Below are 447,861 nucleotides of genomic sequence, written 5' to 3' on the forward strand. Positions count from 1 at the left end.
AACAGCACGAAGATCAGAGTGTCCACGGCCCGCTCCCGTCACCTGTAGAACGCGGAGTCCTGAACCCAGTCGATTTTGATGTCCTTGATGTCCGGGTCGGAGCCGGCGGGCGCCCAGCCGGGCCGGGAGTCCGCGGTGAACGTGAACCGGCTGTCGGTGTGGAACGCGGAGAGCAACGCGTGCAGCAACGCGCTGATCTCCCCGAAGACCAGGACCAGGATCGCGGCGGTGGCGGCCAGGCCGGCGATGCCGATGGCCTGGGCCAGCGCGGTGGTCGCGGGGAAGAACTGGAGCGCGATCGAGGCGATCACCGCGACCAGGATCGGCATGAGCGCCTGAGCCAGGCCGGAGACCGCGTCGTTGTACGCGTCCCGGGCCGCGGTGAGCGTGTCCCGGTTGGCGTTGAACGCCTCGGCCAGCGAGTTGATCTCCGCGCCGAGCTTGCGCATGAACTGGTCGAACGCGTCCCGGTCGTCGAAGTCCCACTCCGACGCCTCCGGCGGGACCGCCGCCATCGCCGCGCCGAACTGGTCCGCCCCGAGCAGACGGGCCGCCTCGTCCCACTTCTTGATGGACTCGTTCACCTGCTGGTTGTCGAACGACTCCAGGTAGAGGATGGTGCCGATCAGCGCCGCCGAGGCGGCGATCCAGACCAGGTTTCCCCGGGCGATGGCCGCGGCCGACCGTACCGGCGCCGTGGTCTGGGCGACCGACACCGAGCCGGTCACCGTCCCCGAGGCGTTGGCGATGAGGATCTCCGGTGGCATCAGGCGTCCTTCCCCTGGCGGGCCCGGCCGGTCACTTGACCACCCAGGGCTGATCCGACTTCTCCCAGTTCTTCGCGCTCTGTTCGAGCTGCGCGGCGGCCTTGCGCAGATGCTCCACGCCGGTCCGGACGTTGTCGAGGTGCCCGTCCACCGCCGCGTTGTGCCGCTCCACCGCGCCGGTGCCGAACCAGCTCAGCGCGCTGCCGGGCAGCTTCACCTCGGCCAGCAGCGCCTCGACGTTGCGCAGGTACTGGATCGGGCCGTCCGGGGCGTCGAGCATCCGGCTCGCCTTCCGGATCGCGTCGACGTCGACGGTGTTCGGCATCGTCGTCCCCTCTCGCTCAGCGCCGCAGATTGCGGGTCGGGTCGGACAGATCCACCCCGAACTGGCGGAACCAGTCCTCCGGGGTCAGCGTGCCGTCCTGCGCCCGGCGGACCGTCTCGGAGTCGCCGAGCATCTCGCCCAGCATCTCCCGCTGGCGCTCCTCGAACGCCGCGTACGCGGCGCCGACAGCGGCCTGGATCGACTGGGCCAGCGAGAAGCTGTCCAGCCGCATGGCCCGCGCGTTCAGCTCGACGTCGCCGACCTTCATGTCGCCGTCCACAGTCACCCGAACCAGCCCGTCCGGGCTCTCCCCGGTGACCCGCAGCTCCGCCCGCTGCCGCTGGAGCTCGGCCAGCCGGCGCTGCTGCTCCTGTGCCTGCCGCAGCAGGCCTTCCAGGGCTCCACCGATACCCGACGGGCTGCTCAACTCCGGGCCCTCCCCGTAATCGCGACGATCGATCGGGCCGACGCTACCGGAAACCCGCGCCGGTCGTCCGTCCCGTCAGGCCGGTTCCGTCCACGCGGTCTGGATCAGCTGCTGGCCGTCGCGGCGGCGCACCAGCGTGCCCCGGCCCGGCGGCTGCGGAGTCGGCCGCAGGTTGCCGAAGACCGCGCCCTCCTCCCGGCTACCGGACATGAGCAGGCCCGGTGAGTCCAGCTCACGCAGGCGTTGCAGCACCGGCTCGTACAGCGCCCGGGCCACGCCACCCACGCGCCGCGTGACGATCAGGTGCAGGCCGATGTCCCGTGCCTGCGGCAGCAGCTCGTGCAGCGCGCTGAGCGGGTTGTTCCCGCCGGAGGCGACCAGGTCGTAGTCGTCCACCAGGATGTAGAGGTCCGGCCCCTTCCACCAGCTGCGGTCGCGCAGCTGCGCGGTGGTGACGTCCGGGCCGGGCAGCCGGTTCTGCAACGCGCTGCGGATCGAGCCGAGGCCCTGGCTGAACACCTGGTTCGACGGCGCGTAGTCGAGCAGGTGGTCACCCTCGACCGCGCCGAGCAGGCCGCGCCGGTAGTCGGCGATGACCAGCCGCGCCTGGGCCGGGGTGTACCGCTCGGCGATCCCCCGGGCGATCAGCCGCAGCAGGTTCGTCTTGCCGCACTCGGCGTCGCCGAACACGGTCAGGTGCGGCTCGCTCGCCAGGTCCAGGTAGACCGGGGCGAGCGCCGACTCGTTGACGCCGATCGGGATGCCCGGCGCCGACCGGTCGACCACCTTGGCCAGCTCGGTGACCGCCAGCTTGCGCGGCAGCAGCCGGACCTTCGGCGCCGGGCGGCCCGGCCAGTTCGCCGCGACGTGACCGGCCAGCGCCACCGACGCCTCGGTCAGGTCCTCGATGTCGCGCTTGCCGTCGATCCGCGAGATCGCGGTCAGGAAGTGCAGCTTGTCGCGGGTCAGGCCGCGACCCGGCGCGCCGACCGGCACGTTCTGCGCGGCCCGCCGGTCGATCTCCGACTCGGACGGGTCACCGAGCCGCAGCTCCAGCTTGGTGCCGAGCAGGTCCCGCATGTTGATCCGGATCTCCGCCCAGCGCACCGCCGTGATCACCACGTGGACACCGAAGCCGAGGCCCCGGTTCGCCAGGTTGGTGATGGTCTGCTCCAGCTCCTCGTACTCCTGGCGCAGCGTGTTCCAGCCGTCCACCACGAGGAAGACGTCACCGAACGGGTCGTCGGCGAACTCACCGGCAGCGCGGCGGCGCCGGTAACTGGCCACCGAGTCGATGCCGTGCTGGGTGAACCGGTTCTCCCGCTCGTCGATGACGGCGACCACCTCGGCCACCGTCCGCCGGACCGCCTCGGTGTCCCGCCGCCCCGCCACGCCCGAGGTGTGCGGCAGCCCGTCCAGGCTGCGCAGCGCGCCACCACCGAAGTCGAGGCAGAAGAACTGCACCTCGCGCGGCGTGTGGGTGAGCGCCAGCGAGGCCAGCATCGAGCGCAGCATGGTGCTCTTGCCGCTCAGCGACGCGCCGACGATCACCACGTTGCCGCCGGCCCCGGCCAGGTCCACCATCATCGGGTCGCGGCGCTGCTCGTACGGGCGGTCCACGATGCCGACCGGCACGGCGAGCCGGCCGCGGCCCGGCCAGTCGGCGGTGGTCAGGCCGTACGTCGGGTGCACGCTCAGCTTCGGCAGCATCTCGGCCAGCCCGGACGGCTCGGCGAGCGGCGGCAGCCAGACCTGGTGCGCCGGCTTGCCGCGGCCCTTGAGCTGGTCGATCAGCACGTCCAGCATGGCCACCGCCTTGCCGTCGCCCGACTGCTCCGGCTCCGGCGTGGCCTCCGCCGGGCTCGGCAGCGCCGGCGCCGGTACGTAGTCGATGCCGTACGGGACGATCCGCCGCTGCACCTGCGCCCGGGTGGAGCGCTGCACCTGCCCCGGCGCCTGGTACGGGCCGGACACGTAGGCGGCACGGAACCGCAGCATGGTGGCGGTGTCGGTCTTCAGGTAGCCGTGGCCCGGCGCGCTGGGCAGCTCGTACGCGTCCGGCACGCCGAGCACGATCCGGCTCTCCACAGCCGAGAAGGTGCGCAGGCCGATCCGGTACGACAGGTGCGTGTCCAGGCCACGCAGCTTGCCCTCCTCCAGCCGCTGCGAGGCGAGCAGCAGGTGCACGCCGAGCGACCGGCCGAGGCGGCCGATCATCACGAACAGGTCGATGAAGTCCGGCTTGGCGGCCAGCAGCTCGGAGAACTCGTCACAGATGATCAGCAGGCTCGGCATCGGCTCCAGCGACTCACCGGCCGCCCGCGCCTTCTCGTAGTCGTAGCGGGAGACGTAGTTGCCGGCCGCCCGCAGCACCTCCTGCCGGCGGTTCATCTCACCGGCGAGCGCGTCCCGCATGCGGTCGACCAGCGGCAGTTCGTCCGAGAGGTTGGTGATCACCGCGCTGGTGTGCGGCAGCGCGTCCAGCGAGGCGAACGTGGCGCCGCCCTTGAAGTCGACCAGGACGAAGTTCAGCTCCTCCGAGGAGTGCGTCACGGCCAGCGCGGCGACCACCGTACGCAGCAGTTCGCTCTTGCCCGAGCCGGTCGCGCCGATCACCAGGCCGTGCGGGCCCATGCCCTCGTGCGCGGACTCCTTGAAGTCCAGCTCGACCACGTTGCCGTCCGGGCCCAGGCCGAGCGGGATGCGCAGCCGGTCGCGGTGGCTGCGCGGCCGCCAGGTCTGCCGGACGTCCACGGTGGCCGCGTCGCCGACGCCGAGCAGGTCGGGCAGCTCCATGCTGCGGGCCAGCGGCTCCTCAGTGCTGGCGCCCTGCTGCTGGGAGAGCCGGAACGGGGCGATCTGCCGGGCCAGCCCCTCGGCGGCGGACAGGGACAGCCGGTCCGGGTGGCCGAGCCGGGACGTGGCGGTGCCGCGGACCAGGTCGAGCCCGGTGCCGTCGCCGGCGTCCAGGCAGAGCAGCCAGCGCCCGGCGTCGCGCGGCACCGTGCCGGACAGGTCGACCACTGTGGTGCCGAGCAGGCCCGCGCCGGTCAGCGCGCAGGTCGCCGAGACCTCGCCGCCGTCCAGCACGACCACCACGTGCGGCGCGGTGGTCAACGGCTTCGCCTCCGGCGCGAACCGGGGCCGGCCGCCCAGGTCCTGGGCGAGCGCGGTCTCCGCCTCGTCGAGCGCGGCGAACACCATCCGGCGCGCGCCCGCCGCGTCGGTACGCCCCGGGTGCTGGGCGTGCGGCAGCCACTTCACCCAGTCCCAGACCGGCTGCCGGTCCGGCGCGGCCACCACGACCACCAGCAGGTCCTCCGGGGCGTGGAACGTGACGAGCTGGCCCAGCGCGGCCCGCGCCAGGTCGAGCACCGGCTCCCGGTCGCCGCGCAACGCGATCCGGCTGAACGCGCGCAGCGACAGCGCGGTGGGCAGGTCCGGCACGCTGGAGTGGGCCCGGACGAACCGGCGCAGCGCGATCGCGCTCATCGGCTCCAGGTCCTCCACCGGCTTGGTCTCCGGCGGCACGATCTCCACCGCCAGCCGCTGCGGGCCGAGCGCGATCCGCACCTCGCCGAAGTCGTCCTCGGTGATCCGCCGCTCCCACAGCCGGCGGGAGGCGGCGATCGACCAGAGCGCGTCCGGCTCCGGGTGCCGCCAGGTCATCGCGGCGCGCTGCTGCTCGGCGGCCCGGCGGGTGCGCTTGCGCATCTGCGCGAGGTAGCGCATGTAGTCGCGGCGCTGCGCGTTCAGCTCGGCCTTGTCGTTGCCGCCGTTGCCGAGCGTGCCGATCGCCATGCCCAACATGGACACACCGAACAGACCACCCGCGACGTACGTCATCATGCCGCCGCCGCGGCCGGCGTAGAGGAACGCCATCGCGCCGACGCCGCAGAGCATCGGCAGGATCATCAGCACCTGCCCCATGCCCTTGGCCTTCGGCTCCGGCAGCTCGGGCGGGGACTCCAGCAGCACCTCGCCGCGCGGCAGCGCGGGCCCCTGTTGACGCGGAAGTCGGCGGAACACCACCGTACTCACGGCTCTCCCCTCTCAGAAGCGGCCCTGATCGTGGTCTGCCACCGCCGGTGAGCGTCGGGTGGGCAACCTGTGCGACCGCCATCGTAGGTAATCTCCCGGAGGCGTCGTGGACCCGTGGGGCGACGCCGACGGCCGAGCGGATCGTTTGCGAGCAACGAGGAGGCCACTGTGGCGACGAAGACGGCGACCGGCGGGCTGAGCCGGATCACCATCGTGGCGCCGCGTACCAGGATGGACCTGGCGCTGCCGTCCGACGTGCCGCTCGCCGACCTGCTGCCCACGCTGCTGCGCTACGCGGGCGAGGACCTGGCCGACGAGGGCGTGCGCCACGGCGGCTGGAGCCTGTCCCGGCTCGGCGGCCAGCCGCTCGACGGTGGCCGTACCGCGGCGCAGCTCGGGGTCCGCGACGGCGAGGTGCTCTACTTCAACCCCCGGGCGGCCACCGCCCCGGAGATCGTCTTCGACGACGTGGTGGACGCGGTCGCCACCTCCACCACGCAGCGGGCGGGCGCCTGGCAGGTGGGCACCACCCGGACGTTCGCGGTCCTCCTGGCCGCCTCCGCGCTGGCCGCCGGAGCGGTGGCGGCGCTGCTCACCGGTCCGCCACAGCTACCCGGCGCGGCCGCCGCGTTCGTGGTCGCGGTGGCTCTGCTGGTCGGCGCCGCGGTGCTGTCCCGGGCGGCCGGCGACAGTCGCACCGGCGCGGTGCTGGCCCTGGTCGGGGTCGGCTACGCGGGCGTCGGCGGCCTGCTCGTGCTCGCCGGGGACCGCACGCTCGGCGAGCTGGCCAGCCCGCACGTCCTGCTCGCCGGCACCGCCGTGGTGGTGTTCGGCGCGATCGCCGCGCTCGCCGTCGGCGACCGCCTGCCGCTGTTCCTCGGCGCGGTCGGCGTGGGGGCGGCGGTCGGCCTCGGCGCGGTGCTCAGCCTGGCCTTCGACATCGACGCGGCGGCCTCGGCGGCCGTGGTGGCGACCGTCGCCTTCGGCGCGCTGCCGGCGCTGCCGATGCTCGCCTACCGCCTCGCCCGGCTGCCGGTGCCGTCCATTCCCACCGGACCGGACGACCTGAAGACGGACACCGAGTCGGTGGACGGGCCGTCGGTGCTGCGCAACAGCGAGCGCGCCGACGGGTTCCTCACCGGCCTGCTCTGGACCGTCTCGCTGCTGGTGCTCGGCGGCGAGGTGGTGCTGGCCGAGGACGGCCGCCTGCCGGCGGTCCTGCTCTGCCTGGTGCTGGCGCTGCTGTCGCTGCTGCGGGCGCGCCCGTTCCTCAGCCGCGGGCAGCGCACGCCGGTGCTGCTGTCCGGCACCGTCGGCCTGGGGCTGGTCGCCGCCGCCCTGTTCGCCGCCGGCTCGCTGGCGGTACGGCTGGGTCTGATCCTCGGCGGCCTGGCCGTGCTGGCCGTGATCAGCCTGGTCTACGGCCTGACCGTGGCCGGCAAGCGGATCTCGCCGGTCTGGGGCCGGATCCTGGACATCGTCGAGATCCTGCTGATCATCGCGTTGGTGCCGCTCGCCGTCTGGGTGTGCGGCATGTACGGCTGGATCGTCAACCTTCGACCGTGACGGTTCCCATCGCGGTGCCGACCGGCGCGGTCGCGTAGACGCCGGGGCCGTGCTGGCCGTCCAGCGGGCGGGCCGGCACACCGACGCGCCCGGCCATGTCCCGGACCGCCTTCACCAGCGCCTCGGCGTGCCCGTCCATGGCCGCCACCCGCAGCAGCGGCGGCACCCGCCGGCCGCCCGGGAGCACCACCGCGGCGACCGTGTGCGAGGGCGCGGAGGTGGCGGTGACCGCGTCCACGAGCGCGCCGAGCGCGCCGTTGGGGCGTACCCGCAGGGCCAGGCAGCGCTGCGTCCAGCCGCCCCCGCGCACGCTGGTCCACGTCTCCACCGGGGCCTCCGGCGCCAGGTCGAGCCCGGCCCCGGACACCACCGCCGCGTGCAGCTCGTCGCGGCCGAGCACGCGGTGGCTGAGACCGGCGGCGTTGAGCGCCTTGCCGAGCCGGCCCACCCCGGCCGCCACCGTCCGGTGCACGCCGCGCAGGCCGCCGCCCCGGCTCACCGTCTCGGCCCGCGCGTCGGCCACCGACAGGCGCAGCGCCACCCACACGGTCCGGTGCGCCGACGGCGGCGCGCCGGGGGCCGGGTACCAGACCAGGGTGTGCGAGACGACCTGGGTCTGGGTGACCGGGCCGGAGAAGTCGGCGAGCACGGCGAGCGCGCGGTCCACCACGGCGGCCTCGATCGAGCCGGCGGGCGCGCCGGGGCGGCCGGTGAGCGCCAGCGCGGCGAACCAGCCCCGGTCGTCCTGCCCGATGCCGAGGCGGGTGCCGCGCTCGGTCAGCTCCACCACTGTCAGTTCCGGGGCGAGCGCGGCCAGCCGGGGGTCGCCGCCCGGCGCCGCGCCCCGGGCCCGGTCGCGGCGGCGGCGCAGCCGGCGGCGGAGCATCAGGTCCTCGTACCACCAGCGACCGCCCCGGCGGGCGAACGCGGCGGTTACGGCGAGCAGCGCGAGTACGCCCACCACCCCGAGCAGCCAGGCCGGGCCGGCGGTGGCGAACCAGACCGCGAGCGCTGCGCACTCCACCACGACGAGCTGGCCGACCACGACCGGGCCGAGCCGGCCCCGGCGGCGCTTGTCGGCCGGGGTGACCGGCCGGTCCGCCGGTACGGCGGGGGCGGTGGCCGTACGACCGGGTGGCGCCTGCAGCTGCGTCATCGGTGAGCGTCCCTTCTGGACATCCTGGGCGTCCGCCGGCGGGGTGCGGCGTTCGGGCGGCGGACGGGGTCCGGCGCACCCCCGGCGGCCCCTTATCGTAGGGAAGCCCGCGGCGCCGCTCGGCCCTGTCGTCGTGGACCCACCCCCGCCGGAGGTTAGTCATGCGGACCCGCCGCGATCAGGTGCAGGCGTACCGCTTCGTCACCCGCCGCATCGTCTCGGCGTTGCTCTCGGGTGATCCGGAGACCAACGACCTGCCGATGCGCCGCCTCGGCATGGCGGTGTTCGGCAGCGTGATCGCGGCCGCCGTGGTGCTCGGCGGGGTGGGCGCGTACGGGCAGCTCACCAGCAACTCGGCGCCGCTGGAGCCGAACACGCTGGTGATCGAGCGGGAGACCGGCGCGACGTACTACTTCGGCGAGGACCGGGTGCTGCGCCCGACGCTCAACTACGCCTCGGCCCGGCTGATCGTCAACGACGCGGCGGCGAAGCCGCGCACCATGTCCCAGGCGTCCATCAAGGACCGGCCGCGCGGCCGGCTGGTCGGCATCGTGGGCGCCCCGGACGACCTGCCGGACCGCAAGTCCCTGGTCGGGCTCCCCTGGTCGGTGTGCGACGTGCCCGACCCGAACGACACGCAGCGCTCCACCACGCACCTGGTGATCGACCGGACGCTGCCCGGTGGCACCGCGCTCACCGACCGGGCCGTCGTGGTGCGCACCGGCGAGGCCCGCTACCTGCTCACCGGCGGCTCGCGGCTGCGCGTCGCCGGCGACGACCAGGCGCTGGTGGCGTTGAAGATGGCCGGCGTCACGAACCTCACCGTCGGGCAGCAGCTGCTGAACGCGGTGCCGGTTGGCCCGGTGCTGCGCAAGCCCACCATCGACGGGGACGGCGGCCCGAGCGGGCTCGCCGTCGCGGGCCGGCCGGCCCGGATCGGCCAGGTCTACCAGGCGGCCGGCCAGTACTACGTGCTCACCCGGCAGGGCCTGGCAACGGTCCGGGAGGTCACCGCGTTGCTGCTGCTCGGCCGGGGCGGTGAGGTGACGCAGATCACTCCGGACGAGGCGGGCCGGCTCCTCACCGACCAGCGGCTGGAGCCGGACGGCCTGCCCGCCCGGCTGCCGACGCCGCACGAGGTCCGCCCGGGGCGCACGGTGCTCTGCGCCACCTACCGGCCCGGCCCGGCCGGCCAGCCGCCGACCACCACGCTGGAGGTCTTCGACTCCCCGCCGGCCGAGCTGACCGAGGCGACAGCCGCGATGCCGTCGCGGCAGGGCGGCCGGGACGCGGTACGCACCGCCGAGAACGTGCTGCTGCCCGGCGGCAAGGGCGTGCTGGCACAGGCCACCGCCGGGGAGAGCGGCAAGCCCGCGGCCGGGTCGACGGTCTACCTGATCACCGCCCAGGGCATCCGCTATCCGCTCGGCACCGACGGGGGCGACGCGAAGAGCGCCCTCGGGTACGGCGACGTGACGCCGGTGGCCGTACCCGCCTCGCTGCTGGCGCTGGTGCCGACCGGCCCGACGCTGTCCCGGGCGGACGCGATGGCGTACTTCGATGCCTCGTCCCCGCCGGCGCCCACCGCGAGCCCCTCCGCCGGCGGCGCGGCGGCCCAGGTCCAGGGCGGTTGACCGACCCCTTCGGGATCCGATGTGGATGGAAGCTGTCACGGGTCGCCCGGGTTGGCGCGTTTCGACTAACCTGAGTGCGGCGAAGGTTATCGACGATGACTACGGGGATACAGCCATGACGGGTCGCACGACAGTAGACGTACTGTCCCTGGAGGACTTCCACCAGCGACTTGAGCGGCGCCTGCACGAGGCGGAGTCGGTGTTGCGCAAGCTCAACACCCAGATGCAGTGCCGCCCGCCGGCGCTCGGCACGTTCACCGACGCGAACGACAACGCACGTCGCTACTCCGAGACGCACCAGAGCTACGTCAACCACGTCGACCGGCTGCGCCGGGCGATCCTGGCCGCCCGCGAGGCGACCCACAAGATCATGACGAACTACAAGACCGCCGAGGCCCGCAACGCCGCCGCCGCGGCCGACATCGCCGCCGCCCTCTCGGGGCTGAACGAGGCGATGAAGCAGCCGAAGGAGGACCCGCGTGTCTGAGTACACCCGGCGCTACGAGCACGTCAGCCACGAGGAGCTCTACCAGGGCGTCAACGCCGGCGACCCGAGGCAGATCGAGGCGCTCAGCGCCCAGTGGACCTCCCTCAAGGGCACGCTCGACGACCTCGGCCGCGACCTGACCGCCGACCTGGAGGCGCTGTCCAAGAGCTGGACGGGCGACGCCGCGCGCGAGTTCACCAGGCGGCTCGACATGGTCGTGCGCTATTCCGGCAACCTCGCCGAGGGCATGACCGGCATCCGGCAGGGCCTCGACATGATGTCCAGCGAGCTGCGGGCCGCGCAGACCAAGGCGGAGAGCCCGGAGAAGACCGACGACAACGACAAGCTGCTCTCCGGCGCCGGCAAGGGCTTCCTGCTCGGCGGCGCCCCCGGCGCGGTGATCGGCGGGATCGTCGGCCACCAGCAGGACAAGGCCGAGCAGGAGAAGGCGCACCAGCGGATGGTGCAGGTCGTGGCGAAGCTCGCCGAGGGCTACGACTTCTCGGCGTACGGCCGGATCGTCGTGCCGGACCCGCCCGAGGTCGAGCTGCCCGGCAACACCAGCAACGGTGACCCGAACCTGCAGAACGGCCCGTCGGTCAAGACGCCGTCGTCCGGCCCGGGCCTGGGCAGTTTCGGCCCGGGGGCGAGCGCCACCGCCACCACGTCGGGCGTGCACCACACGGCGCCCACCAGCGGCTCGCCGGGTGAGGGCACCCCGGGCGCCGGTGCCCCGGGCGGCAGCCCCGGCGCGGGCGCCCCGGGTTCGGTCACCACCGGCGGCACTGTCGACCCGACCGGCACCTCGCTGGCCGGCGCCGGCCCGCTGACCAGCACCACCGGCGGCCCGACGATCGGCGGCGGCCCGGGCCTCGGCTCCGGCGGCGGCCCGGCGACGATGACGGCCGGCGGGGGCGGCGGCGGGCTCTACGGCGCCCCCGGCGTGCTCAGCACCGGTGCACTCGCGGGCACCGGTCCCAACTCGGCGTCCTCGGCCCGGTTCGGCGGAGTGCCCGGCGCGGAGAACCGCGCGGCGGCCGGCACCGGCCGGCTCACCTCCGGTCGCGGCCTGGTGGTCGAGGCCGGAGGCAAGGCCGGCGAGCGCGCCGGCGGCACCGGGCGGCCCGCGATGGCCGGTCGTGGCGGCGTGCTCGGTGGTCGCGGCAGCCATGGCGACGACGAGTCCGACGGCCGGCTGACCTGGCTCACCGAGGACGAGATGGTCTGGGGCGACGGTGACGGCGCCCCGCCGCCGGTGCTCGGCGGCAACTGACGGCATCCACGAAACGGCGCGGCGCCCCGGCGGGCTCCGCGCCGTTTCGCGTCCGGTGGAGTCCGCTCGCCCGCCCTGACGAATCGGTCCGTCCACAGCGACCCGTGGGACGGCTCACGTAACCAGCAAGATCTTTGAGCTGCGAAATCGTTCGCCGGCCGATAGGTTGAAACGGTGCTGCCCGTAGCGTTCACCCCGTCCACCTGGACGGCGACGCTGCGCCGGATCGCCCGCACGGCCGTGGCCAGCCTGGTGCTGATCGCCGGCCTCCAGGGCATCGCCGCCGCACCCGCCCACGCCGTCGTGACCGGGCAGTCCGTCACGACGGTTCGTACCGCCGGGTTCGGGGCGACCGACGCCCGGGCGACATCCGCCGCCGGATTCGCGCCGAGCGCGATCGCGTCTCCGGTCGCGGCAGGCACCACGACGGCCGGCGGCGCGCCCCGGTCCGCCACCGGCCCCGCCGCCGACGCGGCCGCCGTCACCGATTCCGCCTCCGCCGGGCGCGTGCCCGGCGTCGAGGCCGTGGCCGTCGCCGACCCGGCTCGGGCGGCCATCGCCCGCCGCGGTCCGCCGCGCGCCTGACCGGACCACTTTCCGGTACGCCCCGACGCGGCCCGATGAGCCGCACCCGCGCGCCCTGCCGCGCGTCGAGTCGCGCCTCCGCACGAGGCGCACCCGCCCGGACCACCGGGCCACAACCGTTTGTTCGTCAGTCGTTCCACCTTGAGGTGCTGGTAATGCAGACCGTCTTCTCCACCGTCCTGCCCGACATCCCCGCGGCCGCCGTGATCTGGCTGGCTCTGCTCGCCGTGGCCGCGACAGTGATCGCCGCCCTGATCGTCCGCCCGTCCCGGTTCCGCTCGGAGCTTGTCGACCGGATCAGTGACGCCGCCCGGCCGAGCAGCATCGAACAGGCCGAGCGGGCCCGCGTACAGGATCGGGAGCGGGACCGGTACGCCGACGAGGTGGCGGTGGCCGCCGCCCGCGCGGCGGCGACCGCCGAGCGGAGCCGGTCGGAGTGGCTGACCGCGCAGGAGGAGGCCGAGGCGGCCTGGCAGGCGTACCAGGCGGCCGAGGACGACGTGCGGCGCTTGGGCGCCGCCGCGGCGCTGCCGCTGCCCCGGACCGCCCGGACCCCGGCCGAGTACGCGGACCGGGAGCGCTGGCTGCACCGGGCGGCGATGGACGCCCAGTGGCGCAACGAGATCACGGTGCGGCAGCTCAGCGACATCCTCGGCGGGAACGGCTGGGACCCGAGCCGGCATCCGGTGGAGCAGGAGCTGCTGCTGCGCCGGCTGGTCCGGGACAACCTCGCCGCGCGGCACCGGGCCGCCACGCAGCGGGAGCAGGCCGCCTGGCAGGCCGCCGAGCTGGCCGCGGCGGCGGCGCAGAGCCTGCGTGACGAGGTGTTCGCGGCGCTGCACCCGGTCGTCGAGCCGCAGGCGGAGCTGTCCATCGTCGGGTTCGCCGGGCCGGACACCACCCGGGAGCTGCCGACCGGGACGGCCGGCGCCGACATCACCCGCGAGCTGAGCCCGGTGGCCCGGGGACGGGCGGCCGTCGCGGCCTGAGCGCCCCGCCGTCCCGAGCCGTTGCCGCCACTTCGGGGTAGTGGTGGCCCGGTTCGCCAGTTCGGGGTGGTGGCTGGGTCGGCACCACTTCGTTGCCACCACTTCGGCGAAGTGGCGCCCGGCTCACCAGCCCGGGGAGCTGGCTAGGTCCGGGGCACCCCGATGCCGCCACTTCGGCGTAATGGCGGCCCGTTCGCCAGTTCGGCGAAGTGGCTGCATTCCGGGCACTCCGATGCCGCCACTTCGGGGTAGTGGTGGCCCAGTTCGCCAGTTCGGCGAAGTGGCTGGATCAGCGCCACTTAGTTGCCACCACTTCGGCGAGATGGCGCCCGGCTCACCAGCCCGGGGAACTGGCTAGGTCCGGGGCACTCCAATGCCGCCACTTCGGCGTAATGGCGGCCCGTTCGCCAGTGGGGTGGTGGCTGGGTTGGCACCACTTCGTTGCCACCACTTCGGCGAAGTGGCGGTCCGGTGCCCCGGATCACGACCCAGGGCGCCACGGCCACGCCCGCGGGCGGCATCGACCCGGCTCGGCTAGCGTGAGGGCGTGTCCCGCGAATCCTGGGTGCTCGTCGTACTCGCCGCCGTCGTCGCGGCGGCCATGCTGGCCGGGGCGGTCGTGCTCGCCGTCCGGCTGGTCCGCACCCGCCGCATGCTCGGCGCGCTCGGCGCCGGTGGCAAGGTCGCGTTCTACGGCGCGCTGATCTACACGATCATGCCGGTGGACCTGCTGCCCGACCCGATCTACCTGGACGACATGGGCGTGCTGGCCGGCGCGCTGTTCTACCTGGGCCGGCTGGCAGTCAAGCACCGCGCCGCGCAGCGGGCCACCGGGGAGTCCCCGGCCCCGGCGTTGCCGCCCGGCGCGGCACCCCGTCGATGAGGCACGCGAGCGAGGAGACGGCATGGCGGGACGACACCGGTTGGACCCGCACGACGGGCGGGTGGCCCGTTTCTTCGCGGACCGGCATCTCGCCACGCTGACCACGCTGCGCGCCGACGGCACACCGCACGTCGTACCGGTGGGGGTGACCTTCGACCCGGAGGCCGGAGTGGCCCGGGTGATCACCTCCGCGGGGTCCGCCAAGGCCCGGCACGTCGCGGCGGCCGGGCCGGACGGCACTCCGGTGGCCGTGTGCCAGGTCGACGGCCGCTGGTGGCTGACCGTGGAGGGCCGGGCCGTGCTGCGCCGGGACCCGGATTCGGTGGCCGAGGCCGAGCGGTGGTACGCCGGGCGCTATCGCACGCCGCGTCCGAATCCGGAGCGGGTGGTCATCGAGATCGCGGTTACCCGGCTTTTGGGCAGCCTGCCCGACTGAGCCGGTCTGTCCGGTTTCGCGGTGGCTCCGGTCACGCCCGGAAATGAGGCCCGGAAGCAGGGCGGTTGAACTCTCCGTACGCCGAGCGCCACTCCTGGTGCCGCGTCTCCGCACGGAGCGCCGACCCCCGAATGGAGCCTCGACATGAACCCGATCATCCGCAAGTGCGTGCTCTCCGTCGCCGGCCTCGCCGCTGCCGGCGGGGCCGTGGCCGGCCCGGCCGCCGCCCACGCGGCCCCGGTCAAGGGCAAGGGTGACCGCACCGCCAATTACGAGTACCAGGCCCAGCCGAACTTCTTCTACTGTGGCCCCGCCTCGGCCCGCATCGCGCTCTCGGCCGAGGGCAAGGACGTGAGCCAGGACGAGCTGGCCGTGAAGCTGGGCACCACCCAGAACGGCACCGACTCCGCCATCGACATCACCCGGGTGCTCAACGAGTACACCGGAGGCAAGTACCGGACCACCGAGATCCGCGACGACGTGGCCACGCCGGAGCAGGTCGCACGCCTGCGCGCGGACATCCGGGCCGCAGTGGACGACGACCGGCCGGTGGTGGCGAACATCCTGGGCGGCGCCCGGGACGTCGACGGCGTGGAGCACAGCTACCCCGGCCACTACCTGACCGTGGTGCGGTACGAGGGCGACGTCGACACCGTCCTCATCGCCGACCCGGCCCGGCCGGACACGCCGACGTACTGGATGGACGTGACCGAGCTGGCCAACTGGATCGCCGGACGCGGCTACAGCTCCTGACCCCGACGCCACGGCGGCCACGCTCCCCAGGGGGCGTGGCCGCCGTCGTGTCCGGCGCCGGAGCGGGTGTACGGGGTCAGCGCCCGGTGTCACCCTCGCCGGTCCGCTGCTGCGCCGCGTCGACGCCCTTGTCGATCTGGTTGTCGTACTTGCCGCCGGTGCGCTTGTCGGCCGCGTCGCCAGCCTTCTCGATGCCCTGGTCGACCTGCTTGTCATGCTTGTCGGCGAAGTCCTTCGCCTTGTCCATGAAGTCACTCATGTCGGATCTCCCTTCGATACGTTGGAAGCCTTCCCTGGGGCTGGGGGCACAAACACCGGGTGGGCCATTACCGCCCTGGTGTCGGATCGACGTCCGTCGGGTACCAACGGCCACGATCGAGGAGGCGACGTGGACGCTGATGGATCCGAGCCGACGCGGCCGGCACCGACGACCGGCCCGCGGCAGACCTGGGCGGGACTGCCCTGGCCGGTGCGGACCGCTGTCACCTGGAGCGCCTGCCTCCTGGTGGTGACCGCTGGGCTGTGGCTGCTCGGGCAGATCGCGGTGCTGCTCGCGCCGCTGGCGGTCGCGCTGGCCGGCACGCTGTTCCTCGCCGCGCTGCTCGACCCGGTGCTGGTACGCCTGCGCCGGCTGCGGGTGCCGGCCGGGCTCGCCGCCCTGCTCAGCATCCTGCTGTTGCTCGGCATCCTGGGCGGTGCCGGTGTCCTGGTCTGGAATCTCACCGCGAGCCAGTTCAGCGAGCTGAGCCAGCAGCTAGACGAGGGGCTGCAACGCACCCGGGACTTCGTCACCTCCAGCCTGCCGGTAACCGACCAGCAGCTCGACCGGCTGGTGGAGCAGATCCGGCAGGGCCTGAGCAGCGGCGCTCCCGACCCGGTGGCCGGTGCGCGCAAGGTCGCCGAGGTGGCCGGCGCGATCCTGCTCGCGCTGGTGCTGCTGTTCTTCCTGCTCAAGGACGGCCGCTCGATGTGGCACTGGGTGTTGCGCCGGCTGACCGGCCCGCGCCGGGAGCTGACCGCCGAGGCGGGCCGAGCCGGCTGGCGCACGCTCGGCGCGTACAGCCGGGGCACGATGATCATCGCGGCGATCGACGCCATCGGCATCGGGCTGGCGCTGGTCGTGTTGCGTGTCCCGCTGGCCCTGCCGCTCGCCCTGATCACGTTCCTCGGCGGCTTCGTGCCGATCATCGGCGCCACGGTGGCCGGCGCGGTGGCGGTGCTGGTCGCGCTGGCCGCGAACGGCCCCACTACCGCCCTGCTCACGCTCGCCGCCGTGATCGCCGTCCAGCAGATCGAGGGCAACCTGCTGGAACCTCTGGTGATGCGGCGGCAGGTGCAGCTGCACCCGGCCGTCATCCTGGTGGTGGTCACCGCCGGCACGCTGGTCGCCGGGGTGGCCGGCGCGTTCGTGTCGGTGCCGATCGCGGCGGTGCTCTGGCGGGTGCTGGACACCGTGCAGCGACACCGCGCCGCCGCGGCGAAGCGCGCAATCGGTCCCGGCCCGGCTGCCGGACCCGGCCGCACCGTCGAAGCCACCGGCTGACAGCCGGGCCGTCGAAAGCCGCGGCATGACAGCCGCGCCGTCGAGGCCGCGAGCTGAGCCGGGCCGTCGAAGCCGCTGGACGAGGATCGCCCGGCCGCCGGTGGTGCGGGCGGCACCCAGCGCTCAGGCGGGGTGCGGCTGGCGCAGGTGGGTGGTGAACCAGGTGCCGGCCTGTTCGGCCACCTGTTCCAGCGTGCCGGGCTCCTCGAACAGGTGCGTGGCGCCGGGCACGATCCGCAGCTCCGCCACCTCGCCGAGCGCGTCCCGGGCCTGCTCGTTGAGCACGATCACCTGCTCGTCCAGGCCGCCGACGAGCAGCAGCGTCGGTGCGCGTACCCCGGTCAGTGAGCTGCCGGCCAGGTCGGGCCGGCCGCCCCGGGAGACCACCGCGCCCACCCGGTCCGGCCGGGCCGCCGCGGCGACCAGCGCGGCGGCGGCGCCGGTGCTGGCGCCGAACAGCCCGATCGGGAGTTGCCCCAGCTCCGGGTCGGCGCCCATCCAGTCGACGATCCCGGCCAGGCGCTCGGCCAGCATCCCGATGTCGAAGCGCAGCTCGGCGGTGACCTCGTCCCGCGCCTCCTCGTCGGCGGTCAGCAGGTCGACCAGCACGGTGGCCAGCCCACGGTCGTTGAGCGCGCGCCCGACGGCCATGTTGCGCGGGCTGTGCCGCGAGCTGCCGCTCCCGTGCGCGAACAACACCACCCCACCGGCGTTGCCGGGCACGCTGACATCCCCGACGAGCCCTGCGTCCACCACAGGCACCGAAACCTCACGCATATCCCTCACCCCCGCCCACCCGATACCCCCCAGCCGCACGATCATGAAGTTGACGGCCCAGAAAGCGCTCCCCCACCCCGCCAACTTCATGATCACGCCATCCGGGCAAAACCACGGGGGAGATCTTGGTACGAAACGGCCCCTGGAGGGGCCATCTCGTACCAAGATCCGCGAGGGACGCCACCCCAACCCCGCGGAACCCCGCCCCGACAGGGTTGATCATGAAGTTGGCGGCAGATTTGGAGATCCACAACGCCGTCAATTTCATGATCGACGGGGACAGCCAGCGGGGAACGCAGCGCGGGGACGCAGCGCGGGGACGCCCGCGCGGGGAGGCCGACGCGTGCGGGGTTGCGTTGACGTCGGCGGCAAGGTTTAGCGTCGACCCACAGGCAGGGACGGGGGCGGCGGATGCGGATCGGGGAGCTGGCGCGGCGGGCCGGTACGAGCACCCGCACCCTGCGCTACTACGAGACCCACGGCCTGGTCCGGCCGGGCCGGTCCGCCAACGGGTACCGGGTCTACGACGAGGCGGAACTGCGCGTCGTCCGCGAGATCCGGTCCCTGCTGGCCATCGGTTTCGGCTTGGACGACATCCGTCCGTTCGTCGCCTGCCTGCGTGCCGGTAACGACTCCGGGGACGTCTGCCCCGATTCGGTGGCGGTGCTGCGGCGCAAGCTCGCCGAGGTGGACGACTACCTCGACCGGCTCGGCGACGTCCGCCGCCGCCTGCACGACCAGCTCGCCCACGCGATCGCCCAACGGGAGGAAACATGCCTCAGGACACGGGGACCGGCCGGCTGACCCCGGTCACCGACGACACTTTCGCGGCCACCGTGCTGGCCGCCGACCGGCCGGTGGTGGTCGACTTCTGGGCCGAGTGGTGCCCGCCGTGCCGGGTGGTGTCGAAGCACCTGGCCGAGTTGGCCGACGAGTTCGGCGATGCGTTGCGCTTCGTCACCCTCAACACCGACGAGAACCCGGCGACCGCCCGCGCCCACCGGATCATGTCCGCCCCGACGATGCTGGTGTTCCGGGACGGCGAGGTGGTCGGTTCGATCGTCGGCTCCCGCCCCAAGGACCACCTGCGGCGCAGCTTCGCCCGCCACCTGGACGGTTGATCCGCCGCGGGGCGGGAACGCGCGGGGTGACCACGGACCCCGACGGATCGCGAGGATCGTCATGGCGAAACAGGACAGGTCCCGGGAACAGGAACTCACCGACCAGGAGCGCCGCAAGCAGGAGCTTGAGCGCTCGCCGGAGTGGGCCGACCGCGCCGCGACGGCGCGGACGTCCGACGACCCGCGGGCCACGGCGCCGCGCGACGCCGGCGGGCGTCCGTCGAACGGCCGCCAGTTCTGAGGTACGCGTACGTAGCGGTCCCGCCCGCCGTGGCGGGACCGCTACATGCGTTCCGGCAGGTGCATCAGCGGCGCGCGGCCCTGCGGCTGCTCCGGCTGCGGCTCGTTCGGTTGCGCCGGCGGGATCGGCACGGTGACCGGCTGCGCCGAGGTGACCCGCAGCAGCTCGCCGTGGTGCCGCAGCTCCACCACCGTGTCCGGGCCGCCGTTGCGCAGCGAGTACGTCGTCTGGTGCGGCCGCACGTCGACGCGTAGTCGCATCCCGCGCCACTGGAGCGAGAACTCCAGTCGGCTGAGGCGGCTGGAGAGCCGGGGCGCGAAGGATAGCGTCCCGTCGTGGTCCCGCAGCCCGCCGAATCCGGCGACGAGCGCGATCCAGGCGCCGGCCAGCGATGCCATGTGCACGCCGTCGCGGGTGTTCTCGTTCAGGTCGTGCAGGTCCATCAGCGCGGCCTCGCGCAGGTAGCGGTGGGCCAGTTCGAGGAAGCCGACCTCGGCGGCGAGCACCGCCTGGGTGCAGGCGCTCAACGACGAGTCGCGTACGGTGCGCCGTTCGTAGTAGACGAAGTTGCGCAGCTTCTCGGCGGCGCTGAAGGCGTCGCCCCGCCAGTGCATGGCGAGCACCAGGTCGGCCTGCTTGACGACCTGCTTGCGGTAGAGGTCGAAGTACGGGTAGTGCAGCAGCAGCGGGTACTTCTCCGGCGGCGTGTGCTGGAAGTCCCACTCCTGGAACCGGGTGAACCCCTCGACCTGCTCGTGCACCTCGGTCTCGACGTCGTACGGGACGTGCATGTCGTTCGCGGCGTCCCGCCACGCGGCGGCTTCTTCCTCGGTGACGCCGAGGTCGAGGGCCTGGTCGCGGTAGCGCATCGCGCAGTCGGCGGCGGTGAGCAGGTTCCGCTGCGCCATCAGGTTGGTGTAGACGTTGTCGTTCTTCACCGCCGTGTACTCGTCGGGGCCGGTCACGCCGTCGATGTGGAACTGCCCGGCCCGGTCGTGGTGGCCGAGCGAGCGCCACAGCCGGGCGGTCTCGACAAGCAGTTCCAGCCCGATCTCGCGTTCCAGCGTCTCGTCGCCGGTCACCAGCACGTAGCGGCGCAGCGCGTCGGCGACGTCGGCGGCGATGTGGAACGCGGCGGTCCCGGCCGGCCAGTACGCCGACGACTCCGGGCCTTCGATGGTGCGCCACGGGAAGGCGGCGCCGTCGAGGTTCAGCGTGCGCGCCCGTTCCTGGGCCTGGGCGAGCGTGGCGTGCCGCCACTGCAACGCGTCGCGCACCGCGCCGGGCTGGGTGTACGTGAGCACCGGCAGCACGAACATCTCGGTGTCCCAGAACGCGTGGCCGTCGTACCCGGGGCCGGTGAGGCCCTTGGCCGAGATCGGCCGCCGTTCCGCGCGGGCGCCGGCCTGGAGCACGTGGAAGAGGCCGAACCGGACGGCCTGCTGCACCTCCGGGTCGCCCTCCACCCGCACGTCGGCGGCGTCCCAGAACGCGTCCAGGTATTCCCGCTGGGCCCGGCGCAGCCCGTCCCAGCCGTCGAGCCGGGCGGCGGCGAGCGCCGCGCCGACCTGGTCGCGCAGCGCCGGCAGCGACCGGCGGCTGGACCAGCCGTACGTGAGGTACTTGATCACGTGCAGCTTCTCGCCGGGCTTGAGCACGCAGCCGATGGTGGTGCGGACCCAGTCCTCGTACCCCTCGCTCTCGATCGTGGTGCGTTCGGGGCCGTGCACGTCGTGGCCCATGGCGGCGGCGACCCGCAGGCCGCTGACCTTGGTCCGGTGGATGAGCAGGCCGCCGTCGTCGGTGGTCAGCTCCTCCTCGGCCTGCAACGGTGACTCCAGCACGGCTGCCACCCGGGGGTCGCGGCTCTGCGGCGGCAGCGTCTCGTTGGCGACCAGCTCGGACTGGAGGATCAGCCGCAGCGGCCCGTCGACCGGCTCCACCTCGTAGTGGATGGCGGCGACCGAGCGCTGGGTGAACGACACCAGCCGGGTGGTGCGGACCTTGACCTCGCGCCCGGCCGGGGAGCGCCAGTGCAGGTCGCGTTGGAGCGTCCCGGTGCGCATGTCGAGGACCCGCTCGTGGGCGAGCACCTCGCCGTAGCGGACGTCGAGGGGTTCGTCGTCCACGAGCAGCCGGATCAGTTTGCCGTTCGTGACGTTGACGATGGTCTGCCCGGACTCGGGGAAGCCGAAGCCGGCTTCCGCGTACGGCAGCGGGCGCAGCTCGTAGAAGGAGTTCAGGTAGGTGCCGGGCAGGCCGTGCGGCTCGCCTTCGTCGAGGTTGCCGCGCAGCCCGATGTGCCCGTTGGAGAGCGCGAACACCGACTCGGACTGGGCCAGCACGTCCATGTCGAGCCGCACCTCCCGGACGTGCCAGGGCTCGACCGGGTATGCCCGTTCCCGGATCACGCGGCCGGCTCCGCCGCGAGCAGGTCGGCAAGGTCGGTGACCACCACGTCGGCGCCGTGCGCCAGCAGTTCGTCGGCCTGGCCGACGCGGTCGACGCCGATCACGTACCCGAATCCGCCTGCGCGTCCGGCGGCCACGCCGGCGAGGGCGTCCTCGAAGACGGCGGCCTGCGCCGGTTCGACGCCGAGCAGCCGTGCGCCTTCCAGGAAGGTGTCCGGGTCCGGTTTGCCGCGTAGCCCGTTCGCGCGGGCGATCACTCCGTCGACCCGCGCCTCCAGCCAGCGGTCCAGCCCGGCGGCGTGCACCACGGCGGCGCAGTTGGCACTGGCCGAGACGACCGCCCGCCGCAGCCCGGCCGCGGTGGCGGCCTCCAGGTAGCGAACCGAACCCTCGTACGCCTCGACGCCGTGCTGCTCGATCTGCTGGAGCAGGACGACGTTCTTGCGGTTGCCGAGGCCGTTGACGGTGTCCGCCTCGGGCGGGTCGTCGGGCGAGCCCTCGGGCAGGGTGATGCCGCGCGAGGTCAGGAATGTGCGCACCCCGTCGGCGCGCGGTCTGCCGTCCACGTAACGGTTGTAGTCCGGTCCGGGGTCGAACGGTTGGAACGGCTCGCCGGTTTCGACGGACCGTCGCCGCAGGTAGGCGTCGAACGTCTCCGCCCAGGCGGCGTTGTGCACCTTGGCGGTCTGCGTCAGCACACCGTCCAGATCGAAGAGACACGCGCTCACGTGCGCGGGGAGGCCCAGCATCGTTTGAATCTATCCAGGCGCCGCGCCGGGCAAACACACTTCGCGGGTCAGCGGTTCGGGCGTAGCGTCCAGATCACGGTGAGCGAGGAGGTGAGCGTGCCGTCCTCGGTGCGCACCTCGACCTCGACCGGGAACTCGGGCCGCCGCCCGGCGTCCAGTTCGGCCAGCACTTCGGCGGGTACGCCGCCGAGCCGCGCCGTCGCCAGCACCGGCCCCACCGCCACCTTGAGGTAGCGGATGGTCGCGGTCACGGCCAGGGGTACGGCCCGGTCGAGCACCTGCCCGAACGCGGCCAGGACGACCGCGCCCGAGGCGCTCTCCCCCAGCGTGAACATGGCCCCGGCATGCGGGCCGCCAACGTGGTTGTGGTGCGCCGGGTCGTCGGGGAGCCGGACCACGGCCCGGACCCCGCCCTCGGCCTCGGGCGCCACCTCGACGAACTCGATCCCGAGCGTGCGGGCGAACGGCACGGCGCCGAGGAGACCGGCCGCCACCTGGCGAGAGTCGATGCTCATGCCCGAACGCTACTCGCCGGTAACAACACCGGCAAGGCCGATCCCTGGTCAGCCCGCGCTGAGGTCGGTGCGGCGGACGATCCACCAGACGACGAGGAGCGCCAGCGCGGTCAGGCCCAGATAGCCGCCGGCGACGATCAGGTGGAACTCGGGGATCCGGCTGCCCGGCTGGTACTGGAGGTGCTGCTGCAGGTTGTGCTCGACGAAACAGGCGACCGTCCGGCCACTGCCGTTGTCGGGCGGGCAGAGCCGTTGCAGCTCGACCCCGCTGAGCTCACGCCCGGAGGGGTCGAACGCGCTGGACGGCCCGTCGATCCCGTAGTCGATCATGCCGCCGTCGACGACCAGGGCGTTGTCGCGCAGCACACCCACACCCGGCCCGCCGATGACGCGGTGCGCGGTCAACGGCTCCATCAGCGTGGGGTAGCGCCACCGGACGAGATAGTTCAGGCCGACGAAGCCCACGATCACGCCGAACACGGCCGGGAGCGTGCGTTTGATCGCGGCGCCGAGCGCGACGCCGACCGCGAACCAGCAGAGGCTGATCACGGCCGGAAGCATCGCGGTGTTGAGGAACGGCCCGTACTCGAACAGGCTCACCGGGGCGACCCGGGCCTGGAGCCGCTCCAGGTGGTCGCTGACACCGGCGACGGCCGAGGTCACCGCCGCCACGAACAGGCCGAGCAGGGCCAGCCGGGTCCAGAGCCACCGCTGCGGGGAGACGTCCTGGCTCCAGGCCAGCAGCAGGGTGCGCTGCTCGTGTTCCCTGGTCAGCACCGGGACGCCGACGAACACGCCGATCAGCAGCGGCATCCACTGCACCACCTGCGACAGGACGGCCAGGGTGAGAACCAGGCTGGAGGAGCCGCCGAGCCGCCGGCCCTGTGGCGACTCCTCCGCGCAGAACGTCTCGTGACACTGGTGCCACAGGCTCGTCAGCTCCACGGACAGGTAGGTCATCCAGCCCACCAGGACGGCGGCCAGGAGCAGCGTGCCGATCACCGTCCAGCGGTGCTGACGCCAGGTCAGCCAGAGCAGACCGCGTACGCCTCCGGCGTACCCGGGGTCGTTTCGTCGGTTCGTGGGTGCGGACAGCTGGCCGACCGGGCTCATGCGACTGCCTTCCGCTCGTGCGGCGCGGCGGCCGACGCTCTGAGGTGGGTCAGGATCAGCTCGTCAAGGGTGATGGGCCGGGCGGTCCAGCCGGGCGCCACTACCGCGTGCGCCGCCGGTGCCGCCGGCCGCCGGAGGACGAAGGTGGACTGGCGGCCGGTGTGCTGCGCCTGGACGACCACGCCCGGCCCGGGTGGCTGGTCGGCGCGGGGCCCGGTCAGCCGGACGTGACTGTCGAGCAGCTCCTCGACGTCGCCGGTGAGGACGGGCCGACCGGCGTCGAGCAGCAGCAGGTGGTCACCGACGCCGCTCAGCTCGGCGACGATGTGGGTCGACAGCACGACTGTCATGTCGTCGTCGGCGACCTCCGCCAGCAGCTCGCCTGTCACCTCGACGCGGGCCAGCGGATCCAGGTTCGCGAGGGGTTCGTCCAGGAGCAGCACCGCGGGGCGGGAGCCGAGCGCGACCGCCAGCGCGACCTGCGCCCGCTGCCCGCCGGACAGCTTGCCGCAGCGCCGGTCCAGCGGGACGGCGAAGCGGTCGAGCCACGACAGCGCCCGCCGCTGGTCCCACACCCGGTTCGTCGAGCGGCCGAAGCGGAGCATGTCCGACACGGTGAAGTCGCGGTAGAGCGGCTTGTCCTGGGCCAGGATCGCCACCCGGCTGCCGCCGTCCACGGATCCGCCCCGCGCCACGGACCGGCCGTGCACCGACACCGTGCCGCCGGTGGCCGCCAGGGTGCCGGCGATGATGCTCAGCAGCGTGGACTTGCCCGCGCCGTTTGCGCCGACCAGTGCGACGACCCGGTTGGCGGGCAGCGCGAACGAGCACTCCCGGAGCGCCCACACGGCGCCGTAGCGCCGGCTCAGGTTACGCGCCTCGACGGCGACCGGCTCGCCGCTCACGCCGCGCCCTCCGCGTTCTCTCTCTTCGCGGGTGTCGCGTTCTCCGCGATCACCGAGGCGAGCAGCGCCTGGACGTCCTCGTCCTCCAGACCGGCCTCGCGGGCCTGGCCGAGCCACCGGGCCAGGCTGCCGCGCAGGCGGCCCATGACGTGGGGATCGGCATGCCCGAGCGTTCCGCTGACGAACGTGCCCGCCCCCTGTCTCGCCTCCACCAGGCCGGACAGCTCCAGCTCCCGGTAGGCCTTGAGCACTGTGGTCGGGTTGACGGTGCACGAGGTCACCACGCTGCGCACGGTGGGGAGCTGGTCTCCGGGCCGCAGCGTCCCGATCCGCAGCGCCTCACGGACCTGCCGCACCAGCTGGGCGTACGCGGGGACGCTGCTGGACCGGTCGACATGAAAGTTGATCACCCTGGTGACCCTCCGTCAGATTGTTATGGTTAAGTAGAACACCAGTTAAACGACATGGCAACGACTTACTGCGTTTCGGCGGCTGTCGACTCCGGGTAGCGAATGGACCATGAACCGCGATCTCGCGCGCGGGCTGACGGTGGCGTGGGCGCTCCCGGAGTTCCGCGACGGGCTGCGTCACCTCGTCGACCTCGACGAGGTGACAGTGCTGCTGGCCGCACTGTCCCTTCCGGACCGCGACCGCGAGGTGGAGCGGAGCGCGCTGGGCCTGCTGCGGTCCGGGCTCGACAGCACCGAGGTCCGGGAGGCGGTGTTGCTGCTGCTGGAGCGGGACACCGTACGCCGGCCGCTCGTCGCCGCGGCGGTGGAGCCGCTCGCCGACCGGCCCGGCCTGGTCACCGCCGTCACGTCCGCGGCCGAGGACCCCCGGGTACGCCACGAGGTGCGGGCGATGCTGGACAGCGCCGACGTCCGCGAGCTGATCTGGCGGGCGGTCGACGACCAGGTGAGCGACAACCGGTTCGGGCTGGTCCACCGGGCGGCGGTGCTGTTCGTCCGGCACCCGAGCGCACGGCGCCTGGCGTGGGCGCTCCGCCGGCACGGCGTGCTCCGCGAACTGCGCCGCAAGGCGTGATCCGGAGCCGCATCACCTGATCGGGCCGGTCAGCTCCGGACGCCAGGGCCGGCCCTCGACATCCCGGCCGTCACTCGTATCCCATCGCGGGGACGATCTCGCCCAGTTCCCGCTCGACGAACGCGCGGGTGCCGGCGTCGAACTGGTCGTCGCGGTGCGCCAGCTTGTCCGCCTGGAAGGTCGACGCGGTGACCGCGTCCTCGACGCCGAGCCGTTCGAACAGGGCGCGCCGCTGCCCGGGCCAGTCGGCCGCGAGGTCTTCCGCCTTCACCTCGACGTACCGCCGGTTCGTCAGGTCGGCGGCGTTCTTCCAGGTCAGCCACCGGTCGTAGATCGGCACGAGGTAGGCCAGCGCACCGTCGACTGTGGACGGCGCCCACGGCTGGGCCAGGTGGGAGGCGAGCACCGAGACCGGGTGACGCTTGATGTGCACGATCGTCGCCTCGGGGACCAGCCCCCAGAGGAAATCCATGGCGAAAAGGTTGAACGGCGTCTTCTCGCACCAGGTCGGCTTGCCCGCGTCGGCCGCCGCCCCGCCGAACAGCGTGTCGACCAGGCCGCGCAGGACGACGATCAGCTCGGCCCGGTCGCGGAAGTACCTCGGCACGACCCGTCGGCGGCCGGTCGGCCCGAACGGCCCGGCGGGCCGGTCGCCGTCGCCGAAGCCCTCCGCGGGCGCGGGCTCCTCGAAGGCGTGCGCGATCACCTGCGGCCAGAGCTGGTGTACGGCGTCCCGGTAGCGCCGTTCGCCGACCAGCTCGGGCACGGTCTTGCCCCGGTCGTCACGCCGTCCGGGCACCCGTACGGCGAGGAAGTCGCTCAGCCGGTGCAGGGCGTCCTCACCGACGATGGGGTCGTACCGTTCGGTGAGCGCGTCGGCCAGGTCCCGCAGGCCACCGGGTTCGACGATGAACTTGGTCTCCATCGGGATCCGGTGGATCAGCGGGTGCTGGCCGATGACGTCGGCGATCCGCGACGTGCCCGAACGACCTGTACCCGCGACGAAGACCGGTGAGGGGGACGGCATGGGCGGCAGTGAAACTCCCGGCCCGGCGCAGGGGCAATCCATTTATCCCCGCCGCGATCAGCTGATCGGCCTCCTGGCCGACGCGGTCGGGTCCGTCGCCGTGTCGCACCCGATCCGGGTCGCCGTCGACGGGCCGCCCGCCGCCGGCAAGACGACGCTCGCCGACGAGCTGGCCGCCGTCCTGCGCACCAGGGGCCGGTACGTCATCCGCGCGACAGTCGACGATTTCCTCTTCCCCCGTGCCCAGCGCTACCGGCGCGGCGAGTTCTCGGCCGAGGGCTGCTATGTCGACACCCACGATCACGGGTCGCTGAACCGGGTGCTGCTCGATCCGCTCGGCCCGGGCGGAGATCGACGCTTCCGGCACACGGTCTACGACCACGCGACGGATACGGTGCTGTCCCCGCCGCCCACGACCGCCCCCGCCGACGCCGTGCTGGTGTTCGACGGCGTCTTCCTCCTGCGCCCGGAACTGGTCGACCGGTGGGAGCTGCGCGTCTTCGTGTCCACCGCGCTCGACAAGACGGTGGACCGTGCCGTGATCCGCGAGAGCCGCGTGTCAACGAGAGCCGACGTCGAGCGGCGCTGGCACGAGCGTTACCTTCCCGCCCAGCGGCTCTACTTCGCCACGGCCCGCCCGGCCGAGCACGCCGACGTCGTGGTGCACAACGACGACCCCGGGCGGCCGATGTGGGAGACCCGGGCGGCCTTGGATGGCAGGCTGACAACCATGGACAGGAATCGGGTGGCCGCCTGGATCGCGGCGTACGAGCAGGCGTGGCGCACACCGGGCACGGCGGCGCTCGGCACGATGTTCACGCCCGACGCGAGCTACCAGCAGGGGCCGTACCGGGATCCGGTGGTCGGCCTGCCGGCCATCGTCCGCATGTGGGACAGCGAGCGCGACGGAGCCGACGAGGTCTTCCAGATGACCTCGGAGGTCGTCGCGGTCGACGGCGACACCGCTGTGGCACGGGTGCATGTCCGGTACGGCGACCCCGTCCACCAGGAGTGGCGCGACCTCTGGATCATGCGGTTCGCCGAGGACGGCCGGTGCCTGTCGTTCGAGGAGTGGCCGTTCGCGCCGGAAAAGCGGACCGCCGCCGCCGGGTGACGACGACGGTCGCTGCCTAACCCCGCTTGGCGTACGCGACGAACGCCGCCCAGCTCGACGGCGTGAACGTCAGCGCCGGCCCCTGCCGGTCCTTGCTGTCCCGCACCCCCACCACGCCGGGCAGGTTGTCCGCCACCTCGACGCAGTCGCCGCCATTACCGCTGCTGCGGGTGCTCTTGCGCCAGATCGCGCCGGTCAACTCCATCGCTTCGCCGCCTCCGAAATCGCCGCCAGGGTCGCCCCGTGCGGCATCGCCTCCGCGCGTATGGACTCCCACGTCTGCCGAAGTGAGTTCACGTCCACCGTGCGCTCCACGATTGTGCCGTGCAACTGGTTGTTCAGGTAGCCCACGTCGTCACCGTCGGATGGAGTGGCGAGCACGAAAGCGCCGTTGACCCCCGGATAGGCCCCAGCCGTCTCCGGCACCAGGTGCAGGTGGACCCGGGGTCGCCGTGCCATCTCGATCAGGTGCTCCAACTGTTCCCGCATCACCTTCGGCCCGCCGACCGGTCGAGCCAGCACCGAGTGGTCGAGCACCACCACGAACTGCGGCGGCGTCGGGCCGTCCAGCACCGCCTGCCGGGCCAGCCGGGCGGCCACCTGCTGTTCGACAGCCTCGCCGACGAACTGCGCGGCCCCTTCGTAGAGCGCACGGGCGTACTCCTCGGTCTGCAACAGACCAGGGACCACCAGCGGTTGAAAGCTACGCAGTGAGGCAGCCTCCTGCTCGATGCTCACCCACTCGCGGAACCACGGCATCAGCGCCTCCTGCATCAGCGCGTCCCGGATCCGCACCAGCAGGCCGCCGCCGTTCAGCACCTCGTCGCAGCGCTCGGTGAACTCGGCGCGCGGCGCGCGGCGGCACTGCTCGACGGCCGCCACCAGCGACGCCGAATAGCTCACCCGCTCGCCGAGCGCCTCCTGGGTAAGCCCCGCATCGGTACGTAACCGACGTAGCTCACCGGCGAACAGTTCCCACAACGGCACACGGATCATCTGCACACCTCTGCACACGGCTGCACACGGAAATCGGCCGGTCGGACGGCCGGGAAGGTGGGGGTGGAACGCCTTCCGACCCTAGCGGCGCGGTGACGAGACTGTCACGCAGTGGAATCGAATTCGTCCGATTCCCGCTACCGAGAGGAGTTGCGCCGTGCGACTGCGCTGGTTCCGCTGCCGGGGTGCGTCGGCACCGACACTGCCCCAGCGGGTACGGGGCGACAACCTGCCGGACTGGATGCGGCAACCCACCCGTCCACTCCCGACGATGAGTCCCGGTCGGGTCGGCAACCTCACCCCGGCCCAGCAGTGGCGCGCCAACGGCGGTCGCTGGTCCGTCCCGGAGCAGCGCGGGAACGGTGCCGGCAGGTGGCCGGCCTCCGAGCAGCGGGCGGCCGACGACGGTCACCCGGAGCAGCGCCGGAGCGGCGGCCACGAGGAGGCCCGGTGATCAGCCACCAGCTCGGCCAGCCGCCGGACGGGCCGACGCCGGATCGCCCCCGGCCGTACCCGTTGCACGCCACCCCGCACACGCCGCTGCGTCCGATGTGGTGCTGCCGGGCGTGCGGGCAGCCGTGGCCGTGCCCGACGGCCCGTCTGCTGCTGCGCAGCGAGTACGAGGACAACCGGATCGGGCTGTCCATCTACCTGTGCGGGCTGCTGTACGAGGCGACGCGCGACCTCTACCGGCTCAACCCGAACGACGCGCCTGCCCCGGCCGACATGTTCGCCCGCTTCGTCGGCTGGGGCCCGTACCGCCGTCACCGGCCCGTCCCTCCGGGCGGCGGTTGTTAATAAGGGGCCCTTCCTCTACCGGAGGCGTTAATAGGGTGCCCTTCCTTTCACCGCCAGCCGACGTCGATGCGGTCGCCTCGCTCGTCGAAGAAGTGCAGCGCGTCCATCCGCACCTGCACCGCGAGCGGGTGCCCGGGCGACACCTGCGGGTACGGCGCCAGCCGTACCGCCAGTTCCGCCGGACGACGGTGGTGGCGGCCCGGGTCGGGCAGCACGCTCGTCCGGTTGCCGCCACCCCCGCTGGCTTCCGGGGCCGGCGCGGAAGACTCCGTCGCACGCCCGGTGAGCCGTTGCATCACCTGGTTGAACCGGCGCAGGCCGCGCTGGCCCGGTGCGGCCTGCTCGACAGCGGTGCCCATCTCGTCCACGACGATCGCGGTGGCGCCGATGTCGAGGAACGCGAGCGACTCGTGGCCGTGGTGCTCCAGGTAGCGGATGCGCCCGTGCAGCACGTCACCGGCGGTGTCCGGGGCGACCGGGGTGAGCGCCTCGGCACGCATGCCGACCACAATCCGCTCACCGTGGTAGTGCGCCACCGCCCGGCTGCGGATGTCGTCCCAGGGCAGATAAAGCGACTGCTCACCGAGGTTCAGCGCGACGTACCGGTCGAGGTGGACGTAGACCGACGCCTCCAGCAGGTTCATCCGGGGGCTGCCGAGGAACGCGGCGACGTAGAGCGTGGCCGGGCGGCCGTACACCTGGGTGGGGGTGCCCACGTCCTGGAGCACGCCCTTGCGCATGATCGCCACGCGGTCGGCCATGGTCAGCGCCTCGGCCTGGTCGTGGGTGACGTAGATGGTGGTGACGCCGAGTTCGCGGGTGAGGCCGGAGATCTCGGCGCGCAGTTCGGCGCGCAGTCCGCTGTCCAGGTTGGACAGCGGCTCGTCCATCAGGAACAGGCCGGGCCGGCGCACTATCGCCCGCCCCATGGCGACCCGCTGCCGCTGGCCGCCGGAGAGCTGGCTGGGCTTGCGCGCGAGCACGTCGCCGATGCCCAGCGCGCTCGCCACGTCCTGGATCCGCTCGCCGCGCGGCGCCGGTTCGACGCCGGAGAGCCGCAGCGGGAAGCCGATGTTGTCGCCGACTGTCATGTGCGGATAGAGCGCGAAGTCCTGGAAGACCATGGCGATCTTCCGGTCGCGTGGCGGCAGGTCGTTCGCCAGCTCACCACCCAGCATGATCGCGCCGGAGGACGGGTCCTCCAGCCCGGCGACCATGCGCAGCACTGTCGATTTCCCGCAGCCCGACGGGCCGAGCAGCACCATGAACTCGCCGTCGTTGACGTCCAGATTGATGGTGTCGACCGCGACCGTTCCGTCCGGGAACACCTTGGTGACATCCTTGAGCGCGACGGTAGCCACCGCCACCTCCCCAGTTTTCTCTCCCCAAACCCGGGAATGACTGTGACCAGGATCATCTGATCCGCACATCGGGTAAACGTGCCATGTTCGGCTCGTGACAGTCCTATTAAGCGGCAATCGCCGGGCTCGACGGTTAAGTGACCAGCGAGTAGCCGCTTTTACGGCGTTTCGCCGAGGAACACGCGACGCACCACGCGCTCGGCGGCGTGCCCGTCGTCCAGGGCGCAGAACCGCGCCCGGAACGCCGTCCGGGCCCGCTCGGCCGCCTCGTCGTCGACAGCGCCGGAGCGGAACACGTCGAGCAGCCCGGGGAAGTCCAGCGCGACTGCGCCCGGCGGCTCGGCCAGCAGGTCGAAGTAGACACCACGGGCCACCCGGTAGGCGTCCCAGTCCGGCGCGTAGACCACTGTCGGCCGGTCCAGCACCGCGTAGTCGAACATCGCCGAGGAATAGTCGGTGATCAGCACGTCCGCCGCCAGGTAGAGGTCCTCCACCCGGTCGTACGCGCTCACGTCCAGCACGCCGTCCGCCGCCGCTCCCCCGGGGTGCCGCTCCCGGTCGTGGAAGTAGTGGCTGCGCATCAGCAGCCGGCCCCGGGGCCCGAGGACGTCGAGCATCCGGTCCGGGTCGAACGGCGGCCGCCACCCGGGCAGGTGCTCCCGGTGCGTCGGCGCGTACAGCACCACGTACTCGTCGGGTGCGATGCCCAGCGCGGCGCGGACCTGGCCGCGGTCCTCGGCGGTGGCCAGCGCCAGCCGGTCGTTGCGCGGATAGCCGACCTCCAGCGTGGTGTAGTCCGCCGGGTACGCCCGCTCCCACATCTGCGTCGAGAAGCTGTTCGACGTGATGCTGTAGTCCCAGCGGTCCACCCGGCGTAGCAGGCCGGCGAAGTTCATCCCCACCGCGCCCACCGGGTAGCGCTGCTGGTCCAGGCCCATCACCTTGACCGGCGTGCCGTGGTGGGTCTGCACGTGCACCGAACCGGGCCGCTTGCGGACGAAGTCCGGGAAGTTCACGTTGTTGACGAGCCAGCGGGCCCGGGCCAGGACGCGGTGGTACTCGCGGGTGCCGGCCACCACGTACTCGACGCCGGGCGGCAACGTGGCCACCCGGTCGCGGCGGACGATCCACACGCCACGCACCTGCGGCGCGAGCCGGCGGGCCGCCTCGTAGATCGCGGCCGGGTTGCACGCGTAACCCCGGTACCAGTAGGCCGCATAGACGGCCAGCGTCGGGTCGATCGGCCGGTGCAGCTCGGCCCGGTAGTACTCGCCCAGGGCCAGGTCACGGGCCCGCCGGGCGGTACGCCGCACCACCGGCGTGATCCGTCGCCGGGCCCGCCGCGCGGTCCGCCGGGTCGTCTCCGTCGCCTGGTGCGCCTCGCGCAACGCGCTGAACGTCCGCCATCGGCCGGCCGCCACCAGCCGGTGCTTGAGCCCTTCCGGGCCGGGCGGGACCGGATAGCCCTCGGGCGGCAGGAACCGCACGTAGTCGGCGTGCATCTGGGCGAAGAACGGCGCCCGCAGCTCGGGCGCGATCCGGTCGCCGTTGCCGAGCACCGTGAGGTAGTGCCAGATCATCCGCTCGAAGACCGCCGGCCGCAGCCCGGTCGCCTTCCAGCGGTCCATCAGCCCGAACACCCGGTGCCACTGGGCGAAGACCTCGAAGTGCCGGTCCCCGCGGGTCTTCGTGATCGCGCCGGTGCGGCGCTGCCGGTAGTTCAGGCAGATCCGGTCGAGTACGCCGATCCGCCCGGCGGCCATCAGCGCCGGGTAGCTGAACGAGACGTCCTCGTACCAGCCCGGCTCGAAGCGCAGGCCGCGCTCGATCAGGAACTCCCGCCGGACCACCCGGTTCCACGCGGTGTGCAGCAGCTTCAGCGTCTCCGGCCGGTCCCGCAGCGCGAACGTCGTCGCGCCCGGCGGCACCGGGAACACGTCGCGCATCGCGCTGCGGGTGCCGATGTTGTTCCAGTGCGCCCGGACGTGGTCCACGATCAGCACGTCCGGCGCGGTGTCGCGGAGCCGGTCCGCGACGTGCGGCAGGCAGCCGGGCACCAGCCAGTCGTCCCCGTCGACGAACCACACGTACTCGCCGACGGCCCGGTCCAGCCCGATGTTGCGGGCCGGACCGAGCCCGACGTTCTCCGCGAGCCGCACCGGGCGGACGCGGGGGTCGCGCAGCGCGTACTCGGCCAGGATCTCGCCGCTGTCGTCCGGGGAGGCGTCGTCGACCCCGATGACCTCGATGTCCCCGAACGGCTGGTCGAGGATCGAGTCGAGACATTCCCGCAGGTAGCCCTGCACCTTGAAGGCCGGTACGACGAAGCTGATCAAGGTCACCCCGGCCCGCCCTCCGTCAGCCCGGCGAGCGCACACCCCCACGGGCGCGGGCCGGCAGGACCACCCAGGCGAGGACCACGCTCGCGACAAAAACCACGAGAAGGTACGCACCGAGTGTAGCCAGAGCGATACTCGCATATCCGGCGATCAGCCCGATTGCCAGCAGCAGGGAACGCCCCGGCCAGCCCAGCGTGGCGGCGTGCAGCGGCGGCGCCGACTGCCGCTTCTCCAGCCGGGCGGTCAGGTCGTAGTGGTGCAGCGTCAGCACCAGCACGTACCCGAAGATCAGCCACGCGGGCGCCCGGCCCGCCACCCCGACCGCGATGGCGAACAGGTACTCGGCGGCCCGCAACGCCGCCGGCACCAACCAGTCCAGCGACCCCTCGTGCGGCGCCCGCGAAGCCTGCGCGGCGCCCAGCAGCAGCACCAGCGCGAGCACCGGCACGAAGACCGGCAGGTCGCCGCCGCCGTGCACCGCGAGCAGCGCCCACACCAGCGTCCCCGCCGAGCCGAGCGCGCCGAGCACCGCCAGCAGCAGCGGCCGCCGCGTGGTCGGCAGCGTCCGCGCCAGCACGCCGTCGTCGCGGTGCAGGGCCGCGTCCACAGTGGCCATCACCGGCACCCGCATCCAGCGTGCCCGCAAGGTCCGCAAACCCCCGGTGTACGCGAACGCCAGCACACCCCAGACCAGTACCGCGACCAGCGCCACCAGCTGACCGAACAGCGCGGCGGCGATCGCGATCAGCGCCCACCGCTCCCCGATCGGGAACACCACTGTGCGCTTCAGCCAGTACGACACCGACCCGGTGTCCGCCTGCACCCGCGTCGACGCGGCGTTCAGCTTCCCGCCGATGCCGCCCGCGTCGGCGGTCACCACCTTCGGCCGCCGGGCCGCCTCGTCGTGCAGCGCCCCGTACCAGGTGTCGGTCATGTGCCGCACGGTCTGCAACGTCATCGCTGCCAGCGCCAGCGCCCAGCCGTACCGGAACCCGGCGTGCGTGGCCCCGAAACCGAGACCGGCGTAGACCACGTACTCCTTGAAGCGGTCGGCCATCGTGTCCAGCCAGCCGCCCCAGGCGCTGAAGTGCCGGGTGTAGCGGGCGAGCTGCCCGTCCACGCAGTCGAGCACGAAACCCAGGTAGAGCAGGACCGCGCCGGCCACCAGCGCGAGCCGTCCACCGGTGCCGAACAGCACCGCCGCGGCCACCGCGAACGCCACCGAGACCATGGTGACCCCGGTCGGGCCGATCCCGATGCGCGCCGCCGCCTTCGTGACGTACACCGACCAGGTGCTGACGAAGAACGTGGTGAAGAAGTCGTCCCGCTCCTTCACCGACAGCTTCAACTCGGCCCGGTCCTCGTCCACCGCCGCCACCGCCGCCTCGGCCGCCTCCCGCTGCGCCTCGTCGCCGACCCGGTGCGCCACGAGCAGACGTACCCGCTGGGCGAAGATCAGCGTGCCCCGCGCGGCGAGGTCGGCCACGAGCCGGTCCACCGCGCCCAGCGGCCCACCGCCTGCGGCGCCGACGGCCGACGCGGACGCCGGGTCGGTCAGGCGCGCGTCCGGCGCGGACGCCGGATCGGGCGCGGCGCCCGCGGCGCGGCGGGCGGCGTCGGCGAGCGCGGGCAGGTCGGCCGCGCCCACCCGCAGCGCGCCGCCGAACACGCCGCTCGCGTCGGCGGCGTCGACCTCGACCACCTGGCCGCGTTCCTCGCGCACAGTGGCCTGCCCGGGAGCGGGCGGATCGGTGAGCACCAGCGCCACCGTCGGCCCGACCGGGCTGGTCGCGAGATGCTTGAGTACGGCCGTGTGCGCCACCAGGTCAGCGCCGCTCACCAGCACCGGGCCGGTCGCGGCGGCCACCAGGTCGGCCAGTTCGGTCAGGTCGGCGGCGATGCGCACGTCGTCCGCCCCGGCCCGACGCCACTGCGCCGCCAGCCGTTCGGTGAGGTGGCCCGCCGCCGGGTCGGCGGCGAGCACGATCGCGAGCGTCACCGCTTCGCCGCGTCGGCGTAGGCCGCCAGCGCCTCGTCGATCGTCCCGTCGACGATCAGCCGTCCGGCGTCGAGGTAAAGCCCCCGACGGCAGAACCGGGTGAGGTCCTTGTCGTTGTGTGACACCAGCACCAGCGTGCGCCCTTCCGCGAGAAGTCGCTCGATGGTCGCATAGCACTTCGCGCGGAACTCCGCGTCCCCGACCGCTGTCACCTCGTCCACAAGCAGCACCGGGTGCGGCAGGTGCGCGATCACCGCGAAGCCCAGCCGCACCTTCATCCCCGACGAGTAGTGCCGCACGGACGTGTCGATGGCGCGTTCCACCTGCTCACCGGCGAACGAGACGATCTCGTCGAAGTGCTCCCGCAGGTACGCCGACGACAGTCCGTGCAGCCCGCCCACCAGGTACAGGTTCTCCCGGCCGGTCAGGTCACCGGAGAACCCGGCGGACAGTTCGAGCAGCGGCGCCACCCGGCCGTGCACCCGGATCGAGCCCTCGTCCGGGATGAGCACACCGGCGATCAGCCGCAGCAGCGTGCTCTTGCCGGTGCCGTTGCGCCCCACCACGCCCACCGTCTCGCCCGGCTCGATCCGGAACGACAGGTCGCGCAACGGCCAGAACCGGCCGGCGTCCGGGTCGCGGGCCCCCCGGTGCACGATCAGCTCCCGCAGCCGCAGCTGACGGCGCCGGTTGCGGACGAACCGGATGCCGAGCCCGTCCGCCTCGATGATCGGGGCCATTCAGAGTTCCTTCAGCACTGCCGGTTCGAGGCGGTGGAACGCCCACCAGCCGAGCGCCAGCACCGCCACGCTGCCGCACACCGTGATCGTGAGCAGCCGGGCGTCCGGGAACTCGTCCGGGTACCAGACCGCGTGGTGCAGTTGGAAGATCCCGACCAGCGGGTTCAGCTCGTACCCGATCTTGAGCCAGCCCGGCATGCCCGAGTCCCGGACCAGGTCGAGCGGATAGATGATCGGCGTGGCGTAGAACAGCAGCCGGATGACGAGCCGCATGGTGCGCTCGATGTCGCGCATCAGCACGTTGCCCGCCGACAGCAGCAGAGCCAGGCCCACCAGCAGCACGAACTGCACCGCCACCGCGAGCGGCAGGGCCAGCAGGCTCCACCCGGGGCGGATCTTCCCCTGGCTCGCGTAGATCGCCGCGACGGCGACCAGGATCGGCAGCCCGGCCAGGTACTCGGCGAAGCGACCGGTGACCCGCCCGATCGGGAAGATCGGCCGGGGCAGGTTCATCGTGGTGATCAGCCGGGACTGCCCGGTCAGCGCGTTCGCGGCCTCGGTCAGCGCCGAACTCGCCCACATCCAGGCGAAGATCCCGGTGATCAGGAACAGCGGGTACGACCCGGCCGCCTCGCCCAGGTGCCGCCGGGTCGCGCCGGAGTAGAGCACGCCGAAGACGAACCAGTAGATCAGGCCCATGCCGAGCGGCTCGATCAGCGACCAGAAGTAGCCCAGCACCGACTGCTGGTACTTCACCGCGAGATCCCGCCGGACCAGGATGCGCAGCGAGGTGCGGGCGGACCAGAGCGCCGCGACGCCTGACGTCACCGCATCATGGTCGCTTTGTCAGTCGCGCTCCCGGGCCGGGTGCGGGCCGGGGTCACCCCAACGAGGTCAGCACTCGATCACGTTGACGGCGAGCCCGCCCCGCGCGGTCTCCTTGTACTTGACCTTCATGTCCGCGCCGGTCTCCCGCATGGTCTTGATGACCTTGTCCAGCGACACGTGGTGCACCCCGTCGCCGCGCAAGGCCAGCCGGGCCGCGGTGATCGCCTTGATGCTGGCCACCGCGTTGCGCTCGATGCACGGGATCTGCACCAGGCCACCCACCGGGTCGCAGGTCAGCCCCAGGTTGTGCTCCATGCCGATCTCGGCGGCGTTCTCCACCTGCTCCGGTGTACCGCCGAGCGCCTCGGCCAGCCCGGCCGCCGCCATCGAGCACGCCGACCCCACCTCGCCCTGGCAGCCCACCTCGGCGCCGGAGATCGAGGCGTTCTCCTTGAACAGCACGCCGATCGCGCCGGCGGCCAGCAGGAACCGGACCACGCCCTCCTCGGACGCGCCGGGCACGAACCGGGTGTAGTAGTGCAGCACGGCCGGAATGATCCCGGCGGCGCCGTTCGTCGGCGCGGTGACCACCCGTCCGCCGGCCGCGTTCTCCTCGTTGACCGCCAGCGCGAACAGCGTCACCCAGTCCATCGCGCGCAGCGGGTCCTGGCTGCCGGTCTCCGCCTCCAGGCTGCGCCGCATCTCGGCCGCGCGCCGCCGGACCTTCAACCCACCCGGGAGTACGCCGTCACGCGTGCAGCCGTTCTCCACGCACTCGCGCATCACGCGCCAGATCTCCAGCAGCCCCGCCCGGACGTCCGCCTCGCTGCGCCAGGACAGCTCGTTGGCGAGCATCACCTCGCTGATGGACAGGCCGGTCCCGGAGGTGACGGTCAGCAGCTCCGCGCCGGTGAGGAAGGGGTACTTCACGCGGGTGCTGTCCGCCTTGATCCGGTCCGCCCCGGCGGCCGCCTCGTCCACCACGAAGCCGCCACCCACCGAGTAGTACGTGCGCGTCCGCACCTCGTTCCCGGCCGCGTCGTACGCCGCGAACGTCATCCCGTTCGGGTGGTACGGCAGCGAGCGCCGGCGGTGCAGCACCAGGTCGGCGTCCGGGTCGAAGTCGATCCCCTGGCTGCCGAACAGGTCGAGCCGCCGCTGCGTGCGGATCCGCTCGACGCGCGGCCCCACCGAGTCGGTGTCGACGGTCTCCGGGACCTCGCCCTCCAGCCCCAGCAGCACCGCCTGGCCGCTGCCGTGCCCGTGCCCGGTCGCGCCGAGCGAGCCGAGCAGCTCCGCCCGTACGCGCGCCACGTCGGCGAGCTGCCCGTCGGCCTTCAGGCCCGCCACGAACGTACGGGCGGCCCGCATCGGCCCGACGGTGTGCGAGCTGGACGGCCCGATACCGACGCTGAAAAGATCGAAAACACTGATCATGTGCTGCTTTCCTCGCCGTCGTCCCCGTTGTGCGGATCCGAGCCGGTGCGTGGGTTGCCGTACCCGCCAGGCGGGTGGACGGCCGGCGCCCGGGGTGGGGGCGCCCGACCGGCGAGCCTACCCCGTCCTCGTGAATACCCGCCCCCACTCCGCCGCACGCCCGCCCGCAGCGACCGCCCGTCCCACTCCCGCCTCGATCTTGGAGTTGTGGCACCCGGGATGGACGGTTTTACGGCTTTCGCGACCTGCCACAACTCCAAGATCGCCGCACCCCGCGACCTCCGCCAATCCCACCCACCGAAACACCTGTCTCGCCACACGGAAAGCACTGACGCACCACCCGACCGAACGACGCCCCCGGCCACACACCACCCCCACCACCCGCGCGATCTTGCACTTCCGGCCCCGTCAATCCACCGCAAATGGGGCGCGACCGGGGCCTCAAGTGCAAGATCGCGGGAGCAGGAGCAGGAGCGGAGCGGGGAGGACGGGCGCGGCTCGGCGGCGTGGCCCTGCTGAGCGGGCACCGGCGTTTCCGACCCGTCCCAACGTGGCGAAAGCGGAGCGGGGAGCGGGGCGGCCCCGCCGAAGAAGCGGCGTGACCGCAGACGGCGGGCTGCGGCGGGCGGGGAATCTTCGCGGGCGAGTCGATGGGGATGGTCCGGGGTATGCACCTACGGGTGCCCGGGTCGCCGATCATCCTCGGGGCCGAGGGCGCGGCGCGCACCCCTTTCTACCGTGGAATCAGCGCGGCGGATCGCCGCAGAAGTGGGAGACGACGATGAGTCGCAAACTGGTCCGGCCCCGCCAGGGGCGCATGATCGCCGGTGTCTGCGCCGGCCTGGGACAGCGGTTCGGCATGTCGGCCGGCATGGTCCGGCTGCTGTTCCTGCTGTCGCTGCTGCTGCCCGGCACGCAGGTGATCATCTACCTGATCCTGTGGGTCCTGATGCCGAACGAGGACCGCTACCTCGCCACCCGCTGACGCGACACGACACGAAGCCGGGACACCGGCACACACGCGACGCGCCCGCCCCGGACGATCGGGGCGGGCGCGCGGCGTCAGCGCACGAAGATCAGGGAGCCGTGTAGGTGACTGTCACCTTCTCGTAGCCGAGGGACCGCAGCAGCCCTTCCAGCATCTTGCGGGTGTTCTCCTCGGCGCGGGCGGCGAGCCCGCTGTCCCGGGCCGCCGCGGTGATCCGGTCCTCGGCGAGCTTGTAGATCTGCTGCTGCCGGTTGGGGTCGCCGGCCACCAGGTCGTTGAGCCGGTTGATCAGGCCGCGCTGCTGGGCGAACACGTAGCTCTTGTCCATGTCCAGGTCGGTCTCGCCGAGCTGCGGCGCGGGCAGCTTGATCTCGGCGGTCTTGCCGTCCTCGGAGACCACCACGGCGCCGTCGGCGATCTTCGCGAAGTCGACGTACGCCTCGACGCGGCCCGCCCCGACGAACAGCGTGCGCTCGTTGAGCAGGAAGTCGGGCACGTTGCGCCTGTCGTTCTGCACGTCGACCACGACCTGGAAGTTGCCCTCGGCGGCGACGTAGCGGCTCAGGTCACGGATCGACTTGAGCAACGGCGGCTGGCTGCGGTCGGTCTGCTCCTTGGCGAACGGATTGCGGAAGTCGGGCAGCAGACCGGTGGCCTGCACGCCGAGCAGCACCACCACCGCCAGCGCCGCCGCGCCGAGCACCCAGAGCAGTCCACGCGCCGCGCCCCCGCCCGACGGCGGGACACCCGGACCGGGATAGCGGTCCGGGTCGGGCGAGCCCTCCGCCCGGTCGCGAAGGGACTCGCTGGTGGGGTAGTCCGGGAACTCCCGGGTGGGCTCGTTGATGTCACCGTCGCGGGCCATCGCCCTCACCGTCCTCGTCCGACACATCGACTGACAATGACGGTACGGCCACCGTGCGACAGTCGCTCGTCGAGCGCCCCGATCGGGTGAAACCGCAGGTCAGGCGAATGCGGACACGCCCGTGAGCCGCTGGCCGATGACGAGCTGGTGGATCTCGGAGGTGCCCTCGTAGGTGAGCACGCTCTCCAGGTTGTTGGCGTGCCGCATGACCGGGTACTCGCCGGAGACGCCGTTCGCGCCGAGGATCGTGCGGCACTGCCGGGCGATGGCGAGCGCCTCCCGGACGTTGTTCAGTTTGCCCACGCTCACCTGATCGGGCCGCAGCGTGCCGGCGTCGGCGAGGCGGCCCAGGTGCAGCGCGAGCAGCATCCCCTTGTTCCACTCCACCGCCATGTCGGCGAGCTTGGCCTGGGTGAGCTGGAAGCCGGCGAGCGGGCGGCCGAACTGGGTGCGCGTGGTCGCGTACTCCAGGGCGGTCTCCAGGCAGTCGCGGGCCGCGCCGAGCGCGCCCCAGACGATGCCGTGCCGGGCCTCGGTCAGGCACCCCAGCGGCGCCTTCAGCCCGATCGCCTCGGGCAGTCGCGCGTCCGCCGGCAGCCGGACGTCGTCGAGCGCGATCTCGCCGGTCAGGGACGCGCGCAGCGACATCTTGTGCCGGATCTCGCGCGCCGTCACCCCCGGCGTGTCCATGGGTACGGCGAAGCCGCGCACGCCCTCGTCGGTGCGCGCCCAGATCACGCCCACGTCGGCGATCGGGGCGTTGGTGATCCACAGTTTGCTGCCGTTGAGGATCCAGTCGTCGCCGTCGCGGCGGGCCCGGGTGGCCATCGACCCTGGATCGGAGCCGTGGTCGGGTTCGGTCAGCCCGAAGCAGCCGATCGCCTCGCCGGTCGCCATGGCGGGCAGCCAGCGCTGCTTCTGCTCCTCGCTGCCGTAGCGCCAGATGGCGTACATGGCCAGTGATCCCTGCACCGACACGAGCGAGCGGACGCCCGAGTCGCCGGCCTCCAGTTCCAGGCAGGCCAGCCCGTACGCGACGGCGGACGCGCCGGCGCAGCCGTACCCGGTCAGGTGCATGCCGAGCAGACCGAGCTTGCCGAACTCGCGGGCCAGCTCGCGCGCCGGCACCTGGCCGTCCTCGTACCAGCCGGCGACGTGCGGGCGTACCCGGTCGGTCACGAGCTGGCGCACGACGGCGCGGATCTGCCGCTCCTCCTCGCTGAGCGACGCATCGATGTCGAGCAGGTCAAGAGGAGTCATGGCGTCACCTTAACCAAGGCTCAGCCGGGCGTCACTCGCCCTGGTCTCCGAGGACCAGCACGCGCGCGTGGATCTGGTTGCGCTGCTGCAGCGCCGCGCGCAGCGCCCGGTGCAGCCCGTCCTCCAGGTAGAGGCCGCCGTTCCACTGGACCACGTGCGGGAAGAGGTCGCCGTAGAAGGTGGAATCCTCCGCGAGCAGCTTGTCCAGCGCCAGTTCGCGCTTGGTGGTGATGAGCTGGTCCAGCCGCAGCGGGCGCGGCGGGATCTCGGCCCACTGCTTCAGCGTGAGGTTGTGCTCCGGGTAGGGACGCCCGTCCCGGACCGCCCTGAAGATCACGGCGTGCTCTCCTCCCCCAGGCCCGGCTGACGATGTGGATGTCAGCCTAACCGCTCAGGTCCACCGTCCCCGCCGCACCACATCCTGCACCGGACGCCGCCCTCTGCGCAGCGACGGTGACCGATGGTCGGCGACCCGATAACCCACAGTGATGGCACCGACGGGGCTGAGTTCCGGCGGTACCCCGAACGCCTCCCGGTACGCCTCGATCCGCTGCGGCGCAATGCCGAAGAAGCAGGCGCCCAGCCCTTCGTCCACGGCGGTGAGCAGCATCAGCAGCGCCGCGAAACCGGTGTCCACGTACCAGTAGGGCACCGGCCAGCGGTCCTCGGCGCGGTCCGCCCAGCCCTTGTCCGGCTCGGCGTAGCGGTCCAGGTAGGCGTCGCGGTTGGCGTGCGGCACCACGATCAGCGGCGCCCGGCGCATCCCGGCCAGCCAGCGTTCCCGGCCGCCGCCACCAGGCGTGGTCGCCGCCCAGAACCGTTCCCGGTCCTCGGGTTCCTCCAGCACCAGGAAGCCCCAGCCCTGGGCGAACCCGGCCGACGGCGCCCGGACGGCGTGGTCCAGCAGCCGGTCCACCACCTCCGGCGGCACCGGGCGGTCGGGGTCGTAGTTGCGCACCATCCGGCGGCGGCGGACGACCTCGGCGAACTCCACGCTCAGACCTCCGGCCGGACGCCCCAGGCGCCCCGCCAGGTCTGCCCCGGCTCCAGCGTGATGACGTCCCGGCCGGAGCGGAACGCATCCGGCGGGCAGGTCATCGGCTCGACCGCCACCGACCGGCGGTGCCGTTCCCCGCCGAGCGTGTCGCCGGTGAACACCTGCCACCAGCCGAACTCGCGGTCCGCCCAGATCCGCAGCCCGGACGAGCCGTCCGGCGCGCTGAGCGTCACCGCCGAACCGCCGTCGGCGTCCCGCTCGACGTCACCGAAGGCGGTGTCGAGGACCAGGTCGCCGATCGGGCGCGGGCTGGTGAAGTCGAACTCGGAGCCGGTCACCTCGGTCGCCCCGACGGGCAGCAGCCGGCCGTCCACCAGCACCCGCCGCCGGGCCGGCAGGTGCAGCCGCAGCCCGTCCACGCCGACCTTCGGCAGTTGCAGGTAGGGGTGCACGGAGAAGCCGAACGGCGCGGGATCGGCGGACAGGTTCGTCGCCTCGTGCTCGGCCCGCAGCCCGTCCGGGCCGACGCTCCACCGGGCCCGCACCCGCAGCGCCCACGGGTAGCCGGGGCTGGGCGGCAGGTCGTAGCCGATGGTCACGCTGTCCGAAGACTGCTCGATCAGCTGCCATCGCGCCCAGTTCACCAGGCCGTGCAGGGCGTTGTGCCGCTCCGGCTCGGTGAGGTCGAGCTGGAACGACTTCTCCCCGAACGAGTAGACGCCGTCCCGGATCCGGTTCGGCCAGGGCGCGAGCACCTGGCCGGCCGAGCCGGGGCAGACCTCGTCCTCGGCGTACCCGTCGAGGTAGTCCACGCCGTCGTGCCGGTATGCCCGCAGCCCGCCGCCCACCTCGACCACGACGGCCTCGTGGCCGTCGGCGGCGATGGTCCACTGTGTACCGGACGGTGGCTGCACGTCGATCCCCATGTCGGCGACCCTACCGTCAGCGCCGCTCCTCGGCTGGGGTGGTGGAGCGATAGCGCAGCAACGCCGGGAACGCCGCCACCAGCAGCACCGCCAGCACGGCGGCGGCCAGGCCACCACCGACCATGGCGAAACCGGTGCCGAATCCGGCGGCCATCGCACCGGCGCGCAGGTCGCCCAGGCGCGGGCCGCCGGCCACCACGACCGTGTTCACGCCCTGGAGGCGGCCCCGCATCCGGTCCGGCGCGTAGACCAGCAGCATCGACTGGCGCAGCGTGGCGCTGACCAGGTCCGCCGCCCCGGCGACGCCGAGCAGCACCACCGCCAGCCACAACTGGCCGGCCAGCCCGGCGAGCGCGATCGCCACGCCCCAGCCCACCACCGCCACGGTGAGCGCGACGCCCTGCCGGCGTACCCGGCCGATCCACCCGGAGGTCAGGCCGCCCAGCATCGCGCCGATGGCGATGGAGCTGTAGAGCCAGCCCACCGCCGAGGCGCCGCCGAAGCGTTCCTGCGCCAGCTCCGGGAACAGCGCGCGCGGCATGGCCAGGATCATCGCGATCAGGTCGATGGCGAAGGAGAGCAGCAGCACCCGCGTGGAGGCCAGGTAGCGGAACCCGTCGACGATGCTGGCCAGCCCGGCCTTGCGGACGCCGCCGTCCGGGTCCGGCGTGGGCGGCATCGCGGGCAGCCGCAGCGTGGCCCAGAGCGCCGCGGTGTACAGCAGCGCGTCCACCGCGTACGCGATGGGCAGCGCCATTTCGACCTGCCACCCGGCGAAGATCAGGCCGGCGGCGAGCGGGCCGAAGACGGCGGCGGCGGTGAACGTGGTGAAGTTCAGCGTGGTGGCGGCCGGAACCAGCTCGGCCGGAACCAGCCGGGGCAGGATCGCGCTGCGGGCCGGCGAGGTGATCGCGAAGGCAGTCGACTGGAGGCCGACGAGCAGCAGGAGCAGCAGCGGGCTGCGCGCGCCGGCCAGCGACTGCACCAGCAGCCCCAGCGTCGAGGCCCAGAGCACGCAACCGCCGACGAGCAGCACCCGGCGGCGGTCCCGGGCGTCGGCGATCGCGCCGCCCCACAACCCGAACAGCAGCAGCGGCACGAAGCCGGCGATGCCCAGCAGGCCGACCCAGAGCGAGCCGCCGGTCAGGTCGAACATCTCCACCGGCACCGCCACGGCGGTGAACTGGAAGCCGAACATGGCGATCGCGTTGCCGGTCCACACCCGCCGGTACGCGGGCACGCGCAGCGGACGCAGGTCGATCGCCCAGCGGCGCGCTTCCCGCCGCCGGGGCGTTGTGACGTCGGTCACGGCGCGAGCCGCTCGACGACGAAGACCCCGTCCCCGGTACGCCGGAAGCGCAGCCGGTCGTGCAGCCGGCTGGCCCGGCCCTGCCAGAACTCGACGGTCTCCGGCCGGACCCGGAACCCGCCCCAGTGCGGCGGCGCGGGAATCGGGTCCACCTCGGCGAACCGCTCCGCCGCCGCCCGGTACGCCTCGTCCAGCGCGGCCCGGTCCGGCACCACCGACGACTGGGCGCTGGCCCACGCCCCGAGCTGCGAGCCGCGCGGCCGGCTGGCGAAGTACGCCTCGGTCTCGGCCCGGTCGACCTGCTCGACCCGGCCGGTCACCGTCACCTGCCGCTGCATCGGGAACCAGGGGAACACCAGGCTGGCCCACGGGTTCCCGGTCACCTCGGCGCCCTTGCGCGAGCCGTGGTTGGTGTAGAAGACGAAGCCCTCCGGGTCGTACCCCTTCAGCAGCACGGTGCGCCCGCTGGGCCGGCCCCGGGCGTCGGCGGTGCCGAGCACCATCGCGTTCGGCTCGGGCAGCGGATGTGCCACCGCGTCGGCGAACCATCTGGCGAACTGGGTGTGCCAGTCCGTCGCCAGGTCCGTCTCGGTCAGGCCCAGGTCGGCGGCGTACTCGTTACGCATTCCGGCTGGTGCGGGTGTGTCGCCTGTCACTGTGGTCGTCCCTCTCCCGGGCGTGCCGGCGTCCCCCGACGCTGGCCAGGCCCCGGTACCCAGTCTTCTCCTACTCTCACCGACGGCCAGCGGCGGGGATGTCGCGTGGCGCACAGTGGCTGTGGGTCGCGCAGCTTGTTACCCACCGGGCAAGATGTTCCGAACCACATCCCTGAAGGGTCGCCTGAGCTGCGGGGCTCGATCAGCCCGCCCGGGCGCGCCGAGCCGAAGCCAGGAGACGACATGTCCGATTTCAAACCGGGCCTGGAGGGCGTCGTAGCCTTCGAGACCGAGATCGCCGAACCCGACCGCGCGGGGGGATCACTGCGCTACCGGGGCGTGGACATCGAGGACCTGATCGGCCAGGTCTCGTTCGGCAACGTCTGGGCACTGCTGGTGGACGGCCGGTTCGGCCCGGGCCTGCCGCCGGCCGAGCCGTTCCCGGTGCCGGTGCACTCCGGTGACATCCGCGTCGACGTGCAGTCCGCGGTCGCCATGCTGGCACCGTACTGGGGGCTCAACCAGCTCCTCGACATCTCCGACGAGCAGGCCCGCGAGGACCTGGCCCGGGTGTCGGTGACCGCGCTCTCCTTCGTCGCCCAGTCGGCGCGCGGCCTGGGCCTGCCGGCCGTGCCGCAGAAGGAGATCGACAAGGCGGAGACCATCGTCGAGCGGTTCATGAAGCGGTGGCGGGGTGAGCCCGACCCGCGGCACGTCAAGGCCGTCGACGCGTACTTCATCTCGGCCGCCGAGCACGGCCTGAACGCCTCCACCTTCACCGCCCGGATCGTCGCCTCCACCGGCGCGGACGCCGCGGCCTGCATCTCCTCCGGCATCGGCGCGCTCTCCGGCCCGCTGCACGGCGGCGCACCGTCCCGGGTGCTCAGCATGCTGGAGGCGGTCGAGCGCAGCGGCGACGCCGACGGGTACGTCAAGGGCGTGCTCGACCGGGGCGAGCGGCTGATGGGCTTCGGCCACCGGGTCTACCGGGCCGAGGACCCCCGCGCCCGCGTGCTGCGGCGTACCGCCAAGGACCTGGGCGCGCCGCGCTTCGAGGTCGCCGAGGCGCTGGAGAAGGCCGCGCTGGCCGAGCTGCAGGCCCGCCGCCCGGACCGCGTCCTCGCCACCAACGTCGAGTTCTGGTCGGCAGTGGTGCTGGACTTCGCCGAGGTGCCGGCGCACATGTTCACCTCGATGTTCACCTGCGCGCGGATGGGCGGCTGGTCCGCGCACATCCTGGAGCAGAAGAAGCTCCAGCGGCTGGTGCGCCCGTCGGCGACGTACGTCGGCCCCGGCTCGCGCAAGCCGCAGGAGGTCGAGGGCTGGGACGCCATCCCGCACGGCGTCTGACGTCTCGCCCGGGGCCCCGCTTCCACCCGCCGGTGGAGCGGGGCTCCGGCACGTCCGCGGCGCCCCGGTCAGCGCCGCCACAGGTGCCAGGTGATCCCGCCCATGACCGCCGCGCCGGTCAGCGCGATGGCCGGCAGGAGGAACGGCAGGTGGTGGGTCCGGGTGTCCATGGCATACCAGGACGGGTCGTCCGGGTGGTACAGCAGGGGCACCTCGTCGCCGACCCGGGTGCCGGAGTAGACGTCGATCTCGGCGACCACCCGCCGGCCCTCGGCGGTGACGAAGGCCACCCGTGCCGGGTCGCCCTTGAATCCCAGCACGATGCCGGTGGCGGTGTGCTCCGCGTGGAGCAGTCGCGCGTCCTGATCCGCCTTGAGGATGGCCACCCCCAGGAAGCCCGTCGCGGCCACGGCGCCGAACGCCAGCGCCAGCCACTCCCCGAAGGGGCGGCGGTGTCTTCGGCTCATCCGTCACCTCCGCAACTCATGATCGCGGACGCGGGCAACCCGCCGTCGCCGCCCGTGTGGCGGACGCCTCACCGACCGGCGTGGGACTGACCGCCGAACGGCCCCGAGCAGGTGCGAGGATGGCCGTGGCAGTGTCGCCGGAACAAGGCTCGGACGCCGCCCGCCGTACGGCGGCAGGACATCGTCCGCGCCCTGCCAGCTCACCGGGCTCTCGCCCATGCGGAAGGATCTTGAAGACCGTGGCTGACGCACCGACCATCCGGATTCCCGACGAGATCAGGCCCGCCGACGGACGATTCGGCTGCGGGCCGTCCAAGGTCCGTCCGGCCGCGGTCTCCGCCCTGGCCGACGTCGCCACCAGCTACCTGGGCACGTCGCACCGGCAGAAGACGGTCCGCGACCAGGTCGCCCGGCTGCGCCGCGGCCTGGCCGAGTTCTACTCCCTGCCCGAGGGGTACGAGGTGGTGCTCGGCAACGGCGGCACCACCGCGTTCTGGGAGGTCGCCACGTTCGGCCTGATCCGCGACCGGGCCCAGTTCGCCAGCTTCGGCGAGTTCGGCGCCAAGTTCGCCAAGTCGGTCAAAGACGCGCCGTTCCTGGGCGAGCCGACGGTGCGCAAGTCCGACGCGGGCAGCGCCCCGACGCTGGTGGCCGAGGCCGGCGTGGACGTCTACGCCACCCCGCACAACGAGACCTCGACCGGTGTCGCGGTGCCGATCAGCCGGGTGGCGGGCGCCGACGAGGGCTCGCTGCTGCTCGTCGACGCCACCTCCGGCGCGGGCGGGCTGGACGTGGACGTCGCGCAGACCGACGTCTACTACTTCGCGCCGCAGAAGTGCTTCGGCTCCGACGGCGGCCTCTGGCTGGCCCTGATGTCGCCGGCCGCGCTGGCCCGGGCCACCGAGATCAAGGAGTCCGGCCGCTACATCCCGGCCTTCCTCGACCTGGTCACCGCGATCGACAACTCGCGGCTGGAGCAGACGTACAACACCCCGGCGCTGGCGACCATCTTCCTGGCCGCCGAGCAGACCGACTGGATGAACTCGCAGGGCGGGCTGGCCTGGGCGGCCAAGCGCACCGCCGAGAGCGCCGGCATCGTGTACGGCTGGGCCGAGCGCTCGTCGTTCGCCACGCCGTTCGTGTCGGACCCGGCGCTGCGGTCCAACGTGGTCGCCACTGTCGACTTCGCCGACGGGGTGGACGCCACGGCGATCGCCAAGGTGCTGCGCGCGAACGGCATCGTCGACACCGAGCCGTACCGCAAGCTGGGCCGCAACCAGCTGCGGGTGGCGCTCTTCCCGGCCGTCGAGCCGGCCGACGTCGAGGCGCTCACCGCGTCGATCGACTACGTGGTCGAGCGACTCTGATCACTTGGTCACGGTGCGTGGCCGTCAGGGCTCCGGCGGCCACCCACCGTGATCATTACCGCAGCTCAGTCACGACATGCCGGGGTGTCGCAGTCCCCATCACCGGGTAGATGAGCGTACGGTGGTGCGAGACGCCCGGGTGGCCGGCTCCCGTGGCGTGACGGCCAGCGAAGCGGGACGGAGGCAAGCCCATGCGCCCAGTACGCTTCGTCGCCCTCTCCGAGGACGGCCAGGCCCTGGTGCTCGCCGACGAGGTGGGGCGCCTGCTCGCCCTGCCCATCGACGAGCGGATCGCGTCGGCGCTGCACGCCGAGCCGGGCGCCCCGCCGCTCGTGGTGGTGCCGAGCGCCACCGACCTGACACCGTCACTGTCCCCACGGGACATCCAGGCCCGGATCCGCTCCGGTGAGTCCGCCGAGGACGTCGCCCGCATCGCCGGCGTGCCTGTCGACCGGGTGCTGCGCTACGCCGGCCCGGTGCTCCAGGAGCGGGCCATGCTCGCCCAGCACGCCCGGCGCACCCGGCTGAAGGGCGCGGAGAAGCCGACCCCGCTGGCGGAGGTCGTCAACGGCCGGCTGGCCCAGCACGGGATCGACACCGAGAAGATCTCGTGGGACGCCTACCGCCGCGACGACGGCACCTGGCGGATCATCGCGACCTGGCCGTCCGGCAAGGCCACCGCGCAGGCGGTGTGGGATCTGGACAAGACCCGCCAGAACGTCGCCCCGCACGACGACATGGCGCAATACCTCTGCGCCGAGCGGCCCACGCCGATCCTCGGCCAGGAGCCGGCGCCGGAGCGGGGCGGCCACGCGCTGCCCGGTCCGTCGCGTGGCGAGCCGAGCCGGGGCGGGCACGGCCTGCCCGCAGCGGCCGACCACGCCCGTCCGGGGCGCGACCCGATCCGCGCCGGCCGGGACGCGCTGCTCGCCTCGCTGGACCGGCCGCTCGGCGGCACGTCCGGGCGCGGCCTCGACACCCGGTCCCCGGCCGCCCTGGCCGGGCAGGACGCGCCCCGCCAGCGAGCAGTCGCCGGTGGTGCCGCCGCCCTGCTCGGGGGCGGGCAGGGCTCGGCCTTCGACGACGACTCGGACGCGCCGAAGGAGGTCCCGGCCGTACCCTCGCTCGCCGTGCTGCGGCCCCGGCGCACCGGCGCCGCGGCGGCGACCGGCGGCGCGGGCGCCGAGTCCACCGAGGCCGGTGGCAAGCCGCGCAAGCGGCTGCCGAGCTGGGACGACGTGCTCTTCGGCACCGGCCCGGCAGCGCGCGAATCCTCCTGATCCACAGCTCCACCCTGGCTCGTTGAGAGGGCACTCGAAGTGCCGGCGTGCCAGGGTGGAGCCATGGAGTACACGAACCTGGGACGCACCGGTCTGTCCGTGAGCCGCCTCTGCCTCGGCACGATGAACTTCGGTCCGCAGACCGACGAGCCGGACAGCTTCGCCATCATGGACCGGGCGCTCGAACACGGGATCAACTTCTTCGACACCGCCAACGTCTACGGCTGGAAGCTCGGTGAGGGCGTCACCGAGCAGATCGTCGGCCGCTGGTTCGCGCAGGGCGGCGGGCGGCGCGACAAGGTCGTCCTCGCCACCAAGGTGTACGGCAAGATGGGCGAGTGGCCCAACGACCAGGGCCTGAGCGCCCGGCACATCATCCGGGCCTGCGAGGACTCGCTGCGCCGCCTCCAGACCGACACCATCGACCTCTACCAGATGCACCACATCTCCCGGACCACGCCGTGGGAGGAGATCTGGCAGGCGATGGAGACGCTCGTCGCCCAGGGCAAGGTGCTCTACGTCGGCTCGTCCAACTTCGCCGGCTGGCACATCGCCCAGGCGCAGGCCGCAGCCGGCAAGCGCAACTTCCTCGGCCTCGTCTCCGAGCAGTGCATCTACAACCTGCTGACCCGGTACGTCGAACTGGAGGTCGTGCCGGCCGCGCAGCACTACGGGCTGGGCATCATCCCCTGGTCGCCGCTGCACGGCGGGCTGCTCTCCGGCATCATCCGCAAGATGGCCGACGGCAGCGCGGCGCGCGGCACCACCGGCCGCTCGGCCGACGCGCTCGCCGAGCACCGCGGCACCATCGAGGCGTACGAGAAGCTCTGCGCCGACCTCGGCCACGACCCGGCCGACGTGGCGCTGGCCTGGCTGCTGTCCCGCCCGGGCGTGACCGCCCCGATCGTCGGTCCGCGCACCATGGACCAGCTCGACCGCAACCTCGGCGCGCTCGACGTCCACCTGGACGAGGCCACGCTCACTCGCCTCGACGAGCTGTTCCCGCCGGTCGGCAACGGCGGCCCCGGCCCGGAGGCCTGGGCCTGGTAGGTGAAAGGAAGGGCCCCTTCTTAACGCCTCAGGTAGAGGAGGGGCCCCTTCTTAACGCCCCGCCCGAATCAACGCCGCCCCCGTCAACGCGCAGCCGCCAGCGCCCACGCGGCGATGCGCTTGTAGCGGGGCGTACGGCCCAGGTGGCTGCGGACCAGCACCACCTCACCGACCGACCACTGTGGGCCGGCGTACCCGTTCAGCGTGTCCCGGTCGGCGCGGAGGTCGGCCTCGGGCACTCGGTCGCCCGGCCGGGCGATGGTGAGGTGCGCCCGGAACGGCTTGTCGTCGCAGGGCAGCCCGGCCTCGCGCAGCCCGCCGCGGATCGAGCGGGCGAGCGCGTCGAGCGCCTCGACCTCGCCGCGTACGTCGACCCAGAGCACTGTGGACCGGCCCTGACCGAAGCTGCCGCCCCCGGCCAGGCACAACCGCGGGGAACGAGCCGACCGGGCGGCCGAGGCGAGCGCCGACTCCGCGTCGGGGAGCCGGACGTCCGGCACCTCGCCGAGGAAGGCCAGCGTGAGGTGCAGGTTCGCCGGGTCGGCGAGCCGGGCGTGGCGGGCGGACGCGACCCGCAGGCCCTTGACCCGGGCGGTCAGGTCCGCGACCGCCACGGGAGGCGGGTAGATCGCCGCGAAGAGCCGCACCCCAGGTCAGCGGTGCCGCTGGTGGTGCGCGGCGCGGGCGGCCGGCAACGTCAGCCCGGCGGCGTGCAGCAGCCCTTCGACGCGTACCCGTTCGATCTCCCGGTCGACGCCGTCCAGCTCGGCCAGGTGCTCGACGATGCCGAGCGCCCGGCAGGCGGCGCGCAGCCGTTCGTCGTACGCCTCGATGACCGCGCCGTGCCACACCACGCTGCGGTCGGCGGCGGCGAGCCGGTGGCCGCCGAGGCGGCGCAGGTCGGTGGCGAGCTGGTCCAGCGGCCGTCGGCCGTCCCTGTCGAACTCGGTGAGGTCGATGTCGCGGGTCAGCGCCTCGGCTTCGATGGCCCGGTCGAGCCGGGCGATGGTGCGGCGTTCCCGGCGTTGCTCGCGCCACTCGGCCCATCCGCAGGCGACCCGGTCGATGATCTCGTCGGCGCAGAACAGCAGCGCGAACAGGGCGGGCAGGCAGCAGACGGCAAGGATCGCCAGCGCCAGCAGCAGCCCTTGCCCCACGTCCACACATCGACGCTAAGCCCTGCCGCACCGGCCCGCCACCCGTTTGGGTAATCGGACCGGTACGGTCGGCCAGGACGGGGCTACTTGGCTCCGGGTGACACCACGTAGAAGCGGGGCATGGGCAGCACCCGCATGCGCAGCCGGGCGCCGGAGCGGCGCAGCTGCCAGGTGAGCGCCAGCAGCGCGGCGGTGAGCGAGATCAGACCGCCGGCCCAGATGCTCGCGCCCGCGCCGTACTTCTCGGCGACCCAGCCGATCAGCGGCGCGCCGACCGGGTTGGTGCCCAGGAACACCAGCACCCACAGCGCCATCACCCGTCCCCGGAAGGAGGCGTCGACACCGAGCTGTACGCGCTGGTTGGCGGCCTGGGCGAAGTAGATCATGAAGAACCCGGCGGGCAGCAGCAGCGTCACGACCAGCCAGTACGCCGGGGCGAGCCCGACGAGCGTGCCGAAGACCGCGCAGCCGATCGCGGCGCCGAGCACGAGCCAGACCGAGGGCCGGCTGCGCCGTCCGGTGCCGGCCAGCGCCCCGACCAGCGCACCGGCCGCGAGGGCGGTGCTGAACAGGCCGAACGAGGCTGCGCCGGTGTTGAACACGGTCTTCGCGAGCGCGGCGAGGGTGAGCTGGAAGTTGAACAGGCTCATCCCGATCACCGACATGAGGACCATCGGCAGCAGGATGTCGGGGCGGCGTGCCACGTACCGGAGGCCGTCGACCACCCGGGCCTGGTCCCGCTCGCCGACCGGCGGCAGGTCCTTGCGGTGCAGCTCGTCGGTACGCATCCGGACCACGTTGACCAGCGGGGCGATCGAGCTGAGCGCGGTGACCAGGAAGACCGGGCCGACGTCGACGGCGGCGATGGCCAGGCCGGCGACGGCGGGGCCGACGATCCGGGCGGAGTTGAACACGGCTGCGTTGAGCGAGAGCGCGTTCGGCAGCAGCGGCATGCCGACCAGCTCGGAGACGAACGCCTGGCGGACCGGCGTCTCGATCGCGTTGGAGACGCCGAGCAGGGCGGCGAACGTGAAGACGTGCCAGAGCTGCACCAGGCCGGTGAGGACCAGGACGCTCATGGCCAGCGCGAGCACGGTCCAGAACGCGTTGGCGACGAAGAGCAGCATCCGCTTGTCGTAGCGGTCGGCGAGCCGTCCGGACAGCAGCGTGAGCAGGAGTACGGGCGTGAACTGCAACGCGGTGACCACGCCGAGCGCGGTCGCCGAGTTGTCGCTGAGCTCGAGCACGAGCCAGTCCTGGGCGATGAACATCATCCAGACGCCGATCAGTTTGATCAGCTGTCCGGTAGCGAAGAGTCGGTAGTTACGGACCCCTAGGGACTGGAACATCGTGCTCAATTTGGCCTGCACTCTAGGTGCGCCTCCTTGCGTCGGTACGCTTCATCCACAGCTGACGAAGCGAACCGCGGGCGGCGGTGTCAGGCGCGAGCGATGCCTTGGAGGATGTCCGCGGCGCGCCGTAGCGTTTCGCGTTCGTCCTCGGTGAGATCGGCCAGCCGGGTGGCCAGCCACTCGTTGCGGGCCCGCTCGAACTGCTCGAGCACGGCCCGTCCCCCTTCGGTAGCCGCCAGGATGACCTGCCGTCCGTCGGTCGGGTGGGGGGTGCGTTGCACGAGGCCCCGCTCCTCCAGCTTCGCGACGATCTTCGTCATCGTGGGCGGCTGCACCCGTTCGACATCGGCAAGTTCCCGTGGCGTGAGGGCGCCCGCCAGTTTGAGGCTGGTGAGCGCCGACAGCTGGGTGACCGTGAGGTCGCCGACCGGCCGGGCCTGTCGGACCCGCCGGTTGAGTCGGGTGATCGCATCTCGCAGCTGAGGGGCCAGCTGCGCCGGTGGCACGCGTTTCGCCGTCACCGTCCGCTCCGTCACACTCGTTAGCTTAACTAATGAGCCTGGCTAACGACATGCGTTATGACCAGGCTCACCAGCGTCAGAGCAACACGGACTCGACCGGCCCGCGCAGGAAGTACACGATGAACAGCACGGCGACCCCGTACAGGAGCGGGTGGACCTCCCGGGCCTTACCCTTCGCCACCTTCAGCAGCACGAAGCTGATCACGCCGGCCCCGATGCCGTTGGAGATCGAATAGGTGAACGGCATCAGCGCGATGGTGAGGAACGCCGGGATGGCGATCTCGTAGTCGGTCCAGTCGATCGTGCGGACCGCCGTCATCATCAGGAAGCCGACCACCACCAGGGCCGTCGACGCGGCCTCGAACGGCACGATCAACGACAGTGGCGCGAGGAACATGGCCAGCAGGAACAGGGCGCCGGTGACCAGGTTGGCCACGCCGGTCCGGGCGCCCTCCGCGACGCCTGCGGCGCTCTCGATGTACGACGTGTTGCTGGACACCGAGGCGGCGCCACCCGCGGCGGCGGCGATCGAGTCGACGAGCAGGATCTCCTTGGCCTTCGGCGGGGTGCCCGTCTCGTCGAGCATGTCCCCTTCCTGGCCGATCGCGACCATCGTGCCCATGGTGTCGAAGAAGTCCGTGATCAGCAGCGTGAAGATGAACATCAGCGGCACCAGCCAGCCGACCCGGCTCCACGAGTTGAGCACGTTGAACTGGCCCAGCAACGACAGGTCGGGCAGGTCCACGATCTGCTTGGGCAGTTCGGGCACGTTCAGCGCCCAGCCCTTCGGGTTCGGCTTGCCGTCGACGAAGGACGGGCCGACGTTGGCGATCGCCTCGACCACGATGGCCAGCACGGTGGAGGCGAGGATGCCGATCAGGATCGCGCCCCGGACCCGGCGTACCACCAGGACCAGGGTGATCAGCAGGCCGACCACGAAGACCAGCATCGGCCAGCTGACGATCTTGCCGTTGATGCCCAGCCCGACCGGCACTGTGGAGTTCGCCGCGTCCGGCACGCGCCGGACGAATCCGGCGTCGACCAGGCCGATGATGGTCAGGAACAGACCGATACCGACGCCGATCGCGGTCTTGAGCTGCGTCGGCACCGAGCGAAACACCGCGGTACGCAGCCCGGTGAGCACCAGGATGCCGATCAGCACACCCTCGATGACCACCAGGCCCATCGCGTCCGCCCAGGTCATCTGCGGCGCGATCTCGTAGGCGACGAGCGCGTTCACGCCCAGCCCGGCCGCGAGCGCGATCGGGAACCGGGCCACCACACCCATCAGGATGGTCATCAGACCGGCCACCAGCGCGGTTGCCGCGGCGAGCGCCGGAATGGCCAGCGAACGGCCGTCGCCGTCCTTCCCGCTGCCGAGGATCAGCGGGTTCAACACCACGATGTACGCCATCGTGAAGAACGTGGCGAAACCGCCCCGAAGCTCCCGGCTCAGCGTGGACCCGCGTGCCGAGATCAGGAAGAAGCGGTCGAAGGCGTTACGTGGATGCGCGGGATCGGGCGGAGTGCCGTGATCCGGCGGCGGGGCAATGGACATGGTTCCTCATCTGGTCATCGGCCGGGTTTTGTCGCGCGCATCGTCCCAGATCACCTGGTGGGCAGGGAAGAACGATCACGTAGGCTGGGCCGGTGTCACAGGAGCAACAGCCGCGGCCGGAGCCGCTCGACCCGCCGATGGTGCCGTTCGCCGTCGCCGGGCTGATCGCCTGGGCGGTGGCCGGCCTGGTGCTACTGATCTTCTTCCGGGACTGGCTCGCCGAGTCCGGGCGTCAGAACTGGCTCTGGACCTGCCTGGCCGGTTTTCTGTGGGGCTTTCCCGGCCTCGCGGTAATGATGCGGCACGACGCCAACCGGCGTCGCCGGCGCGCGGCCGCCGCGCAGCGCCCGCGCTGACCGGTCAGGGGTGGCCGTACGGCTCCGCCGGCTCGGCCGCCTCGACCGAGCCCGGGGCCCGGCTGACCGTCATGGCCTCGACCGCGCTGTCGTCGTAGACGGTGGGAAGCTCCTCGACGGGAGACTCGGGCGTCTCCACGAGCGTCTCCGAGTGCGCGCCGCACCCGTGGTCGGCGCTGACCACCCGGCCGTCGTCGGGCGCGTAGAAGTTGCCGCACGCACCGAAGGCCAGGCGCAGCGCGCCGGCCAGCGGCAGGTAGAAGCCGCAGGTGCCGCAGCGCGCGGCGGCCGGCGCGGCCGTCGAGATCGCGGCGTCCGGGCCGTGGTCACCGTCGTACCAGCGCTGGGCGGTCTCGGCGCGCCCCTCGCGGGACAGCACCCGGGCCCGGCCCAGCCCCAGCTCCCACGCGGTCTCCTCGACCGCCGGGTCGTCGGAGAGCAGGTAGCCGGGGGCGAGCCGGTCGTCGTCGGCGGGGGTGGGCAGCAGGTCGCCCGGGCCCAGGTCGCCCGGCTTGAGCCGCTCCTGCCAGGGCAGCCAGCCCGGGGCGAGCAGCGCGTCCGGGCCGGGCAGCAGCACCGTCTCGCAGATGGTGACGTGCCGGCTGCGCGGCACCCGGGTCACCGTGACGGCCCAGCGCCAGCCGCGGTAACCGGCCATCCGGCATTCGAAGTAGTGGGTGACGACCCGGTCGCCCTCGGCGACGGCCTGGAGATGGTCGCCGATGTCTGTCGGCTCCACCTCGGTGATGGCGTCGCGGGCCACCTCGACGGCGGCGGCGCAGACCTGGTCGAGCCGGGGAGCGCGGGCGGAGGCGGGCCTGGTCACCGGACCATTGTTCCCCATGCCTGTCCACGGGTGACAGGCACTCCCCGGAGTCGTTCTCCACGGGTGGTGCGGCGCGCGTGGATCGAATGGGCGAGGATGGGACGCATGGCGCTGTCCTCCCGCTCCGGCCGCTCCTTCCTGGGGCGGACCGTCGGCACCGGCATCCGCGCCACCCGGCTGCTCCTGCGCGGGTCTCTGCACGGCGGGCGCTGGATGACCCGTCGCGCCGGCACCGCCCGGGCCCGCAGCGCCGGCAACGAGGTGGGCATGGTCCGGCTGTTCGACCTGCACGCCCTCTCCTGCGCCGGTGACACGCTCATCGCCATCGGCCTGGCCGGGACGATCTTCTTCGACGTGCCGCTGGGCGAGGCGCGCAACAAGGTCGCCCTCTACCTGCTGGTGACCATGGTCCCGTTCGCCATGCTCGCCCCGGTGGTCGGCCCGCTGCTCGACCACTTCCGCCACGGCCGGCGGTACGCGCTGGCCACCACCATGCTCGGCCGCGCGTTCCTGGCCTGGCTGATCTCCGACTACATCGGCGGCTTCGGGCTCTACCCGGCGGCGTTCGGCGTGCTCGCGCTCTCCCGGGCGTACGGCGTGGCCCGCTCGGCGGCGGTCCCCCGGCTGCTGCCCGAGGGCCTGGGACTGTCCCAGGTCGGGGCGCGGGCGAGCGTCTACGGCACGGTGGCGGGCGCGCTCGTCGCGCCGATCGGGCTGGCCGCGTTCTGGTTCGGGCCGCAGTGGCCGCTGCGGGTCGCCTCGGTGATCTTCCTGATCGGCATGGTGATCTCACTCCGGCTGCCGCCGAAGGCCGACTCCGAGCCGCCGGAGCGGATGCCGCACCCGCTGCGCGCGATGCGCCGCCGTGACGGCGAGCGCCCGCTGGGCCGGGGCCGCCCCGCCGGCCGCCTGGTGATCGCCACGCTGATCGGCGCGGCGGCGCTGCGCGGGCTCTACGGCTTCCTGCTGCTCTTCCTGGCGTTCGCCATCAAGGCCGGTGACCTGACCACCGACTTCTTCGGCCGTGACCTCGGCGCCCAGGGCGCGCTGGGCCTGGTCGGCGGCGCGCTGGCCGTCGGCACGTTCCTGGCCACCGCGATCGGCACCCGGCTGCGCATCCACCGGCCGACCGCGCTCCAGTCCAGCGGCACGACAGTGGTGGCCGGCGTGGCGGTGCTGGCCGCGCTGAAGTTCTCCCTGCCCATGGTGGCGCTGCTCTGCCTGGTGGCGGCGATGATGAGCGGGATCGCCAAGCTGACAGTGGACGCCTCGATCCAGGAACGCATCCCGGAGCGGCTGCGGGCCAGCTCGTTCGCGCACTCGGAGACCGCGCTGATGCTCGCGTTCGTAGCAGGGGGCGGGCTCGGGCTGGTGCCGTTCACCGGGCTGATCGGCGTGACCGTCGCCGCCGCGGTGGCCGCGCTGGTGGCCGTACGCGGGGTGCTGATCGCCGGCAAGCTGCGCGGCGAGCACCTGGTCGGCCGGCCGCTCGGCGACGAGGAACTGGCGGCGGAGCAGGCCACCCGGGCCGAGGAACCGGCCACCACCTCGTTCGACGACCCGGCCCCGACGTCACCGGCGCCCCAGCGGCCCGGCCCGCCGGACGACGACGGGCTCGCGCCGCCCGGCTTCCACATCTACCGGCCCTCCTCGTCGGTGGGCGGCCCCGGCGGCGTCGAGGACACCGAACGGCGCGACCCCCGAGGGCCGGTGGCGTGAGCGGGCTGCTCGTGGTCACGGCGGTACCCGCCGAGGCCGAGGCGATCCGTGCCGGCCTCACCGCACCGGACGAGACGGTGACAGTGGTGCCGGTCGGCGTCGGCCCGGCTGTGGCCGCTGCCGCCACGGCCCGGCTGCTGGCGCTGACCGAGGCCGCCGGGCGGCCGTACCGGGCGGTGGTCAGCGCGGGCATCGCCGGAGGCTTCGCCGGCCGGGTCGCCGTCGGCGGCACGGTGCTGGCCGACCGCAGTGTCGCCGCCGACCTGGGCGCCGAGTCGCCGGGCGGGTTCATCCCGATCGAGGACCTGGGCATGCCCCCCGAGCTGCTGGGCGGTGGCCGGACCGTGCCCGCCGACCCGGGCCTGCTGGCTGGGCTGCGGGCCGCGCTGCCGGGGGCGACGGTCGGCACGGTGCTGACGGTGAGCACGGTGACCGGCACCGCCGCGAGCACGGCGGCCCTCGCCGAACGGCACCCGGACGCGGTGGCCGAGGCCATGGAGGGGTACGGCGTGGCGGTCGCCGCCGCCCAGGCCGGCGTGCCCTTCGCCGAGCTGCGTACGGTCTCGAACCCGATCGGTCCGCGCGACCGGGGCGCGTGGCGCATGCGCGAGGCGTTCGCCGCGCTCACCACCGCCGCTGCCGTTCTCCACTGATCTTGTCCACCTGTGGACAACCCTGTGGACAACTCGCCGGGCTGGGGACGGACGGCCTCAGATCGTGATGACGACCTTCGCCCGCGCGTGCTCCCCTTCGAGGTAGCGGATGGCGTCGGGCACCTCGCGCAGCGGATAGGTGCGGTCGATGACCGCCGCGAGACGGCCGGCCTCGGCGTGCTCGCGGAGCACGTCCAGGTGCGGCCCGCCGGGTGACGTGGCGAGGACGACGACACGCTGCCGGACGAAGGGCGCCGTCAGCCGTCCGCGGGCGAGCAGCCCGACCGGTCCGATGAGGCTGCCACCTCGGTAGACGCCGCCGCCGGAGAGCACGAGCGTCCCGTCCGGCGTCAGCGCGCGCCGCAGCGCGCGCAGCGAACGGTTGCCGACCAGGTCGAACACCACGTCGTGTCGCTCCCCGGCGCGGGTGAAGTCGTCGCGGGTGTAGTCGACGACGTGGTCGGCGCCGAGCGAGCGGACCAGGTCGGCGTTGCGGGTGCTGCACACGCCGGTCACCGTCGCGCCGAGCGCCTTGGCCAGCTGGACGGCGAACGTGCCGACGCCGCCGGACGCCCCGTTGATCAGGACTAGGTGGCCGGGCCGGACCTGCCCGGCGTCGCGCAGCCCCTGGAGCGCGGTGACGCCGGCCAGCGGCAGCGCGGCGGCCTGCTCCGGCGTCAGGTTCGCCGGCCGCGTCGCGACCAGGCGTTCGGGTACGCACACGTACTCGGCGAACGCGCCGTCGGCCTCGCCGAGGTCGGCGAAGACGGCGTCACCGGGGCGTACCTGCCGCACCTGGGCGCCGACGGCCTCGACCCGGCCGGCGACGTCGCGGCCACGGATGCGCGCCCGGGGCCGCCCGAGGCCGAGCGCCAGCCGCGACAGCCGGGGGTCGCCGCGCATGACGTGCCAGTCGTACGCGTTGAGCGCTGCCGCCTCGACCCGGATCAGCACCTCGTCGGCGGCGGGCACGGGCGTGTCGACGTCGGCGAGCGTGAGTGTCTCGGGTGGGCCGTACCGGTCCTGGACGATCGCTCTCATGGTCCCGCTCCCTCCCCCGGTGTACGGCGTACACCTTGTTGGGACCAGGCTAGGTGTACGCCGTACACCAGTCAAGGCGGATACTGTGACAACCGCCCCCGGGAAGGCGAGGAAACACATGCCGAAGCAGGCGGAGAAGGTGCGCCGGGCACCGCTGAGCAGGGACCGGATCCTGCGTGCCGCCGTCGCGCTCGCCGACGAAACAGGCATCGAGTCGCTCAGCATGCGCAACCTCGCGCAGGACCTGGGCGTCGTGCCGATGGCGCTCTACAAGCACGTGGCCAACAAGGACGAACTGGTCGACGGCATGATCGACGTCGTGGTCGCGGAGATCGACCCGCCCGAGGCCGGCGACTGGAAGCACGCGATCCGGCGGCGCATCCTTTCCGCGCGCCGGGTGCTGCTGCGCCACCCCTGGGCGGCGCTGGCGATCGAGTCCCGCAGCACTGCGACGCCGGCCGTGCTCGCGTACCTGGACTCGACGGTCGGGACGCTGCGGGCCGGTGGGTTCTCCACCGACCTCGCCCACCACGTGATGCACGCCATGGGCAGCCGCGTCCTGGGCTTCAGCCAGGAGCTGTTCGACACCACCCGGCAGGCCGGCCGGTCCGGCGCGACAGTGCCCGAGCCGCCCGCCGACCTGCCGCCGGAGGTGGCCGCCCGGTTCCCCAACCTCGCGGCGATCGCCACCGCGGCGTCGCACGACGGCGACTCGGTCGTCGGGCCGGGCTGCGACGACCAGTTCGAGTTCGAGTTCGCGCTGGACCTGCTGCTCGACGGCATCGAACGGCTGCACCGGGACGGCTGGACGTCACACCGGACGCTGTGACGGGCCGCCCGGCCCCCGGGGTTACGGTGGGGACGTGGCGCTCTCCCTGGCGATCTCCCCCTGCCCCAACGACACGTTCGTCTTCGACGCCCTGGTGCACGGCCGGGTGCCCGGCGCGCCGCCGGTCGAGGTGACCTACGCGGACGTGGACGTCACGAACACGGCCGCCGAGCGGGGCGCGTTCGACCTGGTGAAGGTCAGCTACGCGGCGCTGCCCTGGCTGCTGGACGACTACCACCTGCTGCCCTGCGGCGGCGCGCTGGGCCGGGGCTGCGGCCCGCTGGTGCTGACCCGCGGCGACCGGACCGACCTGTCCGGCGCGACGGTGGCGGTGCCCGGCGAGCGGACCACCGCGTACCTGCTGTTCCGGCTCTGGGCGGCCGGCCAGGCCCCGGCGCGCATCGAGGTGGTGCCGTTCCACGAGATCATGCCGGGCGTGGCCGCCGGCCGGTACGACGCCGGCCTGGTGATCCACGAGGCGCGCTTCACCTACCCGCGGCACGGGCTGACCGCCCTGGTCGACCTGGGCGAGTGGTGGGAGGGCGACACCGGCCTGCCGATCCCGCTGGGCGCGATCCTGGCCCGCCGGGGCGCCGTCGACCCGGTCGAGGCCGCCGCCTGGATCCGCGAGTCGGTACGCCAGGCATGGGCCGACCCGGAGGCCAGCCGCGAGTACGTCCTCGCGCACGCGCAGGAGATGGAGCCCGACGTGGTGGACCGGCACATCGGCCTCTACGTCAACGAGTTCACCGCCGACCTGGGTGAGGCCGGCTTCGCCGCCGTGGAGGCGCTGCTGGGCCGGGCCGCCGACGCCGGGCTCGTGCCTCAGACCTCCAGCTCGCGCGCCACCGCGTGGACCAGCTGAGCGATCTTCTGGGCGGCCTTGCGGTCCGGGAAGCGACCCCGGCGCAGGTCCGGCTGGACCTTCGCCTCCAGCACCTTGATCATGTCTTCCACCAGGCCGTGCAGCTCCTCGGCCGGCCGGCGGCGCAGCTCCGCCACGGACGGCGGCGCCTCCAGCAGCTTGACCCCCATGGCCTGGGCGCCCCGCCGGCTGTCCACCACGCTGAAATCGACCCGCTGGCCACCCTTCAGGTCGGCGACACCCGCCGGTAGCGCGCCCTTCGGCAGGAACACGTCGCCACCCTCGTCACTGGTGACGAACCCGTACCCCTTGGCGGCGTCGTACCACTTCACTCGACCCGTCGGCACCTGTTGAACCCCGCTCCACTCGAACCGAACTACCCCTCCAAGGCTAGCCCGATGATCCGGTCCAGCGCCCTCGGGAATTCGACGAGATCATCAAGCACCAGGTACGCCCCGGCCTCGGTCAGTTCGGCGGCCGAGCAGGGGCCGGTCGCCACTGCCACGCCTGGGATTCCCGCAGCTCGCGCGGCGGCCATGTCGGCCACGTGATCACCCACGTAGAGCGTCGCGCCGTGCTCGCGCAACGCGACCGCCTTCTGCTCGGCGAACACGTCCCCGGCCAGCTCGTCCACCGGCAGCCCGAGGTGATCCAGGTGCAGCTTCGCCAACCGGCCGATCTTCGCGGTCACCACCATCGTCCGGCCGCCGCGCGCCTGCACCGCGCGCAGCGCGGCCTCCGCACCCGGCATCGGCACCGTCGGGGTGATCGCGTACGCCGGATACAGCTCCCGGTAGAGCGTCACCGCCTCCTCCACGCGCTCCGGCGGGAACCAGTGCGCCAGCTCGGTGCGCAGCGGCGGGCCCAGCCGCGAGACCGCCAGCTCCCCGTCCACGTGCACGCCGGTCCGCGCGGTGAGCGCCCGGAACGCGGCGGCGATCCCGGGGCGGGAGTCGACCAGTGTCATGTCGAGGTCGAAGCCGACCATCAGCGGAGGCATGCCGAGAACCTACCCAGCGGGCTAGCGTGGTACGACGATGACCACCTCACTCGCCGACCACCTGCGGGCCCTCCCCGACGAGTCCCTCGCCGCGCTGCTCCAGCTGCGGCCGGATCTCGTCGTGCCGGTGCCGGCCGACGTGTCCGCCCTCGCCCTGCGCGCCCAGTCCCGGGTCTCCGTGGCCCGGGCGCTCGACGGGCTGGACCAGTTCACCCTCCAGATCCTCGACGCCGCCCGCCTCACCCGCGGCCCCGAGGGCGCCACCTCCACCGACCAGATCCTCGCCATGGCCACCGCCGGGCCACAGCCCCCCGCACCCACCGCGGTCCGCGCCGCCGTCGACCGGCTCCGGGCCCGGTTCCTGCTGTACGGCCCCGAACACGACCTGTGCGTGGCCGGCGGCATCGACGAGGTGTCCCCGTACCCGGCAGGGCTGGGCCGGCCGGCGGCGGAGCTGGACCCGCGCGTGGCGGCCCTCTGCGCGGACCCGGCGAAGCTGCGGCGGACGCTGCTGTCCGCGCCGCCCTCGGCCCGCGCGGTCCTGGACCGGCTCGCCGCCGGGCCGCCGGTCGGCACTGTCGCACCGGGCGCGCTGGAGGCGCCCGCCACCGGCGCCGAGGACGTGCTCCCGCCGGACCTGGTCAACGGCGGCGCGCCGACCGGCTCCCCGATCCGCTGGCTGGTCGAGCACCGGCTGCTGGTGCGGATGTCCGGCGGCCGCAACGGCACCGTCGAGCTGCCCCGCGAGGTGGGGCTGGTGCTGCGCCGCGACGCCGGTCCGCTCGGACCGCTGCGCACCAGCCCGCCGGTGGTCTCCGGCCCGCCCCGCGAGGTCAAGTCCGCCGACTCGGCCGGGGCCGGGCAGACCATGGAGGTGGTCCGGCACACCGAGGCGCTGCTGGAGGCGCTGATCGTGGAGCCGGCCCCGGTGCTGCGCTCCGGCGGCGTCGGCGTACGCGACCTGCGCCGGCTCGCCCGTGGCCTCGGGCTGGACGAGACGACCACCGCGCTGCTGTTCGAGGTGGCGTACGCGGCCGGGCTGACCGGTGAGCTGGAGCTTTCCGGCGCGGCCACCACGCGCTACGGCGGCGACCAGCAGATCCTGCCCACCGGCGGGTACGAGGTGTGGCGCGCGGCGTCGCTGGCCCAGCGCTGGGAGCAGCTCGCCCGCGCCTGGATGTCGATGCCCCGCCAGGCCGGCCTGATCGGGCAGCGCGACGACCGGGACCGGCCCATCTCGGTGCTCTCCGCCGAGGCGGAACGAGCCGGTGCGCCGGCCGCCCGGCGCGCGGTGCTCGCCGTGCTCGCCGACCTGCCGGCCGGCACCGCGCCCACCCCCGACGAGGTGCTGGAACTGCTGGACTGGCGCGCGCCCCGGCGGGCCCGTGGGCGGGAGGCGGCGCACCGGGAGGTGCTGGCCGAGGCGGCCGCGCTGGGCGTGACCGGGCTCGGCGCGCTCACCACGTACGGGCGGCTGCTGCTCGCCGAGCTGACCGACGCCGACGAACGCGGTGACGACCCGCTCGGGCTGCGCTCCGACGCCGAGTCGGGCGACCCGTCGACCACCGTCCGCGCGCTGGACGGGCTGCTGCCCGCCCCGGTCGACCACGTGCTGGTGCAGGCCGACCTGACAGTGGTGGTGCCCGGCCCGCCCGACCCGGCGCTCGCCGCCGAGCTGGAGGTGGTGGCCGAGCACGAGTCGGCGGGCGGGGCGAGCGTGCACCGGGTCACCACGGGGAGCATCCGGCGGGCGCTGGACGCCGGCTACACCGCCGAGGACCTGCACGCGTTGTTCCGCCGCCGGTCGCGTACCCCGGTGCCGCAGGGCCTGACCTACCTGGTCGACGATGTGGCCCGCAAGCACGGCGGGCTGCGCGTCGGCTCGGCCGGCGGGTACGTGCGCAGCGACGACGAGGCGCTGCTCAGCGAGGTGCAGGCCGACCGGCGCCTGGAGCCGCTGGCGTTCCGCCGGCTCGCACCCAGCGTGCTTGTCACGCCGTACCAGGTCAACCGGATGCTCACCGCGTTGCGCGACGCCGGCTACGCCCCGGTGCCCGAGGACGCCAGCGGAGCGACTGTGCTGGCCCGGCCGAAGACCCGGCGGGCGCCCGCCCGTACCGGGATCGGCCGCGCGGTGGACCCGCTCGCCACGCCGAAGCTGCCGATGCCCCGCCTGCTCGGCGTGGTGGAGCAGATCCGCCGGGGCGACGCGGCGGCCCGGGCGGCGCGGCGGGCCCCGGCGGTGGTCCGGGGCGGCGCGGCGGCGGGCGGTCCCGCCCCGGTGCCCGGTCACGGTGACGCGCTGGCGGTGCTCCAGCAGGCGGTACGGGACAAGGCGCTGGTCTGGGTCGGCTACGTCGACGCGCACGGGGCGACCGCGTCCCGGCTGGTCCGGCCGGTGTCGATCGGCGCCGGCTACCTGCGCGCCGAGGACGACCGGACGGAGATGCTGCACACGTTCGCGCTGCACCGGATCACCGCGGCGGTGCTGGAGGAGTGAGGCGTCACTCCCCGTTGCGGCGCAGCGTGCCCACTACCGACACGGCCAGCAGCAACGCGAACGCCGCGCCGGCCGACTCGCCGACCGAGTCGACGAAGCCCTGCTGCTGCACCAGCAGCCCGAACAGGAACCAGCCGAACACCCCGACGGCGGCGGCCGCGTAGCCGAACAGGACCGCGGTGGGCACCTCCTGCTGCTGCGTCCGCTCCTCGTCGGGAAGCACGTCCTGGTCAACGGTCATGGCAGTCCCTCCCCGTCCCGGCATGGACCCGGCTTCCAGAGTGGCACCTGCGGGACCGGGCGGACAGGGGTTAAAACCCTGATCCGGGCCGTCCGGTCACGGGTAGGGACGGTCGGGGCGGCTCAGGTGCCGGGACGGCGGCCGATCACCACCACGCGGGTGCCGACCGAACCCAGCTCCCAGAGGCGTACCGCGTCGCGGTGCAGCAGGTTGACGCAGCCGTGCGAGCCGATCGCGCCGTTGTGCAGGTACGTGGTGGTCTCGTGGAAGCCGATCCCGCCGTTGAACTGCTGCCAGTACGGCAGCCACACCTCGTACGGGTTGGACCACTCGCGCGGGTTCTTCCTGCCCACCGAGTACGTGCCGGCCGGGGTGGCGTAGCCGGACATGCCGGTGCGGGTGACTGTCGGGCCCATCACCACGGTGCCGCCGCGCATCGCCCAGACCGTCTGCCGGGTCAGGTCGACGCAGAACGTGAGCCGGGAACCGGCCTTGCACCGCGCGGTGTCGGTGGCGGCCAGCCGCTTCGCCACGTCGTACGTGGTGGGGCCGGCGCGACCCGAGGACGGGCTGATGCCGTACCGGATCTGGAACTTCTTGATCGCCGCGCAGTCGGCGGCGGACTGCTCGCCGTCCACGGTCAGCGTCCCGAAGCCGCCCAGCCGCGTCAGGTACGTCTCCACGGCCCGCTGGTGCTCCCCCTGCGGGCACCCGGCGGACGCGCTCGGCCTCGGCTTGGGCTTCGTCGTCTTCGTCGCCTCCGGCGATCGGGAGGGTTGCGGCGAGGCCGTCCGGCTCGGCTGCGCCGACGGGGACGTGACCGGCTGCTCCGGCGTGGGCGACGCGCTCGCCCCCGATGCTCCCTCCGTCAGCCCGACCGGGCCGGGGGTGCTCCCCCCGGCGCCGTCCGCCTGCGGATCGAGCGCGCAGGCGCCGACACCGACCAGCACGACCACCGCCAGGGCGGTGACCCGGGCGAGAAACCGGACACGCTGCATGGGCCCTCCCTGGACAGTTGTCCCGCTTGCTAGACGTGTGGGACGAGTATGACGTTGCCTGTCCAGCCGGACTTTTTTGCGGAGCCCTCCGGCGTGCAACACTGGTTGGTCGGCCTCCGGCAGGTCAGCCGGGGTGCGGCGGGGTGCGGCGGAGTTCCGGGCAGCGGGGTTCCGGGCGATGCGAGAGGACGCTGGCGTGAGCGGTGGACCACTGATCGTGCAGTCGGACAAGACGCTGCTGCTGGAGATCGATCACCCCGACGCGCAGGCGTGCCGGATGGCGATCGCGCCCTTCGCCGAGCTGGAACGCTCCCCCGAGCACGTGCACACGTACCGGCTCACGCCGCTGGGCCTGTGGAACGCCCGGGCCGCCGGCCACGACGCCGAAGGCGTGGTCGACTCGCTGATCAAGTACTCCCGCTACCCGGTGCCGCACGGGCTGCTCGTCGACGTGGCCGAGACGATGGACCGGTACGGCCGGCTCCAGCTCGCCAACGACCCGGTGCACGGCCTGGTGCTGCGCGCGCTGGACCGGGTGGTGCTGATCGAGGTCGCCAAGAGCAAGAAGCTCGCCGGCATGCTCGGCGCGAAGCTGGACGACGACACCATCGCGGTGCACCCGTCCGAGCGGGGGCGGCTCAAGCAGGCGCTGCTCAAGCTGGGCTGGCCGGCCGAGGACCTGGCCGGGTACGTGGACGGCGAGGCGCACCAGATCGAGCTGGCCGAGTCCGGCAAGGACGGCGGCAAGCCGTGGACGCTGCGGTCGTACCAGCGGGAAGCCGTCGAGGCGTTCTGGGCCGGCGGCTCCGGCGTGGTGGTGCTGCCCTGCGGCGCCGGCAAGACGCTCGTCGGTGCGGCGGCCATGGCCGAGGCGAAGGCGACCACGCTGATCCTGGTCACCAACACCGTGGCCGGACGGCAGTGGAAGCGGGAGCTGATCGCCCGCACGTCGCTGACCGAGGAGGAGATCGGCGAGTACTCGGGCGAGCGCAAGGAAATCCGCCCGGTCACCATCGCCACGTACCAGGTGCTCACCTCGCGGCGCGGCGGCGCGTTCACCCACCTGGACCTGTTCGGCGCCCGCGACTGGGGCCTTGTCGTCTACGACGAGGTGCACCTGCTGCCCGCGCCGATCTTCCGCTTCACGGCGGACCTCCAGGCCCGCCGCCGGCTCGGCCTCACCGCGACTCTGGTACGCGAGGACGGCCGCGAGGGCGACGTGTTCAGCCTGATCGGCCCGAAGCGGTACGACGCGCCGTGGAAGGACATCGAGCAGCAGGGCTGGATCGCCCCGGCGGAGTGCACCGAGGTACGGGTGACGCTCACCGACGCCGAACGACTCGCGTACGCGACGGCGGAAGCCGAGGAGCGCTACCGGATGGCGGCCACAGCCCGCACGAAGCTTCCTGTGGTGCGGGCCCTGGTGGACCGGCACCCGTCCGAGCAGGTCCTCGTCATCGGCGGGTTCCTCGACCAGCTGCACCAGCTCGGCGAATACCTCGACGCGCCGATCGTGCAGGGCTCCACCACCAACAAGGAACGCGAGCGGCTGTTCGACGCGTTCCGTTCCGGCTCGTTGCGGACGCTGGTGCTCTCGAAGGTCGGCAACTTCTCCATCGACCTGCCCGAGGCGGCTGTCGCGATCCAGGTGTCCGGCACGTTCGGCTCGCGGCAGGAGGAGGCGCAGCGGCTCGGCCGGGTGCTGCGCCCGAAGGCCGACGGGCGGCAGGCCCACTTCTACACCGTGGTCTCCCGGGACACCATCGACACCGAGTACGCCGCGCACCGGCAGCGGTTCCTGGCCGAGCAGGGGTACGCGTACACCATCGTGGACGCCGACGACGTGCTCGGGCCGAAGCTGCCGACGGTCGACTGACCGGCGGGCCGGGCGGGCCGCTGTGGTGCGGTCCGCCCGGTCTCGCGGTCAGCCCTTGCCGCTGGCGCGGAACGCGACCCAGGCGTCGCTCATCCGGTCGGCCTGGCCCGGGGTGAACATGTTCATGCAAGAGTCCTGCGTGTAGTCCATGAAGTTGTGGATCGGGTCGAGCCCCGGCGCGGTGCAGGTGTCCGCGCCGATCGGGCAGTTGAACTGCGGCGCCGCCTCACGCGGCGTGTCCGCCACGAAGTCGCCGGACGCGGAACAGCCGTGCGCGAACGTGTGCTCCAGCATCAGCCAGTGCCCGACCTCGTGCGTGAGCGTGTCGCCGAGCGCGTACTTGCCGGCAGTGCCGCCCGGCATCGACTCGTCCAGCATCACCACGCCGTCGATGTAGTCGCGGCCGTTGTTGTAGCCCTTCGGGAAGTACGCCCAGCCGAGCAGCCCGCCACCGATGTTAGCCGCATACACGTTCAGGGTGCGGGAGTCGCCGGTGTAGAGCGCCTTCTTCATGTCCCGCTCGTTCTTGCCCGGCACCACCGTGTACCAGGTGCTGTTGACGGTCCACGTGGTGTCGACCAGCGAGAAGCGGAACGGCGTGTCCGAGGCGTCGGCCGCGGTACGACCCGCGAACGAGTCGTTGAGCACCGTCATCTGCGCCGAGATGAGCGTGTTCCAGCGGGCCTTCTCGGCCGCGCTCAACTCGTGGTCGGAGATCATGTGGAAGATCGTCGGCACGGTGACGCTGCCGTTGGCGAGGCGCGGCGAGTCCTTGATGACGCCGTACGCCTTGGCCTCGTTCGTCGAGTAAAGCTCGGGCTCCTTGGCGGTGGCGCCCTCGCGTACCCGGGCGGCGCTGTGGCTGTCCGCGCCCGGCTCGCACTCGGCGACCATCGGGGAGGCGGCCACGGGTGCGGGCGTGGCGGAGGCCCCTCCGGCGGTCAGGAAAGTGGCGGCGGCAGCGACGAGCACTGCCAGATGGATCGTCGGTTTCCTGTGCATCGTTGCACCTTTCGGAAGGCATGAAAGGAGTACCGACGCGGGGTTGTCAAAGCTGCGGATCGATGACGTCGTCGTTCCCGACATAAGACCACGTCAATGGGCATCGGCAACAGTCCCCGGCAGGGACCGCTCCGGGACGGTTCAGGCGGCGCTCAGCTTCCTTAGCAAGTACTGGTTCAGGCTCATGCCTTCCTCGGCGGCGTGGATGGCCAACTCTCGGTGCAGGCTCTCGCCGACCCGCAGGTTGAACTTGCCCGAGTACCTGCGCTCGGACAGCGGCTCCGGGATCTGCTCGCCCTGTTCGGCCATGTCGGCGATCACCTCACGCAGCATCTCCTGAAGCCCCTGGAGCGCCTCGATCTGGGTGGTGGCGAGCCACGATAGAGACGGGAACTCGGCGCAGGTGGCGACGAACTCCTGGTCTTCGAGAGACCAGGTGACGCGGTACGTGTAGTGCGAGATCTCGGGACGGGACTCGGACATCACATGGCCTCACAGCTCCGCCCCGGTCGGAGGACGTTGACCTCCTCGGTGCGAGCCATGATGGCACCGACGAAGGCGGCGAATCCAACCTCCGGGTCGGGTTGCCGGACAGGGGCGTCGACCTCGCGGGAGGAGGTCACCAGGCAGGTAGCGTCGTAAAGGCCGGCACTGCACAACCGCTTACAGAGAATTGCGTAGCGATCAACGTACGATGTTCCCGTGAAGGTGGGGTCGACCGGGAAAGTGCCGCTCCGTGGCGTGCCCGGACGCGTCGATGCTGGCGCCTCCTCCACCAACAGGACGTACCCGAGCCATGGCCTGATCCGGCCGAGCAGGCCATGATCATAGGCTCGCCGCAGGTCGACCGCGCTACCGATTGCCTCCTCGTTCCTGTTGTTGAAGTTGTTTCCGAATGATGGACCGACGTGAGATTTAAGTTCGACAGCGGCAACAAGCTCGCCCTCGTGGAGTACGACTAAGTCCCACTTCTTCGCAGGCCGAAAGTAGCCGGGCAACTCCAACCCCGAGCGACGACGTACGGCGTCGTCCGGAAAGCCCGCGTCACGAAAGACTTGGGCGAGCAACTCTGTCATTGCATCGAGGTGACCGCCACCCGTCACTGCGCCGCGCCCGCCGGTGTCGGTCTTGCCGCCGATGAGCTTCTTGGCAGCCTGCGACTCGCGTACCAACCAGGAGCTACGAACCGCCTCTTCCAGTCGTCGGTCCACTGACCAGGTCCTCCATCGCCTCGATGCCGTATACACGCAGGGCAACCTCCGTCGCCGCTCGCGAGTCCCGCGCATCGAACGCGGCCGCTAGAGCAGACCGATCCCTGGCAGAGATGCTTTCGGGCCTCGGGACACGGATTCGGCGCAGATACTGGGCCTGAAATCGAAGAGTGCCGCCACGCATCCTAACGGCATACGCCTCCACAAAGGCCTGTGCGACACCCGACAACAACAGTCCACCTAGGACCCGGAGGTCCCAAACGTCGGAAACAACGTAATACAAGTTGTGATGCGGGTAGTAGCCGCCCTTGTCTAAGACGGGGTGGATTGATGTCTTCATGTCCGGAAAGAGGAGTTTCGGTCGATCAATCAGCGATGGATCGACCTTGTCAATTGTCCGGTACCACTGCACTGGCCGCCGCCCTGCAACGTGTCGACGCTTGAGAGCCGCTGCGTGTCGTTCGTAGTACGCACGCAGTCGCGGCGACCTGGCCAGATCGACGAGTCCGCCTTCCTCGTCCCAGGGATTGACCAGGTAGTGACCTGACCACGAGAACGTTCCCGATGCGGTGTCCTTGACCATCGACAACGGCAGCAGTCGTCGTGGCTCAACATCCGCATGCGTCGTTACGAAGACTTTGTCGGCACCGGTCGCCACGCCAATCCCAACCCGCGTGCCAGTACGGCAATCCTCCAGCAACGGCAGCCTGTCGTTTAGACTCTCGATCAGTGCCAGGCGAGAAGGCGAACCAGTTGGCCAAGGCTCCCCCCCGGTGAACCAATGGGGCAAGCGGGCAGCCTCGAAGCTTCCGTTCGACGCCACTTTAGATGCCGCGGCACGAAGTGACTCGACCAACTCCGGCGCGTCCTGCGGTCCGAAGCTACGCCGGGTATCCACCACCATGGTGGCGTTCTGTTCGGCGCGACGCAACACGGTGATGGCCGGATACGCCGACACCTGTTCTTCGAACGCATCGACGTCGTGCATGCTGATGGTGATGTCGATGCTGTAGCCGGCGGTAACAAGCTCTCGCAAATGACGCCCGTATTGGTTACGCATCCATCGATCGGCACATATGAAAGCGAGAACTCCACCGGGCCGAAGCGATTTCAACCCACGTTCGTAGAAACCGACGTAGAGATCAGACCGGCCGGTCATCGTCCGGCAAGCAGCGCGATAGGCGAGCATCCGATCCGCAGGTACGTCTTCCAGACGGACATACGGCGGGTTACCCACAACAAAGTCCACATCTGTCGGCAAGTGCTCATCGAGCAGGAAATCACCCTGCCGCACCCAGGCCCTAGCCAAATCGTTCGCCTCAGGAAGCGGCCAACCCTCATCGGTCAACACGTTCCGCACTAATCGTCTACTGGCCGCCACGCTTGGAGCAAGCAGGTCGAAGGCTCTCAGCGCAGGCTTGGCATCAAGAATCGGCCGATCGTGCTTGCGGCACGAGGCGCTGATGCGGCTTGCCATGGCCGCCAGAAAGGCACCACCGCCACACGCAGGCTCGACGGCTACCAGCCCAGCCAGATCACGATCGGCGGTGTAGCCGGCAAGGTCAAGAATGAGGTCGACGATCCAGCGACGCGTGAAGATTTCGCCGTGCTCGACCGAGTTCGCCGGGGCGGCAGACGGCACCGACGTCATCCCACCTGGCAAGAGCTGCCGCCCTGCTACTGCCACCGCCTTCACCCGACGAGCATAGGACAGGCTAGTCGCCACGCTTCACGGCAGCACGCCGCGCACACTTGTCTGGCACCGCGCACTCCCCATACCGCAGCCCGCATGCTGGCTAAGTGCCGAATCGAAGCGACGGTCAGTGCTCGGACGACATCATGACGTCGGCGATGGCACGTGCCACGCACTCGTAGTCGCGTACCAGCGGCCCGACCAGCGCACGGTCCGGCTCGAACGCGGCGACCAGTCCGCGTACCACGTCCTGGACGCGCTGGTCCGGGCTGAGGCGCCGCCCCCGGTGCCGGCGCCCGACGCTGCGCCAGCGGCGCAGGCCGACGTCGGCGAGCCGGTCCTGGTGCTCAGGCGCGGGCACCGGGCAGCCGTTCTCCCACAGGTCGGCCAGGGCCCGCACGATGGCCGCCCGGGTTGCGTCAGTCATGGAGGTAGCGGGCGCGGCGGCCGAAGTCGCGGAAGCCGAGCCGCCGGTACAGCCCGGCCGCCGGGTTGTCGTCGTTGACGCAGAGCCACGCGCCGTCCGTGCCCGCGTCGGCGAGGCCCCGCAGCACGCGCGCCACCAGGTACGCGCCGACCCGTCGCCCGCGCCAGCCCGGCACGACGCCGACCTGGTCGATCCAGTTGTCGAGCACCGTGACGAAGCCAGCCGCCTCACCGTCCGGACCGCGCGCGAGCAGCGTCAACTCCGGACGGAAGTCCTCGTCGTCGCGCAGGTCGCCCAGCCACTCGTCGGCCTCCGGCTCCACGAATCCGGGCCGGTCGGCGAACGACGCGCGGTAGGTGGCGAACAGCTCCGGCCCCAGCGCGGCAGGCTCCACTGTGACGCCGTCCGGCACGGCGACCTCGGGCAGCGCGTCGAGGTCGTGCCGCAGCACCCACTCCAGGAACGTCCGCGTGTAGCCGCGCTGGGCGAACAACTCCTCCGCGCCCGCGTTCCACGTCTCCGTGGTGACCAGCAGCCCACCGTCGCCGGAGTGCTTCTCCGCCCAGTCGAGCAGCGCGCCGCCGAGCCCGCGCCCTCGCCACGCCGGGTGCACCAGTCCGGTGGCGGTGGCGGGCGTCCGCCCGGCGCCGACCCCGACGGCCGCGACCAGGTCGTCGCCGGACCACGCGCCGTGGGTACGCGTCTGCACCAGCCGTGCCCGCACCAACGGGGTACGCCCGAACAAAGGCAACCCGCCGTCAATGGCGAGGCACGCCTGCGCCAGGCCGGTCAACGCGGCCAGGTCGTCCTCGCCGAACTCCCGCCACACAAGCGCACCCGTCCCGCCCACGCCCACTCCCGCCGTCACGCCGGGCCCGACCGCCACCGCCGGGCACACCGAGGCAGTAGGCCCCACCCCGTCCCCCGAGGTCAACCAGATTCCCCGCCCATCCGCCCTCGGCCAGCCCGCGCCGATCTTGGAGTTGTGGTGCCTCAGATGTCGGCTTCGCGGCTTACGCGAGGTGCCACAACTCCAAGATCGGCGCGGGGCATGCGAACAGCGCGGACGAGCCCTACCTCTGCCGCCTCGAGCGCCGCCCGCAACACGAGGCGGGCGTTTCACTCAGCAGGACTCACGGAGATCTTGGAAGAAAAGTGCCCCCATGAGGGCCATTTGGCTCCAAGATCTCTCGCAGATCGACGGGAAACGCCTCGCCACGCCGTTGATCTTGCCGTTGCTGCCCCGGCAAAGGCCACAAATCCGGCACCGAAGGGGCCGCAACTGCAAGATCAGCGAGGCTGGGGGGCAGAGCTGGCGTGGATCAGGACCGTGGCTCGGGCGGACAGGGGGGCGAGCAGCCACTTCAAGGGCTGCTCGTCCTCGGTCGGGTCGATCACCAGGCGGTCGCCGGGGTGCAGATCGAGCTGGGTGGCGATCTCGGCGGCCAGGCGCCGCCACGCGCCGAAGCTGGTGCCGTCCGCCGTGGCCGGACCGGACGGGTCGACGGCTGTGTAGTCCGGCGGGTCGGTGGGGTGCCGCAGCACCTCGGCCGACCAGCCCAGCCAGCCCGGCGGCACCTCGGCCAGCGGGCCCGGCCCGGTGCCCACCAGGTAGCGGTGTGTCCCCTCGGGTACGTCCTCCAGCCAGTCGTCGAGGCGTTCCGGGGTCACGAACACCGCGTCGTACGGCCGGTCCGCTCCGGGTTCCAGCACCGGCAGACCGGCCAGCGCGCGGGGACGGAACGAGACGGACAGGCCCACCGACCAGGCGCCGAGCAGCACCGCCGCGGTACGCCAGTGCGGCGGCAGCAGCACCGCCACGCGGTCGCCGGGGCGCAGCCCGCAGCCGTCGCGCAGCAGCCCGGCGCTGCGGGCCGTCCACTCGCCCAGTTGCGGCCCGGTCAGCTCGGTGCGCTCGCCGGTGGCGTCATCGAGGTAGGTCAGCAGCGGCTCGTCGGTCGCGACGGCGGCGGGTGCGCGGGTGGCCATCGGATGTGCTCCTCCCTGGCGGTCAGCTCACCCTAGCCGGGTGAACCGGTCGACCAGGAGGGCCAACCGCCGCTCGTGTTCCGCCCGCCGAAGACGGCCGTCGCGCATCAGCGTGACCTGGCCGTGCAGCCCGCTCCAGAACGTCTCGGTGAACGTCTCCAGGTCGTCGTCACCGGCGAACGGGCGCAGCGCCTCGGCCAGTTCGGCGAAGGCCCGGACCAGTTCGACCGGCGTGTCCTGGCTGGCGAAGGAGAGGGCGACGGGAAGTGTGAAGATCGCGTCGTAGAGCGCGGGCCGGCGTTCGGCGAACGCGGCGTACGCCGTGGCGATGCCGGCCACCGCGGCCCGCGGGTCGGTCGCGGCGGCCCGGGCGGCGGCGAGTTCGACTGCCAGTTCGGCGCAGCCCTCCACGGCGACTGCCGCCATGATGGCGTCCTTGCCCTTGAAGTGGCTGTAGAGGACGGGCTGGCTGTACTCGATCTCGGCGGCCAGGCGGCGGGTGGTGACCGCGTCCCAGCCCTCCGACTCGGCCAGGTCGCGGGCGGCGGTGATGATCGCCCGTTCGCGTTCCGCCCGCTCCCGCTCCCGACGGGCCCGAATCGACATGCCGGCACTCTAGCACCGCTAGCCAATCTATCGATGCTCTGCTAGCTTCGCTCTCATCCCTAGCAGCGCTAGAAAACGGGAGCCGAATTGCTCACCCCCATCGCCTACGGGCTCGCCACCGTCCTCAGCCTGTTCATCGTCCTGATCGGCGCGCGCTTTCTGCTGGCTCCCCGAGCCGCCGCCGCCGGCTACGGCGTCCCGGCCACGGAGGGCACCGGAGATCCCGCGTACCTCACCGTCAAAGGGCTACGTGACCTCACCTACGGCCTGGTCGGCCTCGCCCTGATCGCCTTCACCAGCGCCGACGCCGACGCCGTAGCCTGGTTCATGCTTGTCGTCGCGCTGGCGCCGCTGGGCGACACAGTCATCGTGCTGCGGCACGGCGGCTCCCGGGCGACCGCCTTCGGCATCCACTTCGCCACCGCCGTGGTCGTCCTCGTCAGCGCCGCCCTGCTGTTCGCGATCTAGCCGGGCCCGCCGGTCCGCGACCGTCGACTTTGGTCGCGGGCCCGGTCGCCCGACGGCCGTATCGAAGGGCCGGATGGCTGCGGGACGGTGCGGTCATGACGACCGAACCCCCGCGCCGGCGGCTGGTGCCGGCGATCGCGTTGCTGCTGCTCGCCCCGTGGACCGCCGAGTGCTCCTGGGGCGGCTTCACCCTCACCGGCATGCCGTTCGTCGTGCTGGTGCTCGCCCCGATGTACGGCGGGGCCGCGCTGCTGATCCGCGAGACGGCCCGGCGGCTCGGGCTCGGCTGGCCGGGGATCGCGCTGCTCGCCGCCGCGTTCGGCGTGGTCCAGGCCGGCCTGGTCGACCAGTCGCTGTTCAACCCCGGGTTCCTGGACGACACCGAGTTCGCCGACACCCGGGCCGCGGCCGAGGCCAGCCTGGTGCCCGGCCTCGGGTTCAGCGCGCGGCAGGCGGTCGACTACGTCGGCAACCACGTGGTGCTGACCATCTGCGCGCCGATCGCGCTCGTCGAGTCGTACCTCGGTGCGGGCCGCCGGACGCGGCCCTGGCTGGGCCGACCGGGGCTGGCCGTGGCGGCGCTGCTCTGGCTCGGCGGCAGCCTGCTGGTGTTCGCCGACGACGGTGGCCGCAAGAACTTCCTGGCCTCACCGGCCCAGTTGGCATTCGCCACCGGCGTGGCGCTGGCCCTGATCACCGCCGCCCTGCTCCGCCGCCAGCACGCCGGGCCATCACCCATTGCGACAACGCCCGCGCCGACGCCCACCGCGCCAACGCCCGGGCCGACGTCCGCCGGACCAACGCCCGTCGTGCGAACGCCCGCGCCGACGCCCGCCGGAACAACGCTCGCCGGCCGACCGCACGCCGAAGCCGGCCCGCCCCGGCCGGTCTGCCCCGCGCTGGTCGTGGTGGTGGCGTACCTGGGGTCCACGATCGCCCCGGGCTGGCCGGGAGTCACGCTCGCCCTCGCGCTCGCCGCTGTCGCCGCCGTCCTGCTGACGCGCTGGTCCCGGCGGCCCGGCTGGGAGCAGCCACACGTGCTCGCCACCGGCTCGGCCGGTCTGGTCGTCGCGGCCGCGCTCGCGTACACCGTGCCGACCTATGCCCCGGCGAGCCCGGCGGCGGCGCTGGTGGGTGACGTGGCGATCAGCGTGATCGTGCTGCTGCTGGTCGGCGGCGCGTGGTGGCGGGTCAGCCGGTCGGCAGCTCGGGACCGCCGTCGAGCAGCGGCGCCAGCAGGTCGCCCTGCTTCTCCACCCGCTTGAGCACCTCCCCGGCCGTGTACGGCCGCGCCGACGGCCGCTTCCCGGCCGCCCCGGCGTCCACCTCGTCCCAGGTCAGCGGCGTCGACACGGCCGGCACCGGCTGGGCCCGCAGCGAGTACGGCGCCACAGTCGTCTTCGCCGCGTTGTTCTGACTCCAGTCGATGAAGACCTTGCCGGGACGCAGGTTCTTCGCCATCTTCGACACGACCAGCTTCGGGTGTGCCTTCTCCAGTTCCTGCGCGATCCGCTTGGCGTAGTCGGAGACGAGTTCGGCGTCCTGTGTACCGGCGATCGGGCAGCAGAGCTGCATGCCCTTCTTCCCCGACGTCTTCGGGAACGAGGAAATCCCGTCGGAAGCCAGCCGGTCGCGCATCAGCACCGCCACCTGGCAGCACTGCTTGAGCGCCGCCGGGGCGCCCGGGTCCAGGTCGACCACCATCATGTCCGGGTGCGCGCCGACCTTCCACTGCGGAGTGTGCAGCTCCAGCGCGGCCAGGTTGGCCAGCCACACGAGCGTGGGCAGCTCGTCGCAGACCACGTAGTCGATGGTCTCCCGCCCCTTGCTCGACCCGGGGGCGGGCAGGTTCTCGGTGCGTACCCAGCCGGGGGTCGCGGCGGGCGCGTTCTTCTCGAAGAACGAGCCGCCGTCGACGCCGTTGGGGAACCGGATCCGGGTCAGCGCACGGTCACGCAGGTGCGGCAGCAGGACGGGGGCGATCCGGGTGTAGTAGTCGATGACCTCGCCCTTGGTGAAGCCGGCCTGCGGGAACAGCACCTTGTCCAGGTTGGACAGCTCCAGCGAGCGCCCCTCGACCTCGACCTTGAGCCGGTCAGCCGGCATCGTCGACCTCCTCGGGCGGCTTGTCCGGGCGCAGGCGCAGGATGCGCGGGAAGCGCAGCCGGCCGTCCGGCGTGCGCTGGCCGTACTTGACCTCCACCACGATCTGGGGACTTACCCAGATCGCGCCGCGGGCATCCTCGCGCGGCACCCCGGCGGCGAACGGCGACGCGGTGGCCCGCAGCGGCTCCAGCTCGCGCAGCAGTTCCCGTTCGATCGCCGCGCCGATCCCGCCGCCGACCCGCCCCCGGTAGATCAGCCGCCCGTCCGGGCCGGGCACGCCCACGAGCAGGCCGCCGATGCGGCGCGCGCCGGGCCGCCAGCCGCCGACCACGAAGTCGCCGGTGACCTCCAACTTGACCTTCACCCAGTCCGGGGAGCGCACGCCGGGCCGGTAGAGCGAGTCGACCCGCTTGGCCATCACCCCCTCCAGCCCGTGCTCACCGGCCGCCGCGTAGGTGGCCGGGCCGTCGCCGAAGACCGGCGGCACCGCCCACCGGGCCGCGCCGAGCCCGAGCGACTCCAGCGCCGCCCGCCGCTCCCGCCACGGCCGGGCGGTCAGGTCCTCGCCGTCGAGCCGCAACAGGTCGAAGATCATGTACGTGACGGGAACGGTCGCCGCCAGCCGCGCCGCCTTGGCCGGGTTGCGGACGTGCATCCGCTCGGCGAGCGCGGTGAACGAGGGCTGCCCGTCGGTGAAGAGCACCACCTCGCCGTCGAGCAGCGCGTCGCCGACCTGCTCGGCCAGGTTGAGCAGTTCCGGATACGCGGTGGTGATCTCGACGCCGGAGCGGGCGTAGAAGTGCCGGTCGCCGCGCGAGATGTCGGCGAGCGCGCGGACCCCGTCCCACTTGAACTCGTACGCCCAGGCGGCGCCGGCCGGGAGCTGCCCGGTCGTCGCGAGCATCGGCTTCAACGGCGCGCCGGGCACGTTCCGACTGTAGTTGGGTGCCGAAGCGCGTGCGTCCCGTTCGATCATTTGCGATTCTGGTTGTCAACCGGGGAGAGGAGCGCGGAATGCGGGCGATCTGGAAAGGAGCGGTGTCGTTCGGCCTGGTGTCGATCGGGGTGAAGGTCTACTCGGCCACCGAGGAGAAGGACATCCGTTTCCACCAGGTGCACCGTGAGGACGGCGGCCGGATCCGCTACAAGCGCACCTGCTCGGTCTGCGGCGAGGAGGTCACCTACGACGACATCGCCAAGGGGTACGACATCGGCGGCGGCGAGATGGTCATCCTCACCGACGAGGACTTCGCCGACCTGCCGTTGAGCACCTCGCACGCAATCGACGTGCTGGAGTTCGTACCGGCCGAGCAGGTCGATCCGATCCTCTACAACAAGGCGTACTTCCTGGAGCCGGAGGGCTCGGCCACCAAGCCGTACGTGCTGCTGCGCGACGCGCTGTCGGACTCGGAGCGGGTGGCGATCGTCAAGGTGGCGCTGCGCCAGCGCGAGCAGCTGGCCACCCTGCGGGTCCGCGAGGGCGTGCTGCTGCTCAACACCATGCTGTGGCCGGACGAGATCCGCCGGCCCGACTTCGGGTTCCTGGACGAGGACCTGAAGGTACGCCCGCCCGAGCTGGCGATGGCCAGTTCGCTGATCGACTCGATGGCCGGCGAGTTCGAGCCGGACGCCTTCACCGACGACTACCGGGCGGCGTTGCAGGAGGTCATCGACGCGAAGGTCGAGGGCCGCGAAGTGGTGCAGCCGGAGGAGGAAGAGGCCGCACCGGCCGCCGCGGTGGACCTGATGGCCGCGCTGAAGGCGTCCGTGGAGCGGGCCCGGGCGGCCCGGGGCGAGGCGCCGTCCCGCGGCGGGGCCGAGCCCACGCCGATCTCGTCGGCCCGCTCGGCGAAGAAGGCCGCGAAGAAGGCGCCGGCCAGGAAGACGGCCGAGAAGAAGGCGGAGCCGGCGAAGAAGACCGCCGCCAAGAAGACGCCCGCGAAGAAGACGGCGGAGAAGAAGGCCGAACCGGCGAAGAAGACCGCCGCCAAGAAGACGCCGGCGAAGAAGACGGCCGCGAAGAAGAGCGCCTGACGCGTACGGCCGGGGCCCCGCCCTCGGTGGAGAGCGGGGCCGGACCGCTCAGCCTCGGCCGAGCTTCTCGGTCGGGGTGACCCGGACGATGACGCGCTCCTCGCCGGGGCGCCGCCACGGGTACGTGTCCTGGCCGAGGTACTTCTTCGCCATCCGGTCGATGTGCTCGTCGGCGCCCTCGGTGACGAACTCGACGGTGCCCTTGATCCAGAGCGTGCGGAAGTCGTCGGCCTTGTCCGCCACCGAGACCGCGACCACCGGGTTGCGCGACATGTTCAGGTACTTCTGCCGCCCCTTGGCCGTGTTGAACACGATGTGCTCACCGTCGGTGTCCACCCAGACCGGGGTGACGTGCGGGGTGCCGTCGGACTCGACGGTGGCCACGTGCGCGAGCTGCGGCTCGGCGAGCAGGGCCACGTCTTCTTCGCTGAGGATCGCCATGGCCGAAACGTACCCTGTGCGGCGCCCCCGTATCGGTGTCTGTGTCCTGATCGGTGCGGGCGTATGGGCACGCTGGGGGTCCGGGCGGGTACCGTGTGCGCTGGCCTCGGCGGCGGCCCGCCGGGGGCGCACCCACCCACCCTGCAGGGAGTCGACGTGAGCGAGCGTGTGGAGAACCGGTCGGCGGGCCAGGCCCCGGCCACCAAGGCACAGCGGCGGCTGGCCGCCCAGTTGGCCGAGAAGAAGGCAGCCGAGGCGCGTCGCCGCCGGCAGTCGATGCTCGGCGCGGCGGTCGGCGTGCTCGCCGTGGTGGCCCTGGTCGGCGGCCTGGTCTGGCTGAACAGCGGGGACGACGACAAGGCGGCCACCGCCGGCTCCTCGGCCAGTCCCACCGCCCCGGCCGAGCCCAGCGCGCCCGCTCAGGAGCTGCCCGCCGGCATCGACCCGGCGCTGAAGACCAAGCCGGCCGTGCAGGCCGGCACCGGCGAGCTGACCAAGCTCACCGTCACCACACTGGTGAAGGGCACCGGACCGGCCGTGAAGGCGGGCCAGAACATCACCACGAACTACGTGGGCGTGTTCTACAAGGACGGCAAGCAGTTCGACGCATCCTGGGACAACGGCCAGCCGGCCACCTTCCAGATCGGCGTGGGCCAGGTCATCAAGGGCTGGGACCAGGGCCTGGTCGGCGTGCCGGTGGGCAGCCGGGTGCAGCTGGACCTGCCGGCCGATCTGGCGTACGGCAACGACGCCGCGGGCGGCCGCCCGGCCGGGCCGCTGCGCTTCGTCGTCGACGTGCTGGCTGCGCAGTAGCTCACTCCGGGCTTCCGCCCGGTCACCCTGCGGCAGTAGGTTCATGGTCACCGCGGGCGGCACGCCCGTCCGCGGTGATCTGCTCACCGACGCGGAGGTGCACGTGGCGGCGCTGGACGGGGCCGGGGCGACCCGGCAGATGTGGACGCTGTACGAGCCGGTCCACGCGGTGACCTACTTCCACCCGCGGGCCCGCGCCGCGTTCGAGGCGGTCGGGTTGCGCGGCTACTGGCGCGGCTACTTCGCCGGGCGGGCCGCGCCACTGGGCGCTGTCGACGCGCCCGCCGTGACTGCTGCGTTCTTCAGCTTCGCGCCGGCCATGGTGACCCGCGCGCTGCCGTCGGTGTGGCGCCTGGCCAGCCCGGAGGAGGCGCTGCGGGCCCGGCTCACCGGCGGTGTGCAGGCGCTCGCCGAGTTCACCTACGAGCTGCCCGAGTCGCACCTGGTCGAGGCCGCCGACCTGCTGGAGGAGGCGGCCGGGCGGGTGGACGTCGCCGGCCGGGTGCTCGGCGCGGTCAACGCCGCGCTGCCCCGGGGCGAGTACCCGCTGGCCCGGCTCTGGCAGGCCGCCACCACGCTGCGCGAGCACCGCGGCGACGGCCACGTGGCGGCGCTGGTGACGACCGGGCTGGAACCGGCCGAGGTGGTGGCCTGGCGGTGCCGGGTCGACCAGTCCCGCGAGTTCCACCAGCCGGCCCGAGGATGGACCGACGAGCAGTGGGCCGCCGCCGAGCAGGGCCTGGTGGACAAGGGCTGGCTGACCGCCGACCGGAACCCGACCCCGTACGCCACCGAGACGTTCCGCGCGGTCGAGGAGGCCACCGACCGGGCCGCGTCGGGCCCGTGGCGGGCGCTGGGCGCGGAGCGTACCGCCCGGCTGCGGGAGCTGCTGGAACCGATCGCGACGCGCTGCCGCACGATCATCCCGGCCAAGGCGCCGATCGGCCTGCCGGCGCAGCGGTCGGCCGGAGTCGCGCTGCCACGGTGAGCCGGGCCGCCGGCTGGGGCAGGATGGCGGCATGGTGGACGCGGTGCTTTTCGACCTGGACGGCGTGATCGTGGACTCCGAGCCGGTCTGGGAGGAGGTCCGGCGCGCGTACGTGGCCGAGCACGGCGGCACCTGGCAACCGGACACGCAGCGTCGGCTGATGGGCATGAGCACCGGCGAGTGGGCCGCCTACCTCAGCGGTGAGCTGGGCGTCGACAGGTCGGCCGAGCAGGTCGCCACCGAGGTGGTGACCGAGATGGCCCGGCGGTACGCGCAGCGCGTACCCGTGATCGACGGGGCGGAGGAGGTCGTGCGCCGGATGGCCGCGCGGTGGCCGCTGGGGTTGGCCAGTTCCTCCCCGACCCGCCTGATCGCGGCGGCGCTGGACGCGACGGGCCTGGCCGGGTCGTTCGGGGCGACGCTGTCGACGGAGGAGACCGCCCGGGGCAAGCCGGCGCCGGACGTCTGGCTCGCAGTGGCCGGGCGGCTCGGTGTCGACCCGGCCCGCTGCGTGGCGGTGGAGGACTCGTCGAACGGGGTCCGGTCGGCGGCTGCCGCCGGGTGCCGGGTGGTGGCGGTGCCGCACGGGTCGTACCCGCTCGATCCGGACGCCGAGGCGCTTGCGGCCGCGCTGCTCCCCTCGATCGACGCGCTCACCCCCGCTGTGGTCGAGGGGTGTTAACAAGGGGCCCTTCCTCTACCTGAGGCGTTAACAGGGGGCCCTTCCTTGAATGATCGGAGGGCGGATGAAGGCGATCGTGTACGAGCGCACCGGGGACGCCTCGGTGCTCCAGGTGGTCGAGCGGCCCGTGCCGGAGCCCGGCCCCGGCGAGGTGCTGGTGCGGATGGCCGTGTCGGGGGTGAATCCGACCGACTGGAAGGCCCGGCAGGCGTGGCCCCTCCCGGCCGGCTGGCAGATCCCGCACCAGGACGGCGCCGGGGTGGTCGAGGCGGTCGGTGAGGGCGTGGACCGGACGCTGATCGGCGAGCGGGTCTGGGTGTGGGAGGCGGCGTGGCAGCGGCCGTGGGGCACCGCCGCGGAGTACACGCTGGTTCCGGTCCGGCACGCGGTGCCGCTCGGTCCGGCGTCGTTCGACCTGGGGGCGGCGCTCGGCATCCCGTTCATGACCGCGCACCGCTGCCTGACCGCCGGTGAGTACATGCCGGACAAGCTGCACGCGGGCGCGCTGAGCGACCACGTGGTGCTGGTGCAGGGCGGCGCGGGCGCGGTGGGCAACGCGGCGATCCAGCTCGCGAGCTGGGCCGACGCGTGCGTCATCGCGACTGTGAGCAGCCCGGAGAAGGCACAGCTCGCGGCGGCGGCCGGGGCGGACTTCGTGATCAACTATCGCGAGCAGGACGTGGTCGAGGAGGTCCGCAAGGTCGCGCCCGACGGGGTGCACACGATCGTCGAGGTCTCCGCCGCCCGCAACGCCGCCGCGGACGTGCGGATGCTGCGCACCGGCGGGGCGGTCTGCGTGTACGCCGACGACGGCGGCGACGAGGTCACGTTGCCGATCCGGCCGCTGATGGGTCCGAACGCGCGCTGGCAGTTCGTGCTGATCTACACCGCGCCGAAGGTCGCCAAGGCGCAGGCGGTCACGGACATCGCGGCGGCGGTGGCGCAGGGCGCGATCCGCGTCGGTGAGGACGCCGGGCTGCCGCTGCACCGGTATCCGCTGGCGGACGCCGCCGCCGCGCAGCAGGCGGTGCAGGACAGCGTGGTGGGCAAGGTGCTGGTCACCACCGCGGACGAGTAGGCGACCGGATTTCCCCGACAGCCGGACAGACGCGAACAAGTTTCGCAACAATGACGGTGCGGGTCAGCCCGTAACGGACGGGCGGCCCCGGCGCGGTGCGAACGCCGGGGCCGCCCTCTGGGAGGAATGCCCGTTGGAAACGTGTTCCTGCCCGTGTAGGCGACGGTACGCCCCGAAACGTTACGACGCGGTCAGTTCCCGCACGTCGAGCCCGCCGTCGGCGTACCGCGAGCGCACCACCTTCTTGTCGAACTTGCCGACGCTCGTCTTCGGCACGGCGTCGATGAACGCCCAGCGTTCCGGCAACTGCCAGCGGGCCACCGAGCCGGCCAGGAAGTCCCGCAGCTCCTCGGCGGTCACCGAGGCGCCCTCGCGAACCACGACGGTGGCCAGCGGGCGCTCGTCCCAGCGCTCGTCCGGCACGCCCACCACGCACGCCTCCAGCACCGCCGGGTGCGCCATCAGAGCGTTCTCCAGCTCGACCGAGGAGATCCACTCCCCGCCCGACTTGATCACGTCCTTGGCGCGGTCGGTGAGCGTGATGTAGCCGTCCGGCGAGAGCGTGCCGACGTCACCGGTGCGCAGCCAGCCGTCCCGGAACTTCTCCTCCTCCGGCACGTCGTCGCCGATGTACCGGGCGGTCACCCACGGCCCGCGCACCTCCAGCTCGCCCACCGACGTCCCGTCGGCGGGCAGCGGCTCACCGGCCGGGCCGACGATCCGCGCGGTCACGCCCGCCGGAACGCGGCCCTGCGTGTAGCGGTAGCGCCAGGCGTCGTCGCCGGTCGCACCGGCCGGCGCCCGGGACACCGAGCCCAGCGGCGACATCTCGGTCATGCCCCAGGCGTGGATGACGTCGATGCCGTAGCGGTCGTGGAACGCGTGCATCAGCGCCGGCGGGCACGCCGACCCGCCCACGATGACCTCCTTCAGCGAGGAGAGGTCCACCTCGTGCGCGTCCAGGTAGGCCAGCAGGTCGGTCCAGATGGTCGGCACCGCGCCGGCCAGCGTGGGGCGCTCGGCGGCGATCATCGCGGCGATCGGCTCGGCCTGGAGGAACCGGTCGGGCATGATCAGCGAGGCGCCGGAGAGGAAGGCCGCGTACGGCAGGCCCCAGGACATCGCGTGGAACATCGGGACGATGGCCAGCTCGCGGTCGTTCGGGCCGAGGCCGAAGCCCTCCGGCATGCAGACCTGGAGCGAGTGCAGGTAGATCGAGCGGTGCGAGTAGGCGACGCCCTTGGGGTGGCCGGTGGTGCCCGAGGTGTAGCAGAGCGCGGCCGCGTCGCGTTCGTCCACCTCCGGCCAGTCGTAGTGCTCCGGGCGGTCGGCCAGCAGCGCGTCCCAGTGGTGCACGGTGATCCGGTCACCGGCCGCGGCCAGCAGCGGGGCCGGGTCGCCGCCGCCGACCACCACCACGTGCGCCACGGTGGTCATCTCGCCGATCACCCGGGCGAGCAGCGGGATGAGCGTGGTGTCGACGAGCACCACGCGGTCCTCGGCGTGGTTGGCGATGTAGGCGACCTGGTCGGGGAAGAGCCGGATGTTGAGCGTGTGCAGCACCGCCCCCATGCTCGGCACGGCGAAGTAGGCCACCAGGTGCTCGTTGTTGTTCCACATGAACGTCGCCACCCGCTCGTCGCCGGTCACGCCGCACTCCGCGCGCAGCGCGTGGGCCAGCCGGGCGGCCCAGCGGCCGACCTCCGCGTACGTCATCCGGCGGGGCTCGGCGCCGGTCCAGGTGACCACCTCGGCCGTGCCGTGCACGGTGGCGCCGTGTTCGAGGATCCGGGCGACCTGAAGGGGGGCGTCCATCATCGTGCTACGCATGGGTAACAAAGTAGTGGCGGCGGTCACATCTACGGAACCCCCCGGAACCGCCGAGGTGATCGCGGATGATGCGTAGATTGTCCGGGTGAGCATCTCGTGGGCCGACTCGTACGTGGGGCAGCTCCGCGCCCTGGCCGGTGACCGCACCCTGATGTTCGTCGGCGCCCGCGCCGTGGTGCGCGACAACGCCGCACGGGTGCTGCTGATCCAGCGCTCCGACAACGGCCAGTGGGCGCTGCCGGCCGGCGCCATGGAGCTCGGCGAGTCGATCGCCGACTGCGCGGTCCGGGAGGTGCGGGAGGAGACCGGCCTGCGGGCGCTGCGGGTCAGCGCGTTCGCGCTCTACACCGGCCCGGACCGCACCCACACCAACATGTACGGGCACACGTACCAGGTCTTCACCGCCGCGTTCCGGGTCGACGAGTGGGACGGCGAGCTGGACCGGTTCACCGACGAGACCACCGACGCCGGCTTCTTCCGTCCGGCGGACTTCCCGCACCCGCTCTCGTCGAGCGTCCACGAGACGCTCGCCGACCTGGACGTGTTCGAGCAGACCAACCGGCTGATCCTCAAATAGCCGCCGGTCACAGCATCGTCTGCGACTTCGCCTCCATGTCGGCGGCGGCCTCCTCCTTCGACTCCTTGGTGAGCGGCTTGCCGCCCGGCGCGGGGGCCTTGCCGCCGATCGGGTCGGCGCCGCCGGTGGCGCCCTGCGGACCGGTACCGCGCAACTGGTGGTTCGGCATCGCCAGCGTGACCAGCACCGCGACGATCGCGATCAGCCCGGTGGTCAGGAAGACCAGGTGCAGCGACTCGACGAACGCGGCCTGCACGGCGGCGCGTACCGGGGCGGGCAGGGCCAGGATGGCCGCCGGGTCGTTGATCGAGAAGTTCCCGCCGGCCGACACCGCGGCCCGCTGCTCCGGCGGGAGCTGCGCGAGCGCGCCCGGCAGCCGGCCGGCCAGTTCGGAGGTGAGCCGGGACGACAGCACCGCGCCGAGGATGGCCACGCCGAACGAGCCGCCGAGCGACCGGAAGAACGTGGCCGAGGAGGTGCCCGCGCCCAGGTCGCGCACGCTCACCGCGTTCTGCACCGCGAGGATCAGCGACTGCATGCACAGGCCCAGCCCGACGCCGATCACCACCATGTAGCCGAACGCGGCCCAGAGCGAGGTGGCCACCCGCAGCTGCTGGAACAGCAGCATGCCGACCACCAGCACGGCCGCGCCCGCCACCGGGAACCACTTGTACCTGCCGATCCGGCTCATCGCCCGGCCGGTGACGATCGAGGTGATGATGACGCCGGCCATCATCGGCAGCATCAGCAGACCGCTGCGGGTCGGCGAGGCGCCCTTGACGATCTGGAGGTAGAGCGGGATGAAGATGATCGACCCGAACATCACCAGACCGAGGACGAAGCCCGCCGCGTTGGCGAGCGCGAACGTGGCGCTGCGGAACAACCGCAGCGGCAGGATCGGTTCCCGGGTCCGCGCCTCCTGGACGACGAACAGCACGCCCAGCACCACGCCCGCGGCGAACAGGCCGACGATCACGCCGGAACCCCAGGCGTACTCGGCGCCGCCCCAGCTCAGCGCCAGCAGCAGGCAGCTCACCCCGGCGACCAGCAGCGCCGCGCCGATCCAGTCGACTGTGTGCTCCCGGCGCTCGAACGGCACCAGCCGCATCACGTGCCAGCAGACCACGATGGCGAGGATCGCCAGCGGCACGTTGATGTAGAAGATCCACCGCCAGTTGGTCTCCGCGAAGTAACCGCCGACGAGCGGCCCGGCCACCGAGGACACGCCGAACACCGCGCCGAACAACCCCTGGTAGCGACCACGCTCCCGGGGCGAGACCACGTCCGAGATGATGGTGAACGCCAGCGTCATCAGGCCACCCGCGCCGATACCCTGCACGCCGCGCGTGACGATCAGCTGGGTCATGTTCTGCGACAGCCCGGCCAGCAACGAGCCGAGCAGGAACATGCCGATCGAGAACAGGAAGACCGGCCGGCGTCCGTACAGGTCGGCCATCTTGCCGTACAGCGGCGTCGAGGCGGTCGACGCCAGCAGGTACGCGGTGACCACCCACGAGTAGTGGTTGATGCCGCCCAGCTCCCCCACGATCGTCGGCAGGGCGGTGCCGACGATGGTCTGGTCGAGCGCCGCCAGCAGCATGCCGGTCATCAGACCGAACATCAGCAGGCGGATCTGGCGGGCGGGCAGCGCGGGCGGGGCGGTCTGGGCGGTCATCCCGCTTCCTATCCCACCGGGGGCGGATCATGCCCCCGGTGGGCCTGTGACTTTTCTCAGGCGACGTGCCGGCCCTCGGCGAACTCCTCCACGATCTTGGCGCAGAACGCCGGCAGGTCGTCCGGCTTGCGGCTGCTGACCAGCCCGTTGTCGGTGACGACCTCCTTGTCGACCCAGTTCGCGCCGGCGTTGGTGAGGTCGGTGCGCAGGCTCGGCCAGGAGGTGATGGTGCGGCCTCGCACCACGTCCGCCTCGACCAGCGTCCACGGGCCGTGGCAGATCACCCCGACCGGCTTGCCGGCGTCGAAGAACGACTTCACGAACCGGACCGCGTCCGGGTCCGCGCGCAGGAAGTCCGGGTTCGCCACGCCACCGGGCAGGACCAGACCGTCGTACGCCCCGGCGTCCGCCTCCTTGACGGTGACGTCGACCTGGTACTGCTTGCCGTGGTCGAGGTGGTTGAAGGCCTGGATCGAGCCGGAGTCGAGGGAGACCAGCTCGACCTGAGCGCCGGCGTTCTCCACCGCCTCCCGGGGCTGGGTGTACTCGACCTCCTCGACGCCGTCGGCGGCCAGGAAGGCGATGCGCTTGCCCTGAAGTGTCGCTGCCATGCTCTTCTCCTCTCCGGGGTATGTCTGAACCGTTCCCCCGGCCGATGCGGCGAAACCGGACGCACCGGGTGGCCCCCGTCGCATCCCCGCCCACCCCGCCGGCGCTCAGGTTTGGCCCGACGGCCTGGGGGGATCCGCAGAGGCATGGCAGGAGCAGCAGCGGAAGAGCGCCGGCTGGCCACCGTGGTGGCGAGCTGGCAGCAGCGTCCCGTGCTGGTCGTCGGGGACGCCATGCTGGACGAGTGGCGGTTCGCCGAGTCGGAGCGGCTCTGCCGCGAGGCGCCCGCGCCGGTCCTCACCCTGCGGCGGCGGATCTCCGCGGCCGGGGGCGCCGCCAACACGGCGGTGAACGTCGCGGCGCTCGGCGGCCGGGCCGCGCTGGTCGCCCCGGTCGGTGCCGACGTGGCCGGTGACGAGCTGCACGACTGCCTGGACCGCGCGGCGGTCTGGGACCGTACGGTGAGCCAGCCCGGCCGGCCGACGCCGGTCAAGCGGCGGATGCTCGCCGGCAACCAGATCCTGCTCCGGGAGGACTCCGGCGGCCCGGAGGACGCGCTGGACGACGACGGGGTGGCACGGCTGCTGACCGCGCTGCACTGCGCCACCGAGGAGCTGCGCGCCGTCGCGCCGGGACAGCCGCTCACGCTCGTGGTCTGCGACTACGGACTGGGCGCGCTGCCCTCGGCGGTACGCGCCTGGCTGGTCGCCAACCGGGACCGCTACGGCACCGTGGCGCTGGACGCGCACGACCTGGCCGACTGGCGTGGACTGAACCCGACTGTGGTGACGCCGAGCTTCGCCGAGGCGACCCGACTGCTGGCCCGCGCTGCCGCCGGTTTCGCGCACGGCGAGCGCAACGCCGTACCCAATGGTGGTGACCTGCACCTGGACCACCCACCGGAGGCCGACGGCCCGTCCGAGCTGATGGTCGGCGCGGCGCCCGGCGGCTCCGGCGACCGCGCGCCTGGCAGCCCGCACCCGACCTCCGGCGCGCCCGCCACCCGGGCCACCGGCGGCTCCACCGGCCCGACCGGCGAGCCGACGCCCGGCGAGGAACGGGTGGCGTTCACCGGGGACGGTCTGAGCGTCACCGGCACCGGCGTGACGGTGAGCGCGACCGCCGGCACCGGCGTGGACCGGGCCGTGCTGGCCGAGTCGCGCCTGCCCGAGCTGCGCGCGCACACCGGCGCGGACGTGGTGGCGGTGACCCTGGACACCGAGGGCGCGGTGGTCGGCGGCGCCGAGGGTGAGCCCCGGCGCAGCCACAGCACCCCGGTCCCGGCCAGCCACGCCGTGGGCGCCGGGGACGCGTACCTGGCGGCCATGACGCTGGCGCTCGCCGCCGACTCGGGCCTGCCCACCGCCGCCCAGCTCGCGCAGCTCGCCGCCACCATCACGGTCGCCGACACCGGCACCTGCGTGTGCCGCCGCGAGGACCTGCTCGCCGCGCTCGGCACCGGCCCGGAGGAGGGCGGGCACCCGGCGCTGGTCGGCGCCGACGAACTGGCCGCGCTCGTGGACGAGCACCGGCAGGCCGGCCGGTCGGTGGTGTTCACCAACGGCTGCTTCGACGTGCTGCACCCCGGGCACGTCCGCTACCTGACCCAGGCCCGCGCGCTCGGTGACCTGCTGATCGTGGCGGTCAACTCGGACGGCAGCGTGCGCCGGCTCAAGGGCGCGGACCGGCCGGTCAACCCGGTCGAGGACCGGATCGCCCTGCTGGCGGCGCTGGCCTGCGTCGACCACGTGGTGGTCTTCGAGGAGGACTCGCCGGCCCGGCTGATCGAGGCGGTCCGGCCGGACGTCTACGTCAAGGGCGGCGACTACCCGCCGGAGATGGTGCCGGAGGCGCCGCTGGTGCGGCGGCTGGGCGGGCAGGTACGCACGCTCGGGTACGTGCCGGACCGCTCCACCTCGGCGATCATCGACCGGATCCGCGCCCAGTCGCACAGCATGAGCGAACGCACCGAACGCACCGAGCGGAGCGAGGGCCGTGAGGCCATGGCCGACCGGCACAGCCCCGCCGTGGGCGAGGGCAGGCCGGCGTGACCCGACCGCTCGACCCGGGCACGCCCGGACAGTTCCGGCAGCACCGCCGGCTCGACGTGCTGATTCCCACCCGCAACCGGCCCGCCGAACTGGCTGTCACCCTCTCCGGGCTGGCCGCACAGGAGGGCGTACCCGGCTTCGGGGTGGTGGTCAGCGACCAGTCCGACGGCGAGCCCGCGTACGCGCATCCGGCCGCCGCCACGATGGTCCGGGCGTTGCGGCACCGGAGGCACCCGGTGCTGCTGACCCGGCGGCTGCCCCGGCGCGGCCTGGCCGAACACCGGTCCTACCTGCTGGCCCAGTCGGCCGCCGACGCGGTGCTCTGCCTCGACGACGACGTGTGGCTGGAGCCGGGCACGCTGTCCCGGCTGGTCACCGCGCTGGACGAGCTGGGCTGCGGGTTCGTCGGCAACGCGGTGCACGGGCTCTCCTACGCCGACGACGTCCGCCCGGAGACGCACGAGCACTACGAGGAGTGGACCGGGCGGCCGGTGCCGGAACGCATCCTGCCCGGTACGCCGGAATGGCACCGGGCCTCCATCCACCCGGCCGCGAATCTGCTGCACGTCACCGAGAAGCTGAACCTGCCGCCGGGGCAGTGGCGCGCGTACAAGGTGTCCTGGATCGGCGGCTGCGTGCTCTACGACCGGGCGAAGCTGGTCGAGGCCGGTGGCTTCGACTTCTGGGAGCGGCTGCCCGACCGGCACCAGGGCGAGGACGTCGCCGCCCAGCTCGCGGTGCTGGAGCGCCACGGCGGCGCCGGTGTGCTGCCCAGCGGGGCCTACCACCTGGAGTCGCCGACCACTGTCACCGAGCGGGACGTGGAGGCGTGGGAAGTGGTGCTCAGCGACTCGGCGGCGGAGGTGTGAGCAGCTCGCGGGCCGCCTCGATCACCTCGACGGCGGGGACGTCGGCCACGAACGACACCCGGTGCGGGCACTCCCCGTCGCCGGGCCGGTGCGGGTAGATCCCCGGTGTGCAGTCGACGCCGCAGACCGGGCAGTGGGTGGTCCAGGCGGCGATCGGGCGGTGCCGGCCGCGCAGCGGCGACGCCCCGTTGATCAGGTTGCCGACCCAGAACACACCGACAGTCGGCGCGCCCACGGCGGCGGCCAGGTGCAGCGGGCCGGTGTCGTTGGAGACCACCAGCGCGCAGTCCGCGTACGCGGCGGCCAGCGCCCCGAGGCTGAGCGTGCCGACCTGCGGACGTACCGGCACGCCGGCGGCCGCCACCACCGCGTCCACCGCCTCCTGCTCGGCGGGAGTGCCGGTGACCAGCACCTCGTACCCGTCTCCGGTCAGCTCGCGGGCGACCTCGGCGAAGCATTCCGGCGGCCAGCGCCGCCGCGTGTCGGTGGCGCCCGGGTGCAGCGCCACCCGCGGCCGGGTCTGCGGGCCGAGCACGGCGGTGGCCTCGGCCCGGTCGGCGGCGGTCACCGCGAGCGACGGGGTGATCGTGGTGGCGGGCGCGCCGACAAGCGCGGCGACCTCCAGGTAGCGGATCACCTCGTGCTGGTAGTAGACGTAGCGCAGCCAGCGGTCGAGCGGCGGCGCGTCCTCGGCCCGCAGGCCGGCGGTGACCCGCGCGCCCAGGCCCGCCACCAGCGGGTTGGAGTTCGCGCCGCCGCCGTGCACCTGCAACGCCAGGTCGAACCGCTCGGCCCGGGCCGCGGCCAGGAACTCCGCGACGTCTCCCGGCTCCTCGCCGGCGCCGGGATCGCGGATGCCGGGTGCCGCCGGCACCACGAGCACCCGGTCCACCGGGCCGGGCCGGTCGCGCCAGAGCGCCGCGTGCCACGGCGCGCCGAGCAGCACGATCTCCGCCGACGGGTACGCCGACCGCAGCGCGTCCAGCGCCGGCAGCACGAAGATGAAGTCGCCGAGCGCGTTGGCGCGCAGCACGGCGATCCGCTCGACGTCGGGTACACGCTCGCCGACCGGACCGAGCAGCGACGACGGCTCCAGGTCGCGGCGCGGCGACAGACGCGCCGAGCTGGAGTCGTCGAACGGACTGGTCACGCGGTCCCTACGGCCGGTCGATCTCGTCGAGCGCGGTGTCCGGGTGGTGCAGCTCCCGGTCCGCGGCCGGGTCGGCCGGCATCGGCGTACGGTCGGCGCTCGCGCGCGGGCCGGTGCGGCCGACGGTGATGGTGCGCGGCGTGGGCCGGGCCGCCCGGGGCAGCCGCACCCGCAGCAGACCGTGGTCCATCACCGCGTCGATCCGGTCCGGGTCCACGCGGGACGGCAGGTCGACGCGGTACTCGAAGCCGCGCGTGGTGAACCCGCCCGGGATGCCGTGGTCGGCGTTGACCTCGGCCTCCGACCGGGCACGCACGCACAGCTCCCGGTCGTCCAGCTCGACGGCGACCTCCTCCGGCGCCACGCCGGGCAGCCGGACGACGACCTCCCAGCCGTCGGCCGTCTCGGCCAGATCCACGTCCTGGCCGCCGGAGCGTCCGCCGACCAGCCGGCTCAGTTCGGAGCGCAGCGACTGCAGCTCACCCATCGGGTCCCAGCCCTGCTGGCGGCCACGCCAGCCCTTCTGTTCGGTCATCGCACGTCTCCGGTCCGCCGTGTCGCCGAGTGGGGTCGCAGCGAGCTGGGCGCGTTCAGGTCGTGCTCCGGGTCGACGCCCACGCCAAGCCGGTCCACCAGCTCGCCGCCGAGCCAGGCGCTGACGCCGAGGATCGCCACCGCGACCACCTCGATCGCGATCAGCGCGCCACCGGCGGCCCGCGAGTCGGCGTTGAGCCGGACCACCCAGACCGCGGCGAACAGCAGGATCACCGCCACGTTGGCGGCGGCGTGAGTGAGCCCGACCCGCTTCGCGCGGGTGCCGACCGGCAGGGCGAGCAGGTCGAACGCCCCGGCCGCGGCGGCCAGCAGGCCGCCGATCAGGCCGACTGTGATGTTCCAGTACGCGACCTCGCCGAGGAAGTCCGGACCGCCCACGGTGTCCACCACATCGAAGATCACCGCGGTCACCAGAAGCGCCACCGGGAACATCACGAGCATCGGATGCACGGGATGGCCGAGCACCTTCAGTCGGCTCTCCATCTCGGCCTCCATCCGTCGCGTCCGGACGCACGCTGCGAACCGGTCCCTACCCGCCGGTCCCGGGGGCAAACCCGGCACTCGACGCGTCTCCTAGGCTGACAGTGGCGGAAACCAGCCCGTCGCGGGCCGGAACCGTCGTGACGATCAACGGACGGGGGAGGAAGACGTGACGACCCGGGAGATCACCAGCGAGGCCGAACTACGCGAGCTGATCGGGACGCCGATGCCGCGCGCGGCCGCCAAGGACCGCCGTACGCTGCACGAACGCGACCGGGAGTGGCTCGCCGCGTCACCGTTCTGCCTGATCGCCACCGCGGGCGCGGACGGCACCTGCGACGTCTCCCCGAAGGGCGACCCGCCCGGCTTCGCGCTCGTGCTGGACGACACCACGATCGCCATTCCGGAGCGGCCCGGCAACCGGCGGGCCGACGGCTACCGCAACATCCTGGCGAACCCGCACGTCGGGCTGATCTTCCTGATCCCCGGCCGCACCGACACGCTGCGGATCAACGGGCGCGCCCGGCTGATCGCCGACGCGCCGTGGTTCGCCGACATGGAGGTCAAGGGCCACCGGCCGGTGCTGGCCGTCGAGGTCGCGATCGAGCAGATCTTCTACCACTGCGCGAAGGCGTTCCTCCGCTCCGAGCTGTGGCAGCCGGAGACCTGGCAGCCGGACGTGCTGCCGGCCCGGGCCCGGCTGATCAAGGAGGTGGAGGCCCCGGCGGAGAGCCTGGCCGACCTGGAACGCCACTACGGCCCGGCCTACCTGGAGACCCTGTACCGCTGAGGTCAGTGGTCAGGGCCGGACGTTGCGCTTGCGCTTGCCCCGGCCCACGTATCCGCGACCGTCCGCCGCCGGCTCCACCCGGCGCGGCCGGTCGCGGCGCGGCCGGTTGGAACGCCGACGCCTGATACGGGAGAGGGTCAGCACCACCCCGACGCCCAGGACGGCCAGCCCGACCACGCCGAGGACGCCCTGCACACGGCCGCGGTGGCCGCTGAGCTGCCCGAAGTCGGTCACGAAGTCGCCCAGGTCAGCAGGGTTCACCCAGATCGACACCTCGACCCCGGCGGCCCGGCACACCTCGAAGCAGGCCACCTCCTGCGCGTGCGTCCGGCCGTCGAGCTCGTAGCTGAAGTACATGGTCCTCGACGAGGAACTCCGGTTGCCGCCGCTCTTCGTCACCTGATCGACGACGACCGCCCGCGCGGGCGTACCCCGCTCGCGCAGCGTCACCGCCCAGTCGTCCAGCTCCATCTGGGTGTGGAACGGCAGCCACAGCAACGCGCCGCCGCCGGCCACCAGCAGTACGCATGCGAGGTGGATCAGGAACGACCGGCGGTTGATCACCTGGCCATCGTCGCCGGGGGCCGCAACCCCGGGACCGACCCCCGATGGGGTTGAATCGGCTACGTGGCGAAGACCTTGACGATCACCACCCGGAACGCGAGCTTCCAGCAGTGGCAGGCGCTGCTGACCAACCGCAACAAGCGCCAGCGTGCCGGGGAGTTCCTGGTCCAGGGGGTACGCCCGATCACCGTCGCCCTGGAACAGGGGTGGGAGATCCGGGCGCTGCTGTACCCGGACCGGCAGCCGCTGTCCCGCTGGTGCCGGGAACTGCTCGACCGCGCCGACGCCCGGCGGGTCGCCCTCGCGCCCGAACTGATGCGGGAACTCAGCGGCAAGGAGGAGGAGTCACCCGAACTGCTGGCCGTGGTGGCGCAGCCCGATGACGACCTGGCCCGCATCCCGGTCGGGCCCGACATGCTCGTGGTGGTCTTCGACCGCCCCAAGACCCCGGGCAACATCGGCACGCTGATCCGTTCCGCCGACGCCTTCGGCGCGTCCGGCGTGGTGGTCACCGGCCACGCCGCCGACCCCTACGACCCGAAGGCGGTACGGGCCAGCACCGGGTCGCTGTTCGCCGTACCGGCCGTGCGCGTCCCCAGCCACCACGCCGTCCTCGACTGGGTCGCCGCGGCGCGGAAGGAGGGACCACAGATCCAGATCATCGGTACGGACGAACACGGCGACGTGGACGTCGCGGAGCACGACCTGACCGGGCCCACTGTCCTGCTCGTCGGCAACGAGACGCACGGACTCAGCAAGGGCTGGCAGGAGGCGGCCGACCGGATGGTACGCATCCCGATCGTCGGCGCGGCCAGTTCGCTGAACGCGGCGGCGGCCGGGACGGTGGCGCTGTACGAGGCCGCCCGGCAACGCGCGAAGCAGCGGTGACGCCTCGGCTCGCCGCTACGAGGCGGCCGTGCCGGTAGCGGTCCTCGACGGCCGCTCACGTCCCCACGCGGCCAGCGGCTCGAGCGCGTCGTTGAGGCGTACGCCGTCCTCGGTCAGCGAGTACTCGACGCGCGGCGGCACCTCGTCGTAGGAGACGCGGCGCACGACGCCGTCCGCCTCCATCTCGCGCAGATGCGCGGCCAGCACCTTCTCGGTGATCCCCGGCAGCAGCCGCCGCAGCTCGCCGAAGCGGCGGTACGGGTGCTCGTGGAGGGCCCAGAGGATCAGCACCTTCCACTTGCCTCCGATGACCTCCATCGCGGCGTCGATCCCGCAGACATGGCCGTCCGGTGCGCCCGGCCGGTTCAACGTCGTCATGCCCCGCCCTTCCGACCTGCTCACTCACCTCAGAGTAACCACCTACTCCGAAGTGCGTACTTGTTCACCTGCGGGCCTGCGACCAGCCTGATCGGCATGGCACACGACACTGTGGAGAAGACGCCCGTCACGCTGCTGGGCCTCGGCGCGATGGGCGCCGCGCTGGGCCGCGCCTGGCTCGCCGCCGGCCACCCGCTCACCGTCTGGAACCGCACCCCGGCCCGCGCCGCGGCGATCTGCGCCGAAGGAGCGAGGGCCGCGGAGAGCGCCGCCGAGGCCGTCGCCGCGAACACCCTTGTCGTCGTCTGCCTGCTGGACGACGCCTCGGTCGAGGAGGTGCTGGCCGGCACCGACCTGGCCGGCAGGGACCTGGTCAACCTGACCACGAGTACGCCCGCCCAGGCCCGCGTCCGAGCCGACTGGGCCCGCGAGCGCGGTGCCCGCTACCTCGACGGCGGAATCATGGCCGTTCCTCCGATGATCGGCGTCCCGGACGCCGGCGGCTACGTCTTCTACAGCGGCTCCCGCGAGCTGTTCGAACGGCACCAGGAGACGCTCGGCGTCCCGGCCGGCACCACCTACGTCGGCCGGGACGCGGGCTTCGCCGCCCTGCACGACGTCGCCCTGCTCAGCGCGATGTACGGGATGTTCGCCGGGGCAGCGCACGCCTTCGCCCTGATCCGCCGGGAGGACATCGACCCCGCGTCGCTGGCCCCGCTGCTCGCCGACTGGCTCGTCGCGATGGCCCCGGCCGTTCACCAGACCGCCGACCAGTTGCGGAGCGGCGACTATACGAAGGGCGTCGTCTCCACTCTCGCCATGCAGGTGGCCGGCACGCCGACGTTCCTGCGCACCGCCGAAGAGCAGGGCGTCAGCCCGGAACTGCTCAGCCCCTACTTCGAGCTGATGCGCCGCCGACTGGCCGAGGGCAGCGGCGAGGAGGACCTGACGGGCGTCATCGACCTGCTGGTGCGCTGACCGCCGCGGACCGAGACAACCCACATGGACCGCCGATACGCCGATGGTGATCTCGGCTGTTCCCCTGATGAGATTTCCCAGCGACGCAATGACGATCGTCCGATGCGACAGGAGCATCCGCAGCACGTACCCGATCGCGCCGGCCCGACCGGCGTCGAGGGCAAGTTGCCGGTCGCCCGCTGGCGGCGCGTCCTGGCGGTTCTCGCGCCGGTGATCGCGGCGGTGCTCGGCGCCGCGATGGCCACGCAGTGGGAGGTCGGCGGCGGCCGAGCCGTCAGCTCCCTCCCCGGTCCGTCGCGATGGATGGCCGAGAACCTTCCGCTGTTCGACGGTGGGGAGCCGGCGTGGATCTGGCGCGGGCCCTTCTTCGTGTCCGTGCTGCTGGCGCTGCCGCTCGTCTGGACGGTCACCGGCCGCACCACCGCGACGCCCCGCCGCCTCACAAGGTACGGGCTCCTCACCGCGGCCATCGCGATCGGCCTGGAATACAGCAGCCCCGGGTACGGGTGGATATTCGACCTCGTGGCCCTGTTGACGGCGCTGGTGGGCACCGTCTGGTGTGGGCTGCAGGGGCTGCGTCGCGGCGTGCTGCCGCGCCGCGTCGCGTGGGCGCTCGTCGCGGCACTGCCGTTGACGCCACCAGCCGGCTTCCTCACGTTCTGGTACCTGCCGCCCGGCCTGACCATGGGCGTACTGCTGGCCTGGGCAGCCGCTGCCGGCTGGTCCGACTCCCCCGCACCGTCTCCAGGCTCATCGCCGCCTCGGCGTCGATGACTGGACGTGTACGTGGCTCTGTTCGGTGACGACCTGGACGCGGTCGCCAACCGGCTGGACGAGGCGGTATCACTCCCCCACTGTCCGCCGACCTCTTGCGGACTAGATGCGGACCGCTCACAGTCGTCATGGTGGTCGGGCAGAATGTCGCTCTCGGCCGGGTGTATGCCGGCAAGACCATCACCATCCACGTCACCGACACCGAACTGACCATCGCGTGCGATGACGGCACCCGCACCCTCCGACGCACCACCGACCAGCCCGTCCGCAACCTCAAAGCCAGCCGGCCCCGCAAGGTGACCACGGCATGAGGCGGTCAACGCAGAAGAGGACCCCCGTGAGAGCCTGTCGCGATGTCGCGTGCCCGCCTAGCGATGACCGCCGGGGTTCTCCTGCTCATCGCCTCGTGCCTGCTGCCGTGCCTGCCGTTCCTGGATCTGTCCGGGATCTCGATGCCCTACCAGGACCCCACCCCCGAGATGCTGGAGAAGCAAGCCGCCGACATCACCGCAGCCGAACACAGACTCGCCGTCCACGCAGCCATCGCCGGTGCACTCGCCGTAATCGGCCTGGCAGCCTTCATCTACGCCTGGAAGCACAGACGGACCCGCAAGGCCGACCACGGAATCTAGACCAAACGTAAAGCATGTGCTGGGACGGATTCGTCAAGCATGTGGTGGGACTAGACATCGCCGGCAGCCGGTGTCCGGTCTCAGGACCTTCGTGACGGATCGGTATCGGGACCTGGGTGACACTCCGCGAGAGCGCCGAAGCGATCGGCGTGCGATCCGATCACGTCAAGTCGTCTCGGGCGCCGATCGGCGTCTGCGCTCTTCCCAACGGGCTTGTCGTCTGGCATAGGCACGCCGCGCATCTGGCAGGCTGACCGGCCGTTCGGCGTAGGCACGCCGGGCATCCGTCAGGCTCAGCGAGCCGTTGGGGCCGCCTCGCACCGTATCAGCGTCTTCGTCATCCTGCCCGTCGTCCTCCCAGCCGCAGGCGAAGCAAATCTCGAACTGACCTCGCCCTTCAAGCGTCGGGTGCCGACAGCAGGGACACGCGTACGGTTCGCCACCCGCTTCAGCCACTACAGATCGCTGGTTCAACGCCTCGACGTACTGCTCAAACCACCTGGTGCGGCGCGCGAGTTCTTCCGCGGACAGCCCCTCCTGCTCACCGGCATGCTCGTTCATCATCTGCACCTCTCGCTGTCGATCCAGTTCAAGCATCGAGCCCAATACAGAAAGGCCCCACCGCAGGGAGGTGGCGCCACCGCGTTGACAGAGACCCGCCATCGCCGGCAGTTGGCTGTCCGCCTCCGGTTGATGGTTGACACTGCGACCTCGGTTGATGCTTGACCCTGTGGCGATGTATCGCCAGCTCGGCGGTATTGGCGGGGTAATTCCGATGACGGCCTTTGGGCGGGCAGCAAGGATGTTGCATCGAGGGGGTGTGACCAAGGGATGGCGCTCATGGATGGCACGGACCAACGGCATCGACCCGTCGCCCTGGTGACCGGTGCCGGCCGCAGCGCCGGCATCGCCGCATCGGTGGTGCTGACGCTGGCTCGAACCGGCTGGGATGTCGGCTTCACCTACTGGACCCCGTACGACGAGCGGATGCCCTGGGGAGCCGATCCCGAGGCCATGACGCAGCTCAGCAGCCAAGCCGCCAAGCACGGGGCGAGAACCGCAGCAGTCGAGGCGGACCTCGCTGATCCTCACGCCACGGCCGGCATCTTCGAGGCCGTGGAGCGGAAGCTGGGCTCGGTCAGCGCGCTCGTCCTCGCCCACTGCGAGAGCGTCGACTCGGGCCTGCTCGACACCAGCATCGAAAGCTTCGACCGTCACTTCGCGGTCAACACCCGGGCAAGCTGGCTCCTGATTCGCGAGTACGCCCAACGATTCCAAGGGCCACACGGCACGGGACGCATCATCAGCCTGACCAGCGACGCTACCGTCGGCAACCTTCCCTACGGAGCCAGCAAAGGCGCACTCGATCGGATCACCCTGGCCGCCGCTCAAGAACTGGCCCACCTCGGCGTGACCGCCAACGCCATCGATCCGGGTCCGACCGATACCGGCTGGATGACCACAGAAATCAAGGACGCGGTCCTACGGACCACGCCGCTCGGTCGCCTCGGGCGCCCACAGGACTGCGCGAACCTCGTCGCGTTCCTGTGCTCACCCGACGGAGGCTGGATCAACGGCCAACTCTTACACAGCGACGGCGGCATCACCTGACCAAAGCCCACGTAGCTCCGGAGATCGCGCGGGAAGCGGCTTCGCGGTTGGAGGGGGCGCTGTGGTCAGGTGAGTAGGGTGGCTGCTCGCTTGGCTGCCCGGGCCTCACGACGATAGGCAAAAGGCCCAGGTCATGATCGGCGATCAAGCCGGTGACCTGGGCCTTTCTATGGAGCCGCCTGACGGAATCGAACCGTCGACCTACGCATTACGAGTGCGTCGCTCTAGCCGACTGAGCTAAGGCGGCAACGACCGCCAAGTGTACGGCACGACCGAGCCTGTGCCGAACCGGATCCCCCGCCTCCGAACCCGGACACCGGACCACATCCGCCCCGCCACGGGAGAGACTTCGCGCCGCGTCCCGACTACCCTGCGGCGGGTGACCGACGAACCGCCGCGGCCAGCGGCCCCCGAGGCGCATCCCGGCGAGCGCGCCACCCGCCGCCCCCGCAGCATGGACCCCCGCGAGCTGGGTTTCACGCCGCGCCGGCCGGTGCCCTGGCTCGCGCCGTTGCTGCTGATCAGCACCGGCCTGCGTACGCTGCTGGCGATGCTGTTCGGGGCGTACCTGGACAAGCGCGAGCTGCAGAACGCGTTCGGCGACGGCACGTTCCGGCAGGTCGGGCCGGACGGCGGGCTCTGGCTCGACTACGTGGCGGACCTGGGTGACGGCTTCGACGCCACGTACTCGGTGGCGTACCTGCTCGCCCAGCCGGAGCTGACGGTGGACGGGCACCGGCTTCCGCGGGCGCAGACGCTGGTGATGGGCGGCGACCAGGTCTACCCGGCGGCGGGCTACGAGGCGTACGAGGACCGCTGCAAGGGCCCGTACCAGGCGGCGCTGCCGGTCGCGCCGCCGGAGCAGCCGACGCTGTTCGCGGTGCCGGGCAACCACGACTGGTACGACGGGCTGACGGCGTTCCTGCGGCTGTTCGTGCGGACCCGGGACCGGCACTTCGGCGGCTGGGGCACCGGCCAGTCCCGCTCGTACTTCGCGGTCGAGCTGCCGGCCGGCTGGTGGCTGCTCGGCCTCGACGACCAGTCCGGGTCGTACCTGGACGACCCGCAGCTCACCTACTTCGACGAGGTGGCCCGCAAGCTCACCCCGGAGTCGAAGGTGATCCTGGCGGTGCCGGCGCCGACGTGGGTCAAGGCCGTCGACCACCCCAACGCGTACGACTCGATCGACTACTTCATCCGTACCCTCGTGGCGCCGACCGGCGCGCAGGTGCGGGTGCTGGTCTCCGGCGACCTGCACCACTACGCCCGTTACGCCGGGGCGGACCGGCAGCTCGTCACGTGCGGCGGTGGCGGCGCCTACCTCTACCCCACGCACCGGCTGCCGGAGAAGCTGGAGGTCCCGCCGCGTGACACGCTCACCCGGCGGGCCAGCAACACCCAGGAGTACGACCTGGCGGCGCGCTACCCGGACAAGGCGCGTTCCCGCCGGTACGGCTGGGGGATCTTCGCCCGGCTGCCGTTCCGCAATCCGGGCTTCACCACGCTGCTCGGCACCCTGCACACGCTGCTGATGCTGGCCATGGCCGGCGTGGCGGTGCAGCGGGTGGGCACCACCGAGCAGCGGCTGTTCAGCGTTCCGCTGGCGATCATGCTGGTGGTGGCGATGATGAGCGCGGTGTTCTTCGCCAAGCCGCCCACGGCGGGCGGGAAACGGCACGCCCGGCACTGGATCCTCGGGGTGGCGCACGGGCTGGCCCAGGTGGCGCTCGCCGCCGGGGGCACGTGGGTCTGGTTGCAGCTTCCGTTCTACGACTGGCCGTGGCCGATGCCGGCGGTCGCCGCGGTGGTGCTCTACGGCCCGGTGAGCGGCCTGGTCGCCAGCCAGCTTGTCGCGCTCTACCTGCTGGTGGCCGGCGCGTTCGGGGTCAACCTGAACGAGTTGTTCGCCGCCCAGGGCATCGAGGACTCGAAGGCGTTCCTGCGGTTCCGGATCGACCCGGACGGCACGCTGACGATCTATCCGATCGCTGTGGACAAGGTGTCCCACGGCTGGCAGCTCAACCCCGACCAGTCCCCGACGGCGCCGTGGCTGACCCCGAAGACCCCGCTGACCCCCCGCCTCGCCGAACCCCCGATCGTCATCCGCTGACCCCCGATCACCGCCGAAGGGGCGGGAGGGAAGGGGTCAGGGCTGGGGGTAGTGCTGGTCGTGGGCCTGCCGGGGGCCGCAGACCGACGCTCGGGAGCACATCGAGCGCGAGCCGTCGGCGTCCAGGCGTACCGTCACCGCGTCGCGCGGGACGCTGTGGCCGACCACCTTGCCCTCGCCCTGCGGCGTGGAGACCCGGCTGCCGACCGCGGGGGCCGACTCCTGGAACTTCTGGTACAGCGGGTGCTCGTACTTGAGGCAGCACATCAGCCGCCCGCACGCGCCGGAGATGCGCAGCGGGTTGAGCGGCAGGTCCTGGTCCTTCGCCATCCGGATGGTCACCGGCTCGAAGTCGTTGAGGAACGTGGCGCAGCACAGGTCACGCCCGCAGGAGCCGATGCCGCCCTGCACCCGTGCCGAGTCGCGGGCGGACAGCTGCCGCAGCTCGACCCGGCAGTGCAGGGTGGCGCCCAGGTCACGGACCAGGGAACGGAAGTCGACCCGGTGCGGCGCGGTGAAGTAGATGGTGGTGCGGTCGCTGCCGTTCTCCGGCGTGGCCAGGACGTGGTCGACGGCTACCACCTTCATCGGCAGGCCGTGTTCGCGGATCAGCCGCTTGGCGGCCACCTTCGCCTCGGCCTTGCGCCGGCGCAGCGTCTCGTCGCGGCGCAGGTCGTCGTCCTCGGCGAGCCCGGCGAGTTTCGGGAACCCGTCGGTGTCCTCGCTGACCCATTGGGCGGCCCAGACGCACTCGGCCACCTCGGGTCCCTCGTCGGTGGGCACCAGCACCCGGTCGCCCACCTGCGGGCGCAGCTCGCCCGGGTCGAGGTAGTAGAGGCGCCCGTACCGGTTGAAACTGACCGCGCAGAGCATGCCCATGCGCCCCACCCTACGCGGATCGACGCCCGCCGTACGGCGGGCGGTCGCCGTCCGGTCACCGACTGCGGCGATCGGGTCCGTCGATCCGGCCGAAGCGCCCCCTTCGCCTCGCCCGGACGGCTGAAACCTCGCCCGCTGCCGGGACAAGCGTGTGTCGACAGCGTTGAGTGAAGACATACCTGCGGGGGGTGCAGGGGAAGTCCACGGCGTCGCCGCCGTTGCCCGGCCACGGCCGGTCCGGCGCGCGGCGCCGTGGACCGTCAGTAGCCGATTCGGGTGGTGCCGCCGTAGTGCGGCGCGACCGCCGGCCGATCCCGCCAGACCGTCTCGGCGAGACTCGGCCCCCACTGACGCAGCAGCGTCTCGGCGCCGTCGTAGGCGACTCCGAGCACGCCGAGGATCCGGGTGGCGATCTCGGCCGCGGCCGACGCCCCGGCCGGTCCGGGATGGACACCAGGACGGGTCGCCGCGTGCACGGCGACCGCCTCGGCCGAGCCCAGCACCTCGGCCAGCGCGCGGGCCAGCGCGACCCGGCTGCCCTCCACCCAGCCGGCCAGCGCGTCCGCGTAGCTCGCCGTCGACTCCAGCCGCCCGACCAGGCTCTCCGGCCCCTCGTCCAGATGCCGGAGCAGTGTCGCGCGCGCCTCGTCGTACGCCGACGCGGCAGCACCCGACCAGGCGATCGCGTCGCCGAGCAGGGCGCAGGTGTCGTCGTACCCCCGGACGAGCCGGCGCACGGCGTGGCCGGCGCCGGTCAGCGGCGCGGGGTGCAGGTCGAGGAACTCGCGCACTGCCGCGCCGGGAAGCACCTGCATGCGGCGCAGCAGCGGCCAGAGGCGGTGCCCCTCGGGCGCGCCGGCGGCGAGCAGCGTGTCGACGCGGGCGAGCAGGTCGAGCCCCGGCTCGGCGAGACGGTCGAGCGCGTCCATCAGGCCTCCCGGGCCAGCCGCCGGGCCACGCCGTCGTCGGCGGCGGCGTAGCGGTCGGCGGCGCTGCGCAGCGCGGCCGCGGCGGCTGCGAGCCGGACGGCGGCGGCCTGCGCCTCGCGTGCCCGGTCGGCGGTGGCGGCTGTCCACTGCCGGTGCAGCGCGCGGCCCACGTCGCCGGGGCGGCCGGCGGCGTGCGCGCCGAACGCGGGGTGCGGCGGGTCGGTGGCGGTGACCGTGCGGGCCAGCGTGGCGAGGGTCGCGCCAGCCTCGTCGAGGCGGGCGGCCAGGGCGCGCAGCGTCTCCATGTCAGGCTCCCGCCAGCGGCCGGTAGGCCGCGAACGTCTCGTTGTGCAGCTTCTCCCGCGCCCACTGCGCCGCGTCGGCGGCGGCGGTGACCGCCGCCTGCACCGAGCCGGCCACGTCACGTGGGCTGCGGTGGTGCAGCGGCCCGAGGAAGCGCACGTCGGTGATCCGCCCACCGGCTGTCACCACCACCTCGACGAGGCCGTCGGGCGAGCGGACGGTGACCTCGACAGTGGCCACCGCCTGGTCGAACTCGGCCTGCAGGTTCTCGATGCGGCGGTAGCGCCGCACCGCCTCCTCGATCCAGGCCTCGTCGATCTCGCCCCGCGGCATCGGCGGACTCCTCCCGGCCGGTCGGCCCCAACATCACTGAGCGTGCCGCCTCGATCACCGCGGCATCACCGGGGACCGTACCGCACGCCAATCGCGCGTGTCGATGCCCTGTGGACAGCGTGGAACGGGAGTGGGTCAGCCGCGCCAGAGGGCGAGCATCATCGCCTCCACCGCGATCCGCGGCTTGACGTTCGCCTCGATCGCCGCCCGGCACTCCAGCACCGCCTCCAGGCGGCGCAGCGAGCCCTCGGCGTCCCACTTCTGCGCGCCCGCGCCGGCCAGCGCCGCGGTGTCGGTGTGCACCGGGGCGACCGGCGCCCGCAGCGCCATGGTGAGCGCGTCCCGGTAGAAACCGGCCAGGTCGACAAGCGCCCGGTCGAGCGCGTCCCGCTGGGCGCGGGTGGCCCGCGACTTCTGCCGCTTCTCCAGGTCCTTGAGCTGGCCGGCGGCGCCGCGCATGGCGCCGGCCGCGCCCCGGCCGGTGCCGCCCGCGCCGAGCGCGGTCTGCAACGCCGACCGTTCCGCCTCGTCGATCTCGACGACCGAGGCGGCGGCCTCCGCCTCGGCGGCCTCGATCAGCGCCGAGGCGGCGTCGAACGCCGCGCCCACGCCGGTCAGCCGGCGCGGCACGGCCAGCACCGCGTCGCGCCGCTGCCGGGCCTCCGGGTCGCGGGCCAGCCGCCGGGCCCGGCCCACGTGCCCCTGCGCGGCCGCCGCGGCCCACTCGGCCACGTCCGGCGCGACGCCGTCGCGACGGACCAGCACCTCGGCCACCGCGGCCGGTGGCGGCTGGCGCAACGGTACGACGCGGCAGCGCGACCGGATGGTCACGGAGATGTCGTCGGGGTGGGTGGACGGGGCGCAGAGCAGGAAGACGGTACGCGGCGGCGGCTCCTCGATCGCCTTGAGCAGCGCGTTGCCGGCGGCCTCGGTGAGCCGGTCGGCGTCCTCGATGATGACGACCTGCCACCGGCCGCCGGACGGGGTGCTCGCCGCGCGGAGCACGAGCGCGCGCATCTCGCCGACGCCGATGGAGAGCCCGTCGGGCACGACGAGCCGCACGTCGGCGTGCGTGCCGGTGAGCGTGGTGTGGCAGCCCGGGCAGCTGCCGCATCCGGTGCCGTGCACACACTGGAGCGCGGCGGCGAACGCGCGGGCGGCCACCGACCGGCCGGATCCGGGCGGCCCGGTGAAGATCCAGGCGTGGGTCATCCCGGCGCCGGGATCGGCTTCGGCGGCGGGCGCCGGACCCGGGTCGGTGTCCGTGCCGTCGAGCTCCTCGGCGAGCGCGTCGAGGTCGTCGTACCCGCCTGCCGGCGCGCCGGCCGCGACGGGCACGGCGGCGCGCAGCAGCGCGGCGGCCGAGGCGGCGGCCCGCCGCAGCGTGTCCACCGCCTCGTCCTGCCCGACCAGATCGCCGAAGACGTCTGTCATCTTCGGGGTTGCTCCATCGTCACCAGCTCCGCGTCGGATAACTCCGGCTGGACCGAGGTGTCCGGGCCCTGCGCCGGACGCGGGTGCACGATCCCGCCCGGGTCGGCGAGGAGCTCACCCACCCGGCGCGCCACCGCCTCGGCGATCTCGTCCACCGGCCGGGACGCGTCGAGCACCAGATAACGCTTCGGGTCACCGGCGGCCAGGTCGAGGAAGGCGTACCGGACCCGCTCGTGGAACGTCAGCGACTCGGCCTCCAGCCGGTCGGCCCCCTCGTTGCGCGTCTCGACCCGGCTCAGGCCGGTACGCGGCTCGACGTCGAGCAGCACCACCAGGTCGGGCTTGAGCCCGCCGGTGGCCCAGGACGAGAGCCAGGAGACCTCGTCGACCGGCAGCGTCCGGCCGGCGCCCTGATAGGCGAGTGACGAGTCGACGTACCGGTCACTGATCACCACCGCGCCGCGCACGAGCGCCGGGCGGACGACAGTCGCGACGTGGTGCGCCCGGTCGGCGGCGTAGAGCAGCGCCTCGGCGCGCGGCGACGGCGCCTCGTCCTTGCCGGTGTCCAGCACCAGCGAGCGGATCCGCTCACCGACCGGGGTGGCGCCCGGCTCGCGGGTGACCACCACGTCCCGCCCCTGCGCGCGCAGGCGCTCGGCGAGCACGGCGAGCTGGGTGGACTTGCCGGCGCCCTCGCCGCCCTCGAAGACCACGAACAGGCCGCTGGAGACGAACGGCTCGGCCGGCATCAGCGGGCGGCCCCGGATCGAGCCCCACAGGTCGGCGAGGACCGGTACGCCCTTCTTGTCGTCCATCTGGCCGAACGCGCTGATCCCGGCGATGATGCCGGCCGCACCGGCGGCGAGCAGCAGCAGCCGGGTGGAGGAGATGGAGATGCCCAGGTCGGCGATGGTGAGCTGGCGGGAGCCGCCGACGCCGACCAGGAGGCTGCTGAGCGCGATGGCCAGGATCAGCACCAGCCGGGTGCCGATCTGCACCACCGCGAAGACGCGGCCGCGTACCTCGTCGGCGACCTCGCCGCCGAGCAGCGTGGTGCCGGCCAGGAACGCCATGCCGGCGCCGGCGCCGACCAGGATCGCGCCGAGGATGGCCATCGACAGGTGGATGGCGAAGGCGAGCACCAGCACCGAGGCGCTGGCGAGCACGATGCTCATACCGAACCAGCGGCGGCGGGACATGTCCCGCACGATCATCGGCCCGAGGCCGATGCCGAGCGCCAGGCCGACGAAGATCGCGCCGAAGAGCAGCGAGAACGCGGCGTCACCGGCGCCGAGCGAGTTGGCGAAGAACTTGCCCGTGCCGACCACGATGCCGCCGCCGGCGAACGCGCCGAAGATGCCCAGCACCAGGCCACGGACGAGCGGGGTCTGGCCGATGTATTTCCAGCCCTCGGAGAACTGCCGGAACATGCTCTGCTCGGTGCGCTCCGCCTCGGCGCGCTGGGCCTGGCTGATCTCCTTGATCCCGAACGCCACCACGAGCGCGGTGGCCAGCCGGGAGAAGGCGTTGAACCAGAGCGCGAGCTGGGCCGGCTCGGCCCAGTTCGGCAGGTTGCCGCCGACCGCGCTGGGCAGGCCGCGGGTCAGCACGGCCAGGGCGACGGCCGCGGCCACCGGCGTGAGGCCGTACGTGGTGATCAGCGTAAGCTGGTTCGCCGCCTCCAGCCGGGTACGCGGGATGAGGTTCGGAACCGCCGCTTCCTTGGCCGGGATCCACAGCAGGGTGATCGACTCGATCAGGAACGTGGCGATCAGTGCCCAGCCGACCACCAGCCCGCCGGCGGCGCCGGTGAGCGCGTACAGCGGGATCGAGGCGAACAGCACGAAGCGCAGCACGTCGCAGATGACCATCGTCCACCGGCGGTCGAACCGGTCGGCGAAGACGCCCGCCACCGGGCCGAGCACCAGCGCCGGGAGCAGCCGGATCGCTGTCACACCGCCGAACGCGGCGCCCTGGGCGGTGCTGCCGGAGACCTGGGACGCGGCGAACAGCGCGGTGGCGAGCAGGCCGAGCCAGTCGCCGAAGGAGGCGGCGCTGAGTACGATCCACAGCCTGCGGAACGGCCGGATGCGCAGCACCGAGCGGATGGCGGCGAGGCCGGAGTGGTCGGCGGCTGTCCCGGGCGACGACACGCCGGGCGACTCGCCGTTGTTCTGGCTTTCGATGGCCGTACCTCCACGTGCCGGCCCAGGTCTGGGCATCCCCGGTGGAACACTCTAGTCGCGTGGGAGGAGTGGTCCTGCGCGACATTCACCTGCTCGCTGAGCCTAGGCCGCCGGGACCACCGCCCGCAGCCCGGACAGACGCGAGGGTATTTCGCATTCTCGCCCAGACAGTTAGCGTGCAGACGTGGCCATCGACCGTGACAAACTTCGCGAGCGTCTCGACCGGGCGACCGCTCACCTCGACCCGCCGTACGCGGTGGTCGACCTCTCCGCGTTCGACGCCAACGCCGGCGCGCTGACCGGCCGGGCCGACGGCAAGCCGCTGCGCGTGGCGAGCAAGTCGGTACGGGTCCGCGAGCTGCTGACCCGCGTGCTCGGACGCCCCGGCTGGCAGGGCGTGATGGCCTTCACCCTGCCCGAGGCGGTGTGGCTCGCCCGCTCCGGCGTCAGCGATGACGTGCTGGTGGCGTACCCGACGGCGCACCGGGCCGGCCTCGCCGAACTGGCCGCCGACCCGGCGCTCGCCGACACGGTGACGCTGATGGTCGACGACGCCGCCCAACTCGACCTGATCGACCAGGTCTGCCCGCCCGAGCGCCGCCCCGCGCTGCGGGTCTGCCTCGACCTGGACGCCTCCTGGCGGCCGCTGCGGGGTCGGGTGCACGTCGGTGTGCGCCGCTCCCCGGTGCACAGCGCCACGGCCGCCGGCGCGCTCGCCGCCGCCGTCGCCGGGCGGCCGGGCTTCCGGCTGGTCGGCCTGATGTCGTACGAGGCGCAGATCGCCGGCCTGGGCGACGCGCCGCCCGGGCAGGCGGTGCTCGGCTCGGCGATCCGGGTCGCGCAGCGCGGGTCGTACCGGGAACTGCTGGCCCGCCGCTCGTCGGCGGTCGCCGCGGTACGCGAGCACGCCGACCTGAAGTTCGTCAACGGCGGCGGCACCGGCAGCGTGGCCGCCACCAGCGCCGACCCCGCCGTCACCGAGGTCACCGCGGGCTCCGGCCTGTACGGGCCGACACTGTTCGACGCGTACCGTGCCTGGCGGCCGACCCCGGCGGCGTTCTTCGCCTGCGCGGTGGTCCGCCGCCCGGCGCCCGGGCTGGCGACGGTGCTCGGCGGCGGCTGGATCGCCTCCGGCCAGGCGGCGAGCAGCCGGCTGCCCCGGCCCTGGCTGCCGGACGGCCTGAAGCTGCTCGGCGCGGAGGGCGCCGGTGAGGTGCAGACGCCGCTCGCCGGGGACGCCGCGGACGACCTGCGGGTCGGTGACCGGGTGTGGTTCCGCCACGCCAAGGCCGGCGAGATGTGCGAGCACGTCAACGAGGTGCACCTGGTCGACGGGGACGCGGTGGTCGCGACGGTGCCCACCTACCGGGGCGAGGGCCACGCCTTCCTCTGACGCACCCGCGGCGTGACGACGGCGGGCCCCGGCGCACCCGGGAACCCGCCGCTCGGCGTGCCGCTCAGCCCTGGGACACGGCCTCGGCCGGGGCGTTGACCTGCCGGTGCAGGTACTCCCGGATGAGGGCCTTCGCCTCGACCAGCACCCGCTCGTCGCCGTCGGTGCGGCGGCGGAAGGCCAGCTTGATCAGGGCGTCGGCCGCCTCGACCGCGACCTCCAGGTGGAACCGCAGGTCGGGCACCCCGGCCAGGCCGAAACGCTCGGTGAGCACGCGGGCGAGCTGCTCCGCGATGACCCCGTTGTTGTCGCGCTGGTCGTCCAGCAGGTGCAGGTCGACCACGTCGCCGAAGTGCAGGGTACGGAAACCGGGGACGGTGCGGTGCATCGAGATGTACTCGTCGATCGCCGCGTCGACGCCGTCCCACCAGTGCGTCAGATCGTCCGAGGCGAACCGCTCGTCGAGCCGCTGGAGGTAGGACTCCATGGTCCGCAGCGTCAGCGCCTGCACGATGGCCCGCTTGTCCGGAAAGAACTGGTACACCGACCCGATCGCCACCTCGGCGCGCTCGGCGAGCAGGGTCGTGGTCAGCCCTTCGTACCCCACCTCGTCGACGAGCTCGGCGCAGGCGTCCAGCATCCGCTGGACCCGCGCGACACTTCGACCCTGCACCGGTACCCGACGCAGCGGCCCGGTCGTGGCGGCTGGTGTGGACACTCGGCGCCACCCCCCTTCGACGGATGAACATATCTGCACGTCACGAGTCTGTGACTACCGGTACAACGAGCCGGGCTCGATTGCGGTATTTACCAGGCACAACGTTCCTGATATGAATTCAGTTCATATTCATGTCGAGGAGTGGCCGCGATGACCGGTACCACCGCCACCTGGTCCAACTGGGCCGGCAACCAGCACAGCACCGCGCTCCTCACCGTGCGCCCGCGTAGCGTCTCCGACGTCGTCGAGGCGGTCCGCCAGGCCGCCGCGGCCGGCCGGACCGTCCGGGCCACCGGCAGCGGCCACTCCTTCACCGCCACGGCTGTGGCCGACGGGCACCGCATCGACCTCGCCGAACTGGAGACAGACGTCAGCGTCGATGTGGCGCGCCGCCTGGTCACCGTACCGGCTGGGATGACGTTGCACACGCTCAACGAACTGCTCGCCGGGCACGGCCTGGCGATGCCAAACCTCGGCGACATCGACGCCCAGACCATCGCCGGCGCGCTCTCCACCGGCACCCACGGCACCGGGGCGAAACTCGGCTGCCTGTCCACCTTCGTGGCCGGACTGACGCTCGTCACCGGCACCGGCGAGGTGCTGCGCTGCTCGGCCGAGGAGAACCGCGACGTCTTCGACGCCGCCCGGGTCGGGCTCGGCGCGGTCGGCGTGCTTGTCGAGGTCACGCTGCGCTGCGTCGACGCCTTCGTGCTGCGCGCGCACGAACGCCCCGCCCCGCTCGCCGAGGTGCTCGACGACCTGCCCGCCCTGTACGAAGCGCACGACCACGCCGAGTTCTACTGGTTCCCGTACACCGACCGGGTGCAGGTCAAGACCAACGACCGGGTACCCGCCGACGACCGGCCCCTGCCCGGCTGGCGCGGCTGGCTCGACGACGAGTTCCTCTCCAACACCGTCTTCGCCGGCGCCTGCCGCCTCGGCCGCGCCGTGCCCGCCCTCGCGCCCACGATCAGCGCCGTCTCCGCCCGCGCGCTCACCGAACGCACCTACACCGGCCGCTCCGACCGCGTGTTCTGCACACCGCGCCGGGTCCGCTTCGTGGAGATGGAGTACGGGCTGCCGCGCGAGGCGCTGCCCACCGCGCTGGCCGAGCTGCGCCAGATCGTGGACCGGCTGCCCTTCAAGGTGCTGTTCCCGGTCGAGGTGCGGTTCACCGCCGCCGACGACATCTGGCTGTCCCACTCGTACGGGCGGGACTCGGCGTACATCGCGGTGCACCAGTACGTGGGCATGCCGTACGAGCCCTATTTCCGGGCGTTCGAGCAGGTGGCGACCGAGCTGGGCGGCCGACCGCACTGGGGCAAGCTGCACTGGCGCGACGCGGAGTCCCTGGCGACGGCCTACCCGAGGTTCGCCGACTTCCAGTCCGTCCGCTCCCGCCTGGACCCCTCAAACATCTTCCAGAACCCCTACCTGAGTCAGGTGCTCGGCTCCTGAACGGCTAGTCCTCAGCCTCGCCAGCCGGCCGCCCGCAGGGCGTCGCGAAGCTGGGCGATCACCGCTTCGGGGTCAGTGCGCAGGACCCAGGCGGGGAACCGGAGGACACGATCACCCTCCACCCAGAGATCGTTCTGCCGGCGCATGTCCGCCCATGCGTGCGCCGGATCCAGATGCTGTCCGCCGTCCACCTCGACGTGCACCCGCCACTGCTCGAAGTACGCGTCGAGATAGCGTCGGCGGCCGGCAGCGTCACGGCGGACCAGCTGGCGCGTCGGCTCGGGCAGGCCGGCGCGGCGCACGAGACCGAGTAGGTCCAGCTCGCCCAGCGAGTGCGCACCTCCGGCCGCATCGGTGGCGGTGGACACGATCAGATGTCGTCGGCGGATCCGGGGCATCCGCTCCACCACCTCGTGCAGGTCGGCACCACCCACCAGCCGCTGCTGGAATGCCGCCGCGACGATCGCGCGGGCCTGTGTGTCGGAGGGCGCCCACTGCGCGGCGTCGACGATCGACCGGGCTGCCGTAGTCCGGGGCGGCGCCGCCACCGGCACCACGTCGGAGCCGGGCAGGTGGGTCGTCCGGTGTGCCAGCACGCCGGCCGGCAGCGGCGACCGACGGGTCGTGGCGGGCAGGAGCAGGTGGACCACCCGGTCCGGGAACCCCCGCAGCCCGCCCGCCTGAGCCGCCGTCATGCCGCCCAGGAGCGCGGTGGGGCCGGCGGCCAGTACCGCGATCCAGCGGAGCTGAGCGGGACCGACCGGACCGTTGTGCGCGACGAGAACCGCCCGATGCGCCTGTCGCCATCGGCCGGTCGTCACCCGGTGACGGATCGCCTTACGCGTGAGGTGCGCCCGCGCCTGCTGAAGGCTGAGCACGTCCTCCTGCCGGAAGAGCAACCAGGTCAACTCGTCCGCGTCATCCGACGGCAGAGCCCGCCGCATCCCCGCCCAGGAGTTCGCCACCTACCCAAGGTGCCCCCCGATGCGGCTCCTTCGCCGCCCCTGTGGACAACCACCAGATCTTGGAAGAAAACGGCCCTCATAGGGGCCCTTTCCTTCCAAGATCTCGGGAGGGGTCACTCCTTGGGGGAGGTCGCCTTCTTGGGAGCGGCCTTCTTCGCGGGGGCCTTCTTGGCCGTCGTTGTCTTCTTCGCGGCTGTTGTCTTCTTGGCCGGGGCGGCCTTCTTCGCGGCCTTCTTCTTGGGGGCCGGGCCCTTCGCGCGCTTCTCGGCGAGCATCTCCGACGCCTGCTCCAGCGTCAGCTCCTCCGGCGTCTGCCCGCGCCGCAGCGACGCGTTGAACTCGCCGTCCGTGACGTACGGCCCGAAGCGCCCGTCCTTGATCACCAGCGGCTTCTCGGTGAGCGGATCGTTGCCCATCTCCCGCAGCGGCGGCGCGGCGGCCCGGCGCTGGCGCGTCTTCGGGGCGGCCAGCAACGCCAGCGCCTCGTCGAGCGTGACGGTGAACATCTTGTCTTCCGAGTCCAGCGAACGGAAGTCGTCACCGCGCTTGACGTACGGGCCGTAGCGGCCGTTGTTGGCGACGACCTCGGCGCCGTCCGGGGCCACGCCGATCAGCCGGGGCAGACGCAGCAGCTGCAACGCCTGCTCCAGCGTGAGGCTGTCCGGCGACTGCGAGCGCAGCAGCGACGACTTGCGCTCGCCGCTTGCCACGTACGGGCCGAACCGGCCGGACTTGAGCAGGATCGGCTCGCCGGTTGACGGGTCGTCACCGAGCTTGCGCTCACCGCCGCCGCCGAGGAACAGCTCGTGCACCTTCTCCGGGGTCAGCTCGTCCGGTGCCAGGCCCTCCGGGATCGGCGCGCGGTCGCCCTGCGAGCCGCCCTCCTCGCCCTCACCCGTGGCCGCCGGCGTCTGCTGCTCGCCTGGGAGCGCCCGCTGGAGGTACGGCCCGTACCGGCCGACCCGGACGACGACCTCGCGACCCTCGTCGTCGGTGAACAGCGGGATGGAGTTGACGCTGCGCGCGTCGATCTCGCTGAGGTCCTCGGTGACCAGCTTCTTCAGGCCACCGGCGTGCGCGATGGCCTGGTCGCCGGTGCCGTTGGTGCTGCCGAAGTAGAAGGAGGTGAGGAAGTCGACGGCGGCGTGGTCACCACCGGCGATCTCGTCCAGCTCGTTCTCCATGCTGGCGGTGAAGTCGTAGTCGATCAGGCGCGGGTAGTGCCGCTCCATCAGCCCGATCACCGCGAACGCCAGGAACGTGGGGATCATGGCCTGGCCGCGCTTGGTCACGTACCCGCGGTCCTGGATCGTCTGCATGATCGAGGCGTACGTGGAGGGTCGGCCGATGCCCAGCTCCTCCAGGGCCTTCACCAGCGACGCCTCGGTGTAGCGCGACGGCGGCTGGGTGTGGTGGCCCTGCGCGGCCAGCTCGTCGGCGGTCAGCGGCTGATCCTTGACCAGCGTGGGCAGCCGCCGCTCGGCGTCCTCCGCCTCGGCGTTCTCGTCGTCGCTGGACTCGACGTACGCGCGCAGGAAGCCCGGGTCGGTGATGGTCTTGCCGGTCGCCCCGAAGTCGGCCTCCTCCTGGGCGGAGGAGACGGCACGGATGCGCACCGACACGCTGGAGCCGACCGCGTCGGTCATCTGCGAGGCGATGGTGCGCCGCCAGATCAGCTCGTAGAGCTTGTACTCCTCGGCGGACAGCTCCTTGGCCACCTCGCCCGGGGTGCGGAAGTTGTCGCCCGCCGGGCGGATCGCCTCGTGCGCCTCCTGCGCGTTCTTCACCTTGCCGGTGTAGCGACGCGGCTCCGGCGGCACGCTGCGCTCGCCGTACAGCTCGACGATCTGCCGGCGGGCGGCCGCGATGGCCGTCTCGGACAGGTTCACCGAGTCGGTACGCATGTAGGTGATGTAGCCGTTCTCGTACAGGCGCTGCGCGGTGCGCATCGTCTGCTGCGACGAGAACCGCATCTTGCGGGCCGCCTCCTGCTGGAGCGTGGAGGTGATGAACGGCGCGTACGGGCGGCGGCGGTAGGGCTTCTCCTCGACCCGGGTGACTGTGAACGGCCGGTCGGCCAGGCGGGCCGCCAGCCCACGGGCGCCGCCCTCGTCCAGGTGCACCACGCCCGCGCCGGGCCGCACCTTGCCGGTGGTCGGCTCGAAGTCCTTGCCGGTGGCGATCCGGTCGCCGTTCAGCGCGACGAGCGTGGCGTTGAACGTACGCGGGCCCTCCCCCGGCTTCGCCACCGCGAGCGTGGCCAGGATGTCCCAGTACTCGGCGGTCCGGAACGCCATCCGCTGGCGCTCCCGCTCGACCACGATCCGGGTCGCCACGGACTGCACCCGGCCCGCCGACAGCTTCGGCATGACCTTCTTCCACAGCACCGGCGAGACCTCGTACCCGTAGAGCCGGTCGAGGATGCGCCGCGCCTCCTGGGCGTCGACCAGGTCGCGGTCGATCTCCCGGGGGTTGGCCACCGCGGCCTGGATGGCCGGCTTGGTGATCTCGTGGAAGACCATCCGCTTGACCGGCACCTTGGGCTTGAGCGTCTCCACCAGGTGCCAGGCGATGGCCTCGCCCTCGCGGTCCTCATCCGTCGCCAGGAAGATCTCGTCGACCTCCTTGGCCAGCTTCACCAGCTTGCTGATCTGCTGCTTACGGTCGGCCGAGACCACGTAGAGCGCGTGGAAGCCGTTGTCGACGTCGACGCCGAGCCGCGCCCACGGCTCACCCTTGTACTTCGCGGGGACGTCGGCGGCGTTGCGGGGCAGGTCCCGGACGTGGCCGAAGCTGGCCTCCACGACGTACCCCGGGCCGAGGTAGCCCGAGATCGTCTTGGCCTTCGCCGGAGACTCGACGATGACCAGACGGGTGGTTCCAGCGTTGCTCGGCACGTCTCTCCCCGACCTCACTCCTACGCCATGCCCGCTTCGGGCCGTGTTGCGCCACCCGGACCACGGGCGGTCCGGATGTCCAACGTAACGCGCCGTCCGCGTTCCGGGTTTCGTGGGCGGCAAACGGGCCGCTCTCCCGGCGACCGCCGGCCGCACCCTGCCGGACGGCGTCACGGTACACCGTGGGTAGGGCGACAGGCGTGTCACTGTGACGATCGCGTACACCCGGCGGAGTCGTCTCCGGGTGTCCGGGTTCGGACACCGGACGGTCAGCCGTGCGAGCCCGGCCACTCCGTCGCCGGCGCCGTGGCCGGCCGTTCCCCCACCAACTCGGCGAGCCGCGACATGCGCCGCCCGCCGATCCGGAACGCTGGCCCACCCTCGTCCGGCTCCACGAACGCGGCCGGCAGGCCGACCGCCGCCAGCGCGGCGCGGACCACCGGCCAGCACGGCTCGTCGGCCGCGCCGAGCAGCAGCCGGAACCCGGCCGGCTCGGCCGTGCCGGCCGCCGCCGCCCAGAGCCGCAGCCGCCGCCCGTCCAGGTGGAAGCGGGCCGGTGGCCGCTTCACCGCCCCGCGCAGCCAGGCCCGCGCGAGCGGCGCCAGCATGCTCGTGTACGCGGTACGCACCCGGTGCCGCCCGTCCTCGGTCGGCTCCCAGCTCGCCGGCACGCCCCGGGCACCCAGCTCCGCCACCAGCACGTGCACCCGCCAGGCGGCGTCCACCACCACGGAGATCCGGGCCGTTCCGCCCATCCGCCCCACCTCACCCGGCCCGGCGAGCAGGCCGGCGAGATCCGCCAGCGCGGGATCGGCCGCCTCGGTGGAGAACAGCGAGGGCTGGCGGGCCGGTTTCGGGGTGGGAGGGGTCAGCGACACTCCGGGACCTCGTCGAAGGCCTCTTTCAGCTCTGTCGAGTTGAGCTTGCTGGTGTCCAGCGCGCTCGCGTCGTACTCCTTGTTGAGCGTGTCCACGGCGGCGCGCACGCCGTCGTAGAACGGACCGGCCTGGGCGGTGTCGAGCCGGTCGACGGTGTCCCGGGCCCGGCCGTACGCGTCGCGCATCTTGCTGAGCGACCCCAGGAACCCGGCGGACACCTCGGCGCCGCGCTCGGCCTCGGGCACGCCCGCCTCCTCGACCTTGCGCCGGGCCGTCTCGCTGGCCTGCTCGGCGCCGGCGAAGAGCCGGACCAGGTTCTCCTTGGCCTGCGGCGGAGTCGTCTGCGCGGTCATCTGCTGCTGGGTGCTGCTGGTCAGCTTGGAGATCTCCGCGCGCCACGGGGTCAACGCCTGGCACACCGACGCGGCCCAGACCCGGGGGCTGGGACCGCCGCCGCACCCGGCGACGACGAGGACCAGCGTGGCCAGGACCACCGTGAGCTTTCCGGCGGTTGCCGCCCGGCGCGTACGCATGCGTTGCAGCGTACGACCTCCAGGCGGAACCGCCACCGCTCAGGTTTGGCGGGCACGGGGTTCCCGGCCGGCCGGGCCGGCCGGGAACCGTCGCGTGGAGATCAGGCGTTGACCGTCTCCGGGCGCTGGTCCGGCTTGCCGGCGTCGCTGTCCGAGTCGGTCATCGCCACGCCCTTGCGCTTGCTGAACACCACCGCCGCCGCGATGATCAGCGCGGCGACCACGGCGATCGTGATGCGCAGCGCCGGGTTCTTGTCGTCGCCCACGCTCCAGGCCACCACGGCCGGGGCGATCAGCAGCGAGACCAGGTTCATCACCTTGAGCAGCGGGTTGATCGCCGGGCCGGCGGTGTCCTTGAACGGGTCGCCGACAGTGTCGCCGATGACGGTGGCCGCGTGCGCGTCGGAGCCCTTGCCGCCGTACGCGCCGTCCTCCACCAGCTTCTTGGCGTTGTCCCAGGCACCACCGGAGTTGGCCAGGAACACCGCCATCAGCGTGCCCGCGCCGATCGCGCCCGCCAGGTACGCCGCCAGCGCGCCCGGGCCGAGGCCGAAGCCGACAGCGATCGGGGCCAGGATGGCCAGCAGGCCGGGGGTCATCAGCTCGCGCTGCGCGTCCCGGGTGCAGATGTCCACGACCTTGCCGTACTCGGGCCGCTGGGTGCGGTCCATGATGCCCGGCATCTCGCGGAACTGCCGGCGTACCTCCATCACCACGGCCCCGGCGGAGCGGGAGACCGCGTTGATGGCCAGGCCGGAGAAGAGGAAGACCACCGCGGCGCCGATGATCAGGCCGACCAGGTTGCGCGGGTTGGACACGTTGAGCGAGTTCAGGATCTCGTTTCCGACGTCGCGCACGCCCGCGTCCTCGTAGGCGGAGCGCAGCGTGTCGGTGTACGAGCCGAACAGCGCGGTCGCGGCCAGCACCGCCGTGGCGATCGCGATGCCCTTGGTGATCGCCTTGGTGGTGTTGCCGACGGCGTCCAGCTCGGTGAGCGTCCGCGCGCCGTGCTCGTCGATGTCGCCGGACATCTCGGCCACGCCCTGCGCGTTGTCCGAGATCGGGCCGAACGTGTCCATCGCGACGATGACGCCGACGGTGGTGAGCAGGCCGGTACCGGCCAGCGCGACGGCGAACAGCGACAGCGTGATCGAGCTGCCGCCGAGCAGGAACGCGCCGAACACGCCGGCGGCGATCAGCAGCGCCGAGTAGACGGCCGACTCCAGGCCGACGCTGATGCCGGCGAGGATGACGGTGGCGGCGCCGGTCTGTGAGCTCTTGCCGATGTCCTGCACCGGGCGCCGGTTGGTCTCGGTGAAGTAGCCGGTGAGCGCCTGGATCGCGGCGGCCAGCACGATACCGATCACGACCGCGCCGATGGCCACCAGCCGCGGGTTGCGGTCGACGTCGGTCAGCCCGCCCTCCAGCTCGGCGAAGGTGGCCGGCAGGTACGCGAACGCCGCGATCGCGACGAGCACCGCGGCGAGGAGCGCGGAGAGGTAGAACGCCCGGTTGATGGCGGTCAGGCCGTTTCGGTCGCTGGCGCGCAGCCGGGTGATGAAGACGCCGACGATCGCGACGAGCACGCCGATGGTGGAGATGATCAGCGGGAAGACAAGGCCGGTCTCACCGAACGCGGCCCGGCCGAGGATCAGCGCCGCGACGAGCGTGACCGCGTACGACTCGAACAGGTCGGCGGCCATGCCGGCGCAGTCGCCGACGTTGTCGCCCACGTTGTCGGCGATGGTGGCGGCGTTGCGCGGGTCGTCCTCCGGGATGCCCTGCTCGACCTTGCCGACCAGGTCGGCGCCGACGTCGGCGGCCTTGGTGAAGATGCCGCCGCCCACCCGCATGAACATGGCGAGCAGCGCGGCGCCGAAGCCGAAGCCCTCCAGCACGGTCGGGGCGTCGCCCCGGAACATCAGCACGACGAGCGCCGCACCGAACAGGCCGAGGCCGACGGTGAGGAAGCCGACCACGCCGCCGGTGCGGAAGGCGATCTTCATGGCGCCCTCGCGCCCGCCTTCGCGCTCCCGCGCGGCCGCTGCCACCCGCAGGTTGGCGCGGGTGGCCAGCCACATGCCGGCGCCGCCGATGAACGCGCTGAACAGCGCACCCACCACGAAGAACGCCGAGCGGCCGACCTTCACCAGCGTTTCGTTGCCGTCGGTGTCGTGCACCGGCAGCAGGAACAGCAACACGACGGCGATCGCCACGAAGATCGCCAGCGTGCGGAACTGCCGCAGCAGGTACGCCGAGGCGCCCTCCTGCACCGCCCCGGAGATCTCCTGCATCTTGGGGGTTCCCGTACCGGCCGCCAGGACCGCCCTGGTGAGGGCGGCCGCGAAGACGAGCGCCACCAGCGCGATGACCGCGGCGATGACGACGTACGTCACGTTGGCTCCGGTAAGGGACAGTGCGCCGCCGTCGGCGGCCAAGGTCCCGGACATCTATGTCCTCCTGTACCGAACAACTCGCGCCGGCCGGTGGAGACGCACGGGCCGACGCCTGGATGCGGACTCGCAAGCGCGCGCCAACCCACCCCGGCGGACCAGCGATCTACTCCCGTTCCCGCTGGCTGCGGGACCGGATCACTTGCTGACAACCCGGGTACTGTAGCCCTCTGGCGTGGCGAGGGTCACAGGCAGGGGGCACCGTGTCTCGATGATCTTCGTAACTGTGTTATGCGAAGAAATCTGATATATGGCCCGGTCAACACGACGAGGCCGCGCTCCCCTCGCGGGGAACGCGGCCTGCGTGAGCGGAAAGGGTCAGGCGCGTCCGGCGGGCCAGGCCATCCGGACCTCGGTGCCGACGCCCTCGTCGACCGGGCGGACCTGGAGGTCCTCCACGAAACCGGCGAGCAGCGCGAAGCCCACCCCGGTGGTGAGCGCATCCTCGCTCAGCGACTCCTTGGCCAGCTCGTCCGGCCCGAGCGCGGCCAGGCCGAGGCCCGCCTCGATCGGGGCCCGGTCGACCACCCGGACCGTGTAGCCACCGGTGTCGGACATCTCCACGTACACCGGGTCGGCCAGGCCGTACTGCCGGTGCAGCGCGACCGCCCGCGTGCACGCCTCACCGATGGCCAGGCGCACCTCGTCCAGCAGGTCCTCGCGTACGCCGGCCCGCCGCGCCACCGCGACGCCGACCAGGCGTGCGGTGCGCACGTGCACCGGGGCCGGAGAGAAGGAGAGCTTGACGGTGGCCATCACGCGCCGGTGGAGTCGGCGGCGATGGCCGCGTCGACCGTCGGGTGCAGCGGGAAGACCTGGTCCAGGGCGGTGATCCGGAAGATCTTGAGCAGCGGCTCCTTGTCGCAGACCAGGGCGAACGAGCCACCGGCCGAGCGCAGCCGCTTGAGCGCGCCCACGAGCACGCCCAGTCCGGTCGAATCGAGGAAGTCCACCCGGCCCAGGTCGACCACCACGTGGCGGGCCCCGCCGTCGATCAGCTCAAGAAGCCGTTCCCGCAGGCGGGGGGCGGTGTAGACATCCACCTCACCACCGACCTCGAGCACCGTGTGCTCCCCCACGGCGCGGGTCGCCAGCGACAGCTCCATCGGCCCCTCCTCGGTAAACTCTCCTGGGCATCTAACCATCCCCCGTGCAGCCCGATCGGATCACCGGCCACGCCCCTCCCTTACCCCCACCCCGCGGTTCCCAATTCCGAACACCAGTGCGAGAGTGCAGGACGTGACCGACCACAGCTCCGGCCCGCGGCGTGCGCCGGGCGAGCTGCTGCGCCGGCTGCGGCTGCGTCACGCCACCGACCCGGTCACCCACGTCGAACGCGTCCCGGCCCGCGCCGGCGAGCCGGTCGGGTGGCCCGGCTGGGCACCGGAGGAACTGCGGGCGGCGTTCGCACGGCGCGGCGTCACCGTCCCGTGGCGGCACCAGGCCGAGGCCGCCGAGCTGGCGTACGCGGGCAGTCATGTCGTGGTCGCCACCGGCACGGCGTCCGGCAAGTCACTGGCGTACCAGCTGCCGGCACTGAGCACGCTGCTCGCCGACCCGCGCGCCACAGTGCTCTACCTGGCGCCGACAAAGGCGCTCGCCGCCGACCAGCTCCGCGCCGTCGCCGGTCTCGAACTCGACGGGGTACGCCCCGCCACCTACGACGGGGACACGCCGCGTGCCGAGCGGGAGTGGATCCGCCGGCACTCCCGGTTCGTGCTGACCAACCCGGACATGCTGCACCACGGCATCCTGCCCGGCCACGCCCACTGGTCCGGGTTCCTGCGCCGGCTCGCGTACGTGGTGGTCGACGAGTGCCACACCTACCGGGGCGTGTTCGGCTCCCACGTCGCGCACGTGCTGCGGCGGTTGCGGCGGCAGTGCGCGCGCTTCGGGCGTACACCGGTGTTCCTGCTCGCGTCGGCCACGTCGGGCGACCCGGCGACGGCGGCCGGGCGGCTCACCGGCCTGCCCGTCACCGCCGTCACCGAGGACACGTCGCCGCGCGGCGGAGTGACGTTCGCGCTCTGGGAGCCGCCGCTGCTGCCGCCGAGCGACCCGTCGGTCGACGCCGACCTCGTCCAGGTCCGGCGCTCCGCGCTGCGGGAGACCGCGGACCTGCTCGCCGACAGCGTGGTCGAGGGGGTACACACGCTCGCGTTCGTGCGGTCCCGCCGGGGCGCCGAGGTGGTCGCCGCTAACGCCCGGCGGTCGCTGGACGAGGCGGTGCCCGGGCTCGGCGAGCGGGTGGCCGCCTACCGGGCCGGCTACCTGCGCGAAGAGCGCCGCGAGCTGGAACGGGCGCTGCTGCACGGCGACCTGCTCGGGCTCGCCTCCACCAACGCGCTCGAACTCGGCGTCGACCTGGTCGGGCTGGACGCGGTGCTGATCTGCGGCTGGCCCGGCACCCGCGCGTCGCTGTGGCAGCAGGCCGGGCGGGCCGGACGCTCCGGCGACGAGGCGCTCGCCGTGCTGGTGGCCCGCGACGACCCGCTCGACACCTACCTGGTCCACCACCCGGAGGCGCTGTTCGGGCGGCCGGTCGAGGCGACGGTGCTCGACCCGGCCAACCCGTACGTGCTCGCCCCGCAACTCGCCTGCGCCGCCCACGAGTCCCCGCTCACCCCCGCCGACCTGGACCTGTTCGGTGAAGGCGCGAAGGAGGCGGTGGACTCGCTGGTCGAGGCGGGGGCGCTGCGGCAGCGGCCCACCGGCTGGTACTGGCGGCACCGGGAACGGCCCGAGGTCGACCTGCGCGGCGAGGGCGGCTCCCCGGTGTGCGTGGTGGAGGAGTCCACCGGCCGACTGCTCGGCACCGTCGACGGCGGATCGGCGCACTTCCTGCTGCACACCGGCGCGGTCTACCTGCACCAGGGCGTCTCGTACGTGGTCGACTCGCTCGACCTGGCCGACGGCTGCGCGCTGGTGCACGCCGAGGAGCCGGACTGGTCCACCCACGCCCGCGACGTCACCTCGCTGTCTGTGGTGTCGGTCCGCTCGTACGTGGACGCCGGCCCGGTCGGCCTCTTCCTCGGCGAGGTGGACGTGACCAGCCAGGTGGTGTCGTACCAGCGGCGGCGCATCGCCACCGGCGAGGTGATCGACACCCGGCCGCTCGACCTGCCCGCGCGGGAGCTGCGCACCGTCGCGGTGTGGTTCACGCTCTCCCCCGGGTCGCTCACCGCCGCCGGTGTCGAGGCGGCCGACGTGCCGGGCGCGCTGCACGCCGCCGAGCACGCCGCCATCGGCCTGCTGCCACTGATGGCGACCTGCGATCGCTGGGACATCGGTGGGCTCTCCACCGCCCTGCACCCGGACACCGAGGCACCCACGGTCTTCGTCTACGACGGGCATCCCGGCGGGGCGGGTTTCGCCGAGCGGGCGTACGGCACTGCCGCCGCCTGGCTGCGCGCCACCCGGGACGCGATCGCCGAGTGCGGGTGCGAGACCGGGTGCCCGTCCTGCGTCCAGTCCCCGAAGTGCGGAAACGGCAACAACCCGCTGGCGAAGCCGGAGGCGGTGAAGGTCCTCAACGTGGTGCTGGCAAACCTCGCCAAGGTCGGCGGCGCGGCGGCGGGTGCCGGCCCGGAGGCGGGTGCCGACCCGGGGCGCGGCGAGGCGCTCCCCCGGCAGGGCGACCGGGTGGCCCGCCCAGCTCAGACGGCCGGTGGCCCACCCGCCTGACCGGCCGGCCCCGCCGGGCCGTCGCTCAGGGCTGCCTGCCCGCCCGCCAGTTCGGGGACGTTGCGGTATCGACAGGTGCTGGACCCCACCACTTCGCCGAACTGGTGTCGATCAAGCTAGGCCGTGCGGTTCCGCGGGGCCCGGGGGGTCTGGTGGGTGGGACGGGTGCATGAGGCTGGGGCGCTCGGGGCATTGATGTATGGGAGCGCTTCCATGCATCATTTCCGGTAGCGCAGAGGTGACCCCAGACCCGTCCCGCCGGAGGTGCCGCCATGGCCGACACGATCGCCGAGACCGTCGAGTTGCTCTACACCATCGACCAGGAAAACCTCACCCCCGACCAGCAGATCGCGCTGGGCACCGCGCTGGCCACCCTCGCCCAGGCGGAGCGGCTGGAGCAGATCAACGAGCGCCTGCGCGGCATTCATCAGGTGCTGAACACCTGGGCGATGAAGGCCACGGTCGACGGCGGTCGTTGACCTTCCGTCGTCGTTCGCCTTGTGGGGTGGGTGGGTGCCCGGAAGCCGGAGGCCCCCGCGAGCGGTGATCCTGGCGCGAGTGGGGGTAAGCGGCGGCGGGCCTGCTGTGCGAGACTCCGGCGACCCCTCGAAGGAGATCTGATGTCGCTCGACAACCTGCAGGCCCATAACCGGTTCATCGTCCGCCAGCGAATCCGGATGATGGTCAACCAGTACGAGGTGCACGCCGCGGCGCCCGACGGCTCCGAGGCCGGGCTGCTCGCGTTCGCGCAGCAGAAGCGGCTCGCCTTCAAGGAGCAGGTGACCATCTACACCGACGACTCCAAGCAGTACCCCCTTCTCGGCTTCAAGGCCCGGCAGCGGCTCGACCTCGGCGCCACCTACGACGTGACCGACCACGCCGGCAACCCGATCGGACTGTTCCGCAAGGACTTCGCGCAGTCGCTGCTGCGCTCGACGTGGCACGTCGAGCAGCCCGGCCTGCCGCCCGCCACCGGGCAGGAGCGCAGCCTGCCGGTCGCGCTGCTGCGCCGCTTCGTCGACTCGCTCTCCTGGCTGCCGTACCACTTCGACTTCGTGGCCGGCGGCCAGCCGGTGTTCTCGGTCGACAAGAAGTGGGGCCTGCGCGACCGGTACGTCGTCGACATCCACCACCCGCAGATCGACCGTCGCCTGGTGATCGCGATGGCCGTCGGGCTGGACGCGCTCCAGTCCCGCTGACCCGGCACCACCTGTTCAACCCGCCGGCCGGAGCCGGGCGCGCCAGCGATTGGCACCCCGGCTCCGGCCGCGTCAGCGCCATCGGCGTACCGCCCCGGCTCGGCCTTCTCAGCTGTCGGCGTCCCGGGCCGGGCCGGCTCGGGACGCCGCGGTGGCGTACCGGGTCAGCCCGGGCAGCGGCTCGACACGTACCCGCGCCGTGACGATCAGGTCGAGCCCGTCGACCCGGCAGCCGGTCATCCGGCCACCGTTGGCCGCCACCAGATCGCCCGCGCGAGCGCACGCGCCCTCGACGCCGTCGAGCACCCGCCCGGCACCGGCGAGCGCCCCGAAGTCCGCCGCGTTGCGGGCCTGGTGCCGAGCGCACCGGGCGGCCCCGAGCGCCGCGCCGAACATCCCGACCAGCACGAACACCAGCCCGATCGCGAGCAGGCACACAGTGGCACCGCCCCGCTCGGCGGCGGTTCGGCGCGACGCCCGGACGGCCGTCACGGCACCGGCCCCGGCGCGCCGGGTTCCACAGCCGCCGCCGCCTGCCCCGACACGCTCAGTCGCGGCAGCCGAGCACCGAACGTCCGGACCGGCGCCCGAACCGTCGCCGTGACCCGGTCGCCTGCCACAGTCACCGACACCTCGGCGCCGTCGGGGGCGTACCGGAGGCCGGCGACCGCGCCGGACTCGCCCCGGGCCGCGGCGAGCGCCGCCTCCCGGGCCGCGTCAACGCAGCCGACCCGGGTACCCACCGCGTTCACCGCCGTCAGCCCCGCGACGAGCAGCAGCATGAGCGCCGGCAGGCCGGCCGCCAGTTCGGCGGTGAAGGAGCCCCGCTCGCACGCCACCCACGAACGTCCCCGGCGGAGCAGGCCGACCAGGGCACGCGCGACCACCCCGGCCCGGATGCCGGCGGCGTCGCGGATCGGACCCGCTCCGGCCGGGACGCCCAGCGGATAAGCCGGAGCGGGGAACCAGCTCCCGTGACGGCCGGCCCACCGGCGCGGAATCACTTCAGGGCCCGGTCGATGACGGCGGTCAGCGCGGACTGCACGTTGCCGGAGGTGAGCACCTTCAGCAGGATCCCGGCGAAGGCGACCGCGGCGAGCGTGCCGACGGCGTACTCGGCGGTGTTCATGCCGGCGTCACCCCGCAGGCGGGTGAGGAGTTTGCGCATCTCGGTAGTCCTTTCTCGATGGTTCACAGCACGTCGCCGAGAACGGCGACGATCACCGGCACCAGACCGGCGAGAATGAAGGCGGGCAGGAAACAGAGCCCGAGCGGCAGCACGATGAGCACGCCCGCGCGCCGGGCGGCCGCCTCGGCGGCGGTAGACCGTTCGGCGCGGAGATCGTCGGCGAGCCGGGTCAGCGCGCGAGCCAGCGCGGCGCCGCTGTTCGACGACCGGACCGCCGCCGCGACCACGGGTTCGGCCCCGGCCACGCAGCTCAGGTGCGCCCATGCCTCGGTTGCCGTACCGCCCAGGCCCAGCGTGCGGCCCACCCGGCCGAGCCGGTCGGCGAGCGGGCCGCCGAGCACCTCGGCGACCGCCAGCACCGAACGGTCGACCGGTGCGCCCGCCCGCAGCGCGGCGGCGAGCAGGTCCGCGGCCAGCGGCAGATCGGCTGTCTCCCGCAGACGTCGGTCCCGGGCTGCGCGCGGCTCGATCCGCCGCAGCAGACGATCGGCGGCGACACCGGTCAGCAGCCCGAGGACCAGACCGGTCCAGCCGCCGACCACCACCGGCACGGCCAGCCCGGCCAGCGCCGCGCCCAGCCGTACCCGATCCGGCCACCACGCCGGGCGGGGCCGCCGGGGCGCCGGGGCCAGCCGGCGCAACCGCCGGGCCGGGCGGACCGCCGGCGCGGCGACGACCAGGAGCAACGCGGCGCCGCCGAGGCACACGGCCGCCAGCACCTGACGGGACATCAAGCGGCCCGTCCCGGCGTGACGCCGAGCCGCTCCGCCCAGAGCAGCCCACCGACCTGCAACGCGACGGCCGCAAGCGCGCTGCCGCCACCCACGGGCGTGTGCAGCAGCACCTCCACCGGGTCCACCCCGATGCCGTAGCCCAGACCGATCCCGCCCAGGGGCAGCGCGGCGAGCAACCAGGCGGTCGCCCGGGCCCCGGCGGCCTGGGCGGCGGCAGCGGCGAGCCCTCGGTCGGCGGCGCGGGCGTCGGCCTCGATCCGTTCCAGCAGGTCGGCCAGGGGCGCCCCGGTGCTGTCGGCCAGCTTCCCGGCGGCCCGGGCGAGTCGCGCGACCCGACCCGGCCCGTCGTCGAGGTCGGCCGGCAGCCCGGCCCGCAGGTCGGCGGCGACGGCGGCCAGCCGGTCGAGGTCGCGGCGGTGCGCGAGGGCTGCTGCCCGGTGGGTACGCCGACGCAGCACCGCCCGCGCCGCGAGGACGCCGTACGTGGCCAGCGCCAGCGCCGCCACCGGACCACCGAGCAGCGCCCCGGACACGGCGCCGAGCAGCGCCGCCACGGGTAGCGCGCGTCGGAGGGTGAACAGCGGAGGCGCCGATGGACCGGCCGATCGGTCGCCGTCCACCGCGAGCGTCGCCGGGCCGAGGCCGGCCCACTGCCGTACCCGATGCGCCAGCGCGGAAGCAGGCCCGGGGCGGGCCCACTCCCCTGCCCGGCGGGCCGACCCGAGGCCGGCCCATTGCGCTACCCGATGCGCCGACGCGGACGCAGGCCCGAGGCCGGCCCACCGATGTGTCGGGTGCCCGGCGCCGGGCCGACGTGGTTCCCGAGGGCGGCCTGGCGGCCGGCCGAACGACTGCGGCCCGGCGTCGAGCGGAGGACGCGTAGCTCTTCCCCGCTGGGCCGAGCCACCGCCCAGAACCGCCAGCCGCCGGGCTCGACCCGCGCGTACCGGCCAGGCGACGGCCACCGCCGACACCGCGAGGAGCAGAGCCACCAGCCCGAGCCGGGCGGTCACGACGGTTCCGCCCCGGACACCTGGAGGATCGGCGGCACCGGCACACCCCGCTGCCGCAGCAGGGCGCCGAGCCCACGGGCCGCCGGACCGGGCCCTCGCCCTCGCACCCAGGCCGGAATCACAGTCACCACACGATCGGGGCCGTCGGGCAGCAGCAGGCCGATGGAGTCCAGCACCCGCCCCTCGCCGGTCCGGCGAAGCTGGAGGACCACCTGCAACGCGGCCGCGACCTGCGCGTGCAGCGCGAGCCGGGGCAGGCCACCGAGCATCCCGAGCGCTTCCAGCCGGGCCGGAACGTCGGCCGGAGCGTTCGCGTGCAGCGTCCCCGCCCCGCCGTCGTGACCGGTGTTCAACGCGGCGAGCAGGTCCACCACCTCGGCGCCCCGGCACTCGCCCACGACCAGCCGGTCCGGCCGCATCCGCAGCGCCTGCCGGACCAGATCGCCGAGCCCGACCGCCCCGGCGCCCTCGACGTTCGCGGTACGCGCCTGCAACCCGATCACGTGCGGATGCACCGGCCGTAGCTCGGCGGCGTCCTCCACCAGCACGATCCGCTCGGTGCCGGGCACCAGCCCGAGCAGCGTGTTGAGCAGCGTCGTCTTGCCGGAGCCGGTACCGCCGCTGACCAGGTAGGCGAGGCGGGCGGCCACCACCGCGGCGAGCAGCGGGGCGACCGGCCGGGCGACGGTGCCCCGATCCACCAGCTCGTCGAGGGTGAACGGCCGCTGCCGGAAGGTACGCAGCGACAGGTACGGCCCGTCGGTCGCCACCGGCGGCAGCACGGCGTGCAACCGGGTGCCGTCGGGCAGCCGCGCGTCGGCGTACGGCGAGGCGTCGTCCAGCCGGCGACCTGCAGCGGCGGTGAGGCGCTGCGCCAACCGGCGTACGTCGTCGAGTGTGCCCAGCGGAACCGCCACCTGACGCAGCCCCTGCCCCCTGTCCACCCAGACCCGTACCCCGTTCACCAGCACGTCGGTGACCTGCGGGTCGGCGAGCAGCGGCGCGAGCGGACCGGCGCCGATCAGGTCGTCGTGCACCCGGTCGGCGATCCGCAGCAGCGTGGTGTCGCCGAGCACCGCGGTCGCCGGTTCGGCGCGTACGGCCGAGACGATCGCCGCCGGCGTGACCGGCGTCGCCTCGGCGGCGAACCGGTGCCGGACCCGGACGGCCAGCTCGCCGGGGTCGGCCGGCCCGGTCATGCCGCACCCGCCGCCGACGACCCGACCAGCTCGTCCACGAGCCGCTGGCACAGGACGGCGAGCGGGCCTTTGCCGCTCGCGCCCGGCGCCTCGCCCCGCTCCAGCCCTCGGCACAGCCCCGGCTCGGGCCGCAGCGTGCCGGCGAGCGGCAGCCCCAGCGCCCGGGACACCTCGGCCGCGCGAAGGCGGCCGGGAGCCGGGCCGCGCACGATCACGGACAGGTCGACGCAGTGCGGCGCGGCGACGGCGGCGACCCGGGCCGCAGCGGCTGCCGCCCGCAGCTCGGCCGGTACGACGAGCAGCGCGCGGTCGGCGGCCTGGAGCGCGATCACCGCCGCGTCGTCGAGGTGCCGGGGCAGGTCGAGCACGACCAGGTCCCGCCCTCGACGGCCGGCGTCGACAGTGGCGGCCATCGCCTCGGCCGGCAGGTGCCGCAGGTCCCCGCGATCCCAGGAGAGCACCACCAGGTCGCCTCGGCTGGGCAAAGCGCGGACCAGCGACGGCGGGTCGACGCGCCCGTCCGTGCCGGCCAGCTCGGGCCAGCGCAACCCGTCGAGCTGCTCCCACCCGAGTACGAGATCGAGGCCGCCGCCGAGCGGGTCGGCGTCCACCAGCAGCGTCCGCAGGCGCGAGCGGGCCGCGGTGACGGCGAGCCCGCCGGCCAGCACGCTGGCCCCGGCGCCACCCCGCCCGCCGAGCACCGCCACCACCCGCCCCGACGCCGGTCCCGCCGGACCGGCCCCGCATTCGGCGAACCGGTCGATCAGCCAGGGCTCGGCGGCCGGCAGCGTCGCGACGTGCTCCGCGCCGATCAGCTCGGCCAACTCCGTACCCGGATCGAGCTGGCCGGAGCGACCGACCAGGACCGTGCGGGGACGGCGGGGAAGACGTGCCCGCAGGCAGGCCGCCGCCTGGTCGGCGCCGACCAGCACCAGCGGCGCCGGCGCCCAGCGGGCCCGGGCGGCCGCCGGGTCGGCGGCCAGCTCGACCTCGGTGCCACCGGCCGCCGCGAGCCGCAGCAGCTCGTCGAGAAGGTCGCCGTCGGAGGTGACGAGCAGAGGCAGGCGGCGGTACGGCGGGAGCGGGGTGCGCGGCGGCATGGCGGCCTCCATCGGTCGGACTCGGACGTGCCCGGCAGCCTGCCGAACCGACGAGCCGAGCGAGGGGGATGACCGCTCGCCTGTGGACGACGGAGTGGGATGTGGACAGACCTCGGCGGAGGAGTGGATCTGCTATGTGCCGCGAGGGCCGGAGCACTGAGCGCACGGTCAGCCATTGACTACAGGGATGATCCGTAACGGATAATCGGGACCCCCTCGCCGCTCTATGGACGGCACCGGCTTGCGGATTCGAGGCCATGACCGATTCATCGCACCCCCTCGCGATTCCCCCACCTCCACGTCACGCGCGGCCCGGCGAACCGACCGGCGGCGAGGCCTGGCTACGTGATCCTTCACCGACAGCGCTCGCCGCGATCGCGGTCGGGCTCGTGGTCGTGGTACTCGCCAGCATCGTCAGCGCCTTCGCGACGCCCCGCCGCCCCGACCTTCCGCCACCGATCGAGGGTCAGGCGATCCTGGCGTCCCCGCCGCTCCCCACGAGGGCCGCGGAACCACCGGAGGCGTCCTGGTCGCCGCCACCGGTGTCGCTGTCCAGCCGCTCCGTCCTGCCCACCCGGACGGCCCCGCCGACCCGGGCCGCCACTCCGACCAGGCAGCCGGCGTCGCCGAAGCCCTCACGTCCCAGGTCGAAACCGCCGGTCATCGGTCCCGGCGAGCTCAGCCCGCTGCCGCCGTCACGCGAACGGACGCTGCGTTCACACGGCGGCGGACCGGAGACGTTCATCGACTTCGTCAACACCCGGCGGGCGCCTGTCACCGTCTACTGGCTCAACTACGAGGGCCGGCGCCAGCGGTACGCGCTGCTCACACCTGGGCAGTCCTACCGGCAGCAGACGTACGTCGGCCACCCGTGGGTGGTCACCGACGAGCGCGGCGGCGGGCTGGTGTGTTTCGAGCCGGCCAGGCGCACCTCGCGCGCGGTGATCCGCTGACCCGACCGCAACTCGCTTGCCGGTCGGGGCGCCGGCTGCGACGCTCCGGGCCGTGATCGACAAACCTGGCGTCGACGAGCGGCTGCTGGCGGCCAGGGTGGCCGCCGCCTGGTCACTGGACGTCGCCGACCTCGTGTTCCTGCCGGTCGGGCTCGACGGGAACGCCTGGGCGTACCGGGTGGACACGGCCAGCGGTGGTCGGTACTTCCTGAAGCTGCGCCGCGGCGAGTTCACCCGGGCCGCCGTCGCGCTGCCCGGTTCCCTTCGCGCGCGGGGCCTCCGGCAGGTCGTCGCGCCGATCGACCTTCCGGACGGCGGCGCCGTCCACGGCTTCGAGGGCTACCGGCTGCTGCTCTACCCGTTCCACGAGGGCGGCAGTCTGTGGAATCGCGGTCTCACCGACCGCCAGTGGATCGAGTACGGCGAGTTCCTGGGCCGACTGCACCAGGTCACGCCGAGCGCCGAACTCGCCGCTGTCCTGCCGGTGGAGACCTACCGGTCGACCGCGGGCGAGCGGCTGCGAACGCTCGGGGAGCAGGCCGCGGCGAGCGACGCCCTCGGCGCGTTCTGGAAGCGGTACGGCGGCGCGCTGCACCGGTTGGCGGACACGGTGGACGACCTGGCGTCCGGTGTGACGCGCGCTCGGCACGTCCTCGTCCACGCCGACATCCACCCGGGCAACCTGATCGCCGACGGCGACGGTCCGCTGCACGTCGTGGACTGGGACGCGCCGATGCTCGCGCCGCGCGAGCGGGACCTGATGTTCGTCCACAGCCAGGACTTCGGCGACCACCCGATCGACGCGCACCGGGCCGCACTGTTCCGGCGAGGCTACGGGCCGGTGGAGCCGGATCAGAGGTTGCTGAGTTACTACCGCGGCGAGCGGCACCTCGACGACGTGGCCGCTTTTCTCCGCAGCATCCTCGACTCCGAGGCCAGTCCGGAGTCCCGGGCCAACGACCTGCACTGGCTCACCCGCATCGCCGAGGCCGTCGCCGATCCCGGCTACGCGCCGTGATCTCGCAGCCGAACCCTCAACCAACGAAGGGACACGCCGTCGGGTAGGGGAAGCCTGGTCGATGTTGTCGACCAGCGTCGGCAGATGGCATGCCGTGTAATCCAGCCGTCGACGTCTCGCCGCCATGACCGCTGGTGTCGGACTACGGCAGCGAGTGGCGGAGGCGGAGGCCGGGTAATTCCGACGACGGCCTTTGGGCGGGCAGCAAGGATGGCGCATCGAAGGGGGTGCGACCACGGATGGCACTTACGGATGGCGTCAACCACCAGCATCGACCCGTCGCCCTGGTGACCGGTGCCGGCCGCAGCGCCGGCATCGCCGCATCGGTGGTGCTGACGCTGGCTCGAACCGGCTGGGATGTCGGCTTCACCTACTGGACCCCGTACGACGAGCGGATGCCCTGGGGAGCCGATCCCGAGGCCATGACGCAGCTCAGCAGCCAAGCCGCCAAGCACGGGGCGAGAACCGCAGCAGTCGAGGCGGACCTCGCTGATCCTCACGCCACGGCCGGCATCTTCGAGGCCGTGGAGCGGAAGCTGGGCTCGGTCAGCGCGCTCGTCCTCGCCCACTGCGAGAGCGTCGACTCAGGCCTGCTCGACACCAGCATCGAAAGCTTCGACCGTCACTTCGCGGTCAACACCCGGGCAAGCTGGCTCCTGATTCGCCAGTACGCCCAACGATTCCAAGGGCCACACGGCACGGGACGCATCATCAGCCTGACCAGCGACGCTACCGTCGGCAACCTTCCCTACGGAGCCAGCAAAGGCGCACTCGATCGGATCACCCTGGCCGCCGCTCAAGAACTGGCCCACCTCGGCGTGACCGCCAACGCCATCGATCCGGGTCCCACCGATACCGGCTGGATGACCACAGAAACCAAGGACGCGGTCCTACGGACCACGCCGCTCGGTCGCCTCGGGCGCCCACAGGACTGCGCGAACCTCATCGCGTTCCTGTGCTCACCCGACGGAGGCTGGATCAACGGCCAACTCTTACACAGCGACGGCGGCATCACCTGACCAACGCAATCGTTACACCCACACCCCGGACGACTACGCGGCCCGCGTCCTGGCTGCCTTCGATGGCTCTGCTGCTTCTCTGCTGCCTCCCTCTCTGGAGGCAACGCCGGGGGGCGACGAGCGGGAGGGCCTGTGACCTGCGGCGGAAGGCTCCCCTCGAAAGGGACGACCCCCGTCGGGGGGAGACGGGGGTCGTCTTGTGGTTCGGCTCCGGGGGGGTCGAGCCGAACCGACTCAGCGGTTACGGGGGGTGCAACCGCCGAGGCCGGCGGCGTCGGGAATGCGAACTCCCGTCGCGAGGACAAGCATGCCGCAGCCGACCCTTATACGTCGAGTGGTGTTCAGTCCACGCAAAGCTAATTTCTTGCACATCAGATGTGACCGCCGTCACTCCTGCGGGTGCTCATCAACTTCCATGACCCTGGGCGGACGCCTCCGTGCCGCCGTCGGGCTAGACTTTCGCGCCGTGGGCCGCAGCGCCGCTTTCTTCGATCTCGACAAGACCGTCATCGCCAAGTCGAGCGCCCTGGCATTCGGTCGGCCGTTCTACCGGGACGGGCTGATCACTCGGCGTGACGTGGTCAAGTCGGCGTACGCGCAGTTGATGTTCCGGCTGGGCGGCACCGACGAGCAGACCATGGCCCGCACCCGGGACTACCTGGCCACACTCTGCAAGGGCTGGCCGGTGGAACAGGTCCGCCAGATCGTCGCGGAGACGCTGCACGAGCTGATCAACCCCTATGTGTACGCCGAAGCGGCCGCCCTCATCGAGGAGCACCAGGCAGCCGGCCGGGACGTGGTGCTGGTCTCCGCGTCGGGTGACGAGATGGTCCGGCCGATCGGCGAGCTGCTCGGGATCACCGATGTCATCGCCACCCGGATGGGTGTGGTGGACGGCCGCTACAGCGGTGAGGTCGAGTTCTACGCCGCCGGTCCGAGCAAGGTCGAGGCGGTCAGCGAGCTGGCCCTGGAACGCGACTACGACCTCAGCGACTCGTACGCGTACTCCGACTCGTACTCGGATCGGCCCCTGCTGGAGTGCGTGGGGCATCCGACGGTGGTCAACCCGGACCGGGCGCTGCGCAAGCTTGCGGTGGAGAACTCGTGGCCGGTGCTGGAGTTCCGGCACCCGATTCCGCTGGGCCGCCGCCTGCGTGAGCGGCCGGCCGTGCCGGTCGCGGCGGCGGCGCTCGGTGTGGGCGTCGGCGTGGCCATCGGCATCGCCTGGTACGGCCGGCACCGCCGCACCCGCGCCGCCGCACCGACCGCCTGACCGGACGGGCCACCGGACAGGTCGGCCACCCCTCAGGACGCGGCGAGGATCTCGTCGCCGATGAGCGTGATCTGGTCCGCGCCGACCTCCACGGCCGTCATGTAGTGCCGCAGCCAGGAGCGCAGGCCGTCGGGCGTGCCGGTGGCGAACGCGCCGGCCGCGCCCACGTACTCGGGTTCGCGCTCGCGGTGACCGACGTCCACCGCGACCAGCCCCCGGGGGTCGAACCCGGTGGAGATCAGCACCAGCCGGGCGGCGGCGCGGGCCACCACCCCGGACGGGCCCGGGAACGGGCGCAGGTTCAGCAGCTCGCCGTGTACGACGGCGGCCAGCACCAGCGGTGGCACCTTCGTGCCGCCGGCGACCAGGGCGGCCAGGCCGTCGAGGCGGGCCGCGACCACCGGGTCGGCGACCGGCCGGCCCAGTTCCTCCTCGGTCACCACGTCGCGGGCAGCGAGCACGTGCAGCCGGGCCAGCACCTGCCGGGGCGCCTTGGGCCAGAGGTCGCTGAGCCCGGGGAGCGCTCCGGCCACCCGTAGCGCGCCCTGCAGCACCGGGTCGGTGACCGTGCCGGCGCGTACCTCCTCGCGGTCGTGGTCGCGGCCTTCGAGCGCAGCGCTGGCCACGGCGGAGCGGAGGCTGACCTCGGCGGCGACCTGGCCGCCCTGGCGGCGCAGCGCGCGGTGCCGGTGGGCCTGGTCGACCCGGTCGCGGGCCTGCTCGACGGCGGGGGCGACGTCGGCGAGCGCGAGCAGCGGGGCGAGCGGATCGGTGGTCACCCCGTCACGCTAGCGACCGCCGGGCTCCCCGCATGCCCGGGGTTGTTAAGAAGGGGCCCTTCCTCTACCGGAGGCGTTAACAGGGGGCCCTTCCTTACACCTCGGCGCGAGGGGAAGGCCGCTGGGCGCGCGGTGAGGGGTCGGGCGGTCGCGACCGGGGTACGGCGGGACTAACCTTCCCCGGAGTAGGAGACGCAGGTCACGCGACGAAGGAGTCACCGCATGAGCGAGGCATTGGCCAACTTGCTGAACGAGACGCGCCAGTTCCCGCCGCCGGCTGAACTCGCCGCGAACGCCAACGTGACCGCCGAGGCGTACGAGGAGGCGGCCGGTGACCGGCTGGCCTTCTGGGAGCGTCAGGCCGGCCGGCTGGCCTGGGCCCAGCCGTGGGAGCAGGTGCTCGACTGGTCGAACGCCCCGTTCGCGAAGTGGTTCACCGGGGGCCGGCTGAACGTGGCGTACAACTGCCTGGACCGGCACGTCGAGGCGGGCCTCGGGGACAAGGTGGCGATCCACTGGGAGGGCGAGCCCGGCGACACCCGCACCGTCACCTACGCCGACCTGCACCGGCTCACCTGCCAGGCGGCGAACGCGCTGACCGAGCTGGGCGTGAGCGCCGGTGACCGGGTGGCCATCTACATGCCGATGATCCCGGAGGCGGCGGTGGCGATGCTCGCCTGCGCCCGGATCGGCGCCACGCACAGCGTGGTGTTCGGCGGCTTCTCCGCCGACGCGCTCACCAACCGGATCCAGGACGCCAGCGCCAAGGTGGTGATCACCGCGGACGGCGGGTACCGGCGGGGCAAGCCGTCGGCGCTCAAGCCGACGGTGGACGAGGCGGTGGCGAAGTGCCCGTCGGTGGAGCACGTGCTGGTGGTCCGGCGTACCGGTGAGGAGGTCGCCTGGTCGGGCAAGGACCACTGGTGGCACGAGACGGTGGAGACCGCGTCGCCGGAGCACGAGGCGCAGGCGTTCGACGCCGAGCACCCGCTGTTCATCCTCTACACCAGCGGCACGACCGCCCGGCCGAAGGGCATCCTGCACACCACGGGCGGCTACCTGACCCAGGTGTCGTACACCACGCACGCGGTGTTCGACCTGAAGCCGGAGACGGACGTCTACTGGTGCACGGCCGACATCGGCTGGGTGACCGGGCACTCCTACATCGTGTACGGCCCGCTCTCCAACGGCGCCACCCAGGTCATGTACGAGGGCACCCCGGACACCCCGCACAAGGGCCGGTTCTGGGAGATCGTCGACAAGTACCAGGTGACCACCCTGTACACCGCGCCGACGCTGATCCGCACCATGATGAAGTGGGGCGAGGACATCCCGGCCGGGTACGACCTGTCGTCGCTGCGCCTGCTCGGCAGCGTCGGTGAGCCGATCAACCCGGAGGCGTGGATCTGGTACCGGCAGCACGTCGGCCGCGGTGAGCTGCCGGTGGTGGACACCTGGTGGCAGACCGAGACCGGCGCCATCATGATCTCGCCGCTGCCCGGCGTGACCGAGGCGAAGCCCGGTTCCGCGATGAGCCCGCTGCCCGGCATCGTCGCCGACGTGGTGGACGACCAGGGCCAGTCGGTGCCGAACGGCGGCGGTGGGTACCTGGTGCTGAAGGAGCCGTGGCCGTCGATGCTGCGGACCATCTGGGGTGACGACAACCGGTTCCTGGAGACGTACTGGTCACGGTTCGGCGCGGGCGCCAACACCGGCGACGAGTGGGTCTACTTCGCCGGTGACGGCGCGAAGAAGGACGACGACGGGCACATCTGGCTGCTGGGCCGGGTCGACGACGTGATGCTGGTGTCCGGCCACAACATCTCCACCACGGAGGTGGAGTCGGCGCTGGTCAGCCACCCGTCGGTGGCGGAGGCGGCGGTGGTCGGCGCGACCGACCCGACCACCGGGCAGGCGATCGTCGCGTTCGCCATCCCGCGCGGCAACGCGGAGACCGCCGGCGACGCGGGCGAGCAGCTCATCGCCGAGCTGCGCAACCACGTGGCGAAGACGCTCGGCCCGATCGCCAAGCCGCGGCAGATCATGCTGGTGCCGGAGCTGCCGAAGACCCGCTCCGGCAAGATCATGCGCCGGCTGTTGCGGGACGTGGCGGAGAACCGGTCGCTCGGTGACGTGACCACGCTCCAGGACTCCTCGGTGATGGAGTTGATCTCGTCGGGGATGAGCAGCGGCAAGTCCGACGAGGACTGACCACGGCCTGGCCAGGGGGCGGACCGCACTGCGGTCCGCCCCCTTCGTCGTACCCGGGATCCGCGCTGGTCGATCGGTGGACCCGATCTGACCTGATCGGCCAGAGCACTTTTCCACCACTGTCGATGTCGCTGGTTGTCGGTTACGTTCAGCCGCACCGGCGGATTTCGACGAGCGTCAGTGAGACGGCCGGTTCCCCACCATTCCCTACGAACGGAGTGGCATGCTCCCCATGTCGCAGCACAGGGCACGGCGACGCTTACTCGTCGCGCTGCCCGTCATCGCGCTCGCGGCCACGTCGCTGACCGCGACGGGCAGCGCGGCGGCCCAGCCGTCCCGGTCCGCACCGGTCACGATCGGGGCGGACGAGCACTACATCAACTACGCCGAGCCCGAGGTGCAGCCGGACACCGGCGGCAAGGAGATCAAGGGTCGCGACGGCGTCTTCTCCTCGCCGGCGGACGAGGCCCGCGCCTACGACCGCAAGTACGCCGGCGGCAACCCGATCGCCGCCCGCGAGCTGGCCAAGCTGGAGGCCAAGTCCATCCGGACCGGTCACAGCCCGCGGAAGATCAAGAAGGCGAAGAGCACGCAGACCGCCAAGCTGCTGACGCTGCTCGTCGAGTTCAACGACAAGGCCAACGACGACTTCACGAACGTGATGGTCCCGAAGACGGTGTTCGAGGACCGCACCTGCGTTCCCGGCACCGTGCAGAACGGGCCGCGGCACAACACCATCCCGAACCCGGCCACGCTGCCGCACAAGGACAACAACTCGATGTGGGTGCCGGACTTCTCGCCGGCCCACTACGACAAGATGCTCTACAGCAAGAAGGGCATCACCGAGCGGGTCCGCAAGGACCTCAAGGGGCCGGACGGCAAGCCGGGCATCAGCCTCGCCGGGCGGACCATGCACAACATGTACCTGGAGATGTCCAAGGGCGCGTACACCGTGGACGGGCAGGCCAGCCCGTGGATCACGGTGCCGCACTCGGAGGGCTGGTACGCCGCGTCGCGCTGCTTCCAGGACGAGAACGGCAACTGGGTCGCCGGGCGTGAGCAGTCGATGAACGGCCACCCGGACAACCCGCAGGGCGCCGGGCGTCTCGCCACCGACGCGATCGACGCGCTGGCCGCGTCCGACCCGAACTTCCCGTGGGCCGACTACGACATCGAGGACCAGAGCGACCGCGACGGCGACGGCAACTACCACGAGCCGGACGGCGTGATCGACCACCTGGTGCTGGTGCACGCCAACCAGGGCAAGTCCCGTGGCGGCGGCGACGTCGGTATCTACTCGGTCTGGGCGCACTCCTCGACCGTGACCGGCGGCTACACGATCCCGGGCACCAACCTCAAGGTGTCGAACTACATCGTGCAGCCGGAGGACGCCGGCGTCGGCGTCTTCGCCCACGAGTTCGGGCACGACCTGGGCCTGCCGGACCTCTACGACACCTCCGGCAACGCCGACTCCGACGTGGACTTCTGGGACCTGATGGCGTCCGGATCGCACTCCGGCGAGATCTTCCAGGCGCTTCCCACCCACATGGGCCTCTGGGACAAGTGGGTGCTCGGCTGGGCCGAGCCGAAGACGTTCGGGCCGGGTGACCGGTCCAAGCTGGTCAAGCTCGGGCAGACCTCGCGTACGCCGGTCGGCACCGAGGACGGCATCAAGATCGACCTGCCGGACAAGGTGATCTCACTGGCGACGCCGCACAGCGGCGGCAACATGTGGTACTCCGGCGCGGACCAGAACTGGGCCGACGTCAAGCTGAGCCGCACGGTGACCGTCCCGAACGCCGCCGACGCGAAGTTCTGGATGTGGAACAACTACGTCATCGAGGCGGACTGGGACTTCGGCTTCGTCGAGGTCTCCACCGACGGCGGCGCCACCTGGAACGAGCAGAAGGTGTACGCCGAGGGCGGCGCGCTGGTCTCCACCAACGACGGCTACGCCGACCCGAACGGCCGGATGGTCGACTTCGGCAACAAGAAGTACGGCCTGAGCGGCAGCACCGGCGGCTGGCGGCACGACTACGTCGACCTGTCGTCGTTCGCCGGGCAGACCGTGCAGGTGCGGCTGCGGTACGCCACCGACGAGGCGTTCGTCGAGCGCGGCTGGTTCGCCGACGACTTCTCGGTGACCGGCGGTGGCGCGACCACGTGGAGCGACGACGTCGAGAGCGGCGCGGCGGGCTGGACCCAGACCGGCGGCACCTTCACCGACACCAGCGGCGCGGGTTGGTACATCGACTCGGGCACGCAGGTCAAGTCGCACTACTACCTGGCCGAGTGGCGCAACTTCGACGGCTTCGACAACGGCCTGAAGTACACCTACGACACCGTCTACTCGCACGAGGCCTGGAAGGTCGACCGGATCGCGTACAACGCGCCGGGCATGCTGGTCTGGTACCGGGACACCCAGCTCGGCGACGTCAACCACGTCACCGCGCAGATGACCGCGCTGCCCAGCTACGGGGCGAAGGGCGGTCTGCTGATCGTCGACTCGCACAACGACCCGCTGCGCCGCAAGGGCACCGCGGCCGAGAAGGACCCGTCGGTGCTGAAGAACCTGCCCAGCCGGCCGCAGTCCTCCAACGCCGCGTTCGGCCTCAAGCCCACGTACCCCTTCAAGGAGTGCCTGGAGGCGGCGGACGAGCCGTACAGCGAGTACTGCACGAAGTTCGGCCCGCAGGCGCCGGTGAAGGGCTTCACCGACGCCAAGGGCTGGTACCCGGGCATCGAGATCCGTGACGGCGCCGCGTACGCGCGGGACAACGACGCCTCGGTGGTCATCCCGTCCCGGGGCAACCAGCAGTACACGACCCGGGTGGTGAACCCCGACGGCTCTCCGGCGACCGACTACTACGGTTCGACGCTGGGTGGCGGGGCGATCGTGCTCGGCACCGGCAACCCGGGTGACGCGGGCGTCCAGTACGGCGTCTCGATCATCATCAAGCGGGCCGCCAAGGACAACTCGTACGCCCAGGTGTACGTCGTACCGCCGCGTAGCTGAAACGGGCGCGGTCAAAGCGGAACCGGAATGACCGAAAAATGATCTGATCCAGCTCGATGGGGGAAGGGCCGGGAGCGCGAGCGCTCCCGGCCCTTCCGCGTAACCGATTAATCCATGCATGTCACTGCAATCACCGCTGAGCGCATCGTTGCTGGTCAACGGCTCGGCAACCGGCGGTCATGTGACGGTGAAAAGCGTTCTCAACAAAAAGTTGCAACAAATCGACGCACGCATCTTCCCACCAGTCGCAGCAGTGTCTATGTTCACCCTTGGTCCCACTAGTGGGACGTTCCACCGGCCCGTACCCCCAGTTGGGCCGGTTCCCTCACACCGGAGGTACCACGTGCGCAAAGTCGCAGTGGGTCTGCTCGGGCTTTCGCTGACCGCGACGGGGCTGATGGCAGGCACGTCCGCCAGCGCCGCGCCGACGCCGAAGCTGCCGGCCGCCGCTCCGTCGGTGGCCGAGCCTGCGCAGGCTGAGCACGACCTGCCCAACCCGCTGGAGGAGAAGCGGCGCGCGCTGCGCCAGGAGGGCCTCAGCGAGGTCCTGTCCGGCAGGGCGAAGGCCCAGAAGATCAACGGCAGCAAGGTCGTCAAGGTCGGCGAGCAGGCTGTCGCCGGTCCCGCGGCGGGCAAGGCAGCCAAGAGCACCAAGGCAGGCAAGGGTCCGACCAAGGACCAGTACGTCGAACTCTCCCGCGAGCGGACCGACAAGATCTTCGTCATCCTCGCGGAGTTCGGCGACGAGCGGCACCCGAACTACCCGGACCAGGACACCGACCCGGACACCCCGGGCCCGACCCGGTTCGACGGTCCGCTCCGCAACCAGATCCCCCAGCCCAACCGGGCGGTGGACAACTCCACGGTCTGGCAGGCGGACTACAGCGCCGACTACTACCGGGATCTGTACTTCGGCACCAAGCCCGGCGAGGAGTCGCTGAAGCAGTACTACGAGGCCCAGTCCTCGGGTCGGTACAGCGTCGACGGCGAGGTCACCAACTGGGTGAAGGTGCGGTACAACGAGGCTCGCTACGGCCGCTCCGGCGGCTACCCGTGCGCCTCGAACGTCTGCACCAACACCTGGGCCCTGGTCCGCGACGCCGCCAACCAGTGGGTCGCCGACCAGAAGGCGCAGGGCCGCTCCGACGCGGAGATCGCCGCGGACGTCAAGGCGATGGACGAGTGGGACCGGTACGACTTCGACGGCGACGGCGACTTCAACGAGCCGGACGGCTACATCGACCACTTCCAGATCGTCCACGCCGGCGGTGACGAGGCCGACGGTGACCCGTACCAGGGTGAGGACGCCATCTGGAGCCACCGGTGGTACGCCTTCGCCAGCGACCAGGGCAACACCGGCCCGGAGAACTTCCCGGCCGGCGGCACCCAGATCGGCAACACCGGCGTCTGGATCGGTGACTACACGATCCAGCCGGAGAACGGTGGCCGCAGCGTCTTCTACCACGAGTACGGCCACGACCTCGGTCTGCCGGACGACTACAACGTGGTCAGTGGTGGGGACAACAACAACGAGCACTGGACCCTGATGGCCCAGAGCCGGCTCGGCGCCAAGAACGACGGCGGCATCGGCGAGCGCGGTGGCGACCTCGGCGCCTGGAACAAGCTCCAGCTCGGCTGGCTCGACTACGAGGTGATCGTGGCCGGCCAGAAGCGCACCCTGGAACTCGGGCCGCAGGAGTACAACTCCAACAAGGCCCAGGGCGCCGTGGTGGTGCTGCCGCAGCGGGAGTACACGTTCCAGAACGGCAAGCCCTTCGAGGGTACGAAGCAGTTCTTCTCGGGCAACGACGACGACCTGAACAACACGATGACGCGCACTGTCGACCTCACCGGGAAGACCAGCGCCGCGCTGTCGATGAAGGGTCGCTACAGCATCGAGGCGGACTACGACTACCTCTTCTTCGAGGCGTCCACCGACGGTGGCCAGACCTGGGCCTCGCTGCCCGGTACGGCCAACGGCACCCCGCTGAAGGAGATCTCCCCCGGGCGCTACGCCCTGGACGGCTCCAGCAACAACCAGTGGGTCGACGTCAACATCCCGATGGACGCGGTCGCCGGCAAGGTCGTGCAGTTCCGGCTCCGCTACCAGACGGACGGCGGCGTCTCCGAGGGCGGCTTCTACGGTGACGCGGTCACCGTGACCGCCGACGGTCAGACGGTGCTCACCGACGGCGCCGAGGCCGGCGCGAACGGCTGGACCCTCAGCGGCTTCAGCATCGTCGAGGAGACCTACACCCGTAAGTTCGACAACTACTACATCGCCGGTCACCGGTCGTACGTCTCGTACGACAAGTACCTCAAGACCGGCCCGTACTTCTTCGGCTACGCGAACACCCGCCCGGACTACGTGGACCACTACGCGTACCAGGAGGGTCTGCTGATCTCCTACTGGAACCTCCGGTTCGCGGACAACGACACGTTCGCGCACCCGGGTGAGGGTCGGAACATGATCATCGACGCGCACCCGCGGCCGATCTACAACCTGACCGGCCAGCCCTGGCGGGCCCGTGTCCAGGTCTACGACGCGCCGTTCAGCCTGAAGAAGGCCGACTCGTTCACGCTGCACATCAACAGCCAGCCGCAGTACATCCGCGGCCAGGCGGCGCAGCCGCTGTTCGACGACACCAAGCAGTACTGGTACCCGGAGCTGCCGAACCACGGCGTCAAGCTCCCGGCCACCGGCACCAAGATCAAGGTCCTGGAGCAGAACGGCACCTCGCTGAAGGTCCGCTTCTCCTGATCCACTGATCGACGCGCCACGCGATGCCCGGGCGGGCTCACCGCCCGGGCATCGCCCTTTCCGCCGGAACCCGCCGGCCCGTGCCCGCGTCCTACCCCGGTGACGTCCCGTACCGCCCTGCCGGCCGCTCTCGCGACGGCGCTGCTCGCCGCCGCGGGCTGCGCCGGAAACGGAGGACCCGTGTCCGACGACCGCCAGCCGCCCACCCCGGTCACGCCGCCCTCCGCCGGCCCGGCCGCGCCGCCCGCGTCCCGAGCCGACGCACCGGCCGCGAGCGGCGCGGCCACGCCCGCCGACCGGCCCACGCCGCTGTCCGCCACCGAACTGCCGACGCTGCGGCGCCCCGCCGGCCCCCCGAAGAAGCCGACCGACAACCGGCCGGCCGGCGTCGTCGCCGGCTGGATCATCCGGGGCGGCTCCGGCCCCTGCTACGGCCTGATGGACGAGAACGGCACGGAGTACGCCGTCTACGGCCCGAACACCGGGGAACTGCGCAAGGGCGACTTCGTCTCGCTGCGGCTCACCGCGCGGGACCGCTCGGTCGACTGCGGTCCCGGCATCCCGATGCGCGTCGTCGAATCCTGACCTCACAAGCGGTCTCGGGGCTCATGGGTCGCCTCCCGGAGAAATCCCTGATCCTGGTCACCTGCGAGCCCGATGCGCGACCGGCGGCCCTAGGCTGTGCCCCATGACCGACCAGCGCGGCGGACCCGTCGACGAGTCCTGCGTCCTGCCCGAAGGGCCGTGGACGCACCGGTTCGTCGGCGCCAACGGCAGCCGGTTCCACGTCGTCGAGGCGGGCGCCGGCCCGATGGTGCTCTTCCTGCACGGCTTCCCCGAGTACTGGTACGCCTGGCACGAGATGCTTCCGGCGGTCGCGGACGCGGGCTTCCGGGCGGTCGCCGTCGACCTGCGCGGCTACGGCGCGAGCGACAAGCCACCCCGGGGGTACGACGGCTACACGCTCGCCGCCGACGTCGCCGGCCTGATCCGCGCACTGGGCGAGCGGTCCGCCACGGTGGTCGGCACCGGCGCGGGCGGGCTCATCGGCTGGACCGCCGCCTCCTTCCACCCGACCCTGGTCCGGCGGCTCGTGGTGCTCGGCGCGCCGCACCCGCTGCGGCTGCGGGCCGCCATCTTCGCCGACCCGCGCGGCCAGTTCGCCTCGGCCACCGCCACGCTGAAGTTCCAGCTCCCCCGCTACGAGCACGTCCTGACCCGGGACGACGCCGCCGAGGTGGAGGAGATCCTGCGCCGGTGGGGCGGCCCACGCTGGGCGGACAGCCCCGACTTCGCCGACTACGCCCACTGCTGCCGGGTCGCGATGCAGATCCCGCAGGCCGCGTTCTGCGCGATGGAGGGCTACCGCTGGGCGTTCCGCTCGGTGCTGCGGCTGCACGGCTACCGCTTCGTGAAGCTGATGCAGAAGCCGCTCGTCACGCCGACCCTGCAACTGCACGGCGCACTCGACCGCGCCTCGCTGCCCCGTACCGCCCAGGGCTCCGGCCGCTACGTCAGCGCGCCGTACGAGTGGCGGCTGCTCGACGACGTGGGGCACTTCCCGCACGTGGAGGCCCGGGACCTGGTGCTCGGCGAGATCCTGCGCTGGGCGAAGTCCTGACTCAGACCCGCTGCTCGCCCAGGTCGGCCACCTCGGACGCGGGCGCCCAGCCCTGGTAGACGCCGAAGTCGAACGCCTCCAGCCCCATCGCCTCGGCCACCGGCCAGCGCCCGCCCGTGTACTCCAGCCGCAACCAGCCCTCGTGCTCGGCCAGCACGATGAACGGCTGCCCCTGCCAGGTGCAGGTGGTCCGCACGTACGCGAGATCGTCGACCTCGGCCGCCGGCACCACCCGGACGTACCTGCCGGGGCGTACCTCGGTGAATCCCTCGTCCGGGCCGGGCTGGTAGAGGCGGACCTCGTCCCCCGCGGGGCTGGCCTGGTACTCCCGCCCCCGCCAGCGGGCGACGTAGCCGTCGCGGGTCACGCCTCGTCCGCCTTCCGCCAGACCAGCGCGTCGGTGTCCAGGACCGCGACCAGCCGCGTGTCGCCGTCCGCGCCGAGCCGCCACAGCTCGGCGCCGTGCGGCAGGCGGGCGCTGTCCACCTTGAACTCGGCGATCACGTCGCTGCTCTCCCCGGGGGCGAAGCCGTTGCCGCGGAACGGCAGCCGCTCGATCACCCAGCCCTCCATCGCCCGCATGGCGGACTCGTTCGGCCCGCCGTAGGGGATCCGGTAGAGGCTCGGCCGGTAGGCCGGCCACCGCAGCAGGTAGATCTCCTCGTCGTCCGGGGAGAACGGGGATCCCGGGTGGCCGAGGCCGAGCGCGCGGTACAGCACCGCCGGGCTGTTCAGGTGCGCCAACTCCCCGGCCCGGTGCACGAAACCGGAGACCCGGTCGTAGCCACGCTCCAGGTAGTAGGCGAGTTGACTCGCCGCGATCGCCTTCTGCATGGTCACCGGCCGGTTCGCGGCGATGGTCGGCGCCTCCGGGCGCTGTCGTTCCGCCGGCTGCGGCGCGGCGGCCGGCTCCGGGTCGTCGCCGAGGCCCACCTCGGCCGCCCAGTTGGCGAGCGCGAGAACCTGCTCCCCCGGGTACGTCGCACCGACCGGGCTGCCCGGGTTCACCCGGAACGACCAGGACACGTCCGGCCACTTGCGAATGAGCTGGACGAACTTGACGCGTACCGTCTCGACCGCGTCTCCGGCGTGCTCGGCGAGGCGCTCCGCGGAGGTGTAGACCGAGACGGACGTCTCGCCGTCGACCGGCTCGGTGTGCCAGACGAACCCCGGATCACCCGGACGGCTGCCGGCGACCGACTCGGGCGCGGCCGGCAGCAGTACCCGGGCCAGCAGCAGCGTGGTGAGGAAGCCGTCGGTGCTCCCGCTGCCCGCGGCGGCCAGCAACTCCTCCTCCACGTCGTTCGCCGGCACGAAGTCGGCCGGAGCGACGGCGTCCGCCGCGTCGCCGCCGATCGGTGCCGGCTCCGCTACGGGCGCGGGCGGCTCTGCCACGTCCGGCGCCTCGTGCGGGGTGGGCAGCGCGACGGTCGGCTCACCCGGGGCGAACAGCGACGTGGTGGCGGAGTTGTCGAAGGCGGCCGGTTCGGCGTGGGCGGTCGGCTGCGTGACCGGGTCGGCGTCGGTGGTCGGCTGGAAGAGCGACACGGTGGCCTGTTCCTCGGCGGTAACCGGCGCGAACAGGGGAGCCGTCGGCTCGGCCGGGGTCGGCTCGTACAGCGAGGTGGTCGGCTCGGCCGACGGCGGCTCGTACAGCGGAGTGGCCGGCTCGGCCGACGGCGTGTTCGCCTCGAACAGGGACACGGTGGGTTCGGTCGACGACGCCGGGCGCCCGAAAAGCGACTCGGACGGCTCGGCCGACGGCTCGAAGAGGGACTGCGTCGGCTCAGCCGACGATGCCGACGCCCCGAACAGAGACGTGGTGGCGTCCTCCGACGTGCGGTCGAACAGCGGCTCCGTCGGCGAGCCGGGCAACGGCGCGGTGGGTTCGGACGTCGAGGCGAACGACACCGTCGACTCGTCGAGCCGCCCGGTCCGGTCGAACGACGCCGTTTCGGCTGGTGGAACGGTGTGGGCGGCCTCGGTGAGGTTCGTCGTCTCGTCGCCGGTCGTCACCAGCGGGTCGGCCGGCAGCGGCGCGGTCGGGTCGGCGGTGCCGGCCCAGGGTGCCGCCGCGTGCTCGGCGGGCGCGGAACGCACCGGGTCGGCGTACTGCGAGGACCAGGGCGGGTCGGGCTCGGTCAGGTCGCGGGCCTCGATGACGGTGCCCTCGATGACGATGGGAGTGAAGTCCCGGCGCGGCGAGGGCGGGCTCGACACCGGCTCGGCGATCGACGGCGACAGCGCCTCCGCCGGGTCCTCGGCCGCGTTCCAGGGCGGGGCCTCACGGTCGGGGCCGAGCGGATCGGCCCAGGCGTCCGTCGCGGGGGTGGCGGGACCGGAGTGACGCCGGGGCAGCGTCTCGACGGCGTCCTCGGGTGGGCGGGTCGGCCGGAACGCCTGCGTCGCCTCGTCGGTCCGGGGAACCGGAGGCGGCTCGTCCGCCCGCGTCGCGAACGCCTGGGTGGGCTCCTCGCGTACCGGCTCGTTCAGCGGGCGGCGACGCGGAAACGGCTGGCCGCCGGCGAACCGGGTCGGCGGGGCGGCCCGGTCGGCGGCCCGCCGCGGCGCGTCCAGCGACGACGAGCGGCGGGTCGAGCGGCCGGAGGCGGGTTCGAAGAAGGAGCGGGACGGCGGCGGTGGGGTGGGGGTCGCCGGCGGCTCGTCGGTCGGCGCCGGCCGGGCGGCGAAGGGGTCCGGCTCGTCGGGGCGGCGGCGCAGATCGGTGAGCCAGCCGTCCAGGGCGTCCGTGCCCGGTTCGTCTCCGGCGTCGGCACGGCCCGGGCCGTCCCGGTCCGGCTCCCGGCGGCGGGGCGGCATGGTCGGCAGCCGCCGTCCCAGGACCGAAGCGCCGCGCATCGGCACCGTTGGCGGCTCGTCGTGCTCCGTCCGCCGTTCGCCCCGGCCGTTCGGTACCGGGGGAGGCGGAACGGCGGGAGGCGGAACGGCTACGGGCGGCACCGCGGCCGGGGGAACCACAGGGGGCGGAACGGCGGCCGGCGGGACGGGCACGGCCGAGGGGCGGGGCGCGGACTCGGGTGCGCCGTTGCGAGCGCTCCGGGCCGCGCTCTCCACCCGGTCCAGCCGGGCCCGGGCGCCCATGGTCCGGCCGGGCAGCCGGACGTCGCCCCGGGAGAGCTGAGCGACGTACCAGGCGGGCAGGTAGCCCTCGATCGGCAACCCGGGGTTGACCGCCAGCCACCACTCCGGGTTGGGCCAGCCGGCCGCCAGCTCCGGGTAGGGGACACGGCGGGCCGTGCCGGCGTTCTCCCCCAGGCTGGCCCGCAGCGCGGCGGCGGAGGTGAAGGCGAGCACGTGCGTGCGGCCGCCGGAGGTCCAGGTGCCCCATCCGCCGGCCGAGCCGCCCGCGACCGGCAGGAAAAGATCGACGCGCGTCAGAGCGCGAAAGTACTGCTGCTGGTCCTGGGCGCGTAACGCGTCCCGCATCGCCACCTCGGCCTCGGTGGCCGGCTCCCATCCGGTCACGGCCACCTCTCCTTCCGCGAACAGGCCACAGGCATCGCCTACAACCTACAAGGTGGCAGCAAGATCAGGACTTCTGGCCATCGACGGTCGGCCCAGATGTCCGCGAGGCGATAACATCCCGTCCCGGAGCCGACACGTTACGGAGGTCGTCGATGTCTCGGCCTGTCGCGTACCCCGCAGTGGCCGCCTTGGCGACGCTCCTCCTCATCGGGTCTCCGGTCGCCCCGGCGGCGGCTCGCGCACCGGCCGGCTGCGCCTCGCCGCCCACCCCGGCACGGCCGGTGGCGCAACAGCCGTGGCCGCAGCAACGGTACGCCCCGGACCGGCTCACCCCGCTCGCCACCGGCGCCGGAGTCGTGGTCGCGGTGGTCGACTCGGGTGTGGACCGGTCCCATCCGCAACTCGCGGGGCGCGTCCTGTCCGGCGCCGACTTCCTCGACCGGGGCGGGGACGGCACCCGGGACTGCGCCGGGCACGGCACCGGCGTGGCCAGCATCGTCGCCGCCGCCCCGCAGCCCGGCATCGCGTTCCGCGGCCTCGCGCCGGACGCGCGCATCCTGCCGGTACGGGTGAGCGAGCAGCAGGTGGTCGAGGGACGGGAGTCGGGGCGCACAGTCGACGCAGCCGGTTTCGCCCGGGCGATCCGGTGGGCGGTGGACCACGACGCCGACGTGCTCAACCTCTCGGTCGTGCTGTACGCGGACGATCCCGACGTGCGCGCCGCCGTCGCCTACGCGCTACGACGGGACGTGGTGGTGGTCGCTGCCGCCGGGAACCTGCACGACAACGGCGATCCCCGGCCCTATCCGGCGGCGTACAACGGCGTGCTGGGGGTGGGCGCGATCGGCCCGGAGGGCACCCGCTCGGCGTTCTCCCAGACCGGCCCGTACGTCGACGTGGTCGCCCCGGGCAGCGAGGTGCTGATGGCGGCTCCCCGGCAGGGACACCACCGGGCGGAGGGCACCAGCTACGCCACCCCGTTCGTGGCCGGCACCGCGGCGCTGCTGCGCGAGTACCGGCCCCGGCTGAGCGCGGACGAGGTGGCCGCCCGGATCGTGGCCGCCGCCGACCCGGCACCGGGACGCGATGCCGGCTACGGGGCGGGGGTGCTCAACCCGTACCGGGCGGTGACCGAGTCGGCGGGTGCCCTGGACTCCCGGCCCCGGCCGGGCGCCGCGCTGCCTGCCGAGCGGCCGGACCCGGCCGCGCTGGCCCGCGCGGCTCGCCGCGGGACGGCCCGGGACCGGGCGCTGCTGACCGCCGCCGTCGTGGGCGGGGCGGTGGCGCTCGTGACGGCGCTCGCCCTGGTGCTGCCGCGCGGAGCACGGCGGCGCTGGCGGGCGGCCGACCCGGCCTGAAACGCCGTGCGGCCCGGATCAGGGAGACCCGGGCCGCACGGCTCCGCTTCACTGGAACAGGTTGGCGTTGCGCTTCTCGGTGTCGAGGTAGTCGGCCGCGGAATCCTCCACCGCGAGCTTGATGTCACGCAGCATCGCCTGGAGGTCCTGCGAGGCGGCCCGCCACCGGGACTGCCGCACCTCGTACGCCTCGCGGGCGGAGCCGTTCCAGCTCGCCACCAGCGGGGCTGCGTCGCGTTCCAGCTGGCCGAGCTGGCTCTCCAGGGTGGACAGCGCCCGTTGGATGTCCGCGCCGGCCTGTTGCAGGGCGGCGAAGTTGACGACCAGCACACCGTGCTCCATGAGTTCGATCCTTCCGGTTGTCAGAGGGGCAGCTGGATGCCGCGGTTGGTGCCCGCCACCCGGCCGGCGGCCTCGGTGTCGGACAGGTCGTACTGCCGGCCGGCGGTGCGGATCGCGGTGGCGGTCTCCCGCAGCGCTCGCTGAAGGGCCGCCTGGTCCTGCGACCACTGCTGCTTGACCTGCGCGAACGAGCGCCCACCGGCGCCCCGCCAGGCCTGCTGCAACACCTCCAGCTCGGCCATCAGGCCGCTGAGCATGGTCTGCAGCGACTGGTCGACCTGCTCGAACTTCGCGGCGGTCTGCTGCATCACCGCGGCTTCTGCCTGGGTCTGGGACATCCCGGACGTCACCTCGTCTCCTCGGTCGTGGCTGGTCACCGCAGTGACCACCGTGGACTCGTCGGGAGGGCGTCCGGGGCCGGTGGAGGGGAAGGCCAGGCGGCGGCGGACACGCGACTCGACGATTTCGTCGCTGACGGTAGCCGTCCCATTCCGGTTCTGCTACCCCTTCGGGCTCCCCTGTGGACAACCCGCCCATTACGATGTGCCACGGTGGCGTCACAGCGAGGCTCGGGCGAGGAGGTGCGGTGACCGCGACGACAACGACCCGACCGGCCGCGCCCACTCCGCTGTGGACACACCGGCCGAGCCGTCGGCAGCGGGCCGGTCAGGTGGTGGCGACACAGGTCGTGGCGGCCGTGCTGGTGGCTGCCGCCGGGCGGGGTGTCGTGGCGATCGCCGTCGCGCTGCTCACGGCCGCGCTGGTGCTGCCGGCCGCGTGGATCCGGGTACGGGGCCGCTGGCTGCACGAATGGCTCGTCACCGCCGTCGCGTACCTGACCCGGCGCCGCGCCCTGCCGGCGGCCGCCGATCCGGCGGCGCTGCTGGAGCTGGTCCGGCCGGGTTCGGTGGCCGGCTCCACCGAGCTGGCCGGCGGTCCGGCCGCCGTGCTGCACGACGCCGCCGGCCTGACCGCGCTGCTGGAACTCGGCGACCCGGACGACCTGCTCGGTGACCACGCGCGCCGGCTGCCCGCGCCGTTGGACCTGCTCCCGCCGAGCAGCCCGGACGCCCCTGCGATCCGGTTGCAGCTCGTCTTCTCGTCCTCCCCCGCGCCCGCGCCGGCCGTCGCGGCCGGTCCCGCCGGCACGTCGTACCGGCAGCTCACCGACGGCCGGGTGGCCGGGCGGTCGCGGGCGGTCCTGGCCGTCCAGGTGTTGCGCGCGGACGGCTGGCCGGACGAGGAGTTGCTGCGGGCGCTCTCCGGCACGCTGCGGCGGATCGTCCGCCGGCTCGGGCCGCTCACCGCCCGGCCGCTCGGCGGGGACGCGGCGCTGCGGGTGGTCGCCGAGCTGGCGCATCACGAGCCCAGCACCCCGGTCCGGGAGACGTGGCCGCTGCTCGCGCTGGGCGGGCTGGCTCAGGCCACCTGGCGACTGCGCCGGTGGCCGGATCCGCGTGGCGAGGCCGCCCGGGGTCTGGTCACCCGGCTGCTCGCGGTGCCGGCCACCGCCACCACCGTCGCGCTGACTGTGGGTCCCCGCACCGGTGCGGGTCCGGCCCCGGCCGAGCTGGCGGTGCGGGTCGCCGCGGGCAGCGTGGACGAGTTGTCGGCGGCGGATCGGACGCTGCGGCGGGTCGCCGGTGACGTCGGCGCCGAGCTGCGCCGGCTGGACGGGGAGCACCTGGCCGGGCTGGCCGCCACGCTGCCGTTGGGGGTGACCGGCGGGCCCGGGTCGCCGCCGCCCGCGCTGGACCTGCCCCTGGCCGCCGCCGGCCTGATGGTGGGCGCCAACCGCCACGGCGCGGCGCTCACCCTGCGCCTGTTCCGGCCGGCCACGACACGGGTTCTGCTGGTCGGCGGCGTACCTGCTGCTCAACTGCTCGTGCTGCGGGCACTGGCGCTGGGTGCCCGCGTGGCGGTGCAGACTGGCCGCCCCCGGGCCTGGGAGCCGTTCGTACGCGGTGTCGGGACGCTCGGCGGCGGCGTACCGCTGCTTGCGCCGGGGCGTCCGGTGGGCCGCGCGTCCGGCTCGCCGCTGTGCCCGCTGCTGGTCGTGGTCGACGTCGGCCCGGTGCCGCCGGACGCCGGCCCGGATGCCGCCTGGCAGTCGGTGCTCGTGGTCCGCGACGAGCTGACCTCGGCCGACACGGCCGCGCTGGCTCGCGCCGATCTGGCGATCCTCCAACCGCTCGACCCGGACGAGGCGGCGCTGGCCGGAGCGGCGCTCGGGCTCGGCGGCTCCGCCGACTGGCTGACCCGCATCCGCGACGACATGGTGGCTGTGGTCAACCGGCGGGCCCTGCGGTGGGCGCTGCTCTCACCGACGCCTGTGGAGTCGCAACTGGTCGGTCGCCCGGCGCGACACTGAGGCGCCGCGCCCCGCCCGGTCGGACGACGCTGCTTTCCCTGGTGGTACGTCCGTGGCACGATCCCGGCCATGGATTTCCTGAAGGGTCTTCTGATTCGTGTGGGCTCGACGGCGGTGGCGTTCTGGCTCGCCACGCTGCTCATCCCGGGCATCTCGCTGGACTCCGAGTCGGCCACCGAGACCGTGATCACGCTGGTGCTCGTCGCGGTGATCTTCGGCGTGGTCAACGCGGTGCTCCAGCCGATCATCAAGACCGTGGGCTGCGGGTTCTACCTGCTGACCCTCGGCCTGATCGCGATCGTGGTGAACGGCCTGCTGTTCCTGCTCACCAGCTGGATCGCCGGTGAGGCCGGGCTGCCCTTCCACGTGGACGGGTTCTGGCCGGAGGCGGTGCTGGGCGCGCTGTTCGTCGGCGTCGTCACCTGGATCCTCGGCGCCGTCCTCGACCGCGACTGACGCCCCGGTCCCGGCCGGCCGCGACGGCGACCGGCCGGGGCCACCAGACCAGCAGGAGGGAATTGGCTGGCGAGCAGCCCGGGGGACGGCGCTAACGTCGGCCGGGTGTTCACTCTGACCCGCGCGGACGGCTACCAGATCAGCACCGACCCGGACCGGATCGACCTGGACCGGGTGCACGCCTGGCTCGCCGGTGACGCGTACTGGGCGCGGGGGCGGGAGCGGGCGATGGTGGCGCGCTCGTTCGCCGGCTCGATCGGCTTCGGCGTCTACCGGCCCGATGACGGGCGGCAGGTCGCGGTGGCCCGGGTGGTCACCGACCGGGCCACGTTCGCCTGGCTCTGCGACGTCTACGTGGACCCGGCCGAGCGGGGTCGCGGCCTGGGCACCTGGCTGGCCGGCGCGGTCCGCGACCACTTGGACGAGCTGGGCGTACGCCGGATTCTGCTGGCGACGCTCGACGCGCACGGGGTCTACGCGAAGCTCGGCTTCCGCCCGGTCGCGCCGGATCGGTGGATGGAGCTGGATCAGCGGGTGACGCCGGTCACCGATAAGGACCACCGGACCGATCCACCACTTACGGTGGAGCGGTGAACCAGCTCCGGCTCGGCTACCTGTACGGCGTCGGCGCGTACCTGATCTGGGGCTTCTTCCCGATCTACCTCAAGCTGCTGCGCCCGGCCGGACCGGTGGAGATCCTCGCGCACCGGATCCTCTGGTCGGTGGCGTTCGTCGCGTTGCTGCTGGCCGCGACGCGGCACGCCGGTTTCCTGCGCAAGCTGGCCCGGCGGCCCCGCGCGCTCGCCGGCATCGGGCTCGCCGCCGCGCTGATCGCTGTCAACTGGGGCACGTACATCTACGGGGTGAACTCCGACCGGGTGGTGGAGACGGCGCTCGGCTACTTCATCAACCCGCTGGTGTCGGTGCTGTTCGGCGTGTTCCTGCTGCGGGAACGGCTGCGCCCGGCGCAGTGGGCGGCGCTCGGCGTCGGCGCGTTCGCGGTGGCGGTGCTCACCGTGGACTACGGCCGGCTGCCCTGGCTGGCGCTCACCCTGGCGTTCAGCTTCGCCGGGTACGGCCTGGTCAAGAAGCGCCTCGCGCTGCCCGCCACGGAGGGGCTCTTCGTCGAGTCGGCGGTGCTGGCGCTGCCCGCCCTGGCGTACCTGGGCTGGCTGTCGGCGCGCGGCGACTCGACGTTCGGGCACGTCTCGGCCGGGCACACCGCGCTGCTGGTGCTCGCCGGCGCCGCCACCGCGATCCCGCTGCTGCTCTTCGCCGGGGCGGCGAACCGCCTGCCGCTGTCCACTGTCGGCATGTTGCAGTACCTCGCCCCGATCCTCCAGCTCGGCTGCGGCGTGCTGATCTTCCACGAGCCGATGCCCCCGGTCCGGCTGGCCGGCTTCGCGCTGGTCTGGCTGGCCCTGATGGTCTTCACGGCGGATGCCCTCCACCACTCCCACCGCACCCGATCCGCCGCCCGCTCCCAACCCCCCACCCCCACCCTGAGCCGCTGATCTTGCACTTACCGCCCCTGCAAAAGGGGCGAAACACTCGCGCCGAGGGCCGGAAGTGCAAGATCAACGGGGAGGGGCAGAGGGTCAGCGGAAGTCGTAGGCCAGGACGGGGGCGTTGTTGCCTCGGAGGAGTTCCAGGCGGACCAGTTCGCCCTTCGTGAAGCGGGTGACGCCGGAGAAGCGCAGGTCGTCGCCGGGGGCGGCGAGCCAGGAGCCGATCTGCTCCGTCGCGCCGTCCGGGCCGTGCGCGACCAGCCGGAACGTGTACGCCTCCCGGTGCCCGGCCCGCCTGTCGTAGCCGCAGTGCATGGTGACCTCGGTGCCCCACGGCGTCTCGGTCAGCCCCACCTCGGCGTGCACCGGCACCGTCCCGGCCACCGGCCGCATGGACGTCAGCGCCACCTGCGGCGTGGACGGCTCGGCCGGCGGCTGGACCAGCGCCACCCCGACACCGGCCACCACCGCGAGCGCGGCGGCGGCGAGCGCGGTCAACGCGTACTGGCGGCGGGAGCGGGACCGCTCGCGGCGCTTGCGCTCCCGCGCGGCGTCCAGCAGCGCGGGCACCCGCGACGTCTCCGGTCCGACCTCCAGGAACTGCTCCAACCCAGCCGGGTCGAGCCGGCCCAGCAGGCCGGGCAGCACGGCGATCTCGGCCACCGCCTCCCGGCACTGGGCGCAGCCGGCCAGGTGCCGCTCGTAGGCGACCCGGTCCGCCGGGGCGAGGGCACCAAGCACGTACGCCCCGTCGTCGTGCGCGAACTCGCAGCGTGTCATCCGGTCACCCCCATCTCGGCCAGCGCCAACCGTAGTGAGCGCAGCGCGTAGTGGGTGCGCGACTTCACCGTGCCGGGCGGTACGCCCAGCCGGGCGGCCGCCTCCGCCACCGAACGCCCCTGGTAGAAGCACTCGACGAGCACTTCCCGATGGGTCGGGCTGAGCCGGTTGAGTGCCTCGGCCACGGTCCACGCCTCCACCGCGCGTTCCGTCTCGTCGACCGTCTCGGCGGTCTCCGGCAGTTCGTCCGTGTACACCTCGCCGACCCGGGCCGAACGCCGCCGCCAGGCGTCGATGGCCAGGTTCCGCGCCGTGGTGAACAGCCAGGCGCGTACCGAGCCGCGTCGCGGATCCAGCGACTCGGGATGCCGCCAGGCGCGCAGCAGCGTCTCCTGCACCAGGTCCTCGGCGCGGGGCCGATCGCCGTTGACCAACCGCAGGGCGTGCGCGTACAGCGCGTCGGCATGCTCGTCGTGCAGCGCGCGCAGCAGTTGGGCGTCGTGGTCGCTGATGGCGGTACCTCGCTTCCGGCGGCGGGGAAACCGGCGATGTGTACGCCCTTCCATACGTGCCGGGCCGCCGAACGGTTCAGCCGCAGGTCACGTCGGAGCTGTTCACGTCCGGTTCAGCTCCGGGCCGACCGCCGCTCACGGCGCCCTGGCAGCGTCCGGCGGGTGAGCGCGCGGGCCGTTCGCCCGTGCGCCTTCTCCCTCGTCCGATCTGGAGGCTCCACCTCATGAGCGACCGGCCTCGCCTGCTTCCGCTGCTCGGTGTCACCCGCCACGGCAGCCGCGACGCGATGACCTGTCTGTACCGGTGCGGGAACGCCTGTGACCACCCGGTGCCCAACCCGACCGACAACCCGTACTTCGGTGACGTGGTCGACACCGAGATCTCCCGGCGCGGCGTGGTCCGGGCCGGCGCGGTCGGTGCCCTGGTGCTCGGCTTCGGCGGTGCCGCGGCGGGCGCGCTGGCCGGCGCTCCGGCGGCCGCCGCGCCCGCCGCTCCGCCCGTGCTCGGCGGAGGCGAGGTGGCCGCCACCGGCGCGACCCGCCCTGGTAGCGGCGCGCTGACCTTCAAGCCGATCCCGCCGAACAAGCTCGACACGCTCGTCGTGCCGAACGGGTACGACCACTCGGTGGTGATCCGCTGGGGCGACGAGGTCGTGCCCGGCGCGCCCGCGTTCGATCTGGGCCGGCAGACCGCCGCCGCCCAGTCCCGGCAGTTCGGCTACAACAACGACTTCGTCGGCGTGCTGCCGATCGACCGTCGGCGCGCGCTGCTCGTGGTGAACCACGAGTACACCAACGAGGACCTGATGTTCCCCGGGTTCACCGGCCAGGACGCGCTCACCGTGGAACAGTTGCGGGTGGCGATGGCCGCGCACGGCATGTCAGTGGTCGAGCTGGAGCGGGTGGAGAACACCGGGCAGTGGCAGCCGGTGCGGCGCGGCCGGCGCGAGTACAACCGCCGGGTCACGGCGCTGGCCACGAAGTTCGAGCTGACCGGGCCGGCGGCCGGGTCGGCCTGGCTGCGTACCGCCGCCGACCCGAAGGGCCGTACGGTCATCGGCACGCTGAACAACTGCGCGGGCGGCGTCACCCCGTGGGGCACAGTGCTCTCCGGCGAGGAGAACTTCAACCAGTACTTCGTCGGCGGCGACGCCGTGGCCGAGGAGCAGAAGGCGAAGCTGACCCGCTACGGCGTCCCGACCGACGTACGCTACCCGAGCGGCAGCCGCAAGTGGGACCGGGCGGACGAGCGCTTCGACCTGGCCAGGCACCCCAACGAGGCGAACCGGTTCGGCTGGATCGTCGAGATCGACCCGTTCGATCCGCAGTCCAAGCCGCGCAAGCACACCGCGCTGGGCCGGTTCAAGCACGAGGGCGCGAACGTCATAGTGGCGCGCGACGGCCGCGTGGTCGCGTACATGGGCGACGACGAGCGCTTCGACTACCTCTACAAGTTCGTGTCGGACAAGAAGTTCATGCCGGGGAAGTCCGCGGTGGCCCGGCGGCACAACCTGACGCTGCTGGAGTCGGGCACGCTCTACGTGGCCAAGATCGAGGGGGACAGCCCGGCCGCCGAGATCGACGGCTCCGGCACGCTCCCGGCCGACGGTGGCTTCGGTGGCCGGGGCCGCTGGATCAAGCTGGTCAGCGGCAACCGCTCGTACGTCGACGGCATGACCGCCGCCGACGTGCTCACCTTCACCCGGCTGGCCGGGGACAAGGTCGGCGCGACGAAGATGGACCGCCCGGAGGACGTCGAGCCGAGCCTGCTCACCGGCAAGGTGTACGTGGCGCTGACGAACAACAGCGACCGCGGCAAGGCGGGCAAGGCGCCGGCCGACGAGGCGAACCCGCGCAACAGCAACCGGCACGGGCAGATCCTGGAGCTGGTCGAGGACCGCGGCGACAACACCGCTGAGACCTTCGCCTGGTCGCTGCCGATCGTCTGCGGCGACCCGGCCGACGCCTCGACCTACTTCGCCGGGTACGACAAGACCAAGGTCTCGCCGATCTCCTGCCCGGACAACGTCGCGTTCGACGCCACCGGCAACCTGTGGATCTCGACCGACGGCAACGCGCTCGGCAGCAACGACGGCCTGTTCGCCACCGCCGTCGAGGGTCCGGAGCGGGGCCACCTGAAGCAGTTCCTCACCGTGCCGCTCGGCGCGGAGACCTGCGGCCCGTTCATCACCGGTGACAACCGTTCGGTCTTCGTCGCGGTGCAGCACCCGGGCGAGGTGACCGGCGCGTCGGTGGAGAACCCGGCCTCCACCTGGCCGGACGGCGACTACGCCAAGCCCGGCGTGGTGGTCACCTGGCGCCTCGACGGCGGCCCGGTCGGCAGCTGACCCACCCCGGGGCGGTCCGGCGCCGGACCGCCGGCCGAAGGCCACCACCCCGCCAGGGTGGTGGCCTTCCTAGTTCTCGGAGGCGATGCCGTCGGCGATCGACCTGGCGGCGGTGAGCAGCTTCGCGCGGACCACCCGGGCCGAGGTCATCATCTCGCCGGCCGGCAACGCGCACGCGAGCACCACCCGGCGCTCGATGTCCTTGTCCGGGGCGACGAGCACCGCCGCGCACGCCACACCCTGCCGGAACTGCCCGAGTTCCAGTTGCATGCCGCGGCGGTCACCGGCGGCCAGGTCGGCCTCGAACGCCTCGACCGTGGTGAGGGTGGCGGTGGTGAACGGGCGCATGCCGTACTCGCGCAGGTAGCGGAAGCGCTGTTCGGTGGTGAGCGTGGCGAGCAGGCTCTTGCCCAGCGCGGTGGCGTGGGCGCCCTCGTCGAAGCCCGGCACCAGGTCTTCCAGGTAGGGCGAGCGCGGTCCCTCGGCGGAGGCGGTCACCGCCACCTGCCCGCCGATGAAACGGCCGAGGTAGTGGCTCCAGCCGGTGTCCGACGCGGCGCGGCGCAGCGCCTCGCCGACCGCGGGCGGCCCCCGGAACGCGGTGACCAGCTCGCGGTAGCGGTCGGCCACCTCCAACCCCACGATGTACGTCCCGTCCTCGCGCCGGATCACGTAGCCCTCGTACGCGAGCGTGCGCACGAGATGGTAGGTCGTGGCGACTGTCAACTCGCAACGCCGGGCGATCTGCTTCACGGTGAGCCCTCTCGGCGCACGGCCGACCGACTCGAGCACTCGAAGCGCGCGGGACACGCTGCGGATCAGGTCCGAAGGTTCCGCCAAGGGGTCGCGCACAACCACCTCCGCCGCCGGGGACTTACACCATATGAAAAACCGGCCGAGTGCGAAATGCCTGTTCGGATGGAGGATGCCAGATCACCGGACACAGACGGTAGGTCGACGGACACGATGAGCAGCCAAAACGTGCGGGCGTAGGGTGTGCTCGCAATGACTGAAACAGTTTCGCAAGACGCGCCCGCGTCGGCCCGGCGGGCGGTCCGTGCGGGCGCCGGCGCCACAGTCACCACGATCGTGTGCGTCCTGCCCGTCTTCCTCGTCGGCGGTCTCGCCGTGCAGCTCGGCGACGAACTCCGGTTCAGCCCTGCCGGCCTGGGCCTGGCCGTCTCGATCTACTTCGGCGTGAGCGCGCTCGCCTCGGTGCCCTCCGGGGCCCTGGTCGAGCGGTACGGCCCGGCCACCGTCGCCCGCGCCGGCGTCCTGCTCTCCGCCGCCTCCCTGCTCGCCGTGGCCGGGCTGGCCCGGTCGTACCCGATGCTGGTGACGCTGCTGGCGCTCAGCGCCGCCGCCAACGCGCTCGGACAGCTCGCCAGCAACGCCGCGCTCGCCGAGCACGTGCCCGCCCACCGCCAGGGGCTCTCCTTCGGCGTGAAGCAGGCCGCCGTACCGGTCGCCACGCTGCTGGCCGGCGTGGCGGTCCCCACCGTCGCGCTCACCGCCGGCTGGCGCTGGGCCTTCGTGGTGGCCGCCGGGGCGGCGCTGGCCGCGCTGCCGGCCGTACCCCGGACCGGACGGGACCGGCGCGCCCGGGCCGCCTCCGGAGGCCGCTACGGGGGCACCGGGCCCCTGGTGGTGATCGGGCTGGCCGCGACGCTGGCGGCCGCCGCGGCGAACGCGCTGGGCACGTTCCTGGTCGACTCGGCGGCGGCGCGGGGCCTCTCCCCCGGCCTGGCCGGGCTGACGCTCACGCTCGGCAGCGCGGTGTGCGTGTTCGCCCGGGTGGGCGTCGGCTGGCTCGCCGACCGGCGCGCCAGCGGGCACGTCGGGCTGATCGCGGGGATGCTGCTGACCGGCTCGGTCGGCCTGATCCTGCTCGCGGTGGCCGGCCCGGCGCCGCTGGTCGCGGGCGTGGTGCTCGGCTTCGGGCTCGGCTGGGCCTGGCCGGGACTGATGAACTTCGCGGTGGTCCGGCTGCACCCGCAGGCACCGGCCGCCGCGACCTCGATCACCCAGACCGGCGTGTACGCGGGCGGCTGCCTGGGACCGCTCGGCCTGGGCGCGCTGGCCGGCGCGGCCGGCTACCCGGCGATGTGGCTGACGGCAGCAGCGCTCATGCTCCTGGCCGCCGTCCTGATGCTGCTCGGCGCCCGCCTGCTCCGCCGCGCCCCCGCGCTCTCCTGACCGCCCTCGCCCCGGGTGCGGGGGTCAGCTGGTGCGGTCGGCGATGTAGTCGCAGAGGGACTCCAGCGCGCGCCGCGCCGGGCCCTCGGGCAGCGGGGCCAGCCGGGCGCGGGCGTCCTCGGCGTAGCTGCGCACCGTCTCCCGGGCGCGCTTGAGCGCCGGGGACTCCCGCAGCAGGCCGAGCGCCTCGGCGTGCAGCGCGTCGTCCACCAGCGGGCCGGTGGCCAGGATCTCCCGCAGCCGTACGCTCGCCGCGTCCGCGTCGTCCGAGGCCAGCGCGTAGAGCACCGGCAGCGTGGGCACGCCCTCGCGCAGGTCGGTGCCGGGCGTCTTGCCGGACTGGATCGACTCGCTGGAGATGTCCAGCAGGTCGTCGGAGAGCTGGAACGCGACGCCGATGATCTCGCCGTACTCGGCGAGCGCCTCGATGTGCTGGGGCGCCGCGCCGCCGAACATGCCGCCGAAGCGGGCCGACGTGGCGATCAGCGAGCCGGTCTTCTCGGCGATCACGTGCAGGTAGTGCGCGACCGGGTCGTCGTCGCGCGGGCCGACCGTCTCGGCGATCTGGCCGTGCACCAGCCGCGCGAACGTGCGCGCCTGGAGGCGTACCGCCTCGGTGCCCAGGTCGGCGGCGATGTCCGCGGCCCGGGCGAAGAGGTAGTCGCCGACCAGGATGGCCACCGAGTTGGTCCAGCGGGAGTTGGCGCTCGGCGCACCCCGCCGCACGGCGGCCTCGTCCATCACGTCGTCGTGGTAGAGCGTCGCCAGGTGGGTGAGTTCCATCACCACGGCGGCCGGGACGACCTGCGCGGCCTCCGGGTCGCCGAACTGGGCGCTCAGCGCCACCAGCAGCGGGCGGAACCGCTTGCCGCCGGCCTCGACCAGGTGACGGGCCGCCTCGGTCACCAGCGGGTCCGCGCTGGCGACGCTGGCCCGCAGCTCCGCCTCGACCCGGTCGAGCACACCCAGCACTGAGGCTTCGACGCGCGGGTCCGCGAGGTGCAGGCCGAGCGCGCCGAACTGACCTGAACGCTCGCCAGCCGGATTCGCCACGTCCTCAACCATGCCACACCCGTTCGACCTGCTCGTCGAGGGGGATACGGGCCGGGGGCCGGCACGCCACGGCGTACCGGCCCCCGGTGGGAACACCTCGGTCATCTGACGAATTCGGCGGCGCCAGTCGTCAGGTCGAGCAGCGGACCCGGGACCACGCCGAGCACCAGCGTGGCCAGCACGCCGATGACCAGCGCCGCCGAGGTGAGCGCGCCCGGCACGGTCACCGTCGGCGTGGCCTCGCCCGGCTCGGAGAGCCACATCATCACCACGACCCGCAGGTACGGGAAGGCCAGCACCATGCTGGTCAGCACACCGGCGATCACCAGCCAGACCTGGTTGGCCTCCAGGGCCGGGCCGAAGACCGCGAACTTGCTGGTGAAACCGCTGGTGAGCGGGATGCCGGCGAAGGCCAGCAGGATGAACGTGAAGATCGCCGCGAAGAACGGCGAGCGGCGGCCCAGCCCGGCCCAGCGGGACAGGTGGGTGGCCTCCCCGTTGCTGTCGCGCACCAGCGTCACCACGGCGAACGCGGCGAGCACCGAGAAGCCGTACGCGGCCAGGTAGAACATCGTGCCGGAGAGCCCTTCGCGGCTCGGCGCCAGCACACCGACAAGCAGGTAGCCGGCGTTCGCGATCGACGAGTACGCCAGCAGGCGCTTGATGTCCGTCTGGGTGACCGCGAGCACCGCGCCGACCAGCATGGTCAGCACCGCCACCGCGCCGAGCACCGGGGTGAAGTCCCAGGAGGCCCCGGCGAACGCGACGTGGAAGACGCGCAGCAGCGCGCCGAACGCGGCGACCTTGGTGCAGGCGGCCATGAAGCCGGTCACCGGGGTCGGAGCGCCCTGGTAGACGTCCGGCGTCCAGACGTGGAACGGCGCGGCGGCGGCCTTGAACAGCAGGCCGATGCTGAGCAGCGCCATGCCGGCGAACAGCAGCACCGGGCTGGACGGGGACTCGGTGACCGCGGCGTGCACGGTGGCGAAGTCGACGCCGGCCCCACGGCCCGGGATGCCGGAGGTGAAGCCGTAGATCAGGGCGACACCGAACAGGAAGAACGCCGAGGCGTACGCGCCGAGCATGAAGTACTTCAGCGCCGCCTCCTGGCTCAGCAGACGCCGGCGGCGGGCCAGCGCGCAGAGCAGGTAGAGCGGCAGCGAGAAGACCTCCAGCGCGATGAACATGGTCAGCAGGTCGTTCGCCGCCACGAAGATCAGCATGCCGGCGATCGCGAACGACATCAGCGGGTAGACCTCGGTGGCGCCACCGACGCCCTCGGCCTGCCGGCGGTCCTCCGCCGACTCGGCGGTGACCGCGGCGTGCGCCACGAACGCGCCGCCCCGCTCCACCGTGCGCTCGCCGACGAGCAGCAGCGCCATCACGGCCAGGACCAGGATGGCGCCCTGGAGGAACAGCGTCGGCCCGTCGACCGCGATGGCCCCGCCGATGGTGATCAGCCGGACGTCCGCGTTCAGGATCACCATCACGATCGCCGCGAGCATCGCCACCAGGGCGAGCCCGAGCTGCACCGCGTTGCGCAGGCGACGCGGCACGAACGCCTCGACCAGGATCCCGACCAGGGCCGCGCCCAGCATGATCAGGATAGGAGCGAGCGCCGCGTAGTCGATCGACGGCAGCTTCAGTTCACTCACTTCGCGGCCTCCTGGACGCTGCCGACCTCAGGGGCGGGATCGGACTTGCCGACGTCCTGCATGGTCGCCTGGACGGCGGGGTTGATGACATCGGTGACCGGCTTCGGGTAGAAGCCGAGCAGCACGATCAGCGCGATCAGCGGCGCGACGACGACCTTCTCGCGCAGCGTGAGGTCCCGGCGCATGCCCTCGACCTCGGTCAACGCCGGGTTCAGCGTGCCCTGCGTGGTGCGCTGCACCATCCACAGCACGTACGCCGCCGCCAGGATGATGCCGAGCGTGGCGATCACCGCGACCGGCTTGTTGACGGTGAACGTGCCGATCAGCACCAGGAACTCGGAGACGAACGGCGCGGTGCCGGGCAACGCCAGCGAGGCCAGACCGGCGAAGAAGAGCACGCCGGCCAGCACCGGCACCAGCTTGCCCGCGCCGCCGAAGTCGCTGATCAGCGCCGAGCCGCGCCGGGCGATCAGCATGCCGACCACCAGGAACAGCAGGCCGGTGGCCAGGCCGTGGTTGAGCATGTAGAGCACCGCGCCGGTGCCGGCCTGGGTGGTGAACGCGAAGATGCCGACGCCGATGAACCCGAAGTGCGCGATCGAGGTGTACGACACCAGCCGCTTCAGGTCGTTCTGGCCGACCGCCAGCAGCGCGGCGTAGATGATGCCGATCACGCCGAGCGCCAGCGCCCACGGCGCGAACCAGCGCGACGCCTCCGGGAACAGCGGCAGGCAGTAGCGCAGGATGCCGAACGTGCCGACCTTGTCCAGCACACCGACCAGCAGTGCGGCGGCGCCGGCCGGGGCCGCGCCACCGGCGTCCGGCAGCCAGGTGTGGAACGGGAAGAACGGCGCCTTGATCGCGAAGGCGACGAAGAAGCCGAGGAACAGCCAGCGGGCCGTGTCCGTGGCGAACTCCGCCTGGCTCAGCGCCTGCCAGTCGAAGGTCTTCCCGCCGACCACCCAGAGGCCGATCACCGCGGCCAGCATGAACAGACCGCCGACCAGCGAGTAGAGGAAGAACTTGACCGCCGCGTACTGCCGCTGGTGGCCGCCGTAGCTGCCGATCAGGAAGTACATCGGCACCAGCATGACCTCGAAGAACACGTAGAACAGGAACACGTCGGCGGCGGCGAAGACGCCGATCATCGTGCACTCGAGGACGAGCAGCAACGCGAAGTAGGCGGGCACCGAGCGCTTCGACGCCTCGGCGTCGTGCCAGGACGCCAGGATCACCAGCGGCACCAGGATCGCGATCAGCATCAGCATGACCAGCGCGATGCCGTCCACCTCGAAGGTGAAGTTCACGCCCCAGTTCGGGATCCACGGGTACGACTCGCGGAACTGGAACCGGTCACCACCGGCGGAGAAGGCGAACCACATCACCACCGAGAGCACCAGCACCAGCAGCGACCAGCCGAACGCCACCAGCTTGGCCAGGTCCGGGCGGCTGCGGGGCAGCAGTGCCACCACCAGGGCGCCGACCAGCGGCGCCACGGTCAGCACCGAGAGGAACGGGAAGTTGGACATTATTCGGCCTTACCTCCGTCGTGACTGCGTGGCCCGCCGGCGGGGGCGGCCGCGTTGAGGTCGATCACGCCAGCCACCCCGCCTGCACCGCCAGGAACGCCGCGACCACGAGCAGCGCGCCGGTGAGGATCGAGGTCGCGTACGACCGCACGAAGCCGGTCTGGAGCCGCCGGAGCCGGCCCGAGCCCCCGCCCACGGCGGCGGCCAGGCCGTTGACCAGCCCGTCGACGCCCCGGTTGTCGAGGAACACGAGCGCCCGGGTGAGGAAGATGCCCGGCTTCTCGAAGACCGCCTCGTTGAAGGCGTCCGTGTAGAGGTTCCGGCGCGCGGCGGTGACCACCACGCCGGCCGGCTGCGGCTCGGTCGCCGTGCCGCCGCGGAACAGGAACCAGGCCAGCCCGGCGCCCAGCACCGTGATCAGCAGCGACAGCGCGGTGAGCAGCCAGTGCGCCAGCACCGGCGCGTGCTCCCCGCTCTCGGCGGCGAGCCCGTTGGTGGCGGTGAGCCAGTCCGGCACGGAGGTGGCGAGCAGGAAGCCCGCGCCGACCGAGCCGATCGCCAGCAGGATCAGCGGGATCGTCATCAGCTTCGGCGACTCGTGCGGGTGCTCGATGTCCTCGGTCCAGCGCTTCGGGCCGTGGAACGTGAGCACGAACAGCCGCGTCATGTAGAACGCGGTGAGCCCGGCGCCGAGCAGCGCGGCCAGGCCGAACAGCCAGGCCGTCCAGCCCTCCCGCTCGAACGCGGCCACGATGATCGGCTCCTTGGAGAAGTAGCCGGAGAACGGGAACATGCCGATGATGGCGAGCCAGCCCATCATGAACGTCAGCCAGGTGACCTTCATGTACTTCGACAGTCCGCCGAAGCGCCGGATGTCGACCTGGTCGTTCATGCCGTGCATGACCGAGCCGGCGCCGAGGAACATGTTGGCCTTGAAGAAGCCGTGCGCCAGCAGGTGCACGATGGCGAGCGCGTACGCGCCGCCGCCGAGACCGACGCCGAGGAACATGTAGCCGATCTGGCTCACCGTCGACCAGGCCAGCACCCGCTTGATGTCGTCCTTGGCCGCGCCGATGATGCAGCCCATCAGCAGGGTGAGCGCGCCGACGCTGACCACCACGAGCTGGAGCGTCTCGTTGGCCGAGAAGATCGCGTTGGAGCGGGCGATCAGGTAGACGCCGGCGGTGACCATGGTGGCCGCGTGGATGAGCGCGGACACCGGGGTCGGGCCCTCCATCGCGTCCGGCAACCACGCCTGGAGCGGGAACTGGCCGGACTTGCCGGCCGCGCCGAGCAGCAGGAGCAGGCCGAGCACCAGCACCGTGGTCGAGGTCAGCGAGCCGACCCCGTTGAACACCTCGTCGTACTGGGTGGTGCCGAGCATGGCGAACATGATGAAGATGCCGATGGCCAGGCCGGCGTCGCCGACCCGGTTCATCAGGAACGCCTTCTTGCCGGCGGTGGCCGCGCTCGGCCGGCCGTACCAGAAGGAGATCAGCAGGTACGACGCCAGACCGACGCCCTCCCAGCCGAAGTAGAGCATCACGTAGTTGTTGCCGAGCACCAGCAGCAGCATCGCGGCGACGAACAGGTTGAAGTAGGCGAAGAACAGTCGCCGGCCCTCGTCGTGCGCCATGTACTCCACGGCGTAGAGGTGGATCAGGAAGCCCACCCCGGTGATCAGCAGGACGAAGACAGCGGCCAGCGGGTCGAAGAGCAGACCGAAGTCCACCTTCAGGTCGCCGACCACCATGAAGTCCCAGAGGCTCAGCTCGACCTGCTTGTTCTCCAGGCCGCGAAGCTGGAAGAAGTAGGTGAGCCCGAGCAGGAAGGCGGCGCCGATGGCGCCCACGCCGAGCCAGTGGCCCCAGCGGTCCGCCCGCTTGCCCAGCAGCAGCAGGATCGCCGCGCTGACCAGCGGGATCGCCACCAGCAGCCAGACCGAGCCCAGCATCCCGTCCGCCGTGGCGAAGGTGACGGCCTCGGCTGGCTCAGACTGGGCGATCGTCAGAATCTGTTCCACCACGAGCCCCTCAGTACTTCAGCAGGTTGGCGTCGTCGACGCTCGCCGAGCGCCGGGTACGGAAGATCGCCATGATGATCGCGAGACCGACAACTACCTCGGCCGCCGCCACCACCATCACGAAGAACGCCATGATCTGGCCGTTCAGGTCGCCGTTGATCCGGCTGAACGTGACCAGGGTCAGGTTGGCCGCGTTGAGCATCAGCTCGATGCACATGAACAGCACGATCGCGTTGCGCCGGACCAGCACGCCGACGGCGCCGATGGTGAACAGCACCGCCGCGAGGATCAGGTAGTAGTCCGGGGTCACCGTGCTGACCTTTCGTTCGCGACTGCGGGGCTCCGCTCCGCTGCACTCCTCGCGCTCACCGATCCGTCCCCTTCAGTGCGGTCTCCTCGGCCGTCAGCTCGCGCACCGGCAGGATCTCCGGGATGCTGCGCTCGGTCAGCCGGCCGTCGGGCAGGCGGGCCGGGGTGGCCACCGAGGAGGAGGTCGCGTAGACACCCGGGCCGGGCTTCGGGCCGGGGTAGTTGCCGGGACGGAACCGCGCCTTCATGGTGGCGATCTGGTCCATCCGGTCCGCCTTGCGCCGCTCGACGTGCGCCAGCACCATCGCGCCCACCGCCGCGGTGATCAGCAGCGCCGAGGTCAGCTCGAAGGCGAAGACGTACTTGGTGAACAGCAGCCGGGCGATGCCCTGCACGTTGCCCTCGGCGTTCGCCTCGTCGAGCCCGGCCGCCCGCACGCCGTCGAGCGCGCGGTACAGGCCGCTGCCCACCAGACCGGCGAAGCCGAGCCCGAGGACGACGGCGGCGACCCGCTGGCCGCGCAGCGTCTCGATGAGCGAGTCGGACGCGTCCCGGCCGACGAGCATCAGCACGAACAGGAACAGCATCATGATCGCGCCGGTGTAGACGATGATCTGCACCATGCCGATGAACGGCCCGGCCTGGAGCACGTAGAACACGCCCAGGCAGAGCATTGTCAGCACGAGCCACAGCGCGGAGTGCACCGCGTTGCGGGCCCACACCATGCCGACCGCCCCGAGCAGGGCCAGCGGGGCGAGGATCCAGAAGGTGACCTCCTCACCCCCGGACACCTGGCCCGCAGCGGCGAGCACCGTAGCCGAGGTCATGCCTTGCCTCCCTTGCCCGCCGCGGCGGACCGCTGCTCGGCCTGCTCGGCGCCGGGGAAGGTCACGCCGGGGTGCTCCTCCACCTGGTACCGGCCGGGGCCCATCGGCGAGCGCTCGGCGCCGGCCGAGGTGCCCGGGTTGGTCAGCGCGCCGACGTAGTAGTCCTTCTCGCTGTCGCCCAGCCGCATCGGGTGCGGCGGCTGCTCCATGCCCTCGAGCAGCGGCGCGAGCAGCTGCTCCTTCGTGAAGATGAGGTCCTGCCGGTTGTCCCGGGCCAGCTCGTACTCGTTGCTCATGGTGAGCGAACGGGTCGGGCAGGCCTCGATGCAGAGCCCGCAGAAGATGCACCGGGCGTAGTTGATCTGGTAGATGCTGGCGTACCGCTCACCTGGGGAGAAGCGCTGCTCCTCGGTGTTGTCGCCACCCTCCACGTAGATCGCGTCGGCCGGGCAGGCCCAGGCGCACAGCTCGCAGCCGATGCACTTCTCCAGCCCGTCCGGGTGCCGGTTGAGGATGTGCCGCCCGTGGTAGCGCGGCGCCGAGACCGGCGGCTTGAACGGGTAGTCGGTGGTGACGACCTTCTTGAACATGTGCGAGAAGGTGACACCGAAGCCCTTGAACGTTCCGGTGATCGCGCCCACGTCACACCTCCCTGGAGTCCGGGCCGGCGACGACGTTGGCCGGCTCCCGCTCGGCGAGCACGCGCTTGGTACGCGGGCTCGGCGGAACCTGAAGATCCATCGGCGGCAGCGGGAAGCTGCCGTACGGCCGGCTGTCCGCCTGCTCCTGGGGCGACGGCTTGAGTTCCTTCTTCCGGCTCGGCCAGAAGAGGGTGACCAGCAGCAGCACGCCCGCGCCGACGGCGGTGACGAGCAGCCGGTCCCGGGCCTGCCAGTCCTCGATCGAGCGCAGCCCGGCGAGCACCATGATCCAGACCAGGTTCAGCGGCAGCAGCACCTTCCAGCCGAAGCGCATGAACTGGTCGTAGCGGAGCCGGGGCAGCGTGCCGCGCAGCCAGACGAAGACGAAGACCAGCAGGATGACCTTGCCGAAGAACCACAGCATCGGCCACCAGCCCTCGTTGGCGCCCGACCAGATCGTGATCGGCCACGGCGCGTGCCAGCCGCCGAGGAAGAGCGTCACCGTGAACGCCGACATCGTCACCATCGCGACGTACTCGCTGAGCATGAACAGCGCGAACTTCAGCGAGCTGTACTCGGTCTGGAAGCCGGCCACCAGCTCCGACTCCGCCTCGGGCAGGTCGAACGGCGCCCGGTTGGTCTCACCGACGATGGCGATGAAGAACATGATGAAGCTGGGCAGCAGCAGGATCGCGTACCAGCCGGGGGCCGCGAGGTCGAAGCCGCCGATGCTCAGCCGGGTGCCGTCGCCCTGCGCGGCGACGATCCCGCTGGTCGACATGGTGCCGGCGGTCATGAAGACCGCGACCACGCTCAGGCCCATGGTGACCTCGTAGGACACCAGCTGGGCGGCGGAGCGCAGACCACCGAGCAGCGGGTACGTGGAGCCGCTGGCCCAGCCGCCGAGCACGATGCCGTACACGGCCAGCGAGGAGAAGGCCAGCACCACCAGCACCGCCACCGACACGTCGGTGACCTGCAGCGGCGTGCGGTGCCCGAAGATGCTCACCATCGGCCCGAACGGGATCACCGACAGCGCGGTGACCGCGCAGACCACGGAGATCACCGGGGCGAAGAAGTAGACGACCTTGTCGGCCTTGCGCGGGAGGATGTCCTCCTTGAAGGCCAGCTTCACGCCGTCGGCGAGCGTCTGGAGCAGACCGAACGGGCCGGCCTGGTTGGGACCGGGCCGCACCGCCATCCGGCCCACGACCCGGCGCTCGAACCAGACGCCCAGCAGCGTGGCCGCCACGGCGACGACGAACGCGAAGAGGATCTTGCCGAGGACCAGCCACCACGGGTCCTTGCCGAAGTCGGCAAGCGTCGGGTCCTGCGCCGCGAGGTAGAGATTCACTGCACCGACCTTTCGTTCGCGACCGCGAGGCGTACTCGCTCCGCTCGTTGCCTGCGCGCGCTCACTGTGCACTCCCGGTGTTCAGCAGCGGGCCCGGCCGGTCCGCGGCGTCCGCCGCGACCCGTCCGGCCGGGACGGCCGGACCGCCGGCGGCGCCGACGGAGACCTTCACCAGCGAACCGGACGTCGCGCCGAGGCTGCGCCGCACGGTGGAGCCGGGCGAGTTGGTCGGCAGCCAGACGACGCCGTCCGGCATCTCGGTGATCGCCGCCGGCAGCGTGACGGCGCCCCGGTCGGTGCCGACGGTGACCGCGTCGCCGTCGGCCACGCCGAGGGACTCGGCGGTGCCCTTGCCCAGCCGGACCACCGGCGGGCGGGCGGTGCCGGCGAGGTGCTCGTCGCCGTCGGTGAGGCTGCCCAGGTCGATGAGCTGGTGCCAGGTGGACAGCACGGCCTCGCCCGCGCCGGGCTGCCGGACGGCGGCCGGCTCGACCGAGGGCGCCGACGGCCGCTCGACCCGGGTACGCGGCAGCGCGCCCAGCTCGCGGCGGATGCTCGGCACGTCGCCGGTGCCCAGCCGCACGTCGAGCTGCGCGGCGATCGCGTCGAGGATCCGGGCGTCGGTCATCGCGCCGGTGTCCAGCACCTTCTCGAACGTGCGCAGCCGGCCCTCCCAGTCCAGGAAGCTGCCGGCCTTCTCGACCACCGGCGCGATCGGCAGGACCACGTCGGCACGGCGCGACACCGCGCTCATCCGCAGTTCCAGGCTGACCAGGAACGGCACCGCTTCCAGGGCCTTCTCGGCCAGGCGCGGGTCGGCCAGGTCGGCCGGGTCCACACCGGCCACCACCAGGGCGCCGAGCTGACCGTTCGCGGCGGCGGTGAGGATGCCGTCGGTGTCGCGGCCGGCCTGGCTCGGGATCACCCCGGCCGGGATGTCCCACGCCTCGCCCAGCTCCGCGCGGGCGGCGGGCTCGGTGACCACCCGGCCGCCGGGGAGCAGGTTGGGCAGGCAGCCCGCGTCGACAGCGCCGCGGTCGCCCGCGCGCCGCGGCACCCAGACCAGCCGGGCGCCGGTACGCCGGGCGACGTCCGCCGCCGCCGACAGCCCGCCCGGAACCTCGGCCAGCCGCTCGCCGACGATCAGGATCGCGCCGGGCTGCCCCAGCGCCTCGGCCACCGTGGCGTGCTCGGCCAGCACGCCGGCCTCCTCGCCCGGCACCACGCGGGCCAGCTTCGCCCCGAGCTTCTCCAGGCCGCGCGTCGCGAACGGCGCGATCGCGTACACAGTGAGCTTCTTCTTCAGGTACGCCTTGCGCAGCCGCAGGAAGAGGATCGGGCACTCCTCCTCCGGCTCCAGGCCGACGAGCACCACCGCGGGCGCGTTCTCCACGTCGGTGTAGGTCACGTCGGTGACCCCGGCGACGCTGCTGGCCAGGAAGTCGGCCTCCTCGCGGGAGACCGGGCGGGCCCGGAAGTCGATGTCGTTGGTGTGCAGCGCGATGCGGGCGAACTTCGCGTACGCGTAGGCGTCCTCGACGGTGAGCCGGCCGCCGGTCAGCACCGCCGTGCCCGTCGCGCCGTCGCGGGCCTCGCGCAGCCCCTCGGCGGCCCGGGTCAGCGCCTCGCTCCAGGACGCCTCGCGCAGCTCACCGGTCTTCTCGTCGCGCACCATCGGGGTGCTGATCCGGTCGAACGCGCGGGCGTACTGGAAGCCCCAGCGGCCCTTGTCGCAGTTCCACTCCTCGTTCACCGCCGGGTCGTCGCCGGCCAGCCGGCGCAGCACCTTGCCGCGCCGCCAGTCGGTGCGCTGCGCGCAACCGGCCGAGCAGTGCTCGCAGACGCTCGGCGTGGAGACCAGGTCGAAGGGGCGGGCCCGGAACCGGTACTGCGCGCCGGTCAGCGCGCCCACCGGGCAGATCTGCACGGTGTTGCCGGAGAAGTACGAGTTGAACGGAACGTCCCCCTCGTCGCCCTCCTCGCCGTACTCCTCGTCCCGGTAGATGTTGATCTCCTCGTGCGAGGAGCGTCCCATCAGGTCGATGAACTTGTCCCCGGCGATCTCCTCGGAGAACCGGGTGCACCGCTGGCAGAGCACGCAGCGCTCGCGGTCGAGCAGCACCTGGGTGCTGATCGGCAGCGGCTTCGGGTACTCCCGCTTGTGCTCGTGGAACCGCGAGTCCGTCCGGCCGGTGGACATCGCCTGGTTCTGCAGCGGGCACTCGCCGCCCTTGTCGCACATCGGGCAGTCCAGGGGGTGGTTGAGGAGCAGCAGCTCCATCACCCCCTCCTGGGCCTTCTTGGCGACCGGGGAGGTGAGCTGCGTCCGCACCACCATGCCGTCGGCGACGGTCTGGGTGCAGGAGGCGACCGGCTTGCGCTGGCCCTCCACCTCCACCAGGCACTGCCGGCAGGCGCCGGCCGGGGCCAGCAGCGGGTGGTCGCAGAAACGCGGGATCTCGGTGCCGAGCTGCTCGGCGACCCGGATCAGCAGCGCACCCTTGGGCGCGGTGACCTCGACGCCGTCGATGGTCAGCGTGACGGTCTCGGTCTGCTTGGCTACGTCGGTCATCAGTGCGCCCCTACCAGGGTCTTCTCCGACAGCTTCGGAGCGGTACGTCCCTCGATGTAGTCGAGGTAGTCCTGCTTGAAGTACTTCAGCGACGAGGTGACCGAGCTGGTCGCGCCGTCACCCAGACCGCAGAACGAGCGGCCGAGGATGTTGTCGCAGGTGTCGAGCAGGGTGTCCAGGTCCTCGTGGGTGCCCTGGCCGGCCAGGATGCGCCGGTAGACCCGGACCATCCAGTAGTTGCCCTCCCGGCACGGGGTGCACTTGCCGCACGACTCGTGGTGGTAGAACTCCAGCCACCGGTAGGTCGCGTACACCGGGCAGTCCTGGTCGGAGAAGATCTGCGTGGCGGTGGTGCCCAGGATCGAGCCGGCCCCCGCCACCCCCTCGAAGTCCAGCGGCACGTCCAGGTGCTCGGCGGTCAGCAGCGGCGTCGACGAGCCACCCGGGGTCCAGAACTTCAGGTCGTGCCCGGGCTGCATTCCGCCGGCCAGCTCGATCAGCTCGCGCAGTGTGATGCCCATCGAGCACTCGTACTGGCCCGGGTTCGCGATCCGGCCGGACAGCGAGTAGATCATCGGGCCGGACGACTTCTCCGTGCCCATCGTCTTCCACCAGTCCGCGCCACCGAGCACGATGTACGGCACGCTGGCGATGGTGCCGACGTTGTTGACCACCGTCGGGCTGGCGTACAGGCCGTGGGTCGCCGGGAACGGCGGGCGCAGCCGGGGCTGGCCGCGGAAGCCCTCCAGCGAGTCCAGCAGCGCGGTCTCCTCGCCGCAGATGTACGCCCCGGCGCCGGAGTGCACCACCAGGTCCAGGTCGAACCCGGAACCGAGGATGTTCCGGCCGAGGTAACCCTTGGCGTACGCCTCGGCGACCGCGTTGCGCAGCCGCCGCGCGGCGTGCACGGCCTCGCCGCGGATGTAGATGTACGCCCGGTTGGCCCGGATCGCGTACGAGGCGATGATGACGCCCTCGACCAGCGAGTGCGGGTCGTAGGTCATCAGCGGCAGGTCCTTGCAGGTGCCCGGCTCGCCCTCGTCGGCGTTCACCACCAGGTAGTGCGGCTTGCCGTCGCCCTGCGGGATGAAGCCCCACTTCAGGCCGGTCGGGAAGCCCGCGCCGCCACGGCCGCGCAGCCCGGAGTCCTTGACCAGCTGGATCAGGTCGTCCGGGTGCGCCTTGAGCGCCTTGCGCAGGGCGGCGTAGCCGTCCAGGTTCTCGTAGGTGCCGAGCCGCCAGGCGTCCGGCGACAGCCAGCGCTTGGTGAGCACCGGCGTGAGCTTGGCCAGCGTCTCCGGCCGAGGAGTGGTCACTTCCGGGCCCCCGATCCGTTCGCGTCCGCCCGGTCGGCGCCGTCCGCGCCCGTACCGGCCTCAGCTTCCTTGAGGTTGCGCTCCTGCGCGCCGACCGCGTCGCCGGCGGGCTTGCCGTCGCCGGCCGGCGGGTTCGCCGCCGTGCCGGCCGCCTGCGCCGCCTGCGCGTCGCGGGGCACCGGCGCCGGGCCGTCCACCGGGACCTTGGTGCCCGGCGCGTCCGGTACGGCGGTGGCCGCGTCCGGCTGCCGGGTCTCGGCGGTACGCACCTGCGGCGACTTGGCGTCCGGCGCCTTCACGTCCGGCGCGGTGCTGCCGGTGGCCGCCTCCGGCTTGGCCGGCTCGGCGGCCTTGGCCGGCTCGGGCGCGGGGGCCGGCTTCGCGGCCTCGGCCTTCGCCTTGGCCTCGGCGGCGGCCCGGTCGGCCTCGGCCTTGCTGCGGATCGGGGTCTTCGGGTCGAAGCCCGGCACCGAGACGCCGTGCTGCTCGGCCAGGCGCAGGCCGCGCAGGCTGGGCTCGCCCGGCCCGCCGTCGGCCACCGCGCCGTCGCGCTCGTCGGCGAAACCGGCGAGCTGGACCGCCATCTCCTTGAGCGTGCACAGGCGCGCGCCCCGGGTGGGCATCGGCCGGCCGCCGGCCCGCAGCTCCTCGACCACGTCGAGCGCGCCCTGCGGCTCCACGTTGTCGAAGAAGTCGTAGTTGACGGTCATGACCGGGCCGTAGTCGCACGCCGCGAGGCACTCGGCGTGCTCCAGCGTGATCTTCCCGTCGGCGGTGGTCTCCTCGTGCCCGACGCCGAGGTGCTCGGCCAGGGCGTCGTAGACCTTCTGCCCGCCGAGCACGTCGCACATGGTGTTGGTGCAGACGCTGACCAGGTAGTCACCGGTGGGCTTGCGCTTGTACATGGTGTAGAAGGTGGCGACGGCGCCGACCTGGGCCTTGTTCAGCCCGAGCACCTCGGCGCAGAACTCGACACCGGCCGGGGAGACGTACCCCTCCTCGGACTGGACCAGGTGCAGCAGCGGCAGCAGCGCCGAGCGCGACCGGTCGGCCGGGTACCGGGCGATGATCTCCCGCGCCCGGAGCCGGGTCTCTTCAGTGAACGTGCTCATCGGTCACAACCACCCATCACAGGGTCCAGCGAGGCGCCGCCGGCGATCACGTCGGCGATCAGGCCGCCCTCGGCCATCGCCGGGAGGGCCTGGAGGTTGACGAAGCTCGGCTCCCGGTAGTGCACCCGGTAGGGCCGGGTGCCGCCGTCGGACACCGCGTGCACGCCCAGCTCGCCGCGGGGCGACTCGATGGCGACGTACACCTGGCCCGGCGGAACCCGGAAGCCCTCGGTGACGAGCTTGAAGTGGTGGATCAGCGACTCCATCGACTGGCCCATGATCTTCGCGACGTGCTCCAGGGAGTTGCCCATGCCGTCGACACCGATGGCGAGCTGCGCCGGCCAGGCGATCTTCTTGTCGGAGACCATCACCGGGCCCGGCTTCAGGCGGTCCAGCGCCTGCTCGACGAGCTTCAGCGACTCCCGGATCTCCGCGACCCGGACCAGGTAGCGGCCCCACACGTCACCGTCGGTGTGGGTCGGCACGTCGAACTCGTACGTCTCGTAGCCGCAGTACGGCATGGTCTTGCGCAGGTCCCAGGCGAGGCCGGCGGAGCGCAGCACCGGGCCGGTGACGCCGAGCGCCATGCAGCCGGTCACGTCGAGCACCGCGACGTTCTGCGTGCGCTCCAGCCAGATCGGCTGGCCGGAGAGCAGGTCCTCGTACTCCTTGAGCCGCTTCGGCATCAGCGTGAGGAAGTCGCGGATCTTGCGGATCGCGTCGTCCGGTACGTCCTGCGCCACACCGCCCGGCCGCACGTACGCGTGGTTCATCCGCAGGCCGGTGATGGTCTCGAAGATGTCGAGGACGTACTCCCGCTCGCGGAAGCCGTACAACATCATGTTGATCGCGCCCAGCTCCATGGCGGTGGTCGCCAGCCAGACCAGGTGCGACGAGATCCGGTTGAGCTCCATCATCAGCACGCGGATGGTGTTGGCCCGCTCGGTGATGTCGTCGGTGATCCCGAGCAGCTTCTCCACCGCGAGCGCGTACGCCGTCTCGTTGAACAGCGGCGAGAGGTAGTCCATCCGGGTCACGAACGTCGAGCCCTGGACCCAGTTGCGGTACTCCAGGTTCTTCTCGATGCCGGTGTGCAGGTAGCCGACGACCGAGCGGGCCTCGCGGACCGTCTCGCCCTCCAGCTCCAGGACCAGCCGGAGCACGCCGTGGGTGGACGGGTGCTGCGGACCCATGTTGACGATGATCCGCTCGTCGTTGATCGGGTCCGCGCCGGAGACGACCTCGTCCCAGTCCCCACCGGTGACGGTGAAGACCTTGCCCTCCGTGGTCTCGCGCTCGGTCGCGTAGTTCGACGTGGTCACTGGTACGACCTCCTACGGTCCGGCGGCGGGATCTCCGCACCCTTGTACTCGACCGGTACGCCGCCGAGCGGGTAGTCCTTGCGCTGCGGGTGCCCCTCCCAGTCGTCCGGCATGAGGATCCGGGTCAGGGCGGGGTGGCCGTCGAAGACGACGCCGAACATGTCGTACGCCTCCCGCTCCTGCCAGTCGGCGGTCGGGTAGACGGCGGTGACGCTCGGCACGTGCGGCTGCTCGGCGGAGACCGCCACCTCCAGCCGGACGATGCGGCGGTAGGTCATCGAGGTCAGCTGGTAGACCACGTGCAGGCGGCGTTCCGCGCCCAGGTAGTCCACGCCGGACAGCGAGGAGAGCAGCTCGAAGCGCAGCGCCAGGTCGTCGCGCATCACCTGGCAGACCTCGGCGATGCGCTCCGGGCGTACGTGCAGCGTCAGCTCGCCCCGGTCGACCACGACCTTCTCGATCGCGTCGCCGAAGTCCGGGTACGCCTCCTCCAGCGCGTCCCGCACCTCGTCGAAGTAGCTGCCGTACGGGCGGGTCGCCTCCTCGATCGGCTTGCGCTGGCGGACCAGCCCGCCGTAGCCGGAGACGTCACCGGTGCCCTGGTTGCCGAACATCCCCCGGCCGGCCGGGCTGGCCGGCGGGTACTCGGCCGGAGCGGTGGAGCTGGCGCCGGCCGGGGTGGTCGGCACCGGCACCCCGCCGTCGTTGTTCTTGTCGTTCGGTGCGGTCATTTCGGGCCCCTATGCGACGCCTGAAGGTGGTTCTGCGCCTTCATCCAGTTCTCGATCCGCAGCTGCTCCTCGCGCCCCTCGCGGACGGCCTTCGTCCACTCGGCACGCCGGGCCTTGTCGCTGCGGTACGACGAGGGCATCGAGCCGTACGGCACGGCCGGCACGTCACCGCGCGCCTGGCGGGCCTCCAGCATCTTGCGGCCGTTCGGGCCCAGCGGCTCGTGCATGATCTTCTCGCGCAGCTTGAGCACGGCGTCGATGAGCATCTCCGGCCGGGGCGGGCAGCCGGGGAGGTACATGTCGACCGGGACGACGTGGTCGACGCCCTGCACGATGGCGTAGTTGTTGAACATGCCGCCGCTGCTGGCGCAGACGCCCATCGAGATGACCCAGCGGGGCTCGGCCATCTGGTCGTAGATCTGGCGCAGCACCGGGGCCATCTTCTGGCTCACCCGGCCGGCCACGATCATCAGGTCCGCCTGCCGGGGTGAGGCGCGGAAGACCTCCATGCCCCAGCGGCCCATGTCGTAGTGCGGGCCGCCCGCCGCCATCATCTCGATGGCGCAGCAGGCCAGACCGAACGTGGCGCCCCAGACCGAGGTCTTCCGCGTCCAGTTGACCAGCTTCTCGACGCTGGTGAGCAGGACGCCGGAGGGGAGCTTCTCCTCGATGCCCATCTGCTACCTCCTCAGTCCCAGTCCAGGCCGCCGCGCCGCCAGACATAGGCGTATGCGACGAAGACCGCGACGATGAACAGGACCATCTCCACGAAGCCGAAGATCGGCAGGGCGTCGAAGGAGACCGCCCAGGGGTAGAGGAAGATGATCTCGATGTCGAAGACGATGAAGAGCATCGCCGTCAGGTAGAACTTGATCGGGAACCGGCCGCCGCCGACCGGCTGCGGGCTCGGTTCGATGCCACACTCGTACGCCTCGAGCTTGGCCTTGTTGAGACGCCGCGGGCCGGCGAGTCGGGCGGCGGCCACGGAGAACAGCGCGAACGCCGCAGCGAGGGCGAACAGCCCGATGATGGGTGCGTAAGGAGAGAGCGTCATCGTTGTCCCCTGCTCGTCCTTCCCTGACCTCGGTGGTTGGCCAAAATCACACTATTCACGTCCCTGGGACCTCGGTCGTCGGGGGGTCGTTCTCTGTCCGGCTCGTGGTCGGTCGGTCGGCCGCGGCCGGTCGTCTCCTACACGGCCGGGGCCACCTTCGTCATCGCGTTGATGACCCGGTCCATCGCGTCCCCGCCGCGCGGGTCGGTCAGGTTCGCCAGCAGCTTGAGCACGAAGCGCATGAGCATCGGGTGCGGCATGCCGTGCCGGGTGGCCAGCCGCATCACCTCGGGGCGGCCGATGAGCTTCACGAACACGCCGCCGAGCCGGTAGTAGCCGCCGAAGCGGGCCTTCAGCTCCTGCGGGTATGCCATCAGCGCCCGCTCCCGCTCCGCGCCGGCCGGGCGGGCCAGCGCCTGCACCATGACCTCCGCGGCCATCTCGCCGGACTCCATCGCGTACGCGATGCCCTCGCCGTTGAACGGGTTGACCATGCCGCCGGAGTCGCCGACGAGCAGGACGCCGCGGGTGTAGTGCGGGACCCGGTTGAAGCCCATCGGCAGCGCGGCCCCGAGGGTCGGACCCTCCGCGTTGGACTCGTCGGTCATCCCCCACTCCTCGGGGGTGTTCGCGAGCCAGTCGGTGAGCAGCTTGCGGTAGTTCGTCTTGCCGAACGCGGAGGACGAGTTCAGCACGCCGAGGCCGACGTTCACCCGGCCGTCGCCGAGGCCGAAGATCCAGCCGTAGCCGGGCAGCAGCGCGTCGCTGCCCTTGGCCCGCAGCTCCAGCCACGACTCCAGGTAGTCGTCGTCGTGCTTGGCGGGTGAGCGGTAGTAGCGGCGGACCGCCACGCCGATCGGGCGGTCCTCCCGCTTGGTCAGCCCGAGGGCGAGCGGGAAGCGGCCGGAGACGCCGTCGGCGGCGACCACGAGCGGCGCGTGGAAGGTGGCGGGCTCCTTGTCCGGGCCGACCTCGGCCTGCACGCCGATCACCCGGTCGTCGGCGCCGAGCACGGGGCCGAGGACGTTGACGCTGGTGCGCAGCTTCGCCCCGGCGGCGACGGCCCGCTGCGCGAGCAGGTCGTCGAAGTCGAGCCGGGTCCGCACCAGGCCGTAGTTGGGGAAGCTGGCCAGGTCGGGCCAGTCCAGTTCCAGGCGCACCCCGCCGCCGATCACCCGCAGGCCCTTGTTGTGCAGCCAGCCGGCCTCGGGCGAGGTGTCCACGCCCATCCGGATGAGCTGCCGCACGGCGCGGGGCGTGAGCCCGTCGCCGCAGACCTTCTCCCGGGGAAACTCCGTCTTCTCCAGCAGCAGCACGCGTACGCCGTGCCGCGCCAGGTGGTACGCCGTGGCCGATCCTCCGGGACCGGCGCCCACGACGATGACGTCGGCGTCGTTCTCCACCGCGGTCATCCGCGCCTCCTCCCGCATGCTCGTGAAATGCTTCACAAGCCCATCCGGTTGGAGTCTATGACCGCCGTTACACCAGGCCGCGCTGAGGGGGGCCTAACTTCGCGGAAACGGGCCGGTAGGAGTACCGAAACCGGTCAGGGGCGGGCCGGCGCCGCCGGTCCGAGCCCGGCGTCGAGCCGGATCGCCTCGGGCAGGTGGTCGCGCAACGCGCCGCCCGCCGCGCGGTCGAGCGCCGCCAGCACCTCGGCGACGACCTGCCGGACATCAGCGGGATCCGCGCCGGCCAACTCGCGGAGCTGGGCGATCAGCTCGGCGGCGTCGTCGTCGGTGGCGGCCTGGTCTGGTCCCGTCATGGGGGCGAGCCTACGGGACAAAGTAGACCAGAACCGGATATTCACGAAATGACCGGCTCGCGCCTGGTCGTCCGGTCAGTTTCGGACGGCCCGGTGCAGGGCCACCACGCCCCCGGTCAGGTTGCGCCACGCCACCCGGCCCCAGCCGGCCGCGCCGATCCGCGCGGCCAGCGCCGGCTGGTCCGGCCAGGCCCGGATCGACTCCGCCAGGTAGACGTAGGCGTCGGGGTTGCTGGACACCGCGCGCGCCACGGCCGGCAACGACCGCATCAGGTACGACAGGTAGACGGTGCGGAACGCCGGGTTGACCGGGGTGCTGAACTCGCAGACCACCAGCCGCCCGCCCGGCCGGGTCACCCGGGCCAGCTCGCGCAGCGCCGCGTCGGTGTCGTTGACGTTGCGCAATGCGAAGGAGATGGTCACCGCGTCGAAGCTGGCGTCGGCGAACGGCAACCGCAGCGCGTCCCCGGCCAGCAGCGGCACCGACGGGCGCGTGCGCTTGCCCGCGTAGAGCATGCCCAGCGACAGGTCGGCGCCGACCGCGTACGCCCCGGAATGGGCCAGTTCCTCGGTCGAGACGCCGGTGCCGGCACCCACGTCGAGCACCCGCTCGCCCGGCCGCAACCCGAGCGCCGCCCGGGTGGCACGCCGCCAGGACCGGTCCTGCCCGAAGGAGAGCACGGTGTTGGTCAGGTCGTAGCGGGCCGCGACACCGTCGAACATCGCGGCTACCTCGTGCGGCTGCTTGTCCAGGCTGGCGCGCTGGCCCTGCGGGGTACGGCTCACCCCTCCACTCTGCCAGCCGCGCGGCCCCCGCCCCGCCCCGGGTACGCGAGAGGGCGGGGTGGTCGCCCACCCCGCCCTCGCCGCGTCCTGCGTACCGGTCAGTCCTCGGTGCGCTCCTCGCCCGGCGTGACGAGCACCACCTTGCGGCGCCGGGACAGCATCATCAGCGGTCGGGGTCGGCAGAGCCGTCACGCTGCCCGTCGGGGTCGGCGCTCGCCATCGTGGACCGGTAGCGGAAGGTCGTTGTTCCCCCGGGGGTAGGGACGCCGATCAACGCACGAACGAAGGGGCGGTACCGGAGCGACGCAGCGTCGCGCCAGCGTCCCACGGTGAGAGTTCCCATCGATCCCGACAGACGGCAAGGGCGGGATGGTCACCCATCCCGCCCTTGCCGCGGTGCGTTATGTGAACGGCCCTCATGGGCCGATGGAGGACGACCGTCCCCGACGGACGCCGCCAGCGTAATGGCGTCGCCGGCGTGCCGGGCCGTGCTCACCCGGGTCGCCGCCGACCTGTTACCTGCCTGCTCGCGGGCCGGATCGGTGGTGTCGCGCGGGCAGGCTAGCCGCCGGTGATCACGCAGGTGAAGACCCCTGGCGGAAGCTTCACCGGAAACGGCCGGAGCTCCGGCCGCACGACGGGAGCCGACCGGCCGAACGGGGGAACCAGGTCAGTTGACCTCGACCAGCGGCAGCGACTTCCCGGCTCCGCCGCCGGGCAGCGCGATCGACGAGAAGTGCGAGACCACGCGGTCGTCGCTCGGGTCGTCGGCGGGCGTGTGGTGCACCGCGAGCCGGTTGTAGAGCGTGTCCCGCTGCGCGGGGATCCGGTCGGCCGACCGGATCATGCCGATCAGCTCGTGCAGGTTGGAGCGGTGCCGGGCGCCGGCGGAGGAGATGACGTTCTCCTCCAGCATGATCGAGCCGAGGTCGTCCACGCCCATGTGCAGCGCGAGCTGCCCGACGTCCTTGCCGGTGGTCAGCCAGGACGCCTGCAGGTGCGGCACCGTCTCGAAGAACAGCCGGGCCACCGCGACCAGCCGCAGGTACTCCAGCGTGGTCGCCTGGGTGCGGCCCTTCAGGTGGTTGTTCTCCGGCTGGTACGTCCACGGGATGAAGGCCCGGAAGCCGCCGGTGCGGTCCTGCACGTCGCGGATCATCCGCAGGTGCTCGATCCGCTCGGCGTTGGTCTCGCCGGTGCCCATCATCATGGTGGCCGTCGACTCCAGGCCCTGCCGGTGCGCCAGCTCCATGACCTCCAGCCAGCGGGCGCCGGACTCCTTCAGCGGCGCGATCGCCTTGCGCGGCCGGTCCGGCAGCATCTCGGCGCCGGCGCCGGCGATCGAGTCCAGGCCGGCGGCCTTGATCCGGGCGATGGCCTCGTCCAAGCTCACACCGGAGACCTTCGCCATGTGCAGGATCTCGCTCGGGCCGATCGAGTGGATCGCGAGCTGCGGGTAGGCCTTCTTGACCGAGGAGAACAGCTCCTCGTAGTACTCCACGCCGTAGTCCGGGTGGTGCCCGCCCTGGAGCATGACCTGGGTGGCGCCCAGCTCGACCGCCTCGCCGCAACGGCGCAGGATCTCCTCGGTCGGGTGGGTCCAGCCCTCCTTGTGCTTGGGGGCCCGGTAGAACGCGCAGAACTTGCACGCCGTCACGCAGACGTTCGTGTAGTTGATGTTGCGGTCGATCAGGTACGTGACGATGTTGTCCGGGTAGCGGCGCCGCCGTACCGCGTCGGCCGCCTCGCCCAGCGCGTGGAAGGGCGCGTCGATGTAGAGCAGCAGCGCCTCCTCGGGCGTGATGCGCCCGCCGTCCGCGCCGCGTTGCAGGATGTCGTCGATCTCCCGGTTCGCCGTCACACTCCCGAGCGTACGCCGACCGCCCCCGGCCCCGACCGGCCCACCCTGGAGATCCGGCGCGGAAAACACGGTGACGAGCGCCACGCCCCCCGGGAATTCCATCGATAACCTACGATTCATCGATGACTGAGGAACCCGTACCCCGCACGAGGCGCGCGCTCCCCCGGCGCGCCCTGCTCGTCCTCGCGCCACTCGCGGCCGGCGGCCTGGCCCTCGCCGCCGGCCCTCGCCCCGCCGCGGCGGCCACCACCGCGCCGGAGTGCCTCGCCGACCTGCTGGAGCGCTGATGGCCACCATTCCGTGGCTCGCCGACGTGCTGCGCTCGGCCGGCGTCACGGTGGTGGAGGAGGGCAACTGGCTCGGCCGCGTGGCCGGCAGCTCGTTCAACCCGATCGGCGTGCTCTGGCACCACACCGCCGCCACCTCCAGCGCCACCAACCCGCACCCCGCCCTGGGCATCTGCATCAACGGCCGCTCCGACCTGCCCGGGCCGCTCTGCCACGCGCTCGTCGACTACCACGGCGTCTTCCACGTCATCTCCGGCGGGCGGGCCAACCACGCCGGGTCCAGCCGCGGCAGCGGGCCGATCCCGGCCGGTGACGGCAACACGCTCATGGTCGGCTGGGAGATCGACTACAACGGCGTCGACCAGCGGATGACCCCCGCCCAGTACTCCGCCTCCGTGCTCGCCACCGCCGCCGTGCTGCGCCGGCTGGGCCGCGACGCCTCCTACGCGCGCGGGCACCGGGAGACCAGCACCACCGGCAAGATCGACCCCTCCTTCATCGACCTCGACAGCATGCGCGCCGACGTCGCCCGGCAGCTCACCGGAAACCCACCCCTCGAACTGTGGAAGGACGACATGAAGCTCATCCAGTCCACCAACCGGGGCATCGCCCTGGTCGGCCCCGGTTACTTCCGCCTGCTCCGCAACAACGAGGAGGTCTACGCCGCCGTCGCGCTCGTCGGCAACCCGCTGATCGGCAACGACCGCCAGTTCGACCTCTGGCGCAGCATCGCCTTCGACGGCGAGGTCAAAGCGCCGAGCTGAGCCGCGTCCGGGCGACGGGCGCGTCGGCGGCCTCGCGTCCGGCGCCTAGGCTCGCGGCGTGTCCGTCGCATCACATCCCCACACCCCGGTAGTCGTGGCGGGCGCCCGCCCCGCCCACTGGTCCCTCGCGATGACAGCCGTGGTGGCCGGCCTCGGCCTCGCCGTGATCGTGGTGAACACGCTCGTCGGCTACCTGACCGTCGGCCTGTCGCAGGCCGTGCCGATCTGCCTCGGCCTGGCCGGCTGCTTCGCCTTCGCCGTCGCCCTGCGCCTGCTGCACCGGGCCTGGTGGCTGGCTGTCCTGTCGGTGGTGCCGGCCCTCTTCGTGCTGGTGGGCAGCGTGCAACTCGCCCCCGAGGCGGTGCTGCAGCAGCGGGGCGTCGCCCAGCAGGTCACCATCACCGACGTGCAGACGTCCGGCAAGCGGCACGAGTTCGCGCTCCGCGGCGACTCCGGTCCGCTCGACGAGCCACTCGTCTACCGGGGCAGCGCTCCCGGCTACCGGGTCGGCCAGCAGCTCACGGTGCTCACCGACCCGCAGCGGCAGGTGGAACTGGCCGACGCCGAGGACGTCGACGTCGCCGGCAAGCGGAGCATGCTCGTGTTCGGCGCGGTCGGCTGGACGCTGTTCGCGCTCCTCGCCGGATGGCGCGGCCACGTCCGGCGGGCCCGGGGCCGTCAGGCCATGGCGCCGCTGCCGATCTGACCGGCGGGCGCCGGCCCGCCGGTCACCTCACGCGTCGTAGTCGACTGTCAGCTCGTCGGTGACCGGGCTCGACTGGCAGGTCAGCACGTAACCGGCGGCCACCTCGTCCGGCTCCAGCGCGTAGTTGCGCGCCATCGTCACCTCGCCCGAGATCACCCGGGCCCGGCAGGTCGAGCACACCCCGCCCTTGCACGCGTACGGCAGCTCGCCGCGCACCCGCAGGGCCGCGTCCAGCACCCGCTCGTCCCGGCCCATCGTGAAACTCGACGAGCGCCCGTCCAGCACGATCGTCACCTCGGCGCCGGCACCGGGACGCTCGACCTCGCGGCGCACCGGCTCCGGCGGGGCGTCGACGTGGAACAGCTCGGTGTGCACCGCCGCGTCCGGCACGCCGCGACCCGCCAGCACCGCCTTGGCGTCCACCACCATCCCGTACGGGCCGCAGAGGAACCACTCCTCGATCTCGTCCCCCGGTACGACGGTGTCGAGCAGCCGGGTCAGCCGGTCGGCGTCGATCCGACCGGACAGCAGCGCCGACTCGCCCATCTCCCGCGACAGCACGTGCACCAGGTGCAGCCGGGTCGGGTAGCGGTCCTTCAGGTCGGCCAGCTCCTCGGCGAACATCACCGAGTTCGCCGTGCGGTTGCCGTACACCAGCGTGAACGTGCTGCGCGGCTCGACCGCCAGCGCGGTCGCGGCCAGCCCGAGCACCGGGGTGATGCCGGAACCGGCGACCACCGCGCCGTACCGGCGGACCCGGTCCGGGGTGAACGCGGAGGTGAAATGGCCCAGCGGCGGCAGCACCTCGACGGTGTCGCCACCGCGCAGCGCACCGCACGCGTACGCGGAGAACGCCCCGCCCGGCACCTCACGCACCCCGACCCGCAACCGGCCGTGCCGGGCCAGCTCGTCGGGGGTGGAGCAGATCGAGTACGACCGCCGCACCTCCCCGCCGTCGGCGTCGGCCGGGCGGCGGACGGTGAGGTGCTGCCCGGCGGAGAACGCGAACGTCTCGCGCAGCTCCTCCGGCACCGCGAACGTGATCGACACCGAGTCGTCGGTGAGCCGGTCCACGGCGGCCACGGGCAGCGGGTGGAAGACCGGCCGGCGGCGAACCGGCCGCGTGATGGTGACAGTCACAGCGCCTTCAGGTGGTCGAAGGGTTCGGAACAGGAGCGGCAGCGCCACAGCGCCTTGCACGCGGTCGAGCCGAAGCGGCTGATCTGCGTGGTCTCCGGCGACCCGCAGCGCGGGCAGCGTACGGCGAGGGTCAGCGGCACCACGGTGTCGTCGCCGCGCGGCGCCGGCGGGGCGATGCCGGCGGCGGCGAGCTTGGCCCGGCCCGCCTCGGAGATCCAGTCCGTGCTCCACGCCGGGTGGTAGACCGTGCGCACCTCGGCGTCCGGATGCCCGGCGACGGTCAGCGCCCGGCGGATGTCCTCGCGGATCACGTCCATGGCCGGGCAGCCGGTGTAGGTGGGGGTGATCGTGACGACGACCCGGCCGGTGCCGGGCTCCTCGTCGACAGCGCGCAGGATGCCCAGCTCGTCGATGGTGATGACCCGGATCTCCGGGTCCACCACCGCCGCCGCGGCGTCCCTCGCGCTTGTCACCAGCTTGCTCCGGGGTGGGCGCGGTGCAGCACCTGCATCTCGGCGAGCAGGTAGGAGAGGTGTTCGGTGTGCAGGCCGTCCCGGCCGCCGCCGGGCGTCCAGCCCGTCTCCGGGCGGGTGAGCGTCGCCTCGTCCAGCACGGCGGCCACAGTGGCGTCGAAGTCGGCCCGAAGGGTGGCCGGGTCGACCGGCGCCGCCGGGTCGGGGTCGAACAGCTCGTGGACGTACGGCCACATCTCGTCGACCGCATCCTGCATGCGCCGGTGCGACTCCTCGGTGCCGTCGCCGAGCCGCTTCACCCACAGCGCCGCGTGGTCCAGGTGGTACGCCGACTCCTTGCGCGCCTTCGCGCCGACCGCCGCCAGCCGCTCGTCCGCGCAGCCGGCCAGCGCCGTGTAGAGCGGCACCTGGTACGCGGCCAGGAAGAACAGCTTCGCCATGGTCACGCCGAAGTCGCCGTTGGGCAGCTCGACCAGCAGGCAGTTGCGGAACTCGCGGTCGTCGCGCAGGAAGGCCAGGTCGTCCTCGTCCCGGCCGGCGCCCTCCAGCTCGCCCGCGTACGTGAGCAGCAGCCGCGCCGCGCCGAGCTGGTCGAGGGCGATGTTGGCGAGCGCGATGTCCTCTTCCATCTCCGGCGCGCGGGAGGTCCACTCGCCGAGGCGCTGCGCCGCGATGAGCGCGTCGTCGCCGATGGCGAGCGTGAAGTCGAACCGGCTCATAGGTGGGCCGCCCCTTCGGGGACCTCGTAGAACGTCGGGTGCCGGTAGACCTTGTCGGCGGCCGGGTCGAAGAACGAGTCCTTCTCGTCCGGGCTGGACGCGGTGATCGCGCTCGCCGGCACCACCCAGATCGAGACGCCCTCCTGCCGGCGGGTGTAGAGGTCGCGGGCGTTGCGCAGGGCCAGCTCGGCGTCGGGGGCGTGCAGGCTGCCGACGTGGGTGTGCGACAGGCCACGGCGGGCCCGCACGAAGACCTCCCAGAGGGGGGAGGACGCGCCGCTCACGCCGCTTCGCTCGGTGCGTTCGCTCATGCCGTGCTGGCTGGGCATGCCCTCACGGCCCTCGCTCCGCTCGGTGCGTTCGCTCATGCCGCCACCGGTTCCTTTCGTTCCGCCCGCTTCGCGGCGTACGCCGCGGCGGCCTCCCGTACCCACGCGCCGTCGGCGTGCGCCTTGCGCCGGTGCGCCATGCGCTCCCTGTTGCACGGCCCGTTGCCCTTGATGACACGCATCAGCTCGGCGTAGTCGGGCTGGGTGTAGTCGTACGCCTGGCGCTCGTCGTTCCAGCGCAGGTCCGGGTCGGGCAGGGTGAGGCCGAGCACCTCCGCCTGGCCGACGCACATGTCGACGAAGCGCTGGCGCAGCTCGTCGTTGGAGAAGCGCTTGATCTTCCAGGCCATGGACTGCGCGCTGTGCGTCGAGTCGCCGTCGGGCGGGCCGAACATGGCAAGTGACGGGTACCACCAGCGGTCCACCGCGTCCTGGGCCATCGCCTTCTGCGCTTCGGTGCCGTGCGCCAGCGTGTGCAGGATCTCGTAGCCCTGCCGCTGGTGGAACGACTCCTCCTTGCAGACCCGGATCATCGCCCGGGCGTACGGGCCGTAGGAGCAGCGGCACAGCGGCACCTGGTTGACGATCGCCGCGCCGTCCACCAGCCAGCCGATGGCGCCCACGTCGGCCCAGGTCAGCGTCGGGTAGTTGAAGATCGAGCTGTACTTCTGCCGCCCGTCGAGCAGCAGCTCCACCAGCTCGTCGCGGCTGATCCCGAGCGTCTCGGCCGCCGCGTACAGGTAGAGGCCGTGGCCGGCCTCGTCCTGCACCTTGGCGAGCAGGATCGCCTTGCGCTTGAGCGACGGCGCCCGGCTGATCCAGTTGCCCTCCGGCTGCATGCCGATGATCTCGGAGTGCGCGTGCTGCGCGATCTGCCGGATCAGCGTCCTGCGGTACGCCTCGGGCATCCAGTCGCGGGGTTCGATCTTCTGGTCCGCGTCGATGACGTCGGTGAAGTACGCCTCGACGTCCTCGTCCGGCGCCGGACCGCCGCGCCGCGCCCGCGCCGCCGCTTCGCGCAGCGCCGCCTCCGCGGCCTCCACCTCGCCGAGCAGGCCGCCGCCCGGAGCGTCCTCCGGCGGAGCGAAGTCATTGCCATACATGTAGCCAGTGTTACAGCTCGGCACGATTGACACCAGAGGGTGTAACAGCTTTCAAGGGCCACCTTCCGTGACCGGACAAGCGCCTGCCGTGGTCGGCGACGATCGGCGAGTGACTGTGATGTCGATTACTCCACGAAGGTGAAACCCCCCAAGACTGGCAAAGTACGTCAATAACCCGCCCTTCCGGCCAAGTCGGCGGGTGTCGAGACCTGGCATATCGACAGCCCGGAAGTAGACTTCCCCCGGCAAGCCGTTCGGCTCCAAGATCGTCACCGTTCAGGCCAACTTCCCCCGGCCTTGTGGCGACCGGAGCGAAACCTGCGGAAGCGCCGGTCCCCCCGGCCATACATCTGGAGTTCACCACTCATGCGACCTCGCGTGACCATGGTGCTCGCCATCGTGGCGGTCCTCGTCGGTGGCGTCATGCTGGTGCCCGCCGCGTACGCCAAGTTCGCCGGAGGCAACGGCGAGGGCGGCATCGGCGGCGGCGGGCAGGTCCCGGCGCCGAGCCCGACCGCGCCCGCACCGCCGACGCTCGCCGACGCGCCGGTCTCGGTGAAGTTCGAGGGCGAGTTCTTCTCCTGGGCACTGATGGACCGCGAGACCGGCACCGTAACCGGCGCGAAGAACATGAACCAGACCAGCTCCACCGAGTCGATGCTCAAGGCCTGGATCGTCGCGGACTACCTCCGCCAGCTCGGCGACAAGAAGCCGACCGCCGAGCTCCAGAAGGCGGCGATCCTGGCGATCCGCAACAGCGACGACGACGGCGCCAACCGGGTCTACCGGGAGGCCGGCGGCTCCTACCGGCCGCAACCGGGCGGCAAGCCCGACCCGGTCATCGCGCGCGCGATCCAGATCTGCGGCCTGACCGACACCCGGCCCGGCGACGTGCCCGACTACAAGGGCTGGTGGAGCTTCACCGAGATGTCCCCCCGCGACGCGGCCCGCCTCGGCGACTGCATCGCCGACGGCCGCGCCGCCGGGCCCACGTGGACGAAGTGGCTGCTCAGCGAAATGACCAAGGTGGCCGGCAGCGTCAAGCAGCAGCGCGAGCGCTCCGGCGGTGGCCGGTGGGGCATCATCGACGGCCTGCCCGCGACGATCAAGGCGCAGGGCCCGGTGCACATGAAGAACGGCTGGACGCAGCTCGCCTACGACGGCAACTGGCACGTCAGCTGCCTGGCGTTCACCGACAAGTGGAGTCTCTCGGTCATGATGCGCTACCCGGCCAGGGCCGGCCTGTCGTACGGCGCGAGGATGTGCGCCAGCGTCGCCACCCAGCTCGTGACGCCGCAGCCCGGCGCCGCGCTCAAGGTGCCGCAACAGCCGATCGGGAAGCTCTGATGGCCGGCGCCCGGCGTCGACCCGGCAGCCATCGCCGCCCACTGGCGTTCAGCGCGCTGGCAGTCGTCCTCGTCGGACTGCTCGGCCTCTCCCTGCGGGTGATCCCCGGCTCGCCGCTGGAGGCCACCGCGAACTCGCACGCCGAGCCGACGGCCGAGCGGTCCGCCAAGCAACCAGTCGACCGCAACGCGACGCGCGTCGCCCCCTCACCGGCGCTCACCCCGCTGCCGTTCCAGGAGAAAAACCTGGACAGCCTGAAGATCAAGGGCTGGTACGGCTGGTCCGTGCTGGACAAGCGGACCGGAAAGATCATCGGCTCGGCGAACATGGACGAGACCAGCACGACCGCTTCGCTGATCAAGTCCTGGGTGGTGGCCGACTACCTGCGCCTGCGCGCCGAGGACGGCAAGACGCCGAGCGAGGCGAAGCTGGCCGACGCCACGAAGATCATTCGGGACAGTGACAACACCCGCGCCCAGGAGTTCTACGAGAGCGTGGGCGGTTCCGACTCGATCGAGCGGCTGATCTCGATCTGCAAGCTCACCGACAGCGCGGTCGCCGACGACGGTGGCTGGAGCCGCACCGAGCTGTCCCCCCGGGACACCGCCCGTCTCGGGCTCTGCATCGACGACGGCCGCGCGGCCGGGCCGAAGTGGACCAAGTGGCTGCTCAACGAGATGCGCCAGGTACGCGCTCCCGGTGACTTCGGCATCCGCAAGGCGTTCCCGGCCGCCCAGCAGAAGAAGATCGCCATCAAGAACGGGTGGATCGACCGGGACAAGGAAGAGGAGTACCACGTCAACTGCCTCGCCATCGGCGACACGTGGACGATGGGCGTGATGGTCCGCAGCCCGTTCGGCGTCGAGGGCGGCTGGGAGTACGGCATGGACGCCTGCGAACGGATCACCAAGGCGCTGCTGCGCCCGGCGACCTGACCCGCCCGGCTGCCTGCCGCGCGGGCGGCAGCCGAGCCGCACGCTCAGCCCTGGAAGAACTCCGGGCCGTCGGCCGGCAGTGCCGGCACCTCCCCGTACGCGGCCGCCCGGCGGGCGAACTCGCGCAGCCCGGCCACCTGCCGCTCACCGAGCGAGAAGTCCAGCGCCCGGAAGTACGTGGCGAGCGTGTCCGCGTCGAACGTCTCCCAGCGGGCAGCCGCCTCCGCCACCTGGTCCAGCTCGGCCAGGCACAGGTCACGCGAGCGCAGGAACGCCTCGTGCACCTCCTTGACCAGGCCCGGGTGGGCGGCGGCGAAGTCACGGCGTACCGCCCAGACGGCGAAGACCATCGGCAGCCCGGTCCAGTCGTGCCACGCCTGACCCAGGTCGGTCACTTCGAGGCCCTTGGCGGGCGCCTCGTACAGCGCGCGCAGCGCCACGTCGCCGATCAGCACCCCGGCGTCTGCCTCCAGCAGCATCTGGGTCAGGTCCGGCGGGCAGCGGAAGTACTCCGGCCGCACCCCGTGGCGCTCGGCGAGCAGCAGCTGGGCCAGCAGCACCCCGGTACGCGAGGTGGAGCCGAGCGCGACCCGGGCGCCGTCCAGCTCACCCAGCGGGCGGGTGGACACCATGTTCACCGAGAGCACCGGCCCGTCGCTGCCGACCGCCAGGTCGGGCAGGAGCAGCAGGTCGTCGGCGTGCTTGAGGAACTCCACGAGCGTGATCGGGCCGATGTCGAGGTCACCGGCGACCAGGTCAGCGCTGAGCCGGTCCGGCGAGTCCTTGTGCAGGTCGACGTCGATGAGCGCGCCGGACCGCATCAGCCCCCAGTAGATGGGCAGGCAGTTGAGGAACTGGATGTGCCCCACCCGGGGGCGGGCGATGCGATCGGCCATGACCCGACCGTATCGCCGCGGCCTTTCCCCCGCCGCCGGGGGAGCCGATCGAGTGGTGAACCCCGCACCCGGCGGTAAGGAAGGGCCCCTTGTTAACGCCTCCGGTAGAGGAAGGGGCCCTTCTTAACACCAGCTCACGCGGCCTCCACCGCCACGGCTGCGTCGGGGACGACGGCGCGCTCGGCGCGTACCGCCCGCCGGACCGGTCCGGTCAGCGCCACCACGACCAGCAGGCCCGCCACGCCGCAGCCGGCGATCAGCGCGCGCGGGCCGGCCACCTCCAGCAGCAGGCCCCCGACCAGGTAGCCGCCCATCGCGGCGCCCTGCGCCGCCGCGCCGAAGACCGCGAACGCCCGGCCCCGGGCCGCCTCCGGTACCCGCCGGGCCAGCAGGAGGTTGTTGAAGACGTTGTCGCCGCCGTTGCCCACCCCGCCCAGCAGCCAGATCGGCACGAGCAGCCACGCCGAGGGCACCGCGGCCGACACGAGCACCGCCAGGCAGCATCCGCCGAGCAGCACCAGCCCGGCGCCGAGCAGCGCGCCGTCGTCGGCGAGCCGGCGGGCGACCCGGGCGAACAGCCACGCGCCGAGCACGATGCCGAGCGTCCACGAGCCGGTGACCAGCCCGTACACGGTGGCGCTGCTGCCGAGCGTCTCCCGGATGAAGAAGACCTCGATCACGTTCACCGCCCCGACCGCGCCGATCACCGCGGCCACGCTGCCGACCATCACCGTGAGCAGTGGGTCGCGCCGGAACCGCCACGGGGGCGCGACCGCCGCGGCCGTCCCGGCCGTCACCCGGCGGCCTCCCCTTCGGGTACGGACGAGCAGCCCGGCCGCCACCAGCGAGAGATAGCTGAGCGCGCCGAGGAGCAGCGGCACCCGGGTGCCGAACTGGCCGACGAGGAGCCCGGCCAGCGCCGGTCCGGCGAGCGCGCCGAGCGTGCCGGCGGTCTGGTTCAGCGCGCCGGCCCGGGGCAGGTCCTCGGGCCGCACCATGACCGGCACCAGCGCGGAGATCACCGGCTGGGTGACCGCGAGGCCGGTGGCCAGCAGCGCCACCAGTGCGATCACCAGCGCCGGCTCCGGGGCGTACGCGAGCGCCAGGCATGTCGCGCCCTGGCCGATCCCGGCGACGGTCAGCAGCACCCGGCTGTCCACCCGGTCGGCGAGGCGGCCGGTCAGCGGGGCGAGCGCCACCAGCGGCAGCGTCGCCGCGAGCAGCAGCCCGGAGACGGCGAGCCCACCGGCTCCGGCGGACTGGAGCGCGAGCGTCAGGGCGCTGGTGACCAGAAAGTTCCCGCAGCTGGAGATGCCGCGCGCGGTGGCCGCGAGCCAGACGTCCGGCCAGCGCGAGGAGCCAGATGCGAAGGACATACTTCGAAAATAATCCTTCACACCTGGCGGACGCAACCCCTCAATCGATAGGCATCGCCCGGTACTGCGCCGCCACCGGGCGGACCCCGGCGGGTGGATCGGTCCGGTTCCGCCGCCGGTACGGCTCCATCAGCTCCTGGATGGCCTGATTCAGCCCGGTCAACTCCTCCGCGGTCACCAGCAGCACGCTGTCGCTGAGCCAGGTCGCCTCGTACCACTCCTGCGGCTCGTCCGGCGCCTTACGCAACCAGTCCCGGACGCGCTGCGCGTCGCGGACCAGATGCGCCTCGACCAGGGCCGCCTCGGCCGCACGCGCCTCCGGGTCGGCATCGGGCCCCACCTCGACGTGGAACGACGGATTCACCGCCTGCCACACCCGCTCCCGCGCGTCACCCCGGCCGGGCGCCTGCCGGATCAGCCCGAACTTCGCCAGCTCACGCAGGTGGTAGCTGGTCGCGCTCGGCGACAGCCCGGCGATCTCGGCGCACTCGGTGGCCGTCGCACCGCCCTCCAGCGTGCCGAGATGTTCCATGATCGCCATACGGGCCGGGTGAGCCAGCGCCCGCATCACCTGCGGGTCGCTGATCGTCACCCGGCGCTGCTCGGGCCGCGCCTCGGTCATGCCTCAATGATCCCGCGCCCACGGACGCGAGGTGCAGCCCGCCACCGGCCAGGTCTTGGTACGGAACCGCCCCTCTGAGGGCGGCCGCGTACCAAGATCGCTACGGGTGGGAAAATCGGTGGTGCTGGCCGCTGGATGGCCGTAGCGTGGATGGCCGCCCGACGGCCGCGGTGAGCATGCACCGCAGCGGACGTCCCCGCGCCGGGAGCAGGCCAACCGCCCCGGACACGCGAGCGAGCCTCAGTTGAGCCACCGGAGTTCACAGTGCCCGCAACCGAAGTTGACGCCACCGCCAGTCTCGACGCCGAACTGGCCGCCGAGCGCGCCCACCTCACCGCCTCCCGCGCCGCGCTGACCCGGATGCGGGAGCGCGCCGAAGCGCTCTTCGCCACCGGCGACAAGGTGGCCGGCGACTCGTACACCGCCGAGCAGCTCGGCCGGCACATGGCCCGGCGGGTCAAGGAGCTGGCCGACGATCCCACCACGCCGCTGTTCTTCGGCCGCCTCGACTTCGGGGAGACGGACCCGGACCACGCCGGGCGGGAGTACCACGTCGGGCGGCGGCACATCACCGACGAGCTGGGCGAGCCGCTGGTGCTGGACTGGCGGGCGCCGGTCTCCCGGTCGTTCTACCGGGCCAGCGCGCGTGACCCGCAGGGCGTCGCGGTACGCCGCCGGTTCGGGTTCAGCACGGGCGTGCTGACCAGCTTCGAGGACGAGCACCTGGACCGGGGCGAGGAACTCGGCACGGCCAGCCGCATCCTCACCGCCGAGATCGAGCGCCCCCGTGTCGGCCCGATGCGCGACATCGTCGCCACCATTCAGCCGGAGCAGGACGAACTGGTCCGGGCCGATCTGGCCGACTCGATTTGCGTCCAGGGCGCGCCGGGCACCGGGAAGACGGCGGTCGGACTGCACCGCGCCGCGTACCTGCTCTACCTGCACCGGGAACGGCTGCGCCGCTCGGGCGTGCTCATCGTCGGGCCGAACCGGGCGTTCCTGTCCTACATCGCGGCGGTGCTGCCGGCGCTCGGCGAGGTCGAGGTCGAACAGGCCACCGTGGAGGACCTGGTCACGCGGGTCCCGGTCCGCGCGGTCGACGACCCGGCCGCCGCCGCGCTCAAGCACGACGTCCGGATGGCCGAGGTCCTGCGCCGGGCCGTCGAGGCCCACATCGGTACGCCCACCGAGCCGATCATGGTCTCGGACGGCTCGTACCGGTGGCGGATCGGGCTCGACCCGCTGCACCGGCTGGTCACCGAGACCCGGGCGGAAGGGCTGCCGTATGCCACCGGGCGGGAGCGGGTGCGGGCCCGGATCGTGGCGCTGCTGCAACGTCAGGCCGAGGCGCGCCGGGCGGAGTCGCCGAGCGACGCCTGGCTGCGCCGGATGAGCCGGATCAAGCCGGTCACCGACCTGCTCGACGCGGTCTGGCCGGCGCTCACCCCGGACGGCCTGCTGCACCGGCTGCGCACCGACGCCGCCGCGCTCGCCGCGGCCGCGGACGGCCTGCTCACGCCCGAGGAGCAGGAGCTGTTCCGCTCCGGCAAGATCGCGCGTACCGCGAAGGCGACCCGGTGGACCGCCGCCGACGCGGTGCTCGTCGACGAGGTGGCCGGGCTGCTCGAACGGCCCGCCGGCTTCGGGCACGTGGTGGTCGACGAGGCGCAGGACCTCTCCCCGATGCAGTGCCGCGCCATCGCCCGGCGCAGCGAGCACGGCTCGATCACGCTTCTCGGGGACCTCGCCCAGGGCACCGCGCCGTGGGCGGCGACCGACTGGCGGGAGTCCCTGGCCCACCTGGGCAAGCCGGACGCCGCAGTGGTGCCGCTGAGTGTGGGTTTCCGGGTGCCGGCCGCCGTGGTGGCGTTCGCGAACCGGCTGCTGCCGGCGCTCGCCGTCGACGTACCGGCGGCCCGGTCGCTTCGCCACGACGGCGCGCTCGACGTGCGTACCGCCGAGGACCTGACGGCCGCGACGGTGGCCGAGGTGCGGGCGGCGCTCGCCCACGACGGCTCGGTCGGTGTGATCGCCGCCGACGACGCGGTGGACCGGCTGCGCGCGGCGCTCGCCGACGCGGGCGTCGAGACCGCGACCGCCGACGACGTCGAGGCCGCCGCGCGCGTCACTGTGGTCCCGGCGACGCTGGTCAAGGGCCTGGAGTACGACCACGTGGTGGTCGTCGAGCCGGCCGCGATCGTGGCCGCCGAGCCGCGTGGGCTGCACCGCCTCTACGTGGTGCTGACCCGGGCGGTCTCCCGACTGGCCGTGCTGCACCGCGAGCCGCTGCCCGCGCCGCTGGCCGCCTGACCCGGGCAGCCCGGCGCGGTCAGCCGGTCAGTGCGGCGGCGACCTCGCGCAGCGGACGTCCGGACTCGGCGATCGGCACTGTGAACGACAGCCAGGAGCCGTCGGTGAAGGTGATCCGCAGCCGCTTCGGGTTGAGGCGGTGCCACCCGACCCGGGCCGAGGCGACCTCGGCGCGCGCGGCCGACCACGCCACCGACGTCTCGGCCAGCGCGCGTTCCTCGGCCTCGCGCCCGGCGAGAAGCTTGACCCCTCCGGTACGGCAGACCAGCAGCCGCCGGTCGGTGACCGCGAGCAGCGTCTCCCGGACCTGGAGGTCGGGCCGTGGTGGCCGGAGCGCGCGGTGCAGTCGGGAGGCGGCCGAGCCGGGCTCGCCACGGCCGGCGATCCCCCAGCCGATCAGGTCGACCAGCCGGTCACCGCGGTCCCAGGTGGCAAGCGGCAGGAGGACGTTCAGCAGCACCGAGCCGACGGTCCGCCGCCCAGGTTCGGCGGTGGACTCCGGCTCGGGCGGCGGCGCCGGAGCGAGCCCCTGGCCGACGTCGGCCTTGGCGTGGGCCAGCACGCGCTCGCCCGGCTCGACGAGCCGGTCGATCGGATCGCGGTATCTGGTCTCGTCCATCGGCTCAGTATCGGCCGTCGCCGTAGCCGTCGTCGGTACGGCGCTCCGCCGCCGGGGCGTTGCCCATCACCTCGCCGACGATCTCGCGTACCCGGGCGGCGGCGGCCTCCTGCGCCCGGTTCGCCGCGGCGGTGATCTCCTCGGCCAGCGTGTAGGAGTCGAACCGCATGGCCCGCGCGTTGATCTCTGTGGAGAGGATCTTGCCGTCGGCGGCGGCCACCACGGTGACCAGGCCCGAGTCGCTCACGCCCGTGGCGTTGCTCTGCTCCAGCTCGGCCATCCGCGCGCCGAGTTCGCGCTGCCACCCGTCCAGGTTGCGGGCCAGCGCCTCGATCCGGTCCAGGGCCGGGAACGTCATGGGTGCCTCTCAGTTCACGATCGAGTCGAACACGTTCTGCACGCCCTTGGTGTACGGGCCGAGGTCCTCGCGGTACGTGCCGTCCACCAGGTAGTTGCGGTCCTTGCGCCCGTCGGAGATGTCGTGCAGGCCCATGCCGGTGTCCAGCAGGGCGCCGCCGACACCGGGGATGTTCACCGGTGACGTCTGGTTGATGGCGAACTTGCCCGGGAACAGGATGGCGGCGCGTTTGGCCTTGAACAGCACCGCCTCCCTGGTGTAGCCGGCCTTCTTGAACACGCCGTACGCCTTCTTGGCCTCGCGGAGCTCCAGCACCACCCTGCGGTAGCGCATGAGCAGCTCGGCGACCTTCTGCAGCTTGGTGGCCAGCTTGGTGAGGATCTCCGCGAACCGGGCGACGATCTTGACCATGCGACCCACCACGGTGGCCAGCCGGGCCAGCACCCGCACCACTGTGGCGGCCAGGCTGACGCCGGCGCTGAGCACGGCCGCCACCGCGGCGATGATGACCTCGGTCAGGAACCAGAGCAGGAACTCCAGGATCAGCTCGACCAGCAGGTTGAACGCGTCGACAGCGGCGTTCGCGGCGTCGACGAGCACCTCCTTGGTGCCGTCCAGCCCCTTGGCCAGCTCCTCCATCGCCTCCTCGATCGACTCCATCGAGGCGTGGAACTTGTCCGCCGCGTCGCCCTCCCAGCCGCCGCGCAGCCGGGCCCGGTCGGCGACCTGGTCGCCGGCGATCTGCCGGACCGCGTCGCCGGTGGTCAGCGCGAGCTGGGCCGCCCGCATGAGATCGTCCGGCTCGCCGGCGACCAGTTCCAGCAGCTGCTCGAACGGCCACAGCACGGCGTTGGACAGCGGCTTGAACGGGTCGGGCGTGCCCGACACGATCTGTTCGAAGTAGGTCTTGTTGCGCTGCAGCGCCTCGGTGCTCATCCCGCCCCCTCAGGCGCCCGGATTGAACATGTCGGTGTTCGCCACGTCCGTGCCGGTGTAGGCCTCGGCCGTGTCGCGGAGCCCTTCGGCGATCGTCGCCATCACCTCGGCGCCGTCCTCCAGCCCTTCCAGGCACGCCTCGAACTGCTGCTCGTAGGCGGCGGCGAGGCTGAACGACGCCGGCATCACGCCGAACGCGTGCCGGGCCACGTGGCCGTCGCGGAACAGGCGGTGCAGCTCACGGAACTGGCCAGCCCGGTCCCGGGAGGCGGCGGCAAACGCCGTCAACGCCTCCGGCTGCACCTCGAGATTCCTGCTCGGACTGGTCACGGACCCTCCCCAGTGTCCGGTCGGAACTTCCACCGTCCTCGACGGCGCCACCAGCCTAGGGGATGTGCGCAGTTCCACAGGGGGCGGCGACGTTTGCCCCGGCACGGTAGACAGGGAAGGCACGTGCACCCCTTCCGCCGCCCGAGGAGCCCCGGATGATCCTGGCCCGCGCCGAACAGGTCAGCCGCCGCTACGGCGACGTGCTGGCCCTGGACCGGGTCGACCTGACCGTCCGGGCCGGTGAGCTGGTCGGCCTGCTCGGCCCGAACGGCGCCGGCAAGAGCACGCTGATCAACCTGCTGGTCGGACTGCGCCGCCCGACCACCGGCCGGGTCGAGCTGTGCGGCGGCGACCCGCGCGACCCGGCGAGCCGGCGGCAGCTCGGCGTCACGCCGCAGGAGACCGGCCTGCCCGGCACGCTGCGGGTCGGCGAGGTGGTCGACTTCGTCTCCGCGCACTTCCCCGACCCGGTGCCCCGGGGCGAGCTGCTCGACCGGTTCGGTCTCGCCGACCAGGTACGCCGGCAGACCGGCGGCCTCTCCGGTGGGCAACGTCGCCGGCTCGCGGTGGCGCTGGCGTTCGTCGGCCGTCCCCGGCTGGTGGTGCTGGACGAGCCGACCACCGGGCTCGACGTGGAGGCGCGGCACGCGCTCTGGGACGCGATCCGCGGTTTCCACACCGACGGCGGCACAGTGCTGCTGAGCAGCCACTACCTGGAAGAGGTGGAGGCGCTCGCGCAGCGGGTGGTGGTGATCGGCCACGGGCGGGTGCTGGCCGACGACTCGGTGGCGGCGATCCGCGGGATCGTCGGCGTACGCCGGGTCAGCCTGGTCGCCGACGACCTGCCGACGCTGCCCGGGGTGGTCGCCACCGAACGCTCCGACGGGCGGGTGCACCTGCTCACCACCGACGCCGACCAGCTCGTCCGTGACCTGGTCACCGCCGGGGTGGCGTTCCGCGACCTGGAGGTCCGGCCCACCTCGCTGGAGGAGGCGTTCCTCGCCATCACGGCCGGCGACCGGCCCGCGCCCACCCCCGCCTAGGAGACCGTCGTGCCGCTCGCCCTCGTCCACGCCCGCTACCACCTCCTGGAGATCATCCGGGTGCCGGTGGCGGTGGTGGGCAGCGCCTTCTTCCCCGCCGCCTCGATGCTCTTCTTCGTGGTGCCGTTCGCCGGCGACGACCCGGCCGGCGCCACCTACGCCACCGCCGCCATGGTCACGTTCGCGGTGATGACCGCCAACATCTTCCAGTACGGCGTGGGCGTCGCCGAGGACCGCGACCAGCCCTGGAACCCGTACACCCGGACGCTGCCGACCGGGCCGGCGCCGCGGTTGACCGGGCGGATCCTGGCCGGGCTGGTGCTGACCTACGTGTCGATGATCCCGGTGGTGGTGATCGCGGCGGTGGCCACCGAGGCCCGGGTCAGCGCGCTGCAGTTCCTGCTCGGGCTCGGCGCGGTCGCCGTGATCTCGGTGCCGTTCACGCTGCTCGGCCTGACGATCGGCTACGCGCTGCCGAGCAAGGCGGCGATCGTGGTGGCGCAGGTGATCTTCTTCCCGCTGGCGTTCGGCGGCGGCCTGCTCTCCGGGCCGGACGACGCGCCCGGCTTCATCAAGGCGATCGCCCCCTACCTGCCGACCCGGGGCGCCGTGGAACTGATCTGGGCGGCCGCCACGGACTTCCGGCCCGGCGCCCTGTCGCTGGTGATGCTGGGAGTCTGGGTGCTGGTGCTCGCCGCGGCCGCCGGCTGGGCGTACCGGCGGGACGAGGGTCGCCGCTTCACCTGACCTTTTGTCCGGTTCCGGCCCGGCGGCCGACCCGGCGGTGCCACGATGCCGACAGGGCGGGCCAGCGGGACCGTCCCCGGCGAGAGGGGTCACCGTGAACGGCGTCGAGCCCGGCACGCCCTGCTGGACCGACCTGGCCACGCCGGGGCTGGAGGACGCGCGACAGTTCTACCCCGAGCTGTTCGGCTGGACCGGACGGATCTCCCCCGAGCCGGACGCGGGCGGTTACACCGTCTTCCAGAAGGACGGCAAGGCCGTCGCCGGGGCCGGTCCGCCCGCCACGCCGGACCAGGTGCCGGTCTGGTCGATGTACGTGGCGACCGACGACGCCGACCTGGTCGCGACCCGGGTGGAGGCGGCCGGCGGGCAGGTGGTGGTCTCCCCGTTCGACGTCTCCACACAGGGCCGGATGGCGGTCCTCGCCGACCCGGCGGGCGCCGTGTTCAGCGTCTGGCAGCCGATGGCGATGCGCGGGGCCGAACTGTTCAACGCACCCGGCGCGATGTGCTGGAACGAACTGGTCACCCCCGATCCGGAGAGCGCCAAGGAGTTCTACGCGCTGGTCTTCGGCTGGCACCCGGAGGAGCGTCCCGCCGGGCCGGTGCCGTACACCGGGTGGCGCTGCGGCGCCCGCATCGTCGCCGGCATGGTGCCCCGGGCCGAGTCGATGCCGGAGGACCTGCCCGCGTACTGGGCCGTCTACTTCGCGGTGGAGGACGCCGACGCCGCCGCCGCGCGGGCCGCCGAGCTGGGCGGCACCATCCTCGTCCCGCCGCGCGACAACCCGGCCGGCCGCAGCGCCGCCCTGCGCGACCCGTCCGGCGCCCTCTTCTCCATCTCCACCCTCCGCTGACCCCGCCCTCCGCACCCTCCCGCCCCGCCCCCGCGCCTCCCCATCCCGTCGATCTTGCAGTTGCGGCCCTCGCGACGTCACATACGCACCTTTCGCCGGGGCCGAAAGCCCAAGATCGAGGGGGAGAAATGGGAGGCCTTGGAGATCTTGGTACGGGACCGCCCCCAGGAGGGCCGATTCGTACCAAGATCTGCGCACCGTCCCGTAAGGCGGAACACCGACCCGGGGATTGAGACGGCGAACGCCGGGGCGGGCAGGGCCGCCCACCCCGTCGATCTTGCGGTTACGGCCCTCGTGGCGTGACATCCGCACCTTTTGTCGGGGCCGAAAGTCCAAGATCGGCGGCGCGAGGCGGAGCGGGCGAGGGCGGGGCGAGGGCGGGGGCGGGGGCGGGGTCAGGTTGGGCGGACGGGGACCACCAAGGGGCCGTGGTCGCCGGGGATCACCCGGATGTGGGCTCGGTAGTGGCGGGCCAGCAGGTCCTCGGTCAGCACGTCCTCGGGCGGGCCAGCCGCGGCCACCCGGCCGTCGGCGAGCAGGACCAGGCGGTCGGCGTACTCGCCGGCGATGGAGAGGTCGTGCATGGTGGCCAGCACGGTCAGGCCGTGCGCGCGGCGGAGCTGGTCGACCAGTTCCAGCACCTCCTGCTGGTGCCCGATGTCCAGCGCGCTCGTCGGCTCGTCCAGCAGCAGCAGGGTGGCGCCCTGGGCCAGCGCCCGGGCCAGGAAGACGCGCTGCCGCTCGCCGCCGGAGAGCGTGGCCAGCTCACGGTGCGCGAACGGCCCGAGGTCGAGCCGGTCCAGCACCTCGTGCACGGCGGCCAGGTCGGCGGCGGACTCGCGGCCCAGCGCCGGGATGTACGGGGTGCGCCCGAGCAGCGTGTAGTCGAAGACCGACATGCCGGCCGGCACCACCGGGGACTGTGCCACGGTGGCCACCACCCGGGCTCGTTCGCGGCGGCGGAGCGCGCCGATCGGCGTACCGAAGAGTGCGACCTCGCCCGGGCCGGTCAGCAGGCCGCCGACGGCGCGCAACAGGGTCGACTTGCCGGCGCCGTTGGGGCCGATGACGGTGACCCACTCACCGGCGGCGACCGTCAGGTCGACGCCGGCGAGGATCGGGTTGCCACCGAGGGCGACCCGCAGGTCGTGGACGCGCACGGCGGGGGCGTTCACATCGCCACCCGGCGGGCGGTACGCAGGACGAGGACGAAGAACGGGCCGCCGAGCAGCGCGGTGACCACGCCGATCGGGATCTCGGCGGGGGCGGCGGCGGTACGGGCGACCACGTCGGTGAGCGCGAGGAACGCGCCGCCGAACAGCATCGACAGCGGCAGGATGATCCGGTGGCTGGAACCGAAGAGCAGCCGCATGGTGTGCGGCACGATGATGCCGACGAAGCCGATCAGCCCGGACGCGGAGACCGCGGCGGCGGTACCGAGCGACGCGGCGGCGATCAGCAGGTAGCGGGACCGCTGCGGGTGCAGTCCCAGGCCGGTGGCCTCGTCGTCGCCGACGGAGAGCACGTCCAGCTCGCGCCGGTGCAGCAGCACCACAACGGCGGTGAGCACGAAGTACGGCAGGACCAGCCACACGTCGTGCCAGCCGGCGGTGGCGAGCCGCCCGAGCAGCCAGGAGTAGACCTGCTGGATGTTGTCGGAGTGCTGTTGCAGCAGGTACGTCTGCCCGGCGCCGAAGAACGCCGAGACCGCCACCCCGGCCAGGATCAGGGTGGCCGGTGACCGGTCCCGCCCGCCGGCCGCGCCGAGCAGGTACGTCAGCACGACCGCGCCGAGCGAGCCGACGAACGCGGCGAGCGGGATGGTGATCGGCAGCCCGGTCAGCGCCCCGCCGGCCCCGGCGCCGAGCACGATCGCCGTGGTGACCGCGAAACCGGCGCCGGCTGCTACGCCGAGCAGGTACGGGTCGGCCAGCGGGTTGCGGAAGACGCCCTGGTAGCAGCCGCCGGCCAGGGCGAGGAGCGCGCCGACGAGGAGCCCGAGCACGACCCGGGGCAGCCGCAGCTCGGTGATGATCGCGATCTCCCGCTCGGTGAGCCCGCTGTCCAGGCGTACCCCGGGTAGCAGGTTGAGCAGTTCGGCGGCGACGCTGCCGGGCGGCAGGCTGACCGGGCCGAGCGAGACGCCGGCCACCAGCGCGACGAGCACCGCCACGACTCCGGCGAGCAGCCAGCGCTTGCGCAGTCCGGCCGGCCGGACCGGGGCGCCGCCCGCGCCGGGCGCCCCGCGCCGCCCGGGGCGGGACAGCGGCCGGATGCCCGGCCGGGACGCCCGAGGCGTTCCGGCCGGGTTCGGGGCGGAGTCCGCCTGTCGTAGGGCCACGGTCAGGCCGGGACCTTGGCGGTGGCGTCGACGATGACCTTCAGCAGGTCGACCACGCGCGGGCCCCAGCGCGAGGCGATGTCGTCGTCCAGCCCCACGATCTGGTTGTTCTTCACCGCGTTGATGCCGGCCCACCCGCTGCGCGCCTTCACCGTGTCGGCGCTCTGCTTGCAGCACTTGGTGTCGGACAGGAAGACGAAGTCGGGGTTCGCCTTGACGATGATCTCCTGGGAGAGCTGCGGGTAGCCGCCGTTCTTCCCGTCGGCGTCGGACGGGTCGGCGATGTTCTCCAGCCCGGCGAGCGCGTAGATGGTGCCGATGAAGGTCTTGCTGGTCGCGGTGTACAGCTCCGGGCCCAGCTCGTGGAAGTAGGTCAGCTTCTCGGTGCGCTTGGGCAGGTCCTTGGTCAGCGCGGTGATGTCGTCCTTCATCTTCTGCACCACGGCCTCGGCCTCGGACCGGTGGCCGGTGAGTGTGCCCAGGTCGGTGAGCTGCCGGTACGTGTCGTCGAGCGTGGCCGCGGCGGGGATCTGCAGGACCGGGATCTTCAGCGCGACGAGCTGGTCGGCGATCTTGTTGAGGTTGTCCGAGATCACCACCAGGTCGGGGTTGCGGGAGGCGACCGCCTCGGCGTTCGGCTGGTAGCCGGACAGGTCGGTGCGGGGTGCCTCGGCCGGGTAGTTCGACTGGTCGTCGACGGCGGTGACCTGCTTGCCGGCGCCGATGGCGAAGAGCATCTCGGTCGAGGTCGGCGAGAGCGAGACGATCTTCTCGGGCCGTTTCTCCAGCGTCAGCTTGCCGACGGTGGCCGGGAAGGCACCGCCGGAGGCGCCGGCGGCGGGGGTGTCGGTCGAGGTCTTCTCGGCGCAGCCGCCGAGGAGCAGCACGCCGGCCGCGAGCGCGGTGGCGAAGAGCCGGGGGGTACGTCTGGACATGAAGCCTCCTGTCGGTCGAGGAGTGTGGTGCTTCGCCGACAGGAGAAAAGGCCCGCCCGCGAGGCGCCCTTCCTCGAGAGCGCGTGTCGCGACCGGGCCGCAGGCGACCTGGCTCGTCCCACGTCCGTCGGCGCCGGCGGGAGGCCGACGCCGCGCGTACGGGGCATCACAGTTGCGGGACAGCGCCGGTTTCGCACCGGCTTCGCTGTGGCACGGTCGGTGCCACGGTAGCGCACGACCAGCGGAGATCGTCCGGACGGTGGGGGTGGGTGGGAACCCCGGCGGGGGTGGAACCGGGGTTCCCACCCGGTGGTGAGGTCAGCAGTACTGGCTCTGCTTCCCGATCGCCCGGTACGGGCAGTCGGCGTACTCGGCCAGCAGCAGCACCGCGCTGCGGTTGCGCGAGGTCTGCGCCGGGATCACCTCGTCCGGCGGGTAGAAGCCGCCGCCCGAGGCCGAGCCGGGGTACATCTCGAAGGTGTACGCCCAGATCTTGTGGGCTCCCCACATCCAGTCGATGCTGGTGCCGTCGGCGATGTAGAGGTCGCTCGACTGTTCCGGGGTGTAGTTGTTCGTCGCCGCCATCTGCTGGCCGATGGTGGCGAAGGTGTTGTACTGGTCGGCGGTCATGCCGGTGGCGGTGTTGCTGTACGTGTAGCCGTACGGCCAGAGCACCAGCTGCGAGTACGTGTGGAAGTCGATGTTGGCCTTGATCTGCTGCACCCCGCCGACGACCCGGCTGTTGACGAAGTTGCGCAGCGCCGCGGTCTCCGGCGCGGAGAACGCGGACGGGCCCCGGTAGGTGTCCGACGACTTCGAGCTGGACGAGCCGCCGCAGCAGCCCCACTGGTAGCCCCAGTTGCGGTTCAGGTCGGTGCCGATGGCGGTCGAGCCGCTGTTGGGCTGCCGGTTCTTGCGCCAGGAGCGGTAGGAGCCGGTGGCGATGTCGTACTCGCTGCCGTCCGGGTTGACGGTGGGGACGATCCAGATCTCCCGGGAGTTGACGATGTTCGTGATCCGGGAGTCGCTGCCGTAGTTGTCGGTGAAGAGGTTGAGCAGGTAGATCGCCATCTCGACGGTCAGGTGCTCGCGGGCGTGCTGCTGGGCGTTGAACAGGATTTCCGGCTCCGCCTCGTCGGTGGCGACGTTGTCGGAGATCTTCACGGCCATCAGGTCCCGGCCCTGGTACGACGTGCCGATGCTCAGCTTGCGGGCGATCGTCGGGTGGTCGGCGACCACCTTGTTCACCACAGTGGTCAGTTCGGCGTAGTCGTGGTAGTTCGAGTCGGCGGACGGGAACGCGTTCGCGGTCATGTCCCCGTCGGCGTGGTTGTGCTCCGGCACGACGTCCTTCTCGAGCCGGAACCCGAGCCGGGTGATCGCGTTCGCCTCGGCCTTGGTGGCCGTGACGTGCAACACACCGTGTTCGGAGTAGTCGATGGCGGCGCCGGTGCCGGCGACCGCGGTGCGGTCCGCGGCGGTGCGTGGGCCGAGCACCCGGTACGCGACGGTGGCCGGCTCGCCGGAGCCTTCCGGCGCGGGCCGGGCGACGGCGGGCGCGGCGGCCGCGCTGACGATGGTCAGGCCGATGGCGGCGGCGAGCGCCAGCCGGCGGCGGAACGGAGAGGTGCGGAAGGCCATGGACAACCTCCTGGGGGTACGGGAGAGCTCCCGTTGTCCGCACACTCCACCAGGAGACACATGGTCATATCAATATCTGTCTTTCTCTTTGGCCATCCCGACCTGATCGTCACTTCGGCAATGATTTTCCATGCCTGAACATCTGGCGAAACTTCCCGCCAGGCGCGACAGTGAACGGCAACGATGCCGTCTCCCCGTGGAGCTGCCATGTTCGGAAGACCCATGCGCGCGGCCGCCCTCGCCGGCCTCACCGCGCTCACCCTCCTCGGCACCACCGCACCGGCCCAGGCACAAGCCCCGCGGCCGGGCGTCACGCACGACGAACAGATCACGTTCCAGGAGTTTTCCCGCTTCCCCGACTGGCACAGCGGCTCCCACCAGGGCACCCGCGCCGTGCCGGGTCGTCACCCCGCGCTGACCATCGACCGCCCGGCGGGCACCACCGAGTTCACCGACGAGCACACCGGCACGACCCGCACCTGGGAGTACGCCACCTGGACCTCGCCCGAGCGGCGGATCGGGTTCGACGCCACCGAGCTTGTCGCGTCCTGGAACGCCGCCACCCCGGCCGGCACCTGGATCCAGGTCGAGCTACACGGCACGTACAACACCGGGGCGCAGACCCCGTGGTTCGTCATGGGCCGCTGGGCCTCCGGCGACCAGGACATCAAGCGGTCCACGCTGGACGGCCAGGGCGACCCCTGGTCGAGCATCTGGACCGACACGTTCTCGATCGACGACGCCGACGCCGGGGTGCTGCTGCGCTCGTACCAGCTGCGGCTGACGCTCTACCGCGCCCCCGGCCAGGCCGCCGCGCCGCAGGTCCGAATGCTCGGCGCGATGGCGTCGAACGTGCCCGACCGGTTCACCGTCACCCCGAGCCGGGGCGGCATCGCCTGGGGCACCGAGCTGGCCGTGCCGCGCTACTCGCAGAACGTCCACATCGGCGAGTACCCCGAGTACAACGGCGGCGGCGAGGCGTGGTGCTCCCCCACCTCGACGGAGATGGTGGTCGAGTACTGGGGCCGCAAGCCCTCGGCCGAGGACACCTCCTGGGTCGACCCCGCCTACCCCGACCCGACTGTCGACCACGCCGCCCGGATGACCTACGACTACGAGTACGACGGCGCCGGCAACTGGCCGTTCAACACCGCGTACGCGGCGAGCTTCCCCGGCCTGGAGGGCCGGGTCACCCGGCTGCACTCGCTGGACGAGGCGGAACGGTTCATCAAGGCCGGCATCCCGGTGGTGACCTCGCAGTCGTTCCTCGCCAGCGAACTCGACGGGGCCAACTACGGCACCGCCGGGCACCTGTTCGTGATCGTCGGCTTCACCGCCGAGGGCGACGTGATCGTCAACGACCCCGCGTCCTCCTCGAACGAGGCGGTGCGCAACGTCTACGAGCGGGAGCAGTTCGAGCAGATCTGGCTGCGCACCAAGCGCTACCGGGCGAACGGCACAGTGGCCTCCGGCTCCGGCGGCATCGCGTACCTGATCAAGCCGGTCGACCGGCCGTGGCCGGTCGTCCCGGGCTCGACCAACTGGTGAGCGGCTCGACCATCCGGTGAACCGCGAAGGGCCCGGCGCGACGTCGCGCGCCGGGCCCCCGCCGGTCCGCTCAGCTGTCGCGGCGTTCGCCGTCCGGCTCGGCCTGGTCCTCACCGGCGAGCGCGGAGCGCAGCCGTTCCTTCTCCACGCGACGCCGCTCCGCCGCCTCCGCCATCTCCCCGGCCATCTGGTCCCGCAGGCCCTTGAGCAGGAAGAACGACAGCGTGGCGGAGAAGATCAACGCCAGCATCAGCCGCAGGAACATGTTCATGTCGACGAACCAGAGGGCCGCCAGCACGACGACGAACAGCCCGATCCGGCCCAGCGTGTACTTGAGCGCCGCGCTCATTCCCGCATTCCCACTCTCTTCGCGCCTCAGCCCGTACGCCGGGCCAGCCAGTGCACGCCATGAAACCAGACGACCGCGTAGACCACGGTGAACACCGCCGCGGCCAACGCTCCCGTGAACAGCGCGGGCAGCCCCGAGGCCAGCCCGGCGGCCAGCAGCCCGGCGAGTACGCCGAGCGCGATGCCGACCAGCGCGGCCACCACCCGGGCGGCACCGAACTCCCAGGCCCGGAACTCGTCCCAGAACAACCAGAGCGGCAGGATCACCGCCAGCCAGCCGTTCGTGCCCCCGAAGCCGCTGTCGCCCACCATGGCGAACGCCCATTCGAAGACCAGCAACGCCAGCACCCCGATGACCAGGCCGGCGAGGCTCACGCCGAGCAGGTCGCCGAGGGTCAGGATGCGCCCCTCGGCGTCACGCCGGGGGAAGGCGCGCTGCTGTTCCTCGCCGCTCATCGCCAGGTCAGGCCCAGACCTGCTGCGGCTCGGACCGGCGCTCCGCCATCGACGGGGGCGCGTCGTACTCGCGCACGATCTCGTAGCGGGTGTTCCGCTCGACCGGGCGGAAACCCGCGTCCCAGATCATGTGCAGCAGGTCGTCGCGGTGCATGGTGTTCGGCGTGCCGTACGAGTCGGCGTCGTGGGTGATCTTGTATTCCACGACCGAGCCGTCCAGGTCGTCGACGCCGAAGTTCAGCGAGAGCTGCGCCACCGACAGGCCGTGCATGACCCAGAAGCACTTGACGTGCGGCACGTTGTCGAACAGCAGCCGGGAGACCGCGAACGTCTTCAGCGACTCGGCCGGCGAGGCCATCGTGGTCCGGGCCTGGATCCGGTTACGGATCTTGCCGTCCGCCGAGTCGACGAAGTCGTGCTGGTAGCGCAGCGGGATGAAGACCTGGAAGCCGCCGGTCTCGTCCTGCAGCTCGCGCAGCCGCAGCACGTGGTCGACCCGGTGCCGGGGCTCCTCGATGTGGCCGTAGAGCATGGTCGAGGGCGTCTTCATGCCCTTGGAGTGGGCCAGCCGGTGGATGCGCGACCAGTCCTCCCAGTGGCAGTTGTGGTCGACGATGTGCTGGCGGATCTCCCAGTCGAAGATCTCCGCGCCGCCGCCGGTCAGCGACTCCAGACCGGCGTCCATCAGCTCGTCGAGGATCGCGTCGGCGGTGAGCCCGCTGATCTTCTCGAACCACTGCACCTCGGTGGCGGTGAACGCCTTGAGGTTGACGTTCGGCAGCGCGGCCTTCAGCTCCCGCAGCACCTTCGGGTAGTAGCGCCAGGGCAGCGTCGGGTGCAGGCCGTTGACGATGTGCAGCTCGGTGAGCTGCTCGTCCTCCATCTCCTTGGCCTTCCGGACCGCCTCGTCGATGCGCATCGTGTACGCGTCCTTCTCGCCCGGCTTGCGCTGGAACGAGCAGTACGCGCACGACGCCGAGCAGACGTTCGTCAGGTTCAGGTGCCGGTTGACGTTGAACATCACCCGGTCGCCGTTGAGCTCGGTACGCCTGTGGTGGGCCAGCCGGCCCAGCCAGGTCAGGTCGTCGCTGTCGTAGAGGGCGATGCCGTCCTCGCGGGTCAGCCGCTCCCCGGCGTACACCTTCGCTTCGAGTTCGCGCTTGAGTCCGGCGTCCATCCGAAAGCCACGTCCTTCCCCCTGGGTTCCCGATCGAGCGTACGTCGCGGGTCCGACCTGCCGCCGACGTGGTCGAGCCAGTTCACCCGCCGTCACTCTCCGCACATCGACATCGCTGCGACGGTGAGGTAAGACAGGGTGGGGCGGAACACACACCAGTGCCGTCCTGTCCTGACACGCCCCACCTCGCGTGGCGGGCACCAGACCGGACGGGGAGCGGAATGTCCGACAGCACCAAGGCCCGACGGCGACGAGGCCGGCAGCCGGTGATCTCACCGGTTCTGCGCCCGGCCCTCTGGTCCGCGCTCCTCGGTGCGGTGGCGGCGGCGGCGCTCGCCACCCCGGCCTGGGCCGACCCGCTGCCCGACACCGTGCCCAGCACCGGCTCCCGACCCCAGGTCACCGGCCCCCTGCAACTGCCCGGCAGCGTCCCCGGCCTGCCCGGCACCGTCCCCGGCCTGCCCGGCACCGTTCCGGGCCTGCCCGGAGTCACCGTCCCGGGATTGCCGGGCGGCACCACCGGCGTCACCAACCCCGCCGACGGCCCGCTGATCGCGCAGATCAACCAGCTCGACGCCCAGGTCGGGCTGCTCGGCGAGGAAATGCTGCGGATCAAGGGCGAGCGGGACGCCGCACAGGCCGAGCTGACCCAGTCCGCCGCCCGGCTCAAGGAGGCCCAGGACGCGCTCACCCGGGCCCAGGAGAACGCCAAGAGCGCCGCCGCCGACGCGGTCAAGGCCGACGCGGCGCTGCCGCCCGGCGAGTTCGGCGCCAGCCTGCGTGACTTCGCCAACCTCCAGCGCATCACCCGGGGCGACAAGGCCGAGGGCGCCACCACGTCGGTGACCGGCGAACTCCTCCGCGCCACGAACGCCGAGCGGATCGCCCGGGAGGCGCACGAGTCGGCCCAGCGCCGGGCGACCGAGAAGGCCGCCGAGTTCACCCGCGCCGAGACCGACCTGCGCAAGCAGGAGACGACACTTGTCGCGCTGCGCAAGGAGAACGCCGCCAAGCTGCTCGAGATCGAGCGCCTGGCCGACGCCGCCGAGCAGCAGCTCGGCAGCTCGTACGTCGTCAACCAGAGCATCGACGGCTTGGCGGCGGACCCCAAGGCGCTCGCCGCGGTCCGCTACGCCCTCGCCCAGCTCGGCGACCCGTACCTCTGGGCCGCCGAGGGCCCGGACCGGTTCGACTGCTCCGGCCTGGTGCTCGCCTCCTACCGGGCGGCCGGCTACAAGGGCCTGCCGCGGGTCGCCAAGGACCAGTACTACGCCACCCGCTCCCGCACCGTCTCCCCGAACGCGCTGCTCCCGGGCGACCTGCTCTTCTTCGCCTCCAGCAGCAGCTGGACGAGCATCCACCACGTCGCCATGTACATCGGCAACGGCAAGATGGTGGAGGCGCCCCGGACCGGCGACGTCGTCAAGATCTCGGTGGTCCGCTGGTCCCGGCTCTACGCCGCGACCCGGGTGATCGGAGCCGTCGCCGCCCCGGCCACTCCGGCTCCCCCGCCGCCCGTGCCGACCACCCCGCCGACGTCGTCCCCGACGCCGAAGCCGACGCCCACCACGCCGAAGCCGACGCCGACGACCCCCAAGCCGACGCCGACCACCCCGAGGCCGACGACGCCCACGCCGGATCCGACGACGTCCAGCCCGACGCCCAGCACGCCGCCCAGCCCGTCCGAAGAGCCGGAGCCGGAGCCGAGCGACAGCGAGAGCTCCGCGCCGAGCACCAGCGCCGCCCCGAGCAGCAGCAGCGTCGCCCCATCGCGCAGCACGTCCGGCAGCGCCTCCGCCAGCCCGAGCAGCAGCGCCGACTGACCCAACCCGCACTCCGGCTGTGCTCCCGGGCCGGAATATGGCACGGTGAGATCCAGGCACTTTCGGCCGGCGCCACGGTCGGGGGCGAGCGTGGGTGCGGAGGGGCGAGATGGGCGAGCACGAGGTTCCGGCGGAGAAGGTCCACCCGGGACCGACGCCCGACGCCGCCGACAGCCCGGCAGCGTCCCGCCCCGGGCCGGTGGCCGTCGCGCGGGCACGTGTGACCGTCGCCGCTTCGGCCGTGCCGCCACCCGCCGGTGACGAGCCGCCGGCACCGCCGTCCAGCCCCACCACGTACCGCGCGGGCGCCCCGGCCGACGCCGCGCCGCCGCTGGACCGGCGTCTTCCCGGCGCGACAGTGCCCCCGTCGACCTGGTCCGCCTTCGCCGTGGCCGAACGCCCGGCGACGCCCGAGCCGGCCGCCACGCCGGAGGCCCCCGCCGCCACGAGCGCACCCTCCCCGGGCGGCCCGGCGGCCGGAATCCCGGCCCCCCGCGTCTCCGGTTCCGCCCGGGTGCCCGCGCCCGCTCCGGCGGCCCCCACCGACTCGCCTGCCCCGGCCGTTCCGCCTGCCGCGGCTGCCGCGACCGCTCCGCCTCTGGCTGGCGAGTCCACTCCGCCGGGCACGCCCGCGTCCCCGGGCGGCGAGACGCCGGTCGAGGATGCCGCAAGCGGGGATGCGGTCGCGACGGACGACCGGCCGGACCGCGACGCCGCGCCGGGCCGGTCGGAGAGCGCGGCCGGAAACACCTCCACCGGCTCACAGGGCGGCACCCCGGCAGCCGGGCCTGCCGACTCCGGCACCGCGTCCCCCGCCCCCGACGAGCAGCCCGCCGAGCCGGACGCGGCGCCGTCCGCGAAGCCCGCCGGGCTCGGTGCCACGCCGTCCGCGAAGCCCGCCGGGCTCGGTGCCACGCCGTCCGCGAAGCCCGCCGCGCCGGGCGGCGTGGGGCACGCCCGGGCCAGCGCCGCGGTACCCGGCCTGAGCCGGGTGTCCGCCGACGAGATCGCCGCCTCGGTGGTGTCCGCTCCCGCCGCCGCGACTGTCTACCGGGCGGGTCCGGTGAACCCGGAGCCGCCGGAGCCCGCCCAGCCGCCGGAGCCCGCGCAGCCCCCTGCCCCGCACGGTCCCGAGCCCGAGCCGGCGCCGACCCCGGTACCGGGACCGACCCCGCCGTCGCCCGCGCCGCCGGTGCCGGAGCCGGAGCCGCCGTTCCGGCCGACGCCACCCGTGCCCGCGCCGCCCGCACCGGCACCCACCCCACCGGGGCCGGTTCCGCCGGTGCCCGGGCCGCCGGTGCCGCCGCCCGGACCCGCGGTGCCCCCGCCGCCGCCCCCACCGGGTCCGATGCCCGCGCCCCCGTTCCCGCCGCCACCGGCGATGACCGCCGCGGCGAACCCGCTGCCCGCGCCGCTGTTCCCCGCGCCGCCGGCCACCGCGGGCCCGTCGTCGTTCGCGCCGCCGTCGGCCACTGTGAGCCCGCCGTCGTTCGCCACGCCGTCGGCCGGCTCGGCGGTGCCGCCGCCCGCGCCCACCACGCCCTTCCCGTCCGCGCCAGGCCCGCTGTCCGGGCCCGGCACTCCGGCGCGCTCCGCCGAGCCGCGTCCGGCGTGGGCGGCCGCGCCCGTGTCCGCCCCGCCGCCGCCCGCGGTGCCGGCGCCAGCGCTGCCGACCTGGCCGCCGCCGGCCACGCCGCCCCGCGACGCCGACGCGACCCGTCCGGTACGTCAGCAGCCCGGCAGCACGGACCTCGCCGGCACCACGTACGGCGGCGGGACGGACGGCCCGGGTTTCGCCACCGTGTCGTTCCCGCAGGGCAACCCGCTGGAGAACTCCGGATCGCTGACCGGGCACATCCTGGCTCAGGGCTGGTCCGAGGACAGCCCGGCCGCCCGGGGCGGCAACACCAAGGTGATCATCGTGCTGGCGGTCGCGCTGACCATGCTCATCGCGATCAGCCTGCTCGTGGTCTTCCTGGCCAACGACGCGCTCAGCGGCCTGACCGGGACGATGCTGATCGAGTGACAGGGGTGAGCCCGCCCACTACGGCATCGCGTTGCCCTGGCGGAGTCGGCGATGCGCCGTACACTTGTCTCTGATTACTGACCCGGCGCGCCCAGAGTGTGCGCCCATGGGCGATCTTGCTGGTGATTCGGCGGCGTGACAGGCCGCGGCGGGCCATCGCGAAGATGCGCCCCGCTCGAGAGGCATTTCTTGACCACGTTCGCTGAATCCAGCACGTCCCCGTCCGTCGACCCGAACTCCGACGCCGTCGACTTCGCGTCGCTCGGCCTGCCCCGGCAGCTCGTCGAGGCGCTCGCCCGGCAGGGCATCACCACCCCGTTCGAGATCCAGCGGGCCACCCTGCCCGACTCGCTCACGGGACGCGACGTACTCGGCCGGGGCCAGACCGGCTCCGGCAAGACGCTCGCCTTCGGCCTGCCGGTGATCGCCCGGCTCGCCGACCGCAACCGGGCCCGGCCGCTGCACCCCCGCGCCCTCGTCCTGGTCCCCACCCGCGAACTGGCCATGCAGGTCAACGACGCGCTGGTACCGCTCGGCAAGTCGGTGGGCGTGTTCCTGAAGACCGCTGTCGGCGGCGTGCCGTACGACCGGCAGATCGACGCGCTGCGCCGGGGCGTGGAGATCGTCGTGGCGACGCCGGGACGGCTCGGCGACCTGATCGAGCGCGGCGTCTGCCGGCTCGACGACGTCGAGATCACCGTTCTGGACGAGGCCGACCAGATGGCCGACATGGGCTTCCTGCCCGAGGTCACCAAGCTTCTGGCGAAGACCCCGGCGGACGCGCAGCGCCTGCTGTTCTCGGCCACTCTGGACAACGACGTCGACTCGCTCGTCAAGCGGTTCATGACCGACCCGGTCACCCACTCGACCGCACCGGCCACCGCCGCCGTGTCCACCATGGATCACCACATGCTGCTGATCCCGCCGCACGACAAGTTCGCGGTCGCGGCGTCCATCGCCGCCCGTGAGGGCCGCACCATGCTGTTCGCCCGTACGCAGCTCGGCGTGGACCGGCTGGTCGAGCAGCTCGCCGCCGTCGGTGTGCGGGCCGGTGGGCTGCACGGCGGCAAGACGCAGCGCATGCGCACCAAGACGCTCGCCGAGTTCCGCGAGGGCCGCACGCCCGTGCTGGTCGCGACCGACGTGGCGGCCCGGGGCATCCACGTCGACGGCGTCTCGCTGGTGCTGCACGTGGACCCGCCGAAGGACCCGAAGGACTACCTGCACCGGGCCGGCCGTACCGCACGGGCCGGCGAGTCGGGCGCGGTGGCGACCCTGGTGCTGCCCAAGCAGCGCCGCACCACACTGGCCATGATGGAGAAGGCGGGCGTCGAGCCGGCCGAGACCCGGGTCCGGGCGGGCGACGAGGCGCTGGCCGAGCTGACCGGCGCGCGCGAGCCCAGCGGCGTACCGGTGCGGGACGAGCCGGAGCCGCGACGCGGCGGCCCGCGCCGCTTCGGCGACCGCGACGGCCGGGGCTTCGACCGGGGCGGCCGGGGCGGCTTCTCCGACCGTGGCGAGCGCCGGTTCGGCGACCGTGACGGCCGGGGCGAGCGCCGCTACGGCGACCGGCCCGCAGGCGACCGGCCCGCGGACCGCGGCGGTGACCGCCGGTTCGGGCGGCCGGAGCGGCGCGACGACCGGAGCTTCGGCGACCGCGGCGAGCGCTTCGGCGAGCAGCGGTCCGACGACCGCAGCCAGCGCAGCGACCGCTTCGGCGGCCAGCGCGGCGACGACAGGCGTTTCGGCGAGCGCGCCGACCGTCCGTTCGGGGACCGGCACCGGCCGGCGACCGGGGGCGGGTACGACCGCGACGAGCGGCGGAACGACGACCGGCCCGGCGGTTCGCGCGGCTTCGGCGACCGTCGCCAGGAGGACCGCCCGCACGCCGAGCGGCGTTTCGGTGACCGGGGCGACGCGCGCCCGGCCGAGCGCCGGAGCGGCGGTTTCCGGGCCGAGGGGCGGGGCCGGGACGACCGGCGCGGCTTCGGCGGGCGCCCGCCGGCACGTACCCACTGATCTGAGCGCACCCCACGACGCCGCCGCCGAGCATCTGCTCGGCGGCGGCGTTCGCGCATCCGCTGCCGCTGGCCGCCCGGTCGCGTAACGTCCGGACCATGCCGAAGTCGCTCTTCTGGGCCCGGACCGACACCGCCGGCTGCGAGCACGTCGTGCTCGACGGCGGGCAGGGGCTGACCGCGCAGGGCGTGGCACTCGCCGTGGACCCGATCCCGTACACCTGCCGTTACCGCCTGGCGCTCGCGCCCGACTGGTCGACGAGCCGGCTGGAGGTCGAGGCCGAGGGCGCCGGCTGGTCGCGGAGCGTACGCCTGGAGCGGGGTCAGGACGGCTGGCGCGTGCGTACCGGCGAGGAGGGTGACCTGGACGCGGCGCTGAGCGCGGCCGGGTACCCACCGGCAGGGCTGCCGGGCACTGACGACCCGGGCCGGCTGGACGACGCGCTCGACATCGACCTGGGCGGGTCCCCGCTGACGAACACGCTGCCGATCCGGCGGATCGGGCTGGGGCGGCTGCCCGCCGACATGGCGACGGCGGTGACTGTGGCCTGGGTGCTGCTGCCCGGCCTGGCCGTGATCCCGGCCGAGCAGGTCTACACCTCGCTCGGCCCGGGCCGGGTCCGGTACGCCAGCGGCACGTTCACGGCCGACCTGGAAGTCGACCCGGAGGGTTTCGTGGTGCGCTATCCAGGGCTGGCCGAGCGGGTCGACCCGCGCTGACCGGCCCGCTCAGGCGGGCCAGGCGCCGTCGGTCAGGAACCGATTGATGGTGGCCAGGTGCGGGGCGAGGTCGAGGCCCTGCGCGGCCACCCACTCGTCGGAGTAGTAGGTGTCGCTGTACCGGTCGCCCGGGTCGCAGATCAGCGTGACCACCGAGCCGGTACGTCCGTCCGCCAGCATCTGGGCGATCAGCCCGAACGCGCCCCACAGGTTGGTGCCGGTGGAGCCGCCCACGCGGCGGCCGAGCACCGCCGAGCCGGCCCGCATCGCGGCGAGCGACGCGGCGTCCGGCACCTGGACCATCCGGTCCACCACGCCGGGCAGGAAGGACGCCTCGACGGTGGGCCGCCCGATGCCCTCGATCCGCGAGCCACGGTCGGTGCACACCGACCAGTCACCGGCCTGCCAGGCGGGGTAGAACGCGGAGTTCTCCGGGTCCACCACGCAGAGTTTGGTGGGCAGCCGGCGGTAGCGGGCGTAGCGGCCGATGGTGGCGCTGGTGCCGCCGGTGCCGGCGCCGACGACGATCCAGGCGGGCACCGGGTGGCGCTCCAGCGCGAGCTGGGCGTAGATCGACTCGGCGATGTTGTTGTTGCCCCGCCAGTCGGTGGCCCGCTCGGCGTACGTGAACTGGTCCATGAACCGGCCGCCGGTGTCCTCGGCGAGCCAGCGCGCCTCCACCACCACCTTCGCCGGGTCCTGGACGAGGTGGCAGCGCCCGCCCTGGAACTCGATCTGAGCGATCTTCTCCGGCGAGGTGGAGGCGGGCATGACCGCGATGAACGGCAGTCCGAGCATCCGGGCGAAGTACGCCTCGGAGACCGCCGTCGAGCCGGACGACGCCTCGACGATAGTGGTGTCCGGGCCGATCCAGCCGTTGCAGAGCCCGTAGAGGAACAGCGAGCGCGCCAGCCGGTGCTTGAGCGAACCGGTGGGGTGCACCGACTCGTCCTTGAGGTAGAGGTCGATCCCCCAGTCCCGGGGCAGCGGGAAGGGCAGCAGGTGGGTGTCGGCGGAGCGGTTGGCGTCCGCCTCGACAGCGGCGATCGCCTCGGTCACCCAGCGCCGGCTGGCCTCGTCGCACCGGTCGAGATGAGTCACGTCGGCAACGTTACAAGCGAGGTGGGCTCGGGTTTCCCCGGACCCGGCGGGCCTGCCGCCGCTGACCGGCCCGGCCGGTGGCCCGGATCACCGGCGTGAGGGCCAGGGCGAGGCGGGGGAAGGCGTCGAGCAGCCGTACCTGCGCGCCGCGCCAGCGCGGCAGGCTGACCACCGGCCGGGGCCGGCGGGCCAGCCGGACGGCCCGCGCGGCCACCCGCTCCGGCGTCAGCAGCGCGCCGGTGAACGACGCCAGCGCACCCGGGTCGTCCAGCTTGTCGTGCAGCATCGGCGTCCAGATCCCGTCCGGGCACAGGCACGACACGTGTACGCCCCGGACGCCGGCCATCCGCAGGTCGCTCAACGTGCCGAGGCTGAACGCGAGCAGGGCGTGCTTGCTGGCCGCGTACACCGTCTCGCCGGGCGCGGCGATCAGCCCGGCCAGCGAGACGACGTTGAGCACGTGGCCGCGGCCCTGTTCGCGCATCACCGCGACGGCGGCGAGCGTGCCGTTCATCGCGCCGAGCGCGTTCACCTCGACCACCGAGCGGCGGCGTGCGGCGTCGTGCTCCCAGGACGGGCCGGTGACCAGGATGCCGGCGTTGTTCACCCACAGTCCCAGGCCGCCGGGCGCGGCCGCCGCCTCGGCGGCGACGTCCGCGCAGGCGGATTCGTCTCGTACGTCGAGCGCGCGGGACCAGCCACCGAGCGGCGCGGCGGCGGTCTGCGCGGCCCCGGCGTCGACGTCGGTGAGCAGCACGTTCCAACCGTCGGCGTGCAGCGCGGCGGCGATCGCCCGGCCCAGCCCACCGGCCGCGCCGGTCACCACCGCGGCACCTCGCTCCGAGCTCGTCATCGGCGCACGGTAACCGCAACCCCCGCCCCGGGGCCAGAGGCGTCAGGTGGTGGGGAGTTCCAGCGGCTGCGGGCGGTTCTCCCACTTGGTCGACAGCGCGATGCTGGTACGGGTGGACGCCACGCCCGCTGTCCGGTTCAGCCGGACGATCAGCTGCTCCAGCTCGGCGATCGTGCCGACCCGCGCCTTGAGCAGGAACGACTCGACACCGGCCATGAAGTAGCAGGACTCGATCTCGGGGATGCGGCGGAACGACTCCAGCACGTCGTCGGTGTCCGCGTCGGAGTCCTCGACGATGCCGATCAGCGCCGTGACGCCGAGCCCGATCGACTCCGGCTCGACCTCGGCCCGGTACGCCCGGATCACGCCGCTGGACTCCAGCTTGCCGACCCGCTCGTGCACGGCCGGGGCGGAGAGGCCGACCTGACGGGCCAGCTCGGCGTACGACAGGCGGGCGTTGCCCCGCAGCAACTCCACGAGGCTCAGGTCGATCGTGTCCACGGAGAGTGACCCTATCCGCTCGACCGGGACCTGACACGGCGGGCACCGGATGCCCCGTGAGGTACGGTCGCCTATCACAAACGTGCGGTCACGGGGGTTCTCCGCCGATACCATTCCCTGACTTCCCAGTGTGTGCGTTTTTCGCGTTTGGCGGACACGTCCGGTAGCCGGTGCTGTAATTGCCATACGTCCCTCATGACGGCTCTGGGCTCGCACCGGCCGGGGGCAGTGTGTTCAGCCGGGGGCTTCGTCGACGCGAGGAGGGGGCTGTGGACACTGGAGATCGCCTGCTGACACCGGGTGAGGTCGCTGCGCTGTTTCGGGTTGACCCGAAAACCGTCACCAGATGGGCAGCGGCCGGCCGGATCGGCAGTATCCGGACTCCAGGAGGGCACCGCCGGTTTCGGGAATCCGAGGTGCGGGCCCTGCTCGAGGGGGAGGGCATGCTGGACGAGGCGGAGGACATGGGCAAGGCCCGCAACATGGGCCCGACCGCTTCCACCGGCCCCGGCCCGGCGAACGCCGGCATGTACTGAACGAGCGGGGCGCGGTCCGATCGAGGCCGCGCCCCGCTCGTCGTACGCCGGGTCCGGTCAGGCCGGGCCGGGCTCCCGGCGACCGGCGGCCAGCTCGCCGGCCCACCGCCGGAACAGCGTGTGCGGGACGCCCAGCGCGTCCAGCACCTTGCCGGCCACGAAGTCCACGAGTTGCCCGGCGGAGGCCGCCGCCCCGGCGCCGTAGAAGCCCGGGCTGGCCGGCAGCACCACGGCTCCGGCGTCGTGCAGCGCGATGAGGTGCTCCAGGTGGCTGCGGGTCACCGGGGTCTCCCGGGGCACCACCACGACCGGACGGCGCTCCTTGAGGTTCACCTCGGCGGCACGCTGGAGCAGATCCTTGGAGAGCCCGATGGCGATGCCGGCGCACGCGGCGGTGCTGGCCGGCACCACCGCCATCCCGCGAACCCGGTAGGAGCCGCTGCTCGGGCCGGCGGCCAGGTCACCGGCGGGCCAGTGCCGCACGTCCGCGCCGGTGAGGTCGCGGTCGAGCCAGGCGGCCAGGTCCTCGGCCCAGTGCCCGTCCCGGAAGGGCCGGCCGGTCTCGTCCAGCACTGTCAGCCGGGCCGCCCGGGACACGATCAGGTCCACCGCCTGGCCGGCGTCGAGCAGTGCCCGGACGACCGCCGCCGCGTACGGCGTGCCCGAGGCCCCGGAGACACCCACCACCCATGGTTCGCGCATGTCCTCAAGCGTGCCTGGTCGCCGCGGACGACGGGCGACGACCCCCGTTCGGGCGGCCTGCCCGGGATGTCCAGTGGGTTCACGCAGCTTCCCTCGACGTGAAATTCTTCGATCGGCAAATCCACTTCCGTGGGAAGGGCCGGTGATGACGGCGGCGGTGCTGCGGGCGCTGCGCTCCGACTGCCCCATCACGCCCCGCATCTCCCCGTACGCGGACGACGTGCAGGGCTGGCTGGTGGAGCTGGTCGACCGGCTCGGCCTGCCACCCGACCCGGTCACCCGGCGGCGGCTGGCGCGGGCCGGGTTCGCCCGGTACGCCGGCCGCCTCTACCCGGACGCCACCGAGGCGGACCTGCGGGTGCTGACCGCGCTGTTCACCTGGTTCTTCCTGGTCGACGACGCCTGCGACGGGCGGGACGGGCTGACGCCGGGGCAGATCCGCGCGTTGCGCGACGGCGCGCTCGCGTTGCTGCGCGAAGGGCCGCGAGCCCGCCATCCGGGCTTCTCCGGCCCGCTGCGCCGCCTCCTGGTGCAGGCGTGGCGCGAGCCCCGCCGCCGGATGCCGGCCCGCTGGCGGCTGCGCTTCGCCGACGCGGTCGCCGACCACCTCGACGGCGTCCACCGGGAGGCCACCGCCACCGGGTCCGGCCGTCCACCGGGCGTCGCCGAGTACGTGCGGCTGCGCCGGGCCACCTCGGCGGCGTACGTGTCGTACCCGCTCATCGAGTTCGCGTCCGGACGCCCGCTGCCCGACGCGGTCTACCACCACCCGGCGCTGCGGCGGCTCGCGGACCTCGCCAACGACCTGCTCTCCTGGTTCAACGACATCGCCTCGCTGGAGCGCGACCACGCCACCGGCGGCGGGCACAACCTGGTGCTGGCGGTGGCCGCCGAGCGGGGCGTGCCGCTACCGGCGGCGGTGGACCTGGTGGCCGGGCACTGGCGGGCCGAGATGGACCGCTTCGCCGCGCTCCGGGCGGCGGCGCCGTCGTTCGGGCCGGCGCTCGACGACGCCGTCGCCATCCACCTCGACGGCCTGGCCGCCGCCGTTCGCGGCACCGTGGACTGGACGCTGGAGAGCGCCCGCTACCCGGTCACCCCGGCGTCCTGACCGGCGACCCGGGTCAGGGGCGCAGGCCGAGCCGGACCACCAGGTCGAGCAGCGCGAGGACGAACAACGCGATGCCGACGAAGCCGTTGGCGGTGAAGAACGCCCGGTTGACCTTGCTCAGGTCGGTGGGGCTGACCACCATGTGCTGGTAGGCGAAGGCGACAGCGGTCAGCGCCAACCCGATCCACCACAGCCAGCCGAAGCCGATCCACGCGCCGAACCAGACGAACAACGCGAACGTCACCACGTGCGCGACCGTCGAGGCGTGCAGCGCGAAGCGCCGGCCGTACCGGGCGGGGACGCTGTGCACCCCGATCTCCCGGTCGATCTCCGAGTCCTGGCAGGCGTAGATCAGGTCGAAGCCGCCGATCCACAGGCCGACGGCGGCGCCGAGCAGCCAGGCCGGGCCGGAGCCGTCGAGCGTGCCGGTGACCGCCAGCCAGGCGCCGACCGGGCCGACCGCCTGCGCCACCGCGAGGATCGCGTGCGGCCAGTTGGTGAACCGCTTGCCGTACGGGTAGACGATCAGCGGCACCACGGCGAGCGGCGCGAGCACCAGGCAGAGCGGGTTGAGCAGGGCGGCGGCGGCCAGGAACACCACGAGCGCGACGGCCGCGCCGGTCCAGGCCGTGCGCACGCTCACCGCCCCGGTGACCAGTTCCCGGTTCGCGGTACGCGGGTTCCGCGCGTCGATCCGCCGGTCGAGGATGCGGTTCGCGGCCATGGCGAACGTCCGCGCGCCGACCATCGCCACCGTGATCAGCAGCAGGTCGAGCCAATCCACCCGCCCGCCGTTGAGCTGCATGGCGGTGAGCGCCGACAGGTACGCGAACGGCAGCGCGAAGACCGAGTGCTCGATGGCGACGAGCTTGAGGAAGGACGCGACCCGGCCGGGCCGTTCCTGTACCGCCGCCGTCATCAGATCCCGTATTCCTTCCAGCGCTTGTCCACCAGCGAGACCACCTCGGGCGACATCCGCATCTCCTCCGGCCAGCCCCGGGTGTAGCCCTCCTCGGGCAGCTTGCGGGTCGCGTCGATGCCCGCCTTGCCACCCCAGAACTGCTGGTACGAGGCGTGGTCGAGGTGGTCCACCGGCCCCTCGGTGAGCAGCAGGTCGCGGGCGTAGTCGACGTTGCCGAAGGCGCGGAACGCGACCTCGTTGTAGTCGTGCACGTCGCAGTCCTCGTCGACGATCACGATCAGCTTGGTCAGCGACATCATGTGCGCGCCCCAGATCGCGTTCATGACCTTCTGCGCGTGCTTCGGGTAGCGCTTGCGGATCGACACGATCGCGCAGTTGTGGAAGACACCCGCGGCGGGCAGGTCGTAGTCGACGATGTCCGGGATCAGGAAGCGCAGCAGCGGCGCGAAGATCCGCTCGGTGGCCTTGCCGAGGCCGTGGTCCTCCTGCGGCGGCTGGGACGTGACGATCGAGTGGTAGACCGGGTCGCGCTGCATGGTCATGCACTCGATGTGCATCACGGGGAACGGCTCGACCGGGGTGTAGAAGCCGGTGTGGTCGCCGAACGGGCCCTCGGGCAGCCGCTCGCCCGGCTCGATGTAGCCCTCCAGCACGATCTGCGCGTGCGCTGGCACCTGCAGCGGGACGGTCAGGCAGTCGACCATCTCGACCCGCTCACCGGCGAGGAACCCGGCGAACAGGTACTCGTCGATGTCGGCGGGAAGCGGCGCGCTGGCCGAGTACGCCACCACCGGGTCCGCGCCGATCGCGATCGCCACGGGCAACCGCTGCCCGAGCCGCTCGGCGACCGCGTGGTGCGCCGTGGAGTTCTTGTGGATCTGCCAGTGCATGCCGATCGTGTTGTGGCTGTGCTGCTGGAGCCGGTAGAGCCCGAGGTTGCGCTTGCCGGTCTCCGGGTGCTTGGTGTGGGTCAGCCCGAAGTTGTGGAAGATCCCGCCGTCGCCGGGCCACACCTGCAACCCGGGCAGCCGGTTCAGGTCGACGTCGTCGCCCCGGTAGACGACCTGCTGGCAGGGGGCGGTCTTGACCTTCTTCGGCGGCATCGACTTGAGCTGCATGACCTTGCCGAGGCCGCCCATCATCCCGGAGAAGCCCTGCGGCAGCTCCGGCTTGAGCATGTCGCCGATCCGCGCGCCGATCTCGTCGAGGTCTTCCACCCCGAGCGCCATCGCCATCCGCTTCTCGGTGCCGAACAGGTTGATCGCCACCGGCATCTCACCCCGGGTGGGGCGCTCGAACAGCAGCGCCGGCCCGTCGGCCCGGACGGTGCGGGTGACGATCTCGCTGATCTCCAGCGTGGGGTCGACCGGCGCGCTCACCCGCCGCAGCTCGCCCGCGCGTTCCAGCGCCGCCAGAAAATCCTTGAGATCGGTGTACGGGAAGCGAGCCGCCATGCCGCCATCCTCCCGCACGTTCCTGGGAGGTAAGGAAGGGCCCCCTATTAACGCCTCCGGTAGAGGAGGGGCCCCTTCTTAACACCCCGCAGCTCAGGCCGCGGGCGTCCAGGCGTACGCGGCCAGCGGCGCGTCGAGCGGCGCCTCGGTGAGCCGGTTCGCGAACGTGGAGATGGTGTACGTGCCGACGCCGAGCACCACGTCCAGCGCGTGCCGGGGCTGCCATCCGGCGGCGAGCAGCGCGTCCAGGTCGGCGTCGGGGACCGCGCCCCGGTGGTCGAGCACGGCCACGGTGAACCGGCGCAGCGCCTCCAGCCGGGCATCGGGCAGTGTCGCGCCGGTCCGCAGCGCCTCGACCAGCTCGGGCGCGGCGGCGTGCCGCACGAGCGTCGCGGTGTGCATGGCCACGCAGAGGTGGCAGCCGTTGCGGGTGGCGACGGTGAGCACGACCACCTCCCGGGCGACCGGGTCGAGGTCGGTGGCCTCGAACGCGGCGTTGGCGGCGAGGAAGCCCTTGAGCAGTTCGGGCGAGCCGGCCATCAGGCCGACGGCGGCGGGCAGGTGACCCAGCGTGCGGCGTACGCCGGCCATGACCGGGCGGGCGGCGGCGGGTGCGGTGTCCGGCCCGTATGCGGTGAAGCGGGACATGACTGTGCCCCTCTCGTAAGATGGTCAACGTGGTTGACGAAATAGTAAACGTGGTTGTCGAACATGGCAACGCCTGACCGCCCCGGCTTCGCGCTGCCGCTGCTCCTGCTCGCCGGCTTCCGTACGCTCGTCGACGACCTGCACGCCGAGCTGGCCCGCCAGGGGCACCCCGAGCTGCGCCCGGCCCACGGCTTCGTCCTCCAGGCCGTCGGCCCGGCCGGCACCACCGCCTCCGACCTCGGCCAGCGCCTCGGCGTCTCCAAGCAGGCCGCCGGCAAGACGGTGGACCGGCTGGTCGCGCTCGGCTACCTGGAACGCGTGGACGACCCCGCCGACGCCCGCCGCAAGCTGGTCCGGATGACCGCGAAGGGCCGCGACGGGCTGCACCGCTCGGCGGTGGTCTTCGACGAGCTACGCGACCGCTGGGCGGCCACGCTCGGCGCGGACCGGGTCGCCGCCATCGAGGACGACCTGCGCCGGATGGTCCCCGCCGACGTGTTCCGCCTCGACGTCCCCGGCTGGTTCGGCGGATGAATTCGTCACTGACAGATTCGCCGACGGCGGTTCATCATCGGCGGATGGATGACGCGTACATGGTGGGTGACCCGGACGGCCTCAGCCCGCTCCAAGCCGAGATCCGCGACGCGGTGGCCCGCGAGCTGCACGCCCAGTTCGCGCTCCGGGCCGACCGCCTCGAACTGGCCGACCTGCCGGAGGTGGCCTACCAGATCACGCGCCGGGTGGACGAGGTGCTGAGCTCGCGCCCGGTCACTCCACCCCGGCGTACGAGTGCAGACCGGTGAAGAAGAAGTTCACGCCGAACAGGTTCATCATCACCGTCAGGAAGCCCACGATGGCGATCCAGGTGGCCACGTTGCGCTTCACGCTCGGCGTGGCCCGGGCGTGCAGGTAGCCCGCGTACACCACCCAGGAGATGAACGCCCAGGTCTCCTTCGGGTCCCAGCCCCAGGCGCGGCCCCAGGCCGCCTCGGCCCAGATCGCGCCCGCGATCACCGCGAACGTGAAGATCGGGAACGAGAAGGCGTGCAGCGTGAAGGTCAACCGCTCCAGCCCGGCCGCCTCCGGAAGGCGGCGGGCCAGGGTGTACGGGAAGCTGCGGCGACCCTGCTCCCAGCCGGCCCGCATCAGGTACGCGGCAGCGGGCACCACGCCCAGCAGGAAGATGCCCGAGGCGAAGATGATCGTCGAGACGTGGATGATGAACCACCACGACTGCAGCGCCGGCATCAGCGGCTCGATCGGCACGTAGAGCTTCAGCTCGGCGAACGCCAGCAGCAGCACCATCACCAGCGTCAGGAACAGCCCGAGCCGGCGCAGCCACGGCTGCTTCCAGAGCACCACGAGCCAGGCCGCCACACCGATCCAGGTGCCGGTCAGCACGAACTCGTACATGTTGCCCCAGGGCATCCGGTCGGCGGCGACGCCCCGCGTGATCACCGCGCCCAGGTGCAGCGCGGCGGCGAGCACGGTGAGCCAGCCGGCGATCCGACCGGCCAGCACGGCCCGCGCGGCGGAGCGGTCCGGCCGCGGCGGCGCGGCCGGCTCGTCGACGGTGCCGCCGGCGCCGCCGACGCCCGCGCCGACCAGCTCCCGCGCCGGCGCGGCCGAGGCGACCTTCCGCGCGTTGCCCAGCGCGAACTCCACGGCGTGGCTGATCATCGCGATCAGGTACACCAGGATCGCGTACGTGACCAGCTGGTCGGAGAGTGCGGACATCACTCGTCTCCTTCTCGCGCCCGCCGCGCGTCCGGCGCGTCACCGCTCACCGCGGCGACGAGCTGCGCGAACTCGTCGGCGAACCCTGGATGCTCGGTGCGCGGCAGCCCACCGGCCTCCACCAAACTACTACCGCCCGTCGGAGATCCACCCTCCGGGGGCGAAACCCGGAACCACACCCGACGCCGCCGGGCGAACAGCGAGCCCATCAGGCCCAGCAGCAGCGTGCCGCTGGCCACCAGCAGCAGCGTCTGCCCGGGCGCGTGCCGGACCGCGAGCGTGATGTACGGCTTGGTGCCGACGAACTCCAGCGTGCTGCCGTCGTCGAGGGTCCACTTCTCCCCCGGCCGCAGCAGCTTGGTGCCGATCTCCTTGAGCTTGCCGTCGTCGATCTGCCGCCGGTCCAGCGCGTAGACCGAGCCGGGGATGCCGGCGTCCATGCCGAGGTTCCCCCGGTACGCGGTCAGGTTCACCATCGGGTTCCGCTCGGCCGGATACTGCGACGCCACGTACGGCGCGCTCTCCGGCCCGGTGGGCAGGTAGAGCCCGTCGAAGGCGATCTGCTGGTCCGAGGCCCGCGCGCCGGTCTTCGGGTCGACGTTGGCGTCCGGGAAGATCGCCACGCCCTCCTCGGTCGCGTTGGAGTCGCCGGTACGCAGGAACGGCGCGTCACTGGTCTGGCTGCGGCCGTACTTGTCGGTGTACTTCAGCAGCGGCGCGTAGCCGTTGCCGAGCAGGTAGACGTTCGCCGAGCCGAGCCGCAGCGGCGAGTTGACCGAGAAACCGGCGGTCCGCTCCGCGCCGCCCGGCTCGTCCACCGTCACGGTGGCCCAGTAGCGGGACGCCAGCCCGGACGGCAGGTAGTCGGCCTCGAACTTCTCCAGCGTCAGGCAGAACGGCGGCAGATCGGAGCTGTCCACGCGCGGGCCGAGCGACGCCTCGGCGTACTGCTGACGGGTGTTGCAGAAGGCGTTGTCCTCGCCCGCGACCAGGATGCGGTTGCCGTGCCATCCGTACCAGGAACCGAGCGCGACCCCGAGCAGGACGGCGACCAGCGACACGTGGAAGAGCAGGTTGCCGGTCTCCTTGAGGTAGCCCTTCTCGGCGGAGACCTCGTTGCCGCGCACGGTGACCCGCCACCGGCGGCGGCGCAGCACCGCCGCGATCGCCTCGGGATCGGCGGCGGCCGGGGCCTCCAGCACCGTGTGCTGGGGCAGCCGTTCGAGCCGCTTCGGCGCCGCCGGCGGCTTCATCCGCAGCGCGCGGACGTGGTCCCGGGCTCGGGGCAGGATGCAGCCGATCAGCGAGGTGAACAGCAGCAGGTAGATCGCGGAGAACCAGACCGAGCCGAAGACCTCGAACGCGCCGATCTGGTCCAGCCGGGGCGCGAGGTCGGGGTGGTCCACGAACCACTGGTTGACGCGTTCCGGGTTGACGCCGCGCTGCGGCAGCACCGAGCCGGGGATGGCCGCGACGGCGAGCAGGAACAGCAGGATCAGCGCGGTACGCATGCTGGTGAGCTGCCGCCACGAGTTGCGCAGCAGGGCCAGCACCGGGTTGACCCGCCGCCGGGGGGCCTGCGCCGGAGGGGTCGACGGCCGGTCGTCAACGGTCGTCATCAGATGCTCACCTCGCCCACGCCCACGTTCGTCTGCAACCAGATCACCACGTTCACCCAGCCGCCGGTGATCAGCGCCAGGCCGATCGCGATCAGCAGGGCGCCACCGATGCGGGTGACCCAGCGGCTGTTGCGCCGGACGGCGCGGAACACCCCGAGCAGGCGTTGGAAGCCCAGCCCGAAGACGACGAACGGTATCCCCAGCCCCAGGCAGTACGCCACGGCGAGCACCACGGCCCGGTCGGTCCCGCCCTCGGTGGCCGCCATGCCGAGCACCGCGCCGAGCGTGGGGCCGGTGCAGGGCAGCCAACTGAGCGCGAAGACCGCGCCGAGCACCGGCGCGCCGAGCAGCCCGGCGGAGGGCAGCCAGCGGATGCGGAACTCCCGCTGCATGCCGGGGATCACCCCGAGATAGCCGAGCCCGAGCACCACCACGAGCGCGCCGATGACGATCTCCAGCGTGCGCTCGTACCGGAAGAAGAGCTTGCCGACGCCGGAGAAGAGGATCGCGGTGGCGACGAACACGACTGTGAAGCCGGCGATGAACAGCAGCGTTCCGGCGAGCACGCGGCCCTTGACGGCCGCTGTGGTCCGTTGCGGTGCCGCCCGCTCGGCGACGCCCACGCCGCCCCCGGTGCCGCCCCCGCTCGCGCCGCCGGCGTTAACAAGGGGCCCTTCCTCTACCGGAGGCGTTAACAGGGGGCCCTTCCTTACACCCTCCAGGTCGGCGCCGGCCAGGCCGGTCACGTACGACAGGTAGCCGGGCATCAGCGGGAGCACGCACGGGGACAGGAAGCTCACCAGACCGGCCAGTGCGGCCGCGCCCACCGCGAACAGCAGCGGTCCGGACTCGGCGAGCTGGCGGAACGTCTCGCCCATCAGCGGGCGCCGTTCGGCGCCGGCGACTCGGCGGCGATCTTCTCGACGATCGGCCGCAGCTCGTCGCGGGTGACGGCCCGGCGGATCACCACGGCGATCCGGCCCTCGCGGTCGAGCACGACGGTCGCCGGGGTGGTGTTCGGCGGGATGTCGAAGTTGAGCGCCTGCCGGCTGGCCGGGTCGAAGATGCTCGGGTACGTGACCCGGCCCTCCTCGAAGGCGAGCGCCTTGTCCTTGCTGTCCTGCACGTTGATGCCGAGGAACGACACGCCGGAGCCCTTGGTGGCCTGGTAGGTGTCCTCCAGGTCGTCGGCCTCGGCGCGGCAGGGCGCGCACCAGGAGCCCCAGAAGTTGACCACGACAACCTGGCCGCGGTCCCGGGAGATGTCGTAGCCGCCGCCGGTGAGCAGCTCACCGCTGACCTTCGGCGTCTTCGAGCGCTGGGCCGGCTCACAGGTGACGACGGAACCGTCGGCCGCGCACCGGCTCTCCTGGTTGCCGGAGGAGCAGCCGACCAGCGCCGTACCGGCGGTGACGGCGGCGAGCAGGGCGGCGGCGAGCCTCCGGGTGAGCATCAGGCCCCCTTGGCCGTCCGGGCGGTCGGCGAGATCGAGACGAGGTGGGCGGCCGGCTCGGAGTACCCGATGCCGACGATCTTGGCACCTTCGAAGTGGAACGAGGTGAGGCTGGCCAGGCCGCACTGGCGGCGGCGCGGGTCGTGCCAGAGCCGCTTGCGCTCGACGTGCCGGCGCAGCGTCCAGATCGGGAGCTGGTGCGACACCAGCACCGCCTCGCGGCCCTCGGCGGCGACGCGGGCGGCGTGCAGCGCGGCGAACATGCGCTCGGCGATGGCCCGGTACGCCTCACCCCAGGACGGGGTCACCGGGTCGCGCAGCACCCACCAGTTGCGCGGGTCGCGGAACGAGCCGTCACCGGGCGAGACCTTCTTGCCCTCGAACCAGTTCGCGCTCTCGATCAGCCGTTCGTCGACGCCGACGGAGAGGCCGAACTGGGCCGCGATGGGCTCGGCGGTCTGCTGGGCGCGTTCCAGCGGGCTGGCCACGACGTGCACCACAGTCCGGTCGGCGAGCGCCTGCGCCGCCGCCTTGGCCATCTGCACGCCCAGCTCGGAGAGGCGGAATCCGGGCAGGCGGCCGTAGAGGATGCCGTCCGGGTTGTACACCTCGCCGTGCCGCAGCACGTGCACCACGGTCTCCGCCATTGGTTACCCCCCGTTTCCTGCCGCTGCCGCCGCCCGCGCCGCCACCGGCAGGGCGGCGGAGATCTGCTCCCACGCCGCGTCGTCGATGGCGGTCGAGACGAACCACGACTCGAACGCGCTCGGCGGCAGGTAGACGCCACCGGCGAGCATCGCGTGGAAGAACGCCTTGAACGCCGGCACCACCTGGGTGCGGGCGCTGTCGTAGTCGCGCACGTCCGCGTCGGTGAAGAAGACCGAGAACATGTTGCCCGCGGTGGAGAGGCGGTGCGGCACGCCGGCCGCGGACAGCGCCTCGGTGGTGAGCTTGCCCAGCGCGGCGGAGGTCTCGTCGAGCCGCCGGTAGAGCGCGTCGTCGGCCAGCCGCAGCGTGGCCAGTCCGGCCGCGCAGGCCAGCGGGTTACCGGAGAGCGTCCCGGCCTGGTAGACCGGGCCGGCCGGGGCGAGCTTCGCCATGATCTCCGCGCGCCCGCCGAACGCCGCGGCGGGCAGGCCGCCACCCATGACCTTCCCGTACGTCCACAGGTCCGCGTCCGACGGGTCGAGGCCGTGCCATCCGGCGCGGGAGACCCGGAACCCGGTCATCACCTCGTCGACGATGAGCAGCGCGCCGTGCGCGTGCGCGATCCGGGCCAGTTCGGCGTTGAGGCCGTCCCGGGGCGCGATCACGCCCATGTTGCCGGCGGCGGCCTCGGTGATGATCGCGGCGATGTGCGGGCCCTGGGCGGCGAACGCCTCCTCGACCGCGCGCAGGTCGTTGTACGGCAGCACGATCGTGTCGCCGGCCGCCGCCCCGGTCACGCCGGGCGAGTCGGGCAGGCCGAACGTGGCCACGCCGGAGCCGGCGGCGGCGAGCAGCGCGTCCGAGTGGCCGTGGTAGCAGCCGGCGAACTTGATGATCTTGGAGCGGCCGGTGAAGCCGCGGGCCAGCCGGATCGCCGACATGGTCGCCTCGGTGCCGGAGTTGACCAGGCGCACCTGCTCGACCGGCGTCCGCGCGACGATCTCCTCGGCCAGGTCCACCTCACCCGGGGTGGGCGTGCCGAAGCTCGTGCCCAGCGTGGCGGCCTCGCGCAGCGCCTCCACCACTGCCGGGTGCGCGTGGCCGAGGATGAGCGGCCCCCAGGAGCAGACCAGGTCGACGTACCGACGACCGTCGGCGTCGAAGAGCCAGGGACCCTCCCCCCGGACCATGAAGCGCGGGGTGCCGCCGACGGCACGGAACGCGCGCACGGGAGAGTTGACCCCGCCGGGCACGAGGGCCTTGGCGCGGTCGAACAGGGCCTCGGAGGCCGGGGCGTCGGCCGGGTAGCGGCCGGATCCGGCGGAAAGCGTCTCGGTCACGATGGGCCCATTGTGTCAGCGTCGGAGTACTGCCTGGCACGCACCCCGCGACGGGGGTTACCCGGCTCACCCCGGTGAGCGGCGGCAGTCCGCCCGCGATCCGCTCGACAGGCCCGTTGGTCGAGATCGCGATAGGCTGACCGGGTGGATCGTGCCGAACTGTCCATCACCGTACACCGGACCGGTGACGAAGCCGTGCTTCGTCTGGCCGGTGAGATCGACATGCTCACGGCCGCCCAGCTCTCGACGGTGGTCAACGAGGTGCTGGCGGATCCGCCACCGCGCATCGTGCTCGACCTCGCCGGGGTCACGTTCTGCGACTCGCAGGGCCTCGGCACGCTCGTGGTGCTCAGCCGCAAGGCCAGTCACGCGCGCAGCCTGCTGATGCTCAGCAACGTGGGCGACTTCCTGATCCGCGTCCTGGACATCACCGGCCTGCGCAGCGCCCTGATGATCCGCAACGAAGCCACCCCGTAGCCCCACCCTCCCCGCGATCTTGCAGTTGCGGCCCCGGCGAAAAGGGCGAATCACCCTGGGCCGGGGCCGCAAGTGCAAGATCAGCGAGGGCTAGAGGACGGGGAGGTCGCGGCGGCGGAAGGTGAGCAGGCCAGCCGTGGCCAGGGCTGTTGCCAGGGCCGTGAGCAGGTAGAGCGGGGTGGGGGTCCAGGCGTCGCGGAGCACCTGCGGGGTGTGCGTGAACGGGGACAGGTCCAGCAGCCACTGGTCCAGCTCCAGCACCGCGCCGAGCTGCCCGAGCAGCACGCAGACCGCCAGCACCGCCCAGGTGGCCGGCGCGAGCCGGGGCAGCAGGCCGTACAGCAGCACGGCGAGCCCGGCCAGCACCCACGCCGCAGGCACCTGGGTCAGGCCCGCGGCGAGCATCCGGCCGAGTTGCCGGGGCACGTCGCCGGTGCTCAGCCCGTACGTCAGGCCGGTGGCCAGCCCGGTCACCGCGAGCACCACCACCGGGCCGAGCAGCGCGAACGTCACGTGCGAGAGCAGCCAGGTCGAGCGGCGGGTGCCGGTGGCGAGCACCGGCTCCGCGTGCCCGGCGGACTCCTCGGCGCGCATCCGCAGCGCGGCCTGGATGCCGTACCCGGCGGCGGCCAGCCCGGCCAGGCTCAGCGTCACGCCCAGGTACGCGTCGGCCATGCCGGACGCCCCGCCGAGCCGGGCCACGATCTCCTCCATCCGCGGGCTGCCCTCGACGGACCGGCCGGCCGCCTCGGCCGCGCCCCCGAGAATCAGGCCGAGCAGGCCGAACCCGACCGACCACCAGAGGATCTGCCCCCGGTGCAGCCGCCAGGCCAGGCCGAACGGGCCGGACAGGCCACCACCGGCGGTGGCCGGGCCGAGCCGGGGCGGCAGTACGCCCGCGCCCAGGTCACGGCGGACCGAGACCGGGTACGCGAGCGCCGCGAGCAGCGCCGTCGCGGCCAGCGGCAGGAGCAGCGCCCACCACCGCTCCCCCTCGTACGGGCGGGCCCGGGCGGCCCAGCCCAGCGGGGACAGCCAGCTCGGCCAGTCGTTGCTCGCGGTGTCCCCGGCCAGGCGCAGCCCGAACGCGGCGCCGAGACCGGCGAGCCCGATGCCTCGCGCCCCACCGGCGGTCTCGGTGAGCTGTGCCGCCAGCCCGCCGAGCGTGGCGAACACGACGCCGGTCAGCACGGTGACGAGGCCGTACGCCACCGAGCCGCCGACCGGCAGCCCGGTCGCGACCAGCCCGGCGGCGGTGAGCAGGCCGAGCAGCAGATCCGCCGCGTACGTGACGAGCAGCGCGGCGGTCAGCCCGGCGTGCCGCCCGAGCACGTTGCCGCCGAGCAGTTCCCGCCGGCCGGCCTCCTCCTCGGTGCGGGTGTGCCGGATGACGGTGAGCAGGCTGGCCAGCGCGACGATCAGCAGCAGGAATCCGCTGCGCTGGGCGGTCAGCCCGCCGACGCTGTCGCCGTAGGCGGGGCCGAGCAGCGCGACGATGGACGGGTTGCGGGCGGTGCCCTCCAGGTACGCGGCCCGCTCGGCGGCGGTCGGGAACAGCCCGGCGAAGCTGGCCGCGTACGTCATCGGCAGCACCGCGAGGATCAGCACCCACAGCGGCAGCAGGAGGCGGTCCCGGCGCAGGATCAGCCGGACCAGGTGGCGGGTGCCGGTGAGCGTGCTCATGCCCGGTCCGCCGTCTCGGGGCGCGCCGTGTCGGAGGGCGCCGCCGTCTCGTAGTGCCGCAGGAACAGTTCCTCCAGCGTGGGCGGCGTGCTGACCAGGCTGCGTACCCCCAGTTCGGTGAGCCGGCGCAGCGCGGCGTCGAGCGCGGCGGTGTCGACGTCGAAGCGCACCCGCCGCCCGTCCACCCGCAGGTCGTGTACGCCGGGCAGGTCGGCCAGGCCGTCGAGCGGCGCGGCGACCTCGGCGTCGATGGCGGTGCGGTGCAGGTGGCGCAGGTCGCCGAGCGTGCCGGACTCGACGGCCCGGCCGGCCCGGATGATCGTCACCCGGTCGCAGAGCGCCTCCACCTCGGCCAGGATGTGGCTGGACAGCAGCACGGTGCGTCCGTCGTGGACGGCGCGGCGGACCCAGTGCTGGAAGACCTCCTCCATCAGCGGGTCGAGCCCGGAGGTCGGCTCGTCGAGGATGAGCAGTTCGACGTCGGAGGCGAGCGCGGCGACCAGGCCGACCTTCTGCCGGTTGCCCTTGGAGTAGGTGCGGCCCTTCTTGCGCGGGTCCAGCTCGAACGACTCCAGCAGTTCGGCGCGGCGCTTCGGGTCGAGCCCGCCGCGCATCCGGCCGAGCAGGTCGATCACCTCGCCGCCGCTGAGGTTGGGCCAGAGCGTGACGTCGCCCGGCACGTACGCGAGGCGGCGGTGCAGCGCCACCGCGTCCCGCCAGGGGTCGCCGCCCAGCAGCCGGGCGGCCCCCGCGTCCGCCCGCAGCAGGCCGAGCAGCACCCGGATGGTGGTCGACTTGCCGGAGCCGTTCGGTCCGAGGAAGCCGTGCACCTCCCCGGTGCGGACGGTCAGGTCGAGCCCGTCGAGGGCCCGGGTGCGGCCGAAGGTCTTCACCAGGCCGGACACATCGATTGCCGTTTCCATAATTCAGAAGCTACGCTCGTTTCACAAACTTGTGAAGACTGTAGGGTCACGGGGTGAGTGTCGAGGAGCCGACCATGAACGTGCCGCCCCGCCACGACGAGGAAGAGGTCCACCTCTTCATCGAGCGGATGGCGATGGCCTTCGCCGACGTGGGCTTCCCCCGGATGGCCGCCCGGGTCCTGTTCACGGTGATGAGCGCCGACGGCCCGCTCACCGCGGGCGAGATCGCCGAGCGGCTCGGCGTCAGCGCGGCGGCGGTCAGCGGCGCGGTCCGCTACCTGACCCAGTTCGCCATGCTGGTCCGCGAGCCGGTCAAGGGTTCCCGGAGCGACCGCTACCGGATGCCCGACAACCCCTGGTACGAGGCGACGATCACCAAGACCACGATCTACAAGAACTTCATCGACATCGCCGCCGGCGGGGTCGACGCGCTGCACGGCCGCAGCACGCCGGCCGGTGAGCGGGTCGCCGAGATGCGCGACTTCTTCCTCTTCGTACAGGAGGAACTGGAATCGCTCGGCGACCGGTGGCGGGCCCGGCGGGCCGCGACCGGGCACGGTGGACCGGCCGGCGGCTGAGCCGTCAGCGGGTGTTGCCCCAGCGGGCCTGCTCCAGCAGGTCCACCGCGCGGTCCCGGGCAGACGGGTCGTCGTCGGCGCGCAGCAGCGCTGTGGCCTCGTCCACCGCGTCGGTCAGGTGCCGCCACTGCAGATCCCGCTCCCGCACCAGGTCCGACTGGGCGGCGAGCTGCCGGGTCTTCACCCACAGGTCGACGAAGACTGTCACCTTCGCCCGCAGCACCCACGGGTCGAACGGCTTGGTCAGGTAGTCGACCGCGCCCGCCGCGTAGCCGCGCAGCGCGAGCTGCGCGTCCTTGTCCGCGGCGGTCAGGAAGATGATCGGTACGTGCCGGGTGCGCTCGCGCCGCTTGATGTGGGTGGCCGTCTCGAAGCCGTCCATGTCCGGCATCTGGGCGTCCAGCAGGATCACCGCGAAGTCGTCCACGAGGAGCTGCTTGAGCGCGGCCTCGCCGCTCTCCACCGCGACCGACTGCACCGGAAGGCCCTGGAGGATCGCCTCCAACGCCATCAGGTTCTCCCGCCGGTCGTCCACCAGCAGGGCCTTGGCCGTCTGCGTCACGGGTTCTCCTCGCCTCGGCTGCGGCCGATCCAGGACGCCATCAGCTCGATCAGCTCGTCCAGGTCCACCGGCTTGGTGATGTAGTCGCTGCCGCCGGCGCTGAGCGCCGACTCCCGGTCGCCGGGCATCGCCTTGGCGGTCAGGAAGACGATCGGCAGGTCCGCGAACCGGTGGTTGCGGCGGATCTGCGCGGTCGTCTCGTACCCGTCCTGGTCCGGCATCATGGCGTCCATCAGGACGATGTCCACCTCCGGGTGCTCGGCGAGCTGGCGGACGCCGTCCGCCCCGTTGTCCGAGTACAACACGGTCATGCCGTGCAGTTCCAACGCGGACGTCAGCGCGAACACGTTCCGCACGTCGTCGTCGATGATCAGCACTGTCACGCCGTCCAGCCGCCGGGTGGCGGGCGTCTCCTGCGGCTGCGGCAGCTCCATCGGCATGAGCAGCGACGACGGCAGGCCCGCGCGGCTCGGCGACGGTGGCGCCGGCGCCACCACCGCGTCCGGCGCCAGCACCTCGGGTACGAAGAGAGTGAACGTCGAACCCTGACCGGGCGCGGACGAGACGGTGATCGTGCCGCCGAGCAGGCGGGCCAGATCGCGGCTGATGGACAGCCCGAGGCCGGTCCCGCCGTACCGCCTGCTGGTCGTGCCGTCCGCCTGCTGGAACGCCTCGAAGATCAGCGACAGCTTGTCGTCGGAGATCCCGATCCCGGTGTCTATCACTGTGAACGCGATCACCCGCTGCGCGTTCGTCAGCGCCGGCACGTCGAAGACGGCGTTCTCGGCCGCCGGGCCGATGCGCAGCGTCACCGCGCCGTTGTCGGTGAACTTCACCGCGTTGGAGAGCAGGTTGCGCAGGATCTGCTGCAACCGCTGGGCGTCGGTCACCAGCGCCGGCGGCAGGTCGCCGCTGACCCGTACCTGGAAGTCCAGGCCCTTCTCCTCGGCCTGCGGCGCGAACGCCTGCTCCACATAGCTCCGGATCTCGGCGAACTGGATCTCGGTGGGCTCCACGTCCATCCGGCCCGCCTCGATCTTGGACAGGTCGAGGATGTCGTCGATCAGCGACAGCAGGTCCGACCCGGCGCCGTGGATGGTCCGGGCGAACTCGATCTGCTTCGCGCTGAGGTTGCGCTCCGGGTTCTCGGCGAGCAGCCGGGCCAGCAGGAGCAGCGAGTTCAGCGGCGTACGCAGCTCGTGGCTCATGTTGGCCAGGAACTCCGACTTGTACGCCGACGCCCGGGTGAGCTGCTGCGCCTTCTCCTCCAGGCCGAGGCGGGCCAGCTCGATCTCCCGGTTCTGCGTCTCGATGTTCGCCTTCTGCTCGGACAGCAGCTTCGCCTTGTCCTCCAGCTCGGCGTTTGTGCGCTGCAACTCGGCCGACTGGTCCTGCATCTCGTGCGCCAGCCGCTGCGACTGCGCCAGCAGCTCCTCCGTACGCCGGTTGGCCTGGATGGTGTTGACCGCGACGCCGATGGTGAGCACCAGCCGCTCCAGGAACGCCAGGTGCAGGTCGGAGAACGTGGCCACGCCGGCGAACTCGATCACGGCGAGCAGCTCGCCCTCGAATAGGACCGGGAGCACCACCAGGTCGGCCGGGGGCGTGTCGGCCAGCCCGGAACGCACCACGAGGCGCCCGTCCGGCTGCGCCTTGACCCGGATGGTCCGGCGGGACAGCGCGGCCTGCCCGACCAGCCCCTCACCCGGACCGAACGTCACGTCGTGCCCCCGGGCCACGTACCCGTAGGAGGCGGTGAGCCGCAGCCGCATGCTGCCCTCGGAGCTGTCCGCCAGGAAGAACGCACCGAGCTGCGCGTCCACCAGCGGGGTCACCTCCATCATGATCATGCGGCAGACCTCGCCCAGGTCGCGCTGGCCCTGGAGCAGGCCGCCGATGCGGGCCAGGTTGGAGTCGAGCCAGCCCTGCTCGGCGTTCTTCTTCGTCGTCTCCCGGAGGGTGACGATCATCTGGTTGATGTTGTCCTTCAGCTCGGCGACCTCGCCCTGCGCCTTCACGTTGATCCGCTGGGTCAGGTCGCCCCGGGTCACGGACGTGGAGACCTGCGCGATCGCGCGCAACTGCGTGGTGAGGGTGGAGGCGAGCTGGTTGACGTTCTCGGTGAGGTCGCGCCACGTACCGGAGACGCCCTTGACCTGCGCCTGACCACCCAGCTTGCCCTCGGTACCCACCTCGCGGGCCACCCGCGTCACCTCGTCGGCGAACGAGGAGAGCTGGTCCACCATCGTGTTGACGGTGTTCTTCAGCTCCAGGATCTCGCCCTGCGCGTCCACCGTGATCTTCTGACCCAGGTCGCCGTTCGCCACCGCGGTGGTGACCGAGGCGATGTTCCGCACCTGGCTGGTCAGGTTCGACGCCATCGAGTTCACGTTGTCGGTCAGGTCCCGCCACGTACCCGAGACGCCCTTGACCTGCGCCTGACCACCCAGCTTGCCCTCGGTGCCCACCTCGCGCGCCACCCGCGTCACCTCGTCGGCGAACGAGGAGAGCTGATCCACCATCGTGTTGACAGTGGACTTCAGCTCCAGGATCTCGCCCCGGGCGTCAACGGTGATCTTCTGCGACAGGTCACCCTTCGCGACGGCTGTCGACACCTGGGCGATGTTGCGCACCTGCGCGGTCAGGTTCGACGCCATCGAGTTCACGTTGTCGGTCAGGTCCCGCCAGGTGCCGGCGACGCCGCGTACCTGGGCCTGACCACCCAGCTTGCCCTCGGTACCCACCTCGCGGGCCACCCGCGTCACCTCGTCGGCGAACGACGAGAGCTGATCCACCATCGTGTTGACAGTGGACTTCAGCTCCAGGATCTCGCCCCGGGCGTCAACGGTGATCTTCTGCGACAGGTCACCCTTCGCCACCGCCGTGGTGACCGAGGCGATGTTCCGCACCTGGCTGGTCAGGTTCGACGCCATCGAGTTCACGTTGTCGGTCAGGTCCCGCCACGTACCCGAGACGCCCTTGACCTGGGCCTGACCACCCAGCTTGCCCTCGGTACCCACCTCGCGCGCCACCCGCGTCACCTCGTCGGCGAACGAGGAGAGCTGGTCCACCATCGTGTTGACGGTGTTCTTCAGCTCCAGGATCTCGCCCTGCGCGTCCACGGTGATCTTCTGACCCAGGTCGCCCTTGGCCACCGCCGTGGAGACCTGGGAGATGTTGCGGACCTGGCTGGTCAGGTTGCCGGCGAGCTGGTTCACGTTCTCGGTGAGGTCACGCCAGGTGCCGGAGACGCCGCGCACCTGCGCCTGGCCGCCCAGCTTGCCCTCGATGCCCACCTCGCGCGCCACGCGCGTGACCTCGTCGGCGAACGACGACAGCTGGTCCACCATCGTGTTGACGGTGTCCTTCAGCTCCAGGATCTCACCCTGCGCGGCCACCGTGATCTTCTGCGACAGATCACCCTTGGCCACAGCCGTCGACACCTGCGCGATGTTGCGCACCTGCGCGGTCAGGTTCGACGCCATCGAGTTGACGTTGTCGGTCAGGTCCTTCCACGTGCCGGCCACGCCCGGCACCTCGGCCTGGCCGCCCAGCTTGCCCTCGGTGCCCACCTCGCGGGCCACCCGGGTCACCTGCTCGGCGAACAGCCGCAGCGTGTCGGTTAGCGAGTTCATCGTGTCGGCAAGCTCGGCGACCTCGCCGCGCGCCCCGACCGTGATCTTCTGCGACAGGTCGCCCTTCGCGACGGCGGTGGCCACCTGCGAGATCGACCGCACCTGGCCGGTGAGGTTCGACGCCATGGTGTTCACCGAGTCGGTGAGGTCCTTCCAGGTGCCCGCCACGCCACGCACGTCGGCCTGGCCGCCCAGCTTGCCCTCGGTGCCCACCTCACGGGCCACCCGCGTCACCTCGTCGGCGAACGACGACAGCTGGTCCACCATCGTGTTCACCGTGCGGCCGATGCGCAGGTACTCACCCCGGAGCGGACGACCGTCTATCTCCAGCGCCATGTGCTGGGAGAGGTCACCGTCGGCCACCGCCACGATCACCCGGGCGATCTCCGTGGTCGGCCGGCCCAGGTCGTCGATGAGCGAGTTGACCGCCCGCTGCCCCTCCGCCCACGAGCCGTCCAGGCCCTCGTCGTCCAGGCGCTCGGTGAGCCGGCCGTCGCGGCCGACGATCCGGCTGATCCGGCGCAGGTCCAGGTGCTGCCGCTCCTGCAACGACACCACGTCGTTGAAGGCGTCGGCGACCTCACCGGGCAGGCCCGCGCGGCGTGGCAGGCGTACCCGCAGGTCACCGTGCGCCACCCGGCGCAACGCGTCGACCAGCTCGCCGAGGAGCACCTCGTGGTCGGACGCGGACGGGTCCGCGGTCACCGACTGTTTTGCCGTGGTCATGGTTCCTCGCTCCGCTCGGGCTCGTGCCGTCACGCGGCCATCCCATCATTCTGCCGCGCGATCCGTCGAGGTCACGGCGTGCAACCCCGCGTCACGCGCCGTATCCGCCCGACTGGCCGGTTCGCCGGACGCTTGGCACCCGGGGTCGGGGCGGTGGAGGATACGGAGGTGTCAGCGGAGGCGGGGGCCACTCGGAGCGGCGGTGCGGACGAGCACGTCCGCCGGGTCCGCCTCCCCGCCGACCGCCGCACCCCGGCGGCGGCCCGCGCCGTGGTGCGCACCATGCTGCTCGAAGCCCGGCTGCCCGAACTGCTGAACGAGGCGCTGCTGCTCACCACCGAGCTGACCACGAACGCCGTCGAGCACGCGCGCACCGAACTGGACATCGAGGTCGAAGCCGACCCGAACGGCCTCACCGTCACCGTCACCGACTTCGCCTCCGGGCCGGTCGACGAGCTGATCGTCGGCGTGCGCAACACCACCTCCGACATCGCCGAGGTCGCCACGCGGGGGCGCGGGCTGCTGCTCGTCGACCACTTCTCCAGCCGATGGGGCACCACGTACCTGCCCACCGGCAAGGGCGTCTGGTTCCGCCTGGACCGGCCCGGCCCCGGCGGGCCCGCCCGCCCGTCGGCCGGCCCGCCGCCGGTGACCGAGCCGGAACGCACCGGCGACGGTACGCCCAGCGCCGCCGCGATGAGCGAGTTGATGCAGATCACCCCCGACCCGTACGCGGACGAGCCGCTGGCCGAGTTCGCCACCGGCCTGCTGACCCGGGTCGGCGAGATGGTGGGCGCCGCCGGTGGCACGGTCCGGCTGGACCGGGGCGACGGACTCGGCACCCAGGTGTTCGCCCGGTACGGCCGGCACCCGCGTGAGAGCAACGAGCTGCTGCGCGTACCGCTCGCCGTGCACCGCCCGTACACCGGCGAGCTGGAACTGGACGCGGCGCCCTCGACGTACGCCCGGCCGCTGGCGGTGCTGGCCGCCGAGCGGCTGTCGCTGCACCTCGAGAACGACCGCCTGCGCCGCGCCGACGTGCGCCGGTCCACCTGGCTGACGTTCCTGGCCGAGGCCAGTGAACTGCTCGCCCAGTCGCTGGACGTCGAACTGACCATGGCGCTCATCCCGCAGCTCGTGGTGCCCCGGCTCGGCCAGTGGTGCGCCGTGCACACCACCGACGAGTGGGGGCGGCTGCGCCTCGCCGCGTCCAGCCACGCCGACGAGGCCATGCTGCCGCAGCTGCACCGGATCCTCCAGGAGACCGGCCCGGACTCGATCCAGTCCCGGCTGCGCGAGGCGTCCCGCAACGCCGCCCAGGTGCCGCTCGGCGGCCCGATGGAGGGCTTCGCCGTACCGCTGATCGCCCGTGGGCAACGGCTCGGCACCCTCGCCGTGGGCCGGCACCAGCGGCACCGGCACGACCCGGACGAGGTCTCCGTGCTGGAGGACGTGGCCCGCCGCGCCGCGCTCGCGATCGAGAACGCCCGCATCCACGCCGAACGCCGCCGGGTCGCCCAGACGCTCCAGCAGTCGCTGCTGCCGCCGGTGCTCCCGGTGGTCGAGGGCATCGGCTTCGCCGCCGAGTACGTCCCCACCGGCGACGACGCGGAGGTCGGCGGCGACTTCTACGACGTGGTCCCGTTGCCGGACGGCCGCTGGCTCGTGGTGGTCGGCGACGTGTCAGGCAAGGGCGTGCAGGCCGCCGCCGTGACCGGCCTGGTCCGGGACGTGATCCGGGTTCTCGTCGGCGACGGCAAGCCGCTGCCCGAGGTGCTCAGCCGGCTCAACGAGACGCTCGTCGAGCGGGGCGGCGGACGCTACTGCACGCTGGCGCTGGCGGCGGTCACGCCCGGCGACGGCGACCAGCTCGACGTCTCGCTGCACCTGGCCGGCCACGACCGCCCGGTGCTGCTGCACGGCGGGGGCGGCGCCACGTTCGTCGGGACCGGCGGTACGGCGCTGGGCCTGCTCGACGCCATCAGCACGCCCACCGCCGAGCTGGCGCTCAAGCCCGGCGACGCGCTGATCTTCTACACCGACGGGGTCACCGAGCGGCGGCGCGGACGCGAGCTGTTCGGCACCGAACGGCTGCGCGAGTCGGCGGCGCCGCTGGCCGGGTACTCGGCCGACGTGGTGGCCGCCCGGCTGCGCGCCGCCACCATCGCCTTCTCCGTCGAGCCCCCACGCGACGACATAGCCATCCTGGTCCTCCGAAACGACACCCCGTAGCCCTCTTCTGCCCGCCCACCCCGACTCCGGCCCGGCTCCGGCGGTGATCAAGGAGTTTGCGGCTTGGGGAGGCGCGAAACGTGACACAAACTCCTTGATCACGACAGTGGTGAGGACCCCGGGCGCCAGTGCGGGTTGTCGGTGGGCGGGTGGGCTGCGCCAGCTCGCCGAGGTGGCGGCATCCGGGGCACGCGGACACGACCACCACCCCGAACTGGCGATCGGCGACAACAGCTCGCCGAGGTGGCGGCATACAGCCACGCGGATACGACCACTACGCCGAACCGGCGGTGGACTGCACCAGTTCGCCGAGGTGGCGGCATCCGGCGCGCGCGGACACAACCACCAACCCGAACTGGCGATCCGCGGCACAAGCTCGCCGAGCTGGCGGCATCCGGCGCACGCGGACACAACCACCACGCCGAACTGGCGATCCGCGGCACAAGCTCGCCGAAGTGGCGGTATCCGGCGCACGTGGACACGACCACGACGCCGAACTCGCGATCGGCGACACCAGCTCGCCGAGATGGCGGTGCCCGGCAGCACGCGGACACCACCACCCCAACTGGCGATCGGCGACACCAGCTCGCCGAGCTGGCGGCATCCGGCGCGCGCGGACACGACCACTACCCCGAACTGGTGCCTGCCGCTGCCGCGCCCGCTTCAACGGGCGTCCGGTGCGGTGACAGCCTGGAGCCCCGGGGCGCGCAGGCCGAGGCGGCCGTGTTCAGAGGCCGCCGGGGAGGCGGCCGGGAGCCAGGCGGTGGTGCGGGTCCAGGTGGGCCTTGGCGCTGCGCAGGCGCGGCAACGCGGGCAGCTCGCCCCAGAGGTCGACGGTACGGCGCACCGCCGTCGGCGCGGCCACCACCACGCACCGGCCCTGCCGGGCGATCAGGACGCTGCGGACAGCGGTGAGGATCGAGGCGACCCGCTCCGGCGGCAGCGCGCCGGGCAGGGCGGCGTGCACGGCGCCCGTGCCGGCCGAGCCGCGTACCGGCACGGGGGCGCCGGCGGCGTCACGTAGCGCGTAGACGGCGGCGTGCAGGTCGTTGATCGGCACCTCGATGCGCAGCGCGGTGTCTCCGGGCGCGAACGGGTAGCGCCCCCACCACTCCGGCGCGTGGTGGCCGACCATCGCCGGGGCGCCGAGGACTGCGGTCAGCCGTTCGGCCCGCTCGGTCACGTCGGCCGGGCCGCCCTCCAGCAGCACCACGAGGCTGCCCGCCGCGGGCCGGCCGGTCACGGCCGGGTGATCGGGGCGGTTGATCACCGACGGGTGCGTGGCCGGAATCCGGCGACGGGGCAACGGCACCGGCACCGGCAGGTCCAGTTCGACGGCGGCCGGGCCGACGCCGGACGCCAGCACGGCCCGGACCAGGTCGTGCACCTCCAGCGGCGTCCACACCGGGCGGGACACCCAGACCCGGCTCGCCGGCACGGCCTGCACCCGCATGGTGGCCGAGACCAGCACGCCGAGCCCGCCCTGCGAGCCGCAGAGCAGCCGGGCCACGTCCAGCCCGGGCATCCCACCCCGACCGAGGATCGCGTCGCCGCCACCGCGACCCGGATCTCCGCCGGCACTGCCCCACTGCCCGCCGGCATCCCAGCCCGCACCAGCCGCCGGATCTCCGGCACCCCAGCCGGGACCGCCCGCCAGACCGCCGGCACCCCAGCCGGGATCGTCCGCCACACCGGCAGGCCCAGAGCCGGCACCGGTGCCCGTCGGAGCGCGTCCGCCCGGTCGGCCACCGCCAACACCCGGGGCGGCCCGGCCGAGCGCCGCCGTGCCGGACTCTCCGATGCTCACCAGCTCGCCGTCGGCGTCGAGGTAGCGCACGCCGATGAGCTGTGCGCACGGGCTGCCGTGCCGGTGGCGAAGCGGGCCGGACTCGTCGGCGGCGAGCACCCCGCCGAGCGTCGCCCCCGGCGAGGGCGCGTCGACCGGCAGCCGCCGGTTGGTGCGTGCCAGCGTGGCCTGGACCGCGCGCATCGGGGTACCGGCGCCGATCTCGGCCACCGCCGCGTCGCGCGGCTCGTGCCAGACCCCGGCGAGGCGGCCGGTGTCGAGCATGATGTCCACCTGCGCCGGAGCGGCCCCCCAGTCGATCTTCGTGCCGGCGCCGCGCGGCACCACTGTCAGGTCGTACGCGGCGGCCAGCCGCAACACCTCGGCGGCGGCGTGCGGGCCGCCCGGCACCGCCACCCAACGGGCGGTACGCCCGGCCACCTCGTCGGCCGGGCCGGCGAAGCGGGCGAACGGCGAACCGCAGATCTCCGCCAGCTTCCGGGTGATGTCGAGGGCTCCGGGTCGGTTGGTGGAACGAGCTGCATCCGCCATGGCGGTCATCGTACACATGTTCGAAAGCCCTGGCGGCGAGTCGTCGGATTCGCGCGGTGGGCGGCCCCGGCGGTGGCCCGGCGCCCGGTAACGTGGCGCCGTGACCGAAACCCCACTGCCCGTCGCCAAGCGCGTCCCGACCGAGCGCGTCCATCACGGTGACACAGTCCTCGACGAGTACGCCTGGCTCGCCACGAAGGACGACCCGGACACGATCGCCTACCTGGACGCCGAGAACGCGTACACCGAGGCGCGCACCGCCCACCTGGCCGAGCTGCGCGCGGAGCTGTTCGAGGAGACGCGCCGGCGCACCCAGGAGACCGACCTGTCGGTGCCGACCCGCAAGGACGGTCACTGGTACTACACCCGCACCGTCGAGGGGCAGCAGTACGGCGTGCACTGCCGCCGCGCGGTCCGCCCCGGCGAGACCGCGCCCCCGGTCAGCGCGGACGGCGCGCCGCTCGACGGCGAGGAGGTGCTGCTCGACGGCAACCAGCTCGCCGAGGGGCACGACTTCTTCTCGCTCGGCGCGTTCGACGTCAGCCCGGACGGCCGCTGGCTGGCCTACTCGACCGACTTCTCCGGCGACGAGCGCTTCACGCTGCGGATCAAAGACCTGACCAGCGGTGAGTCGCTGCCGGACGAGGTGCCGGACACGTTCTACGGCACGGCGTGGTCGAGCGACGCCTCGACGCTGTTCTACGTCACTGTGGACGAGGCGTGGCGGCCGAACCGGGTCTGGCGGCACACCGTCGGCACGTCGTCCACCGAGGACGTGGTGGTCTATCAGGAGGACGACGAGCGGTTCTGGGTCGGCGTCGAGCTGACCCGCTCCGAGCGCTTCGTGGTGATCGACATCCACAGCAAGATCACCAGCGAGGTGCGGGTGATCCCGGCGGCCAACCCGACCGGCGAGCCCGCCGTCGTGGCCCCGCGGCGTCAGGGCATCGAGTACGCGGTGGAGCACCACGGCCACCGCTTCCTGATCCTGCACAACGACGGCGCGGAGGACTTCGCGCTCGCGTACACCTCGGCGGACGCGCCGGGCGACTGGACGCCGCTGATCCCGCACACGCCTGGCACCCGGCTTGAGGCGGTCGACGCGTTCGAGAACCACCTCGTGGTCTCGCTGCGCGTCAACGGGCTGACCGGTCTGCGGGTGCTGCCGGTCGGCAGCGACGACAGCTGGGACATCGACTTCCCCGAGCCGATCTACAGCGTCGGGCTGGACGCCAACCCGGAGTACCGCACGAACCAGGTGCGGCTGCGCTACACCTCGCTCGTCACCCCGGACTCGGTCTACGACTACGACCTGGTCACCCGGGAGCTGACGCTGCGGCGGCAGAAGCCGGTACGCCCCGGGCCGGACGGGCGGCCGTACGACCCGGCCGACTACGAGCAGCACCGGGACTGGGCGCTCGCCGACGACGGCACCCGGGTGCCGATCTCGCTCGTGTGCCGCCGGGACACCCCGCGCGACGGCTCGGCGCCCGCCGTCATCTACGGCTACGGGTCGTACGAGGCGAGCATGGACCCGTGGTTCTCGATCGCCCGGCTGAGCCTGCTCGACCGCGGCGTGATCTTCGCGGTGGCGCACATCCGGGGCGGCGGCGAGCTGGGCCGGCGCTGGTACGACGAGGGCAAGCTGCTGGCCAAGAAGAACACGTTCACCGACTTCGTGGCCTGCGCCCGGCACCTGGTCAAGGCGGGCTGGACGGCGAGCGACCGGCTGGTCGCCCGGGGCGCGTCGGCCGGTGGCCTGCTGATGGGCGCGGTGGCGAACCTCGCCCCGGACGCGTTCACCGGGATCGTCGCGCAGGTGCCGTTCGTGGACGCGCTCACCTCGATCCTCGACCCGTCGCTGCCGCTGACGGTCACCGAGTGGGAGGAGTGGGGCAACCCGCTGGACGACCCCGAGGTCTACGCGTACATGAAGTCGTACACGCCGTACGAGAACGTCACCGCCGCCGACTACCCGGCCATCCTGGCGGTGACCAGCCTCAACGACACCCGGGTGCTCTACCACGAGCCGGCCAAGTGGATCGCCCGGTTGCGCGCGACCGCGCCGCAGGGCGACTACCTGCTCAAGACCGAGATGGGCGCGGGTCACGGCGGGCCGAGCGGCCGGTACGACTCGTGGCGCGAGGAGGCGTTCGTCAACGCCTGGATCCTGGACCGCGTCGGCCGCGCGTGAGGGAAGGGCCCCTTATTAACAGACGTCTGTTAATAAGGGGCCCTTCCTTACACCTCGGCGAGCGCGGCGGACAGCACGTGCGGGTCGGCGTTGCCGCCGGTCACGACCGCGACGGTACGGCCGGCCGGCAGCTCGCCACTGTGGAAGAGCCGGGCGGCCAGGGCGACCGCGCCGCTCGGCTCGGCCACCAGTCGCGCGTCCCGGATCAGCCGTCCGGTGGCCGCCATGATCTCGTCCTCGGTCACCGTGACGATGCCGTCGAGCCGGTCCCGCAGGTGGGCCAGCGTCAACGCGGACAGGCTGGTCCGCAGCCCGTCGGCACACGTCCGGTAGGTGCGTTCGACGTCCCAGACGACCACCTCACCGGCGGCGAGCGACTCCCGGGCGTCGGCGGCAAACGCCGGCTCCACACCGATCACGGCGGCGGACGGTCGCAGCGCCTTGACCGCCGTGGCCACACCGGAGCCGAGCCCGCCGCCACCCACCGGCACCAGCACCACGTCCACGTCGGGCAGGTCGGCGACGATCTCCAGCCCGACGGTGCCCTGGCCGGCGATGACCGCCGGGTGGTCGAACGGTGGCAGCAGCGTCGCGCCGGTCTCGGCCACGATCCGTTCCGCCTCGGCGAGGCGGCGGACCGGCGGCACCAGCCGTACGTCCGCGCCGAGCGCCCGCATCCGGGCCACCTTGACCTCCGGCGCGCCCTCGGGGACCACCACCGTGCAGGGCACGCCGAGGGCGCGGGCCGCGTACGCCAGGGCCTGCCCGTGGTTTCCCGACGAGTGGGTGACCACGCCCCGCGACCTGGTCGCCGGATCGAGCCGGGCCACCGCGTGGGTGGCGCCGCGCAGCTTGAACGACCCCACCGGTTGCAGGTTCTCCGGCTTGAGCCACAGCTGATCGTCCCAGAGCACCGGCACCAACGGGGTCCGCAGCACGGTGCCGGCCACGTCCTCGGCGGCGGCCCGGACGTCGGCGATCGAGATCAGCTCCACCGCATCAACCTAGACTGCCGGGATGAGCGACGAGGAGCCCTCGGCGGCGCGACGGGGACCGACCTGGCTGGTCCTCCTGGTGGTCGCCGCCGCGCTTGTCGTCTGCTGCTGCTCGACGGTGATCGGGCTGGTGGTCGCCGGCTCCGCCGGCCTGCTCGGCCGCTGACCGCCGGGCGGACACCGGCCGTCCCGGCCCGGCGGGCGCGGCCGTCCGTGCCGCTCGCCGCCCCGTGCCGGCGAGCAACAGCGGAAGTACGGACCACCGAGCCATCCGGTACGCGGACCGGCACACCCCGGCCGAACGGCCCGCGCGGGACCACGCGGGCCGTTCGGGTCAGCGGGTCCAGGCCGGGTTGCGCCCGGCCCGGCCGAGCAACGCGTCCATGCTGGTCGGCGCCGCCTCGGTGGGCACCGGCGGGCCGAACGCGCCCATCTTCTGCCCGGTGTCGCCCATGCGGTCCATGAACTCGTGCCCCGCCGCCACCACGGCCGGGTCCGCTGTCAGCTCCTGGCCGGTGGCGCGGGCCAGGTCCCACCCGTGCACCGTCAGGTCGATCAGGGCCATCGACCCGACCGTCTCCTGTGACAGCCCCATGCCCGGCGAGACGCCCTCCAGCGCGGCCGGGTCGGACCACGCCTCGGTCAACCGGGCCGCCTCGGTCGCGAACCGGTCCCGCCAGCCGTCGGTCAGGTGGTCGGTCTTGCCGGACCAGTCCACCGTGTCCCGGCGGGCCAGCGCCTGGAAGTTGACCACCACGTCGAACAGGTGACCGAGCAGGTCACGCACCGTGTAGTCGGGGCACGGGGTGGGCAGGCCGAGCTGCTCGTCGGAGATGCCGCGAACCACAGCGACCGTACGCGGCGCCGCGACGGCGAGCAGCTCACTAGTCTTCGTGCTCATAGGGGCAGCCTAGGAGGGTGGTATTGAAGAAATGCGACACGAACCGAGGCGTGACAACCGGGGCATCCTCGATCCGGGCCGGATGCGCCGGCAGGTCCGGTTCCGCCGCCGGATGGCCGCACCGGCGTTGCGCCGGTGGGTGGAGCACTACTGGCTGATCGACTGGGACCTGGACGAGCCGTTCGAGCAACGGGTGGTGCCGCACCCGACCGTGAACGTGGTGTTCCAGGCGCAGGACGGCGCGGCCGAACACGGTGAGATCGCGGGCGTCGACACCGGCCTGTTCGCCATCACGCTGCACGGCGTCGGCCGGGTCTCCGGCGTCCAGTTCCGCCCGGGCGGCTTCCGGCCGTTCTGGCGGCGTCCGGTCGCCGAGCTGACCGGCCGGCGCGTACCGATCACCGACGGGCCGATCTGCCCGGGGACCGACGACGAGCGCTGCGCGAGGCTGGACGAGCTGCTGACCTCGTGGTCGCCGGTCGCGGATCCGCTCAACGCGGAGGCCACCGCGCTGGTCGAGGAGATCCGCGCCGACCGGACCGTGCTGCGGGTGACCGACTTCGCGCGGCGGCGGGGCGTCTCCGTCCGCCGGCTCCAGCGCCTCTTCCTCGACCACGTCGGCGTCGGTCCGAAGTGGGTGATCCGCCGCTACCGGCTCCAGGAGGCGATCGAACAGGCCGCCGCCGGGCCGCTGGACTGGTCGCGGGTCGCCGCCGACCTGGGGTACGCCGACCAGGCCCACCTGGTCCGCGAGTTCACCGCCGTCGCCGGGGTCTCGCCCGCGGCGTACGCCCGCTCGCTGGCGTCCCTGAGACAGTGACGCGCAGCGCACACCGACGGTGACGGTGACGCAGCGTGACAGGCAGCTCAGCGGCGGCGGACCGCGACCACCGCGACGTCGTCCTGGATCTCCGGTGGCGCCAGCTCGACCAGCAGTCGCTGGCAGAACTCGTCCAGGTTGTCGTCCACCCGGGCGGCGGCCACGCCGAGCGCCGCCATCCCGTCGTCGATGGTGGCGTCCCGTCGCTCGATCAGCCCGTCGGTGTAGAGCACGAGCGTCGCCCCGGCGGGAAGCACGAACTCCAGGTCCGGCGGGCGCGGCGCGCGCACGCCGAGCAGCGGCGCGGACTGCGACACGAACTCGACCCGGCCGTCGCGACTCAGCAACGCCGGCAGGTGCCCGGCACTGGCCAGCCGGACCAGCCCGGTCGGCGGGTGCAGCAGCAGCACGCAGATGGTGGCCAGCTCGGTCGGCAGCAGGTTGCGCATCAGCTCGTTGACCCGGTCCAGGATCACCCCGGGTTGATGGCCCTCGACCGCGTACGCGCGCACCGCGTGCCGCAACTCGGCCATCACGGTGGCGGCGTGCAGCGAGTGCCCGGCCACGTCACCGATCGCCACCAGCAGGTGCCCGTCGAGCATCACCAGCTCGTAGAAGTCGCCGCCCACCTCGGTCTGCGCGCTCGCCGGCTCGTACCGCACGGCCAGGTCCAGGCCGACGACGTCGGGCAGGCGCTGCGGCAGCAGGCTGCGCTGCAACGTCACAGCGATGCGGTGCTCCTCGTCGAAGGACCGCTGCGCCTCCACCGCCGAGGCGACGGCCTGGGCGAGCTGCACCAGCACCGGCGTACGGACGGTCTGGGTGGCGGTCGGCACCACCACGTACAGCGGGGCCCGGTCCTCCCGCAGCCGGGAGGCGGCCACCGTCACCGTGTCCCCGTCCGGCCAGCCCGTCAGCGCCCAGTTGCCCGGGTCGTCGACGCGTACCCGGGTGCCGATCGGTACTCCGGTGTCGTCCACCACCCACGGCACGATCCTGGCCGGCGTGTGCGGGTCGACCGCCACCCCGGCCAGGCAGTCCCCGTCGAACGTCTCGGCGACCACCGCCGCGGGGGCCTTGAAGATCCGTGCCGCGCCGCTCGCGGCCGCCTCCAGCAGCCGGACGAAGTTCGGCGTCGCGTGCATCTCCACTGTGGCGTCGGCGAGCGCGGCGAGCCGCTCGGCGAGCTGCTCGGCACGCAGCCGGGCCTGGTAGTAGCGCAGCACCGCGTGCGCGGTGGCGACCAGTTCCTCCGGCTCGATCGGCTCGGCCAGGTAGGCGTCCGCGCCCCGGGTGAGACCCTGGGCCCGGTCGACCACGTCCACCGCGTGAGCGGAGACGTGGATGACCGGGATGTACGGGTGCGTTTCCTTGATCCGTTCGCACACCTCGAAGCCGCTCATGTCGGGCAGCCGCACGTCGAGCACCACGAGGTCGACGTGCTCCCGGGCCACCCGGTCCAGCGCCTCCGTGCCGTTCTCCGCCTCGATGGTGACGAAACCGGCCCGGGTGAGCCAGTTCACCAGCAGGTACCGCTTGGGGCCGCTGTCGTCGACCACCAGCACGGTCACCGCCCCGCTGTCCACCGTCACGCTCCGCCCGCGGGAAGGAACACTGTGAACGTGCTGCCCCGGCCGGTTTCGCTCCTCAGCTCCAGCGTCCCGCCGAGCAGCGTGACCAGCCGCCGCGCGTACGGCAGGCCGAGCCCGGTGCCGCCGACCCGCGTCGTGCCGGGCACCTGGTAGAACTCCTCGAAGATCCGTTCGTGCAGTTCGGGCGGGATCCCGACGCCGGTGTCGGTGACCGAGAGCGTCCACTGCTCGCCCCGGCGCTCGGCGCGCAGGCGTACCTCGCCGCGCTCGGTGAACTTCAGGCCGTTGTGCAGCAGGTTGCGCAGCACCTGGGCGAGCAGCACCTCGTCCGAGCGGAGCGTCGCCGGGGCCGGCGGCTCCTCGACCACCAGCTCCACCTCGGAGCGGGTGGTGAGCGCCCGCAGCGTGCCGCGCAGCTGCCCGAACACCGCGCGCAGGTCGACCTCGGACCACTCCGGCTCGATCCGGCCCGACTCCGCCTTCGCCAGGTCGAGCAGCTCGTTCACCAGCCCCAGCAGGTCGCCCGCCGAGGACCGGATCAGCCCCACCTGGCGGGCCTGCTCGCCGGTGAGCGGGTCGGAGGCGGAGTCGGCGAGCAGCCGGGCCAGTCCGATGATCGCGGTGACCGGCGCGCGCAGCTCGTGGCTGACGTTGGCCAGGAACCGGCTCTTCGACTCGCTCGCGGCCCGCAGCTGCGCGGACTTCTCCTCCAGCTCGGCGTAGAGCGCCACCACGCCCCGGTTGGTCTCCTCCAGCTCCTCGGTGAGCTGGTTGTAGAGCGCCATCACGCCCCGGTTGGTCTCCTGCAGTTCGGAGTTGAGCACCTCCAGCTCGTCGCGCTGGCTGCGCACCTCGTCGAGGGCCGCGATGAGCTGGGAGTTCTGCGCGGCCAGCTCGTCCAGCGCGGAGCCCGGAGCACGCTCGGCCAGCTCGGCCCGGAGCCGGCCGGCGCGTTCCGGCGTCAACTCCTCGGCGTGGTCGGGCACCCGTCTGGACATCCTCACGACGGTATCGCCCTCGACGGCCACCACCCGCAACGTGTCCACCAGACGCGCGACGGCGCCGGACTGCGGCTCGTACCGGCCGCCGGGCAGCGGACGCAGCGGTGACAGGTCCACCTGAAGCACCCTGCGGCCCACGGCGTCCCGGTCGAGGGCGAACATGACGTCCGCGCCGTCGGACCCGCGCAGCAGTTCCCGGGCCACCTCGCTCAGCGCGGTCGCGATCCGCACCTGGTCCTGGTGTTCCAGCCCGACCGCCGCGGCCACCTCCCGGCCGCGCTGCCGGACCAGGAAGATGTCCTGCTCGACGCGGAGTGCGAGGTGCAGAAGGGGTTCGGTCATGCCGCCCCCCGCGCCACCAGGACGCAGGCGTCGTCGCGGCGGGTGCCGGCGTCACGCAGCAGCGTCGCGGCGGTCAGCAACGGGTTGCGCCCGGCCAGCCCGGGGTAGTCGTCCAGGTCCCAGCGATCCACCACCCCGTCACTGTGCATGACCAGGGTGGCGTCGCGCGAGAAGGGGTAGTCGTACCCGCGGATCGTCGGACGCTGGTGCCCGGCGATGCCCGGCAGCGAGACCAGCCCGCGCCGCCGCTCGCCCGGTGTGACGATCATCGCGGCGATGTTGCCCAGGCCGGCGTAGCGGAGCAGCCCGGCGGCGGGATCCGGTTCGGCCACCGCGAGCGCCGCGCCCCGGGTGTGCGACATGGAGGCGTGCAGGTGCCGCACCACCACGTCCGGCGGCCCGTCGGGCGCGGAGCGGAACGCGGACACGGCGGCCCCGGTCGCGGCGGCGGCCAGTGGCCCGTGGCCGAGGCCGTCGGAGACCAGCACCTGGCGGCGGCCGTCGACCTCGCGGACCGCGTACCCGTCGCCGCTGCTCTGCTCCCCGGTGATCGGCCGGGCCAGTCCGGCCGCCCAGTCCGGCTCCGGCGGTGCGACGTCCCAGAGCTGGACGACCAGGACGGTGCCCCGGCCGGGCATCGAGTAGCCGTCGAACCGGCTCGCCTGCCGGACGATCGCGCCGAGGCCGATGCCGAGCGTGCCGGCGGTGGAGTGGCCGTCGACCGAGGAGAGCGTGAGGTCGGCCATGCCGGGGCCGGAGTCGATGGCCACCAGCTCCACCCCGGCCAGTCCGGCCCGGCGCGCCGGACGCATCAGGAGCGCGCCCTCGCGGGCGTGCTTGACCAGGTTGCTGGTGATCTCGGCGGTGACGATGGCCAGGTCCGCGACACGTTCGGCGCTCATTTCGAGCTGCCGGCCGAGACGCTCGGCGGCCCGGCGTACGCCGCCGGCGGTCGCGCCGTTGTCGATCCGGAACCACATCCCGTGGTCGGGGACCACGTCGCCGATCATCGCGACCACTTGGTGACGGTGATCCGCGTCCCCTCGCCGACAGCCGTCTGGATGTCGAAGTCGTCCACGAGCCGGCGGGCCCCGCTGAGCCCGAGGCCCAGTCCGCCCCCGGTGGTGTAGCCGTCGGTCAGCGCCAGGTCGAGGTCGGGGATGCCCGGCCCCTCGTCGGCGAAGAGGATCCGCACGCCGCGCCGTCGCCCGTCGGAGACGGTGCTCACCTCGGCGCGGCCCCCGCCGCCGTAGATCAGCGTGTTGCGGGCCAGCTCGCTGGCGGCGGTCACCAGCTTCGTCTGGTCGACCAGGGAGAGCCGGACCGCGACGGCGGTGGTACGCACCAACTGCCGGACCCGTACCACGTCCTCGTCGCTGCGGATCGCCTGCGTCGCCGGCACGCCGAGGTCGACGCCGGTGGTCATGCCGTCGCCGTCGTGTCGGTGCCCTCTTCGTCGGCCGCCTCGTCCCACTCGTCGGCGCGGCTCGCCGCGATCAGCTCCATGCCGCGTTCGACGTTCAACGCGGTACGGATGCCGTTGAGTGACAGCCCCAGCTCGACGAGCGTGATGGCGACGGCCGGGCGCATGCCGACCACCACCGTCTCGGCGTCCAGCACCTTGGAGATGGAAGCGATGGTGGAGAGCATCCGGCCGACGAACGAGTCGACGATGTCCAGCGCCGTGATGTCGATGATCACGCCGTGGCAGCCGGTGGCGACGATCCGCTCGGCCAGGTCCTCCTGCAGCTGGATCGCCGTCTGGTCGGACATGTCGACCTGGATGGAGACCAGCAGGATGTCGCCGATCTTGAGGATCGGCACCCGTTCCATCAGGACTCCCGGCGCGGGCGGCGAGCGGTGGTCTCGACCCCGGTCAGGCGCAGCACGTGGCGCAGCGCGTCGGCGAGGCTCGCCTTGGTCGCGATGTCGCCGAACTCGATGCCGAGGGCCACGATCGTCTGGGCGATCTGCGGGCGGATGCCGGAGATGATGCAGTCGGCGCCCATCAGCCGGGCGGCCACAACGGTCTTGAGGATGTGCTGCGCGACCTGGGTGTCCACCGCCGGCACGCCGGTGATGTCGATGATCGCGTACGGCGACCCGGTGTCGACCAGGGTCTGGAGCAGCCGCTCCATCACGACCTGGGCTCGGGCCGAGTCCAGCGTCCCGACCAGCGGGACGGCGACCACGCCCTCCCAGAGCTTGACCACCGGGGTGGAGAGCTCCAGCAACTGCTCCGCCTGGTCGGCGATCAGGCTCTCCCGGGCCCGGACGAACGTCTCGAAGGTGAACAGGCCCATCTGGTCGATGAGCGCGGAGTAGGCGACGAAGTCACGAAGGGTGTTGTCGCCCTTCTCCTCCTCCATCAGCTCCAGCAGCGAGTCCTTCAAGGCGAAGACGCTGATCGCGGTCTCGGTCGCGGAGAACCCCTGCCGGGCCCGGTTCGTGGACAGCTCGGACAGCACCGCGCGCAGCTCACCGCCGTGCTCGCCGGCCAGGTCGGAGACGCCATGCCGGCCGGCGTCGATCAGCGCGCGGTGCAGCTCCTGCACCTGGCGAGTCAGCTCGGCCCGGCTCAGACGACCGCGCAGCGAACCGGCGACGATCTCGGTCCAGCGACTGGTCAACCGCTCCGCGTGCTCAGTGAGCAGGTGGGCGAGCCGATCACCCTGTTCGGCGCTCAACGCCATGGTTGACCTCCCTGATTTGGACGGGCGGACTCTATCACCGGAGGCCGGTGGACTACTTGTCGCGGAGCAAAGAAATGATCGCCCACACCTGTACCGCTCCCGTTCTGCGCGGCGGACCCGACGTGGGATACCGTTCCTCCGAACACAGGAGGTCGACGAATGTCCTTGACGGTGCACACGGAACAGCGCGGCGACGTGGTCGTCGTGTCGGTCGCGGGCGAGCTGGACATGGCCACGGCACCGCAACTGCAGGACCAGATCACGGATCTGCTGGACAAGGGGCGCAACCGCCTGGTCTTCGACCTGGCCGAGGTGTCGTTCTGCGACTCCACGGGTCTGTCCGTGTTCGTCCGGGCGAAGAACAACTGTGACGAGGCCGGCGGCGTCGTCCGGCTGGCCGCTCCGCAGCGCGGCGTGCTGCGCATCCTCGAGGTCAGCGGGCTGGTCGAGGTGCTGCACACGTACCCGACTGTGGAAGAGGCCGTCGCGGGCGAACCAACCACGACCTCCTCCTGACCGGTCCTGCTCAGCGCTCGTCCTCGATGTAGCGGGGACGGGCGATCACCATGCCCGCCGCCGTCTGCACGGCCAGCGCCACCAGCAGGAAGCCGATCGGGGCGGTCCAGCCGCCGGTCGCCTCGTAGAGGATGCCCACCAGCAGCGGCCCGAGCGCGGCGATGACGTACCCGGTGCTCTGCGCGAACGCGGACAACGCCACGGTGCCCTCGGCGGTCCGGGCGCGCAGCCCGATCGTGGTCAGGATGAGCGGGAACGCGCCCTGGCCGAGTGCCAGCAGCAGCACCCACAGCGGCGCCAGGCCGCGCGGGGCCAGCGCCAGACCGGTGTACGCGGCAGCCGAGAACACGGTGAGTGACAACACCAGCGGCCGGAGCGTGGCCAGCCGGCCGGCCAGCGTCGGCATCATCAGCGCCACCGGCACGCCCAGCGCGGTCACCCCGGCGAGCAGCAGCCCGGCCGCCTCCGGGCGGTACCCGGCGTCCCGGAAGAGCTGGGCCAGCCAGCCCATGATCGCGTACCCGCTGAGCGACTGCGCCCCGAAGTAGACAGCCATGGCCCAGCCGAGCCGGGTCCGCTCCGGGCGCACCCGCGCCGGGGCGGCGACCGCCACCGCCGGGGGCGCGGCCCGTCGCGCGGCGCGGGCCCGCAGCGCCAGCGGCACCCACGGGAGTACGGCCAGCGCGGCCAGCCCGGCCCAGACGCCGAGTCCGGCCCGCCAGGAGCCGAAGGCGTGCGCGACCGGCACCGCCGCGGCGGCGGCCACCGTCGTGCCCACCGTCAGGGCCATCGTGTACGCCCCGGTGACCAGCCCGGTGCGGTGCGAGAAGTGCTGCTTGACGAGCATCGGCAGCAGGATGTTCGCCACCGCGATGCCGGCGAGCGCGAGCGCACTGGTGAGCACGAAGACCGCCGCCGAGCCGGTGAGCGCGCGCAGCACCTGCCCGACGGTGAGCGCCAGCATGGCGAGCACCAGCACCCGGGGCGCGGCCCAGCGGCGGACCAGCCACGGGGTGAGCGCGCCCAGCCCGGCGAACGCGATGGTGGGCAGCGTGGTGACCAGGCCGGCCATGGCCCCGGAGAGACCGAGGCCGACCCGGACCTCGTCGAGCAGGGCGCCCAGGCTGGTCACCGCCGCCCGCAGGTTCAGCGCGACCAGCAGCATCCCGGTCAGCACGAGCAGACCACCCCGGACCGCGCGCGGCGCCGGGGTGGGGGTGACCGCGGATGCGACGCCCGGGGCGGGCACTGTCGCGGCGGGCGCAGGTGGCGGAGTCATGACCTCGAACCTACAATCATGGGATGAATTTCGGCATGAGGTGTAACCCGTGACACCCGCCGTGGATTCCGTCGCCGTGCCGCCGCGCGGTCACCGGGTCCGCCAGACCATCGAGCAGCTCCGGGAGCGCATCCTCGGCGGCGAGTGGCCGGTGGGCGGGCGCATCCCCACCGAGCCGCAACTGGTCGCCGAGCTGGGCGTGGGGCGCAACACGGTCCGCGAGGCGGTCCGGGCGCTCGTGCACGCCGGGGTGCTGGCGTGCCGGCAGGGCTCCGGCACCTACGTGGTGTCGACAGACGAGCTGGCGCCGGTGGTGGCCCGCCGGCTCACCGACGACCGGATGACCGAGGTGATCGAGGTCCGGCGCGCGTTCGAGGTGGAGGCCGCCCGGCTCGCCGCGCTGAGGCGTACCCCCGAGGACCTGGCGGCGCTCGACGGCGCGCTCGCGGCCCGGGAGGCCGCCTGGCGCGGCGGCCGGGTGGACGAGTTCGTCGAGGCGGACGCCGCGCTGCACACGGCCGTGGTGGCCGCCGCGCACAACGCCATGCTCGCCGAGCTGTACGCCTCGGTTGGCGCCGCGCTGCGCAGCACTGTGGCCCAGGCGATGGGCGAGGCGCTGACCCCGGAGCGGTACGTGGATCACGGCCGGCTGGTGGAGGCGATCCGGGCCGGCGACCCGCAGCGGGCGGCGATCGAGGCCGGTGCTTTTCTCGAAGGGCCCGCCGGGGCATAGGTTGTCCCCGACGCAGACTCATCAGGGCACGGGAGTACGGATGCTCAAGGGCTTCAAAGACTTCATCATGCGCGGCAACGTCGTCGACCTGGCGGTCGGTGTCGTCATCGGCGCGGCTTTCACAGGCGTGGTGACCCAGCTCACCAAGTCGTTCCTGGAACCACTGGTACGCGTGTTCATCGCGCTGATCACGGGCAGCAAGAACGGGCTCACCGGCTCGACGCCGACGTTCCGGGGCATCCCGTTCGACTGGGTGGCCTTCGTCAACGCGGTGATCACGTTCGCGCTCACCGCGGCGGCGCTGTACTTCCTGGTCGTCTACCCGATGAACCGGCTCGCCGAGCGCCGCAAGCGCGGCGAGGAGCCGCCGCCCTCGGCCCCGAGCGAGGAGGTCAAGCTGCTCACCGAGATCCGCGACGCGCTGCTGGCCGGCAACCACGGCACGCCGGGCCAGCGCAGCGCCCTGGACGACGTGCTCGGCCGCCGGCAGGAGCCGCCCGCGCCGCGCTGACGCCATAACCGATCGGCCCTCGCGGGAATCCCGCGGGGGCCGACGTGTATCGAACACATGTTCGATAGAGTCCGGGCATGGAGCAGCGCAGGCACTGGTGGAACGGGAAATGGGGACGGCTCGCCCGGCGCGACGTCTTCCTCCGGGTGGACGGCGACCGCTGGCACGTGGAGCAGCGGGCCGGCGGCGCCGAGGGGGTTTCCCGGTTCTACGAGCACGCCAGCGTCGAGGAGGCGGAGGAGACGGTCCGGGCGCTGCTGGACGGCACCGACACCTGGCGCGAGCTGTCCCCCCGCCCGCCGGGCGGCTGGGCCCCGTCCGTTTAGCGCCCGCGTGACCCGGGAACCGCTGCCGTATGAGCCAGCAGCAGGACACCGTCTCCCGGGTCACCACCGGCATGCGGGTGGTCGACTCCGCGGGCGTCGAGGTGGGCACCGTCGATCTCGTCCAGCGCGGCGACCCGGCCGCGGTGACCGTGCAGGCGCCCGCGCCGGTCGACCCGGGCAGCAGCCTGGACGAGTTGATCGAGTCGGCAGCGGTCGAGGAGCCGGACGTACCGGCCGACCTGGCCGCGCGGTTGCTGCGCGACGGCTATCTCAAGGTCTCCACCGAACTGGTCCGCACCGGCGCGGTCTACGTACTGGCCGACCGGATCGCCTCGGTGGGCGACGGCGCGGTACGCCTCACCGTTCCGGCTGCGGAGCTTCCCGCCGAGGAGTGACGCCCACCGAGGTGATGGATTTGTCACCCGCAGTAATAGGTGATCAATGCAAGTTGCCCCGGAAAAGCCGCCCGTCAATCCCCTTGCGCAGAGTCTCAATGCCATGACTTTGCGCTTTAATCGCTGATGAACGACTTGATCGTTGATCTTCAAAAACATTGCGCGTGTTCTGGTATCTACATCGGCCTCTCGCCACGGATAGTAATTGGCGAACCAAGGGGGCCGAGGGGGAACAATGAACGAAGCGCTGGCGGAACCGCTCACCGGATATCAGGTGGTGGCCGTGGCCACTGCCGTCGCCGCAGTGGTGGCGGGCCTGGTGCGGGCCTACGTGGCATACCGCGCCCGGATGAACGAGGAACGCGAGGCGACAACACGCACCACAGCCCGGGTGACATGGCTGATCCGGCTCGCGGAGGCCGACCACGACGTCGTACGGATCGTGGAACGCGATCGCGACGGGCATCGGGAGGTCGAGCTGGGCGGGCGCAGCACGTCGAAGCCCGGGCCCGTCGAGGAGGCGGCGTGACCGACATCAAGGGCACAGCCGCTCTGACGCCGGATCCCGACGACAACGACGCTCTGCGCGAGGCCGAGGCGGCCCGCCTGAAGGCCGTTCACGACCGGGAGTTCGCCGAATTCACCGAAGGCTCGTACCACACAGTGGAACGGATCCTCCGGGCGAGATGCCGGGACCGCCAGGCGGTGGAGGACGCACTTCACGAAGCCTTTCTGCACGGCCGGGTCGAGTGGTCCAAGCTTCGCGACCACGTCAAACCGGCCGGCTGGATCGTCCGTACGGCGCGGTTCAAGATGCTGAAGGACCAGGAACGGCGCCGGCGGGAAGCCGCGGTGGCGCCGGAGGACCTCCCGCCGTCGTCCCACTCGGACATCGCGGACGCGTGGGAGGCACAGGAGACGCTGCGCGGCTGGTTGCACCAGCTGCCGGTACGGCACGCCGAAGTGTTCCAGATGTCGAAGGAGGGCTTCTCCAACCAGGAGATCGCCCGCATCCTCGGACTGACCGAGAACAGCGTCCGCTCCTACAAGGCCGCCGCCAAGAAAGGGCTGTGCGAACTGGCGGAGAAAGCCGGCTTCACCCGATCGGAGAGCGACCGGCGGCAGGGGGCCAGCCGTGGATCTCGATGACATCCTGGCGCTCGCCGAGACCACACCCAGCCCTCTGGAGCTCGCCCGCGCCCGCCGTGTCGCGCGGACCGTGCAGAGTCAGCACGACCTCTCCCTCGCCGAGGGCTACCAGATCATCGTGGACACCGATCTTGCCGATCCGCTGACCTGGGACGCAGACGAGGCCACCCGGGTCACCCGCGCCGCCCAGTTGGCGAAGCAGGGCACCGTCACCTGGCTGTTCGGTGACGGCAGGCCGGAGCGCTTCGAGCGGCTCTCCTGGTCGGACGAGATGGCGATGATCGTCGGACACGCGCCGGGAACGCTCCGCCTCACTCCGCGGGCGCTCTTCGAACTCGTTCATCCCGCCGATGTCGAGCGCGTCCTCGCCGCGTCGCGGACGGCGTGGGAGCAGAGCCGCCCCGACGAGATCGGCTTCCGGGTGGTCCAGCCCGGAGGCAGCATCCGCCACGTGTACTGCCACCTCGAGATCCTGACCGACGCGGGTCGGCCGGTGGGCGTCATCGCCACGGGCGAGGACATCACCGCGCTCGAACTCGCTCGCCAGGAGCAGCGCCGGCTCGCCGTGCGCAGCCGGATGCTCGGCGCCGACCCGGCCGTACGGGACGTGCTCACCGGGCTCCAGACCCGCGGCTACGTGATCGACGAGGTCGACCGGGCCCGGCGTACCACCGGCGGCGCCCTGATCGTCGTGGCGACCGAGCCGGCCACCCGGCTGCCCGACGCGCCGCTCACCGACGAGGACCGGGACCAGCTGACGGCGGAGATCGCCCGGACCCTGCGCACAGTCGTCGGGGACGACGTCACCAGCGGCCTGGTGGGCTCCGGCTCGTGGGGCCTGCTGCTCGCCTCCCGCGACGACGCGGAGAGCGCCGAGACCCTGGCCGCCCGGATCGTGGACAAGTTCCGGAACCATCTCTTCAGCGTCCGGCACAAGCCACTGCGGCTCAACACCTCGGCGGGTGTGGTCCATTTCGGCAACGACATCCCGGACACCGGATTCGACCTTCTCGTGGACGGCGAGCACGCGGCCCGCGACGCGCACCGCAACGCCACTGCCGTCAAGGTGCTGGAGCAGCCGGTCGCCGAGAGGGAACGGACGGAACGGTGCCGACGGCGGATTCGTCGCGCCGTCGCGGCCAACCGGTTCGCCCTCTACGCCCAGCCCATCATCGATCTCGGGCTCAATCAGGTCGCCCGCCACGAGATCCTGCTGCGCGTTCGCAGCGACACCGGCGAGCCGGTCGCGCCGTGGGCCTTTCTCGACATGGCCGAGCGGGTCGGCGAGATCCTGTCGGTGGACAAGTGGGTGATCGACCACGCTCTGGAACTGATCGGCCGCGGGGCACAGACCTCCCATTACCAGGTCAACATTTCCGGGAAGTCGCTCGCCGACCCGGGACTGCTCGCCTTCGTGACCGAGGCGATCCACCGGCACCACGTCAAGCCGGAATGCCTGACGTTCGAAATCACCGAGACCGCGCTCATCGAGAATCGCAACGAGGCAGTGGCATTCGCCACCGGGATCAGAGAAGTCGGCTGCCACCTGGCGCTCGACGACTTCGGCACCGGATACGGCGCGCTCGCCCAACTCAAATATCTGCCGGTGGACCTGGTGAAGATCGACGGCGCGTTCATCGTCGACCTCTGCCGGTCGCCGGCCGATCAGGCTGTGGTGTCGGCGCTCGTCGAGCTGTGCCACACGCTCGGCATCCGGGTCGCCGCCGAGTACGTCCAGGACCAGGAGACCCTCGATCTCCTGCGTGCCGCGGAGGTCGACTTCGCGCAGGGTTATCAGATCGGGCGACCGGAACCGATAACGGTGGGTCAGGAGGAGGTTCAGAGCATCGAACTCGAACTGCGGTTGCCGCCTCAGCAGACCGCCATGGGATGACTGTTCGTCACCCGGTCCGGCTGGGAAGCGGCGGGGCGGCTTCCGCCTCGGACGGCCCGGCCTGCGGGGGCACTGCAGCGCGGCGCCGAAACAGCAGCAGCATCAGCCAGCCGGCCACCAGTCCCCAGAACGCGCCACCCACCCCGAGCAGGCTGATCCCGGAGGCGGTGACCACGAACGTCACCACCGCTGCTTCCCGCGCGTCCGGTTGGGCCACCGCCGCCGCGACCGCCCCGGCCAGCGCGCCGAGCAGCGCGAGGCCGGCGACGGCCTCGACCAGCACCGGCGGGGAGAGCAGCACCAGTGTGGTGGCCACGCCCGCGCCGAGGCCGAGCAGCGCCAGGCCGATCCCGGCGGTGACCGAGGCGATCCAGCGCCGTTTCGGGTCCGGGTGGGCGTCCGGCCCGGCGGCCAGGGCGGCGGTGATCGCGGCCAGGTTCACCGCGTGCCCGCCGGCCGGAGCGCCGAGGGCGGTGGCGAGCCCGGTCACCCGCAGCGCCGAGCCCAGCGGGGCCCGGTAGCCGTACCCGGCGAGCACCGCGGTGCCGGGCACGTTCTGGGCGGCCATGGTGACCAGGAACAGCGGCAGCGCGAGCCCGACGACGGCGGGCAGCGTCCAGGCCGGCGCGGTGAGCGCGACGACCGGTGCGGCGTCCAACCGCGCCGGGCCGGAGGTGGTGAGCGCGATCGCCACCACTGCCACGGCGAGCGCGCCGGGTACCGCCCAGCGGCGGGCGAACCGGTGCAGCAGCAGCCAGACCAGCACCACCGGCCCGGCCAGCCGGGGCACCTCCACGAGGGCGCGTACGGGCGCCGTACACAACGGCAGCAGCACCCCGGCGAGCATGGCGGAGGCGATCGGGGCGGGGATCGCGGCGACCGCGCGGCCGAGCGCGGGGATCAGTCCGGCGGCGACGATCAGCAGGCCGGCGAGCAGGAAGGCGCCGACCGCGGCGGGCCAGCCGCCGGTGACCGGCCCGGTGGCCACGAGCAGCGCCGCGCCCGGCGTGGACCAGGCGATCGACAGCGGCAGCCGGTGCCGCAGGCCGAGCCAGACCGCGCAGGCGCCGCTGGCGACGCAGAGCGCGAGCAGGCCGGAGGCCGCCTGGTCCCGGTCGGCGCCGACCGCGCGCAGCCCGGCCAGGACGACTGTGAACGAGCTGGCGAAGCCGACCAGTGCGGTCACCACGCCGGCCAGCACCGGCTGGAGTCGACCGGCCATGCTTCCCCCCTCCGCCCGTTCCGTTTACGGAACGGCACGGTGTAGCACCATAGCCCCATGACAGGTGTCCCACCAGCCGGTGACCGGAGCGCGCAGGAGGTCGGCCGGCGCATCCGCTCGCTGCGCGCGGAACGCGGGATCTCCCTGTCCGAGCTGGCCCGTCTCGCGGGTGTCGGCAAGGCCACGCTCTCCGGCCTGGAGAACGGCGTGCGCAATCCCCGGCTGGAGACCCTGTACGCGATCACCGCGCAGCTCGGCGTACCGCTGACAGCCGTACTCTCCGCGCCCGACCAGGCACCGACCGTACGCGGGGCCGCGGTCGGCGCCACGCTGCTGGAGGTCTTCGGCGACCGGGAGGCGACCTACGAGCTGTACCGGATGTGGGTCACCCCGGGCCCGGCGCAGCTCTCCCCCGCCCACTCCAGCGGGGTGACCGAGCATGTGACCGTCTTCTCCGGCGTCCTGCGCGCCGGCCCGGTCGACGCCCCGCTGACCGCCGGTCCGGGCGGCTACCTGCGGTGGATCTCCGACGTGCCGCACACGTACGCGGTGGTGGGCGAGGAGGAGGTCCACGCGAGCCTGCTGCTGCGTTATCCTCGACCGTCCACACCGGACAGTTGACACATACCCAGGATGCAAGCGGATGACATTTCTTTCAGCAGACCCGCCACCGCGTAGAGACGCGGAGCCGTTCTTCTTGGCAAGCTTGTCCTCATGACGCTCATCCTCCGCTCGGCCATCCTCAACGACGTCGGCCTGGTCCGGACCAACAACGAGGACTCCGCCCTCGCCGGTGACCGCCTCGTGGCGGTGGCCGACGGCATGGGCGGGCTCCCCGCCGGCGAGGTGGCAAGCGAGATCGTCATCCGGATCCTGGACGAGCTGACGCCGCCCACCGGCGCCGACGAGGCGGCCGACGCGCTGCGCGCCGTGGTCAGCACCGCCAACCAGCGCATCCGCGCGGCCATCACCGTCGACCCGGCCCGGGACGGCATGGGTACGACGCTGACCGCCGCCCTGCTCGCCGGCGACACCCTGGTGCTCGCCCAGGTCGGCGACTCCCGCTGCTACCTGCTGCGCGACCACGAGCTGACCCAGCTCACCCGCGACGACACGTTCGTGCAGGCGCTCGTCGACCAGGGCGCGCTCTCCCGCGACCAGGCCCGGCACCACCCGCAGCGCTCACTGGTCACCCGGGCGGTGCAGGGCTCGGACGCGCCACCCGCCGTCGGGGCGCTCACCGTGTTCCCCGGCGACCGGCTGCTGCTGTGCAGCGACGGCCTCTCCGACTACGTGGAGGACGCCGCCATCGCGGCGGCGCTCGCCACCTACGGCGACCGCCAGCAGTGCGGCGAGCAACTGGTGAAGCTGGCCCACCAGGCCGGCGCGCCGGACAACGTGACGGTGGTCATCTCGGACGTCACCGAGGCGTGAGCGGGCGGCCTTTCCGGTTGCGGACCGCGCCCGGTGCGGTTGGGATGAATGGATGCACATCCGCCGGCTGGCCGCCGATGAACGACTGACCACCAGCTTCCCGCTCCAGGCGTACGCGTTCGAGGCCTCGCCGATGGTTGCCTCCCGGACCGACCAGTTCCGCGCCTACCTGCCGTACAACGCCGGGAACACGACGCTGGTGGCCGAGGAGGACGGGGTCACCGCGGCGGCGGTCTCGGCGATCCCGATGCGGCAGAACCTGCGCGGCGCGGTGCTGCCGATGGCCGGCGTCGCAGGTGTGGCCACCCATCCGCTGGCCCGCCGGCGCGGGCACGTCCGCACGCTGATGCAGCAGCTCCTCGACGGCATGCGGGACGAGGGGCAGCAGCTCAGCGCGCTGCACCCGTTCCGTGCCTCGTTCTACGAGCGCTTCGGCTACATCGGGCTGCCCCGGCGGCGTACCGCTGTCTTCAACCCGGCGGACCTGGCACCGCTGCTGCGGGCCGAACTGCCCGACGAGCTGGTCTGGGAGCGGATCGGCGCGGGGTACGCGCGGTGGCGCGCGTACACGGAACGCTGCCTGCGCGAACGGCACGGCTTCGCGGTCTTCCCGGACTTCCGGGCGGTCGGGCTGCGCGACCGGGACGACCGCTGGCTGGTCAGCGTGGTGCGCGGCGGCGAGACGGTCGGCGCTGTCACCTACCGCATCGACGACCACGCCGGCACGCTGCACGCCGACGACCTGCTCGTCGACGACCCGCACGCGCGGACGTCGGTGCTCCAGTTCTTCGCCCGGCACGTCGACCAGGTCGCCCGGATCAGCGTCCAGATTCCCCCCGACGAGCTGCCCGAGCTGTGGCTCACCGACCTCGACGTACAGGTGGAGGCGCGGGTGGCCCGGCCCGACCCGACCGCGCCGATGGCCCGGCTGCTCAGCCTGGACGCGCTCGCCGACCAGCCGGTCGGCCTCGGCCGGGTGCTGATCGAGCTGGTCGGCGACCGCTGGCTCGCCGGGAGGCACCTGCTCGACGGCACCACCGGCAAACTGGCGGTGCTGCCCGCGCAGACCACCGCCGGGGGCAGCGTGCCGACCGCGCGGCTCACCGCCGCCGGGCTGTCCGCCCTGGCGTACGGCGTGCTCGACCCGGCCGAGGTGGTCGTACGCGGCCTGGGTGACGTCCCGGTGGACGCAGCAGGTGAGCTGCGCCGCCTCTTCCCGCGCGAGCTGCCGCACCTGTTCGCCGACTTCTGACCCGGTTGGCGGCACGCGCGCGGGGGTAGGGTCCAGCGCGTGCCGGAATGGCTGGAAGCGGGATTCTGGGGCCTGCTCGCCGGGTCGGCCCTGCTGATCGGGGCGGCCGTCGGGTTCTTCGCGCGCGTACCGCGCCCGGTGACCGCCTCGGTGATGGCGTTCGGGGCGGGCGTGCTGCTCTCCGCCGTCTCGTTCGAGCTGATCGGCGAGGCGCACGAGCAGGGCGGCCTGCGACCGGTGGTGATCGGCGCGGCGGCCGGCGCGCTCGCGTACACCGGGGCGAACGTGCTGCTGGCCCGGCACGGCGCGCGGCACCGCAAGCGCTCCGGCGACGAGCAGCCCTCCGAGCGGGAACAGCCCGGCTCGGGTACGGCGATAGCGGTCGGCGCGCTGCTCGACGGCGTACCCGAATCGGTGGTGATCGGCGCGAGCCTGCTGGCGGGCGGCCCGGTCAGCCTGGTCACCGTTATCGCGGTCTTCCTCAGCAACGTGCCGGAAGGGCTCTCCAGCGCGGCCGGGATGCGGCAGGCCGGGCGCACCCGGCGCTACGTGTTCGGGCTGTGGACGGCCATCGCGCTGATCTCCGGCGCGGCGTCGCTGGCCGGGTACACGCTGCTCGGCGGCGCGCCGCCCGAGGTGCTGGCGACGATCACCGCGCTCGCCGCGGGCGCGATCCTCGCGATGATCACCGACACCATGGTCCCGGAGGCGTTCGCGGACGCGCACCTGCTGGTCGGGCTGATCACAGTGCTCGGCTTCCTGGTCGCGTTCGCGCTGTCGCACGCCTGACCGCCGCGCTCGCCGCCGCGGCGCTGCCTGCCGCCGCGCGGCCGCAGGCTGCGGCTGCGGCGGCGGCTTAGCGGCGGGTTAAGGATCGGCTGTGGAGTCGTGCCCTGGCGGCCGGTCCTCCTAGCATCGGGCGGTGCGCGTGAAGTCGGCTGTCACTCTGCTCGTCCTCGCCCTGGCGACGGCGACGCTGCCCGCCTGCGGCGGCGATCCGGCCCCCGCGCCCGCCGCCGACGCCGGCTCGTCGGCCAGTCCGGCAGCTGACCCCTCGCCCATGCCGAGCGGGCGGGCCGGGCTGGGCAGCGCCCGGCCGAGCCCCACCCCCGCCACCGTGGCGTTCCGCGCCGGCAACCCCGCCGGCCGGGCGAGCGTGCCGGCCGAGGCGCGTGCAGTGGACACCTCGCGCCCGACCCGTACCGTCGGCAGCGGCACCCCGGCGAGCTGCACCTCCGAGGCGGTGGTCAAGGCCGTCGCGGCCGGCGGCGTCATCACCTTCGACTGCGGGCCCGCGCCGGTGACCATCACCATGAAGGCCACCGCCAAGGTGGTGAACTCGCACGGCCCGCGCATCGTGCTGGACGGCGGTGGCACTGTCACGCTCAGCGGCGGCGGCAAGCGCCGCATCCTCTACATGAACACGTGCGACCAGGCGCAGGGCTTCACCACCTCGCACTGCCAGAACCAGGACCATCCGCAGCTCACCGTGCAGAACCTGACGTTCGCCGACGGCGACTCGACCGGCGAGCGGACCGAGGGCGGCGGGGGCGGCGCGGTCTTCGTCCGGGGCGGGCGGTTCAAGGTGGTCAACTCGCGGTTCGTCGGCAACCGCTGCGACCGTACCGGCCCCGACCTGGGCGGCGCGGCGCTGCGCGTGCTCAGCCAGTTCGAGAACAAACCGGTGTACGTGGTGAGCAGCACCTTCACCGGCGGTGTGTGCGCCAACGGCGGGGCGTTGAGCAGCATCGGCGTCTCCTGGACGGTGCTGAACAGCGTCTTCCGGGACAACCGGGCAGTCGGCGCCGGCGCGAACCCGGCCCGGGGCGGCACTCCCGGCGGCGGTAGTGGCGGCGCGATCTACTGCGACGGCAACGAGTTCGCGGTGCGGATCGCCGGCACGGTGATCGAGGACAACAGCGCGAACGAGGGCGGCGGCGCGATCTTCTTCGTCAGCAACAACCGCACCGGCACGCTGCAGATCGACAGTTCAACGCTGCGCCGCAACCCGAGCAGAGGCTTCGAGACGAAGGGCCACCCCGGCATCTTCTTCCTGGGCGCCCGCATCTCCTGACCGTCCCAGCTCTTCCCCCGCCCGGCCCGCGCCCTGCGCTGCCCCACCCGCCTCACCCTCGTCCCGTCGATCATGAAGTTGACGGTCTCGATATCGGCGTGTCGCCCCGCCAACCTCATGATCACCGGGCTCATGCCCGATCCGTTGGCGCCTTCTCCGGCTCGCGCACGCCCTCACCCGGTGATCAAGGAGTTTGTGTCCTAGTGGATCTCCTCGGGTGACACAAACTCCTTGGTCATCAGGCGGGGGGCGGTGAACCGGAGCGGGCCGGAGTGGGGGCGCGGTCAGTAGGGGTTGGGGTGGCCGGGGAGGTGGCCTCGTGTCAGGGCTGCCGGGCGGCCGGGGAGGGTCGGGTCCGGGGACAGCGGCGGGGAGTCCGTGCCGGCTCTCGTGGCCATGCCGGTGAACAGGTCCTTCAGGGCGGTCACCGAGTCGATCGCCGGGGTCCAGCCCAGTTCGGTCTCGGCGCGGTGGCTGGACATCAGCGGCACGTTCAGCGCCAGGTCGACCCAGCCGGTGTCGACCGGTTGCAGCCGCGCCCGCCAGGTCAGCGCCGCCGCCGCGCGCAACACCGGCGTCGCCACCGGCACCGTCCAACCGTGGAAGTGCCGGGCCACCAGCTCCGGCGTCAGCACCGGGTCGGCCGCCACGTTGAAGGCGCCGCTCGCGTCCCCCAGAACCGCCCGGGCGTACGCGTCGGCCACGTCGTCGGCGTGCACCGCCTGCATCCGCAGCCGCTTGTTCGACGGCACCAGCGGAACGCGGCCGTACCGGAGAAGGCGCACCGGCGCCAGCGGGCCGAGGAAGTAGCGGCTGATCTCCGTACCGGCCTCCCGCTGGAAGATCAGCCCTGGCCGCAGGCGTACCACCCGGAGCTTCGGGTGCTCCCGCTGCACACCGTCGAGCAGCGCCTCCACCTCCGCCTTGTCCCGGCTGTACGACGACGACTCCACCCCGGTCGCCGGCCAGTTCTCGCTGACCGGATGGTTCTTCGGGCCGGGCGCGTAGGTGCCGACCGACGAGGCGTACACCAGGGCCGGAACGCCGACCCGGACGGCGGCCTCGATCACCGCGCGGCTGCCGCCGACGTTGGTCCGGTAGAGCGTGCGGCGGTCGTGGCTGGGCTGGATCTGCCAGGCCAGGTGCACCACCGCCCGCGCCCCGGCGAAGATCCGCACGAGCTGGTCGGCCGCACCGGGCGCGCCGATGTCGCAGGAGTGCCACTCCACGTCCGCGTACGGCTCACCGGCGTCCGGCCCGGGCAGCCGCCGCGCGACGCCTACCAGTTCCGCTCCCGTCTCCCGCCGTAGCCGGCGCAGCACGGCCGTCCCCACGTTGCCGGTCGCTCCCACGATCACGATGCGCATGTCCGGTGCGGTACCCGCTGAACCGGGCAGCAACCGCTCACGGACGGGGGTTCGTGCGCACCCAGCCCTTCTCCCGATCGCGGCGACCCGACGTGGCGGCCAGGCAGCGCGGGCAGACCCAGCCCTCCGGATCGGCCTCGGTGAGCACGTCGGTGCCGGAGTAGTCGAACGGCACGTGCGGGAAGCGGCGCAGGCGGGTACGGCTCAGCGGCAACCCGCACAGCGTCTGGTTCTGGCCCGGCAGCCAGGCGTGCACCTCACCCCCGGGCCGGCGTACGCCGACGGCGCCCGGAACCTCGCGGGACGCCGCGACGGCGGCGGTGCTGGTCACTCGCTTGGTTGCCCCGGTTCCCTGGGCGGGGAGGTTCACGCCTCGCGCCTGGCGCGTCGCCCGTGCGGGTCTGAAGATCGACAGGCGGTGGAAGCCGCGAGCTTAGGGCGGGTGGGTTCCGGTAATCTGAGCGGACGGGCCGCTAGCTCAATGGCAGAGCTGTGGACTTTTAATCCATAGGTTCAGGGTTCGAGTCCCTGGCGGCCCACTCAACAGCGCACCTGAGCTGCTAGAACGTCGGCCAAAGATCATCGGGCACAACCAGGGCATAACTCAGTTCTGATCTTGGCCGGTGGCGGATTCGTGGTCAGCTCTGGCCGGGACTTGCTACGGGTAGTCCGACTTCCTTGGCGCATTCGAGCAGCCGCCGGTCGTAGGTGACGAAGGCGGTGAGCGCCGTACCGGACTCGTTGGTCAGCACCTGGGCAGTGGCCAGGTGGATGGCGTCGAGGCTGCGGAGCGTCGGCTCGGCGAACGCGGCTGCGGTCGCGCGGATCGTGCTGTCGATCTCCAGTCGGAACAGCCGTCCGACGGCAGCCGGCACTCCGATCAAAGCTTGCGGAGCTGATCGGCGCAGCGCTCTGGGTACTTCCACCTCGACGAGCGCGGAGGAAACCAGCGGTACGTCGTCGTGATCGTTGAGCCAGGAGACAAGATCGACGCTGCACACCTCCTGCCGAACCAGCTTGACGACGGCAGCTGAATCGAGATAGATCACCAGCGTTCCTCGTCACGCATCGCAGCGAGCGAGGCGGCCACATCCACCCTCTCGTCACCGAGCTTCGGCGGAAGTGGAACAGGACCGCCGCCGGTCGGGGCGACGGCCCGCCCCGCAGCTACCAACTTGGCCAGCGTCGACCTGTCGTCACCTACCGGAACAAGTCGGGCGATAGGTCGTCCGCGATCGGTGATCTCAACGGTCTCGCCGCCGCTCACTCGCGCCAACACCTGGCTGGTGTTCTGGTTCAGCTCCCGGACACCGATACGCTCCATGCAAACAGAGTGTAGAACCAGACGTCCTACATCTCCAGCCACTGGCGTGACCAGGGCTGTCTCTTCGCCGGCCGGAACCGACGGCACCTGGCTGCCGATCAGGAGACCATCGGTAGTCCCCGCAGGCCGCAGAGCCAACTCGACCAAGGTCCGCCTCGGGCACCATCGATGTCGACCGAAGCCTGCGTTGTGTCGACGCGGTCAAGGCCATGCCGACCGGCCGGCAGTTCGACAGGGCGGCCGGAACCACCAGGTGCGGCCAGAGGTCCGTGAGCCGGAGCCGGTCCGCTATTCGCCGCCGGCGATGGTGGCGCCGCCGACGGTGTCCACGTACCACCGCTGGTACTCCTCCAGCGGCCATCCGCGTTGTCGGACGAGCCAGTCGAAGTTGCGGACATCCTGGGCCAACCAGAGGATGTCGGCCACCTGCTCGACGTCCAGGTCGGGGCGGAGTGCTCCCGTGCCGACGAGTTCTGCGGCGAACATGGCCATGCCGCGGCGGCGCTCTTCGATGTTCTTGCGCCAGACCTCGGCGGCGTCTGGGTCGGCCGTGGCCGCGCCGGCCAACGCGAGCATCACCTGGGCCTGCCGGGCGTTGACCTCCACCAGATGGCGGGCGTAGCGGGCGAGCTTAGCGCGGGGGTGGGCGAGCGCGCGGATCTCGGCGACGAAGGGTCGGTCCGGCAGGGCTACCGGTTCATCGTCGCCGGCCAGGGTGACGTCAACCAAATCGGAGAGTAGTTGCCGCTTGCTGCCGAACAGCGCATACACCGTCTGGACCGCGACGCCGGCCTTCGCGGCGACAGCGGTCAACGGCGTGGCCGCGTATCCGGGGTCGACGAACAGCCGGCTGGCCGCTTCGAGGATCGCCTGTCGGGTCTGTCGGGACTGTTCCTTACGTCGGGACGAGTCATAACGCCTCTTGACAACCACACCGCGAGTGTAGTGCTCTATTGGATAGATGTTAACTCTACTGAAAGAGGCGGCCATGCCGTTCGGTGTGTTGCAGGAGATGCCCGGTGTCAGCGAGGCGGAGTACCGGCAGGTGGAGCGACACCTCGGGCCGGACCGACCGCCGGGACTCGTCGCGCATGTCGCCGGCCCGACCGAGGTCGGCTGGCGGATCATCAACATCTGGCAGGACGAAGACGCGTTCCGCCGGTTCCAGTCGGAACGGCTGGTCCGGGCCGCCGGCCTGGCGGCGCAGGAGGACGGCTTCGATCCAACCAAGGCGGCCAGTTTTCGATCGATGAGCGTCGACGGCACCGAGATGCCGTTCTGATGGCCGACACCGTCACCCTGCAGGCCCGCAGCGCCGCTTTCTGGACGGGGGCGGCAGCCGGCTGGATCCGGCACGCCGATCGGCAGGACGAGGTCGGTCGACCGCTGGGCGCACCGGCCATGGATCGATTGGCCGCGCGGCCGGCCGAACGGATCCTTGATGTGGGCTGCGGCTGCGGTGGTACCACGGCCGAGATCGCCGCGGCGGTCGGCGAGACCGGCGCGGCGATCGGTATCGACATCGCCGAGGCGATGGTGGCCGCCGCTCGGCAACGGTTCCCTCCGGACCGGTACCCGAGTGTCCGGTTCCGCACGGCCGACATCGAGACCCTCGATGTGGTCTCGGGGGCACCGTTCGACGCGGCGTACTCGCGAATGACCCTGATGCTGTTGGCGGATCCTGTTGCCGGCTGCACCGCGATCCGACGATCACTGCGCCCGGGAGGGCGCCTCGCCGCGACCGTCTTCCGCGACGGCAGCGTCAACCCGTGGTTGTTCGCGGCGATGCTCGGCGCGGCACCGCACCTCGGGCCGCTACCACCGCTACCGGTGGGTGACGAGCCCGGTCCGTTCTCCTTCGCCGACCCGGCGCGGCTCGCCCGGGTCCTCAGCGTCGCCGGCTTCACCGCCGTCACGATCACACCGCGTGACATCACTATGGACGCTCCGGACGATGCCGATGCGGTGGCCGAATGGCTTATCGAGATCGGCGCCGCCGGTGCGGCGTACCGGGCTGCGCCGCCGGCTGGGCAGGCTTCGGCCCGAGCGGGGGCGGTCCGGCTACTCGAACGGTTTCGTGAACCTGGCGTCGGCTACCGACTGCCCGCCGGCCTGTGGCTCCTCACTGCTGTCGCCGCCAGGGCTGACAAGCCATCCGCCGCGGGCTGTCCGCCGGTCACCCACCACCGACAACCACGTCAGGACGAGAACCGATGAGAACGATCCGAATGCTCGCGCCGATCCTCTGTGTGGTGATCGCCCTGACGGCGTGTGCCGACGCGGGCGCGCCCGAGCCCTCCGGGGCCGCTGCGCCAGGCACCCCCGCAGCAGCCGACGCCGCGTCCAGCACCGTCGGATCCATTCCGGCCGGCGGCTCGGCGCCGGTGTCGGCGAAGGAGGTGTGTGCCTACCTCGACGGACAACTGCCGACGCTGAAGGGGATCGGGTCCGAGACGGGCACGATGGCCAACCTCACCGTGAACCTCTACTCGTGGTACGAGAAGCAGGGTGCCGTGCCGACTGGCCGTCAAATCGACGACCAGACCCGGCAGGAATGTCCGGCGACCCGGACCAAGGTGCTCGAACTCGCCGGTATGGAGAGCTTCGAACGGCTGTAGCCGCTGGGATCGGGCCGCGCCCGATCGGGCGTCCGGTCGCCGGAACCGCCGTCGGGCGGCGCCGCGATCGAAGACGCCACCGCCCGCGCGGAGACCGGCTGGGGTGCCGAGAGTGGCCGGCAGGGGGCGAGCGCTGGCTGCCCGGACGCCTCGTTGAGTCGTCACGCTGTCGCGAGCCGGGTCGATGAGTCTCCCTCGACCCGGCGCTCAAGGCCCGCTACAGCCAGCGATGGTGGCGTTGCGGTTCGCATGGTGATGCCTCCGGCCCACTCTCTTGCAGCTCAACGGCCCCATCGTGTGGGCGCGGTCTTGGCTCAGCGGTTCGACTAGGACGAGACGCGGGCCACTTGCTCTGGAGGTGGTCATGCGGACCGTCAACTTCACCCAGCTAAGGCAGAACCTGGCCGCTGAACTCGACAGCGTCATCAACGACGCCGAGGAAGTGGTGGTAACCCGCTCGGGCCACGAGCCGGTGGTCATCGTCCCGCTTGCCGAGTACGAGGCGATGAAGGAAACCGAGTACCTCTTTCGCAGCCCGGCCAACGCCGCCGCGCTGCGCCGTTCAATGGAAGAGCTCGAGAAGGGCGATGCGGCTGACTAGAACCAGTACCTCAGCCACACCGATGGAAAGCTGGTCAAGCTCATCAACGACGTCATCGCGGACGTGATGCAAGCTTCGAAGCCCTGCCGGCCACCACATACCGTCCCCCGGGTCCTCCGGGGTCGAGCCGAGTCGCGGACGCCGCGGGCCGGCGGCCCGGTACCGCTGGTCGGATACTGGCCGTGTGACGGAGGAACTGGCTAGCAGGTCGACACGCTGGACCATTCACGGTGAGCGACTTGTCGACGGCAGCCGACGCTCCCGGTTGAGCATCGCGGACGTGGAGCTTCCGGACGGGGTGCGCTTCGAGCAGTACGTGATCCGGGCGCCCAGGTCGGCCATGGTTGCCGTGCTCGACGGCCAAGAGCGCCTGTTGCTGATGCGGCGGCACCGGTTCGTGTTCGACAGGTGGGTGTGGGAGCTGCCTGGCGGCTACGTCGATGAGGGCGAGGATCCGGCGACCTGCGCGATCCGCGAGGTCGAGGAGGAAACCGGCTGGCGCCCGGGCGCCGTGGAGCCCTTGGTGTCGTTTCAGCCTTGGGTGGCGACCGCAGACGCGGAGAACTTGCTGTTCCTTGCCCGGAATGCGGAGTACACCGGCGCTCCGGTGGACGTCAACGAGACCGAGCGGGTGGCCTGGGTTCCGCTGGAGGAGACGCGGCAACTCGTGTCCGAGGGTGAGATCGTTGGTGCCGGCACGGTGATCGCCGTGTTGGAGCTGATGGCGCGCCAGGCGCGGGGTGAGCTGTAGTCAGCGCCGCTGGCCGAGCGCCGCATCGACCCGGGTGATGAACTGCCGTACTGCCGGCTTGCGGCGGTGGGGTGCCAGACCGGTCTGCAGATCGCGCACGTAACGGATGGCACGAGCCGACCGCAGTTGGGTGGTCAGGGTGAGCGCCTCCGCGCCGACGGCACTGGCACGTTCCGGCTCGCCGTGGCGAGCGTGGACGCTGGCCAGCAGGGCGAGGTTGAACGCTTTGCCGCGTACGTAGCGCTCGTCCATCTTGAGTGATCGAGCGGCGAAGCGTTCGGCTCGGCGGTGTTGACCGAGCGCGTGGAAGCAGTGGCCGAACTTGGCCGACAGGTACGCCTCGTCGAAGTAGCCGAGCCACTGAGGATCGCTGCTGCGGTCCGCGCGGTCGAGGGCTCGCTCCGCTTGGTGAAGCGCGGTCGCGCAGTCGCGTTCGTGGAGGGCGACAGCGTGGGCATGGGCTTCCATGACCAGCGCTTCGGCAGTCAGCGCGGTGAGGCCGGCGCGTTGTGCTGTCTGCCGGGCGGCGCGGGCGAGGTCGACGCCGGTGGCGGCGTGCCCGAGGTAGGTGGCTTGATGGCTCATCGCGGCGAGGATCTCGGCACCAAGGCCGGCGTCGGCGGCCGTTCGGGCGAGGTCCAGGGCATGCGTGAGGTACCGCTGGGCGAGGCCGTGTTCGGCCATGTCGTACGCCTGCCACCCGGCGAGCTGGGTCAGTTCGGCAGCAGCGGCGAGCAGTCTGCGGCCGGTCGCCGGGTCGTACCGGCACTCGGTCACCAGGGGCGCCACCTCGTGGTGCAGGAAGCGGGTGACGTTGTCGCGGGCATGCCCGCCGCCGTACTGGTTGTCGAGTCGCCGATAAGTGGCGGTCATCTGCCGGATCGTGTCGATGTCGGGTTGACCGACTGTTCGGCGGCCCTCCTGCTCGACGGACTGCGCCGTGGTGGCGGTGAACCAGCGTAGGGCGGGCAGGGTGTACGCGGTGGAGTTGAACACTGTCTGGCGAAGCATGTCTCGACGGTTCACATCGCCTTCCCATAGCTGCGCGGCGGCCTGGACGTCCTCGCGCCAGGACCGGTTGCCCGGCACGTCACTGTGCCGACCGAGGGAGTTATCCGACATGGCCGGGCGATATGACCGCTGGTAGGGCGCGAGCCCCAGCGTCATCCGAGCTTCGTCGGGCATGCCGCAGTCGTCGGCGATCCGCTCCAGCACGTCGATCGAGGTCACCCGTCGGCCGGCGATGATCCGGCTGATGTAGCCCTGCTCCAGGCCGACAGCCGCGCCGATGCGAGTTTGGCTCGCGCCGGTGTGTCGAGCGAGCAGCCGGAACACCGCACCGATGTCGCGGGCCGCCAGAGCCTTGTGCATTTCCTCGCGCGACCAGAGGTCGTCGGGTATCCGGAGGTTTTCCAGCAGCACAACGGCTCCCAGCGTCATCAGACGACTACCCATGGTGGTCGGTCAGGAGCCTACGGTCGGTGTACGGGCAGGGTCGAGTCCGCTCATGGCACCGTGACATGACCAGTCGACATGGTCACCGCACCCCACTCGGCGGGACCGTCTCCGGCATGGACTTCGACGTCGACGACCCGTCGGGCGGGATGTTCGTCTACGGCCCTGAGGCGCCGGTCAGGCTCGCCTTCCCGACCCTGCATGACAGGACGGGCTCGTGACTATCCGGGGTCGCCTGTGTCCGTTGGTGCGATGGCTGTTCCGGCAACCCGATCCGGCACCACCGTCCGGAACAGGGCAGCGGTACCAGGACGCCGAGCGCGCGGCAGCGCGACAGCGCTTACTCGACCTGGCAGCGCAGCTAGGACGACCGGAAGGCAACCGTGAGCCGGCGCAGGACGCGGCAGAGCAGCGATGAGCCGAAGGGCGGCCCGGACGACTCCGAGCAGACGACACGTCTCGTACGAGGACTACCTGGTCGCGACGGCCCTGACTCTTGCTCGGAGGCACCGCCCTGTCTGGTGCTGGCGGAAGTGGCGGCGGATCTGCCGCTGCGGAGCGGATCTGCCCTGCCGCGCCCGGCACCGAATCCCTGTCAATCGTGGCCACTGGCCGGGAGAGGACGCGTAGTGGAAGGCGACCAGGAGCAGGCAATCCTGGCTGTGCATGTCCGAGGGTTCGACGGCATGTGCACCGGCTGCCGCGCCTGGTGGTCGCGGCTGTCGCCGTACCCCTGCTGGCAGGTGGAATGGGCGACCAGCCGACAGGCACGGACGATCACCACCCGTTTCCTGAAGGGTGTGCGGTGACCACCCACGGCCCGGTCATGCCGGTTTGGAGCTGCGGAGGTTGCGACCTGCCCTGGCCCTGCCCGACACGGAAACGCGAGCTGCGCGCGGAGTATGACCGCGCTCCCGTGTCGCTCCCCCTCTACCTCGGCGCCTACCTGGCCCAAGCCACCGAGGACATGCCGTGGACGCCGGCCGGGGTGTTGCACCGCCGCTTTCTCGGCTGGACGAGACAGGCCGACTAGGCCCGGCCGGCTGACGTCGATCGTGGCGTTGTCCTGCAAGAACAACGACAGACAGCGTTCCCCACCGTATGGATTCCCCTCGCTACGATGACGCCCGCCGGCGTCGATAGAGGCGCCGCCACGGGGGAGGTAAGCGTCCACATGAAACGCCTCAGAGCTGCTGTCCCGATCACCGTCCTCGCCGTCGTCGCCGCCGGGCTCACCGTCGGCTCTCCGGCCTCAGCCGCCACTTCCTACGATGTTCCGCTGAAGAGTTGGGCCTATCTCGACTCGCAGAGCCCCAGGGCGAAGTTCGTCGACGCGGACGCGAACCCGCCGGTCGGCACGTCCCGCGACGCGGCCGGCCGGACGCACACCTACCGCTCCTATTTCACGTACGACCTGAGCAACTTGAAGGGCACTGTCGTCCACAACTCGTACCTGTGGACCGTCGAGAAGACGGTCACCGACTGCTCCGCCCCGGCGACCATCGAGGTGTGGCGGACCCGCCCGGTCACGGACAGCACCACCTGGCTGCGTCCGCCGGCCGAGGTCGAGAAGCTGCTGACCACCACGCGGGGGGCCGGCGCCTCCTGCCCGGCCTACCTGGGCCTGGACATGGTGGCCACGCTCAATGCGGCGCTGAGCCGGCGCGACAAGAGCATCACCGTGGAGATTCGGGTCGCCGCCGCTCAGGAGGCCGACGTGCGGACCGGTCGCACCTTCGCCAAGCCGGTGCTCAGTGCCACGGCGAACCATCCGCCCACCATCACGAGCCTGCAGCTGAAGTCCCCGGACCGGCCGTGCGGAACGCCGGCCAAGCCGTCGCCCGCGGCGCGGAACACGGTGTTCGCGGCCACCGCCAGCGATCGGGACGAGGGCGACTACACCACCGTGCTGTACGCGATCTGGCCGGTCGACCATCCCGATCAGCGTCGCGAGTTCCACGACTACTACGGCACGGACCTGAGCCAGTACGCCGACGGCACGGTCCTCGCCTGGCAGGCCCGGGCCAGCGACTACGACGACGAGGGGCCGTGGAGCAAGACCTGCTACATCGTCATGGACGTGACCGCTCCGGCGAATCCGCCGCAGGTCTCGTCGCGGACGTATCCGGAGGGCGACTCCCCGGGCGGTGGCACGGGCATCGAGGGGACGTTCCGCTTCGACGGGGCCGGCGACCGCGACGTGGTCGCGTTCGCCTGGCGTGACTCCTCGGGGTATTCCGGGCAGGTTCCCGCCCGGCGTCCGGGCGGCACGGGGATCCTGAAGTACACCCCGAAGCTGCGGTTCAGCACCGACCTCTACGTCGCGTCCGTCGACGCGGCGGGCAACCGCGGGCCCGAGAAGAACTACCGGTTCCGGGTCGCCGAGACCGCGCCGTACGCCGAGGTCGTGGTGAAGGGCGTCGGCCTGCCGAGCACGATCACGTTTGTCGCGTCGAAGCCCGAGACCACCGTGTTCGGGTATCAGCTCAAGGACGGCGCTGAGGTCCGTCTCCCGGCGGTCGACGGCAAGGCCACCGGTCCGATCACGTTCACCACAACGGGCCAGATCGAGATGGCCGTGCGCAGCTACGCCCGGAACAAGCTGATCGGGCAGGAGACGCTGAACGTCTGGGTCACCGACGCCCCCGGTGTCGAGTCGGCGGAGTTCAACCTGGAAACCGACCAGGTCGCGGGCAAGGTCGGCACGTTCCGCTTCACCCCGCGCAACAGCGACGTCGTCGCTTACCAGTACTACCTAGACGACGAGTGGAAGACCATTTCGGCGGCCGAGGACGACACCGCCGTGCTGTCGTGGACGGCGACGCCGGGCTGGCACTCGATGGTCGTCCGGTCGGTGAAGGCGGACGGTTCCACGTCGATGGAGACCCAATATCAGTTCTTCATCATCGACGCGCGCCCGACCGCCTACGCGCACGACCTGTCCAGCTGGCCGCGCCGGGACGGGGTCGGCGTGCCGTTGAGCATCGAGTTCGGGAGCCGGCTGCCGAACCTGACCGGGTTCGTCTACCGGTTCGACGGCGGCGCCGAGCAGACCGTGTCCAGCGAGGGCAACCCGTACGCCTACGTCACTGTCACGCCGCAGCACTCCGGCGACAACACAGTGGTCGTTCAGGCGCTGTTGTCGGACGGCACCCGATCGCCCGCCACCACCTACACGTTCCGCATCTGGTCCGGGCCCTTGGTCACGCAGACACCGGAGGGCGAGGGCACTGTCGGCCGGCCCGTGACGTTCACGTTCCGTCCAGGGCTGCCGGACGTCGCCTCCTACCGCTACTCGCTGGGCGGTGCCGACGAGCAGACGATCGCGGCCGGTCCCGACGGCACCGCGACTGTCACGTACACGCCGAGTTCGTGGGGCTACAACGACGTCCGGGTCACGAGCGTCGGTACGGACGGCACCGAGTCGGACCTGCGGATCGCGCCCTTCAGCGTCCGGGACAACAGGGTCAGCGTGTACAGCACCTACGACTGGTCGCGGGTGGGGATCGGCTGGACCGGTTACTTCTACTTCCACACTCAACTGTTCGGCGAGGTGACCGAGTACCACTACCGCGTCAACGACGGTCCGGAGCAGGTCCTGCCGGCGAGCACCGAAGGCACGTCGACGCGGGTCGCGGTGCCGTTCGAACGCAACGGCACCAACACGATCCACGTGCGGAGCCGTACGGCGGGCGGCGAGTTCTCGCCGGTGACGGACTTCGAGTTCACCGTCGGCAACGCGCCCTACGTCGTGAGCGCTCAGTATCCGGACGGCACCTGGTCGGGCGGCGCCGGTGTTCCCGGCACCTTCGAGTTCAGCGGCGGCACCCCGGGAATCGTCTCCTTCACCTGGCAGATCGACGACGGACCGTCGACGGACGTGTCGGCTGACAGCCAGGGGAAGGCGTCGATCACCTTCACGCCGACGCAGAACTACCAGACGTACACCTTGTCGGTGACCGGTCACAAGGCGGACGGCACGGACACCGATGTCACCCGCTACTACATCTACGTGGCCAACGGCGGCTGACGACGACGCGGTACGCGGCCGGCCCTTCTGGCGTCAGAGATCAGGACGCCAGAAGGGCCGGCACTGCCTGTCGCTCGGGTGCCCCCACGCTAACGCTCGTTAGGTCTATGGTCAGCGACCATGGTGAATACGAATCGCAATCTGGGGCTGGGGCACGGCAGCGCGTTCGGCGAGCGTGGTGTGGCGAAGAGGCTCGGCACATTAGGCCGGCACACATCGCTGACCGGCCGGCGATTACTGGAGATCGGCTGCGGGGACGGCACGTACACGATGCGGCTGGTCGACGCGTTCGCGCAGATCGAGGCCGTGGACATCCAGCAGGATCGGCTGGAGCTGTTCCGGAAACGGCTGGCTGAGGATCCGGCGGCCGCCCGGAAGATCAACGTGCGGGAGTTGTCCGCCACCGAGCTGGACTACCCGGACGGCAGCTTCGACCTGGTCACCGCCATCGAGGTGGTGGAGCACATCGACGACCTGGATGCCGCCCTGCGGCAGGTCCACCGCGTGCTCGTGCCCGGCGGCCGGTTCGCGCTGACGACACCCAACCGGTGGTTCCCGTTCGAGACGCACGGCTTCCTGATCCGGGGCCGGCGGTACCGGCCGGCGCGGGGTCCGTTCCTGCCGTGGATCGTGCCGCTGCACCGTCGGCTCGCCGACGCCCGCTCCTTCACCGCGCGTGGATTGTCCGCGCAGCTCCGGCGGGCCGGGCTGGAGCCGGTAGCGGTGGACTACATCATGCCGCCGTTCGACAGGTCCCGCTTCGGGCGCCGCATCCGGCCGGTGACTGACGCGATCGAACGCTCGCCGTTGAGGTTCTTCGGCATGGCCCTGGCGGTTGTCGCTCGCCGACCGGCATGACGGTCCCACCACGGGAAGCGCCCCAGGTTTAGCGGCTTGCCGGATGGCTATGAGGGAAGTCGATCCGCAGACCGACGATCGAGGAGAAAGCCGATGGCCAGCGGTGCGATCCCGTCCGACGATCCGACCCGTACCCTCGTCCACGCCCGGCCCGACGACCCCGGACTTGCGCACCTCGCCATCGCGGGCGGCACCTACACGATCCTGGTCACCGGCGAGCAGACGGCCGGGCGGTACTGCCTGATCGACATGCGGGTTCCGCCCGGTGGTGGGCCGCCTCCGCACCGGCACGACTTCGAGGAGATGTTCACGGTGCTCGACGGGGCGGTGGAGTTCACGTTCCGGGGCGAGCAGACCGTCGCGCGGGCCGGGGAGACGGTGAACATTCCGGCTAACGCGCCGCACTTCTTCCGCAACTCCTTCGACCAGCCGGCGCGGCTGCTGTGCATGTGCACGCCGGCCGGGCAGGACGAATACTTCCTGCGCGTCGGCGACCGGGTGGACGGTCCCACCTCGCCGCCACCGGCTCTCACCGAGGAGGAGCAGGCCGAGCGCCGGAACCGGGCCGCCGCACTGGCTTCCGACTACCGCACGGAGTTGCTGACTTCGTAACCGCACCACGAATCGATGAGCGGTAGCATCGCGCGGTGACGGAGGGAGCAGCGTTGGTCAGGTCGTTCGCTTCCCCACCGCCGCAGAGCCGGCACTGGACCTTCACCGCCGCCGCCACCGCTGTCGTCACCCCGGCGCTGGTGTGGGGCATCGACCGGTCGTACCGCTCGATGGATCGGTGTCTCCGGGATCGTGGGCTGCGGATCAGCGACCCGGACCTCGACATGCCCGAGGCGTGTGCGGGAAGCAGCGTTCTCCTGGGAACGCTGGCCCTGGTTGCCATCGCCTACCTCGCCGCGACCCTGATCACCGGTTTGTGCGTGGGCGTGTGGGAGGGCCGGCGTCGCCGTGGCTTCGGCTGCAGGCGATGGCTCGTCGTGGCCGTCGTCGGACTCGCCGCCCCGTGGGCGCTGGTCACCTACGCCGCCGGTTACGGCATCGGCCGGCTCTTCCCGCCTCCTGCCGTCAGCCCCGTGTCGACCGCATGGACGGACGGCATCGACGCCGCGCGGCGTACCCTTGAATTTCTTTCCCAAGGTGGGCAGCCGGGTAGCGTGCCCGCCCCGGGGTTTTTCACCGATGAACCGGTGTACCTGGACGCCCAACTGCACTACGCGCGGCACTACGGTTCGACGGTCAGCTACCAGCAGACCTCGACAGTGGCGTTCGGATCGACAGCCTTCGTCACCGGCGCCCTGCTCGCCAACGCCGTCGGCAACGCCAGTGCCCGATCCCGGGCCGAACGCCTGGCCCGTCCGCAGTGGCGCGAGCACCAGCTCACCCGGGTGATGCTCACCCCCACCCGAACCTGGTGCCACTCCTTCGGCCGGTGGTTGTCGTTCGACCACGCCGGCGTCCTGGAATACCACCTCGACCACCACGGAGTGGTGCTTTTCTTCGCCGACACCGAACCGTTGCGGCTGACCGGGCCGGCGGCCTGGGTTCACGCGGTGTTCTTCGCGTACTTCCGGTTCGGCGCCTCGGCGCTGAACACCGTCCCCTTCCTGATGCCGCTCCGCGCCGCGACGTCATCGGCTGTATCTGCCGCGCCATCACCTCAGGACTGACGCTTCTGTCCGAGGTGGAGCATCGCCCGGCGTGGCCGTAGAGACGCGACGGGCGGGCTCAATGAGCCCGCCCGTCCGTGTACATCCGTATGCGAAGGTCAGCTCGCCGCGACGAGCTGGAACCGCTGGTTGGCCTGGCCGTTGCAGTCGTAGATCTGCACCTGCTGGCCGTTGCCGGTGCCCCAGACGTCCAGGCAGCGGCCGGACTGGACTCCGGTGATGGTGCCGTTGGAGTTGACGTTCCACTGCTGGTTCGTCTGCCCGTTGCAGCTGTAGATCTGGACGGCCGAGCCGTTGCCGGAGCCGGCGGCGTCCAGGCACATCGAGCCGTACACGTTCAGTTGCCGACTGGAGGTGTAGGTCCACCGCTGGTTGGTCTGGCCGTGGCAGTCGTAGAGCTGCACCCGGGTGCCGTTGCTCTGCGAGGAGTTCGGCACGTCGATGCACCGGCCGGACTGGTTGCCGACGATCCGGCTCGCGCCGGTGGTCGGGGGCGGCGTGGTCGGCCCGCCGGTAGGACCGGCGGTCGGCGACACGGTCGGCGACACGGTCGCGGTCGGCGTGGGGTTGGGCGACGCGGAGTTGAGGACGTTGAGGACCGAGTTGTACGCGGCCTTCTTGTTGCCTCCGCCGTCGAACAGCAGCGGGCTCTCGCCTGAGCGCCACGAGTCGCTGTCGCGCACGCCCCAGACCGTGATGCCGATGCAGCGCGGCACGTTGATGCACGCCTGGGTCAGCCCGGCGTACTGGCTGGTCGAGGAATTCGTGACGTCGACCTCGGTCAGCGCCACGTCCACACCCAGCGCCGCGAAGTTCTGCAGCGTGGTCTGGAAGTTGCCCGGCAGCGAGCTGCCACCGGTGAAGTGGGTCTGCAACCCGACGCAGTCGATCGGCACACCCCGGGACTTGAAGTCCCGGATCATGTTGTAGACACCCTGCGTCTTGCCGTACGACCAGTTCTCGATGTTGTAGTCGTTGTAGCACAGCTTCGTCGACGGATCGGCCGCCCGCGCGGTGCGGAACGCCACCTCGATCCAGTCGTTGCCGGTGCCCTGCAGGTTGGAGCTACGGCGGCTGCCGTCCTCGTTGAACGCCTCGTTCACCACGTCCCACGCGGCCAGCTTGCCCCGGTAGTGGGCCATCACACCGTTGATGTGGTCGATCATCGCCTGACGCAGGTTGCTGCCGTTCAGGCTCTGCATCCAGCCCGGCTGCTGCGCGTGCCACGCCAGCGTGTGGCCGCGGACCTGGAGACCGCGCTGGGTGGCCCAGTTGTAGATCTGGTCACCGGAGGAGAAGTTGAACTGGCCCCGGTTGGGCTGGAGCGCTTCCGGCTTCATCTCGTTCTCGGCGGTGATCATGTTGAACTCACGCGCCGCGATGGTGCTATACGTCGAGTCGTTCAGCCGGTTCGCCGCGATGGCGGTGCCGAAGTAGCGGCCGGACTGTGCCGCGGCGGCACCGAGCGTGCTTGCCGCCGCCTGGGCCATGGTGGGCACCACGAGCGCGGCGCCGGCGAGAGCCAGCGCGCTGCTGACGGCGGCCAGCACCACACGGTGGCTGCGCCTCGGTAGATGTTTCATGACACTCCTCTGCATATCGGACGATGATGCGCTGGCGATGCCCGGCTTGACGCGGGCGGGAGCCGGGGGTGCGCCCGGTCCCGCGTCACTGCCCTGAAACTTTTCGAAGATGTACCGGTAACTTCCCTGGGAAGATATCCGCGACGGCACGATCGGTCAATGTCGATGCGAAGGTCAACATGGACTCGACGCGGCCGATCAGGGCACCAGCCCACGGATGCCCCTCGCGGCACGGCGCGCCGGCCGAGCCCGCAGAAGCGCGGCGCGGACCGAAAGTTTCGGAAATCCGGTCAGCGACCGGCCGCGGCGTCGTACCGCTCGCGGTTGGCGTGCACCTCGTCCATGTGCGCCTCGGCCCACAGCTTCATGCCGTACATCAACTGGTGCAGCGACTGACCGAGGCCGGTCAGCTCGTAGGTGACAGTCACCGGCACGCTCGGCGTAACGGTGCGGGTGACCAGGCCGTCGCGCTCCAGCGAGCGCAACGTCTGGGTCAGCATCTTCTGGCTGACCCCGGCCAGCCGCCGTGACAGCTCGGAATAGCGCATGACCTGCGGCCCCGCGTCGCGGTCGGGCCCGTCCCGGCCGAGCGCGGCCAGGATCAGCGCCACCCACTTGTCGGAGATCCGGTCCAGGAGTTGCCGGCTCGGGCAGCCGGCGAGGAACGCGTCGTACTCCTCCCGCGCCTGCGCCCGCTTCTCCGCCGCCGTCTGCGTCGGCATCGTCCGCGCCTCCTACCCGGGGGTACCCAACGCACTCCGAAGTGCGTACTTCCCGATGGAAAGTTACCCCTCCATCGTGGAGCAGGGCATCCCTCACGACCAAGGAGACAGAACCATGGGTACGCGTACCTTCCGCACCGCAGTCGTCCGCACCCCGGGCGGGCCCGACGCCATCGAGGTCATCGACGTTCCGCAGCGCGAGCCGGGGGCCGGCGAGGTCCGGGTGGACGTCGCGGCGGCACCGGTCAACCCGGTCGACCTCGGTGTCGTCGGCGGCTTCTTCCACTCGCTGGGGCTCATCCACCAGCCGCACCACACCGGTCTGGGCTGGGACTTCGCCGGTGTCGTCACCGCGGCCGGGCCGGGCGTCGACCTCGCCGTGGGCACCCGGGTCGCCGGTCTGGTGGTCGGGTTCGACCGCGACTTCGGCACGTACGCCGAACAGCTCGTCGTGCCCGCCGCCGACCTGGCGGTCGTACCCGATGATCTGGACCTGGTGGCGGCGGCGACAGTGCCGCTCAACGGCCTGGCCGCGGCGCAGGTCGTCGACCTGCTCGGCGACCCGCCCGCCGACGGCGGCCGGCTGCTGGTCACCGGGGCGGCCGGCGCGGTCGGCGGCTACGTCCTTGCGCTCGCCTCGGCCCGGGGATGGCGGGTGACCGGCCTGGCGCGGGCCGGGGACGAGAAGTTCGTCCGCGGGCTCGGTGCCGGCTTCACCACCGCCGCCGAGCCGGGCTGGGACGCGGTCGCCGACGCCGCCGCGTGGCAGGAGCGGGCGCTCGCGCTGGTCCGCGACGGCGGCGTGCTCGTCGGCGTGCGGCCCAACGCGCGCCCGGCCGCCGAGCGCGGCGTCACCGTCCGCGTGATCGAGACCCGCGCCGACAGGGTACGCCTCGCCGACCTGCTCGCCCGGACCGCTGCCGGTGAGCTGCCGGCACGGGTGCACGCGGTACTGCCGCTGGACCGGGCGGCGGACGCGCACCGGGAGGCGGCCAAGGGCGGGGTACGCGGGCGCTACGTCCTGCGCCCCTGATCAGCAGCGCACCGCCACCCGAGCGACCGCACGGTCCGCGGCCTCGGGTGGCAGGTCGCTCCGACCGTCGACGTCCAACGCCAGTAGGCCCTGATCCAGACCGACGAGCAACGTTCCGTCGACAGTGCAGCAGGTCAGCGCCGGGTGATAGACGGGGATGGTGTGCAGCGCCCGCCCGGTGGACGGGTCCCAGATCCGCACTGTCCGGTCCCGGCTGGTCGAGGCGAGCAGATCCCGCCCGCCGACCCGCACCAGGCTCAGCCCGGTGACCGCAGCCGTGTGGCCGGTGAACACGTCCACGGGCTCACCCCACTCGGCGTCCCACAGCCGGATCGTGTGGTCGGCGCTGGCCGACGCCAGCATCCGGCGACCCGCCACGACCAGGCCGCAGAGCGCGGTGACCGCGTCCTGATGTCCCTGCCGGGTCCAGACCGGCGTGTCACCGCCGCCCCACAGCATCACCGTGCCACTCTTGTCGGCCGAGGCGAGCGCCTCCATCTCGGGCCACCGAACCGTCGCGAGGGCCGTCACCCAGGCACGGGTGACGTGCCCGAGCAGGACCGCCCGCACGGTGCCGGTCTGCGGGTGCCAGAGCCGGATGGCCTGGTCGTCGCCGGCCGACGCGACGAGCGTCTCACCGCCGATGACGATCGGGCAGACCGCCGCCACCGGAGCGTGGTGCTCGTTCATCTCCCCCACCAAGGCGCTGTGCCGCACACTCCAGGTCCCGACCGTATTGTCGTCCTGCGCGGTGACGAGCAGCGGCTCCTCGACGTCGGCGACCGCGCACATCGCGTTGACCGGCCCGCCGGGTGTCGGGATCTCCCGCAACCGCTCGCCGGTCGCGGCGTCCCAGACTCCCACCCGACCGTCGGCACCGCCGGAGGCGACGAGACCCGGCCGCTCGCCGGGGACCGCGCAGAGGCTGTGCACGGGCCCGAGCCGGTCCCGCTCGGCGACGGTGTCCGGCCGGCCGCCGGCCGGGTCCCACAGTCGCACGGTGCCGTCGTCACCCGCCGTCGCCAGCATCCGGTCCTTCGCCGTACGCAGCTCGCAGACCGCGCGGATCCAGCTCGCGTGTCCCCGCAGGCTCGGCCGGGTGGTCCAGGTCGGCACGTCCCAGACACGGATGAGCCCGTCCTCACCCGTCGACACGAGCAGGCAGCCCTCGTCGACCTCGATCGTGCAGAGATCGGTGACGGGTCCGCCGGTTTCCAGGAAGTGGACGCATTCGCCGCTCTGCGGATCCCAGAGCCGGACCGTGCCGTCGTAGCCGGCCGAGGCGAGCAACGTGCCGCCCGGCGCACGAACGGCGTAGAGGGTGGTCACCCAGCCGACGTGTCCGGTGAGGGTCAACGTCGGGCGCGTGTCGCATGTCGGCTCCCAGACCCGGACGACGCCGTCGAAACCGGTGGAGGCGAGCAGGTGCCGGCCGCCCGCCGGGACGTACGTCACGGCGGTCACCCAGCCCGAGTGCCCGGTCAACGCATAGCGCTGCGTCCCGGTCACCGGATCCCAGATCCGGACCGTCCGATCGTCGCCCGCCGAGGCGAGCAGGTCGCCGTCCGGCAGCGGAATGACGCAGATGTTGCGGACCCAGTCGTCGTGCCCGCGCAGTTCGTGCCGGCGCTGACCGGTTCGTGGATCCCAGAGGCCGACGGTCCCGTCGTGGCTGGCGGTGGCGATCAGCGTCTCGCCACCGCCGGTACGGACGGCGCACAACCCGCGGATCGTGTCGTCGTGACAGGTGAAGACCGCCACGGCCTGGTTGGTCATCGGGTCCCATAGCCGGACGGTGCCGTCGTCACCGGCGGAGGCGAGCAACCACCGATCGTCCAGCTCGACGGCCGCCACGTCGTAGACGGCCTGCGAGTGCCCGTCCAGCACGCTGCGCTCCTGCCGGGGCGGCGTGTGCGCCCAGCGCGCGCGGTACGGCGCGGCGTCGGCCTCGATCCCGCTGCCCAACCCGTCGAGCCGGTCGACCACCGAGAAGAGGGCGGCGCGCTCGGCCGGCGCCGCCGCGACCGCGAGCGGCGTGCGGTGCAGCAGCCGCACCCGTGATCGGGACAGCGGTTCCAGCGGCTTCTCCATGTCGACGACCGAGAGCAACCGCTCCAGGTGCGCGTGCAGGAGATAGCCCTCGTCGGTGAGGAGCCGTTCCACGAGCCCGGCACGGGAGGCGTGCTGGGGCAGGGAGCGCCGCAGGTAGTCGGGCACCGAGGCCCATCCCACCTCGGCCGCCAGCTCCGTCCAGGCGGCGACCAGCCGTCGCTGGTCGTCCCGGCGTGATGTCCCGGCCAGCAACGCGTCGTTGAGGGCCTGGTGGAACAGGCGGTACGCGGGCTGGCTGCCGCCACCGGTCTCGACCAGGAAGTTCGCCGCCGACGTACGGGCGAACGCGAGGAGTTCGTCCTCGGTGACCGTGCCGCCGAGTGCGGTCACCGCGATCCGCCAGAGCGACAGCGGCAGACCCGGCGTCTCGGCGTACGCCAGAGCGGTGAGGGCGAGCCGGGCGGAGGCCGAGCCGGCGGCCGGCAACCCGGCCAGGTAGGAGTCGAGCGCATGGGCCACTGTCGCGGTGAACGACACCGAGGCCGGGTCGACCGGCTCGATGTCGCGCAGCGCGTGTGCCCGGGCGACGAGACCGGCCACCAGGAAGTTTCCCTTCGCCAGCTCGGCGATGCGTCGGGCCAGCGGGGCGGCCGCCGCCGAGTCGGTGTACGGATTGCCCGGCCGTTCCGCGCCGAGCAGCCGCAGGGTCGCCAGGGCGTAGTTCACCAGGTCGGCCTCGGCGAAGTACTCCGGCGTGTCCAGATCCAGCAGCTCGGCCGGATCACCGAAGCAGGCGATCAGGTCGCCCCGGTCGTCGCCGCGCCGGGTGCCGACGACCACCCGGACGCCGTACCGGCCGCACTCCCGGGCCAGCGGCAGCAGGACGTCGTCGATGACCTGCCGCGCCTGACCCGGGTCGGCCGTCTCGTCCAGCGCGTCGATGACCAGCGCGAAGCGAGCCGGACGACGCGCCAGCCGCTCCCGCACCACCGGCATCAGGTCGGCCGGCGCGCCGGGCAGGTCGACGGCGGCGGCCCGTGCGATCTCGATCGCCACCTCGAGTGCGGTCTTGCCCTTGGCGTGCACGGCGCAGGACACCGAGCCGACCGTGGCCCGCACGGCGATGTCGCCGCCCGGCAGGCTGGCCTGGATCTGCTGATCGGCAGTGGTCACCACGCGGCCCAGGACAGCGGACTTGCCGACCCCGGGCGAGCCCGTGACGATCAGTGGCCGGATGGCAGGCGCCTCCCCGTCGATGAAGTCGACGATCCGCCGGAGCGCAGCCGTACGACCCCGAAACCGCGCACCGCCCTCGGTGTCCACGGCGACCCCCCGCGCCCGGGGCAGCCAGTGCCGGCCGGCCTCGCCGTCGGTGCTCAACGTCCACCCCCAGGCCGAGAGGGCGGCGTCGTCGGCGTCCTCGACCCGCCAGGCCGACAACGCGCCCAACGCCATCGCCGGCACCTGTTCGTCGGCGTGGCTCAGGGTGACCGCCTGGCCCTTGCCCTTGCCGTCGGCCGTGACGACCACGCCGACCACCGCCTGATACTCCGGGGACCAAACAGCGCCCCCGCTGAACCCCTTGCTGAGCGGCCCGGCGGCGCCGCTGTCGATGGTCACGCGGCCGTACCCGCCGGCTTCGACGACGGAACCGGTCGCCTGGAGGCCGCCGACCACTCCGTCCGGGAAGCCGTACGCCCAGAACGGCCGGTCGAGCAGCGGCTTGGGGGCGAGGCAACGCAACCGCGCCGGGGTGACGGCGGCCGGCACCGGCTCGACGAGTTCGAGCACGACCAGGTCGACGTGCGCCTCCCGCATGCCGTCGTGCCGGCACCGCCGGACCTTGCGCCGATCGAAGTAGGCGACCCTGGGCGCGCGCGGAAAGGCGACAGTGAGATCGGGCCGGAGGGTGCCGTCGGCGGCGAACGCCACGTGGTGGCAGGTGAGCACCAGGTTGGTGGCGATGACGATGCCGGTGCCGAGCGCCTTGTGCGGGTCCGCCTCACGGTGCAGGGCCACCGCCCACGAGCACTCGTCCGGGGCCGTTGTCACGGGCCGACCCGTCCGTCAGCGCCGTGGGCCGGCACCGCGATCGGTGGGGCCGTCCGGCTGCCAGGCGAGCGTGACTTCGAAGTTCGCCTCTCCGGTCGCCTTCGCCACCACCCAGCTCGCCGTGCCGGTGGCCTTGATCCCGAAGCGCACCTCCACCGCATCGGGAGAGACGGTCTTGACCTGTTCCAGCAATTCCCGGGCGGCGGCGACTGCCGGCGCCGCGGATTCGCGTACCCAGCCGGCGACGTCGCCGAAGCCGGCGGGCTGGAAACCTGGCGTCGGCTCGACTTCGATCAAGGCAACCGTTTCGTCGTCGACCTGGTAGCGGACCACCTCAGACTGCACGGTCACCTCCGTGACGTATTTCAGGGGAACGGGCAGGAGGGTTCGCGGCGGAGCAGAACTCCGGCCCTCCCGCCGGTCTGCCATGCTGCCCGTTGCCCTTGTCACTTCGCAATGGTCCGGCCAGCGAACCGCGCCGAATCGGTCGAACAGGCGTTTCAGCCGGGCCGTCCACGCAGGACCGTCGGAGATCCACTGTGCTGTCCTGTCGGCTTTCGTCAGCGAGATCGGTGACCTTGCGCGAGCCGGAGACCGTCGGCAGAATCGGCCCGTGCGCCGGGGCCGTCCCCGTTGCCCACCTCGATCATGGCCACCCCTTCCGAGCCTTCGATCACACCGTCGACGCGGTGGGAGCTCGTGCCGCAGAGGAGCATCCGCATGCCGGAAAAGGAACTGACCCTCGTCGACCGGTGCATTCTTGTCACGCTGATGGTGAAGGCGGCACCTTTGCCACAGACCTACTTCAAGAACGTCGCCGGAATCAGTCTGAAGCCGGAGCACCGCAGCCGACTTAAATCACTCGGTCTGATCGAGGTCACGGAGAAGCCGAGGATTGTTCTGACCCTCACCGACAAGGGCTGGAATCGGGCTACCGAGGAGTTGGGGGCAGAGCCGCCAAAGCGCGCGGGCACGGCGGGCGGAACCCTCTACGTCGCGCTCGACTTCCTGCGCCGGCTGATCGACCACTCCGGGATCCGCGCCGACGACCTGTTCCGGATGCAGATCAACCGGGACGAGGTCGTCGCGCCGCCGGTGGCGTCGCCGGCATCCGCGGCCGTCGACGCGGTGGCGCTGATCCGGCAGGCGTACCACGAACTGGCCGCCAAGCCCGGTGACTACGTCATGCTGGCAGACCTTCGCGAGGCCCTCACCGATCTGCCCCGCCACGAGTTCGACGCCGCGCTGGTGACGCTCAACCGGGAGCGCGGCGTGAACCTGGTGCCCGAGTCCAACCAGAAGGTGCTCAAGCCGCAGGAGCGGGCGGCGGCGGTGACCATCGGCAACCAGGACAAGCATCTGGTCGCCATCTCGTCATGATCGGGGACGAGCAACGCCGCGCCCTGGCGGCGCTGAGGTTCAACTGGGCTCCGACCCCGGACGACGTCTGGAAACCGACTCCCTTCCACGTCGAGGGCCTGCACCACGACGTCGTCTCGACGGTGCTGGACAGCTTCGCGGAGGCTCAGGCCAGCACCGACTCCAGTCCGGTGGGGGTGGCCATCCTCGGCCAGCGCGGCACCGGCAAGACCCACCTCATCGGCACGGTCCGCCAGCAGGTCCAGGGGCGCGGCGGCTTCTTCTTCCTGGTCGAGTTGCTCGAGGCCCGGACGTTCTGGCAACGCACCGCGATCTCGATGCTGGAGGGCCTGGTCCGGCCGATGCCGGACGAGACCACCCAGCTGCGGACGTTCCTGCGCCGGCTGGCCGACGAAGTGAGGGCGCCCCGCACGGTACGCCGCGCGGTCGCCGGCGAGACCGAACTCAGCCGTTCCACGCTCGACGCGTTCGTCGACCTGATCCGCAAGAAGGACCGCCAGATCGGTACGGAGTGCCAGGACACCGCGCGTGCCCTGGTGCTCTACGCGGCCGAGCAGTCCGCCGTGCAGGACATCGGCTACGACTTCCTGTCCTCCATGGACGAGGAGGAACCCGGCCAGCGGGCCGGATGGGGGCTGCGGCGAAACCGACGTGCGCCCCAGGAGGTGGTCCGGGACATCTCCCGGCTGCTCGCCGTCGTCGGCCCGACGGTGATCGCGGTGGACCAGATCGACCTGATGATCGCCCAGTCCGTGAAGGCGACCAACCAGGACGCCCGGGGCGAGGCGGACTGGCAGACCTCGCTCCTGCTCGAACAGGTCGCCAGCGGCCTGATGGCGCTGCGCGAGACCACCCGCCGGACCCTGTCCGTCGTCTCGTGCCTGCCGCAGACATGGCGCAGCATCCAGCAGCAGGCGACGGACACCGTCCAGGACCGGTTCCGGGAGGCTGCCCCGCTCAAGGAGATCCCCTCCGTCGAGGTGGGCCGCGAGCTGGTCGAGAAGCGGTTCGCGGTGCTCTTCGAGGGCCTCGGGTTCACGCCGCCCCATCCCACCTGGCCGGTCCACCCGGACGCGTTCCAGGAGGTCGTCGGCTTCACCCCGCGTGAGCTGCTACGGCGGATCGACACACACGTCCGGGCCTGCCTGGCCGACGGCGAGGCGCGGGAGCTGCGGCACCTGCTGCACGCCAGCGGCGATCGCGTCGCCGACGGGCTCGTCCACGCCCCGGTCACCGGGCCGCCGCCGGAGAACCGGGCGAACGGATTCAGCAAGATCGACGCCCGGTACGCGGAGCTGGTCGCCGCCGCCGACACCGGCTCTGCCGTATCCCCGGAGTCAGAGGACGGCCGTGTCCCGCGCCTGCTCGAAGCCGGCCTGACCGCGTGGATCGCCGCGCAGGGGACGGCCGTCGACGCGTTCAGCCTCGACCCGATCCCCGCCGGGACCAAGCCGGCGCTGCACGCTCGGCTACGGCACAGCCTGAGCGAGGACAGCGAGGACGAGGAGCACTGGTCGTTCCGGGCGATCTCCGCGCCGCACCACATCGCTGTGCTCAACCGGATTCGCAACGCGATCACGACCGCTGGGCTCACCGAAGGGGTCGCCAAACGCCGGCTCTTCCTGCTGCGCAGCGCGGAGTGGTCGGCCGGTGCCCGTACCCGCGAGGTGCTGGACGCGTTCGAGCGGGCCGGTGGCCGGAGGCTCCCCCTGGACACGCCGGACGTCGCCCGGATGGTCGCGCTCGAACAACTCATCCAGGACTACGGGCGGGAGACGCTGCGACCCTGGTTCGCCGATCGCCGGCCGGCCTCCGACATCACCTGCCTGCGGGAGGCGCTGGGCGACTGGCCGGGCGCGCCGGAAGCCGTCCGGGCCGAGGATCGGCCGGAGGAGGTGCCGGACCGACCCCCGGTCGGGACGCCACCGCCGGTCACCGCTGCGCCGCGCTCCGCCGGTTCCGTCCCCGCATCGCGCTCCGCCAGTTTCGTCCCTGCGCCGCGGTCCGCCGGTTCCGGCCCGGTTCCGCCGATGATCGCTCCCCTGCCGCCGGTGGCGGGCATCGACCCGGCGCGGATGGAGATCGGCACGGTCACCGGGCGGCCCGACCCGGTCGGCATCGACCTCGAAGCGCTGCGCCGGCACACAGTCATCTTCGCCGGCTCCGGCTCCGGCAAGACCGTCCTGATCCGCCGCCTGATCGAGGAGTGCGCCCTGCGCGGCGTCTCGGCCATCGTGCTCGACCCCAACAACGACCTGGCCCGGCTCGGCGAGGCCTGGCCCGAGCCACCACCGGGCTGGGGCGCCGACGACGCCCGCCGCGCGGCGGAATATCTGGCCGGCACCGACGTGGTCGTCTGGACACCAGGACGGCAGGCCGGTCGGCCGTTGACGTTCCAGCCGTTGCCGGCCTTCGCCGACGTGCTCGACGACCCGGACGGGTTCACCTCGGCCGTCAACGCCGCCGTCGCCACGCTCGCCCCGCACGCCCGGGTGGACGGCGGAACCGACAAGGCCCGGCTCGGCCGGGCCGTGCTGCGCGAGGCGCTGATCGGCTACGCCCGGAGCGGCGCGAGCGACCTGCGCGAGTTCACCGACGTCCTCAACGACCTCCCGGACGGAGTGAGTCAGCTCGACAGCGCGCCCAAGCTGGCCGCCGGCATGGCACAGCTACTCAAGGCCGCCCTGATCAACGATCCGCTCCTGGGCGGCGTCGGAACGCCTGTCGATCCGGGCGAACTGCTCACCCCGCCACCCGGTCGCCGCGCCCGGGTCTCGGTGATCAACCTCGCCGGGCTGTCCGAGGAGAATCAGCGGCAGAGCTTCGTCAACCAGTTGCAGCTCGCCCTGTTCACCTGGATCAAGCGCCATCCGGCCGGGGACCGGCCACTCGGTGGACTCTTCGTCATGGACGAGGCGCAGACGCTCGCCCCGTCCGGCGCCGTGACCGCCTGCACCCAGAGCACGCTCGCGCTGACCTCGCAGGCCCGCAAGTACGGGCTGGGGCTGGTCTTCGCCACCCAGGCGCCGAAGGCGTTGCACAACCAGATCCCCGGCAACGCCGCCACGCAGTTCTTCGGCCTGCTCACCGTGCCGGTACAGATCGAGGCGGCCCGGGACGTGGCCAGGGCGAAGGGCACCGACGTCCCGGACATCGGCAAACTGCGTACCGGCCAGTTCTACGCCACCGTGGAGGGTGCCCGGTTCGTCAAGATGCAGGCGCCGATGTGCCTGACCCACCATCCGCGCAGCCCGCTGACCGCGGAGGAGATCGTCCGGCTCGCGACGCTCAGGTGATGTCGCGGCGCATCGGGACGACCACGGCGATCGCGGCTGCGGTCAGCGCGTACGCGGTCAGTAGCAGGGCCCCGGCCGCCGGTGGCAGGAGCGCGACGGCGTCGTTGCCGAGCTGCGCGGACATCGCGTCGGCGACGTAGGTGAAGTCGGTGAGCGCGGCGGTGGCCCCGCCGGGCAGGAGCGGGTAGAGCGCGTTGACGCCGGGGATCATCATCAGGACGGGCTCGGCCAGGTACAGGTAACCGACCACCACGCAGACGGCCGCGACCTGGTTACGGAGCAGGGCGCCCACGCCGACGCCGACGAGCAGGTAGACAGCCATCGCGACGCCGATGCGGGCGAGCAGCGCCAGCACCGTGGGGGCGGGCAGGCCCAGCGGCACGCCACGCGCGGCGGCGACTGTGAACAGGGCTGCCGCGGCGGCGACGGCGAGCGCGAGGCCGTAGGCGAGGCCGACAACCGCGTGGGTGGCGAGTTTGGCGGCGAGCACCCGCCCTCGGCGCGGCGCGAACACGAACGTGACGGCGGCGGTGCCGTGCCGGTACTCGGAGGTGGCCGCGAGGGCGCCGGCGGCGGCCGGCACGAAGGCGGTGAAGCCGAGGATGCCGAGGATCGACCGCAGGCCCTCCTCGGTGTGCAGGCCGGGCATCGGCGGATCGAAGTTCTCCGGCCCGACCAGCGCCATCATCCCGACCAGGCCGCCGCCCAGCGCGACGGAGGCGAGCAGCAGCGCGCCCCACATCCGGGTCGCCAGCACCCGGCGCAGTTCCGCTCTGAGCAGGTTCATCGGGCCTCCGCCTTGTCGGTGGTCAGGTCGAGGAAGAGCTGTTCGAGGCTTGTGGTCTCGGTGACCAGCTCGTGGACCCGCACGCGGTGGGCCGCGGCGAGGTCGGCGACGCCCGGCGCGTCCAGTCCGCGTACCCGCAGCCGGCCGGACCCGACGGCCTCGACGGACCCGGCGGCGGCCGCCAGCGCGGCGGCCAGAGCTGTCGCGTCCGGCGAGGTGACGAGCACCGTCGGCGGGCCGGTGAGCCGGGACCACGGCCCGGCGGCGACGAGTTCCCCGCGCCGGATGACCACCACGTCGTCCACCACCTGCTGGACCTCGTGCAGGACGTGGCTGGAGACCAGCACGGTGCGGCCCTCGTCGGCGAGGCGGCGCAGCAGCCCGCGCAGCCACGACATGCCTTCCGGGTCCAGGCCGTTCGCCGGTTCGTCGAGCAGCAGTACGCGCGGGTCGCCGAGCAGCGCCGTGGCGAGGCTGAGCCGTTGCCGCATGCCGGTGGAGAACCCTCGGGTACGACGGTCGGCGGCGTGGGCGAGGCCGAGCAGATCCAGCAGTTCCGCGACCCGGCTGTCCGGGCAGCCTGCCATCGCGGCGTAGACGCCCAGGTGGTCACGGGCGGTGTGGCCGGGGTGGAACGCGTTGCCGTCGAACACCGCGCCGACGGTCCGTGACGGCTGGGCCAGCCGGCCGTAGGGCTGCCCGCCGATGGTGGCGGCGCCGCTGGTCGGCGTCACCAGTCCGGTCAGCATGCGCATCGTGGTGGTCTTGCCGGCGCCGTTCGGGCCGAGGAAGCCGGTGACCGCGCCGGGTCGCACGGTGAAGGTCAGATCGCGTACGGCGGTGACGTCGCCGTAGCGCTTGGTCAGGCCCGACGCCTCGATCGCCAGGTGGTCGCCGGTCACGGCCGGCCCCGCGTCGCACGCTCGATCGTCTCGGCGAGGCCCGACGCGGCCGGGTCGGAGACCACCACCTCGTCGAACTCCCCGCCGGCCGCCGCGCGGTCCAGCACCAGGTGCAGGCCGGGCTGACCCCGCCGGGCCGCCACGAGCTGCCGGGGACCGCCGAACAGACCCCAGACGCCGATCTTGGCGAAGCCGGACACGGCGTACCCGCGCCGCGCGCCCCGGGCCAGCCGGATCGGCTCGTCCACCGGGGCGGCGTGCCGCACGGCGGCCAGGCGCAGCGCGAACCGCTCCCGCCCGACCCACATCCGTTCCCATCCGGTGAACCGGATGTCGATCACATCGCCGTTGAGCATTACGGAGGCCATCAGTCGTCGCCCTTCGTCGTGTCGGAGTCGTGCGCTGATGTGTGCGTGTCGCCGGGGGTCGCCTGGCGATCGGCGGGCATCAGGATGGTCGCCAGCAGCCGGGGGGTCCGACCGTCGCCGGGCCCTCTGGCGAGCAACGGGCCGACCAGCGCGTTGAGCCCGGCGGCGAACTCGTGCAGCTCGGCGTCGGTCAGGTGCAGTACGAGCTGCTGGTATCCGACGCCGTCGGCGACGAAGTCGACGGACTCCCGGGCGAGGTAGCGGGAAAACTCGGACAGCAGGCTCGACACGAACGCGGTGAAGTAGCGCGCGTGGTCCTCCGGCGTGGCCGTCGCCAGGGCCGCCGGGTCCAGCGCCGCGCCGTGCGCGGGCAGCGCGTACACCCGCTCGACGGCGCCGCGAACCTTGCGCTCCTCCACCACGTCGAGCATCCCGGTCTTCACGAGCGTCGCCAGGTGCCGGTAGAGCGTGGCGTGCGGGACGTCGGGCAGCAGCTCGACCAGGTCGTGAGTGGTCACCCGGGTGCCCGCCACGGCGCGCAGGACGCGGAGCCGCACCGGGTGCAGCGCCACCTCCGCCCACCGCTCCATCGACATCGCCATGGCAGTACGCTATCACTATCGAGAGTGATATAGGTAGAGGGTGGAACGGCCGAGGCGCGAAGGCCGGACGATCAGACGGATGGACGGGTGTGGTGGGCCAGCACCCGCGCGAGCAGCCGGGTCAGGTCCGCGCGCTCGTCGGCCGACAGTGGGGCGAGCAACTCGTCCTGGACGGCGGCGAGGCGCTTCTCCAGCCGCCGCAACTGCCGCCGCCCGGCGGCGGTGATGGTGACGACGTTGCGCCGCCGGTCGGCCGGGTCCGGTGAGCGGACGACGAACTCCCGCTCGGCGAGTTCGTTGAGTGCGGCCACCACGTCGCTGACGTGGATACCGCTGCGCCGGCCGAGCGCCGCCTGGCTGGCCGGGCCGAACTCGTCGAGCGTGGCGAGCAGCCGGAAGTGGTAGCCCCGCGCGTCGGCCGCCGCCAGCCCGTCGGCGACCAGCCGGCCGGCGCGTACGGCGGTCTGGGTGATCAGCCAGCTCGGCAGGCCGGCCAGGCGGGTCGGTACGAGGTCCGGCTCCGGGTTCTCCACGTGCCCACCCTAACCGGAAACGTTGGCGGCCCCAACGATCTGCGCTACCGTTGGTTGCCCTAACGTTTGTGGCACCAACGAAAGGCGGCAGCCGTGATCGAACCGTTCCGAGTCCGCGTCCCCCAGGCCGACCTCGACGACCTGGCCGACCGCCTCGCCCGCACCCGCTGGCCCGACGAGCTACCAGGCGCCGGGTGGGACTACGGCATTCCGCTGGCCCGGGTACGCGAGCTGGCCGAATACTGGCGCACCGCGTACGACTGGCGGGCGGCCGAAGCCGAACTGAACCGGTATCCGCAGTTCACCACCACCATCGACGGGCAGAACATCCACTTCCTGCACGTACGGGCCGCCGACCCGGACGCGCTGCCGCTGATCCTCACCCACGGCTGGCCCGGCTCGATCGTGGAGTTCCTCGACGTGCTCGGCCCGCTGTCCGAGCAGTTCCACCTGGTCGTACCGTCGATCCCCGGATTCGGCTTCTCCGGCCCGACCCGGGAACGCGGCTGGGACGTCGACCGGGTCGCCCGCGCCTGGGCCGAGCTGATGCGCCGGCTCGGCTACCGGCGGTACGGCGCCCAGGGCGGCGACTGGGGCTCGGTGATCTCCACCCGGCTGGGCGGCATCGACAGGGAACACGTCGTCGGCGTGCACCTCAACTACCTGCCCACGCCCCCGCCGCCCGGCTGGACCGGCGAGGCCGGCCTGTCCGACGACGACCGGGACCGGCTCGCCCGGATCATGCGGCTCAAGGCGCAGCGCCACCCGCACCAGGTGCTCTACGCCAGCCGCCCGCAGACCGTCTCGTACGCGCTGCACGACTCACCCGTCGGGCAGCTCGCGTGGATCGCCGAGAAGTTCACCGAGTGGGCCGACCCGCGCTCCACTGTCAGCGTGGATCGCATCCTCACCGACGTCTCGGTCTACTGGTTCACCGGCACCGCCGCGTCGTCGGCGCGGCTGGTGCGGGAGAGCGCGTTCGGTGGCCCGCCCGCGCCCTGCCCGCCGCCGATCGCGGTGGCCGTGTTCGCGCACGACATCACCCGGTCCGTCCGCCCGATCGCCGAGCTGACGTACACGATCCGGCAGTGGAGCGAGTTCGACCGGGGCGGTCACTTCGCCGCGCTGGAGGTGCCGGACCTGTTCGTCGACGACGTCCGGTCGTTCTTCTGGAACCTGCGATGACGCCTGGGACGAGTCGCGGAAGTCCCCTGTCCCACCCTCACCGTCGTGGATCTGCACCTGGTGGTGTGCCGTGCCCTGTGCGCCGTCACCTGTGTCCTGTGCTGGGCATGCGTTGTATGCCGGGGAGTCGAACCCCTGCGCCTGCCCTCGGCGCGCCAGGAGTGAGCCGGATTGCCCGCCGGCTCTCGGGGGCGTGCACGCCTCCACGTCGGCTACCTGCTCCGCGACTCGTCAGTCCAGCAGGTCGACCTCCCAGTTCGTCCGCTGGATCGTGGTGTCCACCTCGCGGATCTGCCGGGCCAGCTCGTCGGCCTGCCGGCGCAGCTCCGCCACCGGCAACGCCGGAACCATCTTCAGCTCCGACCGGAGCTGACGGTAGCCGCGCTGGCCCTCGCCCGCGGCGGCGTCCGCCGCGGCGGTGACCACGCCGTGCCGCAGGCGCAGCACGTCGCGACGCGCGAGCGCGTCGGTCAGGGTGCCACCGTCCACGACAGTCGCGGCGTTCGTCCGGTTGATCCGCCGGATCAGCGTCTCCAGCTCACCGAGCACCCCGGCCGCCTCGACGAGCAGCGCCGAGGCGTCCTCGGCGGGCGTCTCGCCCTCCTGGTAGCGGGCGCTCGCGGTGATGCGGGCACGGAGCTGTTCGGCGCGTCGCGCCGCATCCGCCCGCAGCGCAAGGGCCTCCGCAATCTTCATGGCGAGCAGTATGGCCGCAGGGGATCACGGGTGTCGCCGCGTTTTCCGGGGGCGGTCCGGCCCGGGACGACCGGGCCGGACCGCCGCCGCGGCGTTCAGCTCATCGCCGCCGCGAACATGCCCGGCTCGTACGAGCCGCCGCGCTGGTGCACGAGCACCGCGAACCGGTTCGCCGCGTTGATCAGCCCGAGCAGGCACACCAGCGCGGCGATCTGGTCGTCGTCGTAGTGCTCGCACACCTGCGCCCACGTCTCGTCGGACACGCCCTGATGGGCGTCGGCGAGCCGGGTGCCCTCCTCGGCGAACGCCAGCGCCGCCCGCTCGGCGTCGGTGAACACTGTCGACTCGCGCCAGGCGGCGACCAGGTTCAGCCGGACCGCGCTCTCGCCCCCGGCCACCGCCTCCTTGGTGTGCATGTCGATGCACCAGCCGCAGCCGTTGATCTGGCTGGCCCGCAGCGACACCAGCTCCTGGACGGTGCGGGGCAGCGACGACTGGTGGATCGCCAGGCCCGCGCCGGCGAAACGCTTCATGAACGTGGCCGAGACCGGGTTCTCGAACAGGTTGAATCGGGTCTGCATGGGTTGCGGCCTCTCTGCTTCGGTGGTGTCGGACGAACACGAGATGCCGGGAACCGCTTCGGCGTGACGGCGACGCCGGGTGAGGACCACCACAGCGACCCGATGTCACACGGCGGCGGCGGGCGGCGTCTGGTGGGGAGCGCAGCCGGACAGCGGAGGAGCCAGTCATGGCGGACCAGGCCACCGAGGACTTTCTCGCGCACCGCAACCTGCTCTTCACCGTCGCGTACGAGATGCTCGGCTCGGCGGCCGACGCGGAGGACGTGGTGCAGGAGACCTGGCTGCGCTGGGCCGGTGTCGACCTCGGCGAGGTGCGGGACCGGCGCGCTTACCTGGTGCGGATCACCACCCGCCAGGCGCTGTCCCGGCTGCGCACGCTGGGCCGGCGCAAGGAGTCCTACGTCGGGTCGTGGCTGCCCGAGCCGCTGCTCACCGCGCCCGACGTGGCAGACGACGTGGCGCTGGCCGAGAGCGTGTCGATGGCGATGCTGCTGGTGCTGGAGACGCTCACACCGACCGAGCGGGCCGTGTTCGTGCTGCGTGAGGTGTTCGACGTCGGCTACGACGAGATCGCCGAGACGGTCGAGCGGACTCCCGTCGCCGTGCGGCAGATCGCGCACCGGGCGCGGGCCCACGTCGCGGCGCGCCGCCCCCGGCGTACCGTCCCGGCGGCCGAGGCCCGCGACGCCCTCGACGCGTTCCGGCGGGCGGTCGAGACCGGCGACCTGGACGGGCTGCTCCGCGCCCTGGCCCCGGACGCGGTGCTGGTCGGCGACGGCGGCGGGATCAAGCAGGCGCTCGCCCGTCCGGTCACCGGCGGCGACAAGGTGGCCCGGCTGCTGGCCGGCGGATGGCACCGGATCGCGGCGGTGGCGTCGATGGAGCCGGTGCAGGTCAACGGCTACCCGGCGCTGCTGGTACGCCTCGACGGCGAGCTGGACACCGTCGTCGCGGTACGCCTCGACGACGGCCGGATCAGCGGCCTCTACGCGGTGCGCAACCCGGAGAAGCTGTCCCGCATGACCCGGGAAACGACGCTGCGCCGGTGAGCACGCGATCGTGCGACGATCGCCGGAGGAACTGCGCTGGACCGACCGCCCTCAGCGGCGGACGCCCACCCCGCCGTAGCCGTGCGACACCGCGGCCTGCGGCTCGCCGTCGGGCCGCCACTGGGCCACCTTGACCAGGCCCGGATCGACAAGCTCGTACCCGTCGAGGAAGCGGGCCACCTGGTCGCGGGTGCGGGGCACCAGCGGTGAGCTGCTGCGGCGGTAGATCGCGGTGCCCTGCTCGGTGGGCAGCGTCGGCAGGCCGTCCAGCGTGAGGTGGGACAACGCGAGCACACTGTCCGGCACGGTGGCGTCGCGCAGCGTCGCCACCGCCGCGTACGGGTCGTCGGCGTCCGGCACGAAGTGCAGCACCGCGAGCAGCAGCACCGCCACCGGCTCGGTCAGGTCGATGGTGGCCCGCAGCGTCGGATCGGCCAGCAACTCGCCGGGGCGCCGCAGGTCACCCCGGAGCACCACGGTGCGGCCGTCGACGGGCAGCAGCCGCCGGGCGTACGCGACCGCCACCTCGTCGTGGTCGACGTAGACCACCCGGGCGTCGGGGCGGATCGCGCGGACCACCTCGTGCACGTTGCCCTGCGTGGGCAGGCCGGCGCCGATGTCGAGGAACTGACGTATGCCCTGCTCGGCTGCCCAGCGCACGACCCGGCGCAGGAACGCGCGGTTGCTCTGCGCGGCGACCCCGGTGTCCGGGAAGATCCTCAGGATCTCCTCGGCGGCGGCACGGTCGGCGGCGAAGTTGTGGCAGCCGCCCAGGTAGTAGTCGTACATCCGGGCGACATTGGGTCGGTTCTCAGCCTCCGTCACGCCTCGTTGTCTAGCACTCTGGGCGACACACCGCTGACCCGTCGTGTCGATGATCCGGCCGATCCCGCCGTCCACCTGGTACGACGGGGGGACACGCCGTCGCGAGGAGGTACCGATGACAGGTGGACGGGAGACAGTGGAGGTCGATCCGGTGGTGTTCCGCGCCGTCTACGACTCGCCCGCCTCGCTGCCGGGGCGGCACCGGTGGACCACCCCGGAGGCGGACGTGCGGCGGCTGGAGAAGCTGCTGAACATGCCGGCGCGCAGCATCGGCGCTCCGCTGTGGGTCAGCGGCGACAACCCGGACTGCCCGAAGTGCGGGCGGCGGGCGACCTGGTACGACATCGTCGCGTCCGCGCTGCACGGCGTGCACGACCGCACGATGATCGCCCGGGTGATCCTCGGCGAACGCAAGTACGTGAACACCGAGGTGCCGGACGCGATCCCGGGTGTCCACTGTGCCGACTGCCGTACTCCGATCACCGGGTTGCGCAGCTTCAAGTGCCACAACTGGGCGTACGCGTTCGAGGCGCTGGAGGAGGTCGTCGCGCGGATGTCCGGCCTGCCGGCTCAGTCGTCGCCGCCCGCCTCCTCCTGAGCGCGTCGTTCGGGACGGCGGCCGGGCGGGGCCTGCGGCTCCGGGCCGGGGTCGGGCACCGGCGGCATCGGCCGGGTGACCGGCCCGTCGCCGGTGACCCGGAGCTGTTCGCCGTTGTGCCACAGCTCGACCGCGTCGCCCGGACCGGCGTCCGGCAGCTCGTAGCGGGCCGCCCCCTCGGTGAGCGTGACCCGCAGCCGGTGCCCGTGCCGGCGCAGGTGGAACACCAGCCGGGTGATCCGCCCTGGTAGCCGCGGGTCGAAGGAGAGCACGCCCCGGTCGTCGCGCAGCCCGCCGAAGCCCTGCGCCACCACCAGCCAGGCGCCGGCCAGGGACGCCAGGTGCAGCCCGTCGGCGGTCTTGTCGCCCAGGTCGGCGAGGTCCTGCAACGCCGTCTCGGCGAACAGGTCGTACGCCAGGTCGAGGTGCCCGACCTCGGCGGCGAGGATCGCCTGCGCGGACGCCGACAGCGACGAGTCCCGGACGGTCCGCGCCTCGTAGTAGGCGACGTTGCGCGTCTTCTCCTCGGCGGTGAACTCCCCCGGGCAGCGCAGCATGGCCAGCACCAGGTCGGCCTGCTTGACCACCTGCTTGCGGTACAGCTCCTGGTAGGGGAAGTGCAGCAGCAGCGGATAGTCCGCCTCGCCGGTGCCGGCGAAGTCCCACTCCGGCTGCGCGGTGAAACCGGCCGACTGCTCGTGCACGCCGCGCTTGCCGTCGTACGGGACGCACACCGCGTCGGCGGCGGCCCGCCAGCCGGCCACCTCGGCGGCGTCGACACCGAGCCGGGCGGCGACCTCGGGGCAGTCCTCCGCGGCGTCGGCGGCCCCTCGCAGGTTGCGCCGCGCCATCAGGTTGGTGAAGACGTTGTCGTCGACGAGCGCGGAGTACTCGTCCGGCCCGGTGACGCCGGTCAGGTGGAACGCGCCGCCGTCGTCGAAGTGGCCGTAGCCGTGCCACAGCCGGGCGGTCTCGATCAGCACCTCGGCGCCGCACTCGGCGAGGAACGCGGTGTCGCCGGTGGCCGCCACGTACCGCAGGATCGCGTCCGCGATGTCCGCGTTGACGTGCAGACCCGCGCTGCCGGCCGGCCAGTAGCCGGAGCACTCCCGGCCGCTGAGTGTCCGCCACGGGTAGGTGGCGCCGGTCAGGCGCAGCTCGGCCGCGCGCTCCCGGGCCTCGGGCAGGTGGGCGTGCCGCCAGCGCAGCGCCGAGCGGGCCAGCTCCGGCCTCAGGTACGTCAGCACCGGCAGCACGTAGCCCTCGGTGTCCCAGAGCACGTGCCCGTCGTAGCCGTTGCCGGTCAGCCCCTTCGCCGGGATGGTCCGGTCACCGTCGGCGCGCCCCGCCTGGAGCAGGTGGAACACCGAGAACCGCACCGCGAGTTGCAGCTCCGGGTCACCGTCCAGCTCGACGTCGGCGGTGGCCCACGCGGCGTCCAGCGTGGCGCGCTGCTCGGCGAGCAGGGCGTCGAATCCGTCGGCCCGGGCCGCGTCCGCCTCCGCGACGACCAGGTCGGCCAGCTCACCGGGCGGGGTGCCGTCGACCTCCGCGCACTCGTACGTGGCGAACCGGGTGACCCGGATCCGCTCGCCGGGGCGTACCGGGCCGGACAGCGCCAGCCGGAACCGGTCGGCGGTCAGCTCGGTGTCGGTGGCGATCTCGTCGGGGGCCTCGACCCGGTTCGCGACGCCGACGGCGACCCGCTGGCCGCTGCGCCCGGTCCGGTGCACCAGCACACCGTCGAGGCCGTCGTCGCGGCGGATCTCGCCGGTGAGCGGATCGTGGATCACCGAGGCGGCCCGCGGGTCGTCGGCGCGTTCCGGCACCCGCTGGTTGGCGAGCAGGTCGGCGCCGACCCGCAGCCGGACCGGCTCGTCCAGCGGCTCGACCGTCCAGTCGACGGCGGCGACCGGACGACGGGTCAGTGAGACCACCCGGGTGCTGCGGACGCGGACGCCCCGGCCGCCCGGCGAGATCCACTCGGTCTCCCGGCGGACCACGCCGGCGCGCAGGTCCAGCTCCTGGTGGTGCCGCCGGATCGTGCCGGTACGCAGGTCGAGCGGCTCGTCGTCGACCCAGAGCCGGATCAGGGCGGCATTCGGGGCGCTGATCACCGTGTCGCTGCGCTCGGGGAAGGCGTATCCGCTCTCCGGGTAGCTCAGCTCGTGCTGCTCGTGGAACCCGTTGAGGTAGCTGCCCGGCATGCCGCACGGCTCGCCCTCGTCGAGCGTCCCGCGCCAGCCCACCCAGCCGTTCGCGAGCGCGAAGATCGACTCGGTCTCACCCAGCCGGTCCAGGTCCGCGCTGGTGCGCCGGATCCGCCAACCGTCGTCGCCGTGCGACACGTGCCCTCCCGAGTCCGAAGCCTGGACCGCCACCGAACCAGACCCGGCTGGGAGGCGGCTGGGACTCCGATACCCGTGGCGACCCCCGCTCGCACCTGCGGGTGGCCGATCACACGGTGACGAGCACCAGCGTGGCGGCGGTGCCGAGCACCAGGAACGGCCCGAACGGCAGGTGCCCGGTCCAGCGGACCCGCCGGGCGGCGAGCAGCGCCACCCCGGCCAGCCCGGCGAGGACGAGCGCGAGCACCAGACCGGCCACCAGCACCGGCCAGCCGTACCAGCCGAGCAGCGCACCCGCGCCGAGGGCCAGCTTGGCGTCGCCGAGGCCGAAACCGCGCCGCCCGAGCAGCAGCGTGGTCGCGGCGAAGCCGCCGCCGAGCGCCAGAGCGGCGACTGTGGCGCGGATCCACGGGTCCGCGCCCGGGCCGGTCAGCGCGGCCACCCCGAGCAGCGCCCACGCGCCGGCCGCCGCCGGCCAGGTGAGCCGGTCGGGCAGCCGGTGCGCCATCGCGTCCACGATCGTCATCGGCACCGCCCAGAGCAGCCACCAGGCGAGCGCCAGGCGCGCGGCGGGCACGCCACCGGCGAGCACCGGCACGGCCATCGCGAGCAGCAACGCCACCTCGACCACGGCCGGGGCCGCGCCGATCCGGGCCCGGCAGACCGGGCAGCGGGCGCCGGGCCCGAGCGCCGGCAGTGGCCGGTCCAGCCCGATCGGGGCGGCGCAGCCGTCGCAGGCCGCGCGGTCCGGAGAATCCGGGGGTACGGCGTAACGCGCCACCGCCAGCCGGAGCAGCGGTACGACCGCGAGGGCGGCAAGCAGCCGGACGACCGGACGGCGGACCTCGGCCACCGGTCCGGTACGCCGTACCCGTTCAGTGGTCACGCCGGCTCCCCCGTCCGGTTGCCCACGGTTCCGTCGTGGAGCACGCAGAGTGACTCTTGGTCCGTCCACATGTGACGGGTGGGACCCGGACCGGCGTGCGACGCGACGCGCGGCGGGCCGGAGCGCACCGGGACCCCGGACCGGGTGGACGACGGGACGGATCGGACGAGCGGCACGCTCCCCACCCATACCGACGGCTCGTCGGCACCCGCGCGGCGCGTACGGGTGAGCACACGCCCGCCGGGCCGGAGCCCACCGAAAGCCCGCTCGTCATCGTGACGACACACACCGGCCACCACCTCCCGTCTTCACTCACCGTGTTCACGTGAATTGCCTCTGTTGCATCGGCGGACGTGAGCTTATGCTCGCCCCTTGGGTACGACGCAACCCCGATCAATTGGCGTCGGAGGAGTCAGGGCACAGAGTCCGCAGCGATCAGTACAGGTCAATACCAGTGGTGGCGACGGGGGCCCGGAGTGACAGTTCCGGGCGCGCTTCCGCATGCCCGGAGCGGGTCGGCGTGATCGCCCCGGGCCGGCACCGAGGAGGGATCGGCGTTGCGCACACGGCAATCCCGCCGATGGGAAACCTACCTGCTCAGCCTCGCGCTGGCGGTCGGCGCGACCGGCTGCGGCACCGAGCCGGAGGCGGCCACCCGCCCGCTCACCGGCCGCGCCGCCGCCCCCGCCACCCATTCCGCCGAGGCGGAGAAGGAAGCCGAAAAGGCGGCGCTTGCCGCGTATTCCGGCTATCTCGACGCGTCCCGGGCGGCGAGCGCCCGAAGCGATCCGTCCCATCCCGCTCTGGCCCGTTTTCTGGCTGATCCGCTGCTGACCCGGGTGCGAATGGCAATTCTCGACGCGAAGGAGCACGGCGCGATGCGTACCGGGAAACTGGTCTCCGATCCCACTGTGGTCTCGGTCGACCTGACCGCCCGCCCGCCCACCGTCGAGATCCAGGACTGCCTGGACGCGAGCGGCTACCGGCTCGTCTACGCCAAGGACCGCAAGGCCGTGCCGGGCACCCGCGGCGGGCGCTACCTCGCCACCGCCACAGCGGCCCGCTTCCCGGACGGCCGGTGGTTGATCAACGGCGGCGCCGCACACCAGGACCAGCCGTGCTGACCTGGGGAGGAAGGGGTGTCCCGGCCCGCCAGCCCCGGGCCGGGACGCTCCGCCGGCTGCTGCTCGCCGCCGGCCTCGCCGCGCTGCTGACGCTCACCGGCGCGCCCGCGCGTGCCGCCGACCCCGGTGGCTCGTGCCCGCCCGAGCAGACCGACTGCGACGTGTGGGACGACGACCCGGGCACCCCCGGCGGACCGGGCGGACCGGGCGGTGGCGGGGACAACGGCGGCGGTGGCAACGGCGGCGGCGCGCCGAAGTGCCAGTGGAATGGCCGGGTCATCCCCTGCTACCACGAGGTCCTCGGTTGGTTCAACAACGCCGACGGCTGCTACTACAAGCTCGAGGAGCCGCAGGGCGAGGCGCCGCCCGGCCAGCAGTGGTACCAGCTCACCTGCAACGGCGGCGACCTCGGCAGCATCCGGCGTGCGCTTCTCGACGCCCCGCCGCCCGGCTACGGCGCGCCGCCGGACCCGGAGGAGCTGGCCCGGCGCGCGCTGGCCTCGATCTCGCTGCTCCCGCCCCGCGCCTCGGTCGCGCCCCGGCGCAGTCAGGGACCGGGCCTGGTCGGGCTGCCGGTCTGGATGTGGGCCAGCCCGGGCGAGGCGTACTTCGGGCCGCTGAACGCCTCCGCCTCGGACCGCGGGCTGACCGTCCGGATCACCGCCCGGGTGGACCGGATCGTCTGGCACATGTCCGACGACATCGACGTCACCTGCCACGGACCGGGTACGCCGTACCGGGCCGACGGGCCGCGGGCCGGCTCCACCTCGCCGGACTGCGGTCTCGACGCGGGCTATCCGAAGGCCGACACCTACCAGGTGAGCGCCACCACGTTCTGGACAGTCGAGTGGTCCGGCGGCGGGGAGAGCGGCGTGATCGCCCAGAGCCGGTCCAGCGGCGTCATCCCGGTACAGATCAACGAGCTTCAGGTGGTGACCCGATGAGTGTGGTGGCAGCCCGCAACGGAACCCCGATGGAGGCGCCGGTCGCGCCGCCGAAGGTGGTCCGGCAGCGACGTGTCCGGCCCGGCCTGCTCGGCCTGGCGATCCTGCTGATCGCCCTCGGCGGGCTGGGCGCGGCGTTCGCGGTCACCTCGGTCCGCTCCACCGGCACGTACCTGGCCGTGGCCCGGCCCGTCGACGTGGGCCGGCAACTCACCGCCGACGACCTGGTGCCGGTGCGCGTCTCCGGCGGCCGGGAACTCCAGCCGGTGCCCGCCGACCGGATGAACGAGGTGCTGGGACTGCGGGCGGCCGTCCGGCTCACCCCGGGCACGCTGCTCACCGAGGCGCAGCTCACCGAGGCTCCGCTGCTCGGTGCCGGGCAGCAGCAGATCGCGCTCGGACTGGAACCCGAGCAGGTGCCGGCCCGCAAGCTGAACCCCGGCGACAAGGTGCTGCTCGTCAGCACGCCGAGCAACGCCACGAACGGCTCCGACGCGTCCCGCGGCGGCGGAACCCGGTTCGAGGGCACCGTGATCGACACCGCCACGCCGCAGAACGGGGACGTGGTGGTCTACCTGGCGCTGGCCGTGCGGGACGTGCCCGCGGTCGTGGCGCTCGCCGCCGACGACCGGATCGCGCTCGTGCTCACCGAGGCGGCCTGATGGCGATCATCGCCCTGGTCTCGGCGAAGGGTTCGCCGGGCGTCACCACCGCGGCGCTCGCCGCCGCGTTGAGCTGGCATCGACGGCTCGTGCTGGCCGAGTGCGACCCGGCGGGCGGCTCGATCCTCGCCGGCTACCTCGGCGGGGCCCTGGACGGCCCGCGCGGCATCGGCGAGCTGGCGGTGGGCGAGCTGCGCGACGGCAGCCTGGAGCAGACATTCTGGTCCCAGCTGGTCGACCTGGACGCGCCCCGGCGCGAGCGGCTGCTGCTACCCGGCGTGGTGGACCCGGCCCAGGCCGGCAGTGTGATCCCGCTCTGGCAGCGCTTCGCCGACTACTTCACCGGGCTGGAGCGGGGCGAACCGCCCTACGACGTGCTCGTCGACTGCGGTCGTCTGGCCGTCGGCGGTCCACCGTGGCCGCTGCTCCGGGCCGCCACCGTGGTGCTGCTGGTGACCCGGGCGAACCTGCCCGACCTCTCCGCCACCCGGGCCACCGCCCGGGCGATCGAACGGGACCTCACCGAGCACCGCGTACCGCCGGGCACGCTGCGGCTGCTCGTGGTCGGCGACGGGCACGGCACCAGCGAGATCAGCAAGGCGCTGCGGCTACCGGTGATCGCCCGCCTGCCGCACGACCCGCGTACCGCCGAGGTGCTCGGCCACGGCGGCACCGTACGCGCGAACCGGCCGCTGATGCGCGCGGCCGGCGCCCTGGAGGTGCCGGTCCGGGCGCTGCTGGACCGGCGGCGGGCCCGGCTCGCCTGGCCGGGTGCGAACACACCGCACGCGGTGACCGCGCCGAGCGTGCCGGGGGTGTCCGGTGCGGTTTGAGCCGGTCTCCCACGACCCGCGCGGGCAGCAGCCCGGCGTCGTCTCCACGGTCCCGCCGCTGGCGCCGCCGAACGGCCGGCACCACGTCCCCGGCCCACTCCCCGCCGCGCCCCCGGCACCGCCGCCGCGCCCCCGGATCGACTTCGCTGTGGTCCGCGAGCTGCGCCGGGAGCTGAGCGAACGGCTCACCCACTGGCAGCGCGGACGCGAGTTCGACCCCGACGCCGAGGAGGTCGAGCGCGCCCGGCTGGCCGTCACGGTGGTCTCCGCGTACGCCGACTCGGTACGCCGGTCCGGCACGCCGATGGCAGCGGACGAGGAGCGGCTGCTGCTCGACCAGGTGACAGCCGAACTCGTCGGGCTGGGCCGGCTCCAGACGCTGCTCGTCGACGACAGCATCGAGGAGGTGCACATCCTCGGCTGCGACCAGGTGCGCATCACCCGGCACGGCGGCGGCGTCGACTGGGCCGAACCGATCGCCGAGACCGACGACGAGCTGGTGGAGATCCTCCAGGCGGCGGCCCGCCGGGCCGGTGCCACCGAACGCTCGCTGTCCACCTCGAAGCCCACGCTCGACCTGCAACTGCCCGACGGCAGCCGCCTCGCCGCCGTGTTCCTGGTCAGCCACCGCCCGTACGCGGTGATCCGCAAGCACAACACGCTCGCGGTGAGCCTGGAGGACATCGCGGGCGGCCGGCCCGACCTGGACGAGATGATCGACCCGCTGCTGCGCGACTTCCTCCGCGCGTCCATGCGGGCCGGGTTGAACATCATGGTCGCCGGGCTCGCCGGGGCCGGGAAGACCACTGTCATCCGGGCGCTGATGGACGAGATCCCCGCCGACGAGCCGTACGTGCTGCTGGAGGAGAGCCGGGAACTGCTGCCGGCCCGGCGTGGGCACAAGCACCGGGCGGTGATGAGCTTCGAGTCCCGGGAGGGGCACGGCGAGCGCGGCGCGGACGGGCGGCCGGCGGGTGAGGTCAGCATCGCCGACCTGATCCCGGTGTCGCTGCGGATGGGCGTGCTGCGGATCATCGTCGGCGAGGTGCGGTCCCGGGAGATCGTGCCGATGCTCCAGGCGATGACGACGAGCCGCGGGTCGATGTGCACCATCCACGCGCGTACCCCCTCGGGGGTGAGCGAACGCATCATCGAGCTGGCGCTGTCGCACGGCCGGGAGATGACAGTCGACCAGGCCCGCCGGATGGCCGGGAACGCGCTCGACCTCATCGTCTACGTGACTGTCGAGGACGAGACCGCGATCGGTGGGCGCAAGCACCGCTTCGTCTCGCACGTCGAGGAGGTCATCGGCGTCGGCGAGGGCAACCGGATCACCACCACTACCGTCTTCGGTCCGGGGCCGGACGGCCGCGCGGTCCCCCGCCACCTGCCCGAACGCATCCGCGAGCAGTTGCTGCGCGTCGGCTACGACGCCCGGCTGCTCACCCGGTTCGTGGAGGCCGGTGTGGGCGCGTGGCGGCGGCCCCGGCACACCCGCCTCGGGGCGCGGCCGAGCGGAGGCACGGCGTGACGCAGATCGAACTGATCGCCCTGGTCTCCGGCGCGGCCTGCGTGGCCGGGCTGGTGCTGACGGTGGTCGCGCTCGTCGGCACCCGCCGCCCGCCGGGTCCGGCACCGGGCGACGGGCCGGGCCTGAGCCGGCTCTGGACCGGTTCCGGCGCGAGCCGCGCCGACCAGCGCCGCTACCAGCTCCTGCTCGGCGCCGCGGTGGTCGCCGGAGCGGCGGCGTTCCTGCTCACCGGGCTGCCGGTGGTCGGCCTGCTGGTGGCGCTCGCGGTGCCGGGCGTGCCGTGGCTGTTCGCGGTGGGCCGGGCCGAGCAGCGGGCCATCGCCCGGGTCGAAGCCGTAGGCGAGTGGACCCGTCGGCTCAAGGACATCTCGGCCACCGGCCAAGGGCTCCAGCAGGCCATCATCGGCACCATCGCCACCGCGCCGGAGGAGATCCAGGAGGAGGTACGCACGCTCGCGGCCCGCCTCCAGGCCGGCTGGCTGGCGCGCTCCGCCCTGCTCGCCTTCGCCGACGAGATCGCCGATCCGGTCGCCGACCAGGTGGTGGCCGCGCTGATCCTGCACCTCACCGACCGGGGCGAGCGCCTCGGCGACGTGCTCGGGTCGATCGCCACCGCCGCCTCGGCCGAGGTCGCGACGCGGCGGGAGGTCGAGGCCAAGCGCACCCAGCCCCGGTTCGCGGTCCGCTTCCTCACCGGCATGACGCTGGCGACGCTGGCGTACGGGCTGGTGAACAGCGACTACATCCGTCCCTACGGGACAGTGACCGGCCAGCTCGTGATGGCGGTGCTCGGCGCGGCGTTCGTCGGCCTGCTGGTCTGGGTGCGTTCGATGAGCCAGCCGCCCCGGCCCGCGCGCTTCCTGCCGGCGCCGGACCTGGAGGAGGCGATCGCATGATCCTCAACTGGCAGATGGCGATCGCGGTGCTCGGCGGGTGCGCGGTCGGGCTCGGACTGTTCATGGTGGTACGCGAGGCGCTGCCGGCCACCCCGGCGCTCGGCCCGGCGCTGCGCCGGCTGCACCAGCCGCCCGGCCAGGCCCCGGCCGCCGGCGCCGGGCCGGACTGGCTCGGCGGGTTCGCCCGCTGGCTGCGCCCACCGCACCGGCAGCTCGCCCTGCTCGACCGCACCCCCGAGCAGTACGCCCTTTCCGTGCTGCTCTCCGCGCTCGTCGGGTTCGCCACCCCGGCGGTCGCCTCGGCAGTGCTCTTCGTCGGCGGGGTGGCGCTGCCGGTGGCCGTACCGGTGCTGGCCAGCCTGGGCCTGGCGCTCGGCGCCGGGCTGCTCGCGCACCGCGCGGTCCTGGCCAAGGCCGACGCCGCCCGGGACGAGTTCCGGCAGGCGGTCTGCACCTACCTCGACCTGGTGGCGTTGCAGCTGTCCGCCGCGCACGGCCCGGTGCAGTCGCTGGAACGCGCGGCGGCGGTCTGCGACGGCTGGGTCTTCGACCGGATCCGGGAGGCGCTGCGGCTCGCCCAGCTCCAGATGCACTCGCCCTGGGACGAGTTGCAGGAGCTGGCCGACCGGATCGGCATCCCGGAGCTGGGCGACGTGGGCGCCATCATGCGCTCCTCCGGCAGCGAGGGCGCCCAGGTGCACGAGACGTTGCGGTCCCGTGCCGACTCGCTGCGCGACCAGATCCGTACCGACAACCTGGCCCGTGCCGAGGGGGTCACCAGCAAGTTGGACATCCCCGGCTCGCTGCTGGTGTTCGTCCTGCTCGGCTTCGCCGTCTATCCGTTCCTCGCCCGTCTGTGAACCCACCTTCGAGAAGGAGACGACCATGCACCTCTACGCCTACCTGTACGTGGCGGTGAGCACCCGCCTCGCCGAGTTGCGCCGGGACTCCGAGCGCGGTGACAGCCCGGTGCCGACCGCGGTGATCATCTTCGGCCTGGTCGCGGTGGCCATGGCGGTCACCGGCCTCGCCCTGGCCAAGGCGAACAACTGGATGAACGCCATCCCGAACAACACGGCGCCGCAGGCCCCGTGATGCCGCGCCCCGCCCGTACGGTCCGGAGCCGGCCGGCGCACGCCGGCCGGCCCGCCGGCCCGCCCGGTCCGGGGCGGATCGCCGCCGCCCTGCGCGCCCGCCTGGCCGAGGGCGAGCGGGGCGCCAACCCGGTCGAGCTGGCCGTGGTGATGCCGGTGATCCTGGTGATGCTGTTCGGCTCGATCCAGGTCGCCGTCTGGTTCGTGGCCCGGTCCACAGCGCTCAACGCCGCGCAGACCGCCGTGAACGCCCAGCGCACGATCGACGCCGGGCCGGACGCCGGCCGGGAGCGGGCGACCAGCTTCCTGCAACAGTCCGGCGACTGGCTGGTCGACTGGGAGCAGACCGGACCGACCTGCGTCGAGACCGCCACCGCAGTCACCTGCACGGTGCAGGGACGCTCCCTGTCGGTCATCCCGGGCGTCTCGTTCGAGGTCACGCAGACCGCGCACGGCCCGGCCGAACGCTGGACCACCGGATGAGCGCCGGGCCACGGCGGGAGCGGGGTTCCGTCTCGATCGAGGTGGCGGTGCTCGCGCCCGCCTTCATCGGGCTGATGGTGCTGGCCGGGGTCGCCGGGCGGACCGCTGTCGCGGACGAGGCGGTGGAGTCGGCCGCTCACGACGCCGCCCGGGCCGCCTCGCTCGCCCGCAACGCCGACGACGGCGCGGAGGCCGCCGAGGACGCGGCCCGGGATCAGCTCGGCTGGGCGGGACTGAACTGCACCGGCCCACCCCAGATCGATCTCGCGGGCTCGGTGGCCGGTACGACGACGAGCTTCGCCGCCGCGTACCAGAGCGCCGCAGGCGTGCCCGCGACCGTGACGGTCACTGTGACCTGCACCGTCTCCTTCGACGACCTGAGCGCGCCCGGCCTGCCCGGGGTGCCGGGTGGCAAGACCGTCTCGGCGCGCTTCACCTCGCCGCTGGACACCTACCGGAGTCGCGGATGACCGGGCGGCGCGAGGCGGAGAACGGCCGGGTGAGCCTCTTCCTGGCCGTGGCGATGACAGGCGTGCTGGCGATCATCGGGCTCGCCTACGACGGCGCCGGTCAACTACGCACGCTCCAGCGCGCGGACAACCTGGCCGCCGAGGCGGCGCGCGCGGGCGGCCAGATGATCGACCGTGCGCGGGCCATCGAGGGCGGCCCGAAGCAGATCGACCAGGTCGCCGCCCGCGCCGCGGTCGCCGCCTACCTCGACGCCGCGGGCGGGGTCACCGACCACGAGGTCGACTTCCCCGTGGTCGGCGCCGAGACCCAGATCCGGGTGAGCGTGCAGATCACCTACAGCCGGGACCTGCTGGGTCTGTTCGGCATGCAGAACACCGCCATCGTCTCCGGTGAGGCCACCGCTCGGGCGCTCACCGGACCACCGTAGGAAGGAAGGCCGCCATGGGCGCACCCCGACGCTCCCCCGTCCGCCGCGCCGGCCAGGTCCTCACCGGGCTCGGCGCCCTCGTCGTGCTCGTCGGCGTGCTGGCCGGCGGGCCGGTCGCGTTGCTGGCGTTCGCCGGCAACCCGCTGCCGGATCACCTACCCACGTTCGCCGAGATCGGTACGGCGTTGACCAGCCGCGACGACGGTCAGCTCTTCCTGCGGGCGCTGGCGGTGGTGGGCTGGTTCGGCTGGGCCACGTTCGCGTTCTCCGTCGTGGTGGAACTGCTCGCGGCTGCGGTACGCCGGCCGGCGCCGAAGCTGCCCGGCATGCACCGCCAGCAGAAGGCGGCCGCCGCGCTCGTCGGTTCGGTCGCGCTGATCCTGGCCGCGAGCCCGGCCGCGGCGAGCGCCGCCGCGCTGACCGCCCCGCACCCGGCGGTCGCCGCCGTCACCTCACCGGCCGTGGCCACGAGCCAGGTCGTGCCACCGGCCCCTGTCGCGGCGGAGACCAGCGACCCGGCGGTGTACCGGGTCGCCAAGGGCGACTACCTGGGCGAGGTGGCCGACCGCTACCTGGACGACTTCGACAGATACCGGGAGCTGGCCCGGCTGAACCGGCTCGCCGACCCGGACCGGATCCGCCCGGGTCAGCTCATCACACTGCCGGACGGCGCGACGGACTCCGGCGCCCGGCGGCACGCCACCGGGCGGCTGGTGGTCACCAAGCCGGCCCAGACCGCGCCGGTCAAGCCGGGTGGCGGCGGCGCGTCCTCGACCGCGCCGAAGGCGAAGCCGAAGCCCACCCCGCGGGACGCGACGCCCACCGTGGAGGCGCCGATCGGTCAGCCGCCGGCCATGTCGGCGGGCGCGTCCCGGCCCACCGCCGAGGAGGGCATCAACCGTCCGCTCGCCATCTCGGCGGTGCTGGCGGTCGCGAGCATCGTGGGCGCGCAGATCGGCGCCCTGCTCGGGTTGCGCAAGCGGCCGGTGCCCGCCCGCGCGGGATCCAGCGGGCGGCACCGACGGGACTGAGTCAGGGCAGCCGGGCCTCGACCTGGCCGGCCACCACACGGGTGGGGAGCACGATCTGGTCGTTCGCGGCCGGGCCGTGCACCACCTCGCCGCCGTTGAGCCGGAACGCGCTGCCGTGCCAGGGGCAGACCACGCAGGCGTGACCGTCGACCTGCTCCACCGTGCCCTCGCCGAGCGGGCCGCTCTGGTGCGGGCAGCGCTCCAGCATCACCGTGACGTCGTCGCCGTCCCGGTAGAGGATCACCGAGACCTCGTCGATCTTCTTGGTGACCAACTCGTGCCGGGGCAGGCTGCTCAGGTCGCCGACCCGGTGCCACCCGTCGCTGATCAGGTGCAGCTCGGAGACGCTCTGGCTGGCCTGGGCGCCCTGCTTGTACGCGAGGTGCCCGCCCAGGTACGCCCCACCGCTCGCGGCGGACAGACCCAGGTAGGACAGCGCCCGGCCGAGCCCGTGCCGCCCGTTGAGGCGGGCCGCCAGCGAGCCGGCATACAGCGCCAGGCCGACCGTGTTGGCGGCGGCGTGCACCAGCCCGACCCGGCGCTGGTCGCGGGAGAGCGTGGCCCAGTCGTTGAGCCCGGCAACCGCCGCGGGCACCGCGCTGACCGTGCCGAGGCCCACCAGCGCGGTGGCGGCCCGGCGCTGGCCGGGCAGCAGGTCCACCACGGCGGCCGAGATCCACGCGCCGACCGGCACCTGCACCATCGCTGGGTGCAGCGGATGACCGAGCCACACGCCGTGCAGCGCGTCGCGTACCCGCTGGGAACGCAGCGTGCCCTGGACGGCGCGCTGCAACCGGTCACCCACCCGGTCGAGACCGCTGGCCTGTTCGATCTTCGTCAGTAGTTCGCGCACCCGTTCCGACTTCCCGGCAGGAGAGCCCCCAAACCGGACGCCCTCGGAATTCCCTCGCACGGCCTCCCCGCCGGATATACTCGGGCAGCTAGTCGTATATAGGGAGCCGCGATGACCAAGATCCTGGTGGACGTCGACGACGAGGCGCTGGCGGATGCCGCCGAGGCGTTCGGCACGAAGACCAAGAAGGACACGGTGAACGTCGCTCTCCGCGAGGGCGCGGCGAGACTGCGCCGCGCCCGGGCGCTGGCGGAGCTGGCCGAGCGCGGGCAGGCCGGTGACTTCGACGAACTGCTCGACAAGGGCGCCTACCGCTCGTGAAGCTGGCCGACTACCTCATCGACACCAGCGCCCTCGTCCGGCTCCTGCGTGATCCCGACGTGCTGGCTCGCTGGGAACAGCAGGTGACAGCGGGTCTGCTCGCCGTGTGCCCGCTTGTCGAGCTGGAATTCCTCTACACCGCCCGGTCGGTCGCCGACCGGACGCGCCTGACCGAGCAGCTCCGGGCCGCTTTCGGCTGGGTTGTCATGCCGGACCGGATCGACGAACGCGCCGCCGAGATCCAGGGCGAGCTGACCGCGCGGGGCACGCACCGCTCGGCGGGCGCCGTCGACCTGCTCATCGCCGCCACCGCCGAATACCACGGGCTCTCGCTGCTGCACTACGACCGGGACTTCGACCAGGTCGGCGCCGTCACCGGCCAGCCGATGCGCTGGCTGACCCGACCCGACACGATCAAATAGGCCGTAGCCGCGGCAGCGCCGTCGCGGGCATGCTGAGCCCATGGGGGTACGAGTCGAGCACGCCGGTGCCGTGACCACTGTGATCCTGGACCGGCCCGAGGCACGTAACGCCGTGGACGGGCCGACCGCCCGGGCGCTCGCCGACGCGTTCCGCGCGTTCGACGCCGACCCGGACGCGGCGGTCGCCGTGCTCTGGGGCGCGGGCGGCACGTTCTGCTCCGGCGCCGACCTGAAGGCCGTCGGCACGCCGCGCGGCAACCGGGTCGAGCCCGAGGGGGACGGGCCGATGGGCCCCACCCGGATGCGGCTGTCCAAGCCGGTGATCGCCGCGATCTCCGGGTACGCGGTGGCCGGCGGCCTGGAGCTGGCGCTCTGGTGCGATCTGCGGGTCGCCGAGTCGGACGCGACGCTCGGCGTGTTCTGCCGCCGGTGGGGCGTACCGCTGATCGACGGCGGGACGGTCCGGCTGCCCCGGCTGATCGGCGAGAGCCGGGCGATGGACCTGATCCTCACCGGCCGTCCGGTGCCGGCCGACGAGGCGTACGCGATGGGTCTGGTCAACCGGCTGGTCGCGCCGGGTGCGGCCCGCGCGGCGGCCGAGGAGCTGGCCGCCGCGATCGCCGGGCATCCGCAGACGTGCCTGCGCAACGACCGGGCGGCGGTGCTGGACGGCGCGGGCCGGCCGGAGCCGGAGGCGATGGCGACCGAGCTGGCCTACGGCACGGAGTCGCTGGCAGTCGACGGGGTACGCGGCGCCGGCCGGTTCGCCGCCGGGGCCGGCCGGCACGGGGCACCGGCCGGCTGAGGCGTCACTTCAGGGCGCGCAACGCGTCCTCGATGGCCCTGTGGAACGTGGGGTACGCGTAGATCATGTGCCGGAGCTGGCTGATCGGCACTGCCGCGTGCACCGCCACGACCAGCGCGGAGAGCACTTCGCCGCCGGCCGGTCCGGCCGAGGTGGCGCCGACGAGCACGCCCTGGTCGGCGTCGGCGATCAGCTTGATGAACCCGGCGTTGCCGGTCTTGTGGATCCAGCCCCGGGTCGACGAGGTGAGGTCGGAGTATCCGACCTGGACGTTGACGCCGCGCTCGCGGGCCTGCTGCTCGGTGAGGCCGACCGCGCCGACCTCGGGATCGGTGAACGTGACGCGGGGCAGCGCCCGGTAGTCGGCGACCGGGACGCTGCCGGGCGCGGCAGTCGACCCGCCCGCGCTCATCGCGCCGCCGACCGAGCTGACCACACCGGCCGCGCCGCCGACCACGCTCGCGGTGCCGCTGGCGTCCGGGCCGCCCTTGGTACGCCGCATGTGGTCGAGCATGTCCGCCACCACGATGCCGGCCTGGTACATGGCAATGTGGGTGAACGCGCCCTCGCCGGTGAGGTCGCCGACCGCCCAGATCCCGTCGGTGACGTGCATCCGGTCGTTCACCGGCAGGTAACGCTGCCCGGCGTCCACCCCGACCGTGTCCAGGCCCAGCTCCTCCAGGTGCGCCTTGCGGCCGGTCACCACGAGCAGCTTCTCGCCGGTGAACTCGGCGCCGTCGGCGTGCACTGTGAACGCGCCCCCGTCGTGGCTGACCCGGCCGGCCCGGACCCCGGTGTGGATCTGCACCCCGTCGGCGCGCAGCGCGTCGGCGGCGAGCGTTGACGCCTCCGGCTCCTCGACGGCGAGCACCCGGTCGGCCGCCTCGATGACCGTCACCCGGACGCCGAACCGGGCGAAGACCTGGGCCAGTTCCAGCCCGATCGCGCCGCCGCCGAGCACCAGCAGCGACCCGGGCAGCGCCTCGACCTCGATGGCCTGGTGATTCGTCCAGTACGGCGTGTCGGCCAGCCCGTCGATCGGCGGGACCGAGGGCCGGGTGCCGGTGCCGAGGACCACCCCGTACCGGGCCTCGAACACCTGGTCGCCGACGCGCACCCGGTTCGGGCCGTCGAGCCGCCCGCTGCCCCGGACGAACCGGCCGCCCTTGCCGGTGAACCGCTCCACCGCCACCTTGTCGTCCCAGGTGTCGGTGGCCTCGGCCCGGATCCGCTTCGCCACCGGCGCCCAGTCGGGCCGCACCTGGGCGGAACCGGCCAGCTCGTTCACGCGGTGCGCCTCGGCCAGCGCGTTCGCCGCCCGGATCATCATCTTGCTCGGCACGCACCCCCAGTACGGGCACTCGCCCCCGACCAGGTCCCGTTCGATGCCGACCACTGTGAGGCCGGCCTCGGCGAGCCGCCCGGCCACCTCCTCGCCGCCGACGCCGAGCCCGACCACTACTACGTCCACCTGTTCCGGCTCCGCCATTCCGCAAGCATTCCGCACGTTCGGGACACCGGCCACCGCACCCGGCCTGAATTCCCGCGCCGGTAACCGACGCGACCGCCTACCGTGGCCCGCATGCACACGCGCTTCACCCCGGTCCGGGACTGCTTCCACGACCTGTTCGCCACCGGCCGGGAGACGGGCGCGTCGCTGGCGGTGTGGCACGACGGCGGACCGGTGATCGACCTGGTGGGCGGCACGGCGGCGACGGTCCCGCCCGGCGCGGTCGTACCGGCTTCCGGGGCGGACCGCGCGTGGCGGCCGGACACGCTCGTGGACGTCTACTCGGCCGGCAAGCCGGTGGTGGCGCTCTGCCTGCTGCTGCTCGTCGACCGGGGCCGCGTCGACCTGGACGCGCCGGTGTCGGCGTACTGGCCGGGGTTCCGCACTTCGGCCACAGTGCGGCAGGTGCTCGCCCACACGGCCGGGCTGCCCGCCTTCCCGGTGCCCCGGCCCGCCGCGGCGATCGCCGACTGGGGCCTGCTCTGCGCCGACCTGGCGGCGGCCGACCCGGAGTGGACGCCGGGCACCGTCGCGGGCGAGCACGCCTGGACGTACGGGCATCTGGTGGGCGAACTGGTCCGCCGGGTGGACGGGCGGCCGGTGTGCCGGTTCCTGGCCGAGGAGATCGCCGGTCCGTGGCGCCTGGACCTGGCGTTCGGGCTGGACGCGGCGGACCGGCGTCGGTGCGCCGACCTGTCGTACGCCGATCCGGCCTGGCCGGACCGGATGCGCGGCGAGCCGGGCTCGCTGCGGGCGCGGGCGCTGGGCAACCCGCCCGGCGGGACTGATGTCGCGATGGTGAACAGCGACCTGTGGCGGGCCGCCGAGATCCCGGCGGTGAACCTGCACGCCACCGCCGCCGGGCTCGCCCGCCTGTACGCGGGCCTGCTCGCCGGCGGCACGCTGGACGGGGTACGGCTGTTCAGCCCGGAGCTGGTCGCCGAGGCGACCCGGGTGCAGTACAGCGGACCGGACCTGCTGCTGGACCGTCCGGTGGACTGGACGCTCGGCATGCAGTGGGAGCCGGACGGCAGCTGGGGCATGGGCGGGATCGGCGGCAGCAGCGCCTGGGCCGACCCGGAGCGGGGCTACACCTTCGCGTACGCGACCGCCCGGCTGGCCGACCACGATCGGGTGGAGGAACTGGTCGAGGCGCTGCACTCCTGCCTCTGACCGTCAGTCACGTTCTGTGATTCCAGGGCATCGTCACGCAGCGCATTCGGCCGGCGGGACCACCTGGTCTTCCCTTCTTCGACTTTGCTCTGCAGCCAATGGCGCAGCACCGCGTTGAGCAGGGAATTCACAATAGGTCCGAAAACCGCGCGAGGCCCGCGCGGTCACGTTCCGCAACGGGTGCGGATATGGCTGCAGAGCAAAGTCGGCCGGAGGTGGATGCCACGGGTGAGAGGTGCGGTCACTTGCAGTAATCGTGGAGCCGTGCTGCGGCCCGCGTGGGCTGTGCGCCAGCGACGTTGGGCTCGTGTGACGTTCGCGCTCGTGCGCGGGCGGTGGGCGTTCCGCTCCGCCCGCGCGTCCGCGCAAGCCGACGACCGACGACGGACGAGCGCGAGCGGCGGGCGGGCGTCAGCGGAGCCAGACCGGGTCGGCGCCGGGCACCTCCAGCGGCGGCGGGTAGTCGAGCGTGCGGCGTACTCCGTCGGGCAGCCGCCACGGCTGGTGCACCGCCTTGCCCGCCACCGACTCCAGCTCCGGCACCCACCGCCGCACGTACGCGCCGTCGGGGTCGTAACGCTCGGCCTGCCGTACCGGGTTGAAGCCGCGGTACGGCCGGGTGTCGTTGCCGGTGCCGGCCACCCACTGCCAGTTGCCCGAGTTGTTGACCCGGTCGCCGTCGAGCAGCCACCGGAAGAAGACCTCCAGGCCAGGCCGCCAGTCCAGCCCGAGGTGCTTGGTCAGGTAGCCGGCGGTGATCAGGCGGGCCCGGTTGTGCATCCAGCCCTCGGCGCGCATCTGACGCATGCCGGCGTCCACGATCGGCATGCCGGTCCGTCCCTCGGCCCAGGCGTCGAGCGCGTGCTCGTCGTACCGCCAGTCCTCCCGGGCCCCCCGCCGGTAGGCAGCAGTCGACAGGTCAGGGAAACCGGCGACGACCTGGTGGTAGAAGTCGCGCCAGCAGAGCTGCCGGACGAACGGCCCGTCGCGGTCACCGGCCCGGTTCGCCACGGTCAGCGGCGAGACACAGCCGAAGCGCAGGTACGGGCTGAGCCGGGAGGTCTCGTCACCGGCCATGTCGTCGTGGATGTCGTCGTACCGGTCGAGGGTGGGCAGCCAGGCGGTGAGCCGGCGGCGGGCGACGCTCTCCCCGCCCGCGGCGGCGGCCGGGCTGTCGCCCTTCGGCGGGTCGGGCAGGCGGCCCGGGTCGACGCCGTCGGGCAGCCGGACCCGCTTCGGCGCGGCGAGTTCGTCCCGTAGGCGTACGCCCTGCCAGGCGCGGAAGTACGGGCTGAACACACGGTAGTGGTCGCCGCCGCTGGGGCGCAGCGCGCCCGGCTCGACGATCGTCAGGCCGGGGAACAGCCGCAGGAACATGCGGTGCCGGTCGCACTCGGCGCGCAGGCGACGTTCCCGGCGGCGGGCGTAGTGGCTCACGTCGGCGGAGAGCCCGATGCCCTCGGCGCCCACTTTCCGGGCCAGCTCGACCGTCTCGGTCACCGGGTCGCCGCGCCTGATCACCAGGTCGCCGCCGCGCTTGCGCAGCGCCTCGCGCAGGTCGGCGAGGCTCTGGTGCAGGAACCGGGTGCGGTTCGCCGAGAGCTTCTGCAGCGCCGGGTCGAGCACGTAGAGCGGCACCACCCGCTCGAACGCGGAGCAGGCGGCGGCCAGCGCCGGGTGGTCGTGCACCCGCAGGTCGCGGGTGAGCAGCACGACCGCCGTCCGGCCGGTCATCCGGCCAGGGCCGGTTCCAGCGCCGGGCCGGGCACCCGCACCGGCGTGCCGGCCGGGGTGAGCAGCGCCCGCGCGGCCACCGCCATCCGGCGCCGCTGCGGCACCAGGGCCCGGCGGACGAAGACGTCGTAGTCCTGCGCGGCGACCTCGTCCAGGATGCCGCCGTAGAGCGCGTACGCGGTGCGCATGCACGCCTGCGAGGCGGGGTTGAGCAGCGGGATGCCCGGCGCGGCGGCGAGGTAGTGGGCCTGCGCGCGCGTCACCTCGTACTCGATCAGCTCTCGGATGCGCGGCGTGGTGCGCCCGGCGGCCTTGGCCGCGACCAGGTCGGCGCGGGTGACGTCGAACTTGGCCAGATCCTCGTCGGGCAGGTAGGTCCGGCCCCGGTCGAGGTCCTCGGCGACGTCCCGGATGAAGTTGGTGAGCTGGAACGCGAAGCCGAGCTGGCGGGCGGGCTCCCGGGCGGCGGCCGGGTCGGAGCTGCCCAGGATCGGCAGCATCATGGTGCCGATGACGGCCGCCGAGCCCTCCATGTAGTCGAGCAGGTCGTCGTAGGTCGGGTACGACATGACCGTCAGGTCCATCGCCATGCTGCGCAGGAACGACGCGAAGTCGTCCCGGTCCAGGTCGAACACGGCGATGGTGTGCAGCACGGCGGGAAGCAGCGGGTCGTCGACCGACGCGCCGTGCAGCCCGGCCACGAATCGATCCGACCACTCACGCAGCCGGGCCGCGCGCTCGGCGGGTGGCAGGTCCTCGGTGCGGTCGACGATCTCGTCCGCGTAGCGGGTGAACCCGTACAAGGCGTGCACATGCCGCCGTTTCCAGGCGGGGAGCAGCCGGGTGGCGAGATAGTAGGTACGGCCGTGACGCCGGTGCAGCTCGCGGCAACGGTCATAGGCGGCGGCCAGATCCACGTCCATCGGCCCTCCTCAGTTTCGACGCATCAATCGACGCAACTCGTAACCCTAGGGTACGCTCGCCCACATGGCCAACGACGCAGTTGCGGGTAATGCGCTCCGCGTCGCGCCGGCTCAGCCCGGGGCGACGGACGATCCGGTCCGCGGCGTACTGGCCGCGTTCACGAAAGACCTGATCAAAGGAGTCGATGAGACGCTGGTGGCGTTCCTGGCCGCGGAAGTCGACTCGCTCACCGAGATCGACGCAGCGATGGGTGCTTTCGCCGCGACCGCGCGCGACTGCGTGCTGGCCGGCGGCAAACGGGTCCGCCCCACGTTCGCGTACTGGGGATGGCGGGGTGCGGTCGGGGGGGAGGAACCGATGTGTTCGGTACTCCCGGCCCTGTCCGCCCTCGAACTGCTGCACACGTTCGCGCTCGTGCACGACGACGTGATGGACGCCTCCGACACCCGGCGCGGACTGCCGACCGCGCACCGGGCCGCCGCCGCCCGGCACCGGGCCGCCGGGCACTCGGGCGACCCCGACCGGTACGGCGAAGCAGTCGCCGTCCTCATCGGCGACCTCTGCATGGTGTGGGCCGACCGGCTCATGAGCCACGCGGCGGTCCCCGCCGAGCGGCTGCTCGACGTGCGCCGCTGCTACGACCAGATGCGGGTGGAGACGGTCGCCGGGCAGTTCCTGGACGTGCTCGGCGAGAACGACGCGGGGAACTGGACTGTCGACCGGGCGCTGCGGGTGGCCCGGTACAAGACCGCCAGCTACACCGTCCAGCGGCCGCTGCTCTTCGGCGCCTGCCTGGCCGGCACCGACGCGGACGACCCGCTCATCGCCGCGTACACCCGGTACGGGCTGGCCGTCGGCGAGGCGTTCCAGCTCCGCGACGACCTCCTCGGCGTCTACGGCGATCCGGAGACCACCGGCAAGCCGGCCGGGGACGACCTGCGTACCGGCAAGCCGACCGCGCTGCTCATGCTGGCCCGGCAGCTCGCCGACCCGGCGCAGCGCCGGGTGCTGGACCGGGCCGGCTCGGTCACCACGGCACGCGAGGTGGACCGGCTGGCCGACGTGGTCCGCGACACCGGGGCCACGGCCCGGGTGGAGCGGATGATCGCCGACCGGGTCACCGAGGCGCTCGCCGCGCTCGGCACCGCACCGATCGACGAGACCGCGCGCACCGCGCTGACGGGTCTCGCCACCGCCGCCACCGCGCGGCGGGCATGATGAGCAACTTCGTGAGCAAGGGGGCCGGAATGCGTACCGTCAAGGGACGGACCGACCGGGTGGTAGTGGTCGGGGCCGGGCTGGGTGGGTTGGCCTGCGCGCTGCACCTGGCCGGCAGTGGCCGGCAGGTGACGGTGCTGGAACGCGAGCCGGTGCCGGGCGGGCGCGCCGGGCGGCTCAGCGTCGACGGGTACGAGTTCGACACCGGCCCGACCGTCCTCACCATGCCCGACCTGATCGCCGAGGCGCTCGGCGCGGTCGGCGAGGAGCTGACCGACTGGCTCGACCTGACCCCGCTCGACCCGGCGTACCGCGCCTACTACCCGGACGGGTCGACGCTCGACGTCATCACCGACACCACCCGGATGGCGGCCGAGATCGCCCGCGTCTGCGGCCCCCGGGAGGCCGACGGCTACCTGCGTTTCGTCGACTACGCCCGCAACCTGTGGCAGTGGGAGCGGGCCGACTTCATCGAGCGCAACCTCGACGCGCCGACCGACCTGCTCACCGGCAACCTGTTGAAGCTGTTCGCCAACGGCGCCTTCCGGCGACTCCAGACGAAGATCAACCAGTTCTTCCGCGACCCGCGTACCCAGCGGATCTTCTCGTTCCAGGCCATGTACGCGGGCCTGTCGCCGCACGACGCGCTGGCGATCTACACGGTCATCGCGTACCTCGACTCGGTGGCCGGGGTGTGCTTCCCGCGCGGCGGCATCCACGCGGTCTCGCGCGGCATGGCCGGCGCGGCGGAGAAGCACGGCGTGCAGTTCCGGTACGGCACCACGGTGACCCGGGTGGAGACCGCCAACGGCCGCGCCACCGGCGTGATCACCGCGGACGGCGACTTCGTCCCCGCCGACACGGTGGTGCTCAACCCCGACCTGCCGGTCGCCTACGAGGACCTGCTGCCGCCCAGCCGGCAGCGCAAGCTCACCTACTCGCCGTCCTGCGTGGTGCTGCACATCGGTTCGACGCAGGGCTATGGCAAGATCGCCCACCACAACATTCACTTCGGGCGGTCCTGGAAGGGCACGTTCGACGAGGTGATCCGCCGAGGCGAGCTGATGACCGACCCGTCACTGCTGGTGACGAACCCGAGCCGCACCGACCCGTCGGTGGCACCGGCCGGGAAGCACACCTACTACGTGCTGGCGCCGGTGCCGAACCTGGAGCGGGCGCCGTTCGACTGGACGGGCGACCTCACGCAGCGGTACGCCGAACAGCTCGTGGGCACGCTCGAGGAGCGCGGCTACGTCGGTTTCGGCGACGGCATCGAGGTGATGGAGGCCGTCACCCCGGCCGACTGGGCGGCACAGGGCATGGCCGCCGGCACGCCGTTCGCCGCCGCGCACAGCCTCTTCCAGACCGGCCCGTTCCGCCCCTCCAACCTGCACCGGAAGCTGGACAACGTGGTCTTCGTCGGCTCCGGCACGCAGCCGGGCGTGGGGGTACCGATGGTGCTGATCAGCGGCAAGCTCGCCGCCGCCCGGATCACCGGGGCGACGGCATGAGCGAGCGGGAGGAACACCTCGTCGAGCTGGTCGGCGACGACGGGCAGGTGCTCGGCGAGACCACCGTGGCGACCGCCCACCAGCCACCCGGCCGGCTGCACCGGGCCTTCTCGGTGCTCCTCGTCGACCCGCAGGGGCGGGTGCTGTTGCAGCAGCGGGCCGCGGTGAAGACGCGCTTCCCGCTGCGCTGGGCGAACTCCTGCTGCGGGCACCCGCTGCCGGGGCAGTCGCTGACCGAGGCCGCCAACCGGCGGCTCGCCGAGGAACTGGGCCTCGGCCCGGTCGCGCTCACCGAGGTGGGCGTCTACATCTACTACGCCGAGGACCCGGCCACCGGCCGCGTCGAGTTCGAGTACGACCACGTGCTGCGCGCCGACGTACCCGCGGACCTGGTGACGCGGCCCGATCCGGACGAGGTGGCCGACCTGCGCTGGGCCGACCCCGGCGCGGTGGTGGCCGACCTGGACGCCGACCCCCGCGCGTACGCCCCGTGGCTGGGCGGCGTGGTCAACCGGCTGCTGCATCCGGCGGGCCCGGCCCGGCCGGGCGTCGCAGCCTCCGAGGCACCGGAGCGGTCGGGTGGCCGATGAGGCGCTGAGCGCGGGGGCCGTGGCACGCCGACTCGGTGTGGCGGTCACCACGCTGCGCACCTGGCACCAGCGCTACGGCCTCGGTCCCAGCGAGCATGTGCCGGGCCACCACCGGCGCTACACGCCCGCCGACCTCGCCCGCCTGGAGATCATGCGCCGGCTGACCGCGGAGGGGGTGGCGCCCGCCGAGGCGGCCCGCTGGGCCCGGCAGGCCCCGGCCGTGCTGCCTCCGGACCGGCTCGCGCTCAAGGCACGAACCTCGGCGGTACGCGACGGCGGCGGCACGACCATCCCGGTCGGCCGGGCCGGGCCCGCCGCACGAGGGCTGGCCCGCGCCGCGATGCGCCTGGACTCGGTGACCATCGCGCGGACCATCGCCGACGCGCTCGCCACCGACGGGGTGGTGGCGACCTGGGAGGGGCTGCTCCGGCCGGTGCTCACCGGCATCGGGGAACGGCACGCCGCCACCGCCGGCCTGATCGAGGTGGAACACCTGATGTCCCGGTGCGTCTCGGTGGCGTTCGCCACGGTGATCCGGGCCCACCCGAACGGCGGGCCGCCCCGGATCCTGCTCTCCTGCGCCGACGAGGAACAGCACTCGCTGCCGTTGGAGGCGCTCGCCGCCGCGCTCGCGGAGGCCGGGGTGAGCTGTCGCATGCTCGGCGCCCGGGTGCCGGTGCCCGCCCTCGTGGAGGCGGTCAACCGGACCGGGCCGGCAGCCGTGGTCCTCTGGTCGCACACCCGCTCGACCGCCGACCCGTGCCAGCTCACCGCGCTACTGACGGTCCCGCGCAGGCCGCTGCTGGTGCTCGCCGCAGGGCCCGGCTGGCGGGCCGACTCGCTGCCGGCCGGGGTGGTCCGGCCGGTGGATCTGGCCGAGGCGCTCTCACTCGCCGTGGCGGTTCGGGACTCGCTGGACCAGTCGACCACGGGCTGACGGCCCTTTTCGCTCCGGGGCGCGTCCACTACGGTCGGAAAGTCCGTCTGACCCCGACCCCTCCGGGAGCGACGAATGCGTCCACGCGCCCTGCCGGCGCTCGCCCTGGGCCTGGTGCTCCTCGTCACCGCCTGCGGCGACGCCGGCAAGTCACCCGAACAGGCGGCGGCCTCGCCGTCGGTCCCGGCGTCGCCGTCGCCCGTGACGGAGCCTTCACCGACCCCCACCACCACCCCCAGGAAGCCGAAGCTGCGCCCGGTGCCCAAGAAGCTCCCGGCGGGCCTGCACCGGGCCAGCGGGAGCAGCGGAGTGGCGCTCACCTTCGACGACGGGCCGGACCCCCGCTACACCCCGCAGATCCTGGCCCAGCTCCGGGCGGCCCGGGTCACCGCCACGTTCTGCGTGGTCGGCCAGCAGGCCAAGCGCTACCCGGAGCTGGTGGCCCGGATCGTCCGCGAGGGTCACCAGCTCTGCAACCACAGCTGGCACCACGACGTGAACCTCGGCCGGCGGCCGGCCGCCGAGATCCGGGCCGACCTGGAGCGGACCAACGACGCCATCCGCGCTGCCGCGCCCAAGGCGCCGATCACCTGGTTCCGCCAGCCCGGCGGCCGGTGGACCGCCGAGGAGATCGTGGTGGCCCGGCAGATGGGCCTGCGCCCGCTGCACTGGAGCGTGGACCCGCAGGACTGGGACCACCCGCCGGCGAAGACGATCATCAAGCGTGTGACGGGCGCCACCCGGCACGGCTCGGTCGTGCTGATGCACGACGCGGGCGGTGACCGGGCCCAGACGATGGCTGCGTGCCGGCACCTGATCCCGGACCTGAAACGGCGGTACGGGATCGCACGCCTCCGTTGACCTGCGGTTTTACCCGGCTCCGCAGCCGTGCCCATACCGGTTTGGCCGTCCGCGCAGGCATGACATATGCTTCTCCTGCCTCCGGCGGGGCCGGATGGGAGCAAGTCCGCTTGAAGTTGCGAGTGTGCAATGATGGCGGGGCCGCCCTCATCGTCTAGCGGCCCAGGACGCCGCCCTTTCAAGGCGGTAGCACGGGTTCGAATCCCGTTGGGGGCACGGTCCGGCTCGCGCCGGATGCAACACCAGCCAGGTCCTGTGGAGCAGTTGGAGTGCTCGCCGCCCTGTCAAGGCGGAGGTCGCGGGTTCAAGTCCCGTCAGGACCGCAAGCGCTGACGCCGCGCAGCTCAATGCGCGGCGTTCTGCGTATCGGCTCGTGCGGTAGCATGTGCCGAGCACCACGGCCAGGTAGCTCAGTTGGTACGAGCGTCCGACTGAAAATCGGAAGGTCGGCGGTTCGACCCCGCCCCTGGCCACATAGCCTTTCGCCGGGCTACAGGAACGCCGACCAGCGGAGACGCCGGTCGGCGTTCTGCTTTGCGGCCCCCAGGACTACGTCTACCCTCAGCCGGGTCGAGGTCACGGGGACGCCATAACTACTCTCTGCAATCGATCCCTGGCGCCGGATCGGGTTCACGCTAGCGCTCCGTAGTTACAAACGCAGGTTCCAAATGTAAGTTTCTGCCTCGAGACCGCCAGGTTCCTCACGGAGCTTCCCGGCCTCGTCGACCTGGCGGTGTCGCCGGACGGCCGGTCGGTGATCGCCGCCGTCGCGTCGGATCACGTGGGCGGGGTCTGGTCGGTCGACGTCGGCAGCGGGAAGAAGACGAGGATCGCCGACGGCGCCCGCGCGTACCACCCGAGCTTCTCTCCGGACGGCAAGCGGTTCGTCTACGTCGAGGCCTTCAGACGGCTGAAGTTCGCCGAAGCACGGTAGTCGCCGGCCGGCTCAGGCCGCAGGGGACGCCCCGCGTATCGGCCGCACGATATGTTGCACGCTGTGACAGGGCCTGAGATCACCGTTGCGACGCCGCAAGACCGTGGCCGCGTGGTCACCTCGCTGGTCGCCGCCTTCACCAAGGATCCGGTCCTGCGGCACCTGTTCCCCGACGAGGCGACCTATGCGCGGTACGCCGCGGCCTTCTTCGGGCATCTGTTCGACAAGCGGGTGCACAAGGAGACGATCTGGACGATCGGGCACGGCGCGTCGGTGGCGATCTGGGAGCCGCCGGCATCCGGGGGCGCACAGCCGGACGACGATCTCGCCGCCCAGCTTCCCGCCGACGTGTTGCACCGCGTCCGCGGCTACGACGAGGCGGTGCACACCGCACTGCCGGCGGCGCCCTTCTGGTACCTGGGGGTGCTGGGTACGCACCCGGATCACGCCGGCCGCAGGTGGGGCCACGCCGTGATGAAGGTGGGCTTGGACCGGGCCGCCGCGGACGGACTGCCGGCGATTCTGGAGACCAGCAACCCGGACAACGTGGAGGTGTACCGGCGCGCCGGCTGGGAGGTGGTGCACGCCTTCGCGGAGCCGCTGCCCACCTGGATCATGCGGAATTTCGGTACCTGAGCTTCGCCGTACGACAGCGATCCTCACCGGCGCGCCCGCCGGTGAGGATCTCGCGGTGCGCGGCTCAGACGGCGGGCTGCTGACCTCCCACGGCTCGTCGCCGGGGCCGCGCACCCAGACCTCCTCCAGCGTGATCAGGCCGGACTCGGTGAGCCGGTTGGTCGCGGCGTTCACCTCGTCGGTGGTGGCCACCTCGACCCCGAGGTGGTCCATCACCGTCGGCAGGCCGGGCTCACCTTCGAGGTCGGACACGCGAAGGGCGAGTTGGACGCGGGACATGTGCACTCCTTATCGAGATGTTTCATCGCCCCCTTGCGCCGACAGGTTTGTGATGCAAATCTATTTGGATCACAGCGCTTTGGCTGCCGGGAGGAACCGTGCCATCCGAGTCACCCCGCGAGGACAGTGCTCAGGAACTGCTCGCCTCGATGACCACCCTCCGGCGGCAGGCCCGGGCGGCCCGTCAGGCGTACTGGCTTCCGCTCCTGCTCTTCGGGGTGCTCATCGCGGCGGCCGCGCCGCTGTACATCGAGTCGGTGGAGCCACCCTCGCTGCGCGCCGGGTCCGACGGCCCCGCCCTGACCGGTCTCGGCGGCGGCTTCCTGGAGAAGTCGGCCGCTCTGGGCTGGTACTGGCTGGCCGCGCTCGTCGGCGGCTATCTGGCCGGCCTGGCCTGGTACCGCTGGCACGGCCGGCGAGCCGGCGTCCAGACCCCGACCCGGGCGTACGTCGTCGCCGGCATCGCGGGCACGCTCGCCGGCCTCGCCCTTCCGATCGTCCTGGAGTTCCTGCTGTTCAACACCAGCGCACCCGTGTGGGGCGGCACCAGTTGGCTGACCGGTCCGTTGCTCGGCCTCGCCAACCGGGGCATGCTGCCGCACCTCGTGATCGCCGTGGGTCTGGCGATTCTCGCCCACCTGGAACGCAGCCGGCGCCTGTGGGTGGTGGTCGGTCTCTACACAGTCGTGCTCGTCGCCGTGAACGCCTGGTTCCAGTTCTCCGACCTGCAACCGGGTGATCTGACCCGGTTCAGCTTCATGCTCGCTGCCATGCTCCCGGCACCGATCCTGCTGATCGGCGGGGGTCTGGCGCTCGCCGCCGCGAAGAAGCAGCACAATCGGTGATCGTGAGCACCGTGGACGATCCTCGCGCGAGCGGGCCATTCCCGACGAACGGCCTCGACGACACGGTCCATCAACGGCACCGGCTCGGCATCCTGACCATCGCCGCCGAAGGCGAGCGGGTGGAGGTGGCCTATCTCAGGGAGGCCCTCGAACTCACCGCGGGCAACCTGTCCCGGCACCTCACCGTGCTGGAAGAGGCACGCCTGATCGAGGTGGAGAAGGGTTACCACGGCCGTCGTCCACGGACGTGGATCCGGATCACCCGGGAGGGCCGTCAGGCCCTGCACTCCGAAATCGCCGCACTCCAGGAGCTGCTCCGCCGCCACCAGCAGGCCGCCGCCGCGGTCGGTCCGGACGACTCCCCACCCGCGTGACGCTCTCTCCCTGCTCGACCGCCCCGCGGGCCGGGGGTCAGGTTTTCGGAGGGCGGCGGTTCTGGGTGGGGCTGCCCTGGATCGCCTCCCAGACGCTTCGGCCTGCCTGCCGGAGCGCCTGTCCGGCCTGTCCCGCCAGCTGCGCCGCCTCGGCGGCGGCGCTCGTCGGCTGGCCGGTTCGCTCCGAACCGCGGCTCTTCTCGCCGGGACGATCGGCCGACGAGCCCGCGCCGGCGCCCGGCCCCGAACCGGCAGCGCGCTCGGACTCCGCCTTACTCTTCCGCCCGCCACCAGCCGCCGGTGGCGACTCCGTCCGGGCCGGGCGCTGGGGCGGTTCGGGCGCCTCGATCGGGCCGGACACAACGGGACCCGCCCGATCGACCACCTCACCGGCCGCCGGCGCCGCCCGATCGACCACCGCCGGACCGGTGCGCTCGACCACCTCGCCGGCCGCGGCCACCGTACGCCCGGCCTGGTCCACTACCGGCGCGGCGAGCCGGTGCACGTCGTCCAGGGCGACGCCGGCCGAGCGAGCCAGCGCGTCGATGAGCTGCGGGTTGCGGTCGATGGTGGTCAGCGCCCGGTCCAGGATCTGCACCAGCTTCTCCAGCCGCACCTTGAGCAGCGCCTCGGCACTCACCCCGGTGATGTCCAGCTCGACGCCTTCCAGGTGCACCCGCACTCCGGCGTCGAGTTGGAGCAGGTTGGCCAGCCGGGCTCGCAACGACAGGTCGGCGTCGAGGCCGTCCACCGTGAGCCGGATCTCGTCGACGGTCAGCTCCGGGACGTCGAGCAGGACGTCCGGCTCCGACTCGGGATCGACCGGCGAGGTGGGCGGCTCGTATCCGGGGTCCGGCACGGGTTCGGTGGCTCGGCTGTCGGTCATGCTCCCCGCTCTCCCAGTCGGTCCGGTCGGCGGCGCTTACCCGCTTTCCGGTACGGCATCCCTCGCGGACGCCCACCCTGACCTCCCCGAAGCGTCGCCGCACCTTGCGCAGCGCGCCTGTCCCGCCACTCAGCGCTGTCGTGAAGCGGCTTTCCCGGTGTCCGGAAGCGGGCGCAACGGAAGCTGCGCACCGGGACATGAGCCGGTATGGTCCGGACCTATGGGACAGGAGATGGCCGATCCGGATGAGGTCCGGCAGGAATCCGACCGCTTCTCCCTCCGCAGCAACCTGTTCGTCCCGGCGTCGGCCGAGCGGGCATACGCCGTGTTCACCGGATCGCTCGCCGACTGGTGGGTACGCGAGTACACCTGGTCCGGCCCGCAGGCGCTCGCCGCGCTCGGCATCGAACCCCGGGCCGGCGGCATGCTCTACGAGATCGGTCCGTACGGCTTCCGCAACGACTGGGGCCGCGTGCTGACCTGGGATCCGCCCCGGCGTCTGGTCTTCACCTGGCAGATCGGCCCGGACCGGGTGCCGGTGCCGGACCCGGCCGGCGCCAGCGAGGTGGAGGTCCTGTTCCACCCCGAGGGCCCGGAGCTGACCCGGGTGGACGTCGAGCACCGCTACTTCGACCGGCACGGCACCGCAGCCGAGGGCTACCGCGAGGCGCTCACGGCCGGCTGGCACGAGTTGCTCTGCCGCTACCTGGCGACAGTCGCCCGCACCACCTGACCCGTACCCGCCGGGTGGGTCCGGATCAGCCGGCGATGCCCGGGGTCGCTCCGGCGCCGGCCACGCCGGTGCCGCCGAGGTCGGCGCGGCGGCCGGCGGCCGCGCCCGGTCCGAAACCACCGCCCGCGAGGCGCCGTCGCGGCGCGGTGCGCAACCTGGGGTACGCCTCGGCGACTCGGCGCTGGACCCGGTCGGAGCGGTCGGCGAGCACCAGGGCCGTCGAGGGACCGCCCGACTCCGCCACCGCCTTGTTCTCCGCTGCGCGCAGTCGTTCCGCGACGACGTACGCGAAGCCGGCCAGCCAGGTACGCCGGAACGCGGCCGGGTGCTCCCCGTCCGGCACGGCGGCCCTCACCAGTCCGTGCGCGGCCTGCACCAGCAGCGACGTGAACAGCAGCTCGACGCGTTCCAGGTCGCTGGCGAAGCCGAACAGGTGCATGGCGAAGCCGTTGCCCTGCCGTCGGCGTACGCAGCGGCAGCGCAACGGTTCGGCGACGGCCGCCAGCAGTCCGGCCTTGTCCCGGGCGTACGGCGCGACCACCTCGACCGTCCGGTCGCCGACCGGGTCGACGGCCGGGTCGCGGGCGGCGAGCAGCGCCCGGTCGACGCCGTAACGGGCGATCAGCTCGGTGGCCTTGGCCATGAACGCGGCCGACTCGGCGGGCGTGCAGGCCGGGTCCTCGGCCTGGGCGAGCAGCTTGCGCACCTTGCTGAGCATCGCCTCGGACATGACCCAGAGCTATCACAGCCGGGGCGCGACGCGGCACGGCGGGCTCAGTCGGACCGGCTGCGCAGCGTGGCGATTGTCGAGCCGGCGAGGGTGAGCAGGCAGTCGGGCAGCAGCCCGTCGGCGGCCGCCGCGCCGAACAGCGCCTCGCCGGTGTCGGCGTCGTCGTTGGCGCACGCGCTGACGAAACGGGCCACCCAGCGGGTGTCGTAGTCGGCCTGGTCGATGCCGGGGAAGTCGAGGGCGGCGCCGCCGGCCGGCGCGTCGTCGCCGAGCATGGTGGCGGCCAGGCACCAGGCCACCCCGTACGCGCCGGCCAGGCCGGAGCGGTCCACCACCGCGTCGAACATGCCCACCACCCCGGCGCCGTCGCCGGCCAGGGCGGAACGGAGCACGGCGGTCGCGTCGTCCAGCGTCTGCTGTGCTTCGTCGTTCACCCGCGGAACAGTAGCGCCGGGGGTCAAGCCGTGACCCGGAAATCGCTCGATGAACACGGAGAGTGACACCCGCAGTCCGGGTGCCGACGCAGCCGACTCCACAGTCCCGTCTGCCGCGTGGGCACGCTAAGGTGCGCAGCGGACCTTCGCCGGAGGAAGGACGACCATGCTGAGAACACGCACGTCGCGCGCGGCCCTGTCCATGGCCTGCGCGGCGCTCCTGCTCGCCACGAGCGCCTGCGGGAGCGACGAGCCGGAAGAAGCGCCCGCCACCCAGGTGCGCCTCTACGGCACCGACGGCAACATGCTCAATTCATACCCAGCCGAGCTGAAGGATCGGGCGGATCTGGTGAACGGGATGAAGGGCACCACGCCCCTCACTCCGCTGCCCGAGAGCTTCAAGGAACGACTACTCGCCGTAGACGCGAAGCTGGGTGACTTCCTCTACTCAGCCGAGTCCTACGACGCGGTCGTGATCAGCGCGCTGGCCGCCCAGCTCGCCGGCACCACCGCGCCGGCCGAGATCGCCAAGCAGATCGTCGGGGTGACCACCGGCGGCGAACGCTGTGACGACGTGGCGGCCTGCCTTCAGCTCGCCCGCGCCGGTCAGGACATCGAGTACCGGGGCGTGTCGCTCACCCGTGCCGGGTTCACCGACAACGGCGAGCCGGCCACCGCGAGCTACGGCACCATGCACTTCGACAACCAGAAGATCGACGACAGCAAGACCGAGTTCGTCGGCGCCGGTGAGGAGTCCGGGGCGAGCAGCAAGACGCCGCCGCGTGGTCGCAAGCTGCGCGACGGGAAGGCGAAGGACGCGCCGCTGGTCCTCGGCGGCCTCCTGCCGAAGACCGGTGACCTGGCGCTGGCGTACCCGCCGCTGGCCGCCGGCGCCGCGCTCGCGCTCCGCGAGGTCAACGCCGCCGGTGGTGTGCTCGGCGAGCCGGTGAGGTGGATCGAGGGCGACGACGGCACCAACCCGGCGGTCGCCAAGGCCACCGTCGCCTCGCACGTCCAGGAGGGCGTCCAGGTCATCATCGGCGCGGGCGGATCCGGCATCTCCCGGGCGGTGCTGCCGGACGTGGTGGCCGCCGGGCGGATCCTGTTCTCGCCGTCGAACACCGACGCGGGGCTGAGCGAGGTGGACGACAAGGGCCTCTACTTCCGTACCGCCCCGCCGGACAGCCTCCAGGGTCGCGCGCTGGCCGACGTGATGCTCCGGGACGGGCCGCGCAAGATCGCGATCCTGGCCCGTAAGGACTCCTACGGCGAGGGCCTCCAGGAGAACGTCCGCTCGGAGCTGGAGAAGGCAGGCATCGGCGCGGACCGGGTCAAGCTGCTGACCTACGAGCCGCCGGAGGACCCGAAGACCCCCGTCGACTTCTCCGGCATCGCCCAGGAGATCAAGGCGTACGGGCCGGAGGCGCTGCTGCTCATCGGCTTCGCCGAGTCCGCGCCGGCGATCCCGGCGCTGGCCGACGCCGGAGTCCAGATCAGACGCTGAGAAGCGCCGACGACGAGGGCCGCGCCGGGAACACCGGCGCGGCCCTCGTCGTCGTATCCGGCTCAGCGCGCCTTGCGCCGGTCCAGGAACTCGGTCATCCGCCGGTGCTTCTCCTCGTCCTCGAAGAGCACCGCCTGGCTGAGCAGGTCGAGCTGCGGGTGCGCGGCCGCCGGGGCGTCCACCGCCAGCTTGGTCAGCCGCAGGGCCAGCGCGGAGCCCTTCGCCATCTCGTCGAGCAGGCCGTGCGCGGTGGGCAGCAGCTCCTCCGGGTCGGCCACCACCCGGTTCACCAGCCCGATCCGCAGCGCCTCCGCGGCCTCCACCCGCCGCCCGGTGAACAGCAGTTCCTTGGCGCGGGCCTCACCGATCAGCGCCGGCAGCCGGTAGGTCGCGCCCGCGCCGGCCAGGATGCCCAGCCGCACCTCGGGCTGGCCGAAAACCGCGCGCTCCGTGCACACCCGCAGATCGCAGGCGTACGCCAGTTCGGCGCCGCCGCCCAGCGCCGGCCCGTCGACGGCGGCCACAGTGGGCATCGGGAGCGCCCGGATGCGGGCGAAGACGCCCTGGTTGATGGCGGCCAGCGCGTCGAACCGGCCGCGTTCCTTGAGCTGGGCGATGTCCGCGCCCCCGGCGAAGATCCCCGCCGTCCCGCCGGTGAGCAGCAGCAGCCGGGGGCGCGCCTCCAGGTCGGCGCAGACCGCGTGCAGCTCGGCCACCAGGTCGGCGTCGATCGCGTTGCGTTTCTCCGGCCGGTCCAGCGTGACCACCAGCCGGTCCGGCAGCTCCTCGATCCGCAGCCCACTCATTTCTTCACGCCGTCCTTCCACGTGTAGAAGCCCTGCCCGGACTTCTTGCCCAGCTTCCCGGCGGCCACCATCTCGACCAGTAGCGGCGGCGGCGCGAAGCGGTCCCCGTACGCGGCCTGGAGCGTCCGCGCGATGTCGAGCCGCACGTCCAGCCCGACCAGGTCGGTCAGCTCCAGCGGGCCGATCGGATGCCGGTAGCCGAGCACCATCGCCTTGTCGATGTCGGCCGGGCTCGCCACCTCGTCGGCCACCATCCGGATCGCCTCCAGGCCGAGCGTGACGCCGAGCCGGGAGGTGGCGAAGCCGGGCATGTCGCGTACGACGACGGGGTCCTTGCCCAGCCGGGCGGCGAGCGCGACGGCCGCCTCGGTGGTCTGCGGCGCGGTGGCCGGGCCGACCACGACCTCCAGCAGCGCCATCGCCCAGACCGGGTTGAAGAAGTGCAGCCCGACGAAGTCGGCCGGGCGGTCCAGCCCGGCGGCCAGTTCGGCGATGGCGATGCTGGAGGTGTTGCTGCCCAGCAGCACCGGCCGGCGGCTCTCCGCCTCGCGCAGCACGACGCGCTTCAGGTCGAGCCGCTCGGGCACCGCCTCCACGATCACGTCGGCGCCCTCGGGCACCTCGGTGAGCCCGGCCCGCAACGTGACGCGCCCGCGGTTGGCGGTGGCGGCCTCCTCGGTCAGCTTGCCGCGCTGCACGCCCCGGTCCCACAGCTCGCCGAGCCGGCGGACGGCCTCGGCGCCCCGGGCGGGGTCGACCTCGACCAGTTCGACCGCGTACCCGGCGCCGGCCGCCACGTACGCGATGCCGAGGCCCATGGTGCCGGCCCCGACGACCACAAAACGACCACTCATCGATGTCCCCTCGCCGCGGCGGGGGCGCGCGGGGTCTCCGCCGCCGGGCCCGTCCGCTCGCTCGTTCCTGCATGCGACCCTATGCAGGGCCGGGCCGCCGGGATGAGTGGGGGCGGAGCGGACGGGGTAAGGACGGCCGTCAACGCCGAAGGAAGGAACGAGATGAGCCAGGCACCGGAGAGCGCGGAGAACACCGAGACGGTCGAGACCCGCGGCGACGAGCGGGTGGACCTGCTCCGCGCGGACACCAACAACGACGGCAAGACCGACGTGTGGGTGGTGGACACCGACGGCGACGGCAAGGCCGACCTGTTCCAGTTCGACACCGACGGTGACGGCAAGGTGGACATCACCATGGTGGACATCGACGAGGACGGCACGCCGGACGAGGTGGTCGACGGCGACGGCGGCCTGCCCCCGGAGCAGACCACCCCCACCGTCCAGGTCTGAGCATGTAAGGAAGGGCCCCTTCTTAACGCGTAGGCGCTTGAAAGGGGCCCTTCCTAACGCCGCAGCGCCAGGGTGGCGAGGTAGTACGGGTGGTCGGTGTCGTCCACGTCGGCCAGTCGCCACGGTGAGCCGTGGACCAGCTCGGCGAACTCCTCGGGCGAGCAGACCAGGTAGTCGAACCACCCGGTGCCGAGCAGCCGGTAGCGCAGCCGCAGCCGCAGTTGCCCGCCCAGCCGGCCCCGCTGCCGGTTGCGCTCGTGGTAGGCGGTGTGCACCGGGTCGGTGGTGCCGTACGGGTCGGTGCCGTGGGCGATCACCCGGGCGCCAGGGCGCGCCAGGGCGGCGAGCGCGGCCAGCATCGCGGGTGCCCGTTCCCGCCCTTCGAACAGCCCGAGGTTGTTGCCGAGCAGCAGGAACGTGTCGTAGCGCGGTCCGTCGGCGGCGTGCTCGTCGACGGTGCCGTGGACGAGGTCGCGTACGCCCCGGTGCCGGCTGACCCGCAGCGCGCCCAGCGAGGTGTCCAGGCCGGTGACCGGCACGCCACGCTCCTGCAGTTCCAGCGCGATCCGTCCGGCGCCGACGCCGACGTCGAGCACGTGCCCGCGTACCCGGTCCACGGCCCGGTGGTCGTGCGGCTGCCACAGCTGCGGCGGGTCCAGGTAGTGCCCGGCGGGCGCGCCGTTGATCAGCCCGTCGTCCCGTTCGATGATCTCGATGACCGGGCGGGGCAGGCGTCCACCGGCCATCGGCCGGGGTCCGATCCCGGTGGCGACCGCGTACGCGTCGCGGATCATCTCACCGAACACGTCGCCGATCTCGGGTTCCCCGGTCATGTGAGCACGCTATCCGTGCTCGGCCGGGCTGTCGCCGCCGTATCCTGGGCGGCGTGACCGACCTGGACCGCCTGGCGGCGGAGAAGTACGTCCTGCTCACCACGTTCCGCAAGGACGGCCGGGCGGTGGCGACACCGGTGTGGGCGGTGCGCGACGGTGACTCGCTGGCGGTGTGGACGGTGTCCGACTCCGGCAAGGTGAAGCGGATCCGGCGCGACGGCCGGGTCACTGTGGCGCCGTGCGACGTGCGCGGGCGGCCGCACGGCGAGGCCGTGCCGGGACACGCGACGATCGCCGGTCCGGAGAGCACCCGGCGGGTGCGGGGCCTGCTCAAGCAGAAGTACCGGCTGATCGGGCGGCTGAGCCTGCTGGGCAGCCGGCTGCGCCGGGGCGAGGGGGGCACTGTGGGCCTGCGGATCGTGCTGGACGGCGCGGCCCCCGGACACGATTGAGCCCGGACACGATTAAGGGCGGCGCCGCGACGGCACCGCCCTTAATCGGGAACGCCGGAGACTGCCGGTTCGTCAGTCTCCCTGGCGCTGCTGGGGGATCTGCCCCTGCAACAGGGCCCGAACCTCTGACTCACGGTAGCGGCGGTGACCGCCGAGGGTCCGGATGGCGCTGAGCTTGCCAGCCTTGGCCCACCGGGTCACCGTTTTCGGGTCGACACGGAACATCGACGCCACCTCGGCCGGTGTGAGTAGCGGCTCAGGTTCGTGCGTTCGCGATGCCATCGGGGTCACTCCTCCACATGTATAGACATCGGCCGGGGTCCCGCCGGCCGACGCGTCTCCCATGGTCCGGCTAGTCCCCGATGTCCGACATGGGCCGAACGGCTGAAGGTCCCTAGACGGACGGATGAAGCATGCCCGATTTTTACGACTTTTATGCCGCAGAAACTACCTTATTCGGACTCATGATCACGGGTCGTGACGCATCAACTACGAGACACTCTCGTGTCTAAGGCCACTTAGATGGGCAAACCGGGCGTCAGTTGCAGCGCTCCAGCAGCTGCACCGCGCGCCAGCGGGCGACCAGCTTGTCGTACGCGGCGGACGCCTCCTCCGCCTCGCCCCGGCCCAGTCCGGACAGTCCGGTGGCCACCAGATCGGTCGAGTCGTCGGCCTCGAGTGTCTCGTCCGGCAGCAGTTGCACCAGGCCGCCGTAGTCCAGCTCGACCACCGAGCGGGGATGGAACTCCTCCAGCCACCGGGCGGCCTCCTCGACCGCCTCGGTGATCGGCGCCTCGCCGATCGACTTGCGCAGCACCGACAGCGCCCGCGACGCCCGGCGGCGCGCCTTGGAGATCTCGGTGCGGTAGCGCAGCGCGCGCCGCTCCGGCTCGGTGACCAGGTGCCGCTCGCCGGCTTCGAACAGCACGAACCAGCGCAGCGGCACGCCCCAGGTGGCGATCTGCTCGTGCACCCGGGGCACACCGTGCTCCAGCACCCGGGCGCCGCTGCGCCAGTCCTCCACCACGGCCTTGGCCTGCCCGGCGAGCACCGGCGGCACGAACGCGTCGGCCAGCACCGAGGGCACGCCGTCGCGGGCGCTCAGCGCCGCCTCGGCGACCCGGATACGCAGGTTCCAGGGGCAGACCAGCAACGAGTCGTCCGACTCCAGGACGTACGCCTCGTCGGGCAGGTCGGGCAACCGGGTCCAGCCCGCGCCCAGCGCCTCGATCACTGCGGTCCGTTGTCGTACCGGCCCCTCCAGCGGGGCGATCGCCCGGCCTTCGCTGACGTACCGGCGCCAGTACGACTGCCGGTCCCGGTCGAAGGCGGTCAACGGCTCGTACACGCGCAGGTATGAAGCGAAGAGCGACGGCACGGCGCGATCCTCCCACGAGACGGGACCCTCCGTCGCCGCCCGCAAGCCCGTGGCGTGACGTGCGCGACAGTACGGACCCGGCCGATATTAGGCTCAGAGACACCGGCACCATCCCGCCGGCGTGCCACCAGGTTCCGCTCCCCACAAGGGCGCTCACCGACACAGGAGTCAGCCATGGGCGTATTCGCCAGCACCGACGACCCCGTTTCCACGGGGCATGAGCAGGTCGTGTTCTGCCAGGACAAGCAGTCCGGCCTGAAGGCGATCATCGGGATCTACTCCACCGCGCTGGGCCCCGCGCTCGGCGGCACCCGGTTCTACCCGTACGCGACGGAGGAGGACGCCCTCGCCGACGTGCTCGACCTCTCGCGCGGCATGGCGTACAAGAACGCCCTGGCGAACCTCGACCTCGGTGGCGGCAAGGCGGTCATCTGGGGCGACCCCGAGCAGATCAAGAGCGAGGCGCTGCTGCGCGCGTACGGCCGCTTCGTCGAGTCGCTCAACGGCCGCTACTACACCGCCTGCGACGTCGGCACGTACGTCGCGGACATGGACGTGATCGCGCGCGAGACCCGGTACGTCACCGGCCGCAGCGTCGAGCACGGCGGCGCCGGCGACTCCTCGATCCTCACGGCGTGGGGCGTCTTCCAGGGCATGCGGGCCGCCGCCGAGCACGTCTGGGGCAGCCCGACGCTGGCCGGCCGACGGGTCGGCGTGTCCGGGCTGGGCAAGGTCGGCAAGTACCTGACCGCCCACCTGCTCGACGACGGCGCCGAGGTGGTGGCGACCGACGTGAGCCCGCGCGCCCTGGAGTGGGCGCGCACCACCCACCCGCAGGTCACCCTGGTCGACGACACCGCGGCGCTCGTCGCCTCCGACATCGACGTGTACGCCCCGTGCGCGCTCGGCGGCGCGCTGAACGACGAGACCGTGCCGGTGCTGCGGGCGAAGGTGGTCACCGGGGCCGCGAACAACCAGCTCGCCCACTCGGGCATCGAGAAGGTGCTCGCCGACCGGGGCATCCTCTACACCCCGGACTACGTGGTGAACGCGGGCGGCGTGATCCAGGTGGCGGACGAGATCGAGGGCTTCAACTTCGAGCGCGCCAAGCTGCGGGCCACCCGGATCTTCGACACCACCCGGCAGATCCTCCAGCTGGCCGAGGACGAGGGCGTGCCGCCGGCGGTGGCCGCGGACCGGCTCGCCGAGCGGCGGATGGCCGAGGTCGGCCGGCTGCGCGCGATCCATCTGCGGTGAGGCTCACCCCCGAGGGCGAACGACCCCCTCCGCCCTCGGGGGAGCCGCGCGGTACGCTGCCGCTCAGGCTACTTTTTACCGATTTGTCCGCTGTCACGGCCAGCCCCGGACCTTACCCCTTACCGGGTACACTTGGTGACGGCTGGACAACTGCGACGCGCAGGTCCGGTCGACGGTGACCCGAGGTGCCGAACGATGGCATCCCCATGTACCGTAAGAGCCACGAGAGATGCCTGACGTCATCGGGGCCCGCCTTCGGGCTGCCCCGCATTCTGTGCGAGGGGGTCGAGCCATGGGGCGCGGCCGTGCTAAGGCCAAGCAGACGAAGGTGGCCCGGGAGTTGAAGTACCACTCCCCGAACACCGACCTAACCGCCTTGCAGCGCGAACTTGCGGGCAGTGGGAAGTCTGAGCACAACTTCGACGACGACTACAAAGAGTATGTCGACGACGATGACGAGGACCATGCGGACGACGACCCGGACACCTGGGTTCGTCCGACCCGCTGACCTCCGGTCACATCTGAGCACGCGGTAACCCCCCGCGTGCTCACGCATGTGCTCTGTTGAGCCGGCGTACGACCGACGATCAGGGACCTGCCGTGCCGGGGTGCCGCCCCGACTCGCCGACAGGTCCCTGATCGCGGAACCGTCTCCTCAGCGTGGCCGGTTGTTCCAGTTGTAGAACGTCGGGATGTTCTCGAAGTGGTTCCACGCGCAGACCGCGTTGGCACCGTCGCCGCCCGACACCTCCGCCCGCAGCAGCCGGGCCGCCTCCGCCTCACGGAGCAGAGCGGTAAGCCCCGCAGCGGCGTCCCGCACCCGGTCGGCCACGGCCCCCCGGTCGGTGTCACTGATGGTCTCGGGCATGCTCCAACACTCCCTCCAGTAGGCGGATCTTGCTGTTCCGGCAGTGCTCGGTCTCCGTACCGTCGAAACGCCCCAGCTCGAAGTAGCGGTTGGCGGCGTGCCCACCGCCACAGAAGCCGAAGTACGCGCAGGACGTCCGGCACGCCTCCACGCCGGTCAGGAACTCCCCCACCCAGGGCGTGCCGGCCGCGCTGGCGAGGATGTCGCCCAGCGGGGTGGTGAGCACGTTCCCGCTGGCGAAGTCGCCGTAGTGCGGGTCGGTGAAGCCGGCCAGCTCCGGCGAGAGCACCACCACCGAGCCGTCGTGCCCGACCGTCGGGATCGGGTCGAGACGGCGAGGCAGCAGGTCGTCGGCGGTGCCGGCCAGGACCGCGCCCGCGTACCGCAGCGACCACTCCACCTCGCGCAGATGGATCCGGGGATCGCGGCGCCACGCCGCCACCAGCTCCGCCCAGAACCCGGTGACCGCGCCCGCGTCCCGGGCGTTCGTCCGGGTGTTGACGCCCTCGGTCTCCTCGATGTTGACGCCGAGCACGTCGCAGCCCAGGTCGAGGAAGTAGTCGTACAACTCGGTCGCCAGGCCCGGCTCCGGCCGCGACACCACCGCCAGCGCCGAGAACGGCACGCCGTGGCGGCGCAGCGCCGCCACCCCGGCCACGATCCGGTCGTACGCAGGCCGTCCGCCCCGGGTGACCCGCTCGGCGTTGCGGGCCCGTGGCCCGTCCACGCTGACGCTGACCCGCACCCGGTGCTCGGCGAAGAACGCGCACCAGGCGTCGTCGACGAGCGTGGCGTTCGTCTGCACGTGGTGCTCGACGTCCGGCCCGAACGGCGCCAGCAGGGCGGCCAGATGCTCCCGGCCGGCGGCGAGCGGCTCGCCGCCGTGCCAGACGACGGAGAAACGACCGCCCGCCGCCCACGGGTTCACCGACGCCGCCACCGCCTCGGCGACAGCCACCGGCATCCGCCTGTCGGCCGCACGGAAGGGGAGGTAGCAGTAGGCGCAGTCGAGGTTGCACAGCGTCGTCGGCTGCATCACCACATACGACGGGACGGCGGCGATGCCCCGCATCCCTTCGGGCGTGCGCGCAGCCATCAGCACCTCCCCCGCCTGCCTGAAAACCGAACCTCCAGGCTAGGCCGCGGCAACCGCTCGGGTGAACCCCCGATCAGGTGCCCGGCCGATCGGCGCAGGGTGATCAGCCCCGGGTGTGCTGCCCGACCATCTGCACGTTGCCGGACCCCTCGATGATCTCGCCCGCCTGCCAGGCGTCCACGCCCCGGCCGGTCAGGGTGGCCAGCGCGCGGTCGGCGTCCTCGGCGGAGACGATCGCGAACATGCCGACGCCCATGTTGAACGTCGCCTCCATCTCCGGGTCCTCGATCCGGCCCTTGGACTGGATCAGGTCGAAGATCGGCTGCGGCTTCCAGGTGGAGCGGTTGACCACGGCGTCGACGTTCTCGGGCAGCACCCGGACCAGGTTGCCGGGGATGCCGCCGCCGGTGACGTGGGCCAGCGCCCGCACCTCGGCCTCGGCGATCAGCTTGAGGCAGTCCTGCGCGTAGATCTTGGTCGGGGTGAGCAGCTCCTCGCCGAGCGTCCGCTGGCGGCCGAAGTCGTCGATCACCACGTCCAGCCGCATCCGGCCGGCGCCCAGCAGCACGTGCCGCACCAGGGAGTAGCCGTTGGAGTGCAGGCCGGAGGAACGCATGGCGATCACCACGTCGCCCACCTCCACCCGCTCCGGGCGGAGGATGTCGCTCTCCTCCACCACGCCCACGCCGGTGGCGGAGATGTCGTACTCGTCGGGGCGCAGCACGCCCGGGTGCTCGGCGGTCTCGCCACCCAGCAGCGCGCAGCCGGCGTACCGGCAGCCGTCCGCGATGCCGGCGCCGATCTCGGCGACCTTGTCCGGCACGACCTCGCCGGTGGCGATGTAGTCGAGCAGGAACAGCGGCTCGGCGCCGCAGGCGACCAGGTCGTCGACGACCATGGCGACCAGGTCGATGCCGACCGTGTCGTGGATGTCGAGCTGCTGCGCGATCACCAGCTTGGTGCCCACGCCGTCCGTCGAGGAGGCCAGGATCGGGTTCTTGTACTTCTTGGTGTCCAGCCGGAACAGGCCGGCGAAGCCGCCCAGGTCACCCATGACCTCGGGGCGCCGGGTCTGCTTGACCTTGGACTTGAGCAGCTCGACCGCGCGGTCGCCCGCCTCGATCGACACCCCGGCGTCGGCGTACGAGACCGAGCGTTTGCGCTGCGTCCGGCCGGACCCCGCCGACCAGGGCTGGCGGTCGCCGCCGGCGCCCGTCGGGCTGGATCCTGCGCCGCTGCGCTCGGACACGTGCGTCACGGTTCTCCCCTTTGTGGTTCCCGCGAGCCCGGAGCGGCCGGACCCGCGTCGGTGGTGCTACGGGTGGTGGGTCGGTGTGGCGACGAGCGGACCGGTCGGCCCGGCAGCCTCGGCGGCGACCCGGCGTCCCACTCCTTCGAGCACGTGCTTGCCGATCAGGTTCCCGGCCGGCAGTTCGATCGGGTACTCCCCATCGAAGCACGCCCGGCAGAGCCGGCTCTTCGGCTGCTCGGTCGCGGCGATGAGACCGGGCAGCGATACGTACCCGAGCGTGTCGGCGCCGATCGAGCGCCGGATTCCCTCGTTGTCCAGCCCGTTGGCCAGCAGTTCGGCACGGGTGGCGAAGTCGATGCCGTAGAAGCAGGGCCAGCTCACCGGCGGCGAGGAGATCCGGACATGGACCTCCAGAGCGCCCGCCTCGCGCAGCAACCGGACGATCGCCCGCTGGGTGGTGCCCCGCACGATCGAGTCGTCCACCACCACCAGGCGCTTGCCGCGCACGTTCTGCCGCAGCGGGTTCAGCTTCAGCCGGACGCCGAGCGCGCGCAGCGTCTGCGAGGGCTGGATGAAGGTGCGCCCGACGTACGGGTTCTTCATCAGGCCCTGGCCGTAGGTGATGCCGGACTCCTCGGCGTAGCCGATCGCGGCCGGGGTGCCGGACTCCGGCACCGGGATCACCAGGTCGGCCTCGACCGGGTGCTCCTTGGCGAGCTGGCGGCCGATCTGCACCCGTGCGGCGTGCACGTTACGGCCGGCGATGGTGGCGTCCGGCCGGGCGATGTACACGTACTCGAAGAGGCAGCCCTTGGGCTCGGGCGAGGCGAACCGGCTGGAACGCATCCCGTTCTCGTCGATGGCGATCAGCTCGCCCGGTTCCACCTCGCGGACCACGCTGGCGCCGACGATGTCCAGCGCGGCGGTCTCGCTCGCCACCACCCAGCCGCGCTCCAGCCGGCCGAGCACCAGCGGGCGTACGCCGTGCGCGTCCCGCGCCGCGTAGAGCGTCGACTCGTCCATGAAGACGAAGCTGAACGCGCCGCGCAGTTGCGGCAGCACCTCCAGCGCGGCCGCCTCGACGGACAGGTCGGGCCGGCTGGCCAGCAGCATGGTGACCAGCGAGGTGTCGTTCGTCGAGCCGTCGGAGTCCAGCCCGCGCACCGCCGCCTCGCGCTGCAGCTCGGCGGTGTTCACCAGGTTGCCGTTGTGCGCCAGCGCGATCGTGGTGCCGGCGCTGGTCGCCCGGATCGTCGGCTGGGCGTTCTCCCAGGTCGAGCCACCGGTGGTGGAGTAGCGCGCGTGCCCGATCGCGACGTGCCCGCGCAGGCTGGCCAGTGTCGGCTCGTCGAACACCTGGGCGACCAGGCCGAGATCCTTGTAGACCACGACGCCGGAACCGTCGCTGACCGCGATGCCCGCGGCCTCCTGGCCGCGGTGCTGGAGGGCGTACAGCCCGAAGTAGGTGAGGTTCGCGACCTCTTCCCCGGGCGCCCAGACGCCGAAGACGCCGCACGCGTCCTGTGGGCCGGGTCGCTGGGGGTCAAGGTCGTGGCTCAGCCGGCCATCGCCTCGGGGCACCTGCCGCTCCCTCGCAGTGGGGTCTGGACTGGCCTGGCGGAGCCGGGGGTCAGCTCCGCACGCATGGGCCGGGACCGTCGTCGGCACTCAGTGTACGCGAACAGCAGTCGATACCGACAGTCACGGAGTCCCCGCTCAGGGTGAGGGGGTGTCGCCGTCGCCCGCCAACTAAATCGGGAGGTACGCGGAGAGGTCGGCCCGGTTCCCCGACACCCGCACGCGACCGTCGGTGACCGCCCGCGCCCAGTCGAGGCGTCCGGTGGCGAGCGCCAGCCACGTCGGCGGGTCCATCTCCACCACATTCGGGGGCGTGCCCCGGGTGTGTCGTGGGCCACTCACGCACTGCACCGCACCGTAGGGTGGGACGCGCACCTCCACCGATCGGCCGGGGGCGCGATCCGTGAGGGCAGCCAAGAGGGTCCGGACCGCCTCCCGGAGGACCGGCCGTTCGGGCGTACGCCCCTCGTCCAGCGCCGCCAGCGCGGCGAGTACCGCTTCGGAATAAGCGTGCGGAGAGGACACGACGGGACGATACGACCCGGCAGAAGGCCGCCCTCCGGCGGCCCTGGGTAGAGATGATCCGGTCAGACAAGGCATAGTTGCCGACGGCGTTGTTCGTACCGTGAGTGATCAACCTCGGCCGAGCGGCCGGCGGAGAGATCAGACCCGGAAGGCGGTGGACGTGTCAACACACCGACGTGCCTGGAAGCAGCGGGCCGGTGTGGTCGTAGCGCTGGTCTTCGGCGCCCTGCTCACCGTCCCCGCCACCCCCGCCCTCGCCGCCGACGTCAGCGTCTCGCCGGGATCGGCCACGGTCAACGCCGGCAGCGACACCACGATCACCGTCCGGGTCACTCCGCAGGACGGCGACCAGAACGCTGAGATCGGCCTGACCGGCCTGCCGTCCGGCGTCAGCTGCGCATCGGGCTGCGGCCAGGTCAACTTCTCGCCCGGCAACCCGCTGCCCAAGACCCAGCTGCTCACCATCCGCGCGAGCGACAACGCGCAGGACGCCAATGCCTCCGTCACTGTGCAGGTGCGGCCGGACAAGTCGGACCCGGCCACCGGCAACTTCCAGCTGACGGTCAGGGGCAAGGCGCAGGAGCCGCAGCAGCCGCAGACCGTCAAGACGGTGTCCGGCAAGGTGGTCAACGCCGACGGCGAGCCGATCGAAGGCGCCCTCGTCATGCTGCGCGACAGCGCGGGCAAGGAGCGCCGTACCAACACCAGCGGCAACGGCAACTTCAGCTTCAGCGGCTCCGAGTCCGCCCCGATCGCGCCCGGCCGGATCGAGGTGGGCGCCTCGACCGACGGCGCCACGCCGGTCGCCAGGTCGATCAACGCGAGCGCCGGTCAGTCCGTGACCGGCGTCCGGCTCAGCATTCAGTTGCGGACGTCGGCGAGCCCGAGCGCCACCCCGTCGGCGAGCGAGTCCGCCCCGCCGTCGGAAGAACCGCTCGACGAGGAGGCGACCGACACCCCGGCCACCGACGCGCCGGCCGCCCAGCAGCCGACCGCGAACGAGGACTCCGGCGGCTTCGGCTCCTGGCTGCTGATCCTGCTCGGCGGCCTGTTCGTCGCCGTCGGTGTGGGCACCATCGTGCTGCTCTACATGCGGCGCAAGAACGAGGGCGACGACGGTGACGGCGACGGCCCGGGCGGGCCGGTCGGTCCGGGTGGCCCCGGCGGCGCAGCGGCGGCCGGTGCGATCCCCGCGGCCCGCGGCGCATACCACGGCACCGACGACCAGACCCGGGTGGTGAACGGCATGGGCGCCGGGCCGTCCGCGACGATGGTCGGCGGCCCGTCGATCAGCGAGGCCCCCACCATGCTCCAGCGGCCGGTCGTGGACGACGTCCCGCCGGACCCGTACGGCGCGCCGCCCGGACCGGCGTACGGCGTCGGCGCGGGACAGGCCGGGTACGGCTACGGCGACGACGCGCCCGGTCAGGGCGGCTACGGCGCCGGCAACGGCTACGGCGACGCGCCTGCCTCCGGCGGCGGATACGGCACCGCGCCCTCCTCGGGCAGCGGTTACGGCAACGGTCCGTCCTCCGGCGCCGGCTACGGCAGCCCGGACTACGCCGCCGGCGCTGCGGCCGGGGCGGCCGGATACGCGGCCCAGGGCGGCGGGTACGGCAACGAGCGGTTCGACGAGCCGACCGGCCGTTACACCGGCGACAGCACCCAGTACGCGCCGGCGGCCGACCCGTACCCGACCAGCACCTACCAGCCGGAGCAGGATCGCGGCTACGACCAGTCCGGCCCGGCCGCGTACGGCCGCGGCGCGGAGCAGGGCGACGGCTACCGCGCCGGCGGCGGGTACGGCGCCGCCTCGGGTGGCTACGACAACGCGCCCACCGGCGGCTACGACAGCGGCCGCCAGCAGGGTGGCTACGGCGACGCCCCGGCGGGCGGATACGGCAGCGCCGGTGGCTACGGCGACGCCCCGGCCGGCGGGTACGGCGACGCGGGCTACGGCGGTGGCCGGGCCACCGGTGGATACGGCGACGCCCCGGCCGGTGGCTACGACAGCGCGCCCGCAGGCGGGTACGACGCCCCGGCCGGTGGCTACGACAGCGCGCCCGCAGGCGGGTACGACGCCCCGGCCGGTGGCTACGACGCCGGCCGCCAGCAGGGCGGATACGGCGACGCTCCGGCCGGTGGCTACGACAGTCCGGCCGGTGGCGGCTACGGCAACACCGGCGGCGGGTACGACGGCGGACACCAGGCGGGCGGATACGGCCAGCAGGGCGCCGGATACGGCGACGGTTACGGCCAGTCCCCGCAGGGCGGCTACGGCCAGCAGGGTGGTTACGGCCAGGAGCCGCCGCAGCAGCGCGGTGCCGGCTACGACAACGCCTACCCCAACGACCCGGCGCAGGCCGGTCGCGCTCGCCCGGACGCGCAGGGGGACCGCGGCGGGCGGCGACTCGACTGGCTCGACGACTGACCCGAATCAGCACGCACGACTGTGGCCGCCCGCGCTCGCGGGCGGCCACAGTTGTCGATACGGCCCGTCGAGCGGGCAGTGGGAGCGGAGGCTCAGGCGGCGGCGAAGTAGTCCTGGCGGAGCACCGGCACCACGTCGGAGACGCCGACCTCGGTCGCGACGTCGACGTCCTCGGCGAAGCCACCCTCGGCGAGTTCCCGGCCGGACACGCACCCCCGCACCGCCGCCGGCACGTCAGGGGTGCTGGCGAGCGCGGCCAGCGCCATCGCGGCCTCCACCGAGAGCCCACCGGGCACCCCGGCGAGCGCGTCGAGCACGCAGGCCGCGCCGAGCTGGTCCTCCACGCACGGCCGCAGTGACCCGTCGGGCCAGCGTTCCCCGGCCGCCACGACACCCACGGGAGCGTCGGTCGAGCCGTACCCCTGGGTGCGGAGCCAGTGCCCGACGGCGCGCGCGTTGCGCAGGCAGGCCGCGACCACCGGCACGCCGGTGGCGCTCGCGGCGGCGCTGATCGCCGAGCCGTTCGGCGACGGCAGCACCAGGTCGGCGACGGCAGGCGCGGCCCGCAGCGCCGCCGGGGAGAGCGACCACGGGTGCTCCGCTGTCGTCCTCCGGCGGCCCACCGCGGCGACGGCGCCGACCCGGCGGGCGTAGTCGGCGGCCTGCTCGCCCCACGGGAACGGGTGCACCCGCATGCCGCGGCTCACCGCGACCTCCACGGCGGTGGTGAACGACAGCACGTCCACCACCACCAGGGCGGCGCAGACCCGGCCGAGTTCCGCCGCCCCGGTCAGGCCCCAGTCGAACCGGGCACCGGCGCCGGGCTGGGCGAAAACGGCCAAGGCCCGGGCCTCAGCGCTGGTCCGGCGCCGGCTCACCGGGAGCCGGGCCGTCGGACCCGTCCTGTGCCGGGTTCGTGTCGGCGGCCGGCGCGGTCTCGTCCCGCGCCTCTGCGGCGGGCTCCGCCGCAGCGGGTACGCCGGAGTCGGCCTCCGACGCGGCCGGAGCGGAGTCGGTCTCGACCGGCGCGGGCGCCCCGGCCGACGAGTCGTCGGTGCCCGCCTCGGCGATCGGCTCGGAGACGACCTCGGCCGGGTCCACACCGATCGGCTGCTCGGCGGTGGCCGGGAGCACGGTGGTGGTCCCGGTACGGGTGGCCGCCACCTCCACCCGCGCCGCCTCGGCCGCGCCGAACAGGCGCGGCAGCGTGCCGGTGTGCGCCTCGCGCAGCTCGTCCAGGCCGATCCGGAACTGGCCGTGCACCTCCAGCGCGCTGGAGGCCGGGTCGGTGACGCCGATGAACTCCCACGGCACGCCGCGCTCGGCGCAGAGGGCGGTGAACGCCTTCTCGTGCCCGCGCGGCACCGACACCAGCGCCCGTCCGGCGGACTCGCTGAACAGGAAGACGAACGGCATCGAGCCACCGGCGAAGTGCTCCGGCACGACCACCCGGGCGCCGACGCCCTGGCGCAGCGCCGACTCGACAAGGCTCTGCGCCAGGCCGCCGTCGGAGAGGTCGTGCGCCGAGCTGAGGTGCCCGACGCGGGCCGCCTCGGCCAGCAGCTCGGCGAGCTGACGCTCGCGGGCCAGGTCGACCTGCGGCGGGATGCCGCCCAGGTGCTCGTGGGTCACCCAGGCCCACTCCGAGCCGGACAGCTCGACGTGCGTCTCGCCCAGCAGGAAGAGCTGGTCGTGGTCACCGGCCGCCCGGGGCACGAAGCCCATCGGCACCCGGTTCGCCACGTCGTCGAGCACGCCGAGCACGCCGACCACCGGGGTCGGGTGGATGGCCGCGGCACCGGTCTGGTTGTAGAAGCTGACGTTGCCGCCGGTCACCGGGATGCCCAGCTCCAGGCAGCCGTCCGCCAGGCCGCGCACGGCCTCGGCGAACTGCCACATCACGCCCGGGTCCTCCGGCGAGCCGAAGTTCAGGCAGTTGGTCACGGCGATCGGCTTCGCGCCGGTCACCGCCACGTTCCGGTACGCCTCGGCCAGCGCCAGCTTCGTGCCGTGGTACGGGTCGAGGCGGGCGTACCGGCCGTTGCCGTCGACGGAGAGCGCGACGCCGAGGCCGCTGCGCTCGTCGATCCGGATCACGCCGGAGTCCTCCGGCTGGGCGAGCACGGTGTTGCCGAGCACGTAGCGGTCGTACTGCTCGGTGACCCAGGTCTTGTCGGCCAGGTTCGGCGACGCGATCATCCGCAGCACGGTCTCCCGGAGCGCCTCCGGGGTGTTCGGCCGGGGCAGCGTCTCGGCGCGGTCGGCCTGGAGCAGGATCAGGTCGGCCGGCTCGCGCATCGGCCGGGCGTAGACCGGGCCGTCGTCGACGAGCGAGCCCGGCGGCACGTCCACCACCAGCTGGTCGCGCCAGGTGACGACCAGGCGGCCCGGCCGGCCGTCCGGGGACGGCGCGGTGACCTCGCCGATGGCGGTGGCCCAGACGCCCCACTTCTCGGCGGTCTTGAGCACCGCGTCGAGCTTGTCCGGGGAGACGACGAGCAGCATCCGCTCCTGGGACTCGCTGGCCAGGATCTCGTGCGGCTCCATCGACGGCTCGCGCAGCGGCACGCGCTCCAGCCACACCCGCATGCCGGTGCCGGCCGAGGCGGCGGTCTCGGTGAGGGCGCAGGTCAGACCGGCGCCGCCGAGGTCCTGGATGCCGACGACCAGTTCGGCGTCGTACAGCTCCAGGCACGCCTCGATCAGCAGCTTCTCCATGAACGGGTCGCCGACCTGCACGGACGGGCGGCGCTGCTCGCTGCCCTCGTCGAAGGTGGCGCTGGCCAGCACGGACACGCCGCCGATGCCGTCGCGGCCGGTCTTGGCGCCCATCAGCACCACGATGTTGCCCGGGCCGGTGGCGTCCTTCTTCTGCAGCCGGTCGACCGGCAGCACGCCCAGGCAGAGTGCGTTGACCAGCGGGTTGCCCTGGTAGCAGGGGTCGAAGACGACCTCGCCGCCGATGTTGGGCAGGCCGAGGCAGTTGCCGTAGCCACCGACGCCGGCGACCACGCCGGGCAGCACCCGGGCGGTGTCCGGGTGGTCGGCCGCGCCGAAGCGCAGCGGGTCCATCACTGCGACCGGGCGGGCGCCCATGGCGAGGATGTCGCGGACGATGCCGCCGACGCCGGTCGCCGCGCCCTGGTACGGCTCGACGAAGCTCGGGTGGTTGTGCGACTCGACCTTGAAGGTCACCGCCAGCTCGTCGGAGACCTGGACCACGCCGGCGTTCTCCCCGATACCGGCGAGCAGCCGGTCGCTCGGCGGGGCCTTCTCACCGAACTGGCGCAGGTGCACCTTGCTCGACTTGTAGGAGCAGTGCTCGCTCCACATGATCGAGTACATGGCCAGCTCGGCCTGGGTGGGCCGGCGGCCGAGGATGTGCCGGATCCGGTCGTACTCGTCGTCGCGGAGGCCCAGCTCGGCGTACGGCTGAAGCTCTTCCGGCGTCTCGGCGGCCCGGGGGACGGTGTCCACGCCCGGCGCCCACTCGTCGGTCGGGCCGCCCTGCGGCTCCCGCAGGGCCGGCTCCGGATGGGTGGTCATGATGTCTCCTTGTTGCGCTCGCCGCCGGTGCGGCGGATGAGCCGACCGATGATCACGGCCACCATCACGCCGGCGCTCCCACCAGGTGCTTGAGCACCGAGGTGAAGAAGCCGAGGCCGTCCAGGGACGGGCCGGTGAGCGCCTCCACCGCGTGCTCGGGGTGCGGCATGATGCCGACCACGTTGCCGGCCTCGTTGGTGATCGCGGCGATGTCGCGCAGCGATCCGTTGGGGTTGCCGCCGACGTAGCGGGCGACGACGCGGCCCTCGCCCTCCAGCCGGTCGAGCGTCGCGGAGTCGGCGACGTAGCAGCCCTCGCCGTTCTTGACCGGGACGAGCACCTCCTGGCCCGGCTGGAACGCGTTGGTCCAGGCGGTGCCGGTGCCCTCGATGCGCAGGACCTGGTCCCGGTTGCGGAAGTGCAGGTGCTGGTTGCGGGTGAGCGCGCCGGGCAGCAGGTGCGCCTCGCAGAGGATCTGGAAGCCGTTGCAGATGCCGAGCACCGGCAGGCCGCCGCGGGCAGCCTGGACGATCGTCTCCATCACCGGGGCGAACCGGGCGATGGCGCCGCAGCGCAGGTAGTCACCGTAGGAGAAGCCACCGGGCAGGACGACGGCGTCCACCCCGTGCAGGTCCGGGTCGCCGTGCCAGAGCCGGACCGCCTCGGCGCCGGCGATCCGCACGGCCCGGGCCGCGTCCCCGTCGTCGAGCGAGCCGGGGAAGGTCACCACACCGACCCGGGCGGTCACGACTGCGCGCCCGCGGTCTCGTCGGCGGTGACCACGCGGACGGTGAAGTCCTCGATGACCGGGTTGGCCAGCAGCTTGTCGGCGATCTCGCGGGCCCGGTCCAGGTCCGGTTCGCCGGTGAACTCGATCTCGATCCGCCTGCCGATCCGAACCGAGGCGACGTCACTGACGCCGAGCCGGGGCAGCGCGTTCGCGACGGCCTGGCCCTGCGGATCGAGGATCTCGGGCTTGAGCATGACGTCGACTACGACGCGAGGCACGGGGCACTCCTGACTGTGTACGCAGTTGGGTGCCGGCCCACTATCGGGCGAGCGCAGCCAGCCTACCTGGCAGATACCGCCCGGCCCGAACCGGCCGGGGGCACTTCCGGCAGTGCTCGGCGGGACCGGCGACGCCGGCCGGACACCGTTGCCCGTTCGTTGCGGCGTCGATGCGAATTCGTTGCGCTCGGTGCCTGTGGGTGACCCTCCGCACCCCCTCCTAGCAGGCATTCTGCCGCGAAACGCCCCAGCTTGGACAGGTATCCGACAGCACGTCGGCGCGGCGCGCGGCGGACGTCACGCCATCGGCATTGTTCGATTCATCTCTTGTGACACCGCATGACACACCCGTAGCATGCATCGTCAGATGTCGATGCACTCGATCGACGCCTCTCGCCGGCTCACCCCACCCGGCGGGTGTCACCCCCTGCCCGGCAACCCCGGGCGTCGCGCAGAAGGAGCCCCGACATGCGCCTCCGTCCCCTGCTCGCCGTGCTGACCACCGCGCTGGCCGGTGTCCTGGCCACCGCCTCCGGCGCCACCGCCGCGCCGGCCGGCCCGCAGCCGATCATCGGTGGCGGCACCGTCTCGTCCGCCCCGTGGGCCGCCGCCGTCTTCAGCAACGGCTCGTTCACCTGCTCCGGCAGCGTGATCGCGCCCCAGTGGGTGCTCACCGCCCGGCACTGCGTCAGCGGCACCATGTCCGTGCGGGTCGGCAGCGTCTACTACGCCTCGGGCGGCGTCACCCGCACCGTGAGCGCCTCCTACACCCGCTACGACCTGGCCCTGCTGCGCCTGTCCAGCACGGTCAGCACCTCCGCCGTGTCGCTGGCCACCAGCAACCCGCCGGTCGGCTCCACCAACACCATCTACGGCTGGGGCATGACCTGCTACAGCGGCTGCGGCGCGTCGCCCCAGCTCAAGACCGCCACCGTCCAGGTGACCAGCACCAGCGTCACCGACGCGTACGGCGGCCAGGCGATCCGGAGCACCCGGATCAACGGCAACGCGTGGCGGGGCGACTCGGGCGGCCCGCAGTTCTACAACGGCCGGCAGGTGGGCGTCGCCTCCACCGCCAACGGCACCACCATCCAGAACTACGGCAGTGTCGCGTACAACCGGTCCTGGATCACCTCGACGGCCGGTGTCTGACGGTTGATGCCGATGCGGCGCGGATCGGCCGGGAGCAGCCCGGCCGTCCGCGCCGCGTCGTTTTTCAGCATGCGATCAGCTGAACACGGCTCCCGAACCACCCGGCCGGGGACTGACAGCATCGGAAACGTGCTGGTCGTGACGACGGATCAACTGCCTGGCTACGAGATCCGCCAGATCCTCGGCGAAGTGGTCTCGTCGATGGCGAGGACCCGCAACCCGTACCGCGAGGGGGTCAAGAACCTGCGCGGTGGCGCCTACGACCCGCTGGCGCCGGACAACCTGACGCGGTGGCGTACCGACTCGGTGGCCCGGCTCGGCGAGGAGGCCCGCCGCCTCGGCGCGAACGCGGTGATCGGCATGCGCTTCGACAGCCGCGACTGCGGCGAGATGTGGATGGAGATCTGCGCGTACGGCACGGCGGTGATCGTCGCGCCCAAGATGCCGGACGTCATGCCGCCGGACCAGCCGGCGATCGCGGCCGAGACCGCCCACGAGCCGGAGATCGCCTCCGCGCCCGGCGGCATCGCCGAACCCGCGAGCGCCCCCAACCTGAGTTCCGCAGCCGAAACCCCCACCGGCACCTGACCGCCCTCGCCTGCCGCGCCTTGCCGCGTCGATCATGAAGTTGACGGCAGGAATGATCTCCCTGAGTGCCGCCAACTTCATGATCGCCGGGGAAAGGGCCTGGGTCAGAGGATGGGGGGCGGGGAGTAGGTCGCGGCCTGCGGGTGGGTCTGCACGACACCGGTGATCCTTGCGGTCACGCGGTTGACCTGGTCGGCGGCGGCGCCGACGAAGGCGTTGCGGTCGGCCACCAGGGTGTCGATCTCGGCCCTGGTGAGGCCCAGCCGGCCGTCGGCGGCCAGGCGGTCGAACAGGTCGTTCTCGGCCGCGCCCTTCTCCCGCATGGCCAGCGCCACGGCGACCGCGTGCTCCTTGATCACCTCGTGCGCGACCTCGCGGCCGACACCCCGGCGTACGGCTGCCACCAGGATCTTCGTGGTGGCGAGGAACGGCAGGAAGCGCTCCAGCTCCCGGTTGATCACCGCCGGGTACGGGCCGAACTCGTCCAGCACAGTCAGGAACGTCTGGAACAGGCCGTCGGCGGCGAAGAACGCATCAGGCAGCGCCACCCGGCGCACCACCGAGCAGGAGACGTCACCCTCGTTCCACTGGTCACCGGCCAGCTCGCCGACCATCGACAGGTAACCCCGGATGATCACCGCGAAGCCGTTCACCCGCTCCGACGAGCGGGTGTTCATCTTGTGCGGCATGGCGCTGGAGCCGACCTGGCCCGGCTTGAAGCCCTCGGTGACCAACTCCTGCCCGACCATCAGCCGGATCGTGGTGGCCAGCGACGACGGCGCGGCGGCCACCTGGGCCAACGCGGAGAGCACGTCGAAGTCCAGCGAACGCGGGTAGACCTGGCCGACGCTGTCCAGCACCCGGCTGAAGCCCAGGTGCCCGGCCACCCGGCGCTCCAGCTCGGCCACCTTCTCGGCATCGCCGTCGAACAGGTCGAGCTGGTCGGCGGCGGTGCCCACCGGCCCCTTGATCCCCCGCAGCGGGTAGCGACCGATCAGGTCCTCCAGCCGCTCGTACGCGATCAGCAGCTCCTCCGCGGCGGACGCGAAGCGCTTGCCGAGCGTGGTGGCCTGCGCGGCGACGTTGTGCGACCGGCCGGTCATCACCAGCGCCGAGTACTCGCCCGCGTGCCAGCCGAGCCGGACCAGCGTGGCGACCACCCGGTCCCGGATCAGCTCCAGCGAGGCACGGATCTGGAGCTGCTCGACGTTCTCGGTGAGATCGCGGGAGGTCATCCCCTTGTGCACGTGCTCGTGCCCGGCGAGCGCGCTGAACTCCTCGATCCGAGCCTTCACGTCGTGCCGGGTGACCCGCTCCCGCGCCGCGATCGAGGCCAGGTCGACGTCGTCGACCACCCGCTCGTACGCCTCGACCACGCCGTCCGGCACCGGCACGCCGAGATCACGCTGGGCCTTGAGCACCGCCAGCCAGAGCCGGCGCTCCATCCGGACCTTCTCCTCCGGCGACCAGAGGGCGACCAGTTCGGGCGAGGCGTACCGGTTGGCGAGCACGTTCGGGATCGTCGTCACGGCCCTCATTCTCGCGTACGGGCGCGTGAGGCCACCGGTCGGCCCGCTGGTGGCGGGCGCCCCGGGCCGGTCGGGCCCGGGGCGTCCGTCTTCTCCGCTCAGGGCAACAGGTTGATCAGATCCGGGTGAGCGGCAAGCGCCGTGACCTGCTCCAGGGTGAGCGGCGGGGTCGCGCCGCCCTTGACGCCCTTCGGCCAGCGGCGCCCGAATTCTCCGTCCGTCGGCATGTCCGAGGCGGCACCGGTGTTGGGCCGGTTGTCGATCACCACCTCGACCGTGCCGCGATCGGGTCGCTGGACAAACACGCTGTAGACCACTGATTCCGCAGTGCGGGAGACGATCGTGACGACCCGGTTCCCGTCCGGGCGGGTCGACTCGGCGCACTCGCCGTCATGCGCGTGCCCTCGGTGCATCGCGGGCGGGAGCGCTCCGACCGTGGCGCAGCTCAGCACCAGCGCCGCGCGGCGCTCCACGATGATCTCCCCGTCGCCGGCCAGCCCGCCTCGCTGCACCATGAAGTTGTACGACAGGAGAGTCGCGCCGTTGGGCCCGTCGCCCCCTCCGCGGAAGGGCAGCAGATAGATCATTCCGTCCGGTGAGACGGCGTCGAGCGCGGCGGTGGCTGCCGTCCACGCTGCGCCGTCGTAGTACCACCCGATCGGACTGTGGACCTGGGTGGTGGCGGCTCCCGCCGGTGGCCGTGGTGCCAGCACGAGCGTCGGATCCCGGGCCACCTCGATCGCCTGCTCCATCGAGAGCGCAGGCTTGTCCTGGCCGAGAGAAAGTCGGACCAGCGTGCCGTCCGGGCGGAGCGACTCGATGAGGTAGTTGTTGCTTCCCGCCGGCCTTGCCGAGTCGGGGCGCGAGCCGAAACCGGTGAGCGTCCGCCGGGCCCGCAGGCGCTCGCCGCCCGGGAACTCGGTCACCGCGCAGTGGCGGGCGGCGAGAGTGGCGGTCGGGCAGGGCGGGGCGACCGACCAGGCGGCCTCCCCGTCGCGCACCAGTTGGAGGGTGACCCCTCCGGCCCGGTTGCCGACCCGGAACGTGGCGGCATCCAGAACCGGGGTGTCGACGTTCAGCCGGCCCTTGGGCTCGAACCCGACCGGGGTCGGGCTGCTCTCGCCGCCCCACTTTGTCGTCCACGTGAAGTCGGCCGCCTGCCGACGCAGGGCGTTTGTCAGCGCCGCGTCGAGACGCGCCGCGTCCGCGGCGGTGCCCGCGACAGTGGTGACGGTGGAGGTGGCCGCCGGTGTGGGGGACGGCTCCGGCGCGAGAACGACGGCCCGGTCGACCACGACCGGGATCAACTGCCCGACGGCGACCGGGAGCTTGTCCTCGGCGGTGACGGTCCTGATGTTCAGGTGCAGAAAAGTGCCGTCCCGACGCAGTGCTGTCACGCCGGCGCTCTCTGTCCGGCTCGGCATCTGATCCCGGAGCTGCGGTGGCACCTCCTGCTCCCAGACCGACCGGTGGTACCTGATCTTCTCGCCGTCCGGACCCGTCTGCTCGCCGCACTCGACGGCGTTCTTGGAACATCCGCGAGCCGCCTCAGCCTGCCAGCTCTTCGCGCCGTCAGGAGTGATCTGCAAGCTCGCGGTCAGGTCCACTCCGTCCGCCCGGAAGCTGCCGTTTCCTCGGTAGCCGAGGGAGCCGGGCCGGCCCATGACGTCGGAGGCCCACGCGGGGGTGTCGATCACCGGCCCGTCCTTCACCGCCCAGGCCAGGCGCGGCACCGCGCGGGTCAGGGCCGCGATCACCGCAGCGTCGATCCGGTCGAGGTCCTGATCGCTGCCGGGGAGCGTCGTGACGGCCGGTACCGGTTTGGCCGGCTGGGCGTGCGGCTTGCCGATGAGCGTGGTGGTGCCGACCAGCACTGCCGCCACCACAGCGGCGACCGCCGTCGTACCGGCCCCGATCCGCATCCGCCGGGCCCGGCGCTGTCCGCTGATCACCCGGTCGACGTCCACTGTGGAGACCGGCGGCTCGCCGATCAGGTCGTCGAACAACTGCCGGTACGTCATGACAGCTCCCCTCGGGTCGACGGGATGCCACCCAGCAGCAGGCGCAACGCCTCCAGGCCGCGTGCGGACTGGCTCTTGACGGTGCCGGCGCTGATGCCCATGACGTCGGCGGTCTCCTCGACCGACAAGTCGCAGTAGTAGCGCAGGACCAGCACGGCGCGCCGCCGGGGCGGCAGCTGACCGAGCAGGGCGAGCAGCATGTCGCGTTCGGCGAGCGTGGGCTCCGGCAGGATCATGTCGGCGGTCTCCGGCACCGTGTCGGTGCTGTGCTCGCGCCGCCAGGGCCGCCGCCGCTCGTCCAGCCAGGCGTTGGTGAGCATTCCGCGCACGTACGCGTCGACGTTCTCCGCGGCGCGGACCCGGCGCCAGTGCCGGTAGAGCTTGCCGATCGTGATGGAGACCAGGTCGTCGGCGGTGTGCCACTCGCGGCACAGGAGGTACGCGGTGCGGCGCAACGACTCCAGCCGGGCGGTGACGAACTGCCGGTACTCGTCTTCCTCGGCCCGGTTCACGTCCCGGAGCCTCTCGTACGCCTCATGCCCAGGTGACGCGGCCGAACTGCCGTCGGGTTGCTCGGGGCACCGACAGAACGTGAAGCAGGGCTGCGGCCGGGACCGCAGCCCTGCTCCGAAGCCGTCAGCGCTCCAGGATGGCTGTCACGCCCTGCCCACCGGCCGCGCAGATGGAGATCAGGCCGCGTCCGCTCCCCTTCTGGTCGAGCAGCTTGGCCAGCGTGGCGACGATCCGGCCGCCGGTGGCGGCGAACGGGTGGCCGGCCGCCAGCGAGGAGCCGTTGACGTTCAGCTTCTCCCGGTCGATCGAGCCGAGCGGCGCGTCCAGGCCGAGGCGCTCCTTGCAGAACTCCGGCGACTCCCAGGCGGCGAGAGTGGCCAGCACCTGCGAGGCGAACGCCTCGTGGATCTCGTAGTAGTCGAAGTCCTGGAGGCTGAGCCCGGCGCGGGCCAGCATCCGGGGCACGGCGTACGCGGGGGCCATCAGCAGGCCCTCGTCGCCGTGCACGAAGTCGACGGCGGCGGTCTCGGACCAGGAGAACCAGGCGAGCACCGGCAGGTTGTGCGCCTTGGCCCACTCCTCGGAGGCGAGCAGCACCGTCGACGCGCCGTCGGTGAGCGGCGAGGAGTTGCCGGCGGTCATGGTGGCCCGCTCGGCGTCCGCCCCGGAGGCGCCGAAGACCGGCTTGAGCGAGCCGAGCTTCTCCAGGCTGGTGTCCGGCCGGAGGTTCTGGTCGCGGGTCAGCCCCAGGTAGGGGGTCATCAGGTCGTCGAAGAACCCCTTGTCGTACGCGGCCGCGAGCCGCTGGTGCGAGCGCAGCGCGAGTTCGTCCTGCGCGGCCCGGTCGACGTTCCAGCGCAGCGCGGTGCGGGCCGCGTGCTCACCCATGGACAGTCCGGTACGCGGCTCGGCGTTGCGCGGGATGTCCGGCTTGAACGGCTGGTGCGGGCGCAGCTTCGCCGCGATCTTGAGCCGTTCGCCGAGCGTACGGGCGGAGTTGAGCTGGAGCAGGGTGCGCCGCATGTCCTCGTTGACGGCGAGCGGCGCGTCCGAGGTGGTGTCGACGCCACCGGCGATGCCGACCTCGATCTGCCCGAGCGCGATCTTGTTGGCGACCAGGATGGCGGCCTCCAGGCCGGTGCCGCAGGCCTGCTGGATGTCGTACGCGGGGGTGTGCGGGTCGAGCCGGGAGCCGAGCACCACCTCGCGGGTGAGGTTGAAGTCGCGGGAGTGCTTGAGCACCGCGCCGGCCACCACCTCGCCGACCCGCTCGCCGGCCAGCCCGAACCGGGCGACCAGCCCGTCGAGCGCCGCGCCCAGCATGTCGGAGTTCGACGCGTGCGCGTAGCGCGAGTTGGACCGGGCGAAGGGGATGCGGTTGCCCCCGATGACCGCGACCCGCCGGACACTCTGCACGATCGGCCTCCCTCGAAACTGTTGCCCCAACCCTACTCGCCAGTAGGCTACGCCTATGACCGACAGGTACGCGAGCTTCGTCCAGACGGGGGCCGGTCGCGCGCTGGTCAAGCGCCTCGGGCTGCCCGACCCGCCCCGACTGCGCCGGCACACGCCGGGCGACCCGCTCGTTCCCGGGCCGGTCCTGCTCGGCTCCTCGGCCGGTGGCCGGATCGCCGAGCCGGCCGGGAAGATCCTGACCGCCGCCGGGGTCGAGCTGGCCGAACCGGTCGCCGCCCACGACGCCGACCGCCGCTTCGCGGCCCTGGTGTACGACGCCAGCGGCATCACCGACTCCACCGGGCTGCGCCAGCTGTACGACTTCTTCCACCCGCAGGCCCGCTCGCTGGTGCCGAGCGGCCGGGTGATCGTGCTGGGCACACCGCCGGCCGAGTGCGGTTCCCCTCGGGAGGCTACCGCCCAGCGCGCGCTGGAGGGCCTGACCCGCAGCATCGGCAAGGAGTTCGGCAGGGGCGTCACCGCCCAACTGGTCTACGTGACCCGCGAGGGTGATGCCGGTACTCCGGTGAGCCTGGAGTCCACGCTCCGGTTCCTGCTCTCCGGCCGGTCCGCGTACGTCTCGGGCCAGGTGATCCGGGTCGGCGCCGGCACCGCCGTCGCGCCGGCCGACTGGGACCGGCCGCTGGACGGGCAGGTGGTGCTGGTGACCGGCGCGGCGCGGGGCATCGGCGCGGCGCTGGCGAAGGTGCTGGCCCGCGACGGGGCGCAGGTGGTGGCGCTGGACATCCCGGCGGCCGGGGACGAGCTGGCCGCCGTCGCCAACGACATCGGCGGCAGCGCGGTGCAGCTCGACCTGACCGCGCCTGATGCGCCGACCCGGCTGGCGGAGCATCTGGCGTCGCGGCACGGGCGGGTCGACGTGGTGGTGCACAACGCGGGCATCACCCGTGACAAGACGCTGGGCCGGATGGACGCCGACCGGTGGGACTCGGTGATCGACGTGAACCTGTCCAGTCAGGAGCGCATCAACGACGTGCTGCTGGAGCGCGACCTGATCCCGGCCGGCGGCCGGATCGTCTCGGTCTCCTCGATCGCCGGTATCGCCGGCAACCGGGGGCAGACCAACTACGCCACCAGCAAGGCCGGCGTGATCGGTCTTGTCGACTCGCTCTCCCCGGTGCTGCGCGAGCGCGGGATCAGCCTGAACGCCGTGGCGCCGGGCTTCATCGAGACCCGGCTGACCGCGCGTATCCCGCTGACCATCCGCGAGGCGGGCCGCCGGATGAACAGCATGGCCCAGGGCGGCCTGCCGGTGGACGTGGCCGAGACGATCGGCTGGCTCTCCTGGCCGGCAAGCGGCGCGGTCAGCGGCAACGTGGTCCGGGTCTGCGGCCAGAGCCTGCTGGGGGCGTGATGGCACCCCGTGACCACGAGGACGACGACCTGACCCTGCACGACCTGATCGAGGGCCCCACCCGGGACCTCACGGCGGCCCGAGCCGCCGCCCTCGCCCGAACCAACGCCGCCGCCCGCCCGACCTCCGACGATCATGAAGTAGACGGCACTTCTGGAGATCCACAAGGCAGCCAACCTCATGATCAACGGGGTGAAGGGGTGGGGCCGGAGGGGCGGCGGCGGATGGAGTTGGACGGGCTGCCTGCCAGTGGGGCGCTTTATCGGCGTGCGCTGCTGGGAGCGGTGCCCGGGGTTGGAGGGCGGCGCGGCGGGGACGTGCCGGGGGTCGAACTCGCCGTTGGCGGGGTCACTGTGGATCAGCGGGATCTGGCGGACTACGACCGGGTGTGCGGGTTCCGGCTGACCGACCGGCTGCCGGCGACGTACCTGCACGTGCTCGGGTTTCCGCTGTCGCTGCGGCTGATGACGAGCCCGGGCTTCCCGATCCCGCTCACCGGTGTGGTGCACGTGGCCAACCGGATCACCGTGCGCCGGCCGGTCGAGGTCGGCGAGACGGTCGACTTCCACACGTACGCGGAGAACCTGCGCCCGCACGAGCGGGGCCGCCAGCTCGACGTGGTGCTGATCGGCTCGATCGGCGGCGAGGAGGTCTGGCGCGGCGTGTCCACGTACCTCGGGAAGGAGCGCGCGTCCGGCGGCGGCCCGCGGCGCGACCGGGGTGACCGCCCGGCACCGCCGGCCTTCTCCGCCCAGTGGCGGGTGATGCCCCGCGTGGGTACTGACTACGCGCGCGTCTCCGGCGACCACAACCCGATCCACACCTCGAAGCTGGGCGCGCGGCTGTTCGGCTTCCCGCGCCCGATCGCGCACGGCATGTGGAGCAAGGCCCGCTGCCTGGCCGCGCTGGAGCCCCGCCTGCCCGAGGCGTACACGGTGGACGTTGCGTTCAAGCTGCCGGTGCCGTTGCCGTCCACTGTCGCGTTCAGTGCCTCGCCGGCCGGCGACGGCTGGGACTTCGCGCTGCACAGCGCCCGGGACGGGAGACCGCATCTGACCGGTTCCGTGCGCTGAGCGAAAGAGGGGACTTGCCGTCCCCTCTTTTCGGCGCTAAGTTGTTCTCAGATTGAGTTGTTCTCAACCTGAGAGAGTGAGTGGCCGTGAACGAGCAGGACTTCCTCGCCGGATACGACCCCCGGGACTACCCGGCGGTCGCGGTCACCGTCGACGTGGTCGCGCTGACCATCCGCGAGGGCGCGCTGCACCTGCTGCTGATCCGCCGGGGCGCGCCGCCCTACGAGGGGCACTGGGCGCTGCCCGGCGGCTTCGTCCAGCCGGACGAGGACCTGACCACCGGCGCCCGGCGCGAGCTGGCCGAGGAGACCGGCCTCGGCGGCGAGCGGCTGCGCCGGGTACACCTGGAACAGCTCGGCAGCTACGGCGCGCCGGACCGCGACCCGCGCATGCGGGTGGTCTCGGTCGCGCACCTGGCGTTCGCCCCCGACCTGCCCGACCCGGTCGCCGACACCGACGCCGACGAGGCGATCTGGCTGCCGGTGACCGCGCTGACCAGCCGGCAGCTCGCCTTCGACCACGCCCGGATCATCGACGACGGGCTGGAGCGGGCCCGCTCCAAGCTGGAGTACACGCCGCTGGCCACCCGCTTCCTCGCCCCCGAGTTCACCATCACCGAGCTGCGCGAGGTCTACGAGACGGTCTGGGGCCACCCGCTGCACGCCGGCAACTTCCACCGCAAGGTGCTCTCGGTGCCCGGCTTCGTGGAGAGCACCGGCGCCAGCACCGAACGCGGCGGCGCGCGCGGCGGCCCCCGGGCCAAGCTCTACCGCGCCGGAGACGCCCGGCTGCTGCACCCGGCGCTGCTGCGCCCCGCCCGGGAGGAGACGGTGCGGTGAGGACCGAAGAGGCGATCCGGGTGGTCACCGCCGCGCGTACCGACACCGACCTGTTCGGCGCGGACGAGCCGGCCCGCCGCTACCGGGAGCTGGTCGGCGCGCTGCACCCCGACCGGCTGGGCGCGGCCGACCCCGGGGTACGCGCTGCCGCCGCCGACGCGCTGATCACCGTCACCACGCGCTGGCGCACCCCGGCTCCCGCGTACACCGGCGACATCGCCACCCTGCACGAACGTAAGGAAGGGCCCCCTGTTAACGCCTCCGGTAGAGGAAGGGCCCCTTCTTATCACCTGGCGAAGGTGGCCCGGCACCCCGGCGACAACGACCTGATGGCCCGCGAGGCCCGCGCGTTGCGCCGGATCGCCGAACGGGGCGACGCCAAGCACCTCGCGTACGTGCCGAGGCTGGTCGACTCCTACCCGGCGCGCGACCCGTCGACCGGAGTGCAACGGCAGGTGAACGAGCTGGCCACCGTACCCGGGCTGCACAGCCTGGACGACGTGCGCCGCGCGTACCCCGACGGGCTGGAACCGCGCGACGCGGCCTGGATGTGGCGGCGGCTGCTCGTGGCGCTCGGCCTGGCCCACCGGGCCGGCGTGGTGCACGGCGCGGTCCTGCCCCGGCACGTGCTGATCGAGCCTGACGCGCACGGCCTGGTGCTCGTCGACTGGTGCTTCTCGGCCGAGCCGGGCGGGCTCGTGCCGGCGCTGGTACCCGGCCACGAGGACTGGTATCCGCCGGAGGTCGCCGCGAAGCGGCAGTGCGGCCCGGGCACCGACATCGCGCTCGCCGCCCGCTGCATGACCTGGCTGATGGGCGACCGCGCGCCGCGCGAGCTGCGGGCCTTCGCCGACGGCTGCCAGGGCAGCGCGCTCGCCACCCGGCCCGACGACGCCTGGCGGCTGCTGCGCGAACTCGACGAGGTGCTGCACCGGCTGTACGGGCCGCGCACCTTCCGACCCTTCACCCTCAACCCCTAGGGAGGCTGCCATGGGCAGTGGAATCTGGTCCACCGACGTGTACGACGCCGCCGACCGCTACCGGCGCCGCACCGGCAAGAGCGCGTTCTCGTACAGCGACAGCGGCGCCCGCAAGGTGCACCCGGCGCTCGACCCGCGCGACGCGCTGCGGGAGAGCCGCGACTCCGCCGAGCACCCGCAGTCGACGCCGATCGCCGTGCTGTTCGACGTCACCGGCTCGATGGGACACGTGCCCCGGGTGCTGCAGAGCAAGCTGCCGCAGCTGCTCGGCCTGCTGCTGCGCCAGGGGTACGCGAAGGACCCGCAGGTCATGTTCGGCGCGATCGGCGACGCCACCTGCGACCGGGTGCCGTTGCAGATCGGGCAGTTCGAATCCGACAACCGGATGGACGACGACCTCGGCCGGATCGTGCTGGAAGGCGGCGGAGGCGGCCAGATGATGGAGTCGTACGAGCTGGCGCTCTACTTCATGGCCCGGCACACCACCACCGACAGCTGGGACAAGCGCGGCCGGCGCGGCTACCTGTTCATCATCGGCGACGAGCTGGCGTACCCGGGGGTCAAGGCCGCGGAGGTGGCCCGGCTGATCGGCGACGACCTGCGCGAGGACATGCCGGTCCGGCAGATGGTGGACGAGGTGACCGCGCGCTGGGACACCTACTACCTGCTCCCGGCCGGCAGCCACTACGCGGGCAACCGCAAGGTGCTGGACTTCTGGCGCGGCCTGCTCGGGCAGAACGCGGTCGAGCTGGACGACCTGGACGCGGTCTGCGAGACGATCGCGCTCACCGTCGGCCTCGGCGAGCAGGCCATCGACCTGGACGCCGGGCTGCGCGACCTGGACCGGGCCGGCTCCACCGCCACCCGGACCGTCTCGAAGGCCCTCGCCCGGCTCGGCTCCGAGCGACGCGCGGTGGCGACGCTGCCGTTCAGCCCGGCCGACGGCGGAAGCGGGGTCACCCGGCTGTGAACCACGTGATGGTGGTCGACCTCGGCTACGGCGACGCCGGCAAGGGCACAGTGGTGGACCTGCTCTGCGCCACTCGGCAGGTGCACACGGTCATCCGCTTCAACGGGGGCGCGCAGGCGGCGCACAACGTCGTGCTGCGCGACGGGCGGCACCACACGTTCGCGCAGTTCGGCTCCGGGACGTTCCGTCCGGGCGTACGGACGCACCTGGCGCGGCACGTCGTGGTGGACCCGCTGGCGCTGGCCGCCGAGGCCGACCACCTCGAGTCGGTCGGCGTGCCAGACGCGCTCGACCGTCTGACTGTGGACGGGGAGGCGCTGCTCGCCACCCCGTACCACCGGGCCGCCAACCGCGCCCGGGAGATCGCCCGGGGAGCCGACCGGCACGGCTCCTGCGGGCTCGGGGTGGGCGAGGCCGTCGCGTACGGTCTCGCCCACCCCGACGAGGCGCCCCGGGTGGCGGACTGCCGCCGCCCGGCGGTGCTGCGCCGCCGGCTGGCCGCGCTGCGCGACCGGCTCACCGCCGAGCTGGGACCACTGGACGCGCCGCCGGTCCAGGACTGCCTGCCCGCGTACGCGGCCTTCGCGCGCCGGGTGGCGATCGTCGACCGGACCTGGCTCGCCGGCGCCCTACGCGAGGGCACCTGCGTGTTCGAGGGCGCCCAGGGGGTGCTGCTGGACGAGTGGCACGGCTTCCACCCGTACACGACGTGGAGCACCACGACGTTCGCCAACGCCGAGACGCTGCTCGCCGAGGCGGGCCTGGCCGGGACCGCGCAGCGGCTCGGCGTGCTGCGCACGACCACCACGCGGCACGGCCCCGGGCCGCTGGTCACCGAGGACGCGGCGCTGCCGTTCACCGACCGGCACAACGGGACGAACCCCTGGCAGGGCCGGTTCCGGTTCGGGCACTTCGACGCTGTCGCCCACCGGTACGCGCTGGAGGTGGCAGGCGGGGTGGACGGGTTGGCGCTGACCCACCTCGACCTGGCCGGCCCGGAGCTGCGGATCTGCCGCCGGTACGAGGGCCTGGACCGGCTCGTCCCCGGGCCGGCCGGTGACCTGGACCGGCAGGCGACGCTCACGCAGCGGCTGCTGCGGGCGCGGCCGGTGCTTGGCGAGTCACCGGCCGACTGGTCGGCGGCGGTCTCGGAGGCGCTGGGGGCGCCGGTGGTGCTCACCTCGCACGGGCCCACCGCCGAGGAGAAGGAAGGGCCCCTTGTTAACGCCTTTTGTATGGGAAGGGCCCCTGCTTAACACCGCACCCCCGAGCATGGGTGCATGGGGGACGTGCTCGACCTGCTGCACCACACGGTGACCTCGCCGTGGGTGTATCTGCTGATCATCGCGGTCACCGCGATCGACGCGTTCTTCCCGGCGGTGCCCGGCGAGACGGTGGTGATCACGGCCGGGGTCTTCGCGGCGGGCGGGGAGCCGAACCTGGTGCTGGTGATCGTGACCGCCGCGTTCGGCGCGCTCGTCGGCGATCACATCTCGTACGCGATCGGGCGCGGCGGCGGCGCGCACCGGCTCGCCCGCCTCCCCGCGGACAGCCGGCGGCGGGCCAGCTCCGAGTGGGCCCGCCGGGCCGTCGACAGGCGCGGCGGGATGATCCTGACCACCGCACGGTACGTCCCCGGCGGCCGTACCGCCGTCACGCTGACCATGGGCGCGGTCCGCTACCCGGCGCGGATGTTCCTGCTCTACGACTCGCTGGCCTGCGTGACCTGGGGAATCTACTGCGCGCTGCTCGGCTACTTCGGCGGCCTGGCGTTCGAGCACAACCCCGTCTCCGGGCTCCTCGCCGGGGTCGCCATCTCGCTCGCGGTCACCGGCCTGTTCGAGGCCGCCCGGTGGGGTCGGCGCAGGGCACATGCCCGGGCGGCCGCTCGGCGCGACTGTTAACAAGGGCCCCTTCCTCTACCGGAGGCGTTAAGAAGGGGCCCTTCCTTACACAGCGCCGGGGTGCCAGGTGACGCCGCGCAACAGTTGGTCGGCGCCGAGCCAGGCCACGTTCATCATCCGGGTCGCGGTCTTGCCGGCGTCGGCCTCCGGGTGGTCGGCCAGCCAGTCGGCGAGCGACTCGGAGGCGCCGACGAGCGCGTACGCGACCACCTCCAGGTCGGTGGCGCCGACCTCCCGTCCGGCGGCGCGCAGCGCGTGGTCGAGCATCCCGGCTACCACCTCGACCAGCCGTCCCCGCATGGCGGCGAGTTCGACGGCGAACGGCTGCGAGCCGCGGGCCTGCCGGTAGAGCACGGCCCAGCCGTCCCGGTGCGCGCCGACGAAGCCGAAGAACGCGCGCAGTCCGCGCCAGAGCCGCTCGTCGGCGGGCAGGTCGGGGGCGGCGGCCCCGGCGATGGCCTCCATCATCCGGGTGCTCTCCCGGTGCAGGCAGGCGACGAAGAGCTCTTCCTTGGTGCCGAGGTAGGCGTAGACCATCGGTTTGGAGATGCCGGCGTCGTCGGCGATCTCGTCCATGCTGGCGGCGTGGAAGCCGCGGCGGGAGAACACCTTCACCGCCGCGTCGAGCATCTGCTGCTCGCGTACGGCGCGGGGAAGGCGCTTGAAGGTCGGCGTGCTGGACACCCTTGCGAGCATACCTACCCGTGCGTAAGGTTACGCCAGAGTAACCAAGTCGGACCCGCCCGAGAGGTGCAATCCCTTATGACTGACTTCGACCCCGCCAACTTCGCGAACGTCGGCCCGAAGGAGTTCGCGCAGCTGGTCAAGTCCACCCCGGACGCCAAGATCGCCGAGATCATGTCCGGCGAGTCGCGCGGCAAGATCCTCAGCGAGGTCTTCAACCGGATGCCCGCGCTGTTCCGCGCCGACCGTGCCGGCGCCACCAACGCGGTCATCCACTGGAACATCACCGGCCGCCCGGACGGTGGCACCGACACCTACGAGGTCGTCATCGAGAACGGCACCTGCACCGCCTCGGAGACCCCGACCCGCGACCCGAAGCTGAGCCTCACCATGGGCCCGGTCGAATTCCTGAAGATCATCACCGGCGCCGCCAACCCGGTGATGATGTTCATGACCGGCAAGCTGAAGGCCAAGGGCGACCTGGGCCTGGCCGCCAACATCGCCAACCTGTTCGACATCCCCAAGGCCTGACATGGCCGAGTTCTCGCTAGACCTGAACGAGGAACAGCGGGATCTACGCGACTGGGTGCACGGCTTCGCAGCCGAGGTCGTGCGCCCGGCCGCGGCCGAGTGGGACGCCCGGGAGGAGACCCCGTGGCCGATCATCCAGGAAGCGGCGAAGGTCGGCCTGTACGGCTTCGAGTTCCTCGCCACCTGCTGGGCCGACCCCACCGGCCTCTCCCTGCCGATCGCCAGCGAGGAACTCTTCTGGGGTGACGCCGGCATCGGCCTGAGCATCTTCGGCACCTCGCTCGCGGTCGCCGCGATCTACGGCGCCGGCACCCCCGACCAGCTCGTCGAATGGGTGCCGCAGTGCTTCGGCGACGTCGACTCCCCGGCCGTCGCCGCGTTCTGCACGAGCGAGCCGGAAGCCGGGTCCGACGTCGGGTCGATGCGTACCCGCGCCGTCTACGACGAGGCCACCGACGAGTGGGTGCTCAACGGGCAGAAGGCGTACGCCACGAACGGCGGCATCGCCGGAGTGCACGTGGTCACCGCCTCGATCGACCCCGAGCTGGGCTCGCGCGGGCAGGCCGCGTTCGTCGTACCCCCGGGCACCTCCGGTCTGACCGCCACCCGCAAGCTGCGCAAGCTCGGGCTGCGCGCCTCGCACACCGCGGACGTCTTCCTCGACGACGTCCGGGTGCCGGGCCGCTGCCTGCTCGGCGGCAAGGACGCGCTCGACGAGCGCCTGGCCCGCGCCCGGTCCGGCCAGCGCGCCTCCGGCCAGGCGGCGATGCGGACGTTCGAACTGTCCCGTCCGACAGTCGGCGCGCAGGCGCTCGGCGTGGCCCGCGCCGCCTACGAGTACGCCCTGGACTACGCCAAGGAGCGGGTCCAGTTCGGACGGCCGATCATCGCCAACCAGGCGGTCGCGTTCGCGCTCGCCGACATGAAGATGGAGATCGACGCGGCCCGGCTCCTGGTCTGGCGCGCCTCCTGGATGGGCCGCAACAACCGGCCGTTCACCGCCGGCGAGGGCTCGATGTCCAAGCTCAAGGCCGGCGAGGTGGCCGTCTCGGTGACCGACAAGGCGGTCCAGCTCCTCGGCGGCGCAGGCTTCCTGCGCGACCACCCGGTCGAGCGGTGGTACCGCGACGCCAAGATCTACACCATCTTCGAGGGCACCTCCGAGATCCAGCGGCTGGTCATCTCCCGGGCCATCTCCGGGATGCAGATCCGCTGACCGCCGGCGGCACGCCGCCCGGCCCGTGACGACAGGCAGTGCCGTCGCGGGCCGGGCGCCCCCGCCTGGCCGACCCGCGATCGGGCGCAAGATCACGCAAAACCGGACGGCCGACCCGTCCGGAGCCTGGTCGACGAACCACGAACGCGAAGGAGTTGCGCCTTGGACCTGCCGTTCATCGCCGCCACGCTGACCCGCCGTGGACTACTCACCCCGGGCCGCCCGATCCGGATCGTCTCGCAGCTGAACGCGCTGCGCCGGTGGGGCTGGAGCCTCGCCGGGGAGCTGCGCCAGGCCGCCGCCCGCGACCCCGGCCGCGTCGCGGTGGTCGACGAGCGGGGCGCCACCATGACGTACCAGGAACTGCTGGAGCGCTCCGAGCGGCTGGCCCGGTCGCTCCGGTCCCACCTCGGCGTACAGGCCGGCGACCGGGTCGGCGTGCTCTGCCGCAACCACCACGGCCTGATCGAGGCGATAGTCGCCGCGATGCTGCTCGGCGCGGACGCCGTCCTGGTCAACACCGGCCTGTCCGCGGCACAGCTGGGCACCGTGGCCGAGGAACAGGGCCTGCGCGTCCTGGTCCACGACGGCGAGTTCACCGAGCGCGTCCTCGGCCTCCCCGCCGAGGTGCACCGCGTCGACGAGCGGCGGCACGAGGAGCTGATCGCCGCCGCGGTCCCCGGCGAACAGCTCCAGCCGCCCGAGCGGGACGGCCGCACCATAGTGCTGACCTCCGGCACCACCGGCGCGCCCAAGGGCGCCCGCCGCCCCACCCCGCACGGCTTCGGCCCGCTGGTGTCCATCATCGACCGCATCCCGCTGCACGCGCGGAACACCACAATGATCGCCGCGCCGATCTTCCACACCTGGGGGTACGCCGCCCTCCAGGTCTCGTTCGCGCTGCGCGCCACAGTCGTGCTGCACCGCCGCTTCGACCCCGCCGCAACGCTGACCGCGCTCGTCGCCCAGCGGTGCGACGCGATGTTCGCCGTACCGGTGATGCTGCAACGACTCATGGAGGTCGAGCCGCCGCAGCCCCGGCCCCCGCTCAAGGTGGTCGCGGTCAGCGGATCCGCCCTGCCCGGCAACCTGGCCACCGCCTTCATGGACCGCTACGGCGACGTGGTGTACAACCTCTACGGCTCGACCGAGGTCTCCTGGGCCTCCATCGCCGGCCCGCGCGAACTGCGCGCCGCGCCCACCACGGCGGGCCGGCCGCCGCACGGCACCCGGCTGGCGATCCTGGACGAGAACGGCCGCCCCGTCCGGGACGGCGAGGTCGGGCGGATCTTCGTGGGCAACGAGATGCTCTTCGAGGGCTACACCTCGGGCGCCGGCCGGGAGCGCCGCGACGGCCTGCTGGACACCGGCGACCTCGGCCGGCTCGACGCCAACGGCCTGCTCTTCGTGGACGGCCGGGCGGACGACATGATCGTCTCCGGCGGCGAGAACGTGTTCCCGTCCGAGGTGGAGGACCTGATCGCCCGGCTGCCGCAGGTCCGCGAGGTCGCGGTGATCGGCGTGCCGGACCCCGACTACGGCCAGCGGCTGGCCGCGTTCCTGGCGCTGCGGCCGGGCGAGACGCTCGACCCGGAGGCGGTCCGCGAGTACGTCCGGCGCTACCTGGCCCGCTTCTCGGTGCCCCGGGACGTGGTGTTCGTCAAGTACCTGCCGCGCAACGCCACCGGCAAGGTGCTGAGCCGGGAGTTGCGCCGCTACTTCGACTGACGGGCGGCGCCCCGCGAGCCGGTCCCGCCGCGGGGCGCCGCCCGTCAGCCGGGAAGCGTGATCCGGCCGTCCACCGCCGCCGCTGCGATGTCGGTGCGGTGGTGGGAACCGGCCAGCTCGACCTCGCGTACCAACTCGTAGGCGGCGTCGCGCGCGGCGGCCAGGTCCGGGCCGGTCGCCGTACCGCAGAGGACCCGGCCCCCAGCGGACCGCAACGTGCCGTCGGCGTCGCGGCGGGTCCCGGCGTGGATGATCCCGGCGCGGTCCGCGCCGGTGATCACGTCACCGGTACGCGGGCCCGCCGGGTAGCCCTCGGCCGCCACCACGACTGTGACCGCCGCACCGTCGCGCCAGCGCAGCGGCGGGTGCGCGCCCAGCGTGCCGGTGGCGGCGGCGTGCAGCAGCCCGCCCAGCGGCGTCTCCAGCAGGGCGAGCACCACCTGGGTCTCCGGGTCGCCGAAGCGCGCGTTGAACTCGATCACGCGCGGGCCGGACGGGGTGATCGCCAGTCCCACGTAGAGCAGGCCTGCGAACGGGGTGCCCCGGCGGCGCAGCTCGGCGAGCGTCGGGTGCACCACGTCGCGCATCACGTCGTCCACCAGGTTCGGCGGCGCCCACGGCAGCGGCGTGTACGCGCCCATCCCGCCCGTGTTCGGGCCGGTGTCACCGTCGCCGACGCGCTTGAAGTCCTGCGCGGGCAGCAGCGGCACCGCCGCCTCGCCGTCCGTGACCACGAACAGGGAGACCTCGGGACCGGACAGGTACTCCTCGATCACCACCCGGCCGCACTCCGCGGCGTGCCGCTCGGCGGCGGCCCGGTCGTCGGTGACCACCACGCCCTTGCCGGCGGCCAGCCCGTCGTCCTTCACCACGTACGGCGCGCCGAACTCGTCCAGCGCACGCGCCACTGCTGCCGCGTCGTCACAGGTGTACGCGCGGGCGGTCGGCACGCCGGCGGCGGTCATCACGTCCTTCGCGAACGTCTTCGAGCCCTCCAGCCGGGCCGCCTCGGCGCTCGGGCCGAACACCGCGATGCCCTTGGCGCGTACCGCGTCGGCGACGCCCGCCACCAGCGGCGCCTCCGGCCCGATGACCACCAGGTCAGCCGCGACCTCGACGGCGAGGGCCGCCACGGCGGCCGGGTCGGTGGGTGTCACCTCCCGCAGCTGCGCCACGGCCGCGATCCCCGGATTCCCCGGAGCCGCGACGAGCGCCTCGACAGCCGGATCCCCGGCCAGTCCGAGCGCGAGAGCGTGCTCCCGCCCACCACCACCCACAAGAAGTACGCGCACGACCCCGCATCCTACTGACCACCCCACCCCAACCCGTTGATCAAGGAGTTTGCGTCCCAGATTCGGGGGTGAGAGTCCGCAAACTCCTTGATCAACCGCGCTGGCGGCTCTGACGGAGGGCTCGTTTGACCGTCTGGGGGATGTAGTCGGGGCGCAGGGTGTCGGACCAGGTGAAGCGGAGGATTCGCCAGCCGGCGTTGGTCAGGCGGTTCTGCCGGAAGCGGTCGGCGTAGACCGCCTCGGGGGTCAGGTGCGGGGCCCGGCCGTCCGCCTCGGCGATCAGGCGTGCGCCCCGCCACGCCATGTCCCCGATGCCGAGCAGGTAACCGTCCTCGTCCCGTACCGGGAGTTGCAGGGTGTCCGGCGGGACACCGCCGTCGACACACCGGAGCCGGGCGCGCGTCTCCAGGGGCGACTGCGCCCGGCCGTCCGCCTCGGCCAAGCACTCCCGTGCGGCGACCGCGCCTCGGCGTCCCGCAAGATGCGCGAGCACCAGGGACAGGTCGTCGTCGGCCAGGATCCCCTGGTTGAGCGCGGAGTCGAGAACGCACACCGCCGGGTAGCGCCGCGTGCGCAGCAATACGTCGGCAACGGTCCGCGCCGGTGTGGTGACCGGTACGCCGCTGGCCCGGCACACGTCCGCGTCGGCGAGCGTCAACTGGTGCACCGTCAGTCCCGGCTCCGCCCGGCGCTGCACGTGCGGCCGACCGGGTGGCACCGAGACGTGGATCGCCGCCGTCGGCGCAAGGCCGCTGATGCCGTGCAGTTCGGCGGCGGTGTCGAGCACGGCGACCGCACCCTGCCCAAGACTCGCGATCGCGGCGCGGATGCGGACACGCCGCAGCACCACCGCCGTCGACCCTGCGGACGGGAGGTAGCAGCCGCGCGAGACGCGCGTCCATCGCCCGGCCCGGACGAGGTACCGGATCTGCTCCCGGCCGAGGCCCAGGCGCAACGCCTGCCCAGCGGTGACAAACCCGCCCTGCCCGGCAGCCAGCCGCGTCAGCTCGTCGAATCCACCCACACGCGCAGGCTCCCCCGCGCCACCCCACAGCCGACACCCCTGTGGACAAACCTGTGGATAACCAGAGCCACCCTCCCCGGACGCCACCCCGCACCCGCCCCGGTGATCAAGGAGTTTGTGTCCGGATCCGACGCCGGACTGGACACAAACCCCTTGATCAACGGCGAAAAGGAGGGGGTTAAGGGAGGAGGGGGTGGCGGAGGACGTTTTCCTCTCGGCCTGGGCCCACACCTACCACGCTCACGCGAGTGCCGGTCAGCTCCTCGATGCGGGCGATGTAGCGCCTCGCGTTCTCGGGGAGTTCGTCCTCCGTCCGCGCCTTGGTGATGTCCTCCCACCAGCCGTCGTGCTCTTCGTAGATCGGCGTGGCGTGGTGGAAGTCGGTCTGCGTCATCGGCATGTCGTCGAACCGCTCGCCGTTGATCTCGTACCCGACGCAGATCGGCACCTTGGCCAGGCCGGTCAGCACGTCCAGCTTGGTGACCACGAGGTCGGTGACCCCGTTGAGGCGGCACGCGTACCGGGCCACCACCGCGTCGAACCAGCCGCAGCGGCGCTCCCGGCCGGTGGTGGTGCCGTACTCGTGGCCGATCTTGCGCAGGTGCTGCCCGTTGTCGTCGAACAGCTCGGTGGGGAACGGGCCGGAGCCCACCCGCGTCGTGTACGCCTTGCTCACCGCGATGACCCTGGTGATCGCGGTCGGCGGGATGCCCGCGCCCACGCACGCCCCGCCCGCCGTCGGGTTCGACGAGGTGACGAACGGGTAGGTGCCGTGGTCCATGTCGAGCATGGTGGCCTGGGCACCCTCCAGCAGCACGGTCTCGCCGCGGTCGAGCGCGTCCCAGAGCATCACCCGGGTCTCGGCGATGTACGGGCGCAGCCGCTCGGCGTACTGGAGGTACTCCTCGACTGTCTCCTCGACGTCGATCGCCTTGCGGTTGTAGATCTTGAACAGCAGCTGGTTCTTCTCGCGGAGCGCCAGCTCCAGCTTCTTGCGCAGGATGCCCGGGTCGAGCAGGTCCTGCAGGCGGATGCCCATCCGGGCGACCTTGTCGCCGTACGCGGGGCCGATGCCCCGGCCGGTGGTGCCGATGCGGGAGCTGCCGAGGTAGCGCTCGACCACCCGGTCCAGCGCCCGGTGGTGCGGCATGATCAGGTGCGCGTCGCCGGAGATGCGCAGGCGGGACACGTCCACGCCGCGCTCGGCGAGCCCGTCGATCTCCTGCAGCAGCACCTTCGGGTCGACCACCACGCCGTTGCCGATCACGATCATCGCGCTCGGTGACAGCGCACCGGACGGCATGAGGTGCAGCGCGTACTTCTGGCCGTCCGGCGTGATCACCGTGTGGCCTGCGTTGTTGCCGCCGGAGTAGCGCACGACGTAGTCGACCCGCTCACCGAGCAGGTCGGTAACCTTGCCCTTGCCCTCGTCGCCCCACTGGGCGCCGAGCAGCACGATCGCTGGCATCTTTTCCGCCTCCAGAAGGCTCGGGTGCCAGGTGGCGACCGGTCTGCGAGCCCGGGGTGTCAGGCTAACAAGTAGTGACGGCGGGACCAGCAGGGGTTGGTCGAGAAGCAGGAGGCTCCTTCGTGTACGACGTGGTGCTGCTCACCCTCGGCTCGGAGCGGGACGCTCCCGGTGGTGGCTGCGGCAACGGCGGCGGCGCCTGCTGCGGCGGCGCGGACGACACCGCCGCCGAGACCGGCGAGGAGCGCTGCGAGACGCCGCGCGTACCGGTGCTGGCCTGCGCGGACGAGCTGACCGCCCGGGGCGCCCGGGTGAGCACGGTGACCGCCCGGTCGGACGCCGAGATCGACGAGGTGCTGGCCCGGCTCGACGGCCCGCCGCGCGCCGACGGCCTCACCTGGCCGGACCCCGACGGCAAGACGCGGCTGATCGTCGCCACTGCGAGTGACGGTCAGTTGCGCGCCGTCCTGCGCCGACTGGTCCGCCGGTACGCTCCGCCGCCGAGCCGCCGCCCCGCGGACCTGGCCGAGAACCGGACGGTGCCCGACCTGCCCCCGGTCGGCGTACTCCCGCTCGATCCAGCCCGGTCCGGAACGGCGCGCGACCTGGCCGCGCAGCTCGGGCTGCCCCGCGACCCGGCCGGGGTGGCCGCGGCGGTGCTCGACGGCACCTCCCGGCGGCTGGACCTGCTGCGCAACGACGGCGGCTCGGTGACGCTCGACGGCGCGCTGCTCGGCGCCGCCGACGACGCCGGCCGGCCGCTGCACTGGCGGGCCCGGGTCGAGGTCGACGGCACGGTGCTCAGCGACGGCTCCGAGCCGATCACCGCCTGCGCGATCGGCAACGCGGGCGGGTACGCGCGCCTGGGCGAGGTGGACCTGCTGGGCGGCCCGGATCCGGCCGACGGCCGGGTGACGGTGGGGGTCGCCGTACCAGTGGTGACCCGGTCGGCGTTGGGCCGGAAGAAGGTCCGGTTGGAGGTACGCCGGGCGCGGGGACGTGCGGTGGCGGTGGTGCCCCGCGACGAGAAGGTGCCCTTCCTCGACGACGGCGTCGAGGGCGAGCTGACCCGCAAACGCTCCTGGTGGACCGAGCCGGGGGCCTGGGCGGTCTGGACGGGCTGACCTCGGTCGATCCCCGCCCGGCTCGCGCCGCTGGCCGTACCGCCTATCCTCGGCGGAAGGAATGGGGAGGAACCGTGGTGCACGACAACGACGACCGGGCCCACGTGCCGGGTCGAGGGCAGGTGCCGGAGCGGGACGTCGAGCCGCTCTGGCCGCCAGAGGAGACCGACGGTGCGGTCACCGCCCCGCCCTGGGCGGCCGTACCCTGGCCGCTCCCGCCGGCTGACGCTCCCACGTCGTCGGCGGCGGACGTCCCGGGGCCACCGGCGCCCGCGGTCGACCTGGACCTGCCGTTCACGCTCGACCAGCCGCCTACCGGCCCGGCGTCGGCCCAGCCGGGACCGGGCTCACCGGGCACGGCCGCCGCGTATCCCGCATCGCAGGCCGCGCCCGATCCCGGCGCGGCCGCCACAGGGACGTCGGCGGAGCCGGCTGACATGCGGACAACTGCCGATCCGAACGACACGCGAACAACGGCGCACTCGGCCGCCGCGCCGGAAACGGCCGACCCGGACGGCGAGGGCGGCGGGAACGGCCGGGCGGCGTCGCCCTGGGCCCAGCCGCCGCAGCGAGCCACCGCCGACGCCGCGCCGGACCTCGTTCCCGCTGACGGCGCCACGCCGGGCACCGACGCGCCGAGGCCCGTGCAGGCCGACGGCGCCGTCTCCGGCCGGGCCTCGGTCGCCGGCACACCGCTCCCGCCGCCCGACACCGCCCCGGTGACCGGCCGGGCGCAGGTCACCGGGGCGTCGTCGCCGGGGCCGGGCACGGGTGAGCCCGCGCCGGAGCCGCCGCGCCTCGGGCCGTTCCCACCGTCGCCGGGCGTGCCGGCGCCGCCCTCGCCCTACGGCAACGGCTACCCCCAGGCCGGGTACCAGCCGCAACCCGGCCAGCCCGGCTGGTACCCGCCGCCCGGCTGGACGCCGCAGACCGGCCCGCCGCAGGCCGGCGCGCCGCAGCCGGGCCCCCCGGTGCCACCGCAGGTGCCCGCCCCGCCGGTGTCCGGTCCGGCCGCGCCGGCGTACCCGGAGCAGGGCTGGACGCCGCAGCAGGCGGTGCCACCGACCGCCGAGGACTTCGCCCGCCGCCGTCAGGCCCGCCCGGTCGATCCGGTGGCCACCATGGGCGTACGCGCGGTGGTCAACAAGATCGGGCTGGTCCGGCTCGCGCCCGGGCAGCACGAGCAGGAGGTGAAGCGCGACATCGAGATGGTCCGCCGCAACTTCGGCGGGCTGCGCCAGGTGACAGTGGTCAACCCGAAGGGCGGCGCCGGCAAGACGGTGGCCATCCTGCTGCTCGCCATGACGTTCGGCCAGAAGCGCGGCGGCTACGTGCTGGCCTGGGACAACAACGAGACCCAGGGCACCCTCGGCATGCGGGCGCAGCAGGACTTCCACGCCCGTACGGTGCGCGACATGCTGCGTGACCTGGCCCAGTTCCAGGGGCCGCACGGCCGGGTCGGCGACCTGTCGCAGTACGTCCGCTCGCAGGGCGAGGGCATGTTCGACGTGCTCGCCTCGGACGAGTCGGCGACCGGCGGCGAGATGCTCACCGCCGCCGCGTTCGCGGAGATCCGCGAGGTGGTCAGCCGGTTCTACAAGCTGATCTTCGTGGACACCGGGAACAACGTCCGGGCGCAGAACTGGCAGGCCGCGATGGACGCCACCGATCAGCTCGTGGTGACCATGTCGGCCCGTAACGACTCGGCCGAGACCGCCGCCCGGATGCTCGACCACCTGGAGCAGAGCGGCCGGCAGCGGCTGGTCCGGCAGGCGGTCACCGTGGTGTCGATGCCGCCGTCCCGCAAGGAGATCGACCTGCCGGCCATCCAGGCCCACTTCGCGGCCCGGACCCGGGCGGTGCTGCTGGCGCCGTACGAGCGGCTCATCGACACCGGCGAGCCGCTGCGGTACGGGCAGCTCTCGTCCGCCACCCGGGACGCCTGGCTGAAGATCGCCGCGTCGGTGGCCGAAGGGCTGTAGGGACGGGCGCGACGGCCGGCCGCAAGATGCCGGCCGTCGCGGGGCGGGTCAGTCGCCGGACAGCGCGTCCCCGGCGGCCGGGTCGCAGTCGCGGAGGAACTGGGCGCAGCGGGCCGCCTCGTCCGCCTCACCGATCTCCCCCGCGGCGCGGGACAGCACGTAGAGGCAGCGCAGGAAGCCCTGGTTGGGCGCGTGCGACCAGGGCACCGGGCCGTGGCCCTTCCAGCCGCTGCGGCGCAGCTGGTCCAGGCCCCGGTGGTAGCCGGTGCGGGCGTACGCGTACGCCGTCACGACCTGACCCGCGGCGAGCGAGCGGCCGGCCAGCGCGGCCCAGGCCGCGCTGTAGGTCGGGAAGCGGGCCGCGACCTCGGCGTACGCCTCGTCGGTGCCCTGCTCGGCCGCCGCCGCCAGCGCGGCGTCGGCCTCCTCGTGGGTCGGGAGCAGGGTGGCCGGTGGCTCAGGCAACAGGTTCTGCATCGCCCCATTCAACCCGCTTCGCCCTCGGGTACGCGAGGGGCCTCGCCCGTACGGTTGGCTGAACGGCTGAGGGTTTCGTCACGCCTGCGGCGGGAGCGCACGTACCCGCGGCCCATGCCGCCGGCGTGGTTCTTGCACTACAAATACAGATCCGGAGCCTCCCCAGGACCCGGTTACGCAGGAGCCCGGCGGCGTGCCCGCCGGGCTCCTGTCGTTCCCGCCCCCGGTTTCGGCGCTTGCCGTGCGGGGGCAGGATGACGGGGTGCCGACCCCACCACCCGCGGACGTCATCGAGCCGCACGCCCCCCACGTCAACGAGATCGAGACCCGCACCGCGTTCGAGCAGCGGCTGGCCGGAGGGACCCTGGCCGGGCTGACCGTGCAGGGCCTGCGCCTCGACCTCGACCCGGTACCCGACCTGCGCGACGTCGACGTCACCGGCACGCTCTTCGTGGGCTGCCGCTTCGCCGGCCGCGAGGTCGGGGCGGACCTGGTCCGGCGGGGCGCCAACGTGGTCCCGCCGTTCTCCGGGCTGCCCTACCCGACCCAGCCGTCGCACCTCTACACCGCCGACGAGCTGGCCGCCGGGTTCGCCGAGGGCGGGTTCGCCGGGATGTACGACACCCGGGTGTACGCGCACTTCCGGGCGCACGGCGGCGCGCTGCCGGACGTACGCGAGGCGCTCGGTCAGCGGCTGCACGACCACGGCGTGGACAACGCGCTGGCCGACGCCACCCGGTCGTGGCTGGCCGCGCACGGGCCGCAGTCGGTGGTGGGTGTGATGGGCGGGCACGCGGTACAGCGCGGCAGCGCCGCGTACCGGATGGCTGCGGTGCTGGGCTGGGAGCTGGCGCGGGCCGACCGCCTGGTGGTGACCGGCGGCGGTCCCGGCGTGATGGAGGCGGCGAACCTCGGCGCGTTCCTCGCGGCCTGGCCGGCCGAGGAGCTGTCCGCGGCGATCGACACGCTCGCCGTCGCGCCGGACTTCACCGACCACGAGCGGTACACGGCGGCGGCGCTGGCGGTGCGCAAGCGGTACGCGGACGGCCCGTCGCTGCCCTCGCCCCGCCCGTCGGCGCCCGGCACCGAGTGGGCCCGTTCCGGCGGGCTGGCCATCCCCACCTGGCTGTACGGCCACGAGCCGGCGAACCTGTTCGCGGGCCGGATCGCCAAGTACTTCTCCAACGCCATCCGGGAGGACACGATCCTGCGGCTGGCCCGGGGCGGCATCGTGTTCGCGCCCGGCCGAGCCGGCACCGTGCAGGAGGTGTTCCAGGCGGCCACGAAGACGTTCTACGGCACGGACGGGGCGAGCGGGGCGTACGTGTTCCTGGACCGCACGTACTGGACCACGGAGTTGCCGGTGGAGTCGCTGCTGCGGCCGCTGTTCGCCGCGTCCCCGTTCGGCGACCTGTCGCACACGATCCACCTGACCGACGACGTCCGCGAGGCAGTCACCCTCCTGGTGCGGTGAAAGGAAGGGCCCCTTATTAACGCCTGCGGTAGAGGAAGGGCCCCTTATTAACCACAGCGGTTAATAAGGGGCCCTTCCTTACAAGCAGAGGGTCACTTCATGGTGGTGCCGGTGGAGCGCAGGTGCTCGCAGGCCTCGACCACACGGGCGGCCATGCCGGCCTCGGCGGCCTTGCCCCAGACGCGCGGGTCGTACATCTTCTTGTTGCCGACCTCGCCGTCGACCTTCAGCACGCCGTCGTAGTTGCGGAGCATGTGGTCCGCGACCGGGCGGGTGAAGGTGTACTGGGTGTCGGTGTCGATGTTCATCTTCACCACGCCGTAGTCCAGCGCCTCCCGGATCTCCGACAGCAGCGAGCCGGAGCCGCCGTGGAAGACCAGGCTGAGCGGCTTGTCCTTGCCGTACTTGGCGCCGACCGCGTCCTGGATCTGCTTGAGCACCTCGGGGCGCAGCTTGACGTTGCCCGGCTTGTAGACGCCGTGCACGTTGCCGAAGGTCAGCGCCGCCATGTAGCGGCCCTTCTCGCCCAGGCCGAGCGCGTCGACCATGGCCAGGCCGTCCTCGACGGTGGTGTAGAGCTTGTCGTTGATGGCGTTCTCGACGCCGTCCTCCTCGCCGCCGACGACACCGACCTCGATCTCCAGGACGATCTTGCCCTTGGCGGCCTCGGCGAGCAGCTGCTCGGCGATCTCCAGGTTCTCCGCCACCGGCACGGCCGAGCCGTCCCACATGTGCGACTGGAACAGCGGCTCCTGGCCTGCCTTGACGCGCTCCTGCGAGATGGCCATGAGCGGCCGGACGAACTTGTCCAGCTTGTCCTTCGGGCAGTGGTCGGTGTGCAGCGCGATGTTCACCGGGTACTTCTTGGCGACCTCGTGCGCGTACGCGGCGAACGCCACCGCGCCGGTCACCATGTCCTTCACGGACGGGCCGGACAGGTACTCCGCGCCGCCGGTGGAGACCTGGATGATGCCGTCGCTCTCCGCGTCGGCGAAGCCCTTGAGCGCCGCGTTCAGCGTCTGCGAGGAGGTCACGTTGATCGCGGGGTACGCGTACCGGCCGGCCTTGGCCCGGTCCAGCATCTCCGCGTAAGCCTCAGGGGAAGCGATGGGCATGTCGAACGCTCCTTACTTACCGCTCTCGGCCGTGCAGGCCGCTGTCTTCCATGGAGGCGACCGTTCCGGCCGCTGACGTCCACGGGTGCGCCGGACCGCGCTGTCCACCGCGGGCAGTATCCCGTAGGAGCGCGAGCGGGGCACAACCGGCCCGGACGCTGCTCACCGATTCTCCAGCCGGTCCGGCACGACGACGCTGATCAGCCAGCTCACCACCGCGACCACGATGGCGCCCCAGAAGGCGGCCCAGAAGCCGTCCACGTGGAAGGGCAGCTTCAGCACGCCGGCGATCCAGTCGGTCAGCAGGAACAGCAGGGCGTTCACCACGAGCGCGAACAGGCCGAGCGTGAGCAGGTAGAACACGCAGCCGAACACCTTGATGAGCGGCTTGAGCACCGCGTTGACCACACCGAAGACCAGCGCCACCACGATCAGGGTGAGCACGTTGTTGCCGGTGTTACGGCCGCTCACCTCCACCCCGGGCACGATCAGCGTCGCGATCCACAACGCGACAGCGGTGATCGCCAGTCGGATCAGAAAGCCCATGGCAACCATCCTGGCACCGGCCGCGCGCCGGGAGCGGGACAATCGCCGACTCCGCGTTCCGCCCGCCACCGGGCGGCGGCCCGGACCAGCCCGTACGGTGGTGGGGACGATGCCCGCACGGAGATCAGGGAGGGACGATGGGTCAGCCCGACGAGGACTTCGCGCCCAGTGACCACCTCGCCCCGGAGGAGCGGGATCTGGAGGCCGAACCGGCCGACGCGGTCGAGCAGGCCACCACGGTGACCGACGACAGCGACGGCGAGCCGCACCGCGGCCTGGAGGTCGACGACTGGGACGCCATGGAGCAGGCCCGCGTCGTCACCGCCGACGAGGACGACTACCGCTGATCCGGCGCCGGGTCACCGCAGGCTGGTGACCCAGGCCGGGTGGGCGGCGGCCCACTCCCCCAGCCGGTCGGCCCGCAGCGCGTCCAGGAGCCCCGGGGTGAGTTCCCGGTCCGGCTCGTAGCCGCGACCGTTCCACTCGGCGAGCACCGGGAAGGCAACCGCGACCGGCTCCGCCGCGGCTGCGCGGCCGCTCGCGGCCACCAGCGCCGGCAGCGACAGGTCGCCGGTGTCGACAGTGACGGCCGATCCGACCCGCAGCAGCAGCCGGCCGAGTTGCGCCGGGTCCGTCGCCGTCCCCTGCTCCCGCATCTGGTGGAGCAGGCCGGCGGCGTAGCGCGCCGCGTTGCGGTCGCGGTCCAGTCCGCCGTCGCGCAGGCCGTACCGCTGCCGCAGCAGGTCCACCGCCGCCGCGCCGTTGAGCCGCTGGCATCCGGACGGGAAACGCCGCCCGGTGTGCACCGAGCGAACCGGCTCCGGCAGGCAGACCGGTACGCCGCCGACCGCGTCGGTCAATTCACGTGCCCCCGGGTACGTGAGCACCGCGCCGGCGTCGACGCGTACCCCGGTCAGCCGGGCGACCGCCTGGCGGGTCGCCCGGAAGCCGGCGGCCAGGTCGGTGCCCGAACCGGCGGCGCGGGAGAAGGTCGCGTTGAGTTTCCCCAGCCCGCCTTGCTCCGGCATGGGCACCAGCAGGTCGCGCGGGAGCGACACCAGGAAGAGCCGGCTCCGGTCGGCCGGCACGTGCACCAGCAGGATCGAGTCGGCACGGCGGCTGCCGGCGGCCTGGTCGACGCCGAGCAGCAGCACGTTCAACGCGCCGCCGGGCGCGGGCTCCGGCGTGGCGAGCAAGGGCGCCGCCGTGGGCGCCGGTGGCCGGGGCGCCATGGCGGTGAAGCCGCCGAGCGCGACGGCGGCGACCGCCAGCGCCGTGCCGGCCAGGCGTACGCGCCGACGGTGCCGACGGCGAGTGATCACCGCCCGGTCGACGGCGGCCCGGACCGGGCCGACGGGCGGGGTCGACTCCTCAAGGCGGGCGAACGCGGCCCGCAGTTCGTCCTCGATCATCAGGAGACCTCCACGAGTTCGGCTCGGAGGGTGGCCAGGGCGCGCGAGATGCTGGACCGGACGGTGCCCACGGCGCAGCCGAGAATCTCGGCTATCTCCCCGTCCGGCAGGTCCTCGTAGTAGCGCAGCACCAGGGCGGCGCGCTGCCGCCGGGGCAACCGGGCCAGCCAGGACCGGACCTGGTCCCGGTCCACAGCGGACTGGGCGTGGTCGGCCGTGGCGGGCACCGAGTCGTCGACCTCGCCGCGCAGCAGCACCCGTCGCGCCCACGAGCCGCGCCGCCAGTCGATGAACTGGTTGGTGAGCATGCGGCGCACGTACCGCTCCGGGACGTCGCTGCGAGCCACCCGCCGCCAGTTGAGCTGGACCCGGACCATGGTTTCCTGCACCAGGTCCTGGGCCTGGTGCGGGTCTCCGGTCAGCATGACCGCGTACCGCAGCAGGGCGCCCAACCGCGCGTCGGCGAACTCCTCGTACGTCACTGCACCTCCCGGTGTCCGATTGATGGACGGTCCCGGGCAGCTGGAACATTGCGGTGGCGCCGATCATCCGTTCGGTCAATATTCATGATGTGGGACAACGCGATCCTTTAAGGAATCTTTAAGCTCCGTGGGCTCCACCTGATCACCCCCACGGGAGGACCCTCTTCATGCTCAGCAACTCCAGCCGGCGTCTACTCGCCGGGTTGGGCGTCGCAGGCGCGTTCGTCGCCGCCTCCGCCACACCCGGCTTCGCGGCGGACCCGAAGGTCAAGCTCGGCGTCTACTTCAGCGACACGACGATCGCCGCCGATTCGGACGGCAAGATCGACTACAGCATCATCCGCAGTTCGGGCTCGGTCGTGCTGCACGACCTCACCGTCCGCTACGACCTCACCGGGCTCGCCGGCAAGGTGACCGTCGGCGAGGAGGAGAACACCGGAACGGACTGCACCTCGCCCTCCGCGAACGTGCTCGTGTGCACGACGCCGTGGGAGGTGGAGCTCGACGAGTGGGGCCTCTCCGGCATCTTCCCGGTGCAGATCAAGCCCACCGGCAAGGCCCAGGACGGCGACACCGGCACGCTCAAGGTGACGCTGTCGGCGAACGGCTTCGACAGCGTGTCGCACGAGGCCAAGGTGCGCGTCGGTGAGGGCGTCGACCTGGCGGCCGGCCCGGAGACCACTGTGTCGGCAGCTCCGGGCAAGAGCTTCACCGCGCCGCTGAAGGTGACGAACGTCGGCGAGACCACCGCCAAGGGCGCCGCCGTCGTCTTCTACAACGACTACGGCATGAACGCCGCCAAGCACTACAGCAACTGCACGTACGTGGGCGACGAGCTGCGCACCTGCCGGTTCGACGAGGAGCTCTCCGCCGGCAGCACGTTCGGCGCGACGCTGCCGTACGCGCTCGGCGCGGACACCATGGCGCCCGGCTCCCGGTACGGCGAGATCATCTGGATGACCCCGGACGAGTTCGAGGACTTCGAGAACTACCTCGGCAACTACGACGTGACCATCGGCAAGCCGGGCACCGACGGCAAGCTGACGCTGGCCGAGGCCGCCGGCCGGGCCGCCGCGCGGGGTTTCCAGGCCGACCCGCGGCCGGAGAACAACGGCTCGTACCTGCAGGTGAAGGTCACCGGCAACAACAGCACCGACCTGGAGGCGCTCGGCGCGTCGGTCACCGGTAAGGCGGGCGCGACCGTCAAGGCGACGGTGGGGCTGCGCAACAACGGCCCGGCCACGCTCGACTACAGCCGCTCCGGCAGCTCGGTCACGTACCTGACCTTCGACGTGCCGAAGGGCACCACCACGACCGCCGTGCCGGAGAACTGCTCGCCGGTGAAGGGCGACGAGTGGGGTGAGCCGGGCAAGCCGGGCGCGCGTCACTACCGCTGCTACTTCGACTCGTTCCTGAAGGCCGGGGACACCGTGAAGCTGGACTTCGGCCTGAAGATCGACAAGGTGATCGCCAACGACACCGGCCTCGTGAAGATCAACGTGCCGTGCCAGTGCGACGGTGGCTTCTACCGTGACCTGAAGCCGGCCAACGACACCGCCAAGGTCGTCGTCAACGCGGCGCCGGGTGGCGGCGACGGTGGCCAGGGCGGCGGTGACGGCGGCACGCTGCCGATCACCGGTTCCTCCACCGGCCTGATCGCCGGCATCGGCGCGCTGCTGCTCGCCGCCGGCGCGGTCGGCTACGTGCTGACCCGCCGCCGCAAGACCCGCTTCGTAGCCTGACGAGAAGCACAAAGGTGCCCCGCCGACCCCGAGGGTCGGCGGGGCACCGCCACATAGAAAGCAAAGACACCCACCAGCAGTACGCCTCCGACGGGGCGCATCCACGAGGGTTTCCGGGGGAGCCCGACCCGCGCAGGGATCAAGCCTGACCGCCCGGAGCGGGTCGGGCTCCCCCGGAAACCCCCACGACAAAAACCAGAAAACAACGAGATCATCGACAAGTGCTACTGACCCTCACCACGACCCACCGCCCCGCAACCGACCTCGGCCACCTCCTGGTGAAGCATCCGGACCGCGTGCAGACCTTCGATCTTCCCGCCGGCGCCGCGCATGTGTTCTACCCGGAGGCGGACGAGGCGCGCTGCACGGCGGCGCTGCTGGTCGAGGTCGATCCGCTCAAGCTGGGCGGTGGCGGCCGGAAGAACCGCGCGCCGGAGGGCTTCGCGCTCGGGCAGTACGTCAACGACCGCCCGTACGCGGCCTCCAGCCTGCTCTCGTCGGCGCTGTCGAAGGTGTTCCGTTCCGCCCTGCGCGGCGAGTCGCGTGACCGTCCCGAACTGGCCGCGACCGCGATCCCGCTGACCGTACGGGTGCCGGTGCTGCGCTGCCGGGGCGGCGCGGAGCTGGCGGTACGGATCTTCGCCCCGCTGGGCTGGACCGTGACTGCCACCCCGATCCCGCTCGACGAGACGTACCCGGACTGGGGCGACAGCCGCTACGTCGACCTGACGCTGACCGGCACGCTGCGGCTCGCGGACGCCCTCAACCACCTGTACGTGCTGCTGCCGGTGCTCGACGACGCGAAGCACTACTGGGTGGCGCCGGACGAGGTGGACAAGCTGCTGCGCGCGGGCGCCGGCTGGCTGGCCGGTCATCCGGAGCGGGCCCTGATCACGCGGCGCTACCTGGCGCACCGCCGGGCGCTCGCGGGCGTGGCGATGGCCCGCCTGACCGAGCTGCGGCTGGCCGACGAGCCGCCCGCAGACGACAGCATCGACCCCGCGCCCGGGGAAGCCCCGGTGGCGGAGGACGTCCGCCGCGCCTCGCTGGCGGTACGGCGGCGCGAGGCGGTGCTCACCGCGCTGCGGGACAGTGGCGCGAGCCGGGTGCTGGACCTGGGCTGCGGTGGCGGCGCGCTGCTCACCGCGCTCGTCGCCGACCGGCGCTTCACCGAGGTGGTGGGCGTCGACGTGTCCGACCGGTCGCTCGGCCTGGCGGCCCGGCGGCTGCGCCTGGACCGGCTGCCGGAGCGGCAGCGGGACCGGATCCGGCTGTGGCAGTCGGCGCTGACGTACCGCGACGACCGGCTCCGGGGGTACGACGCGGCGGTGCTGATGGAGGTCGTCGAGCACCTCGACCCGCCGCGCCTGCCAGCGTTGGAGGACGCGGTGTTCGGTCACGCCCGGCCGGGCACGGTGGTGGTGACCACCCCGAACGTCGAGTACAACGTCCGCTACGAGGGGCTCGGGCCGGGCCGGTTCCGGCACGCGGACCACCGGTTCGAGTGGACCCGGGCCGAGTTCGCCGCCTGGGTGGAGCGGGTGGCGGCGGCGCACGGCTACACGGCTGTCATCGGCGGTGTCGGCGACGACGACCCGGAGGTGGGCGCGCCGACCCAGCTGGCGGTGCTCACCCGCGCCGACCGCAATGAGAACACCAGCAACGACCGGAAGGAGGCGACGAACCGATGACCGTCCTGGACATCCCCGAGCTGGCACTGGTGGCGCTCGTCGGCGTCTCCGGCTCCGGCAAGTCGACGTTCGCCCGGCGGCACTTCGCGCCCAGCCAGGTGCTCTCCTCGGACACGTTCCGCGGGCTGGTCGCCGACGACGAGAACGACCAGTCGGCGTCCGCCGATGCGTTCGACGCGCTGCACCACGTCGCCGCCATCCGGCTGCGGCGGGGACTGCTCACAGTGGTCGACGCGACGAACCTCCAGCCGCACGCCCGCGCCGGGCTGGTCCGGGTGGCCCGGGAACACGACGTGCTGCCGGTGGCGATCGTGCTGGACGTGCCGGAGGCGGTGGCCTGGGAGCGTACCGAGGCGCGCGCCGACCGCACGTTCGGCCGGCAGGTGCTCAACCGGATGCGCCGCGACCTGCGGCAGTCTTTCGGGCGGTTGGCCCGCGAGGGCTTCCGCAAGGTGCACGTGCTGCGTGGCGTGGAGGAGATCGACGCCGCGGAGATCCGCTACGAGAAGATGTTCAACGACCGGCGCGAGCTGACCGGGCCGTTCGACGTGGTCGGGGACGTGCACGGCTGCCGTACCGAGCTGGAGGCGCTGCTGTCCCGGCTCGGCTACGTGCTGCGCCGCGACGACGCGGGCCGCCCGGTGGACGCGGCGCACCCGTCGGGGCGTACCGCGGTGTTCGTCGGTGACCTGGTGGACCGCGGCCCGGACTCGCCTGGCGTGCTCCGCCTGGTGATGGGCATGGTGGCGGCCGGCCACGCGATCTGCGTGCCGGGCAACCACGAGCAGAAGTTGCTGCGCAAGCTGCGCGGCCGGGACGTCAAGCTGACCCACGGCCTGGCCGAGACGATGGAGCAGCTCGCCGCCGAGCCGCCGGAGTTCGTCGCCGAGGTGGAGACGTTCATCGACGGCCTGGTCAGCCACTTCGTGCTCGACGGCGGCCGGCTGGTGGTGGCGCACGCCGGTCTGAAGGAGGCGTACCACGGGCGGGCGTCCGGCCGGGTGCGCTCGTTCGCGCTGTACGGCGAGACCACCGGCGAGACCGACGAGTACGGCCTGCCGGTGCGCTACCCGTGGGCGCGGGACTACCGGGGCTCGGCCATGGTCGTGTACGGGCACACGCCGACTCCCGAGCCGGAGTGGGTGAACAACACCATCTGCCTGGACACCGGTTGCGTGTTCGGCGGGCAGCTCACCGCGCTGCGCTACCCGGAGAAGGAGCTGGTCGCCGTACCGGCGGTGCAGGAGTGGTACGCCCCGGCCCGGCCGCTGGTCCCGGTCGCGCCGGCGCGGCCGGACACCGTGCTGGACCTGGCCGACGTGACCGGGCGACGCCACGTGACCCACCAGTACGGCTCGCTCACAGTGCCGGCCGAGAACGCCGCCGCCGCGCTGGAGGTGATGAGCCGGTTCGCGGTCGACCCGGGCCGGCTGGTGTGGCTGCCGCCGACCATGGCGCCCTGCTCCACGTCGACAGTCGAGGGGTTCCTGGAGCACCCGGCCGAGGCGTTCGCCGACTACCGGGCGGCCGGTGCCGACCGGGTGGTCTGCGAGGAGAAGCACATGGGCTCGCGGGCGGTGGTGCTCGTGGAGCGGGAGCCGGGCCGGTTCGACGGTGGGGTGGTGCACACCCGTACCGGTAGGCCGTTCTTCGACCCGCCGCTCGACGGCGAGCTGCTGGCGCGGGTGCGCGCCGCGGTCACCGCCGCCGGTCTCTGGGCCGAGCTGGGCACCGACTGGCTGCTGCTCGACGCCGAGCTGCTGCCCTGGTCGGCGAAGGCGAGCGGGCTGATCCGCGAGCAGTACGCCGGGGTCGGCGCGGCCGGGCGGGCGGCGCTGCCGGCGGTGCTCGCCGCGCTGGATACCGCCGCCGGGCGCGGGCTGCCGGTGGACGGGCTGCGCGCCCGGATGGCCGACCGGGCCGCCGAGGTCACCGCCTACTCGGCGGCCTACCGGGCGTACGTCCGGCCGACCGACGGGCTGCGCGGGGTGACGCTGGCGCCGTTCGCGGTGCTGGCCGGGGCCGGGGTGAGCTACGCCGACCGCGACCACGGCTGGCACCTGGCGCTGGCCGACCGGCTCTGCGCCGCCGACCCGGAGTTCTTCACGCCGACCCGTCGGCGGGTGGTGGAGCTGGCCGACGAGGCGGCGGTGGCGGACGCGACGCAGTGGTGGCTGGCGCTGACCGCGGCCGGCGGCGAGGGGATGGTGGTGAAGCCGTACGCGGGCCTGGCCGCCCGTGGCCCGAAGGGCTCGCTGCTGCAGCCGGGGATCAAGTGCCGGGGCCGCGAGTACCTGCGGATCATCTACGGTCCCGGCTACACGGAGGCGGGTCAGCTCGCCGCGCTGCGCCGTCGCTCGCTGGGCCGCAAGCGCGGGCTCGCGCTGCGCGAGCACGGCCTGGGCCTGGCCGCCCTGGACGCGCTGGCCGAGGACGCGCCGCTCTGGCGTCGCCACGAGCTGGTGTTCGCGATCCTCGCCTGCGAGTCCGAGCCCGTCGATCCCCGCCTCTGACGAGGACGCCCGGTCCGGCCGAAATGCCGGACCGGGCCGGGGTACCCTGTGTGGCCGTGGACACAGCAGATAAGACACGGATGTTCTCCGAGAGCGTGGCTCTGAACCCGCTCGATCCGAAGGACCTCATCCACACCTTCGGCATGATCGGCGTCTGGGTCATTCTGTTCGCCGAGACCGGGCTCCTGGTCGGCTTCTTCTTCCCGGGCGACTCGCTGCTGTTCCTGGCCGGGGTGGCCGCCTCCCCGGTGGCCGACGCCATCTTCGGCGACGGCACCCGCCTGTCCCTGGCCGGTCTGATGATCGGCGGGCCGCTCTGCGCCATCGTCGGCGCGCAGCTCGGGCACTGGCTGGGCGCCCGGTACGGCCGCCGCATGTTCGAGAAGCCCAACTCCCGGCTGTTCAAGCGGGAGTACGTGGAGAAGGCGGAGTACTACTTCCAGCGGTTCGGGCCGGCGAAGGCGGTGGTGCTGGCCCGGTTCATCCCGATCGTGCGGACGTTCCTCAACCCGGTGGCCGGGGTGCTCGGCATGCCGGCCCGCCAGTTCTTCGTGTGGAACGTGGTGGGCGCGGTCCTCTGGGTGGACGGCATCCTGCTGATCGGCTACCTGCTGGCCCGGCAGATCTACGACGCCATCGGCGACAAGATCGACAGGTACATCCTGCCGGTGGTCGCGTTGATCATCGTGATCTCGGTGCTGCCGATCTTCTTCGAGTTCCTGCGGGACCGGCGGGCGCGCAAGCGCGGCGAGGCGGTCGCGGTGATCACCGCGGCGACAGTGGCCGGCACTGTGGAGGCGGCTCGCGAGGGCATCGAGGAGCACCGGCCCGGCCACGAAGACGGCGGGCAGCACCGCCGCTGAGCGCGTTCAGACACCGAAAGCCGGCCCTCGGGCGAGGACCGGCTTTCGGCATGACTCATCGAACCGGGTTACACGAACGGCCGCAGCCGTCATCGTGCGCTGATGGCGCCACCCCTCGCACGCCACCGGGCACCCGGCCGGGACGACCCTCGTCGGGTCGGCCCGAAGGTTTCAGCGAGCCTTCTTGGTGGCCCGCTTCCGCGGCGGGGTGAGCAGATCCGCGATCGTGGCGATCGCGGACGGCACCAGCCGGTAGTACGCCCAGACCCCGCGCTTCTCCCGCTCCAGCAAGCCGGCCTCGGTGAGGATTCGCAGGTGGTGGCTGACCGTCGGCTGCGAGAGGCCGAGCGGCGCGGTGAGGTCACACACGCACGCCTCCCCCTCGGGAGCCGACTGGATCAGGCTGAGCAGCCGCAGCCGTGCGGGGTCCGCGAGGGCCTTGAGGACCCCCGCGAGCCGCTCGGCGTCGGCGCGTTCGATCGGCTCGCCGGCAAGCGGCGAGATCTGAGGCATGGTCATTTCAGCCAACGCAGTTCCCACGTATTCCATCCTTCCACCAGCAGCATCGATCCGCCTGCATATCAGCAGATCCGAATCGGCAGACTTTTACGCCACAAGGCCGAGGTCAGCCAACGTATAGGCCGCCCTATAGGGCAATCCGGCGGCTCGCACCGCGTCGCCGGCGCCTCGATCAACAATAACCGCCACACCCACCACTTCGGCCCCCGCCTCGCGTAATGCCTCGACCGCCGTCAACACACTTCCGCCAGTGGTGGAGGTGTCCTCGACCGCCAGGACCCGGCGACCGGCCACGTCCGGACCTTCGATCCGGCGCTGGAGGCCGTGCGCCTTGCCCTCCTTACGGACCACGAACGCGTCCACCGCGTCGTCGGTGCCGGCCGAGGCGTGCAACATGGCGGCGGCCACCGGATCGGCGCCCAGGGTCAGCCCACCAACCGCGTCGTACGCCCAGTCGGCGGTCAGGTCGAGCATGACCCGACCGATCAACGGAGCCGCTTCGTGATGGAGCGTGACCCGGCGCAGATCCACGTACCAGTCCGCCTCGCGACCCGACGAGAGCACGACCCGGCCGTGGACCACAGCCAGGTCACTGATGAATTTGCGCAGGTCGTCGCGGTCGCCCATGGCCCAAGAGCGTACTTCGCAAGTCTGAGCGCCGTGCTCGGGGTCCGCCCTGGTCAACCCAGTGGGCGACCGATGGGTGGCGATGAGCGGCTACGCTGTGCGACCGTCCATCCGGGCCGGCCGCCGATCCGGCCCCACACCGCTCAGCCGCGTCGCCGGTCGACCGCGCCCCGGGTGTCCCGGTTGAAGCCCCGCAGCAGGCGCTTCGGCGCGTACCGCAGCCCGGCCACCGCGACCTTGTACTTCCAGTCCGGGACACTCACGAACTTGCCTTTATGCAGGTCACGGAGCCCTTCAGCGACCACATCGTCGGCGCGCAGCCAGGCCCAGGCGGGCAGGCGCGACATGTCGATGCCGGCCCGCTCGTGGTTGCCGGTGCGGGTGTAGCCGGGGCAGAGCGCCATCACGCGTACGCCGAGCGGCGCGACGGACTGGCCGATCGACTCACTGAAATTCGTCACCCACGCCTTGCTGGCCGAGTACGTGGATCCCGGCATGGGGACACCGAAGCCCGCAACGGAAGAGACATTTATCACTGCCCCGTCACCTTGTTCGATCATCGGACCGAGCGCGGCGTGGGTCAGGCGCAGCACCGCGAGCACGTTGAGCCGGACCAGCCGTGCCTCCTCGGCCACCGGCGAGCGGACGAACGAGGTGTTCAGGCTGATCCCCGCGTTGTTCACCAGCAGGTCGACCCGCGGACCGTCGGTCAGCCGGCGCTCGACCGTCGCGCAACCGTCCTCGGTGGACAGATCGGCGGCGATCGTCTCCGCGTCGCCGCCGTGCCGGCCGGTCAGCTCCGTCGCGAGCGCGTCGAGCCGGGCGGCGTCCCGGGCCACCAGGACGAGGTCCCAGCCGTCGGCGGCGAGCCGCCGGGCGAACGCCTCGCCGATGCCCAGGCTGGCGCCGGTCACCAGGGCGCGGCGCCGGGAGGGGTGGGTTTCACCGGTCATGGGCGGTCCTCGGGAGGCGGCGGGAACCCGCCCGGCGGCGCGGGCGGAGCGGACGGGGGCGGCGACGCGGGCGGTGCGGACGCCGGCGGCGCGGACGGCTGGTGCAGGCCGGGCGGCGGTCCCCAGGGCGTCGGACCGGAGGCGGGCGCGCCGGACACGGTGACGCCGTAGCCGGACGGTCGAGCCGGTCCGGTGCCGCGACGCAGGAACGCGCCGGCCGACGGCAACGTGAGCAGCGCGGCGACCACCAGGTAGCCCAGGATCTGCGCCACCGACACCGCCGCGTTCACCGGAATCCACCACGCCGGGTACGCGTCACCGACGAGCCCCAGCAGGTCGGCGGTGACCCGGTCATCGGGACCGAGTTGCAGCGGGGCGGCCCGCTGGCCGACCAGCAACGCCACCCCGCAACAGCCGCAGAGCAGGCCGGTGCCGGCGACGATCCAGGTCCCCACGCGGGCGCCGGGCCGGCCGGCGAGCAGGCCCAGCGCCAGCCCGACCAGCAGCAGCGCGGCCAGCACGCCGAGCACGGCGGCCAGGTAGGTCGAGGCACGCAGCAGGCCGACCACCTGGTCGACGTCGCCACCGCTCGCGCCGGTCTCGTCCGCCGCGGCGGCCCGGAACCGCTCCACCGTGCCGCCGGTGACGGCGAGGTTGGCAACCGCGTACGCCACGGCGCCGACCGCCATTGCCAGCAGCACCGCCACCGCGGCGAGGACCGTGCCCGGCCGCCGGGGTGCGGCCCGATCGGGGTACGACACGACTGATCCCTCCGGTAGGCGTCGGGTTGCAACCTACTCGGAGGGATCGTCGGCGTCGCCGCAATCCGGACGTCAACTTCCGGGCGGCGGCTCCGGGTCGCGGCGCTCGCCCGGCTGACCGCCCGGCCCGGCCGGCGGCTGACCGGCCGACGGCGGCTGACCGCCCGGCGTGGACGGCGGCGGGGTGCCGGGAGCCGGCGGGTACGCCGGGTCGCCGGTCGGGCCCGGGTACGACGGGTACGACGGCTCACCCGGGTGCCCCGGGGCCGCCGGGTACGCGCCGCCCGGAACCGGCGGCTCCCAGCCGGCCTTGGGCTTGCGGAAGAACTCGTTCGCCTTCGGCAGCGCCAGCAGGATCAGCGCGGCCAGCAGGGCGAGCAGCGCCACCAGGCCCAGCAGCAGGTTGACCGGGGTGTACCAGGACGGCAGAGCGTCGTCGAGCCGGCGCTGGATCTCTTCGGGGCTGGGCATGTCACCAGTGGTGCCGCCGCCGGTCATGCCACCGGTGAGGCCGGTGAGCAGCCCGCCGCCGGTGCAGCAGAACAGGATGCCGCCCAGCACCCAGGTGGTGATCCGGGAGGCGTTCTTGCCCCTGTTGTTCAGCAGCGCGAGCACGACGAGCCCGGCCGCGAACAGCAGCGACAGGATCGCCGTGGCGATGCTGAACACGTACGCGATGTCGGCGGCGCCCTCGGCCGAGGTGCCCGCGTACGCGTCGGTGAGAACGTCGCGGACGGTGCCCACGACGGACAGCGCCACGATCAGGTTCACCACCTGGATCACGGCGACGAGAATGAGCAGCCAACTGGAAAGCGTCACCACACTGGGACGCACGCGGGGCGCGGTGCCCGGAGCATCGGCCATGATTCTCCCTTCCTGGATCAGGTGACCACCGTAGCGATCTCGCACCAGGTCAGCACGCCGGAACGGCTCACCGGTCCTCGGCGCGGCGCAGCCGTCGGTGCTCGGCGGTGACCACGCCGAGCAGCGCCAGGTCGAGCGCGACCGCGGAGACCGCGCCGAACTGGTTGACGGTGAAGTTGAAGACCTGCCCGAACAGCAGGTCGACCAGGAGCGCCAGCTTGAACAGCCGGAACGCCTCGGCCCGGTTCCGCCGCAGCAGCCAGGCGGCCCAGAGGCCGAGCACGGCGGTGATCAGCGCGGTGGCGCTGACGCCGAGCACCGCGCCCCACTCCCGTTCCTGGTCCAGGTGGCCGGTGACGCCGTCCAGGACCACCGCGACAACTGTGAGCACCGGCTCCACCACCAGGTAGACCACCACCGGCCAGACCAGCCAGCGGCGTCCGGCCGCCCAGGCGGCGAGACGCCGGGCCCTCTCCGCCGCGCGCTGCCAGACCCGCACCGGCGGCGGTTCCCGGTGGGGTACGGCGTCCAGCAGGTGCGCCACTGCGGTCTCGGTGGCCGGTCCGGTGCCCTGCACGAGACGCAGCACGGCGATCCGCCGCCTGTCGGTCAGCCCGGCGGGCAGGCCGCTGAGCACCACGTCCAGCGCGTTGGCGGTGCGCTCGGCGGGGGTGAGCCGGGATCGGCCGGTGCGCCCGCGTACCGCCTGGGTGAGCAGGACCAGCAACGCGAACGCGACGTAGATGATGGCGGCGGCGGGGGCGTAGAAGTAGTCAGTGCCGGTGGTGACGAACTTGCCCACCTCGTCGATGAACAGCCCGAACCCGATGCCGCCGACGACCGCCCCGCCGGTACGGGCGCCGCCGCCGAGGAAGACCAGCGGGATCCCCAGGCCCACGGCGAGCAGCAGACCGCCCCAGAGCACGTGCGCGATGTGCAGTCCGCCGCCGCCGAGCTGCGGATAGTCGGTGGCCTTCAGGTACGCGCGCACGGCCAGCACGGTGACCACGCCGGAGAGCACGAACGCCTGGAGATAGGACGCCGCCTGGATCGCCCGGGTCGGCAGCCGGCGGACCAGCCAGCCGATCCCCGGCCGGTAGCGCGCCGATTCAGGTGGCATGTCCCGAAACCTAGTAGCCGCGCCACTCCTCGCGGGCGTAGTCCAGCACCCTGGGCCGCAACAACGTGTTGGCCGGCACGTCCAGCCGGGCCCGGTCGGCGGGGAACGCGGCGGCGGCGGCCAGCACCGCCGGGGTGAGGAAGCGCAGCGGCGGCGGGTCGTCCGGCAGCGCCAGCTCCGGCGCGACGTCACCCGGCGCGGCGAGCACGAAGCCCCAGTCGCCGAAGCTCGGCACGTCGACGTGGTACGGCACGGTGGCGAAACCGGCCTCGCGGATCGACCGCTCGATCGACCAGTACGACCGGGGCGCGAAGTAGGGCGAGCCGGACTGCACCACGAGCCGCCCGCCGGGGGCCAGCACCGGCCGGATCAGCGTGTAGAACTCGATCGTGTAGAGCTTCGCGGTGGCCGTCTCGTCCGGGTCGGGCAGGTCGGCGATCACCACGTCGAAGCGGTCCGTGGCGGTACGCAGCCACGCGAACGCGTCCAGGTTGAGCACCCGTACCCGGGGGTCGGTGAGCGAGCCGCCGTTCAGCCCGCGCAGCTGCGGTTCGCGGCGGGCCAGCTCGACCACGGCCGGGTCGAGGTCGACGAGCGTCACCGAACGCACGTCCGGGTACTTGAGGATCTCCCGCGCGGCCAGCCCGTCCCCGGCGCCGAGCACCAGCACGTCGCCGTGCGCCCCGCGCATCGCCGGGTGCACGAGCGCCTCGTGGTAGCGGTATTCGTCGATCGAGCTGAACTGCAGGTCGCCGTTGAGGAACAGCCGCAGGTCGGTGGCGGCGTGGCCGGGCTCGCGCACCGAGCGGGTCAGCACGATCTCCTGGTAGCGGCTGCGCTCGGCGTGCACCACCGGGTCACGGTAGAGCTGCTGGCGGGTGGTCACCTCGAAGTCGTGGGCGGTCACCCACGCGTACCCGAGAAGCAGGCCGACCACGACGGTGGCCGCGCCCAGCGCGGCCCGCGCCCGCCGGCTGAGTTCGGCCCGGAACACGGTGAAGACGAGCACCACACCGGCGACCGCGTTCACCGCGCCCACCACGAGCGCGCCCTTGAGCTGGCCGAAGACCGGGATCAGCAGGAACGGGAAGGCGAGCCCGCCGAGCAGCGCGCCCACGTAGTCGGCGGCGAACAGGTCGGCCACCGCGCTGCCCGCGGACTGCTCCCGGATGCGTTGCAGCATCACCATGAGCAGCGGGATCTCCGCGCCGATCAGCAGGCCGAGCACGAACGCGGTGCCGACGAGCGCCGGGCCGTACAGGTCGAGCCAGGCGAACGCGGCGTAGAGGCCGAGCACGGACAGGCCGCCGAGCAGCGCCAGGGTCAGCTCGATCACCGCGAACGAGACCACCGCCCGGGACTGCAACGGCTTCGCCACCAGCGCGCCGACGCCCATCGCGAAGACCATCACGCCGAGCACGATCGACGCCTGGCCGACCGTGTCGCCGATCAGGTAGCTGCCGAGCGCGACCAGCGCCAGCTCGTACACCAGGCCGCAGGCCGCGCAGACGAAGACCGCGAGCAGGACCGCCGCGCGGGCCAGGCGCCACCGCGGCCGTGCGGCCACGTCGGCGGTCACCGGATGCTCCGGGTACGTCCGGCGGCTCCCGCCGCGGCGCGCTGCGCGAGCACCCGTACCCGGTGGTTGCGGCGCTGCCGCACGCCCACGGCGATGAACAGCGCGGCGAGCAGGAACAGGCCGAACGAGCTGAGCACGTAGATCCAGCGGTCCCGCCAGAAGTCGTTGCCGGCGTCCGGCAGCGGCGCGGCGGCGGTGGACGGCGCGGCGGTGGGCGCCGCAGCAGGTCCGGCGAGCCCTCGCTCGGCGGCGAGCAGCGGCAGGATCGTGGCGGCTCGGGTGACGGCCCAGCCCGGGTCGTCGAGGAACGCGTCCGGGTCCAGCCCGAAGCGGCTCAGCCCGGTTTCGATCGCGGCGAGGTCGGCGTACGTGATGTCGTCCGAACCCTCGATCGAGACGACGACGGAGTCCTCGTCGTTCTCGCTCGTCATGGAGGAGTACCTGACCATCGTGGTCACCTCGATCCAGCGCGTGCAGCCCGGCGCGCCGGGGACGGGCACGCCGTCACCGTGGTTGGAGCCGACGCTCACGTCGTCCCACCGGGTGGACAGCCTCCAGCCGTAGCAGATGCCCTGGCTGTCGGTGGCCGCCTTGAGGATCGGCACCGTGCCGGAGCGCTCGTCGGCCGTCGGGGCGGGGACGGAGGTGTCCGAGTCGGGGCCGAAGGCGCCGATGAGGCAGATGGCGACCACGATCACCGCCACGATCCAGAAGAACGCCTTCTTGAGCTTCTCCTTCTGCTCTGGCGGCGCGGCGGTCCAGCCGTCCATCAGATGATTGCGGCTGCGATGATCGCACCGGTGGCGAGGTGCACGGTGGCCGAGACCCACACCGCCGGGTGCGGCTCCGGATCGACCAGCAGCTCACCGAGCTTGCCCGGAGTGGCGGCGTCGAGCAGCATGAACGCCACCGCCATGATCACCAGGCCGAGGATGCCGTACGCGCCCGCGCCGATCAGCCCCAGCCTGAAATCGTTGTCGCTGGCCACGATCGCGGCCACCACGATGGTGCCCACCCCGACCAGGTTCGACGAGAGCAACAGCGCCGCGTTGCGGTTGCGCTCGACCCAGATCAGCTCGTGAAGCTTGCCCGGGGTGGCCACGTCGACCAGGACGTAACCGATGGCCATCAGAACGACGCCGACCACGCCGTACGCGAGGGTGACCAGCAGATCGGTGACGAGATGCTGCACAGAAGACTCCAGGGTGAGAGGGCGAAGGGGGCTACTTACCGGAACCGGGGCCGCCGCCCCGCACCGTGCTGCCTCGGCCCCAGCCCCAACTGTTGCCGACGACGGTGTGGTAGCGGGGGTAGGCGGTGGTCATCTTCTCCAGCAGGATCACCGAGCCGACGGCGAGCGGGAGGATCACCACCGAGTCGTCGTCGTAGCGCAGGTAGACGCCGCTGCCGTCGACGTACTGGTCGGCCGGCCTCCAGGCGTCGGTGATCTGCTTGGACACCTCGCTCGGCGTCTTCCTGGAGGTGTACGCGATCGCGTTCGAGCCGATGTCCCGCCCGGAGGCGCGGGAGAAGTTGTCCTCCACGTAGCCCCGGGGCGAGAAGTTGCCGTAGAAGATCGTGAAGGCGGCGACGAGCGCGCCGATGACGGCGACCGCCACGCCCACCACGAACCACCGTCGGTACGTCACAGCTCCTCCACCACGGTCTCGGTCAGGACCAGCTCGTTCGTCTGGGGGTAGACGTGCCAGGTGCGCCAGGCGAGCACGCCGTCCGGCGGCCGGGGCCGGACGGAGAGCGCGGTGACCGCGTCCTCGTCGCCGGGGAAGACCCCGATCAGCGCGTACGGGTCCTCGGCCAGCTCGGCGCGCAGCGCCGCGACCCGGGTACGCAGGCCGTCGCCGTCCGGCCGGAGCACAGTGGCCATGAACCGGTAGCCGGCAGTTTCGTCGTGCAGCGCGTCCGGCAGGTGCGGCGGGCGGCCGGGCAGGCAGGCGACGGTCTCGGTGAGCCCGCCGAGCACCACCTGGTGGGAGGCGCCGAGCAGGCGCAGCCGCAGCCGGGGCAGCCCGGGCAGGTCGATGTCGCGTACGGCGAGCGCCGGCAGCTCCGGGCCGCCGAGGGCCAGGCTCAGGTCGGCGGCGCTGGTGTCGACGTAGGGCGCGTCCAGGCAGACGAGCACGTCAGCGCACCGTCTCCGGGCCGCCCTGCGGGTAGATCATCACCTCGGCGTGGCGCAGCTCCTCACCGAGGTTGACCTCCCAGCCGGCCTCCCCGTACGCCTCGAACGACAGCCGCGCGCCCCCGGGCGCCTGGTAGTCGTAGTAGCGCATGGTGCCGTGCGGATCGAGGCCGGTGCCCTCGGTCGCGGTGTACCGGGCCTGGCCGGACTCGTCCCAGTTGTAGCGGCGGCCGGCCATCTCCAGCGTCGGGGCGCCCGGCGTCACGGTGGCCCCCGGCTCGCTGGTCCAGAGCACCAGCTCCAGATCCGGGTCGGACTCGACGGAGAGCCAGCGCTTCACCCCGCCCGCGTCGTCGAGCAGGTGCTCCGCCCAGCTCCAGCCGCCCTCGACCAGGTGCACCGAGCCGCGCACGGTGTACGGCACCGAGCGGATCTCGACGATGTCGCCGGGCTTGAGCGCGCGCGGGTCACCGCGCAGCGCGTCCGCGTCCCGGTCCCGGAACGGGTCACCCGGCGCCGCCTTCGTCTTCGGGCCGGACGCGGAGCGGGACCTCCGCAACGCGATCACGGCGATCACCACACCGGCCACCCCGACGAGGCACCCCAGCGTGGTCACCACGTACGCCAACGAACCGTTCACGACCGCCTCCCCCAACATGCTCGGCGGGAACGGTAACAACCGCGGACAAGCTTGCTGAAGCCCCGGACGCTGAGTGTTCGCTCAGTTACCTGCATGGCCGGCGAGCCGGTCAGCCGCATACTCGCCCAGCGTGGCCCGGCCCATCAGGCAGCCGGAGAACGTGGTGAACTCGCCGTCGTCGTCGCGCAGCCGGGTCCACGCCGCCCGCCCGGCGGCCGGGTCGACCGCCTCCAGCAGCGTCGCCGCGTACGCCCGACCGGCCGGCGAACCCTTGCGGAGCAGCTTGTCGACCCGCTTGCGGGCCGCCTCCGGGTGCTCCCGCAACCCCTGCTCCAGCCGCCGGTACGCCTCGGTCGCGGGCAGCACCTGCCCCGCCAGTCCCACCCCGCCGAAGGCGAGAGTGTCCGCGCGGTCGAGTTCCCGCGCCGCCTCGTCCAGTTCCCGCTCCCACGTCCCGCTCATACCCCACTATGTGCCCACGCCGCCCACCCCTCACCCCTCCCGAGCGCAAGGAAGGGCCCCTTATTAACGCCTCCGGTAGAGGAAGGGCCCCCTATTAACACCGCACGACGCGCGGGCGCAGGCGGGGCGCGGGGTCGGGGAGCGAGGGCTCGAGGGAGGGCGAAGGCCCGGCCTCGAGGGGCCGGGCCTTCGCGGGGTGGAGCGGGTCAAGCGGCGGTGACCGCCAGGGACTCCTTCGTGTCGGACAGGTCGACGCGCACCGTGTCGCCGTCGCGGATGTCGCCGGACAGCAGCGCCTTGGCGAGCTGGTCGCCGATCGCCGACTGCACCAGCCGGCGCAGCGGGCGAGCGCCGTAGATCGGGTCGTACCCGTGCTCGGCCAGCCACGTCCGGGCGGCGTCGGTGATCTCCAGGCCCAGCCGACGGTCCGCCAGTCGGCGGCGCATCCGGTCGAGCTGGATGTCCACGATCGACCGCAGGTCCTCGCCCTGGAGCGCGGCGAACACCACGATGTCGTCGAGCCGGTTGAGGAACTCGGGCTTGAAGTGCGACCGGACCACCGCGAGCACACCCTCCCGGCGCTCGTTCTCGGTGAGCGTCAGGTCGCTGATCACCGACGAGCCCAGGTTCGAGGTGAGGATCAGGATCGCGTTGCGGAAGTCCACGGTACGACCCTGACCGTCGGTGAGCCGGCCGTCGTCGAGCACCTGGAGCAGTACGTCGAAGACGTCCGGGTGCGCCTTCTCCACCTCGTCCAACAGGATCACCGAGTACGGGCGGCGCCGTACCGCCTCGGTGAGCTGGCCGCCCTCCTCGTACCCGACGTACCCGGGCGGGGCGCCGACCAGGCGGGCCACCGAGTGCTTCTCGCCGTACTCGCTCATGTCGATGCGGACCATGGCCCGCTCGTCGTCGAAGAGGAACTCGGCGAGCGCCTTCGCCAGCTCGGTCTTGCCGACGCCGGTCGGGCCGAGGAACAGGAAGCTGCCGGTCGGCCGGTCCGGGTCGGCGACGCCGGCCCGGGCACGGCGGACCGCGTCGGAGACCGCGCCGACCGCCTCGGCCTGGCCGACCACGCGGGCGCGCAGCGACTCCTCCATCCGCAGCAGCTTGGCGGTCTCGCCTTCGAGCAGCCGGCCGGCGGGGATGCCGGTCCAGGAGGCGACGACCGCGGCGATGTCGTCCGCGCCGACCTCCTCCTTGAGCATCGCGCCGTCGGCCTGGAGCCGGGCCAGCTCCTCCTCGGCCTGCTTCAGCTCGGTCCGCAGCGCGGGGATCCGGCCGTACCGCAGCTCGGCGGCGCGTTCCAGCTCGCCGTCGCGCTCGGCCCGCTCGGCCTCGCCGCCGAGGCGCTCCAGCTCCTCCTTTGCGGTGGAGAGCTTGGTGATGTGGCTCTTCTCGGTCTGCCAGCGCTCGGAGAGCGCGGTGAGCTGCTCGCGCTTGTCGGCCAACTCCTTGCGCAGCCGCTCCAGGCGCTCGGCGGACGCGGCGTCCGGCTCCTTGGCCAGCGCCATCTCCTCGATCTCCAGGCGGCGTACCGCCCGCTCGATCTCGTCCACCTCCACCGGGCGCGAGTCGATCTCCATGCGCAGCCGGGACGCGGACTCGTCCACCAGGTCGATCGCCTTGTCCGGCAGGAACCGGTCGGTGATGTAGCGGTCGGAGAGCGCGGCGGCGGCGACCAGGGCGGCGTCGGTGATGCGTACGCCGTGGTGCACCTCGTAGCGCTCCTTGAGCCCGCGCAGGATGCCGATGGTGTCCTCGATGGTCGGTTCGCCGACCAGCACCGGCTGGAAGCGGCGCTCCAGGGCCGGGTCCTTCTCGATGTGCTCGCGGTACTCGTCGAGCGTGGTCGCGCCGACCATCCGCAGCTCGCCGCGGGCCAGCATCGGCTTGAGCATGTTGCCGGCGTCCATCGAGCCCTCGCCCTTGCCCGCGCCGACGACTGTGTGCAGCTCGTCGAGGAACGTGATGACCTGGCCGTCGGAGTTCTTGATCTCCTCCAGCACGGACTTCAGCCGCTCCTCGAACTGGCCGCGGTAGGACGCGCCGGCGACCATCGCGCCGAGGTCGAGCGAGACGAGCTTCTTGTCCCGCAGCGACTCCGGTACGTCGCCGGCAACGATCCGCTGGGCCAGGCCCTCCACGATCGCGGTCTTGCCGACGCCCGGCTCGCCGATCAGCACCGGGTTGTTCTTCGTACGCCGGGACAGCACCTGGATCACCCGGCGGATCTCCGAGTCCCGGCCGATCACCGGGTCGATCTTGCCGTCGCGGGCGCTGGCGGTGAGGTCCACGCCGTACTTGGCCAGGGCCTGGTAGGTCTGCTCCGGGTCGGCGGTGGTGACCCGGCGGTCCCCGCCCCGGACGGTCGGGAACGCGGCGACCAGGTTCTCCTCGGTGGCGCCGGAGTTCTTCAGCGCGACCGAGACCGCGCCGCCGACCCGGGCCAGCCCGGCCAGCAGGTGCTCGGTGGAGGTGTACTCGTCGCCCAGCGGCCGGGCGATCTGCTCGGCGGCGCCGATGGCGTTGACGAACTCGCGCGCAAGCGTCGGCTCGGCGATGCTCGATCCGCGCGCGGCGGGCAGCGCGTCGACCGAACGCAGAGCGACGCGGCGCAGCTCGGCGGGGTCGGCCCCGACGGCACGCAGCAGGCCCGCGGCGGTCGAGCCCTCGGTGTCCAGCAGTGACAGCAGCAGGTGCCAGGGCTCCACGGTGGCGTGACCGCGCTGGTTCGCCAGCGCGACGGCACCGGTGATGGCTTCGCGGCTCTTGGTGGTGAGTCGTTCCGTGTTCATGGGCTCCCCCGGATCGGCGTGTCCACTGGACATGACACAACCAGAGTTGAGTCTATTCCGCTCAACTCCACCCCTGTGACCTGAGTCACCGTCCTTCGGTCCGGCCGGAGAGATCTTGGTACGAAACGGCCCCTGGAGGGGCCGTTTCGTACCAAGATCTCAGCGACGCGGGAGGCGCGCGAGGCAGGGCGTCTCGTGGTCGGCGCGCAGCACGCAACGCCGGCCGCCGTCCAGCTTGCGGTCGCAGAACACCCAATGGCGTACGGCCTGGTCGTCCTCCGTCGACACGGTGATCCCGCCCAGTTCCACCACCGCGAGGAACGCCAACGACCGGCCGGCCGTGCGGCCGAGCATCTTCGCCCGAGCCAGGTCCGCCGCGCGCACCGGCAGATGAATCACGTACCGCCCGGTCACGGCCGCCCGGCCAGGTCGCGCATCGAGGGAGCCTGACGGGACTGCCACTCACGCAGGGCGCTCTTGATCCGGGCCGTCTCCTCACTGCTCCGGGCGACTTCGGCGTACGCGGCGGCGAGGTCCCCGGCCACGCGATCGAGGAACGCGGCGACCTCGGCCGGGTCCAACCCTCGCCGGCACGTCGCGAAGCGGCGGCCCCGCACCTGCCAGGGGCGGAGCGGAAGGTACGACGCGGAGCGGTAGGCGCCGACCGGCGCGGAGTGGGGCGGGCCCGCGTTGCGCCGCTTCGGACCTATTCGCAGGAGATTGCGCACGACACTGTCCCTTCTCGCAGAGGGCGGGGGGTCGGGACGAGCCACGGGGGATGCCCGCCCCGACCCGGGAAAGCTCCAGGTGCCATCCGGGAGCGTTCGTCAGCAACCTACAATCGGTACCAGTCGTAGGTCAACGACCGACCCACAATTGCTTGAGGTTGGAGGTGGTTGCATGGTCGAATGGGCGTGCCATCCGGGGAGTGTGTATGCCCAAGCAGCAGTACCAAGTGCTCGCAGACGAACTGAAGAGCAAGATCGATTCGGGAGAGTGGCCGCCCGGCACCAAGCTGCCGAGCCGCGCTCAACTGTGCAAGGAGTACGCCGTCTCCGACACCGTCGTCGGCAAGGCGATGATGATCCTGCGCGCGACCGGCCTCACCGAGACGCTCGAAGGTGTCGGCGTGTTCGTGGCCGAACGGACATAGACGAGCCGTCCGAGCCATATCGACCAGTCTGCAGTTCGGCCCCGCACGCGGCACGTGCGCGCCCGGAGTAGCCTCACCCGCGTGCGAGTACGTGTCGAGCAGACCGCCCTGCCAGGTATCGGCGTACGTCATGACCTGATGACGGAGTCCGGCCGCCGGCTCGGTGTGGTCTCCCACCGCAATGGCCGTCGCGACCTGGTCCTGTACGACCCGGAAGATCCCGACTCCTGCCAGCACGACATCCCCCTCACGGACGACGAGGCGGAGGCGCTCGCCGACATCCTCGGCGCGTCGCTGATGCTGGGTCAGCTCTCCGGGCTGCGCGAGCAGGCCGCCGGGCTGCTGACCGAGCAGATCGCCATCCCGGCGGGGTCGAAGTACGTCAACAAGCGGCTGGGTGACACCAAGGCCCGGACCCGGACCAGCGCGTCGATCGTCGCCGTGCTGCGTCAGGGCACGGTGAACGTCTCGCCGGATCCCACCTTCCGGTTCGAAGCCGGCGACGTGGTCGTCGTGGTCGGTACCCGTCAGGGGCTCGACGGCGTCACCGCGATCCTCGCCGAGACCGACCCGGACGTCTGACGCGTATGCACGAAACCACAATCCTGCTCATCGAGGTCGGTGCGCTGCTGCTCCTGCTCGGCCTGCTCGGCCGGCTGAGCCGTCGCGTCGGTGTCTCGCCCATCCCGCTCTACCTGCTCGCCGGCCTGGCGTTCGGGCACGGTGGCCTGCTGCCGCTCAACGCCAGCGAGGAGTTCTTCGCCGTCGGCGCCGAGATCGGCGTGATCCTGCTGCTGGTCATGCTCGGCCTGGAGTACAGCGCCAACGAACTGGTGGGCAACCTCCGCTCGGCCGCGCCGGCCGGTCTGATCGACGCGGTGTTCAACGCGCTGCCCGGCTTCGGGTTCGCGCTGCTGCTCGGGTGGGGCTGGGTCGCCGCAGTGGTGCTCGGAGGCGTCACCTGGGTGTCGTCCTCGGGCGTGATCGCCAAGGTGCTCGGCGACCTGGGCCGGGTCGGTAACCGGGAGACGCCGGTGATCCTCTCCGTCCTCGTGATCGAGGACCTGGCGATGGCCCTCTACCTGCCGCTGGTCACCGCGCTGCTCGCCGGGGTCGGCCTCATGAAGGGCGGCATCGCGCTCGCCATCGCGGTGTTCACCGTCGTCGTGGTGCTGGCCGTGGCGATCCGGTACGGCCACCTGATCTCCGCCGCGCTGTCGGCCAAGGACCCGGAGGCGCTCCTGCTCGGGGTGCTCGGCCTGACCCTGCTCGTCGCGGGCGTCGCGGCAAAGCTCCAGGTCTCCGCCGCGGTCGGCGCGTTCCTGGTCGGCATCGCGTTGTCCGGGCCGGTTGCGCACCACGCCACCGAACTGCTCTCCCCGCTGCGGGATCTCTTCGCCGCTGTCTTCTTCGTGTTCTTCGGGCTGGTCACCAACCCGCTGGACATGCCGCCGGTGCTGCTGCCCGCGCTGGTGCTTGCAGTGGTCACCATGGCGACGAAGGTGGCTACCGGCTACCTGGCCGCCCGCCGGGCAGGGATCGCCGAGCCCGGTCGCTGGCGGGCCGGCCTGGCGCTGACACCGCGCGGCGAGTTCTCCATCGTCATCGCCGGACTCGCAGTCGCGGCCGCCTACCCGGTGAACCCGAAGCTGGCGGCGCTCGCCACCGCGTACGTGTTGATCACGGTGGTGACCGGGCCGCTGCTCGCCCGGCTGCCCGACACCCAGTGGTTCAAGCAGTGGCTGCGCACCCGCGCCGCCGCCGCCCGTGCGGCAGCGGCGTTGCCCGCGCCGACCGGGGACTGACACGCGCCGGGCCAGACCTGCCACAGGCAGATCCGGCCCGGCGTTGTCAAATTGATCCCCGGAAGGTCTACCACTGCTCCGCTCAGCCGCGTTAACGTTTCGGCCCAGCAGCCAGGGTCCGCGGGTGGCCGGTGCCCCCGCCAGCGCAAGCGGAAGGTCGGCCGGTGAGCGTGCAGGAAGAGACGTTCCACGGCTTCGCCAATCCGGTCGATCCCTCGCCCGCCGAACTCCGGGCGTGGGCCTATCAACCGGATTCGGTGCCGCTGACCTCGATGCCGCCCGACTGGGACCTGCTGGTCGCCGGTGACCACCTGGTCCAGACGTTGTTCGACCTGGCGATGGATCAGGGCTGCCCGGCCCGCCGGTTCACGCTGCACTGCCTCTACATCTACGCCGCCGACGGCATCCGGACGAACTTCCGTGCCCATCCCAAGCGCCGGTTCCGCAAGCTGGTCGAGCAGGCCGAACGCGCCGGTGACGACCTGATGCGCAACTGGGCGCACAACAGCCGCGTGCTGCTCGCCCGGCCGGACCTCTTCGTCTACCGGGACTGGTGCGAGGGCGGCCTGGTCCGCGAGAACCGCCGCCTCTGACGCGTCGCCTCCCCGGGAACACGAACGGGCCGCGATCCCGAGCACACGAACGGGCCGGGATCCCCCGTGGATCCCGGCCCGCACGTCGGCGGATCGTCAGGTCGACCCGCCCTGCTTCTTGCGCCTCTCGTCGTCCCGGGCCCGGTCCACGCCGTGGTCCGTCTGGTCGGCGAAGCGCCCTTCCTTGACCTTGTCGCTGAAGCGTCCCTCGGTGACCCGGTCGAACCGCTCGCGGACGTTCTCGGCCACCTTCTCCAGCCGTTCCTCGGCGCGTTCCGCCACCTTCTTCGCCGGTTCCGCCATGGCTCCCCCTGCCAGCTCGGCGTCCGATTTAGGGGTTTTAGCCCTACCGGCGAGCCTAGTCGACAGCGCCCTGCCGCATCCCGCTTTCCTCCGACGAGCGCCCCGAACCGTGGACGCACGAAGGCCGGCGCGGCCCCGGGGGAGCGGGGCGCGCCGGCCTTCCGGTGAAGGTCAGCGGTCGGGAGCGCGGCGCGGTCGCCACACGACGAGCGCGGTGGACGTGCGGTTGGTCGGCACGAGATCGCCGCGGGGAAAGCCACCGAGCGACTCCAGCTCGGCGATCCGCCGGTACGCGGCGTCCAGCTCCGCCTCCAGGCGGGCCACCCGCTGCTGCGCCTCTTCGAGCAGCCGCTCCAGCCCGATGATCCGCTTGACCCCGGCCAGGTTGATCCCGTCGTCCTGGCTGAGCCGCTGCACCTCGCGCAGCAGCACCACGTCCCGGACGCTGTACCGGCGACCACCGCCGGACGCCCGGCCCGCCTGCACCAGGCCGAGCCGGTCGTACTGGCGCAGCGTCTGGGGGTGCATCCCCGCCATCCGCGCAGCCACCGAGATCATCAAGACCTTGGCCTCGTAGGCCGGGTCACCTGAGCCGACGTAACCCTCCGACATGCCCGCTCACCTCCGCTGCCGCCGTCAACTGAATCGACGTACCCGCGCGTCGAGATGTTCCCGCGCGGCGGGCGGAGTCTGCGCCGCGAAGGTCTCCAGCGCCGCCCGCGCCTCGTCCGAGACCTTCGCCGGAACCACCACGTCGAGCGTGACCAGCAGGTCACCGGCGCGGCCGTCCTTGCGTACGACGCCCATGCCGCGGGCGCGCAGCACCCGCCCGCTCGGCGTACCCGGTGGCACCCGCAGCGTCACCGTCCCGTCCAGGGTCGGTACGCGCAGGTCCGTGCCGAGAACCGCCTCGGCGTACGTGATCGGGACGTTCAGGGTCAGATCGTCCCCGGTGCGCCCGAACAGCTCGTCCGGGCGGACCTTCACCTGCACGAACAGGTCGCCCGCCGGACCGCCCCGCTCGCCGGGCTCACCCCGGCCGGCCAGCCGGATCCGCTGCCCGTCGGCCACCCCGGCGGGGAAGCGCACGTTGAGCGTGCGGGTCTTGGTGACCCCGCCGGTGCCGTGGCACTCCGGGCACTTCTCCTCGACGATCGTGCCGACGCCCTGACAGTTGCGGCACGGCTCGGAGAAGCTGAACGACCCCTGGTTGCGGGTGGTCACCCCGGCGCCGTGACAGACCGGGCAGGCCACCGGCTGGGTACCCGGCTTCGCGCCGTTGCCGTGACAGGTGTCGCAGACGCCGGGCGCGCGCAGAGTCAGCGGCAGCGTGACGCCGCGGACCGCGTCGGAGAAGTCCAGCGCCACCTCGGTCTCGACGTCCCGGCCACGCGCCGGGCCGCGCGGGCGCGCCGCGCCGCCACCGCCGCCGCCGGAGAAGATCGAGCTGAACAGGTCGGTGAAGCCGCCACCGCCGAACCGGGTGTCGCCGCCGCCCGCGCCGCCGCCGAACAGGTCGGAGACGTCGAACGGCACGCCGCCCGGCTGGCCCGGGCCACGGGCGTTGCGCCGGAAGGCGCCCGAGCCGAACAGCGAGCGCATCTCGTCGTACTCGCGTCGCTTCTTCTCGTCGCCCAGCACCGCGTACGCCTCGGAGACGGTCTTGAACCGCTCCTCGGCCCCGGTGTCGCCGGGGTTGTGGTCCGGGTGCGACTCCCGGGCCAGCTTGCGGTACGCCTTCTTGATCTCGTCGGAGGAGGCGGACTTCTCCACGCCCAGCGCGGCGTAGTAGTCCTTCTCGATCCAGTCCTTGGAACTCACCGGTCCACCCCCTTCCACGGGTCGAAGCCCGGCCGTCCCGCCCGCCCGGTGCGGGCGGGCGGGACGTCACGGGTCGGCACTACTCCGGGTCCGCGACCGCGACCATGGCGGGCCGCAGCAGCCGCTCGCCGAGCTGGTAACCCCGGCGCATGACCTGCACGCAGGTCGACTCGGTCACGTCGGCCGAGGTCTGGTGCGCCACCGCCTCGTGCCGGGTCGGGTCGAACGGGTCGCCCTTCTCGCCGAAGGCGGTCAGGCCGAACTTGCCCAGCGCGCCGGTGAGCTGCTCGGCCACGCTGCCGAACGGGCCCACCAGATCGCCGTGCTCGCGGGCCCGGTCCAGGTCGTCCAGGATCGGCAGCAGCGCACTGAGCACCGCCCCGGTGGCCTGCTCCTGGACCAGGTTGCGGTCCCGGTCGACCCGCTTGCGGTAGTTGGCGTACTCCGCCGTGACCCGCTGGAGGTCGCGGGTGCGCTCCTCCAGGTCGGTACGGAGCGACTCCAGCTCGGCGCCGAGCGGCGCGCTCGCCTCGGTCTCCCCGCTCGGCTCGGCCGGGGAGTCGACCACCGTCGGCCCGTTGACCTCGGCCTCGCCGCCGATCTCGTCGACCACGACCTCGGCCTCCTCGACCAGCCCTTCGGCGGGCGCGTCGGCGGCGGCGTCCGCCGCCGAGACGTTGTTCGCCGGCTGCTCGGTCACCTTGCCGAGCTTGCGCTTGTCGCGGATGACGACCCGGGGTTCGTCGCCGGCGTGCTTGCCGGCGCCCGGCGCCGACCCGGTGGCACCCGGGTCGGCCGCACGTGGCTTGTCCGTCATGCGGTTACCTCATCCCTCTGCCGTGCGAATCGTGTCCGGGACCGGATGTCACTTCTTGTCCTCGTCCACGATCTCCGCGTCGACCACGTCGTCGTCGCCACCGGCCTTCGGGCCACCGGCCGCACCCGCGCCGGCGCCCGGCCCGGCCGCGCCGCCCGGCGCAGCCTGCTCGCCCTCCTGCTGCTGGGCGTAGAGCAGCGAGCCGGCCTGCTGGGAGACCTGCGCCAGCTTCTCGTGCGCGGACTTGATCTTCTCGATGTCCTGGCCGCCGAGCGCGCTGCGCAGCTCGCCGAGCGCCTCGTTGAGCTGGTCACGGTTCTCGCTGGGCAGCTTGTCGCCGCTCTCGGCGAGGAACTTCTCGGTCTGCCACTGGAGCGCCTCGGCCACGTTGCGGGTCTCGGCCTCCTCGCGGCGGCGCTTGTCCTCGTCGGCGTGCTCCTCGGCGTCCCGGCGCATCCGCTCGATGTCGTCCTTCGGCAGCGAGGAGCCGCCGGTGATCGTCATCTTCTGCTCCTTGCCGGTGCCCAGGTCCTTGGCGTGCACGTTCACGATGCCGTTGGCGTCGATGTCGAACGTGACCTCGATCTGCGGCACGCCGCGCGGGGCCGGCGGGAGACCGGTCAGCTCGAAGGTGCCGAGCTTCTTGTTGTAGGCGGCGATCTCCCGCTCGCCCTGGAACACCTGGATCAGCACCGACGGCTGGTTGTCGTCGGCAGTGGTGAAGACCTCGGAGCGCTTGGTCGGGATGGTGGTGTTGCGCTCGATGAGCTTGGTGAAGATGCCGCCCTTGGTCTCGATGCCCAGGCTCAGCGGGGTCACGTCGAGCAGCAGGACGTCCTTGACCTCGCCCTTGAGCACACCGGCCTGGAGCGCGGCGCCGACGGCGACGACCTCGTCCGGGTTGACGCCCTTGTTCGGGTCACGGCCGGTGAGCTGCTTGACCAGGTCAGTGACGGCCGGCATCCGGGTCGAGCCGCCGACAAGGATGACGTGGTCGACGTCGGAGATCTTGATCCCGGCGTCCTTGACGGCCTGCTCGAACGGGCCCTTGCAGCGGTCCAGCAGGTCCTGCGTCATGCGCTGGAACTCGGCGCGGCTCAGCGTCACGTCGAGGTGCAGCGGGCCGGCCGAACCGGCGGTGATGTACGGCAGGTTGATGTTGCTGGTGGTGGCGGCGGACAGCTCGATCTTGGCCTTCTCGGCCGCCTCCTTGAGCCGCTGCATCGCCATCTTGTCCTGCGAGAGGTCGATGCCGTGCTCGCCGCGGAACGTCTTCACCAGGTGGTCGATGATGCGCTGGTCCCAGTCGTCACCGCCGAGCTGGTTGTCACCGCTGGTGGACTTGACCTCCACCACGCCCTCGGCCAGCTCCAGCAGCGACACGTCGAAGGTGCCGCCGCCGAGGTCGAAGACCAGGACGGTCTGCTCCTTGGAACCCTTGTCCAGGCCGTACGCCAGGGCGGCCGCGGTCGGCTCGTTCACGATCCGCAGCACGTTGAAGCCGGCGATCTCACCGGCCTCCTTGGTGGCCTGGCGCTGCCCGTCGTTGAAGTAGGCCGGGACGGTGATCACCGCGTCGGTGATCTGCTCGCCCAGGTACGCCTCGGCGTCCCGCTTCAGCTTCATCAGCGTGCGGGCCGAGATCTCCTGCGGGGTGTACTTCTTGCCGTCGATGTCGACGGTCCAGTTGGTGCCGATCTCCCGCTTGACCGAGCGAATGGTCCGGTCGGGGTTGGTCACCGCCTGGCGCTTGGCGACCTCACCGACGAGCACCTCGCCGTTGCGGGCGAACGCGACGATCGAGGGAGTCGTACGCGAGCCCTCTGCGTTGGCGATGACGGTGGGCTCACCGCCCTCGAGAACGCTGACGCAGGAGTTCGTCGTGCCGAGGTCGATGCCGACCGCACGTGCCATGTTCGCTTCCTCGCTTCGTAACGGGTGAGCAGGTCAGACGGCCTGCCCGGGGGGCCGCCCGGAAGCAGCCGCACCACAAGTTGAGTGAACTTGACTCAATAGTGCCACGCCATCGCCAATCCGCAAGTCGAGGTTGAGCGGACCCGGCGCAACCCGACCGTTACTACTGCCCGGTTGTCTTACCTTGCGTCGGTCGGGCACGCTTTAGCGGTGACGACGCATGGCGATTCCGCCACCAGTGCCGGCGCGCCCGCCGTCGCAGCCCGCACCGGAGCCGACCAGCCTGCGCAAGCCGCGGAGGGCCTGCCCGCCGCGCTTGCCGGCTTGCGGTCGGCGATCGGCGCGGCCCGCTTCCCGCTCGCCCTCCCCTCGGCCGAGCCGGCCCGGCACGCCGCCACGAGCCTCACCGACCAGCTCGACGACTATTTGCTTCCCCGCCTGGCCCGGCTCGACGCCCCGCTCCTGGTGGTCGTCGGCGGCTCCACCGGCGCGGGCAAGTCGACGCTCGTCAACAGCCTGGTCCAGGCACGGGTCAGCGCGGCCGGGGTGCTCCGCCCGACCACCCGCTCACCGGTGCTGGTGTGCAGCCCCAGCGACGCGTCCTGGTTCCGCCAGGGCGAGCTGCTGCCCGGCCTGACCCGCACCACCGAGCCGAGCGAACAGCCGGGCACCCTGCACCTGGTCACCGCCCCGGCGCTCCCGCCCGGCCTGGCCTTCCTCGACGCGCCCGACATCGACTCCGTGGTCGACGCCAACCGGGCGCTCGCCGGGCAACTGCTCGCCGCCGCCGACCTCTGGCTGTTCGTCACCACCGCCGCCCGGTACGCCGATGCCGTCCCCTGGGAGCTGCTGCGCAGCGCCCGCGCCCGGGGCACGGCGGTGGCGATGGTGCTGGACCGGGTACCCCCGGAGGCAGCCGACGAGGTCGCCGCCCACCTGTCCGAGATGCTCGCCGAGCAGGAACTCGGCGCGGCGCCGCTGTTCGTCCTGCCGGAGACCTGGGTGGACGGGCAGGGGCTGCTGCCGGACCGGATCACCGCGCCGCTCAGCGACTGGTTCACCCGGCTCGCCGCCGACGCCGACGCCCGCGCCGCGGTGGTCCGGCAGACGCTCGACGGCGCGCTGGCCGCGCTGCACCCGGTGGTGGAGGAGCTCGCCGAGGCCGCCGACGAGCAGTGCACTGCCGCCGACGCGCTGGACGAGCGGGTACGGGCCGCGTACCGGGGCGCGGAACGGACAGTCGACCAGGGGCTCAGGGACGGCCGGCTGCTGCGCGGCGAGGTGCTGGCCCGCTGGCAGGAGTTCATCGGCACCGGCGAGTTCTTCCGGGGCCTGGAGGCACGGATCGGCCGGCTGCGGGACCGGGTCGTCGCGGCGGTCACCGGGCGGCCCGCGCCCGCCGCGGAACTGCGTACCGCGATCGAGTCGCAGCTCGTCACGCTGCTGCGCGGGGTGGCCGACGATGCGGCGGAGAACGCGTACACCGGTTGGAAGGCGCACCCGGCCGGCGCGGCGCTGCTGGAGCCGGACCTGGCCCACGCCGCGGCCGACCTGCCGCAGCGGGCCGAGCAGCTGGTCCGCGACTGGCAGCGCGGCGTGCTGGAGCTGGTCCGGGTCGAGGGCGGCGACCGGCGCTTCGTGGCCCGCACCGCGGCGTACGCGGTGAACGCCACCGGCCTCGTCGTCATGATCGGCGTGTTCGCCTCCACCGCGTTCATCCCCACCGGGCTGGAGGTCGCGGCCGGCACCGGCACCGCGGTCGCCGGGCAGACAGTGCTCCAGGCGATCTTCGGCGACCAGGCGGTGCGGAACCTGTCCCGCAAGGCCCGCGTCGACCTGCTCGACCGGGTCGGCAAGCTGCTGGCCGAGGAGGCCGAGCGCTTCCTGGCCCGCACCGAGGCCGAACGCCCGGCCGACAACGCCGGCGCGGCGCTGCGCTGGGCCGCCCTGGAGGTCGAGCGGGCCCGGCACCGCAGCGGCCTGTTCCCGGCCACCACCGAGCAGCCGCGAGCAAGGAAGGCACCGTGAGCAACGTCGTCGGACGGATGCGTGACGCGCTGCGCGGCGAGCAGCGGGTCGACCCGGACGTGCTGATCGAGCGCCTCCAGGCGATCCAGCGGTTCCTGAGCGCGGTGGACGGTGACGTGCCCGACGCCCAGCTGGTCGCCGCGCACACGGTGGTCGAGCGGGCCGGTGACCGGCTCGCCCTCTCCGGGCGGCACACGGTGGTGGCGCTGGCCGGCGCGACCGGCAGCGGCAAGTCGAGCCTGTTCAACTCGCTGGCCCGGCTCGACCTCTCCCCGGTCGGGGTGCGCCGGCCGACCACCGGCGTCGCGCACGCCTGCGTGTGGGGTCCGCTGGACGGCGCGGTCCGGCTGCTCGACTGGATCGGCGTGCTGCCCCGGCACCGGTTCGTCCGGGAGAGCCCGCTGGACGGCGACGACGAGTCGATGCTGCACGGCCTCGTCCTGCTCGACCTGCCCGACTTCGACTCGGTGCAGCACGGCCACCGGCTGGAGGTGGACCGCCTGCTGGGCCTGGTCGACCTGGTGGTCTGGGTGGTAGACCCACAGAAGTACGCGGACCGCGTGATCCACACCAGCTATCTGCGCGAGTTCCACAGGCACAAGGACGTCACCGTCGTGGTGCTCAACCAGGCCGACCGGCTGCACCCGACCGAGCTGCCCAAGGTCCTCGACGACCTGCGCCGGCTGCTCGACGCCGACGGGCTGGGCGGGGTGCCGCTGCTGCCGACGGTAGCGGTGGACCCGAACGGGCTCAGCGGCCTGCGGGCCGAGTTGGAGCGTACGGTCGCCGAACGGCAGGCCGCCCTGCGCCGGCTCTCCGGCGACGTGGACGCCGTCGTGGCCGACCTGGAACCGCTCGTCGGGCCGGAACCGCCGAGCACCAGGCCCGGTGACGCCTCGGCACAGGAGCTGACCCGGGCGCTGGCCGGTGCGGCCGGGGTGCCGACTGTGGCTCAGGCGGTCGAGGGTGCGTACCGGCACCGGGCCGTCAGCAACACCGGCTGGCCGCTGCTGCGGAGCTGGCGCAAGCTGCGACCGGACCCGCTGCGCCGGTTGCACCTGCCCGGGCGGGACCCGGACGCGCCGGCGGATAGCCTGGTCGCGGCCACCTCCGTACCCGATCCGACGGCCGCGCAGCGCTCGTCGCTGACGCTGGCGATCCGCGCGGTGGCCGACCGGCACGGCGCCGGTCTGCCGGTGCCGTGGCCGAACGCGGTGACCGCCGCGGCCCGGTCCCGGCAGACCGACCTGCCGGGCGCGCTCGACCACGCGGTCGCCGCGACCGACCTGGGCATGGACCGCCGGCCGGCCTGGTGGCGGGTGGTCGGCGTGCTCCAGTGGGTGGTCACCCTCACCGCGCTGGCCGGCCTGGTCTGGCTGCTCCTCGGGTACGCGGTGCGCCTGCTCGGCCTGCCGCCGCTGGAACACCCGACGCTCGGCGTGGTCCCGTGGCCCACCGTCCTGCTGCTCGGTGGCCTGCTGGCCGGGCTGCTGATCGCGGCGCTGACCCGGCCGGTGGTCGGATGGGCGGCCCGGCGGGCCCGGGCGCGCGCCGAGCGACGCCTGCTCACCTCGGTGGGCAGCGTCGGCGAGAAGTACGTGCTGGACCCGGTGTGGGCGGTGCTGACCCGCTACGGCACGGCCCGGGAGGCGCTGCGCGAGGCCGAGCGGCGCTGAACCCGGCGCGCTGACCGGTGTGGGGGCGGCTCGCGCGGCGTAGGGTCGATGCATGGCCACGCCACAAACCCCCTACGACGCGGTGCTGCACGCCGCGCGCGACGTGACGAGGCTCGACTCGGCCCTGGACGCGGAGATGCTCGGCGCCGCGTTGCTGGGCAGCGTCTACGCCGTCGCGGAGCACGACCGGGAACAGGCCGTCCGCGAGTTCGTCACCGGCTTCCTCGCCGCCACGTCCCGACGGCGCAGCGCCGCCGCGACCACACTGCGCGCCGTCTTCGCCGCCCTGGTGCCCGACGCCGAGGGCGCCGCCCGGGTCCGGCCCGGCGCGTACGCCCCGACGTGGACCGCCCAGCTCGGCCGGGTGCACGTCACAGGCGCCTGGGCGTACGGCGACGTGTACGGCGACCAGACGTCCTACCTCGCCACGTTCGCCTACGACGACGAGGAGCAGGGCGGGCCGGAGCACGCGCTGGTGGCACTGGTCGACCACAACATCGGCATCACCAAGGACGTCTTCGTCGGCGGCCCGGCGGCCCGGATCGTGGAGCAGGCCCGGGAGATCTGCACCGAGGACGAGTTCACCTGGTTCCGTACCGAGGACCCGGCCCGGATGCACGCCGAGGTGAGCCGCCACCTGGCGGTCACCGACGACCTCACCGAGCTGCCCGCACAGGGCTCACTGGCCACCGACCGGGCGCTCGTGGGCGCGCGGCTGGCCGTCCTGCCCGGGCCGACCCCGCCGGCCGGGCCGGCTGTCGTGCCGCCGCCCACCGACGAGGAGCGCACCCGTCTGGTACGCGCGTTCGTCGACTCGCCCGAGGCGACCCGGTTCGGCCTGCCCGAGGTGGCCGACGGCGAGCTTGCCTCGCTGCACTTCTGCCTCGGCCTGCTGCTCGACCACGCGGCCAGCTTCCCGGACGCCGACCCGATGCGGTGGAGCCCGATGGTCGCCGAGCTGTTCCTGCTCGACTGGGTGCACCGCCGGGCCGTGCTGGACATGGACGACGCGGCCATGCTGCCCCGGGTGCTGCGCGCCTGGGCGGCGTACGCGGCCCGCCAGCGCGGGCTGTCGCAGTCGGCCGCCGCCCGGACGGACGAGGCGATCACCGAGATGGTCCCGGAGTTCGCCCGGCTCTACAGCACCGGCGAACGGCGCAGCCCGGCCACCGCGGCGGTGGCCCAGCTCATGGCGGACGGCGTGGATCCGGACGACCCGGAGGCGCTCAACGCCTGGATCGAGGCGAACCGCCACCGCCTGACCGACGACCCGGCCTAGCCAGTAACGCCCGCATGACCGCCGCCACCTCGGCGAGGTGGCGTGGTCGCGACGGGTCTGATCCAGCCACTTCGCCGAAGTGGTGGTCGATCATGCGAAAGCCGGCCCGGATCACCGCCCGACGTGAGGGCGTGCCCCCGGACCGCGTTGATCGACACCATCTCGGCGAGGTGGCTGGATCAAGCCGGTCGTGACCACACCACCACGCCGAAGTGTTGTCGATCATGTGGCCTGCGCCCTCCGGTCCACCCCGCACACGTCCAGGGCATGCCCCTGAACACCCCACGCCCTCATTGATCCAGACCATCTCGGCGAAGTGGCTATATCAGGCCGGTCGTAACCACTCCACCGCGGCGAAGTGGTGTCGATCATGCAGGCTGCGCCCCAGACCACCCGCGCACGTCAGGGCATGCCCCTGGACACCCCACGCCCCGTTGACCCACCAGTTCCCCGAAGTGGCTGCATCAAGCCAGTCGTGACCACACCACCACGGGGAAGTGGTGTCGATCATGCGCCTGCCCTGCCCTGCCTCCCTCTCGTTGATCCACCATCTCGGGGAGGTGTCGGCATCGGGCCGGTCGGAACCGCACCACCACGGTGTAATGGTGTCGATCATGTGGCCTGCGCGCTCCGGACCACCCCGGCCGCCTTGGCAGGGGCAGGTCCCGGGAAGACCCACAACCTCGTTGATCGACACCATCTCGGCGAAGTGGCTGCATCGGGCCGGTCGGGACTGCACCACTACGCCGGAGTGGTGTCGATCATGAGGGGGCGGGCGCGGGACCACGGTTCCTGGCGGCAGGTGCGTGACGTCGGCTCGGCGGTGGAGCCCGACGAGGTGACCTACGGCTGGGAGGGAGCCGAACGGGCTGGTCGGCTCGGAGGTAATGGATGTGGCGGACGGCTCGGCAGGACCCTACGACTCGGCGGGACCGGACGGATCGGCGGTAGCGGATGTGGCGGACGGCTCGGCAGGACCGGACGGCTCGGCAGGACCGGACGGATCGGCGGGACCGGACGGATCAGCAGGGCCGGACGGGTCAGCAGGGCCGGACGGATCAGCAGGGCCGGACGGATCAGCAGGGCCGGACGTACCCGATGGGCCGGACGGGTCGGACGAACCCGTCGAAGGCGTCGGCTCGACTGACGTGGCGGACGGCTCAGGGCTGGGGCTCGGCTCGGGCGTCGGCGTACCCGGATCGGAGGGCGAGTGCGACGGTGACGGCGAGGGCACCGGGGACGGCCGCGGCGGGCGGACCGGGGTGGGCCGGACCGGCGTGGACGGTGGTGGCGGCGCGGCCACCGGCCGGGACCGGTGGCGGGCGGTCAGGTCGCTGTCGTCGGGCAGGCTCGGCGCGGCGGGGAGCACCGGACGCGCCGGGGGTACGGAGGTGACGTCGACCGCGGGCGTGGGCGTGGACGGCGCGGCGCGCTGGGTCGCCTGGGGCGGCGGGATGACCACCGGCCCGACCGAGGGCGTCGGCAGGAACGGGGTGCTGGTGTCGGGGAGCGCGCTGTTGCCCACGGTCGCCGATCCGGTGCTGACCGCGGCGAGGATCGGCATCGACGCGGTGCCGGCGAGCAGCGCCACGGTGAGCAGGTAGCCCCGGCTGGGTCCACCCGCGCCGGGGGCTCGGTGCGCGCCGACCACCCGGCGGTACGGGGAAGCGGGCAACGCCCGGTGCCGGCCGAGGAAGGGTGAGCCGGGGGGACCCTCTGGTTCGGACACCGGCAGACTCCTCACGCGCGAACGGGGACGGAGAGCACGCGCGGATATTCGGACAAATGCCGCGCAACAGCTCACCGCAAGCTTGACCCAGTGACGCTCAGTTCACCAGTCGCAACCGCGTGTCGACACACATTTTGTACGTCAGCCGATCCCGCCACTGGGGACAAAGACGGCTATCCGTCATGAAGACGATGGAACCTCACCCACCAAGGAGGCCATACTGTGGGCCCGCTCACCTCCTCTGCAATCATTCAGACACGACGGCAACGCAGCCGCCACCTCCGCGTACCCCGCGGCTGGTGCGGAACGGCGCCGGCGCTCCCGGGCCTGGGTCTGTCACCGACCGACTCCGGCTCACGCCGCGCGGCAACCCCTACCGGGGTCAGGCGCGGTCGCCAGGGACCGACCCGGCATCAGCCGGGCGGGCGCACGAGGTGCTCGGCTCGGGTAACCCCCGGCGCCGGCGCAGACAGACAGGGAGAGACGGATGGCAAAGGGCGACCCCGGGGCCACCACCCGCAGCAAGCGGGCCGCACCCCGCACCAGGCGCGCCGCCGCGGCCGGTGAACCGGAACTCGTACAGCTGCTCACGCCGGAAGGTGAGCGGATCGAGACCGCGCTCGGCCCGGACGGGACCGAGTACCGCGTCGACTTCACCGACGAGGAGTACCGCGGGCTCTACCGCGATCTCGTCCTGGTGCGCAAGCTCGACGCCGAGGCCACCGCCCTGCAGCGCCAGGGCGAACTGGGCCTGTGGGCCAGCCTGCTGGGTCAGGAGGCGGCGCAGGTCGGCTCCGGCCGGGCGCTGCGTACCCAGGACATGGCTTTCCCGACCTACCGCGAGCACGGCGTGCTCTACTGCCGCGGCATCGACCCGATCATGCCGCTGGGCCTGTTCCGCGGCGTCGACCAGGGCGGCTGGGACCCGAACGAGTTCAAGTTCAACATGTACACGATCGTGATCGGGGCGCAGACCCTGCACGCGACCGGGTACGCCATGGGTGTCGCCATGGACGGCAAGACCGGCGGCGAGGACGGCGAGGCGGTCATCGCCTACTTCGGCGACGGCGCCACCAGCCAGGGCGACGTCAACGAGTCGTTCGTCTGGGCCAGCGTCTTCAACGCCCCGCTGGTGTTCTTCTGCCAGAACAACCAGTACGCCATCTCCGAGCCGCTGGAGCGGCAGACCCGCGTCCCGCTGTACCGCCGGGCCGGCGGGTTCGGCTTCCCCGGCGTCCGGGTGGACGGCAACGACGTGCTCGCGTCGTACGCGGTGACCCGGCATGCGCTGGACAACGCGCGCAACGGCCAGGGCCCGAGCCTGATCGAGGCGTACACCTACCGGATGGGCGCGCACACCACCTCCGACGACCCGACCCGCTACCGGATCGCCAGCGAGGTCGAGGCGTGGCAGGCGAAGGACCCGATCGCCCGGATGAAGGCGTTCCTGACCAAGCAGAAGATCGCCGACGAGTCGTTCTTCACCGAGGTCGACGAGCAGGCCCGCACCGAGTCGGTGCACCTGCGTGAGCGCGTGCTCGCGATGCCCGACCCGCAGCCGGTGAGCATGTTCGACCACGTCTACCCCAACGGGTCTCCCGAGCTGGACGAGCAGCGGGCCCGGTTCTCGCAGTACATGGAGTCGTTCGAGGGGAGCGCCCACTGATGGCCACGGAGACGCTCACCCTCGGCAAGGCGCTCAACACCGGCCTGCGGCGGGCCCTGGAGAACGACCCCAAGGTCGTCATCATGGGCGAGGACGTCGGCAAGCTCGGCGGCGTGTTCCGGATCACCGACGGCCTCCAGAAGGACTTCGGCGACCAGCGCGTGATCGACACCCCGCTGGCCGAGTCCGGCATCATCGGCACCGCTGTCGGCCTGGCCATCCGTGGCTTCCGGCCGGTCTGCGAGATCCAGTTCGACGGCTTCGTCTACCCCGCGTACGACCAGATCGTGTCGCAGGTGGCGAAGATGCACTACCGCTCGCAGGGCAAGGTGCGGATCCCGATGGTCATCCGCATCCCGTTCGGCGGCGGCATCGGCGCTGTCGAGCACCACTCCGAGTCGCCCGAGGCGTACTTCGCGCACACCGCCGGTCTCAAGGTGGTGAGCTGCGCGAACCCGCAGGACGCGTACGTGATGATCCAGCAGGCGATCGCCTCGGACGACCCGATCGTGTTCCTGGAGCCGAAGAGGCGCTACTGGGAGAAGGGTCCGGTGGACCTGGACGCGCCGATCGCCGACGCGTACCCCCTGCACTCGGCCCGGGTCGCGCGGCCCGGCACGGACGCGACGGTCCTGGCGTACGGCCCGATGGTCCGCACCGCGCTCGACGCGGCCACCGCCGCCGCCGAGGACGGCCGCGAGCTGGAGGTCATCGACCTGCGGACGCTCTCGCCGCTGGACCTGACCGCCGTGTACGAGTCGGTGCGGCGCACCGGCCGCTGCGTGGTCGTGCACGAGGCCCCGGGCAACCTGGGTCTCGGGTCGGAGATCGCGGCCCGGATCACCGAGGAGTGCTTCTACTCCCTGGAGTCCCCGGTGCTGCGAGTGACCGGCTTCGACACGCCCTACCCGGCCGCCCGGGTGGAGGAGGAGTACCTGCCCGACCTGGACCGGGTGCTCGACGCCGTCGACCGCACCTTCGGCTGGTGAGCGGCATGTCCCGGATCAAGGAGTTCAACCTTCCCGACCTGGGCGAGGGCCTGACCGAGGGTGAGATCCTCGCGTGGCTGGTCAAGGTCGGCGACGACATCGAGCTGAACCAGCCGATCGTCGAGGTGGAGACCGCGAAGGCGGCGGTCGAGATCCCGGCGAAGTGGGCCGGACGGGTGCAGGCGATCTTCCACCCGGAGGGGTCCACCGTCGAGGTCGGCGTGCCGATCATCGCGATCGACACCGACCCGGGCGCCGGGCCGATCGAGGAGTCGACGACCGCGACCCCGGCGTCGGAGCTGCCCACGCCGTCGGCCGCGTCGCTGGCAGCGGTCCAGGTCGCGCCCGCCGAGGGCATGGTCGAGCCGGGTCTGATCGGTGGTGTCGCCCCGGGTGGGCGCACCGCGGTGCTCGTCGGCTACGGGCCGCGCAACGCGCCGGCCAAGCGCCGCCCGCGCAAGGGCGACGCGCCGGCACCGGCTCAGGCCGCCGCCCCGGTGGCACCCGCGCCGGTCGCTCCCGCGCCCGCTCCCGCCCCGACCGTCAACGGCAACGGCCGGGTCACCGGTCCGGTGCTGGCCAAGCCGCCAGTCCGCAAGCTGGCGAAGGACCTCGGCATCGACCTGGCCACGCTGACCGGCTCGGGTCCGCTCGGCTCGATCACCCGTGAGGACGTACAGCGGGCGGCGACCGCGACCCCGGCGGCGGCCGAGCCGCTGACGGTCGCGGCACCGGCCGCGTCGGCCGCGAGCTTCGGCGCGGACCGCGAGCAGCGCATCCCGGTCAAGGGGGTACGCAAGCTCACCGCGGAGAACATGGCCCGCTCGGCGTTCACCGCGCCGCACGTGACGGAGTTCCTGACCGTCGACGTGACCCGGGCGATGAAGGCGCTGGACCGGCTCCGCGACCGGCGCGAGTGGCGCGACGTCCGGGTCTCGCCGCTGCTGCTGGTCGCCAAGGCGGTGCTGCTGGCGGTCAAGCGGCACCCGATGGTCAACTCGACCTGGGCCGGCGACGAGATCGTGGTGAAGGAGTACGTCAACCTCGGCATCGCGGCGGCCACCGAGCGTGGCCTGATCGTGCCGAACATCAAGGACGCCGGGCGGCTCTCGCTGCGCGAGCTGGCGGACGCGATGACGGATCTGGTGCAGACCGCGAAGTCGGGCAAGACGTCCCCGGCGGACATGTCCGGCGGCACGCTCACCATTACCAACGTCGGCGTCTTCGGCGTGGACACCGGTACGCCGATCCTGCCCCCGGGCGAGTCGGCGATCCTCGCCTTCGGCGCGGTACGGGAGCAGCCGTGGGTGCACAAGGGCAAGGTGAAGCCGCGCCTGGTGACCACGCTCGGCCTCTCCTTCGACCACCGCATCATCGACGGTGAGCTGGGCTCGAAGTTCCTCCGCGACATCGGGGACTTCCTCGCCGACCCGGAGGCGGCGCTGCTCGCCTGGACCTGACGTACCACCGCTCCGGTCACGGCCGGTGTGCCACGGGTGAACGCCCGGCACACCGGCCGTGACCGTTTTGGGAACCGAATCATAGGATCGATGCCGCTCTGGACCTACGATCCTTAGGCACGTGGCTCAGCTCACCTAATAATCGATGGCGATCGGCGGCCTGGTGCGCTTAAATAGAGACATCAAGGGGCTGACAACCGAATAGCCAGGAGGAGAGACCCAAGATGAGCATGATCGAGCGAATCCGCACCCGCCGCGACGCCAACCGCCGGGCCCGTGCCATCGAGCACGCCCTGCGCTCCGCGAACTCGCCCGCGGTCCGCGAGGAGCTTCTCGCCATCGCCCAGCGTCACATGAGCTGACGCCACAGACCTTTCTCACCTCCTCCAGTCCGAAGACCCGCCCGACACCGGGCGGGTCTTCGGCGTATCGGCACCGGGATTCCACCTCGCCGCAGCGCCCGGTACGGTTGGCACGGTCGCCAACCGGTGGTTCCGGGCCGACGCGAGCAAGTGACACTCATCGACGTCGTCCGGTGACTTTCGGTGACGGCCGATGCTCCCCCGGGCGGCTCCGGGCAACCACCGGATACGGTGCGGGGAGCCCGCACGGCCGGTACCCGCCGGCGACGCCGGCAACCATGTCGACGGTTCCCCCGACCGGCATCGGCGGCCGACCTGTGATGGAGGAGGCGCACCCATGACGTCCGAGGCTCCGCACCGCCCCGGCCAGGAGCCGGGCGAGGTGTCGCCGGGCACCGGCGGACCGGTGCCGTACGGCGATCAGCCGGCGCAGCAGGACAACGGGTACAACGGCGCGCCCGACCTCGGCTGGGCACCGCCCCCGCCGGCCGGTCGGCCCGCGCAACCGGTCTGGGCCGCGAACGACGAGCAGCCACCCGCGTGGGCTCCGCCCGCGGGCCAGCCGGTGACCGGCCGGGCCACCGCCCAGGTCCCACCGCCCGCCGACCGCGGGCAGCAGCCCGCCTGGGGCGGCACCGACCAGGGCGCCCCCGCCTGGGCCGGTCCCGGCCAGGGCAGCCCCGCGTGGGGCGCGCCCGAGCAGCCCCGCCCGGACCGCGCCGCCGACCCGGCGCCGCCCGCCTGGGCCGCCACGCCGCCAGGCAGCCCCGCCGAGCCGACGGCGCCGGCCTGGGCCGCGGAGCAGAACCGTCAGGGGTGGGGCTCCGGTGAGCAGCCGGTCCGGTCGCCGTCCGGCGACCCGGCCGCTCGCGGCACCGGTTACGTCCCCGCCCCGGCCACCGTGCCGAACGAGACCTGGGTCACGCCCGCTCCGCCGGACGACCCGCACCGCTCCGGCGGCTTCGCGCCCACCGGCGGGCAGCACGACGACGCCCCGGGACACGCCGGTGGCTGGCCCCCCGCCGCCGCGCCGCCGGACGATCCGAACCGCTCCGGCGGCTGGAACCCGCGTGACGAGCAGCCCGCCGCGGCCGACGACCCCGGCCGCTCCGGCGGCTGGACGCCGCGCGAGAGCCAGCCGGCCTGGGCGCCCCCGGGTCAGCAGACCGGCGCCACCTGGCCGCCGGCCGATCCGCCCGCCCGGGCCGCCGCCGCGGTCTCGGTGCCCGGCGCCACCCGGCCGGACGCTTCGTGGTCCACTCCGGAGCAGTCCGATCAGGACAACCGCTCCGCCGCTCCCGAGGACGACCCGCACCGCTCCGGCGGCTGGCGTCCGACGGGAGGACCGCAGCACGACGAGGGACACCGCTCCGGCGGCTGGCCCGCCGCGCAGCCCGAGAACCGCGCGGGTGGCTGGGACGAGCCTGCCCGCCCCGACGACCCGGACCGTTCCGGTGGCTGGGCCGCGGGCCGCGCCGCCAACCCGGTTGAGGCGGCACAGCCGGGCGGCTGGGGCGAACCGGACCAGGGCCGCCAGCCCGGCGGCTGGGGTGCACCCGCCGTACCGCAGCAGCGTGACTCCGAGGAGCAGGCCGGCGCCTGGAGCGGCGCCGCGTCAGTGCCGCAGCGCCAGGAGACCGGGCGGCCGGCGGAGGAGCCGGCACAGCCCGGCTGGGGCTCCGCCGCGCCGGTCGAGGCGCCGGCGGCCCGCGCGAGCGTCTCCGTACCGGCTCCCGACGCGCCCGCCGGCTGGGGCGGCAACCAGGACGACCGCCCGGCCGTACCGGCCGCCGAGCCGTGGTCGCCCGCCGAGGCGTGGGGCCGCTCCGAGGACTCCGCGCCGGCCTACCAGCCCGCTCCCGCGCCGGGCATCTCGCCCGGCAACGCCGTGCCGCTGCCCGCACAGCAGCAGCGGGTGCCCGGGGCCGCGCTTGCCGCGTCGTCGCCCGCCGACCACCCGCCCGCGCCGGCCGAACCCCAGGGGTACGAGCCGGAGCGCGGCGACGGAGCCTGGGGCGAGCCGCAGTCGGCGTCCGTGCCCGGCCCGCGTACCTCCCCGGAGGGCGGCCCGGTCTCGGCCAGCGCGTCGGTCCCGGTGACCAGCCGGGTCACCCCGCCGTCCGACCAGCCCCTGCCGACCGGCACCCCGGCGCCGCAGCCCCGGGTGTACGGCCGGCCGGCCCGCCCGGAGCCCGAGGACGCGCCCGAGCAGGACGGGCACGGCTTCCCCGACCAGGACGGGCCGTCCGGGTTCGGCCCGGACAACGGCTTCCCCGGCCCGCAGTCCCGGACCGAGGACGCCGACGGACCGCACGGGTACGCCGCCGTGCCGCCGTCGTCGCCGGCCGCGCCGCCGCCGTTCCCGGCCGGTGTGCCGTCCTTCATGGACCCGCCCGCGAACACCCGCCCCGCCAACGGGGTGCACCCGGGCGGCGAGGCGCCCGGCGCGGTCCGGGACCCGTTCGACGGCCCGCAGAGCCCGTACGGCACCCCGGGCGGTCACCAGGACCCGTTCGGCCCGCCGGGCGGCCGCCAGGACCCGTTCGGTTCTCCCGGCGGCCACCAGGATCCGTTCGGCAGCCCGGCCGGCCGTCCCGAGCCGTTCGGCGGCCAGCCGGACCAGTTCGGCTCGCCGGCCGGTGGGCGCGCCTCCGTCGCGGTGCCCGGCCAGGGCCGGCCGGGCGACACGAGCCCCTACCCGGCGCCGCAGCAGGCCCCGCCGGCCTGGTCGCAGGACGGACCGTCCGGTGAGCCGGAGCAGGGCCGGTTCGACGCGTTCAAGCCGGACGCCGCCGAGCCGCAGACCGAGGCGCCCCCGCCGAAGGTACGCAACGGACGGGTGCTGGCCGCGGTGCTGATCGCGGCGGTGCTCATCCTCGCCGTACCGCTCGGGCTGCTCACGCTGCTCGGCAAGGTCGGCGACGACAAGCCGGCGGGCTTCGACCCGGCGGTCGGCTCCTGCGTCAAGCAGTCCGGCGAGACCGCCGTGGCCGCCGACTGCGGGGAGCAGGGCGCGTTCAGCGTGGTGTCGAAGGTGGACAACAAGGACAAGTGCGCCGATCTGACGCAGCCGACGGTCTCCGTCGAGAGCGGCGGGACCACCCGGGTGCTCTGCCTGAAGCCCGCCGGCCAGTAACCACACGTACGCCGGAGCGTCCACCCCTCCCCGGGGTGGGCGCTCCGCGCCGTTTCGGTGTGCCTCTGTTCACCCCGGGTTCGCCGCGAGCGCACCCGGCCGGTGCGGCACGATGGGGGCATGAGCGCGCGCGTACGGGCACCCGAACTGCGGGGTCGGGCCTGGCTGAACACCGGCGGCAAGGCCGTCACGCTGGCCGACCTGCGAGGCAAGATCGTCCTGCTGGATTTCTGGACCTTCTGCTGCATCAACTGCCTGCACGTGCTGGACGAGCTGCGGCCGCTCGAAGAGAAGTACGGCGACGTCCTGGTCGTGATCGGGGTGCACTCGCCGAAGTTCGAGCACGAGAAGGACCCGGCGGCGCTGGCCGCTGCAGTCGAACGGTACGGCGTGCACCACCCGGTGCTCGACGACGCCGACATGGACATGTGGCAGCAGTACGCGGCCAAGGCGTGGCCGACTCTCGCCGTGGTCGACCCGGAGGGCTACGTGGTCGCCACCATGGCCGGCGAGGGGCACGCCGAAGGTCTCGCCCGGCTGATCGACGAGCTGATCGCGGCCCACGAGGCCAAGGGCACGCTGCACCGGGGCGAGGGCCCGTACGTGCCGCCGGCCGAGCCGGACACCGTGCTGCGGTTCCCCGGCAAGGCGCTGCCGCTCGACGGCGGAAACCTGCTGGTCAGCGACTCGGCCCGGCACTCCCTGGTCGAGCTGGCCGCCGACGGCGAGACGGTGGTCCGCCGCATCGGCGCCGGTTCCCGGGGCCGGACGGACGGCCCGGCCACCGCCGCCACGTTCGCCGAACCGCAAGGGCTCTGCCTGCTGCCGCCGCACGTGGCCGAGGTGGCCGGCTACGACGTGGTGATCGCGGACACGGTCAACCACCTGCTGCGCGGCGTACGGCTGTCCACCGGCGAGGTGGTCACAGTGGCCGGCACCGGTCGGCAGTGGCGCTCGACCGTCGACGACCACGCGCACGACGCCCGTGCCGTCGACCTGTCGTCCCCGTGGGACGTGGCCTGGTACGACGACCGGGTGATCGTCGCCATGGCCGGCATCCACCAGCTCTGGTGGTTCGACCCGATCAAGCGGACCGCCGGCATGTACGCCGGTACCACTGTCGAGGCGCTGCGCGACGGCCCGCTGCCGGACGTGTGGATGGCGCAGCCGTCCGGTCTGTCCGTGTCGGCCGACGGTTCGCGGCTCTGGATCGCCGACAGCGAGACCAGCGCGATCCGCTGGGTCGAAGGCGGCGTCATGCACACCGCCGTCGGTCAGGGCCTGTTCGACTTCGGGCACGTCGACGGCCCGGCCGACCAGGCGTTGCTCCAGCACCCGCTGGGCGTGTGCGCGCTGCCCGACGGCTCGGTGCTGATCGCCGACACGTACAACGGGGCGGTGCGGCGCTTCGACCCGGAGACCGGGCAGGTGGGCACCGTCGCGGACGGGCTGGCCGAGCCGAGCGATCTGGTGCTCACCGGCGAGGGCGACGTGCTCGTGGTCGAGTCGGCCGCGCACCGGCTGACCCGGCTGGCGCCGGGCGCGCTGACCTCGGCCGGGGCGAACACTGTGGACGGCCCCCGGCACCGGCTGGAGCGCAAGCCGACCGACGTGGCGGCCGGGGAGCTGACCCTGGACGTGATCTTCACGCCGGCGCCGGGGCAGAAACTCGACGAGACGTACGGGCCGTCGACCCGTCTGGTGGTCTCCGCGTCCCCGCCGGAGCTGCTGGTCGAGGGCGCGGGCACCACCACCGACCTGTCCCGCAAGCTGGTGGTCAGCGGCGACGTGGCGCAGGGCGTGCTCCAGGTGACCGCCCAGGCGGCGACGTGCGACGCCGACGTCGAGCACGCGGCCTGCCACCTGACGCGGCAGGACTGGGGCGTGCCGGTCCGGGTGGTCACCGGCGGGGCGACCCGCGTGCCGCTGGTCCTGCGTGGCATGGACGCCTGACAGCGCGTGTTAAGAAGGGCCCCTTCCTCTACCGGAGGCGTTAACAGGGGGCCCTTCCTTTCACGCGAACGGAGTGAGCGTGACCCCCGCATCGACAAGCGCGGCCCGCACCAGCTCCGCGCACCGCACCGCCCCAGGCGTGTCACCGTGCAGGCAGATCGACTCGACCGGGCAGGGAATCACCGTCCCGTCGACAGCGACGAGCGTCTGCTCGACAGCCATCCGTACCGCCCGGACGGCGACCTGCTCCGGGTCGGTCACCAGCGCGTCCGGTGAGCTGCGCGGCACCAGCGTGCCGTTCGGGAGGTAGTTGCGGTCGGCGAACCCCTCGGCCACCACCCGCAGCCCGGCGCCGGTCGCGAGCTGCGCGAGCACGCTGCCGGGCTGGCAGAGCACTGGTAGCTCGTGGTCGTACCCGCTGATGGCGGCCACCAGCGCGGCGGCCTGGGCCTCGTCGCGGGCGGCCGCGTGGTAGAGCGCGCCGTGCGGTTTGAGGTAGCGGACCCGGGTGCGGTACAGCCGGCAGAAGGCGTCGAGCGCCCCGAGCTGGTAGATCGTCTCGTCGCGCAGCTCGGCGAAGTCGTACGCGATGTGCCGCCGCCCGAAGCCGGCGAGGTCCCGGTAGCCGACCTGCGCGCCGACCGCGACGCCGCGTTCGGCGGCGGCGGCGCAGACCCGGTGCATGGTGGCCGCGTCGCCGGCGTGGAAGCCGCAGGCCACGTTCGCGGAACTGATCAGGTCGAGCAGCGCGTGGTCGTCGCCGAGCCGCCAGCTTCCGAATCCCTCGCCGAGGTCAGCGTTGAGGTCCATGGAACGTCACCGTAGCGCCTGGCCGGGCCTGGGCGAGCGCTGTCACGTCGTCCACCACCCCGACGACCGGGTAACCGCCGGTGGTGGGGTGGTCGGCGAGGAAGACCAGCGGCTGGCCGTCCGGCGGGACCTGCACCGCGCCGAGCACCAGCCCTTCGCTGGGCAGTTCGCCGGCCACCGCGCGGGGCAGTGCCGCGCCGGCCAGCCGCGCGCCGACCCGGTTGCTGTCCGGGCTCACCGTGTACGCGGTGCCGCACAGCAGGTCCAGCGCCTGCGGGGTGAACCAGTCCTGCCGGGGGCCGGGGCGCACGGTGAGCCGCAGCTCGTCCGGGAGCGGCCCGGTGACGGTGAGGTCGACGGGTGCGGGTGGACCGGCCGAGGTGCCGAGGGGCAGCCCGTCCCCGTCGCGCAGCGGTGGCGGCCCGAGCCCGGAGAGCGTGTCGGTGGACCGGCTGCCGAGCACCGGCTCGACGGTGATCCCGCCGCTCACCGCCAGCCAGGTGCGCACCCCGGCCCGGGCCGGCCCGACGCGCAGCACCGCCCCGGCCGGCAGCGCCAGCGGCCGTCCCACGTCCGCCGGACGCCGCCGCGCCCCGGGCGGCGGCCACTCGACGACCACCTCGGCGGGGGCGCCGGTGAGCGCGACCGCGACGGCCCGGGTGAAGCGCAGCACGCAGCCGGTCATGGTGATCTCCAGCCCGGCGGCGTGCTCTTCGTTGCCGACGAGGCGGTTGGCCAGGCGCAGGGCGGCCGGGTCGAGCGCGCCGGAGCGGGGTACGCCGAGGTGCGCCCAGCCGGGGCGGCCCTGGTCCTGCACTGTGGTGAGCGCCCCGGCCCGCAGCACCTCGATCACGGCGCGTCGACCAGCCGGACCCGGGTGCCGGGGGTGAGCCGGGCCGGCGGGTCGGCGCGTACGTCGAACAGCGGCAGGTCGGTCCGGCCGACCAGCAGCCAGCCGCCTGGTGACGCGGCGGGGTAGATGCCCGCGTACGGGCCGGCGAGCGCGACCGAGCCGGCCGGCACCCGGGTACGCGGCGTGGCGAGCCGGGGCACTGCCAGCTCGGGCGGCAGCCCGGTCAGGTACGCGAACCCGGGCGCGAATCCGCAGAACGCGACCCGGAACTCGGTACGCCGCAGCCGGTCGACCACGGCGGGCACGTCGGTGTCCCAGTGGGCGGCGACGCGCGGCAGGTCCTCGCCGTCGTACACGGTGGGCACCCGGACCTCCTCGGTGGCTGCGCCCGAGGCGGCGGTCCGTGGACGCCAGCCGGCGATCCGGGCGGCTGCCGCCTGCGGCTCCGGTACGCCGTCGAGCAGCACGGTGACAGCGCCCGGGACGATCTCGGTGGCGGTCAGCTCGCCGCTCGCGCGCCGGTGCCACAGTTCGGCCCGCCACGCCTCGACCTGCTCGGGGTCGTCGCAGTCGAGCAGCAGGGCATGGGTCCCGACCGGCCGGATCCGCATCCGGTCATCCTCCCGCCGGCTGACGTGACGGTCCACACTACTTGCAAGTAACCTACGCTGCCGTAACCTGTTGACGTGACCACATCCGCACCGTTCCGGCTCCGGCCGGCCGACATCGGGAAGCCGCGCATGCGCGGCTGGCTGCACGCGTACGCGTTCTTCGCCGCTCTCGTCTGCGGCATCGTGCTCTGTTCGATCGCCGCCGGCCGTCCCGGCTGGGCGCCACTGGTGAGCTGTCTGATCTACAGCTTCACCGTGTGCGGGCTCTTCGGCACCAGCGCGCTCTACCACCGGCGGGTCTGGTCCGAACGCGGCTACCAGATCATGCGCCGGATGGACCACTCGATGATCTTCGTGTTCATCGCCGGCACCTACACGCCGTTCTGCGCCCTGCTGCTGGACAACCGGCAGGCCACGATCATGCTGAGCCTGGTCTGGGGCGGCGCGATCGCGGGCGTCGCGGTCAAGCTGATCTGGCCGCACGCGCCGCGCTGGGTCTCCGCCCCGCTCTATCTCGCGCTCGGCTGGGTCGCGGTGGCCATGCTGCCGCAGATCCTGCACTCCGGCGGCGTCACCGCGCTGGTGCTGCTCAGCGTGGGCGGCGCGATCTACAGCGTGGGCGCGGTCTTCTACGCGCTGCGCCGCCCGAACCCGTGGCCCACGGTCTTCGGCCACCACGAGTTCTTCCACGCCTGCACGCTCGTCGCGGCGATCTGCCACCACATCGCGATCTACTTCGCGTTGTTCGCCTGACCCGAGCCGAGCCGGACCGGCCCCGGACACGCGCGAGGGCCCCGCGCCGTTGCGGGGCCCTCGGGTTCGGGGGGTACGGGTCAGACCGGGTAGCCCGAGCCCGGACCACGCACCTCGCGGTACTCCTCGCGTACGACGCGGTCCTCCCGGACCGGCGCGACCGGCTCGGCGACGACCCGCTCGCGCACCGGGGCGGCCACCACGCGGCGGCGGCTGTTCCAGAAGTAGAGCGTGGTGAGCAGGCCGGCGACGCCGGCGAGCATGAGCACCCAGCCCACCACGTTGAGGTTCAGCCATCCCAGGTTGGCGTCGACGGCGAACGCGAAGATCGCGCCGAGCGCGATGAGGAAGATGCTTGCACCGATGCCCATGACGTCGCCTCCTTGGCGTCCTGCTGGCGTTTCCTGCCCGCCGCGGCCATGGATGAGGTAGCGGCACACGTCGACATACCCAGGCGCTTTGATCGTCAATCAGGCAAGCTGGGCGGTATGACGGACGGCAGGAACGGGCAGCGGACGTTGGTGCTGCTGCGGCACGCCAAGGCCGAGCCGTCCGGGGACGCCCCGGACGCGGAGCGGTCGCTGACGGCGCGGGGGCACGCCGACGCCGCCACCGCCGGCGCCTGGCTGGCCCGGCACGGGCTGCTTCCCGACGTGGTCCTCTGCTCGCCGGCCCGGCGCACCCGGCAGACCTGGCACGACGTGGCGATGGGGATGAGCGGTTCGCCGGTGGAAGGCGGTCCGGCAGGCTCGGCGCCCGCGGTGCGGTACGAGGCGACCGCGTACGACGCGCTTCCGGATCAGCTGCTGGAGCTGCTGTGGACCGTCGAGCCGACCGCCGGCACGGTGCTGCTGGTCGCCCACAATCCGGGGATCTCTCTGCTGTCGGCACTGCTCGATCCGCAGCGGGCCGACCCGGACGGCCTGCGGACCACAGACCTGGTGGTGCACCGGCCGACGACCCGCTGGGCCGACCTCGCGCCGGGGAACGCGCCGATCACCGGCCGCCACACCGCCCGCGCCTGAGGCTCAGCCGACCCGGGTGTCGTACGCCGCCCGGTTGGCGAGCACGTCGTCCATGTGCGCCTCCGCCCAGGATTTCAGGCCCCGGATCATCTCGTGCAGGGAGAACCCGAGGTCGGTCAGCTCGTAGGTGACTGTCACCGGCACTGTCGGCTCCACGGTGCGGGTGATCAGACCGTCGCGTTCCAGGGCGCGCAGCGTCTGGGTGAGCATCTTCTGGCTGACCCCCGGGAGCGTGCGGAACAGCTCGGAGTATCGCCTCGGGCGCGGGTCGCCCGCGCAGTCCGCCCCGAACCGGTGCGAGCCGTCGCTGCGCAACGCGGCCAGCACGAGCGTGACCCACTTGTCGGTGATCCGGTCGAGCAGTTGCCGGCTGGGGCACTGGGCCAGGAACGCGTCGTACTCCGCCTTGCTCATCTGTGCTCCTGCCGTCTCGGTGAGCTACGCACTTTCAGGTGCCTACTTCCCACCGGAAAGTTACACCCCGATAGTGGAGGCCGGGCGCCGTGATCCAGCGGCGCCCGTGACGGACGACGAGAGCCAGAGGTACACGCATGGCCCCCACCACCCTTCCCGGCGGCACCTGGACGCTGGGAGACCTGACCGTCACCCGGTTCGGCTACGGCGCGATGCAACTCGCCGGCCCCTGGGTCATGGGACCGCCCGCCGACCACGACGGCGCCCTCGCGGTCCTGCGCGAGGCGGTCGCGCTCGGCATCACCCACATCGACACCAGCGCGGCCTACGGGCCACACGTCACCAACCGGCTGATCCGGGAGGCGCTGCACCCGTACCCGGAGTCGCTGCACGTCGTCACCAAGGTCGGCGCGGACCGGGACCAGCAGGGCGGCTGGCCCACGGCACGCGACCCGGAGAGCCTGCGCCGGCAGATCCGGGAGAACCTGGAGACGCTGGGAGTGGAGACGCTCGACCTGGTCAACCTCCGGCTCGGCGACGCGGAAGGACCGAAGCCCGGCTCGCTCGCCGAGGCGCTGGAAACGCTCGTCGCGCTCCAGCAGGAGGGCGTGATCCGCCACCTCGGCCTGAGCAACGTGACGCCGGAACAGGTCGCCGAGGCACAGACCGTCGCACCGATCGTCTGCGTGCAGAACCAGTACAACCTGGCGCACCGCGGCGACGACGACCTGATCGACGACCTGGCCCGTCAGGGCGTCGCGTACGTGCCGTTCTTCCCGCTCGGCGGGTTCACGCCGCTGCAGTCCTCGGCGCTGTCGGCAGTCGCCGAGCGCCTGGGGGCGACGCCGATGGGCGTCGCCCTGGCCTGGCTGCTGCGCCGCTCCCCGAACATCCTGCTGATCCCCGGCACGAAGTCCGTCGCGCACCTGCGTGAGAACGTCGCGGGCGCCGGGCTGTCCCTCTCCGGCGACGATCTCGCCGAGCTGGACCGGATCGGCCGCTGAGACGCGGTCAGGACGGCGGGGCCGTCGGCGGCGGCGGGTCGGGCGGCGGCGGCATCATCGCTGTCGGATGCGAGAGCCGGTTCTCCTCCACGATGAGCGTACGGGCCCGCTTGCGGCGATCCTGCCAGAACCACAGCGTGGTCAGCAGGACGCCCAGCCCGGCCAGGATGAAGACCCAGCCGACCGCGCGCAGGTCGATCCACCAGACGTTGGCCCGGATGGCGAAGGTCATGATCGCGCCGAGCGCGATGAGAAAGATGGCGCTACCAATGCCCATGTGCGCTGCACTCCCCCGTGCGATGGCCTTGGGCGTACTCCGGTCGTGGTCCGCGACGGTTACCCGCCACCGGGCCCGCCTATCCACCTCGGGCGCATTGACGACGACGGCCGGCGGGCTGGTGCCCGCCGGCCGTCGTCATGAGGGGGAGAGTGACGCTTCAGGGGAGAAAGACCCCGGAGGGGCTCAGAAGGCCTCCTCCGGGAGGTCCATGATCTCCAGGTCGGTGCCCTCGATGATCCGCCGGTCGGCGCCGATGCGGGGCAGCACCTCGCGGGCGAAGAACCGGGCGGCGGCGACCTTGCCGGTGTAGAAGGACTTGTCGGCCGCGGAGACCTCGCCGGCCAGCGCCTTGAGCGCCACGTCCGCCTGCTTCTGCAGCAGCCAGCCGACCACCAGGTCACCGATCGCCAGCAGGAACCGGCGGCTGCTCAGGCCCACCTTGTAGAGCGCGCGGGTGTCGCCACCCTGGGCCTCGCCCAGCCAGCCGGTCATCACGCCAAGGATGTTCTGGATCTCGGCGAGCGCCTTGCCGAGCGCCTGCCGCTCCTCCTTGAGCTGACCGTTGCCGGCCTCGGAGGCGATGTGCTCCTGGATCTCGGCGGCGACCGCCATCAGGGCCTTGCCGTTGTCCCGGACGATCTTCCGGAAGATCAGGTCGAGGCTCTGGATGGCAGTGGTGCCCTCGTACAGGGTGTCGATCTTGGCGTCCCGGACGTACTGCTCCAGCGGGTAGTCCTGGAGGAAGCCGGAGCCGCCGAAGGTCTGCAGCGCCTCGTGCCCGAGCAGCTCGTACGCCCGCTCCGAACCGACGCCCTTGACCAGCGGCAGAAGCAGGTCGTTGACGCGCTTGGCCAACTTGGTGGCCTTCTCGTCACCGGCCGCCTCGGCGATCGTGACCTTGTCCTGCCAGGTCGCGGTGTAGCAGACGAGCGCGCGCAGGCCCTCGGCGTACGACTTCTGCAGCAGCAGCGAGCGGCGCACGTCCGGGTGGTTGGTGATGGTCACCCGCGGCGCGGTCTTGTCGGCCATCTGGGTGAGGTCGGCGCCCTGCACCCGGTTCTTGGCGTACTCCAGCGCGTTCAGGTAGCCGGTGGAGAGCGTGGCGATCGCCTTGGTGCCGACAAGCATCCGGGCGTACTCGATGATCATGAACATCTGGCGGATGCCGTCGTGCTTCTCACCCAGCAGCCAGCCCTTGGCCGGTACGCCGTGCTCGCCGAAGGTCACCTCGCAGGTGTTCGAGACCTTCAGGCCCATCTTGTGCTCGACGTTGGTGGCGTAGACGCCGTTGCGCTCGCCCAGCTCGCCGGTCTCGGCGTCGAAGTGGTACTTCGGCACGACGAACAGCGACAGGCCCTTGGTGCCCGGGCCGCCCACGCCCTCGACGCCGACCGGACGGGCCAGCACGTAGTGGACGATGTTGTCGCTCAGGTCGTGCTCACCGGAGGTGATGAAGCGCTTCACGCCCTCGATGTGCCACGAGCCGTCCGGCTGCTGGATCGCCCGGGTGCGGCCGGCGCCCACGTCCGAGCCGGCGTCCGGCTCGGTGAGGACCATGGTCGAGCCCCACTGCTTGTCGATGAACAGCCGGGCCCACTTCTTCTGCTCCTCGGTGCCCTCGACGTGCAGCACGTGCGCGAAGGACGGACCGGAGGCGTACATCCAGATCGGGGCGTTGGCGCCGAGCACCAGCTCGGCGAGCGACCACCAGAGGGCGCGCGGGGCGTTGGTGCCGCCCAGGACCTCCGGCAGGTCGAGGCGCCAGAACTCGGAGTCCATGAACGCCTTGTACGACTTCTTGAACGACTCCGGCAGCGGCGCGGTGAACGTCGCCGGGTCGAAGACCGGCGGGTTGCGGTCGCTGTCCGTGTAGCTGGCAGCCAGGTCCTCGCGGGCGAGACGGTCGACCTCGCCGAGGAAGCTGCGGGCGGTGTCGACGTCCAGGTCCGTGAACGGCGCCTGGCCGAGCGTCCGGTCCGCCCCGAAGACCTCGAACAGGTTGAACTCGAGGTCCCGCACGTTGCTCTTGTAGTGGGTCATGCTCGCTGGCCCCGCTTCCGGACAGGTGTTACCGATCAGTAACTCCAGACTGTATTACTCACCGGTAGGCAACGACAAGCGGATCTCGGAAGTGACAGCGATTACACACTTCCCGTTCATCCGTCGGCGGCGCCGACCTCCCAGCTCGGCACCGGCGTCGCGGTGGCGCTGTACGGGCCGGCGTACTCCATCAGGACCAGCGCGATGTCGTCGTCGAGCCGGCCGTGCACCCACTCGACGAGGGCGGTCTCCAGCGAGGCCAGCCCGTCGGCGACGGTGCCGTGGCCGAGCAGCCGCCAGGCCCGGTCGGCGGTGGGGAAGAACTCGCCGTCCCGCCGCGCCTCGCCCAGCCCGTCGGTGAACAGCAGCAGCCGGTCGCCCGGCTCCAGCCGCTCCACCCGCGGCCGGACCACGGGCATGAACCCGAGCGGCGGCGCGGGCGCGGGCGGCTCCAGCGGGATCACCTTGCCCCGGCGCAGCAGCAACGGCGGCGGGTGCCCGCAGTTGACGATGGTGAGCGTGCCGCCGCGCTCCTCGACCAGCGCCGCGGTGACGAAGTCCTCGTCGCCGACGTTGCGGGCCACCGCCCGGTCCAGGTCGGTCACCACCGCGCGCAGGTCGGCCCGCTCGTACGCCACGTGGCGGTAGGAGCCGAGCACGATGCTGGCCAGGCGGACCGCGTCCAGCCCCTTCCCCCGGACGTCACCGATGATCATGCGGACGCCGTACGGGGTGTCCATCGCCTCGTACAGGTCGCCGCCGATCTCGGCGGTCGCGGTGGAGGAGATGTACCGGGCGGCCACCGCGAGCGTGCCGACCTGCGGACCGAGCGGGCGCAGCACCGCCTGCTGGGCGACCGAGGCGAGCCGGGACAGCTCCGCGATCCGGTCCACCTGCCGCTGGCGTACCGCAGCCGTGGCCGCCGCGACCGCTGTCGCCACCGCGATGGCCGTCACGTTGACGGCGGTCACCAGCGGGGTGCCCCGCTCGGCCAGGGCGAAGGCGACGCCGACGGCGGTGGCCAGTCCACCCACGGCGAGCACCACCCGCCAGGACGCCAGCGCCGCCGCGAGGAACGGCGCGACGACCATCATCGCGAGGTAGTGCGCCGGGCGACCGTCGGCAAGCTCCGCCGCGGCGACGATCGCGAGCAGCCCGAGGGCCGCGCCGAGGCCGGCGCGGGATCCGGGGCTCAGCGGGCCGCGGCCCGGCTGGAAGGGTTGCGTGCGTACATCGGACAGCATGCCTGATGGACGTGAACGGGAGAATGAACCTGGCCCGTCGGCCGTGGAAGTTCTGGCCGAGTGGACGGTCAGCCGAGGACCTCGTACCGGACCTGGATGTGGCCGAGACCGGTGGCGGCGATGGACGCGAACGCGGCTCGGGACAGGTCCAGGCAGCGGCCCTCGATGAACGGGCCCCGGTCGTTGATCCGCACCACCACCGACTTGCCGTTGTCCGGGTTGGTGACCCGGACCTTGGTGTTGAACGGCAGCGTCTTGTGCGCGGCGGTCAGCGCGTTCGGGTTGAACGACTCGCCGTTCGCGGTCATCTGGCCCTCGGCGTAGAAGGACGCGCCGCACGAGCCGCTGTCCACGACCTTCGGGCTGCTCGTCTTCTTCGCCGTCGGCTTCGGAGAGGCGGTCCGGGCCTTGCTCCGGGAGGCCGCCTGGGTGCGGCTCGACTTCGGGCTCGCGGTGGCCTTGGGCGACGGGCTGACGCTCGCGGTCGGCGAGGGCGACGCGCTCGGCGAGGGGGCGGCCGAGGTGGGGGCGGGCGTGCTGGGCACGGCCTCGACCGCGACCTGCCCGGCGGGCGGCTCGGCGGAGGTGAGCCGCACGGCGCCGACGGTACCGCCGACCGCGAGCGCCACGCCGACCGCCGCGGTCGCGGCGATGGCGGCGGGCGAGGAGAACTTGCGGGTACGAAGGTGCCTAGCAGCCACCGGCCCGGTCCTTTCGTCAACTGAACAAACCGGCCCGGACCGTAACGAGAGAAGCACTTCCGAAGTCAACGTGATCATGGTGCTATGCCCGCATTTACCCCGGTACGTGTAGCCGATCACGCCACAGTCGATCGGCCGAACGGCCCACCGATCCGCGAGGATGGAAACCGTGCTGAACCGTCGCCTGGTCGAGCTGTTCCGGTGGATCGACCCCGGGCCGGGCAGCACCCACCTGGTCAGCGACATCTCCGGCTGGTGGCGTGACCCCGAGGTGCTCGCGCAGGTCGGCCCCGCGCTCGCCGGGCTCTTTCCGGACGCCCGCCCGACCGTCGTCGTCGCGCCCGAGGTGACCGGGCTGCTGCTCGGCCCGCTCGTCGCGGTCGCCGCCGGCGCCGGTTTCCTGCCCGCGTACAAGGACGGTGGCGAGCGACGCCGGGCCGGGCCGACGCGCTGGGCCGACACACCCCCCGACTACCGGGGACGGCGGCTGCGGGTCGGCGTGGACGGCCGGCGACTCGGCCCCGGCGACCGGGTGCTGCTGGTGGACGACTGGGTCGACACCGGCGCGCAACTGGACGCGCTGTGCCGGGTCGTCCGGGACGCCGGAGCCGACCTGGCCGGCGCCGCCGCGCTCGTCGCGACCTGCCCGCCCGAGGTACGCGAGCGGCTGAGGCTGCGCGCCCTGCTCACCGGTGACGAACTGCCGTGAGGCGGGACGGTGCCGTAGCGTCGGCAGCATGTGGCCCCGCATCGGTGGACTGCGCGCGCTCGCCCTCGGCACGCCCGGTGAGCTGCGCACCCGACTCAACACCCTCGTGCTCTCCGGCGTGAAGACCGCCACCGCCGGGCTGGTCCAGGAGTACGACGACGAGAACGAGGAACTGGAGTACGTCGGCGAGCGACTGGTCCTGGTCGACGACAACGACGCGTTCGTCGGCGTCGTGGAGGTCACCGGCGTCGAGGTGGTGCGCTTCGCCGACGTGCCGTGGGACTTCGCCCGCGCCGAGGGCGAGGGCGACCGGTCGATCGAGGAGTGGCGCGAGGGCCACGGCGCCTACTGGGCCCGGCAGGGCACCCCGGTCACCGACGACACCCGGATCGTCTGCCTCCGGTTCCGGCTGGTCTCCACCGAGGGCAGCGTCGGCACCTAGCCGGCCCGGCGCAGCTCCGGCAGCAGCGCCGCCGCCTCCACCAGCACCGCCTCGTCACCGGCGTACCAGCTGCTGGCCCGGGGCCAGTGCGTCACCACGTCGGTGAAGCCCAGGCGGGCCGCCCGCGCCACCTGCTCGGCGAGGAAGTCGGCGCTGGTGAGCGAGAACACCGGAGCGGAGTCGAGGGAGAGGTAGCGGTCGAGCGTCGCCGGGTCACGGCCGGCCTGCTCCAGCGTCCGCGTCATCCGGTCGGACAGCTCCGCCACCGTGCCCCACCACGCCTCGATGTCGTCGCCGCCGAGCCCGGTGGTGACCCAGCCCTGCCCGAACCGGGCGACCAGCCGCATCGAGCGGGGACCGTTCGCGGCCACCACGAACGGCACCCGGGGCTGCTGGACGCACCCCGGGTTGTTGCGGGCGTCCACGGCGGTGAACCACTCCCCGCGCCAGGTCGTGCCGTCCTCCCGCAGGATCGTGTCGAGCAGCTCGGTGAACTCGGCGAACCGGTCGACGCGCTGCCGGGGCGGCAGCGTCTCGCCGCCGAGCACCGCCGAGTCGAAGCCGATGCCGCCCGCGCCCAGGCCGAGCAGCACCCGACCGTCGGAGACGTCGTCGAGCGCGGTGACCTGCCGGGCGAACGCCGCCGGATGCCGGAAGTTCGGCGACGCGACGAGCGTCCCGAGCTTGACCCGGGACGTCACGCCCGCCGCCGCGGTCAGCGTCGTCCACGAGTCGAACCACGGGCCGTCGACCAGGTCACGCCAGCCCAGGTGGTCGTAGGTCCAGGCGTGGTCGAAGCCCCACTCGTCCACCTGCGCCCACCGCCGACGCGCTTCCGACCAGCGCTGGTCGGGCAGGATCACGATGCCGATTCGCATGATCGCCAGGGTACGACCCGGGTCGGACACGCCGACCCGGGTCGCGGGGATCACGCCGCCAGGTCGGCGACCACGCAGGCGATGTTGTCCGGCGCGCCGGCCGCGTACGCCAGCCCGACCAGGCGCTCGACGGCGGTCTCCGGATCGTCCGCCTCCGCCAGCGCGGCGTGCAGCGCGCCCGGGTCCACCACTGCGGAGAGGCCGTCGGAACAGAGCAGATAGCGGTCGCCCGGTAGTGCGGTACGCAGCGCCAGATCCGCCTCCACCTCGACGCCCGCGCCGAGCGCCCGGGCCAGCAGTGCCCGCTGCGGGTGCGTCCCGGCCTCGGCCGGGGTGAGCCGGCCCTGGTCCACGAGCGTCTGCACGTACGTGTGGTCCTGGGTGAGCCGGGACAGCTCGCCGCCGCGCAGCAGGTACGCCCGGCTGTCCCCGACGTGCACCAGCGCGAGCCGGGTGCCGCGCCGCACGATCGCGGTGAGCGTGGTGGCGGGCTGATCGGCGTCGGTGGCGTGCGCGCGTACCGCCCGGTCGGCCCGGGTGACCGCGTCGGCGAGCGCGGCGAGCAGGTCGGCCTGCGACTCGTCCGTCTGCTCCAACGGCCGCAGCGCGTCCACCGCCGCCGCGCTGGCAGTGGACCCGGCGGGACCGCGTACGCCGTCGGCGACCGCGAGCAGCGCCGCGCTCGCGTACGCGGTGTCCTCGTTGGAGTCGCGGACCGCGCCGGTCTCGCAGCGCGTCGCGTACCGGAAGGTGGTCTCGGACATGGTGGTGCCCCTCTCGCTGAGCCTGTCGACGAGGAGCGCGACGGCCCGGCCGCGCGCCGCGGTGTCCGCGCTGACCCGCCGCCACCAGGCGTCGAGCGCCTCGGCGGCGGCAGCGGGCGGCAGGCCGCAGACGGTACGGATCTCGGCCAGCGGCATCCCGGCCCGGCGCAGCCCGGCGATCAGCCGTGCCCGGTCCCGCTGCTCCGGCGCGTAGTAGCGGTAGCCCGAGTGCGGGTCCACCGCGGCCGGGGGCAGCAGCCCGCAGTCGTCGTAGATGCGCAGCGCCTTGGCGCTCAGGCCGGTCGCGCGGGCGAACGCCCCGATGGTCAGCAGTCGCACGTGTCCTCCCTCGCGCTCCTCGTGCCGGTCACCGCGACCGGCACTGATCACGCTGGGCCTTGCCGCAGGGGACGGGTCAAGCCGCGTCGGGCGGGAGCGGGTTGGCGTCGGCCGCCGCGCGGACGAACTCGCGTACCCGGGAAGTGGTGTTCCCGGCCGTCCACACCGGACCGCGACTGATCGGCGGCGCGTCGTGGATCGGCACGTAGGCCACGTCCGGACGGGCGTAGAACTGCCGGGCCTGCTCGCCCACCGGCAGCACGCCGCGCCCCAGCGCGACGAGCGCCAGCATCTCGGAGAAGCTGCCGCCGACCGGGCCCTTCGGCACCGGGCGGCCGGACGGGGTGCGGTCCGGCGTGCGGTCCTGCTTGAACGCGGCCGAGGTCACCGCCGGGTACTGCACGACCGGATGGTCGCCGAGCACCTCCAGCGACACCGACTCCTCGGCCGCCAGCGGATGATCAGCGGCCACCGCGAGCACCCGGCGCTCGCGCATCAGCACCGGGCCGTTCGCCATGCCGTCGAAGGGATACGAGGCGATCAGCACGTCGATCGTGCCGTCCAGCAGGCTCGACCGGGTGCTGGCCAGCGGCGCCTCGTGCACGTGCACCTCGCAGTCCGGGTGGCGCTCGGTGAACAGGGCCACCGCGCGCAGCAGCACCGGCGCTGTCGACTCGCCGACGTACGCCACCCGCAGCCCGCCGGTGAGCCCGCGACCGGCGTCCACGGCCCGCTGCACCGCCGCCTCGATGCCTGCCACCAGCGGGCGCATCTCCTCGGCCAGGCGGGCGCCGATCGGGGTGAGCCGGACGACCCGGCTGGTGCGCTCGAACAGCGGCGCGCCGATGCGGCGTTCCAGCTTGCGCACCACGTGACTGACCCGTCCGGTGCTCACCCGCAGCCGCTCGGCGGTCCGCCCGAAGTGCAGTTCCCCGGCCAGCGTCAGGAACGTCTCGATCTCGTACCGCTCCAGCACAAGGCACCTCCGTCGTTGCCCGTGAGTCAACGATCGTAGTGCGATCGGGGGTTGGTCCCGCCGCCGCGCCGGACCAGGGTTGACGCATGCGGAACGACCTCGTGACGGTGACCGGATTCGACCATCTCGTGCTCTCGGTGAGCGACGTCGAGCGCTCCCTCGACTTCTACTGCGGCACGCTCGGGCTGGTCCCGGTGCGGGTCGACAGGTGGCGGGCCGGCGAGGCGCCCTTCCCGTCCGTACGGGTCGACGCCGGCACCATCATCGACCTGGTCGAGGGCGACCCGACCGGGTCCAACGTGGACCACTTCTGCCTGGTGGTCGAGCCGGTCGACTGGCAGCGGGTGATCGACTCCGGGGTTTTCACGGTGCTGACCGGCCCGGTGCCGCGCTTCGGCGCGCGCGGCACCGGCACCTCGATCTACGTCCGCGACCCGGACGGCAACACAATCGAACTGCGTTCCTACCCGGCCGACGCCTAACCTGGCCCGATGCCGGAGCTGGAACGACTCGCCGCTCACCACGCACCCGCCGTCCTGCGGTTCGAGCGGGAGAACCGGGCGTACTTCGCCCGGTACGTACCCGACCGGGGCGACGACTTCTTCACCCGGTACGCCGCCCGGCACGCGGCCCTGCTGGACGAGCAGGACCGCGGAACCTGCCACTTCCACGTGCTGGTCGGCGACCACGGCGCCGTGCTCGGACGGTTCAACCTGGTCGACGTGGCAGACGGCAGCGCCGAGCTGGGCTACCGCGTGGCCGAGCGCGCCGCCGGGCGCGGGCTCGCCCGGGACGGCGTACGGCGCGTCTGCGCACTGGCCAGCACCGAGTACGGGCTGCGCCGGCTGGTCGCCTCGGCGGCACTGGCGAATCCGGCCTCCCTGTCGGTGCTCCGGCGTGCCGGATTCGTACCCGACGGTCCGGTGGAGCTGGACGGGGAGCCCGGCCTGCGGCACGTGCTCGACCTCGACATGCCCTACGCGGCCGCGTCCCCGTAGGCGGGCGCGCCGGCCGGCTCGTACGTCAGCTGCAGCGTGCCGTGGGCGTGGGTGACCGACTCGGTGAGCCGCAGCGCGCTCGGCACCGTCCCGTCGCCGAACAGGCGCTTGCCGGTGCCGAGCAGCACCGGGTACACCCACAGGTTGAGCCGGTCCACGAGGCCGGCGCGCAGCAGCGACTGCACCAGGTCGAGGCTGCCGATCACGTGCACCTCGTCGTGGCGGGCCTTCATCTCGGTCACCCGCTCGGCCAGGTCGCCGCTCACCAGCGTCGAGTTCGCCCAGGCCAGCGGCTCGGTGAGGGTACGGCTGGCCACGTACTTGGGCACGCCGTTGAGCAGCCCGGTGAAGGGGATGTCCGCGGGCGCCTTGGGCCAGTAGCCGGCGAAGATGTCGTACGTCTTGCGGCCCAGCAGCAGCGCATCCATGCTGCTCGCCCGCTGGAACATCACCGCGCCGGACTTCTCGTCCAGCAGCGGCATCTGCCAGCCGCCGTGGCTGAAGCCGCCGTCACGGTCCTCGTCGGGCTCGCCGGGAGCCTGCGCCACGCCGTCGAGGGTCAGGAACTCGGTCACGATCAACGTACCCATGGGTCTGCTCCTCCGGTTTTCGCCTCTTCCCCCGACAGACCCGGCTGCGGCCAGCGACTCATCGCTCCGCCCGCCCGCTCGATGGGATGATTCCGGGATGCCGTCTCCCGTGCCCCGGACCGTCAAGGCGGTCGACACCGCCACGCTCATCCAACTCGACACCCAGGCGATCGAGTACGGGTTCAGCCGCAATCACGGTCAGGGCTGGCTGGCGGAGCATGCCGCCCCGCACGCCCTGCACTACCTACGCCCGTTCCTGGTGCACAGGGCGGGCCGGCGGCCGGAGTTCGATCCGCACTGGCGGTGCATGCTGCTGCTGACAGTGCGCGACGGCCAGGAGGTCTTCTCGTTGCTGGACGTCTGGCCCGCTTCGTTCGACCGGCTGCCCGAGACGCTGGACCGGGCCGCGAAGCAGGCGGTAGCCGACCGCCTCAACCACGGGAACCTGCCGACCCAGGCGCAGTGGGCTCATCGCTTCGGTACGAACTTGACCTGATGGCCGTCCGGATCGCGGACCCACGCGTAGTGAAGCCGCCCGTCAGGCGAGTCCTTCGGCGGCACGACGCTCGTCGCACCCGCCGCCATCGCCAGGCCGGGGCCCTGGAATCCGGGCAACCGATCCTGCGGCCCGGTCTCGGCAGTCTCTCGTGGCCTCGGCCGGCCCCTGCCGTCCTCGCCCCGTCAGAGGCGTTGTCGCTCCGACCGTTCAAGGAGGCGCATGATGTGTCGAATCAGGTAACGTCGCGCAGACAAAAACGGACCGACCTTGCTCACCGGTGCTACATGGTCGCCTTGACTGATGCGCATCATCGCCGCTTTTCTTCCGGAAATCATCCTATCGACCAGGTCGCCTGACAACACGACTGTGGGTTCATCCACCGAGGGTTCGTTCCACTCGCGAAGGTCGTCGACCGCTGCCATGATTTCCTTACGCTCCTCGGTAGACCTTGCCAGGTCCACGGCTCGGCGTAGTTCGGCTTGCGCTTCTTCCGCCCTTACTCGATATGCGCTGATCACTCGCAACGCACTTAGCCGCGCGCTCGGATGGGAGAGGTAGCTCACGTACAGCTTGAGGTTGCTTTCCATAAGCTCTCGACACAGCGACAAGAGGTCGACTGCTCGTCCATGCCAATAGATCAGTTCGGGGTGGGCTGCTTCCCCGTTCCCGAGGGTCCCGAGCAGCGCCAGCGCCTCTTCAGGATTTGCGATCTCACGCCGCTCCAGGCGTTGCGCGATTTCGCGAATTGCATATGGCGTTGCTTCACAGACGTTCTCGTTCCAAGCAAGGTCGTGCATCAGCGACCTGAACGCTTTCGAGCGAACCTGCTTGTCGGGGGATGAGAGGTCTGCGAGCGTCGACGGAATGTGATCGGATCGCCCGACGAAGCAGGCGACATCTGACCAGCGAACCTCTTCCGAAGTCATACAGGCATGATCCCGCACCCCGCCAAGACTCCGCGAGGCGGCGGCTTCGACCAAGGGACCTCTCGGTGTTCGGCGGGCGTGTGTTCCAGAGCTAGGTGGCTGCAAAGCGGGCGGCCGATCTGGCAGGGCGCGGCAGATCCGGGCCTGATCTTGGCGGGACAGATGGCAGGCAGGAAGGCGCCGCCGATGGTTCGGCTGGGCAGCGTTGCGTTCTGGGTCATCAGCCGATCGGATGACCAAAGGCGATGATCGGCTATTTCCATGTGCGACGGACACCCTGCGGCGCTTAGGAAGGAGGCATGACCAACGAGGTGACCGTTCCCCTGCTTCCGTGCGCATCCATTGACGACATCGAAACGTTCTACGGAGTTCTCGGTTTCCGGACCACGTACAAGCAACGCAAGCCCAACGCGTGTGTGGGGGTGCAGCGGGAAGACCTGAATCTGCAGTTCTTCGAGATCCCCGGGTTTGACCCGGAGCAGTCCTATGGCTCCTGTCTCGTACTCACCGCAGACATCGAGGGGCTGCACCGGGCATTCGCAGCCGGCATGCGCGCCGCGTACGGCAAGGTACTGGTGTCCGGAACGCCGCGGATGACCCGGCCCAGGGCGCGGAAGAACGCCGACGGGTTGGGCGGGTTCAGCGTCATCGACCCGGGCGGCAACTGGATCCGCGTCTTTCGACACGCCGCCACCGCGCCCATGCCGGCCACCACGCCTGCCGGGCGGCTGGCCAAGGCTCTAGCGAATGCTGTCGTGCAGGCCGATTCCAGGGGAAGCGTCGGACAGGCCGTTCGGATCCTCGACAGCGCCTTGGCCCGCCCGCAAGCCGACGACGACCCGGTCGAGCAGGTAGAGGTCCTGGTCTACCGCGCCGAACTCGCGATGGTGCTGCACGATCCGAAGACTGCGGCCGAGATGCTGGCCCGCGCCCAGTCCGTCACGCTCACGGAAGACGAATCCGAAAGGGCAGCACCCGCGTTCGACAACGCCGCCGACCTCGCAGCAGCACTGCGGTAGCGGGCACGGCCAGGGCAAGAAGCGGCAGCAACGACTGAGGCCCCAGCCAGGAAACCTGTCCTGAGCTGGGGCCTCACGCTGGAGCGGGTGACGGGAATCGAACCCGCACTGTCAGCTTGGGAAGCTGATGTTCTGCCATTGAACTACACCCGCAGGCGGCACCACTCTACCTGAAGGTCACCACCCCCGTGCACTCAGGTACGCATGCCACCTCGGCGAGGTGGCGGCATCGGCGGGCGGTTGATCCCGCCACCTCCCCGAGCTGGAGTGGATCAAGCACGCACCGAGGTCGCCGGGCACGAAGTTGCACGTCGGCAACATATGGGCGTTCTCAAATGCGTCGATGAGATGTAACGTCTGCCCCACGTTTCCGCACCGGCGTGACACACCCCCTGGCACGCCGTCAGAAAGAGGTGGGCCCATGGGACTCCGTCCCAACCTGCTGACCCGGCGTACCGCCGGTGTCGCGACGTCGACCCTCGCGCTGCTGCTCAGCACCGCCGCCGTCGGCGTCGTCCCCGCTGCTTCGGCCTTCTCGGCCGCCCCGGCCGGCGTCTGCGCCGAGCCTGCTGACGCCCACGCCGACGAGCACTCGAACGCCCGCGTCGCGAAGGGCGGCAACGCCAAGCTCGACCCCAACCACCTGACCGCCAAGCAGGTCCAGGACCGGGAAGCCGACCTCGCCGCGGCGCAGCGCGAGCGGGCCAACTTCCGGGCCGGCGCCGTCACCCCGCTGGCCACCGTGACGATCCCGGTCGTCGTGCACGTCATCCAGGAGAACAGCACCCGGGCCGGCGGCAACATCCCGGACTCGATGATCAACCAGCAGATCACCGTGCTGAACCAGTCGTACGCGGGCTCGACCGGCGGCGCGGCCACCGCCTTCGGGTTCCAGCTCACGAAGATCAACCGGGTGACGAACCCGTCGTGGTACCCGATCGTGCAGGGCTCCTCCGCCGAGCGGTCGATGAAGACCTCGCTGCGCGTGGGCGGCAAGAACACGCTGAACATCTACCTGGGCGAGCTCAGCGACAGCCTGCTCGGCTGGGCGACGTTCCCGAAGCGCACGCTGGACAAGATGGACGGCGTGGTGGTGCTCAGCGAGTCGCTGCCCGGCGGCACGTCGACCAACTACAACCAGGGCGACACCGGCACGCACGAGGTCGGTCACTGGCTGAACCTCTACCACACCTTCCAGGGCGGCTGCTCCGGCTCGGGCGACAGCGTCTCCGACACCCCGGCCGAGGCGTCCCCGGCGTACCAGTGCCCGACCGGCCGTGACACCTGCTCGACCGCCGGCAAGGACCCGATCACCAACTTCATGGACTACACGTACGACTCCTGCATGTACCAGTTCACCGCCGGCCAGGCGAGCCGCATGCTCACCGCGTGGAACGCCTACCGCGCAGCCTGACCTCTCGCACCACGTACCGGTGCCGGTCCTGTCCTCGGACGGGGCCGGCACCGCTCGTTTCGGGGCTGTGGTCAGGCGGCCGGGCGGCGGGTGTCGAAGCCGTGCCGGCCGCGCCGGCCCTCCGCGGCCACCGGCTCACGCCGGGCCGGTTCGGCACCGAGCGGGTCGAGCCACACCCGCACCTGCGGCGGGGCGGCGCCGGGCTGAGCCACCGGGTCGCGCCGGGTCAGCATCGCCGCCTCGACTGTGAACTCGAACAGCCGCCAGTCACCCTGCGGCGACGCCCGCGCGATCCGGGCCAGGTGGGCCACTGTGGCCGGGTCGGTCACCGGCCGCGCGCGCCCCGCGATGTACGCCTCGTCGTCGCTCTCCTCCGGCGGGAACGAGTGCAGCGCGTAGCGGCCGTCGCGTTCGAGGTCGCGGCGCTTCGGCGAGTCGATGACGAAGCACCAGAGGCCGTCGTCGGTGATCACCGGGGAAACCGGGTGGACGCGGGGGCCGCCGTCGGCGCGGACCGTGGCGAGGTAGCCGAAGCCCGGCCCGTACTGCTGCATCAGGAGGCGGATCTCGTCGGCGAGGCGGGGCTCGTCGGCGGCGAATTCGGACCAGGAAGCCATGCGGACATCCTATCGAACACGTGTACGAAGATGTAGTGCGACACGCAGGTCACCCATACCGGTCGCTATGGTGTTCCGATGCTGCTCTCCGACCGCGACCTGGTCTCCGAGATCAAGGCCGGCACGCTTGCGCTGGAGCCCTTCGAGCCCACGCTGGTGCAGCCGTCGAGCATCGACGTACGCCTGGACCGGCTGTTCCGGGTGTTCAACAACCATCTCTACACACACATCGATCCGTCGGTCCAGCAGGACGACCTGACCTCGATGGTGGAGGTGCCGGAGGGGCAGCCGTTCGTGCTGCACCCGGGCGAGTTCGTGCTCGCCTCCACGCTCGAGGTGATCTCGCTGGGCGACCAGCTCGCCGGCCGGCTGGAGGGCAAGTCGAGCCTGGGCCGGCTGGGTCTGCTGACCCACTCGACCGCCGGCTTCATCGACCCGGGCTTCTCCGGTCACGTCACGCTGGAGCTGTCGAACGTGGCGAACCTGCCGATCACGCTCTGGCCCGGCATGAAGATCGGCCAGCTCTGCATCTTCCGGCTCTCCTCGCCGGCCGAGCACCCGTACGGCTCGGCCGTCTACGGCTCGCGCTACCAGGGGCAGCGCGGCCCGACGCCGAGCCGGTCCTGGCAGAGCTGGCGCACCTGGCCGACGCGCTGACGCCGACCGCAGTTGTTAATAGGGGCCCCCTCCTCTACCGGAGGCGTTAAGAGGGGGCCCTTCCTTACACCCGGCCGTAGCTGTTGATGTCGCCGTCGTCGACCCGCTTCATCGTGATGGGCTTGCCGGACTGGGAGGCGTGCACCACCCACCCGTCCCCCACGTACATCGCCACGTGGTGCAGGTCGCTGTAGTAGAAAACGAGGTCACCGGCGCGCAGGTCGGCGCGGCTGATCCGTTTCGTCACGGCGTGCTGCTGGCGCGCGTTGTGCGGCAGCGAAACCCCGCCCTTGGCCCAGGCCGCCAGGGTGAGG

446 protein-coding genes, 6 tRNA genes, 3 pseudogenes and 1 riboswitch (2 of these 456 cut by a window edge) are annotated in these 447,861 nt (G+C 72.5%); of the genes and pseudogenes, 204 read left to right on the plus strand and 251 right to left on the minus strand.

Annotated features, from left to right (window positions below):
* The 5 genes from AMK25_RS02490 to eccCa all read right to left on the minus strand — a co-directional run.
* On the minus strand, positions 1-26 hold the start of the coding sequence (locus tag AMK25_RS02490; protein ID WP_073825886.1) for a hypothetical protein. It extends 253 nt beyond the left edge of the window; 26 of the gene's 279 nt are visible here — the first part of the coding sequence; it begins with the start codon at positions 24-26; its stop codon lies off the left edge, out of view.
* A gap of 12 nt (positions 27-38) precedes the next feature.
* Positions 39-767 carry a hypothetical protein gene (locus AMK25_RS02495; RefSeq protein ID WP_073825889.1) on the minus strand — a complete coding sequence of 243 codons (729 nt, stop codon included), beginning with the start codon at positions 765-767 and terminating at the stop codon, positions 39-41.
* 31 nt (positions 768-798) lie between these two features.
* A complete protein-coding gene (locus AMK25_RS02500; RefSeq protein ID WP_073825893.1) occupies positions 799-1,092 on the minus strand; it encodes a hypothetical protein in 294 nt (97 codons plus the stop codon).
* 16 nt (positions 1,093-1,108) lie between these two features.
* Positions 1,109-1,519 carry a YbaB/EbfC family nucleoid-associated protein gene (locus AMK25_RS02505; protein WP_073825897.1) on the minus strand — a complete coding sequence of 137 codons (411 nt, stop codon included), beginning with the start codon at positions 1,517-1,519 and terminating at the stop codon, positions 1,109-1,111.
* Positions 1,520-1,594: 75 nt separating this feature from the next.
* On the minus strand, positions 1,595-5,560 hold the full coding sequence (eccCa, locus tag AMK25_RS02510) for a type VII secretion protein EccCa (protein WP_073825900.1): 3,966 nt from the start codon (positions 5,558-5,560) through the stop codon (positions 1,595-1,597).
* 168 nt (positions 5,561-5,728) lie between these two features.
* On the opposite strand from eccCa, the gene eccD reads away from it, so the two are divergent.
* Positions 5,729-7,126, plus strand: coding sequence for a type VII secretion integral membrane protein EccD (gene eccD / locus AMK25_RS02515; RefSeq protein WP_073825904.1), 1,398 nt, complete (start codon positions 5,729-5,731; stop codon positions 7,124-7,126).
* On the opposite strand, the gene AMK25_RS02520 is transcribed toward eccD, so the two are convergent.
* The gene (locus tag AMK25_RS02520) at positions 7,110-8,282 is read right to left on the minus strand and encodes a type VII secretion protein EccE (protein WP_073825908.1); all 1,173 of its coding nucleotides are present in this window, start codon (positions 8,280-8,282) and stop codon (positions 7,110-7,112) included. The genes eccD and AMK25_RS02520 overlap by 17 nt on opposite strands.
* Before the next feature lie 161 nt (positions 8,283-8,443).
* Here AMK25_RS02520 and eccB point away from each other — a divergent pair, with 161 nt between their 5' ends.
* The 8 genes from eccB to AMK25_RS02560 all read left to right on the plus strand — a co-directional run bounded on the left by eccB (position 8,444) and on the right by AMK25_RS02560 (position 15,322).
* A complete protein-coding gene (eccB, locus tag AMK25_RS02525; RefSeq protein WP_073825911.1) occupies positions 8,444-9,916 on the plus strand; it encodes a type VII secretion protein EccB in 1,473 nt (490 codons plus the stop codon).
* Positions 9,917-10,031: 115 nt separating this feature from the next.
* A complete protein-coding gene (locus AMK25_RS02530; RefSeq protein WP_073825915.1) occupies positions 10,032-10,403 on the plus strand; it encodes a hypothetical protein in 372 nt (123 codons plus the stop codon).
* Complete coding sequence (locus tag AMK25_RS02535) at positions 10,396-11,676, plus strand: WXG100 family type VII secretion target (protein WP_073825918.1); 1,281 nt, start codon at positions 10,396-10,398, stop codon at positions 11,674-11,676. The genes AMK25_RS02530 and AMK25_RS02535 overlap by 8 nt, the downstream gene beginning before the upstream one ends.
* Positions 11,677-11,850: 174 nt before the next feature.
* Positions 11,851-12,261 carry a hypothetical protein gene (locus AMK25_RS02540; RefSeq protein ID WP_073825921.1) on the plus strand — a complete coding sequence of 137 codons (411 nt, stop codon included), beginning with the start codon at positions 11,851-11,853 and terminating at the stop codon, positions 12,259-12,261.
* 155 nt (positions 12,262-12,416) lie between these two features.
* Complete coding sequence (locus AMK25_RS02545) at positions 12,417-13,250, plus strand: hypothetical protein (RefSeq protein WP_073825925.1); 834 nt, start codon at positions 12,417-12,419, stop codon at positions 13,248-13,250.
* A 547-nt stretch (positions 13,251-13,797) separates the two neighbouring features.
* On the plus strand, positions 13,798-14,133 hold the full coding sequence (locus AMK25_RS02550; RefSeq protein ID WP_073825929.1) for a DUF1232 domain-containing protein: 336 nt from the start codon (positions 13,798-13,800) through the stop codon (positions 14,131-14,133).
* A 22-nt stretch (positions 14,134-14,155) separates the two neighbouring features.
* Positions 14,156-14,569, plus strand: a complete 414-nt coding sequence (locus AMK25_RS02555) for a pyridoxamine 5'-phosphate oxidase family protein (protein WP_073825932.1) — start codon at positions 14,156-14,158, stop codon at positions 14,567-14,569.
* Between the two features lie 144 nt (positions 14,570-14,713).
* Positions 14,714-15,322: a C39 family peptidase gene (locus tag AMK25_RS02560; protein WP_073825936.1), complete on the plus strand. Its 609-nt coding sequence runs from the start codon at positions 14,714-14,716 to the stop codon at positions 15,320-15,322.
* A 76-nt stretch (positions 15,323-15,398) separates the two neighbouring features.
* Here the strand turns inward: AMK25_RS02560 and AMK25_RS02565 are convergent, their stop codons facing one another.
* Positions 15,399-15,581: an antitoxin gene (locus AMK25_RS02565; protein ID WP_073825939.1), complete on the minus strand. Its 183-nt coding sequence runs from the start codon at positions 15,579-15,581 to the stop codon at positions 15,399-15,401.
* 129 nt (positions 15,582-15,710) lie between these two features.
* Here AMK25_RS02565 and AMK25_RS02570 point away from each other — a divergent pair, with 129 nt between their 5' ends.
* On the plus strand, positions 15,711-16,865 hold the full coding sequence (locus tag AMK25_RS02570; RefSeq protein WP_073825943.1) for an AI-2E family transporter: 1,155 nt from the start codon (positions 15,711-15,713) through the stop codon (positions 16,863-16,865).
* A gap of 123 nt (positions 16,866-16,988) precedes the next feature.
* Here AMK25_RS02570 and AMK25_RS02575 read toward each other — a convergent pair whose 3' ends face one another.
* On the minus strand, positions 16,989-17,687 hold the full coding sequence (locus AMK25_RS02575) for a dienelactone hydrolase family protein (protein ID WP_143194678.1): 699 nt from the start codon (positions 17,685-17,687) through the stop codon (positions 16,989-16,991).
* A 366-nt stretch (positions 17,688-18,053) separates the two neighbouring features.
* Here AMK25_RS02575 and AMK25_RS02580 point away from each other — a divergent pair, with 366 nt between their 5' ends.
* The 3 genes from AMK25_RS02580 to AMK25_RS02590 all read left to right on the plus strand — a co-directional run bounded on the left by AMK25_RS02580 (position 18,054) and on the right by AMK25_RS02590 (position 19,004).
* Positions 18,054-18,446, plus strand: coding sequence for a MerR family transcriptional regulator (locus AMK25_RS02580; RefSeq protein WP_030503529.1), 393 nt, complete (start codon positions 18,054-18,056; stop codon positions 18,444-18,446).
* Complete coding sequence (gene trxA / locus AMK25_RS02585) at positions 18,416-18,763, plus strand: thioredoxin (RefSeq protein WP_073825946.1); 348 nt, start codon at positions 18,416-18,418, stop codon at positions 18,761-18,763. Before AMK25_RS02580 ends, trxA begins: the two co-directional genes overlap by 31 nt.
* A gap of 61 nt (positions 18,764-18,824) precedes the next feature.
* On the plus strand, positions 18,825-19,004 hold the full coding sequence (locus AMK25_RS02590; RefSeq protein ID WP_073825950.1) for a hypothetical protein: 180 nt from the start codon (positions 18,825-18,827) through the stop codon (positions 19,002-19,004).
* Positions 19,005-19,045: 41 nt separating this feature from the next.
* Here AMK25_RS02590 and AMK25_RS02595 read toward each other — a convergent pair whose 3' ends face one another.
* Genes AMK25_RS02595 through AMK25_RS02620 form a run of 6 tightly spaced genes read right to left on the minus strand, consistent with a single transcriptional unit; the run spans position 19,046 to position 25,107 of the window.
* Positions 19,046-21,415, minus strand: a complete 2,370-nt coding sequence (locus AMK25_RS02595) for a glycoside hydrolase family 65 protein (protein ID WP_073825954.1) — start codon at positions 21,413-21,415, stop codon at positions 19,046-19,048.
* A complete protein-coding gene (locus AMK25_RS02600) occupies positions 21,412-22,164 on the minus strand; it encodes an HAD family hydrolase (RefSeq protein WP_073825957.1) in 753 nt (250 codons plus the stop codon). The genes AMK25_RS02595 and AMK25_RS02600 overlap by 4 nt, the downstream gene beginning before the upstream one ends.
* Positions 22,165-22,211: 47 nt before the next feature.
* Positions 22,212-22,679: a DUF4442 domain-containing protein gene (locus AMK25_RS02605; protein WP_073825959.1), complete on the minus strand. Its 468-nt coding sequence runs from the start codon at positions 22,677-22,679 to the stop codon at positions 22,212-22,214.
* 48 nt (positions 22,680-22,727) lie between these two features.
* Positions 22,728-23,792, minus strand: a complete 1,065-nt coding sequence (locus AMK25_RS02610) for an ABC transporter permease (RefSeq protein ID WP_073825961.1) — start codon at positions 23,790-23,792, stop codon at positions 22,728-22,730.
* Positions 23,789-24,697: an ABC transporter ATP-binding protein gene (locus tag AMK25_RS02615; RefSeq protein WP_073825964.1), complete on the minus strand. Its 909-nt coding sequence runs from the start codon at positions 24,695-24,697 to the stop codon at positions 23,789-23,791. The genes AMK25_RS02610 and AMK25_RS02615 overlap by 4 nt, the downstream gene beginning before the upstream one ends.
* Positions 24,694-25,107, minus strand: a complete 414-nt coding sequence (locus AMK25_RS02620) for a GntR family transcriptional regulator (RefSeq protein WP_073825966.1) — start codon at positions 25,105-25,107, stop codon at positions 24,694-24,696. The genes AMK25_RS02615 and AMK25_RS02620 overlap by 4 nt, the downstream gene beginning before the upstream one ends.
* A gap of 109 nt (positions 25,108-25,216) precedes the next feature.
* Between AMK25_RS02620 and AMK25_RS02625 the strand changes: the two genes are divergently transcribed.
* Complete coding sequence (locus AMK25_RS02625) at positions 25,217-25,741, plus strand: hypothetical protein (protein WP_073825968.1); 525 nt, start codon at positions 25,217-25,219, stop codon at positions 25,739-25,741.
* Positions 25,742-25,811: 70 nt separating this feature from the next.
* Here AMK25_RS02625 and AMK25_RS02630 read toward each other — a convergent pair whose 3' ends face one another.
* Positions 25,812-26,768: a sulfotransferase family protein gene (locus AMK25_RS02630; RefSeq protein ID WP_073825971.1), complete on the minus strand. Its 957-nt coding sequence runs from the start codon at positions 26,766-26,768 to the stop codon at positions 25,812-25,814.
* Here AMK25_RS02630 and AMK25_RS32575 point away from each other — a divergent pair.
* Positions 26,767-27,474, plus strand: a pseudogene (locus AMK25_RS32575) (nuclear transport factor 2 family protein); the annotation flags it as partial. The gene AMK25_RS02630 and the pseudogene AMK25_RS32575 overlap by 2 nt on opposite strands.
* A 24-nt stretch (positions 27,475-27,498) precedes the next feature.
* Positions 27,499-27,882, plus strand: coding sequence for a YybH family protein (locus AMK25_RS32580; RefSeq protein ID WP_241826246.1), 384 nt, complete (start codon positions 27,499-27,501; stop codon positions 27,880-27,882).
* A gap of 16 nt (positions 27,883-27,898) precedes the next feature.
* Here AMK25_RS32580 and AMK25_RS02640 read toward each other — a convergent pair whose 3' ends face one another.
* Positions 27,899-28,087 (minus strand): DUF397 domain-containing protein, encoded by a 189-nt coding sequence (locus tag AMK25_RS02640; protein ID WP_073825974.1) that lies wholly within the window; start codon positions 28,085-28,087, stop codon positions 27,899-27,901.
* The gene (locus AMK25_RS02645; RefSeq protein ID WP_073825977.1) at positions 28,078-28,878 is read right to left on the minus strand and encodes a helix-turn-helix domain-containing protein; all 801 of its coding nucleotides are present in this window, start codon (positions 28,876-28,878) and stop codon (positions 28,078-28,080) included. The genes AMK25_RS02640 and AMK25_RS02645 overlap by 10 nt, the downstream gene beginning before the upstream one ends.
* 157 nt (positions 28,879-29,035) lie before the next feature.
* Here AMK25_RS02645 and AMK25_RS02650 point away from each other — a divergent pair, with 157 nt between their 5' ends.
* Together AMK25_RS02650 and AMK25_RS02655 are read left to right on the plus strand one after the other, a co-directional pair.
* Positions 29,036-29,332: a hypothetical protein gene (locus AMK25_RS02650; RefSeq protein ID WP_073825980.1), complete on the plus strand. Its 297-nt coding sequence runs from the start codon at positions 29,036-29,038 to the stop codon at positions 29,330-29,332.
* Positions 29,329-29,676, plus strand: coding sequence for a hypothetical protein (locus tag AMK25_RS02655; RefSeq protein ID WP_073825983.1), 348 nt, complete (start codon positions 29,329-29,331; stop codon positions 29,674-29,676). Before AMK25_RS02650 ends, AMK25_RS02655 begins: the two co-directional genes overlap by 4 nt.
* Before the next feature lie 47 nt (positions 29,677-29,723).
* Here AMK25_RS02655 and AMK25_RS02660 read toward each other — a convergent pair whose 3' ends face one another.
* From AMK25_RS02660 to AMK25_RS02685, 6 genes are all read right to left on the minus strand, one after another.
* Positions 29,724-31,037: an ABC transporter ATP-binding protein gene (locus AMK25_RS02660; protein ID WP_073827045.1), complete on the minus strand. Its 1,314-nt coding sequence runs from the start codon at positions 31,035-31,037 to the stop codon at positions 29,724-29,726.
* A gap of 158 nt (positions 31,038-31,195) precedes the next feature.
* A complete protein-coding gene (locus AMK25_RS02665; protein WP_073825986.1) occupies positions 31,196-33,379 on the minus strand; it encodes a bifunctional glycosyltransferase/CDP-glycerol:glycerophosphate glycerophosphotransferase in 2,184 nt (727 codons plus the stop codon).
* A 16-nt stretch (positions 33,380-33,395) separates the two neighbouring features.
* A complete protein-coding gene (locus tag AMK25_RS02670) occupies positions 33,396-35,375 on the minus strand; it encodes a DUF5941 domain-containing protein (RefSeq protein ID WP_073825989.1) in 1,980 nt (659 codons plus the stop codon).
* Positions 35,372-36,115 carry an ABC transporter ATP-binding protein gene (locus AMK25_RS02675; RefSeq protein ID WP_030503547.1) on the minus strand — a complete coding sequence of 248 codons (744 nt, stop codon included), beginning with the start codon at positions 36,113-36,115 and terminating at the stop codon, positions 35,372-35,374. Before AMK25_RS02675 ends, AMK25_RS02670 begins: the two co-directional genes overlap by 4 nt.
* Entirely contained in the window at positions 36,116-36,943 is an 828-nt protein-coding gene (locus tag AMK25_RS02680) for an ABC transporter permease (RefSeq protein WP_073825993.1), read from the minus strand.
* 66 nt (positions 36,944-37,009) lie between these two features.
* The gene (locus AMK25_RS02685; RefSeq protein WP_073825997.1) at positions 37,010-38,380 is read right to left on the minus strand and encodes an L-serine ammonia-lyase; all 1,371 of its coding nucleotides are present in this window, start codon (positions 38,378-38,380) and stop codon (positions 37,010-37,012) included.
* A 781-nt stretch (positions 38,381-39,161) separates the two neighbouring features.
* Here AMK25_RS02685 and AMK25_RS02690 point away from each other — a divergent pair.
* Entirely contained in the window at positions 39,162-39,365 is a 204-nt protein-coding gene (locus AMK25_RS02690) for a PspC domain-containing protein (RefSeq protein ID WP_030503550.1), read from the plus strand.
* A 91-nt stretch (positions 39,366-39,456) separates the two neighbouring features.
* Here AMK25_RS02690 and AMK25_RS02695 read toward each other — a convergent pair whose 3' ends face one another.
* From AMK25_RS02695 to pdxH, 7 genes are all read right to left on the minus strand, one after another.
* The gene (locus tag AMK25_RS02695; RefSeq protein ID WP_073826000.1) at positions 39,457-40,233 is read right to left on the minus strand and encodes a DUF4230 domain-containing protein; all 777 of its coding nucleotides are present in this window, start codon (positions 40,231-40,233) and stop codon (positions 39,457-39,459) included.
* A 99-nt stretch (positions 40,234-40,332) separates the two neighbouring features.
* Complete coding sequence (locus tag AMK25_RS02700; protein ID WP_073826003.1) at positions 40,333-41,493, minus strand: acyl-CoA dehydrogenase family protein; 1,161 nt, start codon at positions 41,491-41,493, stop codon at positions 40,333-40,335.
* A 31-nt stretch (positions 41,494-41,524) separates the two neighbouring features.
* The gene (locus AMK25_RS02705; RefSeq protein ID WP_013283726.1) at positions 41,525-41,830 is read right to left on the minus strand and encodes a type II toxin-antitoxin system VapB family antitoxin; all 306 of its coding nucleotides are present in this window, start codon (positions 41,828-41,830) and stop codon (positions 41,525-41,527) included.
* A gap of 54 nt (positions 41,831-41,884) precedes the next feature.
* Entirely contained in the window at positions 41,885-42,487 is a 603-nt protein-coding gene (locus AMK25_RS02710) for a nitroreductase family protein (RefSeq protein WP_073826007.1), read from the minus strand.
* A gap of 2 nt (positions 42,488-42,489) precedes the next feature.
* Complete coding sequence (locus AMK25_RS02715; RefSeq protein ID WP_073826011.1) at positions 42,490-43,416, minus strand: aldose 1-epimerase family protein; 927 nt, start codon at positions 43,414-43,416, stop codon at positions 42,490-42,492.
* Between the two features lie 16 nt (positions 43,417-43,432).
* Positions 43,433-44,725 carry an MFS transporter gene (locus tag AMK25_RS02720; RefSeq protein ID WP_073826015.1) on the minus strand — a complete coding sequence of 431 codons (1,293 nt, stop codon included), beginning with the start codon at positions 44,723-44,725 and terminating at the stop codon, positions 43,433-43,435.
* Positions 44,722-45,351: a pyridoxamine 5'-phosphate oxidase gene (gene pdxH / locus AMK25_RS02725; RefSeq protein ID WP_073826018.1), complete on the minus strand. Its 630-nt coding sequence runs from the start codon at positions 45,349-45,351 to the stop codon at positions 44,722-44,724. The genes AMK25_RS02720 and pdxH overlap by 4 nt, the downstream gene beginning before the upstream one ends.
* Before the next feature lie 273 nt (positions 45,352-45,624).
* On the opposite strand from pdxH, the gene AMK25_RS02730 reads away from it, so the two are divergent.
* Entirely contained in the window at positions 45,625-46,731 is a 1,107-nt protein-coding gene (locus AMK25_RS02730) for a citrate synthase 2 (RefSeq protein WP_073826022.1), read from the plus strand.
* Positions 46,732-46,799: 68 nt separating this feature from the next.
* Here the strand turns inward: AMK25_RS02730 and AMK25_RS02735 are convergent, their stop codons facing one another.
* Positions 46,800-47,198 carry a DUF3592 domain-containing protein gene (locus AMK25_RS02735; RefSeq protein ID WP_073826025.1) on the minus strand — a complete coding sequence of 133 codons (399 nt, stop codon included), beginning with the start codon at positions 47,196-47,198 and terminating at the stop codon, positions 46,800-46,802.
* 239 nt (positions 47,199-47,437) lie between these two features.
* Here AMK25_RS02735 and serC point away from each other — a divergent pair, with 239 nt between their 5' ends.
* From serC to AMK25_RS02750, 3 genes are all read left to right on the plus strand, one after another.
* A complete protein-coding gene (serC, locus tag AMK25_RS02740) occupies positions 47,438-48,565 on the plus strand; it encodes a phosphoserine transaminase (protein WP_064448803.1) in 1,128 nt (375 codons plus the stop codon).
* Between the two features lie 191 nt (positions 48,566-48,756).
* Positions 48,757-49,845, plus strand: coding sequence for a septation protein SepH (gene sepH, locus AMK25_RS02745; protein WP_073826028.1), 1,089 nt, complete (start codon positions 48,757-48,759; stop codon positions 49,843-49,845).
* A 63-nt stretch (positions 49,846-49,908) separates the two neighbouring features.
* Positions 49,909-50,895 (plus strand): aldo/keto reductase, encoded by a 987-nt coding sequence (locus AMK25_RS02750; RefSeq protein ID WP_073826031.1) that lies wholly within the window; start codon positions 49,909-49,911, stop codon positions 50,893-50,895.
* 83 nt (positions 50,896-50,978) lie between these two features.
* On the opposite strand, the gene thpR is transcribed toward AMK25_RS02750, so the two are convergent.
* The 5 genes from thpR to AMK25_RS02775 form a co-directional block, all read right to left on the minus strand.
* Positions 50,979-51,542: an RNA 2',3'-cyclic phosphodiesterase gene (gene thpR / locus AMK25_RS02755; RefSeq protein ID WP_073826035.1), complete on the minus strand. Its 564-nt coding sequence runs from the start codon at positions 51,540-51,542 to the stop codon at positions 50,979-50,981.
* Positions 51,543-51,548: 6 nt separating this feature from the next.
* Positions 51,549-52,058, minus strand: coding sequence for a hypothetical protein (locus AMK25_RS02760; RefSeq protein ID WP_073826038.1), 510 nt, complete (start codon positions 52,056-52,058; stop codon positions 51,549-51,551).
* A 77-nt stretch (positions 52,059-52,135) separates the two neighbouring features.
* Positions 52,136-53,422 (minus strand): MFS transporter, encoded by a 1,287-nt coding sequence (locus AMK25_RS02765; RefSeq protein WP_073826042.1) that lies wholly within the window; start codon positions 53,420-53,422, stop codon positions 52,136-52,138.
* A 68-nt stretch (positions 53,423-53,490) separates the two neighbouring features.
* Complete coding sequence (locus AMK25_RS02770) at positions 53,491-53,940, minus strand: MarR family winged helix-turn-helix transcriptional regulator (protein ID WP_198937425.1); 450 nt, start codon at positions 53,938-53,940, stop codon at positions 53,491-53,493.
* Positions 53,941-54,001: 61 nt separating this feature from the next.
* A complete protein-coding gene (locus AMK25_RS02775) occupies positions 54,002-55,483 on the minus strand; it encodes an NCS2 family permease (RefSeq protein WP_013283713.1) in 1,482 nt (493 codons plus the stop codon).
* Positions 55,484-55,575: 92 nt separating this feature from the next.
* Between AMK25_RS02775 and AMK25_RS02780 the strand changes: the two genes are divergently transcribed.
* Positions 55,576-55,839 (plus strand): DUF2530 domain-containing protein, encoded by a 264-nt coding sequence (locus tag AMK25_RS02780; RefSeq protein ID WP_073826045.1) that lies wholly within the window; start codon positions 55,576-55,578, stop codon positions 55,837-55,839.
* A 4-nt stretch (positions 55,840-55,843) separates the two neighbouring features.
* Here AMK25_RS02780 and AMK25_RS02785 read toward each other — a convergent pair whose 3' ends face one another.
* Positions 55,844-56,683, minus strand: coding sequence for a DUF3027 domain-containing protein (locus AMK25_RS02785; RefSeq protein ID WP_073826048.1), 840 nt, complete (start codon positions 56,681-56,683; stop codon positions 55,844-55,846).
* Positions 56,684-56,770: 87 nt separating this feature from the next.
* Here AMK25_RS02785 and AMK25_RS02790 point away from each other — a divergent pair, with 87 nt between their 5' ends.
* Together AMK25_RS02790 and AMK25_RS02795 are read left to right on the plus strand one after the other, a co-directional pair.
* Positions 56,771-58,384 carry an MFS transporter gene (locus AMK25_RS02790; RefSeq protein ID WP_073826052.1) on the plus strand — a complete coding sequence of 538 codons (1,614 nt, stop codon included), beginning with the start codon at positions 56,771-56,773 and terminating at the stop codon, positions 58,382-58,384.
* Entirely contained in the window at positions 58,381-59,037 is a 657-nt protein-coding gene (locus tag AMK25_RS02795) for a futalosine hydrolase (RefSeq protein ID WP_073826056.1), read from the plus strand. The genes AMK25_RS02790 and AMK25_RS02795 overlap by 4 nt, the downstream gene beginning before the upstream one ends.
* Positions 59,038-59,094: 57 nt before the next feature.
* Here the strand turns inward: AMK25_RS02795 and AMK25_RS02800 are convergent, their stop codons facing one another.
* Positions 59,095-60,078: an NAD(P)-dependent alcohol dehydrogenase gene (locus AMK25_RS02800; RefSeq protein WP_073826060.1), complete on the minus strand. Its 984-nt coding sequence runs from the start codon at positions 60,076-60,078 to the stop codon at positions 59,095-59,097.
* A 118-nt stretch (positions 60,079-60,196) separates the two neighbouring features.
* On the opposite strand from AMK25_RS02800, the gene AMK25_RS02805 reads away from it, so the two are divergent.
* Both AMK25_RS02805 and AMK25_RS02810 read left to right on the plus strand, forming a co-directional pair.
* On the plus strand, positions 60,197-60,907 hold the full coding sequence (locus tag AMK25_RS02805; protein ID WP_073826063.1) for a TetR/AcrR family transcriptional regulator: 711 nt from the start codon (positions 60,197-60,199) through the stop codon (positions 60,905-60,907).
* A gap of 34 nt (positions 60,908-60,941) precedes the next feature.
* Entirely contained in the window at positions 60,942-61,772 is an 831-nt protein-coding gene (locus AMK25_RS02810; protein ID WP_073826067.1) for a 1,4-dihydroxy-6-naphthoate synthase, read from the plus strand.
* Here AMK25_RS02810 and AMK25_RS02815 read toward each other — a convergent pair.
* On the minus strand, positions 61,733-62,119 hold the full coding sequence (locus AMK25_RS02815) for a cold-shock protein (RefSeq protein WP_073826071.1): 387 nt from the start codon (positions 62,117-62,119) through the stop codon (positions 61,733-61,735). The genes AMK25_RS02810 and AMK25_RS02815 overlap by 40 nt on opposite strands.
* A gap of 29 nt (positions 62,120-62,148) precedes the next feature.
* Positions 62,149-62,772 carry an HAD family hydrolase gene (locus tag AMK25_RS02820; RefSeq protein WP_073826074.1) on the minus strand — a complete coding sequence of 208 codons (624 nt, stop codon included), beginning with the start codon at positions 62,770-62,772 and terminating at the stop codon, positions 62,149-62,151.
* A 37-nt stretch (positions 62,773-62,809) separates the two neighbouring features.
* Here AMK25_RS02820 and AMK25_RS02825 point away from each other — a divergent pair, with 37 nt between their 5' ends.
* Positions 62,810-65,272, plus strand: a complete 2,463-nt coding sequence (locus tag AMK25_RS02825; protein ID WP_073826078.1) for a helicase-associated domain-containing protein — start codon at positions 62,810-62,812, stop codon at positions 65,270-65,272.
* A 4-nt stretch (positions 65,273-65,276) separates the two neighbouring features.
* On the opposite strand, the gene AMK25_RS02830 is transcribed toward AMK25_RS02825, so the two are convergent.
* Together AMK25_RS02830 and AMK25_RS02835 are read right to left on the minus strand one after the other, a co-directional pair.
* Positions 65,277-65,513, minus strand: a complete 237-nt coding sequence (locus AMK25_RS02830; protein WP_030503577.1) for a hypothetical protein — start codon at positions 65,511-65,513, stop codon at positions 65,277-65,279.
* A 122-nt stretch (positions 65,514-65,635) separates the two neighbouring features.
* Positions 65,636-66,511: a L,D-transpeptidase family protein gene (locus AMK25_RS02835; RefSeq protein WP_073826082.1), complete on the minus strand. Its 876-nt coding sequence runs from the start codon at positions 66,509-66,511 to the stop codon at positions 65,636-65,638.
* A 196-nt stretch (positions 66,512-66,707) separates the two neighbouring features.
* Here AMK25_RS02835 and AMK25_RS02840 point away from each other — a divergent pair, with 196 nt between their 5' ends.
* Positions 66,708-68,387: a DNA repair helicase XPB gene (locus tag AMK25_RS02840; RefSeq protein ID WP_073826085.1), complete on the plus strand. Its 1,680-nt coding sequence runs from the start codon at positions 66,708-66,710 to the stop codon at positions 68,385-68,387.
* Between the two features lie 48 nt (positions 68,388-68,435).
* Here the strand turns inward: AMK25_RS02840 and AMK25_RS02845 are convergent, their stop codons facing one another.
* The 8 genes from AMK25_RS02845 to AMK25_RS02880 all read right to left on the minus strand — a co-directional run bounded on the left by AMK25_RS02845 (position 68,436) and on the right by AMK25_RS02880 (position 75,315).
* Positions 68,436-69,389, minus strand: coding sequence for a zinc metalloprotease (locus AMK25_RS02845; protein ID WP_073826089.1), 954 nt, complete (start codon positions 69,387-69,389; stop codon positions 68,436-68,438).
* A 141-nt stretch (positions 69,390-69,530) separates the two neighbouring features.
* On the minus strand, positions 69,531-69,872 hold the full coding sequence (locus tag AMK25_RS02850) for a type II toxin-antitoxin system HicB family antitoxin (protein ID WP_073827047.1): 342 nt from the start codon (positions 69,870-69,872) through the stop codon (positions 69,531-69,533).
* Positions 69,872-70,600, minus strand: a complete 729-nt coding sequence (locus AMK25_RS02855) for a PaeR7I family type II restriction endonuclease (RefSeq protein ID WP_073826093.1) — start codon at positions 70,598-70,600, stop codon at positions 69,872-69,874. The genes AMK25_RS02850 and AMK25_RS02855 overlap by 1 nt, the downstream gene beginning before the upstream one ends.
* Positions 70,569-72,296: an Eco57I restriction-modification methylase domain-containing protein gene (locus AMK25_RS02860; RefSeq protein ID WP_241826221.1), complete on the minus strand. Its 1,728-nt coding sequence runs from the start codon at positions 72,294-72,296 to the stop codon at positions 70,569-70,571. Before AMK25_RS02860 ends, AMK25_RS02855 begins: the two co-directional genes overlap by 32 nt.
* Before the next feature lie 124 nt (positions 72,297-72,420).
* Positions 72,421-72,720, minus strand: a complete 300-nt coding sequence (locus AMK25_RS02865; RefSeq protein WP_073826100.1) for a hypothetical protein — start codon at positions 72,718-72,720, stop codon at positions 72,421-72,423.
* Positions 72,713-73,570, minus strand: a complete 858-nt coding sequence (locus tag AMK25_RS02870; protein ID WP_073827048.1) for a GNAT family N-acetyltransferase — start codon at positions 73,568-73,570, stop codon at positions 72,713-72,715. The genes AMK25_RS02865 and AMK25_RS02870 overlap by 8 nt, the downstream gene beginning before the upstream one ends.
* A 440-nt stretch (positions 73,571-74,010) precedes the next feature.
* Positions 74,011-74,709 carry a TIGR03089 family protein gene (locus tag AMK25_RS02875; RefSeq protein ID WP_073826104.1) on the minus strand — a complete coding sequence of 233 codons (699 nt, stop codon included), beginning with the start codon at positions 74,707-74,709 and terminating at the stop codon, positions 74,011-74,013.
* 27 nt (positions 74,710-74,736) lie between these two features.
* On the minus strand, positions 74,737-75,315 hold the full coding sequence (locus tag AMK25_RS02880) for a TetR/AcrR family transcriptional regulator (RefSeq protein WP_073826107.1): 579 nt from the start codon (positions 75,313-75,315) through the stop codon (positions 74,737-74,739).
* Positions 75,316-75,402: 87 nt separating this feature from the next.
* Between AMK25_RS02880 and AMK25_RS02885 the strand changes: the two genes are divergently transcribed.
* Together AMK25_RS02885 and AMK25_RS02890 are read left to right on the plus strand one after the other, a co-directional pair.
* Positions 75,403-75,783, plus strand: coding sequence for a DUF4267 domain-containing protein (locus AMK25_RS02885; RefSeq protein ID WP_073826110.1), 381 nt, complete (start codon positions 75,403-75,405; stop codon positions 75,781-75,783).
* A 95-nt stretch (positions 75,784-75,878) separates the two neighbouring features.
* Positions 75,879-77,048, plus strand: coding sequence for a hypothetical protein (locus tag AMK25_RS02890; RefSeq protein ID WP_073826114.1), 1,170 nt, complete (start codon positions 75,879-75,881; stop codon positions 77,046-77,048).
* Here the strand turns inward: AMK25_RS02890 and ligD (AMK25_RS02895) are convergent.
* Both ligD (AMK25_RS02895) and ligD (AMK25_RS02900) read right to left on the minus strand, forming a co-directional pair.
* Positions 76,975-77,889 carry a non-homologous end-joining DNA ligase gene (gene ligD / locus AMK25_RS02895; protein ID WP_073826117.1) on the minus strand — a complete coding sequence of 305 codons (915 nt, stop codon included), beginning with the start codon at positions 77,887-77,889 and terminating at the stop codon, positions 76,975-76,977. The genes AMK25_RS02890 and ligD (AMK25_RS02895) overlap by 74 nt on opposite strands.
* Positions 77,879-78,817, minus strand: coding sequence for a non-homologous end-joining DNA ligase (ligD, locus tag AMK25_RS02900; protein WP_073827049.1), 939 nt, complete (start codon positions 78,815-78,817; stop codon positions 77,879-77,881). Before ligD (AMK25_RS02900) ends, ligD (AMK25_RS02895) begins: the two co-directional genes overlap by 11 nt.
* Positions 78,818-78,903: 86 nt before the next feature.
* On the opposite strand from ligD (AMK25_RS02900), the gene ku reads away from it, so the two are divergent.
* Positions 78,904-79,923, plus strand: coding sequence for a non-homologous end joining protein Ku (gene ku, locus AMK25_RS02905; RefSeq protein ID WP_073826120.1), 1,020 nt, complete (start codon positions 78,904-78,906; stop codon positions 79,921-79,923).
* Between the two features lie 48 nt (positions 79,924-79,971).
* Here ku and AMK25_RS02910 read toward each other — a convergent pair whose 3' ends face one another.
* Positions 79,972-80,364, minus strand: a complete 393-nt coding sequence (locus AMK25_RS02910) for a PPOX class F420-dependent oxidoreductase (RefSeq protein ID WP_073826123.1) — start codon at positions 80,362-80,364, stop codon at positions 79,972-79,974.
* A gap of 63 nt (positions 80,365-80,427) precedes the next feature.
* On the opposite strand from AMK25_RS02910, the gene AMK25_RS02915 reads away from it, so the two are divergent.
* The 4 genes from AMK25_RS02915 (at position 80,428) to AMK25_RS02930 (ending at position 83,925) form a co-directional block, all read left to right on the plus strand.
* Positions 80,428-81,177: an FKBP-type peptidyl-prolyl cis-trans isomerase gene (locus AMK25_RS02915; protein ID WP_073826126.1), complete on the plus strand. Its 750-nt coding sequence runs from the start codon at positions 80,428-80,430 to the stop codon at positions 81,175-81,177.
* Positions 81,178-81,316: 139 nt separating this feature from the next.
* The gene (locus AMK25_RS02920; protein ID WP_198937440.1) at positions 81,317-82,165 is read left to right on the plus strand and encodes an SCO6745 family protein; all 849 of its coding nucleotides are present in this window, start codon (positions 81,317-81,319) and stop codon (positions 82,163-82,165) included.
* Positions 82,166-82,196: 31 nt separating this feature from the next.
* Entirely contained in the window at positions 82,197-82,847 is a 651-nt protein-coding gene (locus tag AMK25_RS02925) for an HAD family hydrolase (RefSeq protein WP_073826133.1), read from the plus strand.
* Between the two features lie 64 nt (positions 82,848-82,911).
* The gene (locus AMK25_RS02930; protein WP_073826136.1) at positions 82,912-83,925 is read left to right on the plus strand and encodes an NADPH:quinone reductase; all 1,014 of its coding nucleotides are present in this window, start codon (positions 82,912-82,914) and stop codon (positions 83,923-83,925) included.
* A 180-nt stretch (positions 83,926-84,105) separates the two neighbouring features.
* Here the strand turns inward: AMK25_RS02930 and AMK25_RS02935 are convergent, their stop codons facing one another.
* Positions 84,106-85,740 carry a fatty acid--CoA ligase gene (locus tag AMK25_RS02935; protein ID WP_198937441.1) on the minus strand — a complete coding sequence of 545 codons (1,635 nt, stop codon included), beginning with the start codon at positions 85,738-85,740 and terminating at the stop codon, positions 84,106-84,108.
* Between the two features lie 100 nt (positions 85,741-85,840).
* Here AMK25_RS02935 and AMK25_RS02940 point away from each other — a divergent pair, with 100 nt between their 5' ends.
* Positions 85,841-86,332, plus strand: a complete 492-nt coding sequence (locus tag AMK25_RS02940; RefSeq protein ID WP_073826143.1) for an NUDIX domain-containing protein — start codon at positions 85,841-85,843, stop codon at positions 86,330-86,332.
* 7 nt (positions 86,333-86,339) lie between these two features.
* Here the strand turns inward: AMK25_RS02940 and AMK25_RS02945 are convergent, their stop codons facing one another.
* On the minus strand, positions 86,340-88,007 hold the full coding sequence (locus AMK25_RS02945) for an MDR family MFS transporter (RefSeq protein ID WP_073826146.1): 1,668 nt from the start codon (positions 88,005-88,007) through the stop codon (positions 86,340-86,342).
* A gap of 56 nt (positions 88,008-88,063) precedes the next feature.
* Positions 88,064-88,618 (minus strand): type 1 glutamine amidotransferase domain-containing protein, encoded by a 555-nt coding sequence (locus tag AMK25_RS02950; RefSeq protein ID WP_073826150.1) that lies wholly within the window; start codon positions 88,616-88,618, stop codon positions 88,064-88,066.
* A 144-nt stretch (positions 88,619-88,762) separates the two neighbouring features.
* Between AMK25_RS02950 and rfaE2 the strand changes: the two genes are divergently transcribed.
* The gene (gene rfaE2, locus AMK25_RS02955; RefSeq protein WP_073826154.1) at positions 88,763-90,667 is read left to right on the plus strand and encodes a D-glycero-beta-D-manno-heptose 1-phosphate adenylyltransferase; all 1,905 of its coding nucleotides are present in this window, start codon (positions 88,763-88,765) and stop codon (positions 90,665-90,667) included.
* Complete coding sequence (locus AMK25_RS02960) at positions 90,664-91,536, plus strand: glycosyltransferase (protein ID WP_073826158.1); 873 nt, start codon at positions 90,664-90,666, stop codon at positions 91,534-91,536. The genes rfaE2 and AMK25_RS02960 overlap by 4 nt, the downstream gene beginning before the upstream one ends.
* On the opposite strand, the gene AMK25_RS02965 is transcribed toward AMK25_RS02960, so the two are convergent.
* From AMK25_RS02965 to AMK25_RS02975, 3 genes are all read right to left on the minus strand, one after another.
* Positions 91,511-92,632: a glycosyltransferase family 9 protein gene (locus AMK25_RS02965; protein WP_073827050.1), complete on the minus strand. Its 1,122-nt coding sequence runs from the start codon at positions 92,630-92,632 to the stop codon at positions 91,511-91,513. The two genes, AMK25_RS02960 and AMK25_RS02965, sit on opposite strands and share 26 nt — an antisense overlap.
* 61 nt (positions 92,633-92,693) lie before the next feature.
* The gene (locus AMK25_RS02970) at positions 92,694-93,221 is read right to left on the minus strand and encodes an Hsp20/alpha crystallin family protein (protein ID WP_073826160.1); all 528 of its coding nucleotides are present in this window, start codon (positions 93,219-93,221) and stop codon (positions 92,694-92,696) included.
* Entirely contained in the window at positions 93,218-93,724 is a 507-nt protein-coding gene (locus tag AMK25_RS02975; protein WP_073827051.1) for a DUF2231 domain-containing protein, read from the minus strand. Before AMK25_RS02975 ends, AMK25_RS02970 begins: the two co-directional genes overlap by 4 nt.
* Before the next feature lie 166 nt (positions 93,725-93,890).
* Here AMK25_RS02975 and AMK25_RS02980 point away from each other — a divergent pair, with 166 nt between their 5' ends.
* Positions 93,891-94,511 carry a pyridoxamine 5'-phosphate oxidase family protein gene (locus AMK25_RS02980; protein ID WP_073826163.1) on the plus strand — a complete coding sequence of 207 codons (621 nt, stop codon included), beginning with the start codon at positions 93,891-93,893 and terminating at the stop codon, positions 94,509-94,511.
* 9 nt (positions 94,512-94,520) lie between these two features.
* On the opposite strand, the gene AMK25_RS02985 is transcribed toward AMK25_RS02980, so the two are convergent.
* A complete protein-coding gene (locus AMK25_RS02985) occupies positions 94,521-95,075 on the minus strand; it encodes a DUF3592 domain-containing protein (RefSeq protein WP_241826222.1) in 555 nt (184 codons plus the stop codon).
* A gap of 63 nt (positions 95,076-95,138) precedes the next feature.
* Between AMK25_RS02985 and AMK25_RS02990 the strand changes: the two genes are divergently transcribed.
* Entirely contained in the window at positions 95,139-95,963 is an 825-nt protein-coding gene (locus AMK25_RS02990; RefSeq protein ID WP_073826166.1) for a TrmH family RNA methyltransferase, read from the plus strand.
* A 15-nt stretch (positions 95,964-95,978) separates the two neighbouring features.
* Here AMK25_RS02990 and AMK25_RS02995 read toward each other — a convergent pair whose 3' ends face one another.
* A complete protein-coding gene (locus AMK25_RS02995; RefSeq protein WP_064448862.1) occupies positions 95,979-96,341 on the minus strand; it encodes a winged helix-turn-helix transcriptional regulator in 363 nt (120 codons plus the stop codon).
* A gap of 96 nt (positions 96,342-96,437) precedes the next feature.
* Between AMK25_RS02995 and AMK25_RS03000 the strand changes: the two genes are divergently transcribed.
* The 4 genes from AMK25_RS03000 to AMK25_RS03015 all read left to right on the plus strand — a co-directional run bounded on the left by AMK25_RS03000 (position 96,438) and on the right by AMK25_RS03015 (position 98,725).
* Entirely contained in the window at positions 96,438-97,319 is an 882-nt protein-coding gene (locus AMK25_RS03000; protein WP_073826169.1) for an NAD(P)-dependent oxidoreductase, read from the plus strand.
* A gap of 102 nt (positions 97,320-97,421) precedes the next feature.
* Positions 97,422-98,093 (plus strand): hypothetical protein, encoded by a 672-nt coding sequence (locus tag AMK25_RS03005; protein ID WP_073826173.1) that lies wholly within the window; start codon positions 97,422-97,424, stop codon positions 98,091-98,093.
* 128 nt (positions 98,094-98,221) lie between these two features.
* Positions 98,222-98,404, plus strand: coding sequence for a hypothetical protein (locus AMK25_RS03010; RefSeq protein ID WP_073826176.1), 183 nt, complete (start codon positions 98,222-98,224; stop codon positions 98,402-98,404).
* A 42-nt stretch (positions 98,405-98,446) separates the two neighbouring features.
* The gene (locus AMK25_RS03015; RefSeq protein ID WP_073826180.1) at positions 98,447-98,725 is read left to right on the plus strand and encodes a hypothetical protein; all 279 of its coding nucleotides are present in this window, start codon (positions 98,447-98,449) and stop codon (positions 98,723-98,725) included.
* 165 nt (positions 98,726-98,890) lie between these two features.
* On the opposite strand, the gene AMK25_RS03020 is transcribed toward AMK25_RS03015, so the two are convergent.
* On the minus strand, positions 98,891-99,322 hold the full coding sequence (locus tag AMK25_RS03020; RefSeq protein ID WP_241826223.1) for a CPCC family cysteine-rich protein: 432 nt from the start codon (positions 99,320-99,322) through the stop codon (positions 98,891-98,893).
* Positions 99,323-99,565: 243 nt separating this feature from the next.
* On the opposite strand from AMK25_RS03020, the gene AMK25_RS03025 reads away from it, so the two are divergent.
* On the plus strand, positions 99,566-100,336 hold the full coding sequence (locus AMK25_RS03025) for an SDR family oxidoreductase (RefSeq protein WP_241826224.1): 771 nt from the start codon (positions 99,566-99,568) through the stop codon (positions 100,334-100,336).
* A gap of 170 nt (positions 100,337-100,506) precedes the next feature.
* Here the strand turns inward: AMK25_RS03025 and AMK25_RS03030 are convergent.
* Positions 100,507-100,583, minus strand: a tRNA-Thr gene (locus tag AMK25_RS03030).
* A gap of 132 nt (positions 100,584-100,715) precedes the next feature.
* Between AMK25_RS03030 and AMK25_RS03035 the strand changes: the two genes are divergently transcribed.
* Positions 100,716-102,446, plus strand: a complete 1,731-nt coding sequence (locus AMK25_RS03035; protein ID WP_073826186.1) for a metallophosphoesterase family protein — start codon at positions 100,716-100,718, stop codon at positions 102,444-102,446.
* A gap of 36 nt (positions 102,447-102,482) precedes the next feature.
* On the opposite strand, the gene AMK25_RS03040 is transcribed toward AMK25_RS03035, so the two are convergent.
* The 6 genes from AMK25_RS03040 to tmk all read right to left on the minus strand — a co-directional run bounded on the left by AMK25_RS03040 (position 102,483) and on the right by tmk (position 108,546).
* Positions 102,483-103,325, minus strand: coding sequence for a PSP1 domain-containing protein (locus AMK25_RS03040; RefSeq protein WP_073826189.1), 843 nt, complete (start codon positions 103,323-103,325; stop codon positions 102,483-102,485).
* 260 nt (positions 103,326-103,585) lie between these two features.
* Positions 103,586-104,254, minus strand: coding sequence for a hypothetical protein (locus AMK25_RS03045; RefSeq protein ID WP_073826192.1), 669 nt, complete (start codon positions 104,252-104,254; stop codon positions 103,586-103,588).
* A complete protein-coding gene (locus AMK25_RS03050) occupies positions 104,254-104,559 on the minus strand; it encodes a hypothetical protein (RefSeq protein WP_073826196.1) in 306 nt (101 codons plus the stop codon). The genes AMK25_RS03045 and AMK25_RS03050 overlap by 1 nt, the downstream gene beginning before the upstream one ends.
* Before the next feature lies 1 nt (position 104,560).
* Entirely contained in the window at positions 104,561-104,890 is a 330-nt protein-coding gene (locus AMK25_RS03055) for a YbaB/EbfC family nucleoid-associated protein (protein ID WP_013473591.1), read from the minus strand.
* 135 nt (positions 104,891-105,025) lie between these two features.
* Positions 105,026-106,324 (minus strand): DNA polymerase III subunit delta', encoded by a 1,299-nt coding sequence (locus AMK25_RS03060; protein WP_073826199.1) that lies wholly within the window; start codon positions 106,322-106,324, stop codon positions 105,026-105,028.
* Positions 106,321-108,546, minus strand: coding sequence for a dTMP kinase (tmk, locus tag AMK25_RS03065; protein ID WP_241826225.1), 2,226 nt, complete (start codon positions 108,544-108,546; stop codon positions 106,321-106,323). The genes AMK25_RS03060 and tmk overlap by 4 nt, the downstream gene beginning before the upstream one ends.
* Before the next feature lie 148 nt (positions 108,547-108,694).
* Between tmk and AMK25_RS03070 the strand changes: the two genes are divergently transcribed.
* Positions 108,695-109,903, plus strand: coding sequence for an amino acid deaminase/aldolase (locus tag AMK25_RS03070; RefSeq protein ID WP_073826203.1), 1,209 nt, complete (start codon positions 108,695-108,697; stop codon positions 109,901-109,903).
* A 64-nt stretch (positions 109,904-109,967) separates the two neighbouring features.
* On the opposite strand, the gene AMK25_RS03075 is transcribed toward AMK25_RS03070, so the two are convergent.
* Entirely contained in the window at positions 109,968-110,543 is a 576-nt protein-coding gene (locus AMK25_RS03075) for a TetR family transcriptional regulator (RefSeq protein ID WP_073826205.1), read from the minus strand.
* Positions 110,544-110,762: 219 nt separating this feature from the next.
* Between AMK25_RS03075 and AMK25_RS03080 the strand changes: the two genes are divergently transcribed.
* Positions 110,763-112,079 carry a D-arabinono-1,4-lactone oxidase gene (locus AMK25_RS03080; RefSeq protein ID WP_073826209.1) on the plus strand — a complete coding sequence of 439 codons (1,317 nt, stop codon included), beginning with the start codon at positions 110,763-110,765 and terminating at the stop codon, positions 112,077-112,079.
* 11 nt (positions 112,080-112,090) lie between these two features.
* Here AMK25_RS03080 and AMK25_RS03085 read toward each other — a convergent pair whose 3' ends face one another.
* The 7 genes from AMK25_RS03085 to AMK25_RS03115 form a co-directional block, all read right to left on the minus strand.
* A complete protein-coding gene (locus tag AMK25_RS03085; protein ID WP_241826226.1) occupies positions 112,091-113,044 on the minus strand; it encodes an endonuclease domain-containing protein in 954 nt (317 codons plus the stop codon).
* A gap of 113 nt (positions 113,045-113,157) precedes the next feature.
* On the minus strand, positions 113,158-115,941 hold the full coding sequence (gene topA / locus AMK25_RS03090) for a type I DNA topoisomerase (RefSeq protein WP_073826212.1): 2,784 nt from the start codon (positions 115,939-115,941) through the stop codon (positions 113,158-113,160).
* A 269-nt stretch (positions 115,942-116,210) separates the two neighbouring features.
* Complete coding sequence (locus AMK25_RS03095; RefSeq protein ID WP_073826216.1) at positions 116,211-116,819, minus strand: hypothetical protein; 609 nt, start codon at positions 116,817-116,819, stop codon at positions 116,211-116,213.
* Complete coding sequence (locus tag AMK25_RS03100) at positions 116,810-117,352, minus strand: hypothetical protein (protein ID WP_073826220.1); 543 nt, start codon at positions 117,350-117,352, stop codon at positions 116,810-116,812. The genes AMK25_RS03095 and AMK25_RS03100 overlap by 10 nt, the downstream gene beginning before the upstream one ends.
* Positions 117,353-117,453: 101 nt before the next feature.
* On the minus strand, positions 117,454-119,802 hold the full coding sequence (locus AMK25_RS03105) for a sodium-translocating pyrophosphatase (protein WP_073826224.1): 2,349 nt from the start codon (positions 119,800-119,802) through the stop codon (positions 117,454-117,456).
* A gap of 321 nt (positions 119,803-120,123) precedes the next feature.
* Positions 120,124-120,561, minus strand: coding sequence for an ATP-binding protein (locus tag AMK25_RS03110; protein ID WP_073826228.1), 438 nt, complete (start codon positions 120,559-120,561; stop codon positions 120,124-120,126).
* Complete coding sequence (locus AMK25_RS03115) at positions 120,561-120,911, minus strand: STAS domain-containing protein (protein WP_013283649.1); 351 nt, start codon at positions 120,909-120,911, stop codon at positions 120,561-120,563. The genes AMK25_RS03110 and AMK25_RS03115 overlap by 1 nt, the downstream gene beginning before the upstream one ends.
* 124 nt (positions 120,912-121,035) lie before the next feature.
* On the opposite strand from AMK25_RS03115, the gene AMK25_RS03120 reads away from it, so the two are divergent.
* The 3 genes from AMK25_RS03120 to AMK25_RS03130 all read left to right on the plus strand — a co-directional run bounded on the left by AMK25_RS03120 (position 121,036) and on the right by AMK25_RS03130 (position 124,688).
* A complete protein-coding gene (locus AMK25_RS03120) occupies positions 121,036-123,489 on the plus strand; it encodes a DEAD/DEAH box helicase (protein WP_083664602.1) in 2,454 nt (817 codons plus the stop codon).
* A 272-nt stretch (positions 123,490-123,761) separates the two neighbouring features.
* The gene (locus tag AMK25_RS03125; RefSeq protein ID WP_073826232.1) at positions 123,762-123,968 is read left to right on the plus strand and encodes a hypothetical protein; all 207 of its coding nucleotides are present in this window, start codon (positions 123,762-123,764) and stop codon (positions 123,966-123,968) included.
* A 141-nt stretch (positions 123,969-124,109) separates the two neighbouring features.
* Positions 124,110-124,688 (plus strand): hypothetical protein, encoded by a 579-nt coding sequence (locus AMK25_RS03130; protein ID WP_030503750.1) that lies wholly within the window; start codon positions 124,110-124,112, stop codon positions 124,686-124,688.
* A 108-nt stretch (positions 124,689-124,796) separates the two neighbouring features.
* Here AMK25_RS03130 and AMK25_RS03135 read toward each other — a convergent pair whose 3' ends face one another.
* From AMK25_RS03135 to ssd, 7 genes are all read right to left on the minus strand, one after another.
* The gene (locus AMK25_RS03135; protein WP_073826236.1) at positions 124,797-125,180 is read right to left on the minus strand and encodes an Rv3654c family TadE-like protein; all 384 of its coding nucleotides are present in this window, start codon (positions 125,178-125,180) and stop codon (positions 124,797-124,799) included.
* Positions 125,177-125,575 (minus strand): TadE family type IV pilus minor pilin, encoded by a 399-nt coding sequence (locus tag AMK25_RS03140; RefSeq protein WP_184689238.1) that lies wholly within the window; start codon positions 125,573-125,575, stop codon positions 125,177-125,179. The genes AMK25_RS03135 and AMK25_RS03140 overlap by 4 nt, the downstream gene beginning before the upstream one ends.
* A gap of 113 nt (positions 125,576-125,688) precedes the next feature.
* Complete coding sequence (locus AMK25_RS03145; RefSeq protein ID WP_013283643.1) at positions 125,689-125,856, minus strand: DUF4244 domain-containing protein; 168 nt, start codon at positions 125,854-125,856, stop codon at positions 125,689-125,691.
* Positions 125,857-125,879: 23 nt separating this feature from the next.
* On the minus strand, positions 125,880-126,608 hold the full coding sequence (locus AMK25_RS03150) for a type II secretion system F family protein (protein WP_073826240.1): 729 nt from the start codon (positions 126,606-126,608) through the stop codon (positions 125,880-125,882).
* On the minus strand, positions 126,608-127,165 hold the full coding sequence (locus AMK25_RS33160; protein WP_143194666.1) for a hypothetical protein: 558 nt from the start codon (positions 127,163-127,165) through the stop codon (positions 126,608-126,610). The genes AMK25_RS03150 and AMK25_RS33160 overlap by 1 nt, the downstream gene beginning before the upstream one ends.
* A 455-nt stretch (positions 127,166-127,620) precedes the next feature.
* On the minus strand, positions 127,621-128,823 hold the full coding sequence (locus AMK25_RS03160; protein ID WP_073826248.1) for a TadA family conjugal transfer-associated ATPase: 1,203 nt from the start codon (positions 128,821-128,823) through the stop codon (positions 127,621-127,623).
* Positions 128,820-129,923 carry a septum site-determining protein Ssd gene (gene ssd / locus AMK25_RS03165; protein WP_073827058.1) on the minus strand — a complete coding sequence of 368 codons (1,104 nt, stop codon included), beginning with the start codon at positions 129,921-129,923 and terminating at the stop codon, positions 128,820-128,822. The genes AMK25_RS03160 and ssd overlap by 4 nt, the downstream gene beginning before the upstream one ends.
* Before the next feature lie 257 nt (positions 129,924-130,180).
* Between ssd and AMK25_RS03170 the strand changes: the two genes are divergently transcribed.
* The 4 genes from AMK25_RS03170 (at position 130,181) to AMK25_RS03185 (ending at position 134,186) form a co-directional block, all read left to right on the plus strand.
* Positions 130,181-130,876 (plus strand): VHL beta domain-containing protein, encoded by a 696-nt coding sequence (locus AMK25_RS03170; RefSeq protein ID WP_073826252.1) that lies wholly within the window; start codon positions 130,181-130,183, stop codon positions 130,874-130,876.
* A 52-nt stretch (positions 130,877-130,928) separates the two neighbouring features.
* Complete coding sequence (locus AMK25_RS03175) at positions 130,929-131,894, plus strand: phosphotransferase enzyme family protein (RefSeq protein ID WP_073827059.1); 966 nt, start codon at positions 130,929-130,931, stop codon at positions 131,892-131,894.
* A 239-nt stretch (positions 131,895-132,133) separates the two neighbouring features.
* Positions 132,134-132,913 carry an SDR family oxidoreductase gene (locus AMK25_RS03180; RefSeq protein WP_073826255.1) on the plus strand — a complete coding sequence of 260 codons (780 nt, stop codon included), beginning with the start codon at positions 132,134-132,136 and terminating at the stop codon, positions 132,911-132,913.
* A gap of 466 nt (positions 132,914-133,379) precedes the next feature.
* Positions 133,380-134,186, plus strand: a complete 807-nt coding sequence (locus tag AMK25_RS03185; protein ID WP_043327262.1) for an HAD family hydrolase — start codon at positions 133,380-133,382, stop codon at positions 134,184-134,186.
* Positions 134,187-134,218: 32 nt separating this feature from the next.
* On the opposite strand, the gene AMK25_RS03190 is transcribed toward AMK25_RS03185, so the two are convergent.
* Positions 134,219-134,965: an oxidoreductase gene (locus AMK25_RS03190; protein WP_073826258.1), complete on the minus strand. Its 747-nt coding sequence runs from the start codon at positions 134,963-134,965 to the stop codon at positions 134,219-134,221.
* Between the two features lie 222 nt (positions 134,966-135,187).
* On the opposite strand from AMK25_RS03190, the gene acs reads away from it, so the two are divergent.
* The 5 genes from acs (at position 135,188) to AMK25_RS03215 (ending at position 144,574) form a co-directional block, all read left to right on the plus strand.
* Positions 135,188-137,176, plus strand: a complete 1,989-nt coding sequence (gene acs, locus AMK25_RS03195) for an acetate--CoA ligase (protein WP_073826262.1) — start codon at positions 135,188-135,190, stop codon at positions 137,174-137,176.
* A gap of 232 nt (positions 137,177-137,408) precedes the next feature.
* The gene (locus AMK25_RS03200; protein WP_241826227.1) at positions 137,409-140,192 is read left to right on the plus strand and encodes an immune inhibitor A domain-containing protein; all 2,784 of its coding nucleotides are present in this window, start codon (positions 137,409-137,411) and stop codon (positions 140,190-140,192) included.
* A 358-nt stretch (positions 140,193-140,550) separates the two neighbouring features.
* Positions 140,551-142,953: an immune inhibitor A domain-containing protein gene (locus AMK25_RS03205; protein WP_073826268.1), complete on the plus strand. Its 2,403-nt coding sequence runs from the start codon at positions 140,551-140,553 to the stop codon at positions 142,951-142,953.
* Positions 142,954-143,133: 180 nt separating this feature from the next.
* Positions 143,134-143,538: a hypothetical protein gene (locus tag AMK25_RS03210; RefSeq protein WP_241826228.1), complete on the plus strand. Its 405-nt coding sequence runs from the start codon at positions 143,134-143,136 to the stop codon at positions 143,536-143,538.
* A gap of 103 nt (positions 143,539-143,641) precedes the next feature.
* Complete coding sequence (locus tag AMK25_RS03215) at positions 143,642-144,574, plus strand: alpha/beta fold hydrolase (RefSeq protein WP_073826271.1); 933 nt, start codon at positions 143,642-143,644, stop codon at positions 144,572-144,574.
* Position 144,575: 1 nt separating this feature from the next.
* On the opposite strand, the gene AMK25_RS03220 is transcribed toward AMK25_RS03215, so the two are convergent.
* Together AMK25_RS03220 and AMK25_RS03225 are read right to left on the minus strand one after the other, a co-directional pair.
* Positions 144,576-144,941 (minus strand): hypothetical protein, encoded by a 366-nt coding sequence (locus AMK25_RS03220; protein ID WP_073826273.1) that lies wholly within the window; start codon positions 144,939-144,941, stop codon positions 144,576-144,578.
* A complete protein-coding gene (locus AMK25_RS03225; RefSeq protein WP_073827060.1) occupies positions 144,938-148,060 on the minus strand; it encodes an SseB family protein in 3,123 nt (1,040 codons plus the stop codon). The genes AMK25_RS03220 and AMK25_RS03225 overlap by 4 nt, the downstream gene beginning before the upstream one ends.
* A 152-nt stretch (positions 148,061-148,212) precedes the next feature.
* On the opposite strand from AMK25_RS03225, the gene mycP reads away from it, so the two are divergent.
* A complete protein-coding gene (gene mycP / locus AMK25_RS03230) occupies positions 148,213-149,418 on the plus strand; it encodes a type VII secretion-associated serine protease mycosin (protein ID WP_073826276.1) in 1,206 nt (401 codons plus the stop codon).
* 48 nt (positions 149,419-149,466) lie between these two features.
* Here mycP and AMK25_RS03235 read toward each other — a convergent pair whose 3' ends face one another.
* Positions 149,467-149,760: a WXG100 family type VII secretion target gene (locus AMK25_RS03235; protein ID WP_073826279.1), complete on the minus strand. Its 294-nt coding sequence runs from the start codon at positions 149,758-149,760 to the stop codon at positions 149,467-149,469.
* A gap of 20 nt (positions 149,761-149,780) precedes the next feature.
* Positions 149,781-150,098 carry a WXG100 family type VII secretion target gene (locus tag AMK25_RS03240; RefSeq protein ID WP_073827061.1) on the minus strand — a complete coding sequence of 106 codons (318 nt, stop codon included), beginning with the start codon at positions 150,096-150,098 and terminating at the stop codon, positions 149,781-149,783.
* A 248-nt stretch (positions 150,099-150,346) separates the two neighbouring features.
* On the opposite strand from AMK25_RS03240, the gene eccE reads away from it, so the two are divergent.
* From eccE to rarD, 4 genes are all read left to right on the plus strand, one after another.
* Positions 150,347-152,131, plus strand: coding sequence for a type VII secretion protein EccE (eccE, locus tag AMK25_RS03245; protein WP_073826282.1), 1,785 nt, complete (start codon positions 150,347-150,349; stop codon positions 152,129-152,131).
* Positions 152,132-152,200: 69 nt separating this feature from the next.
* A complete protein-coding gene (locus tag AMK25_RS03250; RefSeq protein WP_073826286.1) occupies positions 152,201-152,587 on the plus strand; it encodes a phage holin family protein in 387 nt (128 codons plus the stop codon).
* Between the two features lie 105 nt (positions 152,588-152,692).
* Positions 152,693-153,181: a GNAT family N-acetyltransferase gene (locus AMK25_RS03255; protein WP_073826289.1), complete on the plus strand. Its 489-nt coding sequence runs from the start codon at positions 152,693-152,695 to the stop codon at positions 153,179-153,181.
* A complete protein-coding gene (gene rarD / locus AMK25_RS03260) occupies positions 153,178-154,101 on the plus strand; it encodes an EamA family transporter RarD (protein ID WP_073826292.1) in 924 nt (307 codons plus the stop codon). Before AMK25_RS03255 ends, rarD begins: the two co-directional genes overlap by 4 nt.
* Positions 154,102-154,185: 84 nt before the next feature.
* On the opposite strand, the gene AMK25_RS03265 is transcribed toward rarD, so the two are convergent.
* The gene (locus AMK25_RS03265; protein ID WP_073826296.1) at positions 154,186-154,875 is read right to left on the minus strand and encodes an anti-sigma factor family protein; all 690 of its coding nucleotides are present in this window, start codon (positions 154,873-154,875) and stop codon (positions 154,186-154,188) included.
* Entirely contained in the window at positions 154,872-155,441 is a 570-nt protein-coding gene (locus tag AMK25_RS03270; protein WP_013283619.1) for a sigma-70 family RNA polymerase sigma factor, read from the minus strand. The genes AMK25_RS03265 and AMK25_RS03270 overlap by 4 nt, the downstream gene beginning before the upstream one ends.
* Before the next feature lie 170 nt (positions 155,442-155,611).
* On the opposite strand from AMK25_RS03270, the gene AMK25_RS03275 reads away from it, so the two are divergent.
* The gene (locus AMK25_RS03275; RefSeq protein WP_073826299.1) at positions 155,612-157,735 is read left to right on the plus strand and encodes a PhoX family protein; all 2,124 of its coding nucleotides are present in this window, start codon (positions 155,612-155,614) and stop codon (positions 157,733-157,735) included.
* Positions 157,736-157,804: 69 nt separating this feature from the next.
* Here AMK25_RS03275 and AMK25_RS03280 read toward each other — a convergent pair whose 3' ends face one another.
* Positions 157,805-158,587: an IclR family transcriptional regulator gene (locus tag AMK25_RS03280; protein WP_073826302.1), complete on the minus strand. Its 783-nt coding sequence runs from the start codon at positions 158,585-158,587 to the stop codon at positions 157,805-157,807.
* Between the two features lie 153 nt (positions 158,588-158,740).
* On the opposite strand from AMK25_RS03280, the gene AMK25_RS03285 reads away from it, so the two are divergent.
* The gene (locus AMK25_RS03285; protein ID WP_073826306.1) at positions 158,741-159,931 is read left to right on the plus strand and encodes an MFS transporter; all 1,191 of its coding nucleotides are present in this window, start codon (positions 158,741-158,743) and stop codon (positions 159,929-159,931) included.
* Positions 159,932-159,955: 24 nt separating this feature from the next.
* Here the strand turns inward: AMK25_RS03285 and AMK25_RS03290 are convergent, their stop codons facing one another.
* The 19 genes from AMK25_RS03290 to mqnC all read right to left on the minus strand — a co-directional run bounded on the left by AMK25_RS03290 (position 159,956) and on the right by mqnC (position 181,841).
* The gene (locus AMK25_RS03290; RefSeq protein WP_073826310.1) at positions 159,956-160,996 is read right to left on the minus strand and encodes a polyprenyl synthetase family protein; all 1,041 of its coding nucleotides are present in this window, start codon (positions 160,994-160,996) and stop codon (positions 159,956-159,958) included.
* A gap of 89 nt (positions 160,997-161,085) precedes the next feature.
* Positions 161,086-162,639, minus strand: a complete 1,554-nt coding sequence (gene nuoN / locus AMK25_RS03295) for an NADH-quinone oxidoreductase subunit NuoN (RefSeq protein ID WP_073826314.1) — start codon at positions 162,637-162,639, stop codon at positions 161,086-161,088.
* Entirely contained in the window at positions 162,636-164,168 is a 1,533-nt protein-coding gene (locus AMK25_RS03300; RefSeq protein ID WP_013473559.1) for an NADH-quinone oxidoreductase subunit M, read from the minus strand. Before AMK25_RS03300 ends, nuoN begins: the two co-directional genes overlap by 4 nt.
* 64 nt (positions 164,169-164,232) lie before the next feature.
* A complete protein-coding gene (gene nuoL / locus AMK25_RS03305) occupies positions 164,233-166,194 on the minus strand; it encodes an NADH-quinone oxidoreductase subunit L (protein WP_073826318.1) in 1,962 nt (653 codons plus the stop codon).
* A 7-nt stretch (positions 166,195-166,201) separates the two neighbouring features.
* The gene (nuoK, locus tag AMK25_RS03310; protein WP_013283611.1) at positions 166,202-166,501 is read right to left on the minus strand and encodes an NADH-quinone oxidoreductase subunit NuoK; all 300 of its coding nucleotides are present in this window, start codon (positions 166,499-166,501) and stop codon (positions 166,202-166,204) included.
* 55 nt (positions 166,502-166,556) lie between these two features.
* A complete protein-coding gene (locus tag AMK25_RS03315; protein ID WP_073826322.1) occupies positions 166,557-167,327 on the minus strand; it encodes an NADH-quinone oxidoreductase subunit J in 771 nt (256 codons plus the stop codon).
* Entirely contained in the window at positions 167,324-167,968 is a 645-nt protein-coding gene (gene nuoI, locus AMK25_RS03320) for an NADH-quinone oxidoreductase subunit NuoI (protein ID WP_073826325.1), read from the minus strand. The genes AMK25_RS03315 and nuoI overlap by 4 nt, the downstream gene beginning before the upstream one ends.
* A 1-nt stretch (position 167,969) precedes the next feature.
* Positions 167,970-169,322, minus strand: coding sequence for an NADH-quinone oxidoreductase subunit NuoH (nuoH, locus tag AMK25_RS03325; protein ID WP_030500777.1), 1,353 nt, complete (start codon positions 169,320-169,322; stop codon positions 167,970-167,972).
* Positions 169,323-169,383: 61 nt separating this feature from the next.
* Positions 169,384-171,894 carry an NADH-quinone oxidoreductase subunit G gene (locus AMK25_RS03330; RefSeq protein ID WP_073826329.1) on the minus strand — a complete coding sequence of 837 codons (2,511 nt, stop codon included), beginning with the start codon at positions 171,892-171,894 and terminating at the stop codon, positions 169,384-169,386.
* Positions 171,894-173,210 (minus strand): NADH-quinone oxidoreductase subunit NuoF, encoded by a 1,317-nt coding sequence (gene nuoF, locus AMK25_RS03335; protein ID WP_073826333.1) that lies wholly within the window; start codon positions 173,208-173,210, stop codon positions 171,894-171,896. The genes AMK25_RS03330 and nuoF overlap by 1 nt, the downstream gene beginning before the upstream one ends.
* A complete protein-coding gene (nuoE, locus tag AMK25_RS03340; protein ID WP_073826336.1) occupies positions 173,207-174,322 on the minus strand; it encodes an NADH-quinone oxidoreductase subunit NuoE in 1,116 nt (371 codons plus the stop codon). The genes nuoF and nuoE overlap by 4 nt, the downstream gene beginning before the upstream one ends.
* On the minus strand, positions 174,319-175,644 hold the full coding sequence (locus AMK25_RS03345) for an NADH-quinone oxidoreductase subunit D (protein WP_073826339.1): 1,326 nt from the start codon (positions 175,642-175,644) through the stop codon (positions 174,319-174,321). The genes nuoE and AMK25_RS03345 overlap by 4 nt, the downstream gene beginning before the upstream one ends.
* Complete coding sequence (locus AMK25_RS03350) at positions 175,641-176,375, minus strand: NADH-quinone oxidoreductase subunit C (RefSeq protein WP_073826343.1); 735 nt, start codon at positions 176,373-176,375, stop codon at positions 175,641-175,643. The genes AMK25_RS03345 and AMK25_RS03350 overlap by 4 nt, the downstream gene beginning before the upstream one ends.
* On the minus strand, positions 176,372-177,052 hold the full coding sequence (locus AMK25_RS03355) for a NuoB/complex I 20 kDa subunit family protein (protein ID WP_073826346.1): 681 nt from the start codon (positions 177,050-177,052) through the stop codon (positions 176,372-176,374). Before AMK25_RS03355 ends, AMK25_RS03350 begins: the two co-directional genes overlap by 4 nt.
* 11 nt (positions 177,053-177,063) lie before the next feature.
* Positions 177,064-177,429 carry an NADH-quinone oxidoreductase subunit A gene (locus AMK25_RS03360; RefSeq protein WP_013283601.1) on the minus strand — a complete coding sequence of 122 codons (366 nt, stop codon included), beginning with the start codon at positions 177,427-177,429 and terminating at the stop codon, positions 177,064-177,066.
* Between the two features lie 137 nt (positions 177,430-177,566).
* The gene (locus AMK25_RS03365) at positions 177,567-178,841 is read right to left on the minus strand and encodes a geranylgeranyl reductase family protein (protein ID WP_073826350.1); all 1,275 of its coding nucleotides are present in this window, start codon (positions 178,839-178,841) and stop codon (positions 177,567-177,569) included.
* Positions 178,842-178,975: 134 nt separating this feature from the next.
* A complete protein-coding gene (locus tag AMK25_RS03370) occupies positions 178,976-179,194 on the minus strand; it encodes a hypothetical protein (RefSeq protein ID WP_030500769.1) in 219 nt (72 codons plus the stop codon).
* 75 nt (positions 179,195-179,269) lie between these two features.
* A complete protein-coding gene (locus tag AMK25_RS03375; RefSeq protein ID WP_073826353.1) occupies positions 179,270-179,980 on the minus strand; it encodes a demethylmenaquinone methyltransferase in 711 nt (236 codons plus the stop codon).
* A 670-nt stretch (positions 179,981-180,650) separates the two neighbouring features.
* Entirely contained in the window at positions 180,651-181,841 is a 1,191-nt protein-coding gene (gene mqnC / locus AMK25_RS03380) for a cyclic dehypoxanthinyl futalosine synthase (RefSeq protein ID WP_073826356.1), read from the minus strand.
* Positions 181,842-181,963: 122 nt separating this feature from the next.
* On the opposite strand from mqnC, the gene AMK25_RS32290 reads away from it, so the two are divergent.
* From AMK25_RS32290 to AMK25_RS03390, 3 genes are read left to right on the plus strand one after another with little or no spacing between them, the layout of a single operon-like run.
* A complete protein-coding gene (locus AMK25_RS32290) occupies positions 181,964-182,128 on the plus strand; it encodes a hypothetical protein (protein ID WP_198937427.1) in 165 nt (54 codons plus the stop codon).
* The gene (locus AMK25_RS03385; RefSeq protein WP_225980607.1) at positions 182,128-182,892 is read left to right on the plus strand and encodes a peptidoglycan recognition protein family protein; all 765 of its coding nucleotides are present in this window, start codon (positions 182,128-182,130) and stop codon (positions 182,890-182,892) included. Before AMK25_RS32290 ends, AMK25_RS03385 begins: the two co-directional genes overlap by 1 nt.
* A gap of 58 nt (positions 182,893-182,950) precedes the next feature.
* A complete protein-coding gene (locus tag AMK25_RS03390) occupies positions 182,951-183,598 on the plus strand; it encodes a hypothetical protein (RefSeq protein ID WP_241826229.1) in 648 nt (215 codons plus the stop codon).
* Between the two features lie 27 nt (positions 183,599-183,625).
* Here AMK25_RS03390 and paaE read toward each other — a convergent pair whose 3' ends face one another.
* From paaE to paaA, 5 genes are read right to left on the minus strand one after another with little or no spacing between them, the layout of a single operon-like run.
* On the minus strand, positions 183,626-184,738 hold the full coding sequence (gene paaE / locus AMK25_RS03395) for a 1,2-phenylacetyl-CoA epoxidase subunit PaaE (RefSeq protein WP_073826362.1): 1,113 nt from the start codon (positions 184,736-184,738) through the stop codon (positions 183,626-183,628).
* The gene (gene paaD / locus AMK25_RS03400) at positions 184,735-185,211 is read right to left on the minus strand and encodes a 1,2-phenylacetyl-CoA epoxidase subunit PaaD (protein WP_073826365.1); all 477 of its coding nucleotides are present in this window, start codon (positions 185,209-185,211) and stop codon (positions 184,735-184,737) included. Before paaD ends, paaE begins: the two co-directional genes overlap by 4 nt.
* Complete coding sequence (gene paaC / locus AMK25_RS03405; protein ID WP_073826369.1) at positions 185,208-185,930, minus strand: 1,2-phenylacetyl-CoA epoxidase subunit PaaC; 723 nt, start codon at positions 185,928-185,930, stop codon at positions 185,208-185,210. Before paaC ends, paaD begins: the two co-directional genes overlap by 4 nt.
* Positions 185,927-186,241 (minus strand): 1,2-phenylacetyl-CoA epoxidase subunit PaaB, encoded by a 315-nt coding sequence (gene paaB / locus AMK25_RS03410; RefSeq protein WP_073827062.1) that lies wholly within the window; start codon positions 186,239-186,241, stop codon positions 185,927-185,929. Before paaB ends, paaC begins: the two co-directional genes overlap by 4 nt.
* Before the next feature lie 53 nt (positions 186,242-186,294).
* A complete protein-coding gene (paaA, locus tag AMK25_RS03415) occupies positions 186,295-187,362 on the minus strand; it encodes a 1,2-phenylacetyl-CoA epoxidase subunit PaaA (RefSeq protein ID WP_073826372.1) in 1,068 nt (355 codons plus the stop codon).
* A 366-nt stretch (positions 187,363-187,728) separates the two neighbouring features.
* Here paaA and AMK25_RS03420 point away from each other — a divergent pair, with 366 nt between their 5' ends.
* Together AMK25_RS03420 and AMK25_RS03425 are read left to right on the plus strand one after the other, a co-directional pair.
* A complete protein-coding gene (locus AMK25_RS03420; protein ID WP_073826375.1) occupies positions 187,729-188,709 on the plus strand; it encodes a hypothetical protein in 981 nt (326 codons plus the stop codon).
* Positions 188,709-189,644 carry a hypothetical protein gene (locus tag AMK25_RS03425; protein ID WP_073826378.1) on the plus strand — a complete coding sequence of 312 codons (936 nt, stop codon included), beginning with the start codon at positions 188,709-188,711 and terminating at the stop codon, positions 189,642-189,644. The genes AMK25_RS03420 and AMK25_RS03425 overlap by 1 nt, the downstream gene beginning before the upstream one ends.
* Before the next feature lie 44 nt (positions 189,645-189,688).
* Here AMK25_RS03425 and AMK25_RS03430 read toward each other — a convergent pair whose 3' ends face one another.
* The 3 genes from AMK25_RS03430 to AMK25_RS03440 all read right to left on the minus strand — a co-directional run bounded on the left by AMK25_RS03430 (position 189,689) and on the right by AMK25_RS03440 (position 192,538).
* Complete coding sequence (locus AMK25_RS03430; RefSeq protein ID WP_030500756.1) at positions 189,689-190,540, minus strand: menaquinone biosynthetic enzyme MqnA/MqnD family protein; 852 nt, start codon at positions 190,538-190,540, stop codon at positions 189,689-189,691.
* A 134-nt stretch (positions 190,541-190,674) separates the two neighbouring features.
* Entirely contained in the window at positions 190,675-191,916 is a 1,242-nt protein-coding gene (locus tag AMK25_RS03435) for an MFS transporter (RefSeq protein ID WP_073826381.1), read from the minus strand.
* Positions 191,917-191,956: 40 nt separating this feature from the next.
* Positions 191,957-192,538 carry an ArsR/SmtB family transcription factor gene (locus tag AMK25_RS03440; protein ID WP_073826383.1) on the minus strand — a complete coding sequence of 194 codons (582 nt, stop codon included), beginning with the start codon at positions 192,536-192,538 and terminating at the stop codon, positions 191,957-191,959.
* Positions 192,539-192,802: 264 nt separating this feature from the next.
* Between AMK25_RS03440 and AMK25_RS03445 the strand changes: the two genes are divergently transcribed.
* Complete coding sequence (locus AMK25_RS03445; RefSeq protein ID WP_073826386.1) at positions 192,803-194,848, plus strand: HelD family protein; 2,046 nt, start codon at positions 192,803-192,805, stop codon at positions 194,846-194,848.
* A 19-nt stretch (positions 194,849-194,867) separates the two neighbouring features.
* Here the strand turns inward: AMK25_RS03445 and AMK25_RS03450 are convergent, their stop codons facing one another.
* Genes AMK25_RS03450 through AMK25_RS03465 form a run of 4 tightly spaced genes read right to left on the minus strand, consistent with a single transcriptional unit; the run spans position 194,868 to position 197,091 of the window.
* Positions 194,868-195,467, minus strand: a complete 600-nt coding sequence (locus tag AMK25_RS03450; protein ID WP_073826389.1) for a hypothetical protein — start codon at positions 195,465-195,467, stop codon at positions 194,868-194,870.
* A 4-nt stretch (positions 195,468-195,471) separates the two neighbouring features.
* On the minus strand, positions 195,472-195,825 hold the full coding sequence (locus AMK25_RS03455) for a YbaB/EbfC family nucleoid-associated protein (RefSeq protein WP_073826392.1): 354 nt from the start codon (positions 195,823-195,825) through the stop codon (positions 195,472-195,474).
* Between the two features lie 9 nt (positions 195,826-195,834).
* The gene (locus AMK25_RS03460) at positions 195,835-196,761 is read right to left on the minus strand and encodes a WXG100 family type VII secretion target (RefSeq protein WP_073826395.1); all 927 of its coding nucleotides are present in this window, start codon (positions 196,759-196,761) and stop codon (positions 195,835-195,837) included.
* 9 nt (positions 196,762-196,770) lie between these two features.
* On the minus strand, positions 196,771-197,091 hold the full coding sequence (locus AMK25_RS03465) for a type VII secretion target (protein ID WP_073826399.1): 321 nt from the start codon (positions 197,089-197,091) through the stop codon (positions 196,771-196,773).
* A 155-nt stretch (positions 197,092-197,246) separates the two neighbouring features.
* Between AMK25_RS03465 and AMK25_RS03470 the strand changes: the two genes are divergently transcribed.
* From AMK25_RS03470 to AMK25_RS03480, 3 genes are all read left to right on the plus strand, one after another.
* Positions 197,247-198,134 (plus strand): ABC transporter ATP-binding protein, encoded by an 888-nt coding sequence (locus AMK25_RS03470; RefSeq protein WP_073826403.1) that lies wholly within the window; start codon positions 197,247-197,249, stop codon positions 198,132-198,134.
* Between the two features lie 9 nt (positions 198,135-198,143).
* Positions 198,144-198,881, plus strand: a complete 738-nt coding sequence (locus tag AMK25_RS03475; protein WP_073826407.1) for an ABC transporter permease — start codon at positions 198,144-198,146, stop codon at positions 198,879-198,881.
* 94 nt (positions 198,882-198,975) lie between these two features.
* On the plus strand, positions 198,976-199,734 hold the full coding sequence (locus AMK25_RS03480) for a VOC family protein (RefSeq protein WP_073826410.1): 759 nt from the start codon (positions 198,976-198,978) through the stop codon (positions 199,732-199,734).
* A gap of 395 nt (positions 199,735-200,129) precedes the next feature.
* Here AMK25_RS03480 and AMK25_RS03485 read toward each other — a convergent pair whose 3' ends face one another.
* The 4 genes and pseudogenes from AMK25_RS03485 to AMK25_RS03500 form a co-directional block, all read right to left on the minus strand.
* Complete coding sequence (locus AMK25_RS03485; RefSeq protein ID WP_073826413.1) at positions 200,130-200,909, minus strand: ABC transporter ATP-binding protein; 780 nt, start codon at positions 200,907-200,909, stop codon at positions 200,130-200,132.
* Positions 200,906-202,000, minus strand: coding sequence for a FecCD family ABC transporter permease (locus AMK25_RS03490; RefSeq protein WP_051611556.1), 1,095 nt, complete (start codon positions 201,998-202,000; stop codon positions 200,906-200,908). Before AMK25_RS03490 ends, AMK25_RS03485 begins: the two co-directional genes overlap by 4 nt.
* 77 nt (positions 202,001-202,077) lie before the next feature.
* Positions 202,078-203,010, minus strand: a complete 933-nt coding sequence (locus AMK25_RS03495; RefSeq protein WP_073826416.1) for an ABC transporter substrate-binding protein — start codon at positions 203,008-203,010, stop codon at positions 202,078-202,080.
* Between the two features lie 107 nt (positions 203,011-203,117).
* Positions 203,118-203,211, minus strand: a riboswitch (cobalamin riboswitch).
* 120 nt (positions 203,212-203,331) lie between these two features.
* Positions 203,332-204,651 (minus strand): annotated as a pseudogene (locus AMK25_RS03500) (M14 family metallopeptidase); the annotation flags it as partial.
* 207 nt (positions 204,652-204,858) lie between these two features.
* On the opposite strand from AMK25_RS03500, the gene AMK25_RS03505 reads away from it, so the two are divergent.
* Positions 204,859-206,199 carry a C39 family peptidase gene (locus tag AMK25_RS03505; RefSeq protein ID WP_073826422.1) on the plus strand — a complete coding sequence of 447 codons (1,341 nt, stop codon included), beginning with the start codon at positions 204,859-204,861 and terminating at the stop codon, positions 206,197-206,199.
* A gap of 70 nt (positions 206,200-206,269) precedes the next feature.
* On the opposite strand, the gene AMK25_RS03510 is transcribed toward AMK25_RS03505, so the two are convergent.
* From AMK25_RS03510 to mqnE, 3 genes are read right to left on the minus strand one after another with little or no spacing between them, the layout of a single operon-like run.
* Complete coding sequence (locus AMK25_RS03510) at positions 206,270-206,548, minus strand: DUF4229 domain-containing protein (protein ID WP_073826424.1); 279 nt, start codon at positions 206,546-206,548, stop codon at positions 206,270-206,272.
* Between the two features lie 26 nt (positions 206,549-206,574).
* Positions 206,575-207,003: a hypothetical protein gene (locus AMK25_RS03515; RefSeq protein WP_073826427.1), complete on the minus strand. Its 429-nt coding sequence runs from the start codon at positions 207,001-207,003 to the stop codon at positions 206,575-206,577.
* Positions 207,004-207,010: 7 nt separating this feature from the next.
* Positions 207,011-208,180, minus strand: coding sequence for an aminofutalosine synthase MqnE (gene mqnE, locus AMK25_RS03520; protein WP_073826430.1), 1,170 nt, complete (start codon positions 208,178-208,180; stop codon positions 207,011-207,013).
* A 221-nt stretch (positions 208,181-208,401) separates the two neighbouring features.
* Here mqnE and AMK25_RS03525 point away from each other — a divergent pair, with 221 nt between their 5' ends.
* From AMK25_RS03525 to AMK25_RS03540, 4 genes are all read left to right on the plus strand, one after another.
* Entirely contained in the window at positions 208,402-210,003 is a 1,602-nt protein-coding gene (locus tag AMK25_RS03525) for a C40 family peptidase (RefSeq protein ID WP_073826433.1), read from the plus strand.
* Positions 210,004-210,112: 109 nt separating this feature from the next.
* Positions 210,113-212,029, plus strand: a complete 1,917-nt coding sequence (locus AMK25_RS03530) for a hypothetical protein (protein WP_073826437.1) — start codon at positions 210,113-210,115, stop codon at positions 212,027-212,029.
* A 189-nt stretch (positions 212,030-212,218) separates the two neighbouring features.
* Complete coding sequence (locus AMK25_RS03535; protein WP_073826441.1) at positions 212,219-214,048, plus strand: DEAD/DEAH box helicase; 1,830 nt, start codon at positions 212,219-212,221, stop codon at positions 214,046-214,048.
* Between the two features lie 98 nt (positions 214,049-214,146).
* Positions 214,147-214,767, plus strand: a complete 621-nt coding sequence (locus AMK25_RS03540; protein WP_073826445.1) for a putative glycolipid-binding domain-containing protein — start codon at positions 214,147-214,149, stop codon at positions 214,765-214,767.
* A 9-nt stretch (positions 214,768-214,776) separates the two neighbouring features.
* Here the strand turns inward: AMK25_RS03540 and AMK25_RS03545 are convergent, their stop codons facing one another.
* From AMK25_RS03545 to AMK25_RS03555, 3 genes are read right to left on the minus strand one after another with little or no spacing between them, the layout of a single operon-like run.
* On the minus strand, positions 214,777-215,868 hold the full coding sequence (locus tag AMK25_RS03545; protein ID WP_073826448.1) for a PLP-dependent cysteine synthase family protein: 1,092 nt from the start codon (positions 215,866-215,868) through the stop codon (positions 214,777-214,779).
* 10 nt (positions 215,869-215,878) lie between these two features.
* The gene (locus AMK25_RS03550) at positions 215,879-216,721 is read right to left on the minus strand and encodes an SDR family NAD(P)-dependent oxidoreductase (RefSeq protein WP_073826452.1); all 843 of its coding nucleotides are present in this window, start codon (positions 216,719-216,721) and stop codon (positions 215,879-215,881) included.
* A 42-nt stretch (positions 216,722-216,763) separates the two neighbouring features.
* Complete coding sequence (locus tag AMK25_RS03555; protein WP_073826456.1) at positions 216,764-217,222, minus strand: Lrp/AsnC family transcriptional regulator; 459 nt, start codon at positions 217,220-217,222, stop codon at positions 216,764-216,766.
* 269 nt (positions 217,223-217,491) lie between these two features.
* Here AMK25_RS03555 and AMK25_RS03560 point away from each other — a divergent pair, with 269 nt between their 5' ends.
* Positions 217,492-217,758 carry a BldC family transcriptional regulator gene (locus tag AMK25_RS03560; protein ID WP_013473529.1) on the plus strand — a complete coding sequence of 89 codons (267 nt, stop codon included), beginning with the start codon at positions 217,492-217,494 and terminating at the stop codon, positions 217,756-217,758.
* Between the two features lie 57 nt (positions 217,759-217,815).
* Here the strand turns inward: AMK25_RS03560 and AMK25_RS03565 are convergent, their stop codons facing one another.
* A complete protein-coding gene (locus tag AMK25_RS03565; protein WP_073826460.1) occupies positions 217,816-218,460 on the minus strand; it encodes a UbiX family flavin prenyltransferase in 645 nt (214 codons plus the stop codon).
* Positions 218,461-218,605: 145 nt separating this feature from the next.
* Between AMK25_RS03565 and AMK25_RS03570 the strand changes: the two genes are divergently transcribed.
* Complete coding sequence (locus AMK25_RS03570) at positions 218,606-219,571, plus strand: terpene synthase family protein (protein ID WP_073826465.1); 966 nt, start codon at positions 218,606-218,608, stop codon at positions 219,569-219,571.
* Between the two features lie 13 nt (positions 219,572-219,584).
* Here AMK25_RS03570 and mqnP read toward each other — a convergent pair whose 3' ends face one another.
* The 3 genes from mqnP to AMK25_RS03585 form a co-directional block, all read right to left on the minus strand.
* Positions 219,585-220,490 carry a menaquinone biosynthesis prenyltransferase MqnP gene (gene mqnP / locus AMK25_RS03575; protein WP_073826470.1) on the minus strand — a complete coding sequence of 302 codons (906 nt, stop codon included), beginning with the start codon at positions 220,488-220,490 and terminating at the stop codon, positions 219,585-219,587.
* Positions 220,490-221,947 (minus strand): menaquinone biosynthesis decarboxylase, encoded by a 1,458-nt coding sequence (locus AMK25_RS03580; protein ID WP_073826473.1) that lies wholly within the window; start codon positions 221,945-221,947, stop codon positions 220,490-220,492. The genes mqnP and AMK25_RS03580 overlap by 1 nt, the downstream gene beginning before the upstream one ends.
* Before the next feature lie 93 nt (positions 221,948-222,040).
* The gene (locus tag AMK25_RS03585) at positions 222,041-222,595 is read right to left on the minus strand and encodes a carboxymuconolactone decarboxylase family protein (RefSeq protein WP_073826475.1); all 555 of its coding nucleotides are present in this window, start codon (positions 222,593-222,595) and stop codon (positions 222,041-222,043) included.
* Positions 222,596-222,658: 63 nt separating this feature from the next.
* On the opposite strand from AMK25_RS03585, the gene AMK25_RS03590 reads away from it, so the two are divergent.
* Positions 222,659-223,129: a MarR family winged helix-turn-helix transcriptional regulator gene (locus tag AMK25_RS03590; protein WP_073826478.1), complete on the plus strand. Its 471-nt coding sequence runs from the start codon at positions 222,659-222,661 to the stop codon at positions 223,127-223,129.
* A gap of 44 nt (positions 223,130-223,173) precedes the next feature.
* Positions 223,174-223,398 (plus strand): hypothetical protein, encoded by a 225-nt coding sequence (locus AMK25_RS03595; protein WP_073826481.1) that lies wholly within the window; start codon positions 223,174-223,176, stop codon positions 223,396-223,398.
* Here the strand turns inward: AMK25_RS03595 and ccsB are convergent.
* The 6 genes from ccsB to hemL are packed head-to-tail and all read right to left on the minus strand — an operon-like array spanning position 223,364 to position 229,392.
* Entirely contained in the window at positions 223,364-224,332 is a 969-nt protein-coding gene (gene ccsB, locus AMK25_RS03600; RefSeq protein WP_073826484.1) for a c-type cytochrome biogenesis protein CcsB, read from the minus strand. The genes AMK25_RS03595 and ccsB overlap by 35 nt on opposite strands.
* Positions 224,332-225,951 (minus strand): cytochrome c biogenesis protein ResB, encoded by a 1,620-nt coding sequence (gene resB, locus AMK25_RS03605; protein ID WP_073826486.1) that lies wholly within the window; start codon positions 225,949-225,951, stop codon positions 224,332-224,334. The genes ccsB and resB overlap by 1 nt, the downstream gene beginning before the upstream one ends.
* A complete protein-coding gene (locus AMK25_RS03610; RefSeq protein WP_073826489.1) occupies positions 225,951-226,829 on the minus strand; it encodes a cytochrome c biogenesis CcdA family protein in 879 nt (292 codons plus the stop codon). Before AMK25_RS03610 ends, resB begins: the two co-directional genes overlap by 1 nt.
* Positions 226,829-227,404, minus strand: coding sequence for a TlpA family protein disulfide reductase (locus tag AMK25_RS03615; protein WP_073826491.1), 576 nt, complete (start codon positions 227,402-227,404; stop codon positions 226,829-226,831). Before AMK25_RS03615 ends, AMK25_RS03610 begins: the two co-directional genes overlap by 1 nt.
* On the minus strand, positions 227,404-228,051 hold the full coding sequence (locus AMK25_RS03620; protein WP_073826493.1) for a histidine phosphatase family protein: 648 nt from the start codon (positions 228,049-228,051) through the stop codon (positions 227,404-227,406). The genes AMK25_RS03615 and AMK25_RS03620 overlap by 1 nt, the downstream gene beginning before the upstream one ends.
* Positions 228,052-228,054: 3 nt before the next feature.
* Positions 228,055-229,392, minus strand: a complete 1,338-nt coding sequence (gene hemL / locus AMK25_RS03625; protein ID WP_073826495.1) for a glutamate-1-semialdehyde 2,1-aminomutase — start codon at positions 229,390-229,392, stop codon at positions 228,055-228,057.
* Positions 229,393-229,536: 144 nt separating this feature from the next.
* On the opposite strand from hemL, the gene AMK25_RS03630 reads away from it, so the two are divergent.
* Positions 229,537-229,869 (plus strand): STAS domain-containing protein, encoded by a 333-nt coding sequence (locus AMK25_RS03630; RefSeq protein ID WP_030500715.1) that lies wholly within the window; start codon positions 229,537-229,539, stop codon positions 229,867-229,869.
* A gap of 90 nt (positions 229,870-229,959) precedes the next feature.
* Here the strand turns inward: AMK25_RS03630 and AMK25_RS03635 are convergent, their stop codons facing one another.
* Positions 229,960-231,552 carry an ABC transporter permease gene (locus AMK25_RS03635; protein ID WP_073826498.1) on the minus strand — a complete coding sequence of 531 codons (1,593 nt, stop codon included), beginning with the start codon at positions 231,550-231,552 and terminating at the stop codon, positions 229,960-229,962.
* Positions 231,549-232,475, minus strand: a complete 927-nt coding sequence (locus AMK25_RS03640; protein ID WP_073826500.1) for an ABC transporter ATP-binding protein — start codon at positions 232,473-232,475, stop codon at positions 231,549-231,551. Before AMK25_RS03640 ends, AMK25_RS03635 begins: the two co-directional genes overlap by 4 nt.
* A gap of 53 nt (positions 232,476-232,528) precedes the next feature.
* On the opposite strand from AMK25_RS03640, the gene AMK25_RS03645 reads away from it, so the two are divergent.
* Positions 232,529-233,053 carry a GbsR/MarR family transcriptional regulator gene (locus AMK25_RS03645; protein WP_241826230.1) on the plus strand — a complete coding sequence of 175 codons (525 nt, stop codon included), beginning with the start codon at positions 232,529-232,531 and terminating at the stop codon, positions 233,051-233,053.
* Positions 233,054-233,057: 4 nt separating this feature from the next.
* Here AMK25_RS03645 and AMK25_RS03650 read toward each other — a convergent pair whose 3' ends face one another.
* Together AMK25_RS03650 and AMK25_RS03655 are read right to left on the minus strand one after the other, a co-directional pair.
* Positions 233,058-233,615, minus strand: a complete 558-nt coding sequence (locus tag AMK25_RS03650) for a response regulator (RefSeq protein ID WP_073826503.1) — start codon at positions 233,613-233,615, stop codon at positions 233,058-233,060.
* On the minus strand, positions 233,612-237,976 hold the full coding sequence (locus AMK25_RS03655) for a HAMP domain-containing protein (RefSeq protein WP_073826505.1): 4,365 nt from the start codon (positions 237,974-237,976) through the stop codon (positions 233,612-233,614). The genes AMK25_RS03650 and AMK25_RS03655 overlap by 4 nt, the downstream gene beginning before the upstream one ends.
* 168 nt (positions 237,977-238,144) lie before the next feature.
* Here AMK25_RS03655 and AMK25_RS03660 point away from each other — a divergent pair, with 168 nt between their 5' ends.
* A complete protein-coding gene (locus AMK25_RS03660; RefSeq protein WP_073826508.1) occupies positions 238,145-240,208 on the plus strand; it encodes a SpoIIE family protein phosphatase in 2,064 nt (687 codons plus the stop codon).
* Positions 240,209-240,935: 727 nt separating this feature from the next.
* Here AMK25_RS03660 and AMK25_RS03665 read toward each other — a convergent pair.
* Positions 240,936-242,546: an FAD-binding oxidoreductase gene (locus AMK25_RS03665; RefSeq protein ID WP_073827063.1), complete on the minus strand. Its 1,611-nt coding sequence runs from the start codon at positions 242,544-242,546 to the stop codon at positions 240,936-240,938.
* Positions 242,547-242,646: 100 nt separating this feature from the next.
* On the opposite strand from AMK25_RS03665, the gene AMK25_RS03670 reads away from it, so the two are divergent.
* Positions 242,647-244,740: a S9 family peptidase gene (locus AMK25_RS03670; protein ID WP_073826511.1), complete on the plus strand. Its 2,094-nt coding sequence runs from the start codon at positions 242,647-242,649 to the stop codon at positions 244,738-244,740.
* Positions 244,741-244,787: 47 nt separating this feature from the next.
* Here the strand turns inward: AMK25_RS03670 and AMK25_RS03675 are convergent, their stop codons facing one another.
* A complete protein-coding gene (locus tag AMK25_RS03675) occupies positions 244,788-245,735 on the minus strand; it encodes a threonine ammonia-lyase (RefSeq protein WP_073826513.1) in 948 nt (315 codons plus the stop codon).
* A 22-nt stretch (positions 245,736-245,757) separates the two neighbouring features.
* Between AMK25_RS03675 and AMK25_RS32300 the strand changes: the two genes are divergently transcribed.
* Entirely contained in the window at positions 245,758-245,901 is a 144-nt protein-coding gene (locus tag AMK25_RS32300; RefSeq protein ID WP_198937428.1) for a hypothetical protein, read from the plus strand.
* A 168-nt stretch (positions 245,902-246,069) separates the two neighbouring features.
* Here the strand turns inward: AMK25_RS32300 and AMK25_RS03680 are convergent, their stop codons facing one another.
* A complete protein-coding gene (locus tag AMK25_RS03680; RefSeq protein WP_073826518.1) occupies positions 246,070-246,636 on the minus strand; it encodes a TIGR03086 family metal-binding protein in 567 nt (188 codons plus the stop codon).
* Positions 246,637-246,667: 31 nt separating this feature from the next.
* Here AMK25_RS03680 and AMK25_RS03685 point away from each other — a divergent pair, with 31 nt between their 5' ends.
* Positions 246,668-247,456, plus strand: a complete 789-nt coding sequence (locus AMK25_RS03685) for a helix-turn-helix domain-containing protein (RefSeq protein ID WP_073826521.1) — start codon at positions 246,668-246,670, stop codon at positions 247,454-247,456.
* A gap of 47 nt (positions 247,457-247,503) precedes the next feature.
* Here the strand turns inward: AMK25_RS03685 and AMK25_RS03690 are convergent, their stop codons facing one another.
* The 6 genes from AMK25_RS03690 to AMK25_RS03715 are packed head-to-tail and all read right to left on the minus strand — an operon-like array spanning position 247,504 to position 253,084.
* Positions 247,504-249,042 carry a SpoIIE family protein phosphatase gene (locus tag AMK25_RS03690; protein WP_073826524.1) on the minus strand — a complete coding sequence of 513 codons (1,539 nt, stop codon included), beginning with the start codon at positions 249,040-249,042 and terminating at the stop codon, positions 247,504-247,506.
* A gap of 2 nt (positions 249,043-249,044) precedes the next feature.
* On the minus strand, positions 249,045-250,391 hold the full coding sequence (locus AMK25_RS03695) for an ATP-binding protein (RefSeq protein WP_073826525.1): 1,347 nt from the start codon (positions 250,389-250,391) through the stop codon (positions 249,045-249,047).
* Positions 250,388-251,401: a SpoIIE family protein phosphatase gene (locus AMK25_RS03700; protein ID WP_073827064.1), complete on the minus strand. Its 1,014-nt coding sequence runs from the start codon at positions 251,399-251,401 to the stop codon at positions 250,388-250,390. The genes AMK25_RS03695 and AMK25_RS03700 overlap by 4 nt, the downstream gene beginning before the upstream one ends.
* Complete coding sequence (locus AMK25_RS03705) at positions 251,398-251,817, minus strand: ATP-binding protein (RefSeq protein WP_073826527.1); 420 nt, start codon at positions 251,815-251,817, stop codon at positions 251,398-251,400. The genes AMK25_RS03700 and AMK25_RS03705 overlap by 4 nt, the downstream gene beginning before the upstream one ends.
* Positions 251,814-252,224 (minus strand): STAS domain-containing protein, encoded by a 411-nt coding sequence (locus AMK25_RS03710; protein WP_073826529.1) that lies wholly within the window; start codon positions 252,222-252,224, stop codon positions 251,814-251,816. The genes AMK25_RS03705 and AMK25_RS03710 overlap by 4 nt, the downstream gene beginning before the upstream one ends.
* Positions 252,224-253,084, minus strand: a complete 861-nt coding sequence (locus AMK25_RS03715) for an STAS domain-containing protein (protein ID WP_073826532.1) — start codon at positions 253,082-253,084, stop codon at positions 252,224-252,226. Before AMK25_RS03715 ends, AMK25_RS03710 begins: the two co-directional genes overlap by 1 nt.
* Before the next feature lie 159 nt (positions 253,085-253,243).
* Here AMK25_RS03715 and AMK25_RS03720 point away from each other — a divergent pair, with 159 nt between their 5' ends.
* The gene (locus tag AMK25_RS03720; protein WP_073826535.1) at positions 253,244-253,600 is read left to right on the plus strand and encodes an STAS domain-containing protein; all 357 of its coding nucleotides are present in this window, start codon (positions 253,244-253,246) and stop codon (positions 253,598-253,600) included.
* 10 nt (positions 253,601-253,610) lie between these two features.
* Here AMK25_RS03720 and AMK25_RS03725 read toward each other — a convergent pair whose 3' ends face one another.
* On the minus strand, positions 253,611-254,879 hold the full coding sequence (locus AMK25_RS03725) for an MFS transporter (RefSeq protein ID WP_073826538.1): 1,269 nt from the start codon (positions 254,877-254,879) through the stop codon (positions 253,611-253,613).
* A 49-nt stretch (positions 254,880-254,928) separates the two neighbouring features.
* Between AMK25_RS03725 and AMK25_RS03730 the strand changes: the two genes are divergently transcribed.
* From AMK25_RS03730 to AMK25_RS03760, 7 genes are all read left to right on the plus strand, one after another.
* A complete protein-coding gene (locus tag AMK25_RS03730; RefSeq protein ID WP_073826541.1) occupies positions 254,929-255,612 on the plus strand; it encodes a FadR/GntR family transcriptional regulator in 684 nt (227 codons plus the stop codon).
* Positions 255,613-255,652: 40 nt separating this feature from the next.
* Positions 255,653-256,123 (plus strand): large conductance mechanosensitive channel protein MscL, encoded by a 471-nt coding sequence (mscL, locus tag AMK25_RS03735; protein ID WP_073826544.1) that lies wholly within the window; start codon positions 255,653-255,655, stop codon positions 256,121-256,123.
* Between the two features lie 77 nt (positions 256,124-256,200).
* Positions 256,201-256,449: a hypothetical protein gene (locus AMK25_RS03740; RefSeq protein WP_026268772.1), complete on the plus strand. Its 249-nt coding sequence runs from the start codon at positions 256,201-256,203 to the stop codon at positions 256,447-256,449.
* Positions 256,450-256,478: 29 nt separating this feature from the next.
* The gene (locus tag AMK25_RS03745) at positions 256,479-256,844 is read left to right on the plus strand and encodes a hypothetical protein (RefSeq protein ID WP_073826547.1); all 366 of its coding nucleotides are present in this window, start codon (positions 256,479-256,481) and stop codon (positions 256,842-256,844) included.
* 235 nt (positions 256,845-257,079) lie between these two features.
* Positions 257,080-257,373 carry a hypothetical protein gene (locus AMK25_RS03750; RefSeq protein WP_073826549.1) on the plus strand — a complete coding sequence of 98 codons (294 nt, stop codon included), beginning with the start codon at positions 257,080-257,082 and terminating at the stop codon, positions 257,371-257,373.
* On the plus strand, positions 257,370-257,993 hold the full coding sequence (locus AMK25_RS03755) for an RNA polymerase sigma factor (RefSeq protein WP_116503360.1): 624 nt from the start codon (positions 257,370-257,372) through the stop codon (positions 257,991-257,993). Before AMK25_RS03750 ends, AMK25_RS03755 begins: the two co-directional genes overlap by 4 nt.
* Positions 257,980-259,887 (plus strand): GGDEF domain-containing phosphodiesterase, encoded by a 1,908-nt coding sequence (locus AMK25_RS03760; RefSeq protein ID WP_073826551.1) that lies wholly within the window; start codon positions 257,980-257,982, stop codon positions 259,885-259,887. The genes AMK25_RS03755 and AMK25_RS03760 overlap by 14 nt, the downstream gene beginning before the upstream one ends.
* A gap of 7 nt (positions 259,888-259,894) precedes the next feature.
* On the opposite strand, the gene AMK25_RS03765 is transcribed toward AMK25_RS03760, so the two are convergent.
* Positions 259,895-261,109 carry a benzoate/H(+) symporter BenE family transporter gene (locus AMK25_RS03765; protein ID WP_073826554.1) on the minus strand — a complete coding sequence of 405 codons (1,215 nt, stop codon included), beginning with the start codon at positions 261,107-261,109 and terminating at the stop codon, positions 259,895-259,897.
* 57 nt (positions 261,110-261,166) lie between these two features.
* On the opposite strand from AMK25_RS03765, the gene AMK25_RS03770 reads away from it, so the two are divergent.
* The 5 genes from AMK25_RS03770 to AMK25_RS03790 all read left to right on the plus strand — a co-directional run bounded on the left by AMK25_RS03770 (position 261,167) and on the right by AMK25_RS03790 (position 265,869).
* Positions 261,167-261,730, plus strand: coding sequence for a helix-turn-helix domain-containing protein (locus AMK25_RS03770; protein WP_073826557.1), 564 nt, complete (start codon positions 261,167-261,169; stop codon positions 261,728-261,730).
* Positions 261,731-261,823: 93 nt separating this feature from the next.
* Positions 261,824-262,543, plus strand: a complete 720-nt coding sequence (locus AMK25_RS03775) for a PP2C family protein-serine/threonine phosphatase (RefSeq protein ID WP_013283512.1) — start codon at positions 261,824-261,826, stop codon at positions 262,541-262,543.
* 52 nt (positions 262,544-262,595) lie between these two features.
* Positions 262,596-263,795, plus strand: coding sequence for a GNAT family N-acetyltransferase (locus AMK25_RS03780; RefSeq protein ID WP_073826559.1), 1,200 nt, complete (start codon positions 262,596-262,598; stop codon positions 263,793-263,795).
* Positions 263,796-263,834: 39 nt separating this feature from the next.
* Positions 263,835-264,584, plus strand: coding sequence for a ZIP family metal transporter (locus AMK25_RS03785; RefSeq protein WP_073826561.1), 750 nt, complete (start codon positions 263,835-263,837; stop codon positions 264,582-264,584).
* A 139-nt stretch (positions 264,585-264,723) separates the two neighbouring features.
* Positions 264,724-265,869: a hypothetical protein gene (locus AMK25_RS03790; protein WP_073827066.1), complete on the plus strand. Its 1,146-nt coding sequence runs from the start codon at positions 264,724-264,726 to the stop codon at positions 265,867-265,869.
* 284 nt (positions 265,870-266,153) lie between these two features.
* Here the strand turns inward: AMK25_RS03790 and AMK25_RS03795 are convergent, their stop codons facing one another.
* Together AMK25_RS03795 and AMK25_RS03800 are read right to left on the minus strand one after the other, a co-directional pair.
* Entirely contained in the window at positions 266,154-267,236 is a 1,083-nt protein-coding gene (locus AMK25_RS03795; protein ID WP_073826563.1) for an NAD-dependent epimerase/dehydratase family protein, read from the minus strand.
* 37 nt (positions 267,237-267,273) lie between these two features.
* Positions 267,274-267,567, minus strand: a complete 294-nt coding sequence (locus AMK25_RS03800) for a hypothetical protein (RefSeq protein WP_073826565.1) — start codon at positions 267,565-267,567, stop codon at positions 267,274-267,276.
* A 136-nt stretch (positions 267,568-267,703) separates the two neighbouring features.
* Here AMK25_RS03800 and AMK25_RS03805 point away from each other — a divergent pair.
* Positions 267,704-267,775: transfer RNA gene (locus AMK25_RS03805), tRNA-Lys, on the plus strand.
* Positions 267,776-267,874: 99 nt separating this feature from the next.
* On the opposite strand, the gene AMK25_RS03810 is transcribed toward AMK25_RS03805, so the two are convergent.
* From AMK25_RS03810 to AMK25_RS03820, 3 genes are all read right to left on the minus strand, one after another.
* A complete protein-coding gene (locus tag AMK25_RS03810) occupies positions 267,875-268,285 on the minus strand; it encodes a type II toxin-antitoxin system VapC family toxin (protein ID WP_073826567.1) in 411 nt (136 codons plus the stop codon).
* Positions 268,282-268,560: a type II toxin-antitoxin system Phd/YefM family antitoxin gene (locus AMK25_RS03815; protein WP_073826570.1), complete on the minus strand. Its 279-nt coding sequence runs from the start codon at positions 268,558-268,560 to the stop codon at positions 268,282-268,284. The genes AMK25_RS03810 and AMK25_RS03815 overlap by 4 nt, the downstream gene beginning before the upstream one ends.
* Before the next feature lie 288 nt (positions 268,561-268,848).
* Positions 268,849-269,493: a TetR/AcrR family transcriptional regulator gene (locus AMK25_RS03820; RefSeq protein WP_073827067.1), complete on the minus strand. Its 645-nt coding sequence runs from the start codon at positions 269,491-269,493 to the stop codon at positions 268,849-268,851.
* Between the two features lie 55 nt (positions 269,494-269,548).
* Here AMK25_RS03820 and AMK25_RS03825 point away from each other — a divergent pair, with 55 nt between their 5' ends.
* The 5 genes from AMK25_RS03825 to AMK25_RS03845 all read left to right on the plus strand — a co-directional run bounded on the left by AMK25_RS03825 (position 269,549) and on the right by AMK25_RS03845 (position 272,530).
* Positions 269,549-269,842 carry a hypothetical protein gene (locus AMK25_RS03825; protein ID WP_073826573.1) on the plus strand — a complete coding sequence of 98 codons (294 nt, stop codon included), beginning with the start codon at positions 269,549-269,551 and terminating at the stop codon, positions 269,840-269,842.
* Entirely contained in the window at positions 269,842-270,777 is a 936-nt protein-coding gene (locus tag AMK25_RS03830; RefSeq protein ID WP_073826576.1) for a methyltransferase domain-containing protein, read from the plus strand. The genes AMK25_RS03825 and AMK25_RS03830 overlap by 1 nt, the downstream gene beginning before the upstream one ends.
* A gap of 11 nt (positions 270,778-270,788) precedes the next feature.
* On the plus strand, positions 270,789-271,178 hold the full coding sequence (locus tag AMK25_RS03835; protein WP_073826579.1) for a hypothetical protein: 390 nt from the start codon (positions 270,789-270,791) through the stop codon (positions 271,176-271,178).
* 364 nt (positions 271,179-271,542) lie between these two features.
* Complete coding sequence (locus AMK25_RS03840) at positions 271,543-271,779, plus strand: type II toxin-antitoxin system Phd/YefM family antitoxin (protein ID WP_043330739.1); 237 nt, start codon at positions 271,543-271,545, stop codon at positions 271,777-271,779.
* A gap of 184 nt (positions 271,780-271,963) precedes the next feature.
* Complete coding sequence (locus AMK25_RS03845; protein WP_073826581.1) at positions 271,964-272,530, plus strand: NUDIX hydrolase; 567 nt, start codon at positions 271,964-271,966, stop codon at positions 272,528-272,530.
* Here AMK25_RS03845 and AMK25_RS03850 read toward each other — a convergent pair whose 3' ends face one another.
* Positions 272,531-273,952, minus strand: a complete 1,422-nt coding sequence (locus AMK25_RS03850; protein ID WP_073827068.1) for a helix-turn-helix domain-containing protein — start codon at positions 273,950-273,952, stop codon at positions 272,531-272,533.
* Positions 273,953-274,614: 662 nt separating this feature from the next.
* Between AMK25_RS03850 and AMK25_RS33165 the strand changes: the two genes are divergently transcribed.
* The 6 genes from AMK25_RS33165 to AMK25_RS31460 all read left to right on the plus strand — a co-directional run bounded on the left by AMK25_RS33165 (position 274,615) and on the right by AMK25_RS31460 (position 280,552).
* Positions 274,615-274,794, plus strand: coding sequence for a hypothetical protein (locus tag AMK25_RS33165; RefSeq protein WP_225980604.1), 180 nt, complete (start codon positions 274,615-274,617; stop codon positions 274,792-274,794).
* Positions 274,791-275,018, plus strand: coding sequence for a hypothetical protein (locus AMK25_RS03865; protein WP_073826590.1), 228 nt, complete (start codon positions 274,791-274,793; stop codon positions 275,016-275,018). The genes AMK25_RS33165 and AMK25_RS03865 overlap by 4 nt, the downstream gene beginning before the upstream one ends.
* A gap of 87 nt (positions 275,019-275,105) precedes the next feature.
* Entirely contained in the window at positions 275,106-278,015 is a 2,910-nt protein-coding gene (locus AMK25_RS03870) for a hypothetical protein (protein ID WP_143194669.1), read from the plus strand.
* 120 nt (positions 278,016-278,135) lie between these two features.
* Positions 278,136-278,873, plus strand: a complete 738-nt coding sequence (locus tag AMK25_RS03875; protein WP_073826596.1) for a class I SAM-dependent methyltransferase — start codon at positions 278,136-278,138, stop codon at positions 278,871-278,873.
* Positions 278,874-278,966: 93 nt separating this feature from the next.
* Entirely contained in the window at positions 278,967-279,485 is a 519-nt protein-coding gene (locus AMK25_RS03880) for a cupin domain-containing protein (protein WP_073826599.1), read from the plus strand.
* 35 nt (positions 279,486-279,520) lie between these two features.
* Positions 279,521-280,552, plus strand: coding sequence for a hypothetical protein (locus tag AMK25_RS31460; protein WP_083664605.1), 1,032 nt, complete (start codon positions 279,521-279,523; stop codon positions 280,550-280,552).
* 98 nt (positions 280,553-280,650) lie between these two features.
* Here the strand turns inward: AMK25_RS31460 and AMK25_RS03890 are convergent, their stop codons facing one another.
* Positions 280,651-282,135, minus strand: a complete 1,485-nt coding sequence (locus tag AMK25_RS03890; RefSeq protein ID WP_073826602.1) for an endo-1,4-beta-xylanase — start codon at positions 282,133-282,135, stop codon at positions 280,651-280,653.
* Between the two features lie 290 nt (positions 282,136-282,425).
* Positions 282,426-282,857: a winged helix-turn-helix transcriptional regulator gene (locus AMK25_RS03895; protein WP_073826605.1), complete on the minus strand. Its 432-nt coding sequence runs from the start codon at positions 282,855-282,857 to the stop codon at positions 282,426-282,428.
* A 115-nt stretch (positions 282,858-282,972) separates the two neighbouring features.
* Between AMK25_RS03895 and AMK25_RS03900 the strand changes: the two genes are divergently transcribed.
* Entirely contained in the window at positions 282,973-283,890 is a 918-nt protein-coding gene (locus AMK25_RS03900) for an NADP-dependent oxidoreductase (protein ID WP_073826608.1), read from the plus strand.
* Here the strand turns inward: AMK25_RS03900 and AMK25_RS03905 are convergent, their stop codons facing one another.
* On the minus strand, positions 283,891-287,994 hold the full coding sequence (locus AMK25_RS03905) for a trypsin-like peptidase domain-containing protein (RefSeq protein WP_073826612.1): 4,104 nt from the start codon (positions 287,992-287,994) through the stop codon (positions 283,891-283,893).
* Positions 287,995-288,009: 15 nt separating this feature from the next.
* Positions 288,010-288,339, minus strand: a complete 330-nt coding sequence (locus tag AMK25_RS03910) for a CU044_2847 family protein (RefSeq protein WP_013283485.1) — start codon at positions 288,337-288,339, stop codon at positions 288,010-288,012.
* A gap of 375 nt (positions 288,340-288,714) precedes the next feature.
* Here AMK25_RS03910 and AMK25_RS03915 point away from each other — a divergent pair, with 375 nt between their 5' ends.
* Both AMK25_RS03915 and AMK25_RS03920 read left to right on the plus strand, forming a co-directional pair.
* Complete coding sequence (locus tag AMK25_RS03915) at positions 288,715-289,374, plus strand: hypothetical protein (protein WP_073826614.1); 660 nt, start codon at positions 288,715-288,717, stop codon at positions 289,372-289,374.
* On the plus strand, positions 289,371-292,670 hold the full coding sequence (locus tag AMK25_RS03920; protein ID WP_073826617.1) for a helicase HerA domain-containing protein: 3,300 nt from the start codon (positions 289,371-289,373) through the stop codon (positions 292,668-292,670). The genes AMK25_RS03915 and AMK25_RS03920 overlap by 4 nt, the downstream gene beginning before the upstream one ends.
* Here AMK25_RS03920 and AMK25_RS03925 read toward each other — a convergent pair.
* From AMK25_RS03925 to AMK25_RS03945, 5 genes are all read right to left on the minus strand, one after another.
* Positions 292,663-293,457, minus strand: a complete 795-nt coding sequence (locus AMK25_RS03925) for an ABC transporter permease (RefSeq protein WP_073826620.1) — start codon at positions 293,455-293,457, stop codon at positions 292,663-292,665. The two genes, AMK25_RS03920 and AMK25_RS03925, sit on opposite strands and share 8 nt — an antisense overlap.
* Entirely contained in the window at positions 293,454-294,359 is a 906-nt protein-coding gene (locus AMK25_RS03930; protein WP_073826623.1) for an ABC transporter ATP-binding protein, read from the minus strand. Before AMK25_RS03930 ends, AMK25_RS03925 begins: the two co-directional genes overlap by 4 nt.
* Positions 294,356-294,727: a hypothetical protein gene (locus AMK25_RS03935; RefSeq protein WP_073826625.1), complete on the minus strand. Its 372-nt coding sequence runs from the start codon at positions 294,725-294,727 to the stop codon at positions 294,356-294,358. Before AMK25_RS03935 ends, AMK25_RS03930 begins: the two co-directional genes overlap by 4 nt.
* Positions 294,727-295,329: a helix-turn-helix domain-containing protein gene (locus AMK25_RS03940; RefSeq protein ID WP_241826231.1), complete on the minus strand. Its 603-nt coding sequence runs from the start codon at positions 295,327-295,329 to the stop codon at positions 294,727-294,729. The genes AMK25_RS03935 and AMK25_RS03940 overlap by 1 nt, the downstream gene beginning before the upstream one ends.
* A 71-nt stretch (positions 295,330-295,400) precedes the next feature.
* Positions 295,401-295,862, minus strand: coding sequence for a MarR family winged helix-turn-helix transcriptional regulator (locus AMK25_RS03945; RefSeq protein WP_073826627.1), 462 nt, complete (start codon positions 295,860-295,862; stop codon positions 295,401-295,403).
* A gap of 93 nt (positions 295,863-295,955) precedes the next feature.
* Here AMK25_RS03945 and AMK25_RS03950 point away from each other — a divergent pair, with 93 nt between their 5' ends.
* A complete protein-coding gene (locus AMK25_RS03950; protein ID WP_073826630.1) occupies positions 295,956-297,047 on the plus strand; it encodes an epoxide hydrolase family protein in 1,092 nt (363 codons plus the stop codon).
* Between the two features lie 231 nt (positions 297,048-297,278).
* Here AMK25_RS03950 and AMK25_RS03955 read toward each other — a convergent pair whose 3' ends face one another.
* Complete coding sequence (locus tag AMK25_RS03955) at positions 297,279-297,743, minus strand: DIP1984 family protein (RefSeq protein ID WP_064448468.1); 465 nt, start codon at positions 297,741-297,743, stop codon at positions 297,279-297,281.
* 95 nt (positions 297,744-297,838) lie between these two features.
* On the minus strand, positions 297,839-298,324 hold the full coding sequence (locus AMK25_RS03960; protein ID WP_073826633.1) for a carboxymuconolactone decarboxylase family protein: 486 nt from the start codon (positions 298,322-298,324) through the stop codon (positions 297,839-297,841).
* Between the two features lie 167 nt (positions 298,325-298,491).
* Here AMK25_RS03960 and AMK25_RS03965 point away from each other — a divergent pair, with 167 nt between their 5' ends.
* The gene (locus AMK25_RS03965; protein WP_073826636.1) at positions 298,492-299,373 is read left to right on the plus strand and encodes an RNA polymerase sigma-70 factor; all 882 of its coding nucleotides are present in this window, start codon (positions 298,492-298,494) and stop codon (positions 299,371-299,373) included.
* A gap of 51 nt (positions 299,374-299,424) precedes the next feature.
* On the opposite strand, the gene AMK25_RS03970 is transcribed toward AMK25_RS03965, so the two are convergent.
* Positions 299,425-300,198, minus strand: coding sequence for an SAM-dependent methyltransferase (locus tag AMK25_RS03970; protein ID WP_073826639.1), 774 nt, complete (start codon positions 300,196-300,198; stop codon positions 299,425-299,427).
* A 115-nt stretch (positions 300,199-300,313) separates the two neighbouring features.
* Here AMK25_RS03970 and AMK25_RS03975 point away from each other — a divergent pair, with 115 nt between their 5' ends.
* Positions 300,314-300,796, plus strand: coding sequence for a hypothetical protein (locus AMK25_RS03975; RefSeq protein ID WP_073827071.1), 483 nt, complete (start codon positions 300,314-300,316; stop codon positions 300,794-300,796).
* On the opposite strand, the gene AMK25_RS03980 is transcribed toward AMK25_RS03975, so the two are convergent.
* Together AMK25_RS03980 and AMK25_RS03985 are read right to left on the minus strand one after the other, a co-directional pair.
* Positions 300,769-303,144 carry a glycoside hydrolase family 65 protein gene (locus AMK25_RS03980; RefSeq protein WP_073826642.1) on the minus strand — a complete coding sequence of 792 codons (2,376 nt, stop codon included), beginning with the start codon at positions 303,142-303,144 and terminating at the stop codon, positions 300,769-300,771. The two genes, AMK25_RS03975 and AMK25_RS03980, sit on opposite strands and share 28 nt — an antisense overlap.
* A gap of 109 nt (positions 303,145-303,253) precedes the next feature.
* Positions 303,254-304,030, minus strand: a complete 777-nt coding sequence (locus AMK25_RS03985; RefSeq protein WP_073826645.1) for a prepilin peptidase — start codon at positions 304,028-304,030, stop codon at positions 303,254-303,256.
* Positions 304,031-304,587: 557 nt separating this feature from the next.
* Between AMK25_RS03985 and AMK25_RS03990 the strand changes: the two genes are divergently transcribed.
* Genes AMK25_RS03990 through AMK25_RS04045 form a run of 12 tightly spaced genes read left to right on the plus strand, consistent with a single transcriptional unit; the run spans position 304,588 to position 313,526 of the window.
* On the plus strand, positions 304,588-305,154 hold the full coding sequence (locus AMK25_RS03990; RefSeq protein WP_073826649.1) for a hypothetical protein: 567 nt from the start codon (positions 304,588-304,590) through the stop codon (positions 305,152-305,154).
* On the plus strand, positions 305,148-306,098 hold the full coding sequence (locus tag AMK25_RS03995) for a hypothetical protein (protein WP_073826652.1): 951 nt from the start codon (positions 305,148-305,150) through the stop codon (positions 306,096-306,098). Before AMK25_RS03990 ends, AMK25_RS03995 begins: the two co-directional genes overlap by 7 nt.
* On the plus strand, positions 306,095-306,760 hold the full coding sequence (locus AMK25_RS04000) for an SAF domain-containing protein (protein ID WP_073826655.1): 666 nt from the start codon (positions 306,095-306,097) through the stop codon (positions 306,758-306,760). The genes AMK25_RS03995 and AMK25_RS04000 overlap by 4 nt, the downstream gene beginning before the upstream one ends.
* The gene (locus tag AMK25_RS04005; protein WP_073826659.1) at positions 306,760-307,593 is read left to right on the plus strand and encodes a hypothetical protein; all 834 of its coding nucleotides are present in this window, start codon (positions 306,760-306,762) and stop codon (positions 307,591-307,593) included. Before AMK25_RS04000 ends, AMK25_RS04005 begins: the two co-directional genes overlap by 1 nt.
* Positions 307,583-309,124: a CpaF family protein gene (locus AMK25_RS04010; RefSeq protein WP_073826661.1), complete on the plus strand. Its 1,542-nt coding sequence runs from the start codon at positions 307,583-307,585 to the stop codon at positions 309,122-309,124. The genes AMK25_RS04005 and AMK25_RS04010 overlap by 11 nt, the downstream gene beginning before the upstream one ends.
* Positions 309,067-310,020 carry a type II secretion system F family protein gene (locus AMK25_RS04015; RefSeq protein ID WP_443189897.1) on the plus strand — a complete coding sequence of 318 codons (954 nt, stop codon included), beginning with the start codon at positions 309,067-309,069 and terminating at the stop codon, positions 310,018-310,020. The genes AMK25_RS04010 and AMK25_RS04015 overlap by 58 nt, the downstream gene beginning before the upstream one ends.
* Positions 310,017-310,880, plus strand: a complete 864-nt coding sequence (locus AMK25_RS04020; RefSeq protein ID WP_083664606.1) for a type II secretion system F family protein — start codon at positions 310,017-310,019, stop codon at positions 310,878-310,880. Before AMK25_RS04015 ends, AMK25_RS04020 begins: the two co-directional genes overlap by 4 nt.
* A gap of 25 nt (positions 310,881-310,905) precedes the next feature.
* On the plus strand, positions 310,906-311,115 hold the full coding sequence (locus AMK25_RS04025) for a hypothetical protein (RefSeq protein WP_013283462.1): 210 nt from the start codon (positions 310,906-310,908) through the stop codon (positions 311,113-311,115).
* Positions 311,115-311,597: a TadE family protein gene (locus tag AMK25_RS04030; protein ID WP_073827074.1), complete on the plus strand. Its 483-nt coding sequence runs from the start codon at positions 311,115-311,117 to the stop codon at positions 311,595-311,597. Before AMK25_RS04025 ends, AMK25_RS04030 begins: the two co-directional genes overlap by 1 nt.
* Positions 311,594-312,067, plus strand: a complete 474-nt coding sequence (locus AMK25_RS04035; protein WP_073826664.1) for a TadE/TadG family type IV pilus assembly protein — start codon at positions 311,594-311,596, stop codon at positions 312,065-312,067. The genes AMK25_RS04030 and AMK25_RS04035 overlap by 4 nt, the downstream gene beginning before the upstream one ends.
* Positions 312,064-312,495, plus strand: a complete 432-nt coding sequence (locus tag AMK25_RS04040) for a pilus assembly protein TadG-related protein (RefSeq protein ID WP_073826667.1) — start codon at positions 312,064-312,066, stop codon at positions 312,493-312,495. Before AMK25_RS04035 ends, AMK25_RS04040 begins: the two co-directional genes overlap by 4 nt.
* 14 nt (positions 312,496-312,509) lie before the next feature.
* Positions 312,510-313,526: a LysM peptidoglycan-binding domain-containing protein gene (locus tag AMK25_RS04045; protein WP_073826670.1), complete on the plus strand. Its 1,017-nt coding sequence runs from the start codon at positions 312,510-312,512 to the stop codon at positions 313,524-313,526.
* A gap of 1 nt (position 313,527) precedes the next feature.
* Here the strand turns inward: AMK25_RS04045 and AMK25_RS04050 are convergent, their stop codons facing one another.
* Positions 313,528-314,379 carry a Rieske 2Fe-2S domain-containing protein gene (locus tag AMK25_RS04050; RefSeq protein WP_073826673.1) on the minus strand — a complete coding sequence of 284 codons (852 nt, stop codon included), beginning with the start codon at positions 314,377-314,379 and terminating at the stop codon, positions 313,528-313,530.
* A gap of 111 nt (positions 314,380-314,490) precedes the next feature.
* On the opposite strand from AMK25_RS04050, the gene AMK25_RS04055 reads away from it, so the two are divergent.
* Genes AMK25_RS04055 through AMK25_RS04065 form a run of 3 tightly spaced genes read left to right on the plus strand, consistent with a single transcriptional unit; the run spans position 314,491 to position 315,927 of the window.
* Entirely contained in the window at positions 314,491-314,700 is a 210-nt protein-coding gene (locus tag AMK25_RS04055; RefSeq protein ID WP_030500628.1) for a type II toxin-antitoxin system VapB family antitoxin, read from the plus strand.
* Entirely contained in the window at positions 314,697-315,122 is a 426-nt protein-coding gene (locus AMK25_RS04060; protein WP_073826676.1) for a PIN domain nuclease, read from the plus strand. The genes AMK25_RS04055 and AMK25_RS04060 overlap by 4 nt, the downstream gene beginning before the upstream one ends.
* A gap of 40 nt (positions 315,123-315,162) precedes the next feature.
* Positions 315,163-315,927 carry a crotonase/enoyl-CoA hydratase family protein gene (locus tag AMK25_RS04065; protein ID WP_073826679.1) on the plus strand — a complete coding sequence of 255 codons (765 nt, stop codon included), beginning with the start codon at positions 315,163-315,165 and terminating at the stop codon, positions 315,925-315,927.
* Between the two features lie 4 nt (positions 315,928-315,931).
* Here AMK25_RS04065 and AMK25_RS04070 read toward each other — a convergent pair whose 3' ends face one another.
* Positions 315,932-317,416: a dihydrolipoyl dehydrogenase family protein gene (locus AMK25_RS04070; protein WP_073826681.1), complete on the minus strand. Its 1,485-nt coding sequence runs from the start codon at positions 317,414-317,416 to the stop codon at positions 315,932-315,934.
* A 93-nt stretch (positions 317,417-317,509) separates the two neighbouring features.
* Here AMK25_RS04070 and AMK25_RS04075 point away from each other — a divergent pair, with 93 nt between their 5' ends.
* Positions 317,510-318,610, plus strand: coding sequence for a serine hydrolase domain-containing protein (locus tag AMK25_RS04075; RefSeq protein WP_073826684.1), 1,101 nt, complete (start codon positions 317,510-317,512; stop codon positions 318,608-318,610).
* Between the two features lie 411 nt (positions 318,611-319,021).
* Here AMK25_RS04075 and AMK25_RS04080 read toward each other — a convergent pair whose 3' ends face one another.
* Together AMK25_RS04080 and AMK25_RS04085 are read right to left on the minus strand one after the other, a co-directional pair.
* Positions 319,022-320,344: a cryptochrome/photolyase family protein gene (locus AMK25_RS04080; protein ID WP_073826687.1), complete on the minus strand. Its 1,323-nt coding sequence runs from the start codon at positions 320,342-320,344 to the stop codon at positions 319,022-319,024.
* Complete coding sequence (locus AMK25_RS04085; protein ID WP_073826690.1) at positions 320,341-321,267, minus strand: phytoene/squalene synthase family protein; 927 nt, start codon at positions 321,265-321,267, stop codon at positions 320,341-320,343. Before AMK25_RS04085 ends, AMK25_RS04080 begins: the two co-directional genes overlap by 4 nt.
* A 64-nt stretch (positions 321,268-321,331) precedes the next feature.
* Between AMK25_RS04085 and AMK25_RS04090 the strand changes: the two genes are divergently transcribed.
* From AMK25_RS04090 to AMK25_RS04135, 10 genes are all read left to right on the plus strand, one after another.
* Positions 321,332-322,486 (plus strand): polyprenyl synthetase family protein, encoded by a 1,155-nt coding sequence (locus AMK25_RS04090; RefSeq protein WP_073826693.1) that lies wholly within the window; start codon positions 321,332-321,334, stop codon positions 322,484-322,486.
* A 29-nt stretch (positions 322,487-322,515) separates the two neighbouring features.
* Positions 322,516-323,997: a phytoene desaturase family protein gene (crtI, locus tag AMK25_RS04095; protein ID WP_198937443.1), complete on the plus strand. Its 1,482-nt coding sequence runs from the start codon at positions 322,516-322,518 to the stop codon at positions 323,995-323,997.
* Positions 323,994-324,587 carry an isopentenyl-diphosphate Delta-isomerase gene (gene idi / locus AMK25_RS04100; protein WP_073826698.1) on the plus strand — a complete coding sequence of 198 codons (594 nt, stop codon included), beginning with the start codon at positions 323,994-323,996 and terminating at the stop codon, positions 324,585-324,587. Before crtI ends, idi begins: the two co-directional genes overlap by 4 nt.
* On the plus strand, positions 324,577-325,524 hold the full coding sequence (locus tag AMK25_RS04105) for a MerR family transcriptional regulator (protein WP_073826701.1): 948 nt from the start codon (positions 324,577-324,579) through the stop codon (positions 325,522-325,524). Before idi ends, AMK25_RS04105 begins: the two co-directional genes overlap by 11 nt.
* Before the next feature lie 75 nt (positions 325,525-325,599).
* The gene (locus tag AMK25_RS04110) at positions 325,600-326,385 is read left to right on the plus strand and encodes a polysaccharide deacetylase family protein (protein WP_073826704.1); all 786 of its coding nucleotides are present in this window, start codon (positions 325,600-325,602) and stop codon (positions 326,383-326,385) included.
* Positions 326,386-326,528: 143 nt separating this feature from the next.
* Positions 326,529-326,601, plus strand: a tRNA-Glu gene (locus AMK25_RS04115).
* A 33-nt stretch (positions 326,602-326,634) separates the two neighbouring features.
* Positions 326,635-326,708: transfer RNA gene (locus tag AMK25_RS04120), tRNA-Asp, on the plus strand.
* Between the two features lie 76 nt (positions 326,709-326,784).
* Positions 326,785-326,858, plus strand: a tRNA-Phe gene (locus AMK25_RS04125).
* A gap of 281 nt (positions 326,859-327,139) precedes the next feature.
* Positions 327,140-327,319 carry a hypothetical protein gene (locus tag AMK25_RS04130; RefSeq protein WP_241826232.1) on the plus strand — a complete coding sequence of 60 codons (180 nt, stop codon included), beginning with the start codon at positions 327,140-327,142 and terminating at the stop codon, positions 327,317-327,319.
* 51 nt (positions 327,320-327,370) lie between these two features.
* Positions 327,371-327,955: a GNAT family N-acetyltransferase gene (locus tag AMK25_RS04135; RefSeq protein ID WP_073826707.1), complete on the plus strand. Its 585-nt coding sequence runs from the start codon at positions 327,371-327,373 to the stop codon at positions 327,953-327,955.
* An 81-nt stretch (positions 327,956-328,036) separates the two neighbouring features.
* Here the strand turns inward: AMK25_RS04135 and AMK25_RS31465 are convergent.
* A pseudogene (locus tag AMK25_RS31465) lies at positions 328,037-328,234 on the minus strand (glyoxalase/bleomycin resistance/dioxygenase family protein); the annotation flags it as partial.
* Positions 328,235-328,332: 98 nt separating this feature from the next.
* Here AMK25_RS31465 and AMK25_RS04140 point away from each other — a divergent pair.
* Both AMK25_RS04140 and AMK25_RS04145 read left to right on the plus strand, forming a co-directional pair.
* The gene (locus AMK25_RS04140; protein ID WP_073826710.1) at positions 328,333-329,079 is read left to right on the plus strand and encodes a hypothetical protein; all 747 of its coding nucleotides are present in this window, start codon (positions 328,333-328,335) and stop codon (positions 329,077-329,079) included.
* A 2-nt stretch (positions 329,080-329,081) separates the two neighbouring features.
* The gene (locus tag AMK25_RS04145) at positions 329,082-329,453 is read left to right on the plus strand and encodes a winged helix-turn-helix domain-containing protein (RefSeq protein WP_073827075.1); all 372 of its coding nucleotides are present in this window, start codon (positions 329,082-329,084) and stop codon (positions 329,451-329,453) included.
* 37 nt (positions 329,454-329,490) lie between these two features.
* On the opposite strand, the gene AMK25_RS04150 is transcribed toward AMK25_RS04145, so the two are convergent.
* A complete protein-coding gene (locus AMK25_RS04150; protein ID WP_073826713.1) occupies positions 329,491-330,339 on the minus strand; it encodes a hypothetical protein in 849 nt (282 codons plus the stop codon).
* Between the two features lie 220 nt (positions 330,340-330,559).
* Between AMK25_RS04150 and AMK25_RS04155 the strand changes: the two genes are divergently transcribed.
* Positions 330,560-331,072, plus strand: coding sequence for an SRPBCC family protein (locus AMK25_RS04155; protein WP_073826715.1), 513 nt, complete (start codon positions 330,560-330,562; stop codon positions 331,070-331,072).
* 25 nt (positions 331,073-331,097) lie between these two features.
* Here the strand turns inward: AMK25_RS04155 and AMK25_RS04160 are convergent, their stop codons facing one another.
* Together AMK25_RS04160 and AMK25_RS04165 are read right to left on the minus strand one after the other, a co-directional pair.
* The gene (locus AMK25_RS04160; RefSeq protein WP_073826717.1) at positions 331,098-331,802 is read right to left on the minus strand and encodes a DUF2786 domain-containing protein; all 705 of its coding nucleotides are present in this window, start codon (positions 331,800-331,802) and stop codon (positions 331,098-331,100) included.
* 44 nt (positions 331,803-331,846) lie between these two features.
* Positions 331,847-332,236 carry a hypothetical protein gene (locus AMK25_RS04165; protein ID WP_073826720.1) on the minus strand — a complete coding sequence of 130 codons (390 nt, stop codon included), beginning with the start codon at positions 332,234-332,236 and terminating at the stop codon, positions 331,847-331,849.
* A 166-nt stretch (positions 332,237-332,402) separates the two neighbouring features.
* Here AMK25_RS04165 and AMK25_RS04170 point away from each other — a divergent pair, with 166 nt between their 5' ends.
* The gene (locus AMK25_RS04170; RefSeq protein WP_073826723.1) at positions 332,403-333,740 is read left to right on the plus strand and encodes an ABC transporter substrate-binding protein; all 1,338 of its coding nucleotides are present in this window, start codon (positions 332,403-332,405) and stop codon (positions 333,738-333,740) included.
* Positions 333,741-333,802: 62 nt separating this feature from the next.
* Here the strand turns inward: AMK25_RS04170 and AMK25_RS04175 are convergent, their stop codons facing one another.
* Positions 333,803-334,546, minus strand: coding sequence for an enoyl-CoA hydratase/isomerase family protein (locus tag AMK25_RS04175; RefSeq protein ID WP_073826725.1), 744 nt, complete (start codon positions 334,544-334,546; stop codon positions 333,803-333,805).
* Positions 334,543-335,400, minus strand: coding sequence for a 3-hydroxyacyl-CoA dehydrogenase family protein (locus AMK25_RS04180; RefSeq protein WP_073826728.1), 858 nt, complete (start codon positions 335,398-335,400; stop codon positions 334,543-334,545). Before AMK25_RS04180 ends, AMK25_RS04175 begins: the two co-directional genes overlap by 4 nt.
* A gap of 162 nt (positions 335,401-335,562) precedes the next feature.
* Here AMK25_RS04180 and AMK25_RS04185 point away from each other — a divergent pair, with 162 nt between their 5' ends.
* Complete coding sequence (locus tag AMK25_RS04185) at positions 335,563-335,850, plus strand: hypothetical protein (RefSeq protein ID WP_043327533.1); 288 nt, start codon at positions 335,563-335,565, stop codon at positions 335,848-335,850.
* Between the two features lie 53 nt (positions 335,851-335,903).
* Here AMK25_RS04185 and AMK25_RS04190 read toward each other — a convergent pair whose 3' ends face one another.
* Entirely contained in the window at positions 335,904-336,683 is a 780-nt protein-coding gene (locus tag AMK25_RS04190) for a class I SAM-dependent methyltransferase (protein ID WP_073826731.1), read from the minus strand.
* A gap of 53 nt (positions 336,684-336,736) precedes the next feature.
* Here AMK25_RS04190 and AMK25_RS04195 point away from each other — a divergent pair, with 53 nt between their 5' ends.
* Entirely contained in the window at positions 336,737-337,135 is a 399-nt protein-coding gene (locus AMK25_RS04195; protein ID WP_073826733.1) for a PPOX class F420-dependent oxidoreductase, read from the plus strand.
* Positions 337,136-337,207: 72 nt separating this feature from the next.
* Here AMK25_RS04195 and AMK25_RS04200 read toward each other — a convergent pair whose 3' ends face one another.
* The gene (locus AMK25_RS04200; protein ID WP_007073996.1) at positions 337,208-337,417 is read right to left on the minus strand and encodes a BldC family transcriptional regulator; all 210 of its coding nucleotides are present in this window, start codon (positions 337,415-337,417) and stop codon (positions 337,208-337,210) included.
* Between the two features lie 256 nt (positions 337,418-337,673).
* Complete coding sequence (locus tag AMK25_RS04205) at positions 337,674-338,513, minus strand: hypothetical protein (RefSeq protein WP_030500602.1); 840 nt, start codon at positions 338,511-338,513, stop codon at positions 337,674-337,676.
* 174 nt (positions 338,514-338,687) lie between these two features.
* Here AMK25_RS04205 and AMK25_RS04210 point away from each other — a divergent pair, with 174 nt between their 5' ends.
* Both AMK25_RS04210 and AMK25_RS04215 read left to right on the plus strand, forming a co-directional pair.
* Positions 338,688-339,770, plus strand: coding sequence for a Glu/Leu/Phe/Val family dehydrogenase (locus AMK25_RS04210; protein WP_073826736.1), 1,083 nt, complete (start codon positions 338,688-338,690; stop codon positions 339,768-339,770).
* Between the two features lie 292 nt (positions 339,771-340,062).
* Complete coding sequence (locus tag AMK25_RS04215) at positions 340,063-340,278, plus strand: DUF3073 domain-containing protein (RefSeq protein WP_073826739.1); 216 nt, start codon at positions 340,063-340,065, stop codon at positions 340,276-340,278.
* Positions 340,279-340,425: 147 nt separating this feature from the next.
* On the opposite strand, the gene amcA is transcribed toward AMK25_RS04215, so the two are convergent.
* The 5 genes from amcA to AMK25_RS04240 form a co-directional block, all read right to left on the minus strand.
* Positions 340,426-340,638 carry a multiple cyclophane-containing RiPP AmcA gene (gene amcA, locus AMK25_RS04220; protein ID WP_030500600.1) on the minus strand — a complete coding sequence of 71 codons (213 nt, stop codon included), beginning with the start codon at positions 340,636-340,638 and terminating at the stop codon, positions 340,426-340,428.
* Entirely contained in the window at positions 340,619-341,710 is a 1,092-nt protein-coding gene (amcB, locus tag AMK25_RS04225; protein ID WP_198937444.1) for a cyclophane-forming radical SAM peptide maturase AmcB, read from the minus strand. The genes amcA and amcB overlap by 20 nt, the downstream gene beginning before the upstream one ends.
* A 127-nt stretch (positions 341,711-341,837) precedes the next feature.
* The gene (purM, locus tag AMK25_RS04230) at positions 341,838-342,992 is read right to left on the minus strand and encodes a phosphoribosylformylglycinamidine cyclo-ligase (protein WP_073826742.1); all 1,155 of its coding nucleotides are present in this window, start codon (positions 342,990-342,992) and stop codon (positions 341,838-341,840) included.
* Between the two features lie 57 nt (positions 342,993-343,049).
* A complete protein-coding gene (gene purF, locus AMK25_RS04235; protein ID WP_073826745.1) occupies positions 343,050-344,567 on the minus strand; it encodes an amidophosphoribosyltransferase in 1,518 nt (505 codons plus the stop codon).
* A 168-nt stretch (positions 344,568-344,735) separates the two neighbouring features.
* Complete coding sequence (locus tag AMK25_RS04240) at positions 344,736-345,089, minus strand: sterol carrier family protein (RefSeq protein WP_043327538.1); 354 nt, start codon at positions 345,087-345,089, stop codon at positions 344,736-344,738.
* A 160-nt stretch (positions 345,090-345,249) separates the two neighbouring features.
* Here AMK25_RS04240 and AMK25_RS04245 point away from each other — a divergent pair, with 160 nt between their 5' ends.
* Positions 345,250-347,520: a carboxypeptidase-like regulatory domain-containing protein gene (locus tag AMK25_RS04245; RefSeq protein ID WP_073827077.1), complete on the plus strand. Its 2,271-nt coding sequence runs from the start codon at positions 345,250-345,252 to the stop codon at positions 347,518-347,520.
* Between the two features lie 92 nt (positions 347,521-347,612).
* Here AMK25_RS04245 and AMK25_RS04250 read toward each other — a convergent pair whose 3' ends face one another.
* The 4 genes from AMK25_RS04250 to purS all read right to left on the minus strand — a co-directional run bounded on the left by AMK25_RS04250 (position 347,613) and on the right by purS (position 352,074).
* Positions 347,613-348,362, minus strand: coding sequence for a 2-phosphosulfolactate phosphatase (locus AMK25_RS04250; RefSeq protein ID WP_073827078.1), 750 nt, complete (start codon positions 348,360-348,362; stop codon positions 347,613-347,615).
* A 10-nt stretch (positions 348,363-348,372) separates the two neighbouring features.
* Positions 348,373-351,066, minus strand: coding sequence for a phosphoribosylformylglycinamidine synthase subunit PurL (purL, locus tag AMK25_RS04255; RefSeq protein WP_073826747.1), 2,694 nt, complete (start codon positions 351,064-351,066; stop codon positions 348,373-348,375).
* A 64-nt stretch (positions 351,067-351,130) separates the two neighbouring features.
* Entirely contained in the window at positions 351,131-351,814 is a 684-nt protein-coding gene (purQ, locus tag AMK25_RS04260) for a phosphoribosylformylglycinamidine synthase subunit PurQ (protein ID WP_073826750.1), read from the minus strand.
* Positions 351,811-352,074 (minus strand): phosphoribosylformylglycinamidine synthase subunit PurS, encoded by a 264-nt coding sequence (gene purS, locus AMK25_RS04265; protein ID WP_013473439.1) that lies wholly within the window; start codon positions 352,072-352,074, stop codon positions 351,811-351,813. The genes purQ and purS overlap by 4 nt, the downstream gene beginning before the upstream one ends.
* 468 nt (positions 352,075-352,542) lie before the next feature.
* On the opposite strand from purS, the gene AMK25_RS04270 reads away from it, so the two are divergent.
* A complete protein-coding gene (locus AMK25_RS04270) occupies positions 352,543-353,226 on the plus strand; it encodes a S1 family peptidase (RefSeq protein ID WP_073826753.1) in 684 nt (227 codons plus the stop codon).
* Positions 353,227-353,238: 12 nt separating this feature from the next.
* Positions 353,239-353,814: a YbjQ family protein gene (locus tag AMK25_RS04275; RefSeq protein ID WP_198937429.1), complete on the plus strand. Its 576-nt coding sequence runs from the start codon at positions 353,239-353,241 to the stop codon at positions 353,812-353,814.
* 104 nt (positions 353,815-353,918) lie between these two features.
* On the opposite strand, the gene purB is transcribed toward AMK25_RS04275, so the two are convergent.
* From purB to AMK25_RS04295, 4 genes are all read right to left on the minus strand, one after another.
* Complete coding sequence (gene purB / locus AMK25_RS04280; protein WP_073826756.1) at positions 353,919-355,343, minus strand: adenylosuccinate lyase; 1,425 nt, start codon at positions 355,341-355,343, stop codon at positions 353,919-353,921.
* A 98-nt stretch (positions 355,344-355,441) separates the two neighbouring features.
* Entirely contained in the window at positions 355,442-357,364 is a 1,923-nt protein-coding gene (locus AMK25_RS04285; protein WP_073826759.1) for a hypothetical protein, read from the minus strand.
* Entirely contained in the window at positions 357,361-357,876 is a 516-nt protein-coding gene (locus tag AMK25_RS04290; RefSeq protein ID WP_073826762.1) for a SigE family RNA polymerase sigma factor, read from the minus strand. The genes AMK25_RS04285 and AMK25_RS04290 overlap by 4 nt, the downstream gene beginning before the upstream one ends.
* 124 nt (positions 357,877-358,000) lie before the next feature.
* Positions 358,001-359,293, minus strand: coding sequence for an acetyl-CoA C-acetyltransferase (locus AMK25_RS04295; RefSeq protein WP_073826765.1), 1,293 nt, complete (start codon positions 359,291-359,293; stop codon positions 358,001-358,003).
* Positions 359,294-359,348: 55 nt separating this feature from the next.
* Between AMK25_RS04295 and AMK25_RS04300 the strand changes: the two genes are divergently transcribed.
* The 7 genes from AMK25_RS04300 (at position 359,349) to AMK25_RS04330 (ending at position 366,473) form a co-directional block, all read left to right on the plus strand.
* Positions 359,349-360,707 carry a 3-oxoacyl-ACP reductase gene (locus AMK25_RS04300; protein ID WP_073826768.1) on the plus strand — a complete coding sequence of 453 codons (1,359 nt, stop codon included), beginning with the start codon at positions 359,349-359,351 and terminating at the stop codon, positions 360,705-360,707.
* 224 nt (positions 360,708-360,931) lie between these two features.
* Positions 360,932-361,780, plus strand: a complete 849-nt coding sequence (locus AMK25_RS04305; RefSeq protein ID WP_073826771.1) for a MaoC/PaaZ C-terminal domain-containing protein — start codon at positions 360,932-360,934, stop codon at positions 361,778-361,780.
* 80 nt (positions 361,781-361,860) lie between these two features.
* Positions 361,861-362,619 (plus strand): NUDIX hydrolase, encoded by a 759-nt coding sequence (locus AMK25_RS04310; protein WP_198937430.1) that lies wholly within the window; start codon positions 361,861-361,863, stop codon positions 362,617-362,619.
* The gene (locus AMK25_RS04315; protein ID WP_073826774.1) at positions 362,616-363,599 is read left to right on the plus strand and encodes a serine/threonine protein kinase; all 984 of its coding nucleotides are present in this window, start codon (positions 362,616-362,618) and stop codon (positions 363,597-363,599) included. The genes AMK25_RS04310 and AMK25_RS04315 overlap by 4 nt, the downstream gene beginning before the upstream one ends.
* Before the next feature lie 10 nt (positions 363,600-363,609).
* Positions 363,610-364,569 (plus strand): hypothetical protein, encoded by a 960-nt coding sequence (locus tag AMK25_RS04320; protein WP_073826777.1) that lies wholly within the window; start codon positions 363,610-363,612, stop codon positions 364,567-364,569.
* A complete protein-coding gene (locus AMK25_RS04325) occupies positions 364,566-365,825 on the plus strand; it encodes an adenylosuccinate synthetase (protein ID WP_073826780.1) in 1,260 nt (419 codons plus the stop codon). The genes AMK25_RS04320 and AMK25_RS04325 overlap by 4 nt, the downstream gene beginning before the upstream one ends.
* Before the next feature lie 24 nt (positions 365,826-365,849).
* Complete coding sequence (locus tag AMK25_RS04330) at positions 365,850-366,473, plus strand: DedA family protein (protein ID WP_073826783.1); 624 nt, start codon at positions 365,850-365,852, stop codon at positions 366,471-366,473.
* Positions 366,474-366,518: 45 nt separating this feature from the next.
* Here the strand turns inward: AMK25_RS04330 and AMK25_RS04335 are convergent, their stop codons facing one another.
* Positions 366,519-367,157 carry a TetR/AcrR family transcriptional regulator gene (locus AMK25_RS04335; RefSeq protein ID WP_192900169.1) on the minus strand — a complete coding sequence of 213 codons (639 nt, stop codon included), beginning with the start codon at positions 367,155-367,157 and terminating at the stop codon, positions 366,519-366,521.
* A gap of 78 nt (positions 367,158-367,235) precedes the next feature.
* Between AMK25_RS04335 and AMK25_RS04340 the strand changes: the two genes are divergently transcribed.
* From AMK25_RS04340 to AMK25_RS04350, 3 genes are all read left to right on the plus strand, one after another.
* On the plus strand, positions 367,236-367,688 hold the full coding sequence (locus AMK25_RS04340; protein ID WP_030500577.1) for an SCP2 sterol-binding domain-containing protein: 453 nt from the start codon (positions 367,236-367,238) through the stop codon (positions 367,686-367,688).
* A 1-nt stretch (position 367,689) separates the two neighbouring features.
* The gene (locus AMK25_RS04345) at positions 367,690-368,904 is read left to right on the plus strand and encodes an acyl-CoA dehydrogenase family protein (protein ID WP_073826788.1); all 1,215 of its coding nucleotides are present in this window, start codon (positions 367,690-367,692) and stop codon (positions 368,902-368,904) included.
* A 162-nt stretch (positions 368,905-369,066) separates the two neighbouring features.
* Positions 369,067-370,632 (plus strand): AMP-binding protein, encoded by a 1,566-nt coding sequence (locus AMK25_RS04350; protein WP_073826790.1) that lies wholly within the window; start codon positions 369,067-369,069, stop codon positions 370,630-370,632.
* A gap of 44 nt (positions 370,633-370,676) precedes the next feature.
* Here AMK25_RS04350 and purD read toward each other — a convergent pair whose 3' ends face one another.
* The 3 genes from purD to AMK25_RS04365 form a co-directional block, all read right to left on the minus strand.
* On the minus strand, positions 370,677-371,924 hold the full coding sequence (purD, locus tag AMK25_RS04355; protein WP_073826793.1) for a phosphoribosylamine--glycine ligase: 1,248 nt from the start codon (positions 371,922-371,924) through the stop codon (positions 370,677-370,679).
* A 91-nt stretch (positions 371,925-372,015) separates the two neighbouring features.
* Entirely contained in the window at positions 372,016-372,948 is a 933-nt protein-coding gene (locus tag AMK25_RS04360; protein ID WP_073826795.1) for a type IV toxin-antitoxin system AbiEi family antitoxin domain-containing protein, read from the minus strand.
* A 178-nt stretch (positions 372,949-373,126) separates the two neighbouring features.
* Positions 373,127-374,416 carry an adenylosuccinate synthase gene (locus tag AMK25_RS04365; protein ID WP_073826797.1) on the minus strand — a complete coding sequence of 430 codons (1,290 nt, stop codon included), beginning with the start codon at positions 374,414-374,416 and terminating at the stop codon, positions 373,127-373,129.
* A gap of 122 nt (positions 374,417-374,538) precedes the next feature.
* Here AMK25_RS04365 and AMK25_RS04370 point away from each other — a divergent pair, with 122 nt between their 5' ends.
* A complete protein-coding gene (locus AMK25_RS04370; RefSeq protein WP_073826800.1) occupies positions 374,539-375,540 on the plus strand; it encodes a diacylglycerol kinase family protein in 1,002 nt (333 codons plus the stop codon).
* Positions 375,541-375,614: 74 nt separating this feature from the next.
* Entirely contained in the window at positions 375,615-377,522 is a 1,908-nt protein-coding gene (locus AMK25_RS04375; RefSeq protein ID WP_073826802.1) for a MinD/ParA family ATP-binding protein, read from the plus strand.
* A gap of 48 nt (positions 377,523-377,570) precedes the next feature.
* Here AMK25_RS04375 and AMK25_RS04380 read toward each other — a convergent pair whose 3' ends face one another.
* Positions 377,571-377,999: a DUF3151 domain-containing protein gene (locus AMK25_RS04380; protein WP_073826804.1), complete on the minus strand. Its 429-nt coding sequence runs from the start codon at positions 377,997-377,999 to the stop codon at positions 377,571-377,573.
* 262 nt (positions 378,000-378,261) lie between these two features.
* Between AMK25_RS04380 and AMK25_RS04385 the strand changes: the two genes are divergently transcribed.
* Positions 378,262-379,473 carry an LOG family protein gene (locus tag AMK25_RS04385; RefSeq protein WP_225980598.1) on the plus strand — a complete coding sequence of 404 codons (1,212 nt, stop codon included), beginning with the start codon at positions 378,262-378,264 and terminating at the stop codon, positions 379,471-379,473.
* 92 nt (positions 379,474-379,565) lie between these two features.
* On the opposite strand, the gene fbaA is transcribed toward AMK25_RS04385, so the two are convergent.
* Together fbaA and AMK25_RS04395 are read right to left on the minus strand one after the other, a co-directional pair.
* Complete coding sequence (gene fbaA, locus AMK25_RS04390) at positions 379,566-380,588, minus strand: class II fructose-bisphosphate aldolase (protein WP_073826807.1); 1,023 nt, start codon at positions 380,586-380,588, stop codon at positions 379,566-379,568.
* Between the two features lie 162 nt (positions 380,589-380,750).
* On the minus strand, positions 380,751-381,134 hold the full coding sequence (locus AMK25_RS04395; protein WP_073826809.1) for a phage holin family protein: 384 nt from the start codon (positions 381,132-381,134) through the stop codon (positions 380,751-380,753).
* Positions 381,135-381,271: 137 nt separating this feature from the next.
* On the opposite strand from AMK25_RS04395, the gene AMK25_RS04400 reads away from it, so the two are divergent.
* Entirely contained in the window at positions 381,272-381,481 is a 210-nt protein-coding gene (locus tag AMK25_RS04400; RefSeq protein WP_030500565.1) for a hypothetical protein, read from the plus strand.
* Between the two features lie 12 nt (positions 381,482-381,493).
* Here AMK25_RS04400 and AMK25_RS04405 read toward each other — a convergent pair whose 3' ends face one another.
* Together AMK25_RS04405 and AMK25_RS04410 are read right to left on the minus strand one after the other, a co-directional pair.
* The gene (locus AMK25_RS04405; RefSeq protein ID WP_073826811.1) at positions 381,494-382,546 is read right to left on the minus strand and encodes an LCP family protein; all 1,053 of its coding nucleotides are present in this window, start codon (positions 382,544-382,546) and stop codon (positions 381,494-381,496) included.
* Entirely contained in the window at positions 382,546-383,028 is a 483-nt protein-coding gene (locus tag AMK25_RS04410) for a SigE family RNA polymerase sigma factor (RefSeq protein ID WP_073826814.1), read from the minus strand. The genes AMK25_RS04405 and AMK25_RS04410 overlap by 1 nt, the downstream gene beginning before the upstream one ends.
* 167 nt (positions 383,029-383,195) lie before the next feature.
* Between AMK25_RS04410 and AMK25_RS04415 the strand changes: the two genes are divergently transcribed.
* The 4 genes from AMK25_RS04415 (at position 383,196) to AMK25_RS04430 (ending at position 389,837) form a co-directional block, all read left to right on the plus strand.
* On the plus strand, positions 383,196-384,770 hold the full coding sequence (locus AMK25_RS04415; protein WP_073826816.1) for an LPXTG cell wall anchor domain-containing protein: 1,575 nt from the start codon (positions 383,196-383,198) through the stop codon (positions 384,768-384,770).
* Positions 384,771-384,991: 221 nt separating this feature from the next.
* On the plus strand, positions 384,992-386,461 hold the full coding sequence (locus tag AMK25_RS04420) for a 3' terminal RNA ribose 2'-O-methyltransferase Hen1 (RefSeq protein ID WP_073826819.1): 1,470 nt from the start codon (positions 384,992-384,994) through the stop codon (positions 386,459-386,461).
* Positions 386,458-388,974 (plus strand): polynucleotide kinase-phosphatase, encoded by a 2,517-nt coding sequence (locus tag AMK25_RS04425; protein ID WP_073826822.1) that lies wholly within the window; start codon positions 386,458-386,460, stop codon positions 388,972-388,974. Before AMK25_RS04420 ends, AMK25_RS04425 begins: the two co-directional genes overlap by 4 nt.
* A 23-nt stretch (positions 388,975-388,997) precedes the next feature.
* Positions 388,998-389,837: a DedA family protein gene (locus AMK25_RS04430; protein WP_073826825.1), complete on the plus strand. Its 840-nt coding sequence runs from the start codon at positions 388,998-389,000 to the stop codon at positions 389,835-389,837.
* Positions 389,838-390,008: 171 nt separating this feature from the next.
* Here the strand turns inward: AMK25_RS04430 and AMK25_RS04435 are convergent, their stop codons facing one another.
* From AMK25_RS04435 to AMK25_RS04510, 16 genes are all read right to left on the minus strand, one after another.
* The gene (locus AMK25_RS04435; protein ID WP_007454255.1) at positions 390,009-390,386 is read right to left on the minus strand and encodes an ArsR/SmtB family transcription factor; all 378 of its coding nucleotides are present in this window, start codon (positions 390,384-390,386) and stop codon (positions 390,009-390,011) included.
* Positions 390,387-390,443: 57 nt separating this feature from the next.
* Positions 390,444-390,983 carry an orotate phosphoribosyltransferase gene (gene pyrE, locus AMK25_RS04440; protein WP_030500558.1) on the minus strand — a complete coding sequence of 180 codons (540 nt, stop codon included), beginning with the start codon at positions 390,981-390,983 and terminating at the stop codon, positions 390,444-390,446.
* A 143-nt stretch (positions 390,984-391,126) separates the two neighbouring features.
* The gene (locus tag AMK25_RS04445; protein ID WP_073826827.1) at positions 391,127-391,936 is read right to left on the minus strand and encodes an SDR family NAD(P)-dependent oxidoreductase; all 810 of its coding nucleotides are present in this window, start codon (positions 391,934-391,936) and stop codon (positions 391,127-391,129) included.
* Positions 391,933-392,697, minus strand: coding sequence for a hypothetical protein (locus AMK25_RS04450; protein WP_073826829.1), 765 nt, complete (start codon positions 392,695-392,697; stop codon positions 391,933-391,935). Before AMK25_RS04450 ends, AMK25_RS04445 begins: the two co-directional genes overlap by 4 nt.
* 72 nt (positions 392,698-392,769) lie before the next feature.
* Positions 392,770-393,561: a preprotein translocase subunit SecG gene (locus AMK25_RS04455; RefSeq protein WP_073826831.1), complete on the minus strand. Its 792-nt coding sequence runs from the start codon at positions 393,559-393,561 to the stop codon at positions 392,770-392,772.
* A gap of 67 nt (positions 393,562-393,628) precedes the next feature.
* Complete coding sequence (locus AMK25_RS04460) at positions 393,629-394,627, minus strand: hypothetical protein (RefSeq protein WP_198937445.1); 999 nt, start codon at positions 394,625-394,627, stop codon at positions 393,629-393,631.
* 64 nt (positions 394,628-394,691) lie between these two features.
* A complete protein-coding gene (locus AMK25_RS04465) occupies positions 394,692-396,260 on the minus strand; it encodes a polyamine aminopropyltransferase (protein WP_073826835.1) in 1,569 nt (522 codons plus the stop codon).
* A complete protein-coding gene (locus tag AMK25_RS04470) occupies positions 396,257-397,030 on the minus strand; it encodes a hypothetical protein (protein WP_073826837.1) in 774 nt (257 codons plus the stop codon). Before AMK25_RS04470 ends, AMK25_RS04465 begins: the two co-directional genes overlap by 4 nt.
* The gene (locus AMK25_RS04475; protein WP_043327571.1) at positions 397,030-397,452 is read right to left on the minus strand and encodes a DUF350 domain-containing protein; all 423 of its coding nucleotides are present in this window, start codon (positions 397,450-397,452) and stop codon (positions 397,030-397,032) included. The genes AMK25_RS04470 and AMK25_RS04475 overlap by 1 nt, the downstream gene beginning before the upstream one ends.
* Before the next feature lie 31 nt (positions 397,453-397,483).
* Positions 397,484-397,909, minus strand: coding sequence for a DUF4247 domain-containing protein (locus tag AMK25_RS04480; RefSeq protein ID WP_073826839.1), 426 nt, complete (start codon positions 397,907-397,909; stop codon positions 397,484-397,486).
* Complete coding sequence (locus AMK25_RS04485) at positions 397,906-398,400, minus strand: DUF2617 family protein (RefSeq protein WP_073826841.1); 495 nt, start codon at positions 398,398-398,400, stop codon at positions 397,906-397,908. The genes AMK25_RS04480 and AMK25_RS04485 overlap by 4 nt, the downstream gene beginning before the upstream one ends.
* A 1-nt stretch (position 398,401) precedes the next feature.
* On the minus strand, positions 398,402-399,040 hold the full coding sequence (locus tag AMK25_RS04490; protein WP_073827081.1) for a DUF4178 domain-containing protein: 639 nt from the start codon (positions 399,038-399,040) through the stop codon (positions 398,402-398,404).
* An 81-nt stretch (positions 399,041-399,121) separates the two neighbouring features.
* Positions 399,122-399,502: a hypothetical protein gene (locus AMK25_RS04495; RefSeq protein WP_073826843.1), complete on the minus strand. Its 381-nt coding sequence runs from the start codon at positions 399,500-399,502 to the stop codon at positions 399,122-399,124.
* 206 nt (positions 399,503-399,708) lie between these two features.
* Complete coding sequence (gene clpB, locus AMK25_RS04500) at positions 399,709-402,300, minus strand: ATP-dependent chaperone ClpB (RefSeq protein WP_073826845.1); 2,592 nt, start codon at positions 402,298-402,300, stop codon at positions 399,709-399,711.
* Positions 402,301-402,459: 159 nt separating this feature from the next.
* Positions 402,460-402,714, minus strand: a complete 255-nt coding sequence (locus AMK25_RS04505; RefSeq protein ID WP_073826847.1) for a hypothetical protein — start codon at positions 402,712-402,714, stop codon at positions 402,460-402,462.
* Complete coding sequence (locus AMK25_RS04510; RefSeq protein WP_073827082.1) at positions 402,711-403,016, minus strand: DivIVA domain-containing protein; 306 nt, start codon at positions 403,014-403,016, stop codon at positions 402,711-402,713. The genes AMK25_RS04505 and AMK25_RS04510 overlap by 4 nt, the downstream gene beginning before the upstream one ends.
* Positions 403,017-403,234: 218 nt before the next feature.
* Between AMK25_RS04510 and AMK25_RS04515 the strand changes: the two genes are divergently transcribed.
* From AMK25_RS04515 to AMK25_RS04530, 4 genes are all read left to right on the plus strand, one after another.
* Positions 403,235-403,453 carry a winged helix-turn-helix domain-containing protein gene (locus AMK25_RS04515; RefSeq protein ID WP_073826849.1) on the plus strand — a complete coding sequence of 73 codons (219 nt, stop codon included), beginning with the start codon at positions 403,235-403,237 and terminating at the stop codon, positions 403,451-403,453.
* 81 nt (positions 403,454-403,534) lie between these two features.
* Positions 403,535-404,035 carry a cation:proton antiporter regulatory subunit gene (locus AMK25_RS04520; protein WP_030500543.1) on the plus strand — a complete coding sequence of 167 codons (501 nt, stop codon included), beginning with the start codon at positions 403,535-403,537 and terminating at the stop codon, positions 404,033-404,035.
* Positions 404,036-404,040: 5 nt separating this feature from the next.
* Entirely contained in the window at positions 404,041-405,258 is a 1,218-nt protein-coding gene (locus AMK25_RS04525; RefSeq protein ID WP_073826851.1) for a cation:proton antiporter, read from the plus strand.
* A gap of 164 nt (positions 405,259-405,422) precedes the next feature.
* Positions 405,423-405,851 carry a hypothetical protein gene (locus tag AMK25_RS04530; RefSeq protein WP_073826853.1) on the plus strand — a complete coding sequence of 143 codons (429 nt, stop codon included), beginning with the start codon at positions 405,423-405,425 and terminating at the stop codon, positions 405,849-405,851.
* A gap of 96 nt (positions 405,852-405,947) precedes the next feature.
* Here the strand turns inward: AMK25_RS04530 and AMK25_RS04535 are convergent, their stop codons facing one another.
* The 5 genes from AMK25_RS04535 to dnaK all read right to left on the minus strand — a co-directional run bounded on the left by AMK25_RS04535 (position 405,948) and on the right by dnaK (position 410,706).
* Complete coding sequence (locus AMK25_RS04535) at positions 405,948-406,154, minus strand: hypothetical protein (protein ID WP_043327580.1); 207 nt, start codon at positions 406,152-406,154, stop codon at positions 405,948-405,950.
* A 171-nt stretch (positions 406,155-406,325) separates the two neighbouring features.
* Entirely contained in the window at positions 406,326-406,766 is a 441-nt protein-coding gene (locus tag AMK25_RS04540; RefSeq protein WP_073826855.1) for a heat shock protein transcriptional repressor HspR, read from the minus strand.
* 24 nt (positions 406,767-406,790) lie between these two features.
* Positions 406,791-407,975, minus strand: a complete 1,185-nt coding sequence (gene dnaJ / locus AMK25_RS04545; RefSeq protein ID WP_073826857.1) for a molecular chaperone DnaJ — start codon at positions 407,973-407,975, stop codon at positions 406,791-406,793.
* Between the two features lie 79 nt (positions 407,976-408,054).
* Positions 408,055-408,792 carry a nucleotide exchange factor GrpE gene (gene grpE / locus AMK25_RS04550; RefSeq protein ID WP_073826859.1) on the minus strand — a complete coding sequence of 246 codons (738 nt, stop codon included), beginning with the start codon at positions 408,790-408,792 and terminating at the stop codon, positions 408,055-408,057.
* A 48-nt stretch (positions 408,793-408,840) separates the two neighbouring features.
* Positions 408,841-410,706: a molecular chaperone DnaK gene (dnaK, locus tag AMK25_RS04555; protein ID WP_073826860.1), complete on the minus strand. Its 1,866-nt coding sequence runs from the start codon at positions 410,704-410,706 to the stop codon at positions 408,841-408,843.
* A 210-nt stretch (positions 410,707-410,916) separates the two neighbouring features.
* Here dnaK and AMK25_RS04560 point away from each other — a divergent pair, with 210 nt between their 5' ends.
* The 10 genes from AMK25_RS04560 (at position 410,917) to AMK25_RS04600 (ending at position 426,984) form a co-directional block, all read left to right on the plus strand.
* Positions 410,917-412,734: an ABC transporter gene (locus AMK25_RS04560; RefSeq protein WP_073826862.1), complete on the plus strand. Its 1,818-nt coding sequence runs from the start codon at positions 410,917-410,919 to the stop codon at positions 412,732-412,734.
* A gap of 17 nt (positions 412,735-412,751) precedes the next feature.
* Positions 412,752-414,410 carry a GTPase gene (locus AMK25_RS04565; RefSeq protein WP_073827083.1) on the plus strand — a complete coding sequence of 553 codons (1,659 nt, stop codon included), beginning with the start codon at positions 412,752-412,754 and terminating at the stop codon, positions 414,408-414,410.
* Positions 414,411-414,462: 52 nt separating this feature from the next.
* Entirely contained in the window at positions 414,463-415,689 is a 1,227-nt protein-coding gene (locus tag AMK25_RS04570; RefSeq protein WP_073826864.1) for a hypothetical protein, read from the plus strand.
* Positions 415,690-416,837: 1,148 nt separating this feature from the next.
* Positions 416,838-417,293, plus strand: coding sequence for a hypothetical protein (locus AMK25_RS32595; RefSeq protein ID WP_241826233.1), 456 nt, complete (start codon positions 416,838-416,840; stop codon positions 417,291-417,293).
* 612 nt (positions 417,294-417,905) lie between these two features.
* A complete protein-coding gene (pdhA, locus tag AMK25_RS04580) occupies positions 417,906-419,084 on the plus strand; it encodes a pyruvate dehydrogenase (acetyl-transferring) E1 component subunit alpha (RefSeq protein WP_073826868.1) in 1,179 nt (392 codons plus the stop codon).
* On the plus strand, positions 419,084-420,073 hold the full coding sequence (locus tag AMK25_RS04585) for an alpha-ketoacid dehydrogenase subunit beta (protein ID WP_073826870.1): 990 nt from the start codon (positions 419,084-419,086) through the stop codon (positions 420,071-420,073). The genes pdhA and AMK25_RS04585 overlap by 1 nt, the downstream gene beginning before the upstream one ends.
* 5 nt (positions 420,074-420,078) lie before the next feature.
* Entirely contained in the window at positions 420,079-421,533 is a 1,455-nt protein-coding gene (locus AMK25_RS04590; RefSeq protein ID WP_073827084.1) for a dihydrolipoamide acetyltransferase family protein, read from the plus strand.
* A 224-nt stretch (positions 421,534-421,757) separates the two neighbouring features.
* On the plus strand, positions 421,758-421,895 hold the full coding sequence (locus AMK25_RS32305; RefSeq protein ID WP_013283356.1) for a hypothetical protein: 138 nt from the start codon (positions 421,758-421,760) through the stop codon (positions 421,893-421,895).
* A gap of 337 nt (positions 421,896-422,232) precedes the next feature.
* A complete protein-coding gene (locus AMK25_RS04595; RefSeq protein WP_073826872.1) occupies positions 422,233-425,031 on the plus strand; it encodes an LppU/SCO3897 family protein in 2,799 nt (932 codons plus the stop codon).
* 120 nt (positions 425,032-425,151) lie between these two features.
* Positions 425,152-426,984, plus strand: coding sequence for an NHL domain-containing thioredoxin family protein (locus AMK25_RS04600; RefSeq protein WP_073826874.1), 1,833 nt, complete (start codon positions 425,152-425,154; stop codon positions 426,982-426,984).
* A gap of 60 nt (positions 426,985-427,044) precedes the next feature.
* Here the strand turns inward: AMK25_RS04600 and AMK25_RS04605 are convergent, their stop codons facing one another.
* Genes AMK25_RS04605 through AMK25_RS04615 form a run of 3 tightly spaced genes read right to left on the minus strand, consistent with a single transcriptional unit; the run spans position 427,045 to position 429,258 of the window.
* On the minus strand, positions 427,045-427,794 hold the full coding sequence (locus AMK25_RS04605) for a LamB/YcsF family protein (protein WP_073826876.1): 750 nt from the start codon (positions 427,792-427,794) through the stop codon (positions 427,045-427,047).
* The gene (locus AMK25_RS04610; protein WP_073826878.1) at positions 427,778-428,647 is read right to left on the minus strand and encodes a biotin-dependent carboxyltransferase family protein; all 870 of its coding nucleotides are present in this window, start codon (positions 428,645-428,647) and stop codon (positions 427,778-427,780) included. Before AMK25_RS04610 ends, AMK25_RS04605 begins: the two co-directional genes overlap by 17 nt.
* Positions 428,644-429,258: a 5-oxoprolinase subunit B family protein gene (locus tag AMK25_RS04615; protein WP_073826880.1), complete on the minus strand. Its 615-nt coding sequence runs from the start codon at positions 429,256-429,258 to the stop codon at positions 428,644-428,646. Before AMK25_RS04615 ends, AMK25_RS04610 begins: the two co-directional genes overlap by 4 nt.
* A 75-nt stretch (positions 429,259-429,333) precedes the next feature.
* Here AMK25_RS04615 and trhA point away from each other — a divergent pair, with 75 nt between their 5' ends.
* The gene (trhA, locus tag AMK25_RS04620) at positions 429,334-430,011 is read left to right on the plus strand and encodes a PAQR family membrane homeostasis protein TrhA (RefSeq protein ID WP_073826881.1); all 678 of its coding nucleotides are present in this window, start codon (positions 429,334-429,336) and stop codon (positions 430,009-430,011) included.
* Positions 430,012-430,091: 80 nt separating this feature from the next.
* Here trhA and AMK25_RS04625 read toward each other — a convergent pair whose 3' ends face one another.
* A complete protein-coding gene (locus tag AMK25_RS04625) occupies positions 430,092-430,382 on the minus strand; it encodes a DUF6458 family protein (RefSeq protein ID WP_073826882.1) in 291 nt (96 codons plus the stop codon).
* A gap of 117 nt (positions 430,383-430,499) precedes the next feature.
* Here AMK25_RS04625 and AMK25_RS04630 point away from each other — a divergent pair, with 117 nt between their 5' ends.
* Positions 430,500-431,036, plus strand: coding sequence for a SixA phosphatase family protein (locus AMK25_RS04630; protein ID WP_073826883.1), 537 nt, complete (start codon positions 430,500-430,502; stop codon positions 431,034-431,036).
* A gap of 3 nt (positions 431,037-431,039) precedes the next feature.
* Here the strand turns inward: AMK25_RS04630 and AMK25_RS04635 are convergent, their stop codons facing one another.
* Positions 431,040-431,450, minus strand: coding sequence for a winged helix-turn-helix transcriptional regulator (locus AMK25_RS04635; RefSeq protein ID WP_073826884.1), 411 nt, complete (start codon positions 431,448-431,450; stop codon positions 431,040-431,042).
* A gap of 137 nt (positions 431,451-431,587) precedes the next feature.
* Here AMK25_RS04635 and AMK25_RS04640 point away from each other — a divergent pair, with 137 nt between their 5' ends.
* Positions 431,588-432,454, plus strand: coding sequence for an aldo/keto reductase family oxidoreductase (locus AMK25_RS04640; protein ID WP_073826885.1), 867 nt, complete (start codon positions 431,588-431,590; stop codon positions 432,452-432,454).
* Between the two features lie 7 nt (positions 432,455-432,461).
* Here the strand turns inward: AMK25_RS04640 and AMK25_RS04645 are convergent, their stop codons facing one another.
* The 4 genes from AMK25_RS04645 to AMK25_RS04660 form a co-directional block, all read right to left on the minus strand.
* Entirely contained in the window at positions 432,462-432,731 is a 270-nt protein-coding gene (locus AMK25_RS04645; protein WP_013283345.1) for a DUF6458 family protein, read from the minus strand.
* 186 nt (positions 432,732-432,917) lie between these two features.
* Complete coding sequence (locus AMK25_RS04650) at positions 432,918-434,774, minus strand: acyl-CoA dehydrogenase (RefSeq protein WP_073826886.1); 1,857 nt, start codon at positions 434,772-434,774, stop codon at positions 432,918-432,920.
* Positions 434,775-434,890: 116 nt separating this feature from the next.
* Positions 434,891-436,018, minus strand: coding sequence for a PP2C family protein-serine/threonine phosphatase (locus AMK25_RS04655; protein ID WP_073826887.1), 1,128 nt, complete (start codon positions 436,016-436,018; stop codon positions 434,891-434,893).
* A gap of 68 nt (positions 436,019-436,086) precedes the next feature.
* Positions 436,087-436,719: a septal ring lytic transglycosylase RlpA family protein gene (locus AMK25_RS04660; RefSeq protein ID WP_083664608.1), complete on the minus strand. Its 633-nt coding sequence runs from the start codon at positions 436,717-436,719 to the stop codon at positions 436,087-436,089.
* Between the two features lie 160 nt (positions 436,720-436,879).
* Here AMK25_RS04660 and AMK25_RS04665 point away from each other — a divergent pair, with 160 nt between their 5' ends.
* Positions 436,880-437,428, plus strand: coding sequence for a phosphoribosyltransferase family protein (locus tag AMK25_RS04665; RefSeq protein WP_198937431.1), 549 nt, complete (start codon positions 436,880-436,882; stop codon positions 437,426-437,428).
* Positions 437,429-437,456: 28 nt separating this feature from the next.
* Entirely contained in the window at positions 437,457-437,870 is a 414-nt protein-coding gene (locus AMK25_RS04670; RefSeq protein WP_073826890.1) for an ASCH domain-containing protein, read from the plus strand.
* Here the strand turns inward: AMK25_RS04670 and AMK25_RS04675 are convergent.
* The 3 genes from AMK25_RS04675 to AMK25_RS04685 form a co-directional block, all read right to left on the minus strand.
* Positions 437,867-438,748 carry an LLM class flavin-dependent oxidoreductase gene (locus AMK25_RS04675; RefSeq protein WP_073827085.1) on the minus strand — a complete coding sequence of 294 codons (882 nt, stop codon included), beginning with the start codon at positions 438,746-438,748 and terminating at the stop codon, positions 437,867-437,869. The two genes, AMK25_RS04670 and AMK25_RS04675, sit on opposite strands and share 4 nt — an antisense overlap.
* Positions 438,749-438,798: 50 nt before the next feature.
* Positions 438,799-439,851 carry a MerR family transcriptional regulator gene (locus AMK25_RS04680; RefSeq protein ID WP_073826891.1) on the minus strand — a complete coding sequence of 351 codons (1,053 nt, stop codon included), beginning with the start codon at positions 439,849-439,851 and terminating at the stop codon, positions 438,799-438,801.
* Positions 439,852-439,927: 76 nt separating this feature from the next.
* Positions 439,928-440,827: a LysR family transcriptional regulator gene (locus AMK25_RS04685; RefSeq protein WP_073826892.1), complete on the minus strand. Its 900-nt coding sequence runs from the start codon at positions 440,825-440,827 to the stop codon at positions 439,928-439,930.
* Between the two features lie 86 nt (positions 440,828-440,913).
* Here AMK25_RS04685 and AMK25_RS04690 point away from each other — a divergent pair, with 86 nt between their 5' ends.
* Together AMK25_RS04690 and AMK25_RS04695 are read left to right on the plus strand one after the other, a co-directional pair.
* Positions 440,914-441,309 carry a VOC family protein gene (locus tag AMK25_RS04690; RefSeq protein WP_073826893.1) on the plus strand — a complete coding sequence of 132 codons (396 nt, stop codon included), beginning with the start codon at positions 440,914-440,916 and terminating at the stop codon, positions 441,307-441,309.
* 9 nt (positions 441,310-441,318) lie between these two features.
* Positions 441,319-441,825, plus strand: a complete 507-nt coding sequence (locus tag AMK25_RS04695; protein WP_073826894.1) for a GNAT family N-acetyltransferase — start codon at positions 441,319-441,321, stop codon at positions 441,823-441,825.
* On the opposite strand, the gene AMK25_RS04700 is transcribed toward AMK25_RS04695, so the two are convergent.
* Positions 441,804-442,415, minus strand: a complete 612-nt coding sequence (locus tag AMK25_RS04700) for a dihydrofolate reductase family protein (protein WP_073826895.1) — start codon at positions 442,413-442,415, stop codon at positions 441,804-441,806. The two genes, AMK25_RS04695 and AMK25_RS04700, sit on opposite strands and share 22 nt — an antisense overlap.
* Positions 442,416-442,512: 97 nt before the next feature.
* Between AMK25_RS04700 and AMK25_RS04705 the strand changes: the two genes are divergently transcribed.
* Entirely contained in the window at positions 442,513-442,911 is a 399-nt protein-coding gene (locus AMK25_RS04705) for a hypothetical protein (protein WP_073826896.1), read from the plus strand.
* Between the two features lie 185 nt (positions 442,912-443,096).
* Here AMK25_RS04705 and AMK25_RS31765 read toward each other — a convergent pair whose 3' ends face one another.
* Positions 443,097-443,840 (minus strand): hypothetical protein, encoded by a 744-nt coding sequence (locus AMK25_RS31765; protein ID WP_143194670.1) that lies wholly within the window; start codon positions 443,838-443,840, stop codon positions 443,097-443,099.
* Between the two features lie 299 nt (positions 443,841-444,139).
* On the opposite strand from AMK25_RS31765, the gene AMK25_RS04710 reads away from it, so the two are divergent.
* Positions 444,140-444,859, plus strand: a complete 720-nt coding sequence (locus AMK25_RS04710) for a hypothetical protein (protein WP_073826897.1) — start codon at positions 444,140-444,142, stop codon at positions 444,857-444,859.
* Between the two features lie 79 nt (positions 444,860-444,938).
* Here the strand turns inward: AMK25_RS04710 and AMK25_RS04715 are convergent.
* A tRNA-Gly gene (locus AMK25_RS04715) sits at positions 444,939-445,012 on the minus strand.
* Positions 445,013-445,280: 268 nt separating this feature from the next.
* Between AMK25_RS04715 and AMK25_RS04720 the strand changes: the two genes are divergently transcribed.
* Positions 445,281-446,273, plus strand: coding sequence for a zinc metalloprotease (locus AMK25_RS04720; protein WP_073826898.1), 993 nt, complete (start codon positions 445,281-445,283; stop codon positions 446,271-446,273).
* A gap of 71 nt (positions 446,274-446,344) precedes the next feature.
* Here AMK25_RS04720 and AMK25_RS04725 read toward each other — a convergent pair whose 3' ends face one another.
* The gene (locus AMK25_RS04725) at positions 446,345-446,890 is read right to left on the minus strand and encodes a pyridoxamine 5'-phosphate oxidase family protein (RefSeq protein WP_073826899.1); all 546 of its coding nucleotides are present in this window, start codon (positions 446,888-446,890) and stop codon (positions 446,345-446,347) included.
* 78 nt (positions 446,891-446,968) lie between these two features.
* Between AMK25_RS04725 and dcd the strand changes: the two genes are divergently transcribed.
* Positions 446,969-447,547: a dCTP deaminase gene (dcd, locus tag AMK25_RS04730; RefSeq protein ID WP_073826900.1), complete on the plus strand. Its 579-nt coding sequence runs from the start codon at positions 446,969-446,971 to the stop codon at positions 447,545-447,547.
* Positions 447,548-447,611: 64 nt separating this feature from the next.
* On the opposite strand, the gene AMK25_RS04735 is transcribed toward dcd, so the two are convergent.
* A protein-coding gene (locus AMK25_RS04735) for a C40 family peptidase (protein WP_073826901.1) crosses the window boundary here: on the minus strand, positions 447,612-447,861 show its final stretch. Its footprint extends 782 nt past the window's final position; 250 of the gene's 1,032 nt are visible here — the last part of the coding sequence; its start codon lies beyond the right edge, outside the window — the gene reads right to left on this strand; its stop codon occupies positions 447,612-447,614.

The sequence above is a fragment of the Micromonospora sp. TSRI0369 genome (assembly GCF_001905625.1).
GTDB classification, from domain to species: Bacteria; Actinomycetota; Actinomycetes; order Mycobacteriales; family Micromonosporaceae; genus Micromonospora; species Micromonospora echinospora_A.

Bases quoted from the DNA above. Each gene is read 5' to 3' on its own strand.
- AMK25_RS04340 (WP_030500577.1), top strand. From the start codon at position 367,236: ATGACTGACTTCGACCCCGCCAACTTCGCGAACGTCGGCCCGAAGGAG.
- AMK25_RS03505 (WP_073826422.1), top strand. From the start codon at position 204,859: ATGTTCGGAAGACCCATGCGCGCGGCCGCCCTCGCCGGCCTCACCGCG.
- AMK25_RS02675 (WP_030503547.1), bottom strand. From the start codon at position 36,115: ATGGCCCCGATCATCGAGGCGGACGGGCTCGGCATCCGGTTCGTCCGC.
- AMK25_RS02785 (WP_073826048.1), bottom strand. From the start codon at position 56,683: ATGGGGAACAATGGTCCGGTGACCAGGCCCGCCTCCGCCCGCGCTCCC.
- AMK25_RS04615 (WP_073826880.1), bottom strand. From the start codon at position 429,258: ATGCGGATCCGGCCGGTCGGGACCCATGCCCTGCTGCTCGACTGCGAC.
- AMK25_RS03880 (WP_073826599.1), top strand. From the start codon at position 278,967: ATGGCCAGCGGTGCGATCCCGTCCGACGATCCGACCCGTACCCTCGTC.
- AMK25_RS04075 (WP_073826684.1), top strand. From the start codon at position 317,510: ATGCACACGCGCTTCACCCCGGTCCGGGACTGCTTCCACGACCTGTTC.
- AMK25_RS02565 (WP_073825939.1), bottom strand. From the start codon at position 15,581: ATGAGTGACTTCATGGACAAGGCGAAGGACTTCGCCGACAAGCATGAC.
- trxA (WP_073825946.1), top strand. From the start codon at position 18,416: ATGCCTCAGGACACGGGGACCGGCCGGCTGACCCCGGTCACCGACGAC.
- AMK25_RS02695 (WP_073826000.1), bottom strand. From the start codon at position 40,233: ATGGCCCGCGACGGTGACATCAACGAGCCCACCCGGGAGTTCCCGGAC.
- AMK25_RS02690 (WP_030503550.1), top strand. From the start codon at position 39,162: ATGAGTCGCAAACTGGTCCGGCCCCGCCAGGGGCGCATGATCGCCGGT.
- AMK25_RS04425 (WP_073826822.1), top strand. From the start codon at position 386,458: ATGACCGTCCTGGACATCCCCGAGCTGGCACTGGTGGCGCTCGTCGGC.
- AMK25_RS03890 (WP_073826602.1), bottom strand. From the start codon at position 282,135: ATGAAACATCTACCGAGGCGCAGCCACCGTGTGGTGCTGGCCGCCGTC.
- AMK25_RS04445 (WP_073826827.1), bottom strand. From the start codon at position 391,936: ATGACCGGTGAAACCCACCCCTCCCGGCGCCGCGCCCTGGTGACCGGC.
- paaB (WP_073827062.1), bottom strand. From the start codon at position 186,241: ATGAGCGAACGCACCGAGCGAAGCGGCGTGAGCGGCGCGTCCTCCCCC.
- AMK25_RS03815 (WP_073826570.1), bottom strand. From the start codon at position 268,560: ATGGAGCGTATCGGTGTCCGGGAGCTGAACCAGAACACCAGCCAGGTG.
- AMK25_RS04470 (WP_073826837.1), bottom strand. From the start codon at position 397,030: ATGGACGGCTGGACCGCCGCGCCGCCAGAGCAGAAGGAGAAGCTCAAG.
- AMK25_RS04625 (WP_073826882.1), bottom strand. From the start codon at position 430,382: ATGGGCATCGGTGCAAGCATCTTCCTCATCGCGCTCGGCGCGATCTTC.
- AMK25_RS02735 (WP_073826025.1), bottom strand. From the start codon at position 47,198: ATGAGCCGAAGACACCGCCGCCCCTTCGGGGAGTGGCTGGCGCTGGCG.
- AMK25_RS02995 (WP_064448862.1), bottom strand. From the start codon at position 96,341: ATGACGACGTTGAACCGGCCGGGCGCACCGGACGGCCATGTCTGCGGG.
- amcA (WP_030500600.1), bottom strand. From the start codon at position 340,638: ATGCCCGAGACCATCAGTGACACCGACCGGGGGGCCGTGGCCGACCGG.
- AMK25_RS03450 (WP_073826389.1), bottom strand. From the start codon at position 195,467: ATGGACGAGACCAGATACCGCGATCCGATCGACCGGCTCGTCGAGCCG.
- eccB (WP_073825911.1), top strand. From the start codon at position 8,444: ATGCGGACCCGCCGCGATCAGGTGCAGGCGTACCGCTTCGTCACCCGC.
- AMK25_RS03180 (WP_073826255.1), top strand. From the start codon at position 132,134: ATGGCACTTACGGATGGCGTCAACCACCAGCATCGACCCGTCGCCCTG.
- AMK25_RS04020 (WP_083664606.1), top strand. From the start codon at position 310,017: ATGATCCTCAACTGGCAGATGGCGATCGCGGTGCTCGGCGGGTGCGCG.
- AMK25_RS04330 (WP_073826783.1), top strand. From the start codon at position 365,850: ATGGGGGACGTGCTCGACCTGCTGCACCACACGGTGACCTCGCCGTGG.
- AMK25_RS03740 (WP_026268772.1), top strand. From the start codon at position 256,201: ATGGAGCAGCGCAGGCACTGGTGGAACGGGAAATGGGGACGGCTCGCC.
- AMK25_RS03620 (WP_073826493.1), bottom strand. From the start codon at position 228,051: ATGGCGGAGACCGTGGTGCACGTGCTGCGGCACGGCGAGGTGTACAAC.
- AMK25_RS04455 (WP_073826831.1), bottom strand. From the start codon at position 393,561: ATGGCCGATGCTCCGGGCACCGCGCCCCGCGTGCGTCCCAGTGTGGTG.
- AMK25_RS03045 (WP_073826192.1), bottom strand. From the start codon at position 104,254: ATGGACGCGCTCGACCGTCTCGCCGAGCCGGGGCTCGACCTGCTCGCC.
- AMK25_RS03455 (WP_073826392.1), bottom strand. From the start codon at position 195,825: ATGACGTTCCCGGCCCTGGACCGGATCGAGGCGCTGGCCCGCAACCTG.
- AMK25_RS03525 (WP_073826433.1), top strand. From the start codon at position 208,402: ATGTCCGACAGCACCAAGGCCCGACGGCGACGAGGCCGGCAGCCGGTG.
- AMK25_RS02880 (WP_073826107.1), bottom strand. From the start codon at position 75,315: ATGTCGATTCGGGCCCGTCGGGAGCGGGAGCGGGCGGAACGCGAACGG.
- AMK25_RS02805 (WP_073826063.1), top strand. From the start codon at position 60,197: ATGCCGAAGCAGGCGGAGAAGGTGCGCCGGGCACCGCTGAGCAGGGAC.
- ccsB (WP_073826484.1), bottom strand. From the start codon at position 224,332: ATGTCCGCACTCTCCGACCAGCTGGTCACGTACGCGATCCTGGTGTAC.
- grpE (WP_073826859.1), bottom strand. From the start codon at position 408,792: ATGACGGACAAGCCACGTGCGGCCGACCCGGGTGCCACCGGGTCGGCG.
- AMK25_RS02775 (WP_013283713.1), bottom strand. From the start codon at position 55,483: ATGTCCATTGCCCCGCCGCCGGATCACGGCACTCCGCCCGATCCCGCG.
- AMK25_RS03025 (WP_241826224.1), top strand. From the start codon at position 99,566: ATGGATGGCACGGACCAACGGCATCGACCCGTCGCCCTGGTGACCGGT.
- AMK25_RS03550 (WP_073826452.1), bottom strand. From the start codon at position 216,721: ATGACGAGCTCGGAGCGAGGTGCCGCGGTGGTGACCGGCGCGGCCGGT.
- purL (WP_073826747.1), bottom strand. From the start codon at position 351,066: ATGACCACCCATCCGGAGCCGGCCCTGCGGGAGCCGCAGGGCGGCCCG.
- AMK25_RS04035 (WP_073826664.1), top strand. From the start codon at position 311,594: ATGAGCGCCGGGCCACGGCGGGAGCGGGGTTCCGTCTCGATCGAGGTG.
- AMK25_RS04570 (WP_073826864.1), top strand. From the start codon at position 414,463: ATGGCCACGCCACAAACCCCCTACGACGCGGTGCTGCACGCCGCGCGC.
- AMK25_RS03720 (WP_073826535.1), top strand. From the start codon at position 253,244: ATGTCCTTGACGGTGCACACGGAACAGCGCGGCGACGTGGTCGTCGTG.
- AMK25_RS03425 (WP_073826378.1), top strand. From the start codon at position 188,709: ATGGCCGGCGCCCGGCGTCGACCCGGCAGCCATCGCCGCCCACTGGCG.
- AMK25_RS03365 (WP_073826350.1), bottom strand. From the start codon at position 178,841: ATGACCGCGGTGGAGAACGACGCCGACGTCATCGTCGTGGGCGCCGGT.
- AMK25_RS02920 (WP_198937440.1), top strand. From the start codon at position 81,317: ATGTGGACGCTGTACGAGCCGGTCCACGCGGTGACCTACTTCCACCCG.
- AMK25_RS03270 (WP_013283619.1), bottom strand. From the start codon at position 155,441: ATGGAAGGGCGTACACATCGCCGGTTTCCCCGCCGCCGGAAGCGAGGT.
- AMK25_RS03965 (WP_073826636.1), top strand. From the start codon at position 298,492: ATGGCGGACCAGGCCACCGAGGACTTTCTCGCGCACCGCAACCTGCTC.
- AMK25_RS03125 (WP_073826232.1), top strand. From the start codon at position 123,762: ATGGCCGACACGATCGCCGAGACCGTCGAGTTGCTCTACACCATCGAC.
- AMK25_RS04380 (WP_073826804.1), bottom strand. From the start codon at position 377,999: ATGCAGAACCTGTTGCCTGAGCCACCGGCCACCCTGCTCCCGACCCAC.
- AMK25_RS04405 (WP_073826811.1), bottom strand. From the start codon at position 382,546: ATGATCGAGGACGAACTGCGGGCCGCGTTCGCCCGCCTTGAGGAGTCG.
- AMK25_RS03840 (WP_043330739.1), top strand. From the start codon at position 271,543: ATGCGGACCGTCAACTTCACCCAGCTAAGGCAGAACCTGGCCGCTGAA.
- AMK25_RS03715 (WP_073826532.1), bottom strand. From the start codon at position 253,084: ATGGCGTTGAGCGCCGAACAGGGTGATCGGCTCGCCCACCTGCTCACT.
- AMK25_RS03160 (WP_073826248.1), bottom strand. From the start codon at position 128,823: ATGACCGGGCCGGCCGACCCCGGCGAGCTGGCCGTCCGGGTCCGGCAC.
- AMK25_RS04270 (WP_073826753.1), top strand. From the start codon at position 352,543: ATGCGCCTCCGTCCCCTGCTCGCCGTGCTGACCACCGCGCTGGCCGGT.
- AMK25_RS04345 (WP_073826788.1), top strand. From the start codon at position 367,690: ATGGCCGAGTTCTCGCTAGACCTGAACGAGGAACAGCGGGATCTACGC.
- AMK25_RS04080 (WP_073826687.1), bottom strand. From the start codon at position 320,344: ATGACCGGCCGGACGGCGGTCGTGCTGCTCACCCGCGACCTGCGGGTG.
- AMK25_RS03300 (WP_013473559.1), bottom strand. From the start codon at position 164,168: ATGTCCAACTTCCCGTTCCTCTCGGTGCTGACCGTGGCGCCGCTGGTC.
- AMK25_RS02865 (WP_073826100.1), bottom strand. From the start codon at position 72,720: ATGACTGACGCAACCCGGGCGGCCATCGTGCGGGCCCTGGCCGACCTG.
- AMK25_RS03355 (WP_073826346.1), bottom strand. From the start codon at position 177,052: ATGGGCATCGAGGAGAAGCTCCCCTCCGGCGTCCTGCTCACCAGCGTC.
- AMK25_RS03700 (WP_073827064.1), bottom strand. From the start codon at position 251,401: ATGATCGGCGACGTGGTCCCCGACCACGGGATGTGGTTCCGGATCGAC.
- AMK25_RS03725 (WP_073826538.1), bottom strand. From the start codon at position 254,879: ATGACTCCGCCACCTGCGCCCGCCGCGACAGTGCCCGCCCCGGGCGTC.
- AMK25_RS02605 (WP_073825959.1), bottom strand. From the start codon at position 22,679: ATGAGCATCGACTCTCGCCAGGTGGCGGCCGGTCTCCTCGGCGCCGTG.
- AMK25_RS03145 (WP_013283643.1), bottom strand. From the start codon at position 125,856: ATGCGCAAACTCCTCACCCGCCTGCGGGGTGACGCCGGCATGAACACC.
- AMK25_RS02715 (WP_073826011.1), bottom strand. From the start codon at position 43,416: ATGGGGATCGACGTGCAGCCACCGTCCGGTACACAGTGGACCATCGCC.
- AMK25_RS03150 (WP_073826240.1), bottom strand. From the start codon at position 126,608: ATGTCCCGTCAGGTGCTGGCGGCCGTGTGCCTCGGCGGCGCCGCGTTG.
- AMK25_RS02500 (WP_073825893.1), bottom strand. From the start codon at position 1,092: ATGCCGAACACCGTCGACGTCGACGCGATCCGGAAGGCGAGCCGGATG.
- AMK25_RS04565 (WP_073827083.1), top strand. From the start codon at position 412,752: ATGCGTGACGCGCTGCGCGGCGAGCAGCGGGTCGACCCGGACGTGCTG.
- AMK25_RS03000 (WP_073826169.1), top strand. From the start codon at position 96,438: ATGGCACACGACACTGTGGAGAAGACGCCCGTCACGCTGCTGGGCCTC.
- AMK25_RS03585 (WP_073826475.1), bottom strand. From the start codon at position 222,595: ATGTCCCGCTTCACCGCATACGGGCCGGACACCGCACCCGCCGCCGCC.
- AMK25_RS03565 (WP_073826460.1), bottom strand. From the start codon at position 218,460: ATGCGCGAACCATGGGTGGTGGGTGTCTCCGGGGCCTCGGGCACGCCG.
- AMK25_RS04395 (WP_073826809.1), bottom strand. From the start codon at position 381,134: ATGGGCTTTCTGATCCGACTGGCGATCACCGCTGTCGCGTTGTGGATC.
- AMK25_RS03005 (WP_073826173.1), top strand. From the start codon at position 97,422: ATGCGACAGGAGCATCCGCAGCACGTACCCGATCGCGCCGGCCCGACC.
- AMK25_RS04085 (WP_073826690.1), bottom strand. From the start codon at position 321,267: ATGGACGTGGATCTGGCCGCCGCCTATGACCGTTGCCGCGAGCTGCAC.
- AMK25_RS04655 (WP_073826887.1), bottom strand. From the start codon at position 436,018: ATGCTGTCCGATGTACGCACGCAACCCTTCCAGCCGGGCCGCGGCCCG.
- AMK25_RS02820 (WP_073826074.1), bottom strand. From the start codon at position 62,772: ATGCCTCCGCTGATGGTCGGCTTCGACCTCGACATGACACTGGTCGAC.
- tmk (WP_241826225.1), bottom strand. From the start codon at position 108,546: ATGCCCAGACCTGGGCCGGCACGTGGAGGTACGGCCATCGAAAGCCAG.
- AMK25_RS02730 (WP_073826022.1), top strand. From the start codon at position 45,625: ATGTCCGATTTCAAACCGGGCCTGGAGGGCGTCGTAGCCTTCGAGACC.
- AMK25_RS02685 (WP_073825997.1), bottom strand. From the start codon at position 38,380: ATGATCAGTGTTTTCGATCTTTTCAGCGTCGGTATCGGGCCGTCCAGC.
- AMK25_RS03770 (WP_073826557.1), top strand. From the start codon at position 261,167: ATGACAGGTGTCCCACCAGCCGGTGACCGGAGCGCGCAGGAGGTCGGC.
- AMK25_RS04540 (WP_073826855.1), bottom strand. From the start codon at position 406,766: ATGTCGGAGGGTTACGTCGGCTCAGGTGACCCGGCCTACGAGGCCAAG.
- AMK25_RS04665 (WP_198937431.1), top strand. From the start codon at position 436,880: ATGGAAACCGTGCTGAACCGTCGCCTGGTCGAGCTGTTCCGGTGGATC.
- AMK25_RS04650 (WP_073826886.1), bottom strand. From the start codon at position 434,774: ATGACCCACTACAAGAGCAACGTGCGGGACCTCGAGTTCAACCTGTTC.
- idi (WP_073826698.1), top strand. From the start codon at position 323,994: ATGAGCGAGCGGGAGGAACACCTCGTCGAGCTGGTCGGCGACGACGGG.
- AMK25_RS03290 (WP_073826310.1), bottom strand. From the start codon at position 160,996: ATGGTTGAGGACGTGGCGAATCCGGCTGGCGAGCGTTCAGGTCAGTTC.
- clpB (WP_073826845.1), bottom strand. From the start codon at position 402,300: ATGAACACGGAACGACTCACCACCAAGAGCCGCGAAGCCATCACCGGT.
- AMK25_RS03115 (WP_013283649.1), bottom strand. From the start codon at position 120,911: ATGGAGCTGTCGCTGGCGACCCGCGCCGTGGGGGAGCACACGGTGCTC.
- AMK25_RS02800 (WP_073826060.1), bottom strand. From the start codon at position 60,078: ATGAGAGCGATCGTCCAGGACCGGTACGGCCCACCCGAGACACTCACG.
- AMK25_RS03780 (WP_073826559.1), top strand. From the start codon at position 262,596: ATGCACATCCGCCGGCTGGCCGCCGATGAACGACTGACCACCAGCTTC.
- AMK25_RS03130 (WP_030503750.1), top strand. From the start codon at position 124,110: ATGTCGCTCGACAACCTGCAGGCCCATAACCGGTTCATCGTCCGCCAG.
- AMK25_RS02750 (WP_073826031.1), top strand. From the start codon at position 49,909: ATGGAGTACACGAACCTGGGACGCACCGGTCTGTCCGTGAGCCGCCTC.
- AMK25_RS03285 (WP_073826306.1), top strand. From the start codon at position 158,741: ATGACTGAAACAGTTTCGCAAGACGCGCCCGCGTCGGCCCGGCGGGCG.
- AMK25_RS04305 (WP_073826771.1), top strand. From the start codon at position 360,932: ATGGAGTTGGACGGGCTGCCTGCCAGTGGGGCGCTTTATCGGCGTGCG.
- AMK25_RS04590 (WP_073827084.1), top strand. From the start codon at position 420,079: ATGTCCCGGATCAAGGAGTTCAACCTTCCCGACCTGGGCGAGGGCCTG.
- AMK25_RS03835 (WP_073826579.1), top strand. From the start codon at position 270,789: ATGCTCGCGCCGATCCTCTGTGTGGTGATCGCCCTGACGGCGTGTGCC.
- AMK25_RS03240 (WP_073827061.1), bottom strand. From the start codon at position 150,098: ATGTCCCAGACCCAGGCAGAAGCCGCGGTGATGCAGCAGACCGCCGCG.
- AMK25_RS04300 (WP_073826768.1), top strand. From the start codon at position 359,349: ATGACCGACAGGTACGCGAGCTTCGTCCAGACGGGGGCCGGTCGCGCG.
- AMK25_RS03530 (WP_073826437.1), top strand. From the start codon at position 210,113: ATGGGCGAGCACGAGGTTCCGGCGGAGAAGGTCCACCCGGGACCGACG.
- AMK25_RS02835 (WP_073826082.1), bottom strand. From the start codon at position 66,511: ATGCAGCGTGTCCGGTTTCTCGCCCGGGTCACCGCCCTGGCGGTGGTC.
- AMK25_RS03215 (WP_073826271.1), top strand. From the start codon at position 143,642: ATGACCGACCAGCGCGGCGGACCCGTCGACGAGTCCTGCGTCCTGCCC.
- dnaK (WP_073826860.1), bottom strand. From the start codon at position 410,706: ATGGCACGTGCGGTCGGCATCGACCTCGGCACGACGAACTCCTGCGTC.
- AMK25_RS04720 (WP_073826898.1), top strand. From the start codon at position 445,281: ATGGGACTCCGTCCCAACCTGCTGACCCGGCGTACCGCCGGTGTCGCG.
- AMK25_RS04045 (WP_073826670.1), top strand. From the start codon at position 312,510: ATGGGCGCACCCCGACGCTCCCCCGTCCGCCGCGCCGGCCAGGTCCTC.
- AMK25_RS03960 (WP_073826633.1), bottom strand. From the start codon at position 298,324: ATGCAGACCCGATTCAACCTGTTCGAGAACCCGGTCTCGGCCACGTTC.
- AMK25_RS04175 (WP_073826725.1), bottom strand. From the start codon at position 334,546: ATGAGTGGGCTGCGGATCGAGGAGCTGCCGGACCGGCTGGTGGTCACG.
- AMK25_RS03895 (WP_073826605.1), bottom strand. From the start codon at position 282,857: ATGCCGACGCAGACGGCGGCGGAGAAGCGGGCGCAGGCGCGGGAGGAG.
- AMK25_RS02700 (WP_073826003.1), bottom strand. From the start codon at position 41,493: ATGACTCCTCTTGACCTGCTCGACATCGATGCGTCGCTCAGCGAGGAG.
- AMK25_RS03710 (WP_073826529.1), bottom strand. From the start codon at position 252,224: ATGGAACGGGTGCCGATCCTCAAGATCGGCGACATCCTGCTGGTCTCC.
- AMK25_RS03935 (WP_073826625.1), bottom strand. From the start codon at position 294,727: ATGGCCTCCGTAATGCTCAACGGCGATGTGATCGACATCCGGTTCACC.
- AMK25_RS03745 (WP_073826547.1), top strand. From the start codon at position 256,479: ATGAGCCAGCAGCAGGACACCGTCTCCCGGGTCACCACCGGCATGCGG.
- AMK25_RS04430 (WP_073826825.1), top strand. From the start codon at position 388,998: ATGCCGGACCGGGCCGGGGTACCCTGTGTGGCCGTGGACACAGCAGAT.
- nuoE (WP_073826336.1), bottom strand. From the start codon at position 174,322: ATGAGCACGTTCACTGAAGAGACCCGGCTCCGGGCGCGGGAGATCATC.
- AMK25_RS03635 (WP_073826498.1), bottom strand. From the start codon at position 231,552: ATGAGCACGCTCACCGGCACCCGCCACCTGGTCCGGCTGATCCTGCGC.
- AMK25_RS04210 (WP_073826736.1), top strand. From the start codon at position 338,688: ATGGGCGTATTCGCCAGCACCGACGACCCCGTTTCCACGGGGCATGAG.
- AMK25_RS04700 (WP_073826895.1), bottom strand. From the start codon at position 442,415: ATGGGTACGTTGATCGTGACCGAGTTCCTGACCCTCGACGGCGTGGCG.
- AMK25_RS32580 (WP_241826246.1), top strand. From the start codon at position 27,499: ATGGACAGGAATCGGGTGGCCGCCTGGATCGCGGCGTACGAGCAGGCG.
- AMK25_RS04215 (WP_073826739.1), top strand. From the start codon at position 340,063: ATGGGGCGCGGCCGTGCTAAGGCCAAGCAGACGAAGGTGGCCCGGGAG.
- AMK25_RS03430 (WP_030500756.1), bottom strand. From the start codon at position 190,540: ATGGCCGATCGCATCGCCCGCCCCCGGGTGGGGCACATCCAGTTCCTC.
- AMK25_RS03920 (WP_073826617.1), top strand. From the start codon at position 289,371: ATGATCGGGGACGAGCAACGCCGCGCCCTGGCGGCGCTGAGGTTCAAC.
- AMK25_RS31765 (WP_143194670.1), bottom strand. From the start codon at position 443,840: ATGACTTCGGAAGAGGTTCGCTGGTCAGATGTCGCCTGCTTCGTCGGG.
- AMK25_RS04515 (WP_073826849.1), top strand. From the start codon at position 403,235: ATGCCCAAGCAGCAGTACCAAGTGCTCGCAGACGAACTGAAGAGCAAG.
- AMK25_RS04600 (WP_073826874.1), top strand. From the start codon at position 425,152: ATGAGCGCGCGCGTACGGGCACCCGAACTGCGGGGTCGGGCCTGGCTG.
- AMK25_RS03540 (WP_073826445.1), top strand. From the start codon at position 214,147: ATGCCGAAGTCGCTCTTCTGGGCCCGGACCGACACCGCCGGCTGCGAG.
- AMK25_RS04710 (WP_073826897.1), top strand. From the start codon at position 444,140: ATGACCAACGAGGTGACCGTTCCCCTGCTTCCGTGCGCATCCATTGAC.
- AMK25_RS04605 (WP_073826876.1), bottom strand. From the start codon at position 427,794: ATGGACCTCAACGCTGACCTCGGCGAGGGATTCGGAAGCTGGCGGCTC.
- AMK25_RS04200 (WP_007073996.1), bottom strand. From the start codon at position 337,417: ATGGCATCGCGAACGCACGAACCTGAGCCGCTACTCACACCGGCCGAG.
- AMK25_RS03020 (WP_241826223.1), bottom strand. From the start codon at position 99,322: ATGCTTGAACTGGATCGACAGCGAGAGGTGCAGATGATGAACGAGCAT.
- AMK25_RS02495 (WP_073825889.1), bottom strand. From the start codon at position 767: ATGCCACCGGAGATCCTCATCGCCAACGCCTCGGGGACGGTGACCGGC.
- AMK25_RS03050 (WP_073826196.1), bottom strand. From the start codon at position 104,559: ATGGAGACGCTGCGCGCCCTGGCCGCCCGCCTCGACGAGGCTGGCGCG.
- AMK25_RS02640 (WP_073825974.1), bottom strand. From the start codon at position 28,087: ATGGAGTTGACCGGCGCGATCTGGCGCAAGAGCACCCGCAGCAGCGGT.
- AMK25_RS02580 (WP_030503529.1), top strand. From the start codon at position 18,054: ATGCGGATCGGGGAGCTGGCGCGGCGGGCCGGTACGAGCACCCGCACC.
- AMK25_RS03925 (WP_073826620.1), bottom strand. From the start codon at position 293,457: ATGAACCTGCTCAGAGCGGAACTGCGCCGGGTGCTGGCGACCCGGATG.
- crtI (WP_198937443.1), top strand. From the start codon at position 322,516: ATGCGTACCGTCAAGGGACGGACCGACCGGGTGGTAGTGGTCGGGGCC.
- AMK25_RS04285 (WP_073826759.1), bottom strand. From the start codon at position 357,364: ATGACGTACCGGCAGTTGTTCGACGACCTGATCGGCGAGCCGCCGGTC.
- AMK25_RS03870 (WP_143194669.1), top strand. From the start codon at position 275,106: ATGACGCCCGCCGGCGTCGATAGAGGCGCCGCCACGGGGGAGGTAAGC.
- AMK25_RS04645 (WP_013283345.1), bottom strand. From the start codon at position 432,731: ATGGGCATTGGTAGCGCCATCTTTCTCATCGCGCTCGGCGCGATCATG.
- AMK25_RS04135 (WP_073826707.1), top strand. From the start codon at position 327,371: ATGTTGCACGCTGTGACAGGGCCTGAGATCACCGTTGCGACGCCGCAA.
- AMK25_RS04185 (WP_043327533.1), top strand. From the start codon at position 335,563: ATGAGCCAGGCACCGGAGAGCGCGGAGAACACCGAGACGGTCGAGACC.
- AMK25_RS02825 (WP_073826078.1), top strand. From the start codon at position 62,810: ATGACCACCTCACTCGCCGACCACCTGCGGGCCCTCCCCGACGAGTCC.
- AMK25_RS03385 (WP_225980607.1), top strand. From the start codon at position 182,128: ATGGCCACCATTCCGTGGCTCGCCGACGTGCTGCGCTCGGCCGGCGTC.
- AMK25_RS03265 (WP_073826296.1), bottom strand. From the start codon at position 154,875: ATGACACGCTGCGAGTTCGCGCACGACGACGGGGCGTACGTGCTTGGT.
- AMK25_RS02890 (WP_073826114.1), top strand. From the start codon at position 75,879: ATGACGACCGAACCCCCGCGCCGGCGGCTGGTGCCGGCGATCGCGTTG.
- AMK25_RS03900 (WP_073826608.1), top strand. From the start codon at position 282,973: ATGGGTACGCGTACCTTCCGCACCGCAGTCGTCCGCACCCCGGGCGGG.
- AMK25_RS32290 (WP_198937427.1), top strand. From the start codon at position 181,964: ATGACTGAGGAACCCGTACCCCGCACGAGGCGCGCGCTCCCCCGGCGC.
- resB (WP_073826486.1), bottom strand. From the start codon at position 225,951: ATGACGACCGTTGACGACCGGCCGTCGACCCCTCCGGCGCAGGCCCCC.
- AMK25_RS04070 (WP_073826681.1), bottom strand. From the start codon at position 317,416: ATGGCGGAGCCGGAACAGGTGGACGTAGTAGTGGTCGGGCTCGGCGTC.
- AMK25_RS04595 (WP_073826872.1), top strand. From the start codon at position 422,233: ATGACGTCCGAGGCTCCGCACCGCCCCGGCCAGGAGCCGGGCGAGGTG.
- AMK25_RS03460 (WP_073826395.1), bottom strand. From the start codon at position 196,761: ATGAGCACCGAGGCGCTGCAGCGCAACAAGACCTACTTCGAACAGATC.
- AMK25_RS03615 (WP_073826491.1), bottom strand. From the start codon at position 227,404: ATGCTCACCCGGAGGCTCGCCGCCGCCCTGCTCGCCGCCGTCACCGCC.
- AMK25_RS02925 (WP_073826133.1), top strand. From the start codon at position 82,197: ATGGTGGACGCGGTGCTTTTCGACCTGGACGGCGTGATCGTGGACTCC.
- AMK25_RS04275 (WP_198937429.1), top strand. From the start codon at position 353,239: ATGCGGCGCGGATCGGCCGGGAGCAGCCCGGCCGTCCGCGCCGCGTCG.
- AMK25_RS02610 (WP_073825961.1), bottom strand. From the start codon at position 23,792: ATGAGCCCGGTCGGCCAGCTGTCCGCACCCACGAACCGACGAAACGAC.
- AMK25_RS03110 (WP_073826228.1), bottom strand. From the start codon at position 120,561: ATGGCCACCGTCAAGCTCTCCTTCTCTCCGGCCCCGGTGCACGTGCGC.
- AMK25_RS04585 (WP_073826870.1), top strand. From the start codon at position 419,084: ATGGCCACGGAGACGCTCACCCTCGGCAAGGCGCTCAACACCGGCCTG.
- AMK25_RS03825 (WP_073826573.1), top strand. From the start codon at position 269,549: ATGCCGTTCGGTGTGTTGCAGGAGATGCCCGGTGTCAGCGAGGCGGAG.
- AMK25_RS04640 (WP_073826885.1), top strand. From the start codon at position 431,588: ATGGCCCCCACCACCCTTCCCGGCGGCACCTGGACGCTGGGAGACCTG.
- AMK25_RS04110 (WP_073826704.1), top strand. From the start codon at position 325,600: ATGCGTCCACGCGCCCTGCCGGCGCTCGCCCTGGGCCTGGTGCTCCTC.
- AMK25_RS02915 (WP_073826126.1), top strand. From the start codon at position 80,428: ATGGGCACGCTGGGGGTCCGGGCGGGTACCGTGTGCGCTGGCCTCGGC.
- AMK25_RS03975 (WP_073827071.1), top strand. From the start codon at position 300,314: ATGACAGGTGGACGGGAGACAGTGGAGGTCGATCCGGTGGTGTTCCGC.
- AMK25_RS04365 (WP_073826797.1), bottom strand. From the start codon at position 374,416: ATGCCAGCGATCGTGCTGCTCGGCGCCCAGTGGGGCGACGAGGGCAAG.
- AMK25_RS04155 (WP_073826715.1), top strand. From the start codon at position 330,560: ATGGGACAGGAGATGGCCGATCCGGATGAGGTCCGGCAGGAATCCGAC.
- AMK25_RS04415 (WP_073826816.1), top strand. From the start codon at position 383,196: ATGCTCAGCAACTCCAGCCGGCGTCTACTCGCCGGGTTGGGCGTCGCA.
- AMK25_RS03915 (WP_073826614.1), top strand. From the start codon at position 288,715: ATGCCGGAAAAGGAACTGACCCTCGTCGACCGGTGCATTCTTGTCACG.
- AMK25_RS03705 (WP_073826527.1), bottom strand. From the start codon at position 251,817: ATGACCACCGGCGTCGACCTCGGCGTGCCGGCGACGCAGGCGATCCGC.
- AMK25_RS03350 (WP_073826343.1), bottom strand. From the start codon at position 176,375: ATGACCGCACCGAACGACAAGAACAACGACGGCGGGGTGCCGGTGCCG.
- AMK25_RS32300 (WP_198937428.1), top strand. From the start codon at position 245,758: ATGAGCGACGAGGAGCCCTCGGCGGCGCGACGGGGACCGACCTGGCTG.
- AMK25_RS04630 (WP_073826883.1), top strand. From the start codon at position 430,500: ATGACGGACGGCAGGAACGGGCAGCGGACGTTGGTGCTGCTGCGGCAC.
- AMK25_RS03940 (WP_241826231.1), bottom strand. From the start codon at position 295,329: ATGGCGATGTCGATGGAGCGGTGGGCGGAGGTGGCGCTGCACCCGGTG.
- AMK25_RS02790 (WP_073826052.1), top strand. From the start codon at position 56,771: ATGGCGCTGTCCTCCCGCTCCGGCCGCTCCTTCCTGGGGCGGACCGTC.
- ku (WP_073826120.1), top strand. From the start codon at position 78,904: ATGCGGGCGATCTGGAAAGGAGCGGTGTCGTTCGGCCTGGTGTCGATC.
- paaC (WP_073826369.1), bottom strand. From the start codon at position 185,930: ATGAGCCGGTTCGACTTCACGCTCGCCATCGGCGACGACGCGCTCATC.
- AMK25_RS03235 (WP_073826279.1), bottom strand. From the start codon at position 149,760: ATGGAGCACGGTGTGCTGGTCGTCAACTTCGCCGCCCTGCAACAGGCC.
- AMK25_RS03370 (WP_030500769.1), bottom strand. From the start codon at position 179,194: ATGACGGGACCAGACCAGGCCGCCACCGACGACGACGCCGCCGAGCTG.
- AMK25_RS03570 (WP_073826465.1), top strand. From the start codon at position 218,606: ATGACGGCGGCGGTGCTGCGGGCGCTGCGCTCCGACTGCCCCATCACG.
- AMK25_RS03015 (WP_073826180.1), top strand. From the start codon at position 98,447: ATGTCGCGTGCCCGCCTAGCGATGACCGCCGGGGTTCTCCTGCTCATC.
- mscL (WP_073826544.1), top strand. From the start codon at position 255,653: ATGCTCAAGGGCTTCAAAGACTTCATCATGCGCGGCAACGTCGTCGAC.
- AMK25_RS03495 (WP_073826416.1), bottom strand. From the start codon at position 203,010: ATGTCCAGACGTACCCCCCGGCTCTTCGCCACCGCGCTCGCGGCCGGC.
- AMK25_RS03875 (WP_073826596.1), top strand. From the start codon at position 278,136: ATGGTGAATACGAATCGCAATCTGGGGCTGGGGCACGGCAGCGCGTTC.
- AMK25_RS02545 (WP_073825925.1), top strand. From the start codon at position 12,417: ATGCAGACCGTCTTCTCCACCGTCCTGCCCGACATCCCCGCGGCCGCC.
- AMK25_RS03695 (WP_073826525.1), bottom strand. From the start codon at position 250,391: ATGACCGAACCCCTTCTGCACCTCGCACTCCGCGTCGAGCAGGACATC.
- AMK25_RS03775 (WP_013283512.1), top strand. From the start codon at position 261,824: ATGACGCTCATCCTCCGCTCGGCCATCCTCAACGACGTCGGCCTGGTC.
- AMK25_RS04705 (WP_073826896.1), top strand. From the start codon at position 442,513: ATGCCGTCTCCCGTGCCCCGGACCGTCAAGGCGGTCGACACCGCCACG.
- AMK25_RS02970 (WP_073826160.1), bottom strand. From the start codon at position 93,221: ATGACCGAACAGAAGGGCTGGCGTGGCCGCCAGCAGGGCTGGGACCCG.
- AMK25_RS04040 (WP_073826667.1), top strand. From the start codon at position 312,064: ATGACCGGGCGGCGCGAGGCGGAGAACGGCCGGGTGAGCCTCTTCCTG.
- AMK25_RS03330 (WP_073826329.1), bottom strand. From the start codon at position 171,894: ATGACCGACGTAGCCAAGCAGACCGAGACCGTCACGCTGACCATCGAC.
- AMK25_RS03200 (WP_241826227.1), top strand. From the start codon at position 137,409: ATGTCGCAGCACAGGGCACGGCGACGCTTACTCGTCGCGCTGCCCGTC.
- mycP (WP_073826276.1), top strand. From the start codon at position 148,213: ATGTCTCGGCCTGTCGCGTACCCCGCAGTGGCCGCCTTGGCGACGCTC.
- AMK25_RS02830 (WP_030503577.1), bottom strand. From the start codon at position 65,513: ATGACCGTTGACCAGGACGTGCTTCCCGACGAGGAGCGGACGCAGCAG.
- AMK25_RS03750 (WP_073826549.1), top strand. From the start codon at position 257,080: ATGAACGAAGCGCTGGCGGAACCGCTCACCGGATATCAGGTGGTGGCC.
- AMK25_RS03640 (WP_073826500.1), bottom strand. From the start codon at position 232,475: ATGGAAACGGCAATCGATGTGTCCGGCCTGGTGAAGACCTTCGGCCGC.
- AMK25_RS04525 (WP_073826851.1), top strand. From the start codon at position 404,041: ATGCACGAAACCACAATCCTGCTCATCGAGGTCGGTGCGCTGCTGCTC.
- mqnP (WP_073826470.1), bottom strand. From the start codon at position 220,490: ATGACGGCGGCGGTACAGGAACGGCCCGGCCGGGTCGCGTCCTTCCTC.
- amcB (WP_198937444.1), bottom strand. From the start codon at position 341,710: ATGCGGGGCATCGCCGCCGTCCCGTCGTATGTGGTGATGCAGCCGACG.
- pyrE (WP_030500558.1), bottom strand. From the start codon at position 390,983: ATGGGCGACCGCGACGACCTGCGCAAATTCATCAGTGACCTGGCTGTG.
- AMK25_RS04690 (WP_073826893.1), top strand. From the start codon at position 440,914: ATGCGGAACGACCTCGTGACGGTGACCGGATTCGACCATCTCGTGCTC.
- AMK25_RS04635 (WP_073826884.1), bottom strand. From the start codon at position 431,450: ATGAGCAAGGCGGAGTACGACGCGTTCCTGGCCCAGTGCCCCAGCCGG.
- AMK25_RS02575 (WP_143194678.1), bottom strand. From the start codon at position 17,687: ATGATCGTGCGGCTGGGGGGTATCGGGTGGGCGGGGGTGAGGGATATG.
- AMK25_RS03060 (WP_073826199.1), bottom strand. From the start codon at position 106,324: ATGACAGACGTCTTCGGCGATCTGGTCGGGCAGGACGAGGCGGTGGAC.
- ligD (WP_073826117.1), bottom strand. From the start codon at position 77,889: ATGCCGGCTGACCGGCTCAAGGTCGAGGTCGAGGGGCGCTCGCTGGAG.
- AMK25_RS03100 (WP_073826220.1), bottom strand. From the start codon at position 117,352: ATGCGTACGCGCCGGGCGGCAACCGCCGGAAAGCTCACGGTGGTCCTG.
- AMK25_RS02630 (WP_073825971.1), bottom strand. From the start codon at position 26,768: ATGCCGTCCCCCTCACCGGTCTTCGTCGCGGGTACAGGTCGTTCGGGC.
- mqnE (WP_073826430.1), bottom strand. From the start codon at position 208,180: ATGGACGCCGGACTCAAGCGCGAACTCGAAGCGAAGGTGTACGCCGGG.
- AMK25_RS04055 (WP_030500628.1), top strand. From the start codon at position 314,491: ATGACCAAGATCCTGGTGGACGTCGACGACGAGGCGCTGGCGGATGCC.
- AMK25_RS02645 (WP_073825977.1), bottom strand. From the start codon at position 28,878: ATGATCCGTGTGCCGTTGTGGGAACTGTTCGCCGGTGAGCTACGTCGG.
- AMK25_RS04400 (WP_030500565.1), top strand. From the start codon at position 381,272: ATGGGTCAGCCCGACGAGGACTTCGCGCCCAGTGACCACCTCGCCCCG.
- AMK25_RS02625 (WP_073825968.1), top strand. From the start codon at position 25,217: ATGAACCGCGATCTCGCGCGCGGGCTGACGGTGGCGTGGGCGCTCCCG.
- AMK25_RS03075 (WP_073826205.1), bottom strand. From the start codon at position 110,543: ATGCTGGACGCCTGCGCCGAGCTCGTCGACGAGGTGGGGTACGAAGGG.
- AMK25_RS04670 (WP_073826890.1), top strand. From the start codon at position 437,457: ATGTGGCCCCGCATCGGTGGACTGCGCGCGCTCGCCCTCGGCACGCCC.
- AMK25_RS03590 (WP_073826478.1), top strand. From the start codon at position 222,659: ATGGCAACGCCTGACCGCCCCGGCTTCGCGCTGCCGCTGCTCCTGCTC.
- AMK25_RS04675 (WP_073827085.1), bottom strand. From the start codon at position 438,748: ATGCGAATCGGCATCGTGATCCTGCCCGACCAGCGCTGGTCGGAAGCG.
- AMK25_RS03360 (WP_013283601.1), bottom strand. From the start codon at position 177,429: ATGACGCTCTCTCCTTACGCACCCATCATCGGGCTGTTCGCCCTCGCT.
- AMK25_RS02935 (WP_198937441.1), bottom strand. From the start codon at position 85,740: ATGGACGCCCCCCTTCAGGTCGCCCGGATCCTCGAACACGGCGCCACC.
- AMK25_RS04025 (WP_013283462.1), top strand. From the start codon at position 310,906: ATGCACCTCTACGCCTACCTGTACGTGGCGGTGAGCACCCGCCTCGCC.
- AMK25_RS04160 (WP_073826717.1), bottom strand. From the start codon at position 331,802: ATGTCCGAGGCGATGCTCAGCAAGGTGCGCAAGCTGCTCGCCCAGGCC.
- AMK25_RS04000 (WP_073826655.1), top strand. From the start codon at position 306,095: ATGAGTGTGGTGGCAGCCCGCAACGGAACCCCGATGGAGGCGCCGGTC.
- AMK25_RS03765 (WP_073826554.1), bottom strand. From the start codon at position 261,109: ATGGCCGGTCGACTCCAGCCGGTGCTGGCCGGCGTGGTGACCGCACTG.
- AMK25_RS04495 (WP_073826843.1), bottom strand. From the start codon at position 399,502: ATGAGCGGGACGTGGGAGCGGGAACTGGACGAGGCGGCGCGGGAACTC.
- fbaA (WP_073826807.1), bottom strand. From the start codon at position 380,588: ATGCCCATCGCTTCCCCTGAGGCTTACGCGGAGATGCTGGACCGGGCC.
- AMK25_RS02555 (WP_073825932.1), top strand. From the start codon at position 14,156: ATGGCGGGACGACACCGGTTGGACCCGCACGACGGGCGGGTGGCCCGT.
- AMK25_RS02945 (WP_073826146.1), bottom strand. From the start codon at position 88,007: ATGACCGCCCAGACCGCCCCGCCCGCGCTGCCCGCCCGCCAGATCCGC.
- AMK25_RS02975 (WP_073827051.1), bottom strand. From the start codon at position 93,724: ATGGAGAGCCGACTGAAGGTGCTCGGCCATCCCGTGCATCCGATGCTC.
- AMK25_RS03420 (WP_073826375.1), top strand. From the start codon at position 187,729: ATGCGACCTCGCGTGACCATGGTGCTCGCCATCGTGGCGGTCCTCGTC.
- AMK25_RS03250 (WP_073826286.1), top strand. From the start codon at position 152,201: ATGGATTTCCTGAAGGGTCTTCTGATTCGTGTGGGCTCGACGGCGGTG.
- AMK25_RS04150 (WP_073826713.1), bottom strand. From the start codon at position 330,339: ATGACCGACAGCCGAGCCACCGAACCCGTGCCGGACCCCGGATACGAG.
- AMK25_RS03510 (WP_073826424.1), bottom strand. From the start codon at position 206,548: ATGAGCGCGGCGCTCAAGTACACGCTGGGCCGGATCGGGCTGTTCGTC.
- AMK25_RS03515 (WP_073826427.1), bottom strand. From the start codon at position 207,003: ATGAGCGGCGAGGAACAGCAGCGCGCCTTCCCCCGGCGTGACGCCGAG.
- pdhA (WP_073826868.1), top strand. From the start codon at position 417,906: ATGGCAAAGGGCGACCCCGGGGCCACCACCCGCAGCAAGCGGGCCGCA.
- AMK25_RS02520 (WP_073825908.1), bottom strand. From the start codon at position 8,282: ATGACGCAGCTGCAGGCGCCACCCGGTCGTACGGCCACCGCCCCCGCC.
- AMK25_RS03470 (WP_073826403.1), top strand. From the start codon at position 197,247: ATGATCCTGGCCCGCGCCGAACAGGTCAGCCGCCGCTACGGCGACGTG.
- AMK25_RS02875 (WP_073826104.1), bottom strand. From the start codon at position 74,709: ATGGCCACCCGCGCACCCGCCGCCGTCGCGACCGACGAGCCGCTGCTG.
- AMK25_RS03830 (WP_073826576.1), top strand. From the start codon at position 269,842: ATGGCCGACACCGTCACCCTGCAGGCCCGCAGCGCCGCTTTCTGGACG.
- AMK25_RS03655 (WP_073826505.1), bottom strand. From the start codon at position 237,976: ATGACCACGGCAAAACAGTCGGTGACCGCGGACCCGTCCGCGTCCGAC.
- AMK25_RS02850 (WP_073827047.1), bottom strand. From the start codon at position 69,872: ATGTCCGAGTCCCGTCCCGAGATCTCGCACTACACGTACCGCGTCACC.
- AMK25_RS04320 (WP_073826777.1), top strand. From the start codon at position 363,610: ATGGGCAGTGGAATCTGGTCCACCGACGTGTACGACGCCGCCGACCGC.
- AMK25_RS03315 (WP_073826322.1), bottom strand. From the start codon at position 167,327: ATGACCTCGGCTACGGTGCTCGCCGCTGCGGGCCAGGTGTCCGGGGGT.
- AMK25_RS02600 (WP_073825957.1), bottom strand. From the start codon at position 22,164: ATGCTGGGCCTCCCCGCGCACGTGAGCGCGTGTCTCTTCGATCTGGAC.
- dcd (WP_073826900.1), top strand. From the start codon at position 446,969: ATGCTGCTCTCCGACCGCGACCTGGTCTCCGAGATCAAGGCCGGCACG.
- acs (WP_073826262.1), top strand. From the start codon at position 135,188: ATGAGCGAGGCATTGGCCAACTTGCTGAACGAGACGCGCCAGTTCCCG.
- AMK25_RS04725 (WP_073826899.1), bottom strand. From the start codon at position 446,890: ATGGCTTCCTGGTCCGAATTCGCCGCCGACGAGCCCCGCCTCGCCGAC.
- AMK25_RS04180 (WP_073826728.1), bottom strand. From the start codon at position 335,400: ATGAGTGGTCGTTTTGTGGTCGTCGGGGCCGGCACCATGGGCCTCGGC.
- AMK25_RS02930 (WP_073826136.1), top strand. From the start codon at position 82,912: ATGAAGGCGATCGTGTACGAGCGCACCGGGGACGCCTCGGTGCTCCAG.
- AMK25_RS03795 (WP_073826563.1), bottom strand. From the start codon at position 267,236: ATGCGCATCGTGATCGTGGGAGCGACCGGCAACGTGGGGACGGCCGTG.
- AMK25_RS03275 (WP_073826299.1), top strand. From the start codon at position 155,612: ATGAGCGACCGGCCTCGCCTGCTTCCGCTGCTCGGTGTCACCCGCCAC.
- AMK25_RS03435 (WP_073826381.1), bottom strand. From the start codon at position 191,916: ATGTCCTTCGCATCTGGCTCCTCGCGCTGGCCGGACGTCTGGCTCGCG.
- AMK25_RS04065 (WP_073826679.1), top strand. From the start codon at position 315,163: ATGGGGGTACGAGTCGAGCACGCCGGTGCCGTGACCACTGTGATCCTG.
- AMK25_RS02910 (WP_073826123.1), bottom strand. From the start codon at position 80,364: ATGGCGATCCTCAGCGAAGAAGACGTGGCCCTGCTCGCCGAGCCGCAG.
- AMK25_RS03040 (WP_073826189.1), bottom strand. From the start codon at position 103,325: ATGGGCATGCTCTGCGCGGTCAGTTTCAACCGGTACGGGCGCCTCTAC.
- AMK25_RS04030 (WP_073827074.1), top strand. From the start codon at position 311,115: ATGCCGCGCCCCGCCCGTACGGTCCGGAGCCGGCCGGCGCACGCCGGC.
- AMK25_RS03955 (WP_064448468.1), bottom strand. From the start codon at position 297,743: ATGAAGATTGCGGAGGCCCTTGCGCTGCGGGCGGATGCGGCGCGACGC.
- AMK25_RS03610 (WP_073826489.1), bottom strand. From the start codon at position 226,829: ATGGGCGAGACGTTCCGCCAGCTCGCCGAGTCCGGACCGCTGCTGTTC.
- AMK25_RS03595 (WP_073826481.1), top strand. From the start codon at position 223,174: ATGGATGACGCGTACATGGTGGGTGACCCGGACGGCCTCAGCCCGCTC.
- AMK25_RS03665 (WP_073827063.1), bottom strand. From the start codon at position 242,546: ATGGCGGATGCAGCTCGTTCCACCAACCGACCCGGAGCCCTCGACATC.
- AMK25_RS03685 (WP_073826521.1), top strand. From the start codon at position 246,668: ATGCGACACGAACCGAGGCGTGACAACCGGGGCATCCTCGATCCGGGC.
- AMK25_RS03105 (WP_073826224.1), bottom strand. From the start codon at position 119,802: ATGTCCGGGACCTTGGCCGCCGACGGCGGCGCACTGTCCCTTACCGGA.
- ssd (WP_073827058.1), bottom strand. From the start codon at position 129,923: ATGCCGCCGCGCACCCCGCTCCCGCCGTACCGCCGCCTGCCTCTGCTC.
- AMK25_RS02845 (WP_073826089.1), bottom strand. From the start codon at position 69,389: ATGCACAGGAAACCGACGATCCATCTGGCAGTGCTCGTCGCTGCCGCC.
- AMK25_RS02950 (WP_073826150.1), bottom strand. From the start codon at position 88,618: ATGGCAGCGACACTTCAGGGCAAGCGCATCGCCTTCCTGGCCGCCGAC.
- AMK25_RS02590 (WP_073825950.1), top strand. From the start codon at position 18,825: ATGGCGAAACAGGACAGGTCCCGGGAACAGGAACTCACCGACCAGGAG.
- sepH (WP_073826028.1), top strand. From the start codon at position 48,757: ATGCGCCCAGTACGCTTCGTCGCCCTCTCCGAGGACGGCCAGGCCCTG.
- AMK25_RS03580 (WP_073826473.1), bottom strand. From the start codon at position 221,947: ATGGCGGCTCGCTTCCCGTACACCGATCTCAAGGATTTTCTGGCGGCG.
- AMK25_RS04090 (WP_073826693.1), top strand. From the start codon at position 321,332: ATGGCCAACGACGCAGTTGCGGGTAATGCGCTCCGCGTCGCGCCGGCT.
- pdxH (WP_073826018.1), bottom strand. From the start codon at position 45,351: ATGCGTAACGAGTACGCCGCCGACCTGGGCCTGACCGAGACGGACCTG.
- AMK25_RS03440 (WP_073826383.1), bottom strand. From the start codon at position 192,538: ATGACCGAGGCGCGGCCCGAGCAGCGCCGGGTGACGATCAGCGACCCG.
- AMK25_RS04170 (WP_073826723.1), top strand. From the start codon at position 332,403: ATGCTGAGAACACGCACGTCGCGCGCGGCCCTGTCCATGGCCTGCGCG.
- AMK25_RS04435 (WP_007454255.1), bottom strand. From the start codon at position 390,386: ATGGAATACGTGGGAACTGCGTTGGCTGAAATGACCATGCCTCAGATC.
- AMK25_RS32305 (WP_013283356.1), top strand. From the start codon at position 421,758: ATGAGCATGATCGAGCGAATCCGCACCCGCCGCGACGCCAACCGCCGG.
- AMK25_RS02560 (WP_073825936.1), top strand. From the start codon at position 14,714: ATGAACCCGATCATCCGCAAGTGCGTGCTCTCCGTCGCCGGCCTCGCC.
- AMK25_RS03010 (WP_073826176.1), top strand. From the start codon at position 98,222: ATGGTGGTCGGGCAGAATGTCGCTCTCGGCCGGGTGTATGCCGGCAAG.
- AMK25_RS03680 (WP_073826518.1), bottom strand. From the start codon at position 246,636: ATGAGCACGAAGACTAGTGAGCTGCTCGCCGTCGCGGCGCCGCGTACG.
- AMK25_RS04005 (WP_073826659.1), top strand. From the start codon at position 306,760: ATGGCGATCATCGCCCTGGTCTCGGCGAAGGGTTCGCCGGGCGTCACC.
- AMK25_RS02530 (WP_073825915.1), top strand. From the start codon at position 10,032: ATGACGGGTCGCACGACAGTAGACGTACTGTCCCTGGAGGACTTCCAC.
- AMK25_RS04695 (WP_073826894.1), top strand. From the start codon at position 441,319: ATGCCGGAGCTGGAACGACTCGCCGCTCACCACGCACCCGCCGTCCTG.
- AMK25_RS04535 (WP_043327580.1), bottom strand. From the start codon at position 406,154: ATGGCGGAACCGGCGAAGAAGGTGGCGGAACGCGCCGAGGAACGGCTG.
- AMK25_RS03170 (WP_073826252.1), top strand. From the start codon at position 130,181: ATGACCGATTCATCGCACCCCCTCGCGATTCCCCCACCTCCACGTCAC.
- rfaE2 (WP_073826154.1), top strand. From the start codon at position 88,763: ATGGCAGGAGCAGCAGCGGAAGAGCGCCGGCTGGCCACCGTGGTGGCG.
- AMK25_RS03055 (WP_013473591.1), bottom strand. From the start codon at position 104,890: ATGCCGCGGGGCGAGATCGACGAGGCCTGGATCGAGGAGGCGGTGCGG.
- AMK25_RS04190 (WP_073826731.1), bottom strand. From the start codon at position 336,683: ATGACCGGGGAACCCGAGATCGGCGACGTGTTCGGTGAGATGATCCGC.
- paaA (WP_073826372.1), bottom strand. From the start codon at position 187,362: ATGTATGGCAATGACTTCGCTCCGCCGGAGGACGCTCCGGGCGGCGGC.